Consider the following 460,435-nt stretch of genomic DNA (forward strand, 5'->3'; position numbering starts at 1 on the left):
TCTGGATGGTTTCGCCCATCCATTCCGGCTGTAGCAACGTTATGTGCGCTATAAAGCGCCGCTTTTGCAACGGCTGCATCCTTAGATTGACAAAATAAAAAAATCAACTAATTGTCGCGCCGACAAAAGGTAAGATGTTTTTTTATAATGAATTTCAGCACCTCGGGGAGGCACTGAAGCTCTTAATTTCTTTGTTTTTATGCATTTCCAGTTGGCAAATCCGTTCCAAATTTTTCCTGGAAATGCTCAGGCATTTGTTAACATCGTTTTTCAGGAGGCATCATGTTAGGCAGCCATGTTCAACAGGAAATTGTCGAGTTGATGCGCTATGCCGACCTGGTTTCGAAAAAAGGCTATGTCTGTAATCAATTGGGCAACATCGCCCTTCGCTCAAAAAAACAGGACGAACTTGCTGAAAGCCTGATCCTGACGAAACATAAAGGCATTTCACTTGAGGAAATGACCCGTGACAACATCATCGCGATCGGCCTGGAATCCAACAGGCTCTATCTTGGCGATGTGCTTCCAAGCATCGGTCACGCTCTGAACAGGGAAATCTTTCTGTGCCGCCCGGATGTGATGGCGGTCATACATGTTCACGCTGACGAGCTGATTGCCTATTTCTCGCTATTTTATCAACGTCGCTTCCGTTTTATCTCAGCAGATGCGGCGGCCATTCTGGGTGCTCCGGTCGAGATTTTTCCACCGGAACTGAATGTTGAGGTCGATGCTGCCCAGGCCTCGGCGGCAATCATGAGAACAAACACGCTCATCCTTGCCAATCACGGCATTACCACTTACGGCGCCAGTCTCTCTCAGGCTTATCATCGCCTGAATAGCATGGTGGCGGAGGTGCGCCGGATCATGATGGCCACGGAACTTGCCCATCTCGCATCCGCCTCTGTTAACTACCTTAACGACAGCGAGGAGCAGGAATTATACGAATTGGCAAAAAGAATTTGATTGCACATGCTGTGCTTCGAACCGCGACATTGCATTGTTTGGTGTAAATCCCTGCTTCTCTTCTGGACCTGCCAATGATTACCGAATTCTGCCACGCAACGGCAATCAGCCCCATCGACGGTCGTTATTTTCAAAAGGTCGGAGATCTGAGCCGATATTTTTCAGACTTTGCGTTGGTGAAAACACGTCTGAAGGTCGAAATTGAGTATTTCATTCGTCTATGGCATGCCATTGGACACGGCGAGCAGTCATTGTCAGTTGCTGATACTGCCAGCCTGCGGAAGTACCATGATGGATTTTCTCTCGAAGATTACGAGGAAATTCAGACCATAGAGCGGGAAACTCGGCACGATGTAAAGGCGGTGGAAATTTTCCTGAAGCGGCGTATATCAACGCTGTTGGGAAGCCGGGCGGCTGAGTTGGTCCATTTCGGATTGACCTCTCAGGACATCAACGATGTCGCTATTCCGTTCCTGCTGCGGCTGTCGCTTGCCGATATCCTTGTACCGGAGCTTGAAACGCTTGCCGCTTCGATAGAAGGGCTTTCGGAAACGTTGCGATTCGTGACCTTCATAGCACGGACGCATGGTCAGCCCGCTTCACCAAGTACCTTCGGAAAAGAGTTTCGCGTGTTTGCAAATCGCCTGCGTGGTGAGTTGGATCTGCTCAAAGCTATTCCCCACTATGGCAAATTCGGCGGTGCAACTGGCAATTTGAACGCTCATATTCTTGTTTACCCGGATATTGACTGGGTCACCTTTGGTGCTGAGTTCCTTCACGACGAGTTTGGCCTTGTCAAAAGCGCGCTGACAACCCAGATCAACAACCATGAAGGTCTGGCACGGATCTTTGATTGCCTGTCACGAATCGCCGCGATTTTGCAGGACCTGTCGCAGGATGTCTGGCTCTATCTTTCGCTTGGTTTGCTGACCTTGAGGTCTGAGAAGAGCGAAGTAGGCTCTTCCGCCATGCCACATAAGGTCAACCCAATCAGCTTTGAGAATGCAGAGGGGAACCTTCAGATGGCCTCAGCGATTTTTTCATTTCTGAGCCGTAAGTTGCTGGTGTCTCGGCTTCAGCGCGATCTGACCGATTACACACTGAAGCGCAATATAGGCGTGCCGATGGCGCATCTGTTGCTTTCCGTGAAGAATATCGGCGAGGGGCTGTCACGCATTATCGCCCATGAGGCGAATATCGCGTCCGATCTTGAAAGACATTTTGTCGTGGTTGCGGAAGGTATTCAAACCATCCTTCGTGCAGAGGGCATTCCTCAATCCTACGATCTTGTGAAAAATCTGGTGAGAGGCACGTCAATCGGTCGGGCTGAACTCGTACATTGGATCGAAGGACTTACAGTTTCCGAGGACATTAAACGGAAATTGGCGGAATTGTCTCCTGAAACCTATATCGGAAATGCCAAATGCTTCTAGATTTCACAGGCGGTGGTTACTGTGTCTTAGATTACGACGACACCGTCATGCAGACACGCCAATGCAAGATCTCTGCCATCGTGGAACTCGGTCGCAGAATGTTCAGCCGTGACATTGCGCGACAGGAGATTGAAAAGCACTGGGGAATTGCCCACACAGCGCTTTTCGAAACCGTTTTCTCCATTTCCGGCTCCGAGCTGGACGCCGCCCTTTCGCAGTATGCGGCCATGGATAGCGAGTTTCCCTTGATCCCGCACAGGGAAGCGAAATCCGCCCTCGAATGGTTGCAAACGAAGTATAAGCTCATCATCGTCTCCTCCTGCGAGCGGCAATTGATTGAGCGACAACTCGCTGCAAGTGAGCTTTCCACTCTTAAACCCGCAAGAATTTACGGCTGTTTTGACACCAAGTTTCACAAGCCTTCGGGTAGGGTTTTTGATGAAATGCTTGTCGAGTTTCCTGATCTCGATAAAGCCAACACAGTCTACATTGGTGATGGCATCAAGGACATGCAGGCCGCACGCGATGCAGGCCTTGCGTTTATCGGTGTGGATCGCGCGGAAATGGAGACGGCTGCGATTCTAGCCGCGGGAGGAAGCGTCTTCTCATCCTTGTCGCAGATCGCTGAACGGTTAATGCGAGGGCATGATGCTGCGTGACGGCGACCGTCAAAGGCTTTTGGTGGCCATCACTGAGAGTATGAGTGCGACGCCATTGTGCGATTCCAATGGCATTATGCGGCCGCGTTATCTTAACAGTCACAAGCTGCTTGCATCCCCGGCAATTCTTCGGCTGTGCAGCGAAATATTGCATGATTTCGTTCAACGGACGGACGCGACATATCTTGTCGGACTTGCCATGGGCGGGTGTTGTCTTGCCGGCGCAATCAGTGTTTTGAGTGTTGAAACGGCGCGCCCAATTCCTGTGGCAATGATCCGCGACCGCGAAAAGACCCATGGCTATGTCGGATTGCTAAATCATGACATTGGATCGGGCCAGAAGGTCTGTATCATAGATGATGTGATCAGTACCGGCGCATCCATGCGAAGGGCACTTGATATATTGGCACGCCAGGATGCGACGGTGGTTGGCATTGCCGCCGCGATACGGCGCGGCGACACCGGTGTCGAGGCTCTGGAAAGCCTTGGTCATAAGGTCCATACGATTGTTGATCTTTACGAGGCAAAAACGGAGCTAACAGCATCGCCCGTTTAGTCAAGCGCATCTCAGATGCTGTCGCCGCGTAATGGGCAACACGATAAATCATTGAAAGCGGATCTTCGTATTCTTCGTTACGGCACATGGGCATAAAAAGGCCGCCCATCCTTCGGATGCGCGGCCTCACAGCCTCTGGCTTTTTTATATCTTACAGCGCTGCCAGAAGTGCTGGCGTTGGCCAGCCATCGGCGGGGATGTTGCGCTTCAGCTGTTCCTTCTGCACGGCGTCGCGGGTGCCGCCGCCCAGAATGCCGTCGATCTCGCCGACGTCATAGCCGAGGCCCTTCAGCTTGGTCTGCAATTCCTTCATCTGCACATCGGTCAATCCCTGTTCCGGATTACCCTTCAGATAAGCCTCGGCACCTTCGAGACGTGTGGCGAAATAGGCGGCAGAGGTCGTGTAGATAAACGACTTGTTCCATTCCAGATAGATGCCGAAATTGGGATAGGTGATGAAGGCCGGTCCCTTGCGGCCTTGCGGCAGCACCAGTTCGCCTTCCAGATCGGCAAATTTGGTGTTGCCGTCACGCGGCTTGACGCCAAGCTTGAACCAGTCGCCCGCCTTCATGCCGCTATCGAAGCCGCTCTTTTCCCAGGGCAGGGTGTCCGGCACGGTGACTTCCTGAATCCACGGTTCGCCACGCTTGAAGCCGAGATGCTGGATGAATTTGCCTGCCGTCATGATCGCATCGGGTGAGCTGGATTTCAGCGCCACATGGCCATCGCCGTCGCCATCGACGCCGAAAGCAACGATATCCTTGGGGAGCATCTGTACTTGGCCAACTTCACCGGCCCAGGCGCCGGTATTGGTGGCGGGGTCGAGATCGCCGTGCTGGACCATGGTGATCAGCGCCAGCAATTGCGGGCGAAACAGTTCCGGGCGACGGCAATCATGCGCCAGCGTTACCAGCGCGTTGCGGGTGTTGAAATCGCCCTGCACAGCGCCGAAATCCGTTTCCATCGCCCAGAAGGCGGCGATCACGCCGGGGGCAACGCCGTATTCCTTTTCGGCCCGGTCGAAGACCGCGCTATATTGCTGCAATTTCTGCTTTCCCTGGTCCAACCGGCCTTTGGAAACGGTGCGGGTGGAAAATTCGGTAAAGGTCTGCTTGAACACGCCCTGGGCGCGGTCGCGGCCCAGCACCTTCTGGTCGATCTGCGCACCGGCCAGCGCCTTGTCCGCAGCCTCGGCCGAGGCGCCGTTGGCGACGGCTTCCGCCTTGACGCCAGCCAGGAAAGCGGTGAGATCACCACCGCATTGCGGTGCCTGGGCAAAGGCCGTGCCGGCCATAAGGCCGCTCAACGCGGCTGCGAGCGTGAAGCGAGACAGGATATGCATGGATAAAGCCCCCGGATATGAAAAGAACATGCCCCGCTCTGCCGAAGCTTTGTGACAGAAGCATGGAGAGGAGCCGGGTTTTACCCGGCATGACGCAAAACTTCGGTCTACTGCATAATTTCCCCCTGAAATAATTATCAATTTAAGGGGGGGGGAATTATGCAGTAGATTTATAGTGCTACAGCGAACCTTTGTGCGCCATGTGTGGCGCACGGCGCTGTAGAGCGCTCAGTTTGCGGCGGTCTGCTGGGTGGGCATTGAGACGGCCTGTACCCATTTGCGCCAGTTCTGCTGGGTGCCGGCAAAGACGTTGATGTCGGTATCGCCCTTGATGCCGGGGATGACGCCGGTCGAGGTATATTGCCAGAAGGCCCAGCGGCGGTCCGGATAGATTTCCGAGGGGTGTTTGGCGACGGCCCGGACCCAGAAATAATGATCCTGGAACGCGCCTTGCAAATTGTCCTTATGGAAATCGACCGATGTATAGATGATCGGACGCTTGCCATAATAGGCTTCCAACCGGTCCATGAAGCGCTTCATCTCGCTGCGCACCACATCGGCCGGGGGCCGCTTGGTGCAGGTCTTGGAGGTATGGTTCCACTCGACATCCAGAACAGGCGGCATGTCCATCGAGGCTTTCGGCACATTAGCGATGAACCAGTCGGCCTGTTCGTCGGCGCTGGAGCAGAAATAGTAGAAATGATAGGGCGCATGCGGCAGGCCAGCGGCATTGGCCTGCTGCCAGTAATCGGCAAATTTCGGATCGATCACATCCTTGCCTTCGGTGGCCTTGATGAAGGCGAAGGAGACCCCGGACTGGCGCACCTGCATCCAGTTGATATTACCGTTCCATTTCGACACGTCGATGCCGTGGACCTGATGGCGATGCGGGGAATTGATGCCGAAATCCTGCGGGTCCTTGTCCTGGAATTTCGGCTGGATCGAGCCGGTTTCCATGAAGTCGTAGCTCGTCGAGGTGCAGGACGCCATCGCCAAACAAACCGGAATAAGTGCCAGGACCAGCGACCGCATCGAAAACCCATTCATTCAGCTATTATGCCAGGGCAGCGCATGCCCATGGCAAGATCAAAAGACGCGGAAAATTAAGAACTAGAGATAACCAGCCCGACGAAGCCGAACTGGAAAACCTCCAGCCTGACTTTGCTTCATCATCGTTAAAATGTGGTTATTTTCAATCGCTCATATCGATAGATCAAAAATACCGACCTATTGAGCGGAAAGAACGGTGATCTGTCAGGCCGCCGGGCGGCGGATAATGGCATGCCAAGCATAGCCACGATAGAGTGGTGAGAAGCTCAGTGTTGCGCCTGCGGCTTCAGTCTGGGCGACCAGTTCTTCGCGCAGGTTGGGCCTTGGCGTAACGTGAAACCGGGCGAGCCAGGCATGCAGGCCTGTTCGAAACCAGCCTGGCAAGTGTTCCTGCTGGCCAAAATCGACGATATGTAGCGAGCCACCGGGCTTTAAGGCGGCAAGCGAACAGGCAATCGCCTTTTGCCAGTCAGGGATCATCGACAGCGCATAGGAGATCAGGACTCGGTCGAAACCGGTCATGGCAAAATCAGCGGCGGTGAACGCCGAAGCGTCGGCGATGCGCAGATCCGGCTGACGGGGGCGACCGCGAAAATTACGCCTGGCCTGCACCAGCATTTCGCTGGAAATGTCGAGACCGTAGAGATGCGACATCGGATAGAGCCGCTCGGTGCAGATCAGATTGCGGCCCGTGCCGCAGGCCACTTCCAGCAGGCTGCCATTCTTCGGCAGGTCCAACCCGACAATGGCGGTGTCGCGCCCAAGCAGGTAATATTTGCGGGTCAGGTCATAGATATGACGCTGGCTGCGATAGACCTGATCCATCTTGCTGGCATGCTGCCGGTCCAGGTTCGGGCCGGAATGGTCCTGACCGATACGGGCATCGTTCATGCCGTCTTCTCATAGATATGGAAGCCACCGTAAATTGCCGAGCGGTCGAGCGCGTTGAAATGCACGGACAACTCTTTCAGATAGGACCATTGATCGGCAAGCGCCGGGGAAATCCGGCCTTCGATCACGCTTTTTTCGGCAGCGGTCCGGAAAATAACCCGAGCATCCTTGGCGGCGGTGCGGGTGATTTCGGTCCAGAGATCGTTCAACTGCTCGTCGGTCATCCAGTCCTGGGCATCGAGCAGAATGAACCGGTCGACACTGCCCGCGGGCTTGGTGGAGAGCAGTTCGGTATAGCTGGCATGATGGACATTGACGCGGTCGACGCTGGTGCGGATCGTGCGGTAATAATCGGCCCGCAGATAATCCGGCAATGCGCCCTCATGGGATTTCGGATAGCGGCGGGCGAATGCCTGCCAGGCAAAATAATTATCCCGCAGTGAGAAGTGACAGGCGAGCTTTTCCAGCCGGCCTTTCAGCACCGGTGCAATGGTGCCGGTTTCCGAGACGCTGGCCAGTTCGTCATATTGCTGCGGCGGAATGCCGAGGCCGAACAGCGAGCTTTTACGGTTGGTCAGCCAGCGGATAACAGGCTTTTCAAACAGCGGCGCGATACGGGTCTCGAAAAACTGCCGCTGTTCGCGCAGGGTCCGGCACTGGGTGATTTCTTCCAGCTTGACGCCGTGCAGGCGGGCCAGAAGATGCGTGGCGGTGATGAAGCGGCCCAGCAGGCCGGTGCGGTAGAAATTGCCGTTGAACACCCGGATGCGACGGCGCCCGGTCAGGGTGCGGCGGCTCCAGTAGCGCCGCGTGGTGGCGTCCAGATGCGGTGCCACATATTGCTCGACCATGGCGGCATTGCTGCGGGCATTATCGGTGCCCAGCAGGCGCACCACGGCGGTGTGATCGGGCAGATGCCGGAAGGCAGCCAGCTTCAGCTTGTTGAGGGCGATGTGATGCGGATTGAGATCGACGACGTCGATACTATCAGGCTCCCGCGAAAGATAAGCCAGCATGTTGCAGCCACCGGAGCCGATGGTGACGACGCGGTGGCCAGCGCCAAGCTGCATGGCCTGCATGTCGACATCCGGGTCTTCCCAGATCTGCGGATAGACGAGGCCGGAAAACAGCAGGCCGAACAACCGCTCCGACAGGCCCTTGCGTGACAGCGCATTATGTTGAAGCAGCGCCGATTTCAGCTTCTGGTTTTTGCGGAATCCGGCATCTGGAACAAGTTCTGTCATGTGAAGGGTGCCCCGTTCTGAAGTTTTTATCGGAATAGTGGTTGTCCACTACAGTTTGATGACGGGGCCTGTTGACCAGTGGCCGGGCGGTGCGCCCGGTGAAAATCCCGTGGTTTTTCAACCGTCATACCCTTTCATGCCCGCTGTAATCATGCTTGCATGCGGACCTCGTGTGGCGGGTTGTGAAACAGAATCACCTTTCCGCTCCAGGTTCTTGTTTAAGCATCGGATTTTCCGGATATCGGTTCACAGTTCCCGATCCGCGACACCATCCGGGGCGGGAGGAAATCGCATGCGTTTGCTGATCAGGTTTGTCCAAGGACTGCTGCTTGCTGTCCTGGTGGTTATCGTCGGGGCTGCCACGTGGCTTTGGCTGGCGCCGCCGGAATTGCTGAGGGTTGGGACAGGCTACGCCGCCAAAATAGTCTGCTCCAATGTGTTCATCGCCAAGCGTGATCCGATGGAGGTTTTGTCTGAGGATGTGCAGGCGCCGGGTCATCCGCTGTTGCGTTTCCTGCGGCTGAATGTCGATCGGGATGCAGGCATGGTCACGGCCTATATGTTCGGGGCTTTTGCACCCAGCACGGCCATTGCCCGGCCCGGTCTGGGCTGCGCTAACGTGCCCGATGGAAAAATCGATGCGGCTCGCAAGGTGCATCTGCCGCAGCCGCTTGCCGTTGCAGCGGCCTCAAACCCAGCCCCAAACCCAGCACCCTGGCCGGATGGAACGGGCGCATCGCATACCGACCCAGTGCTGGCGGGCATTCTTGCCGATCCGGCCCTGACCGGGCCATCGATGCGGGCCACCTTGGTGATTCGCGATGGAGAATTGCTTGGTGAGGCCTATGGTCCGGGCTTTGGCGCCGATACGCCGCTGATCGGCTGGTCAATGACAAAGACCGTCATGGCCATGCTGATCGGCCAGCGGATGGGGGAGGGCGGGCTTGACCTCGACAAGGACCATCTGTTGCCTCAGTGGACCGACGGGCGCGCGGCAATCACCCTGCGCCAATTAATGGGCATGGAAAGTGGCCTGCGGTTCAACGAGGATTATGGCGATGTCAGCGATGCAACGCGCATGCTGTTTCTGGAGCCGGATCAGGCGGCATTCGTCGCCTCTCAGCCGCTGGACGCGACGCCCGGTACGCAGTTTCACTATTCGACCGGTACCAGCGTGCTGCTGGCCCGCCTGCTGATGGACAGCTTGCCGCCGGAACAGGCGCTGTCTTATCCCCAAACCGCCTTGTTTAAGCCGCTCGGCATGACCAGTGCAGTGCTGGAGGCCGACGAAACAGGCACTTTGGCAGGTGGGTCCTATCTCTATGCCAATGCCCGCGATTGGGCCAAGCTTGCTCAATGCCTGTTGCAGGACGGCGTCTGGCAGGGGCAGCGTCTGTTGCCGGAAGGCTATGTAAAGACCATGGCGACCCCGACAAAGTCATCCGGCGGCACCTACGGGCAGGGGCAGATCTGGCGGAGCGGGCCGGGTCTGGCGCCGGATTCCACCTTCGGCATTACCGAAGAAACCCTCTGGTTTCAGGGCCATGATGGACAAACAATTGCGATTGTCCCGTCACGCAAGCTGATTGTGCTGCGGATGGGGCTGACGCCTTCCTGGGATAACTACAGGCCGCAAAAACTGCTGAAGGCGGTTCTGGACGCAATGCCGTAAAGAAAAGCGACCGCAGGGGACAAAGGGCCGTGTCGGTATGGACGAAGTGGTTTACTGCACTTCGTCCAGCAGGCCCTTGCGCTTGGCATCGAAATAATAGCCACGGGCATAGAGGCGAACGGCGTTGTCATTGTTGTTCTCGGCCACCATCCACGCACCGCGCAGATATTTGATCGCGTATTTCAGGTTGGTTTCCGGGTCGAACAGACCCTCTGCCGGACCTTCATACCCGAGAGAACGGGCCGTATTATAGCGGATCTGCATCAGTCCGTAATTGCCGCGGCTATAGGCCGACGGATTATAACGGCTTTCGCGGTGAATGACCCGGTGGATCAGCGCGGATGGCATTCCGTATAGGGCAGCATATTTATTGACCAGGCCGTTGATGACCGTCGGGCCGCGGCTTGCCGTTTCACTTGCGTCAGAAGCGGAGCTTTTGGATGCTTCCGGCGTGGCGCTCGGCACGGGGCCGGGGGCGCTGGTATCGAATTGTGCATCAAGCAAGGCAAAAGATTTGACGACCGGCTTTGCCGGTGAGGCATAGGCAACCGACGATGAGGCAACCGAACCCGGGCGCGGCGTGGGAACGGCGGAATGCATGGCCATCACATCCGGCTGCAACGCTTCGTTTTCAAGGCCGATCGGTTCGTTGTCCGAAATCCGGGCTGGTGCATTGGCGGAAGACGGTACGGTGCTGACGGTTGGTCCGAGCGAGGCGACCTGCGTCAGGCCTGGCTTCTGAATAGGATAGGGGCCTTGGCCAGTCGCGAGATTGACCGTCTGGCCTGTGCCCGAGGCGCCATTTATGGCGGCCAGCGCATTGTTTCCCGACGCGGTATTGGCAAGCGCGGTGACAGCAGATTGCGATGGTGGCGTCACGGCCTGCGTGCCAGGAGCGACCGTCGTCATGGTGCCGTTTGCAGCGGCCACAGTGGTCGAGGCGCCTGTTGCTACGGTGCCATTTGCCGGTGTTGCGGTGCCAGTTCCAGTGCCCGGCTGCGCTGCGGCGGCAACGGCTTGATGCGCCGATGCAGGCTTGGGCGCTATATCGGCTTTGGAATTGTCATTTACATTGGTGCAACTGGAAAGGGCTGCGACGATGACAGCAGTGATGCTGATGGCAATCGTGCGGTCCGTTTTCGCTGTCATGCAGATGTCCGTCGGCTATTGAAACGAGCGCTGCCCGCAGGCAACGCACGAACTATTAACATCGGATTCACAAATTTGACAGCCCCCTTGAAGTCTAATGCCAACGATCATTGAAAATGACCGTTGGTATTCCCTTTGCAAATATCGCAAGCCACTGATGCATTTGAGATATTTGCAATGTCATCAAGGCGAGGATGTGGTCCACATCTTCGAGCCTTGGTATAAAATGCGATAACCTGTCAAAGGCCTTGGTTCAGGCGGCTATCCGGCGATAACCGGCGCTGACGGAGCGGGCGGAAATCAGCATGGATTTGCCCTTCGGCTGCACCATACGGCGTGCCGAGCGGCGGCGAATCATCCGGTCGAAAGCGTGTGCATAAATTGCCTGAAGCCCACAGACAAAAGCCGCGAGAGCCATGAAAGCCAGTTCCATGGCCAGAAAATCACCGCTGAACGGCGAAAAGCCCGATGTGATCTGAGTGGTGATCGCCAAAAGGAAGACGAGCGTGCGCGCATCCAGAGCCGAACCGATCACGGCCTGCGACACAATGACCATGGCGCGCCGGTCGGCCAGATTGTCGTTATCGGCCACCGGACCGATATGCAGCGGCGCCCGCCAGAGCCTGAGCGCCAGAACCATTAACACGGCCATGCCCGGCCAGCGCAGGGCAGAGAGTGCCGTGGCGTTGATATTGCTCAGCGCTTGCGCCATGCCGAACACTAGGCACGCGGCAATGCCATAGCCTGTCATGCTGCCCAGCACGCAGAGGGCCGCGGCCCGACCGCCGCCCGCCTGCCGGCAGGCGATGATCCGCTTGGTATTGCGTCCAGGCACAACAAGGAAGGCAGCGCTTGCTGCTGAAAACAACAGCCAATCCTGAAATGTCATGGGCCTGCCTCCGTGTTCGGTAAGCCTGTGGCGGGATGTGGTGAACCTCATCCCGGCCCGGGCACTTCCGATACAAACATAGCAGCGCCGCATGCCATTGGCACCGGCGCTGTCTCAATAAATAGTCTGTCATGTCCGTTAGGAAAACCCAAGGTGGGTCCGAACAGTCATGCAGGCATGCTTCCGGTAATTATGCCGTCAGCACTGCCTGCAAACAGAAGCCACCATTCGCCGTCGAGGTCAATGTGCCGGGCGGAATTTCTGGCCCAGATGGTCCATCACATCTTTGAACCATGGCGTGGAGAGGTCGAAAGCCTTGCCGCCCTTGATGCGAGGGAATTCGATGGCCCGCAATTTGCCGCCCTGGTCCTCATCATGGCCGGTGACGCCGGAGACGCCGTTCAGGCCGCTTTCAACGGCAAGGTCCACCATGCTCTGGATCAGCCGCAAGTCCTCGTAATTGGCTGGGGCCGAACGGGCATAATAGCCTGACTTCTGCACCATCGAGCGTTCAGCATCCAGCAGCTTGGCGAAATGCTTCTGGAACCAGCCGCCGACATTGATGGTATCGAGCTTCACATGGCCGAAAGCGTCGCGCTTGATTTCTTCGCCAGCCTTTTCCCGGTCGGCGATGATTTCATCCATGCAGGCGCCTTCCGAGACGAACAGGGTGACGAAACCGGTGCGGTCCATCAGTTCCTTCAGGCGTTCGGCCTCGGCTTCCATGTCGAAATGGGTCTCGGGCAGATAAAGACCGTCGATGGTCTTCAGTTCTTCATTCATCATGAAGCCCTCGACATATTCATTATGCTTGATGCGCTGGATATAGGCGCGGGCGGTCGCGGCGGTCAGCCAGCCGCAATGGCGGCCCATGACTTCGTGAATGACCAGGGTGCGCGGGGCAGCACTCTGCTCGTTGGAAACATGGTCGAAGAAGCGGGCGCCGACATCCGCCGCCGTCCAGGCGCCGAGCGACTGGCGAATCGGCACGACATCGTTGTCGACCGTTTTGGGCAGGCCGACGACGGTCAGGTCATAGCCATTGGCGCCGAGATAGGCCGCGAGATCAGCCGCCGTCGTATTGGTGTCGTCACCACCGATCGTGTGCAGAATGGTGATGCCATCGGCGGCCAGCCGCTCGGCGGCCACCTGCAACGGATTCTGGCCTTCCTTCACCAGGCCGCGCTTGACGCAATCGGCGACATTGGTGAGCTTGACGCGGCTATTGCCAATCGGCGAGCCGCCATAGCGATGCAGGACATGGGCCTGTTCGCGCATATGCTGGTTGATCTCGATCTTGTAGTCCATCAACAGACCGCGATAGCCGGATTTATAGGCGACGATCTCTGCATCGGGCGCGATGTCGCTATAGCGCTCGATCAATCCGCCCACTGCCGATGAGAGGCAGGGCGCCAGGCCCCCGGCGGTCAGCAACGCGACTTTGGTCTTGGCCATCAAATCCTCCTTCTTGCGGACAAAACGCCGCAGACGTTTACGAAATGGTGCCAATGGATGCGACAGAGGCCGGATGCTGTAAAGCGAAAAATCGAACAAAATCCGCAGTTTCGTGGAATTGTCATCAGCCACGGAAATATAATCGTTTCAAATGGAAAGCGGTGAGCGCGAGGCTTGTGGAAAAGCTGGTATGCCGGGGGCGACGTGAAGCATCCGCTGATTCCGGACTGCGGCACAACCTGGAAAGTGAACAAAGTTTAACCCGAAACAATGGGGTGCTTCCCTTGCATTTCAAGTGATAATTTGGTCAATCTGTCAAAATGATTTTCGATTTCGCCTGCCAACAATTGTCGTCACTCTGGGAGCGGCTGCTCGGCGCGGTCAGCGACGCGGCTGGCAATGCCTTGTCGTCGATTGTCGAAGCAATCCGCACCGTCTTTGAAGGCGATCCGGAAACGCGCCGGCGCGTGTCTTTTTCCGTGGCGATCATCGCGCTTTCCGCCAAGATGGCCAAGGCGGACGGTGTCGTGTCGCAGGCCGAGGTCAATGCGTTTCGCAGCATTTTCGATTTTCCGCCGGAAGAGGCCCGCAATGTCGCGCGCCTCTACAATCTCGCCAAGCAGGATATTGCCGGTTACGAAGCCTATGCCGAAAAGCTGGCCAATCTCTGCGGCTCGCGCACCAGAGGGTGCCCGGTGCTCGAAGAGATTGTCGATGCCCTGTTTCACATTGCCACGGCGGATGGGCTGATCCACGAGAAGGAACTGGCCTTTCTTTCCCGCATCGCTGAAATCTTCGAGATTGGTGAGGACCGCTTCGAACAGATTTCCGCCCGTCATCTCGCGCCCGACCATGATCCCTATGGCATTCTCGGTGTATCGCGCAGTGATGATTTTGGCACGATCCGCAAACGCTACCGGGCGCTGGCCTCCGAGCATCACCCCGACCGGCTGCATGCGCGTGGCCTGCCGGTGGAAATGCATGCCGCCGCCCATCAACGGATGGCCAGTTTCAACGCGGCCTATGCCGCGATTGAAAAGGAACGCCGGGCCGCATGACTGCATTCATCGCCGATTATCCAGACGCCGTGGTGGTGCCATCCCCCAACCACGGTGAGCGCATCGAGTGCGCGGCCCCTGACACGATCATTCTGCATTATACCGGCATGCCCAGCGAAGAGGCGGCGCTCTCCTGGCTCTGCACTGTGGAGAGCCAGGTTTCCAGCCATTATCTGGTGCGTGAAAATGGTGAGGTCGTGCAAATGGTGCCGGAAAGTCGCCGGGCCTGGCATGCCGGAAAGAGTTTCTGGGCGGGCGTGACCGATATCAATTCCCGCTCTGTTGGCATCGAGATTGCCAATGCCGGACATCCTTCCCTGCCGGATTACCTCGAAAAACAGATCGATGCCGTCGCGCAATTGTGTCTGGATTGTGCAAGTCGCTGGTCCATCGCCCCGGAGCGGGTGCTGGCCCATTCCGATATTGCGCCGGTTCGCAAGGTCGATCCGGGCGAACATTTCCCCTGGAACCGGCTGCACGCCCTGGGCGTAGGGCATTGGGTGGAACCAACCCCGATCACCGGTGGCCGGTTCTTCCAGAGAGGCGATCGCGGCCAGCCGGTCGAAGCGTTGCAGTCCATGCTATCACTCTATGGATATCCTGTTGAAATCAGTGGGAATTTCGATGCGGAAACCGAGGGCGTCGTCAGAAGTTTCCAGCTGCATTTCCGCCCCTTCAAGGTCGATGGCGTGGCTGATTATTCGACCATCGACACCCTGCATCGCCTGCTGGCGGCGCTGCCACGGTTCAGCTGAGAATTGCGGGCCGTTATGGTCCGCAGACGGCTTTCGGCAGGGTCAAAAACCATCTCTTTTTACCATGCCATAGGATTTCCTTATTGAGTCTGTCTAACAGCAGCCGTCGCAGCCATGGTATTCCTCGGCAGCGGTTGAGATGAACAGCGAATTTGATTTCCGAAATGGAAGTCTTTCGCAAATATCAACGATGAGGGCGATGAACATTGCTGTCCTTTGCTGGACAGTGGACGGGTAAATAGTGCGCTTTGCTGGCATCCGTGTCCGCCCCTTTGTCTGGAGACTGACTTTTTTCATGAAAACCTCGCTTTTCGCTGCCGCGGCATGCATCGCCGTTTCTATGTCTGCTGTTTCCCACGCCGAGGCTGCTGATGCCGGCAAGGGCTTGACCCTGATGGACATGTTGCGTGCCAATAAACAGCAAGCCGACCTTGCCAAGCCGCTGGAGAAAACCAGGCTCTCGAATAAAACCGGCGCTGACGATCAGAGGGCCGATATGCAGGGGTCCGCTGGCAAAGCGCCCTATCACGCCCTGATTTCCTCCTATGCCAAGCAATATGGCGTGCCGGTGGAGCTGGCCAGCGCCGTGGTGAAGATCGAAAGCGGCTTCAATCCGAAAGCGCGCGGCACGCATGGCGAAGTCGGCCTGATGCAGATCAAGCCCGCCACCGCCCGCGCCATGGGCTATACCGGCACCGTTGCCGGGCTTTACGACCCATCGACCAATCTCAAATACGGGATGAAATATCTCGCCATGGCCCACCAGCTCGGCGGCGGCGATACCTGCGGCGCCATTCTGCGCTACAATGCCGGCCACGGCGCGACCCGCATGAACCCGGTTTCCAAGCAATATTGCGGTCAGGTGGAAGCAGCGCTTGAAAACAGCTGAAAACCTGACAACGTCCCTTCTGCCGATCCTGTGGGGTGAGAGGGTTTGACGATCACGCAAGAACCGCAGTTTCTGCCGGTTCTTGCGTCAGATCAATCAAACTGAATGGCAAGTTTGATTGATAATGCTATCCAGTTGGCAAATCATTCTGGACGAGCGGCATGACGGATCAGGTCTTCAAATATCTCATTATCGGGCGCGGTATGATGGGGGCTGCGGCGGCACGGCATCTGGCGTTGCAAGCGGATGGCGTGGCATTGGTCGGGCCGGATGAGCCCGCCGACAAGCAAAGCCACGAAGGCGTCTTTGCCAGCCATTACGACGAAGCGCGAATCACCCGCACCATCGATAGCGATCCGGTCTGGGCAAAGCTCGCGCATGCGTCGATTGCCCGCTACAATGAAATCGAACAGCAGAGCGGTATCCGGTTTTACCACGAAGCCGGTTGCCTGATTGTCGGGACGAGCCCGGATGGTCATTCCGACTATGTCGACAAGGCGACGCGCGCTGCCGAAGGGCTTGGCGTTTCAACACAGTCCTTCGACCATGCCAGTCTTGCCGAGCGCTTCGGTTATTTCCGTTTCGAGCCTGTTTCTGTTGGGATTTATGAGTCGCATCACGCCGGCTACGTCAATCCGCGCCGGTTGGTGGAGGCCCAGTCGCTGCTGGCTGCCCGGGCGGGAGCAACGCTGATCAACGATGTGGTCATTGGTATTCGTGACGAGGGCGGGCATGCGGTGGTCACGACCGCAGGCGGCAAGACGTTGAAAGCCGAAAAGCTGCTGGTTGCCACGGGCGGGTTTTCCATTGCCAAAACGCTGTTGCCGCGCCGGATCGATCTGTCGGTTTATGCCCGTACCGTTACCTTTTTCGAAATCGCCGATCAGGATCTGCATGCCTATCACGGCATGCCGTCGCTCATTCACGAGCCGTCCAATCCACGTGATCATATCTATCTGCTGCCGCCGGTGCGCTATCCTGACGGTAAAACCTATATCAAGATCGGCGGCGATCCCGATGATGTCAGCCTGAAGACGGAGCCCGAAATCCGTGCCTGGTTCAGGGGCGGCGGTCGCGAAAGCGCCCGCGATCATCTGGCGCGTATTGCCAGATCGCTGGTGCCGGGCGTGGCCCAGGCGCCGGTGTCGATGGCGCCCTGCGTGACGTCCTTTACGGGCAGTGGCTATCCGGCCATCGGCTTTAGCGACAGCCCGCGCATCGCGGTGCTGACTGGCGGCTGCGGGGCGGCGGCGAAAAGCTCGGATGAAATTGGCCGGTTGGGTGCTGAGTTGATCCTGCGCGGCACGATTGCGCATGAGGGTTATGATGCCGATTTCACACCTGTTTTCGTTTGAGCGCATGATTTCGGTGGCTTTCTCCAGATGTCTCCGTTAATCACGCCGAACCAGTCGGCCGGGCAGCCGCGCTTTACCAATGCCGAAAGGCGGTAGGGTGAGGAAAGTCCGGGCTCCACGGAAACACGGTGCCGGATAACGTCCGGCGAGGGCGACCTCAGGGAAAGTGCCACAGAAAGCAGACCGCCCCGTTTATCGGGGTAAGGGTGAAAGGGTGGGGTAAGAGCCCACCGCGTCGCTGGTGACAGGGACGGCATGGTAAACCCCACCGGGAGCAAGACCGAATAGGGATGACGCGGGTGCAACGCAAGTTGCGCTACAGCCGGTTTTCGGGCCAGTCATCCGGGTGGGTTGCGAGAGGCGGTGCGCAAGTATCGTCCCAGATGAATGGCTGCCACGTTCCGGGAAACCGGGGCCATACAGAACCCGGCTTACAGGCCGACTGGTCTTTCTTATCGCGGGCCGTTCAAAGGTGTCGCTTCGGGTTGAAAAAGCAAAGGCGCACTTGCGTCATTTTTGCATTGCTTTGCTAATTTATGTTTATCTTCAAAGCCTTGAAAAGCACGGCTGCGGATATGGATGGCTTGCTGCCCTCAAGCCATAATAACCATTCATTAATCTTAACGGGTTATAAATTTCCGATGCAGTAGACTGGTTTGCCAACCCTAATCCCATTGACGCCCATGGTGTCCCATGTTATCCCATAATTGCACTGCCGAGGGGCGATTAACGGCCCCGACATGCGAAACTGCGAAGCAGGTCCGGAAGGGCTATTTTTCCTGTTTCGACCTTGCGGCAAAGGGCGTGCCTGCTCGGGTGTATCAATGGAAATGCGGATGTGTGGGCCGCGTGGATAGAAAAGGGGCGGCGGTAAAGCGTTATGAACCGCTTCTTGTCCAATGCGACGAACCGGATCGATGCGAAGGGGCGGGTTTCCGTTCCGGCGGCGTTTCGTGCTGTTCTGGTGGAGCGGGGCATCCAGGAGCTTTATTGCTTCCAGGATTTCACTTTTCCGGCGATCAGTATCGGTGGTCCGGATCTGTTGGAGCGCTACGAACGGCAAATTGTCGGCGAAGATCCGTTTTCGCCGGTTGCCAACGAAATGTCGCTTCTCGTACATGGGGGCGGCGTTTTCATGCGCCTCGACAGCGAGGGGCGGCTGATGGTCACGGATTTTATCCGCGACTTTACGGGTATTGCGTCCGATGTGACCTTTGTTGGTCGTTCGGATCATTTTCAAGTGTGGCAGCCGCAGGCGTTTCACGAGGCGCAGGCGGCGGCAAGAAGGGGACTCGGTCTGAAGAGGGCGGGGTCCAGTTAGAGCATTTCCAGGAAGAGTGGAAACCGGTTTTCCGTCCGGAAATGCGTAAAAGCAATGATGTAGATTATCTCCATTTTTCAAAGAAAAGTGGAGATAGTTTGAGACGGAGAAGCGGAATGGTGACGGATCTTGGCGGAGGGTATGCTGAAGCCGAAGGCGGACCGGTCCGTCACATTCCGGTTCTTCTCGAGCCTGTCATAGATGCTCTCGAGCCTTCTGCCGGTAAGGTCATTCTGGATGGCACGTTTGGGGCGGGTGGCTATACATCAGCTATTCTCGATGCTGGCGCCGATGTGATCGCGCTCGACCGTGATCCAAACGCGATTGCCGGCGGTCAAGCCATGGTCGCTAATCGCGCCGGTCATCTCACTCTTCACCACACCCGGTTTTCCACGCTGGATAATTTTGCTCCCGAGGGCGGGCTGGATGGCGTCGTCCTCGATATCGGCGTTTCCTCCATGCAGATCGATGAGGCCGAGCGTGGGTTTTCCTTCCAGCGCAACGGGCCGCTCGATATGCGGATGTCCGGCGCGGGCGTCTCTGCCGCCGATGTCGTCAACCGGGCCAAGGTTGGTGACCTCATCAGGATTTTCGGCTTTCTGGGCGAAGAAAAGCAATCCGGCCGTATTGCCCGCGCCATCGAAAAGCGCCGCGTCAATCATCCTTTCCAGACCACACGGGATCTGGCTGGCATGATCGAGATTGTGACGCCGCGCAAGGCGAAGGACAAGATCCATCCGGCGACGCGGGTGTTTCAGGCCTTGCGGGTTTTCGTCAATGATGAGCTTGGCGAATTGGCCGAGGCGCTGTTTGCCGCCGAGCGGGCCTTGAAGCCGGGCGGACGGCTGGTTGTCGTCACCTTTCATTCGCTTGAAGACCGTATCGTCAAGAAATTCTTCTCAGACCGTTCCGGCAAGGCCGCCGGCTCGCGCCATATGCCCATGGCGTTCGAGCGTCCGGCAACCTTCGAGCCGGTTGGTAAGGGAATGGTGACAGCGACAGAAGAGGAGGCCGAGATCAATCCTCGTGCCCGTTCTGCAAAACTACGCGCGGGCATTCGTACCGCACATCCAGCCATGAAGGCCGATTTTTCCATTTTCGATTTGCCGGATCTTGCGGAAATCGAACGGTTGGGGGCCTGAACCATGCTGCGAACCTTTGACATCGTGATGATCGGCGCCATGGCGGCAGCGGCAGCCGTGACGTATCAGATCAAGCACAATACCGATGAGAAAGTGCAGGATCTGAAGCGCATTGAAGCCGAGATCAAGCTGGAGAAGGATACGATCGAACTTCTCCAGGCCGACTGGGCTTTGTTGACCCAGCCGAATCGTCTCGAAAAACTGGCCAATACCTTCGGTCAGGAATTGAAGCTCCAGCAAACCGATCCCAACCAGTTGGCGCGAGCCAATGAATTGCCAATGCTGAAATCCCAGGTGCCAGTGGTACAGGCCCCCGCGGCAAAGACAGGCGGTCCCAAGATCGCGGATGGCATTAAGATGGTGAATGGTAAACCGGTCCCCGTGCCGATGGATAAGGTCATAACCGGATCGGTGAAACGCTGATGACTTTTCTTTCCCGCATGATGCTCCTGAAAAGCCGGGCCCATTTTTCCACCAACGTGCGCCGTGGCGCCGTGCGCGGCAAGGGCCGCGCGTTCGAAGGCGCTGGCAAGCGCAAGGCCGATATGGCCAAGCGCCGCGTCGGCCTGCTGATCCTCGGTTTCACGCTGGTCTATGGTGTGATTGGCGGACGGCTTGTGCAATACGGCTATGCCCATCCCGAAAGCACCTCCAGCATCATGCCGCCAGACCGGTTGATGGCGGCGCGTCCCGATATTCTCGATCGCAATGGCCAGGTTCTGGCCACCGATATCAGGACTGTGTCGCTGTTTGCAGAACCGCACAAGATTGTCGATGTGGATGAAGCCGTCGAAAAGCTTCAAACGGTGCTGGCCGACCTCGACAGCCGGGATACCTACAAGAAACTTTCGTCGAAATCGCATTTCCAATGGCTTCGCCGTCAATTGACGCCCAAGCAGCAGAGCCAGATCCTGGCGCTGGGCATTCCCGGCATCGGCTTCCGGCCGGAAATTCGCCGTTTCTATCCCGGTGGCTCCACCGCTGCCCATATCGTCGGCTTCGTCAATATCGACAATCGCGGTATGGCCGGAATGGAGAAATATATCGACAATCAGGGTCTGGCGGATCTGGCCGATCTCGGCATGACCAGCAATGCGCGGCTGGAGCCGGTCAAGCTTTCCATCGACCTGCGCGTCCAGAATATCGTGCATGACGTGATCACCGCTGCCCAGGTGAATTTCAAGGCCAAATCGGCAGGTGCCGTGGTGCTGGATGTCGAGACTGGCGAAGTGCTGGGCATGGCGTCCTATCCCGATTTCGACCCCAACAAGCCCGAGGAAGGCGCCAAGGAGGGCTGGTTGAACCGGATGTCGAACGGTACGTTCGAAATGGGCTCGACCTTCAAGTCCTTCACGATGGCGATGGGGCTCGATACCGGTCGGGTGAAGCTGACCGACGTGTTCGATGCACGCTATCCGCTGAAAATCGGTGGATTTACCATCCATGACTTTCACGGCCAGAGCAAATTCCTGAGCGTTCCCGATATTTTCAAATGGTCGTCGAATATCGGTACGGCGAAAATTATCGACGTGGTCGGCATTCCCGAGCAGAGGGAATACCTGAACCGTCTCGGTCTTCTGACCAAGATGAAGACGGAACTGCCGGAAGTGAAAATGCCGTCACAGCCACGGGGCGAGTGGAAGAAGATCAGTCTCGATCACCATATCTTTCGGTCACGGCGTTGCGACGACGCCGCTGCAGACGGCAGTCGCCGGTGCAGCACTCGTCAATGGCGGAAAGTTGATCCAACCGACCTTCTTGCCGCGCACTGCGGACCAGGCTAACGAGGTGGCCGAGGCTGTGCTCAAGCCATCCACCAGTGCTGATATGCGCTACCTCTTTGAATATAACGGACTTAACGGCTCCGGCCGCGGCGCACGTGTGCCGGGATTTGATGTCGGCGGCAAGACGGGAACAGCCGACAAGGTGGTGCGTGGCCGTTACGACCACAACCTCAATTTTAATGCTTTTCTCGGGGCCTTCCCGATGAGCAAGCCGCGCTATGTGGTGCTGAGTTTCATCGACGAGCCTTTGACCGGTGAGGGTGGCGGGACGCTTTCTGCTTTCACTGCTTTGCCGATCGTGCGCGACATTATTCGCAGAACTGCCCCAATTCTCGGTGTAGAACCCAATTACGGTCAGGTGGGCAATGATATGCTCGTCTCATATTGAGGACGATTGATTCGCCGTTGCCGCAGGGCTCTGCTCCTGCTGCGAGGCAGGGGACAGGTAGACGATGAAACTGCGAGATCTCGCCAGCGGCGATTTTGGGGATCTGACCGGACCACTGGATGGGCCGGTTGGCGACGTTGAAATCACCGGCCTAACCGCCGACAGCCGCAAGGTTGAACCCGGCATGCTGTTCGTGGCCTTGCAGGGCGTCAAGGCCGATGGCGCGGGTTTCGTTGCCGATGCTGTGGCGCGGGGCGCTGCTGCCGTGCTCTCCGGTTCTCATCTGGATATTGCCGTTCCGGCTCTGGTTACCGAACAGCCGCGCCACGCGCTGGCGCGTCTTGCCGCCCGCTTCTATTCCGGTCAACCGGAAACCATGGTGGCGGTGACCGGCACGGCTGGCAAGACATCGGTTGCCTCCTTCACTCGCCAGATCTGGGCGTTTGCCGGGCTTGCCAGTGCGCAGATCGGCACGACCGGGGTGATTTCCCCAACCCGCAGCGATTACGGTTCGCTGACCACGCCCGATCCGGTCGCTCTGCACCAATTGCTGGCAGACCTTGCACAAGAGGGCGTGACCCACGCGGCCATGGAAGCCTCCAGCCATGGTCTCGACCAGAGCCGGTTGGATGGTGTGCGGCTTGCCGCTGCCGCCTTTACCAATCTTGGCCGCGACCATATGGATTATCACCCGACTGTTGCCGATTACATGGCCGCCAAGATGCGCCTGTTCGACACCCTGCTGCCCAAGGGGTCTCCGGCGGTGATCTTTGCCGATGACGAATGGTCGGCGGAAGCAATCCGGGTGGCAAGGCAGGCGGGTCATGATGTGCGCACCGTTGGCCGGGCCGGGGATTTCCTCAGCCTGAAACGGGTTGAGCATTTTCGCCATAAGCAGATTGCCGAAATCCATCATCAGGGTGCGATCTATGAGGTTGATCTGCCGCTGGCAGGCGATTTCCAGATTGCCAATGCGCTGGTTTCCGCAGGTCTTGCCATTTCAACCGGCGTCGAGGCCTCGGTTGCTCTGAAAGCACTGGAAAAGCTGCAAGGCGCTTCGGGCCGGCTGGAACTGGTTGGGCAGGCGAAAAGCGGTGCGCTCGCCTATGTCGATTACGCTCACAAGCCGGATGCCTTGGAAAAGGTGTTGACGGCGGTCAGGCCCTTTACCAGCGGCAGGATTATTGTGGTGTTTGGCTGCGGCGGCGACCGCGACAAGGGCAAGCGCCCGATCATGGGCGAGATCGCCGACCGGCTGGCCGATATCGTCATCGTCACCGATGACAATCCACGTTCGGAAGTGGCCGCCACCATTCGCGGTGAGGTAATGGCCGCGACACCGAAAGGTATTGAGATCGGTGACCGCGCCCAGGCAATCCGTGCCGGTGTGGCAATGCTGGCGACCGGCGATACGCTGATTGTTGCCGGCAAGGGCCATGAAGAGGGCCAGATTGTCGGCGCGCAGACGCTGCCGTTTTCTGATCACGCCGAAATCCGCAAAGCCATGGAGGAGTTTCACCCTTGACCTTGCTCTGGACCATCGAAGATCTGGTTGCGGCCATGACCGGACGCCCGGTCGGCACCATGCCATCGGGCATTACTGGCATTTCCATTGATAGCCGTAGCATCCAGCCCGGAGAAGCCTTTTTCGCCATCAAGGGCGATAGGGTCGACGGACATGATTATGCCAGCATTGCTGTGGCCAATGGCGCGGCGCTGATGGTGGTCAATGAGGCCAAGCTGCCCGCCCTTGGCCGGTTGACTGTGCCGATGATCGTCGTTGACGATGTGTTGCAGGCGCTGGGAAGGCTTGCCATCGCTGCCCGCCTGCGCTCACGTGCCAAGATTGTTGCAGTGACCGGCTCAGTCGGCAAGACGACGACCAAGGAAATGCTGCGTCAGGTGCTGGCGCCGTCAGGTGAAGTGCATGCCGCCGTCGCTTCTTTCAACAACCACTGGGGCGTGCCGCTGACATTGGCGCGGATGCCTGCCAGTGCGCAATTCGGCGTGTTTGAAATCGGCATGAACCATTCCGGCGAAATCACCCCGTTGGTTCAGATGGTCCGCCCGCATCTGGCTGTTATCACCACGATTGCGCCTGCCCATCTTGGCAATTTTGCCAGTGTCGACGAGATCGCCGATGCCAAGGCGGAAATCTTTTCCGGTGTCGCTGCCAATGGTGGCGTGCTTTTGAACCATGACAATCCCTATTTCGAATATCTGGAACACAAGGCGCAGGAAGCGGGCATCACCCACATCCATTCCTTCGGCCAGCACGCCAAGGCGGAGTTCCGGCTGGCGGAATTCGACGGTGCTGCCGAAAGCTCGACTGCCTGGGCCATCATCGACGGCGAGACCCGTGAAGTGATGATCGCCGCGCCGGGCCGTCACATTGCTGAAAATGCCATGGCGGCACTGGGCGCCGTGCGGCTTCTGGGCGCCGATCTCGATGGTGCAGTCGATGCTCTCAGCCACTTGTCGCCGGTCAAGGGCCGGGGCGAGCGCCATCGGCTGCGCTGTGCCTCTGGGCCTTTTACGCTGATCGATGAAAGCTATAACGCCAACCCGGCTTCCATGCGCGCTGCTATTGCTGTCCTGGCCGCAGCCCAGCCGCGCGGCGAGGGCCGCCGCATCGCCGTGCTTGGCGACATGCTGGAAATGGGTGAGTTTTCCCAGGAATTGCACGGAGATCTGGCCGGGCCGCTGCTGGCTGCCGGGATCGATCATGTCTGGCTGGCAGGACCGGCCATGGCGGCATTGCGGGCGCAATTGCCGGAGACCGTTTCGGTTGCGGCTTTCAACACCGCTGAAGATCTGGCCGCTTTTGCCGTCGCCTCTGTTCACGGTGGCGATGTGGTGATGGTCAAGTCGTCGCTCGGCATCGGTTTTGGCAAGATTGTCGCGGCTTTGCTTGACAAGTATCCCCCATTGGACGACACCCGCCGCCCAGAATGACACTCTATTGCCGGACACTGCATGTGCGGGCCGGATAGCCGTTGGAAAGTGCCTTTATGCTGATTTGGCTCGTCGAACTCGCAAACCACGTACAATTTTTCAACCTGTTCCGGTACATCACCTTCCGGACCGGGGCGGCGATGTTCACGGCAGCCTTGATCGTCTTCCTGTTTGGACCGAAGATCATCGCCTCTCTCAAAGTGCGTCAGGGCAAGGGCCAGCCGATCCGTGCCGATGGGCCGCAGACCCATTTCAAGAAATCCGGTACGCCGACCATGGGCGGGCTGATGATTCTGGCGGGCATTGTCGGTTCCTCACTGCTTTGGGCTGATCTTTCCAATGTCTATGTGGTGGCGACGCTGCTGGTGACGCTGGGCTTTGGCGCCATCGGCTTTTACGACGATTACCTCAAGGTCACCAAGCAATCGGACAAGGGCTTTTCCGGCAAGGCGCGGCTGGCCATCGAGTTTCTGATTGCCGGGATCGCGGTATTCTTCATGATGGAAGCGGCAAAGATTTCCGCGCCGCAAGGCCCGCATCTGGCGACCTCCATCGCATTTCCGTTCTTCAAGGATGCGCTGCTCAATGTCGGCTATTTCTTCATCGTGTTTGGTGGCTTCGTCATCGTCAGCGCCGGGAATGCCGTCAACCTGACCGATGGGCTGGACGGGCTGGCCATCGTGCCTGTGATGATCGCCTCGGCTGCTTTCGGGCTGATTGCCTATCTCGCCGGTAATGCAGTGTTCTCAGGATATTTGCAGATCAATTTCGTGCCGGGCACCGGCGAACTGGCCGTCATTCTTGGCGCTGTCATCGGGGCCGGGCTTGGTTTCCTGTGGTTCAATGCGCCGCCAGCGGCAATTTTCATGGGCGATACCGGTTCGCTGGCTTTGGGCGGCTTGATCGGCACGGTGGCGGTTGCCACCAAGCACGAGATCGTCATGGTAATCATCGGCGGGCTGTTCGTCATGGAAACCCTGTCGGTCATCATCCAGGTATTCTGGTACAAGCGCACCAAGAAGCGGGTGTTCTTGATGGCGCCGATCCATCACCATTTCGAAAAGAAAGGCTGGACGGAAAGCCAGGTCGTCATCCGGTTCTGGATCATTGCGGTCGGCCTTGCCATGCTGGGTCTTGCCACATTGAAGCTGCGGTGAGGGCGCGATGATCCCGGTTACCAGCTTTTCCAATTGCAGCGTCGCCCTGTTCGGGCTTGGCGGCTCCGGCCTTGCCACTGCCCATGCCCTGGTGGCTGGTGGTGCGGCGGTGACGGTCTGGGATGACAATCCCGACAGCGTCGAGAAGGCGCGGGTGGAAGGGCTGGAAGCGCGGGATCTGCGCCAGATCGACTGGAGCGGACTTTCCGCCTTTGTTTTGTCGCCGGGCGTACCGCTGACCCATCCCAAACCGCATTGGACGGTGGACCTGGCAAAGGCAGCAGGCGTCGAGATCATCGGCGATATCGAGCTTTTCGTGCGCGAGCGTCGGGCGAAGGCGCCTGATTGCCCCTTCATCGCCATTACTGGCACCAATGGCAAATCGACCACCACGGCGCTGATCGGTCATATTCTTCACCACAACGGCTATGACGTGCAGATGGGCGGCAATATCGGCACGGCGGTGCTGACCCTGGAGCCACCCGCACCTGATCGTTATTATGTGGTGGAATGCTCGTCCTACCAGATCGATCTTGCCCCCGGTATTAATCCAACGGCAGGCATTCTCCTGAACCTCACCCCCGACCATCTCGACCGCCACGGCAGCATGGAGAATTACGCGGCGGTGAAGGAGCGGCTGATCTCGGGTAGCGGTGTTGCGATCATCGGCGTCGATGACGATTATTGCGAGGCGATTGCCGAGCGGCAGGAGCGTGTGCGGGCGGCGGCTTATCATGAGGGGGCTAACGCCCGCCGCGTCATCCGCATTTCACAGCACACACATCTCCAGGATGGTTTATATAACCGGGATCACCGTATTTTCCGTGGCGACGATCTGATTGCCGACCTGAACGGGATCGCTACGCTGCGTGGCAGCCACAACGCCCAGAACGCGGCAGCGGCCATTGCCGCTTGCCTGACGGTCGGATTATCGAAAGAGCAGATCCAGGCTGGCTTGTCGTCCTTTGCAGGGTTGAAGCACCGGATGCAGCCGGTTGGGCGGCGGGGACATGTGGTGTTCGTCAATGACAGCAAGGCGACCAATGCCGAGGCGTCTGCACCGGCCTTGTCCAGCTATGAGCGGATCTACTGGATTGCTGGCGGCCTGCCCAAGCAAGGCGGGATTGCCAGCCTTTCGCCGCTGTTTCCACGTATTGCCAAGGCCTATCTGATCGGTGAGGCGGCGTCCAGCTTTGCTGCGACGCTCGGCAATGCCGTTTCTTACGAGATATCCGGCACGCTGGACCGGGCGGTTGCCCATGCCAGCGCCGATGCGCAAGACGATATGAATGGCGGTGAGGTTGCGGTGATGCTCTCCCCGGCTTGCGCAAGCTTCGACCAGTACAAGAATTTTGAAGTCAGGGGCGAAGCCTTCGTTTCGCTGGTAGCCGGGCTTGACGATGTGACGATGCTGATCCAACAGGCTTCAGGAGAGACATGACATGGTAAGCCGTGCAGAACGTGGAGCTTTGGCGGATTGGTTCTGGACCATTGACCGGCTCTTTCTGGTAACATTCATCGTGCTTCTGGGCATCGGTTTCATGCTGTCCTTTGCCGCGTCTCCGGCGGTGGCCGAGCGCATCGGGCTGGACAGTTTCCACTTCGTGCGCCGTCAGGCCGCCTTTACCATTCCCTGCCTGGCGACCATGGTCGGCCTGTCCTTCCTGTCGCCCCGGCAGGTGCGCCGCGCCGCGGTCCTCATCCTGCTTGCCTCGATCGCCCTCATGATCCTGGCGCTGTTCTTCGGGCCGGAGGTCAAGGGCGCGCATCGCTGGATCAATTTCGGCAGCCTGTCGATCCAGCCTTCGGAATTCATGAAGCCCGCCTTCGTGGTGGTTTGCGCCTGGTTGTTTGCCGAACATGCCCGCCAGCCGGATATTCCGGGCAATTTCTTTGCTATCCTGCTGTTCATGGTCGTCGTGGCGCTGTTGATGGTCCAGCCGGATTTCGGCCAGACCATTCTGACCTCGGTGGTTTGGAGCGGCATGTTCTTCATGGCGGGCGTGCCGTGGATCTTCATCATCGTGCTGGCCCTGGTCGGTGGGGCCGGTTCGACAATTGCCTATTATACCATGCCGCACGTGGCTGGCCGTATCGACCGATTCCTGACCGGCGAGGGCGATACGTTTCAGGTGGATACGGCGCGTGAGGCGATCATTCGCGGCAACTGGTTCGGGGTTGGTCCGGGTGAAGGCATCGTCAAGCGGATCATTCCCGATGCCCATACCGACTTCATCTTTTCGGTGGCTGCCGAGGAATTCGGCATCATTTTCTGCCTGCTGCTGGTGTCGATCTTTGCCTTCCTGGTTATTCGCGGCCTTGGCCATGCCTTTCGCGAGCGCAACGACTTCAACCGTTTTGCGGTGGCCGGGCTGATCCTGCAGATCGGCGTGCAGTCGATGATCAATATCGGCGTTAATCTGGAACTTCTGCCCGCCAAGGGCATGACGCTGCCCTTGATCTCCTATGGTGGTTCTTCCATGGTGGCGATTGGCGTTACGGCGGGCTTCATCCTGGCACTGACACGCCACCGGCCGGAAAAGCGCTCGCAGGAGCGACGCTTGTTCAGGTCGGTCCAGGGTGTTCCAGCAGAATAGGCCAGCGGAGTAAATCATGACCAAAGGTCTCATTCTTCTTGCCGCCGGGGGAACCGGCGGCCATTTGTTTCCGGCCGAAGCGCTGGCTCATGAGTCTGAGAGCCAGGGGCTATAGCGTGCATCTGGTGACTGACAGCCGCGCCGAACGCTATGCGGGCAAGTTCCCAGCCGACGCCATCCATGTCGTGCCTTCTGCCACCATTGGCTCGAAAAATCCGATTGCCGTGGCGAAAGCGCTGCTGACATTGTGGCGCGGCTACCGTGCTGCCCGTACCTTGATCGCAGGCCTGAAACCCCTTGTGGTCATCGGCTTTGGCGGCTATCCGACCATCCCGCCCTTGCTGGCGGCGCGCGCGCTTGGCGTTGCCACTGTTATCCATGAGCAGAACGCTGTGATGGGCCGGGCCAACCGGTTTCTGGCACCCAGGGTCAAGGCGATTGCCGGTGGCTTTTTGCCAGCGGGCGGTGCATATGCCGACAAGACCGTGGTGACTGGCAATCCCGTGCGGCCTGCCGTGCTGGCAGCCTCCGAGACGGATTATCAGCCGTCCGGCGATGGCGATCCATTCGAGCTTGTGGTGTTTGGCGGCAGCCAGGGCGCCCAGCATTTTTCCAATGCCGTGCCGAGCGCCATCTGCATTCTGGACGATGTGTTGCGCGCGCGCCTGCGGATAACGCAGCAGGCACGGCCTGAAGATGCCGACCGGGTGAAGGCGCTTTATGAGAAGTTGAAGGTTCCCGCGTCGGTCTTGCCGTTCTTCGGCGATATGGCCGAACGGATCGGCGCATCGCAAATGGTGATTTCCCGCTCCGGTGCGTCTACCGTATCGGAGCTTGGCGTGATTGGTCGCCCTGCGGTGCTGGTGCCCTATCCCTATGCGCTGGATCACGACCAGGCCGCCAATGCGGCGGCGATTTCCGGTCAGGGCGGTGCGGTTGTCGTGCCGCAATCGGATCTGACGCCGGAAAAGCTGTCGGCACTGTTGAAGGACTGGATGACCAGCCCGGCTAAGCTGGCCCATATGGCGGCTTCGGCACGAAGTGCGGGACAACCGCAGGCAGCAGGCTTGCTTGCCGATCTGGTTCAGACTATTGCCGAAGGCAAGGACGTGAAGACTATGAAGGACGTGAAAGCATGAAAATGCCGAAGAGCATCGGTCTGGTGCATTTCATCGGGATCGGCGGGATCGGCATGAGCGGCATTGCCGAAGTGCTGCACAATCTTGGCCATCGGGTACAGGGATCGGACCAGGCGGAAAGCGCCAATGTGCAGCGCCTGCGTGCCAAGGGCATCGAGGTGTTTGTCGGCCACAAGCCGGAAAACCTGGGTGATGCCGAGGTCGTTGTCGTTTCCACCGCCATCAAGAAAGACAATCCTGAACTGGTGGCCGCCCGTGAAAAGCTGCTGCCAGTGGTGCGTCGCGCCGAAATGCTGGCGGAGTTGATGCGGTTCCGCAATGCCATCGCCATCGGCGGCACGCATGGCAAGACGACGACCACCTCGATGGTGGCAGCGCTGCTTGAGGCGGGCCAGCTCGATCCGACCGTGATCAATGGCGGCATCATCAATGCCTATGGCACCAATGCCCGCATGGGCGAGGGTGAATGGATGGTGGTTGAGGCCGACGAATCGGACGGCACTTTCCTGAAACTGCCCGCCGATGTGGCTGTTGTTACCAATATCGACCCGGAGCATCTGGACCATTACGGCAATTTCGACGCCGTGCGCGCTGCGTTTCGTCAGTTCGTCGAGAATGTGCCGTTCTACGGTTTTGGGGTCATGTGCCTCGATCACCCCGAAGTGCAGGCGCTGGTTGGCCGGATCGAGGACCGCAAGGTCGTCACCTATGGTGAAAACCCACAGGCCGACGTACGCTTCTCCAACGTTCGCAATGAAGGCACCAAGTCGATTTTCGATGTGGAGATCCGCCGTCGCCGCACGGGCCGGGTTTTCAGCTTCAAAGACCTGACCCTGCCGATGCCGGGCCGCCACAATATCTCCAATGCCTGCGCGGCCATTGCGGTGGCCAACCGGCTGGATATTTCCGAGGAAGCAATCCGCAAGGGCCTGTCCACCTTCGGTGGCGTCAAGCGGCGCTTCACCTTGACCGGCACCTGGAACGGCGTGCAGGTGTTTGACGATTACGGCCACCATCCGGTGGAAATCAAGGCGGTGTTGAAGGCGGCGCGCGAGAGCTGCAAGGGCCGGATCATTGCCGTGCATCAGCCGCATCGCTTCTCGCGTTTGTCGAGTCTATTCGAGGATTTCGCCAATTGCTTCAACGATGCCGATAGTATTCTGTTGTCGCCAGTTTATGCTGCGGGAGAAGATCCCATCGAGGGCATCGATTCTGAGGCGCTGGTGTCGCGCATCCGGTCGGGCGGTCATCGGGATGTGCGCTATCTGGCCTCGCCGGATCAGCTGGCCGGGATCATTTCGGCCATTGCGCAACCGGGTGACTTTGTGGTCCTGTTGGGGGCTGGAAATATTACACAATGGGCAGCGGCGCTGCCTTCAGAATTGCAAGCGCTTTCGGGAAAATCGGAATGAAACAGGTGGATGGGGAAAAGCTGCTGGCCCGCTTGGGGCCGGGTGTGGATGCGCTGCGGGGACGGCTGACGCCTGACGCGCCGATGGACCGGGTGACCTGGTTCCAGGCGGGCGGTTTGGCGGAACTGATGTTCCAGCCGCATGACAGGGACGATCTGGTCACCTTTCTGAAGCTGCTGCCCGATGATGTGCCGCTGACCGTGGTCGGCGTCGGCTCCAACCTGTTGGTGCGCGATGGCGGTATTCCCGGTGTGGTGATCCGCCTGTCGGCCAAGGGGTTCGGCGGCCTGGAACTGGCAGGCGAAAACCGCATCCGCGCTGGTGCTATTTGCCCCGACAAGCATATCGCCGCCATGGCGATGGACAACAATATTGGCGGTTTCGCTTTCTACTATGGCATTCCCGGCTCGATTGGCGGGGCGCTCAGGATGAATGCTGGCGCCAATGGCGGCGAGACGGCAGAGCGGGTCGTCGAGGTCGAGGCCGTAGATCGCCAGGGCAATCTGCATGTGCTGTCCAAGGCTGACATGGGCTATGGCTACCGTCACTCCTCGGCACCGGAAGGCTTGATCTTCATCAGCGGCCTATTTGAAGGCTTCCCCCAGGAGAAATCTGTGATCCGGGCCGAAATGGACGCCGTGCGTCAGCACCGCGAAACCGTACAGCCGGTCAAGGAAAAGACTGGTGGCTCGACCTTCAAGAATCCGGAGGGCCATTCCGCCTGGGAATTGATCGATGAAGTCGGCGGACGCGGCCTGATGATCGGCGGCGCGCAAATGTCGTCGCTGCATTGCAATTTCATGATCAATGTTGGTCACGCCACGGCCTACGATCTCGAATATCTGGGCGAAACGATCCGTGGTCAGGTATTCGAACACTCCGGCATCAAGCTGCAATGGGAAATCAAGCGCCTTGGCCTGTTCATGCCCGGCAGCGAAGTGCGGCCCTTCATGGGCGCGACGAGCGAATAAGCCAAACGGCTATTTATAAAAAACGCCGCCAGGTGAATCACTTGGCGGCGTTTTTTGTTGTTCAGAATCTGATTCAACTTGGCCAGATTGTTACACTTCGCCCTTGCGGGATGCGAGAATGCAGACCAGCGTGATCACGGCGGCAAGGCCGAGATAGTAGCCGACATAGGCCATGCCGTAATTGGCCTGGAGCCAGGTGGCGGCATAGGGTGCCAGCGACGCGCCGACGATGCCTGCGAAGTTGAAGGTCAGCGAAGCGCCGGTATAGCGGACATTGGTGGGGAAGGGGGCAGACAGAGCAGCCCCGATCAGCGCATAGGTCATGCCCATCAAGGCCATGGAGCCCGCGGCGAAGATTGCCACACCTGTCTCACCTGCGGTCAGCAGAACCGGCAGTAGGAAGGAGAAACCGGCAATCATCACGGTGATGCCGATCAGCGCCTTGCGGCGACCGATCTTGTCGCCGACCTTGGCCGTCAGCGGAATGAAGATGCCGAACACCACCGAGCTCATGATCTGGATTTCCAGGGCGTCGATGAAGGGGATCTGCAAGACCTTGATATTGTAGGACAGCAGCCAGGCCGTGCCGATGTAGAACAGCACGAAGGTAACCAGAGCCACGAAGGTGCCGAGGAACAGGCTGCGCTTGTATTTGCCAAAGATTTCGGCAACCGGCACGGCCACCCGCTCATGGGCTTCCATGGCCTTGCGGAAGGCTGGCGTTTCGGAAATCGAAAAACGCACCCAAAGACCGATGACGATCAGCAGGGTCGAGGCCAGGAACGGAACGCGCCAGCCCCAGGCCAGCAGGTCGTCCTTGGAAATCACATGCAGCAGCAACCAGAAAATACCCGACGACAGAAACAGGCCGACCGGTGCGCCAAGCTGCGGGAACATCGCATACCAGTTGCGCTTGCCTTCCGGGGCGTTTTCGGTGGCCAGCAATACGGCTCCACCCCATTCGCCCCCAAGACCAAAGCCTTGCCCGAACCGGCACAGCGCCAGCAGCAACGGCGCAAATACGCCGATCTGCCCATAGGTTGGCAGAAGGCCGATCACCACGGTGGAAATGCCCATGGTCAGCAGAGCCGCCACCAGCGTCGTCTTGCGGCCGATACGGTCACCGAAATGGCCGAACACCACAGCGCCCAGCGGACGGGCGAAAAACGCGATGGAAAAGGTTGCAAACGAGGCCAGCAGAGCCGTCATCGGATCGCTGTTGGGGAAGAACAGCGCCGGGAAAACCAGCACGGCCGCCGTTGCGTAGACGTAGAAATCAAAGAATTCGATTGTGGTGCCGACCAGGCTTGCCGTCAGGACTCGTGCAGGAGAATTCAATGCAACAGGTGCCAGCGGCTCGGCGGACGGCGATACGGTGCGTATCGCATCAGTCATGGTGATGGGGTCCAATTTGAGTTCAATGGTGGTTTTTCGCAATCATGCCGCATGTCCAAAGAATATCCGGCAGTTGTCGTCAGGCGTTGGCTTTACGCATTCACACGCGTAATTTCAACCTGTTCCCCTTATTCCTATAATAGAAACGACTTTAGAAACGGCTTTTGCCCGGTTCGCTGTCAGGGGATGAATGGCGATCGAAATCCGCATTAGACCGTGGGCAGGAGAGGGCGGCTCATCTCTGCGTGCTTTTGCCCAACCGGAATTTTGTCGGCAGAAGTTTTAATTGACATCCATTATTGTTATTATTTATAAGATATTTATCAATTTCTTGTGCTCGCAAGTGCAATCTGTGGGGCTTGCGGCCGTCAATAGACTGCTCCGGTATTTCCGGCCTTCGATGGTCAGGGTTTATCCGATGCGGCTTCCGGAGGGGCTCCATGAAACGATTTCTTTTTGCCTGTTCTATCGTGCTGATGGCGGGACAAGCCATTGCGCAAGTTCCGCCGCCACCACCAGGTCCAGGTCCTGTGCCACCCGGTCCGGGGGCAATGCCGCCACCGCCGTCCTGCGTCGCGCCGCCGCCTCGCCGGGGCATGCCACCCTTGGTTTGCCCGGTCCGCAGGCCTTTGCCGCCCGGCGCGCCATGCAGCTGCCGGCTTCCTGACGGACGGCGAGTTCCAGGCGTTGTGGAACCCTGATACGGATGTGCTGCCTCTGATCGAAACGTGTCAAATCGCGTTTCGATGTTGGGCGGCGCATGTCCTTGCAAGCCTTGATTTTGCCTGAGCCCACCAGTGTTTGCGTTCTGGGTTTACGTGGTGTGATGAATTCGAAGCCGTGCCGTACAGGGATCTCATCTTTCCCTTGGCACGGCTTTTTGTTGTTCCGGCCATGATGTCGCTGCCGGTAGCCAGCGGACTGTCTCCGTTTTCACCTATCGGCACGACCTTCTTCAATACGGGCCTTTGCCTTGTTTCTCGGGGCCGAACCCATCGGGCGGCCAACGATAACTCCCAGAAAAACAAAAGTAATTTTTGGTCGTTAACACCTGTAAACGGTTCGTTAACCTTAATGGCGTTTTATCATGTCAGGTGCATGAACCGGCGCGATTCGCGCCGCAAGTCGGGCGCAAAGGTAAGGCGGAAAACCGCAATTGTTTTGTTTGGGTGCGTGAATGGCTAAGAAGCATGTTGCCGTATTGCTGGGTGGATTTTCGTCGGAGCGGCCTGTCAGCCTGGCCTCTGGCGCCCCTTGCGCATCGGCGCTTGAGGAGCACGGCTACCGCGTGACACGGGTGGATGTCACTCGCGATATCGCCAGCGTGCTTCAGGAGTTGAAGCCTGATGTGGCTTTCAATGCTTTGCATGGCCCTTTCGGTGAAGACGGCACCATTCAGGGTATCCTCGAATACCTCTCCATCCCCTATACGCATTCCGGTGTGCTGGCCTCGGCGCTGGCTATGGATAAGGCGCAGGCGAAGATCGTGGCGGCGGCAGCAGGTATTCCTGTGGCTTTTGCCCGTCAGATGTCGCGCTTTGATATCGGCAATGTCCATCCGATCGAGCCGCCTTATGTCGTCAAGCCGGTGCGGGAAGGCTCCAGCTTCGGCGTGGTGATCGTCAAGGAAGATCAGTCGCATCCGCCGCAGGTCCTCGGCTCGTCGGAATGGCGCTATGGCGATACCGTCATGGTCGAATCCTACGTGGCTGGCCGCGAATTGACCTGCGGTGTCATGGATGGCAGGCCGCTGGCCGTGACCGAGGTGATCGCCAAGGCCAATACATTCTACGATTACGACTCTAAATACGCCGCAGGTGGCTCGGCCCATATCATTCCGGCGCAACTTTCACCGAAAATTTACCAAAAAATACAAGACTTGTCCGTCAGGGCCCACAACGCGATCGGGTGTCGTGGCGTCAGTCGGTCCGACTTCCGTTACGACGACCGTTTTTCTGAAGATGGCGACTTGATCTGGCTGGAGGTGAATACCCAGCCGGGCATGACGCCAACCTCGCTTGTGCCTGAAATGGCTGCGCATGCGGGCATTTCCTTTGGTGAATTCGTCAGCTGGATGGTGGAGGACGCGTCGTGTTCACGGTAAGCGCCAAAAAATCGGCAAAGGGCAGCAAGGCTGCACCTTATCGCGCGCCCAGCCTGGCGGATGACGGCTTGATGGCTCTGCCGCGCCCTGCTCGCCGGCTGGTGCGGTTCGTCGTCGCTCTCTGCTCAGGCAGGGTGGCTGTGCCGGAACATCTCGGCAAGGTTTCTTTTGCGGCCTATATCCTTGCCGTCGGTGGTTACGGCATCGTCAAGGGCGGTCACTGGCCGGACTTTGCCGAGGCGATGACCTCGACTGCGGGTTTTGCAGTTGAAGACGTCAAGCTGTCGGGCAATGTTCACACATCCGAAATCGATGTGCTGCAATCGCTGGGTCTGGATGGTGCGACCTCTCTGGTGGCCATCGACGCCGATGACGCGCGCCGTAAGGTCGCGGGCCTGCCTTGGGTAGAGCAAGTCGAGGTTCGCAAGATCTATCCGCGCACCATCGAGGTGAATATCAAGGAACGTGAGGCCTATGGTATCTGGCAGCATGGCACCGACCTGTCGCTGATCGAAAAGAGCGGCAGCATCATCGCGCCGCTGCGTGACAATAAATTTGCCACCCTGCCGCTGTTCGTTGGCCGTGATGCCGAAGTGGCAGCCCAGGACATTGCCGGAGAGTTTGCGACCTGGCCTCAGATTACCGGTCGCGTCAAAGCCTATGTTCGCGTCGCCAGCCGTCGTTGGGATCTCTATCTCGACAATGGCGTCGTGGTGAAGTTGCCGGAAGACGATGTCGATGGCGCGATGGCGCGTCTGGCGAAGATGGAAGCGGATCACCAATTGCTGGACCGCGACATCGCTGCTGTCGACCTGCGCCTTTCAGACCGCATGACCGTCCAATTGACGCCTGAGGCGCTGGTGCGCCGTCAGGCTGCGGTGACGGCTCGCGCCAAGGCCCTCGCCAAGGCGGAGAAAGAGACATGAGCGTCTTCGGTTCCTCTTTCGGATTGCCCCGTATGAAACCTCTCTCGCACAAGCGCAGCCATGTCGTTTCGGTTCTCGATATCGGCTCTACTAAAGTGGTCTGCATGATCGGCCGGCTGACGCCGCGCAAGGAAAGCGATGTCCTGCCGGGCCGGACCCATCATGTCGAAGTGATCGGCATTGGCCACCAGCGTTCGCGTGGCATGAAGTCCGGCGTGATCTCCGATATCGAATCGGTGGAAAGCGTCGTGCGGCTTGCGGTGGATGCCGCCGAGCGCATGGCGGGCCTGACCGTCGACAGTCTGATCGTCAATGTCTCGGCTGGCCGGATCGGCTCGGACGTCTATACCGCCACCATCGATCTTGGCGGCCAGGAAGTGGAAAGCGCCGATCTCAAGCGGGTTCTGTCTGCTGCCAGCCACCAGTCGCAACGCCGTGACCGGGTGCTGCTACATTCGCTGGCGACTGGCTTTTCGCTGGATGGCGAGCGCGGTATCCGCGATCCACTCGGCATGTTCGGTGATACGCTGGGTGTCGACATGCATGTGGTGACGGCGGAACGTCCGGCGCTGAAAAATCTCGAGCTTTGCATCAACCGCGCCCATCTGACGGTCGAGGGCCTGGTGGCGACGCCTTACGCCAGCGGCCTTGCCGCTCTGGTGGACGACGAAGTCGAGCTGGGCTGCGCCGCTATCGACATGGGCGGCGGCACGACGACGATCTCGGTATTTGCCGAGGGGAAGTTGATTCACACGGATGCCATCGCCATTGGCGGCCATCATGTCACCACGGATCTGGCGCGTGGTCTTTCGACCCGCATCGAGGATGCGGAGCGGTTGAAGGTCGTCCATGGTTCGGCCTTTGCCAATGGCTCTGAAGAGCGCGATGTTGTTGCAATTCCGCCAATCGGCGAAGACGATCGCGATTTACCGATCCAGGTTCCACGTTCTTTGCTGACGCGAATCATTCAAGCGCGTATTGAAGAGACTCTGGAGATGATTCGCGACCGAATCCACGCATCGGGCTTTAGCCCCGTGGTCGGCAAGCGTTTGGTTCTGACCGGTGGCGCAAGCCAGTTGACCGGTCTTCCGGAAGTCGCGCGGCGGATGCTCGCCCGCAATGTCCGGATTGGCCGCCCGATGGGGGTCTCTGGCCTGCCTGTGGCGGCCAAGGGACCGGCTTTCTCCACTGCGGTAGGTCTGATGATCTATCCGCAGGTGGCCGATCAGGAGATCGCCGTGGGGCAGGGAGGCTTGTTCTCCTCTGGCTCCGGCAACAGCCGCATGATGCGCGTGGGACAATGGTTGAAAGAGAGTTTTTGAGGACCTGCGCCTTGCGGGTGAAAAATCGATTCGGGGCGCGCGATCAAGAGACAAGACATGGCCAGCGTGGCGATGCGGCCAGGGAAAGAAGGAACGGGTAACATGACCATCAATCTGAACAAGCCGGATATTACCGAACTCAAGCCGCGCATTACCGTGTTCGGCGTCGGCGGCGGCGGCGGCAATGCCGTCAATAACATGATCACCGCTGGTCTTCAGGGGGTGGATTTCGTTGTTGCCAACACCGATGCCCAGGCCCTGACCATGACCAAGGCAGAGCGGATCATCCAGCTCGGCGCCAATGTCACCGAAGGTCTCGGCGCCGGTTCGCAGCCGGAAGTCGGCCGCGCTGCTGCCGAAGAATGCATCGATGAGATCATCGATCACCTGAACGGCACCCACATGTGCTTCGTCACCGCCGGCATGGGCGGCGGCACCGGCACCGGTGCGGCTCCGGTCGTTGCCCAGGCTGCCCGTAACAAAGGCATCCTGACGGTTGGCGTCGTCACCAAGCCCTTCCATTTCGAAGGCGCGCGCCGCATGCGTCTGGCCGAAGCCGGTATCGATGCGCTGCAGAAGTCGGTCGATACGCTGATCGTCATCCCGAACCAGAACCTGTTCCGCATTGCCAACGACCGGACGACCTTTGCCGACGCCTTCGCGATGGCTGACCAGGTTCTCTATTCCGGTGTTGCCTGCATCACCGACCTGATGGTCAAGGAAGGCCTGATCAATCTCGACTTCGCCGACGTTCGCTCGGTGATGCGTGAGATGGGCCGCGCCATGATGGGCACCGGCGAGGCTTCCGGCCCAGGCCGTGCGCTTCAGGCTGCCGAAGCCGCCATTGCCAACCCGCTGCTCGACGAAACCTCGATGAAGGGCGCCCAGGGCCTGCTGATCTCCATCACCGGTGGTCGCGACCTGACGCTGTTCGAAGTCGACGAAGCCGCAACCCGTATCCGCGAAGAAGTCGATGCCGACGCCAACATCATCCTCGGCGCCACCTTCGACGAAGCGCTGGAAGGCCTGATCCGCGTATCGGTTGTTGCCACCGGCATCGACCGCGCCGCCAATGCGCTGGAAGCACGCGGTGCTGAAATGCGCACGATCTCTGCCAAGCCAGCGATTCGTCCGTCCGCCGCCTTTACGCCTGCTCCTGCCGCTCCGGCACCTCAGCCAGCGCCTGTTGCCGCTGCTCCGGCACCAGCTCCGGTTGCCGCAGCGCCGTCGATCTTTGCAACGCGCCCGCTTGATCCGGTCGCCGAGCAGATCCGCAATGCTGAAGCTGAAATGGAACGCGAACTGGAAATCGCTGTGGCCCGCCAGGCCGCCATGCACGCCCAGCCTGAGGTGCAGCAGCCCGCCGCTGCCCAGCCTGCTGACGATTTCCGTCCGCAGAGCAAGCTGTTTTCCTCGTTCGCCGCTCCGGAACAGCCGGTTGCCCGTGCGCCGCAGCCAGCGCCTGCCATGCAGCCCGCTGCTGTACCACAGCCAGCCTTCCGCCAGGAGCCCGTTGCTCCTGTCATGCGCCAGGAACCTGCCGCGCCGGTCATGCGCCAGCCCGAACAGTCCCGCATGCCGAAGGTCGAGGATTTCTCGCCGGTCGTGCAGGCGGAGCTGGATCATCGCAACCAGCCTGCCGCCCAGCAGGCATCCGAGGATCGTGGTCCGATGGGGCTGCTGCGCCGCATCACCAACTCGCTCGGCCGTCAGGAAGACAATGTTGCTTCCGATATGACTGCACCAGCACCGGCAGCCGCCTCTCAGCAGCGCCGTCCGCTGTCGCCGGAAGCCAGCCTCTACGCACCGCGCCGCGGCAATCTGGACGATCAGGGCCGTCAGGTGCCGCAGCCTCGTGCCGCGCATGATGACGACCAGCTGGAAATTCCAGCCTTCCTGCGCCGCCAGTCGAACTAAAGTTTGCCTTAGGAAAAGTGGAGCCCGGTTTTCCTGAAAAGACAAACGATAGCAAAAATCGGGAGTTTGGCTTGTTCAATTGGAACCCGCCGGACCCTGAGTCTCTCGCCAGAGATGCGTTTTGGAAACCCGGATCGAACGATCCGGGTTTCTGTTTTCTTAATGCCTGTTTCAGATGCTGATTTCTTGTTGAGACAGTGCCGTTAATCCACAGTTTTCCAAGGTTTTTTCAAGGATTCGGTTTCGTAACAATCGGAAAGAAACATTGATTTGGATTGTTGCGTTTCCAAACGTATATCCCTGATAACGAAGAGTGCCAGGCAGACCGATGAGTGGTTGGTTGGCGCTTCAGAAGCGACGAGGCCCGGCGGTTACGCAAGGGTATGGACTGGCAGATGAGTAGCCGGTCCAGCCTTCAAGGCCTCGGATCGGATTTGAAGACTTGAAAGGTGAATGTTAATGGCAATCGGTTTGTTGAGCTTCCAGACGACTATCGCTCAACCGGTCACCCTGAAGGGGATCGGCGTGCATTCCGGTCAGCCTGTTACCATGAGCTTTCTGCCTGCCGAAGCCGGAACTGGCATCGTGTTCCACCGCCAGCATGCCAATGGTTCCGTTACCGAGCTGAAGGCTGTCGCCTCCCAGGTTGGTAATACCGATCTCAGCACCGTTCTGGGCTCTTCGCCAACCCATTGGGTGGCCACCGTCGAGCATGTGATGGCCGCCATTTATTCGCTCGGTCTCGACAATCTGGTGGTTGAGGTCGATGGACCGGAAACTCCGGTCATGGATGGCAGCTCCGCCGTCTATATCGACGCCATCGAGCAGGCCGGTATTGTCAGCCTTGGTGTGAAGCGCCGCTATATCCGGGTGATGAAGCCGGTTCGGGTCGACAATGGCGCGTCCTGGGCGGAGTTTCGCCCCTATGAAGGAACGCGCTTTGAAGTGGAAATCGATTTCGATTGCCCGCTGATCGGCCGCCAGTCCTGGCAGGGTGATCTGACACCACAGAGCTTCAAACAGGAATTGTCGCGCGCCCGGACCTTCGGTTTCATGCGCGATGTGGAGCGCCTGTGGGCCGCAGGCCTGGCGCTTGGTTCGTCGCTCGAAAATTCCGTGGTGATTTCCGATGACGACAAGGTCGTCAATATCGAGGGTCTTCGCTATCCCGACGAATTCGCCCGTCACAAGACGCTGGATGCTGTCGGCGATCTGGCTCTGGCCGGTGCGCAGTTCATTGGCTGCTACCGCTCCTATCGCGGCGGTCACAAGATGAACTCGCTGGCGTTGAAAGCTTTGCTGTCGGATGCTTCGGCCTATGAAGTGGTGGAAGCGCCCGGCGCACGTAGCGGCAAGGCAAGAGTGCGGGAATTCGTGGCGATCAACGCACCGGGTTTCGCGCCTTGGACGGCCTGAAGATTCGCGGCATCATTTCGCGGGGATCTGTGCTTGGCGAAGTGGTCGATAGAATCAGTTGAATTAAAACGGCGCCGGAAGGCGCCGTTTTCGTGTGGTTGGTTTCGGGCATTTCATCTGATGTAACAGCATCGGAGCGAAAGTTAAGAGCCGGTTTTCGGATAAATCCGATGGGAAAGCAAACAGCTATCGCATCGTCCTGATTCCGGTTTTCTGCTCGATGCTATATTGTCCAAAATAAAACAGCAGATTGTGGCGTTACGCCATAAAAATGCGTTAAAACATCACCATTGCGTTGCCCTATCGTTATCTTTATGGCTAAAACGCCAAGCGGAAGCGATGGCTTTTTAGAAGCAGCGCTGCAATCGGGATCTGTCGTATGAGTGAAGTGAAGTCTTCCATGATCAACAAATCAGCGCGGATGCTTGCCGTTTGCCTGTCTGTCGCCGGCGTTGCGCCGCTGCTCAGCGCTTGCAATACCGACAAGGATATCGACATTACCAAGCTCGGCGCCGAGACGGATCCGCCGGAAACCCTCTATAATCAGGGTCTGGCCAACATCAAGGCTGGTAATCTTGCTGAAGCGTCGCGCAAGTTCGATGCCGTTGACAAGCAAAACCCGTTCTCTGACTGGTCGCAGAAGGCGCTTGTCATGAGCACCTTCGTCAAGTACCGCCAGGGCAAATATACCGAGGCCATTTCGACCGGTACGCGCTACATGACGCTTTATCCGTCGACCAAGGATTCGGCCTATGTGCAATATCTGATCGGTCTGTCCAACTGGCGCCAGATCCCCAACGTGACCCAGGACCAGAAATTCTCGTCCAGGACACTTGAGGCGATGGACAAGGTGGTCAAGAACTACCCGACGTCCGAATATGTGTCCGACGCCCAGGAAAAGATGCGCTTTGCCCGCGACCAGCTGGCCGGCAAGGAAATGCAGATCGGCCGGTATTATCTGGAGCGCAAGGAATATCTGGCGTCGATCCAGCGGTTCCGCAATGTGGTTGAGCAATATCCGACGACCAACCAGATCGAAGAAGCGCTGGCGCGTCTCGTGGAAGCCTATTATGCCATGGGCGTGGTGCAGGAAGCGCAGACGGCAGCCGCCGTGCTGGGTCACAACTATCCTGACAGCAAATGGTACAAGGATAGTTTCGAACTGCTGAAAACCGGTGGTCTTGAGCCGCGGGAAGCCCAGGAGAGCTGGATTTCCAGAGCCGGTAAAAAGATTCTGGGCTCATCCTGATTTTCCAGACGGTTTATCCGTCGCCTTCGGAGAGATGTGAACACTCATGCTCGTCCAGCTTTCGATCCGCGACATCGTCTTGATCGAACGGCTCGACCTTGGCTTTTCGGCCGGTCTGTCTGTGTTGACCGGCGAAACGGGGGCGGGGAAGTCCATTCTACTCGACAGTCTGTCGCTGGCCCTTGGCGGGCGCGGCGATGGCTCCCTTGTGCGCCATGGCGAGGACAAGGGCCAGGTGACGGCGGTATTCGATGTCGCCATGAGCCATCCGGCCCGCCTCATGCTGCGCGAAAACGGCATCGATGACGATGGCGACCTGATTTTCCGCCGGGTGCAATCCGCAGATGGCCGCACCCGCGCCTATGTCAACGACCAGCCGATCAGCGTGCAACTGATGCGCCAGGCCGGGCAATATCTGGTCGAAATCCATGGACAGCATGATGATCGGGCGCTGGTGGATACCGCCGCCCACCGTCTGCTGCTGGACGCCTTTGCCGGACTGACCGAAGAAGCGCAGGCGCTGGGCGACAGCTATCGCCGCTGGCGTGAGGCCGAGCGCGCTTTCAAGATCCACAAGGCCAAGGTCGAGGCTGCTGCCCGCGAGGCAGACTATCTGCGCGCCTCGGTGGAGGAGTTGGAAGGCCTTAGCCCACAGGATGGCGAGGAAGAGGATCTGGCCGAGCGCCGCTCCCGGATGCAGAAATCCGAGCGGATCGCTGGCGATATCGCCGAGGCCAGTGAATTCCTGAATGGCAATGCTTCTCCCGTACCGATGATCGCCTCGCTGATGCGCCGCCTGGAGCGCAAGAGCGGCGAAGCCCCCGGCTTGCTGGAGGACACGGTCAGCCTGTTGGGCACGGCGCTGGATACGTTGTCGAGCGCGCAGATGGAGGTCGAATCGGCGCTGCGCCGCACCGAGTTCGATCCACGCGAGCTGGAGCGGGTCGAAGAACGGCTGTTTGCGCTGCGGGCCGCTGGCCGCAAATATTCGGTCGCTGTGGCCGATCTTCCGGCCCTCGCCGAAAAGATGATCACCGATCTGGCAGATCTCGATGCCGGTGAGGAAAAGCTTGGCACGTTGGAAAAAGCCGTGTCCGAGACCAGGGCTGTCTATTTCGCCAATGCGCAATCCCTATCGGAGAAGCGCCAGAATGCAGCTTCTTCGTTGGCCGAAGCCGTCATGGAAGAACTGCCTGCGCTGAAACTGGAGCGCGCCCGCTTCATGGTCGAGGTCACGGCAGATGCCGACAACGCGACTGCCGACGGTATCGATCTGGTTGAGTTTCATGTGCAGACCAATCCCGGCACACGGCCCGGCCCGATCATGAAAGTGGCCTCTGGTGGCGAGCTGTCGCGGTTTTTGCTGGCGCTGAAAGTGGCGCTGGCCGACCGAGGCTCTGCCCCGACACTTGTGTTTGACGAAATCGATACCGGCGTTGGTGGGGCTGTGGCCGATGCCATTGGCCAGCGGCTGAAACGGCTGTCGGAGCGCGTCCAGGTCCTGTCGGTGACCCATGCGCCACAGGTGGCCGCACGCGCCGCCACGCATCTGCTGATCTCCAAGGGACCGGCCAGCGGCAACGCGGAAAAGATCGCCACGCAAGTTGCGATGATTGGCCCCGACCATCGCCGCGAAGAAATCGCTCGTATGCTGGCAGGCGCTTCGGTGACGGATGAGGCAAGAGCGGCGGCCGCCAAGCTTCTCGCCGGGGACCATTGACGCCGCCGGATTGCCAATGGATCTTGTGATCCTGTCGTCTCGTCGGGCCTAGAGGAGGAACAATTCCTTGAGTCAGGCGTTTGCGCCAATCTTCGTTTCGTCGAATACTGCGCGTTCGCGCGGTTCAATCCCCTCCATACCGGTAAGTGATGCTCGACCTTATCTCTCATTATTGGCCGCATCTTCTTGCTGTGCTTTCCACGGTGATTGGCACGGTGGCCGCCGTGCATGCGGCGATGACCAAGCGTGATGTGCGTTCGGCGATTTCCTGGGTTGGGGTTATCATTCTGTCGCCGATTATCGGCACGCTGATCTATGCAGTCGCCGGAATAAACCGGATAAGGCGCGCTTCCTATATGGCGCGCCGGGCGCTGCGCCGGAGCCAGATGGAAGGCATTCTGGCCCATTACGCCGTGCCGGAAGGCGATGTTAAGGCAAAATTCGGCGGGCGTTTGGAAGCGCTGCGGCATTTGGGCGAGCGTGTCACCCGCCACCCGCTGACATCGGGCAATCGCCTGACACCGCTTGCCAGCGGCGATGAGGCCTATGACGCGATGTGTGCGGCCATCGAGGCGGCGCAGTATAGTATCTTGCTGGAAACCTATATTTTCGACAGGGACAGCGTGGGCCTTCGGATTGCCGATTGCCTGATCGCGGCGAGCAAGCGGGGCGTCGAGGTGCGGGTGCTGATCGATGCGGTCGGCGCGCGCTACAGCGTGCCGAGCATTGTCGGCTATCTCGCCGATGGCGGCATCACGGTCGCTTCCTTCAACGGCAAGGTCATTGTCGGCTTGAGGCTGCCCTATGCCAATCTGCGCACCCACCGGAAAATCCTGGTGGTGGATGGCGCGGTGGGCTTTTTCGGCGGCATGAATATCCGTGAGGCCTTTGCAGGGCCGAATGCAGCCCGCGACACACATTTCCACGTCACCGGACCGGTCGTGGCAGAACTGTTTTCGGTGGCCGCCGACGACTGGCATTTCGAAACTGACGAGGCCCTGAACGGCGAAGCCTGGCAATTGCATCTTGCTGCCGGTGAGGCCGGTGAGACACCTTATGCCCGCGCCGTGGTGTCCGGGCCGGATGCGCATCTGGAGAGCAATCACCGGGTGCTGACCGGGGCGTTTTCTGTCGCCGAGCGCTCCATCCGCATTCTGTCGCCCTATTTCCTGCCGGACAGTATTTTTCTCTCTGGCCTGGCGACGGCGGCCCGGCGCGGGGTGGCGGTGGAAATCATCGTACCTTCGAAAAACAATCTGGCTGTCGTCAGCCATGCGATGAACGCACAATTTGAGCAGATCATTCGGGATGGCTGCCGGATCTTTCGCTCAACAGGGCCGTTCGATCATTCAAAACTGCTTGTGATCGACGATAAATGGGCCTTTGTCGGCTCGTCCAATCTCGATGCCCGGTCGCTGCGACTGAATTTCGAGATTGATCTGGAGGTCTATGACGATGATTTTGCCCGCTTCGTGGCGAGCCGGATGGACGAAAGCCTGGAAGGAGCCGTGGAGGTGACGCTGGAAAGTCTGCATGCGCGTCCTTTCCTGCTGAAACTGATGCAAAGAGTGCTGTGGCTGGGCTCGCTGGCTTTGTAACGCGGGTGGACATCGGCCTTCCGCCTCCTATTTTTTGAGTGAGCATGAAAAAGCAAACCCATTCGCTACGAACGCAAATGTTGACCTCGCTGCGCAATCGCCGCAGCCGTCCCCTGACGTCCACCGCGGGTGGGCGGGAAGCGGAGACGCCCGGGCTTTTGGTGGCCTCCTACAATGTGCACAAATGCGTCGGCGTCGATGGCCGGTTCGACCCGGAACGGATTGCGCATGTTATCCGCGAAATCGGTCCTGACGTGATCGCGCTTCAGGAGGCGGACCAGCGTTTTGGCGAGCGCAACGGGCTTCTCGACCTTTCCCGCTTGCAAGGCGAAACGGGCTTAACCCGCGTCCCGGTCGCTGGCCTCACGAAAAGCCATGGCTGGCGCGGCAATGTACTGCTGTTTCGCGAAGGGGTGGTGCGGGATGTGCATCCCTTCGTGCTGCCGGGCTTGGAGCCGCGCGGCGCCGTGGTGGCGGAAATCGAACTGAGCGGCGGGCGTGAACTCAGGATCATTGCCGCCCATCTTGGCCTGTTGCGCTGGGCGCGCCGCCAGCAGGCGGATTTCATCCTGAAGCTGATGCGCGAGCGGGCCGATTGTCCGACCGTGCTGATGGGGGATTTCAACGAGTGGCGGGTCGGGCCGGGCTCGGCGCTGACCCGGCTGGAGCCGCTGTTTGGCCCGCTGCCACCGCCGGTCCCCAGCTTTCCGGCCCGGCTGCCGGTTCTGGCGCTGGACCGGATCATGACCAACCGCCCGGGCCTGATTGCCGACATGCAGGTGCATGATAGTCCGCTGGCCCGTCTCGCCTCCGACCACTTGCCGCTGAAAGCGTGGATTGATCTGGACAAGGCGGTAGAAGCTGTCGGATGAGAGCTTCTAATCTGGAAATTTTCATTTAAGACCGGACAAAGCCTATATTCAGGAGACAGTCATGGTGGATGCATTGATCCCGGTCGAAGACCTCAGCGAAGAGCAGGCTGGGCAAGAACTGACCCGGCTGGCTGCTGCCATCGCCCATCACGATGCGCTCTATCACGGCAACGACCAGCCGGAAATTTCCGATGCCGAATACGATGCGCTGAAGCGGCGCAACGATGCCATCGAGGCCCGGTTTCCGATGCTGGTGCGCAGCGATAGTCCCTCGCAGCGGGTTGGCGCCGCCCCCGCCGGGATTTTCACGCAGATCACCCACGCAAGGCCGATGCTGTCGCTGGACAACACGTTTTCCGATGAGGATGTGGCGGATTTTGTGGCCTCGGTTTATCGCTTTCTGGGCGTGATGCCGGATAATTCCATTGCCTTTACCGCCGAACCGAAGATCGATGGCCTGTCGATGTCGATCCGCTATGAGAACCGCAAACTCAAGACGGCGGCGACGCGCGGCGATGGCACGACGGGCGAAAATGTCACCGCCAATATCCTGACCATCAAGGAAATCCCGACCGAATTGCCCGCTGATGCCCCTGATGTGGTGGAGGTGCGCGGCGAGGTCTATATGGCGAAAAGCGACTTTCTGGCACTGAACGCCCAGATGGAGGCCGAGGGCCGTCAAACCTATGTCAATCCGCGCAATACGGCTGCCGGGTCGCTGCGCCAGCTCGATCCGAAGGTCACCGCCAGCCGTAAGCTGAAATTCTTCGCCTATGCCTGGGGCGAGATGAGCACCATGCCTGCCGAGACCCAATCGGGCATGGTCGAGGCTTTTAAGCGCTGGGGCTTCCCAGTTAATCCGCTTACTCGTCGTTTGACCTCTGTCGAGGAGATCATCACCCATTACCGTGAGATCGGCCTTCAAAGAGCCGATCTGGATTACGATATCGATGGCGTTGTCTATAAGGTCGACCGGCTGGATTTGCAGGCCCGGCTCGGTTTTCGGTCACGCTCGCCGCGCTGGGCGACAGCCCATAAATTCCCGGCGGAACAGGCCTTTACCAAAGTGGAAGCCATCGACATCCAAGTGGGCCGCACCGGCGCGTTGACGCCGGTGGCGCGGCTGGAGCCGATTACCGTCGGTGGCGTGGTCGTGACCAATGCCACCCTGCATAATGCCGATTATATCGAGGGTATCGGCAATGGCGGCGAGCGTATCCGAGAAGAAGGCCATGACATTCGCATCGGTGATACGGTGATCGTCCAGCGGGCCGGTGACGTTATTCCGCAGGTGCTGGATGTGGTGCTGGAAAAGCGGCCTGAGACCTCAGTGAAATACGATTTTCCGAAAACCTGCCGGATTTGCGGCAGCCATGCGGTGCGCGAAAAGAACGAGAAGACCGGCAAGCTGGATTCCGTGACCCGTTGCACGGGCGGCTTTGTCTGCTCGGCGCAGGCCAAGGAGCACATCAAGCATTTCGTATCCCGCAATGCCTTCGACATTGAAGGGCTGGGTACCAAACAGGTGGATTTCTTCTTCGACAGTGAAGACCCAGCGCTGATGATCCGCACCGCGCCGGATATTTTCACGCTCAAGCAGAGGCAGGAAGCCTCGTCGCTGACTCGCCTTGAAAATATCGACGGTTTTGGCCGGGTCAGCGTGCGCAAACTGTTCGATGCCATCGATGCACGCCGCGAGATTGCCCTAAACCGTTTCATTTTCGCGCTCGGCATCCGCCATGTCGGTGAAACCACTGCCAAGCTGCTGGCCCGCTCCTATGGCTCCTACGCGGCGTTTGCCGAGGCCATGCAGGAGGCCGCCCCGAAATTCGGCGAGGCTTGGAATGAGTTGAACAGCATCGATGGCATCGGCGAAGTGGTCGCCGCCTCCATGGTTGAATTCTTCAAGGAACCCCGCAATCTCGAAGTTGTCTCCCGCTTGTTGAAGGAAGTGACTCCACGGGATGCGGAAGCCGTGACGGCAAGCAATAGCCCCGTGACTGGAAAAACAGTGGTCTTCACCGGTTCACTGGAGCGCTTTACCCGTGATGAGGCCAAGGCCAGGGCCGAAAGCCTCGGCGCCAAGGTGGCCGGATCAGTTTCGAAAAAGACCGATTATCTGGTCGCTGGCCCTGGTGCCGGCTCCAAGCTGGACAAGGCCCGTGAGGTGGGTGTGACTGTCATGACCGAGGATGAGTGGCTGGCGTTGATTGGTGGGTAAAACTGATCCTCCCGGCTATCAGGGATTGGGTATTTACCGTGTTGGAACAGGCCCCAAAATTGCTCGATCAGACTTGTTGCAATGTCCCTTGTCCGGGTGCATGTCTCTCATTGCACACAGAAAATCTGTGCCAGGGTTGCTTCCGCCGAGGGGTATCGGGACGGGGCGCCTTGAGGTTTTGATCTGTTATGCCGACTTGTAACGTCGCTCGACGGTTTTACACGGCATGTTTATCGTGGGGACATTATGCGTTTATTGACAGGTTTGGTGTTTGGCGTGGCCGCTATTGCTATGGCCTCGACTGTTTCTGCGGCTTCCGGCAGCCATCGTTTTCTGTTCGTCAACAAGACCCAGTCGGCAATCGTCCGATTGACCTTCCGTTCTCTGGACGGCAAGGGCGGCAAGGTGGAGGTCTTGAACGGCCACAGTGTTGGCAAGGGCCAGAGCCGCGTTGTCTCCGTCCCTAACGATGGCACCTGCAAATATGGTGTGCTGGGCGAGATGGAGCAGGATTCCGGCTATTACGACCTGATGAGCAAGGCCGATCTTTGCAAACTTGGCCAGTTTGTGCTCAGCGCCAACTGAGTTGAGGAGCCATCTATCTCCTTGATAGTAGCCAAATCCGGATGCAAAGCCGGTTTCTGCTCTGCCAGGACACAGGGTCTGTCTGGTTCAAATTGAACCGGGCAGACTCTACCACTGCCGGGGCCTAACAAATTTCTGCTCCAGCACTTCGCTTCCCCACTGATTGCCGGTGCGTTCCTCGACGCAAACAAAACCGTGGCTTTCATACAGATGCCGCGCCGTCGTCAGCCCGCTGAACGTCCAAAGATGCGTTTCTTCAAAACCTTTCTCATCCGCATAAGCGAGGGCAGCGGAGAGCAATTGACCCCCGATGCCTCCGCCGCGCATGCCGTCATCGATGATGAACCATCGCAGATGGGCTGTTTTGGCTCCCAGGTCCTCGCCATCGATTGCGATGGAGCCGACGATTTCACCCGCTTGCATGGCCAGCCAGATGGAATTTTTCGAATTCCCCAGGCGATTGCAAAAATCAGCGAGGCCAGTGGCGACAACGCATTCGAAATTGAGCCCGAAGCCTGCCATTCGCGCATAGTAGAGCGCATGCATCTGCGTGATGCGGGCAATGAGACCCGGTCTGTAGCCTTGGACAATTTCAATTTCGGGTGCGGTCGCGTCGCCCCGATTGGCAAGAGCCTGAACATACAGGCGAAGCCCGTCAAGAACTCTGCGATTGTCGTTGGGTCTCAATCGGTCCAGAGCATTTGAAACCTGATGACGCGCAAACGCATGAATGGTTTCGGTTCGTTTCAGCCCGCTCTCGCTCAAGCGCAGCCGCTTGATTCGAGAATCGTCCTTATCCACCTCTTCCAACAGATCGCCCGATGAAATGAGCCTGCGGAGCATTCGGCTGACGCTTGATTTCTCAAGGCGAAGACTATGCCCAAGGTCGCGGGCGGTGATATCAGGACACGCATCAATCTCTATCAAGGCATGCACGGCTGACGGAGGAAGATCAGTTCCAGCAAAATCTCCTCCCATAAAGCCGAGTTCACGAACCAGTTGGCGCGATGAGGCGCGAATAGCTTCGACGTATGAATGGTCTTGCATCATACCAGTTCCATGTTAGTTGCATGGTGCAACTTTATTGGCATGTGCTGTTTGCCGCAAGCATTTTTGCTTTGGAAATTTTAATTCCGGAATAGACGATTGCCCTTAAATTTTGTCGCCTTATCTCGATTGCGACATTATTGTAAAATTTCTGAACTTAGATATGGGGCCGGTTGGAGCGACGCGCAGGGCCATGCAACGCTTTTTAATGGAACAGTTTGCAATGATGCACCGGTTGCTTCTTATAGGCTTGGCCAGTCTTTGTATTAATTCCGAGGTCGCGATGGCCAAGGATTTGGGTGTTGGTAACGGGTCCCAAGCGGCTGGTCGCACCTATCTTCAGAATTACAAGGACATGGTTTTGGCCACCTGCATTTCCAATGCCTATAAAGAGGATAAGGGCGCATCGGCCGACGCGGGGAGCAGTGTGAGCGCGCTGAGGGACTGGACATATTACGATATGGACAAAAGCCCTGATGACATGAAGGCTTTGATCGAAAAATTCCTGACCAAAAATTACAGCAACCCACTCGCTGAATCGGAAGTCAAAGGTGTGAAATTCGATTTCTTGAAGTGCCTCGATCTGTATCACAGCAAGGAATTGACCGATCAGGCGAAAAAATATGTTGCGAAGCCCAACCATACTTATCGGCAGGATAATCAATCAAAAGGTGATTGAGCGAATGAAAGGCCGCCGGGAACATGGTCCCGGCGGCCATCGTTTTATTGGAAGCAGGCGCAGTCGCTGTATTTGGCCGGGTCCATGGTCCGGGCGATGGCGTTGACGGCGCAATAGGCTGAGGTGACGGAGCCTTCCTGCCAGCCGGGCAGGTAGCTCCAGGTATCGCCCGCGCAAAAGAAGCGGCCGTTCTTCTCGAAGGTGGTGATCTGCTGATAGGCTTCGTTGTCTGTCGTTGCCGTATCCGAAGCCCAGCCGCCGACCTGATGTGGCATATATTGCCAGGCAATGGAGATGCCGCGATAGACCTGGTCGGTCTTTCCCGGATGCAGCAGGCCAAGCCCCTTGCGGGCTGTTTCAACGCGCTGGGTATTGTTCAGCTTTGCGTAGTCTACCGCCAGCGGTCCACGGTTATAGGCGCCGGTCAGCACGCCGGTATGGGCGGTGAAATCCTCGGAAGGGTACCAGATCTGGCCGATAATATCCGTTGTCCAGGAAATACCACCATAGATTTCACTGTCGGTTTCCCAGAAACGATCTTTGCCCTGCCAACCGACCTTGATGGCGGGCGTCCAGAGATTGGGGGTCTTATCATTCCAGTTGCCGGTCTTGGAAAAGGCTTCGAGGCCTTTGCGAAAGTCGGGCGGGACCGGATAATCGCCAATGATGGTGTTGAGCAGCGAGGGCGCCATGGTGGAAATGCAGAAATCGAACTGGGCCTGTTCGGCTTTCCGGCCAGCCGTTTCAAAGGTCACGACCACTTTTTCACCAGCGGAGGCGATCTTCGACGCTTTGGTCTTGAGCATCACCAGATGGCCGACTTTGGGGTGGCGAGGTTTGCTGCCCTTTTTCCATACGGCCGTGGTCGGAACATCCTGAAGCAGCAATTGTTGCCAGATCCGGTCCATGCCGCCAACCGGCTGCATCAAACTTGGCTGCCAGTCCGTGTTGAAACTGTTGAACAGGAAGGAGCCGGGCGTCAATTCCGGATTGGCCGTGGGATCGCCAACGAAGCCCGAATCGAGGATTTTTTCGAGCCCGATGGCGTCCCGCGTCTTTGGCGCATCGCGCCAGCCGCCGGGCAGATGGCTGAAGCCGACGCGGGTCGTTGTCTGGATCTCGCCGGTGCCTGTCAGGTCGCCGAAAACACGGTAGAGATCCTTGAGCTTTTCGCGGGTCACGGCATTGGTATCGCCCTGCAAAAGCACGCCTTCTTTCGTCACCTTGTACATCATCGCCGCCATTTCACTATAGAGGCTGAATGTGGCCTGGGCGAAGGATACCGGCACGCCGTTGTTGAAATCCTTGCTTTGCATCAGGTTGGACATCGACTGGAAGAAGTAAGGCTCCAGCGACACCCCAATTTCCTGGCATAGAGCGATCAGATTGACATGGTTGGAGGGAATGCGGCCCGGACCCGCATTCAGGTAGAGCTCGACAGGCTTGCCCGCATATTTCTTCGCGGCCCAGGCATCGTCCATGAACTGGCAAATTTGCAGGTCAGGTGCCGGACTGTCTGCTGTCTCCTGATAGCGGTCCACATACATCTCGGAAAACTCCTGGGTGCCGGGATAGTTCTTGAACCACCAGCTCTTGTAGTGCTCGTTCGTCGGCCGAACGGTCAGGCTGCGGCCGCCATAGCGGTTGTCGGCCTCGAAGACCTGAACGGAAAAGCCGCTTCGGGCCAGCGTCAAGGCAGCCGTTAACCCGGCAACGCCCGCGCCGAGGATGGCGACGCTTTTGCCTTTGCCGAAACCGGTCGGCAGATTGGGCTTGCTGGTCCGGTAGGCCGCCTGGGCGTTACTGAAACCGGTGACGAGAGACGGAGCCGCAAAAGAACCGGCCAGTGCTGTCATGCCGCGCAGCAACGTGCGGCGGGAAATCGAGTAAGACATCGCAATCCTGTCATTGAAGAGAGGTTGGCGAGCGGCCGGGAACGTCATGATTCAAGGTCGGCTCGATCGGAAAAAGAGCCCCTTCCTTCATGGAAAGGAGAATGAGATTTTCTGAGAAATTTCGAGGGTTCTCCTGCGCTCTGCGTCAAGCAAGCAGCACAAGATTGCAACCTCCGGCGGTAATCATGAGGTGTCTGAAATTCCCCGTCAACTCTTGATGGACGGAAAGGATGGACTATTTTTGGTTGTAATATCTTATCTCGCACTTGTGTGCGGTTCTCGAAAAACCAGCCGTCAACGCAGCAGCCCGGAAATCATGTCTGATTTCCGGGCTGCTGACCTATCAAAATGGCTGGTACTCATCAGCCTTTCGGCTTGAAGCTTTTCTTGGCGCCGCCAGCCGGGCCTTCGAACTTGCCCTTTGGCTTCCCTGCATAAGCGGGCTTGTCGCCCTTGCCTGCATAAGCGGGCTTCTCGCCCTTGCCTGCATAGGCAGGCTTGTCGCTCTTGCCCGCATAAGCTGGTTTGTCACCTCTAGGCTTGCCCGCCCAATCGGCCTTGGGCTTGTCCCAGCTGCGGGTGTCGCCAGCGGCATTGGATTTTTTCTTGAAGGAAGACGCAGGCTTGGGGTTGCCCCAGACATCGTCATCGGCCTTGGCCAGATCGTCCTTGTAGGGGCGGCGCTCGGTGGCTTCGGCCTTGGCGGCATAGGGCTTCTTGTCGCCTTGGGCGGCGCGCGGCTTGCGTTCGGCAAAGTCGCTGTCATCGCGTGGCGGACGGGCAGCACGTTCCTTCGGCGGGGCAGAGAAATCAGGCATGCCGGGCAATTGCTTGACGATAATGCCGCGTTCCAGCGTCTTGTTGGGGCCAAGAGCCGTCAGGAACTGGTCGAGATTGGCCTGGGCAATTTCCACGAAGGTCTCTTCCGGCTGCATCTTGATCGCGCCGATTTCGTTCTTGGTGATATTGCCGTTGCGGCATAGCATCGGGATCAGCCAGCGCGGCTCGGCGCTCTGGCGGCGACCGACCGACAGCGAGAACCAGACGCTGGGGCCAAACTCGCTGCGTGGGCGCGGCGGGGTGTTGGGCTCATAGGTGTCATTCTCGCGGCGGGGACGCTCCGCCTGGATCTTGACCTCCATCAGGTCTTCCGGAGCGGACCGGGTGCTGCGGTAGGCGCGCAGATAGGCGGCAGCGATCTTGTCGGCACCGTGGGCTTCCAGCAACCGGGCGATGGTGGTGGATTCTTCCTCGCTGATCGCCTCGCTGAACACCGGATCGGCCAGCAGGCGCTCATCGTCACGGGCAATCACTTCATCGGCGGAGGGCGGCTTGACCCAGGCGGGCTGTACATTGGCGCCGCCCAGAATACGTTCAGCCTTGCGGCGCTGACTCATCGGCACGATCAGCGCCGAGACGCCCTTGTTACCGGCGCGGCCTGTGCGGCCCGAGCGGTGCAGCAAGGTTTCGGAATTGGTTGGTAGATCGGCATGGATGACAAGCTCCAGACCGGGCAGGTCGATGCCGCGGGCCGCAACGTCGGTGGCGACGCACACACGGGCGCGGCCATCGCGCATGGCTTGCAGCGCATGGGTGCGCTCGCTCTGCGAAAGCTCGCCAGACAGGGCCACGACGGAAAAGCCGCGATTGTGCAGGCGGGCCGTCAGATGGTTGACATTGGCGCGCGTGGAACAGAACACGATGGCGTTGCGGGCTTCATAAAAGCGCAGCGCGTTGATGATCGCGTTTTCCTTGTCGGCAGGCACGGTCAGCATGGCGCGGTATTCAATATCGATATGCTGTTTCTGTTCGGAAACAGTCTCGATACGCTTGGCATCGCGCTGATAGCTGCGGGCCAGATCGGCGATGGAGCGCGGCACGGTGGCCGAGAACATCAGGGTGCGGCGCTCGTCCGGCGATTCCTTCAGGATGAATTCCAGATCCTCGCGGAAGCCGAGATCGAGCATTTCATCGGCCTCGTCCATCACCACGGCGCGCAGGCCGGAGAGGTCGAGGGCGCGGCGGGTAATGTGGTCGCGCAAGCGGCCCGGCGTGCCGACGATGATATGCGCGCCACGTTCCAGCGCCCGGCGCTCATTGCGGATGTCCATGCCGCCAACACAGGTAGCGAAAATCGCGCCAGTGTTTTCATAGAGCCATTCCAGCTCGCGCTGCACCTGCAAGGCCAGCTCGCGGGTTGGCGCAATGCAAAGCGCCAAAGGCTTGACGGCCCGACCGAAACGGTTCTCGCTACCCAGCAGGGTTGGGGCCAGCGCCAGGCCGAAAGCCACCGTCTTGCCGGAGCCGGTCTGAGCCGAAACCAGCGCATCCCGGCCTTCGAGATCGGTATCGATCATCGCCTGCTGAACGGGGGTGAGGGTGGCATAACCACGTTTGCGCAAGGCCTCGGCAATCGCCGGGACGATGCCGTCATAATCAGTCATGGGGGTCATCTCTCGAAATGTCTGTCTTCAGGTCGCGCAAAAAGCACGACGCCCGCCGATTGCGGGCATGTTTGGGCTGTTCCTACCCTCCAAACCACGGAAAGTACAGGGGGACGGTGGAAAAAGGGGTGAAATGGTGAAGAGGGGCAGATCATGCCCCCATCATCCGCCGTTTCAAACGCGCACCCGGGCCATCGCATAGGCATCGACAAAGACGCCTGCGCGGAAAGCAAAAGCGCGGTGGGGTGCCTTCACGGATAAAGCCGAGGCGCTCATAAAGAGCGATGGCGGCGGCATTGTCGGTAAAGACCGTCAGTTCCAGGCGACGAATGTCCATCCAGTCCTCGGCAATCGCCACCAGCTCGCCCACCAGCGCCCGGCCAATTCCACGCCCCTGATAGGCATCGTGAACGCCGATGCCGAGACTGGCTGTGTGGCTGCGGCGACCTTGGCCCTGCATGAAACCGGCATTGCCAACCACGATACCATCCATAACAGCGACTAGCGATACGCCGTTTGACTGGCGGTTTTCGATATATTTGCGGACATCCTGTTCTACTGGGTAGGGTAGGCGCAGCGTATCGGCGCGCACACCGGGCAGGCTTTGCAGGGCGGCAATGCCGACGGCATCATCAGGGGATTGGGCGCGAATGAGTAATCCATCCGGCCAGCTTGCATTTTTGGCCACAGGGGCATTTGCTGTCACAAGGGCGTTTGCGGCAAAAGAAGCATTTGCAGCAACGGGCGAGGCGGGTGGCGCAAGAGAGGCATTGTCCGGCACGGCTGATCTCCAGGTGAGGCGAGGGAGCAGCGGCGCTTTCAAAACCCTGCTCTACTCGGCAGGGTTTGTGGGATGATCGCTTTTACATCGTAACGATGTGACGACGGCCCCACGTTCCCTGCGGAACGGTGGTGTGGACGGTCATCAGATGGGTCGAGCGATTTGCGATCATGCCATGGATTGTCCCGCACGACATGACGCATGTCAAGACATCCGGAGGCATCGATACGAAAAGACGTTTTTCTCTTCGATCTACAATTTAAACGACACATTTATTAGCAATATTTAAATAGCTCTTCTCGAAAATTGACGGGTATATTAGCGTTCGCATCCGCTCAATCATCCAGATTGCACAGACGGCAAATGTCCTCGCTTGGCTATTGATGGAGTAAGACAGCATGGCACGATTGAGCCTTTCCCGCAGCCTTGCGCTTTTCGGAGCCAGCCTGTTTCTCGGGCTTTTACTGTCCAGTGGCATTATGTTTTATGCCTTGGTGACACTTAAAGTGAATGGGCCGGTCTATGAGCGGATTGTGTATGCCAAGGACATGATCGCCGATATCCTGCCGCCGCCGCTTTTCGTCATCGAGGCCTATGTGGCGGCAGTGGATGCGGGCGCCGAGCCGCAAAGGCTTCAGGCCAACGCCGAGGAACTGGCGCGGCTGCGGGTAAGCTTTGACACGCGTATTGCGTTCTGGCACGGCGTGACGCTGCCGAAGGAACTGGACAATCTGCTGCGCAATGAGGTGGAACCCGCGAGCGCCATCTTTTGGCGGGAAGTGGAAACCGTTCTGCTCCCGGCCTTGAAAGCGGATCGCGCTGCCGATGCCGGGCAAAGTCTGGTCAAGCTGCGCACGCTCTTTCTGGCGCAGAAGGCTGCGGTAGAAAAGCTGGTGCAGGCCTCCAATGAAGATCTGCAGACCGTGGAACGCGAGGCAGCGTCTAAATCCATGACCTGGCAGGTGCTTGCCGGCACGGCGACGGCGGTTTCCATCCTCGTTCTCTGCGTCGGTCTCTATGCTTTCCGCCGCTCCGCCATCGGGCCGATGCAGGACTTCCAGCGGTTCATGACGGTGCTTGCGGAGGGGAATTTCGATCTGACTGTACCGTTCCTGAACCGGCATGACGAAGTCGGAAAAATGGCGAGAGCCGGTGCCGTGCTGCGCGAAGCCGCTATCGAGCGGCGGCGGATGCGCGAAGCCGAACGGATGCGCGCCGAAGCCGACCTGCAACAGGGGACGGAGCGATTGGCAGAGCAGGCTGTGCAGGCCAAGGCGCTCAAGCAGGTCGTAGACGATCTCGGCGCGGCGTTGGAGCGGCTGGCGCAATTCGATCTGCGCATGACGCTCGATCATTCCTTTGCCGATGATTTCGAACCGCTCCGGCTCAATCTCAACAAGTCTCTCGGACTGTTCCAGGCGACCGTCGCGGATATCCTGGGCAAGGTGGAATATGTGAAAGCCAACTCCGCTGATCTCTACAACCAGGTATCCTCGATTGCCGAGAGAACCGAAAGCCAGTCTGTGGCCCTGAAGCAAGCCGCTGCGGCGATCAGCCAGATCAGCGGCAATGTGGATGTCAATTCGTCGCGGAGTGCCGAAACCAAAGGCCAGACGATTGAGGTGCGTGGTGCCGTGGAACGTTCGGCCACCGTGGTGCAGCAGGCGGTGGCGGCTATGTCTCGGATCGAGGATGCCTCAGGCAAGATTGCTTCAATCACCGGCGTTATCGATGAAATTGCCTTCCAGACCAATCTGCTGGCATTGAATGCCGGCGTGGAGGCAGCCCGGGCCGGAGAAGCGGGCAAGGGCTTTGCCGTCGTGGCGCAAGAGGTCCGCGATCTGGCGCAGCGCTCTGCCAATGCTGCCAAGGAAATTGACGCCTTGATATCGACCTCCAGCGCGGAGGTTACGCAGGGTGTTGAACTGGTTCGGCGGACCGGGCAATCCTTAAGCGAAATCCAGAACCGGATCACGGGGATCGCCGTCGGCATTGAGGCGATAGCCGATAGTTCCGCATCACAATCCGCCAGCCTCAAGGACATGACCGACATGGTCCGGCAAATGGATCAGATGACCCATGAAAATGCAGATCTGGCCAATGCCTGTAGCGGCACAGCCCACACGATGAGCGACAGTGCCGAAGGTTTGAAAAAGCTCGTCGACCGCTTTCTTCTGGCTGACAGGCAAGGTGGGGTCACGACGGGGCGGCGTGATCGGGCGGCATGATAGGCGGTCCGCTCGCTTGGTTGTCCCATCCTTGTCTCTTGCGTGTCAGCTCCGATCAGGAACCGGACACGGTGCGTCTCGTCACCTGACATAGCCAGTCCTGCAAGGCCAGATCCCGTTCCTGCGGGTTCCAGCCGTGGCCGCAGGGCAGAAGATGATAGGAGGTCGGTGCCCCGGCCGCCACGAGTTGCGACGCGAGGATTGCTCCGTCCTGCGGGGTGCGACGGCTGTCGGTTTCGCCTGATATGACCAGCACCGGACAGGTCACGGACCGAGGAAAGGGTGAAGCCGGAGCCGGTGATAAACCCCGCAGCAGGATGGCGCCCTCGATCAAATCCGGAAAATCGCGAAGAACGGCTGCGGAGAGAATTGCGCCGTTCGAATATCCGATCAGGATCGGCTTTCGCCCGGCGAACCGTTGCGTCAGGCTTTCGAGCAGCAAGCTGATTTCGCTGGCGGAGCGCGTGAGGTCGGCCAGATCCAGCGTTCTGTCCGGATTGCGCCGGAAAAATGCGTATTTGCCTTCCCAGATGATATTGCCGCGCACACGGACGATGGGCGAGCCGGGGCCGATGCGTGCCGGAATGTCTCCCCAGCATGTTTCATCCTGGCCGCTGCCATGCAGCATGACGATTGGGCTGCCGGTTTCATTCGGTCCATCTATTTCGCAGTGGAATCCGGAGATTTTCGACATGTTCGTCCCTCCTCACATTGCTCGAATCGCCCTCGCACCATAAAGGGGATCGATGTCAACGCCATTGCAGCCCAAAATCATCGCAATCGATTTCGAGACCGCCAATGAAGAGCGGGGCAGCGCCTGTTCGGTTGGGCTGGCCTTTGTCGAGAACGGTCAGGTGGTGCGGGTGGAGGAGCGGCTGATCCGGCCGAAGACCATGCGGTTTTCCTCCTTCAACATCGCCATTCACGGGATCAGGCCTGATCATGTCGAGGATGCGGGCGAATTTCCTGAGGTGATGGACGAGTTCGCCGATGATTTCGCTGGCGCGATGGTGGTGGCGCATAATGCCGCCTTCGATCTGTCCGTGTGGCGGGCATGTTCGGATCTCTATCGCCAGCCCTATCCAAGTCTGTCTTACGTGTGCAGCGTCAAGCTGGCGCAGAAGGTCTGGCCGCATCTGCCCTCCCATCGGTTGAATGTGTTGGCGGCACATCTGCAATTGTCCTTCCGGCATCACAATGCAGCTGAAGATGCGTCGGTTTGCGCACAAGCCGTGATCGCGATGATGGAGCGCCGGGGCGCGCAGCACCTGGGCGAGCTTGCTGGCATGATGGGTCTTTCCATCGGACGACTGTTTCCGGGCGGGTATCAGTCCTGCTCGGTGCGCAAACCCGCACGGATTTCTGCTTGACGGTTTTTGGCATGGCATTGCCGCGCATCTTGTAACGTGATGGCGAAAGCATATCTCTGACTGAGTATTTCTCGGAGGCTGTTATGTTCAAATCACCCAAGCTGCTGCTGGCTGCGGCTTTCGCCGGACTTTTTGGTGCGCCTGCCATGGCCGATGTGGTCGGCAAGGTCGGTGTCGACTGGGTGGGCAACGATATCGTGGTCGAGGCGGTGGCCGATCCGCAGGTGAAAGGCATTACCTGCCATGTCACCTATTTCGACCGTTCGCTGATTGACCGGCTGCATAAGGGCAATTGGTTCGAGGACCCCTCCAACAATTCCATCGCCTGCCGCCAGACCGGGCCGATCGAGATCGGCGATATCAATCTGTCGAAAGGTGGCGAGGAAGTGTTTCGCCAGGGCCGGTCGCTGATCTGGAAGACGCTGGTCGTCAACCGCATTTACGACAAGGACAATGACACGCTGGTCTATCTCATCCACTCCCGGCAGGTGGTGGATGGCTCCGCCAAAATGGCGATTTCGACCGTGCCGCTGTTCAACCAGAGCGTAACCTGGAAGAATGGCAAGCCCTGATTGTGTGGCTTGCCTTTGACGAATGCCAAGGCAAATACCAAAAAAGGTCAGAATTCCTGCCAAGCGGGTAGCAAATTCGGGCGCTTCGCGGCTTTATTGGCGAGCCCATATGGTGCAGATTGCTGTCCAGCGGGGGCGCTGGGGAGTTGCAGCGTCATGGGTTTGTTGTAACACTTTTTTGTCTGCGGATCGTCTGTTTCTTGAGCCGTTACCGGCTTGAGGGCGCTTGCGAAAACGTGACGATTGTTATGAAGCTCGTGGTCTACCGCTTGTCTACCAAGGCCGTTGATCCTTCTCCTGGGATCACCAGTCTGGAGATGTTGAAAGTCGCCTCCATGCCACCGGGGTGGACTTCTATATCCGAGAGCCTGTCTGGCCCAGATCGAGCCAGACAGGCTCTCGATTGTTTTGCTCTCGGTTGTCTTCCCCGAAAATCAGGTCCACGTTTTTTAATGTGAGCTCTGAGCTGTATGCTCCAGCTGGACAGACAGGTTTGCCAGTCTGTCTGGCGTCCCGGTGTGCCAGCCTTGTTTGACCTACTTGACGTAGACGACCTTGCCGCCATTGGCGGCGGTCTGCACCCAGATGACGTTTTTCACCAAAATGCCCCGAACCTTCATCGCCTCGCGCAACGCGGGGCTGCCATTGACTTCGGCCTGCGACGTCTCGATCATCTGGCGCGAGGGATAGCGGACCAGAAGCGGCAGATCATTGCCGTGGCCGGGCGGATGCTGGTAGATACGCTCCACCGATACACCGTCATTATAGCGCTTGCCGAACAGGATGTCGGGGAGGGTAAGCTCGCCCGCCATTGCTGGCAATGTAAAGCCTATCGCCAGGCTCGCTGCGATTAGAAGTGCCGAAATCTGCTTTTTCATCATCATTCTCCATACTGGCATATCGTGGTCGCAAAGTGTGCAGCGGTTTTGCGATCACGATATGCACAAACAAGCCATGTCGCGCAAAACTCCAAGGCCGTTTTGCGGCGGAACCCCGCGTTTCATGACTGCGAACAGCGTGCCGACCTCTTAAGTCATATAGAGAGCCGATAGCGGCAATTTCAGCCCTCACACCATCACAATTTTAAACGCACGAAACCACCGGTTCGGTGCCATCACGTCCGAACCAGCGGTTTCTTGTTTCTTAGGCTGCTCAACCGGCTTTACACTCGGCCGACCAGCCATTTGGCCCGATCAGGCGGCGTTGGCCAGCTCGTCGGCAATAACCGTGTCGAGGTTGAGGAAGCAGACCATGGATTTTTCCAGCGCCACGATGCCGCGGCAGAAGGCGCGCTGCATTTCCGGGATGATTTCCGGGGCAGGCTGCAAGTCTTCACCGCGAATGGTCATCATGTCGGAGACCTGTTCTACCAACAGGCCGACCAGCTTGCCGGCGATGTCGGTGACGATGATGGCCGAGCGCTCGGAAGGTTCCGTCATGCTCATGCCGAGCCGGCAGGCCATGTCGATGACCGGGATGACGGCGCCGCGCAGGTTGATCAGGCCCAGGACGTATGGAGGAGTATGGGGCATCGGGGTGACGGGCGCCCAACCGCGAATTTCACGGATTGCCATGATGTCGATACAGAATTCCTGATCGCCAAGATGGAAGGAGACGATTTCGAGGTAGGCGCCGGACTGCTTGATGGCATTGGACATGGTTTAGAACTCTTCCCAGTGGTCGGTTGATGGGGCGGCTGCCGTTGCACGGGCTGGCGCGGAGCCGCTGCCTTTGGTGAAAGCCCCCGCAACCTTGCTCATGAGCTGCTTTGCGGGTGACTGTGTCGGTGCTGAGGTCGGTCTTGCCGGCTCAGGTCTGCTTGATGTCGGTCGCGCCTGGTGTGATCCTGGCCGCGTCTCACCTGCGCCGCCAATCTTGAATTGCCCGACGAGCTGTCCAAGATTGTCTGCATCGCTGGCAAGTGTATGACTTGCCGCATTGGTCTGTTCGACCATGGCGGCATTTTGCTGCGTGACCTGGTCCATCTGTCCGACGGCGGAATTGATTTCACTCAGGCCAACTGATTGTTCGCGCGCCGAGGTTACAATCGACTTAACGTGATCGTTAATTCGCAGCACATCTTCGCCTATTTTATGCAAAGCCTCGCCGGTTGCGGTCACAAGCTCTACGCCGGTGCGCACTTCGTCGTTGGATTTCGTGACCAGATCCTTGATGGTGCGGGCGGCGTCGGCGGCCCGGCCTGCCAGGGCACGGACTTCCTGTGCGACGACAGCAAATCCCTTGCCGGCCTCGCCAGCGCGGGCTGCTTCGACACCGGCATTCAGCGCCAGCAGGTTGGTCTGGAAGGCGATCTCGTCGACGACGTTGATGATCTTGCCGATTTCGCCTGTGGCGCTTTCAATCCGTTCCATGGCAGCCATGGCGTCGGAGACGACGGCACCGGACTGTTCGGCATAGGTCTTGGCATTATCGACCATGTGGCTGGCATCTTCAGCGCGCTGCGTGCTGGTGCGGACCGTTTCGGTAATCTCAGCCAGTGCTGCTGACGTCTCTTCCAGCGATGCGGCCTGCTGTTCGGTGCGGCGGGCCAGATCGTCGGCGGCGGAGCGCATCTGATTGGCATTGGCCTGGATGGAGCTGGAATTGATGGAGATCTCGCCCATGACATTGCGCAGATGGGTGGTGACCAGGTTGAAATCGGTGCGCAGGCGTTCGACTTCCTGCGGGAAAGCTTCATCGACCGCTGCCTGCAAATCGCCTTCGGCCAGTCGGTTCAGGCCCTTGCCCAAGGCATCGACGGCGGCTTTCATCCGGTCGCGCTCGGCCGCCGCTGCGGCCTCGCTCTCGCGCATCTCGGTTTCGCGGCTCTTTCGGCTATCTTCAGCCTCGGCTTCCAGCGTGCGTTTGTCGATGACTGCCTGACGGAAAATATCAGCGGATCGGGCAATGTCGCCGATTTCATCGCCGCGCTCCAAGCCGAGGATTTCGCGGTCGTAATTGCCCTCGATAATATCCTTGAGGCTGGTGCGAACATTGCGGATGCCGCTGACAACCGAGCGGGCGTGAATGATCTGCAATCCGAGAACCAGAAAAAATGCAATCAGTCCGATGGTAATCTGCATGGTGATGGCGCTTTTGGACGCCTCGGTTGCCTCGGCCACGCGGCTTTCGACCAGTTTGCCCGCGGCGGCTGAAAGATCGGCCAGGGTGTCGCTCAGCTTACCGCCAGCGCCATCGATGACATCGTCGATCCGCGCATAGGCTTCGTCCGGCGCCTGGGTTTCCACCAGTTTCTTCAGTTCCACGGTGACTTCCTGGCGGATTTTCTGAACATCGCTGTCATAGCTTGCAACGTTTGCCGATAGACCGACATCAGCAGCCACCTGTTTTACGATGGCAGATCCATTGGTAAGCGCCAGGCCAGCCTTGTCGAAAATTTCCTGACGATCCGGCTGTACCTTGCCTTCGTCACGGTCGATGATCGTATCCATGGCCGCAAGGGTAATTTCGCCATTGGCGAGCCGCAATTCGTTGACCGTTTCCAGCTTGTTCTTGAGTTCTACCGCCCGGTGCAACGATTGATCCAACCGGCTGCTCTCATAATAGCCGACGGCCAGCATGGCCGCGATGGCGCAGGTGGCAGCACCGCCCAAGGTCATCAGGCGCTGGCCGACGGAAAGGCTTCGGCCGGAAATTGCGTTGCTCATGAATATCCCCGCATGGCTCAGTTGACGTGACCGGGTCGGTCCTATGGAACATGCTGTGAGGAGTTTAGAAGGACTGCGCTCTCCGCCAAGGAAGGGCTGCTGTCATTGCTGAAACCGCCGCATCTTTCACGTCCAGCCCTTTGCCGGTCGGCGATCTTTGCAGCAATCCTCCAAGGACATCATGTCCTGACGGCGTAAGGCCGACATGCAGGTTGACTGTCTCTCAAGACTATTAAGCTTCTACTAATACTATTCCCGATTGATGATTTAATTCTATCCCGAGCCACACAACACCCTCGGTTGGGTCATCGCCATAAGCCCGCAGGACGGTTGCGGGCGACGATATGTCTCGGGGGTGCGGCATCGGATTTTTCAGCTTTGCGGTTTGTTTGATTTGCCTTGCCTATCCCTCGGCTTGTATGGAAGAGCGTGGACCGGGCGGCGCCTGCGACGGTCAAACAGCTGCCGGGCTTTGGAAATATTGAGTGAAGCGATGAAGAGACTGCGGATCGGGCTTTGGATATTGGTGGCGGCCTCGGCAGCTTTGCTGGGTTATCTGACGCTTGAGATCGGCCAATCGAGCCGTACGGTGGGCGAGGCGGCCTATGGTGTGCCATTCCAGCTGGTCGACCAGCGGGGACAGGCGGTCAGCGAGCAGGTGCTGCGCGGCAAGCCGAGCGCGGTGTTCTTCGGCTTCACCCATTGCCCCGAAGTTTGCCCAACCACCCTGTTCGAGCTGGATGGCTGGCTGAAACAGGTCGATCCGCAGGGCGGCCATCTGAATGCCTATTTCGTGACCGTCGATCCCGAGCGCGATACGACCGAGATCCTCAATACCTATGTTTCAAATGTTTCGGACCGGATCACCGGCATTACCGGCGCGCCCGACAAGGTCATGGAGATGGTCAAGGGCTTCCGTGTCTATGCCAAGAAAGTGCCGGTGGATGAGGCCAATCCGAATGGCGATTACACCATGGACCATACGGCCTCGGTGTTTCTCCTGGATGCCGAGGGCCGGTTCAAAGGCACGATTGCCTATGGCGAAAACCCCGAAACCGCCGTCCAGAAGCTGCAAAAGCTGATGAAGGGCTGATCGCCCGCGTATGAGCGGCGGATGCCATGCCTTTCCCGCTTTGATGTTGCAACGGCGCGTCAGGCATTGTACCGGAAGCGGCAGGAACGTGGGCGTTCAATCAGCCCGCCCCATAGGGAATATCGACCGTGAGCGAACTTCGTTTTTTCACCAGCACCACCGAAGTGCAGGCCAATCACATTCTCGACCTCCTGAGCCTGGAGTTTGGCGAAGAAGATTATGCGATTGCTACTACGGAGGTCGATGAAAAACGCGATATCTGGGAAACATCGATCTACCTTATGTTCGATGAGGAAGATGATATACTTGCGCGGGTGAAGACGGCGCTGGTCGAGGAATTTCCGGATCTGCCGGTCGAGCGTGAAGTCATCCCCGATATCGACTGGATCGCCAAATCGCTGGAAGGCCTGACGCCTGTCCGGGCAGGGCGGTTTCTGGTGCATGGGTCCCATGACCGCGACAAGGTGCGGCCCCATGATCTGGCCATCGAGATCGATGCCGGTCAGGCCTTCGGCACCGGCCACCATGGCACGACGGCCGGTTGCCTGGAAATGATCGATAGCGTGGTGCGCGCCCGCAAGCCCCGCAATGCGCTGGATCTGGGCACCGGCAGCGGCGTTCTGGCCATTGCTGTGCGCAAGCTGGTGAATGTTCCGGTGCTGGCAACAGATATCGACCCCATCGCGGTGCGGGTGGCCAAGGAAAACGGCACGCGCAACGGCGTCCCCAACGGCATCGAATGGCGCACCGCGCCGGGCTTCCATTCAACGGCTTTTGGTGAATTCGGGCCTTTCGACCTGATCATTGCCAATATTCTTGCCCGTCCGCTGATGAAGATGGCGCCGCAGCTCGTCACTCATCTGGCTCCGGGCGGTTCCGTCATCCTCTCCGGCATTCTGGCATCGCAACGCTGGAAAGTGATCGCCGCCTATAATGGCGCGGGGGTGAAGCATGTGCGCACCATCTGGCGCAATGGCTGGGTCACCATTCACCTGCAATAGGCCCACCTGAAATAGGTTTTCAGCTTACGACGATTGTGTGCGGTGCAGCAGTGAATAGCGCGCATGGCTTGAGCTGGCCAATAGCCATCAGACTTGTGTCATCAAACTGGCGTTTTCAGAAATGTCGCTTTTCACAAAAAACAAAAAAGGCGGCACCGCCATGCCGCCTTTTCTAGATCAGGTTTCCCTGATCAACCCGCGAACCCTGGGAGGAGAGGCTCAAGCGGGTCCCGTAGCCGGGACTGTGTTCGATAGGTGAAATGGCCGCTAGACACGCCTCCACAGCGGTGGCGTCGCATAGGCCATTTCAAGGATGATATTAGATCGCAGCGCGAACCGAGCCGTTGCGGACGGTGCCGGTGCGAGTTTCGCCGGCCAGAATGTCACGCGAAAGGGAAGAGGCGCCGGTCAGACCGTTGCGGCCAATCTGACGGCCGAGCGGCATGGCGCGGGTCGGAGCAGAGGTGCGGATCGGGCTGGTCATCGGATGTCTCTTCGGTTTTGTTTAGCATGTTGCGTTGCGGTGCTTCTAATCGGTTTAGCTGATTTGCGACAGCGTTTTGCTGGCATGGGAGCCATGCGCTCAGCGCATCGATTATGATGCTGTCAGACTCTTTGTGGTCAAAAAACCGTCACAATCTGCCCCGGGCGGACGGGGCAGGGCGAAAAGCGGGGCAAAGTTGATGGAAAGGGTGTCATTTCGGCGCCGCTGTTATAGGTTGGCAGCAGTTTTTGACAGTGTCGGACAGGTCTCATGTTCCAAAGTTTTGACGTTACCTCTACTCCTCAATTCGGTCGCGACCGCGTCGCGGCGCTGCGCGACCGGTTTTCGGGGCTGGGTATCGATGGTTTTCTGATCCCGCGGGCCGATGAATATCAGGGTGAATACGTGCCCGCTTCAGCCGAACGCTTGTCCTGGCTGACCGGCTTTACCGGCTCGGCGGGCGAAGTTCTGGTAACGCAGAGCCAGGCCGTGGTCTTTGTCGATGGCCGCTATGTCACGCAGGTGCGCCAGCAGGTGGATCTCGACGTATTCACGCCGGGCGACCTGATCGATGAGCCTCCGGCCAAGTGGATTCCGGCCCATGCGCCGAAGGGCTTCCGGCTGGGCATCGATCCATGGATGCATACGGTGGCGCAGGTGTCGCGGCTGGAAAAGGCGCTGAACGAGATCGGTGGCACGCTGGTGCTGGTCGATGAAAATCCGCTCGATGCGGTCTGGACTGACCGTCCTGCCGAGCCGCTGGGCGCTGTGTCGATCCAGCCGATCTCAGCCGCCGGGGTCGAGGCAGGGGAGAAGGTCGCTAAAATCGCCGATGGTCTCGCAGCAAAAGACGCAGCGGCGGTGGTGATCACCGATCCATCGTCGGTGGCCTGGATCTTCAATATTCGTGGCCAGGATGTGCCTCACACGCCGCATCCGTTGTCGCGCGCAATCATCCACGCCGATGGCAAGGCCGAGCTGTTTCTGGACCGGCGCAAGACGAATCTTGAGGTCGAGACCTATCTCGATGGTCTTGCCACCCGGCTTGATCCGCAGAATTTCGTTTTGCAATTGGCAATGCTGGCGCAGACCGGTGCCCGCATTCTGATGGACCCGGATCTCTCGCCAGCGGCACTGGCGCGTCTGGTGTCCAGCCGGGGCGGCAAGGTGGTGGATGGCGGCGATCCGGCCAAGCTGGGGCGGGCGGTGAAAAACCTCGTTGAGCTGAACGGCTCTGCCGTCGCCCATGTGCAGGACGGCGTGGCCGTGGTCGAATTCCTCAGCTGGCTCGACCGGCAACCGGCGGGCAGCGCGACGGAGATCAGTGCGACGCGGGCATTGGAAACCATCCGCGCCAAGGTGGGCGAGCGGATGCAGAACCCGCTGAAGGATGTATCCTTCGATACGATTGCAGGCGCAGGCGAACATGCCGCTATCATGCATTACCGCGTGACGACGGAAAGCGACCGGCCAATCCGGGCAGGAGAAATGTTCCTGGTCGATTCAGGCGCCCAATATGTCAACGGCACCACGGACATAACCCGCACGCTTGCCGTCGGCGCAGTGCCGGACGATCAAAAACGCTTTTTTACGCTGGTGTTGAAGGGCATGATCGCCATCAGCACGGCGCGCTTTCCGAAGGGGACGCGCGGCTGCGATCTCGATCCGCTGGCGCGCATCAACCTGTGGAAGGCCGGGGCGGATTTCGCTCACGGCACAGGCCACGGCGTCGGCTCGTTTCTGTCGGTGCATGAGGGACCGCAACGTATTTCCCGGCTCTCCACCCAGGAATTGCTGCCAGGCATGATTCTCTCCAACGAGCCTGGCTACTATCGGCCGGGCCATTTCGGCATTCGGATCGAAAACCTGGTCTATGTGCGTGATCTGGAGCCGGTGAACGGCGGCGACCTGGATATGATGAGCTTCGAGACGCTGACCTTTGCGCCTATCGATCGCTACCTGATCGTTGAGGACATGCTGACCCGTGAGGAACTGCGCTGGCTGGACGATTACCATGCCCGCACGCGAGAGCAGCTTTTGCCGCTGGTAGAGGGAGACGATGCCCGAAACTGGCTGATCCGGGCAACCGAGCCATTGGCGCGGTCTGCTACTGCATAATTCTTTAAACCGAAATCGGTTTAAAGAGAAGATTATGTAGCAAATATAAAGAGCTACAGCGAACCTTTGTGCGCCATAGAGGGCGCACGGCGCTTTAGGTAAAAAAGCGAGGATGCATAGGCATCTTCGCTTTGGGCATGTTCGTTTTGAAAAACGATAGAGGTGGAAGGAGGGTGATTAGCGCCCTCTTTCTTCGCTTTCGCGGATGGCCTCATCCAGCGCCACTTCCAGCAGATAGCTCAACATCTCGCAACGAGCCGCTTCCGACGCTTTGATCAGCTTTTGCAGGTCCTCGGCAATCTGATGGATGGAATGGGCGTTCGCTGCCGGTTCCTTGCCGCCGGCAATCAGTTCCAGTCGATGACGTTGATGACCCATTTAAAAAACCCTCTCAATGCATTCCGCCTTTTTGCCGCATGGCGCCATCAATTAGATTGCCCTCACGTGGTTACGAGACGAATCGGCAAGGCAAGCGGTTGCGACGACGGAGTTCTACCATAGGTTATTTATATTAAATATAGCTGAATAAGAGATACTAACTGTAAAACAAGCCTCGCCCCAGTTTCAGAGGCTTTGGCGAGGTGATTGCCGCAGGGTGAAGCGGATCGCTATCAAGCCATGAACTGGCGGATCAGCACGGCGGCGCCCCAACCGGTCAACAGCATGGGGATCAGTGAAAAGCGCAGGCCAACGACGAGACCAAGCAACATGGCGAATTTCACCTCCATCCCACCTGCGTAAAAGGCCGGGGCGACCAGCGTGGTCAGCACGGCGGCAGGAACGGCGTTCAGCGCCGCATCGACCCTGGGTGGCAAGGTCTTGAAACGGCTGATCACCAGATAGCCGCCGGCGCGGGTAAGGTAGGTGGCAAGGGCGGCGGCCAGAATGATCGCCACCATAGAGGGGTCTAGATCCATCATTGTACCGCCTCCGGTCGATCCTCAAGGGTGGCGGTCTGCGCCTTCGGCGGCAGCAGGGCTGCGGTAACAATGCCCGCCAGTGCGCCGAGGCTGACATGCCAGGGTGAGCCAACGGCATGCATGGCGACAACCGCGGCCACTGCGCTGACGGCCACCACGATCAGGAAGTTGGGGCGCTTGCGAAAGCCAAGTACGCTGCCCATGAAATAGACGGGCAGCAACACGTCGAGGCCGATCGCTTTCGGATCACCGATCAGGCTGCTGAACAATGCGCCAATCGCCGAAAATCCGACCCAGGGAAGATAGATGGCCAGCGCAAAGCCCATATACCAGCCGAAGGAAACGGATTTGCCATTTTCGGAATGTTTGACGGTTTCGGCAAATTGCGGATCGGTCATGAAGAAGAAGGCGACGGCCTTTTGCATTCCGCTCAGCCGTTGGAAATAAGGGCCAATGGCCGCCGAATAGAGGATATGGCGGAAATTGACGGCAAACACCGAGAGCACGATCAGCCAGGCCGGAACGTCATTGCCAAACAGATCGATACCGACCAATTGACTGGCGCCTGCAAAAATCGTCGCGCTCATCAGTGTCGCTTCAGCCACCGATTGGCCATGGGCTGCAGCGACTGCACCAAACAAGGCGGCGAAGGGCAATGTGGAAAGGGTGATGGGAACGCTTTGGCGCGCGCCATCGGTAAAGTCTGACATCGTCTTTTCCTAGAGCATTTCCAGCAAAGTGCCTAGCGGTTTTGCGTCTGGAAATGTGTTGAAACAAACAGTTAGAGTATTTATGCGTTTCTATGAAACGCGGAAATGCTCTAACTGGGCATATGTCTTGGTGTGACATGTGTCTTGGGACGGCCTGTCTTTCGGGCCAGCCCTTGTTTTTCCTCCCAAGAATGAGGGGTGGATTAGAACATCATTGCGCAACGAGCAAATCAATAGGAGTGATCCTGCGTTGATTTCCATTGATGCGTGCCCATAGTCATGTCCTATTCCAGCCGACCATTCTTGTCGAAAAGGAACATCGTGAATGCCGAAGCCCGATGATGTGAAAGCGGATTTTTCAAAAGAAGAACTGGCCCTGCTGGTCTCACGGTTGCAAAAACACCTGGCGAGCGAACATGAGGTCGAGCTTGGACGGTTCGAGGTCGAAAGTCTGATCGATTTTCTGGCCGGGACGGTTGGTGTGCATTTCTACAACAGAGGCCTTGCCGACGCCCAGACCCTGCTGGCCGAGCAGATCGATCGCTTCAATGACGGGATCTATCAATTGGAGCGGACGATGGTGTCTTGAGGTTTGCGCCATGGCGGGCGTGTTTTTCTAATAAATTTGCTTGATAGAAACTTGGTGTATTGCTCTTATAAGGAGTGTTTTTCATTGACTTGGCGCTGTTAGAAACTTAAAGCGCACCCTGTAGGAAATGCAGCTCTTGCGAGTATTTTGCGCATGGCGATTATCGGCGCGTCTGACCTGCTGTTGCGCTGGGGGAATGCAATCTGATGTCTTTTTTAGACGGAATTGATGATTACTACGACATTCATGGTGATTGGCACCCGATTGATGGGTCAAACTCTCGTATTATCTGTGGCCGAGCAGAAGCGACTTCACCAAATGCACATGGATCATCCGCGCCGACCATCCTTTGCCTGGCATACGAACACACCAGTGTAGCGGCATAGGATCAAACACCATGCTGATGAGTGTCATAGGCGTTCCCTTCGGCGCGTTGCTCGGGACGGCGGGAGGCTTTCTGGGAACCGGAGGCGGGACATTTGCAATTCCGCTTCTGGTTTTGTTTGCGGCCTATGACCAGAAGCTGGCCCAAGGGACAGCTTTGGTCATGGTGGTCACCAATGTTCTCTATGCCCTGGTGAAATACCGCAATAAGGGCAGCTTCGATCTCAAGACGGCCCTTGTGCTGGCCGTCAGTGGCAGCGTCACCTCGGCGATCAGCTCTCTATGGGCCTTGTCGCTGTCGAGCGAGACATTAAAGCTTTGGTACGGCGTGTTTTTGATGTTGCTTGCGGCCTTCGTCGCCGTCACGCGAAACATAAAATTCGTCTCGCATGGCCTTGATTATCGCTGGGCCTTTCTGCCAGGCGCGATTGGTGGCATTTCGCTCGGCCTGTTTGGAGTGGGCGGCGCCATGCTGGGTGTTCCCTTGCTTGTGATGTTCTACGGGCATTCACAGGTCCGGGCGCAAGGCTTGGGACTGGCGCTGGCACTGCCCGGATGCAGCATCAGCCTGATGCAATATGGCTATTACGGCCATGTCGACTGGGTGCTTGGCTCCATGCTGGCCATCGGAGGACTTCTGGGCGTGCCAGCGGGCGTTCATTTGGCCCATAAGGTCGATGAGCGTACCCTGGTCCTGTCATTTTGCACATTGCTGATTATTGCGGGCCTGCTTGTCATCGTCAAATAGCAGCAGCACCTCGCGCCCCGGACAAGGGGGCGAGGTGCTGACATCTCTTTGGCGGTTACGATTTACGCGGCTGAAATGTATGCTCTGGTCCGGGAAATTGCCGCGCCTTGACCTCTGTCGCATAGTCTTCCACAGCCTTTGAAATTACCCCGGCCAGTTCAGCATAATGCTTGACAAAGCGCGGCTTGAAATCGTTGAACAGGCCCAGCATGTCGTCTGAGACCAGGATCTGGCCATCACAGGCAGGTGAGGCGCCGATGCCGATGGTGGGGACGGCGAGGGTCTTGGTTATGTCTCGCGCCAAAGGCTCCACCGTGCCTTCAATGACCAGCGCAAAAGCGCCTGCCTTGGCAATGGCGGTGGCGTCGGCCCGGATCTTGTCTGCTTCCGCTTCATCATGGCCTTTGGAACGGTAGCCGCCTGATGTGTTGACCTGCTGCGGCATCAGCCCGACATGGCCCAGCACCGGAATGCCGCGCTCCACCAGAAAAGCCACGGTCTCGGCCATTTCCGTGCCACCTTCCAGCTTGACGCCGTCACAGCCGGTTTCCTTCATGATCCGTGCCGCATTGCGGAAGGCCTGTTCCCTGGATTCCTGATAGGAGCCGAAGGGCATATCGACGATGACGCAGGCGTGACTGACTCCGCGTAACACCGCTTGCCCATGGGCAATCATCATTTCCAGGGTGACGCTAACAGTGGTGTCCAGCCCATACAGCACCATGCCAAGGCTGTCGCCAACCAGCAGCAGATCGCAATGGGCATCCATCAGCCGCGCCATCGGCGTGGTATAGGCGGTGAGGGACACAATAGGGCGCTGATGCTTCAGCGCGACAATGTTGGTGGGCGTCAGGCGTTTCTGGCGGGGCGGGGCGCTCACTCGGCGGCTTCCTTGTTGCTTTTGATGGTGATGACCCGGTTATCCAGCAGTTTGGTCGTGCCGATTTGTACGTAAAGCAGCACCAGAAACGGCTGGTCCAGATGGGGCAGGGTGGCGAGCGTATCGGGGTGACGCACGGCGACCACGTCGGACTTTGCCAACGGCTCCCGGGCAATGAAGGCGGCAAGGGCTGCTTCCATCTCCGCTGTATCGCGCATACCGGTGTGGTAGAGCCGTTCCGCTTCCTCCAGCGCTTTTGGCACGATGACGGCGGCAGCGCGCTGCTCGTCGGTCAGATAGACATTGCGTGACGAGCAGGCGAGGCCATCGATTTCGCGCACGGTTGCCACCGGCACGACGCGCACCGGCATGGCGAGATCCTCGACCATGCGGCGGATGATCGCCACTTGCTGATAATCCTTCTCGCCAAAATAGGCGGCATCCGGCTGGACGATGTTGAACAGCTTGGTAACGACGGTTGCTACGCCCGCGAAATGGCCGGGCCGGGCCTTGCCCTCCAGCTCGCCGCCCAGCTCCGGCAAATCGACCACCGTTTGCATCGGGTGCGGATACATGTCGGCCACGCCAGGCGCGAACAGAAAATCGACGCCCGCCGCCTCCAGCATTTCACTGTCGCGAGCGAGATCGCGGGGGTATTTTTCCAGATCTTCGCCCTTGCCGAATTGCAGCGGGTTGACGAAGATCGACACAACAGTCACAGCATTTTCAGCCTTGGCCTGTTCGACCAGCGTCAGGTGACCCTTATGCAGATAGCCCATGGTCGGCACGAAGCCGATGGATTTTCCAGCCCTGCGGCATGCGTCGAGCCTTTGGCGCAGGGCTGCAATCGTATTGATGGTCTCCATGGCGGCCCTCCCGAACCCATTCTTTTTGCAGGTGCAGATGTTTCTTAGGCGAGGACATCCGCGCTGGTGATAAGCCTTGCGCCGTGAGCCTGCATGTCGGCAATCGCCGCCTCCACCGTTTGCGGATCGATGCCTCGGCTGCCGTCGAGAATCAAGCGCACGGTTACGCCCGGTAGCATGTCCAGCGCATCCAGCACGGAAAACTTGACGCAGTAATCGGTGGCAAGGCCCATGACATCCAGTTCGGTGACGCCCTTATCGATCAGCCAGGCGCCAAGGCCGGTCAGTGCAGACTGATCGTTGTCGCGGAACGCCGAATAGCTATCCACCAGCGGATTCAGCCCCTTTTTCTGCACATGATTGATCCGGGAGAGGTCGAGGCCGGGGTGAAACTCGGCATCATCTGTGCCCTGTACGCAATGGTCCGGCCACATCATCTGCGGTTTGCCGGAAAGCGTCCCCAGTTCGAAAACCTTGGCGCCGGGGTGTTGGGAGGCGAAGCTGCCGTGATTGGCTGGATGCCAATCCTGCGAAGCGACGATCAGGTCATAGGCCCCGCTGGTCATCAGGGCATTGGCGATGGGGACGATCTGATCGCCCTCTGCCACCGGCAGATTGCCGCCTGGGCAAAAGCCATTCTGGATATCGATGAGAAGCAGCGCCTTGGTCATGATCCCTCCTGCTGGTTTTGCGCCAGACCATGGCAAGGTGGATCAATGCGCGCAAGGGTATGCGCAACAGTATTGGCCCCAAAATTTAAATTGGCAGCCAGATCGGGAGGAACCTAACGGTCGCTCATGCGTTGGCAATTCACCTATGCGTAAATTTTTGACGCACCCAGCTAATTTTCAACATGCATCGGATTTGTCCCATGATCCTTATCATTACAGCGGTCGTCTTCGCCGTCATCGGGCTCGCGCTCGGCGGCGGGGGCGGCTATCTCCTGTCGCTCGGCGGTAGCCCGTTTTACCTTATTGCCGGTCTTGCATTCGTTCTCGTGGCGCTGTTGCTGGCGATGCGCAAGGCAGGGGCGCTGTGGATCTACGGACTGTTCATTCTCCTCTGCCTGGGCTGGGCGGTCTGGGAGGTCGGCTTTGACTGGTGGCAGCTCGGCACCCGCGGTGGTCTGGTGATCGTGCTCGGCTTTGTGCTGTTGTTGCCAGCTGTCCGCCGCAGATTGGGGCCGCTACATCGTCGCGAAGGCGGCATTGCCGCCAGCGCTTGGCCAGTGGCGCTGCCGGTGCTGGTCGCGCTCGTTGTCGCCGGTTATTCGATGACCCAGGACCCTTATGACAAGCCCGGCACACTGCCAATGGATGTGGCCAGCGCAACGCCCTCCTATGGCGGCGACATGGCCGACGGCGAATGGCATCAATATGGCCGCACGCCCTACGGCCAGCGCTATTCGCCGCTGACCCAGATCACGACCGACAATGTCAAGACGCTGAAGACCGCCTGGACCTACCAGACCGGCGATGTGAAACTGCCCGGCGATGTCGGCGAGACCACCTATCAGGTAACGCCGCTGAAAGTGGGCGACACACTCTATCTCTGCACCCCGCACAATTGGGCCATCGCCATTGATGCAGCAACCGGCAAGCAGAAATGGAAATTTGACCCCAATGTCGGCCTGAACCCGGATCGCCAGCACCAGACCTGCCGTGGCGTCACCTATTATGCCGATCCTGCCGCTACAGCTGGTGCGCCCTGCGCCACCCGCGTCTATCTTCCGACTTCGGATGCGCGGCTGATCGCGCTCGATGCCGCCAATGGCAAGATCTGCGAGAGCTTTGCCGACAAGGGCGTTCTGCATCTGGAACAGGGCATGCCCTATAATCCGGCTGGCTATTACTACTCGACCTCGCCGCCGGTGATTGCCGCCGGCAAGATCATCATTGGTGGGGCGGTCAACGACAACTATTCCACCAAGGAACAATCCGGCGTGATCCGCGCCTTCGACGTCCAGACCGGCGCGCTGGTGTGGAACTGGGACAGTGGCAATCCGGGCCAGACCCAGCCGCTGCCCGAAGGGCAGACTTACACCGCCAACTCGCCGAATAGCTGGTCGGTATTCTCGGTCGATGAACAGTTGGGCCTCGTTTATATCCCGCTCGGCAATCAGGTGCCGGACCAGTTGGGCATGAACCGCAGCGCCAATGTGGAGAAATATTCTTCCTCGGTCGTGGCGCTTGACCTCAATACCGGTGCCGACCGCTGGGTACAGCAATTCGTCCATCACGATCTCTGGGACATGGATGTTCCCGCCCAGCCCGTGCTGCTCGACATTACCCGCGAAGGCACCACTGTCCCGGCGCTCGTTGCCTCCACCAAGCAGGGCGATCTCTATGTGCTGGACCGGCGCACTGGCCAGCCGATCATTCCGATCAAGGAGCTTCCGGCGCCCGGCGGCACTATTCCAGAAGATCATGCGTCGCCAACCCAGCCGATTTCGGGCCTGAGCTTCCGCCCACCAAAGCTCGAAGAGCGAAATATGTGGGGCGTGACGCTGCTCGATCAGCTGGCCTGCCGCATCAAGTTCCATCAGTTGCGCTATGAGGGGCAATATACCCCGCCATCGTTGCAGGGCTCGATTATTTATCCCGGCAATTTCGGCACGTTCAACTGGGGTTCGGTTGCTGTCGATCCGGAACGCCAAGTGATGTTTGGCATGCCAACCTATCTGGCCTTCACCTCGCAGCTTGTGCCGCGTGATCAGGTTCCGGCCAAGGGCCAGGACGAAAAAGGCTCGGAACAGGGGCTGAACCGCAATGACGGCGCGCCTTATGCCGTCAAGATGGGTCCGTTCCTGTCGCCCATCGGCGTTCCCTGTCAGGCGCCGCCATGGGGAACGGTTGCCGCTGTGGATCTGAAGACCGGCAAGATCGCCTATCAGCACCGCAATGGCACCGTGCATGACATGACACCGCTGCCGCTGCCCTTCAAGGTCGGCGTACCCGGCATTGGCGGGCCGATGATTACCAAGGGCGGCGTGGCTTTCCTCGGTGCGGCCGTCGATAATTACCTGCGCGCCTATGACCTCGCCACCGGCAAGGTTCTCTGGGAAGGCCGGCTTCCGGCGGGCGGCCAGGCGACGCCGATGAGCTACGAGCTGAACGGCAAGCAATATGTTGTCATGGTTGCTGGCGGCCACGGTTCAATCGGCACCAAGCCGGGGGATTATGTGATCGCCTATACGCTGCCGTAAATCATGGAAGGTACGACATAATCTCTTGAGTTCAAATGAGTTCAGGGGGGGCTTATACGAAGAGTCAGTGCAAGTGCATCTTCGAGCCTTGGTACTATTGAGTGCCAGGTTTGGCTTCGCCCCCCTCATCCGCCTGCCGGCACCTTCTCCCCGCTGGGGATAAGAGGGCAGGAGCCGCAAAAGGCCTATTGTCTCCTCTCCCCAGCGGGGGTCCGAAGGACGGGCAGAGACCCGTGGCTCTGCCCCGGTCAGTCCGCTGAGCGAAGCGGAAGCGGGGTGAGGGGGCGGTACGCACTGACCTTAACCGCTTTCCAAACATCCAGCCCCTTCCGGTTTTCACCGGGAGGGGTCTTCTTTTGAAACAATTGATTCAAATGTCCTTCCGCTACGGCAACCAAACCTTAACCATGAAGCCGTAAAACGAATCATCAGTATAAAGGATGGTTCGTATGCCCAACACTGCCGCCAAGCTTGAACCCGTCGTCTCGACGCTGGCTTTCTTCCCGCTGGCCAGCCGCCGTGATATGGTGCGTGGCGCCGCTGTGACGCTGGACCGCCTGCAAGGCAACGATGCCACCATCTACTGGCGCGCCACCTGCCGTCAGCTTGGCGCCGAACTCCTCGACCTCGGCTGCCCCGAAGACGTGATGCGCGGCGAGATCATGAATTTCCAGGACGCCGTGCAGATGGAACTGATGTGGCTGCATCGGAATGAAGAAGCGCTGGGGTAATGTGAAGGGTCATCAAGGATGACTGATCACGTCACGCAGCCCAAGGGTTGATCAGCACGACGCCGGTTCCTTCAAAATCCTGAATATTGCGTGTCACAACTGCTAGCCCATGCACCAGGGCCGTCGCCGCGATAAGCGCATCACTCTCATTACGGCGATCCGGGATATGCAGATGGGCGCAGCGCGTCGCCACCGCATCGTCGATAACCAGAATGCGCTCGGCAAATTCCGGACGAACGCGACCATCCATCCATGTCCGCAAACGAGAACCCTGCGCCGCATCGCGCCGCTGAAGGCTCAATATGCCGCGCTCCAGTTCAAGGATGGTGATCGCGGAAATGAAAAGGGTGCGAGAATCCTGCGCACCAATCCATTCCGTCACATTCCGGTCTGCCTTGCCATCTCCCACTTTGCGCAGTTCCGAGACGACATTTGTGTCCAGCAGATAGTTCAAGACAAATCGACCTCGCGGCCCGAAACCATGACGCGCGGCGGATCGAAATCGATGGACGACAAGCCGGGCATGGACAGCGCCTCAACAAGGTTACGGCGTTTGCCGGTCAACCGCTCAAAATCCTCATAGGTCATCAGCACATGCGAAGGTCTGCCACGATCCGTAATGACAACAGGCCCCGTCTCAGCAGCGCGCTTTGCCCTGCTGACGTCTTGATTGAGTTCTCGGCTCGTTAGGCTGGATGTTCCCATCGCCCATACTCCATGTAGTGATGTACCTACATATAGCGCATTGCCTTTCGTGGTACAAGATCGAAGGCGCGTTGCTTAGCTGAGGCGTTTTACGGCGTAGCAAGGGCGCCTGAAACAATTTTCGCGGGTGGCGTTGAACTTCTCGACCGTGGTGGCCGGTAAGATGTATTGTGCGGTGAGATGCCTCATTTCCAGGAGGTGCAGCAGCTATAATCGATTTTTTTGCAATAGAATGAAGAGTGTCTAATTTTATATGCTTTATTGTATTTAATATTTATTTTAATTTTCTATTTATAATTAATTTTATATTAAAATTAATTATTTTTATTTAAATGCAGCTGATTGTTTATTGATGTGTATTTTGGTTGTAAATTCATCTTGTGCTGGTGTATTATTTTGATTTATGGGAGCGCGACCCATTTAAATATCAAAATAGAATTAAATATAAATATTTAAGATGGGATGGGTGTTCGACATATAATAAAATTTAACATGAAATAGATGGGAATGTTATCCGATTGCCGGTTCAATATCTTGTCGGTAGCGCAATAACGTATTGGGGTATATTCGAATGAAAACAGCTTTCATCGCTTTTGCTGCCACCTTTGTGGCTAGCTCTGCCATGGCGGATGATCAGAGCGTAAATAGTGCTTATGCCATGTGCCGTGCTATGGATAATACAGGTCTTATGTCATCCCCTTGCCAAGTCAGCGGTTACGGGCAAACTGTAACAATTACCGTTGATATGAACGCAAGCGAAGCCCGCAATTTCTGTGCCGGGGCTGGTTCTCAAATGAGGAGCGTCGGGGCGCGTTTTGAAAATGGGTGGACGCTTCATATTAAGTCACCTTATAGTGGGGACAATACTATTGCTTATTGTGGGCTTTGAACAATGAAGATCACGATATTTCTATTTGCCCTGCTATGGGCTGGTAATGCAATGGCTGGAAGTTGGTATTCAAATGAACGAACAGTTGATCATGGCATCCGTACTGGAAAAACTCCGAGCGGCGCGGAATATCGTATTTTGCCGGACCATAGTGCCTCAATTGCCAAGAATGGCGAGATATGGCTGGTTAAATGCAAAATAGACATTATGAATGACGCAAAAAACTGCGCGATCTATGATGGGTTGGAACACATTGTCATTGATTTCAAGGCAATGAACAGGCCAGTCAGCATATGTGTTATAGGCCACAACTTTCCAGGCAGACACGCCTCAATCAGGGTCGATAAAAACAAGGCTGTTCAAACTGACGAAGATGGCTGCATCGGCGGCAGATACATCGTCCAGATGCTCAAAGGGCAGCAGTTTATTACGAGAAAAGTTGTATGGCCCTACGACAATTATGATGATGATTTTGTCTCATCTGAGTTAACGTTGTTGCCTGAGTCAATAGAACTGATGAAATACATTAAAAACCTCTGATAAATTTACAAAAAATTATACCGTGTCTTCCGTTTTCTTTGCAATATGGAGAATTACTTTCCTCTTTCATCGTTAAGCCCGCTCCACAAACCCGTCCAGCACCCGCTTTTGCCCCGCCCGGTCAAAATCGATCGTCAGCTTATTCCCCTCAACGACAGACACATTTCCATTGCCGAATTTGATGTGGAACACCCGGTCGCCAACTGTGAACTTTGACGGTTCATTGCTGGTGGATTTGGCGACCAACTGGCCGTCGATGGTTTGGCCGCGGGGGCCGCTTTCGCCGTAGCCGATGCGTTCGACGGCGTGGCCGGAGCGGCTGCCCCAGTTTTCGCGGGTGGCGTCGGTTTTGTTGGCCTGGGCGCGTTTCCAGCCGGGGGTGGAGTAGGAATTGGTGAAAGGTTCTTGCTTGTCGAAGCGGGACTGGCCGTAGCCGCCGCGTCCATAGCCGCCATAGCTGGTTTCCACCTCCGCCACTTCCACATGGGCGGGCGGCAGTTCATCGAGGAAGCGCGACGGCATGGTTGATTGCCAGAGGCCATGGATGCGCCGGTTGGAAACGAACCACAGGTGACAGCGGCGCTTGGCCCGCGTCAGGCCAACATAGGCCAGCCGCCGTTCTTCCTCCAGCGCGGCACGTCCGCCTTCGTCCAGGGCGCGCTGATGTGGAAACAGGCCTTCTTCCCAACCGGGCAGGAACACCGTTTCGAATTCCAGCCCCTTGGCGGAATGCAGCGTCATGATCGATACGGCGTCGAGATTTTCGTTGGTCTCGGCATCCATCACCAGCGAGACATGCTCCATGAAGCTGCGCATGCTCTCGAAGGCTTCCATCGAGCGGATCAGTTCCTTCAGGTTTTCCAGCCGCCCCGGTGCTTCCGCCGATTTGTCGTTCTGCCACATGGCCGTATAGCCGCTCTCGTCGAGGATCTGTTCGGCAAGCTCGGTATGCGGCGTGTTTTCCAGCAGATCCTGCCAGCGGCGGAAATCCGTCACTACGTCAAACAGCGCCTTGCGCGCCTTCGGCTTCAGCTCATCGGTATCGATAATCTCCGACGCCGCCGCCAGCATCGGAATATCTCGTGTGCGGGCATAGTCATGCAGGGTGCGCACCGTGGTGTCGCCCAACCCACGCTTCGGCGTGTTGACAATCCGCTCGAAGGCAAGGTCGTCGGCGGGCTGGCAGACCATGCGGAAATAGGCCATGGCATCGCGGATTTCCAACCGCTCGTAGAAGCGCGGACCGCCAATCACCCGGTAATTCAGCCCAAGCGTCACGAACCGATCTTCAAACTCGCGCATCTGGAAGGAGGCGCGCACCAGAATGGCCATGTCGTTGAGCTTATGCTGGTTGCGTTGCAGTTGCTCGATTTCCTCGCCAACTGCGCGGGCTTCCTCCTCCGAATCCCAGGCGGCATGCACCACGACTTTTTCATCGTTCGGATCGACCCGGTCGGTAAACAGCGTCTTGCCCAGACGCCCCTCGTTATGGGCAATCAGGAACCCGGCAGCGCCGAGAATATGCTCCGTCGAGCGGTAATTGCGCTCCAGCTTGATGACTTTCGCGCCCGGAAAATCCTTCTCGAAGCGCAGAATGTTGTCCACTTCGGCCCCACGCCAGCCGTAAATCGACTGATCGTCGTCACCAACGCAGCAGATGTTTACTGTGCCGTTTGTGACCTTGCCGTCAGCAGTCCTGCTGCTTGGCCGCTGCGCCAATAGCCGCAGCCACATATATTGCGCGGTGTTGGTGTCCTGATACTCATCGACAAGAATATAGCGAAACCGTTGATGGTAATCCTTCAGCACATCCGGATTGGCGCGGAACATGCGGATCGGGTGCAAAAGCAGATCGCCAAAATCGCAGGCATTCAGGCTTTTCAGCCGGGCCTGGTAGGCGGCGTAAAGCTCGCGGCCCTTACCATTGGCAAAGGCGCGGGCGTCGCCTTCGGGGATTTGTGCCGGGTCGAGGCCCTTGTTTTTCCAGCCGTCGATCATTCCGGCAAACATCTTGGCGGGCCAGCGCTTGTCATCCAGCCCTTCGGCCTGGATGATCTGCTTGATCAGCCGCACCACGTCATCGGTATCGAGAATGGTGAAATCGGAGGTCAGGCCGACCAGTTCGGCATGGCGGCGCAAGAGCTTGACGCCGATGGAGTGGAACGTGCCGAGCCAGGGCATGCCCTCGACAGCGCCGCCGACCAGAACGCCGACGCGCTCCTTCATCTCACGGGCCGCCTTGTTGGTGAAGGTCACCGCAAGGATCTGGCTTGGAAAAGCGCGGCCAGTGGCCAGAATATGGGCGATACGGGTGGTCAAAACCCGCGTCTTGCCGGTGCCGGCACCCGCCAGTACCAGAACGGGACCGTCAAGGGTTTCAACCGCTTCGCGCTGTTCCGGGTTGAGGCCGGAGAGATAATCCGGGTTGCGGTTCTGGTCGCGCGCGGCCATGGCACGCGCCGCTATGCCCAATCCGCCGCCAGCTTTGGCGCTCGCTATAGGGCTGCCTTCCTGCTGCTGCGCAGGCGCATCCGTGGCTTTCGCTCCCTTTGCGGAGGTCCGGGGTGCAGGCTCTTCGTCGAAGAAGGGAATATCGTCAAAACCGTTGCTCATGCCCTTCAATGTAGTGATTCTACCTCGAAAGGCCAGTGAAAACGTTCTTGTTTCATTCCAATCCCGGCAAAGCGCAATCCAAATTCTGGAAAATCAGACAGAAAAGCCTGGCGAAGATCGCTCCCTCAAAAGCTGGGGGTGGAGGTCGAGGCAACGCGTGGACGCCTGAGGTCAATCTCTTTCAATCACAGGCGCGTGAGAAGACTTGCTGCGCGGATTCCTGTCACGAAAGCTTCATGGAAGCGACTTAGGCCAATTCCAGTGTCGCTCGAAAAGCCGCTGGGGCTTTAAGAGATTGCTCGACGAACACGGGGATTATTCCGATGACTTTCATGAAAAAGATCGCCACGGGTGCGGCGCTTGCCGCCTTTTCGGTCGCCTTTACCGGTGCGGCTTTTGCCGCCGATATTTCCGGTGCCGGTTCCAGCTTCATCTACCCTGTGTTTTCCAAATGGGGTGAGGCTTACAAGGCCAAGACTGGCATCAGCCTGAACTATCAGTCCATCGGTTCCGGCGGCGGCATCAAGCAGGTCGAAGCCAAGACCGTGACCTTTGGCGCCACCGACAAGCCGTTGAGTGACGAGGAACTCACCAAGAACGGTCTGACCCAGTTTCCGATGGTGATGGGCGGCATCGTGCCGATGTACAATATCGAAGGCGTCAAGCCGGGCGAATTGGTGCTGGACGGCAAGGCGCTCGAAGCCATCTACATGGGCACGATCACCAAGTGGAACGACCCGGCGATTGTAGCCCTCAACAAGGGCGTCAAGCTGCCCGACCAGGCCATCGTTGTCGTGCATCGCGCCGACGGTTCCGGCACCACCTTCAACTTCACCGATTACCTCAGCAAGGTTTCCGCCGAGTGGAAGAGCAAGATCGGCTCCGACACCGCTGTCGAATGGCCGGTTGGTATCGGTGCCAAGGGGTCTGAAGGCGTTGCCAACACGGTCAAGCAGACGGCTGGCGCCATCGGCTATAACGAATATGCCTATGTGATCCAGAACAAGCTTGGCTATGCCAAGATGAAGAACGACGCCGGCAAGGTGGTCGAGCCTTCGCTGGACAGCTTTGCTGCTGCGGCTGCCAATGCCGATTGGGCCGGCGCCAAGAATTTCAACGTCGTCATCACCAATCAGCCCGGCGAAAAGAGCTGGCCGATTGCCGCTTCCACCTGGGTGCTGATCCATAAGGACCCTGTCGACAAGGACGCCACCGAAGCCGCGCTGAAGTTCTTCGCCTGGGCCTATAAGGATGGCACCGGTGAAGCCAAGGCGCTGGAATATGTCGCTATTCCGAAGCCGGTGGTGAAGCTGATCGAAAATTCCTGGGACAGCATCCAGAAGGACGGCAAGCCGGTCTTCAAGGCGATGTAATTGCCACTCGTCTTTCTTCTACAACAACAGCGGACGGTCATCGCCCGCTGTTTGCATATCTAAAACACTGCGCTGCCTTGTCCCTTCGGAAAGCCCTGCATGACCGCCATCCACCCACCGACCATCAGCGAGGACGAAGCCAGGTCCACTGCCGCCAGGCGGGTGCGCTTTGCCGATGCAGTGTTCATCCGCGCCACCTGGCTTTGCGCCATGCTGGTTATGGTCGCATTGCTCGGGGTATTCCTGTCGCTGCTGATCGAATCTCTGCCCACCTGGCGGGAATTCGGCCTATCCTTCCTGTGGAACGAACGCTGGAGCCCGGCCAAGGACATTTACGGGGCCGCCGCACCGATTTACGGCACGTTGATTACCTCGGTTATCGGCCTGGTGATTGGCGTTCCCGTCAGCTTCGGCATCGCTATTTTTCTGACTGAAATGTGTCCGCCGCTGCTGCAACGGCCCATCGGCACGGCCATCGAGCTTCTGGCGGGCATTCCCAGCATCATTTACGGGCTCTGGGGCTTCTTCGTACTGGCGCCGATCATGCAATCCGTGGTGCAGCCAGCGCTGATCGCCACCTTCGGCCATGTGCCTGTTATCGGCCTGCTGTTCAGCGGCGCACCTTATGGCATCGGCCTTTTGACGGCGGGGATCGTGCTGGCAATTATGGTTATTCCGTTCATCACCTCCGTCACCCGCGACGTGTTCGGCACCGTGCCGGTGCTACTCAGGGAATCGGCCTATGGCATGGGCATGACCACCTGGGAAGTCGTCTTCCACATCATCATTCCCTATACGCGGCGCGGCTTGATTGGCGGCGTCATGCTGGGTCTTGGCCGGGCCCTGGGCGAAACCATGGCTGTGACCTTTGTGATCGGCAATTCACATCGGATCGCCACCTCGCTGCTGTCGCCCGCCACGACGATTTCCGCTTCGATTGCCAATGAGTTTTCCGAGGCGACGTCGGATCTCTATACCTCCAGTCTGGTGGCGCTCGGTCTCATCCTGTTCTTCATTACCTTTGCAGTGCTGGCGCTTGCCAAGTGGCTGATCGGGCGCAGCGAAAGTTTTTGAGGCCAGCCGATGTCGATTGTTTCCCGCCGCTATCTCGTCAACCGCATCGCCCTTGGCCTGTCGCTGGCCTCGGCCATTCTTGGTCTCGCCGTTCTGGCGGCAATCCTCTGGACGCTGTTCAGCAATGGTCTGCAAGCGATCACGCTCGACCTCTTCACCAAGATGACACCGCCGCCGGGTTCCGATGGCGGTCTTGCCAATGCCATCTACGGCTCTTTCATGATGACGCTGCTGGCAACCGTGGTGGCAACGCCTGTTGGTATCCTGGCCGGCACCTATCTTGCAGAATACGGGCGCGGCACGAAGCTTGGCATGGTGGCGATCTTCGTCAACGATATCCTGCTGGCGGCTCCGTCCATCGTCATCGGCCTGTTTGTTTATACGCTGCTGGTCGTGCCGTTCCGGCATTTCTCCGGCTATGCCGGAGCCGCCTCGCTGGCGTTGATTGCTATTCCGGTCATCAACCGCACCACGCAGGATATGCTGGCACTGGTGCCGGATGCGATGCGTGAGGCGGCGGCGGCGCTTGGCGCGCCGCGCTGGAAAATCATGACCTCGGTGATCTGGCGCAGCGCCCGCTCCGGCATGTTGACCGGCGTGCTGCTGGCTGTCGCCCGGATCAGCGGCGAGACGGCGCCTTTGCTGTTTACCGCCCTCAACAATCAATACTGGACCGCCGATCTCAGCCAGCCGATTGCCAATCTGCCTGTGGTGATCTTCCAGTTCGCCATGAGCCCCTATGAGGATTGGCAGCGGCTGGCCTGGGGCGGGGCGTTGCTGATCACGGTGACGATCCTGGTTTTGAATATCGTCGCACGAAGCCTGTCGGCGGGGTTATTGTTCGGAAAGAAGGAAAGATAGATGCAAATGTCTGACACGGGTACCAGGAAGCCCCTGATGCGCGCACCTCTGCAAGCCTTCAATCCATCCGATATTGGTCGCCCCATCAAGGTCGAGGCCAAGCAGCTGTCGTTTTATTACCAGAATGGCTACCAGGCGATCAAAAATGTCGATCTTGGCCTGCGTGACCGTACGGTCACCGCCTTTATCGGCCCGTCCGGCTGTGGGAAATCGACCCTGCTGCGGATTTTCAACCGGATGTACGATCTCTATCCGGGGCAGAAGGTGACGGGCGAGGTTTTGCTCGACGGACGCGATATTCTCAACCCATCAGAAGACCTGAACCGGCTGCGGGCCAAGATCGGCATGGTCTTTCAAAAGCCGACGCCGTTTCCGATGTCGATCTACGAGAATATCGCTTTCGGCATCCGCCTGTATGAAAAGCTTTCCAAGCCGGATATGGATAATCGCGTTGAAGCAGCGCTTCAGGAAGCCGCTCTCTGGGGTGAGGTGAAGGACAAGCTGCACCAGAGCGGGCTTGGTCTTTCCGGGGGCCAGCAGCAGCGCCTGTGCATTGCCCGCGCCATTGCCGTCAAACCGTCCGTGCTGCTGCTGGATGAGCCTGCCTCGGCGCTCGATCCAATTTCGACCAGCAAGCTGGAAGAATTGATCGAAACCCTGCGGTCCACCTATTGCATCGCCATCGTCACCCATAATCTGCATCAGGCGGCGCGCATCTCGCAATATACCGCCTTCATGTATCTGGGCGAACTGGTGGAATTTGACCGCACCGAAGTGATTTTCAGCGCCCCTGGCGACCAGCGTACCAGCGATTATGTGACTGGTCGGTTCGGCTGATCGTTTGGGGATGACACTCACAGGATATTGGCAATTCCTGCCGCAATGACTGGACAAGCCTGTCTGGTCTGGCCATACCTGCAACCAATTGAAAAAATGGTTAGAGTTTGTCAGGGAAAAGTGGAATCCGGTTTTCCCGAAAAAACAAACGAAACGAGAGAATCGAGAGTCTGTTTGGTTCAATCTGAACCTGACAGATTCTCGTGATGCAGGGAGACGGGCATGAGCAGGAAGGATGTCGTGGCGGGAATGCGCAACGAGGATGGGATCGCAACCGTTCTAGGCCTGCTCAAGCAGTCCTTCGGCGAGCGGTTCCAGACCGGGCAATCCTTCCGGGAGCAACATGCCCACACCACCACCTATCTGCCGGCGCAATTGCCCGATGGGGTGGTTTTCGTCGAAAGCGCCGAGGATGTGAAGACCGTTGTGCGGACCTGCGCCCAGCATAAGGTGCCGATGGTGCCGTTCGGCGTGGGCTCTTCGCTGGAGGGGCAGGTCAATGCGGCGCATGGCGGTATTTCCATCGACTTCACCCGGATGGACAAGGTTCTTGAGGTCAATGCCGAGGATCTCGACTGCACCGTCCAGCCCGGCGTAACGCGCGAGGCGCTGAACACCTATCTGCGCGATACCGGCCTGTTCTTCCCCATCGATCCCGGCGCCAATGCCTCCATCGGCGGCATGGCCTCGACAAGGGCTTCCGGCACCAATGCGGTGCGCTATGGCACGATGAAGGACAATGTCATGGCATTGACGGTGGTGACCGCCAATGGCGAAGAGATTCGCACCGCGCACCGCGCCCGAAAATCTTCGGCGGGCTATGACCTGACACGGCTGTTCGTCGGTGCCGAAGGCACGCTCGGCGTGATCACCTCGATCACCCTCAAACTCCAGGGCATCCCGGAAAAGATCGGCGGCGGGGTCTGCGCCTTTGCTGACGTCAAATCGGCCTGCGACGCCGTGATCATGACCATTCAGATGGGCATTCCAGTGGCGCGGATCGAGTTGCTCGACGCTATGCAGGTCCGGGCCTGCAATGCCTATTCCAACCTCAGCCTGCCGGAAAGGCCGACGCTGTTTCTCGAGTTTCATGGCACGGAGCAGACGGTGGCCTTGCAGGCGGAGCAATTTGCCGCCATCGCCGAGGAGTATGGCGCCGAAGATCTGCGTTTCACCTCCGATCCGCAGGAGCGCGCCCAACTGTGGAAAGCACGTCATAACGCCTATTGGGCTGGCCGGGCGCTGGCCCCGGAACTGGCGGGCTTGTCCACCGATGTCTGCGTGCCGATCTCCAAACTGGCGGAATGCGTGGCGGAAACCCAGGCCGATATTGCTGAGACCGGACTTTTAGCGCCCATCGTCGGCCATGTCGGCGATGGTAATTTCCATCTGCTGATCCTGTTCGACGACAAGGATGTTGAGAATGTCGATAAGGTAGAGGCGTTCATGGCGCGGCTGAACGAGCGGGCACTGGCCATGGATGGCACCTGCACCGGCGAACATGGGGTTGGCCAGGGCAAGATGTCCTATCTGGAAGCAGAGCTTGGCGGAGCGCTCGACGTGATGCGGCAGGTAAAGCGTGGACTGGACCCCGACAATCTGTTTAATCCGGGCAAGATCTTCCGGCTTTGATCCGCAGGCTTAAAGCCGTTACGATAATGAGTAAGCCGTTATGATAACGGGCATGAAACAACAATATGAAACAACATAGGGAGTCGCAGTGCTAGGCAGACTGTTCATCGCGTTTGGCGGATTGGTCGTGGTGGCGCTGTTTGCCGCGCTTCTGGCGCCGCTTTTCGTCAACTGGACGGATTTCCGCAAGGATTTCGAGGATCAGGCCAGCCGTCTTCTCGGTAAAAAGGTGGTGGTCCACGGCGCTGTCGAGGCGCGTATCCTGCCGTTTCCGTCGATCACGATGAATGACGTCACGGTCGGGCCGGGCACCGATGGCAAGACGCTGGCGCATGTGGCGCGGTTTTCCATGGATGCCGAGCTTGCGCCGTTTCTGTCAGGCGAGGCGCGGATTTTCGCCATGCGGATCGAGCAGCCGAATGTGCGGCTGAGATTGTTGCCGGACGGTTCGCTGGACTGGTTGCAGGGCAGCCAGCCAAGTCTGCCGGGTCGCAATGTCGTGCTGGAAAAAGTGACGGTCGTTGATGGTGCTCTGACCCTGGTCGATCAGCAGACAGGTCGCACCCGCCAGGTCAGCGGGCTCAATGCCGATATGACGGCCCGCTCGCTGGCTGGTCCCTGGACGGTGTTGGGGCAGGGGGTGCTGGATGGCCAGTCCGGCAATTTCTCGCTGTCCAGCCTGCAACCGGACCCGGCCAAGGGGGCGGTGCCGGTGAAAATCCATATCGCGCCTGATGCAACGCCCGTCGATATCGACCTGTCCGGCGATCTCGCGCTTGTTGACAAGCGCCCGACATTGCAGGGAAGTTTCCTGGCGGCCTTGCGCGCCAATGCCGAGGACGGTCAGGTCAGCGCACCGATGGGCAATCCGGTGCTGCCGCCGCGCATCAAGGGCAAGTTCGAACTGGCCAATGATCGGGTGCGGATTCCGGAATACCGGATGGAAATCGGCGCCAGCGACCAGCCCTACATCATCACCGGCGAGGCGACGCTGGATAGCGGCAAGGCGCCGGAATTTCTGCTGACAGCCGAGGGCCAGCAGATCGACGTCGATAAGCTGACGCCCACCTTGCCCAAGGGCAAGACCGGCCGGCAGATGCAGAATTCCGCCCGCCAGCGTATCCAGTCGCTGATAGCGCTGGCAGACCGCATACCCATTCCTGCCATGCCGGGCCGCGCCAGCCTGAAACTGCCGGCGATTGTCGCAGGCGATACCGTTATCCGGGATATTACCCTGGATCTGCGGCCTGCCGGAACCGGTTGGCAGGTGGACAAGGCGGTTGCCACCCTGCCGGGCCGCACCCAGGCGGAAGCCGCGGGACGGCTGCAACTGAAAGGTCAGGCCTCCTTCAACGGTTCGCTGCTGGTGGCCTCCAGCCAGCCTTCCGGGCTGGCTTCCTGGCTGTCGGGCGATGTCGATCCGGCCATCCGGCAATTGCGCACGGCGGGCTTTTCCGCCAACGTCAACCTGACCTCCGACCTGCAACGGTTCGAAAAGCTGGAACTGGCGATCGGGCCAGCCAGCCTGCATGGCCGTCTTGAGCGGCAATCGGCTGATGGCGTTATGCCCAGCCTGTCCTTTGATCTCTCGGGCAATGCCTTCGACTTCGATGCAACGAAGGCGCTGGCCTCGCTGGTGTCTGGTGATGCCAGCGACGATGCGCTGCTGAGCCACCAGATCGCAGGGAACATCAAGGTCGATGCCTTTTCGGCATTCGGCATCACGGCTCGCGATGTGGACGGGCTGTTTACCTACAAGGATGGCGGGTTTTCGGTGCGCAAGCTGGATATCGGCAATCTTGCCGGCGCCAGTATCAAGGCCACGGGCGAAGCCACCGGCTCGCTTGCGGATTATAGCGGCAAGGCGCAGGTCATGCTGCATGCCAGCGACATCAGCGGATTTCTGGCGATGTTGCATCAGCAATTGCCGCAGCACCCGCTGCTGGCCCGGCTGGCTCCCAGCGGGCAATGGTATTCCGATGCCGACATCGTGGTAAATACCCGTTTCGGGGATGCTCAGTATGGCGGCTTGCAGGTCGATCTACAGGGCAAGGCCAATGGCACGGCGGTCGATGCCACCTATCGGCAGGACAGCCTGTTTGATGTGTTCGACGACTCTGAAAAGAGCTTTTCGCTGACCGCTGCCAATGGAGAGCCTTCGGCGCTGCTGGGTCAGCTTGGTCTTGATCCGCTGCCGGTGCCGATGGATGGCGGTGCGAAACTGACCCTGCAGTTGAAACAGCAGGGCACCGCGCCAGCACAAGGCCAGATGTCGCTGACATCTGGGGCGACCCGGCTTGGGGTGAGCGGCACCGTCAATCTCGGTGCGGACCTGTTCTTGCAGGGCAAGGGCAAAGTGGAGCTGGCCAGCGACGATATTGCCCCATTGCTGATCATGAATGCAGTCAGTCTTCCTGGTATCGACACCGGTCTGCCGATGTCCCTGACCAGCGAAATCGAGCGGCAGGGCGACAACAAGACGCAATTGCGCGATATCAAAGGCGCGGTTGCGGGCGACGGTTTGTCCGGCACGCTGGTGCTGGAGCCGACCGCTTCCGCAGTTAAAATCGGCGGTGCTGTTGTCCTGGATACGCTTGATCTCGAGTGGTTGGCATCGACCGTGATCGGCCCGGTCAAGGACCCCGCATCCGATACATTGTCGGCGGTAAAGGTGCAGACGCCCGTCTGGGGTGACATGCAGATGGACATCGCCCTCAAGTCTGGCACACTCGATCTTGGCCCGCTGCCCGCTGCCCGTGATGTTGCAGCACGCCTGACGCTGGTGGATGGCGGCATGGCGCTGGAGGATCTGTCCGGCACGCTGTTCGGCGGTGCTCTGTCCGGGCGCATGTCGCTCGCCAATAACCAGGGCACGGCTTTCCTGCGCAGCAGAGTGTCCCTTGCCAATGCCGACCTGGGTAAGATCTGGCCTGACAGCGGCTTGTCCGGTCAAGCCAGGCTGCAAGTGATGGCGGAAGGCAGCGGTAGCAGCGCCCAAGGCCTGCTTGGATCGGTCAACGGTTCCGGCCAGGTCGATCTCTCAGCCTTGACTATCCCGGATCTGGACCTCTCCAGCTTTCCGGCACTCTCGGCGGCTTTTGGGGGGGCGACCAGTGAGGTAACGCCGGAGCAGGTCTCCGCAGCGCTGACACCCCTGCTGGCCCGCGCGCCAGCCCGGCTGGGCGACGTGACCATGCCGTTTACGCTGAGTGACGGTAAAGCCCGGATGCAGGGCGTCAAAGTCCCTGCCAAGGATGCCGCTATCGAGACGCAGGCCGTCGTGACGGTCGCCTCCGGTGACGTCGATGCCAATGTCCAGATCGCCTTCGATCCGGCTACGGCAGTCTCTACGCCCGGGGAGGCTGGTGTAGTGCAGACGGGTGTTGAGCAGGCAACGGCGGGAGATGCCGCGCCGACCGTCCACCTGCTGCTGAATGGTCCGCTTGCTGCGCCCAAGCGGCAGCTGGATGTCCGCGAAATGGCAAGCTACCTGTCGCTCCAGGCATTTGAGCGTGAGCGCCGACGGGTGGAAACATTGCAAGCGGCTGTGCTGGAAAAGCAAAGGCTGCGGCGTGAAGTGGCCTATTATACCGCCCTTGCAGCGGAGCGTGCGGCGGCGCAGGCCAAGGCTGCGGCGGTAGCCGATGCCGCGGCACGGGCTGCGGAGGCGGCGGCGAGAGCGGCGGATCGTGGTGCTGGCAATGCTGCGCCATCAACACCGCGCGATGGGCCGAATAACGGTTTTAAACTGGAGTTGCAGGATTTGCCCGGGGTGCAATAATTTACGTGCAATAACGGGAGTGCATAACGGCAGCTTACCGACTGATGACTTTGCTGCGCGCACCCTTGCGGCCTTATGAACTTGCCACCTGGCGAAAAGACAAAAAAGTACCGCTATGCCATCATGGCAGAGCGGTGCTGCGTCTCGATAGAGATCGATCAGAAAATTTCAGAGGAAGGCTTCGCGCTGGCCAAACGGAGGCATCGCGCCGCCACCCATGTTACCGCCACCGAAATTCGGGAACTTGCCTTCAAAGCCTTCGAAACCTTCAGGTGCGGAACCTTCGGCGGAGGTCGATGTCTCGGAAGAGGTGCTGGTGGATGATGCTGTTGTGCTGGTCGATGCTGTCGCGTCGGTGGTGGTCTGCTCTTCGCTTGGCTTCTGCATGCGGCCCATAGGCGGCATCATCGGCATGGACATCTGGGAAGAAACTGCGCTTGCCATATTTGAAATCCTTTTCAAATGAAATTAGCGCTGTTGGAGGGGGCGTATCGGGTGGAGAAATTCTGCACCATTCCCGGGCGTCCTGCAGCTTTCAGCGCAGCCTGACCATAGTAGTCGTTCCCTAATGAAACGTTATTCAGCATAACCTTTATCCGAGATGTCGGTCGGATTAACATAACTTTACTTCATAGGCCCCTGAAACGGACCAGCTTGGCTAACCAGGCAGTAAATTGGAATACGACAGGCCTTTTGGTGGGGCATATAAAATGCCCAAATTGTCTCTTTGGCGAATCACTGGCCCATTTACGGGGAAGCGCATTTCAATGCGAATCGGAACCTGCCTGTTTGAGCCATTCCAGCACATAGAGCCGCAGAGCCGACGAGAGATTGCAATCAGCCGGGCGTTTGCCGTCAATATCGGCAATCAATGCAGCAATCGGGACATTGCGGCTTTCGGCAATCGCCCGAATTTCCTGCCAGAAGGCATCTTCCAGGGAAAAACTGGTGCGATGGCCATGGAGGGAAATAGAATGTTTGCGGATCAGCGGCATAGAGTGCGCCATTCAAGGAACATCATAAGGCAAGCAAGTGGCTTGGCAGGTCCGCATCCTCGCTTGAAAATGCTGGCTTGGACAATGCTGGCTGGCGCAATAGGACCAAAAGCTGCTCTCAGCCCGGCTCGTCCGGCGCAGGATTGGCTGGTTTCGGCTCCAGCTTTGAATTGTCGAGAGCAGCGCGGGCCTTGTCGTTCAGTGCGCTGGTCAGGTTTTTCTCAGCATTGCTTCGCCCGAAACTCACGCGGTTCTGGTCCGCGATCTTTTCCTTTTCGGTGCGCGCTTTGGCTTTCCTGACCTGACGCAGATTAACGACTTCGCCCGACATGCGCTGCTTTCCTTGGCTGTCCCGCCTTACTGCTTCTTTCGAAACGCATCCAGGGAGACAACGGAGCCTTCCTTCTTTTCGCCTTCCGGCTTGTCGGCGGCGCCATCCTCGGCTTTTTCCGATTCGGCGGCCAGCGGATAGGCGGTGATTTCGGCAGAGTTTTCGTCTTCTTCCACCTGCGGCACGTCGAATTCCAGTTCGAAATTCACCGAAGGATCGTAGAAGCCGCGAATGGCGTTGAAAGGAATGACCAGTTTTTCCGGCGTGTCGGAGAAGGACAGGCCCACTTCAAACAGGCTATCGGTGACCTTGAGGTCCCAGAACTGGTGCTGGATGACGATGGTCATCTGCTCGGCATATTTGGCCTTGAGGTGCTGGGAGATGCGCACACCCGGAGCGCCCGTCAGGAAGGTGATGAAAAAGTGATGTTCGCCCGGCAGCCGGCCCGTTGCGGCGACTTCGGTCAGCACCTTGCGGATAACGCCGCGCAATGCGTCCTGAGCCAGAATGTCGTAACGGATGTGGTCCTGCCCCATATGGTCCTGTCTTTCTTCTGCGTCCGGTCATGTGCATCACGAATGATGCGCGGGTCTGTTGTTTATAAGCCATGCAAGGCTTTGGCGCAAAGCCCGATTCCGCATCTATCTATATCACTATAAATCAAACTCAAGGGCGAGGGTAGGGGCGAGGGCAGGGCCATGACAGGACACAGCGGTTGCTGGATGCGCAAGGAGCATCAGATGGCAGGCCATTCCGCCCGCTGTCAAAGCACGGGCTGTGGCAAGCGATATGAAAGGAGGGAGAAAGTGGAGGTTTCTGTTGCCAGGTACCTCCGAACCCCGCCTTACGGTGCTACCCGTAAGGACTTAGTTTGGGTTTCTGGCACCGCGATTAAGCAGCGACAGCGTAACCCTGAGCGTTGTTGTCATTTGCAACTACACTTGTGACCCGATGACGGTGGTATCATGCCGAGCAAAAGTTCGATCTTTACGCCCTTGTCGATCCTATTTCGCCCCCATCAAAAGCCGGTCACAAAGACCGACCGGTTTTTGGTGGAGGCGCCGGGTACCGCCCCCGGGTCCAATAGGTTTATTTCACCGACCGTTTATTGCCATAGCCGATGCAAGCACCGGCAAGGGGGATATAGGTGTTTTCCACGCGGATGAAAAGACCGGCGCCTGCTGAATTTAACGGGTTCGTGACAAATGCGGATAATACCCTTGGAAATGCTGGGATATGACGGTGTTCGATGCTGTTTCGACTTTCTCTGACAGTGGTTTCAGAGGTAAAGCTTGTTTCAAACGACAAACGGCAGGCACCGACCATGAAGCAATATCTCGATCTCCTGCAGCATGTGATGGAAAACGGCTCCGACCGTGGCGATCGCACCGGCACCGGCACGCGCTCGGTGTTTGGATATCAGATGCGGTTTGATCTGGCGGAGGGCTTCCCGGTCCTGACCACCAAGAAGCTGCATCTGCGCTCGATCATCCATGAACTCCTGTGGTTTTTGAAGGGCGATACCAATATCGCCTATCTGAAGGAAAACGGCGTTTCCATCTGGGACGAGTGGGCCGATGAAAATGGCGATCTCGGACCGGTCTATGGTGCGCAGTGGCGCTCCTGGCCAAAGCCCGACGGTGGCCATATCGACCAGATCGCCAATCTCGTCGAGAGCATCAAGACCAACCCCAATTCCCGTCGCCATATCGTCTCAGCCTGGAACCCGGCCGAGGTGGACGACATGGCGTTGCCGCCCTGTCATTGCCTGTTCCAGTTCTATGTGGCCGATGGCAGGCTCTCCTGCCAGCTTTACCAGCGCTCCGCCGATATTTTCCTCGGTGTGCCCTTCAATATCGCCTCCTATGCGCTGCTGACCATGATGGTGGCGCAGGTGACGGGGCTGAAGCCGGGCGATTTCATTCATACGCTGGGGGATGCGCATCTCTACGCCAATCACTTTGAGCAGGCACAGCTGCAATTGAGCCGGCAGCCGAAACCCTTGCCGGTGATGCGGATCAATCCAGACGTCAAGGATGTTTTCGGCTTTACTTTCGAGGACTTCAGCCTGGAAAACTATAGTGCCGATCCTGTCATCAAGGCGCCGATTGCCGTGTGATACCACGTCTCTGACATGCTCACGCTTCCTCGCCTTGAAGGCATTGCAAATATCTCAAATGCAGAAAATGTATGAGATGTTTGCAAAGGGAATACCAACTGCCATTTTCAATGGCCCTTCGTGTGATACAATTTTTCGGTGTTGGTCACGACAATGTTACCGAGAATTTCAGTGACAGAATGCCGCAGCTGTGGTTTCGCTCTTTCATCGTTTCTTCCTAAAAAGGTTTAGGTTTCATGATCTTCACTCGACTGAGCCCTTGGGCTCCGACCGTCCTCAGCATCCTGCGCATTATTGCGGGCCTGCTGTTTCTTGAACATGGCATGAGCAAGCTTCTGGGCTTTCCGCCCTCGGATATGAACCCGGCTGTGATGTCGCTGCCCTGGATCGCCGGTTGCATCGAACTGGTTGGCGGTGCGCTGATCACCATCGGCCTGTTCACGCGCCCAGCCGCCTTCATCGCGTCGGGCATGTGCGCTTTTGCCTATTTCCTCGTGCATGCCCAGATGGGCTTTTACCCGATGAACAATCACGGCGAGCCGGCTATCCTGTTCTGCTTCGTGTTTTTCTACATCGTCTTTGCTGGCCCTGGCCCGCTCAGCGTCGATGCGGCGATGCGCAAGGAATAGTCTGCCTGTAAGGAATGGGTTTCGGGCCGCCGTCCTGGTGACGGCGGCTTTTTTATGGACGTTTACGGTGGCTTGTGACACCACTCCGCCCGGTAAAAGAAGAAAGCAGATCATGCCGAAAATCTCCATTGTCGTTGCCGTCTCAAACAACGGCGTGATCGGTCGCAATGGCGACATGCCCTGGAAGCTGAGCACCGATCTGAAGCGGTTCAAGGCGCTGACGCTTGGCAAGCCGCTGGTGATGGGCCGCAAGACTTTCGAGAGTTTCGGTTCCCGGCCGCTTCCCGGCCGCCCGCATGTGATCGTCAGCCGTCATGCCGATATCGCCATGCCCTCGGTGGAAACCGTGCGCAGCCTTGAGGCGGGGCTTGAGCGCGCAGGGCAGATCGCCGGAGATTTGGGGGTCGAGGAGGTCTGCGTGATTGGCGGGGGTGAAATCTACCGGCAGGCTTTGCCGCTGGCTGATATCCTGCATGTCACCCATGTGGAGACGGAGATTGCCGATGGCGATACGGTTTTTCCGGCAATCGATCCGTCACAGTTTGAAAAACTGCATGAAGAGGCCGTGGCGGCGGGCGAACGCGACAGTTTCGCGACGCGCTACACGATCTATCGGCGAAAACCGGCTTTATAACCGTTTATTTCCATAGAAATCGAAGAAGTTAGGGCCTTTTCGTTGAAAGGGGCCGCTGCGATCCCTATAACGGGATTAATCCGGGTGGATGCCTTTTTGATGGCGCCGTTGCGGGCCTTTGCACAACAGTTATGGACTGAAATAGTCTTTGGCGTGGATTGTGCAGGAGACTAGAGGTTTTGCAGCGTTGTGCCGGGTTTACGAGCTCCATGGCGCTGTTGGGAGCATTCTCAGAAAAAGAGGTTTTGATGCCTTGGAGTAATCAGAACGGCGGCGGCCCGTGGGGCGGCGGCGGTGGTAATAACAATAATGGAGGACCGTGGGGTCAGGGACCGAACCGGCCTCGCGGCAATGGCGGCGGTGGCAAGCAGCCGCCGGATTTGGAAGACATTATCAAGCGCGGACAGGATCAGTTCAAGAACCTGGTTCCCGGTGGTCTGGGCGGAGGCATGGGCCTGATCGTCGTGCTCGCCGTGGCCGGTCTCTGGTTGACCCAGGCCGTCTATACCGTGCAGCCGGATGAGCGCGGCGTGGAAATGCGTTTCGGCAAGCCGAAGGACGAAATTTCCGCCCCCGGTCTGCATTTCCATCTCTGGCCGTTTGAAACGGTGGAGAAGGTCAAGGTTACCGAACAGCAACAGAATATCGGTGCCAAGGTTGCCTCCAATTCCACGGCTGGCCTGATGCTGACCGGTGACCAGAATATCGTCAACGTGCAGTTTTCCGTGTTGTACACGGTCAGCGATCCGAAGGCCTATCTGTTCAATCTCGAAAGCCCGCCGCAGACTTTGCAGCAGGTGGCGGAGAGCGCCATGCGCGAAGTCGTCGGACGTCGCCCGGCCCAGGAAATTTTCCGTGATGCCCGTCAGTCTATCTCTGTCGACGTGCGTAACATAATCCAAGGCACGATGGACAACTACGGTTCCGGCATTTCCATCAATTCGGTGGCTATCGAGGATGCGGCGCCGCCGCGCGAAGTCGCCGATGCGTTCGATGAAGTGCAGCGTGCCGAGCAGGACGAGGACCGCTTCGTTGAGGAAGCCAACCAATATTCCAACCAGAAGCTTGGTCAGGCCCGTGGTCAGTCCGCGCAGATGCGGGAAGAGGCTGCTGCCTACAAGGATCGCGTCGTGAAGGAAGCCGAGGGTGAGGCGCAGCGCTTCATCTCGATCTACGACCAGTATACCAAGGCGCCGGACGTGACCCGCACGCGGCTTTACATTGAAACCATGGAGCAGGTCCTGAAGAAATCCAACAAGGTGATCGTCGATGAGCAGGGCCAGGGTGTCGTTCCCTATCTGCCGTTGAACGAAATCGGCCGCATGGGCACCCAGCCAGCACAGGGAGGCAAGTAAGATGACCAATCGTCTTCCTGCCGTGCTGATCGGCTTAGCCATCGTGCTTCTGCTGATCTACTCTTCGGTTTTCGTCATCAACCAGCGCCAGCAGGCCGTCGTCGTGCGCTTCGGCCAGATCAAGGCGGTTTATAGCGAGCCTGGCCTTTACTTCAAAATGCCCTTCGCCTTTGCTGGCGCCGACAAGGTGCAGATCATTTCGGATCAGTCCCTGCGATTTGATCTCGACAATATCCGTGTCCAGGTTTCCGGCGGCAAGTTGTATGAGGTCGATGCCTTCCTGATCTACAAGATCACCGATGCCCGCCGCTTTATCGGGATCGTTTCGGGTGGTGATCGCGATCTGGCGGAAGCACGGCTTCGCACCCGTCTCGATGCATCCTTGCGTCGGGTCTACGGTCTGCGCGGCTTTGAGGCCGCCCTGTCGGACGCCCGTTCGCAGATGATGCAGGAGGTTGCCGACGATCTGAAATCGGATGCGGAAAACCTTGGTATCACCATTGAGGACGTGCGCATTCGCCGCACCGACTTGACCCAGGAGATTTCGCAACAGACCTATGCCCGGATGCGTTCCGAGCGTCTGGCCGAAGCCGAACTGATCCGGGCGCGTGGTAATGAAGAAGGCCAGCGTCGCCGGGCCATCGCCGACCGTCAGGTTGTCGAGTTGCAGGCGGATGCGCAGCGCGATTCGGAAATCCTGCGCGGTCAGGGTGATGCTGAACGCAACCGGGTGTTCGCGGATGCCTATCAGCGCGATCCGTCCTTCTTCGAATTCTACCGTTCTATGGCAGCCTATGAGGCATCGCTCGGCACGACCGGGACGTCCATGGTGCTGTCGCCGAATTCGGAATTCTTCAAGTTCTTCCGTTCGCAGGCTGGAACTGGGGCCACAACGCCCGCAGCACCTGCCGCCAACTGATCGGCATAACTTCAAAGTCAAAAGGGGCCGGGTCATTCCGGCCCCTTTTTTCGTACTTGGTTTTCAAAAATCTCAGGCGTTTCCTGCATTTGAGATTGCCGAAATCCTTCGAAACAACGATGCCTGAGGATTTTCAGGACCTGATATTAAGCGGAACTCCGCGCCATGACGCCGCCCTATACTCAAGATAGCGTGAACAAACCCGGCAAGGCGGTTTCGGTTTGTAGCCATGCGTCCTATGATCGGTCGGATGCGAGCAGGAATGAAACTCACGATGAGGAAGCTTATGATCAAGTGTTGCGGACCGGCCACCCGCCTTCTGACCTCTGTTGTCGTCGGGGGCATGGTCAGCTTTGGGCCTGTGGCCGCGAGCACGGCAGCCTTCGCGCAGGTCAAGACCGCAGCGCCGATTCCCCCGTCGCCGCCTGCTTCCGGCCCTGGTGCATCCGCAACACCTGGACCCGCGCAGGGCGGCCCGGCACCCGTCGCCGATCTTGCCGAGGGGCTTCTCGGTGCGGTGGTCAATATCGCTACATCGCAGAATGTCGATGATGACGAGTCTGCGCCGCTGCCACAGGTGCCAAAAGGGTCGCCTTTTGAGGATCTGTTTGAGGATTTCTACAAGAATCGCGAGGGCAAGGGCAGCAACCATAAGGTCAATTCGCTCGGCTCCGGCTTTGTCATCGATCCCGCTGGCTATATCGTTACCAACAACCATGTCATCGAGAATGCCGATGATATCGAAGTGATTTTCTCCGATGGTTCGAAATTGCAGGCCAAGCTGATCGGTACCGACACCAAAACCGATCTTTCGCTGTTGAAGGTCGAGCCGACCGAGCCGCTGAAGGCGGTCAAATTTGGCGATTCGAAAGTGATGCGGATCGGCGATTGGGTGATGGCAATCGGCAATCCCTTCGGGCTTGGCGGATCGGTGACGCTCGGCATCGTTTCGGCCCGGGGCCGCAATATCAATGCTGGTCCCTATGACAATTTCATTCAAACCGATGCGGCGATCAACAAGGGCAATTCCGGTGGCCCGTTGTTCAACATGCATGGCGAAGTGATCGGCATCAATACCGCGATCATTTCGCCGAGTGGAGGCTCCATCGGTATTGGTTTTGCCGTGCCATCGGAACTGGCCGAAAACGTCATCAAGCAGCTTCGCGACTTTGGCGAGACACGGCGCGGCTGGCTGGGCGTGCGCATTCAGCCGGTGCCGGATGATCTTGCCAAGCCGGCAGGAATTAAACTGGGCCGGGGCGCGCTGGTCTCCAGCATTATTGAAGGCGGTCCGGTGGCCAAGGGTCCGCTCAAAACCGGTGATGTGATCATTTCCTTCGGCGGCAAGGATATTGCCGAAAGCCGCGATCTGGTTCGCACGGTGGCGGAAAGCCCCATCGATCAGGATATCGATGTCGTGGTGTTTCGTGACGGCAAAAGGGAAACACTGAAAGTGAAGCTGGCGCAATTGCCTGACGACAAGGCGACGGAAGCCAAGGACAGCGAACAGGCAGATCCGAAGGCCAGCGACAGCGAAGACACGGATGAAGCGGCCAGCGGCATGGTGCTTGGCATGAGCGTCGAGGCGCTGGACGATGAGAAGCGAGCCGCCAATTCGATTGCCAAGAGCGTCGAGGGCTTGCTGATAACAGATGTGCAGCAGGGCTCCGCCGCTGACCAGAAGGGCTTGAAAGTCGGTGAAGTGATCGTGGAAGTGGCGCAGGAATTCGTCGCCACACCCGAGGCCATGGCCGAGAAGATCGACAAGCTGAAATCCGATGGTCGGCGTGCCATTCACCTGATGGTGGCGACGCCGCAGGGTGATCTGCGCTTCGTAGCCGTGCCGCTGGAATAAGGCGGCCGTCGATTTGCGGAATCGATTCAAATGACTATGGCGGCGGGTTCACAGTTTGAATCCGCTGCTTCAAGTGATTTGTTGAGAAGCCCAACGCTGCTTTGTCATCCGGTAAAGCACATGTGGTTTCAGGTGCGGATGGGTGTCCGGGACACGCGGATGGTCGAAATCGCCGTTCAGATCCCGGACCATTCCCAGCCGCTGCATGACGGCGGTGGAGCGGTGGTTGGTGGCGACCGCAAAGGAGACGATTTCGTTCAAGCCTTTGACCTCGAAACCGTAACCGAGAAGACCGCGTGCGGCTTCCGTCGCATAGCCATGGCCCCAGAAGCGGGTGGCGAGACGCCAGCCGATTTCTATCGTGCCTTCAGCCAGAATGTCCGGCATCATCGCGTCCGACAATCCGCAAAAGCCGATGGGCTCCTGAGTTTCCTTTAGTTCCAGCGCGTAAAAACAGAATCCGGTCTCATCGATCAGTGTGTTGACGCGGTCCATCATCAGGTCCGCTTCTTCATAGGTGCGACGAAAGGGGAAGAACTGCATGACTTTTGGGTCGGCATTGATTTCCCGAAACAGATTGCGGTCGCTATCTTTCCATCGGCGCAGGAGCAGCCGGTCGGTTTCGAGGATAATCATCGGCTCAACTCATCGAGTCATGAAATCGGTTTTGCGGTAGCCCTGAAGATAAAGCAATGCCGTCAAATCACCATGGTCAATGCGAATTTTCGCCTGGGCCGCCACCGTGGGCTTGGCATGCAGCGCTACGCCCGAACCGGCGACGCCGAGCATGCCAAGATCATTGGCACCGTCGCCGACGGCTATCGTGTCATCGGGCGAAATCCCGAGACAGTTGGCGATATCCAGCAATACGTCCACCTTGGCCTGTTTGCCGAGGATGGGTTCGGCGACTTCGCCGGTTAATACTCCATCCTGTTCCAGCAGGATATTGGCGCGGTTTTCGTCAAAGCCCAGGATCGCGGCGATTTTCGAGGTGAAGACGGTAAACCCGCCTGAGACCAGCGCGGTATAATAGCCCTTGGCCTTCATGGTGGCGATCAGTTCCAGCCCGCCGGGGGTGAGCGTGATCCGCTTGGCGATCACCTCATCGACCACGCGGCTGGGCAGGCCTTTCAGCAGAGCGACACGTTCGCGCAGCGCCGGTTCGAAGGCGATTTCGCCATTCATGGCGCGGGCGGTGATCTGCGAGACCTCGTCCTTCAGGCCGACTTCGGCGGCCAGTTCATCAATGCATTCCTGGCCGATCATCGTCGAATCCATATCGGCAATCAGGAAGGCCTTGCGGCGTGTGTCGGCCTGTTGGATGGCGAGATCAATGGGGTGACCTGCTATCACCTTGCGCAAGGTCTCTTCCGTAACGTCAAGATCGCTGCCATCTTTCAGCGCGATATCGCAAGCTATGCCATCTGCCAACCAATAGAGGCCGGAGGCCGAAACCGCTTCTGCGGCTTGCTCGGCAAGGGCCGGGGTCAGAACAGGATTTGACGGATTGGCAATAAGCGTGGCAACGAAAGCCATGATGAACAACCTTGATGACAATTTTGATGGCATCCTGATAACCGGACCGACCGCCAGCGGCAAGTCCGCGTTGGCGCTTAGGCTTGCGGCCGAGGCAGGTGGCGTGGTGATCAATGCCGACAGCATGCAGGTCTATGACACGCTGCTTGTGGTGACCGCACGTCCGAGCGAAGAGGATATGCAGGGCGTGCCGCATCGCCTCTACGGTCACGTGGCGGCGGGTGCTGCCTATTCGACCGGCGACTGGCTGCGCGACGTGACTGTGTTGCTGCAAGATCTGCGGGTGCAAAACCGGTTGCCGGTGATCGTCGGAGGCACGGGATTGTATTTCAAGGCGCTGACCGGCGGCTTGTCCGACATGCCCGCCATACCCGAGGCGGTGCGCGCGGCCCTGCGCCAGCGTGAAAGACTGGAAGGGGCGGAAAGCCTGCATCACGACCTGACTCTGCGTGATCCCGCCGTTGCGGCAAGGCTCGACCCTCGCGATGGCCAACGGATCATCCGGGCGCTGGAGGTGCTTGAGGTCACCGGCCAGTCGATTTCTGTCTTTCAAACCCGCTCCGGGCCAATAATCATCGATCCGCAACGGGCCAGAAAACTGGTCGTCCTGCCGGATCGCGCCGTTTTGCATGAGCGGATCAACCGGCGCTTCGCGACGATGATGGACGAAGGCGCGGTGGAAGAGGTCGAGGCACTGCTGCGCCAGAATTTAGCGCCAGACATGCCCGCCATGAAGGCCATCGGCGTCTCCCAGATCGCCGCCATGCTGAAGGGTGAGATGAGCCGGGAGGATGTTATCGAAAAAGCCAGTGCAGCTACCCGGCAATATGCCAAGCGCCAAATGACCTGGTTTCGCAACCAGATGGATGAGAGTTGGGAAAGGGTCGATCCTGCCGCGAGCCATTCAGGCTGAGGTGATCTGCGGTGACATCCGAATCTTGTTCGGTGTGTGGAACCGTGATTTCATTGTTGCGAAACAATCGATCATCGGAGCTTCTATGAACCACTTTCTCGCCAGAACCCTGTCCGCCCTCAACATCCTGTTTGCCCTGCTGATCATCACCATAGCGACCGCATCCGGCGCCACGCGCGGCATCTATTATACCGGTGAGCTTTCCATTCCCGGTGCTGTCATCGGCGGTTTGGGCGGTATTCTGGTTGCAGCCCTGGTCTGCGGCACGATTGCCTTCCTGACGCTGATCGAGCGACACTTGAGCGTGCTGGCTGATGCAGCGAAGCGGGGCGGCGTCTAACGATAAAACTCCTCTGCCCCGACAAATGGGATAGCCTGCGCGGGACAGAGGATTTCTGGTGATGGGTCAGACCTGCGCGGTCTTTTTTTGGCTGATCAGCACAAGCGCGATGAAGAGGCCCATGGCGGCGGCGAGTGCGCCGATCAGGAAGACACTACGGTAGCCAGCATGATCGGCAAGAATGCCGGTCAGCGGTGCGGTCAGGCCATAGGCGAGATCCTGAAAGGCGGAAAATCCGCCGAGTGCGGTGCCGCGCAGATGCGGCTCCACCAGGCGCACGACATCCCGCCCCATCGCGGGGAAAATCATTGAGCAGCCCAGCCCGGTCAGGAACGCACCGGCGAGCGCCAGCAGCGGGTCCGGCGCGGACCAGATCAATAGCTGTCCGACCGTTTCGACGAGCAGCGACACGATGGCGACGGGCAGACCTCCGACGCGATCCGGCAGGTGGCCGAAGAAAATGCGAACGAGCACGAACCCACCTCCAAAGGCCGAGAGACCTAGCCCAGCATAGGCCCAGGACTGCTCACGGAAATGCAGGGCAAAAAATGCGCCGATAGCGGCAAAACCTATCCCCTGCAAGCAAACGATTGAGCCATGCGCCCATATCCGGCCGAGCAGTTTCAGGAATGACGTGCGTGTTGCACCTGGATGGGCGGCAATACCTGCAAGCGGAGTGATTGCTACAATGCCGAGGCATGGCAATACAGCGCTGATTGCCATTGTTCCGGCAAAGCCGAGATACTCGAAAAGAGCAAGGCCGATTGGACCGCCGATGGCAAGCGCGCCGTAAATAGCCGCACCGACCAGGGCTAAAACCCGTCCAGAGCGGGCGGGGCCGATCGTTCCTATGCCCCAGGCAATAATGCCGACGGCGACCAGGCTTTCGCCCAGTCCCAGCACGATGCGTCCGGCAATCAGGATGGCGAATGACCAAAGCGACATGGACGATAGCAAGCCGGACAGTAACGATATCAGCGCTCCGGCGATATAGAAGGTGAGCCCGTGCCTGACAGCGGGCTTTGCACCGCGCATATCGGAAAACCTGCCCGCGAAACTCCGGCTGACAATGGTGGAGAGGAAGGCGATGCCAACCGCAAGACCGGCCCAGAAATTGCCGAGGCCCAACTGGCCGGTCACATAAATAGAAATAATTGGCAGCGATATTCCCACGCAGAGATAGGAAATGAAGAGGACGCTTGTCAGTATGAAAAGGCGACCCTGCGCAGGGTCGCGTGTCTTTTGGAAAGCCATGACTTTCTCCTGGCTATCCTCGGTCGCTCGGGCACAAAAAAACGCACTCCGATCACCGAGGATCGATAGTGCGTTGCTTCACGTTATACGCTTACGGTCAGAGCGTCTGACACGGGATTGATAATTTCGAACATGGTGTCTGTCAATACCTGTGTGGTGGCATCGCTGGGTCGGCGATCACACTCAATCCTTCAACCCGCCCAGCGGCTTTTTCAGGATACTCTCGCGCAAGCTCATGCCCGGCTCGCGCCGTGGCGGCACGGCGGGTGAGGGGGCAGCGGCAAACAGGGTTTGGGCATCCGGTTTGCGCAGGCCAGCATAGGCGCTGGCAGGGCGAAAGCCGGAGGCGGGTTCGGGGCGGGGTGCAGCGGGTGAGGTGCCAAGCTCTGTGCCGGGCAACATGTCGGGCCGGTAGGGCTCGATGGGCGGGCTGGGCAGGATCGGGCGCGGCGCTTCCGGCGGCTCGAAGGTCGGGGCGCGGAATGGTTCGGCAAGTGGGGTGGTGATGGTCGGCTCAGGATTGGGAACGGGCGGCCTGTACGCTTCCGGCTCCGCTACACGATAGCTATGTTGAAAGCCTGAAATATCCGGTTCTGCGCTGGCGCGCATCCGCGAGATCACCTCGCTGAGGTCGATATTATCTGGCATGTCTTCAGAGGGAGCCAGCGTGCTGCCGCTGGCTTTGGGCAGGTGGCGTTGGTCCACCCGATCAAACCGCATGCGCATCGGCACGGCAATCGCTTCGCCAAAGGCAATCGCTTCGCCATTGCCTATCGAGGAAATGAAGCTGGTGGCGGAGATTGAGCTGTCGGGCAGGGCCTTGCGGATGATGGCCTGATCGCTGTCGTTGGAAAGCCGCATGGCAAAAACAGTCGAACATTGGGACAGGATGGTCTGGTCCAGCTCCCCCGGTCTCTGGGTGATGATGCCGAGCGAGACGCCGTATTTGCGGCCTTCCTTGGCAATCCGCGCAATGGCCTGCCGGGTCGGGAAAAAGCCAAGGCTGGGGTCCGCTGGCACATATCGATGCGCTTCCTCGCAGACCACCAGCATATGGATCGCGCCGTTCGACCAGAGCGCCAGCTCGAAGGCCATGCGGCAAAGGACCGATGCGACGGAATTGACGATCTCGGATGGGATGCCGGCCAGCTGGAACGTGGAAATCGGCTTGCCATGGCCCGGCACGCGAAAGATATGCGCGACGGTTTCCATGATCGTATCGCTGATCGTGTTGCTGGAGAACATGAAGCGATAGCGCGGGTCGTTGACCGCCGACATGATCCGCATTTTCAGCGACCGCAGGGCGGGCTTTTCGTCGCGGCCTTCCAGTCTGCCGATCCGCTCGTCAATGGCGGCCAGCAGGTCCGACAGTCGGTAGGGAACAGGTGTGTCGGCGGTAAAGCCAGCCCGCTCGCTGCGGCGTGTCAGGCCTGATTCTGTGCCTTTAAAGGCGCGTTTGGCTTCCGGAATCAGGTCGCGCAAAACATCGAGTTCCTCGACCACGGCGGGTCTGCCCCGGTAGAGCACTTCGGTCAGTTCCTCGAGACGCATCAGCCAGAAGGGCAGGTCCAGCGTGTCGGTGTCGATCACCACGGCCTGGCTGCCAAAGGCTGCGGCAAATTCATTATGGGGATCCAGGATCAGCACCCGCAGCTTGGGATCGGCGGCAATTGCCTTATGCAGCAGCAAGGACACGGCGGTGGATTTTCCAACGCCGGTAGAGCCGACCACGGCGAAATGCTTGGAGAGCATGGAAGGGATATGGATGGTGGCGTCGATGGAATCGTCCTGGCTCAAGCGCCCGATCTTGCAACTGCCGCCTTCTTTCGAATCGTAGATCCGCTTCAGGTCGGCGACGCGGATGCGGTGGGCAACGGCGCCAAGATAGGGATATTGAGTAATGCCTGAGGTAAAAACTTCGCTGCCATCCGGCCCCCGGCAGACCTCGCCCATCAGCTCGACATCGACGATGAAGCCGTTATCTTTATCTTCGCTCCACAGGCCGGTTTCGGTGCGCATGGCATAGACCAGCGCGACGACACGGTTTTCCTCGACGGTAATGGAAATCAGCCGCCCGACAGACCAGAGCGACGTCAGGTCGGTGCCGCCTTCCTGGGCGGTAGCGGCAATCGTGGCGCGTGCGCCATTGCAGGCAACCACACGGCCAAGAAAACGATTGCCGGGGGTCATCTGGTCACGGCGATCCTGCCCGGCGGATGGGGTGGAAAGAGCGGAGCCAGGAAATGGAAGATCAGGGTTTTGCAAAAGGCGCTCATCTGTGATGGACCGGGGACGGCAAAAGATTGGGCTGGCAAAAGATCGGTTGGCAAAGGGACCGACCAGCGATGGTAGCCGCCTGCTGTTAAGATCCGGTATATCGTCTTGTCGGCAAGACGGGCGCAGATGCTTCGAAAATGTGCGCCTCCTGCCGCATTTGCAGGCTTTTTGCCGTTGACGCTTGCTGTCAGACTGGCTATCACTTTGCCCATGATCAATTTTAACATTCTTCTCGTGGTGGGTACGCGCATGGGCATGACGGTGTGACCGTCAGGCAATAGCCTCCCATGCGCGACAGACAGGCTCCTTCCAGGGGCCTTTTTTTATGGCCAAAATCACGATAACAGCAGCATTCGGGAAATATCGGGAGCAGACATGACTGGCACAGATAACAGGATGACCGGCGCGGAAATTGTTTTGAAGGCGCTGAAGGATAATGGGGTCGAGCATATATTCGGCTATCCTGGCGGCGCTGTGCTGCCGATCTATGACGAAATCTTCCAGCAGGACGAGATCCAGCACATTCTCGTGCGTCATGAGCAGGGTGCAGGCCATGCAGCCGAAGGCTATGCCCGCTCCACCGGCAAGGCAGGCGTCATGCTGGTCACGTCCGGCCCTGGCGCCACCAATGCCGTCACGCCCTTGCAGGACGCTCTGATGGACAGCATTCCGCTGGTCTGCCTGTCCGGCCAGGTGCCGACCACGCTGATTGGCTCGGATGCGTTCCAGGAATGCGACACGGTCGGTATTACTCGTCCCTGCACCAAGCACAATTGGCTGGTCAAGGACGTCAACGATCTGGCCCGGGTCATTCATGAAGCCTTCCGTATTGCCCAGACGGGGCGTCCCGGCCCTGTCGTCGTCGATATTCCGAAGGACGTGCAATTTGCCACCGGCACTTATACGCCGCCGGAAAACCATACGATCCAGCGCAGCTACCAGCCGAAAATGCAGGGCGATTCCAAGGCGATCCAGGCCGCAGTCGAGCTGATGGCCAGCGCCCGGCGTCCGGTGATCTATTCGGGTGGCGGTGTGGTCAATTCCGGCCCGGAAGCCTCCAAGCTGCTGCGCGAACTGGTCAGCCTCACCGATTTTCCGATCACCTCGACCCTGATGGGCCTGGGCAGCTATCCGGCATCGGGCGAGAACTGGCTGGGCATGCTGGGCATGCACGGCTCCTATGAAGCCAATATGGCCATGCATGATTGCGACGTGATGGTCTGTATCGGCGCGCGGTTCGATGACCGCATTACCGGCCGTCTCAATGCGTTTTCGCCCAATTCCAAGAAGATCCATATCGATATCGATCCGTCTTCGATCAACAAGACGGTGCGCGTCGATATTCCGATCACCGGCGACATCGCCCATGTTCTGGAAGACATGGTGCGTCAATGGCGGGCGCTGGCGAAAAAGCCGGATGCGGCCCAGACGGCGGAATGGAAGGCCAGCGTTGCCGGTTGGAAGGCGCGCAAGTCCTTCTCCTATACGCCGTCCAAGGATGTGATCATGCCGCAATACGCCATCGAGCGGTTGTCGGCGCTGACGCTGGGTCACGACACCTATATCACGACAGAGGTTGGCCAGCACCAGATGTGGGCAGCGCAGTATTTCGGTTTCGAACAGCCGAACCGCTGGATGACGTCGGGCGGTCTCGGCACGATGGGCTATGGTTTCCCGGCGGCGATTGGCGTGCAGATCGCCCATCCGGAAAGCCTGGTCATCGACATTGCCGGCGATGCCTCAATCCAGATGTGCATTCAGGAAATGTCCTGCGCCGTGCAATATAACGCGGCGGTGAAGATCTTCATTCTCAACAACCAGTATATGGGCATGGTGCGCCAGTGGCAGCAGCTGCTGCATGGCAACCGGCTGTCCAACTCCTACACCGAAGCCATGCCTGATTTCGTCAAACTGGCGGAAGCCTATGGCGCGGTCGGCATCCGCTGTGAAAAGCCGGATGAGCTGGATGATGCGATCCTGGAGATGATCAACGTCAAGAAGCCTGTCATCTTCGATTGCCGCGTGGCGAACCTCGCCAATTGCTTCCCGATGATCCCATCGGGCAAGGCGCATAACGAAATGCTGTTGCCGGACGAGGCGACGGACGATGCGGTGGCAACGGCCATCGATGCCAAGGGCCGTCAGCTCGTTTAACCCCAGGAGGAGCAAGAGTTATGAACGCACACCTACAACCGACCGGTTCGGCTTATTTCATCTCCCCGGAAACTGCGGCCGTCGAGAATCATACGCTTTCGGTGCTGGTCGATAACGAGCCGGGCGTTCTCGCCCGTGTCATCGGCCTGTTTTCCGGGCGCGGCTACAATATCGAAAGCCTGACCGTCTCGGAAACCGAGCATGAGGCGCATCTGTCGCGCATCACCATCGTGACGCGTGGCACGCCACTGGTGCTGGAGCAGATCAAGGCGCAGCTGGAGCGGATCGTACCGGTCCACCGGGTGCTGGATTTGACGGTGCGCGCCCGCCAGCTCGGCCAGGAGCGGCCAATCGAGCGGGAAGTGGCATTGGTCAAAGTGGTATCGACCGGCGAAATGCGGGCCGAAACGCTACGGCTGGCCGATGCTTTCCACGCCAAGGTGGTGGATGCCACGGTCGATCACTTCATCTTCGAGATCACCGGAAAATCCTCGAAGATCGATCAGTTCGTGTCGATCATGAAGCCGCTGGGGCTGAACGAAGTCTGCCGCACTGGCATCGCCGCGATGAACCGTGGTTCGCAGGGCATGTAACCGCCAAAGCCAAATTGCCGACCGCTCGAGATGAAGTGATATCGAGCGGTCGCAAACCGGTATTACCATCGGCTTTGCTGGTAGATCTGAAATACACGGCAATGTGATTTTAAGTTCGCTGCCCTGATTTGAACAAAAGTGCTAATGGCGCGTTAACGGCTTACCAAACACGGGAGCCTGCCATGAAAGCAGCAACAGTCATTATTCTTATCGCATCCTTGTCTCTTCCGGCTGGTCTTGCGGCAAAGGGACTTGTTGAACGCCAAATACCTTCGGCGTCTTTTGTCAGTGCATCACCGGAGACGGACTCTCCTTTCATGGAGATCAAGCTACCCAAGACCTCGCGTCTTCCCCTCGAGCATCAGGCGCCCCATGACGAGCAAAGCGCGCTCGGCGATGATGCTTCTAGCGAATGGGCGCTGGATTGCTACGATGCCTATGGTTCAGATGGTGAGGCCGCCAGCCAGGTAAGCTTGCAGGCCTGTTTGAAGGGCTGATAGGAAAAACCGCGCAGTTCACAGCAATTCCAACGGCTGCTTGCGTTGCGGCGGTGGAAATGCAGCATCGAGCCGCGCCAGATCTTCGTCCGTCAGTTCGATTTCAATAGAGCCGAGATTTTCGTCCAGCCGGGTTCGGTTTGCAGTCTTGGGGATCGGCAGCACGTTGTCGCGCTCAAGCAGGAAAGCAAGCGCCACTTGGGCAGGCGTTGCCTGATTGGCCTTTGCCACCTGGATCAGCGTGGGGTGTTTGAGTAGTCGTCCCTGCTCAATCGGCGAATATGCCATAATGGCGATGCCGCGCTCCTGACACCAGGGCAGTAGATCATATTCCACGCCACGGCGGCTCAGATTGTAGAGGATCTGGTTGGCCTGGCAGTTTGCGCCATTTTCGACGGCAAACAATTCCTCCATATCATCGACATCAAAATTCGAGACGCCCCAGGCTTTGATTTTGCCCTGACGTTTCAATGTCTCAAATGCATCGACCGTGTCCGCCAACGGGTGTTCGCCGCGCCAGTGCAGCAGATAGAGATCGAGGCAGTCGGTGCCGAGCCGTTTGAGGCTCCCTTCACAAGCGCTCATCGTGCCCTCTCGGCTGGCGTTCCATGGCGCGACTTTCGAGACCAGATAGGTTTCGTTGCGTCGTGTTTTCAGGGCTCGCCCGATAATGCGTTCAGTGCTGCCATCTCCATATTTTTCAGCGGTGTCGATCACTGTCATGCCGAGATCGAGGGCATGGTTTATGGCGGCAATTTCATCTTTTTCCGCGGCCGAATTCTCACCCATCATCCAGGTGCCAAGGCCAGGTGCTGGCACGATTTGGCCGGAAGGCAGGGTAATCGTCGGAAGGGTATCGTTCATGATCGTTCTCCCAAAGTGTTCGGTCAGGATAGCAGCGTGGTTGGAACGGGCAAGTTGGGAACTGTAAATGATGTCACCGATACAATCTGCTGATGGACGGAGATGATAGGTCAGCTATATTGACCTACTGTTGAACCGGAACCATTTTCATGACACCCGAAACGCTTGTCGCCTTGATCCTTTTTGCGTTCACCACGTCGATTACGCCGGGACCGAACAATATGATGCTGTTTGCGTCAGGGGTAAATTTTGGCTTTCTGCGGACTGTGCCGCATATGCTTGGCATTGGTGCTGGCTTTTTCACGCTGTTGATTGGCGTTGGCCTGGGGTTGGGCGCCTTGCTTGCAGCAGTGCCCGTGCTGTATCACGGGCTGAAAATTGCCGGTGGTCTCTATCTGCTGTGGATTGCCTGGAAGATCGGCTCATCACGCAGCCTCAGCGAAGGCAAGGCGCAGGCCGCGCCGATGTCCTTTCTCGCCGCAGCGGGTTTTCAATGGATCAATCCCAAGGCCTGGGTCATGGCCGTCACGGCGATGGCGACCTATACCAATCCGGAATTCTATTGGTTCACGGTCTTTCTGGTCGGCCTGGTATTTGCGCTGGTAAATGTGCCGAGCGTCTCGGCCTGGGCGGGATTCGGTTCAGTGCTGCGGGAATGGCTGTCCGATCCGGTGCGGTTGAAGTGGTTCAATATCGCCATGGCCTTGCTGCTGGTCGTAAGCCTGTGGCCTATGCTGGCATAAAACGCTTTGTTCTTGCTTTTGCCCTGCGAATCCGCGCATTTCCTCGCTATGGAATTTGCACCTCAACAAGATGAAGCTCTCAAGGCCGTTGCCAAATGGCTGAAGGAGGGGAAGACACCGGTTTTCCGTCTGTTCGGCTATGCCGGAACCGGCAAGACTACGCTTGCCCGGCATTTTGCCGAGAATGTCGATGGGGATGTGTTGTTTGCAGCCTTTACCGGCAAGGCGGCGCAGGTCTTGCGCTCGCGCGGGGCGACGACGGCGCGCACCATTCACTCGCTGATCTATCGTCCGCGAGGCGAAGAGGAAGTGTCGGACGAGGAAACCGGCAAGACCTCGATGACGCCGATGTTTTCCGTCAACCGGCAAAGCCCGGTGGCCAAGGCCGCCCTGATCGTCATCGACGAATGCTCAATGGTCGATGAGCAGCTTGGCCGTGACCTGATGAGCTTTGGCACGCCGATCCTTGTCCTGGGCGATCCGGGCCAGTTGCCGCCAGTCACCGGCGGCGGGTTCTTTACTGAGCAGGAGCCGGATTATCTGCTGACGGATATTCATCGCCAGGCGCGTGACAATCCGATCATCCAGCTCGCCATGCAGATCCGCGAAGGCAAGGAAATCATGCATGGCGATTACGGCAGCACGGCGCGGGTGATTTCCAAGAATGAGGTGACCCAGGATCTGGTGCTGAATTGCGATCAGGTTCTGGTTGGCACCAACAAGACCCGGCGGCGCTATAACAAGCGGCTGCGTGAGTTGAAGGGCTTTACCGCCGATTACCCGCAATCGGGCGACAAACTGGTCTGCCTGCGCAACGATCAGGTCAAGGGTCTGCTGAACGGCTCGCTCTGGCAGGTGATGACCTCGTCGCGGGAGACGGTGAAACCCGGCATGAACCTGCTGATCAAGCCGGAAGACGACGACATGGATCGCGGTGCGGCCAAGATCAAGCTGCTGAAAGCAGCCTTCGAAGACGTCGAGACTGAAATTCCCTGGACGACGCGCAAACGCTATGACGAGTTCGATTATGGTTATGCGCTGACGGTGCATAAGGCCCAGGGCTCGCAGTGGAACAATGTCGTGCTGTTTGATGAAAGCTGGGCGTTTCGTGATACGCGCGAACGGTGGCTCTATACCGCCGTAACCCGTGCGGCGGAGACGCTGACCATTGTCCGGTAAGGGGCGTACGGTAAGGGGCGTGCGCTAAGCGGTCGGCTTTTCTAATTGGCGACGATGCCCAGCAGAACCGCTTTTGCCACTGCCTGGAACCGGTTTGTCGCCTGGACCTTGCGCATAATGCTGGCTTCCAGCGCAATCACGGCTTCAAAGGTCATTTGCATGGTTCGCGCCACCCGCACCTGGGTATAGCCTTCCGCCATCAGCGACAGGCATTGATGCTCCAGTTCGGTCAGATCTATGCCATGGCGCAGTGGCGGCATCTCTGTCTCGCTCTGGTCATCTTCACGGGTGAGAAGGCTGTTGATCTGCTCGATCTGGCGAAACATCATCGATTGCGATGCAATCAATTCCCGTTTTCGTGCCTCCAGCGCCGCGTTGAGAAGCTCATTGGCCTGCGCCTGAGAGAGGGTGCCGTTCAATTCGGCAAACAGGTCCTGAATGGCGGCAATCGGCATGCCGATCTCCCGGCAGGTGTTGATCAGGGCCATGCGGATAATGTCTCGATGATAATAGACCCGCATCAGCCCCATGCGGCTTGAGGAGAGGAGATTTTTTTCCTCATAAAAATGCAGGGTCCTGTGGGTGACGCCAAACAGATTGGCCATTTCGGAAATTGCCACCGGCTCCGGTGGTAGATCCTCGGGCAAAGGCAGATCCGGCATCATGGCAAGACCTGCTTTCAGGGTGGGAGTGATGGATCCGGTAACGTCAAGAAAGTCGGGTTGGCCTGCCATGCGATAAGTCCCCCTTGTCCCGATAATGTCGGGAAATATTTTCAATTCGTTCCAATATCGTTCTCGGTTGATCTATCCAAGGGTTGCAATATTCTGTTGCGCTACCCAGGAGAGGTGATTGCCTGATGCTCGAAACCTGGAAATACTTGAGGCCCCCGCCAAAGAATTTCCAAAACGTGATGATGTCCGACCTAAAAATTCTCGCTCTAAACTCTTGTTTGTAATATTATCATCAGTTTTACTAAAATTCAAACCACTGGTTTTTAGGGCTTCGGATGTTTTCTTCGAGATTATTTTCCTGGCGTGGAGATTCGAATGCGCCTTCAAGCTTTGTCCGTGCTGTTCATACCAGATGGATTTACGGTTCGGTTTGCGCAAAACAGAAGCAAGCAAAGCAAGTCCCTGTTTTATACAAGGGCATCGAAGATGCTCACGCATCCTCGTCTTGAAGGCGTATGCAAAGGGAATACCAAGAGGCATTTTCAATGACCTTGGTATTATCCGGTAATTTCTACAGCGCCATGCGCCATATATGGCGCACGGCGCTGTCGCTTTTTATGTCTGCTGCATAATTTTCTCTTCAAACCGATTCCGGTTTAAACAATTATGCAGTCGTGACCGATCATCAATTTCCATCGATTTATTGCATAATCTCGTTGGTCTTTTCTGCGCCAAGGTTTTACAGAAGTGGGTGGACGGCGATGACCGTCTGGGTGCGGACGTAGAGCGCCGCAGTAAGAAAACGGGTTTCGCCAATGCCAGCAAAATTATCCGTCAATCTGAATGCCATCGCCATGCTGCGTAACCGGCGCGATCTTCCCTGGCCGGATGTCCGGCATTTCGGTCGCCTTGCGCTTCAGGCGGGCGCCCAAGGCCTGACGGTTCATCCGCGGCCCGACCAGCGGCATGTCCGGTTCAGCGACCTGCCGCTGCTGCGGGCGTTGATCGATGACGAGTTTCCAAAGGCCGAGTTCAATATCGAGGGTTATCCCAGCGAAGATTTTCTACAGCTTTGCGAAGAAGCGCAGCCGGAGCAGGTGACTTTGGTCCCGGACGATCCGTCTCAGGCTACCTCGGATCATGGCTGGGATTTCGCCGCGCATCAAGCGTTTTTGACAGATGTCGTTGCGCGGCTGAAGACGGCTGGCATGCGGGTTTCACTGTTTGCCGATGGCGATGGAAATGCGCAGGCGGTTGCCACGGCCAAGGCGACGGGCGCCGACCGGATCGAGCTTTACACGGGGCCGTATGGTAGCTGCTACGATGCGCCAGAAAAAGCGGCCAGTGAACTTGCGCTTCTGGGCGCTACGGCTGATGCGGCGCATGCGTTGGGGCTGGGCGTTAACGGTGGTCATGACCTGACGGTCGCCAATCTTCCGGCGCTGGCTAAGCGGGTCCCGTTCCTGGCCGAGGTGTCTATCGGTCATGCGCTGACGGCGGACGCGCTGGAATTCGGCATGGCCGAAACCGTCCGGCGTTTTCGCCGGGCCTGTGGCGAGCTGGTCTGAAGTCCACGCGTCATTTATCCAGATCTACATACTCCAGATGTGCCATCCAGGATGACGCCATGCTGATCAGAGATTGCCTGGCGTCATTCTGAGGTCAAGAGAGCCTGTCTCGGTGGTCGATATGGATCGATCAGCCGATAAGGGAGGTCTTGTTTGCTTCTATGAAGGTCTCCAGCGGCAGCAATGGATGACCCGACAAGCTTTGCGCGTCATCGGTTATCACATCCAGGTCACCGGCGCGGATGGCTGTATCGATTGAGGCGAATACAGGGGCTACGGGTTTGGGAACGCCAGCAGCGACCATGCCGTCTTCCAACTGCTGGTCGGTGATGTCGACCACGGCAAGCGGCTTGCCCGTGGCTTTTTCGACCAGGGCGGCAATTTCCCTGTTGGTATAGGCGCGGCTGCCGCTGAGCGTATAGATGATATTTTCGGTGACAGGCTTGGCCAGAGCGCTGGCAATGGCGCGGGCAATGTCTTCCCGCGCGATATAGGCGGTCTTGCCCTCTGCGGCGGATGTATACCACTGGCCGCTGGCCAGCGCCGATGGTAGCGTCAGGAACAGATTTTCCATGTACCAGTTGTTGCGCAAAATCGTATAGGCGAGGCCCGAAGCCTTGATGGCCTGTTCGGTCTGCGCATGTTCGGGGGCAAACAGGATCTTGGATGTGTCCGGATTTGGCATGGATGTGTAGAAAATCCGGTCGACCTTGGCATTGGCGGCGGCGGCAATCGCTGCCTTGTGTTGCTCGATGCGGGAACCGATGGCATCGGTGGAAATGATCAGCAGCCGCTCGATGCCGGAAAAGGCCTGGTCAAGCGATGCCGGATCGGTAAAGTCGGCTCGCCGCGTTTCGATGCCCTTTGCGGCAAGATCTGCCAGACCCGACGGGTTGCGGCTGGCGGCGACGATATCGGCGGCGGCAACATGCTGGCTTTCCAGCAAATGGTTGATGACAAGTCTTCCAAGCTTTCCGGAGGCTCCGGTAATCAGAATTTTGGTCATATTTCCCTATCCCAGCTACTGCATAATTCCTTAAACCGGAATTGGTTGAAGGAAAAATTATCCAGCGGATATAAGGCATTACAGGCTTGTCGGGTGTTTTATAAAACGCACGTCCTGTAAAGCTTCATACCCTATTATCTTGTTGCTCTCAAATTGAGACCAGCACTATAATCAGCCTTTTGAAACTGCTGTAAAGAAGGCAGTTTTAGCACCTTTGGTTACAGAAAGGGTACTATCATGAACGATGCCACGCAGCGGGCGCCTTCGCAGACAACGACGAGTGGGGTAAGCAAAAGCAAGCGGGCGGAAGACAATTGCCCGGTGCGCTCGGTGATTTCCCATGTCGGCGACAAATGGTCGACCTTGATTCTCGGATCGCTTGCCGAAAAGCCCTATCGTTTCGGTGAGCTTCGACGCCTGGTGCCTGATATTTCCCAGCGCATGCTGACCCAGACCCTGAGAGACCTGCAACGCGACGGTTATGTTCACCGGCAGGTTTTTCCCACCAAGCCGCCCAGCGTTGAATATGGTCTGACGGAGATGGGTGAGCAGCTGGTGTTTTCGCTCAAACATCTGGTGGAATTTGCCATCGATAATCATGCCCGCGTGGTCGAGGCCCGGGCACGATTCGATAGGCAGAATGTTTGAGGCTGAACTGCTGCATAATTTCCTAAATCGGCGTCGATTTAAGGAGAAAATTATTCTGCGAGTATAAAGAGCGACAAACGCCGTGCGCCAAATATGGCGCACGGCCAGACCATGCCGAATTGGCTCCTCGGTAACGCCAGGCATTGACGCGAGCCAGGCTGGTTCTGGACAAAAAAAGAGCCAACCATCATGCGTGGGCGAATGGCACGGTGTCCTGCGTTTTATCAAGGAATTTTTGCATAAGTATTTGATTTAATTTTATGATTTTAGAAACTTTTCCATACATTGTAGGTTTTGCATTATCTAATTTATTAATAGATTATAGGGGGATTAGGGCTACACTTCATGCTGGCAATATCATTTTTGGTTGGCATCCGTGACGCTCTATACAGAACAGAGCCTGTTCTCGTGCCTTCCTCATTTCGTCGGAAAGGGACTACGCTTGATGTTTGGAATTTCTAGTATCGCTCGGATGCAGACCCAGTCTTTGAAGCTGATTACAGCGAATATCATGATCTCGGATGTCGATCTTAATATTCGCTATATGAACACGTCCGTCATGGAGCTGCTCAAGGAAGCTGAATCCGACCTTAAAAAAGAACTTCCGCGCTTCGATTTCAATAAGCTCATTGGCAGCAATATCGATATTTTCCACAAAAACCCTTCCCATCAGCGCAATATGCTGGCTGCTCTCAAAACGCAGCACAGGGCGACGATCTGGGTTGGCCACCGCGCGTTCGATCTCATCGTCACGCCGCTGCGCGAAAGTGGAAAAACGACCGGCTTCGTTGTTGAATGGGCCGATGCCAAGGAGCGATTGCAGAACCTGGATTATCAGGGGCAGATGATGGCGATCAGCCGTTCTCAAGGCATTATCGAGTTTACCATGGACGGGGAAATTGTTAGCGCTAACGAAAACTTCCTCAAAGCCATTGATTATAAACTGGACGAAATAAAGGGTCGTCACCACAGCATGCTGGTTGACCCTGAATACGCAAAATCCACCGCGTACCAGGAGTTCTGGGCTGGCTTGCGCCGCGGAGAAGTTCAATCGGCAGAGTTCATTCGCTACGGCAAGAATGGAAAGAAGGTGGTTATCAATGCTGCCTATAACCCGATCCTGGACGCCAAGGGCAAGGTCACAAAAGTCGTCAAATTTGCCACGGATGTCACCGATAGAGTGAATGCGGTCAATGCGATTGGCACTGCCCTGACGCGGTTGGCGCAGGGTGATCTGAGCTTCACTCTGGATACTCCGTTTGCGCCGGATTTTGAAGAACTGCGTCGCACGATGAATGATGCATTGCTTCAGATGCGCAACACGCTTGGCGCGGTGTCGCATTCAACCAGCCAGATCGACAATGGCACGCGCGAAATCAGCCAGAGCGCAGAAGATCTGTCCAAGCGGACCGAGCAGCAGGCCGCCTCCCTGGAAGAGACCGCTGCGGCGCTTGACGAAATTACCGTCAATGTTTCGAATGCATCAAAGCGGGCAGAGGAAGCCCGTCATTCCGCATCCACAGCCAGCGACAATGCGATACGCTCTTCAAAGGTGGTTGAGGATGCGGTTGGGGCGATGTCGCGCATTGAGAACTCGTCCAATCAGATTTCCAATATCATTGGGGTGATCGACGAAATTGCCTTCCAGACCAATCTGCTGGCGCTGAATGCCGGTGTCGAGGCCGCTCGTGCTGGTGAAGCGGGCAAGGGCTTTGCCGTGGTCGCGCAAGAGGTTCGCGAACTGGCGCAGCGCTCTGCCCAGGCAGCCAAGGAAATCAAGGAACTGATCCGCAATTCTTCAAACGAGGTCAGCACCGGGGTAAGGCTGGTGAGCGAAACGGGCGAGGCGCTTCGGACGATCCAGCAGAATATTGTTGCGGTCAATGAACATATGGAAGCCATTACCAGTTCGGCGCGCGAGCAGGCCACCGGGCTTTCCGAAGTCAATGCGGCTGTCAACCAGATGGATCAGGTGACGCAGCAAAACGCGGCGATGGTGGAAGAGACAAATGCTGCCGGTGCATCGCTTGCCCAGGAAACGGCGCGTCTGCGTGAGTTGATTGAAAAATTCCAGTTGGGTGGAACCGGCATGCGGCCTTCGTCACGCCAGCTTGGCGCTGCGACGTCAGCTCATCGGCCCACGACCTCGCCAGCGCGGGAGCTGATGTCGAAGGTGGCGGGTTCCGTCGCATCCCAATCCGGCGGCGGGTGGAGCGAGTTTTAAAAAGCTCAATAAATTAAACCGGTATAGCGCCGTGCATTTTATAAAACGCACGGCGCTTTCTATCAGACCCTTTAGATTCTAGAGCATCGGACCGAAAATAGGAATCGGAACGATGCTCTAAGTTTTTGTTTACGCTCGGATTCATCCGAAAACCGGTTCCACTTTTCGGTCCGATGCTTTAGGCCGTTTGCCGCCCTTCCGTCAGCAGCAGGACAAGCGAGGCGGCGGGAAAGCAGAGGCCGATCCAGGCGGTCAGCGACCATCCGCCTGTCGCATAGGCCCAGCCGCCAATGGCTGAGCCAAGCGCTCCGCCAAGAAAGAATGTCGCCATATAAATGCCGTTGAGCCGGCTGCGATGGGCGGCGGTCATCGAATAGATGATGCGCTGGCCGCTGATCAGATTGGCTTGCACGCCGAAATCCAGGGTAATGGCGGCGAGTGTCAGGCAGATCACGCCGGTTAGCGGTGAGGTTTCGATAGCGTAGCGGCCAAGCAGAAACGCAGCGATGCCCATGACCATAGCGCCGATGGAAATCTGCCGGGTCAGGCCGCGATCGGCCATCCGTCCGGCAATGGGTGAGGCAATGGCACCGGATGCTCCGGCGAGCGCAAACAGCGCGATCCCGTTCTGGCTCAGGCCAAAATGCGGGCCCGACAGCAGCAGGGGCGTCGTGGTCCAGAACAGGCTGAAGGCACCGAACATGCCGGCCTGATAAAGCGCCCGGCGCTGGAGCACGCGGTTGGTCAGCGCCATATGGGCCATGGAGGAGAGCAGCGCGCCGTAGCTGATCTGCGCATGCGGCTGGCGGCGGGGCAGGGTCATGCCGAGCACTACCATCAGCCCGACCATGGCAACCGCCGAAAGCACGTAGATGACATGCCAGGACGATGCCTCGGCGATGAAGCTGGCAATGGGCCGGGCCAGCATGATTCCGCAGAGCAGCCCGCTCATGACATTGCCGACAACCCGTCCGCGTGAGGCATCCGGTGCCATGCTGGCGGCAAAGGGCACCAGAACCTGGGCGGCTGCGGAGGCAAGGCCAATGCCAAGGCAGGCCAGCAGGAAAAGGCCCGGCGAGGTCGAAAGCGCCCCGCCCAGCAGGGCCAGCGCGGCAAGACCAATCAGGATGATCACCAGCTTGCGGTTTTCGATCAGGTCACCCAGCGGCACCAGCAGCAACAGGCCGAGACAGTAACCAAGCTGGGTGAGGGTGACGATCAGTCCGGTCGCCTGGGGTGAGAACCCCAAATCCGCGCTGATCGGTCCGGCCAGCGGCTGGCCGTAATAGAGATTGGCGGCGATAAGCCCGCAGGCCAGGGCGAAGATAAAGGTTAGGGCTGGCGACAGGGCGTGTTCGGAATCGTGCCGCAAGAGCGGGCTGGAAAGGGTCATGGTGGTTGCTTCTCGGCTTGGGGCGCCATGGTCTTGGGAGGATGCCATGGTATTGTTGTGAGTGAGTGCCTGTTGAATGGTTCAGCGAATAGGAAGTGTTACGGCGAACCTCACCGCGCCATGCTGCTGCACGCCGCTGTAAGGGCTGAAATACGGCTCAGTCCAAAAGTCGCAGCGCCGTTTGCGCCACGGCCTGCATCTCGTCTTCTGTCCGGCCTGTCTTGCCGACCACGCGCATGCCCATCGTCAGGCAGAGCAGGGCGCTGGAGATGACATCGGCATTGAGATCGGCTCGAATCGAGCCATCGGCCTGTCCGGTGACAATCTGGTCCTTCAGGCGTTGCTGGTTGGCGGTAAAAGCGAGCCCCACCCGGGCAGCGGCTTCCGCATCCAGCAGTGCCAGATCATTGGCGCCGCCGACGATGAGACAGCCGCGCCGGCCTGCCGCGCCATGGGCGTGGTCGGCATAATGCTGCAAAAGGGCAAACAGCTTTTCCCGACCGGTTGCAAGCGGTGCCATGCGTTTGAGAATCATCGCATGGCGCACCGACCAGTAGCGATCGAAGGCGGCCAGAAACACGCCGCGCTTGTCGCCGAAGGCCTTGTAGATGCTGCCAGCCGTCAACCCCATGGCTTCGGCAAGCTCACTGATCGAGGCGGCCTGGTAGCCCCGCTCCGAAAACACCACCAAGGCGGCGTCCAGCGCCACGTCCGTGTCGAATTCCCGAGGGCGACCCGCTGGTCTGCCGGATTTTGTTTGCTGGTTCATCATAGCTATACAATAGGAAACGATCGTTTCCAAATCAAGCAAAAAATTGACTGCGATCAATAAACCGCAGTCAATGCTTTCAGGCGATCTTCTTAACCTCTTGCGGAGTGAGCGAAAACTCGACCGCAGATCCACAATGAATGGCAGTGGAATCAAAGCCCGGCAGGCAAAGTTCGTCTGGATTGAGCAAAAGGCAAATCTCGGTGCAGCCGAGAATGACGCAATCGGCGCCGTCTGCCTTGGCCTTTTCAATGATTGCCAGATAGGCAGCCCGCGACTGCTTTTCGACGCGGCCCGCGCAGAGTTCGTCGAAAATCACATCATGGACAATGCCGCGATCCTCTGAGCATGGCACCATGGGCAGCAGGCCGAGGGCGCGCATGCGATCGGTATAAAAGCCATGCTCCATCGTGTAGCGGGTGGCGAGCAGCAGGGGTCGCTTGAAGCCAGCGTCTTTGATGGCCTGGGCCGTTGCATCGACAATATGGATGAGCGGTACGGAAACACGCGCTGCCACGGCATCGGCAATCAGATGCATGGTATTGGTGCAGATCAGCACGCATTCGGCACCGGCACGCTCCAGGGCCGCAGCGGCATCGCCCAGCACCTTTTCCGCCAGATCCCAACGGCCTGCCTTCTGGTAGCCAACGATCTGCGAAAAATCGACCGACCGCATGACGATTTCAGCCGATGCCAAGCCGCCCACCTGATGGCGAACCGCTTCGTTGATAAGCCGATAGTAAACTGCCGAGCTTTCAAAACTCATTCCGCCAATCAAGCCGATCATCCGCATTGTCGTGTTCCCCTAGTGTCTTTGGTGGTGATGAACAGAACTATGCCAGTGGATTGAAGCGGTTGATTTGCAAATTTCTTGAAAATCACCAAAACTTCCGCAGAAAAATTGCGAGAAAAATTTGAAATGCGCGTATGATTTGCGTGTTCATCCTGAAAGGCGGAGTATTAAGGCGTGGTTGACGAGAGAGACAGGAAGATTCTGGATCTGCTGCAACGGGATGCGGCCATTGCGGTGAGCGATCTGGCCGACAAGGTTGCCCTATCGGTTTCGGCCTGTTCGCGCCGTATCCTGAAGCTGGAAGAGGCGGGCTATATCGAGCGGCGGATCGCCGTGCTCAATCGCGACAAGGTGGGCGTGCCGACAACCGTATACGCCTTGGTAAAAACCGCCCATCATACCGATGAATGGACCGAGGAATTTCGCCGGGCGATTACCGATATAGCCGAAATTGTCGAGGCGCATCGCCTGACGGGGCACCATGATTATATCTTGAAGATTGTTTTGCCACGGGTCGAGCATTACGATGTTGTTTATCGTCGGCTGGTGCGGCGTATCGAGCTTTTCGATGTGTCCGCCTCTATTTCAATGGAGACGATGAAAAGCGGCTCCGCGGTACCGGTCGATTATGCTGTGTGACAACAGGCGAAACGCCGAAAGACCGGCGCCTCGCATCAATGATTCATCCCGACCGGGATGGTCGCGGCAATCAGCCGTTAAATTCGTTGCGGTGATGCGGCTTCTTGGTGGGGGCCTTGAACTGCCATTCACTGCTGGACGATTGCTGGCTGCTGTCATTCGAGTTCAGTTGTGCCGCCGTTTGCGTGGATGCGCTGGTCTGGGCAGGCTGGGTGGTGGTCTTTGTCGTGGTTGCGGCAAACGATGCGGAAGCGCCGATCAGGCTTGCGAGCACGGCTGTTGCGATAAAGGTCTTCATGGATCTCTCCAACTTTACAAGTGGATAAAATTAAGTCGAACTATTTGGTTCGATGCCTGAAATCTGGGCGCTTTTGCTGTGCTTTGCAACGGCGCGCGCCTGTCAGAAAAAGCATTGCAGGCATGCGTTGATGTCCCTTGTCGAGTTGTGATTGTAAAATCCTAGCATAATCAGCGTATTACGTGCATTGCATCGACGGATTGTAGCCCTGCCAGGTCTGCTCTCGGCAGTCTCACTTCCTTTTGATGCGTAGAGGCGTTTAGAGGGCATGAATGTGATGTAAAATTGTGCAATAGTCGCGTTGGGCGATGGCTCTGCTGGTAGGGTGCGAATAAGCGCCGGGGTTTTCGATCCTCACTCTCTGCACACGCTTTGGTTTTTTAAGCAGGGAACAAACACCGGCCCCGCTGGTTACCTCTACAGTACAAACAAGGAGGATAACCCAATGAATCATACCAATCACGTTCGTCTCACCACTGCTGAACTCACCCCTGCCGTGCTCGAAGGTGCAACCATTTATGGTGCTGACGACCACAAGGTCGGCAAGCTGGATCACGTCCATGGTGTAGGTGCCAGCGGCACTGCGATCATTGATGTCGGCGGCTTCCTGGGTATCGGTGCAAAGCCGGTCGGCGTTCCGCTGTCGGATCTGCAATTCATGCGGGATGAAGATGGCGACGTCCATGCCGTCACCACATGGACGAAGGATCAGCTGAAGGACATGCCTGCGCATAAGGACTAATCGTCCCAGGCATTTGCGAGGCAAGATTTCCATGACTTACGTTATGTGAAATTCCACTTAAATACGATATTATGGCCACCTTGGGGATCAGGGTGGCCATTTTCATGGGATATAGAGCTGGTTTAGGCCGGGGATGGGAACGTCGGTGGCGGCGCGACCTGAACGCCGTCTATGGATATACTGGAACTGCGCCCCGACGAAGGTGTTCTCGCCCCATAGACCGGACTGGCCTTTTCATGAGATTGGCGGTTTTTTCGGTCGCCATTTGTGTGCTGCCAACCCTTTTACATGCTGAAAATCGCCCCTGTAGTGGCCGTAAAGCAGGCATCGCTATGTGTCGCGGCGAGCTTTTTGTCTGTAACGATGGCTCAATCAGCGCCAGCAAGAAGTCATGCTCGAGATTTATGGGGGGAACGGAAGGTCGGACGGATAGTCCTGCGTTCAACCTGACACCACCCATGGACCCATCTTTGGCTCCAGCTTCGGAAGGATCTTGCTCATGCCGTTCCGGCAGCTTTTGCGTTGGTCCCCGGGGTGGACGGTTCTGCCTTACCGATAGCGGCACGAAAAGCTACCTGAGGAGATGAGTTTCCACTTTTTGTCGGGCAGGGGCGGGTGGATTATTCCGCCGCCATGGCCAGCAAGGCCGTTACTATGCCGATTGGCCGCTGGAAACAGGGCGCTATAGCTCCTACATAGGGTGCATTCCAACCATAGGAGTTACGTCCATGACGAGTGAACGCGCAGTGTTGGCAGGCGGTTGCTTCTGGGGCATGCAGGACCTGATCCGCAAGCGTCCCGGGGTGATTGCCACCCGAGTGGGATATTCCGGCGGCGATGTCGCGAACGCGACCTATCGCAATCATGGAACGCATGCCGAGGCGATTGAAATTATCTTCGATCCATCGAAGACGAGCTTTCGCGAACTTCTCGAGTTTTTCTTCCAGATCCATGATCCAAGCACGCCCAATCGTCAGGGAAATGATGTCGGCGTCAGCTATCGTTCGGCAATCTTCTACACGAGTGAAGAGCAGAAAAAAACTGCCGAGGACACGATCGCCGACGTGGATGCTTCCGGCATCTGGCCTGGCAAGGTCGTGACCGAAGTGGCGCCTGTCGGTGATTTCTGGCAGGCCGAGCCGGAGCATCAGGATTATCTTGAGCGCATTCCAAACGGCTATACCTGCCATTTTCCGCGGCCAAATTGGAAACTGCCGAAACGTCAGGCCGTGGCATAACAGTCCTCCAAAGACGTTTCGCCTCTTGAAGGCGGCAGTTTCCCGGCTTGCCTTCTCAGCGTCTCGCCTGAGATTATTGAGCATTTCCGCTTTTCAGTGAAGCGCGGAAATGCTCCCACTATACCTTTTCAAAATCTTCCGGCTGGCAAGACGGCCTGGCACTTTTGCCTGAAATTCTCCCCTTTTCACGTCATCGCTGCGTTCTTCAGCCTTATCAGTCACTCTGGCGCTTGACGCGCAATGCGAAGCGCGTTAACAAGAACCGTACCGTACGGTACTTAGATTGAAGGGCTTTCACTGTGTCGACCAATGCCATGCCAACAGCAGAGTTTTCTGCACGCCAGAGCGCGGTTCTGGCGGAGGCCCTGCGCCTTTTGGTCGAAGGCGGCGACAAGGCATTGACCACGGCCGGTTTGGCGCGGGCGGCCAATTGCTCCAAGGAAAGCCTTTATAAATGGTTTGGGGATCGCGACGGTCTGCTTTCGGCGATGATTTCCTATCAGGCCAGCAAGGTGCGCACCTTCGAGCGCGCTGGCGAGCGCCTGACACCGCAGATGCTGGCCGATCATTTGGAGGTTTTTGCCCGCGATTTACTGGATGTGCTGTCTGGTGAAATCTCGCTGGCGCTGAACCGGCTTGCCATTGGCCAGACCAGTCGCGACGGCTCGAAACTAGGGCAAATGCTGCTGGAGCGTGGCCGCCGCCAGATCGACCGCCGGGCGAGGGCGCTGCTGGATGCCGGACGACGCGATGGCCTGTTGCGGTTTGAGGACGGCGAAGATGCCTATCGCACGCTTTACGGCCTGATCGTTTCCGATCTTCATGTTCGCCTGCTTCTGGGGGAAAAACCCGAACCACGAAAATTCGACGCCCGTGCGCACAAGGCTGTGTCCGCCTTTCTTGTGTTGCACGGCACGGACAAGACATCGTCAGCGTAAATCCTGGCGAGGGATAAAATACTCAACATCAGACAAAGCATAGGGAAGGATTACACAATGCGCGTCTATTATGATAGTGATGCCGATTTGAACCTCATCAAGGCGAAGAAAGTCGCCATCATTGGCTACGGCTCCCAGGGCCGCGCTCACGCGCTGAACCTCAAGGATTCGGGCGCACAGAACGTCGTGATCGCCCTCAAGGCTGGCTCGGCCACCATTGCCAAGGCTGAAGCCGATGGCTTCAAGGTCATGACCGTTGCCGAAGCCGCTGCCTGGGCTGACCTGATGATGATGGCAACTCCTGACGAATTGCAGGCTGATATCTACAAGGCCGACATCGCCGCCAACATCCGTGATGGCGCTGCTATCGCTTTCGCCCACGGCCTGAATGTTCACTTCGGCCTGATCGAGCCGAAGACTCCGTCGACGTTGTGATGATCGCACCGAAGGGCCCTGGCCACACGGTTCGTGGCGAGTACCAGAAGGGCGGCGGCGTGCCTTGCCTTGTTGCCATTCATCAAAATGCATCCGGCAACGCCCTTGAAGTGGCTCTGTCCTACGCTTGTGGCGTTGGCGGCGGTCGTTCGGGCATTATCGAAACCACCTTCCAGGAAGAGTGCGAAACCGACCTGTTCGGCGAGCAGGTTGTTCTGTGCGGCGGTCTCGTCGAGCTGATCCGCGCTGGCTTTGAAACGCTGGTTGAAGCCGGATATGCGCCTGAAATGGCCTATTTCGAGTGCCTGCACGAAGTGAAGCTGATCGTTGACCTGATCTATGAAGGCGGTATCGCCAACATGAACTACTCGATCTCCAACACGGCTGAGTGGGGTGAATACGTCACCGGTCCGCGCATCATCACTGCTGAAACCAAGGCTGAAATGAAGCGCGTTCTGCACGACATTCAGACCGGCAAGTTCACCTCGGACTGGATGCAGGAATACCGCGCTGGCGCCGCTCGCTTCAAGGGCATTCGCCGCATGAACGACAAGCACCAGATCGAAGAAGTCGGCGCCAAGCTGCGCGGCATGATGCCTTGGATCGCCAAGAACCAGCTTGTTGACAAGGCTCGCAACTAATTAACCTCGAATGCTCTTGGCGATCCAAGCTTTCTTGCCTGCGTGCCTCCGGCATTGCGGGGGATCGCCAAGAACCAGTTGGTTGACAAGGTTCGCAACGAAACGATGAAGCGCCGCGTGTTTGCCGACATGCGGCGCTTTATCGTGTCAGACGCTTTCGTCACGCAGAGCGATCACCGCTTCTTCGAACCGTTCCATCTGCTGAAAATAAGACACTCCCTCGATGGGAGGCAGATCCATGAAGGCCGCTCCGCCCAACCAGAGCGGGACATCCAGCGGTAAGGCCTGCCGGATCTCCCTGATCTGTAGCTCAAAATTGCGGATGCGCTTGAAGGCCCCGCTGATGCACACGACGGTCGCGCCGGACTGCCTTGCCATTACATCGAAATCCTTGGCCGGAAGCTGCGCGCCGAGATAGGTGGTGTGGATGCCATGGCTGCGGGTGATCAGAGCCGCCACCAGCCCGCCGATATCATGTAATTCGCCTTCAAGCGTGGTGAAGACTATTCTGTGCGAACTGCGAGGCGATGCCATAAATTTGAAAGCGCCGTTCAACAGTTCCCTGACCGAGGATGAGGCGAGATGTTCCGACGCGATGGACAGCTGGCCATCCACCCAGCGTCGGCCAATTTCCGCCATGAATGGCAGGACGACGTGTTTTGAAAAATCGACAGGCCCAAGCGCAATGAAGCGGGTGCTCAGCAGCCGGTCCAATGTCTCTCCGTCAAGGTTTTCCACGGCCTTAAAAACATGCTCCAGGTCGTCCAGCCGCGCCTGGTTCATCACGGATCGTTTCAGCTCTTCAGTCGATAAATGGATAATAGAGCCGATCCTTTGCCCATTGTCGACGCAGGCCTTTAGCAGTTGCAACCGGACAAGATCTTCATGCCGGTAGATGCGGCGGCCAGTCTCGGTGCGTTTGGGCACGATTGCCGCATAGCGGCGCTCCCACGCATGCAGGACCAGCTTCGTCAGGCCGGTCTCATTCACGACTTCACGAAGCGAATAGGTCTCCTTCATAGCTCGCCGCCCTATTTCTATTGTAGTGACAAAGAATATACGCAAGAGACGATGCGATTGCAAATCGAACTTCTTGTCTATGTTTGGATAGTCGGCAGAGCGCCCTCCTCAGGGCGGGGACGAAAATTTTGTCGAGACTCCGATGGGCCGTATGCGCTGTGTCCGACTGGCCGATTTTCTTCACGGCATCGGTTATTTCTGTGGTTTCATAAACCACTTAGCAATTTCACCATTAATATTTAGGGGTATTTAAATGGCCGGGATAACGCGGCATTTACTTGGTTTGAATAATATACAACTCTGAGAGAAAAACCCTAATTTAGGAATTGATTGTATATCTTTTTGTGCGACACTTATGTCATTAAAAGCGCAATGAGACGCGCTTGCAGGTTAAAGGTTGAAGGATTCAGACATGGCTATTTTTGGACTGGGTGCTGACGCCAAATCGGAAATTTCGGCTCTTCGCAAGTCGCAGGCCGTCATAGAATTCAGCCTGGACGGCATCATTTTGGATGCCAATGACAATTTCTGCCGGGCGCTTGGCTACAGTCTGGCTGAAATCAAAGGCAAGCACCACCGCATGTTCGTCGATGCCAGCGAGGTTGAGACCAACGATTACCGGAATTTTTGGGCGGGGTTGCGGCAGGGTAAATTCCAGCGCGCCCAATATCGCCGTATTGCCAAGGACGGTCGGGAAGTGTGGATCGAAGCCTCATACAATCCGGTAATGAAGGGTGATAAGCCCTATAAGGTCGTCAAATACGCAACGGATATCACCAGCGTTAAATTGCAGGCGATAGAGGACGATGCCAAGCTGAAGGCGATTTCGACGTCGATGGCGGTCATCGAGTTTACCCCTGATGGCAGGGTTATCACCGCCAATGACAATTTCTGCAGGGCGCTGGGCTATAGCCTGACGGAACTTGTCGGACGTCACCACAGTCTGTTTTGTGACAAGGCCTATGCGTCTTCCGCAGACTACGTAGCCTTCTGGCGCGATCTGGCGTCTGGACGAACCTTGGCCAATGAGTTCCGGCGTCTCGCCAAGGACGGCCATGATGTCTGGATCCAGGCATCTTACAATCCGGTCTTCGATGCGCGCGGCAAAGTCTACAAGGTGGTGAAGTTTGCAACCGATGTCTCGAGCCGGATGGATGCTATTGCCCATCTGGGTACCGCACTGAAGGCCCTGGCAGCTGGCGATCTTACCGGCACGCTGGACAATGCCTTCGTTCCGACCATGGAAAAACTGCGTGTCGATTTCAACGAAGCCCTCAGCCATTTGCGCAAGACAATGGACGGTGTGACCCTGAGCGCCAGGTCCATCGCCTCGAGCACCAATGAAATCAAAGAGGCTGCCAACGACCTGTCGCGCCGTACCGAAGCACAGGCTGCGTCCGTGGAGGAATCCGCCGCATCTCTGGAAGAGGTGACGACAACGGTTGCCGACTCCGCCAAGCGGGCCGAGGAAGTTGGACGATTGATGGAGCAGACCCGGTTAAATACCGAGCAATCCAGTGTCATCGTCAGGGATGCCGTGGTTGCCATGAACGAGATCGAGCAGTCTTCCGGACAAATCTCCAGCATCCTGGGTGTGATCGACGAGATTGCATTCCAGACCAATCTTCTGGCCCTGAATGCCGGTGTCGAAGCGGCCCGCGCCGGTGAAGCCGGGAAGGGGTTTGCGGTTGTTGCCCAGGAAGTCCGCGAACTGGCCCAGCGTTCGGCTTCGTCAGCCAAGGAAATCCGGCAGTTGATCAGCACGTCCGGCAAGCAGGTTGGCCGTGGTGTGGACCTTGTCGCCCAGACCGGCACGGCACTGGAGAATATTCTCAATCAGATCCGCGCCATCGATGCCAATGTCACGGCAATCGTTCAAGGCTCCAAGGAACAGACCACCGCGCTTCGGGAAATCAACAGTTCCGTCAATGTCATCGACCAGTCCACGCAAAAGAATGCAGCCATGGTCGAGGAAACAACCGCCGCAGCTTTCTCCCTTGCCAAGGATGTCGACGATTTGTTCCAGATGGTCGCGCAATTCAAGACGACGACGACTGGCTCCTCGTCATCCTATTCTCGCGCGGCCTGACGACAAAGTCGCATATCGCTCTTCAAGACAGTGCCGCGCGCTATCCGGGCGCGCGGTTCTTTTTTGCTTCCTTGGATTGTGTTTGCGAGTTTAAACATGGGCAAAACGCCAAGACGTGATGGGACCGTCATCTTTTTGCGCTTTGATACCTTTACAAAGTGCCTTGATCGTAGCGAATAAAGAGCGATCTGCTGTCTTGTTTGACCTGCGAGTGCCGTGAACTGCAAGAAGCAGGTGCTGCAAGAGCCAGAGACTGGAAAAGAAAGTTTCATCCATGCTGTCCCAAGCAAAAGCCATTCTGCCGCAAGCCATTGACGATCATTTGTCCTGGCCGGCGGATGGGGAAATATTCGATGTGAACCGGCTGGAATTGCAGGTCAAGCCTGGAGATCATCCGTTTCACAGCGCGCATCGTGATGCAATTCGCAAAAACTGGCAGGCGGAATCGGCGGCCAATCCCGCTCTGTTCGATGGCGCCATGGTGTTGTTCAACGAATTGCAGATCGGTGGTGGCGTTGTGACCGGCGCGGGACATCTGATCCCCTATTCCAGCTTTCTGTTCTGGCGTCGTCAGGCCGAGCCGCAGAGCGGCTATCACCTGTTTGGGTTTCCGGTGCTGATTTCGTCCGATGGCGCCTTGATCGCGGTGGAAATGGCCGCTCACACCGCCAATGCAGGGCGGGTCTATTGTCCGGCCGGCTCGCTCGATGCTTCGGATATCGTCAATGCGATGGTCGATGTCGATGCCAATATGCGCCGCGAAGTGCAGGAAGAAACCGGACTGTCGGTGGATGATGCGGTGATCGATCCGCAATTGCGCGGCTATCGCCGTGGCCGTCGGGTCACGCTGTTTCGGGTGTTTCGCCTGGCCTTGACCACTGAGGCGATTTTCGAGCGAATCGCGGCCCATATGGCTGTTGATGAAGAACAGGAAATTGCCCGCGCCGTGGCCATTCGCTCGGCGGATCGCAAGGCGCATGATTACACGCCAGACATGTATCCCCTGTTGGATTGGATTTTTCCCGGCTAAGCGGCTGGTTCGCCTTGCATGGCTGGCGCTGCTCGTGCAGTTTGCTGGCATTGTAACGGCGACTGGAGGCTTGTTTGGCTCGACACTATTGCATTTACGACGTCTTCACCGACAAGAAGCTGTGCGGCAATCCTTTGGCAATCGTGTTCGATTGCGAGGATCTCGATGACGATGCGTTGCAGGCGATAGCGCGGGAATTCAATCTCTCGGAAACGGTTTTCGTTTTTCCCTCCGTTAACGTCGCACATGTGGCGCGCATCCGGATTTTCACCCCCGGTCGCGAGCTTCCCTTTGCCGGCCACCCGACGGTTGGCACGGCGATCGGCCTGGCGGAAAAGGCTCATCAGGACCGCGAGGGTCCGCTCGATCTGGTTTCGGTGATCGACGAAAAGATCGGCCCGGTGCGCTGTGCCGTCAGCCTGAGGCCGGGTGAGGCGAGTTTTGCCGAATTTGACCTGCCGAAAACCTCCACCCAGATACAGCTGCCACTCGACCGCCAGGGCATCGCCGATGCGCTTGGCCTGAAGCCGAACCAATTGCTTTTCGAAAATCATCTGCCGTCGATCTGGTCGGCTGGCGTGCCTTTCCTGCTCATTCCGGTCAGCACTCTGGGGGATGTCGAAAGCATCGAATTCGATCCGCAGCTCTGGGAGCGGGCGGCACCTTTCTGCGACGGCGCGCTGACCTCAGCCTATGTCTATTGCCGTGGCGGTGTTCACCACGCGGCTGACTTTCACGCCCGGAAGTTTTCCCCCGACATGGGCATCGAGGACCCGGCCACAGGCTCGGCTGTGGCAGCGCTTTCCGGCGCTATCCAGCATTTCGACGCGCTACCGGAGGGCCACCACCCGCTGCTGATAGAGCAGGGCGTGGAAATGGGGCGCCCCTCATTCATCCATCTGCATATCGATACCAAGGAAGCCAAAGTTTTCCGCGCCCGCATCGGTGGCACCGCCGTACGCATCGCTTCCGGCATGCTCGACATTTGATTTTCCTTGGTTTTTTCGAGTTTTGATTTTTTTTGCTGTTTCATGGCATTTTTTTCGAAACGGTGCTGGACAAGCAGAGGCAACCCCTTTATATCCCCGCTCACGGCAGCGATGAAGCACAAACGAAGCGCTGCGGGGCGGGTGATTAGCTCAGTTGGTAGAGCAGCTGACTCTTAATCAGCGGGTCGTAGGTTCGAACCCTACATCACCCACCATTTTTCAATAATTTAGCAGATTTTTGCGACCAATTTGCGCCGGTTATGCGACCGTGCGACTTGGTCGCTTTGTCGTACGGTCGCACGGGTTTTTTCACCCATTGCCTGCTTTAGCGAGAACTGTAGGATAGCGCGATCTTGTATTGCGCTGTGGGGGTATGATGCTGGGCGGTCGAACGTTTGTCTTGGGTATGGTGATTGTTGGTCTGGCGGGGTGCGTTACCGCGCCCAAGGGCCTTTTCCATCGTGTGAGCGATGGCCAGCGGGTGGATGCCAATCCGCAGCTTCTTGCAGAGTTTCAGCAGGCGCGGGTGATATGTGATGGGGAGGCGTCCAAAGCCGCGCTCACGTCCACCGAGCGGGACCGCGCCATACATTCCTTGAATGTGAATTTGGTGTTTGACGCCTGCCTTGCGCAGAAGGGCTATGTCAGGCGGTAAAGGATTGGGGGCAATCATGACGGCACGAGATTATGCAAAATTTGGGACCGGTATCGCGGCGCTACTGCTGTTCGCGGCGTTGGCTCCGTGGTCCTACGGGTTTTATTCGCTGCTTCGCCTGGTGGTGTGTGCGGCGGCGCTGTACGCGGGCATTCAGCTGCTCGAGCGGGATAGGAATATCGCTATCGGCCTTTTCGTGGTGGCCTTTATATTCAATCCGTTGCTGCCGCTGCATCTGACCAGAGAGATATGGTCGGTTCTGAATGTAGCGGCAGGTGTGTTTATGGGGTACGTGACGGTCAAGCTCGCGCGGCAATGATGCGTTGGTTGGTCATTCGGGATCTTTGCCATTATCGCCCGGTTTCGGGATATTGATCTGGAGTGGTTTTATGAGCATCATAAGGCGGAAGTGTTCAAGCGCGATCAGTTCGTCTGCCGTCCAGCCATTTTGATCTCTTGGTGGTAGACCGATCTGTCGGCGGCATTCGTCTGTGACAAGCTCGGCTCCCATTGCTTCCAGAGCATTGTTGAGGGCGTAATATACTTCTCGGTGCATTTTGGGTGCGATATTGTCCTCCAACTCACGCATGAATAAAGCTATGATTTGGTTGGTGCGGTGGCGACGGAGGTTGAAAGTAGTTGCGATTTTAGTTGCGGTTTTCATCAATGCTCTCCCTTAGAAAATAACTCTTCTGACTTGTGTCGTAACTCATGAGACGTGGATGAAGTTTTTGCACTTTTGAAAAGTCGCTCGATGCAACTTGTGCTGTAACGCCAAATTTTCTTGTGACGTGAGCGCGATTGATGAACCCGAAAATTTCAATACTTTCGACGATCCACTCAATTCGCAGCCTTTCGAAATATCTCACTTGCTCTCCCCCTCATGCAGAGTATTGTTTGCCTGTGTAGCGAGCGTTTCGGCATATTCTCTATCCGTAAATACGGCGCCGTTGGCAGGCTGACCGGTCAACTTTTCGAATAGCCTTCCGGTGACATTCAGGACGCCATGACGCTGATCAGCAACAAACCAGAATGGCCATTCGTCTGTCCTGTCGCTGGCAGAGCGGGCGTAATACCGATTGTCGTTCACTTGCTCTCTCCCTCATGCCAGCGAACCATTTTCGCCATGGCATTGTCGGCCTGTTCTTCCGTCATGGCATTGTAGTGCTTCATAACTTCGTGAATTGTTTGATAGCTATGGCCTGTGATGCTACAAATTTCCTGGGGGGTGCATCCCGCATTGCTGAGCCAAGTTACAGCTGTATCGCGTAAATCCTGATCGCGCAGGGTTTTGAGGCTCGGCATGGACTTGGTTGCGTGGCGGCGAAGATCTTCAAATAGATGCCGGTAATAATCCGGTTTGAAAGGCTGCCAGCGTCTTTCATCTAGTATGACATAGGGAGAAATGATGCCGGCCTCCTTGCGGCGCTGCACGGCGGCATCGAGACGGTTCTTGATGGCTTCGGCTTCTGGCATTGACACTAATGCATTTGTCTTGCTTTGCTTTAGTTTGATCCGTCCGGCTTCCCGCCCAGCAAAGGTAAACTCCAGTCGATCGTTTTGTCGTTGGCCGGACCATACGGCCAACGTAATCATATCGCCAAGCTCCGGTCTGCCGATGGCGTCGGCAACATTGACCAAATGGACAATCTCGGCTTTCGTTGCTGCGCGCACACGCGGCGGCGGGGTTTTCATTTTCAACTTATGGGCCGGATTGATCAGCATGGAGGGCAGGTGGCCGCGATCCATGCCCCATTGCAGGGCGATGCCCAGCACGCGCAGCACGGCATGGGCGGTGTGCAGCCCGCATTCGCTGCGCAGCTTGTCATAGAGGCCCAGGCAGATCTGTTTGCTCAACGCCTCGGCCGCCGAATACCAGATATCCGGTGCGCGCTTTTCGATGACGCCGATCTTCTGGCGGTAGTCCCTGATGGTATTGGGCTGGCGGTCGGCCATGTCGGGGTTTCTGGCGGTGTTCAGCCAGTTTTCCAGAAGGGTTTCCAGCGTGAGGCCGCGCCGCGCTGGAGCGGCTTCTGTGGCGGCGCGCGGACGGCCCGGCTTTTTGCGGCGGTTCTGGCGGGCTTCCTCCTCCAGCTGGCGCGCAAAGCTTTGCGACCAGGCGTGGCATTCGGCTTCTTTCAGCCAGTTGCCCGCCTCGTCTTTCAGATCCTGCCCGGCATGGCCGCGCGCGCGCAACGTCTCCGATGGATTGAAACGCGGACGGCCATTGCGCCAAGCGACATAGCGGATTTTCGGGGTGGATGGTTTTACCATGACTAGATCCGAAAGATTTCGTGGTTGATGCTGTAGACCGATCCGGGCGCGATGCTGCTGCCGCCGGTCGAGACGATCCAGCCGTCTCTCCAATGGGAGAAGATGAAGCTGGCTTCCTTTTTGCCGCATTCGGCCTTTGTGGCGCGGAGGCGGTCGCCGGGTTTCAGGAGAGGGCGCAAGGCTTCCTTGGCCAAGAGATTTCGTAGATTATTCTCGGCGGCATTCTGTCCGAACTTGTGGAAGCTATCCCACCGTGCGGCATGCTCTCGGCTTGTTTCCGGCTTGTGGGCGGCGGCGAAGGCCAGCCACTCCATGGCGATGGCCTGTTCTGCCTGTTCGCGTGTGGCGCTGACGCATAGGAGTTTGCCGTCGATGATGCTGTGCACCGTGAACAAGCCCCAGTTGTCTTCGCCAATTTGATGTCCGGTGAAGTGAATTTTAGGGTCGAGAATGCGCGCGGTGAGGCGGCCCGTTCTGCTGATTTCGATTTCGGCTTTGATGGTGGTGGTCATTTCGTGGCCCTCAACCGAATATTTGCAGGCAGGCTGCAAGGGTGAAGAAGAAAAGGGTGGCGCTTAGGAATATCCTTCCCAAGGCCTTGTCACCGGGTGGGTCCATCGTCTGGCACCCCACGGCAAATTCGAACATGAGCGCGACGAAATAGAGGATGATCGATATGGCTGTGATCATTTCCCAGCCCTCACGATTGCCCGGCTTTCCTGTTCGATCAGGCTTTGCCGTTTCAGGTTGGTTTCCAGCAGCAGCGCGCCGCTGATGAAGAGGGTGAGGCCCATGGCGGCCAGCGCCAGGCCGTCGCGCAGGGACGGCATGTAAAGCGGCACGGGCTTTCGGTGGGTGCCGTGGTCATAGGCAGGGTGCTGCTGCTGGCACTGGTCGGGCTGGCAGGCGCATTCACGCTCGGTGCGGAAATCACAAGGGGTCATTGGTTGGCCCCGCTGCGGCTTCCTGAGCGTCCGGCTCATTCTCATAAGGCACGCGCGCCGAAAACGGCTCGAGAGCTTTATCGAGTGCATGACTTTCATTGCTCAAGTCGTTGTGGGCATCCCAGAATTCGCGGGCGGCAATGACGAGATCGATCACGACCTGCGGCAGGGCAGTCGCTTCCGGTGTAGGGGAGCGCAGATGATGGCAACCGGCGATATCGCAAATTGGGCATACTTGAACAACGCCCAACACTTTCAGGGCGGTGGATGGCGCTTCCTCCATTTCCACAACATAAACAGGCGGTGCTTCGCCGCCGCATTCCACGGCGATGACGGCGCGCGGTTCCATTTCGACGAAATATCGAACGGGGAACGCTCCTTCGTCCCTTGCCCGCATGAAGTCCTTGCCGACATTGCAACGCCGTCCGACATTATCGATGCAGATCGGCTTAAGCTCTTCGCCCACGCTTCCTTTAAAACCGGTCAGCGCGCGCTGAGCGTGGTCTACCCAATCGTTGAACGTATCGAACTGGCCGAGAATGATCGGCTGTAGATGCGCCGCCGGTGTGCCTTTATTCCATGGTCTGGACATTCTTATCTCCGGATAAAAAGAGCCCGGCGGCGTACACGATACAGATCGTCGCCGGGCAGGTGGTGCGCTGGCCGGGCAAACGGACAGCGCCTGGGGGTACTGGTGAAGGGATGCAGCGGGCCGGTGGTCCGCCACCAATCCCCAGATCGTGGATGATCGATGGGGATGAGCCGGCCCGCTGCTTTCACGGCCACGCCCGGGAGGCGGCGGGGCCGAAACCTGCGACGATCAATAGATCGTGTCGTTCTCGTCGATCTTGTGAACCCAGAAGGCCAGGATGAGGCAGACGATGATCACGGCGAAAGCGCAGGCGATGATGCCGAGCGTTATGCCAAGGGAAAAGGACAGCCAATCCATCACTGCACCACGCGCAGGATGGGGCGGCGATCCCGGAAGAGCTGGCGCGTGGTGCAGCCGTTTTCCTGTTCGCCGTTGATCGTTGCGGCGGTGACGACAAAGTTCACGCTTTCGCTGCGCGCCCGTGACGCGCTGTTGCGCAGTGTGTCGAAGTCCTCGAACTGGAGAACGTCCTTTGCAGCCAGAAGGCCCACCAGCTTGTCGGCAAGGTATTTCTGGCGGTTGGACATGTTGTCCAGCTCGATGATGATCTTGCGGGCTTCTTCATTGCGATTGGTCATGGGGTTTTGCCCTGGAGTTTTTCAATGGCCAGTTCACCGGCCACGGTGATGGAGAGAGATTTTCCCTGGCGGCGGATGAGCCGGAATGCTTCCAGCTTCGATGCGACGCCAAGGCTGATGCGCTTGTTTCCAACCCGCCAGCCGCGCGTGCCTTGCCAGGTGTTGAACTTGAAGAATTGGAGCGCGCAAAGCGCGTCCTGCTGGGCAGGTGTTAGCGCCTTGCGCGGATTGGTGACGGCCGGGTTTTCGGAAAGAGGGATGCTCATGGCCGCACCTCCCGGCCCATGCAGCGCTCATAGGCGCTGGCTGTGACCACGGCGGGCGGAATGACCTCCGGCCCTGCTGCCACGCCGCCGCAGTTGCCGCAGGCGTGGGCTTCCATCCAGAAGGACATTTTCTGTACGCAAGACAAACGCTTGTACCGGTCGTGGTCGATCGATACGGAACCGCAGCGGCAGCCGGTCATGCCCGTGCCTCCGCGTAAGCCTCATGCAGCGCCAGGCGCTGGGCGGCGATGGTGGGGGGCAGTGTGGTCTGTGCCGGGGTGGCGGTGGCGGTGGCGCCGTAGCTTTTCAGCCATTGCTCGATAGCGGGGCGCGACCAGCGCTTGCGGCCGGGCAGGCGCTGGGGCATGCCGTGGCGGTCTGTGAGGGACGAGACGAGACGCAGAAAATAACTCGACGTGTACCCCAAAGCGGCGGCGATCTCTGCCGCGTCTATTGTCTGCTGATGCAGGGGGATCATTTGCAAAGCTCCCGTTTGCTAAAATGCTTACGGGAGAAGAATGCACATACTTTCTGCGATTTGCAAATAATAATTTGCATTTTTTTGCAAAAGCAATTTTGGGGCGGTTTGCTAGTCCACAGAAAAGAGCGCTCTTTTTGTCATTCTAGCTGTGGATAAGTTTTTGACACCTGGATGGCGGGTCTTGCCTGACGCTCAAAGAAAGAGCGCTCTTTTTGTCAATCTTCCTGTGGATAAACCGAAGAGCAGGAGCGACAAAAAAGAGCGCTCTAAAATTCAGTGCGCTCTGTTCTTTTTGCGACATTCAGTTGCGGGTGCGAAACCCGCCGATCACAACGCCCGCAATGGCGACGTTTTCGTCATCAACGATTTCCGGGGCGGTCGGTTCGCCAGCGGCGGATGCTGAGAGGAGATAGGGGTTTCTCCAGACGCGAAATATTGTCTCGGCGGTTCCTCGGCGCAGGTCGTATTTTTGGGCGCAAACGGCGTCGCCATTGCGCGGCTGGGCCTCGCGGTCGATGATGACGATCATGCCTGGAAGGTAGCCAAGGGCGGAAAGGGCGTTTGTTTTCAACACCCATGCATCCATGGTCGGGGTCTGCTTCACCAGGCTGTCGATAGCGACGTTGACCACGTCATCCTTGTCCGCGCCGATGCTGTAGCGCGCGGCTTCATTCTCGGAGAAAAACTGGATCTTCGGAATGTTCTTGGTCTCATACGCGGGGATGTGTGTGGCATCCTCAATCTTGCGAACCGTCTTGGCGGTGAGCGTATGTCCCATGGCGTCGTTTTGCCGAAACCGGGTGAGTGTCGATGGCGTAAGGCCAGCGGCGCGCGCGATTTCAGTCAGCGACATCTTCGCCGTCTGGGTGATGTGGTCGAGCCACGCTAGTTGCTGATCGCGCAAATCTGTCATGCGCATACTTAAAGCAACGTGAAGGCCCATGTTCAAAACTCAAAACTGCTATTGACTTTGCAAACTAAATCACGCCGAAATGTGCAAAAGCAAGAGTGATTTGCATATTTGAGGTTTCGATGGACAAATTCTCTGAAATTGATGAACGCCGCGAACGGCTTGGCATCAAGCAAAACGAGATGTGCCGCCTTGCGGATGTCTCGCCCTCGACGCTGACCCGCGCCCGATCCGGCGGCAAAGACCCGACGCCGCGCATTCTGCGCAAGCTGCGGGTTGCGCTCGATGGGATTTCGCGGGAGCGCGGCGTGGCGCTACGGGAAGATTTGGAGCGGCGGTCATGAACTGGGCGGACTATCAGCCGGGGCGGCGCGTGGTGTGTGTGGCGGATTACTTTGAAAGCCGCGAACAATGCTCAATTGTTCCTGAAAAGGGAAAGGTCTATACCATTCGCACAGCCAATATTGGGCGACTGTCCAATGATATCGAAATGATCGGCTTGACCTTCGTGGAATTCACCAGTCTTGGAGTTCCAACATCGCTATATCAGCCTCCGTCAGGTGAGTGGTGGTTTGCGGCGCGAAATTTTAAGCCGCTCGACGAACGCCGCCTTGACCAGTTCCGCCACATGCTCACGAAAGCGCCTGCCCCTTGGGGAAGCCGACCGGTGGCGGCATGAGCGGCGCTTATCTCATCGCCTACGGTGGCAAGGCTCCGCTGGATATCGCGGAAAACCGGGTGTTTCACCAAAGCTTGCTCGACGATCTGGCCTGCGAAGTGGCGCGGCAGGGCTGGGCGGGCGCTGATTTTTCCCATTACGGCCGTGCGGATAACCGGGTTGCGATTGAAATCGTGCCGGGAACGGAAGCGTTGACGCTGGAACGGCTGGCAGCATTTCGAGAAGAGCAGCGCCGGGCGCGCGAAGCAGAAAGGCAGGTGGCGTGATGTCTTATGAAGCATGGGGTGACGGTGACGACAGCCCGTATGATGCGGCGATTGAAGCCGGTTGGATCAATCCGGACGATCAGTCCAAGGCGTTGATCGATGTGATGAACGAGCGCCTACGTCAGCAGAATGAAAAGGGCTGGTCAGCCGAGCATGACGATCAGCACACGGGCGGCGAACTGGCACGCTTGGCGGCTGCTTATGCGCTCGGAGAATGTGAGGTTGTTCAGCTGCCGGGCTTGTACATTTGCGGCTGGTTCAAGCCGAAAGACCGCCGGTTTGACCTTGTGCGCGCTGCTGCGCTGCTGTTGGCGGAAATTGAGATTTTCGACCGTGCCGAAGCGCGAAAGGCAGGTGCGTGATGGCGTTTGAAGAGGTTGATATTGTTGTCGAGGTGAGTGGATCGGCCCATACGGGTGTGTCCGTTGGGTTGACGAAGATGCGCAAATCCAAGGCCAAGATGAAGGTGAGCATCAAGAGTGATGCCTGGGAAACGCTCGGGTTTTCACCGGATGATCGTTTCGTGCTGCTGGTTGGCCGCGATAATGATTTCGGGATGATCCGGCTGCAAAAGAACAAGACCGGGAAAATCCGGGTTGTGGATCGCGTTGCAGCCCATGGCTCTCGGTTCCTTCAGTTGTCTCTGGGGCATCGCCCGGAATTTGTGGACCGCGCGGAAAAGGCTGTGGCCTGCCAGTGGGAAAAGATCGACTTCACCACTCTGGAAATCGTCCTGCCCAACTGGGCGGATGAAACCAACCCGGCAAGAAAGGCGCGTATCCAGGCAAAGCCGCCGTCCGTGCTGGCTGCCGACCGCGAAGCGGAGCGCCAGGCGCGTGAGCTGGCCGAGGCCGAACAGCGTCGCCGCACTATTGAACTGCATGAGGTTGCCGAGGAGGCCGCCCGTCAGACGCGGAAATTGCTGTCTGCTCCAGACGTTGAGTTGCGCGCCGATCTCAACCTTACGCCCAAGGAACGAGCGCTGCTTTCGGCGCTGGCCGCCAAGAAAGGCGCTGTCGTGTCCAAGGAAGCGCTTCTTCATCTGACCTATGGCAGCAGTGACGACGCGCCTGACGTGAAGATCCTTGACGTCATGATCTGCAAAATCCGTCCAAAGTTGCCGCTTTCGGTGCGTATCGAAACCCGCTTTGGACAGGGATACGTGCTGATTGGGGCTTGGAAAGATCTGTTCGAGAAGGCGGTGGCGTGATGGATCTGCATCTTGTTGATGAAATCCAGCAGCTATCGGATTGCCGGACGCATCAGGAGCGGGCGGTGTGGCTGCTGACCTGCCCGCTGATGGTGCTTTCCAAGTATGAAATGACCATTCGCAACCGGCTGCAAATTGCCGGGTTTTTCGATGGTGTTGTGTATCTGGAATGGGAACTGTCCCGGATGCGCGCACCGCGCGCTCTTGGCGCTATGCCTTTGAATACCTACGCGGAAGTCATGTTGACGATAGCGCGCCCCTGAAATTCCCCGCCGATTTGTATTGCGTACGGCTCTCGCTTTCGAGGTTTGAAATGCGGATGCCTGATGAATTTATCTCCGACCTCGACAAGCGTGTGTATCGGCTTGGGTTGTCGGAAAGCGTTGTGTTGAGGGAGGCCGGACTTGCTTCACGATATTTTGCCGATATCCGCGCAGGCCGTAGGCCTTTGACCAGAAAGACATATGAGCGGATGTGTGCTGCAATTTCCGATTTGCAGAAGGCGAAAGCCACGAATGACAGATATGCGGCCAGCCGTGCGCAGGCCGCTGTGGCTGGCAAATCGCTCGCGCGGCATGATCCGATCACGGCACAATACCGGCTGCTGCTGTGGCTTGTCTGTACGATTGCCGATGTGCCGCCTGGCCCAGTGCTGGCCGCCGATCCGGCCAAGCGGGCCACGGCGGATGCGGAATGGATGCGGGCCGCCCATCTGCGCCGGATCACCATCTACATTGCCAATGTTGAACTGAATATCAAGCAGGCCGATCTTGCCCGCGCTGCCGGCATGTCGCGCGCTGCCATCTGCGGCATGCTGAAAGACATGGAGGATCTGCGCGGCGATGCGCAGGTTCAGACGATGATCGGCGCGGTTGAGGAGGTGTTTTTGTGATGACTGATGATTGGGATCTGTGTCGCAACCGTTCCGCCGCCATGTCTGCCGCCATGGCCGTACCACTTGAAGTTAACCAGGCGCTGGCTGTGATTATCCTTTGGAATAGCGGCTTTTTCGATACGCTCGATATCGCCCGCATGCTGACGCTGAAAGAAGATGCAGTATATCGGACCATTCATGCTGCCCGTGATGTGAGGGCCGGTCGATGAACTCCCGCAACAAAGAAACCGAGCAAATCAAGGAAGGCCTGAAAGGCCGGATTGTCGGGCTTTGCGAGGGTCTGTTGCCGGATGGCAAGCGACATGGGCGGCTCTGGGTGGCCCACAATCCGATTGAAAATGACTATTCCCAGACCCCGGAATTCAAGGTGGCGTTAACGCGGGATGTTGGTGCGTGGAAGGATTATCGCACCGGTGAAAAGGGCGATGTGATCGGGTTGATCGCCTATCTGAACGCCACAGATTTTCGTGGGGCGATGGACTGGGCGCGCGATTTCCTTGGGCTGCGACAGATGAGCCGGGAAGAGCGTGACCGCTTTGCCCGCGATACGCAAAAGGCCATGGCGGATGCGGCGCGGATCTCGGAGGAAAAGCGTCTCCAGCGGATCAAATGGGCCGATGATCTGTTCATGAGCGCGGATGCCTATGGCAGCGGCACGGCGGCGGAAGCCCATGCGCTGGCCTATTTCGCGGGCCGGAAAATTCCGCTCGATGACATTCCCAATCTGGCCGCCGACACCTTCCGGTTTCATCCGAGCCTCGAATTCTGGCCTCGGGCGACCTATCGCAATGAGGGCGGCCGTTCGGTGAAGGTGAAGGCCGGGCCGCGCTTTCCCTGCATTCTATCCGCCATGCGCACGCCCACAGGGCAGGTGACGGGCGTGCATCACACGTTCCTCGATCCGGTGCGCCCGGAAAAGCTGCCGGTGGCGGCCAACGAAAACGCCAAGATGATGCGGTTTGAATGCGCGGGCGCGATGATCTGGGTAAGCCATGGGCCGGAAAACCTTCCGGTCTGGGAAGCCCGCCAGCCGCATCCGGCGATCTTTGGCGAGGGGATAGAGGACGCCCTTTCCCAAGCCCGCGCCAATGGCGACATGGCCCGCGCCGCCGCTGTCGGCTCGCTCTCGATGCTGTCAGGCGCGCCGCTCAAACTGCCCTGCATAGAGTGGGCCTTGATCTGCCAGGACAATGACTGGGCCAAGCCCCAGGCGCAGAAGCAATTTGCCGATGAAATGGCAAAGCTGGAAAGCTTTGGCAAACCCGTGGTGGCGAAGAAAAGCCATATCGGCAAGGATTTCAACGATTTGATGCAAGGAGAAGAGTGATGGGTGAGCGCCCGGAAAACATGAAGCAGCAACTGAAAGTAGAAGTTAAAGACGGGATTTTGTCAATTTCTATTGGCATCGCTCTCCTCTCTCATGCTGTCCAGTCACAAGAGAGCTGGCCGGAGAACTTCTATGTCGACGACATTCGTGATTTCGCGCGGGAAGTCGCGAGAGAGTTGCGCCGGGAAGAGGAAGACGGCACGACGCCTGTCCATCGTCTCTTTGACAAGGTTGCCGATGCTGTCTTGGAAAGTGGTGGCGACGGTGTCGACGAAGGAAATGTGGAACGTGGCCTTGAGATCGCCGCTGCGTATTTCAATCGGAAAACTTCGAAGTCATGACCGGCGCTGGCCACAATTCCGGCACTGATGCCCATGGCATTGCCCGTGACCAGCTGCGCGCCTTTGTCGAGCGGATCGAGCGGCTCGATAGAGAGATCAAATCCATCAACGACGACAAGAAGGATGTGTACGGCGAAGCCAAATCCATGGGCTTCGACACCAAAATCCTGAAACGGGTGATCCATCTGCGGCGAAAGGATGAGCAAGAGAGGCTCGAGGAAGATCTGATCCTCGACACCTATCTGCACGCCCTCGGCATGATCGAGGAACCGCCGGAAGGCTAATTTCAACAGGAGAAAGACCATGGCGAAGGAAAAAACACCGGAAGAGCTGGCCGCATTGGCGGGGGCGATTGGAAAGGATGAGGACAATGGAACACCCACTGGAAACGAAACGCCGGCGAATGCAGGCGGAGCAAGCGATACGGGAGCAAGTGGCGAACAATCTGCGGGCGAAACAGGGTCTGCCGCACCACAGGAAGCAGGCGGTGACATCGACGGTTCCAGCGGGGCAGACGCCGGAGGCAATGACGGATCGGCTGCTGGACGCGATAGCGGAGGCGAGGGCGCAACAGCTGTGGGACGTAAAGGGCTGGTTTCCGAGGGGGAAGCCAATGCAGGATCAGGTGGAACCGCTGGCGATCAACGCCACGATCAGGGATCAAGTCCTGATGTTGGAAGTTCAGGCGAGCTTGGAAAACCAAATACGGCAGGCAATGCTTCTGCCGACGAACTTGCTGCGCAGATGAGCTACAGCGAATTCGCGGCACTGGAGCCGGAGGCCATGCCGATGATTGCGGCAGCCGGGGCCTACCAGGCGCTGATTGCTGTCGGCCAGGCGGTTGCCGCAAAGCTTGCCGGGGCTGAGCTGACATGCGGCCCGCATCCGGCCAGCACCTTAATGGCGCGGGAAATGGCCGGTTTCGTGCGCAAGATCGGTCGGCGCGCTACCGCCGATGTGCTGGCCCAACATCTGAAAATCCGCAAGCTGCGCGACAGTGCCGAGATTTCCACGCCCGAGCGGATCGCCCTGACGGCCTATATCCAGACCCTGCTTGATCTGGACGCCTTCATTGCTGCCGAGCGGGAAGCGCAGGCCAAGGCGCAGGAAGAGCGGCAAACGCCCGCGCCGACCCCGATTGAAGACACGATTTTTGAACCGGCGGATGACTTTTTTACGCCGACTTACTGACCTCACCCCAAGCGAACAGGAGACTATGAGCATGACGGACAAAGTTGACAGCACAAGCGACCAGCGCACCGTAAACAATACGATGCGACACCAGTACAAGGTTCTTTCCGACAAGGAAAAGGAACAGATGGCAGCAATCAAATCCTGCGGGGAAGAATTGCTGAGCATCATCAATGAGTGCGGTGCAAGCCGCGAACTGTCCATCGCCAAGACCAAAACCGAAGAAGCGGTTATGTGGGCAGTGAAACACGTCACGGCCTAAAACCCATGCCCGGCGCGCTAGAGATCCGGCGCGCCGTTTTTTTATCTCATGACGGTGCGCGGCGGGGCAGATGACCAAGAAACCAAAATTGCAGGGTGGCGTTGCCGGTGCCAGGGCGCATTTTCTCGATGCGCTGGAAGAGGTGGGGGAAGGCCGGGATATTATCGACCCGGACAAGAACCTTGCCCGCGATGGCATTCGTCCCGGCCAGTGGCCCGGCGCGCCGCATGATGCCATGCCGCCAAAATGCCCCGTTACGGTACTGGGGATGAAAGGCGAGGTGGTCTATTGCGTCGGCGCGACCGGCGGCTTGCACGAAATCAGCCGGTTCGATTATCCAACGCTGCTAAAGCTGTTTTCGCCCTACATCAATTATCTGCACTGGGCCTGGCCTGCGTTCGGCAAGGCGGAAGCCGACCCGGAAACCGGGGAGGCGTTGCCGCCGAAGGTGAAGCGTGTCGAGCGCGACAAGGCTTGGGAAGCTATTATCAGCGAGGCGGGCCGTCGCGGTATCTTCGATCCGCAGGACAATGTGCGCGGTCGGGGCGGCTGGAAGGATGGAGAACAATTCATCTGGCATTCCGGCCGCCATATCTGGACGGTGCAAACCAAGCAGAAAGACGGCAAGACCGCCGACTGGAATTTGCAGCGCGCCCCGACCGGCGAATATGGCGGCATGTATTACCGCCAGGACAGTGATATTCTCCAGCCGTGGAAAAGCCCGATTGGCTGGCGCGATAGCCCGGCGCATCAGCTGTTGCAGGATTTCGGCACATGGAACTGGCATCGGCCCAGCCTCGATCCGCTGTTTTTGTTGGGCTGGATTGGTTCGTCGCTGATGGGGGCGGCGCTGAAAACCCGGCCGATCATCTTTATCACCGGCGGACGCGGCACGGGTAAATCCACTCTGCACGATATCATCAAGGCGATTTTCGGTCAGACGCTCTATGCCACGGCCAACACCACAGCCGCCGGTATCTATCAAAATCTCGGCCAGGACAGCCGCCCGGTAGCGATCGACGAATTCGAGGCCAAGGCCAGCGGCTTTAAGGAACAGGCGATTATCGAACTGGCGCGCCAGGCCTATTCCGGTGCAAAGCTCTATCGCGGTGGCGCGAACCATGAAGGTGTTGAATTCGAGCTGCGCTCGGCCTTCATGTTCTCGGCCATCATGCATCCGCCGCTTGCCGTGCAGGACAAGAGCCGCATGGCGATTTTGCAGCTCAAGACGCTGGAAAATGACGGCAAGGGCGAACCTGTGGTGTCCGATGTGGCCGGGCGGATGCTGCTGCGGCAGATCATGGACGGCTGGCACGATTTTGACATGCATGTGCTGCCCCGCTGGCGTCGGCTGCTGCATGAGGCTGGTTTCGATGCACGCCAGATCGATACCTATGGCACGCTGCTGGCGACGGCCGAGCTGCTGGTGGGTGAACAAGGCATGATCGATATCGGCTTTCCGGCCGACGATCCCGAACACGCCATCGACCTGCTGAAACAGGCGACCGCCATCGAGCGATCCGAACAGACGGAAAAGTGGCAGGATGTGATTGGTCATGTCTTGGAGAGCAGCCCAGAGCTTTGGAGAGGCGGTGAAAAAAATTCAGTTCACGACTGGATTTGCGATGCCAAGCAAGGAGTTGATAAATTAAGTAATGTCAGAAAAGCATTGGGTAATGTTGGCCTGGGGATCACTCAACCTGGCAAACCGTTTGATGGTTTTGGAATAGCCGTTCCCGTGCGCGATAATCGTCTTTCGAGGATATTTGAGGGCACAGACTATCAAAGTGGCGGCTGGAACCAAGCGCTCAGGCAAGCACCTGATTATCTAGTGACAAAAGACACGCCGATGGTGCGGGTCGGAAACGAACCAAAGCGATGCATCGTTTTTGATTTCGATGCGTATGAAGCTTTTGTAACGGGCAGTTCTAGCGTGCTGGATTGAAAAAGGCGGGAAATCCCGCCTCTTTTTATTATTCTTATTCTACCTTGGTTTTTCTATGTTCTTCCAGCAATGGACTAACGCTGATCCCTAAAACATCCATCACATCTTTTGCGGCTCTGTATCCAGGATACATTTCAGCAATGAGCCGCACATAAGCGATTTTATCTGCAAGCGATGCTTTTTTCAGTGGATGCTCTGTCATTGAACCCTGCTCCCTTCGACAGTGATGTATTTGGTATTGAGGATTTCAGTCTTGGTCTGCTCGCAAGCCTCGACCTTGTCCAGCATCATCCAGAACAGCGTATTCAGCTCGCTGACCATTCCGGCAATTGCGTCGGCGTCAGCGTGCTCTGAGACGGTAATTCCCAGGCGGATCAGTGCCCGCAGATCGACAAGCTTGTCTTCCAGATTGTGCATGGATTGGGTAATTGTGGTCATCACGGTTCCTCGGTTCGATTTGAACCCTGTCACCAGCTTTCCATTCTGGTGGCCGGGCGATAACGGGTTGGAAAGACCGGGCCGAGGTCCCGGCAAGCCTCACGGCTTCCCATTACGCCCGACCATAAAAAAACGCGCATTGCGCGCGTCGGACGCCTCGGTTTACGGACCAGCTTTCCATTCTGGACTTCACCTTTTTCGTGAAGCAGTGCGACGATACACGCCCTTCCGTCATCATTCAAGAGGCTTGTCGCAGCCCACGCCCTGTTCAGATTGCGTCATCAATCCTCATAAAATCGCCGCCGCAATTGACACTTTCCCCCGCCCCGGAGGGATTGAAAGCGGAGCCTGCGCCAAAACTGCGTTTTGCGAGCGGAGATAGGCGACACGAGATAATCAGCACATTGGCCGCTCGCCGCATTCGGCCTGTTCGCGGCGCATCCTCCCATTTCATTGCCAGCCTTGTGGCCGCGATCCGCCTGGCGCTGGCGAAAGATAAGGCGCAGGCAACTAACGAGGCCAAGGCCGTGAAATGGTGGCCTCTGGCGGAGTGTTTCGCCACTCGCAGGGTGCGGGGAAGGATTTGTTACAAGAGTGTAGCAACGTTGTAGCATTCAAATGCTACAGAATTAACCAATAAAATCATGGAGATATGAGTTTGTAGCATTGTAGCAAGGAAACATATCCCCATACGCGCGCGCGTATGCGTATGAAATTGATGATGATACAATGATACATTTGCTACAAATATGAATTTATTGATAAATTTTGTATCATTTGTGTAGCATCGTTGTAACAGGCCACCAACCGAATAAACAAATCGGGTGATAGTGATGGATGACGGAAAAGGCGAGAATTCGGGGCTTTTTGGGGCACACACGCCGGGCGAAAATCCTGCGGCGGCCAAGGTTGGCGCGGTCAAAGCGGCGGTTGCCGATGCCATGGGCGATCTGGCGGCGCGGCTGACCGGGCAGGAAGACGAGGCCGAGCAACCATCGTTGATGCTCGATGAGATGGACGAGCAAATGGCGCTGTTCTCCGGGCCGGTGCGCCATGTGGCGAACCAAATCGATATCGCCAGACGCGGGAGAGGGAGGCCAAAAGGCAGCCAGAACAAGTCCAGCCGGGAATTTGCCGATGTGTTGCAGCGCATGGGCTACCGTCACCCTGGCCTCAACCTCGCCGCCATGGCGAACGCCGATCCGGCTGCGCTGGCGCTCGAACTGGCGGGGTTCGAGTGTGGCGAGCATGAACCGCTTGCCGTGTTGCGGGCGATGGTCGACGCGGGCAGGATCAGCCGTGATCAGGCAATCGGCTTGATGGACAGTGCCATGGGTTATGTCCTCAAGGCCAACGCCGAGCTGTTGCCGTATTTCGAGAGCAAGGCCCCGACGAAGCTGAATGTTGACAAGAAGTCGGTCATGGGGATCATGGTCATCGGTGAGATGGAAGCACCGAAGGCGGATAAGAGCGATATCCTCGACCTGACCAAATTCCCTGCGCCGTGATAATGAATTCAAGGCGTTAGCCGTGCGACATTGGTGCGGTCATGTCGCACGGTTGTTAAGCCGTTGATATAATTCGATATCGCAATAATCATAAATCATTAGGGCAGTTTCGACCGGCGGGCATTTCCCCGCCGAGCGCCCGCCGCGTGGTCGCGCCTGGTGGGGTCCCCCTCGCGTGCGCGTGCAGGCGCGGGCGGCGGCGCTTCAAAAATCCGCGCGCGCCACCCCACCCCGGGCCGGGCGGCTCACACACACCGGGTCGCCCCGGCCTTTGCCAGTGAACCCATTTGTGGCCGACCTAATCTCTATTTCGACAGAGCGGGCGCGGGCGCGCGGGTTCTGGCGGCTTATGGAGGGCTGCGGGTATGGGTGTAGGCATCACGAATTATCGGCCACCGGGACCGATTGGGGCGGCGTTTTTGAAATCGCGCGGGCCTATCGATACCATTATGGGGCCAGGTGGATCGGGTAAAACAGTCTGTTCTGTGATGAAAGGCCCGATGATTGCGGCGCAGTACATGCCAGTCTGCAAGGATGGCTGGGTGCGCGTGAAAACGCTCTGCGTGCGAAATACCTATCGGAGCTTTGCGAAGACGGCCTTGGAAAGCTGGTACGGAAAGTTTCCCATCGGGCATGAATGGCAGGTAAGCCATGAAGGCGGTCAGGATCGCCCTGTTGTCCATAAGCTGCAATGGATTGCCGACCGTGGCCGGGAAAAGGTCAAGGTCGAATACATCATGGAAACCGGTGCTGTTGGTGATAACGATCTTGAGGAGTTTGCTAAAGGTTACGAAATTTCAATGGCATGGGTCAATGAATATGACCTGATGCCGGAAAAAACGTTGCCGCTGTTTCTCGGCCGTTGTGGCCGTTATCCCCCGATGGAAATGATTGCGCCCTCCGAGCTGGAGCGGGTTTCGAGAGACGGACGGACCCAAATGCGCCGCATGGGTTTGGAGATTTCCGACACTGAGCTTGTCGTTCCCCAGATCGCATGGGGGGATATGAACCCGCCTGATGTGGATCATCCAGCCTATACGATCCCCTTCGGGCAGGACGGCAAGCCCGGAACGATTGTGCAGGATATCACGCCGGGTTGGAACGGATTTTGGCAGCCCGGTGGCTTGTCTCCCCATGCTGAAAACAGGGCGGGCAAACCGCGAAGCTCGTACCAAAAGGAAGAGGCGACGACCAAAGACAAGGCCGTCGTGCGCCGCATGGTCCATTCGCTGCCTGCCTACGCGAAGGATGGAAAGCCAGTCTATGAGGATGATTTCTCTGTTGAATTTCATTGCGCCGATCAGGAAATTCAGTTTGTACCCCAGCTTGGCCTAACCATCGGTATAGATGCAGGCGGCTCGCCAGCAGCGACATTCGGGCAGATGTCTCCGAGCGGACAGAATAGGTTGCTGGCTGAGCTGACGGCAGATCCGGGAACAGGGCCGACGCGATTTGGTCACATGATTTTGTCGCTTATGATGGGGCGCTTTGCCGGAGCGGCTTTTGTGCATGCGTGGGGCGATCCATCGGCGTGGTATGGCGCGGACAGTGCCACCGGGGAGTTCCACTGGATCAACACATTGCAAAGCGTTGTGCGCTTTCAAATTAATCCAGCACCGTCGAATGAGCCATCAATCCGACAGGAAGCGGTCAAGCATTTCCTTGGGCTTCGCCTCGATAACAATACGCCCGGCTATATCATCGATCCCAGCTGCAAAGTCGTTCGCGGTGGGTTTGCCGCCCACTACAAGTTTACGAAAAAAACCTCGTCGAGCCAAACGGACAAGGGGCTTGTCGACAAGAACCCCTATTCTCACCCGCATGACGCGGAGCAATATCGCTGCCTCGGCGTTCTCGGCATTGCCGCTCTGACGGCCCATGCGGCTCAATCCACCTTGCCGTCGAATGTCGAAAACCTGCATCGCCATCGGCAAGACCGTTCCACCGGCCCGAAACGGGATTTCTCGGTATGGGATGTTTGAGGTTCGAAAGTCCTTCGCTGCTGACGGATTGCCTTGACATGGCGGGGCCGTGGTCGGTGACGCGGAAGGTGTTTCTCTGGCAGCATCAGAACGGCGATAGCATTTCAATTTTCGATGATGACGGGCTGCTGGCGATGGCCTTTCTCGTGAGCCGTGAGGACGGCACTTGGGAATTCGCGCTGGCCCTACGCGCACGCGCACGCGAGAGGATGCTGGAACTCTGCCGCTTCGCCCACTTAACGCTCGCCCGACTGGCCGACACTGGAGCCGTGATCATCTGCCATGTGATGGACGGCAACAAGACCGGTTCGCGCATGGCGCGCCTTGTGGGCTTTACGCCCGCCGGCGGGACGCTGTGGAAGTGGAGCGGGAAGCATGACAAACGCGGTGAAGGGTCTGTTCGGGGGCAAGCAGGACGATACGGCGAAGAAGAGCCAGCAGCTCCAGCAGGTGGCGAACGACCGGCAATTGCAATCGCTGAACACCAGTGACAGCAAGATCCTTGCGACCCGGCGCACGCCGCGTGGCCGCAGGCTGTTCGAAGATGGCGGCTCGACCGGTGCCACGGCGGTTCTGTCCTGATGGCGGCCTTTGATCTGAAATCCGTTATCCGGCGCAAGGATAAAATCTGGGGCCAGCGGGCGCCCTGGACGTCGATTTATCAGGAAGCCTATGATTTTGCCGTGCCGATGCGCCGCCCTGGTGGCGCTGGTAAGCTGAAATACGCTGACAAATTGTTCGATATGACCGCGCCGATGTCGGCCATGTATTTCGCGGGCAACCTACAGCGCAGCTTGTTTCCGGCGGGTCAGCCTGCCTTTGTGCTCGAAACCGGGCCACTGGCGGCCATGAAGCTTTCCGCCCCGGATCGTAAGCAGCTCGACCGCATCCTTTACGAGACCTCGACCCTGATCCATCCGTTTTTTCTGGCGGGTGACTGGGATACGGCGGTTCATGAAATGTGCGTCGATCTTTCGGTGGGAACCGGTGCCATTCTGCCAGTGAAGGGAACGCCCGACAAGCCGGTGATGTTCTGCGCCATTCCGTTCGACCAGTTGGCGATTGGTGTCGATGCCTTTGGCCGGGTGAATTACGTCAGCTGGAAACAGCAGATCGAATACGAGCAGCTGGTGGGCGCGTTCCCGGATGGGGATTTCCCTGACGATGTGAGGGAAAAGGCGAAATCCAACGCTTCCGATGAGACGACGCTCTATCAGGATTTCTACGCTGACAGCCTGCCCGGCGGCGGCTGGCATTTCGTCGCCTATGTCGACAAGAGCGCCGTGCCGATCCGGCATGAACGCTATCGCACCCAGCCGATTGCCGTGCCGCGCTACTATCGTGTGCCAGGTGAAGCTTATGGCCGGGGCGTGATCCTGACGGCGTTGCCGACCATCAAAACGCTGAACAAGGTGCAGGAACTGGCGCTGAAAACAGCGGCGATTTCGATGCTGGGTATCTGGGCTTACCGGTCGGGCGGGACGTTTAATCCCAACAATGTGCGAATGGGGCCTGGTGAATTCTGGGCGATGCAATCGACCGGCGGCATGATGGGGCCGGATGTTTCGCGGCTGGATACGCCCGGCAACATGAATGTGGCGAATGTGCTGGTGGGCGATCTGCAAAGCCAGATCAAGCAGGCCACGTTTGATAACCGCCTGCCGGAATATCAAGGCACGCCGCGTTCTGCCTCGGAAATGACCGGGCGGATGCAGCAAGGGGCAAACATCCATATCGGTGCCTTCGGGCGGCTGGTGAATGAGATCATGCCTGTGATCGTGCCGCGTGTGGCGGAAATTCTCTCCGGGTTCGGCATTCTGCCGATGGTTGCCAATGTGGACGATCTGCTGATTGCGATCTCGGTGCGCTCGCCCATGAAGGCGGCCCTGAATGCTGACCGGCTGAATGCCATCGCCAATTACCATGATCTCGTGGCGAATTTCGTCGGGCCGGAAAAGGCGCGGCTCTATGAGAACATGGACAAAATCATGGAGCGGATCGGTGAAGGATTGCAGATCGACAAGGATTTGATCCCCGATGAGGACCAGAAAAAGAAGATCGCAGATGAAATCAACAAGGAACGGCAACAGCAAATGGCTGCAATGTTTGCGCAGGAAGCCGCCAAGCAGGCCCCTAAAGTGCTTGGGGATGCGGCGGCGCAGGATATGAGGGCAGCAGCATGAGCGGGCCTTTCATTGCGGGTCGGGAGGCGCAGCCGCTTGATCTTCTGGAACAGGGTATGGCTGGGAATGGCTGGGACGGGTTGGAAAGCCTGTTCAACATGGATGGCCCGAAAGACGAATTGAAGCCGGAAGACGAACTGGCCGAATTCATGTGGGGTCTTTCCCAGACCGTACAGGGCCGAAAGATGTTCGAATGGATGATGGATATTTCCATTCGCCAGCCCTTGCGCATTACCGGCGCAACCATTGAGCAAAGCGCCCTGATGGGCGCAACGCGCCAAGGCATCAACGGATTTGCCGAGGTGATCCTGAAGGCGATTGCCGAGGGAAGCCAGATCAATTCCACCCGTAAACAATCCCAGAATGGAGCTGGATCATGAAGCATCTTTTGCGTGGCATGCCACAGATTTTCTTTGACGCGGACGGCGCTGGTAGCGGGGGCGGTGACGCTCCGGCCGCCGGTGCGGCCGCAACACCTTCGGCGGGTTCTTCCTCCTCCCAGAACGCTGCCGATGCAACGCCGGGCGCGCCTCCATCGCCACCCGGTGCAGCAGAAGGGGCGGTGGCGGACGGGTCACCTGCCGCCGCTCCTTCGATCTATCGCCCCGAGGGCCTGCCTGATCATATGCTGGGGGCGAACGATCAGCAGACCATCGACAACATGAAAAAGGCGCTCGACGGTTATCGCACGCGGGATGCGGATGCGAAAATTCCGGACGATCCGAAGGCGTATAGCGAGTTTTCGGGGGAGGTTCCCGAAAATATCAAAGTCCATCTGGATACGCTGAAAGACGATGACCTGTTCAAGCGGGTCAGCGACAAGGCTTTGGAGCATAAGATATCGGTGCCAGCCTTTCAGGCGATGGTGCAGAGTTTCCTTTCTGTCTCGGCTGAAATGAATTTGCTGGAACCGCCTATTGACGTGGTGGCCGAACGGCAAGCCCTGGTGCCGGAGAATGCAAAGCATCTACCGGAAGCGCAGCAGAAGATCGCCGTTGAAAAGCGGATGAATGAAAATTTCGCTTATGTCGACCAGATGGTGGCCATGGGCAAGGATAAGGGCGGGCTTTCCAAGGAAGCCGGTGATTTTGCCAAGGCCATGCTGGGCGATAGCGCGCGCGGGCATGAATTCATCGAATTCCTTCGGGCGCAAGGTTCTGGCGGTCACAAGGGGCCTGCCATGGGTCTGCCCGGTGCTGGCGGCGGCAATGATGCGCGGGCGGAACTGTCACGCCGTTCGGCATTGCCGGAAAATACACCCGGTAGCCCGAAATTCGACAAGGCCAGCCATGACGCGCTGCAAGCGGATTATCAGCGCCTTATCGGCTGACGCACTGAACGGTTCCCGCCCGGTGGCAACATGCAATTGCTACCGGACGGGAGCGACCTGGACGACGCGGCGGCTATCCTTTACCGGACCCGCCGCAAGCTCCGGCTAATCGGCCCTCACGGTGATTTCGTCCATCACAAACATTGAGGGTTTCTCATGTCTTCTGCACCGAATTGGTTTGTAGAAAAAATCCGCGACATGGTGCGCGTGCGCTATATGGCGCTTGGCGGCTATCTCGACGATACGATGATCCGGGGCGACGGCGGCGCGGGTGTCGTTAAATTCCCGGTTCTTGGCGGCCGCATTCCCATGTATCTGATTTCCCGCGCCTTGCATGATATCGACCCCAGCGAAGTAAATATGGACACCATCACGCTGTCCCTGTCCGACTATGAGGCGGCGGCGACGTGGTTCCAGCAGGATCTACGCAAGATGGGGCCAAGCCAGCAGGACGGCATTTCCAAACTGCTGACCCAGGCTGTGCGCATGAAGCGCGACACCATCAAGCTGACGGCGCTTAACAATTTCGCCAATGCCACGTCCACCCTGGCCGATACGCCGTCCACTGTGGAAACCATCGGTGACGGTACGGCAAGATTTGATGTTGAGGCAGCGGCCTATGTCGGTGACAGCATTGCGGGGACTGGTTCGGATGAGGAATCATTCTGCGGTATCCCGCAGGTCTGGATGACACAATTGTGCTTCAACAAGCATTTCTCCAATGCCGATTATACCGGCCCTGCTGACCTGCCTTTTGCCAAGGCCAGCAAGATGAAGAAGAAGACGTTCCAAGGCACGCATTTCGTGACGTTGCCGAACGAATATTTCACCTTCGGCACGGGTGCTTACGGAAGTGGCTCCAATGGTCTGCCTTTCAACGGCACGGGTTATATCGATACCTTTGCCTGGACCAAGGATAGCATGGGCTGCGAAGTGGAGTGGGATCAGGAGAACATGACCATTGATCAGGTTCCGACCCTGAAGGGTTCGCCCTGGTTGGGCAAGGTCCAGCTTTCGGCGGCGGCGGTGGGCATTCTGCCGGAAGGCGTGAAGCGCATTCGCATGCTGGCGATCAACAAGGCCGTCAAGATCAACGAATAAGCGCTGATCCTGGCTGGCTTGTCCGGCCCGGATTGCTTCTCTTCTCCATTCAACAGGAACAGGACCATGGCTCATATCAAGTATGACCTCGTTTCGGCAGGCCGCCCGGTGATGCTGAGCAACACGCGGATCATCAAGTTTTTGAACTACGCGACCGACCACACCAAAGCGGAAGTGTTGACGGCTGGCTTTTTTAATACCAGCCGGGATGATCTGACGCCGCATTCCATCATCAACGCGGTGGTCGATTGCGACGGCACGCCGGAATATGTGCGGATCAAGGTGGCGACTGTGCCGGCAACCGGCAATGTCACCGTGACGGATGTGACCGGCGACACCACGGCGGACTGATCCGCCGAACTGGTGGGGCAGATGCACTGAACAAGGGGCCGTGGCGGCTAATCTGCCACGGTCCCTTTCTGTTTCAGGTGGTTGCCATGACAATCGACAAACCGACAATCATCAATATGACGTTGGCTGATATCGGTGTTGGTCCGGTGTTTTCGGTCGATGACGGATCAGAGCTTTCGGAAAATGTCGCTTTGGTCTGGCAACGGACTGTGGATCAAGTTTTCGGGCTGCATGATTGGAGCTTTGCGCTCAAGACCTTCAAAAATCGCTTGCGGGAGGAAGAGCCGGAAAACGGCTGGCGCCACGCCTTCGATTTGCCGGGTGTTCGGATCGGCAATCCGCTGAAAATCATGGATCAGGCCGGGGCCAGTCCGCGACCGTTGCGCGAATTTACCATTGAAGAAGGCCTTCTCTTTGCCAATTGCACCCAAACGTGGTCGCTGTGCAAGTTTCTGGTGTCCCCAGATATCTGGCCGCCGGATTTTCGGGCGGCTTTTGTGGTGGCTTTTGGGGGCTATCTGGCCGTGCCTGTCTGGCAAGATGAGAATTTGCGGGATGCGCGATTGCAAGAAGCCTTCGGGTCGCCCTCGCAACAGGGCGGCGGCGGCCTGTTTGGCCGGTTGATGGCGCAGGACAAGACCTCGCGCCCGGTGGGTGAACCGATGGCCGACGATAGTCCGCTGACCACTGTGCGCCCGCAAGGTGCTGGCGGTGCTGGTGACGCCTGGTATGGGAGGTGGTAAATGGCGGCGATCAGCGGTCCATTCAAAAGCTCGGCCAATGCCGGACAGCTTTCCGAGGATCTGGCCGGTAAGGTCAATCTGAAGCAATATTACTCCGGCGCGCTGGTCATGAAGGGGTTCGAACCCATTCCGCAATCCGGCTTTGCCAATCTGCCCGGTAGCTTCGACATTGCTGCCCTGCGTTCGGATATCCTGAAAGCCGGGGTGCTCAAGGTGCAGGTGGGCTTGTCCTACACGCTGGTGTTTACGCCCGGCTATGTCGATATCTGGCGTTATGACCGGGTGAAAGTAGCGGAAATTGCCATTGCGGCGATTACCAGCGCCATGGTGCCGGATCTCGAGTTTTTCGGAGAGGCCAACACATTTGGTATTTTTCATCAGGATTTGAACAATGGCAAGGGCTATCGGTTGCTGCGCAACAGCGCCAACGATAGCATTTGGACGCTGAGCGACTGGCCTTGGGAATATATCCCCGATGTGGATCTCGGGGGAACCTATGCCAAGACGGATGACGCCTGGCAGATCATGTTGCGCTGGGTGGATGATGTGACCGCACTGACCCTGTCCATCAAGGTCGATGGGCAGACAACCGGCTCCGTCTCGTTGACCGACAGTTCGGGTGTGGTGGCGGACCCGGATAGTTCAACGGCGGACTGGGCTGGATTTGCCACCCGTATCCGCGATGCTATCGCATCGCTGAGCGGGTTTGAAAGCGGAGTGACGGTCTCGGCGGATGCGAAGCAAGGCCGGTTTGCCGTCTATACGGTTGTATTCGGCGGGGTGCTGTCCGGCTCGGAATATGATTTCAGCGTGTCGGTGGTCAATACGTCCTCGGCCTCGGCCTTGCCTGTGCATACCCAGATTGGCGATACGGCGGGCGAACAGCTGATTTCTGCGTCGCGCGGCGGGTTTCGCGGCATGGGCATTTATCAGGACCGCGCCATCTACATCGCCGCCAAGGCCAAGCAGGCCTCCGTGGCGATGAGCCAGACCGGGGAATATTTCAACCTCAACATTGAGAATACAGCCGATACCGGGGCGCGGCTGGAAGCGCTGCGCACCTCCAGTTCCGAAACCATTCTGCATATGCTTGACAATACCTATCTGGTGATTTTTACCGATCAGGCGGAATGGTTTGCTTCCAACCGCACAGTGGAACGCAACGCTGCGATGAACTGGGTTCGCGCTTCCGAAATCGGTTCCAAGAAGAACTGTAAGCCTGTTTCGATTGACGGAATGGTGTTTTTTGTTTCCGCAGACGGCGGTGCGCTTTACTCGGTCTCCTATGATGCAGTTTCGGAAAGCTACAATCCGACCCGGCAAAACGATCTGAGCAAGGATCTGGTGCGCAATATTGCCAACCAGACGGTGCAGCGCAAGATTGCCGGATCGACCTCCAGCCGGATTTGGCATCGGCGCGACGATGGCCGGATGGCCTGCATCATCGTCAACAAGATGCTGGCCGACGAACAGACGATGATCGCCGCGGCGGAATGGGGCGTGCATGCCGGCGGGACCATCCTCGGCCACTGCGTCGATGGCAGCGAACAGGTTTGGGTGATGGTGAAGCGCGGAAGCGCTACCCGCATGGAAATTCTGGCGGAAGCCGCCGATACGGTGTTTCAGGCAACGTTGACCGTTTCGACGAATGCCAGTGGCGTGGCTTCCGGCCTCGGCGTGCTGGAAGGCAAGACCGTGTGGATTGAGGCCAATCGCAATTTCGACGGGCCTTTCACCGTGACTGGCGGGCAGATCACCACGGATTTTCCCAGCACATCCTTGAAAGTCGGCCTTTGGGAACCGCCGGTTTATGAGAGCATGCCTTATGTACGCGTCAATCAGGACGATACTGTTGTGCGGCGGCCCGGCCAGGTGAAGGCGGCTGATTTCTACGTGATCGACACCGATAGCATTGCCATCGGTGCGAACGGGCGGCCCGCCCGAAACATCCCGCTGAGCCGGATGACAGACGATCTGACTGCGCCCTGGAGCGGCTATACCGGCCATCTGATCATTGCCGGACTGAACGGGGTGAAAACTGGCCCAACATTGACCATCACACAAACGCGGCCGGGGCGGCTGCGGCTCCGCGATTATGTTCCGAAGGTCAAACTCTGATGGTGACAGCAGCGCTTTCCGCATTGGGCGGGCTTTTTGGTAGCGGGACGGCTGCGGCTGGCACGGCTGGAGCGGTTGGCAGTGCTGTCGGCACGGCGGGTACTGTTGGTGGAACCGTTGGGGCTGTCTCCAGTGGTCTTTCCATCAGCTCGATTTTGCAGGGGACGGCGGGCGTGCTGAGCGCCGTCTCAGCAGTTTCCGCCGGGAATGCGCAGGCGGAAGGCTATGAGCAAGCGGCCACGGAAGCGCAATCAAACCAGCGGCTCACGACGCTGGAAGGGATATCGCGGCGAAGTTCGATCAAGCAGGCGATGGTGGATCAGGTCGGGCAACAGGACGTGGCCTATGCCGCCTCTGGAACCGATCTTTCTTTCGGAACGCCGACACAAGCCCGCAAGGAAGCCTTCCGGGAAGCCGATCTTGGCACGGCCACGCAGGTGGGAACCGAACAGACGACACAAGCGCAGCTGTCCGACCGTGAGAAGTCCTATCGCAAAATGGCCGGAAAGGCCCGCCTCGGCGGTTGGGTCAGTGCCGCTACCAGCCTGTTCAGCACCGGTTCCAGCATCAAAGCCCGAGGATATTGACCATGGCGAACAGATTGCCCCAGCCGGTTGGATACCGGCCTTTTCGTGTGCAGCCGATTTTGCAGGAAGGGGTGCTGCCCAGTCCGCGCGATGACGGTGAGCTGGAGCGCAAAGTGGCGGCTGGCCTTGCCCGGATGGCCGATGAATTTGGACAACAGGCGGACCGGCAAGCTGTGGCGGCCGGGCAAAAGGCGGGTGAAGCGGATGCGAAGGCGGGTGCGCCGGGTGCTTCGACGGTAACGGGTGATGCGGTTGCGCCTGCACAATCAGGAACCCGCATTGCCGTTGCACCGGAAAATATTCGCGGTGTGATCTCGGAGGCGGCAACCCGGCATGGGGTCGATCCGAACGCGTTGATGCAAATCGCATCTGTTGAAAGCGGGTTCGATCCGAACGCGAAAAACCCGAATTCTTCAGCGGGTGGCCTGTTTCAATTTATCGATGGGACGGCCAAGCAATACGGCCTTGCCGATCGGTTCGACCCGGCACAAGCTGCCGATGCAGCCGCACGGCTGGCGAAGGACAATTCCGCCGCGCTGAAATCGGCGCTTGGCCGCGATCCGACTGCGGGCGAGCTTTACCTTGCCCATCAACAGGGCGCGCAAGGGGCTATCAAGCTGCTTTCCAATCCTTCAGCCCGTGCCGCCGATGTGGTGGGTGGCGAGGCCGTGTCCCTGAATGGCGGCGCGGACGGCATGACGGCTGGCGAATTTGCGGCCAAGTGGACGAGCAAGTTCGGATCAGGCTCCTACAAGTCCATCCCCTCCGCTTCGTCCGTTGCGCCTGTTTCCGTGACGCCTGCCGCACCGGTGAAAATCGAGCCGGGCAAGGCCGGAACATTCCGGCCCATGGAGGGCGATACGCTCTATGCGCGGGCTTATAATGTTGCTGGGGAGAAAACCTATATCCAGCAACTCGAATTGACGTTGTTGCAGGATCAGGACGCCGTGTATGACAAATACAAGGATGATCCTGCCATGCTGCAAAAGGCTTACGGCGAGCTGTTGCAGGCGCATAAGCAGGAGCATCTTTTCCCTGAAATCGAAGCGGATTACACGGCGGCTTACAACAAACGGGCCTATGGCCTTGTGCGCCAGGCGCAGGATGCGCAGCAGACGCGGATCAAGCAGCAGGACCGGGGCGACTTTCTCGGGCGCGTTGGAACGCTTGAGGATACCAAATCGCGGGCTATGGCCGGTATCGATTTCAAGAGCGATAGCGCGCCGGCGCGGCTGGCGGATTTGCAGGCGACAATTGACGATCATTACGACACGGCGGTGGCAAAAGGGGTGATTTCCGCCCCTGATGCGGAGCGGGCGAAGCGCGCCAGCCGTGGCGATATGATGGTGACGTTTTACACCAAGCAAGCCCAAACCTTGCCTGCCGACGATATCGCTTCCATGCGCAAAAGCATGACGGCCGATTACAGCGCCGGAAAGCTGGACGGTGTTGACGCCGATAGCTGGGACAAGATCGACGCCGGGATGATAGCCGCCGAGCGGGCGCGGCGAACGCAGGATGAAAAGGCCGACAAGGACCTGACAAAGCGGGGTGAAGACTTCGCCAGCCGGATTGCGCGGGGCATGCCGGTTTCGCCTGATGAATTCGCGCGGTTCCAGCTGGATGCGGCGACCGCGCCGAAAGGCTCGGAAATCGTCGGATCGACGCTGACCCGCATGAAGGTTTCCGACGCGATCCGCACCTTGCCGATTGCGGAGGTGGAAAAACGGCTTCCGTCGCTGCTGGGTGAAAAGGCTACGGCGGATGATCGTGATTTTTCCCGCAAGCTGATCGAAAGCCATCGCAAGGAATTGCAGACCGATCCGATTGGTGTTGCCGAGCGCTTCGGGATCTTGCCGCCTTCGGCTGGATTGCCCATCGATGGCGATGCAGATCCATCCACGGTTTCCGGCGCATTTTCCGAACGGATCAATCAGGCGGAAGCCGTGGCCCGGCATTTTGGCGTGCAACCGAAATATTTCCGGCCCGGCGAAATCGATCAGATTGAAAAGACCGTGACGACAGACCCGGAACGTGGCGTTTCGATTGCTGCCGGGCTGGTGGATGCTGCCGGACGCAATGCCCCGCAGGTGTTGCGCGAACTGGGGCAGGATGCGCCAGCTGTTTCCGGCGCCGGGGAAATCATGGCGCTGGGCGGTAATGTCAAGGCGGCGCGTGATTTGCTGGCGGGATATGGCAAGACGCCTGACGGCAAGGCCTATCCTGACATGAAGGTGACGGCGCGGGTGCCGCAGGCACAAAAGATCGCCGGTGGCGCGCTGGTGTTTTCGCCCGATCAGGTCAACAGCCTAGACGCTCAGGCCGCCGCCATTGCCCGCAAGCGTCTGTATGATGCTGGTATCGACCCGAAAACGCCGGATGCCAAGCCGATTTATGAGCGGGCCTTTCAGGAAGCGGCGGGCGCAAGCTTTGCCGGATCGGTGCAATATGGCGGGTTTGCCGGATATGACCGGGGGATGTTCTACCGGGAAAAGCAGGTTCTGGTGCCGCCGACCGTGCGGGCGGATCGGTTCGGTACTGTGATCGAAGCGATTTCCGACGCGGATCTTGGCGGCGTCAAGGCCAAGAACGGGCGCGCCTGGACGGCGGCGGATTTCCAGAAGGCCATGCCGGTTGCCGTGGACGGCGGCTATGTGTTTGCGCTCGGTGATCCGGCCTCGTCCACACCACTGTTTATTGCTGGCGAAGATGGCAAGCCGATCCTGCTTGATCTCGGCAATATGGACGCCCTGAAAAAGCGGGTGCCGGAGGCGTTCAAATGAGGCTGGCAACACTCGACGATCTGCCGAAACAGGTATCAGAAGGGCCGGAAAGCTGGAGCGAAGCCTTTGGCAAGCTGGCGACGGCCACGGATATCGTCACCACGACCGTGGACAATATGAATGCCGATGATGCCGGTCTGGAGCGGGCCTATGATGATAGGATTGCCAAGATCCGCGATATTACCGGCCAGACGCTGGATAATCCCATGCGGGTGCCGAGCGAAACGGACATGCAGGCGATAACCGCCACCCAGATGCTGCTGGGCGAGGCGGGCGGCGATATGGTCAACGGCAACTGGATCAGGCCGGACTACGCCAAATCCAAGGAAGAGGAGTTCAACACCAAGGCGCAAGCCCTGGCCGAACAGTATCCGGCGGTCAATGATGTGCTGTCCGGCTCGATTGCCGATGTGAAGAACCGCCAGATGCGGGAAGCCGAGCGGCAACAGCAGCTGGCCGCCAGTTCGCCCGAGCTTGGCGCGGTTGGCGGGTTTATGGCCCAGATTGTCGGTGGCTTGAAAGGTGCAGCCCGCGATCCGGCGCAATGGCGCATGGCGATGCTGGGGGCTGGCGCCAGCGAAGGCGCGACGGTTGCCGCGCGGATCGGCCGCACCATGATGATGGAAGCGCTGTTGAATGGTGGGCAGGAAGCAGTCTTGCAGGCGGCAAGCCAGCAGCGCCGCCGTGACGCCGGGCTGGAATACGGCATGGAAAGCGCGTTGAAAAATATCGGCGTTTCCGCCGTATTCGGTTCGCTGTTTGGCGGAACGGTGCAAGGCGCTGGCGAACTGGCCCGGATTTACCGGATGGGCGACGGCGGCGCGGAGATCGCGGCGCGGGTGCTCGATGGCAATCCGCAGCCCGGCGATGTCGAGGCGCTAGCGAAAGCGATGAATGTCGAGCTTTCGCCCGAAAAGCTCGACATGCTGAACCGCTCGTTTGAAGATAAGGTTCTTGACGATGTGATGATTGCGCCCGATGCGCCACCCGAACAACATCGTGTGCTCGATGCGGCCATGCGCTATGCGGAAGATCCTGACAATCATCCGCCGCCGGAAGTGGTTGAGCGGATGCTTGCCGATGAACAGGCCGGGCCGCTGCGCACGCTTTCCGCCGATGAATACGAGCGCGCCTATGGTGGCGACGCCAATGCGATCGATGATATCCGCGATACGTTTTTCGGTGAAGATGCAGGGCAGGCGGCGCGGCAGATCGATGGGGTCGCCCGCCAGATCGATGAAACCGTTCCGGCGATGGGAGAAGCGGTGCCAGTGGAAGGGCAGGCCGCGCGGGCGGATGCTGATATCCCGGAAACGTCCATCGAACAGCAGACCATTCGCCCGGTGCAAACCGCCGAGCCAGCGACCCTTGAGGCGATGGGTGTGGCTGAAAAGCAGGCGGGCGAAATTGTCGAACCGCGTGTGGATCCCAATGGCAACCCGGAAAGCGTTCTGGACTACCTGCCGTTTGAAGACGGCGATGGAAATCAGAAATGGATTTCGACGCGGGAAGCCCTTGAGCTTGCGTCTGAGCCTCACATTCTTGCCGATATTCTGGAGACCTGCCAGCTATGAGCCTTCGTGATTGTTTGAATGCCGCCGTTGCCGCCAAGGAAATCAATTCCCGCCAGGCGGAAGAACTGCACCGTTATTATGAAGCCCGGTTCAAAAAGAAGCGGCCGGGCATGACAGACCGGGAAGCGGCCTCGGCGGCGCGTGACGAAGTGGTGAAAGCCTTGCGGGATGAAGCGATGGAAAACCGCAGGCAAGTGTTGCTGGCGGAAGCGCGGCGCAAGGAAATCGCTGATTTCATCGAAACCTACCGTGATGAAAAGGGCAAGCCCGATCAGCTGGACGCTGCTTTGTCGCTGATGATCCACAACGGTTACAAAGGCACGTTTTCCATGGTGGGGCGGGCGCATGCCATTACCGCCATGGCGCAACGCGACCTTTCGAATGTCATGTATCATTTCCGACGCTCGAAAGGGCTTGGCTTGCGCAAGAACACGGTGGACCTGCCTGACCTGATCAAGGCCATGCATGGCGAGCCGGTGGCGAATGTCGAGGCGAAAACCATGGCCGGGGCGATTACCAACGTGCTGGAAGATCTGCGCCAGCGCTTCAATGCCGCCGGCGGCAATATCGCCAAGCGGGCAGACTGGGGCATTCCCCACAGCCATGACAAGACGCGCATTCGCAAACTGGGCGGCTCCATCGATCAGGCGCGGGAAGAGTGGAAGGCCTTCATTGCACCGCTGCTGAATGCCGAGGAAATGACCAATCCGAACACGGGTGAAGTAATTGGCCCAGACGGCCTGAATTCCTCGCTCGATTATGTGTTCGATAGCATCATGTCGGATGGTTGGGCGCACCGGAAGCCGGAAAGTCGCCGGTTTGGCAAGGGCAAGGTTGCCAGCCGCTATCAGGATGGCCGGTTCCTGATTTTCAACGATGCTCAAAGCTGGCTGACCTATAACGAGCGCTTCGGGCAGAAAGACGTGATCCAATCGATTTTCGGCCATATCAATGGTGTTGCCCGCGACATTGCATCCATGGAGCGTTTCGGGCCGAACCCGGATGCAACGGTGGAATGGATCAAGCAGGCCATACAGGTTGATATCGGCAAGCGGCAATCCGGCGCGCTGACCATCGAGGGAATGAAGGTGCCGGGTATTTCGGCGTTGAAAGTGGCTGACTACCGGATCGATAGCCTTTGGCGTTCGCTTCGCGGCCGCGAAACCGTATCCTCGGCCGCCGCGCAGATTTCCGGCGATATCCGCAATCTCGCCACCTCGGCCGCATTGGGCGGGACCGGCATTCTGGCGGCGATGACGGACCCGTTTGTATCGCAGGCGGCGCGGCGGCTGGCGGGCCTGCCTGTCACCTCGACGCTGATCGATATGGTCAAACGGTTTGCCCGCGATACCGACAAGCGGGCGATGGCACGTCGTGCGGTGATCTGGGATGACTTTCTGTTCGTGGCGAATGACAAGGCGCGGTTTGTCGATCAGATGTTTTCGAACGAATGGAGCAAGTATATTGTCGACCGGGCGTTGACGTGGAACGCCCTTATTCCGCTTACAGATGCGCGCAAGCGGGTCGAGGCAAGCGCCTGGCACGAAACGCTTGGCGGCTTTGCCGAGAAAAGCACCGACTGGTTAGACCTGCATCCGCTTTTGAAAAAGACGATGACAGGTTTTGGCTTTACCGCCGACGACTGGCACAAGATGCGCGCCGGGGTGGATGAGCTGGGCTTTCTCGATCCGGGCGGTGTTTTCGAGAAAACCGGTGATCGTGGCCTTGCGGAAAAATATGCGGAAATGATTACGCAATGGACGGAACGCAGTGTTCCGGCTGGCGATCCGCGTGTGAAAAGCGTGCTGACCGGCAAAGTCGAGCGCGGCACGGTGCTGGGTGAGATTGCCGAATTCGGCTCCCAGTTCATGAGTTTCGGCATGTCGTTCACGGCGCGGCAGTTGGAAGCGATCTATGTCTATTCCATGCTCGGAAATAGCCGGGCTGGAAAGATCGCACGGGGAGGGCGCTATTTCGCGGCCATGGCCATTCCGTTGACCATGGGGGCGGCGGCTTACACTCAGATCCTCAATGTGTTGAACGGAAAAGACCCGGAAGACATGTCCAGCCCGGCTTTTTGGGGCAAGGCCTTTGTAAAAGGTGGCGGCGGTGGCCTGTTTGCCGATTTCGTCGACAAGGCTGAAAATCGTTTCGGTCAGAATTTTGCCCAGACCTTGGGCGGCATTGGTGGGGCTTTCATTGGTGATACGCTGGATCTGACCTTGCGCGGCATTCAGGATGTGGTGGGGGCTGGTGCGGATCTGGCGCGCGGCGAGCTGCCGGAAGAGCTCGACCGCAGCAAGGCGGGCCGTGCTGCGGTGAAATATGTTGGGCGCTATACGCCGCTTCTCTCCTCGCATCCATTTACTCGGGCGGCCTATAAGCGGATGTTCGTCGATCAACTGCAATGGTTGCTCGACCCGGAAGCGGAAAAGAGCTTCAAGATGCAAAAGCGCAAAGCCAGCGCCTGGTGGGAGCCCGGTACGTTGACGCCCCAGCGGTTGCCGGATCTGGGAACGGTGGCTGGGCCGCAGTGAACACCCCCTATCATCCATTAGCCTTGCCTGAGATTGATTTTCAGGCGGGGCTTTTCCATGGCGCAACCCTATCCGATTTCGCGCGAGACGCGGGAAGAAGCGATTTTCCTTGGGGATGGCGGTTCGAGCTATGGGCCGTTCGGGCTGAAAATCTTCGATAGCGCCGATGTGTTGATCTACACCAAGGCGACGGGCGAAACTGTCTGGACTGAGCAAGCGGTGACTATCACCAAAGCCAGTGATGAGCCGTTCGACGCATTTTCCATTGCCTTTGCCGGCAATATTCCCAACACCACGAAAATCAAGGTGATCTCCGCTCGGGTGCATGAACGCACGGCGGGCCTGATGCAAGGCGTGCAGCTGAGCCCCGACGCGCTGGAAAAGGAGATCACCAAAATCGGTACGATCTTGCAGGAACTGGCGCGTGACCGCGACCGGGCCCTGAAAACCGATTTTGATGCGGGCGTTGGTTTGACGGTTTCTTCCTCGGTTGTCGATGGCGAGCTGTTGATGAAGCTCGGCACCATGCTGGTGCCGGGGCCGAGCGCGGATACCATTGAGGCCGTGCAAGGAAATGCGGAACTGGCCCAAGCGGCACGGGATGCTGCCATCGTTGCAAAAACCCAAGCGGAAGCGGCGCAGGCTATCGTTGAGGCGCTCTCTGTTTTTACGGCTGGGGGAACCGGCCAGACAACTCGTTCATTGCTTGCCAAGCTCCGCGATATCGTCTCGGCCAATGATTATGGCACGCTGGCTCAAGCCAAGGCCGCCGCTGGGGATACAAAGCCGTTGATCACCAGCGACGGTGGACTATGGGCGCCTGCCATCGGCGGCGGCGCATTTATCCGCGCCGACGCCCGAGAAATTCGGTTGTGCGCGGACCTTGGAATAGCCAATGATGGCAGCCAGGATGCGGCAAACGCGCTTGTAGATGCTATTACCTATTCCCAAAACCGCCGTGTCCCGGTTAAAGCTGATGGAAAATTTTTAATGTCCGATAGAGTGCCATACTCGGGGACCAAGGATGTGGTTATCCTTGGCAATGGTCGGGCCGTATCGTCATTTGTTTGGCCTGACACCGTTGCTAATCCCGGTCTCGATTTCACGTTTACTGACCAAATCTGTACTGTTGGATTGCGCAGTTTCCGCATGTATTCAAGCGGAAAAGGCACTGGCACCGGCATTAAAATCGTGATGCCTGCGTTATCGTCCTCGCTGTGGCGCGGGCCTGTTATCGAAGATATCGAAATGATGGGTCTCGACGTCTTCAACGACTGCTGGAACATCGCGTTGGATATGGAAAACTGCTGGAATTCCTATGTCCACAATTTCTATGATTTTGGCCGGACGCTGACCGCTGGCGATGAGGTTGTCGGAACGGCTGGTATCCGCACAAAGGGCTGCACGGATAGTTCTTTCGGCTCCATCTGGCTGCACGGCTACGGGATCGGCTGCCAATTTGGCCAGAGCACTGGCGATGATGAGGGCATCCGCCTGTTCGATTTCACGATTTTGTCTTGCAATAAGGGCATCGAATATCGGACCGCCGTAGCGGAAGCTGGGTCGCAATTGCGCAACGGCCACATCAATGCCTATCAGGTGGGAATTGATCTCTACGCAAAGCATGTTGGCTTTGTCGAGCATGTCGATATCTACAAGATCAGCGGGTCAACTGCCGATTTCAGGGGGATCAAAATGGAAAACTGCAATGGCATGCAGGTTGACGACATCCTGATGGCAAATACCGGTGCTTCTGGAAACTTCTGGGGTCTGGAACTGGCGGGCGGCAATGACTACAACAAGTTTACCGGGTTTCGGAAAAGCCCTGGCGCTGGTACCATTGATACGATGGTGGCGTTCAGCGGCACAGGCAATGATGACAATGTCTTTAAAGATATCGTCAATATCGGTTCTCCAGCGGTGTCGTTCGCGACCGCCAAGAGCAACCATTTGCGCAACGATTTTCAGGGGATGCGGCCTGGCGGAGAAGAGGCATTTGCTGCCAATTCCGCAACGCCGTCCGTTAGTAGTTCTATCTGGGGGTATTTCAGTACCGCAAATACAACTGCAACGACGATCACAAACTTTACGGATAGCTTTGTCGGTCAGGAATTCACCGTCATGGCGAACGACGCTAACACGACAATCCAGCATAATTCAGGAATGATCCTTAAGGGCGCGACCAATGCCGTGATGCCGAATGGCGGAATGATCAAATTCAGGCGGTTTACAGGAAGTGTCTTCCGTGAAATTTCGAGGACATTCTGATGGTTGATTTTCTGTGGTACATCATCCGTGAACATCTTGTTCGGCAGATAAACCTTAGCGATGTTGATGTCTCCTTTCGGTTCATGACTGTTTTGCAGTTTCTGTGCTGGTATGGACTTGTGCTCTTTATGCTTTGCCGCTGGGTCATCGCCCTTGCGAAGGGAGCGGTAAGGGTCATCATGCGGTTGTTCAAACCAGCCCGGTCTACACCCAAAATGAATACGTTGAAAATAGTTCGCGGCTTCGGTGTGGGCATTGTCTTCATCGCGTGGGTGCTGATCGGGGTGAACAGCACGCTTAATATGTATGATCGTTTGATTGCTATGTTCGGGTAAGCGCGCATTTGACGCTATCCGCATCAACCTAAAATGGCTCCAGCAAATCAAGCTGGAGCTTTTTTTATGGCGGACGAATTCAAGCGCAGTGTGGCGCAGGTGCTTGGCTCTGAGGGCGGATACTCGAACCGTTCGAAAAAGGATGATCCGGGCGGGGCCACCAATCTGGGTGTGACGCAAGCGGTCTATGATGTGTATCGGCGGTCGATTGGTGCCAAACCGCAATCCGTCAAGTTCCTTGTGCGGGCGGAAGCCGAGAACATTTATCGTGGCCGCTACTGGGCTTTGGTCAAGGCCGATCAGCTGCCCGCTGGCGTCTCCTATGTGGTGTTCGACGGTGCAGTGAATTCCGGTCCTGCGCAAAGCGCCAAGTGGTTGCAGCGCGCGCTTGGCGTGCCGGATGACGGTTTGGTTGGTCCGGCTACAATTGCCGCTGCCAAAGCGCATACGAACCATGATGCGTTGATTGCCAACATGATACGCCAGCGCCTTGCCTTCATGAAGACGCTTTCGAACTGGGAGGCGAATAAGAACGGCTGGGCCAACCGCCTCAAGCATGTGCTCGATGTCGGTCAGGCGTGGGCGAGCGGCGATGTCGGTCCGGCTCCGGTCTATCACGAAAACGGCGATGCCAAGGCTCCGGTTTCTGCCGTCAAGGCTGCGCCTTCCTCTGCGCCTGGTGAAGCCGCCACGGCGGTGGGCGGTGCCAGCGCGGTGCTGGCTCAGACCACCCAGCAGCTTGCGCCATTTTCCAATATCGAGCTGGTTGGCAAGATCATCGCTTTCCTGACTGTTGCCGGGGCCTTGGTGGCAATCGGCGGCATTGCCTACAGCATCTATGCCAAGCGCAAGGCCAAGGCCGTTGATGTGGCGGTGAATGGGGCAGCGACATGATTACCGAGGCGCTGGCCGTGCTGGTCTTCATCAAGAAGCATTGGCGGGCGGCCGCGCTTGGCGTTCTGACGGGCGTCGTCTTGCTCGCCATTCTCTTTGCATATGTCAAAGGCCGGGCGGATGGCAAGGCGCTGGCGGCCGACGCGGCGAAACAGGAGCTGATCGAGCAGCTGAACGAGCGAGGAACGATCGATGGCGTTATTGAGCAGATGGATGGTGCTGGCCTGTGCCGCGCTCTTGGCCGGATGTGGAACAGTGGGCAGTGTGAATGACGGTGCTGGCTATGCCGCGCTGACACCCGCGCCGGAAACGGCCGCCTGGATCGTCAACCACGATGAACGCTTTGCCCGCCAGGTGGTGGCGCACAACATGCAATGCGGCAAAGACGAGCTTTGCAGGAAAGGGAAGTGAGATGCCTATCAAAAGATTGCAAGCCAATGCGGCGTGGAACACCGGTGTCTCCGGCCGCATTGATGCGGGATACCGGATGCTGAAATATTCGGGAAGCCTCGGCGGCGGCACGCTGTCCGTATCTTCGAAGTCTCTCGACCTTTCGCCGGTGGATGGTGTCACGATTGAAACGCCCGTGCCGAATGCCAAGCTGACCGTTTCCAAGGTGGACGGCAACAATGACGTGGTGAAGCAGCTCGTGCTTCAAACCTCAGGCGAGATTGTCGTTACGCTGGCTGGGGCGACAAACCCCGATGTGCTGGTTATTGTGGAGTAAGTCATGGACGCTTCCGCCCTCATCCTGCGTGAGCTTGCGCAGATCAATCGCCGCATCGACGATGTCTCGAAGGAAGGTTCCGAGCGTGGCCGCCGGACATGGGAAAAGTTGAATGAGCAGGATGTGGCGCTGGCGCTGATCAATGTCCGGGTGGGCGCGGTGGAAGTGTCCATTACCGGCCATACCATGACACTCCAGCAATATCAGGATCTGAAAGCCAAAGCCGCCGGCGCGGGATGGCTCGGGCAGAAATTGCTCTGGGTTGGTGGCGGTGTATTGGCGGCTGCCGGGTGGCTATATTCGATCTCTGAAACGATTGTCAGCGGGTTGAAATGGTTTATCGGTAAATAGACTGAAAGAAACATTTCGTCGCACGTTGACACCCACAAGCCATTGTATTAGGTCATTTTTGAAATAACTCTTAATCAGCGGGTCGTAGGTTCGAACCCTACATCACCCACCATTCTTTTTATTGAAGTTCAAAATGAACTCATTTGCCTCGGATATCCAGGCAATTCTCCAGGTGTAGAGTTTGTCAAACGACATCTGGCGGACGCAGTTAAACTCATCCAGACGATTTTTTTCAAAATAAAACTATGATCCGCTTATGTTCTCACATGGCGATTTGTTTTCTCGTTATGTTCGCATTTATTCCTCATATTCATCCAAAAATAGCTGTGGATTCCTGTGGATAACTTTTGTCTGGAACTGCTCGTTCCGGCTGATTAAGCCGAGACGGTCAGCCTTGATTGCGGCAGGACGAAAGGGAGATGGGTCGGCGCGCGGCTGACCGTTCCACTCAGTCCATAGACGGAGGCGATGATGTCGTCGCGGATGACTGTGTGCGGTGGACCTTCGGCAATCAACTGTCCACCATCCAGCACGATCAGACTGTCGGCGAATTCCGCTGCAAGGTTGAGGTCATGCAGTACCGCAAGAACCATGCCTCCATCGGCGGCAAAGGTGCGGGCAGTTTCCAGTACGGAAATCTGGTGAGCAAGATCGAGGCTTGACGTTGGCTCATCGAGAAACAGGGCGCGTGGGCCGTTTTCATCGACTGCTGTCGGCAGTTGAGCCAGGACGCGGGCGAATTGCACCCTTTGTTGTTCGCCGCCGGACAGAGCATGGTAGGGGTGCGCTTCAAATGTTGAGAGACCCACCCGCGCCAACGCCTGTCTTGCAGCCTGCATCGGGCGGGCGGTTGCTGAGGCCATGGCGCCCATCCGCACCACTTCCAGGGCTGTGAACGGGAACGAAAGGCTCGTGCTTTGCGGCAGCACGCCGCGTCTGCGGGCGAGGTGTTGCGGCTTCAGCCGGGTGATATCGTGGCCGTCATACGTGATATGGCCTTCATCGGCTTTCAGGTCGCCGCAGAGCAGTTTCAGCAAGGTTGACTTGCCCGCGCCGTTTGGACCGATAATGACGGTGAAGCGACCCGGCACGAGGCGCAGGCTGATCCTGTCCAGCAGCAAGCGTCCGTGGCGGTGCAGCGTCAGATTTTCTGCGGTTATCATGGCACGTATCCCCAGGCATTCTCATTGAGCAGGTTTTAGTCTTGCATCATGCCGCGTCCGCTTCTGCCGAGCAGCAGGAGCAGAAAAACCGGCGCACCGATCAGGGCGGTGACGATGCCGATCGGCAGTTCCGCCGGTGCAACAATGGTGCGGGCAAGGCTGTCGGCCAGAAGCAGCAGGCTTGCCCCGCCCAGTGCGGAGGCCGGTAAAAGGAAACGGTGCGATGGGCCGATGGCCATGCGCAGCAGGTGCGGGACGACGATGCCGATAAAGGCAATCGAACCAGCCACGGCCACAGCGGCCCCGCAGGCGGCGGCGACGATCAGTACGCTGACGCGTTTCAGCCGCTCCACTGGAATTCCCATGTGAAAAGCAGCGGCATCGCCCAGCACGAGTGCGTCCAGTCCACGCGCGATGAAGGGGACGGCGGCAAGCGCACCTAGAATGAAGGGTGCGATTGACGCGGCCTTGGCATAGGTCGCCCCGCCCAGCGATCCCAGGTTCCAGAAGGTGATGTCGCGCAAGGCCCGGTCGTCGGCCATGAAGATCAGCAGGCCCGTTGCGGCCATGCTGAGGGCGCCGATGGCAATGCCTGATAGCACCAGTGCAATGGTCGAGGTCTGGCCGCCACGGCTGGCGATGGCATAGAGCAGGGCGGTGTTGAGCAGGGCGCCGCAAAACGCCATGATCGGCAGGAATTCCTCTCCAAGGACCGTTTGCAGCGGTAAAAGCAGGCCAGGGCCAAGCACGATGGCCGCCACTGCGGCAAGGCTGGCCCCGGAGGTGATGCCGACAATGCCAGGGTCGGCCAACGGGTTGCGAAACAGGCCCTGCATCATCGCCCCGGAAAGCCCGAGACCTGCGCCCACCAGAACACCCATCAAGGTGCGGGGCAGACGTACGGCCTCCAGCACGATACGGTCTTGCTGCGCCAGCGCGCTCTTTCCAGAGAAATATGTAACCAGATCGCTCAAGCCGACCCCCGTCGGCCCGCTGATCAGCGAGACGAAGCAGGCTGCCACAAGCAATGTCACCAACAGCAACACGGCTGTTATGCCACGGCGCGAGCGGTCGCCCGTCGATGCCAGTGGCACTGTTGATGAGGTTGCGGCTATCGTCACTGGATGGTCGCCTCTGGATAGAGCTTGGACGCCAGCTCCCTGGCTGCGTCGGCTGTGCGTGGTCCAAAGCCTAGCAGGTAGAGCCCATCCATGCTGAGAAAGGCCTGGGCCTGGGCTGCCGGACTGGTGGCGAGGGCTGGCAAGGCAAAAACCTGTGCGGCGGACAATTGGGCCGCTCCATGGTCCATGGCGAGGATTACGTCGGGTGCTGCGGCAATCACGGCTTCATCGCTAAGTGGTTTATAGCCCGTGCTGTCGGCCAGCGCATTGGTGGCGCCGGCAAGCCGGATCATCGCATCGGCGGCTGTGTCCTTGCCTGCGGCCATGATACGTCCATTGGCGATGGAAAGCACGAACAGAACCCGCTTCTTCTCTGCTGGAAGGTGGGCAAGATCAGTCTTTAGCTTATCCAATTGCGTCTCGAACCGGCTTGCCAATGCCTCTGCCTCTGGACCCTTGCCGATTGCGTTGCCCACGGCACGGATACGGGGAGCGACGGTTTCCGCCGAAGGCTGTTGAGGGATGTTGACCAGCGCCACGCCGCTTTGCGCCAGTACGGCCAGGGCATCGGGCGGGCCGGAGCCCGCTTCCGTCAGGATGAGATCGGGTTTCTGGGCCAGTATGCCCTCGGCGGACAGGCGGCGCATATAGCCGACATTGGGCTTTGACGATGCTTCAGGAGGATAAAGGCTGGTGGAATCGACCGCAACGATCCGTTCCCCGGCACCCAGGTCATAGAGAATTTCGGTGACCGTCCCGCCAATCGAGACGATGCGGCTGGCCTGGGGAAAGCTGTCCGCTGCGAAAGCAGCTGAGGTCATGGGCCAAGGGAGGTGAGGCGGGAGGGTAACAAGACCGAAAAGTGCAAGCGAGGTCAAAAGAGCAGAAGGTCTCATCAAGGGTATCGTCCTGAAGGTTGCCCAAGCAACGCCATTTCATGCGTTTTCAGAGCAGGATTGTGTATCGTAATCGAGCCCCTTCGCGGGCGTCGGGTCCGGTCTTCACGTGACGAATGACGACGAACAGCAGAGGGCTGGATTTTAACTTGACTATAATGCACAAGTTTTCATAATGACGCAACAGGACAGGTGCGTTACAGCGCCTTGTGTTTTGTCAAATGCACAAAGATGCTGTAACGCTTTATATCTGCTGCATAATTCCTCAACCCAATTCCGGCTTGAGGAATTATGCAGCATTGCTTTTCCAGCCAACGTGTGGAGCAGACTATGTATATTGCAATGAACCGATTTCGTGTCGTTCCCGGTTTCGAGGACGTGTTTGAAGCTCAGTGGCGTGATCGTCAGGGCCGGTTGGCGGAAGTGCCGGGCTATGTCGAGTTTCATATGCTGAAAGGCCCCAAGGGCGAGGATCACTCGCTTTATGTGTCCCATACGGTCTGGGAAAGCCATGAAACCTTCGTTGCCTGGACGAAGTCCGAGCAGTTCCGCGCCGCCCATGCCAATGCCGGGCAGAGCAAGGTTCAATATCTTGGCGGTCCGCATTTCGAAGGGTTTGAAGTGATCCTTCATGAAGACAGCAAGGGTACGCGCAGCTCCAAGGCTGCCTGAGACGATCATGGCTGCTGTCGATACTGCCCGCCTTTCACCGCTTGAGGTTGCCAAAGCGGCGCTTGCCGAAAAACCTGATGGCGTGGTGGAAACCATTGCAACCGAGGCGGGGGTAACGCCCGCCGAGATTCTGGCCATTCTGCCGCCAGATTGCGTGACCATCGCGCCGTCAGAGGCTTTTGAACCGATCTGGACCCATTTGTCAGGTTGGGGCGATGTTCTGACCATCGTCCACACAAAAGATGTTGTGCTGGAAGTGGTCGGCGCCCTGCCGCCGGGCTCCATTGGTCATGGCTGGTTCAACATTCACGGCGATAGTCCGGTTGGCGGCCATATCCGTATCGACCATTGCCGCTCCGTCGCCTTTGTCGACCGGATATTTCATGGTCGACGCTCCCTTTCGGTGTGGTTCATGAATGGCGAAGGTGCTGCAATGTTGAAGATCTTCGTGCGCAGAGATGTGCAAAAGACCTTGATCGCCGAGCAAGTCACCCTGTTCGAGCAATTGCGCTCCCAATATCGGGGTTCGGTGCCGGGATAGGGCCGGTTAGCGCCAATCTGGCGATCGTATCTTCGCGTCTAAAGCTGTAGAGCTTTACTCAGCCGCCGGAACTCTCCGGCGGCTTTTTGCCGTTCCTGTTTGTTTTGAAGGCGCGGGGAATCGGGTATTTAGACCTGCACGGCGCTGTAATACGGGCTGCCGTCCTGCTTGGTTATGCTGCTGTCTTGTGCATAAGGCAGTTTGGTCATCGATTGGCCTGAAATATGCGGCAGGCCAGCATGGCAGCGTCGGGAGTTTGTCAGGGGAATCGGCGGAAACCGGTTTTCCCGAAAAGACAAACGAAAACAAAAAACGATGGTCTGTTTGGGTCAATATAAAACTGACAGACTGTCCTGCATAAATCCTGATGCCTGATGCGGTTTAAGGGATTATGCAGCGGGTTTGGAATGCTACAGCAGGTTTCGTGCAGCATGTCATCTGCGCGCCGCTGTAATCGATACGGACAAAGGACAGTGATTTGCAGAGCCTGAAGAAATTTCTAGCGCTATTTCCGATCATCCTGCTGATTGCTGTCGGGATAGGTTCTTCCGGGCCTCATGGTTCTGTTGGGGGCTTTGTCGGGCTGGCGCTGGCGCAGGACAGTATTTTTGCCGATGACGATCCGGTTGCCAAGGCACCTGCGACGCTCGACCAGTTACAAAAGAAAATCGACTCGCTGGCCGGCGTCCCGCAAAAGGCTGGAAACAACGACCGCGAGTTGATGGAAGCCAAATCCAGCCTGGACGATACCGTCGGCCAATTGCAGGCCATGAAGCTGCTGATCGGGCCGCGTCAGGATGAGCTAGCCACTCGCTTGAAGGAGCTCGGCGATCCGCCGAAGGACGGCCAGCCTGCTGAAGCGGCTGACGTGACCCAGCAGCGAAACAAACTCAATGCCCAGAAAGCACAGATTGCTTCGGTCCTGAACCGGATCGACGAAGTCAGCAAGTCTGCGAGCGATTTGTCTATCAAGGTCACCGCTGCGCGCAGGGAGTTGTTCACACGGCAATTGCTGGCTCATACTGACATTTCCGTTGACAGTATGACGGATGCCGCCTTGTCCTACGGCACGGAAGCGAGCCGCTTTACCGATATGCTCGAAGGGTGGGCGGGCTTCGCCTGGCGCTTCAAGAAAATTTCGCTGGTCTCGGCCATGGTTCTATCGCTCGCCATGGCGCTGGGATTGCGCCTCGTTCTTCAGCGGATTCTGGGGCCGATCATCGAGCGCGGCAAGCTGGAGGAAAATCCCTCCTATATGAGCCGGTTTTCGGTGGCCTTCTGGGCGACGATCATGCCGTCCTTTGCCTTCAGCTTCTTCCTGATTTCCAGTTATTTCTTTCTCGATACCTTCAGCGTCATGCGGCCGGACATCGAGCCGATCATCGCGTCGTTTTTCGGCGTGTTCTGGCTGGTGTTTTTCTCGTCGCGGCTTGCAATCGCCGTGTTCAATCCATGGGCGCCGAAATGGCGGCTCGTGCATGTGTCCGACCGGGGCAGCCGCCAGCTGGTCGCGGCCTTCGTGGCCATGACGGTGATCAACGGTCTCGATTATGCCCTGTCCAGTATTGCGCAGACATTGGGATCGCCGGTCGAACTCTCGGTGTTGAAGGGGATGGTGTCGTCAAGCCTGGTTGGCCTCATCCTGCTCTGGGTTTCCTTCATTCGTCCACTTCTGCCGAAATCCGAGGATGAAGCCGCCACGGGTGGCCGTCCGTGGTCGAAGCGGACAGCCATCGCTCTTCGGGTCTGCGGCGTCTGGCTGATCTTCACCAGCCTGATCGGCTATATCGGCCTGGCCCGCTTCGTCGCCAGCCAGCTGATTTTGACGGGAGGCGTGGCGGCCACCATGTATATCGGCATCCGTTCAGGCCGGGCTGTGTCCGAGCGTGACCGGTTTGCAGAGACGATCGTTGGCCGTTTCCTGCAGCGCCGCTTCAATTTCGGGCCTGTCGCGCTCGACCAGTTCGGTATTGCCGCTGGATTGCTGATCTACGGCTTCGTTTTCGTGATCGGCGTTCCCCTGATCATGATGTCCTGGGGCTTCCAGCCGCCGGATATCCAGACATGGTTCTATAACCTGTTCATCCAGATCAATGTCGGCGGCATCAGCATTTCCATCGTCGGCATTTTCAGCGGGATCGCCATTTTCCTGATTGGTGTCGTGCTGACGCGCTGGTTCGAGAAATGGCTGGACGGCAATGTCATGGCGCGGTCGCAGGTCGATCCGGGCGTGCGCAATTCGGTCAAAACCTCCGTCGGCTATTTCGGCGCGATTGTCGCCGGTTTCATGGGCCTGTCGGCGGCCGGTATCAACCTGTCCAGCCTGGCGCTGGTTGCCGGTGCCTTGTCGGTCGGTATCGGTTTCGGTTTGCAGAATATCATTTCCAACTTCGTCTCAGGCCTGATTCTGCTTTTCGAGCGGCCCTTCAAGGTTGGCGACTGGGTGGCGACGGGGACGAGCGAAGGTTTTGTGCGGCGTATTTCGGTACGCGCCACGGAAATCGAAACCTTTCAGCGTCAGTCGATTATTGTGCCGAATTCGCAGCTGATCAACGCTTCGGTCGGAAACTGGACCCATCGCAACAAGCTGGGGCGGATCGACATGGAGATTGCCGCCAAGGCGGTCAATGATCCGCGCCATGTGATGGGCATGCTGAGAGAAGTGGCAAGCGAGGTACCGGGTGTGTTGCGCACCCCCGAACCGGTCGTCGTCTTCAAGAAATTCGATGGAGCGGACCTTGAGTTTGAAGTCCGCGTTTTTGTCGGCGATGTCTTGAACGGACTTGCGGTGCGCAACGAGTTGAGACTGGGGATTTTCGAAAGATTCAAGGCCGAAGGCGTGATTCTGAAGGAAGAAGCCGTGGCGGATGTAGCGGCAGCGGATGAACCGCCGCCACTACCGGCGCCCGGTTCGTAACGGCCTCGTCGCAGGCAAACCAGCCTGCGACGAACCGGGTTCGTCATATCCGGTGGGTTTCAAACAGCGCGACGTCGAGCATGAAAGAGCCGTCGGTTTCGATTTCGAAATGCGCTTTTGTCTCAGCGGCGGCATCCTGTTGCAACAGGCGGATGGCGGTGCGCATGGCATCCGGTGTCTTCATGCGGTCCGTCCAAACCTTGAAATCCATCCGCAACCGGCTGGTCTGACAGGTTTTTATCGCAAAGCCAGCCTGTCCAAGCATGTGCGTCCATTCGCCCAGCGTATAGTTCCTGACATGCGAGGTGTCGCGCAGCAGCTCGACTGCTTGCAGATGCGTGTTCAGCAATGGCGATGACGGCGAGACCACATCGATGAAGATTGCTGGGGCGCCCGGTTTCAGCACGCGCTGGGCCTGCCGCAAACCGGCATGGACGTCGTGCCAGTGATGGGCGGAAAAGCGGCAGGCGAGAAAGTCGAACTGACCATCTTCACAGGGCAATTGTTCGGCTGAAGCCCTGATTGTCGCAATATTCGTCAAGCCGCGCTCCGTTGCGGTTTGCGAGACTGCGGCCAGCATATCGGCGGAAAGATCGATGGCGGTCACGGTTGTCATATACGGTGCGATGGCATAGGCGACATGGCCGCCGCCACAGCCCAGATCGACGCCATGGCTGGCATTGGCGGTGCGGGCGATGTCGCCCAGGCGAACCAGATCGGCGCCGGAAGCGTGGACAGCGCTTTCCACATAGGCGCTCGCCCTTGGGCCAAAATTCTGCTGCACGTGGTGGTCGTGATTTTCGCTCACTGTATTTTTCTCGCTGGTTGCTGTTGGCATGTGACTGTTCCTGTTAAACTGACTTATCCCGGTTCAGATCATGAAACGCTTGAAATTCAGCGTTGCAACTCCATGTCTGGAGTGTAGCGCATCGTTCTTTTGTGCCTGGCAATCCGCTCAGGCCCGCTGCATGAGCTGTCCGCATCGTATCAAGGCATCGAAGATGTGGAGGCATCCTCGGTGGGTGGAGTTGTGCTTCTCTCGAATAGGCCAAAGGCTTGAAATCGTCGCCATAAGAAGACCAAGGGGCATGGTGATGTCGCTTGGTGTAAACAGCATGACGCCAACAATATGCTGTTACAAGAGGAGCAGTTATCCTGTTATAAATGCTGCCATGCTGGATGTTGAACAGAGACGTTTGCTGGGTGAGTTCGTACGTACCCACCGTGAAAAACTGGTGCCGGACCGGATCGGACGGCGCCGCACGCCGGGCCTGAGGCGTGAGGAACTGGCCGAACGGGCGGGTATCAGCGCTACATGGTGCGCCTGGATAGAGCAGGGGCGTCAGGTGCAGGCCTCGCCGCAGGCCTTGGCGAGGCTGGCGCGCGCCCTGGAATTGACCCGGGCCGAACGCGCCTATCTGTTTGAGCTGGCAGCCCGTCGCGACCCTGATGAGGAAGACGGAGACGCCATCGATGATGTGCCTGCGTCCCTGGTGACGGCAGTCAGCATGGTGCAGCATCCAGCCTATGCGCTTGATCGCAACTGGAATGCCTGTTGTTTCAATTCTGCGGCCGCATCCCTGTTTCCTGATTGGCTTGGCGAGCACAGCAAGGATAGAAACCTGCTGCGTTACGTATTCCTCAATCCCGGCGCCCGCGAGATCATTGTCGATTGGGAAATACGTGCGCTGCGGCTGCTGGCCGAGTTTCGCGCCGATTACAGTCATGCATTGCGCGATGCGACGGTCCGTGCGCTGATCGAACAGTTGCAGCGCGACAGTCCGCTCTTTGCTCAAGGGTGGAGCGAGCAGACGGTGCTGGACCGCGAAGGCGGAGAGCGTGAACTGGTTTCTCCTGATCGGGGCAGGCTGCGATTTCGCCAGTTCAACTACCGTCCCTGCGACCGTCCGGACTGCAAGCTGGTCTTTCTGATACCGCAATAAAGCATGTCCACGAGAGGAGCCATGAGCAGGTCTTGCTCTGCGTTTGACGATTTGCGATTGATCAAGGATCGTGACATCAGCAGATTTTATCCGCAGGTCGCGTCAGCCCATGCCCATGTCGCAAACGGGCGGCACAGGGGGGCGGGTCTTTATCATAGTCGCGGTATCAATCTTGCGGCGTCATCCGGTCGTTTGCGCCTTGCGCTCGCAGCAGAACAGGGGAAATTCCATGTCGATCAAATCTCATGCACGGGCCGTGGTGATCGGTGGCGGCGTCGTCGGCGTTTCCACGCTCTATCACCTGGCCAGGAAGGGCTGGAGCGATAGCGTGCTGATCGAGCGCAAGGAACTGACATCCGGCTCGACATGGCATGCCGCCGGTCTGCTGCCGCTGTTCAACATGAGCTATTCGGTTGGCCAGATCCACAAATTCTCGGTGAAGTTCTATCAGGAACTTCAGGAAGAGACCGGCATGAATGTCGGTTTCAGCAAGGTCTCCAATATCCGTCTCGCCCGCAGCAAGGACCGCTGGGACGAGTTCATGTATTATGCCGGGATTGCCGAAACCATTGGCGTCAAGGTCAACATCCTGACGCCTGAACAGGTCAAGGAAATCTGGCCGCTCTGTGAGACCGAAGGCTTGCTCGGCGCCATCCAGCATCCCGACGACGGCTATATCCAGCCCGCCGACCTGACCCAGGCGCTGGCCAAGGGCGCACGTGACCGTGGCGCGACCATCTATCGCAACACCACGGTAACGGCGATCGAGCAGCAGGCGGATGGCTTGTGGAAGATCACCACCGACAAGGGTGAGATTACCGCCGAACACGTGATTTCCTGTACCGGCAATTTTGCCCGCAAGACCGGTGAAATGGTCGGCATCAACATTCCCGTCATTCCGGTCGAGCACCAATATATCGTCACCGAGCCGCATCCAGCCATTGTTGAGCGCAAAGCCAAGGGCCTGCCGGAAATGGGCGTGCTGCGCGAGGCCGATAGCGCCTGGTACATGCGCGAGGAAAATGGTGGCCTGTTGCTCGGGCCTTACGAAGTTGGCGCGCCGGTCTGTTATGTCGATGGTCCGTCCGATGAGAGTGAATATGAGCTGTTCCAGGAAGAACTGGATCGGCTGATGCCGCATATCGAGACGGCCATGGTGCGTGTGCCGGCCTTTGGCGAAGTCGGCATCAAAAAAGTCTATAACGGCGCCATCGCCTATACGCCTGACGGTAATCCGATTGTCGGTCCGGCACCGGGTTTGAAGAATTTCTGGCTGAACGAAGGCCATTCCTTTGGCATCACCGCGGCTGGCGGGGCTGGCTGGCAATTGGCGGAATGGATTGTCGATGGCGAATCCACCCTCGACATGATGGGCGCCGATCCGCGCCGCTTTGGCCCTTATGCGATAGAAGGCTATCTGATCGCCAAGAACGAAGAAGCCTATGCCAATGTCTTCACCATGCATTACCCGGATGAGGAGCGCGCCGCCGCCCGTCCGTTGAAAACCACGCCGGTCTATGACCGGTTGAAGAAGATGGGCGCTGTCTTCGGCTCCGTCTATGGCTGGGAGCGCGCCAACTGGTTTGCGCCGGAAGGCTATGAAGTGCCCAAGAGTGAGCTTGGCGTTGGCGTCGATGTCATCACCAGCCACAATTACGCGCCCCCGACCGAGGATGGCCGCGTGGTGGAGAAATGGTCGTTCCGCCGCTCGAACTATTTCGAGCATGTCGGCAATGAGGTGAAGCATGTCAATGAGCATGTGGGCGTGCTCGACATGTCGGCTTTCGCCAAGATGGAAGTCTCCGGTCCCGGTGCCCGGGCCTGGCTGGACAGCCTTTTTGCCAATGCGATCCCAAAGAAGCGTGGCCGTATCGCGCTTTGTCACATGCTGACCCAGCATGGTGGGGTTCGTGCCGAATTCACGGTCTATGAATGGGCTCCGAACCGTTTCTATCTGGTGTCGGCTGGCGCTTATGAGGCCCATGATCATGATTATCTGCGCAAGCTGGCTCCGACCGACGGATCGGTCAAGCTTCAGCAGATCACCCAGAAGCTCGGCGTATTGGTTCTGGCCGGGCCAAAGTCACGGCAGGTCTTGCAGAAACTGACCCGAACCAGCCTTGATAACAAGGATTTCCCTTGGCTGACCGGTAAGGAAATCTCGGTTGGCGTGGCGAGTGCTCATGCATTGCGCGTCAACTTTGTTGGGGAACTGGGGTGGGAGTTGCATCACCCCATCGAGATGCAGGCCTATATTTTCGACAAGCTGATGGAAGCCGGTGCCGAATTCGACATCAAGCCTTTTGGTATTCGCGCCATGCTGTCGATGTCGGTCGAGAAATCCTACCGACTGATCCCGCGCGAAATGTCGATCGAATACAATGCCTACGAATCGGCGCTCGACCGTTTCATCAAGCTCGACAAGGACTTTATCGGCAAGGAGGCTCTGGTTGCCTATAAGGAGAAGGGTCTGAAATGGAATTTCGCCACGCTGCTTGTCGAAGGGGTTGCGGATGTTGACGCTCGCGGCTCGGAAGCGATCTATAATGAAGCGGGCGATCTGGTCGGGCGTGCTACCAATGGCACCTATGGTTGGCGCATCGGCAAGTCCATCGCGCTCGCCATGCTGCAACCCGGCTATGCAACTGAAGGCACCAAGCTGAAGATCAAGATCCTGGGCGATCTCTATGACGCGGTGGTTGTGGGTGAAAGCCCGTTCGATCCTGATAATGCCGCTCTCAGGGCTTGAGATTGGCAAACTGGAGCCAAATATTGCTTGATCAGGTGTTTGGAAATATTTGCTGTTTTCTAAACAGGGGCTGTATTGCAATGTTTGAAACTGGCCGTCGATAAACGACGTGCTGAATCTATCCAAAAAGGCGGCCTGTTGCGGGCCGCCTTTTTGTTCTTATTAATCATAGAAGGTATAACACCCCGTTTCGATTAATATTTCAGCAATCGGTCATGTCTATATTGCGGCAAGATCTCTTGTTCAAAGGCGTGTCATGACCTATCTTGGCGTTTCAGGAATGCAATATTCCGGCGAAAAATTTCCGGACGCACGTATTATCGTCGCAGAAGACTCCAATGTCTTTTCGTCCATGATCACACAGCGTTTGAAGGAGATTTTCAATATTGATGCGGAAATCTGCCGCACCTATGAAGATCTGATGGCCGCAAATGAGCTTTCTGATGAGCCCGTTACATTGGCGATTTCCAATATCAACCTGCCGGGCGCCGAAAATGGCGAGGCTTTGGAATATCTGACCGATCTGAACATTCCAACTGTCGTCTTTACCAGCACATTTCACGAGAAAACCCGTGAAAAGCTTTTGGCCAAGGACATTGTCGACTATATCCTCAAGGACAATATCTTTGCGGTTGAAATGCTGATCGAGTCCGTCTGCCGCTTTCTCACCAATCACAATCACCACGTGCTGATCGTCGACGATAGCCCGACGGCGCGCGCTTTGCTGTCAAGCCGCTTGAAGCGTTACAATTTCCGCGTCAGCACGGCGGATAACGGTGCTACGGCCCTGCAACTCCTTAAGAGCAATGCCGATATCGGTCTGGTCGTGACCGACTATAACATGCCTGATATCGATGGATTTGAACTGACACGGCGCATCCGGGCTGTGCGCGGCTCGCATGAACTGCGGATCATCGGCGTGTCGTCCTCGTCGGACCGTTTGCTGTCTGCGCGTTTTCTGAAGGTTGGCGGCAATGATTTCATGCTGCGCCCATTCATCGACGAAGAATTCTACTGCCGGGTCAATCAGAACCTCGATACGCTGGTGCAGATCCGCGCCGGGCGCAAGAGAAACCAGGCGGCAGCCTGATCGTCCCGCATGGCCCCTTAAATCCAGCCGGGTTTAAGGAAAATATCCCGCAGAGTTGACGTGTTCCAGCATCGCGGAAAACCGCGATGCTGTCAGGGCAGGGCGGAATGCGTCCTCCGTCCAGCCCTCAAAACATGATTGAGACCGGGCTTGGCTGATTAGACGCGACGGACGGCTGGTTTGATAAACCGAGCATTCAGGGCGGTCCGCTGAATGGACAGAAATTAAAATTACGCGGAAATTTCTAACCCTTATATCGCGTCTTTGCGTCAGAATGGCCTTCTGAGAGTTGAACGTAAGCGTATGAGTTAGAGCATCGGACCGAAAAGTGGGAACCGGTTTTCGGACAAATCCAATGCGGAAACAAAAGTTAGAGCATTGTGCCGAATCCAATTTTCTGGACGATGCTCTAAGGCAATCGGGCCGATAAGGTTTTTATACTTTTTCGCCGCTGCTATCGGCGCGCTTGGTTTGCCGACCCTTTTCCTATCGGTGGCCTGAGAATGCCGCCTGTATTTTGATTTTCGCCGCGTGCTGCGGTGCCATCGATTTTTCTCCCCCCAAATTTAGAGAATGCACGTTCGTGCTCCAAGGGAGCGCGGGCAGGGTGAAGGAGGCAGTGATGCCGCCGTCTGGAGAGGCGATAATCTTGGAGATGGTATGGAGCAGCAAATGGCGTTTTGCGCGCAGTCAGTTGCCACCGGGATGAGCGAAGCCCTTGGGACGGCCGCAAAGCTGCGGGTGTTGTTGATCGAGGATTCCCGGTCGATTTCCCGGCTTTTGCAGCATCGGATGATCACCTCCCTTGGCGTTGAGGTGATCTGTTGTCTCACCGCTGCCGAATGCCATGACGTTTTATCGCAGGACAACTGCCATTTCGATGTCGCAATTGTCGATCTCAATCTGCCGGGGGCGATGGATGGCGAATTGCTGGACCGGGTCGTTGCTCTCGGTATTCCCGCCGTGGTGTTTACCGCCACCTTCAGCCTCGATTTACGCGATAAGATCGTAGCGCGTGGCGTGGCCGATTATATCGTCAAGGACAATGAGCGTGCCCTGGATATGGTGCTTCAATCGGTCGAGCGCCTGCTCGACAACCGGAATTTCAAGGTTCTGGTGGTTGATGATGTCGCCTACGCACGGCAAGGCCTGGTCGATATCCTGCTGCTCCAGGGGTTCCAGGTATTTCAGGCCAGAACCGGCAGGCAGGCCCTCGATCTTTTGGCGGCAGAGAAAGACATTTCGCTTGTTCTGACCGACTACCATATGCCGGATATGGACGGCTACAATCTGACCCGGTCGATCCGGCAGATCTATTCCAGCGACGATCTGCGGGTTATCGGTATTTCGTCCTCGGCGGATCGGTTGCTTTCGGCCAGTTTCCTGAAGGCTGGGGCCTGCGATTTCGTCTACCGGCCCTATGTCACCGAAGAATTGCAGTGCCGGATCAACCTGCATGTGCGGGCGCTGTTACAGATCCACCAATTGCGCACCGCCGCCTTCAAGGACTACCTGACAGGGCTGTTCAACAGGCGCTATTTTTTCAGTGAAGGACCGTCTCTGGTAGAGCAATGCCTGCTGAATGCGAGGCCCTGTAGCGTGGCCATCCTCGACGTCGATCATTTCAAGAAGCTGAACGATACCTATGGCCACGAAGCGGGCGACCGGGTGCTCAAACAGATTGCGGATCGCATGACGGTTTATGCCCATGGATCGCCGGTGCTGCTGGGACGGCTCGGCGGCGAGGAATTCGGGATTCTCTTGCCGGGATTTAACAGCCAGCAGGCTGCGGCCTTTTGCGATGGATTGCGTGTCGATCTCTCACACAGACAGGTGATGCTGAACACCGGTAACGTGACGGTCACGGTTTCCATCGGGGTGGCGGAAGTAGGTGGGCGCGAAGTTTTCGACAACTATCTGCATGCGGCCGATCAATATCTCTATCTGGCCAAGCAATGCGGCCGAAACCGTGTCTATTGCGACCATTCCGTTGCGCCTTCAAAGGCCGTAACGCTCCCCTTTGAAGCGTGATGCGACGATTTTCAGGTGTGTGAATTTGTTCTTTTACAAAAGATTTCTCCTATAGCGGTGGCCGGTGCAAGGAGGCGTGCTATATAGGCGCCTCTGTTGCTCACAGTCCGTTTCCGGGAGTGGAGACCGGTGGGGCGCATGGGAAGGTCCGTGTTGTCGCATTGTCTCGACAGTCAAGGAGGCGGACGTTCAGGAATGTCTGCACGAATGGCGTCTATCGTATCGATCAAGTCCCTCACCAAGACCTATTCCACCGGTTTTTCGGCATTGAAGGATGTGTCGCTGGAGATCGAGGAGGGCGAGATCCTCGCTCTGCTCGGCCCCAATGGCGCGGGCAAGACCACGCTGATTTCCATCATCTGCGGCATCGTCAATCCCACATCCGGAACGGTGGTCGTCGATGGTTACGATGTCGTTCAGGATTTTCGCCAAACCCGGGCGCTGATCGGCCTCGTGCCGCAGGAACTGACCACGGATCAGTTCGAGACCGTGTGGAACACCGTGGCCTTTTCGCGCGGTCTGCATGGGCGCAAGGCCGATCCCGCCTATCTTGAGGGAATATTGAAATCCCTGTCGCTCTGGGAAAAGCGCGATGCGGTGCTGCGGGAGCTTTCCGGCGGCATGAAGCGCCGTGTGCTGATTGCCAAGGCGCTGTCCCATGAACCGCGCGTGCTGTTTCTGGATGAACCGACGGCGGGGGTCGATGTCGCGCTCCGCCGCGATATGTGGAACCTGGTGCGCGATCTGCGCAGCCGGGGCGTCACCATCATTCTCACCACCCATTATATCGAAGAGGCCGAGGAGATCGCCGACCGTATCGGCATCATCAACCAGGGCGAGGTCTTGCTGGTGGAGGACAAGGTGGCGCTGATGCGCAAGCTTGGCCGCAAGCAGATGATCCTGGATCTGGCCGAACCGCTGAAAAGCCTGCCGGGACGGCTGGACGAATGGCACCTCAGCCTTGCTGGCGAAGGCCGCCAGATCGTCTACGATTATGAGCCGCAGGCAACGCCCGGCGCCTTGATGGCGCTTCTGACGGCTTTGGAAACCTCGAGCATCGCTGTGGTTGACATTTCCACCAGGCAAACCTCGCTCGAGGATATTTTCGTTTCGCTGACCGGGGGGAAATCATGAATTATACCGCAGTCTGGGCCATTTACCGGGCCGAAATGCAGCGTATGCGCCGCACCCTGATGCAGAGCCTGATTTCTCCTGTCGTGTCGACCGCGCTTTATTTCATCGTGTTCGGTGCGGCGATCGGCACGAAAATGCAGACCGGGACTGAGGTGGGCTATGGTGGGTTCATTACGCCGGGACTGATCATGCTGACGCTGATTTCGCAATGCATATCCAATGGCGCCAATGGCATCTATTTTCCCAAATTCACCGGCACCATCTATGAAATTCTTTCGGCGCCGATTGCCTTGGGCGAGGTTCTGCTGGGCTATGTCGGGGCGGCGACCACCAAGGGGATGATTGTCGGCCTGATCATTCTGGCCACATCGACGCTATTCGTCGATATCCGGGTGGATCATCCGGTGCTGATGCTGCTGTTCATGGCTTTGACGGCGATGTCCTTCAGCATGGCGGGTTTCATCATCGGCATATGGGCAAAGAATTTTGAGCAATTGAGCATGGTGCCAATGCTGGTCATCCCGCCGCTGACCTTTCTGGGTGGGACATTCTACTCGATCAACGCTCTGCCGCCTGTCTGGCAGATGATCAGCCACTTAAACCCGGTCTTCTACCTGGTGAGCGGCTTCCGTTGGAGCTTCTTCGGTGAGGCGGATATCAATCCACTGATCAGTCTGGCCATGATCGGCCTGTTCCTGACCCTCTGCCTTGCAGTGCTGTCCTGGATGTTCCGCACCGGCTACAAGCTGAAGGCCTAGAATTTATCTTGGGAAAAGCGGAGCCCGACTTTCCTGAGGCAAAAGCACAAAGGATGCTGTAACTAACTCTGCATATCCGCTGCATAGTTTTCTCCTTAAACCGTAACTGGCTTAAGGAATTATGCAGTCGCTTAGTGATCTGCCATGGGGATGGGCTGTGTGGCGGCGCCGATGATATCCCTCATACAGTTCACCTCCTCGATTGGTATCCATCCTCTGGTATAGCCGAGACTGATTGCATTCGACGCAATTGCCAATTGCTGACGCAAATGATGAACATCGTCCAGGAGCGTGGCAATGGCGGCTCTTGCATCGCCGTCGTGCCATTCAATAAGATGAGCAATCCGGTCGGCTTCTAGCGATTCAGGCTTTGAACACATATCGAAGATCTCCTGTGAAAGCAGACTTTCAGCGTATCAAAACGCCACATTGTTCTTGTTATGTTCTTGACTGTGAGGAGTCAAGGATGATGTTTGGCTCCATCGTTTCTGCACAGGGCATGCCGAACTGGAGACAAATTTTAGACTTTCCGTCTCATCATGCCTGCGAAATCCGGCTCGAATATAATTTCAGAAATTTTAGAACGGGGTTTTTCGGAAATTCCTCTTGCGCTTCTTTTCGATCCGTTCTAAATGCCCGTCACCACACGCTTTTAAGTTATGGAATGGCCTCGTGGCGGAGTGGTTACGCAGAGGACTGCAAATCCTTGCACCCCGGTTCGATTCCGGGCGAGGCCTCCATTCCCTTCTTCTCCCATATGTAAATCTCTGATTTGCCGACGTTATTTTCAGCGTATGGCAGTTTTTCGCTTGCGGCTCCGCCAAGCGGTTTTGAGCGTGTGGCAGATTTAGTTCCCCAGTGACTAAACGATGGCTTCTCAATGGTTTCTGTAAATCGCGCAAAAGGCTTGGTGTCGATTACGATTCCGACTGCTGCGCGCTGGAGTGCTGGATAAGGCTCGTTTTGTAGTACGAGCGCCTCTTCGGGGTTCAAAGAGATGATGCCGATTCCAGGAGAGATTGGGCGCATTTGCAGGATGAGAGCCGAATTTCACCAGTTCGCTCTCTGCAGATCAAGTATATTTTTCGTGTAAAGACGCGGTTTATCAGCCCAGGTGAGGCGTTTTGTCAGGATTGGTTTGTTAAGTTTTGTAAAAGCTATGTAATTAAAAATTGAATGAAAATAGAAATTCAATTTTTAATTGCATTGCTCAAGCATATCTCACCAAGAGGGTCGAAATGAAAAATGCAATAAATTCATTATTTAAGTTTGAGAAGAGGTATTTTGATTTTCAAAAATTGATCTATGCACCTCGCGCTTTTTTTATAATGTTTTTATTAATAATTTCGTTCGCCGTCTACACATTTTCGTCGTTGCAATTCACTTTGGACAATTTTTTTAAAGTCATATTCTTTTCGCTATTTATTCAATTTTTTTATTTTACGCTAATTGTCTGTGCTGTGATGCAGAAGGTGAATGATTCGCGTCCCAAGGATGACGTGAAGTTTAAAGCGCGAAGGATTCTTGATCATAAAACCGATAATGGTTTGTCATAGGCAATGACGTTGATTGAGTGGATTCCGCTTCTGGATGAGGCCGCTGCGGAGGCAGTCAGGGGAAGCGTTTAAGCCCTGCGCGTCCTTCCTCGCAACGACCCCTACACGATGAATCGGCCTTGACCGCCGATCTAACGGTACTCGCTATCCAACATGACTGGTATGGCTATCGTCGCATCACTGCGATCGGCATCAGGCGGCTTGGATCGTGAACATCAACGGCCGGCAAGATGCAATCGGATTGGCAAGGCGTGTGGATTGGTGGTGTTCATGTGCTGTAACAAACCATCTGTATGCGTATCTGTTGGGACCGGCGACTGTTCAAATCAGCGCCGGCATGTAACAATGGCGTATGACGCACGGTGATCTCAACTATATCTTGCAGACGCTTTACGATGCCGGTGGCCGGGACGTGAATGCGAAGGATTTGCCTTGGTCGACAGGGATGACGCCTGCGATCCTGCAAGCATTGAACATGCTCTATATGACACGCTCGGAGCGGGGAGAGGATAAGCTGTTTTCGCTGACCAGGTCAGGCTATGGAGCCATAGGGCAGGAGCCGCCGGTGCTATTTCCATTTTTGCGCAAATTATTTCGATAGAGCGATTTATACTGTCGCATGTCTCGTTCAACTGAACGATAACATCCATGCGCAAAAAGACGGACTGGCATTTTCAATGAACCTCCGTCTTAAATCTCGGCATCCTGGTGTTCGAATTGCCAGGTCAAGGCTTCTGATCCGTGGCGCAGCGTCATGATGGCGGGGCTTGTTGTTGCCTCGTCAGGAGCGCCGATCAGCAATGGCCAGCGCCGCAGGAAGCGGATGAGCATGCCTTCGCCGCAATCGTTGACGGACAGGATGATGTCACCGACATATTTTTCCTTCGGCTCATCACCCAAGATTGCGGCAAGTGATGCTGTCAGCCGATAGTGATTGGAGAACGTTATATGCATGTATTGTGAGCAGAAGGCCAATTCCTTGATTGAACTTCCAACGATGTCTCTTGGTTTTATCATGGTCGCGCCGTCTGCAACGTTAATTTCATGTGATATGGGCGTGGGAGGCACAATTCGCAGCAAATTCGATATGGTGAATTTCACGCAGTGTGTATCCGCAGCACTTTCCATCAAATTTGATGTTATCGTGCCGTCATAATACGCTGAACCTGCTGCCTGATCTCGGTATTGATTTAATTCAGTCCCCACGAATTGACTCGTAATCTAGAATTCAAAAAAATACACTGAATTACTAGGGGTAGATTGACCAATATTGGGTTGATTTGTGCTCAATGCGGATTGCATTGCGGCAGGTCTCATGTTTCCACATGCAATATTATCAGACTATGAACGGTTCAGATCCGGGTTGGAAAAGCGACTGCATAATGCCTTGAATCGAGCTCGATTTAAGGAGGAAATTATGCAGCAGATTTAAAGTGTTAAAGCGACCTTTGTGCGTTTTATAAAACGCACTGCGCTGTATAGGCCTTGCGGGTCTTGTTCCATTGCAGGAAGAGATTTTAGAGGCTCTTGCCCGACATGGCTTGAAAGCTGCGTTGCCGCCGATTAAACACGCTATAGCAAATGGTGTGATCCCTATGGGATGGCACCCTTGGCAATGGCAGCTCTCAGGTTCTACGGCGTTGTTTTCGGTCATCGGAGGCGCGGCGAGCGGTGATATGGAGCCGCTTCGGAACATGTCGGGGCGGCGGCTTTGGATTGTTTGCCGGCGGTGTCCCGCGGCAAACGCAACCGGTGTAAAATGGGCAACGATATGATCGATTTTGAAGCAGCGCGGGCGAAAATGGTGGACGGCCAAATTCGAACGACGGATGTAACCTCTCATTCCGTGCTTTCGGCTTTTCTGTCCGTACCGCGGGAAGCCTTTGTGCCGGACAATCTGAAAGCCCTGGCTTATATCGATGAAGATATTCAGGTCGCTCCCGGTCGCTATCTGATGGATCCGTCGCCGCTTGCCAAGCTTTTGCAACTGGCGGAAATTGGCCGCAGTGAACTGGTTTTGGAAATCGGAGCGGGCACCGGTTATGTCTCGGCTTTGCTCGGACGTCTGGCCGGGGCGGTTTTTGCCGTTGAAAGCGATGAGCAACTGGCCAGCGCTGCCAAGTCCAATCTTGAAAAGCTGGGTGCCGCGAATGTCACGGTCGTTCAATGTCCGCTGGAGGCTGGCTATGCCAAGGAAGCTCCTTACGATCTGATTTTCCTGAGTGGGTCGGTCGAGGAAGTGCCACCGGCACTGTTCGATCAATTGCGTGACGGTGGTCGTTTGATTGGCGTCGTCGGTAGCGGCCGCGCCGTCCGCGCACATGTCTTCGTCAAGGCCGGTGGGTCGGTTTCGACAAGCTCACTGTTCAATGCTTCGATCAAGCCGCTTCCTGGCTTTGAAAAAGCGCGCGAATTCGTATTCTGATCATCGATACGAGGTTTACGAACGGTCATGTGAATGATCGTTCGTATTGGATTTTTGAATATCTCAAGCCCTTGGCGCATTTGAGATATTCAAAATGCCTTCAAGGCGAGGATGTGGCTCCCACCTTCAAGCCTTGGTATTCTTGCAAGCCTTGTATTCTAGGCATGGCTTCTGCATCCATTTTCCTAAAATGGTTGCAATTTTTATGTATGGCTATTTTGGTTGTGGATGACCGAGTGGCTGTTTCTTGTTTTAAAGTTGTTTTCGTTCAATTCTTTATATCAGTGATTTTTTTGCAGCATGAAATGCAAGCTGTCAGGCTCTTGTCAAAACTCTGTAAATCTGCGGGCTCAGCCTATGAATTCTCCCAGGATGATTTGTGGTCAGCTTCACGCAATCTAGGCCCTTAGAATAAGGGCTGTCGCAGTTTGATGGTGAGTTTATTGCCATCTTGTCAGCAATGCGGGGGAAGGGTGAGAGCCGTTTCCAATATTGGTGACAAGTTGGAGAGAATCGGCTTCACATGAGAGTGCTGGTAAAATTCAGGCGGTCCTCCGGGGCCGGCCCCTCCATGATGGAATGGGCCTTGGCTTAATTAAAGTTGGGAGATGTATCCTTGTCGAGCCTTCGTAACGTGGCCTATGCCGCAGCATTTCTTCCGCTGTTTTTTCAACCTGCCGTGCTGCATGCCGAAACCATTTTCGGCGCCATGGAAAAGGCTTATAAGAACAATCCTGATCTGAACTCGGTGCGTGCCGCCCTGAGGGCAACGGATGAGAGCGTGACGATTGCCAAGGCTGGCTACAGGCCGCAACTGGGCTTTTCCGTCTCCGGCACGCAGTCTTCCTTTGGCAATTTCAACGGCACTGCCATCGGCACTCTACCAGCGGATAGATATTCGGCGGATTATTATAAATCCGACGTGCAACTGACATTAACCCAGCAGATTTTCGATGGATTCCAGACGCTCAACAATGTGCGCTCTTCAGAAGCGGGCGTGCTTTCCAATCGGGAAAGCATGAAGGCGGATGAGATCCAGATCCTGCTCGGTGCAGCCCAGGCCTATGCCGATGTGGCGCGGGACCAGCAGATTGTCGGTATCCGCCGCCAGAACCTGAGCTTCCTTCAGGAACAGCTGAAAGCTGCCAATGCGCGGCTGGAGGTGGGCGAAGGCACCAAAACCGATGTCAGCCAGGCAGAGGCGCAACTGGCGGGTGCCGACAGTCTGCTGGCCTCCGCTATCGCCCAACTGAGACAGAGCGAAGCATCCTATATGCAGGTGGTTGGCGAGATGCCGAAGGATGTGCGCCAACCGGTGCGCGCCACCAAGGCGATGCCGACCAATCTGGACAAGGCCGTTGCTTTGGGCATCAGGGAGCATCCCAGCGTGCTTGCCGCTCTGCATGCGGTAACCTCGGCGCAATATCAGGTGAAATCGGCCGAAGGCAGCCTGCTTCCGGGCGTCAGTCTTCAGGGCAGCCTTGATCGCCACAATACGGATAATCCAAGCGAGTCGACCGACCGCGATTATTCTGCGGCATCGATTACAGCGCAGGTGAAAATTCCGCTCTATCAGGGCGGTTCGGAATATGGCCAGATCCGCAAAGCCAAGGAAACCGTTGGTGCGCAGGAACTGAAAGTCGATTACGCCCGATTGAGCGTGCGAAAGCAGATCATGACCGCTTTTGCCCAGATGCAAGCCGCAACTGCGGCCATCACCTCGGGCCGCAAGCAGGTTACCGCCGCAAAGCTCGCCTTGCAGGGCGTTATCGAGGAACGCAATGTCGGCCAGAAGATCACCCTTGACGTTTTAAACTCGCAGCAGACCGCACTCGACGCGCAGGAAAGCCTCGTGAACGCACAGCGCAATGAAGTGGTGGCCAGCTACTCATTGCTGGCGGCAACTGGCACTTTGACGGTCAGGAGCCAGGGATTGCAGGTGGCGGAATATAAGGCAGAAGAGCATTACGATGCCGTCAAGGACAAGTGGTTCGGATTGCGGGCTGCCAACGGCAAGTAAGCCATGGGTCATTAAAAATGGCTGTTGGTATACCCTTTGCAAATATCTCAAGCGAGTGATGAGTTTGAGATATTTGCAATACCTTCAAGCCGACGATGCGTGGTCGTCTTCTCGCCTTGGTATGAGGTCTCTCATTGCGGATAATTCGGCCCGGCTGGCGAAACAATCCTCGATTGAACCCATAAAGCTGTGTATTTTGGGCTTTAAGCTTTTGAAGGCGATTTCCTCGAGCAAAGGGGTATCCTAAGGTCGAGCGAATCACATGGCAAAAGCCGATGGGGTTTGAAGCCAAATGGGGAATGTAATGGCCCAGCCGAATGTATCGCGTGAACCGTCCATGGAAGAGATCCTGGCCTCCATTCGCCGGATTATCGAAAGCAATGAGCCGGCACCCGCCCGGTCTTTCGATGATGCCTATGGTTATGACAGTGAAGTGGACGAACTGGATATTGCCGGTAATGCATTTTCCGTCGAGGCTGTGCCGATGGATCTGCCGGTTGCGGCCAACCAGTCCGGTCCGGCTCAGTTGGCGGCATCTGCTGCAAACCGTTTCTCCGAGGATGCAGGCGATCAGGGCCGTGACCATTTGAGCCGTGAGCCTGGTCTTGGCGGACAGCAGATAGCAGATGGCGCAAGGCATACGGCAAAGCCGGTGTCGCTTGCCGATCTGGCAGCCCGGGTGCGTGCCACGTCCGAGCGGCGCGAAGAGCCCGGCGCTGCCGAGTTTCCTTCTGAATTTCCTCCCGCTTTCTCCAAGCAAGAGCCGCAATCGCGCGATGGTCGTGGGGTCTCTTCCTACATGTCTGACACCATTGGTGGTTTTCGCGAGATTGCTACGGAGCAAGCGGGGCCTTTGGGGCAGGTCCGGCCTCTGGCAAAGGCGCGAATCGCCGAACCGGAAGCCATGAGCGCCAGCCAGCGCCATATTGAAGCGCTGTTGCAGTCGGAACCTGTGGCTCAGGCTGAGGTCGCGCCTCAGGAGCAGGCCGAAGAGGCGGATATGCAGGGCGATAACCGGGCCTATAATCGGCAAGGCGCGCTTTTGTCCATGCAGGCCGGTGCGCAGGTGGCCAAGTCCTTTGAGGAGCTGGCAGCTGTCGTCGATGGCCAGCAGCGCAGGTCGCTGGATGAAATCGCCCAGGATATGTTGCGGCCGATGTTGCAGGACTGGCTTGACGACAATCTGCCGACCCTGGTTGAGCGTCTGGTGCGCGAAGAAATCGAACGTATTGCACGTGGTCCGCGCCGCTAAGAGGGCGGTACCGCAGGCTGCTCTCGGCAAGCGTGTGTATGAAAACGTCGAACTGGAACAATCGGAAGCCGCCTTGTGAATGGGCGGCTTTTTGCTTTCCTTTCTTGACACTGCGCGACCTGTCCGCTTTACCACGTGATTGACGAAAACAATGAAATCCAACGTCCACCCGCGTTCCCGTGAACCGGTAGGGCCTTAATGTCTGGTCAGAACATGCTCGATAAGACCTATGATTCCGCAAGCGTAGAACCGAAAATCGCCAAGGCCTGGGATGAGGCGGAGGCATTCCGCGCCGGTGTCAATGCAAAGCCGGGTGCGGAAAGCTTCACCATCGTCATCCCGCCGCCGAATGTGACCGGGTCGCTGCATATGGGCCACGCGCTCAACAATACCTTGCAGGACATCATGATCCGCTTCGAGCGGATGCGCGGCAAGGATGTGCTGTGGCAGCCGGGCATGGACCATGCCGGCATTGCCACGCAGATGGTGGTCGAGCGGCAATTGATGGAAAAGCAGCTGCCGGGCCGCCGCGAGATGGGCCGTGATGCGTTTATCGATAAGGTCTGGGAGTGGAAGGACGAATTGGGCGGGTTGATCTTCAACCAGCTGAAGCGGCTTGGCGCATCCTGCGACTGGTCGCGTGAGCGCTTCACCATGGACGAAGGCCTGTCCGAGGCAGTTCTGGAAGTCTTTGTCACCCTCTACAAGCAGGGCCTGATCTACAAGGACAAGCGTCTCGTCAATTGGGACCCCAAGCTGTTGACGGCGATATCCGATCTGGAAGTCGAACAGCATGAGGTCAATGGCAATCTCTGGCACCTGCGCTATCCGCTGGAGGAGGGGGTTACCTATCAGCATCCTGTTGCCTTCGATGAAGACGGCAAGGCGACGGAATGGGAGACCCGCGACTACCTGGTGGTCGCCACCACCCGCCCGGAAACCATGCTGGGCGATACCGGCATTGCCGTTCATCCCGATGATGAGCGCTATCAGTCGATCATTGGCAAGCATGTGATCCTGCCGATCGTTGGCCGCAGAATTCCTATTGTCGGCGACGAATATCCCGATCCGACGGCCGGCACCGGCGCTGTAAAAATGACGCCTGCTCATGACTTCAACGACTTTGACGTCGGCAAGCGTGCCGGTTTGAGGATGATCAACATCCTCAATATCGATGCGACGGTGACCATTGTCGAGAATGACGATTTCCTGGAGGGGCTGACCCCGAGCCGCGAACAGCAGATGGTCTGGGCCGAGCTGGAAGGCCAGGACCGCTTCTTCGTGCGCAAGAAGATCGTCGAGATCTTCGAGGCGGAAGGGCTGCTCGACAAGATCGAGCCGCATAAACACACAGTGCCGCATGGCGACCGAGGCGGCGTGCCGATCGAGCCGCGCCTGACCGAGCAATGGTATGTGGACGCCAAGACGCTGGCTAAGCCCGCCATCGACAGCGTGCGCGAAGGCCGCACCAAATTCGTGCCGAAGAACTGGGACAAGACCTATTACGAATGGATGGAGAATATCCAGCCATGGTGCGTGTCACGCCAGCTCTGGTGGGGACATCAGATCCCGGCCTGGTATGGGCCGGATGGTCAGGTCTTCGTCGAAAAGGACGAGGAAACAGCGCTTCACGCCGCCATTCAGCATTATCTGTCGCATGAAGGGCCGATGAAGGCTTTCGTGGAAGACAAGATCGAGAACTTCAAGCCGGGCGAAATCCTCACCCGCGATGAAGACGTGCTCGATACCTGGTTCTCCTCGGCGCTCTGGCCGTTCTCCACGCTTGGCTGGCCGGAAAAAACCCCGGAAGTGGCGCGCTACTATCCGACCAATGTGCTCGTCACTGGTTTTGACATCATCTTCTTCTGGGTTGCCCGGATGATGATGATGAGCCTGCATTTCATGAAGGATGAAGCGGGCAATCCCGTCGAGCCATTTGAAACCGTTTATGTCCACGCCCTTGTGCGTGACAAGAACGGTCAGAAAATGTCGAAATCCAAGGGCAATGTTATCAACCCGCTGGAGCTGATCGATGAGTATGGCGCGGATGCGCTGCGCTTCACGCTGACCATCATGGCTGCCCAGGGCCGCGACGTGAAACTGGATACGGCGCGGGTTGCGGGCTATCGTAACTTCGGCACCAAGCTGTGGAACGCCACCCGTTTTGCCGAGATGAACGGCGTGAAGTCCGATCCATCCTTCCTGCCTGAAGCGGCCACACTGGCCATCAACCGCTGGATTCTGACGGAACTGACGCGGGCTGAACGCGAGGTCACGGAGGCCATCGCACATTTCCGGTTCAATGATGCGGCCAGCGCGCTTTATCGCTTCGTCTGGAACCAGTTCTGCGACTGGTATCTGGAGCTGCTGAAGCCGGTCTTTGCCGGTGAAGACGACGTTGCCAAGACTGAAGCCCAGGCTTGTGCTGCCTATGTGCTGGAGCAGACCTACAAGCTGCTGCACCCCTTCATGCCGTTCATGACGGAAGAGCTGTGGGCCCATACCGCAGGTGAGGGTGTCGAGCGCGAAACACTGCTGTGCCATGCCGATTGGCCGGTTCTGACCTTCAGCGATGAGCAGGCGGCTGCCGATATCAACTGGTTGGTGGATCTGGTCAGCGGCATTCGCTCGGCCCGGGCGGAAATGAATGTGCCGCCTTCTGCCGTTGCACCGCTCACCGTCGTTGGCGCCAATGGCGTTACCCGCTCCAGGCTGGAGCATCACGAAGCCGCCATCAAGCGTTTGGCGCGGGTGGGTGACATCAGCCATGCCCCGGAGGCGCCGAAGGGTTCTGCCCAGGTCATCGTTGGCGAGGCGACGGCCTGCCTGCCGCTCGGCAGCCTGATCGATCTTGGTGCTGAGCGAGCCCGTCTGGAAAAATCGATCGGCAAGGTCGATCAGGATATCGAGAAGGGCCGCAAGAAGCTTGGCAACGAGAAGTTTGTCGCCAATGCCGATCCGGAAGTCGTCGCCGCTGAGCGTCAACGGCTTGCCGAACTGGAAGAGCAGCGCGGCGTGCTGGCTGTGGCTCTGCAACGGGTCAACGAGGCCGGTTGACCCCCTGGAGTTTGTCTTGGGGCATTTCCGCGAAAAGTGAAATCCGCTTTTCCCGGCAAAACAAACGATCATCTGAAAAATCAAAACCTGTCTGGTTCAATCTGAACGAGACAGGTTTTGCATGGCCGTGTGCGATCTAAAACGCACAAAGGTTCGCTGTAGCGCCATCCGAAATCATTTGGGTTGTGATTGCGCCTGAAGGTGGAAACACCCTCGGGTTTTTTCGATGTTAAAACCGCTTACTCCTGCGATCTGGTGTTCCAGCGGGAATGCCGTTTTTGCACTGCAAAAAATACCATAGAAATCTCAGGAATAATGAATTGAGGTCGCGTTGCTGTTTCGCAACGGTTGTGAAGAAATGTAAAATATTATTCCGTAAATTGGGGGATAATCCCGGTTTGACGCAAAACGTTCCTTTCAATTTGTCAATTTTACGGCGTTAATAAGACCTTACGTAAAACGTTCCATCCATATGGTGCGCCGCAATCGTATTTCGTGAAGTTGTCATTTAATTTTAATAGGTTAGGCTTCATTCAACAAAATTCCAATGTTTGGAGGGGACATGTCAAAAAAACAAATTACGCGGGGCGTTCTGGCTTTGATCGCGGCGGCGCTTTCCAGCACAGCGGCACTGGCAGGCGGCTTTTCCAGAGGTGAGGCCGATACCGACATTCTTTACGAGGATGGGAAGGTCAAGGCTCGCGCTGGCGCTGTCTTCGTCTCGCCGGGGCGTAAATATGACACGGTGGGAGGATCGAAATCATCCGACGGTAGTTTTAGTGACAGTTACTGGATTCCCAGTGTTGCCGCCAAGGTCCAGATTTCCGATGCGTTGGGCTGCGCCTTTACGTATACCCAGCCCTTCGGCGCATCCTCCACCTATGGAACGGATACACGCCGTGCCGACCAGTTGGCCGGGGCGGCTTCAGGCAATTTCAACTATTACACCAAGAAGCATTTCATCACCAATGAATATGGCGGCACGTGCGCCGTGCGTTTCGATGTTGGTCCTGGCAAGCTCTATGTGTTGGGTGGCGGTTTCTTCCAGGATTTCGATTACACGGCCGATTCCTATTATGGAACGCTGCACCTGAAAGATAATTCGTCTGTCGGATATCGCCTGGGTGTGGGCTATGACATTCCCGAATATGCGATGCGTGCCCAGTTGATGTATCGTTCGCAGATCAAGGAAGAGGCCGATGGTGACTTCACGCCGCGTGCCCTGTCGGCGCTGCTGGGCACTGGTGCCGTTTCTGCCTATGGTTATGGCACCTTGCCACAATCACTCAAGCTGAGTCTGCAAAGCGGAATCGCGCCCGGTTGGCTTGCCTACGGCTCTGTCAAATGGACGGACTGGAGCGTTTTGCAAACGCTCAACTACAATATTACCGGCCTCGGCGACCAGCGGGACGATTTTTTCTGGAAGGATGGCTGGACCATCCAGGCGGGCATTGGCCACAAGTTTAACGATCGCGTTTCCGGTACCGTCAATATCACCTGGGACAAGGGTGTAGGTAATGGCGCCGATATCATGACCGACACCTGGACGTTGGGTGTGGGAACCGAGATCAAGCTTGGGCCAGGCGATCTGCGTGTTGGGGCGGGGGTCAGCTATCTCACCGCCGGGAGCCAAAGTTATGCCAAGGGTGCATCCTATGATGCGACCGCAAATGGCGACTGGGCCTATGCCTTCGGTAGCTCCTACCAGATCAAGTTCTGATATCTGTTCATGACTTTATGAAATGGCATGGTTGCTCTCGAATGAGCGACCGTGCCATTTCCTTAATGGAGCCACGACGAAGCCGACCCAGGCTTTTCAGCGTGTCTTACCCCTCGTCCCCGCGTTATGCCTGACGTCGCCCTTGAGAGCTATGGCGCACGGCCCTGTGGAGAGGGTCTCGACAGGTGGATGCGTTGCCCGGCCTAGGGCTGTTTTTGCGGTGCTCGGGCTGTCCATTCTGTGCTTTCTTTGCAACATATTTTATATCCTCTCGGTCGTAATCCTCTCAGTGCTAAAATGTCTATTTCCCGCCACAAAGAGAGCGCAGCACAAGCTCCGTGCGAAGTTCCGGGTGTGCAATCCCTGCGCTTGCTTGGTCGAAAGAATATGGGTTCGGATGAAAAACCTCGGTTTTTCAGGTGGCTCCGGCTTGTTCGGCACAGCAGAGACGTAGAGCAGTATACCGGCCGCAGTTTCAGGTCTCAGGCCGCTTTCTCGCCCGAAAGGCACTTTATGTTGGGGAAAATCGAGAGGACGCGAAGAATAATTTACCGGATTTCAATCTGGTTGCGTTCTTTATGGGATTTGGATCTGTACCCGGTTGCGGACGTTGTTGGCTCTGGCGCTGTCGTAAATCCTTCGCTTGTGCGTAGAAGGGCCTTTGGTCGTGGAAATGTTTAAGGTTTACGGTAATCAGGGGCGGACAATCGGACAGTCTTCAGCCTTTCTGCTGCTGTCACTGGCGCTCGGCAACCTGTTTTATACGGGCTGTGCCCATGCCTTTGACTTCAAAGCCGGTGTCTCCAAGGAGTCCGGTCCCTTCGATTTGTTCAAGTTCGGTTTCAACGCTCAAAAGAGCGGCAAGACGCAGGATGCCGTCGAAGCCTATCGTTATGCCGCCGAAAAAGGTCATACCGGATCGCGCTGGGCGCTGGCCAATATGTATGCCGATGGCGATGGCGTTGTTAAAAACGATTATGAAGCCTTCAAGATCTATTCTGAAATTGCCAACCAGGGCGTTGAGCCGGGCTCGGAAGATACGGTCTATTTCGTCAATGCGCTGATCTCGCTGGCCAGCTATTACCAGCAGGGCATTGCCGGCAGTCCGGTCAAGTCCGATCTGGTCCAGGCCCGTCAGCTTTATTTCCAGGCAGCGTCCGCCTTTGGTTTCCCGGAAGCCCAGTTCGAGCTGGCGAAAATGCTGCTGGCGGGCGAGGGCGGCAAACGCAATGTCCAGCAGGCCAAGAAATGGCTTAACCTTGCCCGGAAGAACGGCCATGCCGGCGCCATGGCGCTGTTTGGCGATGTCATTTTCGAAGAAGGACAGGCGGCCCGTGGCCTCGCCTTCCTGACGGCGGCTCTGGATAAATGCGCGCCAAAGGATTGCCCATGGATCGAGGATCTCCAGGAGCGCGCCTTCTCGCTTGCCGATGAAAAAGATCGCCGCGTTGCCGTCGCACTCGTGCCACAGGTGCAGGAACAACCCTGAACGGGCTGGCCCGCTACAGTGCGGTGCGCCATATATGGCGCACCGCACTGTAGCTCTTTATATCTGATGCATAATTTTCTCTTTCAACCGCTTCCGGTTTAAAGAATTATGCAGTAACCCTCTTTATGCTGCGACGAAATTGAAATGTCCGATAACCGGCACATGGTCGGATGGCTTTTCCCAGCTTCGCACATGCTTTTCGATCTCGGTCGAGACAAGCCGGTCGGTGGCTTCTGCCGAGAGCAGAAGGTGATCAATACGAATGCCGTTGTTCTTCTGCCAGGCGCCAGCCTGATAATCCCAGAATGAGTAGAGTTTTGTTGCATCCGTCGTGGCGCGGACGGCATCGGTCAGGCCCAGATTTTCCAGCGCATGGAAGGCGGCGCGGGTTTGTGGCAGGAACAGAGCATCCGTGGCCCAGACCGCCGGGTCGAAGCAATCATGCGGCTGCGGAATGACATTGTAGTCGCCTGCGAGAATAAGCGGTTCTTCCAGGGCAAGCCGCTCTGCCGCAAAGCGTTGCAGCCGCGCCATCCAGGCCAGCTTGTAGGGATATTTCACCGGATCGTCGGATGGATTGCCGTTAGGCAGGTAAAGCGAGCAGACCCGCAACACGCCATCGGCCACCGAAAACACGCCCTCGATAAACCGCGCCTGTTCATCGGCCTGGTCGCCGGGCAGGCCACGATTGACCTCATCGGGCCTGATTTTCGACAGAAGCGCGACGCCGTTGAACCCCTTCTGGCCATGGGTTTCCACATGATAACCCAAAGCCTCGATCTCGGCGCGTGGAAAGCCTTCATCGACGGATTTGATTTCCTGGAGGCAGACAATGTCTGGCGATGAGCTTTCCAGCCATTGGCAGAGATTGGCAAGTCGAGCTTTTACGCCATTGATGTTCCAGGTGGCAATTTTCATCGGTGGGATTTCCTAGAGTTTGTCAGGGAAAAGTGGAATGCGGTTTTCCCGAAAAGACAAACGAAAACAAGATAATCGAGAGTTTGTCTGGTTCAATATGAACCTGACGAACTCAAGGTTCAGGCCTGAGTTTTATCTGAAAGCCCACCGTTTGCCACGGAGAATTATGCCGAACCCACAAAAGCCTCTACATCGCAAAGCTGGTACCGCAGCCACAGCTGGCCACGGCATTGGGATTGGTGATCTGGAAGGATTGACCCATCAGGTTATCGACAAAATCGATTTCCGACCCGGCCATGTAGACCAGTGATACCGGATCGATCAGCAGCGTGGCGCCGTCGCGCTCGATTACCAGATCGCCATCCTGCGGGCCCTGGTCCAGGTCGAATTTATAGGAGAAGCCAGAACAGCCGCCGCCTTCGACAGAGACGCGCAGAGCGTGTTTGTCCTGTTCGCTGGAGACGATTTTGGCGATGCGCTTGGCTGCGTTTTCCGAAACTGTAACTGTCTGCGTGGTCATGTTTGCCTCCTGACGGGTTCAAGGCCCGTAGAAACCTGGGGGTTGTCGATTTTTACCTGTCAACTTCACGGCAAAGCAGCAAAAACTGGCAGGAATAAACGAGATTATAAAACGGAAACCGGTGCCTTGCACGGGATTTTCCTATAGGTATGAACCATAGGCGAGAGCGTCAATGGGCAGGATGAAGAGCAGGCATGACAATCGATAGAAATGCATTGGGATTCGGTGTTGGAGAACGGGCGATTTTTGCCGCTGATCCCTGGAATTCGCGTGGGCGCCTCTATCCGGAAGGCGGCAGCCTGACCCGGTCCGATTTCCAGCGCGACCGCGACCGCATCGTTCATACCACCGCTTTTCGCCGCCTCAAGCACAAGACTCAGGTGTTTATTGGCCCCGACAGCGATCATTACCGCACCCGCCTGACCCACACGATCGAGGTGGCGCAGATTGCCCGGGCGCTGGCCCGCGCCTTTCGCATTGATGAGGATCTGGCCGAAGGCGTGGCTCTGGTACATGATTTCGGCCACACACCGTTTGGCCATACCGGCGAGGATGCGCTGCACGAATTGCTGGAACCCTATGGTGGCTTCGATCACAACGCCCAATCGCTGCGGATCGTCACCAAACTGGAGCGCCGCTACGCCGAATTCGATGGCCTTAACCTGACCTGGGAAACGCTGGAGGGGCTGGTCAAGCACAATGGGCCGCTGATGAATGCGGACGGCGAGGGGACGCGCGGACCGGTGCCTTTGCCGATAACTGAATATTGCCAGATGCAGGATCTCGATATTGCCAGCCATGCCAGCCTGGAAGCCCAGGCCGCCGCAGTCGCAGACGATATTGCCTATAATACCCATGACATCGATGACGGACTGCGCTCCGGCTATCTGACGTTTGATATGCTGGAGGATGTGCCGTTTCTGGCTGGTCTGATGCGCGATGTCAGCGACCGTTATCCCAATCTGGAGGCTGACCGGTTTACTCATGAAATCATGCGCCGTCAGATCACCCGGATGGTCGAGGATGTCATTGCGGTGGCCCAGGAGCGGCTATCGCGTATTCGCCCGATGTCGGCTGACGATATTCGCCAGGCGGGTGAAACCGTGATTACCTTTTCGCAAGAGATGGCCGAGACCGACCGACAGATCAAGAAACTGCTGTTTTCGAAAATCTATTGCCATCCCGATATCATGCGCATTCGCGCTGGTGCCGCCCAGATCGTCACGGATCTGTTCAAGGCCTATATGGCCGATCCGACCCTGATGCGCAGCGACTATTGGGTGGAGCATACGGCAGGGTTGGAAACGCCCGCCAAAGCCCGCCATGTCGGCGATTTTCTGGCCGGGATGACGGACACTTATGCGGTGCGTGTTCACCGGCAGCTGTTTGACCATACACCCGATTTGCGCTAGGCAGCGGGCGAAACGCCGCCTGTTGGGCTGGCTTCGACCTGCATCTGTCTGGATTGATCCTCATGAACCTGTTCGCCGATTTCGAAAATCGAATCAAAACTGCGCTGGAAACCCTTGATCTTGTAAAGGAAAAGCGAAGTGAACTGTCGTTCGATCGGATCGTTGTCGAGCCGCCGCGCGATGCAAGTCATGGCGATGCCGCAACCAATGCGGCGATGGTTCTGGCAAAGCCGCTCGGCGTCAGCCCCAGGGTTCTGGCCGATCTGATCGGCGAAAAGCTCAAGGAAGATGCGGATATTGCCGAGGTTTCCGTGGCCGGTCCCGGCTTCCTGAATATCCGCCTTTCCGTTGCCTATTGGCAGCGGCTGCTGGCCAATGTGATTGCTGCAGGCACGGATTTCGGCCGCTCGCAAACCGGCGCGGACCGCAAGGTCAATGTTGAATATGTCTCGGCCAATCCGACAGGGCCGATGCATGTCGGCCATTGCCGGGGTGCCGTGGTCGGCGATGCGCTGGCCAATCTGCTGGCATTTGCCGGTTATGGCGTTACCAAGGAATATTACATCAACGATGCGGGGTCGCAGATCGACGTGCTGGCCCGCTCCGTTTTCCTGCGCTACCGCGAGGCGCTGGGCGAAACGATCGGTGAGATCCCGGCTGGCCTATATCCTGGCGATTATCTGAAACCGGTCGGCGAGGCGCTGGCTCAGGAATACGGCGTGCGTCTGCACAACATGCCGGAAGAGCAGTGGATGGATATCGTCAAGGATCGCGCAATTGATGCGATGATGGTGATGATCCGTGAGGACCTCGCGGCCCTTAATGTGCATCACGACCTGTTTTACTCCGAGCGGCAATTGCATGCCAATGGAGCGGCCGCGATCCGCACCGCGATCAACGACCTGACCTTCAAGGGCCATGTCTATCGCGGGACGCTGCCGCCGCCAAAGGGGCAATTGCCTGAAGATTGGGAGGATCGCGAGCAGACGCTGTTTCGCTCCACCGAAGTCGGCGACGATATCGACCGTCCGCTGATCAAGTCCGATGGCAGCTACACCTATTTTGCCGCCGACGTCGCCTATTTCAAGGATAAGTATGATCGCGGTTTCGACCGGATGATCTATGTTCTGGGCGCCGACCATGGCGGCTATGTCAAGCGGCTGGAGGCGGTGGCCAAGGCTGTGTCCGAGGGCAAGGCCAAATTGACGGTACTGCTCTGCCAGCTCGTCAAGCTTTATCGCGATGGCGAGCCGGTCAAGATGTCGAAGCGGTCGGGCGATTTCGTGACGTTGCGCGACGTGGTCGAGGAAGTCGGCCGCGATTCGGTGCGCTTCATGATGCTTTACCGCAAGAGCAGCGAGCCGTTGGACTTCGACTTTGCCAAAGTGACCGAACAGTCCAAGGACAATCCGGTCTTTTACGTGCAATATGCTCATGCCCGTTGCATGTCGATCTTCCGTCAGGCGCGCGAAGCTTTCGGCGATATTGATCTTTCGCCTGCTGTTCTGGAAGCAGCCGTGGCCGGTATTACGGAGCCGAGCGAAGTGCAATTGATTGCCAAGCTTGCGGAATACCCGCGAATCATTGAAGCTTCGGCCCAGTCAATGGAGCCGCATCGCATCGCATTTTATCTTTACGATCTGGCTAGTTCGTTCCATGCTCATTGGAATAAGGGCAAGGATCAGCCGGAATTACGATTTGTTAACGATAAAAACCGACAATCAAGTCTTGCCAGACTTGGGCTGGTGCATGCTGTCGCTTCTGTGTTGCAGTCCGGACTTGCCATTACCGGCACGGATGCTCCGCAAGAGATGCGATAGTATCGTCACCAATTCCCCACATTGCGCTGGCAAGCCGATGGTCGCGTAGCGAGTGGAAGTGTAGGGTTATGGTGCAAAAACAGGCTGCATATAGCAGGGATCCAGCAGGCAATGCGTTTGCGGACGACGATCCGTTGGCAGAGCTGGCCCGTCTCGTCGGCTACGATGCGCCGGTGGCGCGTCGTGACCCGCCCATGACATCCGGCGGCGCCGCGACCTTGGGGGTAACACCCGGAGCCGCTGTGGCACCAGAACCGCACCGGCATTCGCCAGCGCAGGATCAGGTCAATCTGCAGGACGAGCTGCTTCAGGATCTTGATGGTTACGTCGATGCGCCTGACTATGTCGGCGTGTCCCAGCCGTCAGCCGGGTATTCCCATGAAGCGGTATCGGCGCGAGAGCCGGTGTCATTCGGTGGCACTGAGGCTTCTGGGCCTTCTGCTTCGGACATATCTCTTGCAGATGAACTTGAATGGTCGGTTGGCGACGTGGCGGTAGAACCGCCATCGGCGCGTTCCGGTGGAGCCGATCCAACCGAAGGCTATGGGCGTCATCGTCTGCCGCTTGCCAATTTTAATCCGGTCAGTGCTGGCGCCTCGCGCTCCAGTGCGGCTCGTCATGAAGAGCAGACCCGCCAGCGGCACGAGCCGGTGATGGAGCCTGCGCCGGTTGAAGCGGCTGCCCCTGTTATCCACCCGGAGCCTGATGCCCCGGAGATGGACCAGGATTTCGATTTTGGGTTCAGCCCCGAAGCATCGCGATCACCAGTACCGGCAACGCCCACGCAGGATGCTTTCGTCCAGCGCCGCGAACCGCCGCTTTTCCAGCCTGTTGCCCATTCGGTTTTCGCAGGTGCGCCGCTTGCCCCGCCATCGCGGGAGGTTCCGAGCTTTTTCGAGGCCCTGGCCCACAATGAAGAAGTCGAAGCTCGGCCCGTTGCGGCTTCCGCCTATTCGGTGCAAGAGCCTCAATTCGAACCGCAGGCAGCGTCCACACGCCCTGACCATCAGCGTCATGATCATCAGTCAGAAATCCAGGACGAAACATCGCTAGCCCCGCAGGAGTCCGATCCATTCGGTGGCGATTTTGATTTCGATCTGGAAGATATCGAACTCGATCTCTCCGAGCTGGAGGCTGAGTCTGCACCTCCGGTAATAGAGCAGAGGCCACCGCAGCCCGTGGCAGCCGCCGTTACTGGTCCTGTCACGCATCAACCGTCCCGTCCGGCAGAGGCCGCACCTGTTGAGGCGCAGGCGCCCGTTGCTGAACCGGAGCCGCAGCATGTGAGTGAACCCGCGCCACTGCCGTTTGATGCCGCCGAAATTGCCGATCAGGACGAGCATCTGGAAGCGGTTGCGCATCTGGACGTTCCCGATTTGCCGCCCGTGGAGGATGCCGCGCCTCCCACCTATCGGCAGGATTACGACTTCGATATCGATTCCGAACTGGCGACATTGCTGGACCAGACGGTAGAGCCGCGCTCGGCATCTGCGCCATCAAAGCCCGCGCAGGCCGTCGCCGCCGCAGCTGTTACAGCTCCGGTAGCGCCCATGCCGCCCTTGGCCGAGCAGGTCAAGAATATGCCCAGTGATGATTTCGACGTGTTCGAAAAGGCGCTGGAGGAAGATTTCCGCAAGAGCCTCGATGGTCCCCATAGTTTCGGTGCCAAGCCCGGCGGACCTGTGCCGATGCCGTTGGAAGCAGAGGACTATGACGATTACGAAGAGCCGCGCGGTTCGCGCCGCTGGTTGGCGATGGCTGCGGCGGCAGTTGTCGTGCTGGTTGGCGGTGGCGGTGTTTATGCCTGGATGAAGACCAGTGGGGGCGAAACGTTCAGCTCCAGCGAGCCGAAAGTGGTGATGGCTGACAAGGGGCCGGTCAAGGTCGTGCCTGCCGATCCCGGTGGCAAGTCCGTTCCGAATCAGAACAAGGCGGTCTATGACCGTGTGTCTGGTTCGGCTCCTGACCAGCCTCAGCAAAAGAGCCTGATCTCTTCGCAGGAAGAGCCGGTGGATGTTGCCCAGCGCACGCTGGAACCTGACAATTTGCCGTTGGAACAGGAATCAGAGGCTGATAATGCTGGTATAAACGGGGCCGGTATAAACGGCGCCGGTATGACCGGCGATGCGGCGCAGACGGGCCAGAATGGCCAGCCAGCCGATCCCACCAAGCAAGGCGACCAGCAGAGCCTTTCGCCTCGCAAGGTGAAAACTATGATCGTGCGGCCGGACGGCTCGCTGGTGGCGCAGGAAACCTCTGCCCAGCAGCCTGCGGCCGCCCAGCCATCGACGGCGCATGCTGCCGCTCCTAATCTGGCGGCCCAGCCGGGGTCGGCTGCTCCGCAGAGCGTGGAACAGGCCATGGCCTCCGCGGATACTGCGACGGCTGCACCGGATGCCGCCCAGGCTAGTGCTGGCGTTCCAGCTCCCAACATGCCGGTTCCGCGCAATAGACCGGCTGCTGCACCCGTGCAGACGGCTGCGGCAGCTGCTGCCAAGAGCTCAACGCCGGCTGCTACGCCTGTTTCGGCATCTCCTGCGTCGGCCAGTACGGCTGCCAGCTCTGGCGGCTATCTGGTTCAGATCTCTTCGCTGCCAAGCGAAGCCGATGCCCAGAAGAGCTACAAGAGCCTGTCGGCTAAATTCGGCAGCGTGATCGGTGGCCGTGGCGTCGACATCAAGGCCGCAGATATTCCGGGCAAGGGCACCTACTACCGTGTCCGTATCCCGGCTGGCAGCAAGGATGAAGCCGTGTCGCTCTGCGAACGTTATCGCGGCGCTGGCGGAAATTGCATGGTGGTGCGCTAAAGGCGTAGAGGGAGCCTTTTACGGTTCCCTTGGATTGAATGTGATCTCGTTTAAGGGCGCTCTTCCGTGGGAATAGCGCCCTTTCTGCTGCTTTTTCGCGGATTCCTGTGCATGATCGGCGCTTTGCCCTCGGCTTTTCGCAAAGCTCGACTATTGTTCGACCCATGACCCACGCAAAAGCTATGATTTTGGGCTGTTCCGGCCCGGTTCTGACCCCCGATGAGCAGGCGTTCTTTAGAGAGCACCAGCCCTGGGGCTTCATTTTGTTCGGGCGCAATTGCCTTGACGGCGCACAGATCAGCGATCTGGTTGCGCAGATGCGCGATACGGTTGGCGGGCGCAATGCGCCGGTGCTGATCGATCAGGAGGGCGGGCGCGTTCAGCGTATCCGCGAGCCGATGTGTTCGCGCTACCCATCGGGTGCCGAGATCGGCGCGCTTTACCGTCAGGACAAGGAGAAGGGGCTGCGTGCCGCTTGGCTGATGTCGCGGCTGCATGCATTTGATCTTATGCGCTTCGGCATCAATGTCGATTGCCTGCCGGTGGTGGATGTACCGGTCGAAGGCGCCAGCAATGTCATCGGCAACCGCGCCTATGGTTTCGATCCGGAAACGGTTGGAGCGATGGGCGAAGCGGCGGCGGCGGGGTTGAAGGCAGGCGGTGTGCTGCCAACGGTCAAGCATATTCCCGGCCATGGCCGGGGCATGGCCGATTCTCACCATGAATTGCCGGTGGTTACGGCCTCGCGGGCCGAGCTGGAAGCGCATGATTTTCCGCCCTTCCGGCGGCTCAACGGCGAATTGATGGCGATGACCGCGCATGTGGTCTATTCTGCCTATGACCCCAATTACACGGCCTCGACCTCATCCATTGTCGTGGATGAGGTGATCCGGGGACTGATCGGGTTCCAGGGGCTGCTGATGAACGACGATCTATCGATGAATGCCCTGAAGGGGACGATTTCCGAGCGGGCCGCAGCGGTGATTGCCGCTGGCAACGACGTTCTGCTGCATTGCCACGGGATCATGGAGGAAATGGTGCAGGTTGCGGAGCACGCTCCTTGGCTTTCCGGAGCAGCGCTTGCGCGGGTAAAGGCCGTAGAGGCGGCCTTCGGCTGTAACGACGGCGCCGACGAACAGGCGATCCGTGAGGAATTTTCCTCACTGATGGCGGTGGCGTGATGGCAGAGCCTGTCGCACCCGCTCTGGCTTCCTCCGCTCCGGCTTCAAGTGTGAAGGGTAGCACCGCCACGCCTATGGAGAAGCTGTGGCAGGGCGATGCGGCGGTTGAGCGGGCCAGCGATGATCCGTCTCTGGTCATCGACGTCGCTGGTTTCGAAGGCCCTCTGGATCTGTTGCTGTTTCTGGCCCGCAATCAGAAGGTCGATCTGTCGCGGATTTCAGTTCTGGCGCTGGCCGAACAATATCTGCTGTTCGTCGAAGAGGCCCGCAGCATCCGCATCGAGCTTGCCGCCGATTACCTTGTCATGGCGGCTTGGCTTGCCTATCTGAAATCCCGGCTGCTGATCCCTCAGCAAGCCAAGGACGACGAGCCCTCCGGTGAGGAAATGGCCGCAGCACTGGCCTTCCGGCTGAAGCGGTTGGAGGCAATGCGCGATGCGGCTGGAAAGCTGGTCAACCGCAACCGGCTGGGCCGCGATATCTTTCAGCGCGGCGCGCCCGAACATGTGCCCGACCGGGTGAACTCGGCTTTTGAGGCCAGTCTCTACGACCTGCTGTCGGCCTACGCCAATCTACGCCAGCGCCAGGCCTATACACAGGTCACCATCGAACGGCGCACGGTGTGGTCGCTGGTCGATGCGCGCACGCTGTTAAACCGGATGATTGGCGAGATCAGCGATTGGACGGCGCTGGACGCTTATCTGCTGCAATATCTGGCCGATCCGGCTGAGCGGGTCACGGCGATTGCCAGCGCCTTTGCTGCATCGCTGGAACTGGTGCGGGAGGGCAAGCTGGAAATTCGCCAGGCTGGCGCCTTCGAGCCGATCTATATGCGGGGCGGCAAGGGCCGGGACGCGGCGGGCATGCTGGTACCCCATGCTGATGGTGGTCAGGCGTGATGGCAATGACGGGCGACAATCAACCGGATGAAACCGATGCCGAGGATGGGGCCGGCGGGCTTGCTGGCATACGGGAGCGTGAGGCCTTGCGCATCGTTGAAGCGCTGGTCTTTGCCTCGGCAGAGCCAGTGTCGGAAGGCTTTCTGGCCGAGCGCCTGGCACGCGGCACCGATATTGGCGGGCTGATGAAGGCGCTTCAGGCCGATTATGCGCCGCGCGGTGTCAATCTGGTGCGGGTTGATGGGCATTGGGCATTTCGCACAGCCGCCGACCTCGCCTTTGCCATTCGCCGTGAAGACAACGAGGTGCGCAAACTATCGCGGGCGGCGCTGGAGGTGCTGGCGATCATTGCCTATCACCAGCCGGTCACGCGGGCCGAAATCGAGGATATCAGAGGCGTGCAGACCTCCAAAGGCACGATTGACGTGTTGCTGGAGGCTGGATGGGTGCGGTTTCGCGGTCGCCGTCGCACGCCGGGCCGGCCCGTCACCTTCGGGACGACGCGCGATTTTCTCGATCATTTCGGGCTGGAGGAATTGCGCGATCTGCCGGGCATGGAGGAATTGAAGGGGGCGGGGCTGTTGACGGGACGCATCCCGGCGAATTTCCATGTGCCGATGCCCATGGATGGCGATGCGTTTGGTGAGGATGAGGACCCGATCACCCAACTTGATCTGGAAGAGCTGGGCCTGCTGGCGCCCGCCGATGCCCGTGGGACCTGATCTGTTGCCGAGAATGGAGCCGTGGAGCTTGGGCAGTAGAAATGCCCACGAAAATCTGCGGGACTGTTGATGGGGCGGCGGCGGTGTCTTGCCTCCAGTCATTTCCCATGCCAAGCAGGTAAAAGATTTTGTAATTTGAAAAAGATGCACAAACATCTTACATCGGTATGACCGATCAATAAGGAGTGGGGACCATGGGTTCTTTCAGTATGTGGCATTGGCTGATCGTTCTGGCGATTGTGCTGTTGTTGTTTGGCCGCGGCAAGATCCCGGAACTGATGGGCGACGTTGCCAAGGGCATCAAGAGCTTCAAGAAGGGCATGTCGGATGACGATACTGCCCCGGATGCGCCGTCCCGGCCTGCCGATCCGTCGAAGACCGTGGACCATCGGGCCGACGATCACAAATAATGATGTGTGAAACTGAATGAGGCCGGTGCCTGACGGCGCCGGTCTGTTTCTGGAATGGGTCGCCGCTTGGCCGACGGCTTCAGGAGACTGAAGAATGCTTGACATTGGCTGGAGCGAATTACTGGTCATCGCGGTCGTGCTGATCGTTGTGGTCGGTCCGAAAGACTTGCCGCCCATGCTGCGGGCCTTTGGCAAGATGACAACGCGGCTGCGCAAGACGGCGGGCGAGTTTCGCGCCCAGTTTGACGAAGCGCTGCGCGAAGCCGACATGGACGATGTGCGCCGCACGATCGATGATGCTCAACGGCTGAACCCTGCCAATGCGCTGCGCGAAGCGATCAACCCGCTGCGGCAGATGGGCGCCGATATTAGATCAGATCTCCAGCGTTCGACGCAGGTGGATCATTTCCCTGAAGACGACAGCAGCCGCCTGCCACTGGCGGATGAACCGGCCCGGCCGATGACGGCGGAAGATCTTCCGCCACTGGCGCCGCTGGGCGATACCCTGGCAAAGCCGCAATTGCCGGGTTCGGCTGCTGCGGCACCCGTGACAGCACCGGTCGTCAAGGCTGCCGAAACTGTTACGCCACTGGAAAAAGCACCGGTGAAACGGGTGCGAAAGCCAAAGTCGGATGTCGCGGCGCCTGACGTGCTGACGTCTGAACTGTCGTCGCCTAAGGCGGTAAAAGCCGCTAAAGCCAAGGCTGTTTCCAAGCCAGTCAAAAATCTGAAGCCAGCAGCCGTCACCGCGCCTGTCACGCAAGCCTCTGTTGATGCGGACACTGCTCTATCGGATAAGGGTGTGCAGCCGAAGACGACGACGCGTACCAAAAGGCCAGTAGCGGCGAAAGGTCTGCCGGAGACGGCTGCTGTGCCAGAATTGAAAAAGAAAACCGTGTCCAGGAAGAAGACTGTCCCTGGCGAGACGATGGCCAGCCAGCCTGTGCCGCGCGCGCAAGACACGAGCGCACAAGACAGCAGCAAGCAAGACACCAGTAAGGGTGAAGCATGAGCGACGACATCGAGGACAAGCCGCAGCCGCTGATCGAGCATCTGATAGAGCTGAGGACGCGGCTGATCTGGTCGCTGGGTGCGTTTTTCCTGGCCTTCATCGTCTGTTTTTTCTTCGCCAAGCATTTGTTCAATCTTCTGGTCGTTCCCTATAAATGGGCGGTGATCTGGGCGCATCTGGATGTCAGCAAGGCCGAGCTGATCTATACCGCGCCGCAGGAGTTTTTCTTCACTCAGGTCAAGGTGGCTATGTTTTCCGCCATGGTGATCGCTTTTCCGGTGATTGCCGCGCAGATCTACAAGTTCGTGGCACCGGGCCTTTATAAAAACGAGCGACAGGCCTTCCTGCCGTTCCTGGTTGCCTCTCCGGTCCTGTTCCTGATGGGGGCGGCGCTGGTCTATTTCTTCTTCACGCCGATGGTGATGTGGTTCTTCCTGGCCATGCAGCAGGCGCCGGGGCAGGGCGATGTGGCGATTTCGCTGATGCCGAAAGTCTCGGAATATCTCAGCTTGATCATGTCGCTGGTCTTTGCTTTCGGACTTGTGTTCCAATTGCCTGTCGTGACCACGCTTCTGGCGCGGGTCGGGATCATCGACAGCAAGTGGCTGGCCGAAAAGCGCAAATATTTCATCGTCATCGCCTTCATCGTTGCGGCAGTGCTAACCCCGCCCGATCCGATGTCCCAGATCGGTCTTGCACTGCCTACCATCCTTCTCTACGAAGTCTCGATCTATGCCGCAAAGCTGGTGGAACGGGAACGGTCAAAGAAGGCCGCAACTGAAGCCAGCACCTCCACCGAGGTGGAATAGCCTGCGTCAAAATCCGGCCCGCTACATAGTTGGTCCGCTTACATACTTGGCCCGCTTACATACTTGGAACGACGATGCTTGATATAAAATGGATTCGTGAAAACCCTGAGCTTCTCGATCAGGCGCTGGCAAAGCGCGGGGCAGAGCCGCTGTCGCAGAGCCTGATCACGCTTGATGAACAGCGCCGGGCTGTCGTCCAATCCATGCAGGACATGCAGTCGCGTCGTAATTCCGCGTCCAAGGAAATTGGCGCGGCTATGGCGCAAAAGGATATGGCGCTGGCCGAAAAGCTGAAGGCCGAAGTTGCCTCGCTGAAGGACACCCTGCCGGCTGCCGAAGAAGACGAGCGCCGCCTGAGCGCGGAGCTGACCGATGCCCTGTCGCGCATTCCCAATATTCCGCTGGACGATGTGCCTGTTGGCGCGGATGAACACGACAATGTCGTGGCGCGTGTTGTTGGCCAGAAGCCGGGCTGGAACCATAAGGCCATCGAGCATCCGGAAATCGGCGAAGCGCTGGGCTACATGGATTTCGATCGGGCTGCCAAGCTTTCCGGCGCACGATTTACCGTCTTGACCGGGCCTTTGGCGCGACTGGAGCGGGCGCTCGGCCAGTTCATGATCGATCTCCACACCAGCGAACACGGCTATACGGAAGTCTCCTCGCCGCTGATGGTGCGCGATGAAGCGATGTATGGCACCGGCCAATTGCCGAAATTTGCTGAGGAACTGTTCAAGACCACCGATGGTCGCTGGCTGATCCCGACAGCCGAGGTGACGCTGACCAATCTGGTCTCCGGCGAAATTCTCGATCAGGAAAAACTGCCGCTGCGGTTTACAGCCTTGACGCCGTCCTTCCGCTCGGAAGCAGGGTCGGCTGGCCGTGACACGCGCGGCATGTTGCGCCAGCATCAGTTCTGGAAATGCGAGCTGGTGTCGATCACCGATGCGCAGAGCGCGTTGGCGGAACATGAGCGGATGACGGCCTGCGCCGAAGAAGTGCTGAAGCGCCTTGGCCTGCATTTCCGCACCATGACGCTCTGCACCGGCGATATGGGCTTCGGTGCTGCCAAGACCTACGATCTGGAAGTCTGGCTGCCGGGACAGAACACGTTCCGTGAAATTTCTTCCTGCTCGGTCTGCGGCGATTTCCAGGGACGGCGGATGAATGCCCGCTACCGCAACAAGGACGGCAAGGGCACGACATTCGTCCACACGCTGAACGGTTCGGGCACAGCGGTTGGCCGGTGCCTGATTGCTGTCATGGAGAACTATCTCAACGAAGATGGCTCGATCACTGTGCCTGACGTATTGTTGCCCTATATGGGCGGTCTGACGAGAATCGAAAAAGCCAGCTAATTCCGGCTTCGGAAACGTCTTGACGAGGACCAATGCGGATTCTGCTGACCAATGACGACGGAATTCATGCAGACGGACTGGCCGTTCTGGAAAGAATCGCCCGGACTCTGTCCGACGATGTGTGGATTGTTGCGCCGGAAACCGACCAGAGCGGGCTTGCCCATTCGCTGACCCTGTCGGAGCCGTTACGGCTGCGGCAGCTTGGTGAGAAACGCTATGCCCTGCGGGGAACGCCGACCGATTGCGTCATCATGGCCATCCGCAAACTGCTGCCCGGTAATCCGGATCTGGTGCTGTCAGGCGTCAATGCCGGGGCGAACCTTGCTGACGATGTCACTTACTCCGGCACGGTGGCTGGGGCCATCGAAGGCACGGTGCATGGGGTGCGCTCGTTTGCGCTTAGCCAGGCCTATAGCTACGTGGCTGGACATTCAATTCCCTGGCATGTGGCTGAAACCCATGCGCCAGCGCTGATTGCCAAGCTGATGCATATCGATCTTCCGCCCGGCACGTTCCTCAATCTCAATTTTCCCAATTGCGAACCGGACGAGGTCGCGGGCGTCGATGTGACCTCGCAGGGCAAGCTCGACTTCGGGCTCAGCGTCGAGGAGCGCACGGATGGACGCGGGCTGCCCTATTTCTGGCTGCGATTCGGCGACCGCAAGGGCAATTTCCGCGCCGGAACCGATATCAGCACGTTGCGCGATAACCGTATTTCGATCACGCCGCTGAAGCTGGACCTAACCGACTACGCGGTTCAGGATATCATCGCCGCCGCGCTGAACCCGGAGGTGGGGTCTTGAAATCCGCAATGCTTGAAAAAGAAGGCTTTGCCGCCCTGGTGCTGCGGCTGCGCTCCGAAGGGATTTCCGACATCAACCTGCTGACGGCGGTGGAACAGACGCCCCGGTCGCGATTCGTCGCTCATCATCTGGCCGAACATGCTTATTCCCGCCAGACGATCCCGCTTGAATGCGGTGCGTTCATGGAAGGGGCCGATCTTGCGGTCCGGCTGATCGAGCGGCTGCGCGTCAAGCCCGGCCAGCGGGTGATGGAGGTCGGCACCGGCAGCGGGTTTATGACCGCTGTTCTGGCGCGTCTTAGCGAGCGGGTCGTCTCTGTGGAGCGCTATAAGACGCTGGTCAACGATGCGCAGGCTCGTCTCGAGCAATTGTCAGTCCGCAATGCGATTATCCGCCATGGCGATGGCAGCCTGGGCCTGCCGGGCGAGGGGACATTCGACCGAATCATCGCGACCGCCGCCTTCCCCTCGATGCCGAAAGTCTTTACCGAGCAATTGGTTCATAACGGGGTGCTGCTGGCTCCGCTGATTTTGGACGAAAACCGATGCGTCATGGTGCGGCTGACCCGCACCGGCAGCCGGTTCGAGCGGGAAGACCTGTTCGAGGTTCCCTACCTGCCCTTGACCCCAAACGTAGCTGCCTTCCTCTGATTGGAAGCTTTGACCTCTCTAAATTTACCAAAATAGGAGGGTTTTCGGGTGCCTGGCTCAGTGCCCTTAATTTTTATGGTTAATGGCTTTTTTGTAAAACCCCGGCACAGCTGGGTTTCCAGCCACGCAGGCCCCGGTTTTCCTGCGATTTTTTGCGGAATGTTCATAAGGATTCCACGCGGTTAACCGCCCGGTAACACTAACGCGCTTTAATAAACTCACAAATGGTTGCGTCGTCAGTGGGTTGTATCATGCGTCAGAGTCAGTCTTATAAATCCGGCATGCCTGTTGCCCAGATTCTCTGGGTTGGCCTGATGGCGAGCGTCGCGACTGGTTGCAGTTCCGATTCAAGCCGCTTTTCGGGCCTGTTTTCCAAAACCGATTCGATGACGACCGCCTCGACCGGCGGTCAGATCACTGGATTGGACAATGCGCCGGTGCCGCAAGCCGATGTCGATAATGGTGGGTCCTATGCGCCGTCCGGCCCCAGCGCGTCGACGGGTGGCGGTTATGGCAATCGCCAGCAGGCGATGACGCAGCCCTATCCGGCCCAGCAGACCTATTCGCCAGCGCGGCGTGCTTCTTCGGCTGTGTCCGTTCAGAAGGCCGAACTTGCGCCGCCATCCGGCTCCACAGCGTCGACCGGCCCGATCTCTTCGCGCCGCCAGACAGCCTCGGCCCAGCCATTCCCGGCGGCCACTCACCAGTCGGCTGCACTGGAGGACGGCGACGGCTTGTCCACCAACACCCTGCCACAGCCGGCAAAGCCCGGCCTGGCGGCTGGCGCTAGCGCTGGCCAGGGTGCGAATGGCCAAAGTGCGAATGGATGGAGCACGGTCAACGCACCCCGCGTCGTGCTGAAGCCGGGCGAAAGCCTTGCCACCCTGTCGCAGCGCTACGGCGTGCCGGAAAAGGAAATCGTCAAGGCCAATGGTCTTTCGACGGCAGGGGCTGCACGCCCCGGTCAGTCCATCCTTATTCCGACCTTCGGTTCGCGCAATACGCCGACCAGGGCAGCGGCTGCCGAAGGCACGCTGTTGCCTCCCGGTCAGTCCCCCGGACCGGCGCCGCGCCAGGAAGAAAAGGTCGCAGTGTTGCCGACCAATCCGAAGCTGCGCGACAAGGTCAAGACTGATATTGCCGCAAACAACACCACCAATGCCGCGGGCACTGGCAAGATGCCGCCAGCTGCTGGCACCTATGTGGTCAAGTCGGGCGATTCGATTGCCAAGATTGCCCGCGAGAATGGTGTTTCGGTTGCTGCCTTGAAGCAGGCCAACCATCTCGGTACCCAGGGTGTCCGTGTTGGCCAGACGCTGGAATTGCCGCAGGCCGATCAAAAACTGGCCGCGACACCTGTCAGCACGGCGCCTGCCAATACCAAACCGGAAGCGCCTAAGGTTACTGCTGCGGCTCCGGCGCCTGCCGCGCCGACCAAGTCGGTCACCGATGTTGCCTCCGCCGATCCAGGCGACAAGGCCCCGGATGCGACCGGCATCGGCAAATATCGCTGGCCGGTTCGTGGTGCGGTGGTGGCTCCGTTTGGCGCCAATGTCGCTGGCAAGCGCAATGACGGTATCGATATTTCCGTGCCGACCGGTACGCCGATCAAGGCTGCCGAAAATGGCGTGGTTATCTACGCTGGCAATGGTTTGAAAGAACTCGGCAACACCGTGCTTGTCCGCCACGACGACGGCACTGTGACTGTTTACGGCCATGCCGATGCCATTTCCGTTCAGCGCGGCCAGAAGGTGCAGCGTGGCCAGCAGGTTGCGACATCGGGCATGAGCGGCAATGCCAGCCAGCCGACCCTGCATTTCGAAGTGCGCAAGGATGCGACCCCGGTCAACCCGATGGGCTTCCTGGAATAGGTGTCGCAGGGCGAAAGCTTTTTCTTGAATAAGGTAGTGCGTTTCAGGAAAGTTGAGAAAGGCTCGGAGCAATCCGGGCCTTTCTTCATAAGGGGCTTACGATATGGCGGGAAGGTCTACCGTCCGAGTTCGACCCGCAATCGCCCGGCCAGATCCTGAATATACTGCCAGGCGACACGGCCGGAACGCGCCCCTCGCGTGGTGGCCCATTCCAGTGCCTCGGCGTGCAATTGCTCAGGCGGCAGCGGCAGCTTGAAATGTGCGGCATAGCCGTCGATCATCGTCAGGTAGTCGTCCTGGCTGCATTTATGAAAGCCGAGCCAGAGGCCAAACCGATCGGAGAGCGAGACCTTTTCCTCAACGGCTTCTGACGGGTTGATGGCGGTCGATTGCTCGTTTTCCATCATATGCCGGGGCAGGAGGTGGCGGCGGTTGGACGTGGCGTAAAACAGCACATTGTCCGGGCGGCCTTCAATACCGCCATCCAATGCCGCTTTCAGCGATTTATAGGCGGTATCGTCATGGTCGAAGGAAAGATCGTCGCAAAACAGCAGCACCCGCTCGTCGCTGTTTTTCAGCAGGTCCATCAGCGTGGGTAGGGAGGCGATGTCTTCGCGGTGTACTTCCACCAGTTTCAGCCGCACGCCGGTGGCCTTTACGATATCGGCATGCACTGCCTTGACCAGCGAGGATTTGCCCATGCCGCGCGCGCCCCACAGCAGAACATTGTTGGCGGCAAAGCCCAGCGCGAACCGTTCGGTGTTTTCATGCAGGATATCACGCACCCGGTCGACACCCCTGATCAGGCCAAGTGCGACGCGGTTGGGTCTTGGTACGGGTTGCAGGTGCAGGTTTGCCGGATGCCAGACGAAGCAATCGGCTGCGCTCCAGTCGTTGAGCGCAGGGGCGGGACCGGCCAACCGTTCCATGGCATCGGCGAGCCGGGTCACTTCCCGCAGCAGATCAGCCAGCATATCGGTCATGTTTTGCCTCCGTTCATGTGTGAAAAGTGGTTCAAGACCGCCTGTGATCGTTGCGCTACCATGGTCATACAGGGTTCGAAAGTGTATTGACCGGGGATTCGGTACGCAAAGCCGCTGTTTCTGTTGCATTCCCTCGGGGTATTCCTATATTCCGGCGGCAAAACAGGGGGGACAGGATCTTTGCTGCCCCGGTTCCGAAGGAGTTTCTCATGTTCATAACACAGGCATTCGCTCAGGATGCAGCACCTGCCGCTGGCGGGATGGGGTCCGGGTTTGAAATGCTGCTGCTTTTCGCACCCTTGATGGTGATCTGGTATTTCCTGCTGATCCGCCCGCAGCGCAACCAGCTCAAGAAGCGGGAAGCAACGCTGTCGGCTATTCGCCGTGGTGACCAGGTGGTTCTGGGCGGCGGCCTGATCGGCAAGGTGACCAAGGTCACTGACGATAAGGAACTGGAAGTCGAAATTGCCGATGGCGTCAAAGTCAAGGCGCTGCGCAGCCTGATCGCCGAAGTGCGCGTCAAGGGCGAGCCGGTCAAGGCTGAGATTGCCAAAACCGATGGGACAAAGTCCGAGTCCTGATTGAAGTTTGAACACCGGGCCGCCCAACAGGGCGGCCTGACTTTTTTCTGCTGTCTGCTGGAGAAAAGCCGCTTCCGTCCTGTGAAATGGCCGCTTTGTATGTTGAGCGCTGGTTTGCCCTGCGGTAAATCTTGCTCGGCGTATCAAGCCGCCATTTCCGTTTGACGATCCGGTCTATTTGCCCAGACCTTACCCTTCGAGATGTCGATGCTGCATTTCTCCCGCTGGAAAACCATTCTTCTCTGGCTTGCCGTCGTGGCGAGCGTTTTGATCGCGCTGCCCGACCTGTTCAGCAAGGATCAACTGGCCCGTCTTCCGTCCTGGTTCCCGAGCAAGCAGATGACGCTCGGCCTCGATTTGCAGGGCGGTTCGCATATCATGCTGAAGATCGACCGCAACGATATCGTCAAGGAGCGGCTTGAAGCCGTGGTTGGCGATATCCGCGGCAGTCTTCGCGATGCGGGCGTTCGCTATACCGGGCTGAATGGCGTTGGCCAGGCGGTCCAGGTCCGCATTACCGATCCGGCCCAGCTCGATGCAGCGCGCAAGGCCTTGCAGACGCTGACCGCGCCGGTCAGCACCGGCGGTTTCGGATCGAGCAGCATCCAGGAAGCGACACTGGACGATAGCGGCGATGGGGTGTTGAAATTCAACCTCACCGATGCCGGTATCGATTATCGCATGTCCTCGGCACTCACCCAGTCCATCGAAGTCGTGCGTCGCCGCGTCGATGAGCTTGGCAATACCGAGCCGTTGATCCAGCGCCAGGGCTCTGACCGGATCATCGTGCAGGTGCCGGGCCTGGGCGATCCGCAGCGGTTGAAGAATCTTCTGAACCAGACCGCGAAACTGAGCTTCCGCATGGTCGATACCAGCATGTCGGCCACCGAAGCGATCAGCGGCCGCCCACCTGCAACGTCCGAAGTGCTGTACAGCCAGGATGAGGCGGCTGTGCCCTATCTGGTCGAAAAGCGGGTTCTGGTGTCCGGCGAGGATCTAGTCGATGCCCAGGCAAGCTTCAATCAGCAGAATAACGAACCGGTCGTCAGCTTCCGCTTCGATAGCCGTGGTGCGCAGCGCTTTGCCCAGGCGACTCAGCAGAATGTCGGGCGACCCTTTGCCATCGTGCTCGACAATCAGGTGATTTCCGCACCTGTCATCCGTGAACCGATTGTTGGTGGTTCCGGCCAGATTTCCGGCAATTTCACGGTGCAGGGCGCCAATGATCTCGCAGTCCTGCTGCGCGCCGGCGCATTGCCGGCAACCTTGACCGTAGTCGAAGAGCGCACCGTCGGCCCAAGCCTTGGCGCCGACTCGATCCGGGCCGGGGTTTCTGCCGGCTTCATCGGTGCGGGGCTTGTCGTGGTGCTGATGATCGGGCTTTACGGCTTCTTCGGCGTGCTTGCCGTGCTGGCGCTGTTGGCCAATATCGTCATGATTCTGGCCATCCTCACCCTGCTTGGATCGACGCTGACGCTGCCGGGCATCGCCGGTATCGTATTGACCATCGGTATGGCTGTTGATTCCAACGTGCTGATCTACGAGCGTATCCGCGAGGAATATAAGAGCGGGCGTTCCCTCATTCAGTCGATCGATATCGGCTTCAACAAGGCCTTGGCGACCATTGTCGACGCCAATGTCACCACGCTGATTGCCGCTGGCGTGTTGTTCTTTCTCGGCTCCGGTCCGGTGCGTGGCTTCTCGGTAACGCTTGCCATCGGTATCATCACCACGGTGTTTACCGCCTTTGGCTTGACCCGTTGGATGTTTACCGTCTGGGTGAACACGCGCCGTCCCAAAGCTCTGCCCAAGGGGGTTCGGACCGGAATTTTCGATGGCACAAACATCCCGTTCATGGGTGTCCGCCGTTACACGTTCCTGCTGTCGGCTGCCTTGTCCATTGCCGCCCTTGTCGGTTTCGGCACGGTCGGCATGAAGCTCGGCATCGATTTTACCGGCGGTTCGATCATCGAGTTGAAGGCCCGTCAGGGCAATGCCGATCCCGCTGCCATCCGCGAACAGTTGAGCAGTCTCAATCTCGGCGACGTTCAGGTCCAGGGTTTTGGCGATCCGAGCAGCGTTCTGGTCCGTTTGCAGGCCCAGGACGAGGGTGAAAACGGCGAACAATCGGCTGTTGCCAAGGTGCGTGGCGAATTGGAGCAGGCTTACGAGTTCCGCCGCACCGAAGTCGTCGGCCCGTCCGTATCGGGTGAGTTGACGAAATCCGCAACCATTGGCGTGTTGATTTCGCTGATGGCGATCCTGGTCTATATCTGGATCCGGTTTGAATGGCAGTTTGCGGCAGGCGCGATCATCGCAACCCTGCACGACGTCATCCTGACGCTTGGCCTCTATGTGATCACCGGGGTGGAATTCGACCTCAGCAGTATCGCGGCCATCCTGACGATTGTCGGCTATTCGCTGAACGATACCGTGGTCGTCTATGACCGCATGCGCGAGAACCTGCGCCGCTACAAGAAAATGCCGCTGGATGTGCTGATCGACACATCGATCAATCAGACCCTGTCTCGGACCATCCTGACATCGGTGACGACGCTTCTGGCCCTTCTGGCATTGTTCCTGTTCGGTGGCGAGGTTATCCGCTCCTTCACCTTTGCCATGCTGTTCGGGGTTCTCGTTGGCACATTCTCCTCTATCTATATGGCGGCACCGGTGCTGATCGCCTTCCGTCTTCGCCCCGAAGGTCAGGGCGAGCCGGATAAGGCTGTAAAAGCAAAGCCGGAGAAGAACGGCACTGCGGGCAAGGCGGGAGCATAGGCATTGGCAAAGGGCATTATCATCCGCGAGGCGCATTTTCCGGGCCGGTCCCCCATCGATGCCTATGGCAATGGCGGGTTCCGGTTTGCGGATATGTCGCATCGCGGCTCCCTTTTGCTTTTACCATCAGGCATTTATGGCTGGGATATGAGCGAGGGCGAGGACCTGACGGTCACCGCCCTCCAGCGCTTGCTGGACGAGGCGGATAAGGTCGAGTTCCTGTTGCTCGGCACGGGCACGGAACTGCGCCGTATCCCCAGCGACGTTAAAGCCGCTCTGACCGCCGCTGGCATCGGGTCTGACCCGATGAGCACCGGTGCTGCGGTGCGGACCTATAATGTGATGCTGGCGGAAGAACGGCCCGTGGCCGCCGCATTGATTGCAGTCTGATCTCATGGCTGAAAGCGCAAAGCCATCGCCATTGGTCCCGGATGTATGCCTTACGACGCTGCGGGAGATCGACCGCGACCGGTATTTGGCCTGCCTTCTCTCCCCGCCGGAAAAGCAGCCTGCCTTGGCAGCGCTTTATGCCTTTAATGCGGAGCTTGCCCGCGTGCGTGATCTGGTGCGGGAGCCCTTGCCGGGGGAAATTCGGTTGCAATATTGGCGCGACCTGCTTTCGGGCAAGGGGCATGGCGATACCACGGCCAATCCGCTGGCGGCAGGGCTTTTGGCGGCGGTGGAGCGCTATCACTTACCGGTTCAGCCTTTGCTCGACATGATCGATGCGCGGATTGCCGACCTTTATGATGATCCGATCGGGCCGAGATCGGCGCTGGAAGGCTATGCGGGAGAGACCGCCTCGGCGCTGATCCAACTGGCGAGCCTGGTGCTTGATGCCCAGGCCGCACTGAATTGCGCAACCATTGCAGGCCATGCCGGGGTTGCTCAGGCCATCGCCGGCCTGCTGGCGCTGATGCCGCAGCATCGGGCGCGGGGACAACTCTACATTCCCGACGAAATCCTGACCGCGACTGGCCTCGACCGCGATGCCTTCCTGTCGGGCAAGGACGAGATGCGGATCGATGGTGCAATCGAAGCCTTTGCCGGTCTGGGGCTCGATCATCTTGCCAAGGCGCGCGCTGGTGGCAAGCTTCCGGCATCTTTGGTTGCTGCCTATCTGCCCGTGGCGCTCGCCGGTCCAATTCTGCGGGATGCTCGTCGGCGCGGCGCCGATATTCTGCAAACACCGATCCGCCGAGCCCAGTGGCGCCGCCAGCTGACACTGCTGCGCGCCAGCATGACGGGTCGATTTTAGGGCTGCAAGGTTCCTCCTGAACCAGCCCCTCGGGAAAACCCGGATTACACTTTTCCTGGCAAACGATGCACAGGTTTGCACTCCGGCTCCAAACTCACGCAAGGCTCATCCGTTAGTTCTTACCTACTGCAAAATCCGCAAGTTGGAATCGTATCAAAGGATTATGCAGCAGATATAAAGTGTTGCCGCAATTGCGCGATCCTCGATCGGCAGTGCTGCTCTCGCATCATCCGGAGGTTGCCAGTGGGCGTTGGGATCGGTATTTTTGTGTTTTTGGGCATTATCGCCTTCGCGTGGTACGTCTCGCGCATGGCGGAGCGCAATGACGGCGAAACCCTAAGCGATGTCGGACTTGCCATCCTGGAATTCGGCCGGGCCTTTCCTGGCGAAGCTATCCGCAGCCTGCATGCCACAGCCGATGGCAAGGCAGTTTTCGTCAGGCTGCATGACAACCGCGCTGGCTTCATGCGCAATCTTCGCAATCATTATGCCTGCCATTTGATCGAGCCGGGGCATGTGCAGGTCCGCCCCCTGGAGAGCGTTCACGGCTTCCACGTCACGTTTCTCGATGCAGCCCAACATAACGGCGACTATATTTTCGCCAAACCCGCCGAGGCCGCAGAAGTATCGCTTTGGCTGCTCGGCAACTATATCGCGCCGAGCGATTTGCAACCGGCAGAAGACAGGTTTGACAAGACGTCCTCTTGAGTAGGATGGGCTATCAGGTCCTTTGAGATCTTCGGGCCTTGCTCTTACAGGCCCGCGTCTTCCATTTGCGCAACAGGCTGTGGAATGTGCGGCGGCAGGCCGAGCCATTCCCGGCAATGCGCCAGGGCGCGGATGGCGATCAACTGTCGCTTCATGACAGTCTTGTCCTTGCCCCGGAATCGCTTCACGCCTTCGGGCTTGACGATGGAGCCAGGCTCCAGATCCGGAAACAGGCCAAAGTTGATGTTCATCGGCTGGAAAGACTTTTTGCCGGGCTCATCGTTGGACACGATATGGCCACCGGTAATATGGTTGAGCAGCGCACCGAGCGCCGTTGTCACCGGCGGCGGGCTAAAGGCTTCGCCCTTGCGCTCGGCAGCAGCAAAGCGACCGGCCAGAAGACCGATGGAGGCGCTCTCGACATAGCCTTCGCAGCCGGTGATCTGTCCTGCAAAACGCAGGCCCGGTCTGCTCTTTAGGGAAAGAGACGGATCAAGCAGCACTGGTGAATGGATATAGGTATTGCGGTGCAGGCCACCGAGCCGGGCGAATTCGGCGTTTTCCAGACCGGGGATCATCCGGAAAATCTCGGCTTGGGCGCCGTAGCGTAGCTTGGTCTGAAAGCCGACCATGTTATAGAGCGTGCCCAGTGCATTGTCCTGGCGCAGCTGCACGACGGCATAGGCTTTCACGGTCGGATTATGAGCATTTGTCAGCCCCATCGGCTTCATCGGTCCATGGCGCAGGGTTTCACGGCCGCGTTCCGCCATGACCTCGATGGGCAGGCAGCCGTCGAAATAGGGTGTGCCTTCCCATTCCTTGAAGCCGACCGCGTCACCGGCAATCAATGCATCGACGAAGGCGTTATACTGGGCCTCGTCCAGGGGGCAGTTGATGTAATCCTTGCCCGTACCGCCCGGGCCAACCTTGTCATAGCGCGACTGATACCAGCAGATATCCATATTGATGCTGTCGCGGTGGACGATGGGGGCGATGGCGTCGAAAAAGGCCAGCGCGTCCTCGCCGGTTTCAGCGCGGATGGCCTCGGCCAGTGCCGGTGATGTCAGCGGACCGCTGGCGATAATGCTGAGATCCCAATCGCGCGGCGGCAGGCCGGTGATTTCCTCGCGCACCACAGTTACGAGCGGGTGGGCTTCCAGGGCCTGCGTCACGGCCTCGGCAAAACCATCCCTGTCGACGGCAAGCGCGCCACCCGCCGGCACCTGATGGCGGTCGGCGCAGGCCATGATCAATGAGCCGGCCAGCCGCATTTCCGCATGGATAACCCCAACCGCATTGGCGGTAGCGTCGTCGGATCGGAAGGAATTGGAGCAGACAAGCTCGGCAAGGCTATCGGTCTTATGGGCGTCGGTGCCGCGAAGGCCGCGCATCTCATGAAGAATGACCGGCACGCCCGCCTCAGCGATCTGCCAGGCGGCTTCGGAGCCAGCAAGCCCGCCGCCAACGATGTGAATAGGGGAATAGGAGTTGTTGTCTGTCATGGCGGCTGCTTATCACGCCTTGCCGCCGCTTCCAATCTTGAATAGAGCAAATTGCACTTTGGAGATGCAAGCTTGGTTTGGAGAGTTAGCAATCATCGTACATGACGTAAATGTTTTGCTCTGTTGCTTGCCCCTCTGCCTTGCCAGGCATCTCCCCCCTCAAGGGCGGAGATCAGATAGGCGTGCCGCCTACGTTTACCAATAAATCGTGATTATCGATAGTTAAGAGCGATGATGTGACGCGAGAGGTTAAATCCGGGTCGATCTCCCTCCTTGAGGGGGAGATGTCCGGCAGGACAGAGGGGGGTAAACGGCATATCAAAACGTTTACGTCGCGTAGAGTGCCCAGAAATAGAAAACGGCGCCAAAAGCGCCGTTCGAACATTCAATTCAAATTTTAAAACCGGGTCCGATTAACGGAACGAACGGTTTGCAATGTGACGGATGTCGTAACGGGTGATGCCGATGTCGGACAGGGTCTGGTTGGACAGGCCGCCCAGCTCGGACAGAGTGCGGCGATAGCTAATCCAGTTTTTTGCAATGCGGATCGGGTTCATGACGTTTCCTCGAGATCTTGTTTGCTGATCCGGCGGTCTCTCCCGCCTCAGCTGTTGGATTGTTTATACATCGGGGAAGGCATTAGCGACAGTGCAATAAATGGGCGACTGCTATGCGTTTGTGCAGATTCATGGCTATTAATTGTGCTTCGGCTAGGATTTGAGCATGATTTTTGGACGCCCAAAACAGGCCTTTTCCGAGTGAAATTCTCACCGGTGCGAGGGTGTGGAATTGCCGACCTTCAGGCACAAGACGGTCCCATAATGGCTTTGTTTAGGAAGAATCCAGCGGATATTTTGTGTTGCGAACATTCCCTGCCTTGTGGCCAGCAAAAGGCGGCATAATTCGTCAAAACGCCTTTATCGCGTCTATCTCCGTTGCGCACTTATGGCGTAAGCTTGCGGCAAGCTCTGGCTTTGATGGTCCGTGCCATGTCTTTGTGCGGAGTTTGACCTTGCTGCGGTATTTGCGCGTTTTTGCCTTTCTATCGATCTGCATGGCGCTTGCCGGGTGCATGGCCGGGCTGTTTCAATCCGCGCCGAAGAAGTTTTACTATGATATTCGCGCCGTCACCGTGCTGGCGGGTCCGAAAGTGCCGCTGGCCCTGGTTCAGGGCGTGGAGCGGCGTCTGTCAGCAGCCGTCGCTGCCACGGTGCGCAGCGAGGTTTTGCCGCGGGTGATTCTGACGGTCAGGGTCGAGGCGATGGCAAGTGGGCTTGGGCTGGACAAGCGGCATAACGAAGCCGAGGTCAAGGTCAGTGCTGCCTCGGTCGAAACCGGGGATGTGGTCGCTCAGGGCGCGTTTAAGGTGCTGACCATTACCAATGACCAGACGCTCGGCCCTGAAAGCCTGGCGGAAGAAATTTCAGCCCGGATACGCTCACTGTTTTCCCTGACCGCGCCAAAACTATAGCGGGTACCAGGACACGAGAGGGTGATGGCTGATGGCTTGCAGATTGACTTCAAACGTCATTCTGCTAACCCTAGAGTTGGATGGTTTTCGGCCTGAAGAGATTGAGGCTGGAAAGCAAAAGGGAATGCGAAGGCGTGGACCCAGACAGGGCATGCCAAACGCAGCCGACCCCGCGACTGTAGAACAGCGAGGGTTTTCCATCTGGTTTTGAAGATCCTTGCATGGCGGGCCGCGTGGTGTGGCCGGTGCGGTGAGCGGATAGGCCGGAAAAGCCACTGGAGTGGCAAAGCGATCTGCCGGGGTTGGACGCCTCTTTATCTACGAATTGTCCGCCTTTTCGCTTTTGCCATGACCTCCGGGAAGGTGAGGAAAATCTGCGAATTGGTGCCGTGATGGTGCCGCTTTGACGCTGTGAGCCAGGAGACCTGCCGTCCGTGACGGGCTTTAAGCCCAATTGGGGGAGAGATCCCCGACGCCAGCACGGAGGTTGTCGTGGCGCAACAGATTGATCGCGGACCTTCCAGGCTCCGCTTCACGGTCATTTGGCCGTTGCACTTTTTGCCGCCTGCGCCCAATGGAGGCAGGTCATGATGACGCTTGTGTCATCACGCAGCATAGGTGCGGCCTTAGCGCTGCTTGTGCTGGCGGCGCTGGTTTTTGCGCTGCTGCCTTTTTCCCGTCATGCGCCTTCTGGCCCTTTCGAGCGGCCTGCAGAACAACAATTCCAGGTACCACCGGCTTCCAATTCCACCTTTGGCGGGGCGTTGTCGCAGCCGAGGCCGGATGTGCGGTCTTCTGCGCCATCCGCTGCCGATGCAGCCCCATCATCCGCATGGCCGGGCTTCGTGCCGCGTTCCAGTGGGCTCTATACGCCGCCTGCCGGTGGAAACTGACGTCATGGCCGAGACAATTTCGAAACGTGTCTTCGTTCTCGGAGGCGCGCGGTCCGGCAAATCGCATTTTGCCGAACAGCTTTGTGCAGAGACCGACCTGGAGCGTCATTATCTTGCGACCGGGCGGGCCTGGGACGAGGAAATGCGCGCCCGGATCGACCAGCATCAGCAGGATCGTGGCGGCCTTTGGGTGACGCATGAGGAGCCACTGGCGCTGGTGGAAAAGCTTCGCCAAATCGATGCGCCGGGCCGGGTGGTGCTGGTCGATTGCCTGACGCTCTGGGTGACCAATCTGATGATGGAGGAGGGGCGCGACATGGCTGCTGAGGCCGCGGTCCTTGCGGATCTGCTGCCCCGGCTTTCCGCCTCCATCGTGCTTGTTTCCAATGAAGTCGGCCTTGGCATCGTGCCGGAAAACCGCATGGCGCGCCATTTCCGCGACCATGCCGGGCGGCTTCATCAATTGATCGCGGCAAGCGCTGACGAGGTTTATTTCGTCGCGGCTGGCCTGCCCCTGAAAATGAAAGGCTGAACAATGTTGCAACAGAAAATTCCCGTCACTGTTATCACCGGCTTTCTCGGCGCTGGTAAGACGACGATCATCCGCAATATGCTGATGAATGCGGGTGGTAAGAAAATCGCGTTGATCATTAATGAGTTTGGCGATCTGGGTGTGGATGGCGAGGTGCTGAAAGGTTGCGGCGCCGAGACCTGCACCGAGGACGACATTATCGAACTGACCAATGGCTGTATCTGCTGCACCGTTGCCGATGATTTCGTGCCGACCATGCAAAAGCTCCTGGCACGAGATGTCTTGCCCGACCATATCGTCATCGAGACTTCTGGCCTCGCTCTGCCGCAGCCGCTGGTGGCCGCTTTCAACTGGCCGGATATCCGCACCCGTGTCACCGTTGATGGTGTCGTGACGGTGGTCGATAGCGCCGCTGTCGCCGCTGGCCGGTTTGCCGATGACCACGACCGGATCGATGCCCAGCGCGCCGCTGATGACAGTCTCGATCATGAAAGCCCGATTGAGGAACTGTTCGAGGATCAACTGACCTGCGCCGATCTGATCGTGCTCAACAAGACCGATCTACTCGATGCGGCTGGTCTTGCCAAAGTGCGAACCGATGTGACGGCCCGGATGACCCGCAAGCCGACCTTGATCGAGGCGAAGAATGGCGACGTGCCTGTTATGGTGCTGCTTGGCATCGGTGCCGGGTCGGAAGCCGATATCGACAATCGCAAATCCCATCACGAGTTGGAGCATGAGGCGCTGCATACGAGCGGCGAGGCGCATGACCATCATCACGACCACGACGAATTCAACAGTTTCGTTGTCGATCTGCCGCAGGTGCGCGAGCCGGACCGCTTCGTGGATGGCTTGAAGACCGTGATCGAAGCGCATGACGTGCTGCGGCTGAAAGGCTTCGTCGATGTACCGGGCAAGCCGATGCGGCTGGTGGTGCAGGCGGTCGGTAACCGTATCGATCAATATTATGACCGGCCCTGGGCGTCGGGCGAGCTGCGGGCGACGCGGCTGGTGGTGATCGGCCTGCATGATCTCGACCAATCGGCGATTGCCGATGCCATCCGGGCGGCAGCGTAAGCCATGCATCTTCTGCTTGCCCAGCAAGGCTCGATCAGCGACGGGGATGATGCGATAGACCTCGGCCAGACGCCGGGGGATATCCTGTTTCTGTCCGCCGCCGATACCGAGCTATCCGCCATCGCGGCGGCGCTGGCGCGGCAGGCCGAGACCGCGCCATGGCGGCTGGCCAGCCTGATGGCGCTGAAACATCCGATGTCGGTCGATACCTATATCGAGCGCACGGCCCGCCATGCGAAACTGATCGTTGTCAGGGCGCTGGGTGGGGCCAGTTATTTCCATTATGCGCTGGAAGCGCTGCACGCCTGCGCCCATCGTCATGGGATCAAAATTGCCGTTCTGCCCGGCGACGACAAGCCGGATGCCGGGCTGGAGGCTTTTTCAAATCTGGATGCCCCGGATCTATCGGCGCTTTGGGCCTATCTGATCGAAGGCGGCGATAGCAATGCCAGCCATTTCGTGTCCTATGCGCAGGCGCTGCTGACCCATGCATCAAAGCCACAAGAGGCCTTGCCGCTGCTGAAGGCCGGGCTGTGGTGGCCGGGCCGGGGGGCGATTGACGTTCAGGCATGGCAGACGCTTGCAGGGGAAGGGCCGATTGTAGCCCTCTGCTTTTACCGCGCCCTTGTCCAGAGCGGCGAGACCGCGCCGGTTGAGGCGATGATTGAGGCGTTGCAAGCGCAGGGCCTGCGGGTCTTGCCGGTGTTTGTCGCCAGTCTGAAGGATGCCGTTTGCGTTGAAACCCTGCGGATGATTTTTAACCAGGCCGCACCGGATGTGGTGGTCAACACGACAGGCTTTGCCGTTTCTGTTCCGGGCACTGATGCACCCTCGACCGTGCTGGACGAGCAGGGCGCGGTGGTGTTGCAGGCGCTGTTTTCCTCATCGCCACGCTCCGTTTGGGACGCCTCGATGCAAGGGCTGAGCGCCCGTGATCTCGCTATGAATGTTGCGCTGCCGGAGGTGGACGGGCGGGTGCTGACCCGGGCCGTTTCCTTCAAATCCGCGGCTCGCTACGATGCGCGGGTGGAAACCACGCTGGTCAGCCATGCGCCGGAGCCGGGTCGCACAGCCTTCGTCGCCAGCCTGGCCGCCAATTGGGCGCGGCTGAGGCATACATCTGCGCCTGACCGGCAAGTCGCCCTGATCATGGCCAATTATCCCAACCGGGATGGACGCCTTGGTAATGGCGTCGGGCTGGATACGCCTGCTGCCAGTCTTGAAGTGTTGAAGGCCCTGAAGGCCGAAGGCTATGACACCGGCATGCTACCCACTAGCTCGGATGCGCTGATGGCGACAATGATGGCCGGTGTCACCAATGCGGCGGTGAAGGGCAGGGTGATCCGCGAGACCCTGCTGCTGGCCGATTACCAGCGGTTTTTCGCGAGCCTGCCTGACAAGATCAGGCAGGAGATCAGTGACAGATGGGGGGAGCCGCAGGCCGATCCGTTTTTTGCCGGGGATGGTTTCGCGTTGCCGCTGCTGCGGTTCGGCAAGGTAATGCTCGGCATCCAACCGGCGCGGGGCTATAATATCGATCCGAAGGACAGCTATCATTCGCCGGATCTGGTGCCGCCGCATGGCTATTTCGCCTTCTACGCATTTTTGCGCCAGAGTTTCGGTGTGCAGGCCATCATTCATATGGGCAAGCACGGCAATCTGGAATGGCTGCCGGGCAAGGCGCTGGCGCTGAGTGAGAGCTGTTATCCTGAAGCGCTGCTGGGTCCGGTGCCGCATCTCTACCCCTTCATCGTCAACGATCCCGGCGAAGGCACGCAGGCCAAGCGCCGGGCCAGCGCCGTCATTATCGATCACCTGACCCCGCCGCTGACCAGGGCGGAAAGCTATGGTCCGCTGAAGGATCTGGAAGCGCTGGTGGATGAATATTATCAGGCGATGGGCGGTGATCCGCGCCGGGTTACCCTGTTGAAAACCCAGATCCTCGATCTGGTCGCCGATATCGGTCTGGATGAGGACGCAGGCATTGCCGGTGGTGAGGCGGAGGAGGTCAAGCTGACCAAGCTCGACGCCTATCTCTGCGACCTCAAGGAAATGCAGATCCGCGATGGCCTGCATATTTTCGGGCAGGCACCGGAAGGCCGGTTGCTGACAGACCTGGTCGTGGCCTTGGCGCGGGTGCCGCGTGGACAAGGGCAGAGCCAAGGGGGCCAAGGCGGCGATGCCAGTCTGCACCGGTCGATTGCCATGGATGCGCTTGGCGGATTGGCTGGGTTCGACCCTCTGGACTGTGTGTTTTCCGATAGCTGGGACGGGCCGCAACCCGACCTTCTGAGAAACGTCACACTAGCCCCCTGGCGCACCAAGGGCGATACGGTTGAGCGGATCGAATTGCTAGCAGCAGACATGGTGTCGGGCAGGCTTGCCTGTCCCGAAGGCTGGCAAAACACAAGCGCTGTTCTCGATGAGGTTGAAGCCCGGCTGAAGCCGAGAGTGGTCAAATCCGGCCCAGCCGAAATTGCCGGACTGCTCAAAGGACTGTCCGGCCGCTTCGTCGCCCCTGGCCCGTCCGGTGCGCCAACGCGCGGGCGACCGGATGTGCTGCCGACAGGCCGTAATTTCTACTCCGTCGATAGCCGCGCCGTGCCGACACCCGCCGCTTACCAACTCGGTCAGAAATCCGCCGAACTGCTGGTTGCCCGCTATGTGCAGGATCATGGCGAATGGCCGGTGTCCTTCGGTATCACTGCCTGGGGCACCAGCAATATGCGCACTGGCGGCGATGATATTGCCCAGGCGCTGGCGCTGATCGGCGTCAAGCCGCTTTGGGACAACGCCTCGCGCCGGGTGACCGGTTATGAGATCATTCCCCAGGCGATTTTGGGTCGCCCGCGTGTCGATGTGACACTGCGGATATCAGGGTTTTTCCGCGACGCCTTTCCAGAACAGATCGCCTTGTTCGACAAGGCGGTGCGGGCGGTTGGCGCCCTCAATGAGGATGCGGCGGATAACCCGATTGCGGCGCGCATCAAGGCCGAAACAGTCTTGTTCCAGCAACAGGGGCTTGACGAAAAGACCGCCAGCCGTCGGGCGGGCTACCGGGTATTCGGCTCGAAACCCGGCGCTTACGGAGCGGGCCTGCAAGCCTTGATCGACGAAAAGGGCTGGGAGCGCCGGGCCGATCTGGCCGAGGCCTACCTGATCTGGGGCGCTTACGCTTACGGTGCGGGTGAAGAAGGCAGGGCTGAGCGAGGCCTGTTCGAAGAGCGTTTGCAGGGCGTGCAGGCCGTGGTGCAAAACCAGGACAATCGCGAGCATGATCTGCTGGATAGCGACGATTACTATCAATTCGAGGGCGGCATGACGGCAGCGGTCGAGCAACTTTCGGGTCGCAGGCCAACCGTCTATCACAACGACCATTCCCGACCGGAAAAGCCTGTCATCCGCACGCTGGAGGAAGAGATTGGCCGGGTGGTGCGCGCCCGCGTCGTCAATCCGAAATGGATCGAGGGCGTGATGCGTCACGGCTATAAGGGCGCGTTCGAAATTGCCGCGACGGTGGATTATCTGTTCGCCTTTGCCGCCACCACCGGCGCTGTGCGCCAGCCGCATTTCGAAGCTGTTTACCGTGCTTTTATTGGCGATGACCGGGTGCGGGCTTTCATGGCTGACAAAAATCCGGCAGCGCTGAAGGAAATGTCGCAGCGGCTACTGGAAGCCATAGAGCGTGGCCTCTGGACGCCGCGCAGCAATTCGGCGAGATATCATCTATCCCAGATTTCTGACGCCCAGATTTTACAGACGATCCAATTGGAGAATGCCCTATGACCGAAACCGTCGATAGCGGACCCGTTGCAGCACCATCGGACGATCTTGCCCGCCACGCCGAGAAAATGGCGAAGAAAAAGGCGGCGCGCGACAAGATCATGGCGACCAAGACCGGGGAAAAGGGCCTGATCATCGTCCATACCGGCAAGGGCAAGGGTAAGTCCTCGGCAGCCTTCGGGATGATTTTCCGCCATATCGCCCATGGCAAAAAATGCGCTGTGGTGCAGTTCATCAAGGGGGCGATGTCAACAGGCGAACGCGACCTGATCCTGCGACATTTTTCCGACCTCTGCGCCTTCCACACCATGGGCGAGGGCTTTACCTGGGAAACCCAGGACAAGGCCCGCGACATGGCCATGGCCAGAGCTGCCTGGGACAAGGCCAAGGAACTGATCCGCGATCCCGCCAACAGCATGGTGCTGCTCGACGAAATCAATATCGCCATCCGCTACGACTACATCGATCTGGCCGAAGTCGTCGCCTTCCTGTCGGAAGAAAAGCCGCCCATGACCCACGTGGTGCTAACGGGCCGCAATGCCAAGGATGAGCTGATCGAAATTGCCGATTTGGTGACGGAAATGGAGCTGGTCAAACACCCATTCCGCTCTGGCATCAAGGCTCAGCTGGGTGTGGAATTCTGAACATGGTGCAATATAATTTTGCCTTGATGTCTTAAATCCCCATCCACACCCGCACGGGATTGGTCGGGTCCAGCAGCAGCTTTATTGCTAACCCGATGCAGGTGACGATCAGCAGCGGTTTGATGATTTTGGCGCCGCTTTTCATTGCCAGTTTCGAGCCGGTCTGGGCGCCCAGGAACTGACCGATGCCCATGACAATGCCGATTTTCCATAAAACCACGCCGTTGAAGACGAAGACCAGGAACGCGCCGACATTGGAGCCGAAATTCAGCAGTTTTGTGTGAGCGGTGGCCTTCAGCATGCCAAAACCAGCAAGCGAAACGAAGGCCAGCATCAGGAAGGAGCCGGTTCCGGGGCCGAAAACGCCATCATAAATGGCGATCAGCGGGGCAAGCGTCAGGCCGAACAGGAAAGGCGTCATCCGCTGATGGCTATCGACGTCGGAAATATTTGGCTTCAGGGCAAAATAAGCGGCAATTGCCACCAGCAGAAACGGCATCAGCGCTTTTAGTACATCGCCCGGCACATAGGTCGCGATGACAGCGCCAATCGCGCCGCCCAGTACCGACATGGCGGCCATCGGCAATTGTTTTTTCAGATTGACGTGGCCCTTGCGGCTATAGGCGATGGTGGCAGAGGCCGAGCCGAACATGCCCTGCAATTTGTTGGTGCCCAGTGTTTCCAGTGGGGGAATACCGGCAATCAGCATGGCTGGAATGGTAATGAGGCCACCACCACCGGCAATCGCATCAACAAAACCTGCGATAAAGGCGGCAAAAAACAGGAAGATCAGGGCTTGGATGGCAATATCGGTCATGGAAAATCCAAAGAAGAGTTGAATATCAAGCCTCTTACTGCATTCCCCGCCAAACGGTAATCGGTTTGAGAGGAAAATTTTCCGTGAAAAGGATTTTGACCGTGGGCGGATCATGTCCGGCTGAAATTGCGGTTTGACCCGGCTCGGGCGCTTCGCTATTCCTGCCCTCCAAGATGTGCGACGGCGCCTGTTCGACAGGCTGGAATCGTCCGGTGCGGCTGACCCAATCAGGGGGCCAATTCCGGAGCTGTCCCAAAGGCCATAGGAGATGCCGGAAAAACCGGCGGCTCCGGCGCTTCGTACATAAAACGAAACGAAGCAGGGAGCCTTTTGTCATGGCAGAAAAACTCGGAATCATGGTTTGCGGACATGGCAGCCGCAACCAGAATGCGGCGCGCGAATTCGCTGTCATCGCCGAAGGGCTGAAAGCGCGCAATCCCGACCTGCCGGTCGAATACGGCTATCTGGAATTCTGCAATCCAGTGATCTCGGCAGGTCTCGACAGCTTGCGGGAAAAAGGCGTCACCCGGGTTCTGGCGGTGCCGGGCATGCTGTTTGCCGCGGGCCATGCCAAGAACGATATTCCCTCGGTGCTGAATACCTATCAGGCGCAGAACCCCGGCATGGTGATCAATTACGGTCGCGAGCTTGGCATCGACCTGAAGATGATCCGCGCTGCCGGTGACCGCATCCAGGCAGCAGTAGATGAGGCGAATGCGCAACTGGGTGTCATCGATAAGCATGACACGCTGCTGATGGTGGTCGGGCGCGGCTCATCCGATCCCGATGCCAATTCCAACGCCACCAAGGTGATGCGGATGCTGTGGGAAGGCATGGGCTTCGGCTGGGGCGAAACCTGTTATTCCGGCGTGACCTTTCCGCTGGTCGAGCCGGGCCTGACCCATGCCGCCAAGCTGGGCTACAAGCGCATCATCGTCTTTCCCTATTTCCTATTTACCGGCGTGCTGGTGAAACGGATCTACAGCTATACCGACGAAGTGGCGGCCCGCCATCCGGATATCCAGTTCGTCAAGGCCAGCTATCTCAATGATCATCCGCTGGTGCTGGATGCCTTTCAGGATCGGGTACGCGAAATCCTCGAAGGCGCGGCGGTGATGAACTGTCAGATGTGCAAATACCGCGAACAGGTTCTGGGCTTCGAGGCCGATATCGGCCAGCCGCAGGAAAGCCACCACCACCATGTCGAGGGCATTGGCGGCGGGCTGGAAGACTGTCCGTGCAAGGGCGATTGCGACGCCTCCTGCCGCGATCAGGCGTTCTGTCTTCAGCATGGCCTGCCGTGGACGCCGGTGCATAGCCATGCCGATCCGGCCCCACTGCAACCGGCTTTCGACTACGGCGCATCGACAACGCTTGGCGGCAAATACGGGCATTTGTTGAATGCCAGCCCCGATGCCGGGCTGGAAGCAGTGATGAATGCGCCGTCCAGCGGCAAGGCGCATGTCCACGAGCATGGGCCGGATTGCGGCTGTGGTCATGATCATAGCCATGACCACCATGGTCACGCGCATGGAAATCATGATCACACGCACGACCACGGGCATGACCACCATCACGACCATGGACACGCGCACAGCCATACCCATGCGCCTTACCCCCATGCGGATCATCCGCTCGGGCCAAAATCCATGAAGAAGACCTGATGGCCTTATTCGACCGCATCTTGATCGTCGACTGGTCCGGCGCAGCCAAACCGGTGACGGGCAAGAACTCCATCTGGGCCTGTCTTGTCGATTGCGGCGCGGCAGGAGCAGAGATCGTCTGGCTGGAAAACTTCCCCACCCGTGCCGCCTTCATGGCGCGGTTTGAGGCTGTGGTCAGCGATGCGCTGGCGGCGGGCAAGCGCTTGCTGGCCGGTTTCGACTTCGCTTTCGGTTATCCCACGGGGACGGTGGCGCTGGTGACGGGCGCTGCGGATTGGCAAGGCCTATGGCGTGCCATTGCCCGTGAGATTGAAGACGGTGCCGATAATGCCAATAACCGTTTTGCGCTCGCGGCACGTTGGAACCGGGACTATTTTGCTCGAGAACCGCGCTTCTGGGGCAGGCCGCAGGCGCTGGATCTGGACGGTCTGCCCGCAACAAAGCCCGCGGCCCCCACCACCGCGCCTTTTACCATGCGGCTTTCGGAGCGCCATGCGCACGGCGCAAAATCCGTCTGGCAACTGGCCTATGCCGGGTCGGTTGGCAGCCAGAGCCTGCTGGGCATTGCCCGGTTGAGCCGTTTTCTCGACGGGCATCCGAACCGTGACAAGATTGCGGTCTGGCCGTTTGAGACTGGCTTTACGGCTGGAAATGCTGAAAAACGAGAGGGTGCCTTTGGGCGACTCGATGGCCAGCCGAACAGTTCCAGCGGCAACCATCATGTGGTTTTGGCGGAAATTTATCCCTCGCTGTTTTCGCTGGGGGATCATGAAAATGAAGTGAAGGATGCAGCCCAGGTGCGCCGGGTGGCTGTAGCCTTTGCCGGGTTCGATGCGGCCGGGATGTTGGGTAGGCTGTTTGAACGGCCCCGCATGCTCTCGGATGAGGAGATTGACGTGACGACGCAGGAAGAGGGCTGGGTGCTGGGCATCGGCCATGAGGATCTGGCTATGGAAGATCTGGCTGTAACAGCTGCGGAGCTTCCGTTAGGCGAGCTGGATGACGCAGCGGAAGAGGTCAGGCAGATCCCAGCGCTCGACTATATCCGCCAGCCAGCCGAGATTTACCGCCAGTCCTTCGAGACTATCCGGCGCGAGGCCAATCTTGACCGGTTTCCTGTCTCCCTGCAGCCTCTGGTGATCCGTTTGATCCATGCCTGCGGCATGATCGATTTGGCTGATGACATCGTGTTTTCGCAGGGTGCCTTCGAGGCAGGCGCTTCGGCACTTGCCGCCGGTGCGCCAATTCTCTGCGATGCGGAAATGGTCCGGCACGGTGTTATCCGCAGTCTTCTTCCCGCGGAAAACGAAGTGGTCTGCCTGATCAATGATGTCAGGGTGCGGCCGCTGGCCGCCTGGGCAGGCAATACCCGTTCGGCAGCGCAGGTCAATCTTTGGGCTGGTCAGCTGGAAGGCGCGGTCGTGGCCATCGGCAATGCACCGACAGCGCTGTTTCGCCTCCTGGAACTGCTGGATCAAGGTGCGCCGAAGCCGGCATTGATCCTCGGTCTGCCGGTCGGCTTTGTCGGGGCCGCCGAAAGCAAGGCTGAGCTTGCTGCCAACAGCCGGGGCGTGCCGTTCATTGCCGTTCAAGGCCGGCGAGGCGGTTCTGCCATGGCATCGGCTGCGGTCAATGCGCTGGCGGGAGGGCTCGGCGCCAATGACTGAGGCCTCCAGCGATCCGTGGCTGACCATTATCGGCATTGGTGATGGCGGTCTTGCCGGCCTGACGCCGCAACAGCTTGGCCATCTCGGCGAAGCGCAAGTGCTGGTGCTGGGTGAGCGGTTGGAACATGCGGTGGCAGATGCCATTCCCAATGTGCGGCGCATCCTCACCTGGGGGGCCGGTTTTCGCGAAACGCTGGATCAGCTCCTGGCACTGCGCGGCACCCCGGTCGTGGTGGTGGCAACCGGCGATCCCATGCATTTCGGCATAGGTGCTACGCTGCGGCGCTATCTGGCGCCGGAAGAAATGCGGGTCCTGCCCAGCCCCTCGGCCTTTTCGCTGGCCGCTGCCCGGCTGGGTTGGCCCTTGCAAAGCGTGGCGCAGATTTCGCTGCATGGCCGCCCGCTGTCCTACCTCAACCGGCATGTGCTGCCGGGTGCGCGCATCCTCGCGCTGACCTCCAATGCTGAAACGGTTTTCGAGGTTGCCGACCTGTTGGTGCGGCGCGGTTTTGGGGCCTCCATGCTGCATGTGCTGGAGCATATGGGGGGCGCGCTGGAGCGCATCCTGCATGTCACCGCGCAGGACCTGCTGGCGAAGCTGCCGGGTATTGCGGATTTCAACACGCTGGCCGTGGATTGCGCCGGTTCTGGAATGCTGCTGTCGCCGGTGCCGGGCCTGCCGGACGATGCCTTTCGCCACGATGGGCAATTGACCAAGCGTGAGGTAAGGGCGGTAACACTTGCGCATCTGGCGCCGTTTCCCAACGCTTTGCTCTGGGATGTGGGTGCCGGTTGCGGCTCTATCGCCATCGAATGGCTGCGCGCTGGCATGGGCACTCGTGCTATCGCAATCGAGCCGAAGCCGGAGCGGCTGGCGATGATGCGCGACAATGTCGAGACGCTTGGCGTGCCGGATCTGGAGATTGTCGAGGCCGAAGCACCGGCGGGATTGGTGAAGCTTGATCCGCCGGATGTGATTTTCATCGGTGGCGGCATCACAGCCGAAAGGCTGTTCGACGCCTGCTGGCAGGCGTTGAAGCCCGGCGGGCGGCTGGTCGCCAATGCCGTGACGCTGGAAGGCGAGGCACAGCTTGTGGCGTTGCGCAGCCTGCATGGCGGTGAGATGAGCCGGATTTCCGTGTCGCGTGCAGCACCCGTCGGTCGGTTCTGCGGCTGGAAATCGCTGATGCCGGTGACAACGTGGAGTGTTTCCAAATGACAGGTAAACTGTATGGCCTCGGTCTCGGTCCCGGCGATCCGGAGCTGATGACCTTGAAGGCGCACCGTATCCTGACCTCGGTGCCGGTGATTGCCTATCCGGCGCCGGATACCGGTCCAAGCTTTGCCCGTCAGATCGCCGAGCCCTATCTGCGGGCCGACCAGCTGGAAGTGCCAATGATCGTGCCGATGCGGGTCGAGCGCTATCCGGCTCAGGAAATTTATGACGCTGCCGCTGTGACCCTGTCGCATCATCTGGATGCCGGTTCGGATGTGGCGGTGCTGTGCGAAGGCGATCCGTTTTTCTACGGCTCGTTCATGTATTTGTTCGAGCGGCTGGCGCATCGCTACCCAACCGAAGTTGTTCCCGGCGTCTCATCGATGATGGCCGCCGCCGCTGCCTATGGCCGACCGCTGGCGGCCCGCAACGATGTGCTGACCGTGCTGCCGGGCCCGCTGGACAATGATGTTCTGCGCAGCCGGATCGAAAGCGCCTCTGCCGTCGCCATCATCAAGCTGGGGCGGCACTTCCCCCGTATCCGGGCGATGATCGACGCCATGGGCCTGACTGCCAATGCCGGTTATGTCGAGCGGGTGTCGCTGCATAGCGAACGCCTGCTGCCGCTGGGTGATGTCGCGGAAGACGTTGCCCCGTATTTCTCGATGATCCTGATTTACAAGGGGGCTGAGGGCTGGGCGCTCAGTGCGGCTCCTCAACCGGAAAGACTTTGATGACGACGCCCCAAAAAACCAGTGATGAGCAAACCGGCCCTGAAAAAACAGGCATTGAAAATACCGGCAATGCGAAACCCGCTATTGTCATTCTGATGCCAACGGCGCTGGCCTTGGCACGGCGCATTGCCGGGGCCGTTGGCGGTGAGGTTCACGCTGCCGCATCCCGCGTGGACGGGGCAGATCAGATCTTTGAAGATGTGAAAAGCCATGTCAGGGCGTTGTTTTATGCTGGACGCCCGATCATTGCAGTCATGGCATCGGGTGCGCTGATCCGGTTGTTGGCGCCATTGCTTGCCGACAAACAGTCCGAACCGCCGGTGTTGTGCGTGTCCGAAGATGGCGCTTCCGTTGTGCCGTTGCTGGGTGGTCATCACGGTGCCAACGATATGGCGCGCACCGTGGCTGATGCACTGGACGCCCATGCTGCGATCACCACGGTCGGCGATCTGCGCTTCGGTGTGGCACTGGATGCGCCGCCTGAGGGCTATGTGCTGGCCAATCCTGAACAGGCCAAGACCGTCATGGCCGAACTGGTGGCCGGGGCAAGCGTCCGGCTGGTTGGCGATGCCGATTGGCTGGCGGCTTCTCGTCTTGCCTTTGACGACGAGGGCAAGGTGACGCTGACCGTTACCGATCAGCGCCGGACAGCGGGGCCGCTGGAACTGGTCTATCACCCGCAAACCCTGGTGCTGGGCATGGGCTGCGAGCGCCATGCCTCAATCGAAGAGGCGATTGCGCTGGCGCAGCAGGCATTGGATACATCTGGCCTTTCCGCCCAAAGTCTTGCTGCGGTGGCCTCTGTCGACGTCAAGGCCGATGAGGCGGCAATCCATGCGGTGGCCGCGCATTTCGGTGTGCCCGCCCGGTTCTTTTCCTCCGAACGGTTGGAACAGGAACGGCCCCGGCTGCAAAACCCGTCGGATGTGGTGTTTGCCGAGGTCGGCTGCCACGGTGTGGCGGAGGGCGCGGCGCTGGCGGTGGCGGGTTCGGAGGGTGCGCTGGTTCTGCCCAAGATCAAATCGAAAGGTGTCACCGCCGCTCTGGGCCGCAGCGTTCAGCCAATCAACATCAAGGAAACAAGCCTTGGCCGCGCCCGTGGGACATTGTTTGTCGTCGGCATCGGGCCGGGGTCGGACGGTTGGCGCTCGCCGGAAGTCTCCCGCATGGTGGCCGCGTCGAGTGATCTCGTTGGCTATTCGCTTTATCTCGACCTGCTGGGATCGCTCACTGATGGCAAGGCGCGGCATGATTTCGACCTTGGCAAGGAAGAAGCCCGCGTGGTCCATGCGATGGAACTGGCGGGCGGGGGCAAGACGGTGGCGCTGGTCTGTTCCGGCGATGCCGGGATTTATGCCATGGCGACGCTGGTGTTCGAGCTTTTGGACAAGGGCGGAATTTCTGCGGGCGCGCAGCGGATCGAGGTGCAGGTTTCGCCAGGCATTTCAGCGCTTCAGGCCGCCGCCGCCCGGATTGGCGCGCCGCTCGGCCATGATTTCTGCACCATTTCGCTGTCGGACCTGTTGACGCCCTGGGAGCATATCCAGCGCCGGGTGAAGGCGGCTGGCGAGGGCGATTTTGTCATCGCCTTTTATAATCCGGTATCGATGAAGCGGCGCACGCAGCTGGCCTATGCCCGCGACCAGTTCCTCACCTATCGCCCAGCCGATACGCCGGTCATTCTCGCCACCAATCTTGGCCGTCCCGGCGAGACGGTGCGGGTGGTGCCGCTGGCTGGCCTGAATGTCGATGATGTCGATATGCTGACGGTGGTCATCGTCGGTTCGTCGGAAAGCCGCACCGTCAAAACCGGTGACGGCAAGACCTGGGTTTACACGCCGCGCGGCTATTCCGGCAAGGCGGATACGGCAATGCAGAAGGACGCATGACATGACGGTTTATTTCATTGGTGCCGGTCCAGGCGCGCCAGATCTGATCACCGTGCGGGGCTTGAGGCTGATTGAGCGCTGCCCGGTCTGCCTCTATGCCGGATCGCTGGTGCCGGAGGAAATCGTCAAGGCAGCGCCTGCGGATGCGCTGGTCAAGGATACCGCACCGATGCATCTGGATGAGATCATCCAGGAAGTTCAGGATGCACATGCACGGGGCCAGGATGTGGCGCGGGTGCATTCAGGCGATCCGGCCATCTATGGGGCGATTGCCGAACAGATGCGCAGGCTGGATGCACTTGATATTCCCTATGACGTGGTGCCGGGCGTGCCAGCCTTTGCGGCGGCGGCCGCACGGCTGAAGACCGAACTGACCCTGCCGGAAGTGGCCCAGACGGTCATCATCACTCGCACGGAGATGAAGGCATCGTCGATGCCGGAATTCGAGACGCTTGAAATCCTCGGAAAATCCCGCGCCACGCTGGCCATCCACCTGTCGATCCGCAATCTCAACCATATCCGCGAGACGCTGACGCCTTATTATGGCGAGGATTGCCCGGTGGTGATTGCCTACCGCGCCACATGGCCGGATGAATTGTTCATCCGCACCACGTTGAAGGACATGGCCGAAGAGGTGCGAAAGGCAAAGATTACCCGCACGGCACTGATCATGGTCGGCAAAGTGTTCGGCGATGTCGCCTTTCGCGATAGCGATCTTTACAATTCTGATTTTTCCCATGTGCTGCGCAACGTGGGCAAGAAGGGTGTATCCAAGAAAAACCAGGCCGTCTGACGGCAACAGTGGTTGCGGGATAGCGCAAGGCCGCTATTCTCCGTCAAAGGACATATAAAGGACAGTGCGATGCATAAGGTGATTTTCGATACGGACCCCGGCGTTGACGATGCCATGGCACTGCTGTTTCTGCACCACCATGCGGATATCGATCTGCTTGGCATTACCACTGTATTCGGCAATGCCACCATTGAGACCACGACCCGCAATGCGCTCTATCTGAAGCAGGAATGGAATATCGAGGCGCCGGTTGCCAGGGGTGCTGGCGAAACCTTCATTCCGCATCGCGTTACCCATGAGCCGCCGAAATTCATTCACGGCGATGATGGGCTTGGCAATATCGGCGTGCCGGATGCCGTTGACGTGCCGCTTGATCCGCGCCCGGCGCATCGCTTCATCGTCGAGACCATCCGCGCCAATCCAGGCGAGGTGAGGATTGTCGCCGTTGGCCGAATGACCAACCTTGCCAATGCTTTGAAGGAAGATCCTGAGATCGTTTCTCTGGTCAAGGACGTGGTCATCATGGGCGGCGCCTTCGATGTCAATGGCAATGTGACGCCCGCCGCCGAGGCCAATATCCACGGCGACCCGGAAGCGGCCGATATTGTCTTCACCGCCGGTTGGCCGGTGGTGGTGGTTGGTTTGGATGTAACGACGAAAACCGTGATGACCCGCCAGGCGCTATCAGACATCCGCGATGCGGCGGGCATGCGGGCGCAATTGCTGTTCGACCTGTCGCAGTTCTACATCAAATTCTACGAGAGCCGGGTGCCTGACGGCATGGTGGTCCACGATAGCTGCGCCTGCGCCTATGTCGTGGCGCCGGAACTGTTCACCACCCGCAGCGGCTCGATCCGCGTGGTTTGCGGCGGCATTGCTGACGGCCAGACCATTCAGAAGCCTGACAGCATGGGCTTCGGCCCCAGTGACTGGGACGACCTGCCAAGCCAGACGATCTGCACCGATATCGAGGCCGGTGCCGTGCTGAAGCTGATCCACGACACGATCGTGTCAGTCCAGGAAGCGTGACTTGGTCCGCTACATTTCTTAACCAATAAAGAGTAGACAATAAATCAATATATTCATGGTTTATTAGCCAGGAAGCCAGAATGCCCGCCTCATCGGGGAATTGGCACCACTGAATTGGGTGGTGTCTGCGTTGTGTCCGATGAGTGAGCATGTTGCGATGATGTCTGGTGTAATTTCTTATCCAAAGCCTAAGGCATAATTTCTTAAACCGGTTGCAGTTTAAGGAGAACATTATGCAGAAAATATAAAGTGTTACAGCGTCCTTTGTGCGTTTTTCCAAAGCACATGGCGCTGTGGCACGGCGCGCGGACAGAAATGAGCAATAGGTTTTTGTTTCAATCTATGCTTTTATTCTATGTAAATGCAGGGGTGGATTGAATGTCTTTCGTTTGGAATGCTCCAGTGGCTTCACGAATGGATCTGCCCAAGGGTCGGGTGACCATTTCGCAGGGACAATTTGCCGTCAGCGACGATCCCGGTACGGTGATGACGACGGTGCTTGGTTCCTGCGTCTCGGCCTGTATTCGCGATCCTGTTCTGGGTCTCGGCGGCATGAATCATTTCGTATTGCCGGGTCCGGTTGCCAAGGGCATGAGCAAGAGCGAGGCGGCGCGGTATGGCTGTCAGTTGATGGAGCTTCTTGTTGCCGGACTGCTGGCGCGGGGCGCAAATGTCTGGCGGTTGGAGGCAAAGATTTTTGGTGGCGCCAGTCCCGGCAACTCCTTCTATAATGTGGGAGCGCGTAACTTCGATTTCGCGCGCCAGTTTCTGGCAACGAACGGTATTTCGGTTGTCGAGGAAAATGTCGGCGGCCCCTATGGCTGCAAGATCGAATATTGGCCCTATTCTGGCAAGGCCAATTGTATGCCGCTCACCGGACGCATGGGTGCGAAGCCCAAGGTCACGGCAATTCGGTCTTCAGCGCAGAAGTTCTGAGGATATCGCCTTCAGCGTCGTAAAACCAAACCCTAAATAAAAACACTGCGACAACGCAATCTTTCAGCCCGTCACCGGACGGGCGATCATCACCACGGGCAATTCCAATTTTCGGGCCGCGATAATCTTGCCATAGCTTGCCTCGCCGCCTGAATTGCGGGTCACGAGATGGGTGATGGCATGGCTTTCCAGCAGGGCTTTTTCCGCTTCCCAATCCGCCGCTGCTTTGCCGAGAATGAGGTCGGCATCGGCAAAAGGCGGCGGCGTTGAAGGCGCATCCACCATGCGGATCACGAAGTGGCAATCCGTTCGCCGTGCGAATAGGTCGATATATTGCCGCCCCAGCGCCAGGAAGACCCTGGCTCCCCCCGGCAACGTATGGGCCGCCGCGTCCAACGTCTCGACCATGGTCCAGCGGTCGCCGGGTTGTTGCAGCCATTGCGGTCGCAGATGCACGGTCAGCGGTACGCCTGCTTTCCGGCAAGCTTCGACGGCATTGGCGGATATTTGTCGGGCAAAGGGATGGGTGGCGTCGATCACCCTGGTAATGCCTTCACTCCTCAGATAGGCAACCAGCCCATCGACACCGCCGAAACCACCGATGCGGACCTCTCCAGCCAGACTGGCCGGATATTCGGTGCGTCCGGCAAGTGCGGTAATGACGAAAGCCTCGCCTTGCTCCACCAGTTCTGTGGCAAGCTTTGCAGCCTCTGCTGTACCTCCGAGAATGAGGATGCGCTCAGGAGGCGATGGCAAGGATCGCTCCCGTCCGGTCGGTGACGATCACATCGACCGCGATATCGGCACCGCGCAGGACCGAAAGGGCTGTCTGTCTTGCCCTTTGCGCAATCGGTGTTGCCATGTCCAGATTGTTTTGCCGGGTGATGTCGAGGATTTCCAGGGCGGTGTTTGCGGACCTGATCCTCTCCTTGATGTCTTGCGAGAGAGGATGATCGGAAATCAATGTTTCCATGAAGGAATTGTCGATCTGGCTGCGGGCGGAATGCAGATCCAGCGCGCCTTGCGCCAGCTTGCTCATCTTGGCAAATCCGCCAGCAATCGTCAGCCGTGGCACGGGGTGTTGGCGCAGATATTTGAGCAGGCCACCCGCAAAATCGCCCATATCCAGCAGCGCTTCCTGCGGCAGGCCGTAAAGCTGCTGCGCGGTTCGTTCCGATGTTGAGCCGGTGGCGCCCAGCACATGCGCAAGGCCCATGGCGCGCGCCACATCGATGCCGCGATGGATGGAGTGAATCCAGGCGGCACAAGAAAATGGATTGACGATGCCGGTGGTCCCGAGCACCGAAAGCCCGCCGATAATGCCCAGGCGCGGGTTCCATGTCTTTTCCGCCAGCGCTTGACCGCCGGGAATGGAAATGGTGATTTCCACATCGGGCGCCACTCCATGCTGTTTGGTCAGTGCTTCCACCTCGGCCACCATCATCGCACGCGGGACGGGGTTGATGGCCGGTTCACCGATGGCAAGCGGCAGGCCGGGCCGTGTCACCGTGCCGACGCCGTCACCTGCCACGAAGCGGATGCCAGAACCAGCAGTGAGAAGCCGTACGGTGGCAATCACGGTTGCGCCATGGGTCACGTCAGGGTCGTCGCCGGCATCCTTGACGATGCCCGCCGTGGCCTGGCCGTCCGCGATCTGTTCATAGGCGAGCGCAAAGGCCGGTTCCTGGCCGCCCGGCAGGCGGATCGATACCGGATCGGGAAATTCACCGGTCAAAAGCGCCGTCAGCGCTGCCTTGGTCGCGGCTGTCGCGCAGGCGCCTGTGGTCCAGCCCTTGCGCAGCGGTCCATTCGGCTTGCGCGGAGCGGCGGCATCGGGCGTTTCGGTGGGCGGCGCGGCTTCGGTCATGGTTCTTTATAGGCAAGGCTTGCGGCGGGGGGAAGATGGGGGCGTCCTTTGCCATTCATTCGGACAAACCATCTTCATGGCGGTATAATTTTCCCCGCCAACCGATTTCGGTTTGGGAAATTATGCAGTAGATCTTCTCAGTATGACGCAAGATGTTTTCAAGCCTTTGCCACTGTTGCAGCCGGGCCATGTCTGGCTGGCGGGGGCAGGGCCGGGTGATCCAGGTCTGTTGACGCTGCTGGCGGTGCGTGGCCTGTCCATGGCGGATGTGATTGTCCATGACGCGCTGGTGGATGAGGCTTGCCTTGCCTACGCCAATCCGGGGGCCGTGCTGGAATATGCCGGCAAGCGTGGCGGCAAGCCTTCGGCCCGGCAGCGCGATATTTCCCTGCGACTGGTGGAACTGGCCAAATCCGGCAAGCGGGTGCTGCGGCTGAAAGGGGGCGATCCCTTCGTGTTCGGGCGCGGCGGCGAGGAGGCGTTGACATTGGTCGAACATGGCGTGCCGTTTCGCATCGTACCCGGCATTACCGCGGGCATCGGCGGACTGGCCTATGCGGGCATTCCCGTCACCCACCGCGAGGTCAACCATGCTGTCACCTTCCTGACCGGCCATGATTCGTCCGGCGCCATGCCTGATGGCATCGATTGGCAGGCGGTGGCCAAGGGCTCCCGGGTGATTGTCATGTATATGGCGATGAAGCATATGGGCCATATCGCCGCGCAATTGATGGCGGCAGGCAGGCAGCCTGAAGAACCGCTGGCTTTCGTCTGCGATGCGGCAACGGACCGGCAACGGGTGCTGGAAACCACGCTGGGTGAGGCCGATGTCGCCATGCAGGCCGCAGGCATCCAGCCACCCGCTATCGTGGTGTTGGGCGATGTGGTGCGGCTTCGCCCCTCGCTGGACTGGCTGGGCGCCTTATCTGGCCGGGGTTTGCAACCGGACCCATTTGCCCATCGAAGCCTAAAGGACACGGCATGAGTGGTCTTCTGATTGCCGCACCTGCCTCTGGCTCGGGCAAGACCACCGTCACGCTCGGCCTGTTGCGCGCCTTGAGCGAGGCCGGTCATAAGCTGGCACCGGGCAAGGCCGGGCCGGATTATATCGATCCGGCTTTCCATGCGGCGGCAAGCGGTGAGACCTGCCTGAATTTTGACCCCTGGGCGATGCGGCCTGAGCTGATCGCCGCCAATGCCGCCCTGCACCGCCAGGGTGGGCGAACCCTGGTGGTCGAGGCGATGATGGGGCTTTACGACGGGGCAGCGGATGGCACCGGCTCGGCGGCTGATCTTGCGCTGATGCTCGGCCTGTCGGTGGTGCTGGTGGTTGATTGCGCCCGCACCTCGCATTCCGTCGCGGCCTTGGTGAAAGGCTTTGCCGATTTCAGGCCCGGTCTGCTGATGGTCGGTGTCATCCTCAACCGGGTCGCCAGCGACCGGCACGAGGCGATGCTGCGCCAAGCGTTGGACGCGATCCGCATGCCGGTTCTGGGCGTGATCCGCACCGATACGGGTCTTGCCCTGCCGGAGCGGCATCTGGGACTGGTGCAGGCGGCGGAGCAGACCGATCTTGAAGGCTTTATCAGCCATGCCGCGCAGGTGGTGGCAAAAGGCTGTGATCTCGACGCTATCATCAGGGCGGCGGTTCGCAGCCCTGATCCGGTCTCGGAGGCCAATATTGCCCGGCTTGCGCCGCTTGGTCGCCATATCGCCGTGGCGCGAGATGAGGCTTTTGCCTTTTGCTATGAGCATATGCTGCTGGGCTGGCGGCGACGGGGCGCGCAGATCAGCTTCTTTTCGCCCTTGCAGGATGAGGCTCCGGCAGATGATGCCGATGCGATCTATCTGCCCGGCGGTTATCCCGAACTTCATGCTGGGCGGATCGCCAATGCCCAACGGTTCCGGGCGGCTATGCAAAAAGCAGCAACAGGGCCTGTGAAGATTTACGGGGAATGCGGTGGCTATATGGTGCTGGGCGAGGGATTGACCGATGCAGATGGAGCCGTCCATGCGATGCTGGGGCTTTTACCGTTGAAAACCAGCTTTGCCGCGCGAAAGCGCCATCTGGGCTATTGGCTTTTGCGGCCATTGGCGGGAGATTTCTTCGCCCATGCCATGACCGGCCATGAATTTCATTATTCGACCGTGATTGAGGAAGGCGAGGGAGACCGGCTGTTTGCCGCCGAGGATGCCCTGGGCGTCTCCCTGGGGCATGTTGGGTTGCGGCGCGCCAATGTGGCTGGCTCCTATATGCATCTGATTGACCGTGCGGGCGAGAACAGTTCATGACATTACAGCCCGGCCAAACCATTGCCCATGGCGGCGGCCTTGCGGCGGCAGCGCGCGTTTATGGCGGAAACATTGAAGACTGGCTGGACCTGTCCACCGGCATCAATCCCTGTCCACCGGATCTGCCCGCCATCGATGCCCGCGCCTGGCATCGCCTGCCGGACCGTGAGCGCGAGGATGCAGCGCGGCTGGCAGCGCGGGATTTTTATCGCAGCGGAACCGTTCTGCCGCTACCGGTTCCCGGCACGCAATCGGTCATCCAGCTTTTACCGAAGTTGATGGATGCGGGCAGGCGCGCCGCCATTCTCAGCCCCACCTATGGGGAATATGCCCGCAGCCTCACGCTGGCCGGTATCGCTGTCGATGCGGTGGACAGTCTTGAGGCCGTTACATCCGCCCATGGGCTGGCGGTGGTGGTCAATCCCAACAATCCAACGGGCCGCCAGATCGAACGGGCGGAACTGGTCGCCGCTGCGCAGCGCATGGCGGTTGATGGGGGTCTTTTGCTGGTGGACGAAGCCTTTGCCGATGCGCAGCCGGAGCAGTCTCTGGCGCCGCTTGTGGCTGAGCACCCCAATCTGCTGCTGTTTCGCTCCTTCGGCAAATTCTTTGGTCTGGCAGGTTTGAGGCTGGGCTTTGTGATTGCCGATCAGGCGCTGTTGGACCGCTTTGCCTGTTGGCTTGGCCCCTGGGCGGTGTCCGGCCCAGCTTTGTCGGTGGCAACCCAACTGTTCAGTGCCGATCATCATGCGCTTCGCACTCGGATTTTTGCCCGCAAGGCGGAGCTTGATGCGGTTTTGGCGCAGGCGGGTTTGACGGTGATCGGTGGCACGCCGCTGTTTGCGCTGGTGGAGCAAGCGGATGCGGCGAAGATCCATGCCCATCTGGCGCGCACGCATATCCTGACGCGGATTTTTGAGTATGCGCCGGGCTGGCTGCGGATCGGTCTGACGCCCGACGAAGACGCCGATGCGCGGCTTCTTGCCGCCTTGCAGGCTTTTCGCTCATGATGGAGGCAAATCAGCTTATCCTGTTGTTGGCGCTGGTGCTTGACCGAGTGGTTGGCGACCCGCCCTGGCTATGGTCGCGCCTGCCGCATCCGGTGGTGCTGTTCGGCAAATGTATTGCCGCATTCGACCGGCTGCTGAACCGCCCTGTTCTGGCCGGTCCACTGCGCAAGGCAGGCGGCGTTGTGGCAATTGTGCTTCTGCTGCTGGTAAGCCTTAGCGTTGGATATGGACTGCATCGGCTGTTTGCGATGCTGGGATTTCTCGGGTTCCTGCTGGAAATTGTCGTCACGGCGGTGTTTTTGGCGCAGAAAAGTCTGCTGGACCATGTGAAGGCCGTTGCCGATGGCTTGCTGCATGGGGGGCTTGCCGGTGGTCGCCGGGCCGTGTCGATGATTGTCGGACGCGATCCCGATATGCTGGATGAGGCCGGTGTGGCGCGGGCCGCGCTGGAAAGCCTGTCAGAAAACTTTGCCGATGGCGTGGTGGCGCCCGCCCTCTGGTATGGCCTGCTCGGCCTGCCGGGTCTGCTTGCCTATAAAATGCTGAACACCGCCGATTCGATGATCGGCCATAAATCCGAGCGCTATATGCAGTTCGGCTGGGCCTCTGCCCGGCTGGACGATCTGGCCAATTGGCCTGCGGCCCGGCTGGCTGGCTTGTTGATCGTCTGTGCTGCCGGCATTGGCGAGGGCATGGCGGCGGCCAAAAGGTGCTTCACGGTGATGATGGCTGATCACGGCTTGCATCGCTCGCCCAATTCCGGCTGGCCGGAAGCAGCGACGGCGGGCGCTCTGGATGTGGCGCTGGCCGGACCGCGTATATATGCCGGAGACGCGGTCTATGAGCCAATGATGAATGCCGCGGGCCAACGCGCCATTGGTGGTGCGGATATCCGGCGCGGTCTTTTGCTGATCGACGGTGCCTGGCGCATCGGTGTTGGCATTTTGCTACTGCTGGCCCTGTTGTGACGGATAACCTGCTGTTTTTTGTGGCATGTATCGTCACTGTCATGCACTTATGATGAAGCTGATTCAGTGAAATGCAGGATTCGTTTGCGGCAGGCCGCCGCGAACCGAACGGGGCGTGAGTATGAGTGATATTGAAGAACAGCTACGCCCGCGTCATTCCCGTGACGATGAAAAGGCCGACATCTACGACGAGGATGGTTCGATCCGCAGCGATTTTCGCGCGCTGGTCGGTGCCGCGATCGCCGATCGCGATGTGCTGTTCCTGCGCAAGGAAGTCGCGCATCTGCACGAATCGGAAATGGGCGACCTGATCGAGGCGATCCAGCCGGATCAGCGATTGGCGCTGATTACCCTTCTGGGTGACGATTTCGACATGACGGCGCTGACCGAGGTGGATGATGCCATCCGCCTGCAGATCGTCGATCAGATGCCGAACGAGCAGATCGCCGCAGCCATCGGCGATCTCGATTCGGACGATGCCGTCTACATTCTCGAAGACCTTGACCAGGAAGACCGCGACGAAATCCTCGCCCAATTGCCGTTTACCGAGCGGGTGCGGTTGCGCCGCGCCCTGGATTACCCGGAAAGCTCCGCCGGACGGCGTATGCAGTCGGAATTCGTGGCCGTTCCACCCTTCTGGGCGGTGGGCCAGACCATCGACTATATGCGCGAAGAAGAAGGTCTGCCCGAGAGCTTCACTCAGATCTTCGTCATCGATCCCACCTTCAAGCTGCTGGGCGTGGTCGATCTCGACCGTATCCTGCGCACCAAGCGGCAGGTGAAGATCGAAACCATCATGCGCGAAACCAACCATCCGATCCCGGCCGAAATGGACCAGGAAGAGGCGGCGCAACTCTTCGAGCAATACGATCTTCTCTCCGCCGCCGTGGTTGATGAAGGCGGGCGGCTGGTGGGCGTGCTGACCATCGATGACGTGGTTGACGTGATCCAGGAAGAGGCCGAGGAAGACTTGATGCGCCTGGGCGGCGTCGGCGATGAAGAATTGTCGGACAGTATTCCAGAGACCTCCCGCTCGCGTGTGCCTTGGCTGCTGGTCAATCTGCTGACTGCTTTCCTGGCCGCCTCGGTGATCTCGCTGTTTGAGGCAACCATTGAGCAGATCGTCGCGCTGGCGGTGCTGATGCCGATCGTGGCGGGCATGGGCGGCAATGCCGGATCGCAGACCATGACCGTGACCGTTCGGGCGCTCGCCACCCGCAATCTCGACATTCACAATGCCTGGCGGGTGGTGCGACGCGAAGCGGGTGTCGGGTTGTTGAACGGAGTGATCTTCGGCATCTTGATAGGCGTCATTGCCGGGTTCTGGTTCCATGATGCCAATATCGGCGGCATCATTGCCTCGGCCATGCTGATCAACATGATGGCCGCCGCCATTGCCGGTATTCTCATTCCGTTATTGTTGGACAAGATCGGTGCCGACCCGGCGGTTTCCTCGGCGGTTTTCGTGACCACTGTCACCGATATTACCGGGTTCTTTTCGTTTCTGGGCCTCGCAAGCTGGTGGTTTGCGATCTAGGCCTTTGAATGCCTCATTTGCAATTCGCAAAATCTGTCAAAGCTCTGTCAAAGCAGCGAGACGCTTCCCGCTTGAAGCGGCGAGGTGAACAAAAATTGACTTTTACGTCAAAGTTAATATGATTATCGTCTTGAGCGATACGGAACACCATGGCCTTGAAAAAATCTTACAGCATCACCGAATTGACCCGCGAATTCGGCGTTTCGACCCGTACTCTTCGTTTCTACGAGGATGAGGGGTTGATCCAGCCGGAACGCAAGGGCCGTACCCGTGTCTACCGGGGTGCCGACCGCCATCTTCTCAAAGAAATTCTGCGCGCTCGTCGCATCGGCTTTACGGTAGCAGATATCCGCGAAATCATCCATGTCTATAAGCAGCCACCGGGCGAGATTGGCCAATTGAAGCTGATGATGAAGCGTATCGATGAAAAGCGTGACGATTTGCGCCAGAAGCGCAAGGATATCGACGAGACCCTGGCAGAACTGGATCAGGCCGAAGAGGCCTGCCTGACCCGTCTGGTGGAAATTGGTGTCGGTTCATAGAGCGAGCCGACACCCAGTCGTTTAAGCTCATCGCTTCCGGTAATCCTTTAAAGCCAGCGGCGTGTGTGCTGGCAGTAGCGTTCGAAATCGACGCCGAACCGTACCAATAGATGCATTTCCTCACAGCGGATGGCGACCATGGTCGTCAACATGGCGGTGAGGGGCGCTGCCAGGACCAGCCAGACATTGCCGAGGATCATTCCCGCCGCGACCATCAGCAGCGTATAGCCGAGATAGATCGGGTTGCGGGAATAGCGGTAAGGCCCCTCTGTCACCAGCCGCCGGGCGCGCTGGTGCTGGCTAAGGGGTGTATAGTTGGACATCAGGGTCTTGATGGCCCAGAAATCGATGGCGATTGCACCGGTGGCGATCATTGCGCCGGTCATCCACATGACGGGCTCCTGGTCCTCGAAAGGACTGACAGGGGCAACATAGGCATCTAGAAAAAAAGCAATGACACAGGCGCCGACATAAAGAAGCGGCGGCCATGGGTATTTCAGCGGCTTCATGCGATAGGCGTTCATGTTAGGACCCTTTATTGGCTGGCGATCGTGCATTCCCGCGCCAGTTTCAGGACCCTTTCATCTTGCGCCGCTATGATTGCCCCAGACTGGAGCGGTTCCAGTATATTTCCGGTCTGCAATTTCTCCAGAGTGCAGCCGCAGAACCGTTGGCAAAAGCCGGCGTCGTTATTGCCTGCCGTGCAGGATTGCTGGCAACTGCGGTCATAAGCCGCCGCCCTGTCGGGTGGTGGCGGGGCGACGACCAGCGTCGCCAGATAGACGAGAGCGATCAGCACCGGTTGATGCACCAGGTAGAAGACCAGGCTATGGCGGCCCGCAAGCGAGAGCAATTTCGGGCCGGACGGCCAGGCTGCCAGCTTTTGCCACAGGCTGAACCGCAGGGCGAGGCGGGCGCTGGCAATGCCAAGCAACACCGCGGCAAACCATGGAAACACCGGCACATAGTCATTTGAGCGCGGAATGGTCTCGGACAGGCCAAGCCACCAGAAATAGGGTGCGTCGAATACGGCTGAGCGCGCATAAAGCGGCAGGATCAGCGTGGCAATTGCCGCGCCCAGCGTGACGACCACCGGCAGGCGAATGAAGGCCAGACCAAACAGGCTCATCAGCGCGATGGCGTGGAGAATGCCGAAAAAGATCCAGCCCGCCCCCATGGCCAGATAGGTGGCAACGGATATGGCAAAGGCACTAGCGCCGATCTGCGCCAGCCGCTTGCCAAAGGACTTCCATCGGATGCCATTTCGATGCGCCAGCACCAGGCCGATGCCGACCAGGAACAGAAAGGTCGAGGCGATGCAACGGGCATAGATCTTCAGAACCCCGGTTTCCGCCGTGCCCGGTGGCAGATAGCCAAAGAATTCCAGATCCCAACTGAAATGATAGGAAGCCATCGCCAGCAGCGCCAGTCCGCGCATTGCATCGAGCAGTCCGATGCGGGTGGTGGATTTGGCAGGAAGGGGAGATTCGGTTGGAAAAGCCACGCGATGTCCTGAAACAACTATCTACAGCGACCGGATATGCTGGAGGGCAAAAGGTCACCGGGGCAGATCATGCCCTTGGTTCGAGTTATACCAAGGTCACTTTAAATGACACCTGGCATCACGGTCCTTTACGACATTCCAGATGACCTGTCGCCATCGGTTGCGTGATGGGGGCTGGTTTGAAGGCTTGCTGTCATCTGTCCAGGCGCGGAGAGCGGATTTTTCAGCATGGCGGCCAGCCGGGCATTGGAGAAGAACTGGCGATGCACCAGCACGAAGAAAATCAGCACCGTGGTTGCCATGAACATATAGGCGTTCAGGAACCAGCCGAGATAGCCCATCGACATGAAGATCGCCCGCAGGCCTGAATTGAAATTCTGCGCGGCGATGACATTCATGGCAATCACGGTTTCGGCCGCGTCTTCGGCTGCGGCCGGATCCTGGCGAACCTCCGCATGCATGGGGAGGCCGCCGAACAGGATGGTGCAATAGTTGAACAGGCGATAGGACCAGCCGAATTTGAAGAAAGAATAGCCGAAAATCGCGATCAGCCCGCAGACTTTCAATTCAAATGCGGCCCGCCCGCCCGCCCCGAATAAAGGAAGGTCCCGAAGCACCAGATCGACCTTTTCTGTGGCGCCCAGCATCGCGAAACAGCCCCCAATGGCGATGATCGAGGTCGAGGCAAAGAAGGCGGTGCCGTTTTGCAGACCGGCGAGGATCTGCGTGTCGATCATCCGCAGGTCGCGCTTCAGCGCATTGAAGATCCAGGCGCGGCGGCGCTCTGCCATGATCCGGCTGAGGCTGAGGCGGGATTTGATCAGACGGCCGTTGGTTAAAAAAGCCAGACCAAACCAGCCGCAGAAAAACAGCAGCAGAGCAAGCCAATCCAGAAGGGTCATGTCCGACATTGTCTTTCAAACTTTGGGGGTAACGACAGGTGATGAGTGTTGCGAATCTGCACTTTTCATCCTGTTTTATCACGCTGGGCTGATTTTATCATGATAGGCCGAGGCCAATTCACAAAGCGCCAATATCGATTGTCACTGTCGATGATGGAGGTGAAGCGCTCGTGCCAAGGTGCTTGCTGTATCATTTTAAGAAATATGCAGCTCTGGCTGTTGTCAGCGATTGAGCAAGGCTGCCAAATCGTCTATCCATGCTGTGCTCGGGGGCTTTCGGGGGATTGGCCTCGTGCCTGCCGCATTGTTGCGGTAGAAATCCGCTTTACGGCGGGGGACGACAGCGCGGCTGGAGATGAGCCGCGCTGTTTTTGTTTCGCGGCCCTGTCTCTGTTTTGCGGCGCTGTCTCTGCGGCCTTTATCTTCGCGGCCTTTGTCGCTGCAGTTTCACTGAATGTCGATCCTTCATCAGGAATTTGCAGAGGATAAGGTTAGAGTTTATGCACAATTCTTTGGACCGGTATCGGTTTGAAGAGAAATTGTGCAACAAATATAAAGAGCTACAGCGGAACTTTGTGTGCCATATATGGAACACTATGCTGTCGCTATTGGCTGCGGCTTCACGGGTAGGGTCCTTGCATGTTTCTTTCCGTCTTCGACGTTTTCAAGATCGGCATCGGGCCATCCAGCTCGCACACGATGGGGCCGATGTCGGCAGCAGGCCGGTTTCTTGACCTGATCCTGTCCAATGACTGGCCGCGCCCGGCTGGCGCCGAGGTTGCGGCGCTGAAGGTCAGCCTGCACGGTTCTCTGGCCTATACGGGCGTCGGCCATGGCACCGACCGCGCCGTTATCATCGGCTTGACCGGCGAGATGCCCGACAGGGTCGATCCGGATCGGATGGCAGAACTTGTCGCCGAGGTGCAGCACAGCGGCAAGGTCTGTCCTGCGGGGCATCCGGCTTATCAGTTCAATCCGGCCACCGATCTGGTGTTGGACAAGAAGACGCCGCTGCCGGGCCACGCCAATGGCATGCGATTTTCCGCCTTTGACAAGCAGGGCCGTCTGCTGCTGACGACGGTTTATTATTCCATCGGTGGCGGTTTCGTGGTGACCGATATCGAGCTTGCCGCCGTGCAGAAGACAAAGAAGACGGAAACTCACGCCGTCAAAGTGCCTTATCCTTTCGCCTCCGCCCGGCAGATGCTGGCCATGGCAACGTCATCAGGGCTGACGATTGCCCAGATGAAGCGCGCCAATGAGGAAGTTTCCCTGAGCCGCCAGGCGCTGGATGAAGGCCTCGACCGGCTTTGGGCGGCGATGAGCGGCTGTATCGATCGCGGCCTGCGGGGCGAGGGCGAACTGCCCGGCGGCCTCAAGGTCAAGCGTCGCGCCCGTTACATTCATGACAAGCTCCAGGAGGAATGGCGCTCCAACCGGCAGAACCCGCTGCTCGCCAATGACTGGCTCTCGGTCTATGCCATGGCCGTCAACGAGGAAAATGCCGCTGGCGGCAGGGTGGTGACGGCGCCGACCAATGGTGCAGCAGGCGTCGTGCCTGCGACGATCCGTTATTACCTGCATTTTCACCCTGATGCCGATCAGGAAGGCATCCGCGATTATCTGCTGACGGCTGCGGCCATTGGTGGCATTATCAAGCACAATGCCTCGATTTCCGGCGCCGAAGTCGGTTGCCAGGGAGAGGTGGGTTCGGCAGCGGCCATGGCTGCGGCAGGGTTGGCGGCGGTAATGGGCGGTAGCCCGGAGCAGATCGAAAACGCCGCCGAGATCGCGCTGGAACACCATCTCGGCATGACCTGCGATCCGGTGGGCGGGCTGGTGCAGGTGCCCTGCATCGAGCGTAATGCGCTGGGTGCTGTCAAGGCGGTGACGGCGGCCTCGCTGGCCATCAAGGGCGATGGCAGCCATTTCGTGCCGCTCGACGCCTGTATCGAGACCATGCGCCAGACCGGCAACGACATGAGTGAGAAATATAAAGAGACCTCGCTCGGTGGCTTGGCCGTCAATGTGGTGGAATGTTAACCGTGCCGCTTGACCCGTGGCATGAAAGGTCTATCTGCAAAAGCCATGGCGCTCAATCTCATCAAACTCTGTGTCGGGGCCGATAGCATCGACGATCTCAAGCACTGGGTCGCGGAACGCGCCCTGGTGGCGATGTCGGCTGGTCTGCCGCCGCAAAGTTCGCATGTCACCCGGATGATGCCCAAACGGGTCGAGGAATTGCTGGATGGCGGTTCGCTCTACTGGATTATCAAGGGCCAGGTTGCGGCCCGCCAGCCTCTGCTGGACATTGTCAGCGTTACCGGCGCGGACGGGATCAACCGTTGCGAACTGGTGCTTGGCCCCGAAGTCATCGAAACCACGCCAGCGCCACGCCGCCCGTTTCAGGGCTGGCGTTATCTGGAGCCGAAAGACGCCCCGCGCGATCTTTCCGCCGGCGGTGCGGGCCTGGATGACATGCCCGACGACTTGAAGCGGGAACTGGCCGAACTCGGATTGTTATAGGCCTTATCCGAACAGTCATTGAAAACGATTCGTCTCATTCCATTTGCGAACATCTTAAGCCGTTGATGTGTTTGACATTTCGCCAAGCCGTGGATGTGGCTGATCTCTTTGTGCTTTGGCATTCTCCAGCGCAATGCACTGGCATATGCATGGTTTTTTAAATGGATAATTCTTTCGTCCAAAAATCGACTTTCTTGAAATAACAAGACAGTTCAATTGGTTAGTGTATCTCTCGCTGCTTTGATCGCGGTATGCGGCGCAGTCCTCTCAGATTTTATATTTGAATTCACTAACGGTTAAGACGCATCAACTATGTTTCTGATCAAGGAATCCGAAGCGGTCACGTGTGACTGGCAGAGGCACAATCGAAGGCTGGCAGGATTACGGCATAGATTGCAAGTCGGGCGGTTCACTGTGCAGAGGCTTGCATTGCACGTGTTTGTCTGAATCGGCAGCGATTTAAGGACGTATATGCTAAAATACTGTCCCAAACCTATGAAAGCTGGGAGAAAATTTGATGACCACATCGCATCTGGTGCAAGCGGGCTCTCTGGAGATCATCGCCTTCCGGCTTCATGCGCAGGAATTTTGCGTTAAAACCACTTCCATTCGTGAAATTCGCGGTTGGGCCACTGTCACCCCGCTCCCCCATGCGCCTTATGAAGTGCTGGGCGTGATGAACCTGCGCGGCACGGTCATCCCGATCGTGGATCTGGCCGTTAAGCTTGGTATGGCCAATTCCGAGGTCAACCAGCGCAGCGCCGTGGTCGTCGCTGATGTCAATGGCGTTACCGTCGGTCTGCTGGTGGATGGCGTTTCCGACATTCTCACCATCCCCGCCGATCGCTTGCAGCCCTTGCCACAGGCAGCAGGGCCAAGCGCCGCCTTTTCCGATGGCATCATTGCCCAGGGCGAAAGCATGATTTGCTTTCTCAACCTCGAGCGCATGTTCGGCGTCGATGACGCAGACGACTGGGGCATGGCGGTTTAATATCCAACGTTCTTGATATTGTTGGTGTTCGACTTCTGACCTTGATGCATTTCAACAATCACCCTGGACCGGCTTCGGTCCGGGGTTTTTTGTGTGATCGGGCATTCCCGAAAAGGCAAACGAAAGCACGGGAATGAGGGGATGGCCGGCTCAATCCGAACCTGACAGACTCTACAGCGCCGTTCTGTGTCGTTTATCGCGTCAAAGGGTTTGCTGTCGCTCTCTATAGCTGTTGGGTCATTGTTTGCACCGGAATCGGTTTAAACAATTATCCAGCAGGGAATATCTGAAACGCCCTCTTGCAATTCTGCCTCAGGTCGTTGAAAACGCTGCTTACGCGGACGTGGCGAAACTGGTAGACGCAAGGGACTTAAAATCCCTCGGAGCAATCTGTACGGGTTCGACCCCCGTCGTCCGCACCAAGCACATTTCCTGTTCCGCCATTCCTGGAATTTTCCAGGGAAAATGGACGCGGATTTTCCAGAAAAGACAATTGAAAACAGAGAGATCGCTGGTTCGGTGTGAACCTGGCAGGCCGCTGTCTTCCGTCGATTGCTTTTCCCGCAACAGGCGACCGCATAATTCCTTAGATCGGAATCGATGTGCGGATAAAATTATGCAGCAAATATAAAGCACTATAGCGGCCTTAATCTTAAGTATATGAAAATTAGAATTTACTAAAAATTAGATTTTAACCGGTAGTTTCTCCAGATGCCGCCGGAGCTGCCGATCGTTGCTACGGATCGTTCTGTGCGGATTGGCGGGGACGGGTACAGGCCCCGCGCGCCCAAAATTTACTCCCACATTAACTCAAAGGTCGAAGCACCCGGAGTTACGAGGCAATGAGATGAAAAACCTACCAATCATCGGGAAATTTCTGTCGATCATGGCGCTGTTCGGGTTGTTTACTCTCGGCATTGCGGCCTATTCCGGAGCCAATCTGAAATCGATCGATACTGGCTATAGTGGCCTGCTGCAGCAGGAGGCCACCGCTTCGCTTTATCTGGCGCGCGCCAACCGGTCGATGCAGTCTGCACGGGCCTCTTTGGCAGATATCATGCTGTCGCGTACGGACGCACTCAATCAGTCTGCGGCAAAGGAATTCGAAACGGCTCGAGGTTCTTTCGTGACGTTCATGGATATAGCGGCAAAGGCTCTTCCTGCTAATGCCGACATCGCCGCGCTTAAAGCTGATGCTTTGAAAATTCTCGATCAGAGCTGTGGCAATGCCATGCAGGCGGGTAAAGCCGCGACCAGCGATGATGAAGTCGCAAGATCTCAGTCGACTTTTCTGAAGGAATGCCAGCCTGAGTTTGCAAAGATTTCGCCGCGCTTTACCGAAGTCGTTACGACAATTAGCAAGGCTTCCGATGCAGAAAGCAAAGACCTTTCCGATATGACCAATAGCACGGTGATGACGACTGTGATTGGCGTGCTGGTAGGCTTGGTTCTCGTTCTGACAATCGGCTTTTTCGCCATCCGCGCCTGGATGGTTGTGCCGATCCGCGAACTGGCCACCAAGATGGGCATTCTGTCCGGCGGCGATCTTTCGGCAATGGTTGATGGTGTCGATCGTCGCGATGAAATCGGTGTCATGGCGCGCGCTGTGCAGATCTTCAAGGATAACGGTCTTGCCGCCCGCGAGCTGGAAAAACAGGCCGCTGCGGTCCGCGACATGAGCGAAGTGGAACGCCAGCGCGTTGCCGAGGCCGATGCCAAGCGCTCCGCTGAAATGGCCCAGGCAACGTCTGGCCTGGCGGAAGGCTTGAAGCGGCTTTCGGCTGGAGATCTGACATTCCAGCTTACCCAGAAATTTGCCACGGAATTCGAAAACTTGCGTACCGACTTCAACAGCACGGTTGAGCAATTGCGTGACACGATGTCGTCCGTTGCCATCTCGACCAGCTCGATTGACAGCGGTTCGCGTGAAGTGAGCCAAAGCGCCAACGACCTGTCGAAACGTACCGAACAACAGGCAGCCTCGTTGGAAGAAACAGCCGCCGCATTGGATCAGATCACCACCAATGTCTCCAATTCCTCCAAGCGTGCGGAAGAGGCCCGGGCTATGGCCGTCCAGGCCAACCAGTCGGCCCGGCAGTCCGGCGAAGTGGTCTCGAATGCCGTCAACGCCATGCAGCGGATCGAGCAGTCGTCCAGCCAGATCTCCAACATTATCGGCGTGATCGATGAAATCGCCTTCCAGACCAATCTTCTGGCGCTGAATGCCGGTGTCGAAGCGGCGCGGGCAGGTGAGGCTGGTAAGGGCTTTGCGGTGGTCGCCCAGGAAGTGCGCGAACTTGCTCAGCGCTCTGCCCAGGCTGCCAAGGAAATCAAGGACCTGATCCGCAATTCTGCCAGCGAAGTTGAAAACGGCGTCAAGCTGGTGACCGCAACAGGTGATGTTCTGAAGATCATCGAAGGCCATGTCGTCGCCATCAATGGACAACTCGACGCCATCGCCATTTCGGCGCGCGAACAGTCCGTCGGGCTCTCCGAGGTGAATATCGCCGTCAACCAGATGGACCAGGTTACCCAGCAGAATGCCGCCATGGTGGAAGAAGCCACCGCCGCCAGCTCTTCGCTGGCCAATGAAGCGGAAAAGCTGCGCCATCTGGTCAGTCAGTTCCAGATTGGTTCCGGTTCGTCAGGCTTAGTGGCCAATGCCGCCCCGTCCGGAGGCCGGTCCGCTGGTCCTGTTCCAGCCAGCGCCGGGCAAAGGCCTGTCGCGTCACCCGCCCGCCGCATGGTCGGTCAGGTCGCCAAGGCACTCGGCATGAATACCGCAGCCAAGCAGGAAAGCTGGGAGGAGTTTTAATACCATCTGACAGCATCGGATTTTCCGAAAACCGGTGCTGACTTTTCGGCTATATCGTCTCATCGCTCAAGCCGCCCTGCGTTTCCCTCACGCAGGGCGGCTTGCTGTTTGGCGGAGGGAGGGACAAGAACCTGGATGGGGGGCAAGGACGAAAAAAGGTCGTGGCCGATAATTTTGTCTCTCTGTTTGGTCCAGTCTCGCAAAATTGACGTTACAGCGATATGCATCGAATAAATGCACCAACGCCGCCGCAAGATTTCCGATCCGTTGCCTGGTCGTCACCTTAAATCGGACCCGATTGAGGGAATTATGCGGTTAGCCAAAGATAGTCCTAGTTCGTCTCAATTCGGCAAAGTCCGGTAGAAGGCCCTCCCATGTCCGATTCCACGCCCGTTTCCCCGCCTCAAGTCGTCACCGCCGCCATGCTTGCCATTGGCGATGAATTACTGTCTGGCCGCACCAAGGATAAGAATATCGGGCATCTGGCCGATGTGCTGACCCTGGCCGGTATCGACCTCAAGGAAGTGCGCATCGTGGCCGATGAGGAAGAGGCAATCGTCGAGGCGCTGAATGCGCTACGCAGCCGCTATAACCATGTGTTCACCTCCGGTGGCATTGGCCCGACCCATGACGACATTACCGCCGATGCCATCTCGAAGGCTTTCGGCCTGCCTTGCCTGCATGACGAAAAGGCCATGGCGCTGATGGCGGAAATGTATGCCCGCCGAGGCCTGGAATTTACCGAGGCGCGCCAACGGATGGCTCGCATGCCGCAAGGCGCGGAGCATATTGCCAATCCGGTTTCCACCGCGCCGGGGTTCCGGGTGGAGAATGTCTATGTCATGGCAGGTGTCCCGCAGGTTTTTCAGGCGATGCTGGAAAACGTCGTCAAGACCCTGCCCGGTGGCGTCCGTGTTCTGTCGCGGGCCATTGCCTGCCCCTATGGCGAGGGCGAGATCGGCACGGCGCTGGCCGCCGTTCAGAAGGCGCATCCTCAGACCAGTATCGGTTCTTATCCACGCTATGACGGCGCCAAAGGCTTCCACACGGAACTCGTGGTGCGGGCGAGGGCCGAAGATGTGCTGAATGCCGCTGTGCTCGATGTCGAGGAGATGATTGCGGCAATTACCGGCGGTAAAACCGTGCTGGAGGCCTGAGAATGTCCCGCGTGGCTGAGGCTTGAGTGGGAATCCAGATCAGCCTTGAGCGAAATCCCAATTCAGTCTTGAGCGAAATCCCAATTCAGCCTTGAGCGAAATCAAGGAACCGGCGTGGTTTCGGCGCATTATCTTTTTCGGTGGTTGGACGGGATGACGCAAGCGTGTCTTCCTGTCGCCAAGACCACGATGCAGTATGCTTTTGCTCGGACGATGTTCGATCGGAGCAATTTGCGGGGAGATGACAATGGCTTACAAGACAATTCTGAGCGTTCTCGACAATCGTCGTACGGCAGCGCAGGTTTCTGATTTTTCCGTTGCGCTGGCCGAACAGTTCGGGTCCCATGTCATCGGCGTTCATTGCGAAGCGGTCGCTGGCATGCCCCTGATCGCGCCGATGGAAATACCTGATCCGGTTGCGGTACAGGCCATGCAGGATCTGGCCCATAAGGAAACCGGGGCCATCGAGGCGATCTTCGCCGAAGTGGCGCGGCGCGAAGGCGTGTCGACCGAATGGCGCAATTTCGTGACCTCCGTCGGCTCGACGGGTTCGTTTGTCGACAGCGCCCGCTGCGCCGATCTGGTCGTCGCCGCTCAGGGAGAAAGCGGTTCGCTTTCGGACAACCGCAGCGAATTGGAAACGGCGTTGTTTGACAGCGGCAGGCCCGTGCTGCTCGTGCCTTACATTCTGAAGACGCCGAGGCCGATCAAGCGGGTGTTGATTGCCTGGAACGGATCGCGCGAAGTGGCCCGCGCCACATTCGATGCTCTCCCATTCCTGAAACAGGCTGAAAGCGTTGAAATTTTCTCGGTGGTCGATAGCGGCGGTGACGATCTTTCGCGCAGCCTGCCGGGCGCTGAAATCGCCGCGACGCTGAGCCGCCACGATATCAATGTCACCGTGACCCAGCAGGATCAGGAGCAATTGAAGGCGGCGGCGCATATCGAAAACCGCTTGTCCGACCAGAGCATCGATCTGTTGGTGATGGGCGCCTATTCCCACAAGCGCTGGTGGGAAGTGCTGTTCGGTGGCGTGACCCGCACCGTCCTTGATTCCATGACGGCCCTGACATTACTTTCGCGCTGATAAGCGCTGGATTGAAGAATGTGATGACGCAAGGCATTCGGTTTCTAACCGGATGCCTTACTGTTTCCGGCATCCTCTTTCCGTCTCTTGCCTTCATGGGCAGATTGCCGCTATAGCACCGAGAAAGACAAGGAGCCGAAAGGGCTTTTGCGCAAGGCCTGCTGCGCCCATGGCTCTTAAGAGCCGTGCGGTTTCCGGGCCGATGCGCAGGCTGAATGGCGTCACTGTCTTCGTTTTTGCTGCGATGACGCGGCGGGCGGTTGAAACGCGAAGCGCTTCGATTGCCTTTTCTTCTGTCTTTTCTTGATGCGCGGAGCCCTTGCATGTCTCTTCCCGATAAAGCCTTTCCCGTTGCCTGGGATCAATTCCATCGCGATGCACGGGCGCTTGCCTGGCGTCTGGCCGGGCTTGGGCAGGAGTTTCGCGCCATTGTCTGCATCACCCGTGGCGGGCTGGTTCCGGCGGCAATCATTTCGCGCGAGTTGAATATCCGCCTGATCGAGACCGTCTGCGTCGCCTCCTACCATGACTATGTCAACCAGGGCGAATTCAACTTGCTGAAGGGCATTACGCCTGAGCTGCTGACCAATGGCGGTGAGGGCGTGCTTGTCATCGACGACCTCACCGATACCGGCAAGACCGCCACGGAAGTGCGCTCAATAATCCCGAAGGCGCATTTTGCCTGCGTCTATGCCAAGCCGAAAGGCGTGCCGACGGTCGATACATTTGTGACCGAGGTCAGCCAGGATACCTGGATCTATTTCCCCTGGGATATGGGCTTTACCTATCAGGAGCCGATTGCCAAGGGCCATAAAGGCTAAAATCGCTGGGACTCGAGGGCCGGCGCATTTGATCGCTATCAAGGCGTCGGCCATGGTTTCCATGCAAAAGGCAATCTGTTGTTGATAATGGATTGACCGATGCTGATTGCCACCTTTCTCCCCGCTGTCCTGGCGCTGCTTCTGGCGCCCGGGCCGACCAATACCTTGATGGGCGTTGCCGGTGCCCAGGCTGGCCTAAGGCGCGTGCTGCATCTGCTGCCAGCGGAACTGGCGGGCTATCTGACGACCGTCCTGCCGCTGGTTTATCTGGGAGATCAACTGATGGCGCGCTGGCCTGCCGCGGCCGTCCTGCTGAAAATCGCCGCGGCGATCTGGGTGTTGGTCATCGCCTTCAAGCTTTGGCAGGCGCCGGGGCAGGGCAAAGCTCTCAATCAGATCACAGCGGGCCGGATCTATCTGACGACCGCGCTCAATCCCAAAGCATTGGTCTTCGGTCTCGTTCTTTTGCCTGCTCCTGACAGTTCGAATTTCCTGCCGTGTCTCGGCCTATTTTGCCTGCTGGTCTGCGCCGTGGCCTTGCTTTGGGGCTCCGCCGGGCGATTGACTCAGGCAGGGCATGGCGGTCAGGGCAGATTACATGTCCTCCAGCGCGTCGCCGCTGTCTGGCTCACATGCGTCTCGGTCTCTCTTATCGTTGGCGTTGTGACGACGGTTTAGTCAGCTAGATAGCCCCCTTCCATCATTTTCCTGACCCAAAAAGCCAAAAGCCCCGGCGCTTTTTCAAACGCAGGGGCTTTTGCATTTCGTAGCTTTGGAAGGAAGAGTAAACTTCTGCGGCTGATTACGCCACCGCTCGGTATTCACCCCGTCTGTTGTCCTCCAGCCGGAACCGTTCCAACTGCACCAGCAGCTGTCGGGATTCACTGGCCAGGACCTGGCTGGCAGCCGTGGTTTCTTCCACCATGGCGGCATTTTGCTGGGTCATCTGGTCCATTTGGTTGACTGAGGTGTTGATTTCAGCCAGCGCCGCCGACTGTTCCTGGGCGGCGCGGGCGATGCTCGCCACATGGCCGTTGACATGATCAACCAGGCCGACAATTTCGTTGAGAGCTTCGCCAGTGGACAGAACCAGCGACACGCCACCCTTGACTTCATCGGCCGAGGTGTTGATCAGCGCCTTGATTTCGCGGGCCGCATTGGCCGAGCGCTGGGCCAGTTCGCGGACTTCCTGGGCAACGACCGCAAAGCCGCGTCCAGCCTCTCCGGCGCGGGCCGCTTCGACACCGGCATTCAGCGCCAACAGGTTGGTCTGGAAGGCGATTTCGTCGATTACCGAAATGATCTGGCTGATCTTCTGCGAGGATTGCTCGATCCGGCCCATCGCGTCGATGGCGCTGCGGACGATCTCGCCGGATTTTCCGGCGCTATTGCGGGTCTGCTCCACCATCTGGTTGGCTTCATGGGCGCGTTCGGTGGAGGTGCGGACCGTCGTGGTGATTTCTTCAAGCGCTGCTGCGGTCTCTTCCAGGGCCGCTGCCTGCTGTTCGGTCCGGCGGGCCAATTGGTTGGCGGCAGAACTCAGTTCGCCGGAATTGTCGGTGATCGTACCCGATGCGCCGCGAATGCTTTGCATGGCTTCGCGAAGCGTCGCCATCGCGTGGTTGACGTTGCTCTGCAATTCGGCAAAGGCGCCCTGGAAATTGCCGCGCATATCCTGGGTGAGATCGGAAGAGGAGAGGGCGGCAATCACCCGCCGCACCTCGGTAACGCCGAGATCGACATTGGCCACCAGTTCGTTGACGCTGGAGGCGAAGCGTTGCAGATCAGCATCCTCGTAGGATTTGGTGATGCGCTGCGAGAAATTGCCCGCGGCTGCCGAGGCGACAATGCTGCTGATGCTGGATTGCAGATCCTTGCTCTGGCTGTTGAGCGCGGCTTCCTGCGCTTCCATTTCCTGCATCTGCAAGCGGTTGGCGCGGAAGATTTCCAGGGCGCGGGCCATCTCGCCGATTTCGTCGCCGCGCTCTGTGCCCGGAATGGCGTCGCCCAGGGCGCCTTTGGCAATCCGGTTCATGTTGTCGGTCAAAAGGCGGATCGGATTGACGATGCCGCGACGGGCAATCAGCGTGCTGACCGCAACGCCGAGAACGATGCTGATCGCAGCGGTCGACAGGAGCGCGATCATCGTCAGTTGCGAGTTTGCAATGGCATTGCTGCGGGCCGCAGACAGGGTCTTGGCGGAATAGGTGCTGTAGACCTTGACCGCCGCCGTTACGGCCTTTTGTCCATCAAGGGCCTTGGAAAGCTCCTTGGTCATCACGCCGGGTTCCTTGGCGGCGTCTGTGCCGGCCACTTTCACCATTTGGCGGATCTGGTCGAAATAGGTGCTGAGCGTCGTGCGGACATCCTGCAATTGCTTCTGCTCGTTCTCGTCGGCGGTCGCCGCGATCTTTGGCAGACGCGCCAGCATTTCGCTGGAGCGCGTTTCGGTTTCCTTGGCGAAATCAGCGGCCTTTTCCGGCGCCAAGGCCAATTGGTAGGTCATGCGGCTGATGGCGATGATGTCGACGCGCAAATCCATGGCCTCACGGGCCACTTCTTCACGTTGTCCGGTATTTTGAAGCGAGGCGCCAAGCGAAGACAGGCCGAAGGCGCCGGCAGCGGCAATAGCACCTGCCGCAACGCCCATCAGCACCACAAGAAGACTGACCTTCTTCAGGATAGATAGATTACTGATGGTCATGACTAAACCTTAAGCGCGGCCCGGCGCTCTCATGGCGACTGACGCGGCATATCTGGGTGTGGACGTCATTCCAGACCCTGGTCCCGATATAGTTGTCCACAAACATTAATATCCCTTTAGTTCTCTGGGAAATTAGCATGACCTGCTCCCCGCGTATTAAAGGGTTTTCTGATGGAAAGGGGTAAGGCCAGGTCATTCCTGGACACCCAAACAAACCGATTCGGTGCGGGATACAGGCCGACACGCGGCAGGAGGCTTCTGTCGTCTTGTTTGCGTGCCGTGATGTGACGGTGGATAAAAAAAGCCTTCACCCGGCGTTAATCATGAAGCTTTTCCGCCAAGCCTATGAATTCTCTAGGCTAGCCTCTTTCCCCGTTTTCCACAGATGCTGACCACAACATATAGGGTTCATATTTTCGATACAGACCAGCTCTTGCGCTTGCCCGCAGGCAGGGTTAATGAATTGATTGTTGCGGCGGCGGCTGAACCGAGATGTCTACGAGGTCGGTTCAAATCAGCGAACATCATCAGGATTGAAACGGTCACGGCGTCCCCGCTTTGGCCGTGCGGATATCTTTTTGAATTTTTCTGGCGCGCTGCGGCCATTTGCTCTGGCATGAAAACGCTGTGGATACTATATTTAGTGTCTCGCGGTTAAGGTTGGAGCAAGATACAGAGCGGACCATCATTATGATCGGCCTCGCTCCGAAGAGAGCGAACCAACGGCAAGCCGCTTGAACGTGGTGCCGTAAAACCTATTTTGCGCCCTTTTCCGGGTGCTTGGACCAACGAGGACTAGCCAGATGCGCATCGAACGCCGTTTCACCAAGCCCGGCCAGTCGCCCTATGCGGAGATCGAATTCCGCAAGGCGGTAAGCGAAATCAAGAACCCGGATGGCTCTGTTGTCTTCCGGCTGGCGGATATCGATGTGCCCGCGCAGTTCAGCCAGGTGGCGGCCGATATTCTGGCCCAGAAATATTTCCGCAAGGCCGGCGTGCCGAAGATCCTGAAAAAGGTCGAGGAAAACGATGTTCCGTCGTTCCTGTGGCGTTCGGTTGCCGATGAAAAGGCCATGAAGGATCTGCCTGAAGACGAGCGCTACGGTTCGGAAACCGATGCGCGCCAGGTTTTCTCCCGTCTGGCTGGAACCTGGGCCTATTGGGGCTGGAAGGGCAAATATTTCACCACGGAAGAAGACGTTCTCGCTTTCCGCGATGAGCTTGCCTATATGCTCGCCACCCAGCGCGTCGCGCCGAATTCCCCGCAGTGGTTCAATACCGGCCTGCATTGGGCCTATGGCATTGATGGTCCCGGCCAGGGCCATTTCTACATCGATCCTTTCACCGGCAAGCTCACCAAGTCCAAGTCGGCCTATGAGCATCCGCAGCCGCATGCCTGCTTCATCCAGTCCGTCGAAGACGATCTCGTCAACGAAGGCGGCATCATGGATCTGTGGGTGCGTGAAGCGCGCCTGTTCAAATACGGTTCCGGCACCGGCTCGAACTTCTCCCATCTGCGCGGCGAGGGCGAAAAGCTGTCGGGCGGCGGTAAGTCGTCTGGCCTGATGAGCTTCCTGAAGATCGGTGACCGGGCTGCTGGCGCCATCAAGTCCGGCGGCACGACGCGCCGCGCCGCCAAGATGGTGGTTGTGGACATCGACCATCCTGATATCGAGAACTACATCGACTGGAAGGTGAAGGAAGAGCAGAAGGTTGCCGCTCTCGTCACCGGCTCCAAGATCGTCGCCAAGCATCTGAAGGCGATCATGAAGGCCTGCGTCAATTGCTCAGCCGATAACGACGCTTGCTTCGACCCCAATGAAAACCCGGCCCTGAAGCGCGAAATCCGCGCTGCCAAGAAGGATATGGTGCCGGAAAACTACGTCAAGCGGGTCATCCAGTTCGCCCAGCAGGGCTACAAGGATCTCGAATTCAAGACCTATGACACGGATTGGGATTCGGAAGCCTATCTGACCGTCTCGGGCCAGAATTCCAACAATTCCGTTTCGCTGCGGGATGACTTCCTGCGGGCTGTCGAAGACGATGGCAACTGGAACCTGACCGCCCGCCGCGATGGCCGGGTGATGAAGACGCTGAAGGCCCGCGATCTCTGGGAAAAGATTTCCTACGCCGCCTGGGCGTCCGCCGATCCGGGCCTGCATTTCAACACCACCATGAACGACTGGCACACCTGCCCGGCGGCTGGCCCGATCCGCGCCTCCAATCCGTGCTCGGAATATATGTTCCTGGACGACACCGCCTGCAATCTGGCGTCGCTGAACCTGTTACAGTTCAAGGATGCCGATACCAAGAAGATCGACATTGCCGATTACGAACATGCCGTTCGTCTCTGGACCGTCGTACTCGAAGTGTCCGTGATGATGGCGCAGTTCCCTTCGCGCCAGATTGCCGAACTGTCTTACGAATACCGCACGCTTGGCCTCGGCTATGCCAACATTGGCGGCCTGCTGATGTCGACCGGCATTCCCTATGACTCGGCTGAAGGCCGCGCCATCTGCGGCGCGCTGAGCGCCATCATGACCGGCGTTTCCTATGCCACATCAGCTGAAATCGCCTCCGAGCTTGGTCCGTTCCCGGGCTATGCGCCAAACCGCGACAACATGCTGCGCGTCATCCGCAACCATCGCCGCGCTGCCCATGGCCTGTTTGAAGGCTATGAAGGGCTTGCCGTCGATCCCGTGCCGCTGGTGCATGCCGAATGCTCCGATCCGGCCCTGATCGCCCATGCCAAGGCGGCCTGGGACAAGGCGCTGGAACTGGGTGAGCAGCACGGCTACCGCAATGCTCAGGTCTCCGTTGTTGCCCCGACCGGCACGATCGGCCTGGTGATGGATTGCGACACGACAGGCATTGAGCCGGATTTCGCCCTGGTGAAGTTCAAGAAGCTGGCCGGTGGCGGCTATTTCAAGATCATCAACCGCGCCGTTCCCGAAGCCCTGCGCACACTTGGCTACACGGAAAGCCAGCTTGCCGAGATCGAAGCCTATGCTGTCGGACACGGCAATCTCAATCAGGCACCGGGCGTCAACCCCGGTTCGTTGAAGGCCAAGGGCTTTACCGACGAGAAGATCGAGGCTGTCAACGCTGCTCTGGGCGCTGCCTTCGACATCAAGTTCGTCTTTAACCAATGGACCTTGGGCGCTGGTTTCCTGAAGGAAACGCTTGGCGTCAGCGCTGAACAGCTGACCGATATGAGCTTCAACCTGCTGGAGCATCTGGGCTTTGCCAAGAAGGACATCGAGGCTGCCAATATCCATGTCTGCGGGGCGATGACGCTGGAAGGCGCGCCGTTCCTGAAGAAGGAGCATCTGGCGGTCTTCGATTGCGCCAATCCTTGCGGCAAGATCGGCAAGCGATATCTGTCTGTCGAAAGCCATATCCGCATGATGGCAGCGGCCCAGCCGTTCATTTCCGGGGCGATTTCCAAGACCATCAACATGCCGAATGAGGCAACGGTGGAAGATTGCGGCGCAGCTTACATGCTGTCCTGGAAGCTGGCGCTGAAGGCCAATGCGCTGTACCGCGATGGCTCCAAGCTCAGCCAGCCGCTGAATTCCTCGCTGATCGAGGATGAGGACGATGAGGACGCTCTGGAAGATCTGCTGGCCCAGCCGCAGGCCGCCCAGGCCGTGACCATCACCGAGCGGATCGTTGAGCGCATCGTCGAGCGCGTTGTGCGCGAACAGGAAAAGCTGCCGACCCGCCGCAAGGGTTATACCCAGAAGGCCAAGATCGGTGGTCACACCATCTTCCTGCGTACCGGCGAATATGACGATGGCCGTCTCGGCGAAATCTTCCTTGATATGAACAAGGAAGGCTCGGCTCTGCGCGCCTTCATCAACAACTTCGCCATCTCGGTATCGCTCGGCCTGCAATATGGCGTGCCGCTGGAAGAATATGTTGATGCCTTCACCTTCACCAAGTTCGAACCGGCGGGCATGGTAACCGGCAACGACGCCATCAAGAACGCCACGTCGATCCTCGACTACGTGTTCCGCGAACTGGCGATCTCCTATCTCGGCCGCAACGATCTGGCCCATGTCGACACGTCCGACTTCTCCACCACGGCACTTGGCCGCGGCGTGAAGGAAGGCAAGGCCGATGTGGTCTCCAAGGGCCTGACCCGTGGCTACAAGCCGACCCTGGTCTCCAGCAGCCAGGCCGGAACCGCCGAACCCCGTGGCGCCGTAACCGGCACTCCGGCCAAGGCTTCGGGTAATGTTGCTGCCTTTTCTGGCAATGCCGCCCGCAAGCTGGAAGTGACGACCGCCATTTCCACCTCCGAAGTCGTGTCCTTCAAGCGCGATTACGAGGAACGGGCAGCTGAATTGGTCGAGGACGTCGCTACCGAAGCCCTGTTCTCCGACGCCGCCACCGACGAAGCCGAAGCCGCCAAGGCCGAAGCCAAGAAAGTAGAAGCCGCCCGCCGCATGCGCTCGATTGCCCAAGGCTATACCGGCAACATGTGCTCCGAGTGCCAGAACTTTACGATGGTACGGAATGGGACATGTGAAAAGTGCGACACTTGTGGATCGACGAGTGGGTGCTCTTAAGTAACTAAAAGCTCGCTCTGATCAGACCGAAGATTTTCTTCGGTCTGATCACTTGACAAGAACATAAAGTGAACGTATGCAAAATTTGCGGCAGTTAAATCGCATTGAACTATACTTGGAAAGCCGAGTTGTAGGTTGCGTCTGTTCGCATATAACGCTGCCCAGGATATTAATTTGAGGAATGGTGCAGTTGTAAAAAAATGAAACGTCACGAGGTCCATATATGGATAGTGTAGTTACGATAAATCAGTTGCAGGCCGTCAAAGCGTACGCCATGAAGACCTTAGGGTGGAGTCTTGCAACAAACGAAGAGTGCAAAGAGCATTTTGAAGGCTTCAAGGAAGCTTGCTCGCAACATGGTACTGAATGGAATTCAGGCCTCTACGGACTCTTGTTGCTTGAGCGAGAGTCGATACTGAAAGGAATTGCGGGTGACATAAGCCCTATGAGTGCTGAAGTGAAATCACGAAGGTAACTCACAATACTATATCTGATGGACACCCCTTCAATTACCTTTAGAACTTTGCGGAATTCGAAAAGGGGTCTAACCGATAGTCAGAGCTTATGCATTGTTGAGGTCACTGCTATCGAACCTTAAGGTAGGCAAAGAGTGGTTTGGAGCAGGACGTTTCCGTCCTACCTCTCCCTTGCGGGAGAGAACAAAAAATCATGATCGTAGCGACCGCTACGATCATGATTTTTTAGGTGAAGGATGCACTCAGTGATCCGTGAAAGGTCTTAACCCGACATCGCCCATGACCGAGCGGATCTATCGTTCGTGAAAAATCTTTCCCACGGGCTGGCAGTTTTCAATAGTGGGCGCCAGCACGGTGTGGCCGTCAGCGATGACGCCGTTGACCATGGGGCAGATGAAAAGCACGCCTTTATAGCTCATGGTCTGGCGGTTGTTGATATTGTGAACGGCTGCACTGAAGAATATCTGGATGTTTCGGAACATGTATACGCCTGCGGAGGCGTTTTCCGAGATCACCTCTTTCTCCCGCGCTTCAACCACCACGCCATCAGACATCTTCAAATAGCTGTAGCAGTTTTCGCTTGAGGCAAAGACCGGCACGATTGCGCCACATCCTTCCGTCGAAAACAGTGTCTCCGGGTCGTCTGGTCCGCTCGTGAACAGGATGTCGGCCAGATCGATGATGACGGGCTCGTCTGGCGCGACGAGCGCCATTGCTGCCAGCACGGAGAACAGAGCGCCTCCGGTCAGGTCGGAGAGCGTCACGATGCGGCAGCCGGGCCATCTCAGGCGCAGATATTCAACAAGCTCCGCGAGGTTCGCAACCTCGCGGATCACGAAGATGTAATCCTCTGGCCGAAGCCGGTTCGCCCACGCCCTGTCACCCAAGGCCGCGTCGATCAGCGGCTTTCCGCTGAGATCCACCAGCGGTCTAAAGCCATATTTCGGGGTCCACAAATCAGGCCCGGCAAGTGGTACGATGCATTTCATGCTTATCAAATCAGCCTGAGATAGGCCTCCAGATCGGGAGGCGTGCCTATACCGTGCATGGCGTCGGGAGCGACATGATAGACGCCGACCCTGGCTCCCTGCTTGATCAGGTAGTTGTAGACCGGGCAAACGTAGAACTCGTTGTTCGACCTGTCATTGTGCGCAATCATATCGGTCGCGGCATCGATGAAATCGCGGGCGCGTCTGAAATAATAGATGCCAACGGTCGCGTTGTCGGAAATCGCCACCTTTTCTTTCACCTCATCGACCAGCCCATCATCGTTGACATGCGCAAACGACCATTTCGGATCTCGGTCTTTATCCTTGAAGCAGAGAATTGAGCCATCCAGATCGCGCTCAAGTGCATCGTGAATGTAATCCGCGCATTCGAAATCGACGATCTGGTCGCAATTGGCAATCAATAGCGGGGCATCGGGATCAAGATGTGTCCGCGCCGTCAAGACCGTGCAAGCCGCACCCTCGGTTACGAAGTTGATCGGCGAAAAGGCGAGATCGCCATGGGCCTTTAAGCCACTGACGACATCGGGTTCCGCATCCAGGTGTTCCTGTCGGGCAATCAGGACGAAGCGCGCATGATCGAGGCGCAGATTGTCCATGACGCGCTCGATCATCGTCTTGCCTTTTACATCGATGAACGGCTTTGGTTTGAGATAACCGACTTGCGCAAACCGGCTGCCAAGGCCCGCCATCGGAATGACGACCTGGACCTGCCGGGCTGGCTTGGTCATTGCGACGACCTTGTCCCGGATCTCGTTCTGATAGAATTCGATGCGCTTGGGCGAATAGAACGAGATATAGCTGTCGGATGGAATCTCGTGTTGGACGATTTTGCCGCCAGCAAGAATGACCTCGTTCAGAACCGGGGAGAGATAGTATTTTCCGCCGATCGGATCGGCTTTCAGCAAGTAGTTCTGGGCAAACTCCATAAACAAGCTGCCGCTTTTAAAATAATAATATCCAGCAATCGCCTTGCGGCTCAGAACGCGCTTTTCTGCCGTTTCTATGACATATCCGGCCTGATCCTCACGAATATAGGACCAGCGGGGATGGACGGAATTGAAGGTCACGACACCGGCATCGGCTCCCGAGCGCATGAAATCTCGTGCAATGCCTGCCAGATCGGCGTCGATGATCTGGTCGCCATTGCAGATCACCAGAGGGTCGTCGTCAACGATATGATCGACGGCCATCAGCGCCGAGCACACGGCACCCATGGTCGGATTGTTCAGTTTGATAACGACGGTGCTTTCGCCAGCCAGCAATTTCAAAATTGAATCAAGGCTGTATTCGAGGGCATCCTGATGGAGAACGATGAAGATGAACTTCGCGGATGCATCGCGGTTGCGGATACTGTTGACGACGAGCGAAATCATCGGCGAACCGTCGACTTCGATCAGAGGCTTGGGGAAATGAAACTCGTCCTTTGGGAAAAGATCATCCTTCGACGCGATGGGTATAAGATATCTCATGTGCGGGCCGATTCGATCTTGTTGATTTCATTCATAATGCGCTCATAAGTGACGTCGTTGGTCGATCCCACCACCAGCACATGGGCGCCTGAGGACCGTGCGGCCTGTATGCCGTGATCGTTATCTTCCAGGATCAGGCATTCCTCCGGCTGCAATTGCAGCCGATCGATTGCCGTCAGGTAGATTTCGGGATCGGGCTTCGCCTTGCCGACATCCTGATTGGATAGAAAGAAATCAAGATATTTGAGCAGGTCAGCCTGGCGCATCATCGCCTCGACGCTCGACCTGACGGAGTTTGAGCAGACGACGATATGCTTGCCCTCCCGCTTCAGGCGCGCGAGGGCGTATTCGTGATGGAAGACCGGCTGGCATTTTTCGACGATGACCTGATAGGTCATTTTCTGTTTGAGCGTGTTGAGGAATTCGTGCAGCCTTGGCGGCAATCCCCGCGTCTTGGTCAGCATTTCCAGTTTTTTGCGTGTTGGCAGGCCGTCATAGACGGCGAGATGTTCGGTGCGGCTGATATTGAGCCCGAGAAGCGCCAGCGCGTCATTCAGCGTCTCGTAATGCCATTCCTTGGCATCGATCAGAACGCCGTCCATGTCGAAAAGCACTGCCTTGATCATAATGTCCTGTCCGTCTGGTTCATGGCTGGCTTATCCCCACTTTTCGGCGGCGAGATGCGGCAAGTCGGTGCAGATCGAGATGTCGTTGCCTGTCAGCTCACCCCAAACATCCCAGGCTGCGGTATGATCGCGTCCATGCAGTTCGGGAGAGACGAGCGCCACCTTTTTGCCAGCGTCGAGATGCTTCTGGATGACATCAGGAGTGATCCAGTCGGAATAGAATGCATCCAGCCACACGCCTTGGGCCTTGTCATAAAAGGGAGGTAGCGGTTCGAGTTCGGAATGGCGGGTATAGGTGGTAAAGCCGTTGTTGAGGTAGCCGATGGCATCCGGGACAGCCATGTCGAAGCAGAACAGATCGGTTATTCCGGCGCCATCCAAAGAGGCGCGGAGCGCCTTGTGCAGGCCGTCTGCCTTAATATTCATGGCAATCGTGCCCGATCCGGAATGGCTCTTGTGCAGATCCAGGAAATAGTCGAGATCCATGACCTGGTCACCGACGGGCATGTCATGCGCGATTTTCAGCACGCCATTCTGATCGCGCGTGTCCGTTTCGACCCCGAAGCCATTTTCAAAGGCGCGCCTGAAAGCCGCTTCACTGTTTTTTTCGACAGCTTCCAGCCACCAGCCCCTATGCGCGAGAATTTTCATCGCTTTTTCCATTCGAACGTTGCGAAATAGATGCTTCACCGGCCACTGCAAATTCCTGGGAACTAGCCGGGGTTGAATTGAGGAAAGCTCTTCCTGTCGATGTGATAGACAGCAAGATAGTCGTTCTCTCGGAAAAAGTTCGGGTCCTGCGTATAGGCAAAGGCATTCGTCCATCTCATCGGATGGATTTGCTGGTGCACTCTGGAGACAATCCCGGCGTTGCAGAATTCCATCGCATGGGCGATTCCGTCGACCATCATGAACGAGAAACCACCGTAAAGGGCCATGTAGAACTGGTAGGTGATATGGTCGAATACGCTGTGGACGAGCCTTTCCACAAATTGCAGGCTGGTATCCCAGCCAATCCACTCCAGAAAGCCCGGGATGCTCTTGGCCGAATAGACCGGAATATCCCACCACCAGGTATAGATGCTCCAATTGCCGGATATGGCCTGAATTTTTTCATGATCGACCGCCGGTGCCAGCTTTATGGACGAGGCGTGCATGATCTGCCTTTCGGCCGAGTGGTTTGCAGTCAGTGTGCCGCCGTACCAGCGTGCTGCGGAAACAACGCTTGCGGCGGCCTCGGTCCAGCCCGTTCTATTGAGAATGAAGGTCTCTGCATCGACGCACAGGAGATAGTCGTAAAGCTTGTGGGCGAGAGAAAGAGCCAGGAATTTTTTGACCGTCGGCCAGGTTCTACCTTCAGCGACGACCGACAGCGCACTGCCTGAGAAATAATCCGACAGCACAATGGACGAGTAGTTCAGGAAAGGGGATGCCTGATGCATCTCTCTGAACTGCAGGCGATCGGCATCGGTGGAAAAGACGAAAATAATGTCGTAGTCAGCGCCAATGCTCTGAAACAGCAGGTTGATGCCATAGATGAAATAGGCATCGTGAATGGGCACGATAAGAGCGGTTCTGTTCTGCGGCTTCGGTGCCTTGCCGGATTCCGCCAAGAGGTGCACGCCATGTTCTCCTGGCAGGCGGAACTGTCCCTCCATTTCGAGGCGTCCGTCGACAGACCGTACGGTATCGAATCGCGTGGTGACAGCAGCGTTCTGGCTCAGAAACTCAACCGCCCCGCCTTTCACGCGCCAGGAGTTTTCATTGGTATGGGAATATCCGCGCAGCCAACCACCGCTCTCGAAGGATATCTGCGATGCAAAAACCTGTTCGGCTCCAGCTTTGCCAAAGGTCCAAACACGCTCCTTCATCAGTCGCTCAAGCGACAAATCATCGAGGCTGATCGTCATTGTTGTACTCCTATCCGCGGTCACAAGTCACGGTAGGAAGGCAAACTTGTATGAAGCTGGCGGTCTGCGTTTTACTTGCCTCGCGGTTGGAGCCGATGAGGTTTATGCGGTGCCATATGCAACCAATAAAGTTTGTCAGGGAAAAGTGGAACCCGGTTTTCCCGAAAAGACAAACGAAAACAAGATAATCTAGAGTCTGTCTGGTTCAATCTGAACCTGACAGACTCTAGAGAGCTACAGCTTATCTTTGAGCATTTGCAGAACAGGTGGAAGCCGGTTTTGCCAGCCAGAAATGCGTAAAACAACGAGCGAGAGCGTTGCTGCGATTCCATCAAGAGCAGAAACGCCCTCGTGACCAAATATGGTGCACGAGGGCGTATTGTAAAAGCCGGTAAGCTGTGGCGAATTATGCTTACGCGGCAACCGCTGCTTTTGCGGTCGCCAGTTTGCGCTCGGCGCGTTCCTGCTGGGGGGAGCGATTGTAGAATTCGCGGTAGCATTTGGAAAAATGCGAGGCGGAGACGAAGCCGCAGGCGACGGCGACTTCCACCACCGGCATAGAGGATTGCACCAGCAGATGCCGGGCGCGGTCGAGGCGGATTTCCAGATAGTAGCGCGCCGGTGAGCGGCCCATTTCCTGGCGGAACAGCCGTTCGATCTGGCGGCGTGACAGATCCACCTTGTCGGCGATATCAAGCAAGGACAAGGGCTCGGCCAGGCTTGCCTCCATCAATTCGATGATCTGCAAGACCTTGTTGTTCTGCACGCCAAGGCGGGCGTGCAGCGGCAGGCGCTGGCGGTCTCCGGCAGCCCGGACCCGGTCGGTCAGATGCTGTTCGCAGACCCGGTTGACGAGGCCTTCGCCAAAATCCTGGCCGATCAGGTTTAGCATCATGTCAAGCGAGGCGGTGCCGCCCGCGCAGGTATAGAGATTGCTGTCGACTTCATAGAGATCGGCATAGACCTCGGCCTGGGGAAAGGCTTCCGAAAAGCCCGGCAGGTTTTCCCAGTGGATCGCGCAGCGCTTGCCGTTCAAAAGCCCGGCCTGTGCCAGAACATGGGCGCCGGTGCAAAGGCTGCCGACCGCGACGTTGCGGTTATAGGCTTCCCGCAGCCAGGCATTGACGGATTTGTTGTTGAATTCCTCGACAAAGACGCCGGAACAGACAATCGCCATATTGGGCCGGTTTTCACCGGATAGAAAACGGCGCTCGTCGGCAAGCGACGAATCCACCTCGATGCTGATGCCCGAGGAAGACGACACCTTGTTGCCGTCGACTGAACAGAGCCGCCACTCATAAGCTGCATAGCCCAGCATTCTATTGGCAATGCGCAATGTTTCGATGGCGCCCGCAAACGGCAATAGCGTGAAATTCGGGACAAGAAAAAAGACGATATTGCGTTTCTTGACAGGCGTTTTGCTCATGATGCCACCGTGCTGAGGAGATCTGCTAGAATTGACAGTTTTTAATTCCGCCAATAGCTCAAAAACGACAATAGCACGATAGAAACCGACGACAACAATTTGACACCATTATTGCCGGACCATTTGTGGGTGTTTCATCAGCAGGCCGTCATTGATCATGGTTGGGACACGCATGGCCAGCGGATTGAAAACACACCATATTTCGCCTGAATTCCCGGGAAAGAAAGACATGAAGCAGCCTTTTTGGGCTGCTTAATCCATGTCGCGACGGGTCTGCCACGTGTCGTGTGCAGGCCAGCCAAGATCCTTGCGCATATCGAAAGAGGCTTCCGCCAGCGCCTTTTCCATGGCGCGGCGTTGCCGCCAGGATTCGAGCTGACTGAACCACGTGGAAATGGCATGCAAAGCTGATTCGACAAGGACAATAGTCCCGGTAAACAGCCGCGAGGGGCTGGAATGAGATATATAGGCCATGGAAAGTTCCTTTCGTTGATCTCGCCTAAGGATTTCTGGTCCTGAGGCGGCAAAGACATCATCTGCCTTGTTCACCGATCAATAAAGCGAATGTTTGTGATCTATTGCATCGCATATTGTGATCGGTTTGCTGTCTGGCCGTTCCGGCACGGTGATGCCCACATCCGCCCGCAGGTATTCAGGCAGGCAATTGAGATGAGCCATGGCCTTTTCACGCGCCTGGCGTAGATGGCGTCTTTCCCGCCAGCGCCGAAAGGCCAGCCAGAGCCGCAGCATGGGTGGAACGCGGCTGGGTGTTGTTTCGAAGACCATGCTTTTCACTCCTCCTGATGCCGGTCGGTTTCGTTGCAAGCAGTGTCAGGCGGAATTGACATTCAATCAAACGAAACGATATGATCTTTATGTTGAGAAAAATTGATGGTTGTCCGATGACCCTTTCCCAGTCTCCCACCATGCCCTCCACCGTTCTGGCGGCGGCCAGTTTGCCGCTTTTGGATAATGATGTGCTGCGCACGTTCGTGGCGATTTCCGAGGTTGGCAGTTTTACCGCCGCCGCAGACATGGTGTTTCGCACCCCCTCGGCGGTATCGATGCAGATCAAGAAGCTGGAGGATCAACTGGGCGTCTCGTTGTTTCGCCGCGATGCCCGTTCCGTCACGCTGACGCCGCATGGGGCTCTGCTGCTCAGCTATGCCAAGCGCATCCTGGCCTTGAACAACGAGGCGGTGGCACGGTTTTTAGCGCCCGAGATGAACGGTGTGGTGCGGCTGGGATCGCCTGATGATATCGGCGAACTGATCCTGCCCGGTATTCTCACCCATCTGGCGCGCACATGGCCGCATCTGGCCATTGAGGTGACGATTGCCGGGTCTGTGGAGCTGCGCAAGGCGGTGAATGAGAAGCGGCTGGACGTGACACTGTTCAATTTTCTAAACGGCATCGCCGCCGATCCCACGATGACAGTGATGAGCGAAAAGCTGGTTTGGGCGGGAAAAAAACACGGTCAGGCCCATCTGAAAACCCCGCTGCCGCTGTCTGTCTGGGACGAGAGCTGCGTGTGGCGCAAGCGCGCCATGACCGAATTGACCCGCCAGGGCAAGGAATTCCGCATCGCCTATTTCTGTGGCCACCATGTCGGGCAATATGCGGCAATCCGGGCCGATATCGCCGTCGCACCGCTTGCCCGCTTCCTGTTGCAGGAGGATATGGTGGAATTGACCGAGCAGGATGGATTGCCGGATCTTGGCAGTTACGAGGTTGGCCTTGCCTTGTGTGAGGATGCGTCGCCGCCGGTCAAGGCTGTTGCCGATTACGTGCGTTGCGTGCTGGGAAATCGTGGCTGTGTCGGCACGGCCGTGGCTGCCTGATCGGATCAAGGCAATTTAGCGACGGGGCTTGGAACAGCCCTGTTTGATCTCTACATCCTGGATGCCGCCCGAAAGGGTTTACGCAAAGGAGATGGCAGATGAACATGCCGGTCTTGTCCGCTACGAGTGAAGGTGTTGTTGCCAGCCGTCGCTCGCCAGTGCGGGTGATTGCCGATCTGATCCGCAATCCGCTGGATGCGCTGCCGCCGCAGATCTATGATCACAAGCTGGTCTATGCGCAGTTTGGCGATGAGGCGCGGCTGCATATCATGGACCCTGAGCTGATCCACGAGGCTCTGGTGAAAAATGCGGCGGTGCTTGTCAAGGGTGAAGACGTGCGCCGTGCGCTGGGCCCGGCATTGGGGCAGGGGTTGTTGACCGCTGACGGCGCCCATTGGAAATGGCAGCGCCAATCTGTTGCCGCTGGTTTTCAGTGGGAAAAGCTGAGAAGTTTCCTTCCGGCCATGGTTGCCGCCGCCGAGCGTCGCCGCGATACCTGGCAGGCTGGCGAGACCGTCGATATCGGCCATGAAATGATGCAGACCACATTCGACATCATTGTTGAGACGATGATGACAGGGCGCGACAGGATCGATGTCGCTCGGGTCGAGCAGAGCGTTACCGATTATCTCGAACCGACGGGCTGGATGTTTGCACTCGGCATGCTGAAGGCGCCGGAATGGATACCCTATCCCGGCAAGGGAAAGGCAAGCCGCGCCGTGACTTATCTGCGGACTGCCATGGCCAAGATGATTGCCGAGCGGCGCGCCGAAGGTGTGGAACGCGCCGATCTGATCTCGATGCTGCTATCGGCTCACGACCCGGAAACAGACCGCGAGATGAACGACGAGCAGATCATCGACAATCTGCTGACCTTCATTTCCGCCGGGCATGAAACCACCGCCCTTGGGCTTGCCTGGACATTCCATCTGCTGGCAAAGCACCCGGCCATTGAGGCAATGCTGCTGGACGAGTTGGACCGTGTGGTGGGCGATGGTCCGGTGCTGGCCGAGCATGTCGAGAAATTGACCTATACCAAACAGGTTTTCAACGAAGCCATGCGGCTCTATCCGCCGGCGCCGGTCATTACCCGGACTGCGAATGAAGCGTTTACGTTGGGCCAACACCGTATCGAGGCCGGAACGGTCCTGCTGGTGCCAATCCATGCCGTTCATCGCCATAGCTTGATCTGGGATAGGCCTGACGTGTTTGATCCCGACCGTTTTGCGCCTGAAGCCGTCAAGGCACGGCATCGCTATGCCTTCATGCCGTTCGGGGCTGGGCCGCGCATCTGTATCGGCAGTGCTTTCGCAACCATGGAGGCCGTTGCCATTCTGGCGGTGTTGGCCAAGTCCTTTCGGCTGCGCAACAAGAGCGAGGTGACGCCTGAGCCGATGATGCGCATTACCTTGCGACCAAAGAAAAAGCTGATCATGGAGATTGAGAAGCGGCGGGAAGACGTGCCGGTTTCAGCCTGATCCAAAGTTCTCTTCGCTACCAGATGCCTTTGGCGAGCCCCGTCCACAGCCAGCGCCAGAGGGTCGGCGGAAAATAGAGGGCAGACGGCCCGGTTGGCGCGATAGGGTTGAGCTTGCCCTCCAGAGCATCGCCAACCGCCTGGCAGGTGATGGGAAGGGCTGCTGCCGTCAGCAGCATTGGATAGGTGGAGATGAAATCGCCGGAGCTAGGCTGCGCACGCACCTGGTAGAGGACAGCGCCGGTATCGGTGCCCTGATCGACCAGATGAACCGTTGCGCCGAAATTGCCGCGATCGCCTTTTGCCAGCGCCCAGTAACCGCCCATCTGACCGCGATAGGCGGGATTGATGCCAGCATGAAGATTAAGCACGGGGCAGGGCAGGCTGGCCAGAGCTTTGGCCGTCATCAGCCGGGTGCTGACCAGTAGGATCACGCCCGGAGAGAGCTGTTGGACCGCCTCCTGCGCCTCGGGACTGTTGATACTGCGCACTGTAGTCACTGGGATCTGCGGATCGAAACGGGGATTGGCGGTAAAATCCTTGCAGATCGATTGGCTACGTTTTTGCGCTGCCCGGCGCATGAATTTGCCTGCGGCCATGGTGGCAAGCTGGCCAAGCGCAGCCACGGTTCCAACGCGCCGTTGACGACGTCGAAAAATCTCCGCCTTGCTTTCCTGTTCTTCCAAGAGGACGTGCACGCCACCGAAACGGGCTTGCAGCGCATTGACCACCATCCACGGGTTTGGCCCCCCGGCGGTCATCACCAGAATTGCCCCTTTGTCGTGCTGCTGCCCCATGATTGATCCCCCCAAGTGCCGCTTTGCCCCATATTATCTGTTGCGTCCGCGCGCAGGTTGGACCAAACTTTCGTAAGCGCCGATATCAGGCGGTGTAAATGTTTGGTTAAAAACGCCGAAATCTTTAGACGCGAATGAACTTTTTTCGATTTGCCGCGTTCATGCCAATGCGAGGCACTTGTGGTGTCCGATTATCATAATAGGGGTTTATCCAATATGAACACGAAAAAGCTCGCTGCCGTTGCTGCTCTCTTTGTTGCTGCTGCCGCATTGTCGTCATGCGGTAACACGATCCGTGGTATGGGAAAAGACACAGCAAATACCGTGAATGCAACGCAGTCGGCGGGCAATTCTGTCGCAAAGGCTGCAAAGTAACGCAACCTCACAGCAGTTTTGCTTCATGTCGATAAACGGATGAAGCAAGACTGCCTCGGGAGAGGCAAGAGGGATTAGGTCCATGTCCATGCATCTGGTTGCCAAAGTGAGTGCTGCTTATATTCTGGCGGTTGTCGTTTCGGCCGCTGGGCATGTTGCCTTCCAAAGCCCGCCGCTTCAATTTGCGGGTCAAACTCAGGAAGTGGGCATTCTGACCGCTTCCGCCCAGCAGTAAGAACGTCTTCAATAGCGGGATTACAGTCAGCTGATTTGCTCGATGTCATCGTGAAACCCGCGTATGGGCGTCCCTGCCAGAAGACGGACAAGAAGGGTCGCGCCTTCAAATATTTGATTTGAGAGTTCACATTTGAGAATTTTCTCGGAAAACGCATTGCGTTTGAACATAGTCGTTTGGCTTTTTGCGATCCTGTCCCCGCTTGTCGTGTCTCCAGAGCGTGCTGAGGCAGAAGAACAGAATTGCCGTGACCAGACGGAAAACGGCGTTGCTTATCGTGTCTGCCGATTTGATCCCGCCACGCGCACCATCCGCATCTTCAACCGCAATGCTGACGGCGATATCTATGGCGGGTTCGATGCGTTGCGAAGCCAGCTTTGGCAGCAACGACTTATCCTGACCTTCGCCGTCAATGGCGGTATGTATCACTCGGATCTCAGTCCCGTTGGCCTGTTCGTGGACTATGGCGTGACGCGCAAGCCAGCCGAAACAGCCGATGGCTGGGGCAATTTTTACCTGAAGCCAAATGGCGTGTTTTTTCTCAAAGGCGGCCAAGCAGGCGTGCTTGAGACAGAGCAATTCGCAGCGCGGAAGATTGATGCGGATTTCGCCACCCAATCCGGCCCGATGCTTGTTATCGACGGTGTCCTGCACCCTAAGTTTCTCCCCACCAGCGACAGTTTGAAAATCCGCAATGGTGTCGGTATCGATGCGAGTGGACAGGTGGTGTTTGTGTTGAGCAAAGACCCCGTGCGTTTCTACGATATGGCCGCGTTCTTTCGCGACCGGTTGGGCGCGGCCAATGCGCTTTATCTGGATGGGACGATTTCAAGCCTTGCCGAGCCGATGGCTGGCCGGATCGACCGGGCCTATCCGCTCGGACCGATCATTGCGGTGGTTGACCCGCGCCCCAACTGACGAATCTGGATCTTTGTGCCTATCAGTCAGTATTCTGCCTGAACGGTTCCTGTCGGCTCGGCAGGGCTGGCACGTTGATGTGATCCGGTTCCAAACCAGCCTTTTCCCGCTCTACCATCATTTCAAAAGCCTGTTCCAGATGGCGGGTGAACCGTTGCGTGTCGAAGAGCGGTGCGCGCAGCCGGTTGTCCCCAATCATCTGCCTGAGTGCGGCGAGCCGGGGACGGTCCTGTGCCAGAGCTGCGGCCAGACGCACCATGTCGTCCGGTGTCTCCGCCACCAGTTGTGGAACGCCGAGCGCGGTCAACAGGCTTTCTGAAACCCGCGAGGCGAAATTGCTGCCCTTGAAGGTGATGACCGGCAGGCCCGCCCAAAGCTTGTCTGAGGTCGTGGTGTGGCCGTTATAGGGATAGGTATCGAGACCGAGATCGGCTGCCTGCATTCGGGCAATATGCGGCGCGTAGCTTTCGGCCCCGGTGAAATACAGGCGTGAACGATCGATACCGCATCTGGACATGAATGCGGCCAGCCGGTCGCGCTGTTCGCGCCCGGCACAGAGAACCCAGAGAATAGATGACGGAATGGCGTCCAGCAGTCTTGCCCAGAGACGGGCGGTTTGCGGGGAAATCTTGCGAACCATGTTGAAGGAAGCCAGCACGAAGGCATCCTCCGGCAGATCGAGCAGCGAGCGGGACGTGGCTGGAGGCAGCGGGCGATAGCGGTTGTCGTTTGCCTGATAGGTTTCCGGCAATCGGCAGAGCTTCTCGTGATAATGTGGTTTGGATGAATTGGGTGTGACGATTGGGTCGGAGATGACATAATCGCAATCGATCCCATAGGCGGAGCCTGGAAAACCGAGATAGGCGACCTGTAATCGGGCAAGGCCACTATTGATCAGATCGGCGCGGACATCTTTGGTATGGCCTTTGAGATCGACCAGAATATCAAGGTCAAAGCTGCGGATGAAATCCCGCGCCGTGGCATCGTCCATGGATAGGATATCGTGAAGATTGGGGTAGGTCTGCCGCAGCCCACGATCCAGCCCCCTGATATCCTCTGGCGTGTGGCAGAACAGGTGGATATCGAAGCGGGCGGCGTCGTGGCCGAGCAAAACACTTTGCAACAACCGCATGGTCGGATGCTGGTCGGAAAAATCCGAGGAAAGATAACCGACACGGATTTTCTCCCCGAAACGATGGGGTAGGCTACGGCGTGCCTGGCGCGATTGTTCCATAAACGGTTTTCCATTGGCCATCCGTGTCTGGCGGCCATTGATCGCCTCGTCGTCACACCACAGCATGTGCTGGTAGGGGTCGTCTATGTTGAAAAATGCCGGATCGGCCCCCTCTCTCATCGCGGCCAGCAGTGCATTGTCGCTGGCTTCGATTTCCTCGAGGCATAATTGTCCGCGCAGCAGCCGCCGATAGGTTCTCTGTTCTTCCGGGTCAAGCGATGCAAGATGTTGGGATTCGAGATTTTGGTATTCGGGCATTTTGCGGATCAGCGAAAGCGCCTGTTCCCCCTGGTCGGCCTGCATATACAAACGCGCGGCCATCAGGAGGAACATCCGTCGATTTTGCGGCTGCAAATCCGCCACCTGGGCGTAAAGCGCGGCGGCCTGGAGTTTTTCCTCGAGCTTTGCATGGCATTGCGCCGCCACCAGCAGCATATTGGCATCCGGCGGACGTTTTTTTAAAAGCGGATGCAGGCGGTCGAGACAGGCGCGCAAATCGCCCTGCTTATAGGCCTGCAAAGCCTGGAGGAAGGCCGGGGACGGGCCCACGCTCACAGCGCTGATTTCGGATAGGCGCGCTCCAGGCCGCCGGAGCGGGTCAGCCCCTGGCGAAAGGCCAGATAGGCGCCATGCTGACTGGATTTGGCAATTTCCATCAAGCGGATCTGCATTCTTGCGGGGCAGCTATTGCCAAGCCATTCACCACAGCGTTCCAGCTTCAGGGAGTTGAGGAAGCGCTGACCGGCGGATTTTTCCAGATAGGCGAACAGACCTTCGGCAAAGGTCTCGTCCTGCTTGGGATTTTCCAGCATCAGGGCCAGGAAGGCCTTGTCGTCATCAGAGAATCCGCCCAGCTTCATGGCAACGGTGTCTCGGTCGGTAACGGCGGTGGCGGACATGATGAAGGTCTCCTGCTGTCTTGGCTTTTGCCCGGCGTGTCTGTTGTGAGTCTCTGCCGATATTATCTGCATTGGTTCTTAAACAATCGTCGCTGGAGTAGAGCTTGCGATTTTATCAACCGAATAATTCACGGCAGTGTTTGGTCATCGGCCATATGGTTTGGTTCAGGCTTGCGTGAGGCTTGCGGTCTGCTTCACCCGCTGGTTGACACGGATGCCGCAACGTTTGACGGTAGGATATCGTCGTTCTTCAAAGGCGAACCAAATGCGGCAAAGCTTTGCGGATATTGTACAATTACCCATTTCGAGTCTGAGCCGGGAAAATTGTCGGAGAGCTGATCCCGCCTGAATGCTATTTTCTGCAATGGGGGCTTGTCATGGGGCCTGCATTTTCCCGGAGTGTTTTTATGGCCGAACTGACTATCTGCATGCCCAGCCATCGCCCGCTTGACGGTTCGCGCGCTGCCATCGACAGTGCGCTTGCTTTTTGCGAGGCGCGGGACGCCCTGCTTGTGGTCAGCGACAATTCCGGCGATGCCGCCAAAAAAGCCTATTTGCAGGCCCTGTCGCCCCGGTTGACCTATGTGGCAAGCGAGGCAAAAACGGCTTTTGCCAATATGTTCAACGCTGTCGAGGTGGCCTCCACACCCTTCATCATCCCCATGGGCGATGATGACGAAATCGTTGTTGAAGCGGATCAGGCGCCTTTCGATCTCGACGATCTGCCCTTTGATTATGTCGGTGTGCTGCCGGTAACCGAAAGCGTCCTTCAGCGATCCGAAACCGGTTCGGTTCAGGCCTTTGCCCTGGAAGAATACGATCCCGGCGAAAGAATGCTTGCCTATCTGCACAACAACCCGACCAATAATGGCGGTTTCTATTCCATCCTGCGCCGCGAAGTCTGGCTTGCGACGATGGACCTGTTTCTGCGATCCCACCCGACCAAGGCAGCGACATGCGATTGGGCCATCGCACTATCCCTGTTTTCGACCGGAAAAATGGCCCATGATCCGTCGATCCGCTACCGCTACAATGCCGAAAAATGGGCTGAAAAGGCGCAGATCGACGCGGAACGCAAGGCTATGCTGCTGGAAGCCGGATTGCCGGAGAGCGCGGTCCATTATGAAATGCTTCTGCTGTTTCTCGATGTTTTCGTACTGATCAACCGCGTTGGCTCGCCGCTCTCCATCGATGAGCGCCAACGTCTTGGCAAGTTCACGGTCAACCGGTTTCTGGGTAGCTTTATCCAGCAGGTGGCCGATTCTCCTGAACTTTACGCCGAAGGCGTTACGGGTCTGGCGGAAATGGCGCTGGAAGAAACCGATAGTTTCACCCAATTCCAGATCGCCATGCTGATGGCCGAGCGGCTGCAACCGGGCCTCAAAGACAAATACGTCGCCTTCATCCAAGCGTCGATTGCCGGAGCGTAAGGGCAGGCGACGGCAATTCTGACCTCTCGCATGCCGGGGGAAAATGGCGGCAAGAAGTGGGTCGATATCTTGCTTGCCGCCAAAATCCCCTATTCTGCCGCCAGCGCTGGTTGGGCGCCTTGTTGGACGGTTTGTGCGGGTGAGACCATGGCCGAAAGGATGATCGACAGGTCAATGGTGCCGATCTGGTGACCCGCTTTATCGGTCACTTGTGCCTCTGTGACGCCTTGCTCCACCATGGCCCGGGCCGCCGTTTCCAGTGTCGTGCGGGCGGTGAGCTTGAACTGGCCCGACTGCTGGCCTGACAGGCTGTGTGCCGGGACCATCACCGTGCCGATGCGGATCACGCGGCCACGATTGACCTCGCGCACGAAAGCGGAAATGTAATCGTCTGCTGGGCGCAGCACGATATCCTGGCCGCTGCCCTGCTGCACCACCTCGCCATCGCGCAGAATGGCGATCTTGTCGCCTAGCCGCAAAGCCTCGTCCAGATCGTGGGTGATGAACACCACGGTCTTTTGCAATTCCTGCTGCAAATCGATCAGCATGGTCTGCATGTCGACCCGGATCAGTGGGTCCAGTGCGGAATAGGCTTCGTCCATCAAGAGGATATCGGCATCGGTTGCGAGCGCCCGCGCCAGGCCGACGCGCTGCTGCATGCCGCCGGAAAGCTGGTTCGGATAATGATTCTCAAAGCCGGAAAGCCCGACCCGCTCGATCCAGTAATGACCCTTGGAAAGGCTTTCCTGCCGCGGCATGCCCTGGATATCGAGGCCATAGAGAACATTTTCCATCACGGTTCGATGCGGCAGCAGGCCGAACTTCTGAAAGACCATCGCGGTTTTCCGGCGCCTGAAATCGCGCAGCTGCGCTGGCGACATGGCGCATATGTCGGTTCCGTCATAAAGCACTTCGCCCGCTGTCGGCTCGATCAACCGGTTGATATGGCGGATCAGCGTGGACTTGCCGGAGCCGGAAAGCCCCATGACCACGGTGATCTCGCCGCCGGGCATGTCAATGCTGATGTCGCGCAGGCCGAGCACATGGTGATGCCTGTCATTCAACTCGGCCTTGGTGATGCCCTGGCGTACGGCGTCGATATGGGATTTCTCGTCGGGGCCGAAAATCTTGTAGAGATTGCGGATATCTATGCCGTGACTAGCCATGCAGCACCTGTGTATGTTTCTGGAGGCGTTTGCCATAGGCCTGGCTTGCCCTGTCGAAAATGATGGCGATTGCCACAAGTGCAAAGCCGTTGAGCAGGCCGATGGTGAAGAACTGGTTGGTAATGGCCTGCAAGACATTCTTGCCGAGCCCGCCAACACCGATCATCGAGGCGATGACCACCATGGCCAGCGACATCATGATCGTCTGATTGATGCCCGCCATGATGTTGGGAAGGGCGAGCGGGATCTGTACGTTGAACAGTTTCTGGCGCTCGGACGACCCGAAAGCATCCGCAGCTTCGATGGCTTCGCGGCTGACAAGGCGGATACCGAGATTGGTGAGCCGGATAATCGGCGCGATGGCATAAATCACCACGGCGATCAGGCCCGGCACCTTGCCGATCCCGAAAATCATCACCACAGGGATCAGATAGACGAAACTCGGCATGGTCTGCATCACGTCGAGCACCGGGTTGAAGGTAGACTGGGCGCGGTCGGACCGCGCCATCCAGATGCCGATGGGAATGCCGATGACGATGGCGCAGAGCGTACACACGGTCACCATGGCAAGCGTTATCATGGTATCCTGCCAGAGACCGGCCATGCCGATCAACAGCATGGCAAGAGCCGTGCCGAGTGTAATGCGCCAATTGTGGCTGACGCCGTAGACAATGGCGGCCAGTGCGATGATCATAACGATCCAGGGCGTATCGACGAACAGCGCCTGAAGCCAGTTCAGGAACCATTGCAGCGGCAGGGTCAATCCGTCGAGGAAATCGCCGTAGGAACGGACGAAGGTCTTGAAGCCGGTATCGACGGTCTTCTTGAAATTCCGCATGAGAGTGTCATCCACCGCCGGAAACCGGCAGAGGAAGGTGGGGATATAGCTACAGATAGCGGATGCCATATGTGCTCCTTATCGTGCGGATCAAAGCCAATGCCGATCTATTCGGCGTTATTGACGCGGCCTGATCATTGTATTGTTGGTGGCGGTGGCATGGCCAAGCCGCCGCGAGAATGACGGTAGAGACATGTCCACCGTCATCCGCGAATGATTGAATTCATCGCTGACGGGAGATCGCGGGAATAGCGGCCTCCCGGGCGTTATCAAAGAGCGGCCTTGACCTTTTCAGCGACATCAGGCGAGACCCACTGTGTCCAGACATCAGGATAGGTCTTCAGGAAATATTCGGCCGCATCAGCATTGTCCGCCTGGTTCTCGCTCATCCAGGCCAGAACCTTGCCGATGGTTTCATTGTCCCACTGGCGTTTGCCGACATAGTCCATCGTCACACCCGCCTTCTCGGCAAAGGTCTTGGTGACGACACTATAGACATCCGTGACCGGGTAATCGTTGACGCGGGGATCGGCACAATCGGCAACCGAGGTGCAGCGGTCCCATTCCGCCTTGTCGAAGGGGGTATCCATGCCAAGTTTGACCATATCGTATTTGCCGAGAATGGCGGTGGGCGCCCAATAATAGCCAAGCCATCCCTGCTTCTTTTCGATGGCATTGGCAATCGAGCCGTCCAGCGCGGCAGACGAGCCGCTGTCGACAAGCTGGAAGCCTGCATCGTCACCCTTCAGCGCCTTGTAGATATTCTCGGTGGTGACCTGGCAGGCCCAACCGGATGGGCAATTGGTAACAGCACCCTTGGACGAATCCTCCGGGGCGGGGAAAAGCTCGGGATGTTTCAGCGCGTCCTGTACGGTCTTGATGTCAGGATGTTCGTCGGTGATATATTTCGGAACCCACCAGCCCTCAACGCCGCCATCCTTCAGAATGCGTGCGGCTTTGAGCAGGCGACCGTCCTTGACGGCTTCCGCCAGCGGCTTTTGAATCGTATTGACCCAAAGCTCAGGGGCCAGTTCCGGCTCGCCCTTTTCATTCATCGAGGTGAAGGTTGGCATGGTATCGCCAGTCACCAGATTGACGGAACAACCATAACCGCTTTCCAGAATGATCTTGTCGACATTGGCCGCGACGCCGGCTGAGGCCCAGTTCATTTCCGCAATGGAGACCGAGCCGCAATCGGCAGCCTCGGCGGAACCGGCCATGCCATACAATCCGGCGGCGAGTATCGTGGAAACGAGCAATGTCCTCATATCGTGGAGTTCTCCGTTTTATTGGCGCATGTGTAGCGCATGGGCGTAACTGTTTTCACGCATGACAGCCGATCCCGGCCGCATATTTCGCAACCCGGGTCGGGCATATTGGATGGAAGGACCGCTACTCGGCAAGCCTCTCGGATGATGAGCCCGAGGCACTTCCAGGCCAGTCCCAGTGCAATCCTTGTCTGTTTACGACAACGACAAGGGTAGGGGCTTGGCCGTATAAATCAACCGTCTTGCAGCTTTTTGTTCGAATAAATGTCGCATAAAAGCCATTAAGCGCCATGCAAGCACACATGCTCTCATGGATAAAATCCGAGCGCTCGCGCGCCCTGATGAGCCCCAATGGATTGAAAAAAGGCCGGAATCCAGCGCGGTCAATCAAACTGGTTCCCGCCCATTCTGTATCCTTTTCAGGAAAAACTGTGGAAAAGCCAGTCTTTGTCCACCATTGCCTTCCAGCGGGTCGCAGGCCATACCACAAACCATCGACATGAGATCTGGTAGCAAGACGCGCGGCCCATTCTGAACATGGCTGCGTTTTGAACCGAATTGCAGGAGCTGGCAAACGTCATGAAGCGGATGGTTATGCTCCAGGGCACCGGCTCGGATGTCGGCAAGACGGTTCTGGTGGCGGGGCTTTGCCGGTTGGCGCGGCTGCATGGACGTGTCGTGCGTCCGTTCAAGCCGCAGAACATGTCCAACAATGCCGCCGTGGCTGACGATGGCGGGGAAATCGGCAGGGCGCAGTGGCTCCAGGCGCTGGCCTGTGGCGTGCCATCTTCGGTGCATATGAACCCGGTTTTGCTGAAACCACAAAGCGAGACTGGCAGCCAGATCATCGTGCAAGGCCGCGTGTTTGGCCAGGCGAAGGGGCGCGATTACCAGCGGCTGAAACCGCAATTGCTCGGCGCGGTGCTCGACAGTTTTGAAGAGGTGAAGGCCGGGGCCGATCTGGTGATTGTCGAGGGCGCAGGCTCTCCAGCCGAAATTAATTTAAGGGCTGGGGACATAGCCAATATGGGCTTTGCCACCCGCGCCAATGTGCCGGTGGTGCTGGTTGGCGATATCGATCGCGGTGGGGTGATTGCCTCGCTGGTCGGCACCCATGCCATCCTGCCGGAGGAAGACCGCCGGATGATTTGCGGCTATATTATCAACAAGTTCCGGGGAGACCAGAGCCTGTTTGCCGACGGTATCGAAGCCATTGGCCGCTACACCGGCTGGCCGAGTTTCGGCATCGTGCCTTGGCTGAAGGCTGCTGGGCGGTTGCCGCCGGAAGACAGCGTGGCGCTGGAACGATTGAGCCGCAGTTCGACCGGCGCTTTGAAGATTGCCGTGCCGGTTTTGTCACGTATTGCCAATTTCGACGATTTCGATCCACTTGCCACAGAGCCTTCCGTCGATCTGGTCTATGTGCGTCCCGGCGAACCCTTGCCGGCCGATGCGGCGCTGGTGATTCTGCCGGGCTCCAAGGCAACAATTGGCGATCTCGCGGACCTGCGCGCACAAGGATGGGACAAGGACCTTATCCTGCATCGTCGGCGTGGTGGGCGGATCATCGGTATTTGCGGCGGCTATCAGATGCTGGGCAATAGCGTTGCCGATCCGCTGGGGCTGGAGGGCGCTCCCTGCCGCGTCGAAGGCCTCGGTCTGCTTGAGATTGATACCGAGATGGCGCCGGAAAAGACCGTGCGCAATAGTGCGGCTCATTCGCTGGAATATGACATGACCCTGAGCGGCTATGAAATCCACCTCGGGCAGACCGATGGTCCGGATTGCCAGCGTCCTTCCCTGACGATCCGTGGCCGGGCCGATGGGGCTATGTCCGCTGATGGCAAGGTGATGGGCACCTATCTGCATGGGCTGTTTGCCAATGACAGCTACCGGGCCGCGCTGCTGCAAAGCTTCGGGATCAGCAATGCTACTGAAAATTACCGGCAGAGTGTCGAGCAGGCCCTGGACGATCTGGCTCGCGAACTCGAAAACGTGCTGGACAAGGCCTGGCTGGACAGCCTGATCGGCTGATTATTGTTCTGGCTCAAACGGTGTGCGACGCCGGTTCAACGCATCGGCTATCATCCAGACACACAGCGCCCAGGCGCCGCCGACCGTCCAGCCTGCGATGATATCCGTTGGCCAATGCACGCCGAGAAACACCCGGCTGACGCCAATCAACAGCGTCAGGAACAGGCCCGCGCCGAAGGTGAAATAGCGCAATTGCCATGTCGGCTGGGCGCGGGCCAGCATGGCGCCAAGCGTCAGATAGGTAATGGCCGACATCATGGCATGGCCGCTCGGAAAGCTCATGGTCTGCACACTGACCAGATGCGGTACCACATCCGGCCTGGCACGGGAAAACAGCAGTTTCAGACCGGACTCGGCTAAGGCTCCGAGCGAAATTGCCAGTCCGACAATCATGGCATTGCGGGTCTTGCCCGCCGCAAGCAGATAAAACACCGTCAGCACAGTGACGAGGGTAATCACCGTGAAGCCGCCAAGGCTGGTAATGTCACGCACCGAATTGACCAGCCAAGAGGGGCCGATGGTCAGTCCTGGATCGTCCTTGATCCGGAGCGCCAGCAAGATGGCACGGTCGAAGGCATGGCTTTCCTGATCAAAGACGTCTTCTGCGATTTTTGCAAACAGCAACCCAAGCCCGGCCAAAATGGTCATACTGGCGAGAAGGCGCGGCTCGATCCGGTTGCGCAGACGTTCAGGCAGAAATTTCAAGGCATGCTCCCGATTTGGTCATCCGCTTGTTGTTTCAGTAGATAATGCGGCAGATGCCTTTCACCAAGAGGCGCTTACGGATGCAATAACAACACCATGCATTGGCCGCCTTCCCGCAGGGCTGACGCATGTGGGGGGCGCACGATCAAGGCCCCGGCCTCGGCAAAAATCCGCATCATCGAGGAATCCTGTTTCGGAAAGGTGGTCACCCAAAGCCCATCCGCCGAATCGACCCGTAATTGGGCGCGCAGATAGTCCTGTCGCTGATCGTTGGCGGCAAGTGCTGTTGCCGTGCGGGCGTGCTTGAGGCGCTGAGGCAGAGGGCGATGGCCGAGCTTGGCAATCAGCGGTTCGAGAAACAGCAGGCTACAGACCATGCTGGAGATGGGATTGCCCGGCAGGCCGAGCACATGCATCGGTCCAAGCTTGCCCACCATCAGCGGCTTGCCGGGGCGCATGGCGATTTTCCAGAAATCCAGCACCATGCCTGCATCGGTAAGCGCTGCCTGCACCAGGTCATGATCGCCGACCGATGCGCCGCCGGTCGTCACCAGTACATCCGCGCCTGCCGTCTCCGCTTTGCGGATGGCCGCGACGATGGCGTCATGATCATCAGGCACGATCCCGAGATCCAGCACGTCCGCGCCCAGATTTTCGGCAAGGGCCGTAATGGCAAATGTATTAGAGGCGATGATCTGGCTTGGCCCCGGCGCAGTCCCGGGCGTCACCAGCTCGTCACCGGTGGCGAGAAGGGCGATGAGCGGCTTGCGATAGACCGGGACATTTGCATGATTGCCGCTCGCAGCCAGCATCAGCTTTGCAAAATCCAAAACCTTGCCCGCCGGGATCAAAACCGCGCCCTCGGTAAAATCCTGGCCGCGAGGCCGGATATGGCGCCCCTGCACGGCGGCGAATGTGGTGCGAATACGAAGGTTGCTCTCCGCCGGTTCCGTGTCTTCCTGGATGAGCACGCTATCGGCACCATCAGGCACCGGGGCGCCGGTAAAGATACGCACGCATTGCCCGGCGCCCACCCGGCCATCAAAGCCGTGTCCGGCCGCCGATTGGCCGATCACGGACAATTCAGTCCCCGGCGTAAGGGCATCTTCAGCCCGCAGCGCGTAGCCGTCCATGGCCGAGGCATCGAAAGGCGGCTGCGTCAGCCGAGCGGTGATATCCTCTGCGAGGATACGATTGCAGGCCTGGCGGAGCGGTATAGTTTCCGTGTCCTGCAGCGGGGTCGCAGACGCCAGCAGTCTGGCTTGGGCCTCTTCCACGGGTAGCAGCGACATTATCCAGCCTCCGGATGGCGAAACGGGCCGGATTTTCCGCCGGTCTTTTCAACGACCCGAATTCCACCGATCTCCATGGTTTTGTCGGCGGCTTTTGCCATGTCGTAAATCGTCAGACAGGCAACCGAAACGGCAGTCAGCGCTTCCATCTCGACGCCGGTCTTTCCGGTTAGTTTGACGGTCGCCGTGACGCGCAGGCCGGGCAGGGCGGTGTCTTCGGTGATGTCGACACTGACCTTGGTCAACATCAGTTGATGACAGAGCGGGATCAGGTCTGCCGTGCGCTTGGCGGCCATGATTCCGGCCAGCCTTGCCGTGCCGATCACGTCGCCCTTCTTGGCATTGCCGTCGCGGATCAATACCAGCGTTTCCGGTGCCATGCGGATATGACCCTCGGCTATGGCGACCCGCACGGTCTCGACCTTGTCGCCGACATCGACCATATGCGCTTCGCCCGCAGCGCCGATATGGGTCAGGCCGCTCATTCGGCGGCTTGGCGGTCGGCTGAGCCGGTCAATAGCGCCTTGGTGGCGCCAGTCACATCGTCCTTACGCATCAGGCTTTCGCCGACCAGGAAGGTGTTGATGCCGGATTTTTGCAGGCGAAGACAGTCTTCGTGGGTGAAAATTCCGCTTTCGCCAACCAGCAGTCGGTCGGCAGGCACCATGGCGGCCAGCCTCTCGCTGACGGCAAGATCGACCTCGAACGTGCGCAGATTGCGATTGTTGATGCCGACGAGCGGTGAGGTGAGTTTCAGTGCCCGGACCATTTCCTCTTCATCATGCACCTCGATCAGCACGTCCATGCCGAGCGCCAGGGCTTCCCCTTCCAGATCAGAGGCCTCGGAATCGGACAGGGACGCCATGATCAGCAGGATGCAATCCGCGCCCCAGGCACGCGCTTCATGCACCTGATAGGCCTCGAACATGAAATCCTTGCGCAGCGCCGGAAGTGTGCAGGCCGCACGGGCAGCGACCAGAAACTCCGGTGCGCCCTGAAAGCTTGGAGCGTCGGTCAGGACCGACAGACAGGCAGCCCCACCCGCCTCATAGGCTTGGGCCAGCGCCGGTGGGTCGAAATCGGGACGGATCAGGCCTTTTGACGGGCTGGCCTTCTTGATCTCGGCAATCAATCCGAAATTGCCCGAAGCCTGCTTTGCCCGTAAAGCCTTGTAGAAGCCACGTGCTGGCGGCTGGTCGGCGGCTCGGGCCTTGATCTCATCCAGCGGTATAGCACTCTTGGCGGCAGCGATTTCCTCGCGCTTATAGGCTTCGATTTTTTTCAGGATGTCACTCATGCCGAATGTCCTCCATTGGAGACGGAAATCAGTATCTCCAGCCGGTTCAGGGCAGCGCCGCTGTCCAACGATTGCGCGCCTAGCGCCATGCCGTCTGCCAGTGTTGCGGCTTTTCCGGCTATGACCAGGGCTGCGGCGGCATTGCAGAGCGCCACGTCGCGATAGGCATTTTTCTCACCTTCAAGAACAGCGCGCAAGGCCTTGGCATTATATTCGCCGTCGCCGCCCTTCAGAGCGGCCAGCTCAACCTGTGCCACGCCAAAATCACCGGGCGTCAGCTCAAAACTGCGGATCTTGCCCTGTTCGAGTGCCGCCACCTGCGTCGTGCCAGTCGTGGTGATTTCATCAAGGCCATTGCCATGCACGACCCAGATGCTCTCACTGCCCAGATCACGCAGGGTCTCGGCCAGCGGTATCACCCATTCCGGCGCATAGACGCCGAGCAACTGCTTTTTGACGCCAGCCGGATTGGCGAGCGGTCCCAGAAGATTGAAAATGGTGCGTGTGCCAAGCTCTACCCTTGCCGGGCCGACATGGCGCATGGCGGAATGATGCAGCTGGGCAAACATGAAGCCGACGCCAGCCTCAGATATGCAGCGGCCAATGATGGCCGGATCGATATCCAGCTTGACGCTGAGGGCAGTCAGGCTATCAGCCGCGCCGGATTTCGAGCTGAGTGCCTTGTTGCCGTGCTTGGCGACCGGAACCCCAGCGCCTGCAACGATCAGGGCCGCCAGCGTCGAAATGTTATAGGTGCCAGTTCCATCTCCGCCCGTTCCCACGATGTCGATGGCATCCGCGGGGGCGGTGACCGGCAGCATCTTTTGACGCATGACGGTGACCGCGCCGACAATCTCCGGCACGGTTTCGCCGCGCATGCGCAGAGCGATCAGGAAGCCGCCAATCTGGGCAGGCGTTGCCTCTCCCGACATCAGGATGTTGAAGGCATCCGCCGCCTCATCCCGTGTCAGTGCTTGCCCGCTGGCGACCTTTGCGATGAATGGCTTCAGCCCGTTCATATGCTTCGCCCTCCCGGCGGTTCAGCGTGTGATGGCCTGCTGGGCCAGCGCCTGATTGATGGTGACGCCATATTTGGTCTGCAGCTGGTTGACCATCTGGTCGAGAATATCGTCACCGGCGGATTTGGCCAGCGCGGTAATCTGGCCTTCCTGCTGGTCGACGACATCACCGGTCGGCTGGGTGTTGACATCCGTGACCTTCAACAGGATCTGGGTCATCGGATCGGCACCAACCGCCGAGCCAATCGTGCCGGAAGGTCCACGGAATGCGGCCTGGACGGCAGCAGGGCCGAGCACAGGATCCTCGGTATCGCGGCGAAGACCGGCCTTGGTCTCAACGCCGATGGCCAGTTCAGTCGCGAGATCAGCCAGTGCCACCCCGGTATCGGCCTTGGCCTTCAACTGCTCCACCTTGGCGCCCAGCGCCTGTTTCTGCTGCTCGGTGGTCCAGTCGGAGATGGCCTTGTCCTTGACCTCATCCAGCGTTCTCTCGCGAGACGCATCAATGGCCGTCACGTCGAACCACATATAACCATTTCGTCCGATATTGAGCGGCAGGGGTTCCGCGCCCGCTTCGGTTTCGAACACCGACTTCAACAGATTGGCTTTTTCCGGCAGATTTTCTGCCGCCTTGCCGGTCTTGTCCTGTCCCTGAGCATCGATACCGTCAACCTTGATGGCTTTCAGGCCAGCCTTGGTGGCGGCTTCCTCGAGGCTTGAACCGGAGGCGCGCATATCCTCGAACCGGTCATGCACGTCATTGATCTGCTGGGCTGCGGCATTGGCGGCAAGATCGGCGCGAATCTGATCCTTGACTTCGTCCAGCGTCTTCGTGCGGCTTGGCTTGATATTGCTGACCCGCAGAATAACCGGGCCGAAGGCGCCTTCGACGACAGGTGTCGTATCGCTGTCTTTTGCGACAGCAAATGCGGCATCGGCCAGCTTCTGGTCGGGAATATCCGCCCGGGTGAAATCACCCAGCAGCACATCTGTTGCCGTCTTGCCCTGGTCGGCGACCAACTGATCGAAGGTCTTGCCGTTCTTCAGCGATTGGGCAGCGGATTCGGCCAGTTCCTTGGTCGGGAAGGTCAATTGCTCCAGCGTCCGGGTGCCGGCTACTTCGAATTTCTTGAGGTTGGCGTCGTATTCCTGCTTTACCTGCTCGTCAGTCACGGCTTTCGGATCGGCGATATCGGCAGGCTCCAGCTTTACGTAGGAAAAGCTGCGATATTCCGGCGCGCGGTAGCGCGATTTCATCGTGTTGAACCAGGTTTTCAGAACCGTTTCGTCCGGTGCCTTGATCGGGTCGATATTGGCAGTGGTCAGCAGCAGGTAATCGATGCTGCGGCTTTCCTGGCGATAGAGCTTCAGAGCATCGACCAGCACTTTCGGAGGCACGAATCCTTCCGCTGTCGCATCGACGATCTGGCTGCGAACCGCGACCTTGGAGCGCTCGGTGATATAATCCTGCTCACGAATGCCGGAATTGCGCAGCCGTGAGGTGAACAATTGCCGGTCGAACTGGCCATTGGTGTTCTTGAACGCCGGATCGTCGCCGATCAACTGCGCCAGGCGGTCCTGGGAAAGGCCGAGATTCATGTCCGAGGCCAGCTGATCGAGGGCGGCACCCGCGACCAACTGCTGGTAGACCTGCGACTCGATGCCGAGCGAACGTGCCTGCTCGCTTGTCAATTGCGTGCCGAAACGGCGACTGAGATCGGAGATCTGCCGCTGATAGGCGAGGCGGAATTCGTTGGAATTGACGCTCTGGCTGCCGACCTTGATGACCTTGTCCGACGTGTCGCTCATGATCGAGCTGGAAATGCCCCAGATCGCGAAGGATGCGACAAGCAAAAGAAGAAGCCCTTTTGCCACCCAGGTGCCGGCAGCTTTTCTCAGGATCACGAGCATCGGAACGAAAACCTCATCAATATTCTTCGCCGGATGCGAAGCAGTCGCCGTTGCTTAAAGCAATCCCTGAACAAATTGAAGGCTTTCTTGATGGAAAACCCCAATGCCATGGCATGAAACCTGTCATTTGCAGGCAGGCCCACGAAAAAGCCCGGCGAATTGATCGCCGGGCTTTGCATGAGACAGGATATTGCCGATCAGCGCTTGGCGACGGGCAGGTAGTCGCGCTTGGGTGCGCCAGTGTAAAGCTGGCGCGGGCGACCGATACGCTGCTGCGGATCTTCGATCATCTCGTTCCACTGCGCAATCCAGCCGACGGTGCGGGCGAGAGCGAACAGAACGGTGAACATTTCCGTCGGGAAGCCGAGGGCACGAAGCGTGATGCCGGAATAGAAGTCGACATTCGGATAGAGCTTCTTCTCGATGAAATATTCGTCGCTCAAGGCGATCTTTTCCAGCTCGAGCGCGACCTGCATCAGCGGATCGCCGGCATTGCCGGTGGCTTCCAGCACTTCATACATGGTCTTCTGCATGATCTTGGCGCGCGGGTCGTAGTTCTTGTAGACCCGGTGACCGAAGCCCATCAGGCGGAACGGATCGTTCTTGTCCTTGGCGCGGGCGATATATTCTGGAATCCGGTCGACCGTGCCGATTTCCCGCAGCATGTTCAGAGCCGCTTCGTTGGCGCCGCCATGGGCAGGGCCCCAGAGGCAGGCGATGCCGGCCGCGATGCAGGCAAACGGATTGGCACCCGACGAGCCGGCCAGGCGCACCGTGGAGGTGGAGGCGTTCTGCTCATGATCGGCATGCAGGATGAAGATCCGGTCCATGGCGCGGGCCAGAACCGGGTTGACCTTGTATTCCTCGCAAGGCACGGCAAAGCACATGTTGAGGAAGTTGGCGGCGTAATCCAGATCGTTCTTGGGATAAACGAAAGGCTGGCCGATGTGATACTTATAAGCCATGGCGGCGATGGTCGGCATCTTGGCGATCATCCGCAGGCTGGCAACCATGCGCTGGTGCGGATCGGTGATGTCGGTCGAGTCGTGGTAGAAAGCCGACAGAGCGCCGACCGTACCGACCATGACCGCCATCGGATGGGCGTCGCGACGGTAGCCTGAGAAGAATTTCGACATCTGCTCATGCACCATGGTGTGATGCGTGACGCGATGATCGAAGTCTTTTTTCTGGGCAACTGTCGGCAGTTCGCCGTAGAGCAGCAGATAGCAGACTTCCAGGAAGTCGCCTTTTTCAGCCAGCTGTTCGATGGGATAGCCGCGGTGCAGAAGCACGCCTTCGTCGCCGTCGATATAGGTGATTTTCGATTCGCATGATGCCGTGGAGGTAAATCCGGGATCATAGGTAAACTTGCCGGTATGCTTATAAAGAGCGCCGATGTCGATAACATCGGGGCCGATCGTGCCGCTTCGCACGTCAAGATCGACGGCCTTGTCCTCAATCTTCAAGTTTGCGCTTTGTTCCGTCATGGTGATCCTCCGGATATAGGCGGGAGACGCAGCTTTCGCCTCGTCCCAGGTTAAGCGTTGCAATTAGCTATATGATCCAGAGGTTAATGCCAAGCTATCCAAAGGACAAAGTGTGCATTGCAATAAGTCGGCACTTGCATTGCAGGCATGCGTTATCGCCAGAACTGCTTTTCTTGGTTTACACCCCCTTTCTCCTACAGCTTTTGATTGATAGTCTGCCGTTAGCGGCACGGTAAGATGTGTGGCCGAATTATCATAAAAGCAATTTTCAGGGGCCTCGCCGTTCGTCTTCAGCGCTTTGGAGGCGGATGGTATTGCAAGGCGCCGGGGCGACGGCAGGATCGATGCCGGATACGGTGGAATGGGAGCTGGTCAGGCAAAAAGAAGCGCTTACCGCGCGCGCCTTGCCATGGGATAAGCGCTCTTCCAAAACCCTGTTTGACGAGCTTCTGCGGCGCCCTGACATAGAGCCGGAAGGCGCAGCGGAAACCCCTGATTTCGACGGGAACTTCACTGCATCGCCTCTTCTGGTCTCCCGCTGGCAGCGCCTATTGCGCGCTCTCCACCGGGACGCTCTGCAGGAGCTTGCCTATGGCCGGACATTTCTGTTTTTGCCCGTTCTGCTTGGGCTCGGTGCGATCTGGTGGTTTACCCGTCCGCACGATCTTCCCCGGCTGCCGATTTTCCTGACTTTCTGTGCCGCCGGAGTGATCTGGCTGCGGGTTCGCTATCGTCATCCTGTCCTGGCCGCCGTCTGCGGCATTGCAACTCTCGGTCTTGCCGGCATGTTGCTGGCCGATGCGCAAACGGCGCGGCTGGATACGATCATCATCGACAGTGCAGTGACGACGGTGGTGCGCGGTAAAGTGGTTTCAGTGGAACCAAATGCCGACGGCAATCAAAGATATGTGATTGCACTGCACCAAACACGTTCCCCCAGCCTGAAGCGTATGCCGCAGCAGGTAGCGCTTCTGGCCCGCGGCACGCATGTGCCCTTCAATCCTGGTGACTGGATCGAGGGCAGGGCGCGGCTCTCCCCACCGTCCGGGCCTGCCTTGCCAGGCTTGAACGACTTTGCTTTTGCCTCTTATTTTGCGGGAACCGGGGCGATCGGCTATTTTTACCAGCCACCCAAATCATTCATGCCGGGGCCAGATATCGCGCCGCCGGATTTTTGGGAACGAGCCGGAATCAGGCTGGATGAGACGACACAGGAATTGCGCAATGGCATTTCCGACCGTATCAGGGCCATCGTGCCGGGCGACGCGGGCGCGTTTGCCGTAGCGATTGTGACCGGCGAGCGGCGCGGCCTTTCTGAGGAGGCCAATAACGATCTTCGCGTTTCCGGCCTTGCCCATATCATCTCGATTTCCGGTCTGCATATGGCGCTGGCCGGTGGGCTGTTCTTCGTGGGGATCCGGCGCCTGTTGAGCCTTGTGCCGGGTATGGCGGAGGCCCGCTCGGTCAAGAAGATTGCCGCAGCAGGGGCGATTGCCACCACGACCGGCTATTTTTTGATTTCCGGCTATGACATTGCCGCCCAGCGCGCCTATCTGATGATGGTCATCATGCTGTCGGCGGCTTTCTTCGACCGGCCTGTGCTCAGCCTGCGCAACGCGGCGCTGGCGGCTATCCTGGTGATTCTCCTCTCGCCGTCGCAGGTTATGGGGCCGAGCCTGCAAATGTCCTTTGCGGCGACTTTTGCCCTGATCGCCGGTTTCGACTTGTGGCGCCAGCGCCCAAGAATACCCCCCATCCTGCCGGCTATCCCGGTGCTGACAGTGTTGAAGCCGTTGATGACGGTGGTCAGCGGCATTCTGATGACCTCAGCGCTTGGCGGCTTCTCCACGGCGATGTTTTCAGCGGCGCATTTCCATCGGGTTGGATTGCATGGGTTGGAGGCCAATCTCCTGGCGGCGCCCCTGATGTCGATGCTTGTCATGCCGGCCGCGATGATAGGTGTGTTGCTCATGCCTTTCGGTCTGGACCAATGGCCGATCCAGTTGATGGGGCTTGGCCTTGAGGGCGTGTTGATGATCGCCAGCAAAGTCGCGAAGCTGTGGGGCACTGGCTTTACCTTCGGCCGATTCGAATGGTGGTTTCTGCCGGTCTCGGCAACCGGTCTGCTGATACTGACCCTGATGAAGACGCGGCTGAGGCTGATTGGTGTGGTCATGATGTTGACGGCGTTTGGCTATGAGGCAATAAAAACCGATCCGCCGCTGCCTGATCTTGCCATAACCGAAGATGGCCAACTGTTTGCTCTCTTTCGGACCGATGGCCGCAATGTCTTGACCGTCGCCACGAACAAGAAGCGTCCGCCGGGTTTCGTTTTCAACCAATGGCGCTCAGTGCTCGACATTGCCGATCCGATTGCGCCTGAAATATTGCCCAAGCTGGCAGCTGTCGAAATGGAGAAAGGCCAACAGGGAGCGAGGGAAGCAACGCGGGACGGAAAAACAAAAACAAAGTTGGGCAGCCAAAAAGCCAAGGAAAGAGAGCCGGTCGAGCCACAACAGGCTATGGCGGAGATGAGGGTTGCAAAGGAGAAGGCCGATAAAAAACCTGATCTTTTCCATTGCCGCACCGATGCTTTTTGTCTCGCAAGGCTCAGCAATGGTTGGACAGTCAGCCTGGTGCAGAATCGCGACTATAGCCAGGCCGCCTGCGCCCTGTCCGATCTGATCGTTTCGACTGAGGTCAGTCGCGATGCCGTCTGTGAGGCGCCGATGGCATCCACTGCTTCCTCCGAAAACACCGGAACGACCGTTATCCGGGACACTACGGAAGAAGGCACTGGGATGGACGTTGAAAGTGAACGGATAATGGCCGACGATGATGTGCTGGCATCTGACAACAGCAGCCCGTCCATTCGCTCCCAAACAATCAACCGAACGCAAGCGGGAGGCACTTCCGCAGCCAGTGCAAGCCCGGTACCAAGGCAGCACGTTGAATTGCCCACGGATAGCCAAGTCTCAGACGGCGCCTCGAACGCGGCCCAGAGTTCCCCGTCCCTCATAGAATCGGGTGAAATCGGCGCCTTCTTGCAAACGGAGAAGGTTGGAAACGCTGCACCGATGCTGTCACGCCCCCCGAAAGTCCTGACCCGCAACGATCTGCGGCGATTCGGTGCAATGGAAATCACGCTTGGCGATCCCGCCACCCGAACGCTGCATATCGTTACGGCATTTCAAAATCAGTATCGGCCCTGGACTCGCCACCGTTATTTCGACTGGCGCAGCAATCGCTATGACCGGCCGGATGGCAGGACCCACGCCAACGTGCCATCTGCTGCCAGCGACGACGTCCAGTCAGGTGCCGGCGATGTCAGCGAGCTTAGTGATAGCGACGAATAAGACCGACAAGCTTGCCCTGGATCTTTACCCGGTCCGGTCCGAAAATCCGCGTTTCATAGGCGGGATTGGCAGCTTCCAACGCGATCGATGCCCCACGGCGGCGGAAGCGTTTCAAGGTGGCTTCCTCATCGTCGACCAGAGCGACGACGATATCGCCCGGATTGGCGGTGGTCGCATTGCGGATGATGACCGTGTCGCCATCGAGAATACCGGCTTCGATCATCGAATCGCCTTTGACCTCGAGGGCGTAATGTTCGCCGCTGCCCAACATTTCCATTGGTACGGAAATGTCATGGGTGTTGTTCTGGATAGCGGAGATCGGCACGCCTGCCGCGATCCTGCCCATGACAGGGATCGATGAGGAATTGCGTACTTCCTCGACCGGTTTGGCCGGAGCGGATGGCACTGCCTGCAACTTGCCTCGGCTGCCTTCGATGACGGATGGCGAAAATCCCGTACGCCGAGGCGGTATGCTGGATGTCATGGCCTCCGGCAGTTTGATCACTTCCAGCGCCCGGGCTCGATTTGGCAAGCGACGGATGAAGCCGCGCTCTTCCAAAGCGGTGATCAGCCGGTGAATGCCGGATTTGGAGGCGAGGTCCAGGGCGTCCTTCATCTCATCGAAGGAGGGCGGTACGCCAGACTCCTTCATGCGCTCGTGTATAAACAGCAAAAGTTCCTGTTGCTTGCGAGTCAGCATTGGGACCTACCCTTTGAATTATGAAACAAATACAGAACATACGCTATCTGTTCCAGTTGTGTTCCGCAAGTCCTTCTTGAAAATTTCCTTTGAAGACGCAGCGAGAAGACGGCTTTGATGAGGATCGGGACGAGAAGCATCCTTTTAATAAGGGAGGGTGAGAGACACGCATCGTCCAGGAAGTCTCTACCTTCTTGTCCTTATGCCTGTCCGTTGAACCGGGCAGAAAGACAGAGAAAATCAATACTATCAAATTGCAGAATGAGATTTGGTGAAAGGTCGTCTCAGCGCGTATGGCCAACGATAAATCGACAACAATAAACTCTCATCGAGTCTGATCGGGGGCATTGTTGCCCCCGATCTGCTTTGATATCAGTGGTTTACAACATCGCGACGGCAATTTCCGCTGCAAGACGCGCGTTGTTTTCCACCAACGCGATATTGGTGGTCAGACTGCGGCCGTCGGTGAGGTGATAGATTGCGTCGAGCAGGAAAGGCGTCACGGCTTTGCCGGTGATTTCCTCGCGTTCGGCAGCGGCGAGCGCCCGGCCAATATAGATTTCCATTTCCTCGCGCGCGATTTCGTCTGCTTCCGGCACGGGATTGGCGATCAACATGCCACCATCGATGCCCAATTGGTCGCGTACCTTCTGGAAATTGGCAATTGCCGCCGGGCTTTCCAGTTTGAGTGGGCTTTTCAAGCCCGATTCCCGCGACCAGAAGGCTGGAAACTCATCGCTGTCGTAAGTCACGACAGGTACGCCACGGGTTTCCAAGACTTCCAGGGTCTTGGGAATATCAAGAATGGCTTTTGCTCCGGCGCAGACGACGATGACCGGGGTGCGGGCCAGTTCTTCCAGGTCAGCTGAAATGTCGAAGCTTTCTTCTGCACCACGATGCACACCGCCGATGCCGCCGGTGGCAAAAACCGAGATATTGGCGCGCGCGGCGGCGATCATCGTCGCGGCCACCGTGGTAGCGCCGGTGCGGCGTTCGGCAATGGCGTAGGCGAGATCGGCACGAGAGACCTTCAGGACATCAGTCATCTGCGCCAGTTTTTGCAGCTGATCTTCTTCCAGCCCGATATGCAAGACACCTTCAATAACGGCGATGGTGGCAGGTACGGCGCCGCCGTCGCGAATGATTGCCTCTACGCTTTGCGCCATCTCGACATTTTTCGGATAGGGCATGCCATGGGTGATAATGGTGGATTCCAGCGCAACAATGGGAGCATTGCGCGTCTTGGCCGCAGCCACTTCGCGGGCGTAAACGATGGGCAGGAGCGGAGAAATCGAACGGGTCATGGTCGGGAACTCGTTTGGCGGGAAAGGGCGCGCGGCTCGCCAACAAGGCCAAGGCGCGCGGCGAGGCGATCTGCGGTGAGGTCCTCGTCTGTTGCCCTGTCTGATAGCAGGGTCAGGCCAGCCAAGGCAACACCGTGGCGCAGCGCCAGCGGTAAGGAACTGTTGTGCACGCGCTGCGAAAGCACGCCTGCACAAAGCGAATCGCCAGCCCCGGTCACATCGACCAGTGCTTCCAGTGGCGGCGGTGTCAGGGCGTAGTCACCGCTTGCATCGAAGGCCACGACCGGCCCCGCACCATTGGTGACCACGCCGCCCTGTAGACCTTTCGCGCGAAGCAGGTCCGGCCAATCAGAAGGATCATCTGGCTTTATTCCCGCCAGTACCGCGGCTTCAGCGCTATTGAGAAACAGCATGTCGAAACTATCCAGACAGGTTGCGTATCGCACCACCTTGGCCGGTGAAATGCCGATCCCGGCTAGAGGTTTGGCAATTTGGCGCGCCATGGCGGCAATCGCCTCCAGCGTCTCTTGCGGCAGATTGGCATCGACCAGCAAAAGTCGGGCGGCATCAAAAGCCTCACGAACGGCGCGCACTTTCAGCCGGCGCGGCGAGAACAAACGGTAGAGGTCCATATCGGCCAGGCCGATCACCAGATTGCCGTCCTTTTCCAAAATGGCGGTGTAGCTTGGCGTGTTTCGATCGAGAAAAGTGAAAGGCCGGTCGTCGACGCCAGCCGCTTCGGCCGCGGCCGCCACCCGTTGGCCAAGCGCATCGCCGCCGCGGGGACTGATCATTGCAACATTCAATCCAAGCCGTGCCAACGCGCGCGCCGCGTTGAAGCCGCCGCCACCCGGTTCTTCCAGCCATCGCCCCGGATTGCTGGCGCCAGGAATGGTTTCCGCATCGATGCGTCCGCGCCGATCAATATGCGCGCCGCCCAGAACGAGAATGTCGAGACTCATACCTGCCAGTCTCCTGGAAACAGTGGAAATTCGAATCGCGAAGGCGTCATTCCGAAGGGTGTCATGAGCTGGAAACCAACTTCTCTTAGCGGCCAACGCCATGGAAACATTAAGAGAACACCCGTCAGATTAAAAAATAAACACAAAGACTTGGGCATGACTTGCAAAAACGGAACAAACCATGTACATAGTCGCTGTCTGCTGTTTCGTTGCCTACGCGGCTTCAATAACCTAAAGGTGGTTCAAATGTCACAAAATTCTTTGCGGCTCGTAGAGGACAAAACGGTGGATAAAAGCAAGGCATTGGAAGCGGCCCTGTCGCAGATCGAGCGATCGTTCGGCAAGGGCTCAATCATGAAGCTCGGTGCGAATGAAAAAATCGTAGAGGTTGAAACCGTATCGACGGGCTCTCTTAGCCTCGATATCGCGCTCGGCATTGGTGGTCTTCCCAAAGGCCGTATCATTGAAATTTATGGACCGGAAAGCTCCGGTAAAACCACGCTTGCGTTGCAAACCATTGCCGAGGCCCAGAAAAAGGGCGGCGTTTGCGCTTTCGTCGATGCCGAGCATGCGCTGGATCCGGTCTATGCCCGCAAACTGGGCGTCGATCTTCAGAATTTGCTGATCTCGCAGCCAGATACCGGTGAGCAGGCCCTGGAAATCACCGATACGCTGGTGCGTTCGGGCGCCATCGATGTGTTGGTAATCGACTCGGTTGCTGCCTTGACGCCGAAAGCTGAAATCGAAGGCGAGATGGGCGATAGCCTGCCGGGTATGCAGGCGCGCTTGATGAGCCAGGCGCTGCGCAAGCTGACGGGCTCTATCTCGCGTTCGAACTGCATGGTGGTTTTCATCAACCAGATCCGTATGAAGATCGGCGTGATGTTCGGTTCCCCGGAAACGACGACCGGCGGTAACGCCTTGAAATTCTACGCTTCGGTTCGTCTTGATATTCGCCGTATCGGCGCCGTCAAGGACCGGGAAGAGATCGTTGGTAACCAGACCCGGGTCAAGGTGGTCAAGAACAAGATGGCGCCGCCCTTCAAGCAGGTGGAATTCGACATAATGTATGGCGAAGGCGTGTCAAAGACCGGTGAATTGGTCGATCTGGGCGTCAAGGCCGGGATCGTTGAGAAAGCCGGGGCCTGGTTTTCCTATAATAGCCAGCGCTTGGGGCAGGGCCGGGAAAATGCCAAGATCTTCTTACGCGATAATCCTGCGGTTGCCGATGAAATCGAAACGGCGCTTCGCCAGAACGCTGGTTTGATCGCCGAGCGGTTTCTTGAAAATGGCGGTCCGGACGCCAATGACAGCGTTGGTCTTGACGACGCTTGATCAGCCAGGACCGCTTATCTGGCGGTTGGATCTGTTCATTGTTGCGGGCTGGGGATTTACATCTCCGGCCCTTTTCTTTTGATAGGCTGGACAGGCGTCATGGCGGACGATAAAAGCCGTTGTTTTCTGACGTCTGTCCGGCAGCGGACACTTATTCCAAGGGCATCCCATGAGCGGCGTAAATGACATTCGGTCGACCTTCCTCGATTACTTCAAGACCAATGGTCATGAAGTCGTTGCGTCGAGCCCGCTCGTGCCGCGTAATGACCCGACCTTGATGTTCACCAATGCCGGCATGGTGCAATTCAAGAATGTCTTCACCGGACTGGAACACCGGCCTTATTCCCGGGCGTCCACGGCGCAGAAATGCGTTCGGGCCGGGGGCAAGCATAACGATCTTGACAATGTCGGTTACACGGCGCGTCACCACACGTTTTTCGAAATGCTGGGCAATTTTTCCTTCGGCGATTACTTCAAGGAAAATGCCATCGAACTGGCCTGGAACCTGATTACCCGGGAATTCGGCATTGATCGCAACAAGCTTTGCGTCACCGTCTATCACACCGATGACGAAGCCTTTGGCTTGTGGAAGAAAATTGCCGGTCTGCCGGAAGAGAAGATCATCCGGATTGCCACCAGCGACAATTTCTGGGCAATGGGCGATACCGGCCCGTGTGGGCCGTGCTCTGAAATCTTTTATGATCACGGCGACCATATCTGGGGAGGCCCTCCAGGTTCTGCCGATGAGGATGGCGACCGGTTCATCGAGATCTGGAACCTGGTTTTCATGCAATATGAACAGGTGACCAAGGAGCAACGGGTAGATCTGCCGCGTCCTTCCATCGATACCGGCATGGGCCTGGAGCGGGTTGCCGCCCTATTGCAGGGCAAGCACGACAATTACGATATCGACCTGTTCCGTGCGCTAATCGATGCTTCCGTCGATCTGACGGGCGTACCGGCTGAGGGCGAACGCCGGGCCAGCCACCGGGTGATAGCCGATCATCTGCGGTCTTCTGCATTCCTGATTGCGGATGGTGTGTTGCCATCGAACGAAGGCCGAGGCTATGTTCTGCGCCGGATCATGCGCCGCGCCATGCGGCATGCGGAACTGCTCGGTTCCCGCGATCCGATGATTTACAAGCTTCTGCCTGTTCTTGTGCAGCAGATGGGGCGCGCCTATCCGGAATTGGTTCGCGCCGAGGCATTGATTTCCGAAACCTTGAAGCTCGAAGAAAATCGTTTCCGCAAGACGTTAGAGCGTGGCCTTTCGCTGCTGTCCGATGCCACCGCCACCCTGAACAAGGGCGATAGCATTGACGGCGAGACCGCATTCAAGCTTTACGACACCTACGGTTTTCCGCTGGATTTGACGCAGGATGCTCTGCGCGCCCGTGGCATTGGCGTCGATATCACCGGCTTTAACGATGCCATGCAGCGTCAGAAGGCCGAAGCCCGCGCCAGTTGGTCCGGCTCCGGCGACAAGGCGACGGAAACTGTCTGGTTCGAATTGAAGGACAAGCACGGCGCGACCGAGTTTCTCGGTTATTCCGCTGAAAGCGCCGAAGGTGAAATCCAGGCTCTGGTGCGTGATGGTGCGGTGATCGAGCAAGCTGCTGCGGGCGAGAATGTCCAGGTTGTGGTCAACCAGACGCCGTTCTATGGCGAATCTGGTGGTCAGGTTGGCGATACCGGTGAAATCATTGGTGATGGATTCGTTCTCGACGTGCGCGATACCCTAAAGAAGGGCGAGGGGCTGTTTGTGCACATTGCCACGGTTCGTGAGGGAACTGTTCGCGCCGGTACGGTCGTCGCGCTCAATGTTGATCATGCTCGGCGCTCCAGACTACGGGCCAACCATTCCGCGACGCACCTGCTGCATGAGGCCTTGCGCGATGTGCTGGGCAGCCATGTGGCACAGAAGGGGTCGCTGGTTGCGCCGGAACGTCTTCGCTTCGATATTTCCCATCCTAAGCCTGTCACGGCGGAAGAGTTGAAGATCGTCGAAGAGATGGCCAATGAAATCATTGTCCAGAACGCTGCCGTCACCACCCGCCTGATGGCGGTGGATGATGCGATTGCTGAGGGTGCCATGGCGCTGTTTGGCGAGAAATACGGGGATGAAGTGCGTGTCGTGTCGATGGGCACGGCGTTGCGCGGTCCCAAGGCGGGCAAGCCCTATTCCATTGAGCTCTGCGGTGGAACGCATGTCTCGGCGACAGGCGATATCGGCTTGGTGCGGCTGGTGGCGGAAAGCGCTGTTGGTGCAGGCGTCCGCCGGATCGAGGCTCTGACTGGCGAATCCGCCCGAGCCTATCTGGCCGAACAGGACGAGCGTGTCAAAGCGCTGGCATCCGCCTTGAAGGTCCAGCCCGGCGATGTCGTTTCCCGTGTTGAAGCTTTGGTGGACGAGCGTCGCAAACTGGAACGTGAATTGGCTGATGCCAAGCGGAAGCTTGCCATGGGCGGCGGTTCAACCGGCGCTGCCGACGTGCCGCGCGAATTGGGCGGTATCAAGTTCATCGGCAAGCAGCTTGTTGGTATCGATCCGAAGGATCTTAAGGGCATGGCCGACGAGGCCAAGTCCGCGCTCGAGTCTGGCGTCGTCCTTCTGATTGCCGTGGCCGAGGATGGAAAAGCCAGTGCTGTTGCGAGTGTGACGGCTGATCTGACTGATAAGGTTTCCGCCGTCGATCTGGTCCGTATTGCCTCGTCCGCCCTCGGAGGCAAGGGCGGCGGTGGACGGCCCGATATGGCCCAGGCAGGCGGCCCTGATGGTGCCAAGGCCGACGATGCCATCGAAGCCGTTGCCAAGGCCATTGAGGCGGCCTAATCTGAAGCCGTAAGACAGGCGGCCTTCATCTTTTTGGTCCGATGCTGTAGCGCGGAGCATGAGGTTGGTGGTTGTGGAGGATCAAGAGCCAACGCTCGGCTCGTCTGTCGCTCATGCGGAACGGTGCTTGGAAAACCTCGGGGTTTTCGAGCATCTTAATGCGTTCCTCTGCCTCAACCCATTGGTGTTGGATGAGGCTAAATCGGTGGACCGTCGGCATGAAGAAGGCGAGTTCCTTCCGCTGCGGGGCATGGTCGTTGCCGTCAAGGACAATATCGAAACCGCTGGGCTGAACACGACCGGCGGGGCCGTTGCCCTTGAAAACTATGTGCCACGTCGCTATGCTTTCGCGCTGTGCCAGTTGAAACAGCATGGTGCCGTGGTAATCGGCAAGACCAATCTGGATGAACTGGCCGGAGCGGGAAGCACATTGAGCTCGCTTGGCGGCCAGTCACTTAATCCTTACGATCCGTCCCTAACGCCAGCCGGATCTTCCGGTGGTTCGGCCATTGCGGTGGCGATTGGAGCCTGCAACGTTGCCCTCGGCACCTAGACGGTGAATTCGGTCCGCAATCCCGCTCATGTTTGCGGCGTTTTCGGATTGAGGCCAAGCCAGGGGCTGATCGCCCGAAGCGGTACGATTCCCGTATCACCCACCTTGGACGTGCTGGGGCCGCTAGCGGGGACGCTGGAAGACCTGGCACTGGTATTTCGGATGATGATCGGCTTTGATCCCGAGGATGGTGTGAGTTCAGCGGCCCGAGATTTCGATAGGGACGGTCTTAAAGTTTCACGGTGGCCGAAAGTCGAGGGTATGCGCATCGGCGTGCTGTCCGGGCTGTTTGGTGCGGGCGAGGAGCATGTCGGCATCAACCGTTGCCTGGATGCTGCTTTTGAGCGACTTCGCAGCAGAGATGTCGTTGTTGTAGAGATTGAGGAGCCACGGTTTAATTCTCTATCGCTATATAATGATCTGGCGCTGCATGCTCACGAATTTGAAAGCGCATTCGATGGCTGGCTGAGCGAATTGAACACCGATGCCCCGATCAGTAGCTTCAGAACCTATGTCGAAGACGGACACTGGCCTCATTCGACCATGCATATGCTGCTTAAAACAGCCTTGGAAGCGGATAGGGATGAGGCGAAGCTAGATTATGCCCGCAAGATTGCCGCTGCGCAGACGATGCGAGCGCTTATCGAGCGCTTGATGCAGGTGTATCGGCTCGATGCGTTGGCCTACCCTGCGCAACATCGTACTGCTCTTCTGATCGGTGAACAGTCGAGACCTGAACGCAATGGCGTACTGGCTCCGGCACTTGGATGGCCGGCCATCAATGTGCCGGTAGGGCAATCTGACGGGCTGCCGGTTGGGTTGGATCTGATGGCAGTTCCGGCTCAGGAATCCCTGCTGTTTTCACTGGCAAAAGCCGTGCAAGGACCGCCTGTACGGCCCCGGATTCCATAGCGCGTGTCACGTCAATCTAGATTCATCTGACATTCTATGGCGTTCTCTTTCGCATGTCTTTTTTGGGAACAACGGTTTCCACTTGTCCCTGACAAACACGACAGCGCCGTGCACCATATATGGCGCACGGCGCTGTGCTCCAGGATATTAGTCAGATCCTAGTGCAGGATCTGGCTAAGGAACAGCTTGGTGCGCTCGTGCTGCGGATTGTCGAAGAACTCGGCAGGTGCGTTCTGTTCGACGATCTGGCCCTGGTCCATGAAGATCACCCGGTCGGCAACCTGGCGGGCAAAGCCCATTTCATGGGTGACGCAGAGCATGGTCATGCCTTCTTCCGCCAGACCCACCATAGTGTCCAACACTTCCTTGACCATTTCCGGGTCAAGCGCCGAGGTCGGCTCATCGAACAGCATGATCTTCGGCTTCATGCAAAGGGCGCGGGCGATGGCGACGCGCTGCTGCTGGCCACCGGAGAGCTGACCTGGATATTTGTTGGCCTGTTCCGGGATCTTGACGCGCTTCAGATAATGCATCGCGACTTCTTCGGCTTCCTTCTTTGGCATCTTGCGGACCCAGATCGGCGCCAGCGTGCAATTTTCAAGGATCGTCAGATGCGGGAACAGATTGAAGTGCTGGAACACCATGCCGACTTCGCGACGAACTTCATCAATCTTCTTGAGGTCGTTGGTCAACTCGATGTCGTCGACGATAATCTGTCCGGTCTGGTGTTCTTCCAGTCGGTTGATACAGCGGATCATCGTCGATTTGCCGGAGCCCGACGGACCGGCGATGACGATCCGCTCGCCGGTCGCAACTTTGAGATTGATGTCACGAAGGACGTGAAATTCGCCATACCATTTGTTCATGGCAATCAGTTCGATTGCGGTCTTGGTCGGGGCTTTCTCGATGGAGGTCTGAGCTTCAGCCATAATTGAGTTTCCTAGAAGTGGAGTTTGCTGAAAAACCGGGTTTCTCGGACAAACGAAAACAAGAGAAATGAGTGTTGTTCCGGCTCTGACGAGCCGGACGACGTTAGTGCCGGATGAACGTTAGTGCTTGTGCCCCGTATCGAGGTGCCTCTCCATGAAATGCGAGTATCGCGACATGCTGAAGCAGAATCCCCAGAAGATAAAGCCGGCAAAAATCAAGCCTGTGACCGCCGTAACCGGTGTTGCCCAATTTGAGTCTGACAGATTGATGGTCACGATCCCCAGCAGATCGAACATACCGATGATCGACACCAATGAGGTATCCTTGAACAGCCCAATGAACGTGTTGACGATGCCTGGGATGACAAGTTTGAGGGCTTGCGGCAGGACAATCAGCCGGGTCTTTTGCCAATAGCTCAAGCCGAGTGAGTCCGCGCCTTCAAATTGCCCCTTCGGGATAGCCTGAAGACCACCGCGAATGACCTCCGCCATATAGGCTGACGAAAAGATCGACACGCCGACCAATGCCCTCAGCAGTTTGTCGAAGGTCCAGCCATCCGGCAGGAACAGTGGCAGCATGACGCTGGCCATGAACAGCACGGTGATCAATGGCACTCCACGTACCACTTCGATAAAGATCACGCAAAGCGTCTTGATCACCGGCATGTTGGAGCGTCGCCCCAAGGCCAGGATAATGCCCACGGGCAGCGAGACTGCAATCCCGAAGAACGACAGGATCAGCGTAATCATCAGTCCGCCCCAGAGCGGCGTTTCGACATGGCTGAGGCCGAAGCCACCGGAAAGCAGGAAGAACGACACGATTGGCAAAGCGATGAATAGCAAAAGAGCGTTCACCCCCTTGAATGGGGCTTTCGGCATCAGCATTGGCACAAGAAGTGCGGCAAATAAGATGAAGACAGTGATTGGCCGCCAATATTCTGCGCTCGGATAGCGTCCGAACATGAACTGCTGGAATTTGGCGCCGATAAAGGCCCAGCAGGCGCCAGCCTTGTCGTCGGCTATGGTGCCACCCTGGCTGACCGTGATGCAGGCTTCACGGCTTGTACCGGTCCAGACCGCGTTGATGAACAGCCATTCGATCAGGCTTGGCAATACATAAACGAGCAATGCAATTGCGAGGATGGTGAGGACCACGTCTTTCGGCGTGGCCAGCAGGTTTTTACGAATCCATGCGCTCGTGCCAATCTGACCTGCCGGAGCAGGAGATGCGGAGACCATTTCAGTTCGTACGAATGTTACCGTGTTTGATGCCATGATATTACCTCTCGACAAGCGCCATCTTGGCATTGAACCAGTTCATGAACATCGCTGTGCTGATGCTGAGCGACAGATAGACGGCGAGCCAGATTGCAACCACTTCAACAGCTTGGCCAGTCTGGTTCAGGATCGTACCGCCGACGGCGACAATGTCGGAAAAGCCAATGGCAACAGCGAGAGAAGAGTTCTTGGTCAGGTTGAGATATTGGCTGGTCAGCGGCGGAATGATCAGCCGCATGGCCTGGGGTACGATGATGAGGCGTGACGTATGGCTATGTTTCAAGCCCAGCGCACTGGCTGCCTCGGTCTGGCCCTTGGAAACAGCGATAATACCGCCGCGTACGATTTCGGCAATGAAAGCAGCGGTGTAGAAAGACAGCGCCAGGAACAGCGAGGTGAATTCCGGGCTGACGACAGAGCCGCCCTGCATGTTGAAACGACCGACAATCGGAATGTCGAATGTCAGTGGCATGCCGATAGCCATAAAGATCAGGGCGGGGATACCGATGATCATTGCAAGTGACGACCACAGAATGGGAAACTGCTGGCCAGTGGCCATTTGCCGTTTGCGCGCCCATCTTGCCACCAGCACGCTGAGAATAATGCCCAGCAGGATTGCGGGAATCAACGCCCAGGCGTCGTTGCCGAAGATTGCTTTTGGAAAAGTGACGCCGCGATTGTTCAGATAAATATCGAAGGGCAGGGCGATGGAATCTCGCGCCTGAGGCAGGATCGCGATGACGCCTCTATACCAGAAGAAGATGACCAGCAGCGGTGGAATGTTGCGAAAAATTTCGACATAGACCTGGCAGAGCTTTGCCACCAGCCAGTTTCGCGACAGTCGGCCAAGGCCAACCGCAAAGCCGATGATCGAAGCGGTGATGATACCTGCCACGGCAACCTGGAGCGTATTCAAAAGCCCGACGAGGAGAGCCCGGCTATAGGTCGAATCGCTGCTGTAACTGATGAGCTGCTGGCCGATGTCAAAGCCGGCACGGCCGTGCAGGAACCCGAATCCAGACGCGATATTGGCTTTTTGCAGATTGTGAATGGTATTGTTGGCGACCGTCCAGATGAAGGCGATCAATAGCATGACGGTAATAATCTGATAAAATATTCCCCGGACTTTGGGGTCGTATATCAGCGAAGTCAAACTGACAGATCCGGTTTTGGATGAGCTCGAATTCTGATTTGCCATTGAGGCTTTTTCCCCCTTTTTCACCCTTGTGTCAGGCGTGCATTTTTCTGCCGCTTTGCAATGGGGAGGCGGTGCGGACACCGCCTCCCCACAAAGGTTTGGTTTGGGCTCGGTTTATATAAAACTTAGCGGTTCAGCGGATCGGCGGACCGTATTGCAGGCCACCCTTCGTCCACAGTGCGTTTTCGCCGCGGGCGATTTTCAGCGGGCTGCCAGCGCCGACGTTGCGGTCGAAGACTTCGCCGTAATTTCCGACCAGCTTGACGACATTGTAGGCCCAGTCTTCTTTCAGACCGAGGTCGGTGCCAAGCTTGCTGCCGGGCTCAACACCCAGCATACGCTTGATGTCCGGACCGGCGCTGGTCTTCATGTCATCGATATTCTTCGAGGTAACACCAGCTTCTTCTGCGTTTACCATGGCATAGTGAACCCAGCTGACAATGTCGAACCACTTGTCGTCGCCCTGGCGAACGGCTGGTCCAAGCGGCTCTTTGGAAATAACTTCCGGCAGAACCACGTTGTCGTCGGGGTTTTTGAGCTTCAGGCGGATCGCATAGAGGCCGGACTGGTCGGTGGTGTAGACGTCGCAACGGCCAGCGTCATAGGCCTGGGTTGCATCGTCTTCCTTCTCGAATACGACGGGGTTGTATTTCAGGCCATTGGCCTTGAAATAGTCGGCAAGGTTCAGTTCGGTCGTGGTGCCGGTCTGAACGCAGACGGCTGCACCGGACAGTTCCAGAGCCGACTTCACGTTGAGGCTCTTTTTAGCCATGAAGCCCTGGCCGTCATAATAGTTCACGGTGCGGAAGTTGAAGCCCAGCGAGGTATCGCGGCTGATGGTCCAGGTCGTGTTACGCGTCAACACATCGATTTCACCAGACTGCAATGCCGGGAACCGATCCTTGGCGGACAGAGGGGTGAACTTGGCCTTGGAAGCATCTCCGAACACTGCGGCAGCAATGCCACGGCAGTAATCAACGTCTAGACCCGACCATTCGCCCTTGTCATTCGGAGCTGAAAAGCCCGGAACACCCTGGCTGACGCCGCATTGAACAAAGCCTTTTGCCTTAACATCGCTCAGCGTGTCGGCCGAGGCTGCCGATGCGCCAAAACCAAATGCCGCAGCGCCAAGCGCAACTGACAGGAGCGTCTTTTTCATGTTTCCCAACCTTTTTTCTGTTTGTCTTCCCTCCGGCGCGTGACACGGCTCTTGCCCCTCTCCATGCGCCGGTGCCCGGGTTGTGACCCTAGCAAGCCCATCACATTCATAAATGGGTTCATGGTCAAGTGTTGATGGGTGGAAATTGCGTCGAAAAGTGGCAATTCAATTTTTTTGCTCATAAAACAGGCCGACAACTCAGGAAAGCCGCAGTTGGTGATGAAAATTTAGTCTAAATAGCCTCGCAGAATTTCATTGTCCCGGTGACGCGGGAAGGCTTGACCATGCTTGGCAGGCCTGTTCAAAAAAAGAAGTGGAGAAGCGGCGGCGATGAACCGAAATCGAGGTGGATTGCGCTGCTGTCTTCGATAGTCGTAGTCTTGGCATGTTGCCCCTCCCGGGCAGGCGGCCAGCACGTGAAAAAAGGCAGTTATAGCGGATGTCCGACAAAAAAGACTGGTTGACGAGCGCCGGTACCAATACGAAATTGTGCCATATCGGCCATGATCCATCGAGCTACCATGGCTTTGTCAATCCGCCGATCATCAAGGCATCGACAGTGCTGTTTCCGACTGCGGAAAGCATGGAAACGCGCACGCAGAAATATACCTATGGTACCCGCGGCACACCGACGACGGATGCGCTCTGCGATGCGATCGACGTGCTGGAAGGGTCGGCTGGAACGATTATACTGCCCTCCGGCCTCGCTGCTATTACCGTCCCTTTTCTGGCCTTCCTGTCGCCTGGCGATCATGCGCTGATCGTTGATTCGGTCTATGATCCGGCCCGGCATTTCTGCGATACGATGTTGACGCGGATGGGTGTCGATGTCGAATATTACGATCCCGCCATCGGTGCGGACATTGCATCGCTGATGCGCGCCAATACAAAGCTGGTTCACACCGAGGCTCCTGGCAGCAACACATTTGAAATGCAGGATATTCGCCTTCTGGCTGACATTGCTCATAGCCATGGCGCCGTGGTCAGCATGGACAATACCTGGGCAACACCGCTCTATTTCCGTCCGCTGGATTTCGGTGTCGATATCTCCATGCAGGCGGCGACCAAATATCCGGCTGGCCATTCCGACATTTTGATGGGGACGGTTTCGGCCAATGCGGCCTGCTTGCCGCGCCTCAAGGCTGCCAATGGTGCCCTGGGCCTCTGCGGTTCGGCAGAAGACAGTTATATGGTTCTGCGTGGCCTCAGAACCATGGCGGTCAGGCTTGCCCATCACGATCGCAGCGCTCGTGCCGTGGCCGAATGGCTGGAGACGAGAGACGATGTTGCGCGCGTCTTGCATCCGGCCCTGCCCAGTTTTCCCGGTCATGACATCTGGAAACGCGACTTTAAAGGCGCTTCGGGGATATTTTCCTTTGTGCTGGCGGAAAGCGATCCGGCACAGTTCAAGCGCAAGGCGCATGCCTTTCTCGATGCCTTGCAGATTTTCGGTCTTGGGTGGTCCTGGGGCGGTTACGAAAGCCTGGCGGTATTGGCCAATATTGGCGACCGCGTCGTCACCAAACCGCCAGCTGATGGGCCTTTGATTCGTCTTCAGATTGGCCTTGAAGATGTTGCCGATCTCCAGGCGGACCTGGAGCGAGGCTTTGCAGCAGTGGCTACGGCCTGATTGCCTGGCCCGGAATCGAACCCGGGTCAAAACCATCAGAAAATCCTAGTTTACCGGCCTTGGAAGACAGGCCGGTAGCCGTACAGCCAGTCGAGATCGCGGGCAAAACTATCGGAAGAGCGCAAGGATAGAAGAACGTCGCGCCCGATTTGCAGCGGCCCCTTGGCGTGATAGGCGAATTTGTTGATTGCCCCTCGTTTGCGCACGGCGCTGACCCGTTTTTGCCGGCTGGCCTCATAAGCCGCGAGTGCCTGGGGGATAGACTGGCTGGAGACGAGATCGGCAAGTTCGAAAGCGTCTTCGATGGCCATCGCCGCGCCCTGGGCCGAGAAGGGGAGCATGGCATGGGCTGCATCACCGATCAGCACCAGATCTCTGTCATTGTGCCAACGGCCATTTCCGGACTGAAATAGCGGCCAGAAGGTCATGTTGCTTTTGGCATTCGCCAGCATGGTACAGATGGCGCTATTCCACCCTTTGAAGGCTCGCTCCAGCAGCAGCGCCTGGCTATCCTGCGTTTGTGCCGCCCATCCTTCGCCGGGATCGACGCCCGCGCCGATGGCCACGATATTGATACTATCGGTATCGCGTAAAGGGTAGGTGACCATATGGGCATTCGGCCCGAGAAATGCCGTTACGGACTGGCGGTCGAGAAAGGCTGGTGCTTCGGCCTGGGGAAGGGTGACGCGCCAGGCAATGCTGCCGCTGAAGGACACGTCCGGGCCGCCGGCAACGAAATTGCGCAGCCGCGACCAGACGCCATCGGCAGCGATCAGCAGGTCGGGACGGTCGCCGGTTTGCGGATCACGCAGGATTTGTGCATCGGGGCTTTCGACCCTCTGGTCCAATATCAGGGAGCAAAGCGGATTGCGCGCCACGGCCTCAAGAAGAGCCTGTTGCAGCGTTGCGCGATGCAACACGCCGTAGGGCGCCTGCCAACGGGATTTCGCGTGGGCGCCAACCGGCACGTTGCACAGGCGTTTCAAGCTGATGCCGGAGGCAAGCGCCACCACATCCGGCTCATGCCAGTGCGCGCGCAGGTTTTCGAGAACGCCGAGTTCGTTGAGAATCCAGGTGACGTTTGGCGTCAGTTGCAGGCCGGCGCCGACCTCAAGCAATTGCGGGTTTTTCTCAAAAATCCGGGTCGCAATACCCACGCGGGCAAAGCACAAGGACGCGACGAGACCGGCTATGCCGCCGCCGACAATTGCCACGGTTTTCGTGGGCATGGTGATAATCCGATCGCTGGCGCGTCGTTGAGAGCCGCTCAGGCTGCCTTGACGTGAAAGACGCAGCCTGCCGGGTTGGTTTCTGTTGCCTTCAGGCTGCTGTTATAACGGTAGAGCGTTGAGCAGTAGGGGCAGACCTTCTCGGTGTCGTGGCCGAGGTCGATGAAGATATGCGGATGATCGAAAGGAACGGACGCGCCGGTGCACATGAATTCCTTGACGCCGATTTCGACAAGCCGATGTCCGCCGTCGTTCTGGAAATGGGGAATGGAATGACCGGCCATGTCTATGCTCCGAATGCCTTGTTGCCCAGCTTCCATGGCCTGTAAGGCCCGGAAACTCAACTGAAGATGAAACGTTTATGGCGGGTGATCCGCATCTCTGCCGCCGCCATGCACCGCGATTGGGTTGCGCCGGACATTAGCCGCCTTTTTTTGAAATGGGTAGAGCCAATGAAGCGCGCTGCCGATTGTTTTTACAGAATTGGCGTGCGTTTGCAGGGGGTAGAGGCAGATAAAGTCTTGAACCTTGCAGGGGTTACGACTTATGCAGCATGGGCTACTGCGTATCGCAACCCTTACGGTCTGGCCTCTGCTTATCTTTACTGGCAGGTGTGGGCTGGCATTTCGTGGGGCGGCGGGCAGGGTCATGCTGTCTGATCGACTATCAAACTGGACCGATTGTGATGAATCTGAACGCTCCCGCTTTTTCCCGCTTTCGCCATGACGGTCTGGAGATCGCCTATTTCGATGAGGGCGATCCGTCTGGCCCGGCGGTTCTGCTGATCCACGGCTTTGCCTCCAGTGCCCTGGTCAATTGGGTGCATCCTGGCTGGTTGAAGACGCTGGGCGATGCTGGCTACCGGGTGATTGCACTCGACAATCGCGGCCATGGCCAGAGCGACAAGCCGCATGAAGCGGAAGTCTATCATCCTGAAAACATGGCAGCGGATGCCGCAGCCTTGCTTGATCATCTTGGCGTGGCGCAAGCGCATGTCATGGGATATTCCATGGGCGCGCGGATTTCGGCGTTCATGGCGCTGGATTTTCCGCAGCGGGTCCGCTCGCTGGTGTTTGGCGGGCTTGGCATTGGCATATCCACCGGTGTCGGCGATTGGGACCCGATTGCCGATGCGCTGCTCGCTCCGTCGCTTGACGATGTGACCCATGAGCGCGGACGGATGTTTCGCGCCTTTGCCGAACAGACACGCAGCGACCGGTTGGCGCTCGCCGCCTGTATTTCCACGTCGCGCGATCTGGTGTCCGCAGCCGAGCTTGCCACAATCACCATGCCTGTCCTGATCGGTGTCGGGACAGTGGATGATATTGCCGGATCACCCCATGAACTGGCGGCGCTGATGCCCAATGCCCGCGCGCTCGATATTCCCAAGCGCGACCATATGCTGGCGGTTGGCGACAGGGTGTTTAAACAGGCCGTTCTGGAATTTTACGCCGAGGTGGATGGCCGGTAGACGTTTTTATTCTCCGGTAAAGATCGGTTGGCGTTTTTCGCGAAAGGCCGCGCGGCCTTCACGGTAGTCGGCGCTTTCAAACGTGGTGGAGCCAAGAACTGCGGCCTCGCTCAGCAGGCTATCGTCCTGGCTTTCCGTTGCCCGCAGTGCCAGCTTGGCAGCGTGGATAGACATTGGCGCATTGGCGGCGATGGTTTCTGCCAGCGAAAAGGCAGCACCGTCAAGAGCTTGAGGGGCGACGAGGTCGCCCAGAAAGCCGCAGCTCAACAGGGAAGCAGCAGGGAACGCCTGGCCGGTAAATAGTGCCCGCCGGGCGATCTGGCTGCCCAGCGTCCGGCTGAGGTCGGCAACGGCATCTGCGGGATAGGCGAGGCCGAGCCGGGCTGCGGGTATGGCGAAGATTGCGGTGTCGTCGGCGATCCTGATATCGGCGGCGGCGGCAAGCCCGAAGGCCCCACCATAGCAAATCCCGCGAAGCGAAGCGATGACAGGCACCCGCGCCTCACGAATGGCCGCGAAAGCCGCACTATTGTCAGCCTCGTAGATCCGCGCCTGCCGGCTATCGTTGCGCACGGCGTCAAATTCGGAAATGTCGGCACCGGCGCTGAAATCCGTCTGGCCGCCGCCTGTCATGACGATGCAGTGAACCCCGGCCTCGGCAATCAGCCAGTCCAGTGCGGGCGGAATGGCGCGCCACATGGCCTGGGTAATCGCGTTCTTGCGTGTCGGATTGTCGATAATCAGCGCGCCAATGCCATTTTGTCCGGCCACCCTTATGCCGTTATCTGCAAAGGTCCGCGCTTTTTTCATCTCATGCCCCCATCTGGTCTGATCGATAGATCATCTATATAATGGAAGATGAACGTCAATGAGGAGATTGCAATGGCTGTCATGCACGATCTTGCTGTGCGCGAGATGATCAAGCCCATGGACCCGATCTGGGACAGCATGCGCCAGGAGGCCCGCAGTGCCGCCGAGCATGATCCACTTCTGGCGGCCTTCCTTTATTCCACCGTGCTCAACCACCGTTCGCTTGAAGGCAGCGTGATCTATCGGATCTGTGAACGGCTCGACCATGCCGACCTGCAATCCAGCCTTTTGCGCCAGACTTTCGAGGAAATGCTGGCTGATTGGCCGGAATGGGGCACCGTGCTGCGCGTCGATATTCAGGCCTATTACGACCGCGACCCGGCCTGCCTGCGCTTTATCGAGCCTGTGCTGTATTTCAAAGGGTTCCACGCGATCCAGACCCATCGGCTGGCAAACTGGCTTTGGAACAAGGGCAGGCGCGATTTCGCGCTCTATCTGCAAAGCCGGTCCTCCAGCGTCTTTCAGACGGATATCAATCCCGCTGCCCACATCGGCAAGGGGGTGTTTCTGGATCACGCCACAGGCCTGGTGGTCGGCGAGACGGCGCGGATTGGCGATAATGTTTCGATCTTGCATGGGGTGACGCTGGGCGGCACCGGCAAGGAAGGGGCAGATCGCCATCCCAAGATTGGCAATGGTGTCCTGATCGGCGCGGGTGCCAAAGTGCTTGGCAATATCGAGATCGGTTGCTGCTCACGCGTGGCCGCCGGTTCGGTGGTGCTGAAGCCTGTACCGGCAGGCAAGACGGTTGCAGGCGTACCGGCCAAGGTGGTGGGCGAGGCTGGCTGTGCCGAACCGGCCCGCTCGATGAACCAAGTGGTGTCCGAGGACGGCTGACGTAATGCGTGCCCACACGGTCTCAGAAGTCGCGTTGATTTCAAGAGGCCGTGCTGGAGTGCGAACGAGATAACATCGGGGCCGCTTTGGTTGGCGATCAAGAATGGCCCTGTCTGTTGATTTTTAGTGAACCGATTCCGCTTCCAGCAATTATCCCTTAAAAGCAGGGGCGGATCGATATTCGCGGCTTTACACAGCTGTTTGGCGCATGCGACAAGCAGGCCGCCGAAGCATGGTTCGTGCGGTTTGTCAGTCACGGCCATGCTGGAATTTTGAGAGCGCTGCGGCAACATGGCCGGATCGAAGGTTCGTGCTGCGCAGACAATCCATGGAGATTTTTGTGAAAGCAGACGAAATCAAGAAGCTTGACGCTTATTTCAAGCGGACGTTCAACCCGACGATGGCTGTAAAGGCGCGCCCGCGCAAGGATGACTCGGCAGAAGTTTATGTGGGCGATGAGTTTCTCGGCGTTGTCTTCAAGGATGACGAGGACGGCGATCTGTCCTACAATTTCTCGATGGCCATTCTGGATGTTGATCTTTGATCACAGGTTGCATTCATGAGGAATGCATTTATTGATATTTGATAATGAAGGGCGGCCGTGTATGGGGTCGCCCTTTTTTGTTATTGATAAAATGCAACTTTTTGGCGATGACGCACTGCACAATTTGACTTGACCAATTTTAGCAATCTGTCCTATGGTTTGGGACAGCAGAGGAAAAAGGAGTGCTGTTATGTTGAATTTTGAAGACGTGAACAAGAAGAGCAAAGAAGCCGTCGATACGATGGTGAAGAATTATTCCGAGGTTGCCAAAGGCATGCAGTCGATCGCTGCCGAAGCCCAGGATTACTCGAAAAAGTCCTTCCAGGATCTGGCCGGTTTCATGGAACAGTTGACCGCTGCCCGCAGCATCGAAACCGTTTTCGAGTTGCAGACGAAATATGCTAAGAGCTCCTACGAAACGTTCGTGTCAGAAGCCACCAAGATCACCGAAATGTATGCCGATCTGGCCAAGACGGCCTATAAGCCTTACGAGGCTCCTCTTGCCAAGGCTTCGAAAGCGGTGTCCGCCGCGACGGCTGCCTGATCATTTTTTATTGATGTCGCTGCAAACGGCCGTCCTGTGGGATGGCCGTTTTTCGTTGGTACTTCCCATGCCAGCCCCGGTTTGGCGGCTCGTATCCATGCGCGGTCTTATGGTCAGCCTGGGGCATTGCTGGGGAGACAATATGATTATCTGGTGGTAATCTCAGCTGGAATTGAACGCGCTGCGATTGCTGGTCTGGAAAACGCGGGTAAGGCACTTATCTTTAGGCCTGTTGCGTCGGTATCGGGACTTGTCCGGGGTGCCTTTTTGAGGTCGGACACGCAATTCTCTTTGCAGTGCGTATCTATGGGCTTAAAATCGATGAGAAATGGACTACCTTAATGAATCTGTGAGGTCTGGCGGGATTCGCCTTTTGCGATGAAGCGGCCGGAACTCGGGAGAATGGATGGAAATGATCGCGCAACCGATCGTCATGCAAGCGCAGGGTAACAACGACGGACCAAACAGGGGCACGTCGGTTATCACGCGCACGAAGCCGAAAACCAAGAAGCCCAATTTATATCGCGTTCTGCTGCTAAATGATGACTATACGCCTATGGAGTTCGTCATCCATATTCTGGAGCGTTTCTTCCAAAAGGACAGGGAAGCGGCAACCCTCGTCATGCTGCACGTACACAACCACGGGGTAGGGGAATGCGGCGTCTTCACCTATGAGGTCGCCGAAACCAAGGTAAGCCAAGTTATGGACTTCGCGCGGCAGCACGAGCATCCGCTGCAATGCGTCATGGAAAAGAAATGAGGATCTGACCGTGCCAACATTTTCTCCGAGCCTGGAAAAGGCGCTGCATCAGGCACTGACTTTTGCCAATGAGCGCCACCACGAATACGCGACGCTTGAACATTTGCTGATGGCACTGATCGATGATGCCGATGCGGCCGCCGTTATGGGCGCCTGCAATGTGAACCTCGATACGCTGCGCAAGACCGTGAGCGATTACGTCGATAATGAGCTGGCCAATCTGGTGACCGGCTATGATGAGGATTCCAAACCCACCTCCGGCTTCCAGCGGGTCATCCAGCGGGCTGTCATCCATGTCCAGTCTTCCGGTCGGGAAGAAGTGACGGGTGCCAATGTTCTGGTGGCGATCTTTGCCGAGCGTGAAAGCCATGCGGCTTACTTCCTGCAAGAACAGGAAATGACCCGCTATGACGCGGTCAACTACATATCCCACGGTATCGGCAAGCGTCCGGGCACCTCCCAGCCTCGCCCGCCACGCGGCGTCGAGGAAGAGAGCGAAGCCAGCCAGAAGCCGCCGCGTGAGCAGGAGGAAGGTCCGGCCAAGAAGCAGCCGGAAGCCCTCAAGGCCTATTGCGTCAACCTGAATGAAAAGGCCAAGACCGGCCGGATCGATCCGCTGATCGGCCGTCACGACGAGGTCAACCGTACCATTCAGGTCCTGTGCCGCCGCTCAAAAAATAATCCGCTTTACGTCGGCGATCCCGGCGTCGGCAAAACGGCGATTGCCGAGGGCCTGGCCAAGCGGATCGTCGAAGGGAAAGTGCCTGAGGCGCTGGCCGATGCGACGATCTTTTCGCTCGACATGGGGACGCTTCTGGCCGGTACGCGCTATCGCGGCGATTTCGAGGAACGCTTGAAGCAGGTGGTCAAGGAGCTCGAAGACTATCCGGGCGCCGTGCTGTTCATCGACGAAATTCATACGGTAATCGGCGCAGGGGCCACCTCCGGCGGGGCGATGGACGCCTCCAACCTGTTGAAGCCTGCCTTGTCGTCTGGCGCCATCCGCTGCATCGGCTCGACCACCTATAAGGAATATCGGCAGTTCTTCGAGAAGGACCGGGCGCTGGTGCGCCGGTTCCAGAAGATCGATGTCAATGAGCCGTCTATCGATGACGCCATCGAGATCATGAAGGGCCTGAAGCCTTATTTCGAGGAATATCACAAGCTGCGTTACACCAACGAGGCGATCAAGACGGCTGTCGAGCTTTCGGCCCGCTATATCAGCGACCGCAAGCTGCCGGACAAGGCGATCGACGTGATTGATGAGACGGGTGCCGCGCAAATGCTGCTGCCTGCTTCGCGCCGCCGCAAGCTGATCACCGAGAAGGAAATCGAAGTCACCATCGCCACAATGGCGCGGATTCCGGCCAAGACCGTGTCCAAAGACGATGAGCTGGTTCTTGCCAATCTCGACAAGGAACTGCGCTCGGTCGTTTACGGTCAGGACGATGCCATCGAAGCGCTGTCGACGGCGATCAAGCTGGCCCGGGCAGGGCTGCGTGAACCCAATAAGCCGATTGGCTCCTACGTCTTCTCCGGTCCGACAGGCGTCGGCAAGACCGAGGTTGCCAAGCAATTGGCCGCGTCGCTTGGCGTCGAAATGCTGCGCTTCGATATGTCTGAATATATGGAGCGCCATACGGTGTCGCGTCTACTTGGGGCTCCTCCCGGCTATGTCGGCTTCGACCAGGGTGGCCTGCTGACCGACGGTGTCGATCAGCATCCGCATTGCGTCGTGCTGCTGGACGAAATCGAAAAGGCCCATCCGGATATCTACAACATCCTGTTGCAGGTTATGGACCACGGTTCGCTGACCGACCATAACGGCAAGAAGATCGACTTCCGCAATGTGATCCTGATCATGACCACCAATGCGGGCGCATCGGAAATGGCCAAGTCGGCTATCGGCTTTGGTTCTTCCAAGCGCAGTGGAGAGGATGAAGAGGCGATCAATCGTCTCTTCACCCCGGAATTCCGCAATCGTCTGGATGCGATCATTCCGTTCGCCCCGCTGCCAAGCGAAGTGATCCACAAGGTCGTGCAGAAGTTTGTCATGCAGCTGGAAGCTCAGCTTTCGGAACGTGGCATTACCTTCGACCTGTCAGAACCGGCTGTCGCCTGGTTGGCTACGCGTGGCTATGACGAGAAAATGGGCGCCCGGCCGCTTGGCCGCGTCATTCAGGAACATATCAAAAAGCCTTTGGCCAATGAGATCCTGTTCGGCAAGCTGAAAAAGGGCGGGATCGTCAAGGTCGGCACCGTCACCAAGGATGGCGACGAACAGCTATCCCTCGACTGCGTGGCCGATGTGGCGCCGGTCAAGCCGAAGAAGGAAGCGGAAATCGCCGCCGTGGTGCCTGATGATGGCGAGGTCATCGCTAAGCCGCGTTCCAAGGCTAAAAAAGTCGCCAAGGCCGAGCCGGAAGTTGAAGCTTTGAAGGAGACTAAGCCGGTCGCCAAGAAAACCACGGTGCCAAAGGTGCCGAAAAAGAAGTAATTCTTTTGAAAGAACGGTCAAATTTTTGACAGCATCAATGCCGGGCAGTTTGCCCGGCATTGTCATGAGCGGAAGCGCTGATTTTTCAACGCAAGGCGCTATAACGCTTCGACTTTTGCTGGAAATCTTATGTCATCTCTCCTTCTTGCCGACCGCAGTCAGTTGCGCTGGTTCTTCACGGGCATGCGCGGCCTTTTCAGCCTGCCGGCCGTTATCCTCATGGTATCGTTTGTCGGTTTCAGCGCCTTCGCGTTGCAAAGCGGTGTCAGCCGCAATGAAGCGATGTTCATGACGGTGATCGTCTGGGCCTTGCCTGCCAAGATGATCCTGATCGGCATGATGTCGAGTGGCGCCAATCTTTTGGCCTGTTTTCTGGCCGTGTCGCTCTCCTCGATCCGGATGATGCCGATGGTCGCCTCGCTGGTGCCGGAAATGCGCGACCGCAAGACACCGACCTGGCTCCTGCTATTCCTGTCGCATTTCGTCGCCATTACCGCCTGGGTCTATGCGATGGGCAATCTGAAGACCGTGCCGCGCGAAGGGCGGGTGGCGTTCTTCGCGGGCTTTGGCCTGACTTTGGTGGCGGTCAATACCACCCTGGTCGGTGTGTGCTATGGCCTTGTCTCCAGCCTGCCGCCGCTTGTCGCCGGTCTGCTGTTTTTCCTCACGCCGGTCTATTTCGTCGCCTCGATCTGGGCGACCGGCAAGCAACGGGTGGTGAAGATCGCCTTCGTGATCGGCATCGTCTCCGGGCCGCTGCTCGCATTGGCGGCCCCAGGTTTCGACATACTGATTGCGGGCCTGGGTGGCGGCACGATTGCCTATCTGATCGACCGGAAAATCCGCCGCCGAAGCCACGAGCCCTCGGATATTCAGCCGGTTGAAAACCTGTCGGAGGAGCTATGATGGCGGAGTTCTGGCCCTATCTGGTTATCATCGTCGCGGGCTGGCTGGCGACCGATCTCTGGCGCTGGCTGGGCGTGCTGGCCGGAAACCGCCTTCAGGAAGGTTCCGAGCCGCTCTATTGGGTGAGGGCGGTTGCCACGGCCCTGGTCATGGCCGTGACGGCCAAGCTGATCGTCTTTCCAACCGGAACGCTGGAACATTCGCCCCTCTGGCTACGGCTGGCGGCCACCGGCATCGGCTTTGCAGCGTTCCTGCTTGCCGGTCAGCGGATCATCGTTGGCGTGCTGGTATCGCTCGGTGTTTTGGCGGTAGGTTTGTTTGTCCTATAGAGCATTTCCAGGAAAAGTGTGAAGCGGTTTTCCGTCCGGAAATGCGTAAAAACAAAAACTATAGCATCGTGCTGAATCCAGTTTTCTGCATGATGCTATAGCGCTGCGATAATCTTCGCGGCATTGGCCTTCAACACATCGATATTCTCCATGCCACCCACATGCGGCTTCAACGGCTGGCCGTCATGGCGGGGAATGACGTGGAAATGCAGGTGATAGACGGTCTGGCCTGCGGCAGGCTCGTTGAACTGCGCAACGTAGACCCCGTCGGCATTAAAGGCCTGTTTGACGGCAGCAGCCAGTTTCTGCACGACTGGAATGAGTTTTGCCAGCACAGCCGGATCGGCGTCCAGCAGATTTCGGGAGCCCTGCTTTGGAATCACCAGGCAATGGCCCGGCGCCTGCGGCATTACATCCATGAAGGCCAGCGCGTCGTCATCCTCATAGAGCTTGATTGAGGGAATGTCGCCTTTGAGGATCTTGGCGAAAATATTGTCTGGATCATAGGCCGAAATCGTCATTATCTGTCTCCGTTGCCGGGTCTTGTCTATCCTGGTCCTGACCTGTCAATCAAGGTCAGCCATCGATTTCCTCGCCGTCGCGCGGCTGGCGTTCGCCCTTGCGAAACGGCGTATGTTCGCCGAGATAGGCACCGATGTGCTCCACCTCTTCGCGTTCGCGTTCCAGATAGTCGGCGATGGCCCGGCGCAGGCCCGGATGGGCGATGTAATGGGCGGAATGGGTGGTAACCGGCTGGTAGCCTCGCGCCAGCTTATGCTCGCCCTGCGCCCCCGCTTCGACCTTTTTCAGCCCCTTGGCCAGGGCAAAGTCGATGGCCTGATGGTAGCAGACCTCGAAATGCAGAAAGGGATGATCCTCGCTACAGCCCCAATGGCGACCGAACAGCGTATCCTCGCCGATGAAGTTGATGGCGCCCGCCACATAGCGGCCGTCGCGTTTGGCCATCACCAGCAGAATGTCCTCAGCCATGCGCTCACCAATCAGCGAGTAGAATTGGCGGGTCAGGTAGGGCTTGCCCCATTTGCGGCTGCCGGTATCCATGTAGAAGGTGAAAAACTGGTCCCATATCGATTCGGTCAGGTCGCTGCCGGTCAGCCAATCGATGGTGATGCCGTTTTCCAGTGCCGCCCGCCGCTCCTTCTTCAAGGCCTTGCGTTTGCGCGAGGCTAACGTTTCCAGAAAGGCGTCGTGATCGGCGTAGCCCTGGTTGATGAAGTGGAATTGCTGATCCAGCCGATGCAGGAAATCCGCATCCTCGAAATGCTCCAGCTCATTTTCCGGCAGGAAGGTCGCATGAGCCGAGGAGACGCCGAGCTTGCGGGATATTTCCGCAAAGCTGGAGGCCAGCGAGGCGCGGGCGCTTTCCGGCTCGACGCCCTCCGCAACCATCAGCCTCGGGCCGGTTGCTGGCGTAAACGGGATGGAGGCCTGCAATTTCGGATAATATTGCCCGCCCGCCCGCTCGAACGCATCGGCCCAGCCCTGGTCGAACACATATTCACCCCGGCTGTGGCTCTTGAGATAGCAGGGCATGGCACCAAGCAATTGCCCGTTGCCATCCTCCATCAGCAGATGATGACCAAGCCAGCCGGTTTTGGCCGTGGCAGAGCCCGACTCTTCCAAAGCCGAAAGATAGGCCCAACTGTTGAACGGATTATAGGCTTCGCCTCCCGATGCCTTGGCGGCACCGGAAAGCCTGTTCCATGCGCTTTGGTTGATGGCCTTGAAGGACTGCTCAACCCGAATGATGACCTCTTGTGTCATGCCACTCCATTACAAGATTATGATGCCACGGTGTCGCGCGGGTCAAAGCCTTCAAACGTCATTTGATCAGCGTAAGTATAGGTGTGAGCGCGCATAATTTCATCCCGCACCGTCCACGTGATCACTGGAATGTTTTTCTGCCGCTGCGCCTCGATGAAGCTGTTGGGCAGATGGGCGACGCAATAGGAGATGAAATCCAGGCCGAGCTGCATGGCCTCGTCATGGACAAAGAAGTTTTCCGGCTTGGCGCCCTCAGCGGTCAGTCCGACCGGGTAGGGGCAGTCATTGGCCTTCAACTCTTTCAAAAGATGATGGTCAAAGCTCATCAGCGCGACTTTACCCTGGTAGCCGGTGAGAACCTCCAGCACATCCTCGACAAAGCCCTCGTCGTCGCCGAGCCTGCCTTTTAGCTCAATTACCAGCGGCACCTGGCCCTTGACCAGATCGAGCAATTGCCGCAGCGTCGGCACCTTGTCGGCTGTACCGCCGACCGACATCATTTTCAGTTCCCCCGAGGTGCGGGCGCGCACATCACCAGTCATGTTGCACAGGCGCTGCATGTCGTCGTCATGGAAGACAACCGGCACGCTGTCCGTGGTGTATTGCAGGTCGCATTCGATGGCGAAACCGGCCTCTATGGCGCGGCGGGCAGCTGACAGCGTATTTTCCCAAACCAGCTTGTTCTGGTCGTGAAAGCCGCGATGGGCAACCGGCGTGTCCTTGATCCAGCTGGCATCCGTCACAGGCGGATCTCCAGGATGGCATCGATCTCGACGGCGGCGTTCATCGGCAGGGCGGCCATGCCGACGGCGGCGCGGGCATGTTTGCCAGCCTCACCCAGCACCGAGGCGATCAGGTTGGAGGCGCCGTTGATCACCAGATGCTGATCGGTAAAGCCGGGGCCTGAGGCAACGAAGCCGTTGAGCTTGATGACGCGGGCAATGCGGGAAAGGTCGCCATCCAGCGCCGATTTCGCCTGGGCCAGAATATTGATGGCGCACAGTTCTGCGGCGCGCTGGGCCGAGGCCAGGTCCACATCGCTGCCGACCAGGCCGGTCACGGCGATTTTGCCGGCCTCCATCGGCAATTGGCCGGATAGATAAAGCAGGTTGCCGCTGATGACATAGGGTACATAATTGGCAGCAGGTGCTGCGGCCTGGGGCAGGGTAATGCCAAGGGCGGCAAGGCGGCTGTCGATAGTGTCGGACATGATCAAATCCCGGCTAGCATGAAAACGGAAACGTGGTGATAAACTCAGGCAAGTTGCGTAAGCGCCTCGCTTTTGACAACTCAGTTCTTATAGCATCAAGCCAGACCGCAACAGGAGAATATCGATGCCGCAGTTGACCTTGGCCCTTGTTATGGCATTGACGGCAAACACCGCGATGACATCCGTGAAGGTCGATCCGCAGGCTGTAGGCGATCTCGCGCCACATCGCGCTACCTATGATATCCAGCTGAAAAAGGCGACAGACCAGTCCGGCGTCGACAATATGAGCGGTCGGATGGTCTATGAGTTCAATGGTTCGGCCTGTGACGGCTATTCCACCAGCTTCCGATTCGTCACCAGGATCGAGACCGGCGATCAGGTCAGCGTCACCGACCAGCAGGTTCACACATTCGAGGACATGGCCGCCAGACGGTTCGATTTCGAATCGAAAAGTTTTACCGATGACAAGCTGGACAAGGACGTCAAAGGGGCTGCTGCCGCAAAAACCGATGGTCTGCGTATCGAGTTGAAAGAGCCGCAGAAGAAGGAGCTGGAGCTGGCCTCGGCACGGTTCCCGGCTCAACATATGCTTGATATGATCGACAGGGCCAGGAAGGGAAACCGCTTCTTCGAGGCCCGCGTGTTCGATGGCACGGAAGACGGCGACAAAAGCTATCTGACCACGACGGTGCTGGGGACATCGAAAAAGCTGACGGGCGATACCAAGGATCCCCTTTCGGGCCGTACCTATTGGCCGGTCGCCATCGCCTATTACGATGACAAGTCGGATGGCGATCAATTGCCGGTCTATACCCAGTCCTTCGATCTCTATGATAATGGGGTGACGCGGGACCTGACGCTGGATTACGGTGATGTTGTCCTGACCGGCAAGCTTTCCAAGTTGGAATTGCTGCCGCCGACGGCCTGCAAGGCGCAAAAGTAGCAATTGCAGGCTTTTTCTCGGCCCTACACTTGCCTTGGCCGTCAAATCGTTCTATGGCGACCGGCATTCCACACGTGAAGCTTGGGATAGGCCGGGAGACATCCGGTCCGTTCCGCCCGGTGGCGTTTTGAAAAAGACGCTGTTTGCTTCACGGGGGTTCAACCGGAAAAGGAGAAAAAGGCATGGCATTGCCTGATTTTAGCATGCGTCAGCTTCTGGAAGCTGGCGTTCACTTCGGCCACCAGACACATCGCTGGAACCCGAAGATGAAGCCGTACATCTTCGGCGATCGTAACAACATTCACATCATCGACCTGGCTCAGACCGTACCGATGCTGTCGCGCGCCCTGCAGGTCGTATCTGACACGGTTGCCCGTGGCGGTCGCGTTCTGTTCGTTGGCACCAAGCGTCAGGCCTCTGACCTGATCGCCGATGCTGCCAAGCGTTCGGCCCAGTATTACGTCAACTCCCGCTGGCTCGGCGGCATGATGACCAACTGGAAGACCATTTCCAACTCGATCCAGCGCCTGCGCAAGCTCGACGAAATCCTGAATTCGGAAGCCCAGGGCTTCACGAAGAAGGAACGTCTGAACCTTGAGCGCGAACGCGAAAAGCTTGACAAGGCTCTCGGCGGTATCCGCGACATGGGCGGCACCCCGGACCTGATGGTGATCGTTGACACCAACAAGGAAAAGATCGCTATCGATGAAGCCAAGCGCCTGGGCATTCCGGTCGTTGCCATCATCGACTCGAACTGCGATCCGGACCTGATCGATTATCCGATCCCGGGCAATGACGACGCTTCGCGCGCCATCGCTCTCTACTGCGACCTGATCTCGCGCGCTGCCATCGACGGTATCGCTCGCCAGCAGGGTTCGTCTGGCCGTGATATCGGCGCCATGGTTGAGGCTCCGATCGAGCCGGCTCTGGAAGGCTCTGCCGAGGCTTGATGCAATCGGATGCATGAAGGCGGGCTTGCTCCGCCTTTGACAAAAGATTGATGGGCCGCCCGTCAGCGTCAGGCTGTGCGGCGGCCCGCTCTTTTGAATGGCTTCCCTTTTGCGGGAGCCGCCTTGCGGTTTCCCCGCTCGCGTGATGACGTGATTTCATCACGCTGTAACATTTCCGGGTACAAGTCGTGCCCAATCCGGGCGCCGGTTTCAGGCATCTGTCCTTTGGCCCGCCCCTGAACAGACAAAGAGGCAAACAATGACCGAGATCACTGCTGCAATGGTGAAGGAACTGCGCGAAAAGACCGGCGCAGGCATGATGGATTGCAAGAAGGCGCTGGCTGAAAACGGCGGCGACATGGAAGCATCCATCGACTGGCTGCGCGCCAAGGGCATTGCCAAGGCCGACAAGAAGTCCGGCCGTACCGCAGCCGAAGGCCTGATCGGTATTGCCAGCGCCGGCACCACCGCGGTTGTCGTCGAAGTGAATTCCGAAACCGACTTCGTTGCCCGCAACGATGCCTTCCAGGACATGGTTCGCGGCATTTCCACCGTCGCACTCTCCACCGACGGCACTGTCGACGCCATCAATGCTGCAAACTACGCAGCCACCGGTAAGACGGTTGCTGATTCGATCAAGGATGCGATTGCCACGATCGGTGAGAACATGGCGCTTCGCCGTGCAACACAGCTGAAGGTTGAAGACGGCGTTGTCGCCACCTACGTTCACAACGCTGTATCGGACGGCCTTGGCAAGCTCGGCGTGCTGGTTGCCCTGAAGTCGACCGGCAACAAGGACGCGCTCAACACCATCGGTCGTCAGATCGCCATGCATGTTGCCGCCACCAACCCGCTGGCCGTGCGCGCTGAAGAAGTAGACGCCGCTGTTGCCGAACGCGAGCGCAATGTGTTCATCGAGCAGTCGCGCGAATCGGGCAAGCCTGAAAACATCATCGAAAAGATGGTTGAAGGCCGGATGCGCAAGTTCTTTGAAGACGTTGCCCTGCTGTCGCAGGCTTTCGTCATCAACCCCGACCAGACCGTTGCTGCTGCCCTCAAGGAAGCCGAAAAGGATGTCGGCGCGCCGATCGAGATCACCGGCATCGCTCGTCTGCTGCTGGGTGAAGGCATCGAGAAGGAAGAAAGCGATTTCGCCGCTGAAGTGGCGGCTGTTGCCAAGGGCTGATCGCTCTTTACCGTAAAACATTCCAATCATGGGAAAAGTCAGGGCATCGCGTGACAACGCGGTGCCCTTCGTGTATCCGGCATTGCTGGCGCCCGCGCTTCTTGCCCGCTGCGGCACATTTCGTGACGTTTTTCACCATTGCGGCCTCTGTTTCATCGTCCGCCGGTCTTCAAGCCGGGGTGTTTCATCAGGCGGCAGGTTCAATTCCAGGAGAGACCATGACCTCCAAGCCCATTTATCAACGAGTTCTTCTCAAAGCTTCCGGCGAAGCCCTGATGGGCAGCCAGGGCTTCGGCATTGATGTCGCGGTCGCCGACCGGATCGCCGGCGATATCGCAGAGGCGCGCGCCATGGGCGTCGAAGTCGGCGTCGTGGTCGGTGGCGGCAATATTTTTCGCGGCGTGGCCGTCGCCTCCAAGGGCGGCGACCGGGTAACGGGCGACCATATGGGCATGCTCGGCACAGTGATCAACGCTCTGGCGCTGGCAACGTCGCTGCGTAAGCTGGACATCGACACCGTGGTGCTTTCGGCCATTGCCATGCCGGAAATCTGCGAAACTTTTTCGCAGCGCGTCGCGGTTCATCATCTGTCGCAGGGCAGGGTGGTGATTTTCGCTGGCGGCACCGGCAATCCATTCTTCACCACCGATTCTGCCGCAGCCCTGCGCGCTGCCGAAATGGGTGCGCAGGCGATTTTCAAGGGCACCCAGGTGGATGGCATCTATTCCGCCGACCCGAAGAAGGACCCGACAGCCACCCGTTTCGACCATATTACCCATGCTGAAGTGCTCGAAAAGGGCCTGGCGGTAATGGATGTGACCGCCGTTGCCCTGGCGCGGGAAAACCGGATCCCGATCATCGTCTTCTCCATCCACGAAAAAGGTGGCTTCAGCGCCATCCTGCAAGGCGGCGGTGTGAAAACAGTCGTTAATGACGATTGACGGAGGCGAATGGCAGCCGGGACCGATTGACAGACGGATCGTTTCACGTTTTCAAGGCGTCACTGAAGAATTGTCGGAGACTGTAAGATGACAGCAGGTATTGATCTCAACGATATCAAGCGCCGCATGGATGGCGCGATCAACGCATTCAAGAGCGACCTCGCCTCGTTGCGCACCGGTCGTGCCTCGGCCAATATTCTCGACCCGGTCATGGTTGAAGCCTATGGTTCGCGCGTGGCGCTGAACACCGTGGCCAATATCACCGTGCCGGAACCGCGCATGCTGGGTGTCTCTATCTGGGACAAGAGCATGGTCGGCGCTGTCGACCGGGCAATCCGGGAATCCAATCTTGGCCTCAACCCGATTGTCGACGGCCAAAACCTGCGCATTCCGCTGCCGGAACTGAACGAAGAGCGCCGCAAGTCGCTGGTCAAAGTGGCGCATGGTTATGCCGAAAACTCGAAAGTCGCGATCCGCCATGTTCGCCGCGATGGCATGGACAGCCTGAAGAAGGCTGAAAAGGATGGCGAAATCGGCAAGGACGATGCGCGAAGCCTTTCGGAAAAGCTGCAAAAGATGACGGATGACACGATTTCCGATATCGATCGCTTGCTTGCTGAAAAGGAAAAGGAAATCATGCAGGTCTAATCTGCACATTTCGCCTTCTCTGCGACGCCAATGCAGGACCTGATATGACGACTTTGGATATTTCCGCCGTTCCCGAGCACGTTGCCATCATTATGGATGGCAACGGACGCTGGGCCAATCAGCGCGGCATGCCGCGCGCTTATGGCCATCGGCAGGGAATGGAAGCCCTGCAGACAGTGGTTCGCACGGCGGGCGAAATCGGCGTGCGCTATCTGACCCTGTTTGCGTTTTCATCCGAAAACTGGCGCAGGCCGGAAACCGAGATCACCGACCTGTTCGGTTTGCTCAAGACTTTCGTGCGCCGCGACCTCGCCGAGCTTCGTGCCAATAACGTGCGGGTGCGGATCATCGGTGAGCGCAGCTCGCTGAAGAGCGATATTCTCAAGCTGCTGATCGAGGCAGAGGAGACCACCCGCACCAATACCGGCATGACCATGGTGATTGCCTTCAATTATGGTGCGCGCGATGAGATGACCAGGGCGGTTTCAGCCCTGGTGCGCGATGTGCAGGCAGGGCTTTTACCTGCCAGCGCCATTACACCAGAGGCGATTTCCGCTAGATTGGATACGGCGGGAATACCCGATCCGGATCTGATCATTCGCACCAGCGGCGAGGAACGCCTGTCGAATTTCCTGCTCTGGCAGGCCGCCTATTCTGAATTGATCTTCGTGCCGGAATATTGGCCCGATTTTAGCCGCGAAAGCTTTCTGGCGACTTTGGAACTCTATGCCTCCCGCAATCGGCGGTTCGGCGGTCTGGCACCTGCCGCCGCCGTGGTTGCCGGATCGTAGCCGGCCATGACCAGAGAACTCAGACTCCGTATCTTGTCTTCCATCGTCATGGTAATAGTGGTGCTCGCCGCCACCTGGACCGGCGGCCTACCTTTCCGGGGGCTCGCCGCCTTAATCGGCCTTGCCGTGTTCTGGGAGTGGTCAACGATGACCCGGCTCGGCGAGGTCAGCATCCGTGGCCTTGCCATCGGCTGGCTTTCGGTGGCGGTCATTGCCGGCAATGTTGTGGCGGGCGATACCTCTTTGAGCCTGCCCTTGCTTTCCGGTTTCACGCTGACGCTGGTTTTCCTTACATTTCTGCGTCGCTGGTCCTGGTGGCTTGCCGGAGGCGTATTTTATGCCGGAGCCTGTATCGTGACTTTGGCGGCCATTCGCGATGATGATGCGATCGGCTTTGTCGCCATGCTTTTTGTCTTCGTCATTGTCTGGAGCACGGATATCTTCGCCTATTTCGTCGGTCGCACGCTCGGTGGCCCGAAGCTGGCGCCTCGCATATCGCCGGGCAAGACCTGGTCGGGCGCCGTCGGCGGAACCGTGGCTGCAGTCATCGGCGGTTATGCGGTGACGGCATCCTATTTCACGGTCTATGGCTGGTGGATACCGGTCTTGGCGCTGGTGCTTTCCATCTGCAGCCAAATGGGCGATCTGTTCGAATCCTTCGTCAAGCGCCGTTGCGGTGCCAAGGATTCCAGTCATCTGATTCCCGGCCATGGCGGCGTGATGGATCGGGTCGACGGATTGGCGACCGCAAGCTTCGCGGCATTTCTGATTGCTATGATCGTTGCTGCAATCAACAACGGAGTGACCGATTCGGTTGGCGGACTGCTGTTCGATTTCGCTGGTCACTGACGAACGTTTGACTGTCGTCCGGTTTCTGTCATTGCCGTTGGTGATGTGTATCCTTTACGGCGGTGCCAATCTGGCGCATATGTAAAGCGAGAGTTTGCCTTAGGAAAGTGGAACCCGGGTTTCCCGAGAGGACAAACGACAAAAAGACATCCGTGGTCTGTCCGGTTCAATGTGAACCTGTCAAACCTCGGTCTTAGAGAAGGGCGTGCTATGGCTGTTATCGGTTTTCTGACGGGTTATATCATCCCCTTCGTCCTGGTCCTGTCGCTGATCGTTTTCGTGCATGAGATGGGCCATTACCTGGTTGGGCGCTGGTCGGGGATCAAGATTCTCGCATTCTCGCTGGGGTTCGGCCCGGAGCTGATTGGCTTCAATGACCGCCATGGTACGCGCTGGAAGCTGAGCGCCATTCCGCTGGGTGGTTATGTGCGCTTCTTCGGTGATGCCGATGCGTCCAGCAAGACCGATACAGCGGAGTTTGAGGCGCTGAGCCCTGAGGACCGCGCCCGCACGCTGAATGGCGCAAAATTGTGGAAAAGAGCCGCCACCGTTGCCGCCGGGCCAATCGCTAATTTCCTGCTGGCAATTTTAATTTTTTCGGTAACCTTCAGCCTTTATGGAAAGCCCGTTTCCGATCCTGTCGTGGCAGAGGTCAAGCCTGCGAGCGCGGCGGCTGACGCCGGTGTGCAGCCCGGAGATACCCTGGTGGCGCTCGATGGCAGCAGCGTCAAGACCTTCGACGATGTGGTGCGCTATGTAAGCGTTCGCCCGCTTGTGCCAATCGTCGTCACGGTCAAGCGTGGTGAGTCCCAGTTGGACCTGTCGATGACGCCGCGCCGGACCGAAACCACCGACCGCTTCGGCAACAAGATGGAAGTCGGCCAGATCGGGATCATGACGACGGCGGCCAGCGGCAATTTTCGCGTTGAAAAACTGGGGCTTGTCGATTCGGTCCGTGCTGGCGTCGAGCAGACCTGGAATATCGTAACCGGCACCTATGATTATCTCGCCAACCTGTTTGCCGGTCGGATGAATGCCGATCAGCTGGGGGGACCTATCAGGGTTGCGCAGGCGTCCGGTCAGGTTGCCACCTTGGGTGCCGTTGCTTTGCTGCAATTGGCTGCCGTTTTGTCAGTTTCCATTGGGTTACTGAACCTTATGCCGGTTCCGGTGCTTGATGGTGGCCATTTAATCCTCTATGCGCTAGAGGCAGTACGCGGAAAACCAGTCAGCGCCGGTGCGCAGGAAATCGCGTTCAAGGTGGGAATGGTCATGATTCTGTCGCTGATGGTGTTCGCAACATGGAACGACATCAGTCGGTTGATTGGCTAGTGTATCGATCCAATAGGAGGCGAGAGCCGAATTTGGAAAAATCGATGCATTAACAAATGATTAGTGCATTGATGCGTGTTCGCAGTGAGCGCGCCAGTGTCCTGGAGGGTTCTTGCGTTGATGATAAGGATTTGTTTACGATGTTTCAATTTGGTAGTGGCGAATACGCCACGTGTTGAAACGAAGTAAATGGAAATTAACCGCTGGTCTTGCTTGTAGAGCAAAAGCGGTTAAAACCACCATCGGACCGGAGTCGGTTTAAAGACCGAGGGACAACGGAAAAAAGGTTAGAAGTTCACATGAAGGCTGGTTCAAGATTTTTGAACGCGGTGTCAGCGATTGCGCTGTCTGCTGGTGTAGTTTCGTTAAGTGCAGGCCTCGCCGTTGTGGCATCTGCTTCTGTTGCCAATGCGGCCTTGATCCAGCGGATCGATGTGCGTGGTGCGACGCGTGTAGGAACGGAGGCTGTTCGTTCCAACTTGACGATCCAGCCTGGAAAGGCCTTTTCCAATTCCGACATCGACGACTCGGTCAAGCGTCTTTACGCCACCGGTTATTTTTCCGATGTGAAGATTTCGGTTTCCGGCAGCGCGCTGGTGGTTACGGTCAACGAGAACCAGTTGGTCAACCAGGTCGTGTTCAACGGCAACCGCAAGATAAAAGACGACAAGCTGTCGACTGTTGTTCAGACGCAGCCGCTCGGTCCTTATAGCCAGGAACTCATCCAGGCCGATATTACCCGCATCAAGCAGGCCTATGCCGCCATCGGCCGCAGCGAAGTTGAAGTGACGACGCAGACCTCGCCGGTTGGCCAGGGTCGCGTTAATCTCGCCTTTGTCGTCAACGAAGGTGACCGTACCAAGATCGGTGCCATCAACTTCGTCGGCAATCACGCCTATGGCGATAGCCGTCTTGCAGCTGTTATCAGCACCAAGAAGTCCAATCCTCTGTCGTTCCTGACCCGTAAGGATGTCTATAACGACGACAAGTTGAAGGCTGACGAGGAAGCACTGCGTCAGTTCTACTACAATCACGGTTATGCCGATTTCCGGATCATTTCTGCGGATGCATCGCTTAACGAGCAGACCAACGAATACACTGTGAACATCACGGTTGACGAAGGTCAGCGTTACAAATTCTCCGACATCAATGTCGAAAGCTCTGTGGAAGGCGTTGACCCTGCTGAGTTGAAGGGTCTTGTGACGACGTCTTCGGGCGGCGTCTACAGCGCTCGCGAAATCCAGAAGTCGATGGAAGCAATTTCCCAGCGCGTCTCTGCCAAGGGCTATCCTTTTGCCCGCGTCGTTCCGCGCGGCAATCGCGATATGGGCAATGGCACGATCGGCGTCACCTATATGGTCGATCAGGGCGAGCGCGCCTATGTCGAGCGTATCGAGGTCAAGGGCAATACCCGGACACGCGATTACGTTATCCGTCGCGAATTCGACATCAGCGAAGGCGATGCTTTCAACCAGGAAGTCATTACCCGCGCCAAGCGTCGTCTTGAAGCGTTGGGCTATTTCAGTTCGGTCAATATCACGACGGCTCAGGGCAGTTCGCCTGACCGCGTCATCATCGTCGTCAATGTCGAAGATCAGTCGACTGGCTCCTTCGGTATCGGCGCTGGCTATTCCGTTGGTGGCGATGGCCTGATCCTGGAAGCTTCGGTGGAAGAAAAGAACTTCCTCGGTCGCGGTCAGTATATCCGTATTGCGGCTGGTGCCGGTACGGACGACAGCCAGACCTACAATCTGTCGTTTACCGAGCCCTACTTCCTCGGCTATCGCCTGGCTGTCGGTTTTGACCTGTTCAAGAGCAGCACGAGCAGCAACGATTATTACGATTATAGCGAACAGGGGGGCACCCTGCGCGTTACGGCGCCGATTACCGAAAATCTGGCAACGACGTTCCGCTATACCTACAAGCAGATCAAGTATGAGGGCGTCGATGCCTGGAGAACTGCGCTTTCGGAGCCTTATAAGGATCTGATCAACGGCAGCCCTTGGGTTGTGTCTTCGGTTTCGCAAACCTTGACCTATAATACGCTGGACGATAAAAATCTGCCGCATGAAGGTATTTATGCGACGTTCACCCAAGAGTTTGCCGGTCTCGGTGGCGATTCCGATTACTACAAGGTCTATGGTAAGGCCCGTATCTTCAAGAGCCTGTCGGACGAACATGATATTATCGGATCGCTTTCTGCCGGCGCCGGGCATGTTATGGCTACAGGTGACAACCTGAATGTCTTCGACCAGTTCCAGATCGGCGGTAAGGAAATCCGCGGCTTTGAGAACAATGGTATCGGTGTTCGCATGCCGAACAGCAACGATGACGCCTTGGGTGGCACCACCTACTTCACCGCCTCTGCTGAAGCGAGCATGCCTATTCCGGGCGTTCCGCAGGATGCAGGCTTCCGTATCGCTGTCTTCTCGGATGCTGGTACGCTTTACGGCAATGAAGTGAAGAACAGCGCTGGTGCACAGGGCACAGACATGGCTTGGCGTGCGTCTGTTGGTGCCGGTATCGTCTGGGCATCTCCTTTTGGTCCGCTGCGCTTCGATTACGCACAGCCTATCCTCAAGGAAGATTACGACAAGGTGCAGCAGTTCCGATTCTCCATTGCGAACCAGTTCTGATTTCTATAGTCCCAACCTCAGACAAACTCACTCGTCTGGGACATTGGTGTGATGGAGCATGAAACTTTTTATCCGCCCCACGCGGGCGTCAGTTTGAAAGAACTGGCGGACCGTCTTGGGGCGGAACTGTTACAGGATGAGGCGGGCGACCGCGTCATTCGTTCGGTGGCACCGGTCTACCGGGCAAAGCCGAGCGATATTTGTTATATCCTGTCGAGGCGCAACAAAGCCGAACTCGAAACCTGTGATGCTGGGGCAATCCTTTGCGACGCCGCGCTGCGCTCGTTGATCCCTGAGCATATTCCGGTCTTGTTGATCAAAAATCCCCATGCGGCTTTTGCGATCGCAGGGCAGTTTCTGCATCCGGAGGGCAAACAGCCTTTGCCTGTGGCCCGGCCGGGCGCTCCCGACATTTCCCCTGCGGCCTTTGTCGATCCGACGGCCCGTCTTGAGGACGGTGTTGTGGTCGAGCCCATGGCGGTGATCGGTGCGGATGTAGAAATCGGCGCTGGTAGTCTGATCGGTGCGGGCGCAGTGATTGGCCGTGGTGTCAAGATCGGACGCGATTGTTCGATTGCCGCAGGCACCAGTATTATTGCTAGCTATATCGGCAATGGCGTTATCATCCATAACGGGGCACGCATCGGCCAGGATGGTTTTGGCTATGCGCCAGGCCCGCGCGGCATGGTGAAAATCGTGCAGATCGGACGGGTGATCATCCAGGACAATGTGGAAATCGGCGCCAATACGACGATTGACCGCGGAACGATGGATGACACTGTCATCGGCGAAGGAACCAAGATCGACAATCAGGTCCAGATCGCTCACAACGTGCGCATCGGCCGCCATTGCGGCATCGTTGCCCAGGTTGGCATTGCCGGCAGCACGGTGATTGGCGATGGCGTTTTGATTGGTGGTGGCTCTGGCGTTAACGGCCATATCAAGATAGGTGACGGTGTTCAGATTGCCGCGATGAGCGGTGTTATTGGCGATCTTCCGCCGGGCGAGAAATTCGGTGGTATTCCGGCACGTCCGCTTGGGGATTTTCTCAGGGATTGCGCCCAGATCATGGGACGGTCTGAAGGCAAGTCGAAGGTTGGAAAGGGGCAGAAATGACCGTTGAGCAGAAAGAGTTGGGACGCGCGGATATTCTGGAGATCATGAAGCTCCTGCCGCATCGCTATCCCTTCCTGCTGGTGGATCGCATCATCGACATCGATGGCGACAATGCGGCCATCGGTATCAAGAATGTAACCGCAAACGAACCACAGTTTACCGGACATTTTCCCGAACAGCCGATCATGCCAGGGGTGCTGCTGATCGAAGGCATGGCGCAGACGGCAGGGGCGATCTGTGCCCGCAAGGCCGGAACGGCTGGCGATCTTGTGTATTTCATGACGATCGACAATGCCAGGTTCCGCAAGCCTGTTGTGCCGGGCGACCGTGTAGAGTTCCACGTCACCAAGCAGAAACAGCGCGGTAATGTGTGGAAGTTCCACTGCGATGCCAAGGTGGATGGCGCGCTTGTGGCAGAAGCCGATATCGGGGCAATGATCGTCAATAAGGAAGCCCAATGACTGTTATTCCAGCCAGTGCCCGCATTCATCCCTCCAGTGTCATCGAAGATGGCGCGGTGATCGGGGAAAATGTCACGATAGGACCGTTCTGCCATGTCGGTCCCAAGGTCGTGTTGGGCGATGGTGCTGAGTTCATGTCGCATGTGGTGCTGACGGGAAAGACCATTGTCGGCAAGAATAGCCGGATATTTCCCAATGCGGTCATCGGCGGTGAGCCGCAGAGCATCCATCATGCAGGCGAAGAGACAACCTTGACCATCGGCGATAATTGCACGATGCGTGAAGGCGTGACGATCAATTGCGGCACGGTGGAAGGCGGCGGCCACACGGTGGTCGGCAACAATAATTTGTTCCTGGCCAATTCCCATGTGGCGCATGATTGTCAGCTCGGCAATCATATCATTCTGTCCAACAACGTGATGTTGGCTGGCCATGTCAAAATCGGCGACCGGGCCATCCTCGGCGGCGGTTGCGCCGTTCACCAGTTCACGCGTATCGGACGGCAGGCCTTTATCGGCGGGCTGACGGCGTGCAGCTACGATGTCATTCCCTACGGCATGCTGAATGGCAATCCCGGTCTGCTGGGTGGATTGAATGTGGTCGGCATGACCAGGGCCGGAGTGGAACGCGCAACCATTCACCGCGTCCGTAAGGCCTATAAGGCATTGTTCGATGAAGAAGGTGCTATTCGTGAAAAGGCTGCGGCCATTCGCGAAGAGTTTGCCGATTGCGCCGAGGTCATTGAAATCCTGGATTTCATTGTTGCCGAAAGCGACCGGGCGCTTTCGTCGCCATTTCGTGGCAAGAGCTGAGGGATGAGCGGCCCGCAGGGGCGTCTCGCCATCATTGCCGGCAGCGGTATGCTGCCGGTCTATGTCGCCGAAGCAGCGCGGGCGGCGGGTGAAGATCCGTTCATCCTGCCGCTGAAAAACGAGGCGGACCAGCGCTGGGAGGGTTTCCAGTCCTCCGTGATCGGGGTCGGCGATATGGCGGGCTTGTCGAGCCTGATTAAGCGACATGGCATCAAACGGGTGGTGATGTCTGGAGGCGTTAAAAAGCGTCCGAATTTCAAAGAGATCCACGTTAATCTTCGCTTTTTGGTGAAGCTGCCTTTTGCGGTAAAAACCCTGTTATCGGGTGGCGATGACGCTGTGCTGAAAATGGTCATTCAACTGATCGAGTCGCAGGGTTGCCGGGTGGTGGGCGCGCATGAAATTGCGCCTCAATTGCTGGCAGAGCTTGGGCCGCTCGGTGCGTCCAGACCGACGGATGATGACAGGCGCGACATTGCCGCTGCCGCCAAAGCCGCCGATGCGTTGGGCCGGCTGGATGTCGGGCAGGGAGCCGTTAGCGTTGGGGGGCGTATCGTTGCTCTTGAAGGGGTTGAAGGAACGGACCGGATGTTACAGCGCGTTGCCGAACTTCGCGCCGAAGGGCGGATTTCATCGCGGCGGCGCGGCGTGCTGGTCAAGCTGTGCAAACCGCAGCAGGATATTCGCGCCGACCTGCCGACCATCGGGCAATCGACCATCGAAAATGCTGCCCGTGCCGGGCTTTCCGGCATCGCGGTCCAGGCCGGGCGCGCGCTGCTTTTGCAACGCCAGGAAACCTTGAGACAGGCAGATGCGGCGGGTATTTTTATCTCCGGTATTGAATTAGAACCTGAGGGCGAAGCCCGATTGAATCAAGAGTGAGGGTTAAGCCCGATTGAATAAAGGGTGAGGGCGAAGCCCGGTTAAGCTAAGGTGAGACAACGCCTCAATGAAGTCGACTGAGGGAAGTGAAGCATGGAAAACCGGCCCCTGAAGATCGCAGTCATTGCTGGCGAAGTCTCCGGCGATTTGCTGGGTGCGGATCTGATTGCGGCGCTGAAGCAGCGCTATGACGGGGAAATCACGCTGATCGGCGTCGGTGGACCGGCTCTGGAGGCGCAGGGTCTGACCTCGCTGTTTGATTTTTCGGAATTGTCGGTCATGGGCATTACCCAGGTCTTGGCAAAGCTGCCGCGTTTCCTGAGGTTGATCGGCACGACCGCCAAAGCGATTGTCTCAGCCAAGCCAGATCTGCTGCTGATCGTCGACAGCCCGGATTTTACCCATCGCGTTGCAAAAAAGGTGAGGGCGGCCTACCCGACCATGCCGGTGGTCCATTATGTCTGCCCGAGCGTCTGGGCGTGGAAGGAATATCGGGCCAAGGCCATGCTGGCCTATGTCGATACCGTTCTGGCCGTCCTGCCGTTCGAGCCAGCCGTGATGCAGCAGCTTGGCGGGCCGGAAACGCATTTTGTTGGTCATCGACTGGTCACCAGCCCGGCCATGCTGGCCTGTCGGGCAGACCGGCTGCTGCGTCCGCTTCCCGCCGCAGAGGAGCCGAAAACCATCATGCTGCTGCCGGGATCGCGTGGCGCGGAAATCTCGGCCCTGACGCCGGTTTTTCGCGATGCAGCCCGGATTTTTGTTGAGCGCAACGGGCCAACGCGGTTTGTGCTGCCGACCGTGCCAAGGCGGGAGCGCCAGGTGCGTGAGGCTATCGCCAACTGGGAGGAAAAGCCTGACGTGGTTGTTGGGGAGGATGCCAAGTGGCGGGCCTTTGCCGAAGCGGATGCAGCGATTGCTGCCTCGGGTACGGTGCTGCTGGAGCTTTGCCTGGCTGGTGTGCCTGTTGTCTCTACCTATAAGACCGATTGGCTGATCAAGCTGCTGCACAGCCGGATCAAGACCTGGACCGGTGCCTTGCCGAGTATCATTGCTGATTATGTCGTGGTGCCAGAATATCTGAACGAGCAATTGCGCGGCGCTTCGCTGGCCCGCTGGATGGAGCGTCTATCCTCGCACACGCGGGAGCGGCAAGCGATGACCGAGGGTTTCGATCTGGTCTGGCAGAAAATGCAGACGGAAATCCCCGCCGGAGAGGCGGGGGCGAAGATCGTGCTGGATCTTTTGAAGACCCGCTCCATTATATAGCGTTAGTCCAGCATTATATAGCGTTAGTCCAGCCGCTCGCCATGCCAGCGCAGGTGATCATCCATGAATGTCGAGATGAAATAATAGGAATGGTCGTAGCGCTCGTGCAGCCGCAGCGTCAGGCCGATATCGGTGTTTTTCACCGCCTCTTCCAGCAGCCAGGGCTGTAGACCGGTTTCCAGGAAACTGTCGGCCTTGCCCTGGTCCACCAGGAATTCCGGAAAGCGCGCTCCGTCCTCGATCAGGGCGCAGGCGTCGTATTGTCGCCAGAGGGAACGGTCGGGGCCGAGATATTTCTCGAAAGCGTCCTGCGTCCAGTCGGCTTTCAGCGGGCTGACAATGGGGGCGAACGCAGAGCAGCTCTTGAAGCGGTCGGGATGTTTCAGCGCGATGGTCAATGCGCCATGGCCGCCCATCGAATGGCCGAAAATGCCCTGGCGGCTCATGTCAGCGCGGAACTGTTCGGCAATCAGCGCAGGCAATTCCTCGGTGATGTAGCTGTACATCTTGAAATGTTCGGCCCAGGGCGTTTCGGTGGCATTCAGATACATAGCCGCGCCCTTGCCCATCTTCCAGTTGGTCAACTCATCCGGCACGTCATTGCCGCGCGGGCTGGTGTCTGGGCAGACGACGATCAGGCCGAGTTCGGCGGCCAGCCGGCGGTACTCACCCTTTTCCATCACATTCGCATGGGTGCAGGTCAGGCCGGACAGATACCAGAGCACCGGGCGCTTTTCAGTGATCGCCTGGGGTGGCACGAAGACCGCGAAGGTCATTTCGCAGCCGGTGACATCGGACTGGTGCGAAAACACGCCCTGCATGCCGCCAAAGGCGGTGTTTTGCGACAGGATATTCATGAAACTTGGCTCCTGCTGATCAATTGGCTATCGAAACGACGGCGTTGACGGCTGCCGCGACCAGGATTGTGTTGAAGAAGAACGACACGATGGAATGGGCGAGATTGATGCGCCGCATGGCCGTGGTGGTGATGGCGACATCGGATGTCTGGGCGGTCATGCCGATGACGAAGGCGAAATACAGAAACTCATAGCCGCCCGGCTCAGGGGTGTCGGGAAAGTCCAGGCCGCCGGAAGGGCCTGGGTCGGGAGTGCTGGTCAGATGACGCCAATAGTCATGGGCGTAATGCATGGCAAACATCGTGTGAATGGTGAACCAGCCGCTGATGACCGACACAAACGCCAGCGACACTTCCAGCAGGCTGGGCGAACCGGCCCGGTTCAAGGCGTTGAACAGCGCCGCCACCGCAGCAACCACCGCCAGCAGGCTGACCAGCGGGATGACAATGGTCGGGGCATCGTCGCGTTGCGGGCTGGTTTTCAGGCGTTCGGCGGTGATGCCGGGGATACGTTTGATCATCAACGCGATATAGAGCACGAAAAACACGATGGCCGAGGACTCGACGGCCAAGGCGGGCTTGATCCATAGAAAGACCGGCAAAGTCAAAAGGCCGAGCAGGCTGGACCCATAGAAGGGGCTGTGCCTATGGCGTCTCAATGCGTAGAAACGAGGCTTTTTCTTGGGGGTCATAATGGGGGCGTGTCCTGACGGAGGGATTTGCAGCGGCGGCAAAGCCGGTCCAGTGTTTCCAGAAACTGCGAGCGGTCGCGGGGGCTGAAGGCGCGGTTATAGCCTTTGCTTTCGCCGGTCTCACGCAAATGGGCGCCGAGATCGCGCATGGCGGTTGCCATGCCGATATTGGTCTCATCAAACATCCGTCCGGTCGGCCCGGTAACGAAAGCACCCGTCGCCACACAGCGCCCGGCCAGAGGCACGTCGGCGGTGATGACAATGTCGCCTGGGCCGGCCCGCTCGGCGATCCAGTCGTCGGCGGCATCGAAACCATTGGAGACGATAACATTCTTGACCATCGGATCGCGAGAAGGACGCAGGCCGGAATTGGCAACGAAAGTCACCGGCTGATCGTGGCGTTCGGCCACTTTCAACACCTCTGCTTTAACCGGGCAGGCGTCGGCATCCACATAGATCATTGGTTTCAGGCCCTTCCGATGGAGACGGCACGAACCATGTCGACATGGGCAATGCCGTCCTCCAGGTAGTCCGCCGAGACCGGGAGAAAACCAAACGACTGATAGAAAAGTTGCAGATGGCTTTGCGCGGAAAGCTCTATCGGACTTGAGGGAAAACGGTGTTCGCAGGCCGCAATGGCTTCGCGCATCAAGGCATCGCCAAGCCGCTTGCCGCGATGGGAGGGCGAGACGACAACGCGCCCGATCTTGACCGCGGACGAAGGCGCGTCGGAGGCTAAAATTCGGGCGCTTGCGATGAGATCGTCGCCGTCCACCAGCCGCAGATGTAGGGCGTCGATGTCCTTGCCATCAAGCTCTGGATAGGCGCATTTCTGCTCGACGACAAAGACATCGACGCGCATTTTCAGAAGATCGTAAAGGTCTCGTGCGGAGAATGCATCCAATCTCCGCACATCGACCCGGTAAGGCATATTTGCCATCAATACAGAACCACGCTGCGGATGCTTTCGCCGGAATGCATCAGCTCGAAGCCCTTGTTGATGTCCTCAAGCGGCATGGTGTGGGTGATCATAGGGTCGATCAGGATCTTGCCCTCCATGTACCATTCGACAATCTTCGGCACGTCGGTACGCCCACGCGCGCCGCCAAAGGCGGTGCCCATCCAGTTGCGGCCGGTGACCAGCTGGAACGGACGGGTGGAGATTTCCTGACCCGCGCCCGCAACGCCGATGATTACGGACTTGCCCCAGCCGCGATGTGAGGATTCCAGCGCCTGGCGCATCACTTTGGTATTGCCGGTGCAGTCGAATGTGTAATCGGCACCACCGATCAGGTCGCCATTGCGCTTCGTCAGGTTGACCAGATAGGCCACGATGTCGCCATCGACTTCGGTCGGATTGACGAAATGCGTCATGCCGAATTTTTCGCCCCAGGCCTTGCGGTCATTGTTGATATCGACACCAATGATCATGTCGGCGCCAGCAAGCCGCAGGCCCTGCAGCACGTTGAGACCGATGCCGCCCAGGCCAAAGACGATGGCGGTCGCGCCGATCTCGACCTTGGCGGTATTGATCACCGCACCGATGCCTGTCGTGACGCCGCAGCCGATATAGCAGATCTTGTCGAAAGGCGCGTCTGGGTTAACCTTGGCGAGCGCGATTTCCGGCAGGACGGTGAAATTGGCGAAGGTCGAGCAGCCCATGTAATGATGGATCTTGTCCTTGCCGATGGAAAAGCGCGAAGTACCATCCGGCATGACACCCTGGCCCTGGGTGGAGCGGATGGCGGTGCACAGATTGGTCTTGCGCGACAGGCAGGAATAGCATTCGCGGCATTCAGGCGTGTAAAGCGGAATGACGTGATCGCCTTTTTTCAGCGAGGTGACGCCCGGCCCGACATCCACCACGATGCCAGCCCCTTCATGGCCAAGAATGGCTGGAAACAGGCCTTCGGGATCGGCGCCGGACAAGGTGAAATCATCGGTATGGCAGATGCCTGTAGCCTTGACTTCAACCAGCACTTCGCCAGCCTTCGGGCCGTCCAACTGCACGGTCATGATTTCAAGCGGCTTGCCTGCCTGAGTGGCAACGGCGGCACGAACATCCATTAAGAGATCTCCCTTGGTTTCTTGTCGGCGGAGTTTTGCACTGACTTGCGCAAAGCCTCAAGATCCGGAAGGGGTTTTTCTCAAAACTCAGCCCAGCGCAAATCGTTTTTTGCGCTGTTGAACAGGCAAAGCCTTTTTATCTCTGTAGTCGCGGTTTGGAAAACGGCTGTGCAGGTCTCTTCCATGTCTTTTCAATGGATGAACGCTGCCCACGACCGTCTTTTCAGGGACACTCTCCAGGTCCGGTGTCTGAATAGGCTCACTCTGCAAATCTGCCATCATCATGGAAATTTGTTGCAAAAGCCGCTGTTCGATTGGCGAGTTTGCCTTGCCATCGGTGGTGAAGGTGCGGATCAGCCATTGCAGTTTATACCGGTCCATACGGTTTTCCGGTGGCTGTTTGCGCAAAATGTAGCACGCCATGGAATCGATAAAATAGCTCTGCCATTCAGCGCATTTATCGGGACAGCATCCGTTCAGCACGAGAAGCGTCATCGCATCTTCATGGGTGCAAACCCCATGCGGCAGGCCGTATGTCTTGAGAAGAACCACGTCATGGTGGTCCAATCTCTGTTTTCCGGCGATAACACATGCCGGAAACGAGAGACGAAATTCCCTCATAGTCGAAACCCCGTTTCATCATGAAACCGTAGATTGATCTAAATGCCAATTCTTTCTTTCGCCATAACGAACGGAGTTTACAAAAGGTTACAATGAGCTGAAACGAGACGTTATATGCGCTGCGCTGCGGATACCCACTCAAAATGCCCGGGTTTCTCCGCTCAAAACACTGAATATGAATTTGCTCATTTTTGGGTGTATTCAGGTCGCGGCCAGAGCCTTATCGGCAGAGGCGTTGCGGTGTTCACGCCATAGAATGAACAGGCCGGAGGCGACGATGATGCCGATGCCCAGCCATTTCGACGGCGACGGAAAATCATCAAACAGCACATAGCCGAGAATGGTCGCCGCAATGATCTCGAAATACTGGAACGGCGCGAGTACGGAAAGCGGTGCCATGCGGAAGGCCTTCACCACGAGAAGGTGTATATGGCCTGAGAGAACACCGAGCAGAACCAGCAGCAGCAGACCGGTCATGCTGGCTGGGAGCGACGGTGTGAAATCGGCACTGCCTGCGGATTGACCGATCAGGATCGCGCCACCCATGAATATTGTGCCACCGACGCCCGACATGGTCTGCATGGTCATCGGCGAATCGGCATTACCGATGGCGCGATTGAGAAACATGTAGAGGGCAAATAGGAAGGCGCAGAGCACCGGCAGAAGCGAGGTCGCCCCGAAAATTTCCCAGCTGGGTTGGATGACGATCATCGCGCCGCCAAAGCCGATCAGAATGGCAAGCCAGCGCCGCCAACCGACCTTGTCGCCCAGAAACAGCGCCGATAGCGCTGTCAGGATGAACGGCTCGACGAAATAGATCGCGAACACATCGGCGAGCGGCATATATTTGACGGCGGCGAAAAAACACAGGCTTGCCGCGCCATGCAACGCGCCCCGCAGCAGGTTGAGAAACGGTCGCTTGGCCGTAAAGGCTTTGCTGCCTTGTAATGCGATGAGAAAGGGCAGGGTGCAGGCAAGCTGAAAGAAGAAACGGTAAAAGGTAATCTGCCCCGGCGACATGCCTTCGATATTGGCCATGTATTTGGCAATCGCGTCCATGCCCGGCAGCACAAGCATGCAGCCGGCCATCAGCGCCATGCCACGCAACGGATTGGAAAGATTGGCGGAGACAGTCGTCATCGGAATATCCAGGTTTTCCGATGATGATCATGAGGCGAGGCCTTAATCAAGGCTCGGCTTGTAAAGGCAGGTTGAAAAAAATTGTATGTATGTTCAGGCGTGAGAATGCATGTGTGGCTCAGCTGCGGCTGTCTGTGCCGGTCTCGCAGGAATTGTTGGCTGGATGGCGCGGCGGCCCTCAACGGTGGTTTGCAATTGCGATAGCAGAGCATAGCCTCCGCTCCACCGGCCGAACCCGCTTTGCGGGTTGATATGGCCCACGGCGCCGAGATTGACCAGCCGACTGCCCCAGCAGGACGCGGTGCGCTGCACGGTGTCACTATCCATATAGGGATCGTTGCTGCTGCCGATCATCAATGAGGGAAAGGGCAGGTGCTGGCAAGGCATGTCACCGAAGCGGATGACATCGGGATGTTGGTTCTCGGTGGTTTTCAGGTCGCAGGGTGCGACAAGCAGCGCGCCACGGATCAAATGGCGAAGCGGACTATCGGCCATTTGGGCGGTCAGAAGGCAGCCCATGCTATGGGCGACGATCCACGCACCGGTCCTACACGAGGCAAGCTGCTGTTCCAGCCGGGCTTTCCAGGCGCCAAGCTCAGGATGAGCCCAATCGTCCTGTTCAACCATGATGCTGGAGGGCTGGTCTTCGACCCAATGCTGCTGCCAATGCCCGGCGGCTGAACCGTTCAGTCCCGGTACAACAAGTGTATCGATGCTACAGGTCTGGCTTGGCATGGCTGATCCTTTCCGTCACTTCGGGGACATCGGGCACTTTAGGGACATCGGGCGCTGTCGAAACATCCGAGCGTGCCGATCCCGCGTCGATCATGCTCCGATATTGCCGATTATCGATCCGAATCTGGCCGAGGACGAGAAAGCTCCATCTATTCTCTGGTTTTTTAGTAGAAAATTTGACCGGATAAATGAAATTTCATTCCAGATATCCGGTCATTGTCGCGTTGTGGCAGGCTATTTCAGACATTTTGCAGGACGGCGATCACGTCGCCCGCTTTGATCGTCTTTCCTGGTGCGACGCGCAATTCCCGCAGGATGCCGGGTGCATGGGCCGTCATCGTGATCTCCATCTTCATCGATTCAATGATGGCAATCGTCTCTCCGGCGGCAACGGACTGTCCTTCCTCCACCAGCACTTTCCAGAGATTGCCGGGCACGGCGCTTTCCACGCCGAAGCAATTGTCTGGAATATCGCCGCCAGCACTGGGGCTTGCGTCCTCATCGGCGGTGAAGCTGTCGAGGCCTTGGTCCTTCCAGCGCTGGCGTTCCGCCTCGAAGGCTGCCTGTTGTTGACGCTTGAAGGTGCCGATGCTTTCGGCATTTTCAGCCAGGTCCGCCGCGTAGCTTGCATAGGAAAACGCGCCGTCCTCGATACGGATCGGATAGCCGCCATGCGGGAAGGCGGCGCGGGCCTCTGTCAGTTCGTCGTGACTGACGGGGAAGAAGCGGATCTGGTCAAAGAAATCCAGCAGCCAGGGCTTGTTGCGGGTAAAGACCGGCGTTTGCCGCCAGGCGTTCCACATCTGGATGGTGCGGCCAAACAGCTGGTAGCCACCTGGACCTTCCATGCCGTAGATGCACATATAAGCGCCGCCAATGCCAACGGCATTTTCCGGCGTCCAGGTGCGGGCCGGGTTGTATTTCGTCGTTACCAGCCGGTGGCGCGGATCGAGCGGCGTGGCAACCGGCGCACCGAGATAGACATCGCCAAGCCCCATCACCAGATAGCGGGCGTTGAAAATCGTATCCTTCACCGCCTGCTCGTCGGCAAGACCGTTGATACGGCGGATGAACTCGATATTGGACGGGCACCAGGGGGCGTTGGGCCGCACCAGTTCCTGGTATTTGCGCATCGCCAGTTCCGCCTCCGGGTCGTTCCAGGAGAGCGGCAGATAGACCGTGCGGCTTGGCACCGTCACATCCTCTACCGGGGGCAGGCTAGCCTCGATTTCGCTGAGCAGGCCCAGCAGCCGGACGCGCGATAGGCTGGCGCCATCATAATGGATTTGCAGCGACCGAATGCCGGGGGTGAGGTCGATCAAGCCCGGCAGCTTGGCTGCCTTGACCGCCTGCATCAGCAGGTGGACGCGCATTCGAATGGCGATGTCGAGCTGCATCTCGCCATATTCCACCAGCAAATTGTCATCACCCTGACGGCGATAGGTGACGGAGACGGGGCCATTGGAATTGTGGCTGAGGATGGGTGATCCGGCTTTGGGTGGGAGGGGGTTTTGAGCTGGCGTTGGAGGTGGTGGTTTACCCCCCTCTGCCTTGCCAGGCATCTCCCCCTCAAGGGGGGAGATCGGGGATGGTGCCGCCGAGATATCTTGATCGGTCTCGTCAAAGGAGAGGTTTCTAGTCTTGCCAATCTCCCCCCTTGAGGGGGAGATGTCCGGCAGGACAGAGGGGGGTATCCCGTGCTCGACGCCTCCTGAAGCCGCCGCAATATCCCCATCTCGCGCCACAGGATGAAAACGAATGGTATCGCCCGGTTTGAACTGTCCCATCTTCCATTGTTCATCCCTGGCAATCACCGCCGGGCAGACGAAGCCGCCAAGGCTTGGACCATCAGGGCCGAGAATGATCGGCATATCCCCGGTAAAATCGATGGCCCCAATCGCATAGGGATTATCATGCAGGTTGGACGGATGCAGCCCGGCTTCTCCGCCATCCTGCCGCGCCCATGTCGGGGCAGGACCGATCAACCGGACCCCGGTGCGGGCGCTGTTGAAATGCACCTCGTAATCCGTGGAAAACAGCGTTTCGATATCGCTGTCCAGAAAGAAATCCGGCGCGCCATGCGGGCCATAGACCACACCGACCGACCATGCGCGGGTCAGCTCCGGTGGCTCCTCGGCTGGCGTGGCGACGGGTTGTGGGTGGCGGGCCAGCCGCAGCACATGGCCAGCCTTAAGGTTTCCCGTGGCATTGCCGCCGAATTGGCCAAGGCCAAAGGTGGCGCGCGATCCAAGCACGACAGGTGCCGCAAAGCCGCCCGACACCGCCAGATAGGCGCGCTGGCCGGGACCGGAAATCCCTCCAATGGCGAGAACCTGTCCGGGTTTGACAGTAAAGGCCGTGTTATGTGCGACCGGAGCGCCATCCAGTGTCATTGCCATCTCGGCCCCGGCCAGTGCAACAGTGACATTGGAGAAGAATTTCAGCACCGGCCCCGAGACTGTCAGCTCCAGCGCCGCCACATCGTCGCCATTGCCGACCAGCCGGTTGGCATGGCGGAAGGAGTGGGCATCCATCGGCCCGCTCGGCGGCACGCCGACATGCCAAAGCCCTAGACGCCCCGGAAGTTCCTGAAGGCTGGATTGGGCGCCGGGGGCGATGACCTCGACCACATCGGGCACGAAGGAAAAATCCTTCAGCGCCGTGGTTGCCACATCACCGCTTAAAAACAGATCAGAGGCAGCGATAGCGCTGAGATAAACGAGATTGGTCTCGATGCCGGAAATGGACGTTGCAGATAGCGCCGATTGCAACGCGGCAATCGCCGCGTCACGGTCCTTGCCTGTTACGATCAGCTTGGCCAGCATCGGGTCGTAATAGGGCGTCACCTCTGTGCCTGTCTCGATCCAGCCATCGACACGGGCCGTTTTCGCAAACACCACCTCCGTCAGCAGCCCCGCGCTGGGGCGAAAATCGGCATGGGGCATTTCGGCATAAATCCGGGCCTCAATGGCAGCACCCTTCGGCACCAGATTTTCATTGCCGGTCAGCACATCCTCATCGGCGGCTTGGCGGATCATCCATTCCACCAGATCGATACCAAACACCGCCTCGGTGACAGGATGCTCCACCTGAAGCCGCGTGTTAACCTCCAGGAAGTAGAACTCCTGGCGGGCGGGATCGTAGATGAATTCCACCGTGCCTGCCGAGCGGTAATGGACAGACCGGCCAAGCGAGACGGCCGCCTCATGCAGGCGCTGGCGCACCGCGCCCGACAGGCCGGGGGCCGGAGTTTCCTCGATGACTTTCTGGTTGCGGCGCTGGAGAGAGCAATCCCGCTCACCAAGCGCGATGACCCGGCCCTGTCCATCGCCAAAGATCTGTACTTCGACATGCCGGGCCTTGGAAACAAAGCGTTCCAGATAGACCCGTGCATCGCCGAAACTGGCCTTGGCGGTGCGCTGGACCGTGTCGAAGGCCGCTTGCAGGCCTGCGGCGTCGTGGCAGAGCTGCATGCCGATACCGCCGCCGCCTGCGGTGGATTTTAGCATTACCGGATAGCCGATCAAGCTAGCTGCCGAAAGCGCGTCTTCGGCGCTGTTCAGCAAGCCGCTGCCGGGCAGCAGTGGTACGCCACTGTCTGCCGCCAGTTGCCTTGCCGTGTGTTTGAGGCCAAAACTGGCGATATTCTCCGGCGTCGGGCCGATAAAGGCGATGCCTTCGGCCTGTAGCCGCTCGGCAAAGCCGATATTTTCCGAGAGAAAGCCATAGCCGGGATGGACGGCTTCAGCCCCCGTCGCCTTGCAGGCGGCAATCACCGCCTCGACATTCAGATAGCTTTCGCTTGCTTGGGCTGGGCCAAGGCGGATGGCTTCATTAGCCAGCCGCACATGCAGCGCAAACCGGTCGGCATCGGAATAGACGGCGACGGAGGCAATGCCCAGACGCCGCAATGTCTTGATGATCCGGACGGCGATTTCGCCCCGGTTGGCAATCAGAACCTTCTTGAACATCGATCAGGCCTCGCTATCCCAGACCAGAACCCGGGCAGGCGTCGGATCAAAACCGTTGCAGGGATTGTTGATCTGCGGGCAATTGGAAATCACCAGCAGCACATCCATTTCGGCTTGCAGCTCGACAAAATCGCCGGGGGCGGAAATGCCATCGACAATGGTCATCTGGCCGCTCGGCTCAATCGGCACATTCATGAAGAAGTTGATATTGGCGACCACATCGCGCTTGCTCATGCCGTGTTTGGCAACTTCCAGCACAAAGTTATCGCGGCAGGCATGCAGATATTTGGTACCATGGCCAAACCGCACCGTGTTGCTCTCGCAGGAGCAGGCCCCGGCTGAGGTATCATGCCGCCCGCAGCTATCGGCGGTCATGGTCAGCATGATCCGACCTTCATTGGAGATGATTTTCGTGCCGGTGGAAATATAGGCGGCACCCTGTTCGCGCATCGTATCCTGATTGGAATAACGCTCGGAAAAATCCTCAGCATTGTAAAACAGCGTGTCGATGGCTTGCTGGCCATAGCTGTCCTCAATCCGCAGGATCTGGCCCTTCTTGATCACCGTGGAAAATGGCGCTTCCGCCGCAATGACGTGATCCTGCACAGCGGTATCAGGGGTGCGAAGGGGAGATGTGGTGTTGAATTCAGACATGGTTTCCTCCCTTACAGCGCTGCAAATGCATTGTTTTCAAAGCCACGTACCGCTTCGGCTGTCGCCGTGCGGCAAAGATCGTCCGCTTGCGGCTGTCGGGCCTTTATCCGGCTAATGACAACGGGGTTGGGCTGGTAGAGCGGATTGGGATCGAGCGGATGCGGGCAATTGGAAAAGCCGACGATCATCTCCATCTCGGCGCGAAGCTCGATGTAATCCCCGGCATTGAGCAGTTCCGGCCTCCAGTGGAAGCCTCCGTCCGCATCGCCCCGCACGGGAGCAAACAAGGCAAGGGCTGCTGGAATGTCGCGCTTGTCGAGGCCGAGCTTGCTCGCCATGATCAGGAAATTGTCACGGGTATTGCGCAGGCCTTGGCTGCTGGCGCTGGCATATTTGCGGGCGTTGGAGGCAGCGGTGGAGCCGCCCATCAGGCAATCATGCGCGCCGCATGTGTCGTCGGTGATCGAAAACATCACCTTGCCCATGTCGGAAAATATCACCCGGCCTTTGCCAAGCCCAGTGGTCCATTGCATTTTGACGGTATCAGGCAGGTTCAGCCGTTCGGACGGCTCAGCAGCGTTCCAGGCGACCAGCGTGACGGTTGAAAACCCGTGGGGCAGGGCAATCCGCAGCGTCTCATGGGTTTTTACAGACGTGGACCAATACCAGCCGCTGGGAATGGTTTCGCTATGGATAAGGTCTGCCACCTCGATGTCCGGTGCTGGCAACGGGCTTTTACCCGGCAGGGCCTTCGGGGAAAATTCCAGGCCGTTTTTCTGGTGTTCCTCATAGCGCGCCCGGTTGGCGGCAATCTCTTCGGCAGAGCGTCGGATATGCATGATGGGTTCTCCTATCGACGATGTGCCGGGTCGTCCCGGTGAAGCCCGATGGATGCGACCGGGCCGTCCCGGTCAGGGCGAAAGATGGAAGGGGTTCCGGCTTGGCGGGGTGGCCAGATGGAAATGTCCTTGGTGATGGTGGCGCCGTAGCGCTGTTTTTCCTCCGGCCGGTCACGGGGGCGCTCGAAAGCCACAACGCGGCTGGCCAGCGTAAAGGCTTCGCGCATGTCATGGGTGACCATGACGACGGTCATCGGGTTTTCGTGCCAGAGCTTTTTCATCAGCATATGGATTTCGGCGCGAATGCCGGGATCGAGCGCCCCGAAGGGCTCGTCCAGCAGCAGCACTTTCGGCTTCATGATCAGCGCCTGCGCCAAGGCCAGCCGCTGTTGCATGCCGCCCGAAAGCTGGGCCGGATATTTCGCTTCCGATCCGGCAAGGCCAACGGCGGCAATCATCGCGCGGGCCTCATCCACGGCATTGCGCCGGGCGGAACCGAACAGGCGGCCAGCCAATGGTGAGGCGGGCAATTCCTTACCCAGCAGCACGTTGCCCAGCACGGTGAGATGCGGAAATACCGAATAGCGCTGGAAGACGACGCCGCGATCCGGCCCCGGCTCCTTCGGCAGCGGTTCGCCATCCAGCAGGATGGTGCCGCGTGTCGGCTGTTCCTGCCCCAGCAGTATGCGCAGAAACGTGCTCTTGCCGCAGCCGGATGGGCCGACCAGAGCCACGAAGCCCCGGGACGCGACTGTTAGCGAGACGCTCTCCAGCACGATCTGGTCGCCATATTCCTTCCAGATATTGTCGATCTTCAGCCCGCTCATTGGCCCTTCTCCAGGTTTGACCAGGGAAACAGGGCAATGCGCAGCCGGTCGAGCAGGACGTCAGCCAGCACGGCAATCAGCGTGATCCACAACACGTAAGGAAAGATCACATCCATGGAAAGGTAGCGGCGCACCAGGAAGATCCGGTAGCCAAGACCGCTATCGGAGGAAATCGCTTCCGCCGCGATCAGAAACAGGAAGGCCGGGCCAAGCTGCAATCTGAGACAGGTGATCAGGCGCGGCAGGATTTGGGGCAGGACCACCCTGATGGCGACCTGCCAGGAGGAGCCGCCTAGCGTTTCCGCCTTGATGATCTGTTCGCGCGGCAGGGCAAGGGCGGTGAGGGCCAGATCGCGGATCATGATCGGAGCGACACCGATGACGATCAGGGTGATTTTAGACACCTCGCCCAGGCCCATGGCGATGAACAGAATGGGCAGCAGCGCCAGCGGCGGCACCATGGAAATTGCGGCGACGAACGGCGACAGCAGCGCCCGCAGATAGGGCAGCATGCCGATGGCCATGCCGATCGTCAGCGCGATCAACAGTGAAATTCCAAGCCCGGAGGAAAGCCGTGTCAGGCTGGCCAGGGTATCGGTCCAGAGGAGATAGTCGCCGGTGCGGGCATCGGCGGTAAAGGCCACGCGGTTGATTGCATCGGCAAAGGTGGCAAAGCCTGGCAGCAGCTTGTCATTGGCGTTTTCCGCCAGCCTAGCCGCCGAGCCTGCGGCGTAGGCGACCAACACCAGCCCAAAGGGCAGGGCAGCGAGGCCCAGTTTCGCACCATTGCTTGGTTTTTGATTGATCCAACGCATCCTGTTGCTCCGACTTATTGGGGAATGTGGGGCGGAAAGATATCCGCCCCGCTCACAGGTCAGGCGTTGCTCAGAGCGCGCCTTTGGCGGCGGCGTCCATATAGGTGGTGGTGAAGCGGAACTTCACATTGGCCTTGTCGCCCAGCACCTTACCGTCAGGCATTTCGATGCCGATCACGTCGGCAGAGGGTGCGCCATTGCCCAGCAGGCCTTTTTCGAACAGGAAATTGCGTACCAGATCCATGGTTTTCGGCAGGCCGGGTGAGGTGGTGAAGGCGCTGGCATCCGCTGGCTTGTCGAACAGCTTGGTGGCGGCCAATTGGCTGTCGAAGCCCTTGAGGTCGGTGCCGGAAGCCTTGCCCATGTCCTCGCGGGCAGCCTTGCCCTCTGCAGTGTCGGCCATCATCAGCTTGACCGTATCATACCAGATGCCCGCCAGCGCCTTGCCGAAATCCGGATTGTCCTTCAGCACTTCGGTATTGGCGACCATCAGGTCCATGATTTCGCCGGGGATTTGCGAGCTGTCGAACACTTTCTTCGCCGTCGGTTCTTCCAGAATGGTCGAGACCAGCGGGTTCCAGGTGACGACCGAGGTCACATCGTCGGTCTTATAGGCGGCGACCATATCGGCATCTGAGGTGTTGACCACCTTCACGTCTTTTTCCGTCATGTTTAAGCTCTCTAGCGCCCGCACCAATAGATAATGCGAGACGGAAAACTCGACCAGATTGACGTTCTGGCCTTTGATATCGGCAAGCTTGTCCTTACCCTTCAGGATGACCGCGTCATTGCCATTGGAAAAGTCGCCGACGATCACCGCTGTGGTGTCGACGCCACCGGCGGCGGGAATGGAAAGACCGTCCATATTGGTCAGCGTGACAGCGTCGAAGGCACCGGCGGTATATTGGTTCATCGATTCCACGTAATCATTGAACTGGGTGACATCGATCTTGATGCCGTATTTATCGGCCCATTTCTTGACGATGCCATGGTCGCTGGCATAGCCCCAGGGCATCCAGCCGACATAGATCGACCAGGCGACCTTGAACTCCTTCTTGGGCGCGGCATCGGCTGGGACAAGTCCGGCCAGCGACATAGCTGCGGACAGTACGGAAACAGAGAGAAGTTTTGAGAACAGGCGCATGAATTTCCCCTTTTGCTTTTTTCAAAAGGGATCGGCATAGACCAACGCCGCCAATCCCTTGGCTAACGAGGTCTCCCGGGCTTTTATCCCGCCGTGCACCCGACAGGGATGTCTCCCCCGCCGGTGGCTGCTCTCGGACCAGTCACGCTTCTTGCGCCGGAACCCTAGCTGCCAACTCTAGCTATAGACTAGCAACTCTTATGCCAGCTTGGCAATTGCCGAGTGCTATTTGGAGTTTTCTCTGTTTATCCTTTGTTTTTTGGCGGTTTTTCAAAATTTACTGTTCTGTCATGAGCTATTATCGTCCCGCAAATGTGGCAGGATATTAAATTTTAAGCAGGCAGCGGTGCAATTTTAAACACCGTCAGATGATCAGATTGGCCAGGATTTCGTTTTCGGTGATGTCCTCGAAGCCGAGACCATTTTCATCGAAGCGTTGAAACAGGCCGGAAAAATTCGAGGCATCCGTCGTTTCAATGCCGATCAGGATCGAGCCGAAATTGCGGGCTGATTTCTTCAGATATTCGAAGCGGGCGATATCGTCTTCCGGGCCGAGCAGGTTGAGAAAATCGCGCAACGCGCCGGGCCGCTGCGGCAGGCGCAGGATGAAATATTTCTTCAAGCCGGCATAGCGCATGGCGCGCTCTTTCACGTCGGGCAGGCGCTCGAAATCGAAATTGCCGCCGGAGACGACGAGAACCACGGTCTTGCCCTCAATGTATGGACGCCCCAGCAGGCCGAGGGCAGCAATCGCCAAGGCACCCGCCGGCTCCAGCACCACGCCTTCGACATTCAGCATGTCGATGATTGTCCCGCAAATCGCATTTTCCGGCACCAGCATGACCTGAGCGGGCGGGAAGTGTTTCAGGGCTGCAAAATTGGCATCGCCGATCCGTGCCACGGCGGCGCCGTCGACAAAATTATCGACCTTGGGCAAGGTGATGACTTCACCCGCTTCCAAAGAGCGTTTGAGGCTTGGCGCGCCGACCGGCTCGGCAAACAGAAAGGCGGAAGGTGGCAGGTCTTCTGCCAGATAGCCCGTCATGCCCGCACTCAAGCCGCCACCGCCGACGGGCATGATCACCAGATCGGGCGTGACCTCTTCCGGTAGTTGCTCCAGAATTTCGGCAGCAACGGTTGCCTGGCCTTCTATGATATCGGCGTGGTCGAAAGGCGGCACCATCAGGCCGCCGGCTTCTTCCACATAGTCGCGGGCTGCCTTGTAGCATTGGTCGAAGATATCGCCGACCAGCCGGATGGTGATGAACTCGGCACCGAACTTGCGGGTCTTGTCGATCTTCTGTTGCGGCGTGGTCACCGGCATGAACACCACGCCATGCACGCCGAAATGACGGCAGGCAAAGGCGAACCCTTGCGCATGATTGCCGGCTGAGGCGCAGACGAAGATCTTGTCGGTCTGTCCCCGGGCAATAACCTTGCGGAAGAAGTTATAGGCGCCGCGCACCTTGTAGGAGCGCACCGGCGTCAGGTCTTCGCGTTTGAGATAAATATTGGCATTGAACAACGTGCTCAAGTGCTCGCTCAATTGCAGAGGTGTCGCGGGGAACAGGTCGCGAAGGGCATGAACGGCATCTTGAACGGCAGTTTTTGTCATGGTCTGGTTTCCAGCATCGGCAATATCAGTTCTATCTGCTAACCCATCAATCCCGAAGTTGGAACTGCTTTAAGCAATCCGGCAGCAGATAGTGAAAAATACGATTTCACCTTGGCAGGTATAGGCGAACGACGTTGCTGACGCGCTCTACTGGAGCGAATGCAGGGAGAGCAGGGCGCGAAACACCACTGCCAACCCCTCAATCCATGTCTCGATATGGATCATAAGCCGACGCTATCAGGAAATTTACCATAAGTTCCGTTTTTTGCATTCAAGCATGCAATCATAGATGGTTGCATTGCGTAGAATAAATCCACTTATGGTTTGTAAAATATCCCCCGTAATAAAGGGGTAGATGTACACCAATCTTCCAAAATGTTGATTTCGAATAGTTTTTCTAAATTCTACTGCTTGAACAGTGCTGTCCCAATTCGGGAAAATTGCAAAAATACATATGTAGCATAATGGTAATTCTGATTTAGTTCCCGTGATTCTTAAAAAAATAGACCCAATAAATGACGTTTCTAGATGTTGCTGGCTCGGCTAATGTTGTGTAGGCTTAATTTTGTATTAATGCTTTTTCCGTGAACGCTGCGGCATCAGTGATGGTGTCTGAACAGATCTTGGCTGCGTATGGCTTGAAATCCGTGCGTGGCAGAGGGGGTCGTTGAAGCAACGTGAGGTGTATGATGAGTGTATCGGTTGCTGTCGTGATTCCCTTTTTCCAGAAAGAGAAGGGAATTTTATCCCGGGCTCTGGAATCGATTAAATCGCAGAAATTAGACAGTGACGTTGAGATAAGCGTTGTTATCGTTGACGATAGCTCGCCAATTTCCGCCAAAGAGGAACTTGCTGATTTCGAGGCCGGTGCCAATCTGCGCATCGTTCTGCTTGAAAAAGACAATGGTGGACCAGGCGAAGCGCGCAATATGGCGCTGGATTATCTTGAAGCCGATCCCGTCAACTATGTGGCCTTTCTCGATTCCGACGACGTCTGGCATGACGACCACATTCAGCGCGCCCTGGACGGGCTTGTGTTTGGCGATTTCTTCTTCTGCAACCATGTTCGCGGCAAGTATTATGCTGACTATTTCATCAGTCTTCCCGGCACGCGCCGCGCACTTGCTTCCGATGAAGACCTGATCTGCGGTGACAATTACCATGCGTTCCGCAAGGGCCAGCTGGCGGAAGTGATGATCCGCGAATGCCCACCGCAGACATCGACCGTCGTTTACCGATTCGAGAAAAATGCCGGTTTGCGTTTCAATGGCGCGCTGCGCAGTGCCGGCGAGGATCATGTTTTCTGGATCGAACTTTGCCTGTTCAACGACACGGTGATCGATCCAAAGATCAATGTCAGCTGCCTGGAAGGCGTCAATCTCTACTGGTCCAACGTGTCCTGGGACAGCCCGAAATCCGTGGCAATCCAGGGCTGTCTGGCCCTTCAATATAATTATCTCAAGGATACGCCTGTTATCCTGCTTGCCGATCCGGAGACTGTTCTGTTCCGCCAGAAGCTCTATGAAGGCGCCTATACCTATGCCTTGTTGCGTGGTCTGGCCAAGGGCTACCTGCCGGATTTCAAGGTTCTGATGCGGCTGGTTGCCGCCTATCCCGGTTATCTGATGCGGGCGCCAACCAGCTTTCAGTTTTTCCTGCGCAATCGTCGTGTGATGACCAACGAAACCGCAGTGAAATCCATGCCTGCCGAGGATGCGGTCGCCTGATATCGGCGTTTTATCGCGGGTTCTGAGCAAAATCGCTTGATTTTATGATCATGCTTGCCGACAAACGACATTGGTCTTGGCCAGGATGCGGGAGCGTCCCTGGGCTATGACATTTGTTGGCAGGCAGAGGGCAGTTGCAATGGCATCCTTTCTTTCGAAGATCTTTTCGGCGTTTTCGGGTTCGTCATCATCAGATGAGACGAAGCAGTCCGTTTCCGCCGAGCCGCAATTGCATGGCGATTGCCGGATCTATGCCGAGCCGATCAAGGAAGGCAGCCAGTTGCGTTTGGCCGGGCGGATCGAAAAGGACGTCAATGGCGAGACGCTGACCCGCAGCTTCATTCGCGCCGATATGTTTACATCAAAGGAAGATGCGCTGGACTGCACCTTCCGCAAGGCCCGTCAGATCATCGACCAGAACGGACCTTCGCTGTTTGCCGATGGCGCGAAGGATCGCAGCGCCTGATATCCGTCACTTGCTTCTATCGTAACGCATAAAAAACGCCCGGATTTGGTCCGGGCGTTTTGCGTTTCAGGTGGAACGTGGTTTTACAGAATCAGCCGGTAATTGGCAAAACCGTCCGCGCCGTCACCGGCATCCTCGATCTTCGCGCCCTTGACCTCAGCGGCGAACGCGCGACCCTTGGGGCCTGTCTGGAAGCTCGCCGTCGTGTCGGGGATTGCGGCAAAGCGCCAATTGCCATCGGCGGAGGGGTTGATGGTGCCCTGCGCGACGATATAGCGGACGATGACATCGCGATTGGTATCCGGGCCGACGAAAATCACCTTGTCGGAGGCGATCTCAGGGAATTTGCCACCACCACCGGCGCGATAATTGTTGGTGACGACCACAAATTGCTGGGCGGGATCGATCGGCTTGCCGTTAAAGCTCAGGTTCTTGATCCGGCTTGCCTCCGGATTGACCGGCTTGCCATCCTTGTCATATTTCGCTGGCTGCGACAGGTCGATCTCGTAGGTGACGCCGTCGATCACATCGTAATTGTAGGATGGGAAGTCGAGATTGAGCAGGGCTGCATCCTTCGATCCGGGCTTGATCTGGTTGAACATGCCAGCCGACATTTCCAGCCAGTTCTTGACTTGCGCGCCTGTTATCAGCACCGCCTGCACGGTATTCGGATAGAGATAGAGGTCCGAGACATTCTTGATGGCGATATCGCCTGCGGGAACATCGGTATAATAATCGGCGCCACCACGGCCGCCAGCCTTGAACGGCGCTGCGGCTGAAAGTACCGGGTAATCCTTGTACTTCGTCTCCTTCAGCATGTCCTTGATATACCAGGTCTGGGCATTGGACACGATCTGCACCGAGGGGTCGTCGGCCACCAGGGCAAAATAGGAGTAAAGCGGTGCAGAGGTCTTGCCAACAGGGGTGCGCACGTAAGTGAGGGTCGCCTCGTGCTCAGCCTTGATTGCGGCGGCTACTTCCGGCTTGTCCTTGACATCGGCGATGATCTTCTTGGCGTCGTCGCGGTGATAGATCGGCCGGGCTTCGGCGGTAAAATCAACGATTTTCCAGCTCTTGCCGTCCTTTTCCAACAGAAGGTCGATCAGGCCCATATGCGAGCCCCAGAAACCGGCCATCACCGCTGGTTTGCCCATCAATGTGCCTTTGACCGGATCGGCACCCTTGATGCCGTCCCAGGTTTTCGGTCCGGGAAAGACCAGATGCTGATGGCCGGTAAAGATCGCATCGATGCCTTCGACACCAGCCAGATAGAGCGAGGCATTTTCCATTTTATCGGTCTGACCGCTGCCATCGATGCCGGAATGGGAGAGCGCGATGATGATGTCGGCGCCTTGCTCCTTCATTACAGGCACCCAGGCGCGGGCGGCCTCGACGATATCGCGGGTCTGGGCCTTGCCTTCCAGGTTCTTGGCGTCCCACAGCATGATCTGCGGCGGCACGAAGCCGATAAAGCCGACCTTGACGACGCTCTCGGTGCCCGCGCCATCCTTGATGGTCTTTTCGATGATGGTGAAGGGCTTGAAGAATAGTGCGTCGCTTTTTGGATCGGCGGCCAGCTGGCCCTTGGTCAGGTTGGCGCAGACGATGGGATATTTCGCCGCCGCCAGCGTGTTGAACATGAAGTCGAGGCCGTAATTGAATTCATGATTGCCAAGCGTACCGCAATCGTAGCCCAGCGTGTTCATCGCCTTCATGACGGGATGCTGGTCGCCAGCCTTGATGCCTTTCTTATAGGCCATGTAGTCGCCCATCGGGCTGCCCTGCAGCAGGTCGCCATTGTCGATCAGCATGGAGTTTCCGGCTTCGGCGCGAATAGCATCGATCAGCGTCGCTGTGCGCGCCAGACCCATCGTGTCATTGGGCTTGTCGGCATAATAGTCATAGGGCATCAGGTTGACATGGATATCGGTGGTTTCCATCAGCCGCAGATGCGCCTGGTTGGCTGCCGCGCGGGCGGCAAACGGATGGAGCACGACGAGGGCGCTGGCGGCGGCAAAGCCACTCAGCAGCGAGCGACGCGTAATGGGGTGCAGGTCGGTAGGGCGCACGTGAGCGAGTGGCGACATGGGAAGGCTCCTGGCAAATGTCATCGTCGATGCGTAAGCATCGCAAACCAGTTGCCTTCATATCATGACAGGTTGATGATGCTAAACTGAAATACCATGCGCGCCAGACATTGACGGATGGCACTCCCTCCGGCGATCAAACCTATCGTTTCAGGACGGGCCGCACTTCCTGGTGGAAGTTGCGAAAGTAAGCGGCGACCTTCGCAATGGAATTGCTGTTCTGACGAAATTGAATGCCCAGCCGTCCGCCCCGGTTCCAGCGGACCATGCCCTCCAGTAGACCAATTTCCTCATTTTCGATGAGGACGGTGCTGCCAGCCGCTGCGTGGAAGGCAGTGTAGAGTTCAAGTGCCAAGCCTGAGCGTGAAATGTCGATGATCCGGCAATCGGCAACCTGGCGCATATAGCGCACAGCACTATCCATGCGGCAGCGGCTTCGGGGGGCTGTGCGAATGTCCATTTTTAGGTTGTTTTGCATTGTGAAAGTCTTTTTTCTCGGTTCCTTTCCGGATTTTAGAAGCGACCGTTGTAAATACGGTAAAAGATCTCGTTAAAATTTCAGCTTACACCGAGCAGACCGAAGCTGCCCGCCACGTCATACGAACGGCTATTGAAAATTGCAGCTCGCATTCCAATTTTTTGGCGAGGATGTGGATCACATCTTCGGACCTTCCTACTGGTCGGGTGTGAGCAAAAAACTCTTGCTCCAGAGCGGTTGGCGGTGGTTGTAATCATAAACGCTTAAACACACCGTGTTTTCATCTGGCTGCCCAAGTCGCAATTGCGACGAGGCACCTTGCTCGCCACCGGTCTTGCTCTGCCACAGCGGCTGATTGTTGCGGTTATAGAAAACCAGATTTCCATCGTCTCGCATCTGCAATCGGCCGGGTAGGGCGGCTTTTTCATTTTCGTTCAGCATTGACCCCAGCATCGACCAAAGCGTCTTGCCTGAACTATCGCGCACTTGCGGACCGAGCACCGGGTCGTTCAGCAGGCTGGCGCTACCATTGAACGTGGTTAGCGATTGGCCGGGCAGCAGCACAGCGTTGCTGCGGCTGTCCAGCCGGGAAATATCGGTCATCTCGCCAACCAGCGGGATCTGCATCAGATATTTGACATCGTCCAGTGACCAACCATTTGCATCGCGGGCCGCCAGAAGCACGGTCAGCTTGGCGAGGGAGGCCATGACGGTCATATCCACCGGGTTCAACGCGCCTATGGCGGGCAGCCAGGCCCCTGCGGCATAGGTATTATAATCCACAGCACCTTGGAGAACCTGGGTATTATCGACAATCACCACGCCGGCCCGGTTGGCCTCATCCAAGGCCTTGTAGATAGCGCCTTGGTCCGGCTGCCGGGCATTGCCGCTTGGGAAATTGCCCGCGCCATAGGCTTGCAGCACCAGTCCGCCAATGCCCTGGGTCACGCAGGCGCGGATCATATCGGCCAGCAGCGCCTTACCTTGGGCGGCATCGTACCAGGCGGGAAAGGCCCCGAGAGTGATGACTGGGGCCTTGTTTATGTTGGAGGTGATGGCCTGCAATTGGGCCAGGGTTTCGGCCCTTGCGGCTTCATCATCCAGGCTGACGGATGATGATACGGGCGGCGGCGGGGTAAGGTCGGCATTGAGGCCGAGGGTGATGCCATACTGGCCGACAACCGGTAAATTCGGACTGGAAAAGCCGCGAAACTGGCTGGCATCGGCTTTCACCACACGTGAGGCGCGCATCAACTGGCTATCGAAAAACACACTGACACCGGCAAGGCCCGTCTGGGCGGCCGCGACCGCCCCACACACATTTTGAAAGGCGTCACTATTGAACGTCATGCCGGAAATCACCCCCGGCGTTGGGGAGTGAAACAGCGGCACCTGCGAGCCGGTGAGGATCACCGGCTTGCTGAGTTGCGCCAGCACGGTGCCATCGGCACTGAGGCGCGCCAGCAGCATGGCCAGTGCCGTGCCGCTGTAATCCATCGTATCGGTGCCATGCAGCACGATCCAGCCGTCCACCGTGTCGTAGCGCTCCAGAATATGGCGGGCAATCAGGCACCAGTCGGAGGGTTGCAGATTGGTGCTGTCCAACATGCCGCTTTCGCTTTCGGGAAAAGCGAGGTCGGTCACATAGTCCAGCACCAGATCGGCAAATTTCTGCTTGAGAATCGGGTCGAGATGGGACTGGCAGGCTGCCTTGAATTGCGTGCTGGTCATCGGAGCCAGTGGATTGCCGACGCAGCTGATCGTGCCGCCGGTATTGATGACGCCAATTTTCAAGACATGTCTCCTTGCAGTGCCTAGACGGTTTCCAATCCCTCCGACAGGTCTTCGCCCACCGGGGTCCGCTCGATCCTGCATTGAAAGCAGTTGTTGCGAGCCGACCGGACATGCACATAGGCGATTTTTTCGTCGTGGAGAAGCTCTTGCGCGCGCGCCGCAATTCGGGATGTCTCGGTAACGGCCCCGGTGCCATAGACGATCCTGTCATCATGGCCATAACCACGCACAATATAATCAGGGCTTTCGAAGATGGGCGGCAAGGTATCGCCATCATCGTAAGCCGCGCATTCCTCGGCGTGAAGAAAGATCGGTCCTGTTTCGGCATAGGGCTGTAGATGCGGGAAAGGCCGATAGGCCAGGGTCAGATAAGGCTCACCTTCGGCAATTGACGCCAGGCAATGGCGGCATTGATAACTGCCACCGGGCGAGATGCGGCGCTCCGGCGCACAGCCATAAGCATCCGGCGCACCGTTGCGGTAGGCTTCGGCAAGGGTGGACGGCATGGGGGCAAAGCGGATGGTCTGCATTGTCTGGCTCCTGTTTGACGTGAATGTGCCAAACTCTTGCCTGGACGGTGGACTGAAACCACCCGGTTCTTGCCAGCGAGCAAAGAAACTTAAAGCGGCCGTTCAATCTTGTCGTAAACGCTCTTCAATGCCTTCAACCGAGCATCATAGGCCTTGGCAATGCAGTCATTGTCGGCATTGCAGGACTGGCGGGTTTTCAGCCAGACTGTCTGCTGGTCCTGCAATTCGCCTCGATTGCCCATTGGCAGCAGGCCGGAAATCAGCTCGAATGTGGTGACCATCTTCACGTCGAGGTCGTTCAGAGCACGATTGTCGCAAATCGCTTTTTCATCGGCCTTCAGATCGGTCTTGGTGCAATCGAAGCTCGCGGCCTCGCTGTGGCGGGGCATCATGCCTGCAATCACCAGGGTGCTGAGAAACAAAATCGAGGCGGTGGCAGATGCGGTTTTCATGATCATGGCTTTCCCGTCATTTGACGCGGCAGGCTTTTCGCAGTCAAGGCTATCAAGAATGCGCTTCACCAGCAAATGTTCCCCGCTTTGGTGGGGTGGATCATCTCGGTTTTCATTATTGTCGTTGCGCTGAACCGTCGCTGCTTGAAATGACGATGCTTTGCCACAATTTTCACCCAAGAGCCTATTTTGCTTTGCCAAGACCTCCCATAAGACTTGACCGTCAAGTTTTGGGAGAATGAAGAGGAAACCCGTATGCGTGGCCTGAAATCGATGTCTCCCGCCGTCATCGTCCTTGCATGTCTGGCCGGTTCACCGGGGCTGGCGCAGGACGCGAAAAGCCTGCCCCAAAGCCGCGCGGATATGCAAATGTCCTTTGCCCCTCTGGTCAAGCAGACCCATGGGGCTGTCGTCAATGTTTATGCCGAGCGGATTGTCCAGAGCCGCGTCAATCCTTTCGCTGGCGATCCGTTTTTTCAGCAGTTTTTCGGCCAGCGGTTTCCCAACCGCACGGAACGCCAGACCTCGCTGGGCTCCGGGGTGATTGTTGAGTCGAACGGCACGGTAATGACCAATTTTCATGTCATCGCAGGGGCAGACGATATCAAGGTGGCGCTGTCCGATGGCCGGGAATATCCGGTGAAAGTGGTCTTGAAGGATGAACGGTTGGATCTGGCCGTCCTGAAAATCGACGCCAAGGAAAGCCTGCCGACGCTGAAAATCGCCGACTCGGATAAGATCGAGGTTGGCGATCTGGTGCTGGCAATCGGCAATCCCTTCGGTGTCGGCCAGACGGTGACCAGCGGCATTGTCTCCGGCCTGGCACGCAATCAGGTATCGGAAGGCGATTTCGGCTTCTTCATCCAGACCGATGCATCGATCAATCCCGGTAATTCCGGTGGCGCGCTGATGAATATGAATGGCGAGCTTATCGGGCTGAATACCGCGATCTTTTCCAAGGGCGGTGGGTCTAACGGTGTTGGTTTTGCCATTCCAGCCAATCTGGTCAAGGTGTTCCTGGAGGCGGCTGACAAGGGTGCGGCTTCGTTCGAGCGGCCTTACGTTGGCGCCACATTCGAGCCCGTCACGTCAGATGTTGCCGATGCACTGGGCTTGAAGCAGGTTTTGGGTGCGCTTGTGACGAAGACGGTGGAAGGCGGTCCGGCGGATAAGGCCGGGATCAAGGCGGGGCAGGTGATTACGGCGGTGGATGGGGTTATCGTCGAGCATCCCGATGCCCTGAACTATCGCCTGACGACGATAGGGCTTGGCAAATCGGTCACCTTGAACGTGATCGACAACGGCAAGCCGAAGGACATTACCTTGACGCTGGCCGGTGCGCCGGAAACCCGCCCGCGCGACGAGCAGGTAATCAAGAACAACAGCCCGTTTGAAGGGGCGACGGTCGGCAATCTATCGCCGCGTCTTGCCTATGAATTGAAATTGAACACGCAGACGACTGGCGTGGCCATTACGGCTGTCGCCGATGGCTCGGTTGCCCAGCGGCTTGGCTTCCAGCCCGGCGATATCATCGTCTCCATCAACGGTACCGAGGTCACCTCGTCGCGGGACATGGTGCAGATTGCCAAAAGCTCGCCTGCCTATTGGCGGATCGAGATCGATCGCAACGGCCAGCGGATTCGGCAGATGTTTCGATGAGTGATCTGTTTGCCCCGAAACTGGATGAGGACATGGCGGCCCGCAGGCCGCTGGCGGATCGGCTGCGGCCGAAAACGCTCTCCGATGTGACGGGGCAGGATCATCTGACCGGGCCGGACGGTGTTCTGGCCCGGATGATTGCGTCTGGCTCTCTGGGGTCGATGATCTTCTGGGGGCCGCCCGGCACCGGCAAGACCACCGTTGCCCGGCTGCTGTCGGGGGAGGCCGATCTGGCCTTCGAGCAGATTTCGGCGATTTTTTCCGGCGTGGCGGATCTGAAAAGGGTGTTTGAGGGCGCCCGCGCACGGCGGATGTCCGGTCGCCAGACATTGCTGTTCGTGGATGAGATCCATCGTTTCAACCGGGCGCAGCAGGATAGCTTCCTGCCGGTCATGGAGGATGGCACTGTCATTCTGGTCGGTGCCACTACTGAGAACCCGTCTTTCGAGCTGAATGCCGCGCTTTTGTCGCGTGCCCGCGTGCTCACCTTCAAGCCGCATGACGAGGAGAGTATTGAGACGCTGCTAAAACGGGCCGAAGCGACCGAGGAAAAACCCTTGCCGCTGGATGAGGCTGCTCGTACCAGCCTGATCCGCATGGCGGATGGCGATGGTCGTGCGGCCCTGACGCTGGCCGAGGAAGTCTGGCGGGCAGCGCGCCAGGGAGAGGTTTTCGATACCGAGGGGCTGACACGGATCGTGCAGCGGCGTGCCCCGGTCTATGACAAGGGGCAGGACGGCCACTATAATCTGATCTCGGCGCTGCATAAATCGGTGCGCGGCTCAGACCCGGATGCGGCGCTCTATTATCTCTGCCGGATGTTCGATGCAGGCGAAGACCCGCTTTATCTCGGTCGAAGGCTCGTCCGAATGGCTGTGGAGGATATCGGTCTCGCCGATCCGCAGGCGCTGGTGGTCTGCAACGCCGCCAAGGATGCCTATGATTATCTCGGCTCACCGGAGGGGGAGCTGGCTCTGGCGCAGGCCTGCGTCTATCTCGCCACCGCGCCGAAATCCAACGCGGTTTATACCGCCTATAAATCAGCCATGCGCGCCGCCAAGGAAAATGGTTCGCTGCTGCCGCCCAAGCATATTCTCAACGCCCCAACCAAGCTGATGAAAGGCGAGGGCTATGGGGACGGCTATCGCTATGACCATGACGAGCCCGATGCGTTTTCCGGGCAGGATTATTTCCCGGAAAAAATGGGCCGCCAGACCTTTTACGATCCGCCGGAACGCGGTTTCGAACGGGATATCCGCAAGCGGCTGGACTGGTGGGCAAAGCTGAGGCGGGAGCGCAATTGACGTGATGAAGGTCGCCGGTATGTTTACCGATCCAGTTCCTCGTGACGGAAAATCATGTCTCGCAGCATTATAAAACAATAAAGCGCCGGACACCCGGAAGGGAATGTTCGGCGCTTCAAATGTAAATTCAAGCGATCACTTGAGCGCTACAGCGCCGTGCGCCATATATGTCGCACAAAGGTTCGCTGTAGCTCCTTATATCTGCTGCATAATTTTCTCTTTAAACCGATTCCGGTTTAAAGAATTATGCAGTAGATCAGCCAGCCTTGACGGCGTGGCGGGCAACGCGACGGATGTCGTCACGGCCAATGCCGAGGTCGTGCAATTCGCGGTCCGACATGCGGCCCAGTTCAGAAATGGTCTGACGATATTTGCGCCAGTTGGTCAGCGAGCGAGTGATGTTCATGGTCTTGCCTTTTTTCAGCGTTTGCTGGCAAATCGGCCAGCCCTCATGTGTTGAGGTGAATATATGCGCTGCGGCATAAATTATGAAGTGTCATTCCAGCGGAGCACCTATGCCGTGAATGCATGGCATCTCAATGATTTGTTAAGAAGTGTCTATTTCTCGAGCAAATTCGGCTCAACGCGCTCTGGCGGGTGAAATTTTGCGTTGGAGCGGTTTTAGTCGTTCATGAGCCATGGAGAAGAAGAGGCTGAACACAATAACGCCCACCGGGGGAGGAGATCCGGTGGGCGTCATTTGAAATGGGCGACAACTGGGAGGAGGAGGGTTGTCAGCCCGTTCGGCGCGCATTGGGAGGAGGAGTATGCTGCACCGAAACTTGTTTTCAGCTTGCGCTGTCTGCATCCGTAAACACTGATGTTCTCGTCTGCTGTTGGTATTCATCCTACCGTTTTTACGGGTTTTGTGCAGTGCGATATTATCATGAGAGCTATGCGTTTGATGCATAAATTAACTGTGGCTCGTCGAACGGCCCATTGTCGATCTGATGTTCTCGCTGCTGCGGCACTGAAAACGGGTTTTCGACATTGGTGAAAAGGCGCCTATATAGAGCATCGTACCGAAAAGTGGAAACCGGTTTTCGGGCAATACGGTGCGAAAACAAAAGCCTATAGCATCGTGCTGATTACGTTTTTCCGCTTGATGCTATAGAGGACTGCCGCGACGGACGGAGCTATGATGTATCGGGCGAAACTGAAGAAAGATCTTGATCGCTGGACCGGTATGGGCCTGATCAGTAAACAGGCCGCCGAGGCGATGATCGAGGATCACGATGGCCGGGCGGGTAATTTCAATATCGGCGGCGTGTTGCTCATGTTGTCGGCGGTGCTGGTCTCTGCTGCCATTCTGCTGCTTGTGGCGGCTAATTGGCAGGCCATTCCGCGTCTGGTGAAGGTTTCTGCTCTGATTCTGCTGATCTGGGGCTTTCACGGCGGCGCGGCCTTCTGCCTCGCTCAAGGGCGGCAGGCGTCGGGCCATGCTCTTCTGGTGCTGGGAGCGGCCAGTTTCGGCGCGGCGCTGTCGCTGGTTGGCCAGCTGTATCACCTGTCGGGCGACCTTCTCGATCTGGTTTATCTGTGGATCGGCATGGCGAGCCTGTCCTGCCTGCTGTTTCGCTCCGGCGCGATGGCGGCTTTCGTTGGTGTCCTGGGGCTGGGCTTGGCGGCAGCAACCCTTGATCAGTTCAATTTTTCCTGGATGCCGGAAACGGTGTGGACGCCGCCGCTGCTGGCTGTGCTCGTTGCCGGGCTGGCGCTTTTCACCGGAAACATCCGGGTTCAGCATATTTCTGGTCTGCTGATTCTTGGCTGGCTGGGCTGGATCTATGCCGAAATCATGCAGCCCGGCCTTGCCATGGCCTATGTGGCTTTCGGTATTGCCGCATTTGCGGCGTCGGCTCTGCCGCAGTTTGCCCGACATATGTCCGTGCAGATTGCCGGTTTTCATGCCTTGCTGATGGCGGCAATGGGCCTTTTCATCCTCAATATAGACTATGATCACGGCTTTCCGCTGGCCCTGGTGGCCGTTACGGCAGTCGCCACCTCCATTGCTGCCCTTACGCTTCGCGGCCGTCACGATGGCGTGGTGAGGGCGTTGGCCTATCTGATTTTCGCAGGCGAGATCCTCTATCTGTCCTTTACAACGATCGATTCTTTGCTGGGCACATCGGGCTTTTTCCTGATCGCCGGTGTGATTGTCGCTTTGCTGGCCCTCGGCGTCAGCCAGATGGAAAAGCTGCTGGGCACGCGCAAGCGTCCGATGATGGTTGAAGGACGGGAGCGGTGATGATGCAGCGCAATCATATTTTTCGTCTGGCTTCCGCTGCGATTCTTCTGGCTGCCCTGCAAACGGCGGCGATTGGCTACCAGATTGGTGAGCGGGCCAATATTTTGCGCAACGGCCAGGAAGTCCTGTTGCGGACTGAGGCCGTCGATCCGCGCGATCTGCTGCGCGGCGATTATGTCGTGCTGAATTATTCGATTTCCCGCATTCCTGAAGAGAAGATCGTCGGTCCTCGTCCATTGCGCCGGCAGGATGTTCGCCTGCATGTGCGCGTTGTGCCGCAGGCCGATGGCTTTGCCACGGTCGAAGAGGCATCGGTCGCCGATCTGTTGCCAAGGCCCGGAAGCGTGGTGCTGTTAAGCGAGCCACTGTCCTTTCCGTCGCCTCTGGCGCCCGGAGACAGTTTGATCGTGCATTACGGGATCGAGCGATTCTATGTTCCCGAAGGCGAGGGTGGCGGTATCGAGGCACAGCGCAATCAAGGTGCGGTCTCAATCGCCATACGAGTGTCTTCTGCGGGGCGGGCGCAGATCCGGCAATTGTTCGTTGCGGGCCAGCCGGTTTACCGAGAACCGGATTTTTGACCGACGCCTGCGCGGGCTACGATTTTCCGGTGAAGACATGTCACTGTCATTTTTCCTTTGCGTGTTGAAAAACGGGTGTTATAGAGACCGCGCTCCGGCGGGGTCATGCAAAGTGCATGACGTTCTGATGGATCGCGGGTATGGTGAAATTGGTAGACACGCCAGATTTAGGTTCTGGTGCCGCAAGGCGTGGGAGTTCAAGTCTCTCTACCCGCACCAGAACGTAAGGCAGCAAGGCAGAGGGCGGGAATGCGTGCATTCCGGCCCATTGTTTGTATGTTATGGTCTATGTGATGAGGCCTGCACGCGTGGCCTATAGAGCTGCTTTGCCTGGCAAAATGCTGAATGTTTGCCACACAGCCGCCTCTGGATCAGCGGAGGAGTGCTGGCTGGATAATCCCTTGAACCGGTATTGGTTCAAGGGATTATCCAGCGAACTTAAAGTATTACAGCGTTCCATGTGCGTTTTTATCAAACGCACGGCACTGTGGAGAACCACCGGCTGCCTCGCAGCCCAGACGATAAGAACCGGCTGTCCGGGCACGGGCGCCAACGAAACACATGGCTGTCCGAGCATGGCTGCCACGACACGAAGGTTAGAACATGCAGGTTATCGAAACGCTCGCTGAAGGGCTGAAGCGCGAACTCAAGGTCATCATTCCGGCCGCTGACATGGAAGCGCAGATGAATGAGCGCCTTGCCGACGTCAAGGACAAGGTTCGCATCAACGGTTTCCGTCCGGGCAAGGTACCGGCAGGTCACCTGAAGAAGATGTATGGCAAGTCGGTCATGGCCGAACTGGTCAACGAAATCGTTCGCGACCGTCCCTCCGCTATCCTGTCTGAACGTGGCGAAAAGTCCGCGACCCAGCCGGAAGTGGCGATGACCGAGGACGAGGCAGAAGCCGACAAGATCCTCAATGCGCAGGCCGATTTCGAATTCACGCTTGCCTATGAAGTCATTCCCGCTATCGAATTGAAGCCGGTTGACGGCATCAAGATCGTTCGCGAAGTCGTTGAAGTGTCGGAAGACGAAGTCAACGAGCAGATCATGAAGATCGCCGAAAGCGCGCGGACCTTCGCCACCAAGGACGGTGCGGCTGCTGATGGCGACCGCGTCACCATGGATTACCTGGGCAAGGTCGATGGCGTTCCCTTCGACGGCGGCAAGGACGAAGACGCAGAGCTGGTCATCGGCTCCAACCGCTTCATTCCCGGCTTTGAAGAGCAGTTGGTTGGCCTAAAGGCTGGTGACGAAAAGGTCATCAACGTGACCTTCCCGACCGAATATCCGGCTGCAAACCTGGCTGGCAAGGACGCCACCTTCGACATCACCGTCAAGGAAGTTGCGGCTCCCGCTGAAACCGAGATCAATGACGAGCTGGCCACCAAGCTCGGCCTGGAATCGGTCGACAAGCTGAAGGAAATCGTCCGCGGCCAGATCGAAAGCCAGTACGGCAATGTCACGCGCCAGAAGATCAAGCGTCAGATCCTTGATCAGCTGGACGAGATGTACAAGTTCGAGGCGCCTTCGCGTCTGGTCGATGCCGAGTTCGACAATATCTGGCGCCAGATCAACACCGATCTGCAACAGTCCGGCAAGACCTTCGAAGATGAAGAGACCACGGAAGACGCCGCTCGCGAAGAATACCGCGCCCTGGCTGAACGTCGCGTTCGTCTCGGCCTGGTTCTTTCCGAAATCGGTGAAAAGGCCGCTATCGATGTGACCGAGGAAGAAATGCAGCGCGCGCTTTACGCCCAGTTGCAGCAGTTCCCGGGCCAGGAAAAGCAGATCATCGACTTCTTCCGCAACACGCCCGGCGCTTCTGCCTCGCTGCGCGCTCCGATCTTTGAAGAAAAGGTCATGGACAAGCTGATTTCCGAGGTCAATGTTACGGACAAGACCGTGACCAAGGAAGAACTGCTGGCCGAGGACGAAGACGGCGACGACACCAAGCCTGCCAAGAAGTCGGCCAAGAAGAAGGCTGCCAAGGCTGAAGACGCTTCCGCTGAAGGCGAAGAAGCCGCTCCGAAGAAAAAGGCTGCTGCGAAGAAGAAGGCTGCTGACGAAGGCGACGCTGAATAAGCGATCCTTCTGCGACTTCGGAAATGATAAAACCGCCCTTCGGGGCGGTTTTTTTATGGTGATGACGGTCTTTCTGAAAGGCGGGTGACGCCCGGCAGGACCGGTGCTTCCAGAGAATCAATTGTCTTTGATAGAAGGCTGTTGAAACATCCGAACGGTTGGGAGAGCGGCATGCAGATAGAATTGATCCGCAGTTCCACGCTGCGATTAAAGATGGCCGGGCAAACGCTGCTGATCGACCCTTGGCTGGCGGCGAAGGGGCAGGGACGAAGCTATCGCGGGGGCTTGACCTCGCCACTGGTCGATCTGCCAATCCCGGTCGAGCAGGTGCTTCACGGCATTGATGCGGTGCTGGTTTCGCATCTTCACTCCGATCATTTCGACGATGTTGCCAAACGTCTGTTGCCACACGACATCTCGTTGTTCTGCCACCCGCGTGATGTGGCGGCGATCCGTACCCTGGGCTTTTCGCGGGTGATGGGGCTTGAAAGTGCCACACAGCTTGGCGACGTTCATTTGGAAACGACAGATGGCCAGCATGGGCCGCCTGAGGTGCTGGCGGATATGGGAGACGTCAGCGGCTTCCTGCTGCGGGCTGCCGGTGAGCCGGTGCTTTACTGGGCTGGCGATACCATTCTGTGCGATGCGGTGCGCCAGGTGCTTGTCGATCACCGACCGGATGTGATCGTCGTTCACGCCTGCGGTGCGGAATGGAACGGCTGTGGACCGCTGGTAATGGATGCCGCCATGGTGATGGAGGTCTTGCAGCTGGCGCCGCAGGCCATGGTCATCGCAACCCATCTCGACGCCGTCGACCACGCCACCGTCAGTCGCGCCGATCTCGCCGCCGCTGCTCAACGGCAAGCGCCAGAGGTCAGGGCAAGACTTTATATCCCGCCCGATGGCGCCAGCCTGGTTTTCTAGACTATTCCTGCAAAAGTGCGCAGCGGTTTAGCTCTGGCGAATGCCAGCTTTCTGCCCCTTATTGCGCCTCATTTTTCACGGTTTTTTCGACCTTCAGTTCTCCCATCCGGTTCCAGGCGTCCAGTCCGGCGATCTTGTAGGCTTCGGCCAGCGTTGGGTAATTGAAGGTGTTTTCGACGAAATATTCCACCGTTCCTTTCAGGTTCAGCACGGCCTGGCCGATATGGACCAGTTCGGTTGCGCCTTCGCCAACGATATGGACGCCGAGCAGGCGGCGGGTTTTCAGCGAGAAGATCATTTTCAACATGCCGCTATCGAGGCCCATGATATGGCCGCGTGAGGTCTCGCGGAAATGGGCAATGCCGCATTCATAGGGAATGGCGCGCTGTTTGACCTCTTCCTCGGTTAGCCCACAGGTGGAAATTTCCGGCACAGCGTAAATTCCATAGGGGAAATATTGCGGCGGTTCGCCGGAGGGCGCGCCAACCGCATGGCGGGCGGCAATGCGGCCTTGTTCCATCGATGTGGAGGCCAGACTCGGAAAGCCGACCACGTCTCCAGCCGCATAGATGTTGGGAACATCGGTCTGGAAGGTTTCAGGATTGACCTTCAACCGGCCACGGTTATCAGCCTCCAGCCCGCACGCTGCAAGGTTCAGCGTATCGGTAGCGCCGACGCGGCCTGCGGCAAACAGCACCATTTCGGAATTCAGCACCCGGCCATTCTTCAGCGTCACATGACATTTGCCATCTTCCTTTTCGACCTTTTCCGCCGATTGTCCGAAGATCAGCTTCATGTTGCGGTCACGGAGCTGGTAGGAAAAGTCCTCGACGATTTCCTTGTCGATGAAATCCAGCATGGTGTCGCGCGGCTCTACCACGGTCACCTGGGTATCTAGGGCGCTGAAGATCGTCGCATATTCGATGCCGATAACGCCCGCGCCGATCACCACCATGGAACGAGGCACGTCCTTGATGTGAACGATATCGTCGCTGTCGAGAATGCTGACACCATCGAAGGCGATATGCGCAGGCCGGTGTGGGCGGGTGCCGACTGCCAGCAGGATTGCATTGGCGCTGACCCGTTGCACTTCGCCATCTTCTTTGGTGACTTCAAGCGTATGAGCATCAATGAAGACCGCGTGACCACGCAATTGGTGTACACGGTTGCGGGAAAACTGATGTTCCAGCACATCGACTTCATGGTCGAGTGTGATCAGCAGGCGGCGGCGAAGGTCATCGGCGCTGATTTCCTGCTTAACGCGGTAGGAACGGCCATAAAATCCGCGCTCGCGCCAGCCGGTCAGGTTGAGAGCTGTTTCACGCAGCGTTTTGGAAGGGATGGTGCCGGTATGGACGGAGACCCCGCCGACATGACCGCCGCGCTCGATGACCAGGACCTTCTTGGAAAGCTTGGCGGCCTGAATGGCAGCCCGGCGTCCTGCGGGACCGCTGCCGATTACCACGAGATCATACTGGTACATATCCGTTCTTCCTGTTTGCTACCGGCCTGCCTTGGCCGTTGCCTGGCTTGTCTCTCAACGCAATTTCATATGCCAATGACGACAATGATAGCAGAGCATTCTAACTGTTTGGTTATCCCGCATTGCACTGCACACAAAAAATCCCCTTAAAAAAGTGGGTCTTTGAGGGGTGCCTACTGCACGAGAAACACCCACGAGAGGATCGGGCGGTTCATGCAACGAATCCGGAAATGGTGCTATTGGATTGATATCTTGAGGAGATGACGGTTTTCGTTGCCACTGTGGAAGATTATCCGTGCCCGATTAGTGCAGTGATTGCGCCAGCCGGTCACGACAGCCTATATATTTGATGTTTCTCCCGCCAATATGGATCTTCCGATGTCTCTTGCCACCTTCAATCCGCGTGTCGCCGGGCTTGCGACGCCGCCCATTCCCTCGGTTTTCGGTTGGGGGCGCGCTTATGATGGAGCGGCGGGACCGTTGATCGACCTGTCGCAGGCCGCACCCGGTCATCCGCCACATGCCGATCTGTTGGCCTGGCTGGCACAGGCCGCGGGGTCTGCCGAGGCCTGCGGTTATGGCGCAATCGAGGGGGAACTGGTGCTCCGGCAGGCTTATTGCACGCATCTGGCCGCGCTTTACGGTGCAGGTTTCACGCCGGAGCAGATTCATATTACCGCTGGTGCCAACCAGGCCTTCATCTGTGCTGCCATGGCGCTGGCGGGGGCGGGCGAGCGGATCGCACTGACCGATCCCTTCTATTTCAACCATGATACAACGCTCGCCATGCTGGGCATCGAAACGGTCGCCTTGCCCTGCGACAGCGACAACGGTTTCCTGCCGGATCTAGACCACGCCGAACAGGTGGTGAAAAGCGGCATCAAGGCGCTGGCGCTGGTGACGCCCAACAATCCGACTGGAGCGGTCTATCCGAAGGAACTGCTCGCCGATCTCTACCGGCTCTGCCGCGCTCATGGCGTCTGGCTGATTGTCGATGAAACCTACCGCGATTTTCTCGATCCTGATTTCGGCAGGCCGCATAACCTGTTTTTGCAGCCGGACTGGGCGGAGGGTCTGATCCAGATTTACAGTTTTTCGAAATCCTTCGCCATTCCCGGTCACCGCCTGGCGGCGATTTGCGCTGGTGGACCTGTGGTACAGCAAATAGCCAAGATCATGGATAATTTGCAGATCTGCGCGCCGCGCGCTGCCCAGATCGCGCTTGCCAAGGCGCTACCGGTTCTGGATGGCTGGCGGGCGGAGAATGCCGCCGAGATCGCCCGGCGTACCGTGGCGCTGCGCCAGGCCTTCGACCTTGTGCCGCAATGGCATTTGGCATCGATCGGCGCTTATTTCGCCTTTGCACGCCATCCGTTCGGACAGGCCACATCCACGGAGGTCGCGCAGCAATTGGCGCGGCGAGCGGGCATTCTGGCGGTTCCCGGCGGATTTTTCGGGTCGGGGCAGGAGGGTTATCTACGGCTTGCCTTTGCCAATGTCGATTGCCCGACCATCGCGACATTGCCGGATCGGCTGAGGACATTTACGTTGGCGGGTTGAACCCTGTCTGGAAAAGGTGACGGTTATGGCCTTCGACAATGAAAAGCTTGACGCGCTGCGACGTAAATATGGTGGCGAAAGCGGCGGGGAAGTGTTTGATCCCCGCTTCAAGCGGGTGGCTGAAAAGATCTTTGACAGCAAGGGGACAAGGCTTGCTCCTTATTCCGGCATTCCGACCTTTCTATCTGCGCCCTATCGGCAGGTCGAAGCGGACAATCCGGATTTCGGCGGTCTGGATGTGGGGATTATCGGTGTGCCGATGGACCTTGGCGTCACCAACCGCCCTGGTTCCCGCTTCGGGCCGCGGGCCTTACGCACCATCGAGCGGATCGGGCCATATAATCATGTGCTGGATTGCGCGCCTGTGCATGAGTTGAAGGTGGCGGATGTCGGTGATGTGCCGTTTGCCAGTCGCTATCGGCTGGAACAGAGCCATGTCGATATTGAAAAACGTATCAGTCAGATGGTGGCACAAGGAGTGGCGCCGCTCAGCGTCGGCGGCGATCACTCAATTACGCATCCGATCCTGAAGGCGGTCGGCAAAGATCGTCCGGTCGGGCTTATCCATATTGATGCGCATTGCGACACCAGCGGAATGTTCGATCAGACCAAGTTTCACCATGGCGGTCCATTTCGCAATGCGGTGCTGGACGGCGTATTAGACCCGACGCGCACGGTACAGATCGGCATTCGCGGACCGGCGGAATATCTTTGGGAATTCAGCTATGAAAGCGGCATGACGGTTATTCATGCCGAGGAGATTTCAGCGCTTGGCATTCCAGCCGTGATCGCCAAGGCTTTGCAGGTGGTCGGGGATGGCCCGACCTATCTGTCCTTTGATATCGACAGTCTCGATCCGGCCTTTGCGCCGGGCACCGGCACGCCAGAGATTGGCGGACTGACCACGCGCGAGGTGCTGGAATTGCTGCGCGGTGTGAAAGGCGTCAACCTTGTTGGGGGCGATGTGGTTGAAGTCGCGCCGCAATATGACGCGACGACCAATACTGCGCAGGCGGGCGCCCAGGTGCTGTTCGAAATTCTTAGCCTGATGGTTTACAGTCCGTCGATCGGCAGAAAATAGGCGAGGGTGACCACGTCATCCTCGCCTATTTCATTAAGGCCGCTGTGGCTTGCAAGGGGACTTTGAACCCATGGCGCAGGTTGTCATCGGGTCTACGGATTTGCCGCGATGCTGCTTTGTTGTCTTTTGGGAAGGCAGCTTGTTTTGATGCATGCGCTCGTGGGTGTTGGCTTTCTTCTGTGCAGGTTTGCCAGGCTTCGATTGACAATTGCCCATGCCGCCGTTGACGCATCGGTCGCTGTTCGGTGCCTGGGCAAAGCCCTGGGTGGCAGAGAGGATCAGGGCAGAGGCAAGGGCAAGGCTGGTGAGAAAACGGGTCAATGGATCTTCCTATTCTGTCGCTTACACATAGAGACGCCGGCAGGCGGATGGTCGATGATACGAAGCGCTTACTATAACATAATTGGTAGGCATAACAGCTTATTTTTAAATCTCGAACCGAACGGGTGAATTCGAATCTGGTGAAAATCAGTTCGAAAACAACCAAAAATCGCATTTTTGGGCGGTAAACTCTGGCTGCATAAAGCATGGTTCCTGCCGCCCGCGAGTGTGGGCGGCAGGGTCGTTAAGCTATGTCACGCCTTACTCGGCCGCTTCTGCATACTCGCTCATCGGCGGGCAGGTGCAGACCAGATTGCGGTCGCCGTAGACATTGTCCACGCGGTTGACGGAAGACCAGTATTTGTCCACCCGGAATGCGCCCGGTGGGTAGCAGGCCTGATCGCGGCTGTAAGGACGGTCCCATTCGCCAACCAGATCTTCCACCGTGTGCGGTGCGTTTTTCAACGGGTTGTTGGTCTTGTCCATCCGGCCATCTTCAATGGCGCGGGCTTCCTCGCGGATTGCCAGCATGGCGGTGCAGAAGCGGTCCAGTTCGGCTTTGGTTTCCGATTCCGTTGGCTCGATCATCAGCGTGCCAGCCACCGGCCAGCTCATGGTCGGGGCGTGGAAGCCGCAGTCAATCAGGCGTTTGGCAACGTCATCGACTGTTACGCCAGCGCTGTCGGCCAGCGGGCGGGTGTCGATGATGCACTCGTGCGCCACCCGGCCAGAAGCCGAGGTGTAGAGCACATCATAGGCCCCGTTGAGGCGGGCAGCGATGTAGTTGGCGTTGAGGATGGCAACCTTCGTGGCCTGCGTTAAGCCCTCGCCACCCATCATCAGGCAGTAGGACCAGCTGATGGGCAGAATCGAGGGTGAGCCGTAAGGGGCGGCTGAAACAGCACCGGGGCGACCATCGGTTTCCACATGGCCGGGCAGGTAAGGGGTCAGATGGGCTTTGACGCCAATCGGCCCCATGCCCGGACCACCACCGCCGTGCGGAATGCAGAAGGTTTTGTGCAGGTTGAGGTGGGAAACATCCGAGCCAATATCACCGGGGCGGGAAATGCCGACCATGGCGTTCATATTGGCACCATCGAGATAGACCTGCCCGCCGTGGGCGTGGGTGATCTCGCAGATTTCCCGCACGGTTTCTTCAAACACGCCGTGGGTGGAGGGGTAGGTGATCATGCAGCAAGACAGGTTTGCGGAGTGCTGTTCTGCCTTGGCGCGGAAATCAGTCAGATCCACATCGCCATTGTCCAGCGCCTTTACCGGAACCACCAGCATGCCTGCCATCTGGGCAGATGCCGGGTTGGTGCCATGGGCCGAGGTTGGAATGAGGCAGACGGTGCGGTGCGTATCGCCCTTGGCAAGGTGATAGTTGCGGATGGTCAAAAGACCCGCATATTCGCCCTGCGCGCCGGAGTTTGGCTGCATCGAAATGGCATCATAGCCCGTGACGGCGCAGAGCTTTTCCGAGAGATCGTCGATCATTTCCTTATAACCCAAGGCCTGATCGGTTGGGGCAAAGGGGTGGATGTCGGAAAATTCCGGCCAGGTGATCGGCAGCATTTCGGCTGTAGCGTTCAGCTTCATGGTGCAGGAGCCAAGCGGAATCATCGCCCGGTCCAGCGCCAGATCCCGATCCGACAGGCGGCGGATGTAGCGTGTCATTTCGCTTTCCGCGCGGTTCATGTGGAAGATCGGGTGGGTCAGGTACTGGCTGGTGCGCAGCAGATTTTTCGGCAGGCGATAATCCGGGGTGAAATCCCCCACCGCGAAATTGCCGCCAAAGGCGCGCCAAACCGCTTCCAGCGTGGCAGGGCGGGTGCGCTCATCCAGCGAGATGCCGATTTTTGTCGTGCCGACCTTGCGCAAGTTTACACCCTCGGCCACAGCCGCCCGCAGGATAAGGCCTTGCATGTGGCCAACTTCCAGCGTGATGGTGTCGAAGAAGGTGTCTGGCTCAATGGTGAAGCCAAGCTTTTCCAAGCCCTTGGCCAGCAGCACGGTTTTTTGATGCACCTGCTGGGCAATGGCCTTCAAGCCTTGCGGACCATGGAACACCGCATACATCGAGGCCATCACCGCCAGCAACACCTGCGCGGTGCAGATGTTGGAGGTAGCCTTTTCGCGGCGGATATGCTGCTCGCGAGTCTGGAGCGACAGGCGATAGGCGCGGTTGCCGCGCGAATCCACCGATACGCCGACGAGACGGCCCGGCATGGAGCGCTTGATGGCATCCTTCACCGCCATATAGGCCGCGTGCGGGCCACCATAACCCACGGGCACGCCAAAGCGCTGGCTGGAGCCAATGGCAATATCGGCACCCATTTCACCCGGCGATTTCAGCAGCAGCAGCGCCAGCGGATCAGCGGCCATAGCGGCAATGGCCTGGGCATTGTGCAGGGCGTTGATCAGCGGGGTAAAATCGCTGACATGGCCGTGCGTGCCGGGATATTGAAACAGCGCGCCAAACACTTCGCCGGGGTTGAGATCGGTGAAGGGATTGCCGACCACGACCCCCCAGCCCAAAGGCTCGGCGCGGGTCTGGATCACGGCAATGGTTTGCGGATGGCAATTGGCATCGACAAAGAAGGCCTTGGCCTTGGATTTTGCCACGCGCTCCGCCATGGCCATGGCTTCAGCCGCCGCCGTTGCCTCATCCAGCAGCGAGGCGTTGGCCACGTCCAGCCCGGTCAGATCGCAGATCATGGTCTGGAAGTTGAGCAGCGCTTCCAAACGGCCTTGCGAAATTTCCGGCTGGTAAGGCGTATAGGCGGTGTACCACGCCGGGTTTTCCAGAATGTTGCGCTGGATCACGGGCGGCGTGATGGTGCCATAATAGCCCTGACCGATCAGTGAGGTTAAAGCCTTGTTCTTGTTGGCAGTTTCGCGCAGCTTGTCCAGCGCTTCGCGCTCGCTCATCGCCTTGCCCCACACCAGCGGTGCGGATTGGCGAATAGAAGCGGGAACGGTGGCAGCAATCAGCCCATCAAGGCTGTTATAGCCCACGACCTTCAGCATCTCGTCCATTTCAGCCGGAGAGGGGCCGATGTGGCGGCGATTGGCAAAATCGTAGGGCTGGTAATCGGTAAATTGGAATTCTGTGGGCGTGGTCATGCGATCAACTCGTTGTAAGCGGCTTCGTTCAGGAGGCCTTCGGCATCAGCAGGATTGGCAAGCTTCAGCTTGAAGAACCAGCCAGCGCCGCGCGGATCGGAATTGACCAGCGATGGATCATCAACAATTGCCTGATTGATCTCGGTGACTTCGCCATCCAGCGGACAATAAACATCGGAAGCTGCCTTGACGCTTTCAACCGTCGCAGCCTGTCCGTCTTTTGCAAACGTGCTTCCCACTTCTGGCAATTCTACAAACACCAGATCGCCAAGCTGTTCGGCAGCGTGGGCGGTAATGCCAACCGTGGCGATATCGCCTTCAATTTGCAGCCATTCATGTTCAGAGGTGAATTTCAACATGGGTCTCTCCGGAGATTTAGCGTTTGTAGGTGGGTGAAATGAAAGGCAGGGTGGCAACAGTTACAGGCAGATATTTGCCGCGCACTTCTGCAAAAAGCTGGGTGCCAACGCTGGCTTGGTCTGCGCGCACATAGCCCATGGCAACAGGCCCTTCGACCGTGGGGCCAAAGCCGCCGGAAGTCACTTCGCCAACCTCAACCCTGCCCTCTGCATCGGCAAACAGCTTGGAATGGCCACGCACAGGGGCTTTGCCTTCGGGCTTCAGGCCAACGCGGCGGCGGGCAGGGCCGTTTGCCAATTCCGCCAGAATGCGCTCTGATCCCGGAAACCCACCTTCGCGGTCGCCGCCAGCACGGCGGGCCTTTTGAATGCCCCATTCAATCGCGCCTTCCACCGGGCTTGTGGTGGTATCAATGTCGTTGCCGTAGAGGCAAAGGCCAGCTTCCAGCCGCAAGGAGTCGCGAGCACCAAGGCCAATCGGCTGACAATCCGGATGATCCAGCAGCACTTTGGCAAGCGCTTCGGCTTTATCGGCAGCCACGGAGATTTCAAAACCGTCTTCACCCGAATAGCCGGAGCGGGAAACGATACAGAGCGTATCCAAAAGCGGAATTTCGCGCACATCCATGAATTTCATGCCGGATACACCAGCCCAAAACTCGCCCAACACCGCCTCGGCACGGGGGCCTTGCAGCGCCAGCAGGGCGCGGTCTTCCAGAACCTCAATGGTGCAGGCATCCGCAAGATGCGCCCGCATATGGGCAATATCGGCATCTTTACAGGCCGCATTGACCACCACAAACAGATGATCGCCGCGATTGGTGATCATCAGATCATCCAGAATGCCACCGTCTGCATTGGTGAAAAAGCCATAGCGCTGGCGGCCTTCTTTGAGGGCCAGAATATCCACCGGAACCAGCGTTTCCAGCGCAAGCGCCGCATCTTCCACCTTGCCGGATTTTGGCTTGAGCAGAACTTGGCCCATATGGGACACATCAAACAGCCCGGCGCTGGCGCGGGTGTGCAGATGTTCTTTCAAGACACCGGCGGGATATTGCACTGGCATGTCATAGCCAGCAAAACCCACCATGCGGGCACCAAGCGACAGGTGAAGATCATAAAGGGGGGTGCGTTTAAGGGCGAGATGGTCGTCCAAGAGGCGTCTCCACTGTCATGCGCGCGGCGCATAGGCTCAAATTCAGACACGGTTGTGCCGGTTCATGAGCCCCCTCTGTCCGGTTGCCTGAGATTGTTATCCCTTCGGCGCGGCTTGTTTATTCGTCAACAAGCCTCTCTCCAGAGTGCAGTTAACACCTTGTGGTCCGTTTGCCTGAGAGTTTCCGGGGCGGTTGCTCCTTCGGCACCGGATTAAACCGGATTCTCCCGACAAGGTGATGGCGCAATTATCCGGAGTGGAGGGCTCTTGGCAAGTGCCATCGGTCGTTCTCAGCCAAATTATTGTCGCAGCGCAGTGCTGTTTGATCCAGGGCAAATGGGCGTTCAATGACAGTGATAAAGCAATGTTATTATACAGCCTGCGGAAAGGGCGCCGGGCGCGGAGACCTCTTGCTTTCCCCCGTCAATTCGCTCAGGTTCCAGGAAACTTGCTTTTCGGCGCAACGGAAATTACCGCCGGGGACTCGGGAGAGAGGAAGACAATAATGACCAAGACATTTTTAGCTTCAGCCATTGTCATCATGCTTGCCGCCAGCGGGGTTGCGGCAGAAGAAATGGATCATACCGCCATGGCGGCAAAGGGCGATATGGCCGCACCAGCGCAGGCTATTACCGCGACGCTCGGGTCCCTTAAAATCAGCGATGGCTACTTAAAGGCGATGATCCCTGGCCAGCCGGTTGGCGGTGGTTTCGTGACGATCAACAATACCGGCTCGGTGGAAGACAAGCTGATCGCAATCTCATCCCCGCGTGCCATGCGGGTGGAATTGCATGAAATGGTCATGCAAGGCACGATCATGAAAATGCGAAAAATACCAGATGGTTTTGCCATTGCCCCAGGTGCCACATTGAAAATGGAGCCGGGCGGTTACCATCTGATGTTCATGGGTGTGCAAATGCCCTTCAAGGCGGACCAGACTGTACCGGTGACGCTAACCTTCGAAAAGGCTGGCAAGCTCGAACTGGCGATGCCCGTTGCGACCATACGCGGCAGGTAAAACACCGCGCCACTGGACGCGGCGCGGTGCCTGTTCATTTCGAAAATGGTTCGACTTCATTCCTCATTCGAGGTCAGCCTTTTGGCGTTTCTGGAAAGCTGGCATCAACCGGTTCCGGCATCGACATTTGGCCCATCTTGTTCCCCCGGCAGGGTTCCGCTGCCGGGCGTTTTTTCCCGGTCGATCAAATGTTCCTTGGAATGCGGCCCGGCTGGAAGATTATCAGCCGCTTGGCCGGTGTTGCCAGACTTCGTTCCGGCAGGAATAGGTTTTTCCGTATGTTCGACAGCGTTACGGGCTTTATCGTCCTTATGCATCGCGAACCTCCTTTATGCAGCATCATCCCTTTGACCAGATCGGTTGAGGGCATCATGTGCCAGGTCTATACGCTGCATTCTGTAATTCATGCGCACTCGCGCCCAACAGCATGCAGCGTCGATGACAAACGCGGACTGTCTGATGTTGTTCCGGTAGCGGTGGATCGAGCAATTGTAACGCGGGGTTCTGGATTACGCTTTCAGGCTTGATTACGCCTTGAGACCGGCATCCTCGGATTCCTGATAGGCCTGTTTAGTTTCTTCCAGGCTGGCGCGGGGGTGCTTGTTTTCACCCGCCTTCATGAAGTGCAAGCCGATGGCCGAGCTGTCCCGCAGGGTTTCGATGGCCGTGCGGTTGATGCCTTGCGTCTTGGCGATTTCCTTCTTGACGCTGATCTGCCGGCTGATCTGTTCGACATAGGTTGAACGACCCGGCTTTTGCACCGGCTTCAACGTATCCGAAATATAGCCGGCCGTCGTGGCCGAAACTGACAAGACCTGAACCATGGCACTCACATGATCTGTTTACCTGTTGCCATTTGATCATGACAAACTCTATCGTCGCTTAAATGAATGAATCACATTTTAAAGACTTGCCGGATTTCAGCGCCTTGTGTTGAAGAAATATCTCGGAAAAGCTTTGGGTTGCGTTGATTTTCTGCGCCGGTCCTGCTCCGGCGTCCAAAGAGACGCAAGAACCAGCGGGGGCGCAGAAAACCATGAAGGATGTGATATATGTCGCCCTTGGCGGCGCGGTCGGGTCGGTGTTGCGATATTGGGTCGGCATCATCACCTTCCGGCTGTTCGGCCCTTTCCTGCCGTGGGGTACGTTTTCGGTCAATCTTATCGGGTCTTTCTGCATTGGTTTGTTTGCTGAAATGATTGCGCGCAAGTTCGATGCATCAGCCGATCTGCGGGTGCTGCTGATCACTGGTCTGCTCGGCGGCTTCACCACGTTTTCGGCTTTCATGCTGGATACGGTCACCCTGGCGGAACGCGGCGACCTTTTGTGGCCAGCCTTTTATGTGGCAGCCAGTATCGGCTTTGGGATCGGCGCGGTGTTTGCAGGACTTGCCGTTGGCCGCTGGCTTTTCTGATGGCTATTCTGATTCAGGCGTTTTTTCACAATCGCGGTTTCACACGGGCGCAGAAATGGGGTAAAGCCAGCCCATAATAGAATTGACAGGGTTTGGCGCGCGCGCGCCCAAGGGAACGAAAGACGTCCTTATGGCAGGCATAGAACATATTACCGTCGGTCCAGACGAGGCAGGCATGCGCCTCGACCGCTGGTTCAAGATCCACTATCCGGGCCTCGGCTTCGGCCCCTTGCAAAAGTTGATGCGCTCCGGCCAGGTCCGTGTCGATGGCGGCCGGGTGAAAACCGATGCTCGCGTCCAGCCCGGCCAGGTGGTGCGTGTGCCGCCGATGGATGTCGATGCCAAGACCCCGAAATCCGGGCCGATTGCCTCCCATGATCTGAAACACGCTGGCGACGGCGAATTGCTGGCGCGCATGCTGCTGCATGAGGATGAAAAAGTCTTCGTGCTGAATAAGCCTGCCGGTCTGGCCGTGCAGGGCGGCTCCGGCCTCAATCGCCATATCGACCAGATGCTCGAAGCCTGGACCAGCAAGAAGGGCGAAAAGCCGCGTCTCGTGCATCGCCTCGACCGCGATACGTCCGGCGTGCTCGTAGTGGCCCGTACCCGTGGCGCCGCCCAGAAACTGACGGCAGCGTTTCGTGAACGCGACACCAAGAAGACCTATTGGGCGCTGGTCAAGGGCGTGCCGCGCAAGCATGACGACAAGATCTCCACCTGGGTGGTCAAAGAACAGACCGAAGACGGCGACCGCATGCGCATCGCCCGCCACGGCGAAGACGGTGCCGATCACGCCGTTTCCTATTACCGTGTGCTGGAAACCGCGGCGCAAAGCCTCGCCTGGTTGGAAATGGAACCTTATACAGGCCGTACCCATCAGTTGCGCCTCCACGCCCTGCATATCGGCCATCCGATCATCGGCGATCCGAAATATTATATCGACGATCCCAACTGGGACTTTCCTGGTGGCGTCCAGAAGCGGCTTCATCTGCATGCCCGCCATATCGATATTCCCCATCCCGATGGCGGACGCCTGCGCATCACCGCGCCCTTGCCACCGCATATGGTTCAGACCTGGAATCTTCTCGGCCTCGACATGGAAAATGGCGGTGACTTTGCATGAAACTGGTCCTGTTCGATTGCGACGGCACCTTGATCGACAGCGCTGGGACCATTCACGAGAGCATGCGCCGCACGTTCCTGGCTTTCGGCAAGCCGGAGCCAACGCTGGCTGCGACCAAAAGCATCATGGGCCTGACGCTGGACATCGCCATTGCCCGCATCGACGGCAAGCAGCATGTGGATGACGAAGCGGTCGCCATGCGGGACTATTACAAATCGCTGTTTACCGAGGTGCGGCAGGCACCAGGCTATAGCGAACCGCTGTTTGACGGTATTCGCGCAGTCATCGAGCGGCTGGCTGCGGAAGACGAGATCCTGATTGGTGCTGTGACCGGGAAATCCCGGCGCGGCTTGAACTATGTTCTCGACGCCCATGGCTTTCAGTCCTATTTCACCGTATCGCGGACGGCTGATGATTGTCCGTCCAAACCACATCCGGCCATGGTGACGGAGTGCTGCGACGAAACCGGCATGGATTTGAAAGACACCGTGGTGATCGGCGACGCGATCTACGATATGCAAATGGCCAGAAGCGCCGGTGTCAAGGCGATCGGCGTCAGTTGGGGTAGCGCCAGCACCGATCAGTTGAAGGCCAGCGGTGCGCATTTCGTCGTACACCAGGCAGACGAGCTGCTGACCCATCTTTTGTGAGTGACCCATCATGCGTGATATTTTCGAGGGCCTGACGCCCGAGTTGAGTGATCCTGATCCGGTGCGCCGGGCGCAGATCCAGATGAAGAAGCCCTTGCCGAAGCGCTTCTATAAAGACGTGACCATTGCAGCTGGGCAGGACGGTCATGCGGTGCTTCTGGATGGCAAAACCGTCAAGACGCCGGCCCGCAACGCCCTCGTGCTGCCGACAGAGCCTTTGGCTGCGTTGGTTGCGAGCGAATGGCATGCGCAGGCCGAGGTGATTGACCCCGCGACGATGCCAGTGACCCGGCTGGTCAATACAGCGCTTGATGCCGTCAGCGTCAATATACAAGAGGTCCTGGACGATATTGTCGGGTTCTGCGGCAATGACATGCTGTGCTACCGAGCCGATGCGCCTCAGGAGCTGGTTGAGCGCCAGAGCGCAAAATGGGACCCGGTTTTGGACTGGCTTGCCGATACGCATGGCGCACGGGTTCTGCAGACCAGCGGCATCATCTATCAACCCCAGCCATCAGAGGCAACCGAGGCTTTCGGGCGGGCTTTGCAGCGCTATCGCGATGGTGTTGCGCTCACCAGCCTGCACGTGATGACGACGCTGACAGGGTCCGCCATTCTGGCGCTGGCGCTGGCCGATGGCCATCTGAGCCTGTTCGACGCCTGGGACCTCGCGCATCTGGATGAAAACTGGACGGATGAGCACTGGGGCAGCGATATGGAAGCAGAAGCGCGGCGCGCGGCGCGGTTTGTCGATATGCAGTCCGCCTATGATGTGCTGAGGGCTGCGCGCGCTTGAGCCGCGGGAGTTCTGTCAGCTCGCCTTTCGGGATTTCACTGGCGGTGTGACCATCTTCACCGATGATTCCGCCAGGCCATGGTGGCCTTCCATGTCGACGATCAGGTGCCAATGGGCTTGCTCGGGAACGACGATTTTGACCGGGGCCTTCTTGGCGACGCCACCGGCATATTTGTAATCCAGCCCTTCCTTGAAGCGCTGGAAATTGGTGGCGGTCATCAGTCGGACATTGTTGATGGCATTCAGCTGGACTTCCAGAATGGTGCCCGCCCGCAATTCCTTCAGATCGTAATGTGTGAACCGAAAGCTCGGTTTGGTCATGATGGGCCTCCTCCCGCATGAGGCATGATTGGGGTTGTCGCGGCCAATGCGCGAGGCGTGGCTGCATGTCGCCACAACGATTTCAAATCGTATAATCGATCCGATAATCTCGAAAGATCCGTGGCTTTTAAGTTCTGCTAAAATAAAACAGGATCATTAAGGAAAAGTAAGGTGAATAATTGGGAACTTATCGGTTCGCCACTCGTTCGTCACTGGGGCTGATGTGAGGGTTTTGAACCCCCCTATCGAAGCCGGATCGTCGGCCCCCAACCTCTGGTTACCCCGCCCTGGCTATGCCGGGCGGGGTTTTTCGTGGCGATTCAGGTGAATTCCTGAAGGTTTGACGCCGTCACGCGCCGCTCACACCGCTTCTCTGTCGATATGGGAGGTTTTTTGTGTATCCGGCATCACGGCATAGACGATCAGCGAGACCGCAATACATCCCGACACATACCAGTAGAACCAGCTTTCATGGCCTGCCTGCTTGAACCATAATGCGACATATTCGGCTGTGCCACCGAAGATCGATACGGTGAGTGCATAGGGCAGACCGACGCCCAGCGCCCGAACCCCGGTTGGAAACAGTTCCGCCTTCACCACCGCGTTGATGGCGGTGTAGCCGGAGACGATGACCAGCGCGGCGATGATGATGAAAAAGGCTTCCAGCGCATTGGAGGCGGTGCTCAGCGTGGTCAGCAGCGGCACGGTGCAGAGCGTGCCGAGCACGCCGAAGGCGATCAAGATTGGTCTGCGGCCGATCTTGTCCGACAGCAATCCGACGAGGGGTTGAAGGCACATATAGAAAAACAGTGCGCCTGCCGACACCAATGTCGAATCGTCCTTGCTGAGATGCACGGTGTTAACGAGGAATTTCTGCATATAGGTCGTATAGGTGTAGAAGGCGACGGTGCCGCCCAGGGTCAGCCCAATCACCGTGAAGACCTGCCGTGGATATTTCATCAGTTCGCGCAGTGGATTGGTCCGCACTTTTTCCGACGCCCGCTGGAACTGCTCGGTTTCGGCCATGTTGCGACGTAAAAACAGCGCAATAATCGCCAGCGCGCCGCCGATGACGAAGGGAATGCGCCAGCCCCAGGCCTCCAGCTCTTCGCCGGTCAGCAGCAGCTTTTGCAGCAACAACAGGACCAGAATGGCGCAAAGCTGCCCGCTGATCAGCGTCACATATTGGAAGCTGGAATAGAAGCCACGCCGCTCTTTGGTCGCCATTTCGGAAAGATAGGTGGCGCTGGTGCCATATTCTCCGCCAAGGCTGAGGCCCTGCAACATGCGGGCCAGCATCAGGATGGCGGGTGCGGCATAACCGATCGTCGCAAAGCCCGGCGTTACCGCAATCATCAGCGACCCGAAACACATCAGCAGGACTGAAAGCATCAGCGCGGATTTACGCCCCTTGCTATCGGCATAGACTCCAAAAAACCAACCGCCGACAGGCCGCATGATGAAGCCGACGGCAAAGATACCGGCACTGTTGAGCAATTGCGCAGTCGGATCGCTATTTGGGAAAAAAGCGGGTGCGAAATATAGGGAAAAGGCGGAATAGACGTAAAAATCGTAATATTCGACCATATTGCCGATGGAGCCGCTGAAAATCGAGCGCAGGCGGCGCGCCATATCACCGCTATTTTCGCTCGTCGGTGGTATGCTCTGTCTCTCTGCCATGTTGCCTCCTCACCTTTGCCAATTCTGTTTTCTATAGCAGGCGGCATGATTCGGGATTCATTTGACATGCTATAGGCTTTTGTTTTCGCATGTGTTTTTCCCAAAACCGCTGCACAGTCTCAGGAGACATGCTTTAACAGGCAAAACCGTTGCACGGCTGGCTGGCATCTCGCAAGACGGGAATTCTTTAAAATTGCCGTTGTCATCGCGTTGCGGTTCTGCGCTGGAATTGCAGTTTCAGCTCTTCCTTTAATCGGTTCCGGTTTGAGGAATTATGCAGTACAGCGTCTTTGGCCCGCGCTCTTTGCCCGTGCTCTTGGGGGCGTTGCCGTGCAGGCACGGCATAATATGCGAACCGAATGGGGTTCTCGACGTTATGCCTCGTCAAGGCTTGCCGCGCTGCCGGTACATGACTGTTTCTGCTTTCATCCGTCACGGATAAGGCCTCTGTGACGGAGAAAACCATGCTGATTATCCTGCTGCTCAAGGGCGTGTTGCTCGGCATTGCCGTGGCTGCACCCATTGGGCCAATCGGCACGCTCTGCATCAACCGCACCATGGAGCGCGGTTTCTGGCACGGGGTCTCTGCCGGGCTTGGAGCTGCCATCGGCGACATGGTGTTCGCCATTGCTGCCGCAGCGGGCTTTGCGGCCATGCAGGATCTGCTGGCTGAAATATCGCTGCCGCTGAAATTGGTCGGCGGCACGCTTATCCTGCTGATCGGTATCCGCATGCTTGAAGCCAGGCCACCACGACCGGCAGCACAGATCAAGGCGAGCGATTTTATCCGTACCACCATTTCCACCTTCGGACTGACCATTACCAATCCTGCAACGATTTTCGGTTTCGCAGCGCTATTTGCAGGTGCGGGCCTCGCCGATACCGGAGATGTCAGCCCATTCTTTCTGGTGGCAGGGGTATTTCTCGGGTCGCTGATCTGGTGGTTTGCGCTGTGCGGCGCCGTCGTCTGGCTGAAAAGCCGATTGCCGGACCATTTCACGATCTGGGTGCAACGCGGCTCCGCCGTGCTGCTGATCGGCTTCGGCCTGATTTCGCTCGGCCTTGCCGCCCGGCAATATTGGGGTGGGTGAGGGCGAGCATTTCCAGGAAAAGTGTGTAGCGGTTTTCCGTTCGGACATGCTATGGGCATTTCCAGGAAAAGTGGAACCCGGTTTCCCTCCGGAATGCTTTAGTCGCGTTTGACGCTCATCAGCATGTCCCACATATCGGCGCCGGTCTCGAACACTTTCGCATTGGCGGCAAACCCGTTTGCGGCACCGATCATGTCGGTTATCTCACGCAAAGGATCGACATTCGACGCGTCCTGCGTCACGGGCGCGTCCGTGGAGCGGGTTGTGGTTGCCGCAACACCTGAGCTACTGGCTGAAAGATTGGTGTTCAGCCGCTGATATCCGGGCGTATCGGCATTGGCGATATTGCTGGCAACATTGCTCAGCCGTTTCTGCTGGGCCAGCATGCCTGATGTCGCCGTGTTCAAAATACCGGAAATGCTCATCTCATCCGTCCTTGCAGCGTGAATGACAAGGTGTAGCGGACGCGGTTTACCGAAGGCTGAACGGGCAGGCTTAACGGAAGGATATCGGCTGTCTCAAGCTGATACGTTTGTGATCTTAAGACAGCATCAAGCTCAGATCAGCCGCAGGCCTTTCAGGCTGGCATGGCCCTGTTTTCCGATGATGACATGGTCATGCACGGTGATGCCGAGTGGTTTGGCCGTGTCGATAATGGTCTTGGTCATCTCAATATCGGCGCGGGATGGGGTCGGATCACCACTTGGATGGTTGTGCACAAGGATGATGGCGGTCGCGGATAATTCGAGTGCGCGTTTGACCACTTCGCGCGGATAGACGGGCGTGTGGTCAACCGTGCCTCGGCCCTGCACTTCATCAGCGATCAGCGTATTGCGCTTGTCGAGAAACAGGATGCGGAACTGTTCGGTGGTTTCATAGGCCATGGCGGCGTGACAATAGTCGATCACGCTCGACCAGGAGGACAGGATCTGCTTGCCCTTCAACTCGCTTTTCAGCATTCGTTGCGCCGCCGATGAAATCAGCTTCAGATCGAGCGCCACGGCCTCGCCGACACCCTTCACTTCCTGGAGCAGGCTATGTTTTGCGCCAAATACCCCCGCAAGGCTGCCAAACCGGTCCAGCAGAGCCTTGGCAATCGGCTTGGTGTCACGCCGTGGGATCAGCCTGAAGAGCAGTAGTTCGAGCACTTCGTAATCGGCCAGCGCCTCATCACCCTTTTCCTTGAACCGCAGGCGCAATCGCTCCCGGTGGCCATGGTAATGTTCTGGCTGCTTGGCGCTGGTGTCCGGCGCCTTTTTCATCGCCTTCGGCTTTTGGACCTGTTCGGCGAAAAAGCCGCGCTCGTCCTCTTCGTAATCGAAGCGCTCGTCCTGTTCCGGCAGGAAGGACGGGGAGGCGGTTTCGTCGGCGTTAAAGCGCGGAGGCTTGTTCATTGCTCAGCCTTGCAAGGGAGGCAGGCCCGGACGGTCCAGCCCGGCAGGCGACAGTGTGAATATTTCGCAGCCGGACGAAGTAACGCCGACCGTATGTTCATACTGCGCCGTCAACGACCGGTCGCGGGTCACCGCTGTCCAGCCATCGGCCAGCACCTTCACATGCGGCTTGCCGAGATTGATCATTGGCTCGATGGTGAAGATCATGCCCTCACGCATTTCCGGGCCTTCGTCGGGGCGACCGTAATGCAGGATATTCGGGCTGTCGTGAAACAATTGTCCAACCCCGTGGCCGCAAAAATCCCGTACCACGGAACAGCGCTGCGCCTCGGCAAAGCTTTGGATGGCCGCACCGATCGCGCCGGTGCGCGCTCCCGGCCTGACGGCCTCTATGCCCCGCATCAGGCATTCATGGGTGACTTCGAGCAGACGTTCGGCAGCGCGCTTGATTTCGCCGACCGGATACATCCGGCTGGAATCGCCGTGCCAGCCATCCACCACATAGGTAACATCGATATTGACGATATCGCCTTCGCGCAAAGGTTTATCATCGGGAATACCATGGCAGACGACATGGTTGATCGAGGTGCAGACTGAATGCCGGTAGCCACGATAATTCAGGGTTGCAGGCAGAACGCCGTTATCCATGCCAAAATCGAAGACAAACCTGTCGATTTCATTGGTGGTAACGCCGGGCTTCACCATCGGGGCGAGTGCATCCAGGCAGCGGGCTGTGACCTGGCAGGCCTTGCGCATCGCTTCGAAAGCATCCGCGCCATAAAGACGGATCGCACCGGTGTTTTTGAGCGGCGCGGTTGCCGCGTCGATGTAATTTACCATTCCACTATCATCCCGCAATCAATTTCAGTTTTTTACATACCGCAGGCAAAGGTTGTTCGTCCATCACGATCCGCAGGGTGCGATCAATTCTTAACCGCTTCCGGTCTGCTATACCCAGGTCATCTTCAATTGCTGTCAGTCGTCAGTTTCAGGAAAGCACGCGCCGCGCCACTAATGCGCCTCTCACGGTGGCGAAGGGCGGTGAAGTGACGAGCCGGAAGCGGGATCGGAGCAATCTGCAATGCGCCGCTTGCGACAAGCGCCTGCACTGCCGACCGGGACAGCGCGCTGGCGCAGCCGCCCGCCCCAATCGCCGATAGCACCGCCTCATTGGATGGAAAGGTCAAGGCCACGGTCAGCGACGCCGGTTCTATGTCCATCGCCTTCAATGCCTGCTCGAAATAGGCGCGCGTACCCGAACCCTGTTCCCGCAAGATCCAGGGCGTGGCCAGAATCGCCGCTGGTAGATCCGCCGCGGGATCAGCCAGCGGATGGCCGCAGGGGACGACGATGACCATTTCGTCTTCTGCGACCAACAGATGCGTCAATATGTCAGAGGGTATTTCGGCCTCGACAAAGCCCAGTTCCGCGCTGCCCGTCTCGACGGCGTTAGCGACCGAGGCGGAATTGCCGATGGTCAGCGCCAGTTCAATATCCGGATAGAGGCCATGAAACTGCATCATTTTGCGTGGCAGCCAATGGCTGGCCACTGTCTGGCTGGCATGGATGGTCAGCTTGCCCCGGCTTAACCCACCCAGTTCGGCCAGCACCAATGCAGCATGGTTTGCGGCATCAAGCGTTGCGCGGGCCTCGTCGATAAAGATCCGGCCTGCCTGGGTAAGCTCGATCCCCCGTCCAACCCGGTTGAATAGCAGGACATCGTGATTGATCTCCAAGGCGCGGATGGCAGCGCTGACGGCAGATGGCGTCAGCCCGATTGCCTCTGCCGCCCGGGTGACATGCTGACGCTCGGCAACGGCAAGGAAAATGGTCAATTGTTCAAGCGTCATGGCGATCTCAATTGTGAAATTATTTTGCATGAACTGTAGCCAATTATACGTTGGAATAAAATGAATTCCCCATGCAAAACAGGTCAACCGATGGAAAGGTCTGAAAATGCGCCTGTTTCGCCCTGTTATCTCGCTCGCGCCAGGGATTGCCCTGTCCAGTGCTGTCGCTTTGGGAGGCTATGCTCTCGCCTTTACGATTCAGCGTGTCACAGGGCGGATGCCTGTGGATGCCCTGGTCTGGTGCATTTTGCTGGGCACCCTGGTCAAAAGTCTGTTTGTCCTGCCACCGGTCGTGAACAAAGGCATTCACGTCTGCGCGAAAACCGTGCTGGAACTTGCCATCGTCCTTTTGGGTGCGTCGGTCAGCATTGATCAGATCGCCGGAAGCGGGTTCACCCTGATCGCTTTTGTGATTGCCGTGCTCTGTTGCGGCCTGGTCAGCAGCTATGTGATCGGGCGCGTCATCGGATTGCCGCATCCGCTGGCGTTGCTGGTTGCCTGCGGCAATTCCATTTGCGGAAATTCGGCGATTATGGCAGCAGCCCCGGTGATTGGTGCCGATGCCGACGAGGTTGCTTCGTCCATTGCCTTTACGGCGGTGCTTGGCATTCTCGTGGTGCTTCTGCTGCCGTTGGTGGCTTTTCAAGCCGGGTTGGACCCACGCCATTATGGCATTCTGGCGGGCATGACGGTCTATGCCGTTCCCCAAGTGCTTGCGGCCACAGCGTCCTTCGGGCTGGTCAGCCTGCAAATTGGCACGCTGGTCAAACTGATCCGGGTGATGATGCTGGGGCCTGTTCTGCTGGGACTGGGCCTGCTGGGATTGGAGATGAGTGCCAGAGGTATGGAAATGGGAGCGGGGCGCGCAAACGAGCGCCAGTTCTCCTTTGCCCATCTGGCGCCCTGGTTCATCATCGGCTTTCTCGCATTGATGTTGGCGAGATCCCTGGATGTCCTGCCGCATGTCCTGCTGGAGCCGTCGCAGCATCTTTCCGGATTTCTCACCACCCTGTCCATGGCGGCGCTTGGTCTCCAGGTTGATCTTCGCAGCCTGCTTGCGTCCGGGGGCAGGGTGCTGGCGGCGGGCAGCCTCTCGATCCTGGCTCTGGGGGCGATTGCGCTGATGGCCATTCATTTCATGGTGTAGCCAAATCATGATGCCGTCAAACCGTCAGGCGCACGGGAACGCCGCACGCCGGAATGATCCCGCTAGGTGTGATCGCGCATTTCACCGCATAGGCTTCGACGCCCTGGCTTATGGCGGCGGTAAAGGCCAAACCATAGGCGGGATCGAGATCGGCGCAGATTGCCAGGGCATCGCAATCTTGCCGCTGGATCACATAGAGCATGGCCGCCCGCTTGCCTGCCGCCACCAGCTTGGCCATTTCGATTAAATGTTTCGCGCCTCTCGTGGTAACGCTATCTGGAAATTCCGCCAATCCGGTGTCCCTGATAAAATGAACGTTCTTCACTTCGACATAGCAATCCGCTTTGCCAGGACACAACAATAGCAGGTCGATCCTGGAGTTCTCGCCGTAGCGCTGCTCGGTGCGGATCTGCGGATACTGTAAGAGATCGCTAACCAGACCGGCGCGGATCGCCTCGTGAGCCAAACGGTTGGGAAGGCTGGTATTGACGCCGACCAATGTGCCATCGGTTTCGATCAGCTCAAACCCATAGCGATATTTCCGGCCCGGCCTGTCGCTTTGCGACAGATAAATACGCGAGCCGGGCGCTGTCAGCCCGCGCATTGAGCCGGTATTGGCGCAAAAACCGGTGATTTCACTGCCGTCTTCCAACACCGCGTCGAAGAGAAAACGTTTGTAGCGTCGCACAAGCGTTGCTACGACCAATGGCGGATCGAAAATCATGGTGTTTCTATCGTCCGGCCAATCTTAGAACTCTCTCCAGCACGTAAGAGCCCGGCGCATCCCCTATGGCATTCAGCGCCGTGCCGCCCGGTTTGCGGGCCGCGACGCGGCGTTTGTCCAATCCTTCGATCCATTTCTGCCAATGCGGCCACCAGGAACCGGCAGTTTCCTCGGCTCCTGCCACCCAATCCTCGAATGTGCCCTCCGGCTTGCCATTGGTCCAGAATTGGTATTTGCGCTTATCGGGCGGATTGACCACACCGGCGATATGGCCCGATCCGCTCATCACATAGGTGACGGGACCGCCAAAGCAGGCCGATCCGACAAACACCGATTTTGCCGGGGCAATATGGTCTTCCTTGGTGGCGAGATTGTAGATCGGGATTTTCACGTCCTTCAGCGACAGGGTCTTGCCATCCAGTTGCATCTTGCCGCGCGCCAGATTGTTTTCCAGGTAGCAATTGCGCAGGTAGAAGGAGTGATTAGCCGCCGCCATTCGGGTTGAATCGGCATTCCAGTACAAAAGATCGAAGGCGGTCGGGTCCTGGCCCTTCAGGTAATTGTTGACGAAATAGGGCCAGATCAGTTCGGATGAGCGCAGCATGTTGAAGGCCGAGGCCATTTTCGAGCCGTCCAGATAGCCCTTCTGCCGCATCTTCTCCTCCAGCCCGCTCACCTGTTCCTCATCCACGAAGACTTTGAGGTCGCCTGCATGGGTGAAATCCACCTGGGTGGTGAACAATGTGGCGCTGGCAATACGGCTATTGCCTTCCTTGGCATGCAGCGCCATGGCGGCTGAGAGCAGAGTGCCGCCAACGCAATAGCCGATGGCATTGACCTTCTTTTCGCCAGTGGCTTTCTCGACGGTGTCGAGGGCAAAATCCACGCCTTCGCGAATATAGGACAGCCAGTCCTTGTTCGCATGGCGTTGATCGGGATTGACCCAGGAAATCACGAAGACCGTGTGGCCCTGGTCGACGCAATATTTGATGAAGCTCTTTTCCGGGTTGAGATCCAGAATATAGAATTTGTTGATCCAGGGCGGGCAGATCAGCAGGGGTCGCTTCAGCACCTTGTCAGTGGCGGGTTCGTATTGAATGACCTCGCAGACATCGCTCTGGGCGACGACCTTGCCCGGCGTCAGCGCCATATTGGTGCCCAGCGCGAATTTGCTGGTGTCGGTCTGACGCATCCGCAATTCGCCCTGACCGGCGGCCATGTCTTCGGCAAACATTTTCATGCCCTTGACCAGATTGGCGCCGCTGGTGGCGACCGTCTCGCGGTAAAGCTGCGGGTTGGTCATGACGAAATTGACCGGCGACAGCGCCGCCGTCATCTGCCGGACGTAGAACAGCGCCTTATGGCGCGCATGCTCATCCATGCCTTGCGTATTTTCCACCAGTTTCTCAGCCCAGTCGGACAAGACCAGATAGGCCTGGCGCAAAAAATCGAAGAACGGATTTCGCTGCCAGTCAGCATCCGCGAATCGCTTGTCCTTGATCGGTTCGGGCGGGGGAGGCGTTTGGGCCGGCATGGAAAGGCGGCTCAGGCTCTTCATCCAGACGCCGAACAGCGAGGTCATCAGATGTGTCTGTGCCTCCAGGCTGCGCTGCGGATCGGTCATCCAGTATTCCGCCACGCCTGACAGGGTCTTGACCAGTTCGACGGCAGGTTCCGCCACCGGATCGACGAGGCCAGTTTTTTCACGCGGCGCGATCCAGGTGGAGGCCGCCTTGCCGAGATTCTCAAGCGCCTTGGCGAGATTGATGGCAAGCGCTTCAGGGTCCTTGACGATATAGGGATCGAGCAGGGACGGGTCGAAGCCCGCTTGGTTGAAATTGAAGCCCGCATTGCCCGAACCGGTCTTTTCGGAACCGTCAGCCTTATCAGCTGTCTTGCTGGTTTTTTGTCCGGTTTCTGACCCTGTTTCTGGGCCTGCTTCCGGCGCGTCGGACGCGGGACGGGATTGACCGGCGCGACCCTGGTCCTTCGATGCTGTGGTCAATGCCATCTCCCCTTGGCTCTTCTCTTTTTTATATTTGCCTATCCTGCCTGAAAATGACTACAAGTTCCAGACAGATGAAAGGTGTGGGTGTGGTTTGACTCACATGTTTTACAAGGTTTGCGCGTTTTGTCGCAGGTTATTCACGTTTGCGTTGTGAAAAGCATCGTGTGAATAATCACACGGCTTATGCTGCTGTTTTTCCCGGTGCCGGGCGGATTTGGTTGGGTTTGAATATGGTTTCGATCGTCTCTTTGGTTGGGCAGTCTTCGCGTCTGAAGCCGGCTCTGCGCCTGGCGAAAGCCGGCGCAGTGGGATCTGGCATGGCCTGCCTGCTTGCGCTTGCAGGGTGCAATAGCACGACTGCCTCGCAGCCTGCCGTGCGCCAGGGCCATGTCGACGTGACGGTGACCGACAAGGCCGATCCCGCCGCTGCGGCCTATACCACACCGGATGGTTATCCGGATTTCTCCAGGCCGTTGACGGCTGCCAATGTGCAGATGAGCAATGATGAGGCGAAGGATATGGGCAAGCGTCTGTCTTCGCTCTCCAATCTGCGCAAGACCGGGCAGATCAGCCAGGCCGAATATGAGCGCCGCGTCGAGGAAATGCGCAAGCTGGCCAAGACCAACGGACAGGTTCAGGCCCAATAAAACAAGCCGTACCGCCCGCCTGCAAATAGCCCTTGCCTTGCAGGGCATTTGGCCGCAAAGCAAATGCAATGTGACAGTTGCATTCTGACATGTCGAATGTACCCGGAACCGATGACCCGGAGGGACAGGGCAGGGTGCGGTTGGCCAAAATCTACCGCGAATCATTGCAATTTGCGGTATTGTCACGGCACCCCGATTTGCCAGATCCGTTTTCGGGGATGCTGCAGTGGAAAACGGATCGTCCGCAAGGCGGGGAGCCTGCGGTTCAACGAGGTCTGAGATGGAAGAGTTTCACAAAGTTCGGCGTCTGCCGCCCTATGTTTTCGAACAGGTCAACCGTTTGAAGGCAAGCGCGCGAGCCGGTGGCGCTGATATCATCGATCTCGGCATGGGCAATCCCGATCTTCCGACTCCGCAGAACATTGTCGACAAGCTCTGCGAGGCCGTGCAGGACCCCCGCACCCATCGCTATTCCTCGTCCAAGGGTATTCCGGGGCTGCGCCGGGCGCAGGCCGCCTATTATGCCCGCCGTTTCAATGTGAAGCTCAATCCTGAGACCCAGGTTGTCGCGACGCTGGGATCGAAGGAAGGCTTTGCCAATATGGCGCAGGCGATCACCGCGCCGGGCGACGTTATCCTTTGCCCCGATCCGACCTACCCGATCCATGCGTTTGGCTTCCTGATGACCGGCGGTGTGATCCGTTCCATCCCGGTCGAGCCGGATGAAACCTTCTTCCCGCCGCTGGAGCGCGCGGTGCGCCACTCGATTCCCAAGCCCTTGGCGCTGATCATCAACTATCCGTCCAATCCAACGGCGCGGGTCGCCTCGCTGGATTTCTACAAGGACGTGATTGCCTTTGCCAAGAAGCATGAATTGATCGTGCTTTCGGATCTCGCCTATTCGGAAATCTATTTCGATGGCAATCCACCGCCATCGGTATTGGAAGTTCCAGGCGCCATGGATGTCGCGGTGGAGTTCACCTCGATGTCAAAGACCTTTTCCATGCCCGGCTGGCGCATGGGCTTTGCCGTCGGCAATGAGCGGCTGATCAGTGCATTGGCCCGGGTGAAATCCTACCTGGATTACGGTGCGTTCACGCCGATCCAGGTGGCCGCAACCCATGCGCTGAATGGCGATGGCACGGATGTTGCCGAAGTGCGTAATATCTACAAGCGCCGCCGCGACGTGCTGGTCGAAAGCTTCGGCAAGGCCGGTTTCGAAGTGCCGCCACCGGCGGCCACGATGTTTGCCTGGGCAAAAATTCCGGAAAAATTCCGCCATCTCGGCTCGCTGGAATTTTCCAAGCTGCTGGTGGAAAAGGCCGATATGGCTGTGGCGCCAGGCATTGGCTTTGGCGAGCAGGGCGATGATTATGTCCGCATCGCGCTGGTTGAAAACGAGCATCGTATCCGCCAGGCCGCCCGCAATCTGAAGCGGTTCCTGTCGACGGCGGATGACACGCTGCACAATGTCGTATCGCTCAACGCGCATCGTTGAGAATTTCATATCGGAGCGGCCCATTCGTGGCCGCTCTTTTCCGAATATTGAAAAGCATATCAGGATTATCTCATGGCTGATGCCCTTAAGATCGGCATTGCGGGTCTCGGAACCGTTGGTGCGTCGCTGGCGCGTATTTTGCAAACCCGCACACAAGCGCTTACCGTGGCCTGCGGACGGCCGATCGCCATTTCGGCGGTCTCGGCACGCGACAAGACCCGTGATCGCGGCGTGGATCTTACCGGTATCACCTGGTTCGACAGCCCGGTCGAGATGGCTGAAAAGGCCGATATCGACGTGTTTGTCGAGCTGATTGGCGGTGCGGAAGGACCAGCCGAACATTCCGTTCGCGCGGCCCTCGGTCGCGGCGTGCATGTGGTGACTGCAAACAAGGCGCTGCTGGCCCGCCACGGTGTGGAACTGGCCAAGCTAGCGGAAGAAAAGGGCCTTTTGATCAACTATGAAGCTGCTGTCGCTGGCGGTATCCCGGTTATCAAGACGCTGCGCGAATCGCTGACCGGCAATGACTTTTCGCGGATCTACGGCATCATGAACGGTACCTGCAATTACATCCTGACCCGGATGGAAAAGGAGGGCCTGAGCTTTGCCGATTGCCTGGCTGAAGCCCAGCGTCTCGGCTATGCCGAGGCCGATCCGACCTTCGATATCGAGGGCAATGACACTGCGCATAAGCTGTCGATCCTGACGACGCTGGCCTTCGGCAGCCAAATTGCCGCTGACGAGATCTATCTTGAAGGCATCAGCAATATTTCCATCGACGACATCAACGCCGCCCGCGATCTCGGCTACCGAATCAAGCTGCTCGGCGTGGCGCAAAAGACCGCCACCGGCATTGAGCAGCGCGTCCATCCGACCATGGTGCCACTCGATTCGGTGATTGCCCAGGTCGATGGCGTGACAAATGCGGTTGCGCTGGAATCCGATATTCTCGGCGAATTGCTGATGGTCGGCCCCGGCGCCGGTGGCAATGCCACGGCATCCGCCGTGCTGGGTGACATTACCGACATCGCCAAAAGCCGCCCCGGCGCGCAGATGGTTCCGGTTCTGGGCCGCCCCGCGCATCTGCTTGAACCCTATGTTCAGGCTGAGATGACCCGGCATGAAGGCGGCTATTTCATCCGCCTGACCGTGGTCGACCGCACCGGCGTTTTCGCCAGCATTGCGACGCAGATGGCGAAAAATAACATTTCGCTCGAATCGATTGTCCAGCACTCGCAGACGTCGTCTGACGCCGACCAAACCAAGACAATCATCCTCGTCACCCATGCTACATTGGAAAAATCCGTGCGCCAGGCCGTTGCCGCCATCAAGGAGGAAGGCTATCTGCTGGGTGAGCCGCAAGTGATCCGCATCGAGCGGCCGAAAACAGCTTAGCTCCAGACCGTGGAGCGGCGATAACCGAGTTGCTTCCTCTATGCTTGAACCCGCCGACCCGATCGAACGCGCCTTTTTGAATGTCGAGACCTCGGTCAGCGGTCAGCGCTGGGTGTCTCGCCTGGATCAGGCCGGGTTGAACAGATCGCTGGCGATTGCCCAGGTGCATGGCATTCCCGATCTGGTGGCGCGGGTTCTGGCCGGGCGGGGCGTGCCGGTTGCCGATGCGCAAGCCTTTCTCGATCCGACCATTCGCGACCTGATGCCCGACCCTTCCAGCCTGACCGATGGCGATAAAGCCGCGGACCGGCTGGTGGCGGCAATCATGCGCTCTGAACGCGTGGCGATTTTTGGCGATTATGATGTCGATGGTGCTGCCTCGTCGGCGCTTTTGTGGCGGTTTCTCGCGCATTTTGGCATTGAAGCCGAAATCTATATCCCCGACCGGATTTTCGAAGGCTATGGCCCGAATGCCGCTGCCATCGGTCAGTTGATCGAGCGCGGCGCGCAATTGATCGTCACGGTGGATTGCGGCTCGACAAGCCACGATGCCCTGGAGGAGGCAAGACGCCGAGGCGTGGATGTGGTGGTGATCGACCATCACCAGATGGGCCAGGATTTGCCCGCCTGTCTGGCATTGGTCAATCCTAACAGGAGCGACGATCTGTCAGGGCAGGGCCATCTCTGCGCGGCGGGCGTGGTGTTCATGGTGTTGGTCGGCACGTTGCGCAAGCTGCGTGAAGCTGGTCACGGTGCTGCGCGCTCGCTCGATCTGCTGGCCTGGCTGGATCTGGTGGCGCTGGCGACGGTCTGCGATGTCGTGCCGCTGAAGGGGCTGAACCGCGCCTATGTGGTGAAGGGCCTTATTGCCGCCCGCCATCAGCAGAATGCCGGTCTCGCATCCCTTCTGAAGATCGCCGGGATTGGCGGCCCGGTAACACCCTATCATTTTGGTTTTCTGGTTGGACCACGAATCAATGCCGGTGGCCGGATCGGCGATGCGGCGCTTGGCAGCCGGTTGCTGACGCTGGACGATGCTGCCGAGGCCGAAGAAATTGCCGCTCAATTGGATGATCTGAACCGTCAACGTCAGGCGATGGAAGCGCAGATGCTGGCCGAGGCGGAAGCCGAGGCCATGGCCGAATATGGTACCGGCGAGCGCGCCGCCGTGATCCTCACCGCACGGGAAGGCTGGCATCCTGGCATCGTCGGACTGCTGGCAGCCCGGCTGAAAGAGCGGTTCCAGCGGCCTGCCTTTGCCATTGCCTTCGACGGATCGGGCAAAGGGACTGGCTCCGGCCGGTCCATCGCCGGTTTTGACATGGGCAAGATGGTGCGTGCGGCGGTGGACAATGGCCTGCTGGTCAAGGGCGGCGGCCACGCCATGGCCGCAGGGCTGACGGTGGATCGCGGCAATCTCGGCAAGGTGCGGGCGTTTTTTGATGAACAGGCGCAGGAAAAGGTCATGGCGCTTTCCGCCGTCAGGGCCTTGAAGATCGACGGTGCGGTTGGCGCATCCGGTGCGACGCTTGCGTTGATCGACCTCCTGGAAACAGCTGGCCCCTATGGCTCCGGCCATTCCCAACCGATCTTCGCCATCCCGGCCCACCGCATTCGCGATTCTCGGCTGATTGGCACCAGCCACGTCAAGGTCACGCTGGAAGCGCCGGATGGCAGCCGAATCGACGGCATTGCATTTCGTGCCAAGGAAACGCCGCTCGGTGATCTCCTGCTTGGCCGCCGAGGCGACGCCGTGCATGTCGCCGGCTGTCTTGGCGCCGAACTCTGGCAAGGCACACGCCGTATACAAATCCGTATTCTAGATGCTGCACCGGCGTTTTAAGCGCGGCGAAAAACGCCACGGCACAGCACTTCGATGAGCCTGAGAATACAAAGGGCACTCTGGGCTTGGCAACGGTATAAACATCAATATGGGGATGGTTCAGTGGCACGCCCTAGGGGAGTCGAACCCCTCTTTTCAGAATGAAAATCTGACGTCCTAACCGATAGACGAAGGGCGCGTGCTGTGGGGCTGCTTATAGGCAGACGGATGATTCATGGCAAGCGAAAAAATGAGCTTTTTCCGTAGGCTCAGTGATTTTTTTCATGCGATCTATCAACTGGCTGACCTTAGGTCAGCACAGGCTTTTCCGCTTCAATAAGCAGGATGTAGAAACAAGTTTTCCGGGGAAACGCAGTGGCACGCCCTAGGGGAGTCGAACCCCTCTTTTCAGAATGAAAATCTGACGTCCTAACCGATAGACGAAGGGCGCGTGTTGCGTGCGGCTCTCTTAGTGCGAACCGACTGGAGCTGCAAGCGAATTTTTCAGCTTTACCGCCGATTTTTCCTCAGCCTGTGGAGAACCGCGAATGCAGGGCAGCCTTACTTTGAACGGGTACCGTAATGTGCGGTGGTCGAATCAGCACATTTCAATCGTTGTCGTTGAAACGATCGTTATTTTGCAAATATGTTGGAGAGTGAAGCAGTGGCACGCCCTAGGGGAGTCGAACCCCTCTTTTCAGAATGAAAATCTGACGTCCTAACCGATAGACGAAGGGCGCGTGCTGTGGCGCCCTTATAATCACGTGTTTGGAGGCTGGCAAGCACTGAAATCCAAAATTTTACGGAAAAATGACAGCCCGAAAAACGAGCCAGTCAGCCCGTCATTTGCGTATTTTGGCGAGGAATTTCTTGATGAAACTGTCCTTCGTCATGCCCTGAGCCCCAGGCGCGCCCTCGATTTTTTCCATCTCTGTCACGCCAGCTGAATTGGCCATGCCAGGTGCTGCGGTCGGCAGGCTCGTCTGCAACTGCGCTGGTACCGGTGACATCTGTTGTTGTGGCATCGTTGTCTGTTGCGCCTTTGGCGCCGTACGAACCTTCTTCGGATCTGGTGCGAGACCTGCGAGAATTTCCGCTTTTGAGGCCGGGCGTTGTTTAACAACTTCAGGGGCCGGGGTAGGGGCGACCACAGGCTCTATCGGTTGATTGGCCTGCATCTGAGGTTGTGTTTGTGACTGTTCCAGCGGCTTTTGCACGCTGTAAACGCTGTTAACCGTGGCCTGGAACGGACGAACAGGCATGTTCGGCGGCACAATGCTATTGGCTGGGCTATTGGCCGATGCAGCGCCGTCATCTGATGGATGGGACGCGGAATAAAGCCCGGATGAGTTTGGCGATGCCGTCGCCTCCGGTCTGGACTGGTTCATCGCCACAACCTGTTCGGCTGAGGGCCCGGAGGAGAGATTGGCGCTGCCATCGGCTCCGGCAGCACCAGACACCGTTCCTGGCTTACGATGGCCAGTATTGACGAGGGGGTCGCGGTATAAGCCACCCTTATTGGGCTGCGGCGACACACTGGCTGGTTGCGCAGTCGTTTCCACGACATCCGCGTCGCCAATCGCGCCTTGTTCCACGATGGGAGGTGGGGTTTTCGTGGTGGCGCAGCCCGCCAGCAGGGCAAGGGAGAAAACGGCGGCAATGCTTGTAGACGCTGGGCTTCTTGACGCTGGCTTGCCATTAGCACCCTTCGAAAGACTAGGATTGGCAGTCCACGGGCTTTGGCCGAACAGACGGTTTGGGGACATCATGTCGCTCTCCTTGACGAGACCGCCCGGACCTATCGATGGTGGGCACTGTCTATGGTTGGAGCGACCGTGACACAATGAGCTTGCGTCAGGCATGATGCCGCCGCGAAACGGCGGCATCTTAAATGAATATGTCACACGCGAAGACGTTCGATGGGTAAGGCTACCAGGCGCCGGTATTGGGCATGGAGAGCCAAGGCTCTGACGGTGCCAATGCGCCGTTTTTCTGAAGGATTTCGATGGAAATACCGTCTGGAGAGCGCACAAAAGCCATATGGCCATCGCGGGGTGGGCGGTTGATCGTCACGCCATTATCCATCAGCTTCTGGCAAATGGCGTAGATGTCATCCACTTCATAGGCAAGATGGCCGAAATTGCGCCCACCGGCATAGTCTTCAGCATCCCAATTATAAGTCAGCTCGAGGCAGGGGGCCATATCCTGGCTAGCCTTGGCCTTGTCTTCGTCGGCGGCGAGGAAGATCAGCGTGAAACGGCCCTTTTCATTGTCGATTCGGCGAACTTCGCTCATGCCGAACAATTCGCAATAGAATTTCAGGGAGGCATCGACATCCTTGACCCTGACCATTGTGTGAAGATAGCGCATTTTGAAATTCTCCCTGTTGCATGCCGCATATGTCGCCTGTGGGCGACGGCTTCAAGCATTGTCATGACCGTGCCTGAAAAAAATGACATCATGAGAGAAAATGACCGGTCTGAAGAAAATTGACTGAATAGACAAAGGGTGAAGCGGGAAATCTGCACTCGTCAGTTTCGAACAAGCTCCAGGCGCGAAAAAGCAGATGCGAATAACTGAAACTAGGGCTTGCGCAACAGTATTAACAAAATGTTAATCTAGCCTTCGGGAATCAGTAAGCGTTATCCATGTTTGGCGTGTCGAGGGGCGGTTTAGAGATGGCGGATAGAATTTCAGCGAAAGAATTCGTGGAATTCAGCGGGCTCTCGGAAGAGCCCCTGGATCTTGTCGAAATCACCGGCGTGGTGAAATGGTTCGACGTTGCCAAGGGTTTTGGCTTTATCGTACCGGATAATGGCATGCAGGACGTCTTGCTTCATGTGACCTGCCTGCGCCGGGACGGGTACCAGACGATCCTGGAAGGAACGCGGATCGTCGCCCTAATCCATAAGCGCGACCGGGGCTATCAGGCCTTCCGAGTTCTGTCGATGGATCAATCGACGGCAACACACCCTTCACAAATGCCGCCTGTGCGGACCCATGTTCAGGTGACGCCATCGAGCGGGTTGGAGCGGGTTCTGGTCAAGTGGTTCAATCGCACCAAAGGCTTCGGCTTCCTGACGCGAGGCGAGGGCACCGAGGACATTTTCGTTCACATGGAAACGCTGCGTCGATTTGGCTTGACAGAATTGCGGCCCGGACAGACAGTACTGGTGCGCTTCGGCAATGGCGACAAAGGCCTGATGGCGGCAGAAATTCACCCGGATAACCCTGCGCCGCATGTCATGGCGCATTGATTGTCCCGTATTGTGAGTGACGGGAATGCTGGTTTTTTCTAGAAGCGCCTTTTGGGCGCTTTTTTTCTATATTGCACTCACACTATCTCCGGCCCTGGCTGAGCAATTTCTCAAAGGGCCAGCCGTCATTCAGACACTGGCCGGTCAGCAGATTCGTCTCAAGATGGAATACGCGATCTCCGTTGCACAACGGGAGCAGGGCCTGATGGGCCGCACCAAACTTGGCCCGAATGACGGCATGGTTTTCGATTTTGGCGATAGCCGCAATGTGGTGATGTGGATGAAAAACACGCCTTTGCCGCTGGATATGCTGTTTATCGATGAAAAAGGCGTGGTGACCGGTGTTGCAGCGCGCACAAAACCCTATTCTGAAGATTTGATACCTTCGCCTGGTCCCGTACGCTATGTGATTGAGCTGAATGGCGGACGGGCACAGGCGCTTGGGATCGTTCCTGGCAGCATGGTTGTGCAGGGTATTGCACCCCCTTCATAACGCTGCGAACAAAATCATGGAAAAGACGGTTTTTTTTGAGTTTTTCCTGTTGCGATTAAAGAGTGAACCGTGTATCTCCCCATCATTCGGCGGTCACGGAGTGTAGCGCAGTCTGGTAGCGCATCTGGTTTGGGACCAGAGGGTCGGGAGTTCGAATCTCTCCACTCCGACCATTCTTCCGGCGAATCCTTTCGCTGGAAGATGACGGCGAGGAAGGGAAGAGATATAGTCTCTTCGTTTTCATGAGGAATCGGAATTATGTCCGCTAAGATCTACCGTCCTGCAAAAACAGCCATGCAATCCGGAAAAGCCAAGACCCATCTTTGGGTTCTGGAGTTCGATGCATCCGAACCACGGACAATCGACCCGATGATGGGCTATACCAGCTCTGGCGATATGCTCCAGCAGGTCAAGCTGACGTTTGAAACCCAGGAATTGGCCGAGGCCTATGCCCAGCGCAATGGCATCGATTACCGCGTCATCCCGCCAAAGGAACCGCGCCGCCAGTCGGTTTCATACACAGACAATTTCCGCTTCAGCCGCCTCCAGCCCTGGACGCATTAATCCCAACTGCTCTGCTGCCCCTGGCCCATCATACGGGCCAACCCCGGCCCCTTAGCTCAGCTGGATAGAGCACCTGCCTTCTAAGCAGGTTGTCGCAGGTTCGAGTCCTGCAGGGGTCGCCAATCCTCCAGTATTTCCTCATAATTGTTTGAAATATATTGATGCTTTGAGTTTGGCATACCGCCCAACATATAGCGCGTTTTTGAGATGTGGATTTTTGGAATGCCCAAGTGTCGCGTCCTCAAAAGCACAAATGATATCCCGATGTTTGGAAAATTTGGTTTGATGCGCTGCTTGATCAGTCTGGCATCAAGTCCGAGATCTGTCCGTGCGATACCAGCAAGCGTGGGTTCGTCATGCTGCCATTTTCCTCATCGATTGTGACCGCGTATGCGGCAACGCCAATGTAGCGAGTGGCCATCGCACCAGCAATTTTCTCTGCTGAAGCCACGCTTGATGCTTGGCGCATATCACCCGGCACAATGCCGGCGCGGTTCTTTTTAAACTGCACGACAATAATTTTTTCAGCGTCAGACATGTTACGACCCTCTCTCATTTGTTCTTCTTATGTTCTTTTTTCGGGAAGAGTCAATGCCGTTTTTTACGTATCAATTGAAACGCGGTGAGCAAAATTCTTCGCGATTGCCACTTGTGGCGAACCAGTCGCCGCAAACGGAAGTCGCGGCGGCTGGCCAATGTGGGTGAACGTGATTTAGAAATTGCGAAGAACTGGTGTTTGTCCGGCCTTGCTTTGGCAGGCCAGCCGCACTTACTTCTTTTTTGTCGAGGATTCGCTGTTCTTGACCTGTGAGCCGAGCGTGGGCGCTACGACTTTATCAACTGTCTTGTCCTTCTTCGGCTTTCGCGTTTCCTTGTTGCCGCGTACCTGACCTTTAGCCATTGTCGTTTCCTCCGTGTTGAGAATGACAGCTAGCCGCGATTGGCGGGTGAAAAGCAAGCGAAATCCTACGGATGAGCAGTGCCTCAAACCTGTTTGTCTACCCTGTCATTCCTCATCCAGCCCGCAAGAACCGGACAGCCTCATCGCGCCGGTGCAGGTAAAGCAGCGTACGCACAGCTTCGCCGCGTGCCGAGGTCAGGTCGGGGTCGCGTTCCAGCAGATAGGCGGCATCCTTGCGGGCGATTTCCAGGAGGTCGGCATGGTGTTCCAAGCTGGCTATGCGAAAGCCGGGCGTACCGGATTGGCGGGTGCCGAGCAACTCACCTTCGCCGCGCAGTTTCAGGTCTTCCTCGGCAATCAGGAAGCCGTCCTCGCTGTCGCGCAGGATTGACAGCCGCGCCTTGCCGGTTTCGCCCAGCGGGCCTTTATAAAGGAGTATGCAAGAGGAAGCTTCCGCGCCGCGCCCGACCCGACCGCGCAACTGGTGCAATTGCGCAAGGCCAAAGCGTTCGGCGTGTTCGATCACCATAATCGTCGCGTCCGGCACGTCGACGCCGACTTCCACCACCGTGGTTGCCACCAGCAGCCGGGTTTCTCCGCTCTTGAAAGCCAGCATGGCGGCGTCTTTTTCCTCACCCTTCATGCGGCCATGCACGAGGCCGATTGGTGCCTTGAGGCACATCTTCAGCACCTCGAAGCGCTCCTCGACTGACATCAGCTCCAATTCCTCGGTCTCTTCCACCAGTGGGCAGATCCAATAGGCTTTCTTGCCGGACGCAATCGCGGCCTGGAGCCGGTCAACGATATCGCCGATTCGCTCCACCGGCACAGTCACGGTCTGGATCGGCTTGCGGCCTGCCGGTTTTTCGGTGAGCTTGGAGACATCCATGTCGCCGAAGGCGGCCAGAACCAGCGTGCGCGGAATGGGCGTGGCGGTCATGACAAGCATATGCGGGGAAACGCCCTTGGCCGTCAGCCGCAGGCGCTGGTGCACACCGAAGCGATGCTGCTCATCAACCACGGCCAGCATGAGATTGTGATAATTGACCGAATCCTGGAACAGCGCATGGGTGCCGATGACGATTTGTGCGGCGCCGGAGGCGATCCGCTCCAGCACCGCTTCGCGCTCGCGGCCCTTGGTGCGTCCGGTCAGCACATTCAAAGCAATTCCGGCAGCCGCCGCCATTTTCGACAGCGTCGCGTGATGTTGGCGTGCCAGAATTTCGGTTGGGGCCATCAGCACGGCCTGGCCGCCGTTTTCCACCACAGCCGCCATGGCCAGCAGCGCCACCAGCGTTTTACCCGCACCGACATCGCCCTGCACAAGGCGCAACATGCGGCTGTCGCTTTCCATATCTTTCAAGATATCGGCGACTGCATCCTTCTGGCTATTGGTGGGGGTAAAGGGCAGGGCGGCAAGGATTTTTCCGCTCATTTCGCCCGTGGCGCGAACCGGTGTTCCCGCCACCTTGCGCAAACGTTGACGTACCAGTGCCAGCGAGACCTGGCCCGCCAGAAATTCATCATAGGCCAGCCTGCGCCGGGCCGGGGCCTGCGGGTCGACATCCTTTTCGTCGCGCGGGCTGTGCAATCGCTCGAAACTTGGTTTGACAGCGTCGAAACCCTGTTTCGTCACCAGCGCCGGATCGATCCATTCGGCAAAATCCGGCAGGCGTTCTACCGCGTGGTTTACCGCTTTTTTCAGCACTTTCGGCGAAAGGCCCGCTGTTAGCGGATAGACCGGCTCGACCAGCGGCATGGCTGCGGCCTCGCTGGCCTTGACCATGAAATCGGGATGGACCATCGAGGGGCGGCCATTGAACCAGTCGATTTTTCCCGAAACCGTGATGATTTCATCGACCGGCAAGGCTTTTTCCAGCCAATTGCCCTTGGCGCGGAAGAAGGTCAGCGCTAATTCACCGGTCTCATCATGCAGGAAAACCCGGTAGGGCGCGTTGCGGTTTTCACGTGGAGGCGGCGTGTGGCGGTCTACCCGGCCTGTTACCGTGACGATGGCGCCTTGCGGCGCGCGGGCAATTCCGGGCTGGTTGCGCCGGTCGATCAGCCGATGCGGGCTTAAGAACAGCAGATCGACGACGCGGGCATCCTCTGCATCTTCCCGGCCCAGCAGGCTCGCCAGCAATTGCGCCAGCTTCGGACCAACGCCCGGCAGGGTGGAAACGGAGGCGAACAGGGGATCGAGCAGGGATGGACGCATGATGGCGGCAAAATGCCGTGTGATGAGGCGCATTGCAAGGCTGACAAGGCAATTGTGAGCGGGTATACAGCATCGGACCGAAAAGTGGGAACCGGTTTTCTGGGATATCCGATGCGAAGAGAAAAGCATCGGTCTGAAAAGTGGGAACCGGTTTTCAGGGATATCCGATGCGGTTGGAAAGGCGTTGGGTCTCGGCTTCGCCGCCCCCTCATCCGCCTGCCAGCACCTTCTCCCCAATGGGGAGAAGAAAGCAAGAGCCGCAGCGGAGGTGGGGTGAGGGGAACCGCCTGCTCCGTCATCAATGATGGCATTCGGTTCTCGACTAAATTCGATGCGAAAACACCTCGTTTGCGTATCAACAGGAAGGTAAACGACATGACTGGTCTGGTTCGCAGCAGCGCCGATCTCGATCCCCGCCGCAGGCGTATTCTGTTTCGCTGTTGGCATCGGGGTATCAGGGAGATGGACCTGATGCTCGGTCAGTTTGCCGAAGCCGAGATCAGCGCGCTCAGCGATGCCGAGCTGGATGATCTCGAGCTGATCATGGCGGAAGAAGACAATGACCTGATCAGCTGGATCAATGGTGCTGCCCCTGTGCCCGCCCATATACAGATCCCATTGTTTGACCGCATTGCCGCCACCCGCCCTGATTTTTCGCCTGTCGATGGTTCGGCCATTGCATTGTCGTCCAGGCCTGATGCGAGTGCTGTGACCGAAAAATGATTTCTCTCTTTGATGCAAAGAAGACGGCAGCGGCGGCGTCCGCTGTCACCCTTTCGCCTGTGCCTGATGGCATGGACGCTTTTCTGGTGGCGGAACTGGCGCGGCAGGGCAGGCCTGTCGCTTACCTTCTGTCGGATTCCAGCCGGATGAACGATATCGAGCAGATGCTAAGCTTCTGCGCGCCGGAAATTCCAGTCTTGACCCTGCCTGCCTGGGATTGCCTGCCCTATGACCGGGTATCGCCCAGCGCCGATATTTCCGCCCGCAGGCTCTCGGCGCTGTCGGGACTGATTGCCCATGCCCGAAAGCCGCATGCGGCCATCGTTCTCGTCACTGCCAATGCCATGTTGCAAAAACTGGCACCGGCTGACGTTATTGAGAGCCTGTCCTTTTCGGCCCGCCCTGGCAATCAGGTGAAGATGGACGACATTGCCGCCCGCTTGTCGCGCAATGGTTTTGAGCGCGTCGATACCGTGCGCGAAGTTGGCGAATATGCGGTGCGTGGCGGCATTCTGGATGTCTTCGTGCCGGGCTCTGAAGAGCCGGTGCGGCTGGATTTCTTTGGCGATACGCTGGAAAGCATCCGCAGTTTCGATCCGGCCAGCCAGCGCACCATCGGTCAGGTCCGCTCGCTGGACCTTAACCCGATGAGCGAAGTGACGCTGACGCCGGAAAGCATCAGCCGGTTTCGCAAGAATTACCTGTCGCTGTTTGGCGCGGCCACCCGCGACGATGCGCTTTACACCGCCGTGTCCGAAGGCCGCCGTTATGCGGGCATGGAACACTGGATGCCGCTGTTTCATGAAAAGCTGGAAACGGTGTTCGATTATCTCACCGATTTCCGCGTGGTGCTCGACCATACGGTGCGCGAATCCGCCGAGGAACGCGGCAAGCTGATCCGCGACTATTATGAGGCGCGGTTGAACAGCGCGACACCCGGCAAGGGCCATCTGGCGCAGGGAACGCCTTACAAGCCAATACCGCCGGAATATCTCTATCTGGGGGCGGCGGAATTTGCCAAGAAGCTTGAAGCGCTCAATCCGATCCGCCTGACGCCGTTTGCCGAGCCGGATAGCGAAGGCCGCAAGATTGTCGAACTCTCGGCCCGTCCCGGCCCGCGCTGGGCTAAACTTGCCGCGCAGGAGAGCAGCGAGACCAAGGCTGATGGCGAGGCGCAACGGGTCAATGTCTTTACCCAGGCCGTAAAATATATTGCCGACAAGCGGGCTTCCGGCTCCAAGGTGCTGATATCAGGTTGGTCGGAAGGTTCGCTCGACCGGCTGCTGCAGGTGCTGAACGAGCACGGGCTGGAACGGCTAAAGCCTGTTACTGCCCTGAAGGATCTCGATCAGCTTGGCAAGGGTGAGGCGGCAACCGCCGTTCTGGCGCTTGAGGGCGGGTTCGAGGCTAACGAACTCGTGGTGGTCGGCGAGCAGGATATTCTCGGCGACCGCATGGTGCGCCGTTCCAAGCGTCGCAAGCGGGCTGCTGATTTTATCTCCGAAGTGGCCGGGCTGGATGAGGGCTCGATCGTCGTCCATGCCGAGCATGGCATTGGCCGGTTTATCGGATTGCGCACCATCCAGGCGGCGGGCAGCCAGCATGCTTGTCTGGAACTGCAATATGCCGACGAGGCCAAACTGTTCCTGCCGGTCGAAAATATCGAGCTTCTGTCGCGCTACGGCTCGGAAGGCAGCGAAGCGCAATTGGACAAACTGGGCGGCGGCGCCTGGCAGATGCGTAAAGCCAAGCTGAAGAAACGCCTGCTGGATATGGCAGGCGGGCTAATCCGCATCGCCGCCGAGCGGATGATGCGGTCTGCGCCGGTGCTTGCCACGACCGAAGGTTTTTACGACGAGTTCGCGGCCCGTTTCCCCTATGACGAAACCGAGGACCAGATGAACGCCATCGAGGCGGTGCGCGGTGATCTGGCGGCCGGACGTCCGATGGACCGGCTTATCTGCGGCGATGTCGGCTTCGGCAAAACTGAGGTGGCGCTGCGTGCCGCCTTTGTGGCGGCGATGAACGGTATTCAGGTGGCGGTCGTGGTGCCGACCACGCTGCTGGCTCGCCAGCATTTCAAGACGTTTTCCGAGCGGTTTCGCGATCTGCCTGTTCGTATCCAGCAAGCCTCGCGGCTGGTGGGCACCAAGGAACTGAACCTGGTCAAGAAGGAAGTGGCCGAGGGCAAGACGGATATTGTCGTCGGCACCCATGCTCTCCTGGGTTCTGGCATTAAATTTGCCAATCTTGGCCTGCTGGTGATCGATGAAGAGCAGCATTTCGGCGTCAAGCACAAGGAACGGCTGAAAGAGCTGAAGAGCGACGTGCATGTGCTGACGCTATCGGCGACGCCCATTCCGCGCACCTTGCAGCTGGCGATGACCGGGGTGCGAGAATTGTCGCTGATCACCACGCCGCCAGTGGACCGTATGGCGGTACGCACCTTTATTTCGCCCTTCGATCCGCTGGTGATTCGCGAAACGCTGATGCGCGAACATTATCGCGGCGGCCAGAGCTTCTATGTCTGCCCGCGTCTGGCGGACCTTGCCGACATCAAGGCGTTTCTGGATTCGGATGTGCCGGAATTGAAAGTGGCGATTGCCCATGGCCAGATGGCGGCGGGCGAGTTGGAAGACATCATGAACGCCTTTTATGAAGGCCGCTACGATGTTCTGCTTTCCACCACCATCGTCGAATCCGGTCTGGATGTGCCGACCGCCAATACGCTCATCGTGCATCGCGCCGACATGTTCGGCCTGGCCCAGCTTTACCAGATCCGGGGCCGGGTCGGCCGCTCCAAGGTGCGGGCCTTCGCGCTGCTGACCTTGCCGGTCAACAAGGTTCTGACGACGAGCGCCGAGCGGCGGCTGAAAGTGCTGCAATCGCTGGATACGCTGGGCGCTGGCTTCCAGCTTGCCAGCCACGATCTTGATATTCGCGGCGCTGGCAATCTGCTGGGCGAGGAACAATCCGGCCATATCAAGGAAGTCGGCTTCGAGCTTTACCAGCAAATGCTGGAGGAGGCCGTGGCCGAGGTGAAGGGCGAGGACGAGGTGGTCGATAGCGGCTGGTCGCCGCAAATCCAGGTCGGCACCTCGGTCATGATCCCCGACGACTATGTGCCGGACCTGCATCTGCGTCTTGGTCTGTATCGCCGCCTGGGCGAATTGACCGAATTGAACGATATCGACGGCTTCGGTGCCGAGTTGATCGACCGGTTCGGACCACTGCCCGCCGAAGTGCAGAACCTGTTGAAGGTCGTTTACGTCAAAGCACTGTGCCGCAAGGCCAATGTCGAAAAGCTGGAAGCCGGACCGAAGGGCGTGGTGGTCCAGTTCCGCAACAAGCTCTTCCCCAACCCGGCAGCTTTGGTCGGCTTCATCGCCAAACAGGGCAGCATGGCCAAGATCCGTCCCGACCACAGCGTCTTCCTGACCCGAGACCTGCCGACGCCGGAAAAGCGGCTGGCGGGTGCGGCGACCATCATGGCGCAATTGGCGGAACTGGCCAAGGTGAAGTGAGAGTAGAGGCGGTCCTATCGACCGCCTCCAGGCCACCGCTGACGTCAGGCGGCAGCCTTGCGCCAACCGGCGGCAACCAGGCCCGCACCGATCATCAGCGAACCACCGGTTCTGTTGACCCAGCGCTGCACATTGGGCTTGCGGATCGATTTGCGCGCCATCGACGCCATGGTGGCATAGGTGGCGGCGTTCAGTGTGGCGAGCACCAGGAAAGTCGCTTCGAAAATCACCATCTGCAAGGCCAGCGGCTCGGCAGTGTTCAAGAACTGCGGCAGGAAGGCCACGAAGAACAAAATGCTTTTCGGGTTCAGCGCCGTCACCACATAGGTATGCAGGAAGATTTTCAGCGGCTGTTCTGCGGTCGGTGGATTTTCATCCGAAACTTCCTGGCTTACCATCACCGGCGCCCGCCAAAGCTTGATGCCGAGATAGATCAGATAGGCCGCGCCGATATATTTCAGCAGCGTGAAGATCATCGCCGAGGTGGCGAGAAGCGCACCGAGCCCCAGCATGGAGGCGGTCATGGCGGTAAAATCACCCAGAGCCACCCCCGCCACCGTTGCCTTGGCCACTGAGCGCCCGTGTCCGAGCGCATAGGAAATTACCAGCACAATCGTCGGACCTGGAATAGCAAGCACGACGGCGGCAGTAGCAACAAATGCAAGCCAGATTTGAAATGTCATGGAACCCTCCTGAAAAAGCCTTCAGTCAGCAATCCATGAACGAACGAGTTTGGCAAGTGGCCTGATACGAGGTCTGTCAGGTTCAGTTTGAACCGGCAAACTCTACTTTAATTGCTCGGCAAGGAATCGGGCTGCCCGTTCGTGGGCTTGTTTCGCGAGAGGCGTTTCTGGTTTCAGAAAAAAGTCATGGCTTCCGCCATCAAATATCGAGAGTTCAGCCTCTGTTCCCAGGGATTTGGCCTGTTCTGATAATGCCTTTGCCATTGAGACAGGAAACACGCGGTCTTCGCTACCCCAAACGATCAGGAGGGGAGGAACCGTGCGAACGGATTGAGAATAACCAGCGGGAAAACCGCCGTCCACGAGCACCAAGGCATTGGCTTCCTGTCGGTTTACTGTTGTCGTAACGGCAATTTGCGCGCCCAGCGAAATCCCGAGGACACCGATTTTCCGATCCTCTGGAGATTGTCTCTTGAGAAACAGCAGAACGTCGCGGACAGCAGCGCTCCATCGGGCCATGTGGCTTGTGTAATATTGGATACGGCCTGCCGCACCCTTCGCGTGGCCAATGGCGGTCAAATCCTCAGTTGAAACAGCATGGACGAGATAGGCATCAAGCCCCGCCTTATCGAGGCTTTGAGCCAGATCGTCATAGGCTGCCGATCGGAAGCCCTTGCTGCCGCTCAGGATGATGACGGCTGGGCGCTTCTGAGGTGCGCGCCTCTCGAATGCATCTATTGCGATGTCGCCCTGAGTCGTCTTGATCATCGCCGTTTGACGGTCGTTTGCCAGTGACGGACTGCAAGAAATGAAAGCCAGACACAATACCGTCGTGGCCATGATAAAAGCGGTAGAACGAGAGGAACGCGGCATTACTCGTCCTCCACCGCCAGACTGGCCTGCGGGCCGGAGGCGACGGCGGGTGGGAGGGGGACGCCCTTGGTTCTTTCCCGCATCAGGGTAATCAGGCCGGAGCCGATAATCAGGGTGATGCCGACCAGCATGGGCATGTCGATATGGTCGCCGAAGATCAGGTAGCCAAACAGAATGGCCCAGAGCATCTGGCTATATTGTGCTGGCCCCAGCACGGCGGCCGGAGCAAAGCGGGTCGCCAGCATCATCAGCACAGTGGCCAGCGCCGCAAACAGGCCGTAGCTGAGCAGCAGCAGCCAGTCCGTTCCCTGCGGCCAGGAGAAGGCGGGCAGCATGGCGATGCCAGAAATGATGATGGTGCCGAAGGCGCCCGCGCCGTAGAGCGACGTGGATTTTTCACGCGGGCCGATGGCGCGGTAGACGACGATGGAAATCGCCCCGCCCAACCCGCCGATGACGGCGCCGAGATGGCCGATCGATAATTCCCGGAAACCGGGACGCAACACCACCAGCACGCCGATAAACCCGAGGATAACAGCGCTCCAGCGGCGGATGCCGACCTGTTCCTTGAGGAACACCACCGACATGATGGTGACGAAGCAGGGCAAAAGAAAAATCAGACAGAAGGCCTCGGCCATCGACAGATGGGTGAAGGCGGTCACAGCACCAATGGCGCTAGTGCCTGACGCGAAGAAGCGCAGCAGCCAGAGCTTCAGGTTGGAGGTCCTGAACACATCCGTCAGCGCATCGCCGCGCTTCAGCAGAAAGGGCAGGGCAGCCAGACCGAACAGCGATCCGAAGAAGGCTGATTCGAACGGACTGATTCGGCCATCCACAAGTTTGACCGATGCATCACTGATGGCGAAGGCCGCAAAGGCCGCAAAAGCGAGCGCAAGGCCGCGAGGTGTCGTATCGGAGGTCACGAGCGGGTCGTCCTGGAGTTTGGCCGGGGAAATCCGTCATCCGTTTTCCACCGGCAGGGGGCCTCTCGTGAGTATGGCCGATATTGCGTTGCGTCAATTCAGTTTCGACTGTTCGACTGCCTTTTCAGCGGCGATGTCGCGCAGGGCATTGGCCAGAACGTCAGTCGGCTGGGCGCCACTCACGGCATATTTCTGGTCGATGATGAAGAAAGGCACACCATTGACCCCCATTTTCTGGGCGGCGTCGATTTCATCGATCACCATGTCCTTATCGGCATCGCCTGCCAGCAGGGCCTGCATCACCTTGCGGTTCAGCCCTGCCTCCTGGGTAATATCCAGCAGGACGGCGTGGTCGCCAACATTACGACCATCCTCAAAAAACGCTTTGAACAAGCCTGAAACCACAGCGCTCTGCGCCTCACGGCTCTCCAGTCCGGCCCAATGGATCAGTCGATGCGCATCCAGCGTATTGGGGCCGATCTTAATGGCCTCGAAATTGAAGGCGATACCGACCTCGCGGCCAAGCTCAGCCAATTGCTGATGGCCGCGCTCCAGGTTTTCCTGGCCGCCAAACTTTTTGGCAAGCTCGGCCTGCTGGTCGACGCCTTCGGGCGGATAGTCCGGATTGAGCCGGTAGGGGCGCCAGTTGACGTCGATACTGACCGTGTCCTGCACCTCGGCAATGGCCAGATCCAGCCGGGCCTTGCCGAGATAGCACCATGGGCAGACGACATCGGACACGAGATCGATGGTAATGCGTTGCATGAAAGGGTCTCCATCGGTATGCGGCAGCGATGACACGCCGCAGATCCGAGCGCAATCAGCGCACGGTGGTTGAATTCATTGCGCCCTGGCGTCCCACCACGTGGGGAGCTGATAGCCCAGCATAGGCACCTGGTCAGGCCGTGCGATTCGCTTCCAGCGCGCCAGCCATTGCTCGCCATTATAATAGAGTGGCACCACGTAATGTCCCGCCACCAGCAGGCGATCCAAGGCCCGTACACTGGCCTGGTAGTCCTCGAGGCTTCTGGCATTGACCATGGTGTTCAACACCCGGTCGATATCCGGATTGGCCACACCGGCATAATTGAAACTGCTCTGCCGATCCCGGGCAACGGAGCCCCAGCGGTTGAATTGTTCGATACCGGGAGCCAGCGTCGAAGGATAGGCCATGACGACCATGTCATAATCGAAGCTGTTGGAGCGCGCCTGATATTGCGCGTCATCCACCGTCCGGATGGTCATGCCGATGCCGATCAGCCGCAAGGTGCGCTGATAGGCAAGCGCCATTTTCTCCTGGCCGGCATTCTGGGTCATCACCTCGAAGGACAGTGGCTTGCCCTGGGCATCGACCATTTTACCATCATTGATCGAATAGCCAGCCTGGCTGAGCAGCGCGACGGCTTGGCGCAGAATATTACGGTCGGCGCCTGAACCATCGGAAATCGGCAATGTATAGGTACCCGCCAGGATTTCCGGGGCAATCGTGTTGCGTGCATTGCCGAGAATTGCCAGTTCGCGGTCGTCGGCGGCATGGCCAAAGGCGCCGAGCGGAGAATTCTGCCAGTAGCTCTGGATTCGCTTGAACGCATTGCCATAGATGTTCTTGTTGACCCACTCGAAGTCGAAGGCGAGCGTCAGCGCCTCACGCACCTTCACGTCAGCAAAGATCGGGCGGCGGGTGTTGAACACGAAGCCCAGCATGCCCGTCGGCTTTTGCGGGGTAAAGGTTTCGCGCACGACATCGCCATTCACGGCTGCGGGGAAATTATAGGCCCGCAGCCAATGGGCCGAATCACCATCAGGGTAAAGATCGATCTCACCCTTCTTGAAGGCTTCGAACAACGTGCTGTCCTGCAAGAAATAAGTGATGCTGACTTCGTCGTAATTATCGAATCCCACTTTCGAGGGAAGATCCTTGCCCCAATAATTCGGATCGCGCTGATAGGTAATTCGCTCGCCGGGGCGGATATCCTTGATCTTATAGGGGCCGGAGCCAATAGGCACATTCAGCGAGGATTGTTCGAAAAGATCCGGATCGATGGCATGTTTCGGCAGGATTGGCGTTGCATAGGCCAGAAGCAGCGGAATTTCCCGATCGGCCTTGTCGTTGAAGGTGAAGCGAACGCTATGTTCGCCGACCCTTTCCATCTTGGCAACGCCGTTCAACCGCTTGTCGAAAGGCGAACGGCCTTTTTGCTGGAGGATCTGGAGCGTAAAAATCACGTCATCCGGCGTCACCGGCTGGCCATCGTGCCAGCGGGCCTTGGGGTTGAGGTTGAACTGGATGAAGCTGCGGGCATCGTCCCACTCGACGCTTTGCGCCAGAAGACCGTAGAGCGTGTAGGGCTCGCTGGCCGAGCGCGTCATCAGCGTCTCGTAAAACAGGTTGCCGTATTCCGGGTCCCAGATGCCCCGCGCCGTTGTGCGCATGCCCTTGATGACAAAGGGGTTGAAGCTGTCGAACGTGCCGACCACGCCGTAGGAAATCCGACCGCCCTTCTTTACGTCAGGGTTGACGTAAGGCAAGTGCTTGTAATCGGCGGGCAGGGCGGGTTTGCCATACATGGATATGGCATTGACGGGCTCGGCCAAGGTATCCGATGCGGCAAACAAGCCGCAGAACGGCAGGACCAGCAGGGTCGACAAAAGACGCCGCAAACCATTTCCTCTCGAGATCAGTATTTTTAATTTCGCGGCAAATTATCACGAACTGCCGGAAAGCCAACCGCTATGGCACAATTCCTGCTATGGAAGCGCCATGTAAGTGAATGGGTGAAATTGTCCAGTAAAACAAATGGCGCGCGCGCTCAATCGTTCCATAAATTGGACGCATCTTTCGCAAACACCAAAGAAGCACTGGATATTCGCAGCGATGCGCTGTAACAGGATCACCACACACATCGGGTCATCTATTTGCCTCATTTAAAACCCAGGGGATGAACGAATAGGCCGATCTAATCGGGTGAGAACTTCGGTTCGACAAAAGTTTTCAGGAGACGGATCTCGTTATGACGTTTACAGCAGCCAAAACCGCGCGTGCGGCACTCTCCGCTCTCGTTCTCTCCACTGGCTTTGCTGGCGCATCCTTTGCCCAGCAGCAGCCCGCTGGCGATGCCGGCTTGCCGCCGCAGGGTTGGTTCAAGACCTGCGCCAAGCAGGAAGACAACGATATCTGCACGGTGCAGAACATTCAGGTCGCGCAGAACCGCCAGATGATTATCGCCGTGGCGATCATCTCCATCGAAGGCAAGATGAACCGCAAGCTGATGCAGGTTTCCGTGCCGTCCGCACGGCTGATCCCGCCGGGCGTCGTTCTGCAGATCGATGGCGGCAAGGGCCAGAAGATCGATTACGCCGTCTGCTTCCCGGACCGTTGCACAGCTGAAATTCCGCTGACGGACGCGATGATTGCCAGCCTGAAGAAGGGCCATGACGTGGTGTTCACCTCGATGAACTTCCGCCGCGTTCCAAACCCGATCAAGATTTCGCTGGATGGCTTTACCGGCTCCTACGATGGCCCGGCTATCACCCAGTCCCAGGCGCAGGAGCGCCAGCGTCTGCTGGAAGAAGCCATGCAGAAGAAGAACGAAGAATCGCAGAAGGCCCTGGAAGACGCCCAGAAGGCTGCCAAGGAAACCAAATAATCGGTTATTCCTTATCCTTCATTGAAAAAAAGCCCCGGTCGTTAAACCGGGGCTTTTTTTATAGGAGATAATGCCAGCCGCTCAGTGAGCCAAATTCATCCTCGGCTTGTAATGACCGGCCTGCTCTTCCACGAAGATCTGGTTGATATGCGGATTGCGTAGCGGTTCGCCGCTTTCATCTGTCTCCAGATTTTGTTCGGAGACATAGGCGACGTATTCCGTCTCGGCATTTTCAGCCAGCAGGTGATAGAAGGGCTGATCCTTACTGGGCCGCAATTCTGCGGGGATCGCATTCCACCATTCTTCCGTATTGGCAAATTCCGGATCGACGTCGAAAACGACGCCGCGAAACGGAAATACCTTGTGACGAACAATGTCACCGATTCCAAACTTTGCGTTGCGTTGTTTCATGGCTTTGTTTCCTTTCGTCAAATATTTGGGAAACGGGACAACGAACATCAAGGGCCTCGACATGGTTTTGTCACAAAACGGCTGAGGCATGGCCGCCCGGTTTAACGAGATGTGCAATTGCAAAAAATACCAATGATACTGCAATAAAAAAGCCGGCAGGGTTGCTGCCGGCTTTGGTGTCGATCGGATCAGACCGAGTAGTACATGTCGTATTCCACCGGATGAGGTGTCATGTCGTAACGCATGACTTCCTGCATCTTGATGTCGATGAAGGCGTCGATCTGGTCGTCGTCGAAGACGCCGCCCGCTGTCAGGAACTTGCGATCCTTGTCGAGGCTTTCCAGCGCTTCGCGCAAGCTAGCGCAGACCGTCGGGATCTTCTTCAATTCCTTCGGCGGCAGATCGTAGAGATCCTTGTCCATGGCCTTGCCGGGATGGATCTTGTTCTTGATACCATCGAGACCAGCCATCAGCATGGCGGCAAACCCGAGATAGGGGTTGGCGGTCGGGTCAGGGAAGCGGACTTCGACGCGCTTTGCCTTCGGATTGGAGCCGAACGGAATGCGGCAGGAAGCAGAACGGTTGCGGGCGGAATAGGCCAGCAGAACCGGAGCTTCATAGCCAGGCACCAGACGCTTGTAGGAATTGGTCGAGGGGTTGGTGAAGGCATTCAGTGCCTTGGCATGCTTGATGATACCGCCGATGTAATAGAGGCAGCTTTCCGACAGGCCGGCATATTCGTCACCGGCGAAGGTTGGCTTGCCATCCTTCCAGATCGACTGATGCACATGCATGCCCGAGCCATTGTCGCCAAAGATCGGCTTCGGCATGAAGGTTGCGGTCTTGCCATAGGCATTGGCAACCTGATGCACGACATATTTGTAGATCTGCATCTTGTCGGCATTGCGCACCAGCGTGTCGAACTTGATACCAAGCTCATGCTGGGCCGCAGCCACTTCATGGTGATGCTTTTCGACGACAACACCCATTTCAGAAAGCACGGTCAGCATTTCCGAGCGCATGTCCTGGCAGTTGTCGATCGGCGGAACCGGGAAATAGCCGCCCTTGACGCGCGGACGGTGGCCGAGATTGCCGGTTTCATAGTCGGTATCATCGTTCGACGGCAATTCGGTGGAATCAAGCTTGAAGCCGGTATTGTAAGGATCGGCCTTGTATTTCACGTCATCGAAAATGAAGAATTCGGCTTCCGGGCCAAAAAATGCCGTGTCGCCGATACCCGACGCCTTGAGATAGGCTTCCGCCTTCTTGGCCGTGCCGCGCGGATCGCGGTTATAGGCTTCACCGGAAACCGGATCGAGAATATCGCAGAGAATGACCATGGTCGACTGGGCAAAGAACGGGTCCATATGCACCGTTTCCACGTCCGGCATCAGCACCATGTCGGATTCGTTGATCGCCTTCCAGCCTGCGATGGAGGAGCCGTCGAACATGACGCCATCGGCGAACATGTCTTCATCGACACAGACGATGTCCATGGTGACATGCTGCAGCTTGCCCTTGGGGTCGGTGAACCTGAGATCGACAAATTTTACGTCGTTGTCTTTGATTTGTTTAAGAATATCCTGTGCGGTCGTCATTAGGTTTGTTCCTCGATTTGATGACGATTATAAGACCCGACCTCCCTCAGCCGGGCCGCATTCAAATAGCGTCGACGCCGGTTTCGCCGGTTCTGATCCGGACGACTTCCTCGACGTTGGAAACGAAAATCTTTCCATCGCCAATGCGCCCTGTTTGCGCGGCATTGCGGATCGCGTCGATGACGGCCTCGACATTTTCATCGGCCAGCACGACTTCAACCTTCACTTTAGGCAGAAAGTCGACCACGTATTCGGCGCCGCGATACAGCTCCGTATGGCCCTTTTGCCGTCCAAAACCCTTGGCTTCCGTGACCGTTATGCCTTGCAGTCCTACTTCCTGAAGGGCTTCCTTCACTTCGTCCAGCTTGAAAGGCTTTATGATCGCTTCGATCTTTTTCATGAGAAAATTTCTCTCCGCTTCCCTCATTGATGCAGGTAACACCTGTTTGCCCTGCGTTGATGCACTTACCGTGCCAATTTGGTCCGCGAATTGCGAAAAAAACAGAAAATCACCCGCATTGCCGAAACAGTTTTGCCTAAACCCGGGCAAAACACCAGAGCTAAGTGCCTATTTTTTGTGAGAATTAGGTGGATTGAATTTTTTGCCGATTTTAACGATTGCGCAGATTTTTTGCATAAATTCATGCCATTTCGATAGGCAAATGCACAATAAATATCCAATATTAATTTCCTTGACGCCATTGCCGTTTGCTGCGGCTTTCGATTTGATATTTGCATGATGCAAACATCTTTTCATCACCTGATTTCTCCCTCTTCCATGGCCCTGGTGGACCGCGATGCCGCCAGCTCGGGTATCGATAGTTATGGTTTGATGCGCAAAGCCGGTTCTGCCGTGGCGGCAGCGGTACTCCGGCTTTTCCCGCAGGCGCTGAGGGTGGCGGTGCTATGTGGGCCGGGAAATAATGGCGGTGACGGCTATGTCGCCGCCCAGGCACTGCGGAGATCAGGGGTTTCTGTTCAGGTCTTTTGCCTGGGCGAACCAGAAAAGCTGAAGGAGGATGCGGCTCGGGCTTTTGCGGACTACCAGGGCAAGGCCGAACCGCTGGCGCTCTATGATCCCCAGAAGGGCGATCTGGTGGTCGATGCGTTGTTCGGGGCTGGACTGGCGCGCGACCTGCCTTTGCCAGTATTGGGGCTGATCGAGCGGATCAACCGGGCCGGCATTGATGTTCTGGCGGTCGATTTGCCCTCTGGTGTTGATGGCCGCACGGGGCAACCCCGCCCGGTGGCGTTTCAGGCGGTCCATACGGTGACATTCATGGCAAGAAAGCCGGGACATGTGCTGCTGCCGGGACGTTTGCTCTGCGGCGCAGTGGAGATCTACGACATCGGCATTCCGCGTCGCATCGTTGGTCGACATCGAGGGGAGGTTACCGTCAATCATCCCGACTTATGGGTGCATCTCCTGCCAAAGGTCTCCGGTGCCAGCCATAAATTCACCCGGGGCCATCTCACGGTGTTTTCCGGTCCCGCCAGCGCAACAGGCGCCGCCCGGCTGTCCGCCATGGCTGGGTTGAAGGCCGGGGCGGGGCTGGTGACGCTGGCCTCACCGGCCAGTGCGGCCCTTGTCAATGCCGCCCAGACCACTGCCGTGATGGTGAAGACTGTCGATGATCTTGACGACCTTGAAGACTATCTCTCCGACCAGCGGATGAGCGCCTTCGTTCTCGGACCCGGTTTCGGGATTGGCGATAAGGCACGGGCATTTACCCTCTCGTTGTCCAAACGCAGGCTGGTTCTCGATGCCGACGGTATTTCCTCTTTTAGGGAGCAACCAGACGAACTGTTCCATGCATTTTCCGGCGATGAAACCCGCTTGGTCCTGACGCCGCATGAGGGCGAATTCGCTCGTCTGTTTGCTGATATTGCCAGCGACAAGACGCTGGGCAAAGTCGAAAAGGCCCAGGCCGCTGCCAGAAAAGCCAATGCGGCCGTGGTGTACAAAGGTGCTGACACAGTGATTGCCGCCCCCGATGGCCGGGCGATGATCAACGAAAATGCGCCGCCCTGGCTTGCCACAGCCGGTTCTGGCGACGTGTTGGCCGGGATCATCGGCGGACTGTTAGCGCAAGGCGTTCCCACTTTTGAGGCAGCGGCGGCAGGTGTCTGGCTCCATGCTGAGACGGGAGCAAGGCTTGGCGTGGGATTGACAGCAGAGGACCTGGCTGCGGGAGTGCGGCCCTTTTACCAAGGCTAAAACACCAGCGCCCAGGCTAAAACACCAGCATCATGGCGACACGGCGAAGTGGATTGAGGCCCTTCGACACTTCCGCGGCAAGAATCTCCTTCAGCCGGGCGGGACAGGCGTCCCCCTCAACGGCTTGAAACCCAAGAGAGGAATAAAAGGGTGCGTTGAAAGGCGCAAAACGGTCTGTTGTCAGCGTCGAACCCAGGAGATGTCTGGTCCGTCCTTCATTGACCAGAGCGTTTATGAACCGCCGTCCAATTCCCCTTCGCTGCCATTGCGGATGGACATCCACTTCTCCAATGTGCAGCCATCCCTCGCTGATATAGCCCCCAGCATATCCGACCGGATTTTCCGTTCCATCGAAAGCCGCCAGAAGCAGACCGGCATCGAGATACACTTGCAATTCCTCGTCGCTGCTTGCAGCAGGGTCGCCTGTTACGGCCCCAGCAGCCCGAAGGGTTTCGAACGAAGCCAATTCCACATTTCGCAAATTGCAAAAATGCTGCCTAGTCGCGGGACCGATATGGATCGTATCAGAAGGGTCGCCGATGGGTTCCGTCATCATCAGACCTTTAGATCGATAGAGCTTTCTGAAGCAATTGCGCGCCGTTTGGGGCATTGACCTTGCCGCCCGTGATGAAAAACGCAAAGACATCGCGTGGCTTTTTATCCGCGATCCGTTGCGGGGCGATCAATGGCAAATCCTGCGGCACACCGCCTTCGGCATAGGCCGAAAACCGCTTCGCCCAGTCCTTCACCTGAGCTTCAGGATAGCAGGTCTTGACCTCATCTGTTCCCTTTTGCAGCCGGGCGTAGACGAAATCTGCGGTGACATCGGCAAACATCGGATAATCGTGGTGGTCGGCACAGACTGCGGCGACGCCGTGACGCTCTAGCATGGTGATGAAATCTGGCGTCTGGAACGAGGGATGGCGCGGCTCGACCACATGCCGCAGCGCCAATCCATTGAGGGTTTTCGGCAGGAGCGACAGAAACCCCTCGAAATCCTCAGGTTCGAACTTTTTCGTTGCCATGAATTGCCAGAGAATAGGGCCAAGATGGTGACCCAGTTCGGCAATACCCTGGTTCAGGAACTTTTCGATAGACGGACCGGCCTCCGCCAGGATCTTGCGATTGGTGCAGTAGCGGCTGGCTTTCAGGGAAAAGACGAAATCGTCAGGCACGTCAGAGGCCCACTTGGCGAAGGTTTCGGGCTTTTGGCTGGAATAATAGGTGCCATTGACTTCGATGGCCGTGAGCTGGCGACTTGCATGTTCCAGCTGCCGTTTCTTCGGCAGCTTTTCAGGATAGAACGTGCCTTCCCAAGGCTCGAAAGTCCAGCCGCCGATGCCGGTGCGGATTGTGCCTGCGGTCATCTGCCCACTCCTTGCTGATCGCTATTCTGCGGCTTCTTCATCGGGCGGCGCTCCAGCAATTCCCTGAGGAAATGGCCGGTATAGGAAGCCTCGACTTTGACGATCTCTTCCGGCGTGCCTTGGGCTACGATCTGGCCGCCGCCATCTCCGCCTTCGGGGCCAAAATCGATGATGTGATCGGCGGTTTTGATCACTTCGAGATTGTGCTCGATGACCACGACGGAGTTGCCTTGATCGACCAGTTCTTGAAGCATTTCCAGAAGTTTGGCAACGTCATGGAAATGCAGGCCGGTTGTGGGTTCATCAAGGATATACAGCGTGCGGCCCGTCGATTTCTTCGAGAGTTCCTTGGCGAGCTTGATGCGCTGGGCTTCACCACCCGACAGTGTATTGGCCTGTTGCCCTACCTTGATATAACCAAGGCCGACATCAAACAGCGCTTGCAGCTTGTCGCGCACCGCAGGTACTGCCGAGAAAAACTCGACACCTTCCTCGACCGTCATGTCCAGCACGTCGGCAATCGACTTGGTCTTGAAGGTCACATCAAGCGTTTCGCGATTATAGCGTTTGCCATGGCAGACGTCGCAGGTGACATAGACATCCGGCAGGAAATGCATTTCGATCTTGATGACGCCATCGCCCTGGCAGGCTTCACAACGTCCGCCCTTGACGTTGAAGGAAAAGCGGCCGGGCTGATAACCGCGCGCCTTGGCCTCCGGCAGACCGGAAAACCAGTCGCGGATCGGGGTAAACGCGCCGGTATAGGTGGCGGGGTTGGAGCGCGGCGTGCGGCCAATCGGCGACTGGTCGATATCGATCACCTTGTCGATGAATTCGAAACCATCGATCCGGTCATGATCGGCCGGGTTCTCCCGCGCGCCCATCACCCGTCTTGCCGCTGCCTTATACAAGGTCTCGATCAGGAAGGTCGATTTGCCGCCGCCTGAAACGCCGGTAACGGCGGTAAACACACCAAGTGGAATGGCCGCTGTGACATTCTTCAGATTGTTGCCCCGGGCGCCGATCACCTTGATCTGCTGGCCCTTCTTGGGCTTGCGCCGCGCTGGTGGCACTTTAACGCCAAGCTCGCCGGTCAGATATTTGCCGGTCAGGGATTTGCCATTCGCCATGATGTCCTGCGGACTGCCCTTAGCGATCACCTGGCCACCATGAATGCCTGCCGCAGGCCCGATATCGACCACATAATCGGCGGCCAGAATGGCGTCCTCGTCATGCTCGACGACGATTACCGTATTGCCGATATCGCGCAGGTGTTTGAGCGTATCGAGAAGCCGGGCATTGTCGCGCTGATGCAGGCCAATCGACGGTTCATCCAGCACATAAAGCACGCCGGTCAGGCCTGAACCGATCTGTGAGGCAAGCCGGATACGCTGGCTTTCACCGCCTGACAGCGTGCCGGAATTGCGCGAAAGGCTGAGATAGTCCAGCCCGACATCATTGAGGAAGCTCAGACGCTCGCGGATTTCCTTGAGAATGCGAACGGCGATTTCATTTTGCTTGTCGGTCAGCAGACCGGGCAAAGTCTCGAACCAGCCGCCAGCAACCCGGATCGACATTTCCGTCACCTGGCCGATATGCAGACCATTGATTTTCACCGCCAGCGCTTCCGGTTTCAGCCTGAAACCCTTACAGGCAGGGCAGGGCGCGGCGGACATATAACGCTCTATTTCTTCCCGCGCCCAGGCGCTGTCGGTTTCCTTCCAGCGGCGTTCCAGGTTCGGCACGATGCCTTCGAAGGTCTTTGTCGCGCTATAGGAACGTGCGCCATCGGCGTAGTGAAACTCGATCTTTTCTTCCGTGCCATGCAGGATGGATTTTTGTGCCTCAGTACTCAGATCCGACCATTTGCTGGTCAGCTTGAAGCCGAAAGCCTTGCCGAGGCCTTCAAGGGTTTGATCATAATAGGGAGAGCTGGATTTTGCCCAGGGCGCAATCGCGCCGTCCTTCAGCCGCTTGTCGGCTTCGGGAATGATCAGCGCTTCATCGATCTTCTGTTGGAAACCGAGGCCGTCGCAGGTCGGGCAGGCGCCGAACGGATTGTTGAAGGAAAACAGTCGAGGCTCGATTTCCGGAATGGTAAAGCCGGAGACCGGGCAGGCGAATTTTTCCGAAAACAGCACCCGCTCATGCGTTTCGTTCAGCGATTTATTGGCGGAGCCGCCAGCCGATGTTTCATTGGCCGGCAGGGGCTTGTCGGCAAATTCGGCGACGGCTAACCCATCGGCAAGGCGAAGGCAGGTTTCCAGGCTGTCGGCCAGCCGCGAGGCCATGTCGGCCCGCACCACGACGCGGTCGACGACGATGTCGATATCGTGCTTGTATTTCTTGTCGAGGGTGGGTGCCTCGGCGATTTCGTAGAACTGGCCATCGATCTTGACGCGCTGGAAGCCCTTCTTCATCAACTCAGCGAGTTCTTTCTTGTACTCGCCCTTGCGGCCCCGGATCAGCGGCGCAAGAATATAAAGCCGCGTCCCTTCCTCAAAGGCCAGGACGCGGTCGACCATCTGGCTGACGGTCTGGCTCTCAATCGGCAGGCCGGTGGCTGGCGAATAGGGCACGCCGACGCGGGCAAACAGCAGGCGCATATAATCGTAGATTTCGGTGACGGTCCCGACCGTCGAGCGCGGATTGCGCGACGTGGTCTTTTGCTCGATGGAGATTGCCGGGGAAAGGCCCTCGATCAGGTCCACATCAGGCTTCTGCATCATTTCCAGGAACTGCCGGGCATAGGCCGACAAGCTCTCGACATAGCGGCGCTGGCCCTCGGCATAGATCGTATCGAAGGCCAGCGACGACTTTCCCGAGCCGGAAAGGCCGGTCATCACGATCAGGCTGTTGCGCGGCAGATCAAGGTCGATGCCCTTGAGATTGTGCTCGCGCGCACCACGGATGGAAATCGTCTTCAATTCGCTCATAACAAAACTCGGTTTGGGAGAGAGCCGCAGGCGGGAATGCCGCTCCTTATTTAGTCACTGCTGCCGTCCTGTCGAGACGGGTGGGTCGATTCTGCGTTCGATTCCGCCAGAGTTGACGACATCATACAAATTTATTAGAACAAATAAAGAACATATTTTGCCCTGGATTCTTCGCTGTGGATTACAGGCGATCTGGCTGCCCTTAATCGACAGGGATAGGATAAGGTTAAAATTGATTGGATTTGTAAGCCGCCCCATGGTGGCAGCGAGGTGAGTATCATGGCTGGAAGCGTCAACAAGGTTATTTTGATCGGCAATCTGGGCGCGGACCCGGAAATTCGCCGTACCCAGGACGGTAAGCCGATTGCCAACCTGCGCATCGCCACGTCTGAATCCTGGCGCGACCGGAACTCCGGCGAGCGCAAGGAAAAGACCGAATGGCACAGCGTGGTGATTTTCAATGAAGGTCTCTGCAAGGTTGCCGAACAATATCTGAAGAAGGGTGCGACCGTTTATATCGAGGGCCAGCTTCAGACCCGCAAATGGCAGGACCAGAACGGCAATGACCGTTACTCGACGGAAATCGTCCTCCAGGGCTTCAACTCGACACTGACCATGCTCGGTGGCCGTGGCGAAGGCGGCGGTGCCGCCCGTGGCGGCAGCGATTTCGGCGGTGGCGGTGGTGGCTACGACGACTATGGCTCGGCCCCGGCCCGCAGCGGCGGCGCATCCTCGGGCGGTGGTCGCGGCGCCAGCGCGCCATCGGGCGGTTTCTCCCGCGATATGGACGATGATATACCGTTCTGATTTCCGGCTTTCAGTTAAAGCCTTTTGGTCCAGGCGCATCCTCATTGGGATGCGCCTTTTTCTTTATGACTGAAGGCCTCAGAGGTGAAATGCCGCTTTGATGCCGTCAACGACGAATTGAACGGATAGAGCGGCAAGGATGACGCCGAGCAGGCGGGTCAGGATGGCCCGCCCGGTGACGCCCAGAAAGCGATCAAGCCGATCGGCGATCACCAGGGCCAGCAGTACGACGCCGATGCAGAGCGCGATGACCAGGATCAGTTCCGTGCGCTCTACCGGGCCAGGCAGGGCCCCGGCCAGCAGGATGGTGGCTGAAATGGCGCCAGGACCAGCGATGAGCGGCAAAGCCAGCGGGAAGACGGCGATATTGTGCATGTGATCGCGGGTAATCGCGTCTTCCGAGGTCTTTTCCTTACGCTCCTGGCGTTTTTCGAAAATCATCTCGAAAGCGATGGCAAACAGCATCAACCCACCCGCGATGCGGAACGCGCCGATGGAGATGCCAAGCGCTTCAAGAATGCTGGCGCCGAAAACAGCAAAGACCGCCAGGATGCCAAAGGCGATGGCCGCGCCGCGCAAGGCTACTTGTTTGCGTTGCTGCCGGGTCATGCCTCGGGTCAGACCAAGAAACAACGGTGCCAGACCCGGCGGGTCGAGCGTCACCAACAGGGTGGTGAAGGCATTGAGGAGAAGTTCGACATTGGTCATGGATGTTCTCCTGTTTCTGTTTGGGTAAAGGCCACAGATTGCGTGAAACTGGGGCGCGAGAGAATCCTTTACCATATCCTGGCCGTTGGAGAGTGATTTCCGGCGCGTGGAGGCAAGGTCAAGCCACCAGTGACGGTCATTCGGGCAGATAGCGCCCGCGGGTTCAAGAAATGCCTTGTCATAGCCGCAAAAGCCTGTTCAAAACCTCCCAGCAAATTGGCGCGGAAAGGGGCTTTCCGCTATAAAATCCCTAGTGATTCTAACAGGCGTGACCCGTTTTGACTGAGCAAAGCACACCCGGCGGTAAAATGCCGTCCGATATCGAACCCATTTCGATCATGACGGAAATGCAGCGGTCGTATCTCGATTACGCGATGAGCGTAATCGTCAGCCGCGCACTTCCCGACGTCCGCGATGGTTTGAAGCCCGTTCATCGTCGCATCCTGTTTGGCATGTCCGAGCTGGGTATCGACTGGAACAAGAAATATGTGAAATGCGCCCGTGTAACCGGCGACGTGATGGGTAAATTCCATCCGCACGGCAACTCGGCGATCTATGATGCGCTGGCCCGTATGGCGCAGGATTGGTCGTTGCGGCTGCCGCTGATCGACGGTCAGGGCAATTTCGGCTCCATCGATGGCGATCCGCCAGCGGCGGAACGCTATACCGAGTGCCGCCTGCAAAAGGCCGCGCATTCGCTGCTGGACGATCTGGACAAGGACACGGTCGATTTTCGTGACAACTATGACGGCACCCTGTCCGAGCCTGTCGTCGTGCCAGCGAAATTCCCTAATCTTCTCGTCAATGGCGCCGGCGGTATCGCTGTCGGTATGGCGACGAATATTCCGCCGCACAATCTGGTCGAAGTCATCAACGGCTGTATCGCGCTGATTGAAAACCCGGCTATCGAATTGCCGGAGCTGATGCAGATCATTCCCGGTCCCGATTTCCCGACCGGTGCGCTGATTCTGGGCCGTAGTGGCATTCGCTCGGCCTATGAGACCGGACGCGGTTCGGTGATCATGCGCGGCGTGGCGCGGATCGAGCCGATGCGTGGCGACCGCGAACAGATCATCATCACCGAGATCCCCTATCAGGTGAACAAGTCGACGATGATCGAGAAAATGGCCGAATTGGTGCGCGACAAGCGTATCGAGGGCATTTCCGATCTGCGCGACGAATCCGACCGCCAGGGCTACCGCGTCGTGATCGAGCTGAAGCGCGATGCCAATGCGGACGTGATCCTCAACCAGCTCTACCGTTATACGCCGCTGCAAAGCTCGTTCGGCTGTAACATGGTGGCGCTGAATGGCGGCAAGCCGGAGCAGTTGACGTTGCTCGACATGCTGCGGGCTTTCGTCAGCTTCCGCGAAGAGGTTATTAGCCGGCGAACGAAGTACCTGTTGCGCAAGGCGCGTGACCGCGCCCATGTGCTGGTTGGTCTTGCCATTGCCGTTGCCAATATCGATGAAGTCATCCGGTTGATCCGCCAGGCGCCGGACCCGCAGACGGCGCGCGAGCAGTTGATGGAGCGCCGCTGGCCGGCATCCGACGTGGAAAGCCTGATCCGGTTGATCGATGATCCGCGCCACAGGATCAATGAGGACAACACCTATAACCTGTCGGAAGAGCAGGCTCGCGCCATCCTTGAATTGCGTCTTGCCCGCCTGACGGCCCTTGGCCGTGACGAAATCGACGAGGAATTGAACAAAATCGGGGCGGAAATCTCCGATTATCTCGATATTTTGTCGTCTCGGACCCGGATTCAGACCATTGTTGTCGATGAGCTTGTCGCGGTGCGCGACGAGTTCGGCACACCACGCCGCAGCCAGATCATGGAGGGCGGTCCTGACATGGACGATGAGGATCTCATCGCCCGTGAAGACATGGTGGTGACCGTTTCGCATCTCGGCTATATCAAGCGCGTTCCGCTGGTCACCTATCGCGCCCAGCGTCGCGGCGGCAAGGGCCGCTCCGGCATGGCGACACGGGACGAGGATTTCGTTACCCGGCTATTTGTTGCCAATACCCACACACCGGTTCTGTTCTTCTCGTCACGCGGCATTGTCTACAAGGAGAAGGTCTGGCGTCTGCCGATCGGCACTCCACAGTCGCGTGGCAAGGCGCTGATCAACATGCTGCCACTGGAGCCAGGCGAGCGGATCACTACGATCATGCCGCTGCCTGAGGATGAGGCAAGCTGGGATAATCTCGACGTGATGTTCTCGACGACTCGGGGCACCGTGCGCCGTAACAAGTTGAGCGACTTCGTCCAGGTCAACCGCAATGGCAAGATCGCCATGAAGCTCGAAGAAGAGGGTGATGAGATCCTCTCCGTCGAAACCTGCACGATTGACGACGATGTGCTGCTGACCACGGCTTTGGGCCAGGCGATCCGCTTCCCTGTCGATGAAGTCAGGGTGTTTGCCGGTCGCAATTCCATCGGCGTTCGCGGCATTTCCTTGCAGCCGAACGATCGTATCATCTCGATGACCATTCTCAGCCATGTCGATGCCGAGCCATGGCAGCGTGCGGCCTATCTGAAGCGTTCTGCTACCGAGCGCCGCGCCATTGGCGTGGACGAGGACGACATCGCACTGGTTGGTGAAGAGGTGGGCGAAATCGGCGATCTAACCGAGGAGCGTTATCAGGAACTGAAGGCACGCGAGCAATTCGTGCTGACGATTTCCGAACGTGGTATCGGCAAGCGCTCGTCGTCCTACGATTTCCGCACATCCGGCCGTGGCGGCAAGGGCATACGTGCCACCGACACATCGAAGACGGCAGAAATCGGCCAGTTGGTCGCCGCCTTCCCGGTCGAAGACAAGGACCAGATCATGCTGGTCTCAGACGGCGGTCAGTTGATCCGCGTGCCAGTCGATGGCATTCGCATCGCCAGCCGCGCCACCAAGGGCGTGACGATCTTCAATACCGCCAAGGATGAAAAGGTCGTATCGGTCGAGCGCATCAATGAGCCGGAAGGCGAAGAGGATGGCGAGATCGCCGCGGAAGATGTGATCGCTACCGATCCTGCACCTCAGACGGACAGTGAAAGCTGATTGAGGGTTTTACATTTTAAAATCAAAGCCATGGCAATAATTGTTGCCATGGCTTTTTTTATGGGTTCGGTACAGCCCATCGTTTAGGGAAGACAGCAACAGCCGTGGTTTCCTGGTTGTCTCAGGTCTCTTTATTACCCGGATCACCCGGCTTTTCACCGATGAGATCAATGAATGCCCGAAGCGGTCTCGGCATGAATCTATTCGAAAAGTAGAGACGAGGACCGTCGAAGGGTGGCGACCATTCATCGAGAACGGGTTCAAGCTCCCCGGTCTCCAGATAGGGTTGAAGCCAGTTTTCGAAAGTACCGATAATTCCGCAGCCAGAGCAGGCCAGGGATATGGCGGCAGATGCGGCATCGACGCCCAGGATCAGACGGCCCGGCGGATCTATGGTGATCGCTTCGTTATCTTTTTCGAACTCCCATAGCACCAGCGCTCCACTTGAAAAACGCAAGCGGATACAGTCATGGGCGACCAACTCTCGCGGATGATTGGGCGTGCCGCGTTTCTTCAGGTAGGACGGTGCAGCGGCCAGCACGACCCGCTGCTGTCTGGGACCAATCGGTATGGCAATCATGTCCTGCGCCAGATGCTCCCCATACCGTATCCCCGCATCGCAGCCAGCGGCTGTGATGTCGACAAGCCGGTCATCCACCATGATTTCCACCCTTACCTCAGGATAACGGCGCAGGAACCGGTCGATCAGCGGCGGCAAAATATCGACCATGACCGCCCCGGTGACATTCAGCTTCAACAGACCACGGACTTCCTGCCGAGTATTCATGGCGTCGAGTAATGCCGCTCGCGTTTCACGGAAGACCGGAGCTAAACGCTCAACCAGGGCACGGCCCGCCTCTGTTGGAGCGATTGATCTGGTCGTGCGGATCAAGAGTGGAGTGTTCAGTCTTTTCTCAAGCAGCGCAATCTTGTCGCTGATGGTTGAGGGCGAAAGACCAAGCCGTTTGGCCGCAGCTCTAAATCCGCCTGCGTCGCAGACTGCGAGTAACACGGTGAGGTCATCAAGATAAAGCTGATCTGCATTGTTCGGCATACCGGACAAGCTATCCGTATTGCAGGTGATTTTCAATCACCAGAGCCGAGACTAGATGTCGTTGGGTGAGAGCAATCAAGGAGAAAAACAATGCCCGTCCAACTGCAAAATGCCTCGCCCTCCAGTCCGTTTGCCTCGTGGAAAGGGCAACATGCTGGCATACGCGTGCCTGATTTCGCTGCGTGTGTCGCCTGGTATCGAGAAAAGCTCGATTTCAGATTGGTTCAGTCGATGACTTTTGGCGCCACCACATTCGGATTTCTCGCGCCCGCCGTCGATAATGGGTTTCGCCTCGAAATTCTCGCCAATCCCAACGGTATTGAGCGGCCCGCTTACACGGACCTTCCAGACAGCCATAAGATCATGGGGTGGCATCATATCTGCTTCAGCACGGATAATCTGCATGACAGCGTGGATGAGTTGAAGCGCCGGGGTGTGGCAATGGTCAGCGAACCCATTGATGTCAAAGAACTCGGTATCCGTTTTGTGTTCCTTGCTGACCCATGGGGCAATCTGTTTGAGCTTATGCAGCCTCTCCAGGACCCAAGCGATAATTGATGGATAAGGACGCTTGCCTATAGCGGCTTTAGTCTCCGCAGCCGGAGTGCGTTGGTCAGCACGAAGACGCTGGACAGTCCCATCGCACCGGCGGCGAAGATCGGCGATAGCAATGTTCCATTGACGGGGTAGAGCAGACCAGCCGCCAGCGGGATCAGCAGGACATTATAGGCAAAGGCCCAGAACAGGTTCTGGCCGATATTGCGGATCACCGCCTTGCTGATGGCGATGGCACGCGCCACGCCTTGCAGGTCGCCGGACATCAGCACGACATCGGCGCTCTCGATGGCGATATCGGAGCCGGTGCCAACTGCGATGCCGATATCGGCGGAAGACAGGGCCGGGGCATCGTTGATGCCATCGCCAACGAAGGCGAGCTTGCTTCCATCCTTGCGAAGACCGGCAATCGCCGCCACCTTACCGTCGGGCAGAACCTCAGCAATCACCGTATCGATGCCGAGTCGGGCGGCGATGGCCTCGGCGGTGCGGCGGTTATCGCCGCTGATCATCGCCACCTTGAGGCCAAGGTCGTGCAAGGCGCGGATTGCCGCCGGTGTGCTTGCCTTGATCGGGTCGGCGACGGCCATCAGAGCGGCGACTTTGCCATCAATTGCCAGATAGAGCGGGGTTTTTGCGTCCAAACCGAGCCGTTTGGCGTCCTCGGCAAATGCGGAGAGATCGATGCCATGCCGGATCAGCGCCCGGTCGGCACCAACAAGCACCTGATGGCCGGAGACGATGCCGGTGATACCGTAGCCCGGCTCTGCGACGACGTCGGTTGCGATCTGGTGAGGGGCCTGTTCAGCCTCGGCAGCGGCCAGGATGGCTTTGGCAATCGGGTGTTCGGAGCGCGCCTCAAGGCTGGCTGCAAAGGACAAGATGTCGGCACGGGAAAAGCCCTCTGCCATTACCAGATCGGTCAGTTCCGGTCTGCCTTCGGTCAGCGTGCCGGTCTTGTCGAGAGCGACGATTGACACATCGCGCAGGCTTTGCAAGGCTTCGCTTCTGCGAAACAACACGCCCAACTCGGCGGCGCGGCCGGTGCCAACCATGATCGAAGTCGGTGTTGCCAGCCCCATGGCGCAGGGGCAGGCGATGATCAACACCGCAACTGCATTGACCAGCGCATAGCTGAGCGCAGGCGCAGGGCCGAGCAATAGCCAGAGAATGAAGGTGAGCAGAGCCGCCGCGATCACAGCAGGTACGAACCAGCCAGTAATGCGGTCCACCATCCCTTGAATCGGCAGTTTCGAGCCTTGGGCGGTTTCCACCATGCGGATGATCTGGGAGAGAAGCGTGTCGGCGCCGACCTTGGTGGCGCGAAACCGGAAAGCACCGTTTTTGTTGATGGTACCGCCGGTCACCGTGTCGCCATCCGCCTTTTCCACCGGTACCGGCTCACCGGTAATCATCGATTCGTCGATAAAAGAGCGGCCTTCGATCACCACGCCATCAACAGGAAGTTTTTCGCCTGGGCGGATTTCCAGGACATCGCCAACGATAACCGCGGCAATGTCGAGATCGATAGGCTTGCCGTCCCGGATCACCCTCGCTGTTTTGGGGCTGAGACCGATCAGCCGTTTGATGGCATCGCTGGTCCGGCCTTTGGCACGGCTTTCCAACGTGCGCCCCAGCAGGACCAGCGTGACGATAACGGCTGCCGCCTCAAAATAGACGTTTACGGTGCCCTGCGGCATCAGCCCCGGTGTGAACGTGGCAACCAGCGAATAGCCGTAGGCTGCGGATGCGCCCAGCACCACCAGAGAATTCATATCTGGATGAAGGCGAATGAGGTTTGGCACACCACGGCGAAAGAATGTCAGGCCGGGACCAAACAGCACCAGCCCGGCCAGCAAGGCCTGAAGCACCCAGCTGGTCTGCATGCCAAGCGTGTTCATCACCCAGGAATGCAGGGCGGGAATGAGGTGCGAGCCCATTTCGATGATGAAGATCGGCAGCGTCAGGAGAAAGGCAACCACAGTCCTCTGCGTCAGGCGATGCGTCTCATCGGCGCGCCGGTCGGGCAGGGGTTCGAGGGAGGATGGTCCTTCCGGGTTGGCGGGTTTGCGGACATGATAGCCAGCCTGTTCCACGGCAGCCACGAGGGTCTGCCTATCCGTCTCTGCGGTGACGGTCACGGTGGCGCGTTCGGTTGCCAGATTGACCGCAGCTAAACTGACACCCGGCACGGCGGCCAATGCCTTTTCCACGCGCCGCACACAGGAGGCGCAGTTCATGCCGTCGATGTCCAGTTCGCGAGTTTCGATACGCGGCGTGTAGCCGGCCTGTTGAATGGCTGCCAGTACGGCGGCGAGATCCGGCTGCTGCGAAAACTGCACGCTGGCCTTTTCACTGGCCAGATTGACCGAGGCGGACGATACGCCCGGCACGGCGGCAATCGCCTTTTCGACCCGCCGCACGCAAGAGGCGCAATTCATGCCATCGATGGCGATGGTGGTTTCAAGGGTGTTGCTGGCATTCATCGGTCTGGTTCCTATCCGGCTGCCAGCCATAGATAAGGCTTCCCACTATGGGAATGTCAAGGCATGAACTGGAGAAATCTCAAGATTGCGAGATCGGCAGAATGCAATCTCCGGTCTGCCGTTTGAGGCGCATCGCCGCAGATTGACTTAAGTCAAGGTTTCAAAGGGCGGGACGTGAAAAACCTCTGATAACGAGAGGTGCCGTCATGAATAGCAATGGGATAGAAACACGACCGGATGTCGAGCGTTTCACCGCCGAGCCAGTGAATTCCGCAAAAATTCGCAGGCCGCTCTATGAAGCCCGCAAGAAGATCTTTCCAAAGCGCGCTTCGGGCCGTTTTCGGCAGTTTAAATGGTTGATCATGGCCATAACACTTGGGATCTACTATCTCACGCCCTGGCTGCGCTGGGATCGCGGTGCCTATGCCCCGGATCAGGCAGTGCTGATCGATCTGGCGCATCGGCGGTTCTACTTCTTTTTTATCGAGATCTGGCCACAGGAGTTTTTCTTTGTCGCGGGCCTGCTGGTCATGGCTGGGTTTGGCTTGTTCCTGGTCACGTCCGCAGTCGGACGCGCCTGGTGCGGCTATACCTGTCCGCAGACGGTCTGGGTCGATCTGTTTCTGGTGGTCGAGCGCTTTCTGGAAGGCGACCGCAATGCGCGAATCAAGCTGGACAGCGCGCCGTGGTCTCCATCGAAGATCTGGAAACGAGGTGCCAAGCATGTCACCTGGATCATCATCGGCGTGCTGACCGGCGGCGCGTGGATCTTCTATTTCGCCGATGCACCGAGCCTGCTGAAGGAGTTCGTCACCGGTCAGGCGGCTGGCGTTGCCTATGTCACCGTCGCCATCCTCACCGCCACGACTTATGTATTCGGCGGACTGATGCGCGAGCAGGTCTGCATCTATATGTGTCCATGGCCGCGCATTCAGGGCGCCATGCTGGACGAAAAGTCGCTGGTCGTGACCTATAATGACTGGCGCGGCGAACCACGGACCCGCCATGCCAAGAAAGCCGCCGCAGCGGGTGAGTCTGTCGGCGATTGTGTCGATTGCAATGCCTGCGTGGTGGTCTGTCCGATGGGCATCGACATCCGCGAAGGCCAGCAGTTGGAATGCATTACCTGCGCGCTATGTATCGATGCCTGCGATGGGGTTATGGATAAGCTTGCCAAGCCGCATGGGCTGATCGCCTATGCGACACTGGAGGAATATCAGTCCAATATGGCGCTGGCGACTGATAGTGGTACAAGGCCAATCGATCCCGATCGGGTCCGCAAGGCCGATGGCAGCTTTGTCGATTCCATCAGGCATTTCGATTGGCGGGTAATTTTCCGGCCCCGGACCTTGCTATATACAGTTGTCTGGTCCGCCGTCGGCGGCGGCCTGTTGTTTGCATTGATGACCCGCGACCGGCTGGACATCAACGTGCTGCATGACCGCAATCCGCAATATGTGCTGGAATCGAACGGCGCGATCCGAAACGGCTATACGGTGCGGCTGCTCAACATGATCCCGCAACCGCGCGACCTGACGGTCACGCTGGACGGCCTTCCCGACGCCACCATGAAGGTCAATGGCATGCAGGATCAGCCCGGCCGGTCGATAACTGTTACGGCGGAACCGGATGAGGCAACCACGCTGAAAATCTACGTCACTCTTGCCGGTCGTGATGTGACGGAGGCCTCCGAGCCGTTCCGCTTTATCGTCAGTGATCCGAATTCCACCGAGCAAGCCATCTACAAGGCCACATTTAACGGACCGGGCAACGGATCTGGAGAGAAAAAATGAGTGCTGAAAGCCCAAAGACCTTTGTTTTCACCGGCTGGCATATGCTGGCGTCGATCTGCTCTTTCTTTGGGGTGATCATCACCGTCAACCTGACCATGGCCTGGTATGCGGGCCATAGCTGGAGCGGCATGGTGGTGCAAAATACCTATGTCGCCAGCCAGCAATTCAACGACACGACAGCGCAGATCCGCAAGCTGCTGGATACCGGCATCCAGGGAACGATGACGATAAAGCAGGGGGCGATTACCTATGATCTCGCCATTCCCGGCAAGGGTCCTGTCATCGCCGATCAGGTGGTCGCCAATTTCAAGCGCCCGGTTGGTGAGCATCAGGATTTCACCGTTATGCTGACGCCAGCCGGTCCCGGGCACTTCACGGGCGATCATCCTGTCGATGACGGCCATTGGATTGTTGAGACCATTGCAACGCGTGACGGGCAATTGGTCATGCATGAAGCCAACCGGATGGCTGTCATCGGGGGTGAAAAATGAGTTGCTGCGCGGCGGGCTCGGAAGCGGCCCTCGACCTGGAACGCTCAGGGGCGCTGCTGCCATCCTCGGAAGAAATCCGACTGGCAAGCCGGGATCTGGGCGAGGGGTTGACCCAGGTGGATTTCAGCGTGCCCGGCGTCTATTGCGGCGCCTGCATCACCAAAATCGAGACGGCCTTGAAACGTCTGCCTGTTGTCGAGCGGGCCCGCGTCAACCTCTCCACCCGGCGCGTCGGTGTCGTCTGGCGGGCAAGGATTGCTGAAGAGGGGCCGTTCATCGACAGGGACGCAGGCCCGGTTATGTGCGATAGCGGCTTCGATCCGGTGGAGCTTGCGCGCACCATCGCTTCCGCCGGCTATAGTTGCCACTTGTTCACACCCCAGGATCTGGCGTCCGATCTGCTCTTGAAGCAATTGATCCGGGCCGTCGCCGTTACCGGCTTTGCCGCCACCAATATCATGTTGCTGTCGGTCTCCGTCTGGTCCGGCGCGGATGCATCGACGCGGGATCTGTTCCACTGGATTTCGGCACTGATTGCCGCCCCGGCCCTGATCTATGGCGGACGGTTCTTCTATCAATCGGCCTGGACTGCGCTACGGCACCGGCGCACCAATATGGATGTGCCGATTGCCATCGGCATCTCGCTTTCCTATTTCTCGTCGCTGTGGGAAACCATTCATCACGGCGAACATGCCTATTTCGATGCGACGGCGTCGCTGCTGTTCTTCCTGCTGATCGGCCGGGCGCTGGACCATATGATGCGCGACCGCGCCCGTTCGGCGATCAGCGGCCTGGCGCGTCTCAATCCGCGTGGCGCCACCGTTGTCGGCGCAGATGGCAGCCGGGAATACCGGCTGGTCGATGATATCAAGGTTGGCGAACATGTCGCCATCTCCGCTGGCGAGCGTATCGCGCTAGATGGCACCGTCATCGCCGGGACCAGCGATCTCGATGTCTCCATCGTCAATGGTGAAAGTGCGCCGCAAACCGTCGGACCCGGCGATGCCGTACAGGCGGGAACGCTCAGCCTCACCGGATCGCTGACGGTCAAGGCGACAGCGCAGGCACGCGATTCCTTCCTCTCGGAAATCATCCGGCTGATGGAGGCGGCTGAAGGGGGCAAGGCGCATTATCGCCGCATCGCCGACCGGGCCTCGCAGCTCTATGCGCCCGTCGTTCATCTGCTGGCTCTGACCTCTTTCATTGTCTGGGGGCTTTATGACGGCGACTGGAAACATGCGCTGATGGTGGCGATTGCCGTGCTGATCATTACCTGCCCTTGCGCATTGGGTCTGGCCGTGCCGGTCGTGCAGGTGGTGGCAGCGGGAAAGCTGTTCCAGCGCGGCATCATGGTCAAGGACGGCTCGGCAATGGAACGCCTGGCCAAGGTGGATGCCGTCGCCTTCGATAAGACCGGCACGCTGACACTTGGCCGCCCCATGCCCGTCGATATCAACAGGGCCAGCCCCGGCATGATCTCCATCGCCGCCGGGCTTGCTGCCCATTCCCGTCATCCGCTGTCACAGTCCCTGTGGCGCAGCGCCTCGTCCAATTACGCAGCCGGGGCGATCCGCAATTTCTCCGGTGTGACGGAAATTCCAGGTAGCGGCGTCGAGGCGGTCACGGCGGAAGGGTGCTACCGGCTCGGAAGCCGCCGCTTTGCGCTCGGCTCAGGCGAGGGCGAGGCCGATGGTCCAGCTTTGTCGGAAGTCATTCTTTCGCTGAATGGTTACAGTCTCGGGTGTTTCCGCTTCGAAGACAGTCTTCGCCCCAGCGCAGCGGAGGTTATTGCCGGGCTTCAGGCTGAGGGCATGAGGGTCACGATCCTGTCGGGAGACAGGAGGCCGGTGGTGAAGGCGCTTGCGGCAAGACTTGGCGTGGATGCGGCAGAGGCGGAGCTTTCGCCGTCCGGTAAGGCAAAATTTTGCGCGTCAGCGGACGAGGCCGGGCAGCATTTGCTGATGGTGGGCGATGGCATTAATGACGCGCCGGCGCTATCGGCGGCCTATGTCTCCATGGCACCGGCCACAGCAGCCGATGTCGGGCGTCAGGCCGCCGACTTTGTCTTCATGCATGACGGGCTCGATGCCGTGCCTTTCGCCATAAATGTCTCCCGCCGGGCAGGGCAGTTGATCCGCGAGAATTTCGTGCTGGCAATCGGCTATAACGTGCTGGCCGTGCCGGTCGCGTTGCTGGGCTATGCGACACCGCTGATTGCCGCCATCGCCATGTCGACCTCCTCGATCATCGTGGTGGCCAATGCGCTGCGGCTAAACGGGTTGGGCGGATTTACCCGCAAGACCGACGCTCATGCCCTTCAACCGGCATCGAGCCACAAACCGCTGAGAATAGCCGCATGAACATGCTGATCTATCTCATTCCCATCGCACTTTTGATGGGTGGCATCGGCCTTGCGGCCTTTCTCTGGTCGCTGAAAAGCGGCCAATATGAGGATATGGATGGCGCGGCATGGCGCGTCATTACTGACGACGACGACCATCCCTGATTATTGATTTGCCAATCATTTATGCATCTGCCGTCACGCATCCTTGTCTGTGCCATTTCATGTTGCATCTTGCTCCCCTGCGAAAGGAGTGCCAAAACAGCGCTGTCGTTTTTGGTTGAATGAAATGGAGCATGGTTATGCAGCAGGCGGAAATCGGACTGATCGGCCTTGGCGTTATGGGATCGAACCTGGCGCTCAATATTGCCGAGAAAGGCAACCGCATCGCGGTCTTCAACCGGACACCAGCGCGCACGCATGAATTCATCGGCGAGGCAGGCGACCTTGCTGGCAATATCATTGGCTGCGACACAATCGAGGAGTTTGTTGCCGCCATTCGCCCGCCGCGCCCGATCATCATCATGATCAAGGCCGGTGACGCTGTCGATCAGCAGATGGAATTGCTCAAACCGCATCTTTCGGCCAATGACATCATGATCGATGCGGGCAATGCCAATTTCCGCGACACGATCCGCCGTTTCGACAATCTGAAGGATAGCGGCCTGACCTTTATCGGCATGGGCGTTTCCGGTGGTGAGGAAGGTGCCCGTCATGGTCCTTCGATCATGGTTGGCGGCCTGGAAGAAAGCTGGAAGCGGGTCGAGAAGGTTCTCACCTCGATTTCCGCCAAGTTCAATGGCGACCCTTGCGTGGCGTGGCTCGGCACGGATGGCGCTGGCCATTTCGTCAAGACGATCCATAACGGCATCGAATATGCCGATATGCAAATGATCGCCGAAATCTACGGCATTCTGCGCGATGGGCTTGGCATGTCGGCCAGCGAAATCGGCGATGTGTTCGGCCAATGGAACAAGGGGCGCCTGAATTCCTACCTGATCGAAATCTCCGAAAAGGTGCTGAAGGCCAAGGACCCGATTACAGGCAATCCGATGGTGGATGTCATCGTCGATGCCGCAGGCCAGAAGGGCACCGGCAAATGGTCGGTGATCGAAGCGCAGAATCTCGGCGTTGCGGCGACGGGCATCGAGGCTGCCGTGGCGGGACGTGTGCTGTCTTCGCAAAAGCAGGAGCGCGTTGCGGCGGAAGCAATTTTCGGCCTGCCGAAGCCCACCGAAAAGCCCCATGACGGCATGGCTTTCCTGGCCGATCTCGAAAGCGCGTTGCTGGCGGCAAAAATCGCTGCCTATGCTCAGGGCTTTGCGGTGATGGCTGCTGCCTCCAAGGAATTCGGCTGGTCGCTGCCGATGCCAACGATTGCGAAAATCTGGCGCGAAGGCTGCATCATCCGCTCGCAATTCCTTGATGAGATCACCTCGGCCTTTACCAAGGACCCTGACGTGGCAAACCTGATCGTCACGCCCGCCTTCTCGAAAATGGTCAAGGACAGCGATGCAGCGCTTCGCCGCGTCGTTTCCTACGCAGCCCTTTCCGGCCTGCCGGTTCCGGCACTCTCCTCGGCGCTGTCCTACTTTGACAGCTACCGTCGCGGTCGCGGCACCGCCAATCTCATCCAGGCGCAGCGCGACTTCTTCGGCGCCCATGGCTTTGCGCGGGTGGACGGCAAGGATTATCCGCACGGCCCCTGGGGCAGCGGCGCGGCGATCTACTGATCCCGGCGGTTTTGCAATAAAAGCAATGCCTCGCTGCTTCACCGCAGCGGGGCTTTTTTGAGGGCGTTGTTTCGATGAACGATCATCTTGTCATTCTGGGCAGCAAAGGCGGCCCGGCGATCCGCCCCGGCGGCCCTAATCCCACATCGATGCTGCTGACACTCGGTGGACGCCGCATTGTCGTCGATTGCGGCCTTGGCGTGACACGCGGGGTGGTGGAGACGGGCATGTCGTTGAAAGAACTGGATCTTGTATTCATCACTCACCTCCATTCCGATCATGTATTGGAGCTTGGTGGGCTTCTCCATACGGCTTGGACGACGGGGCTTGCAAAGCCGGTCCTCGTCTATGGGCCGTTGGGCACACAGCAGCTATGGCAGGGGTTTCTCGCCGCGCTTGACTATGACATCCGCACGCGAATCGAAGATGAGGGCAGGCCTGATCCGGCGGAGTTGATTACCATCATCGAATATGGCGAAGGGCCGATTTTTGTCGAAAACGGCTTGACGGTGTCGGCATTGCGCGTTGACCATCCACCCGTGACGGAATGCTTTGCCCTGCGGTTTTCCTACGGCGAAAAGACAGTCGTACTGTCGTCCGATACTGCCTATTTTCCGCCGTTGGCACAGTTTGCGGCCCAGGCCGACATTCTCGTTCATGAGGCCATGTTGCCGGAGGGTGTGGACAACATCGTTGCCCGAACCGGTAATGGCGCTCGCCTGCGAGAGCATCTCTACGCTTCGCACACGCTTGCCGAAGACGCCGGACGGCTGGCGAATGCTGCGGGTGTGAAAAAGCTCGTGCTCAATCATCTCATTCCTGCCGATGATCCGGCGTTTGGCGAGGCGGATTGGCGCCGTGCGCTTTCTAACGTCTGGTATGGACCTTTGGTGATCGCCCGAGACGGGGTGTGTATCCCGTTCTGATCAACGGCCAAGATTCTTGTTGGCCGCTGAATGGTTCAGGACCACGCAGGCTGGCTCATGCTTTGCAGCAGATGCGGCTCCACGCCGTCGATGCTGGCAATTACGGCCTTTGCAAGTTCGCGTCCGGCCATCAACGCATCCTCATTGGCGGTGATGATTTCAGGACGTATCCATTTGAGGATCGGCACCGATTGCTTGGAAACGAGATCAACATCCAGGCCCAACCTCTTGTCCGCCGCATCAATCCCGGCGTTGACAGCGATCGCGGCGCTGCTGGAAGAGCAGATGATGCCGTCTGGAGCCTCTGGTGAGCGCATCAGCGCTTCTATCGCGTTGCGGATCTCCTCGAGCGATCCATCGATATTGACGGGCACCGGCACTTCTGCTGCACCGGAGTCACGGATGCCGGCCAAAAAGCCATCGCGGGTATGGCGGTAATAGGTCAACTTGTCGGTCGGCGGCAGCAGGGCGATCCGCCTGCGGCCACGTTTGGCCAAGCGCTCCACGGCCTGGCTGGCGAAGGCCTCATTGTCGAAATCGTGAAACGGATGGATCAGACCGGATGCCGTGCGGCCATGGGCGGCGAACGGCATGCCACGCTCTGTCAGCAGCTTGATGCGGGCATCGTCGGGTTCGGTGCGTGAAATAATCACCCCATCCGCCGAACCGGTATCGAGAATATAGCGAACCGGCTGCATCGGGTCCTTGCTATGGGAATGCGGCGTGACAACGATATGGTAAGGCGTGCCCGACAAGACCTCGGAAATGCCGAAAACCATCTGGCTGCTGAAACCCATGATTTCCTCATCGATGCTGAGCACCAGGGCGATCACATTGGTCTTGCCGGTACGCAGACGCACCCCCGCACGGTTGGGCTGATAGCCCAATTGCCGCGCCACCATCCGCACCCGCTCCTTGGTATCGGCACCGATATCCGGCGCATCCTTCAAGGCGCGCGATACCGTGGTAATGCCGAGCCCGGTCAGAAAGGCGATGGTCTTGAGGGTAGGGCGTTCGCCCTTACCTTCATGTGCCGCCCTTGCATGTGAGGCTTCGGTATGTGGGGCCTTTATCGGGCCAGGTCTTCGCTCATCATTCATGAAATGTCCGCCAGTAAAGTCTATTCCTACACTCCGATACTCAGTTTCGGCAAGGAGGCCTGTGACGGGAACTGTCACCGGATAAAAGTTCAATGCGTTCTAAATTCTGAAACGATACAGTAAAAATGTCGAGAGCTAATTCGGGAGATTTTCTCGGACAAATTACAATCAATGCAGGCATTGCGCCACCTCAGCCCATTTCGCATTTGCGAAGAAAAATCTATTTACTGATTAAAAACAGCCAATAATGGCAGTTTGCAGCGCGATAAATTCTGATTTTCAGGATGTTTTTCCGATTTATGGTGGGCACAATTTCAGACGTAAAAAAACTGAATAAAAAAATTCTAATTCCCGGTTGCGTCCTTAAGAAGATTGACTTAGGTTTTTCCGGCAACGTTTCAGTGAGGGAGGAGACTCAATGATAATTCGGTGCATTGCGGCTGCATTGGCAGCCACTGTGGCCCTGCCGCTCGGCATGGCCAGCGCGACCGATCTGGAAGTGACCCATTGGTGGACTTCGGGGGGAGAGGCGGCTGCGGTCAAGGAGCTGGCAAAGGCTTTTGACGCGACCGGCAACAAATGGATCGACGGCGCTATCGCCGGATCGGGCGGCACCGCCCGGCCAATCATGATCAGCCGCATCACCGGTGGTGATCCGATGGGGGCGACCCAGTTCAACCATGGGCGCCAGGCGCAAGAACTGGTGGAAGCCGGTTTGATGCGTGATCTGACCGATCTTGCCACCAAGGAAAAGTGGAAAGAGGTCATCAAGCCAGCCAGCCTGCTCGACGGCTGCACTATTGACGGCAAGATCTATTGTGCTCCGGTCAACATTCATTCCTGGCAATGGCTCTGGTTGTCCAATGCCGCCTTCAAGAAGGCCGGTGTCGAGACCCCGAAGAACTGGAATGAGTTTGTTGCCGCAGCGCCTGCCCTGCAAAAGGCAGGCATTCAGCCATTGGCACTGGGCGGCCAGCCCTGGCAGGCCAGCGGGTTGTTCGATACGCTGCTGATTTCGCTCGGCGGGAAAGATCTTTATCTCAAGGTCTACCAGGACAAGGACGAAGCGACGATCACCGGTCCTGAATTCGCGGCCATTTTCAAGGCGGCGGACGATGCCCGTAAGATGTCGAAGGGCAGCAATGTTCAGGATTGGAACCAGGCCACCAATATGGTGATCACCGGTAAGGCCGGTGGCCAGATCATGGGCGATTGGGCGCAGGGTGAATTCCAGCTGGCCGGACAGGTGGCGGGCAAGGATTATAGCTGCCTGCCGGGTCTCGGCCTCAACGGTTATCTGACGGCGGGCGGCGATGCCTTCTATTTCCCGCTGCTGAAGGACAAGGATAAGTCCAAGGCGCAGGAAGTTCTGGCCTCGACCATTGTCGACCCGAAAACCCAGGTGGCCTTCAACCTGAAGAAAGGCTCGCTGCCAATCCGCGGCGATGTCGATCTGGGAACGGCCAATGACTGCATGAAGAAGGGGTTGGAAATTCTTGCCAAGGGCAATGTCCTGGCCAGCACCGACCAGCTTTTGTCCGCCGATACGCAAAAGCAGAAGGAGGACCTGTTCTCCGAATTCTTTGCCAATCCATCGATGACACCTGAGGCCGCACAGAAGCGCTTAGCCGATATCATCAGCGACGCGGATTGAGCCTGCCGGATCTGGTTGTTTTACGCATTCCCCCGCAAGGCAACGTTTCACTTGCGGGACATGCGCTTCAACATCGTCCAGAGCCATGGCGGCGTGTTGCTTCGCCATGGCTTCCGGTTCCGCTCAAGGCCTCCACCGGCTGGATTTTTCCCGGCATCGGAGAGGATGGCTGTGAACAGAGGAGGGTACTCTGATGATGGCCACTGGCCAAAATAAAAGACCGGTTCGGTTGTTTCGCAATCTGAACGCCAAGATTGCCTCTATTCCCATGATCCTGGTTGCTGTCGTTATTTTTCTCGGCGGCAGCATCTGGACCGTGGTTTATTCCTTTACCAATTCCAAGCTTCTGCCCAGGCTGAATTTTGTCGGTCTCGATCAATATGAGCGGCTCTGGGGTTCGGCGCGCTGGCTGATCTCGATCCAGAATCTTGCCGTCTACGGCTTTTTCTCGCTGATTTTCAGCTTGGTGATCGGCTTTCTGCTGGCAGCGCTGATGGATCAGAAAATCCGTTTCGAAAACCTGTTTCGCACGATCTTCCTCTACCCTTTCGCGCTGTCCTTCATCGTCACCGGTCTTGTCTGGCAATGGGTGCTGAACCCGGAATTCGGCATTCAGTCGGTGGTGCGCAGCATGGGCTTTACCAGCTTCACCTTCGATCCGCTCTATAATCCGCAACTGGTGATCTACGGCATTCTGATCGCGGGCCTTTGGCAAGGTACCGGCCTGGTGATGTGCCTGATGCTGGCTGGCCTGCGTGGTATCGATGAAGACATCTGGAAGGCCTCGCGGGTCGATGGCATCCCGACCTGGAAAACCTATCTGCTGATCATCATTCCAATGATGCGACCGGTGTTCATCACCACGCTTGTCATTATCACCAGCGGCATCGTCAAGGTCTATGACCTGGTGGTGGCGCAAACCAGCGGCGGCCCCGGCATCGCGTCGGAAGTGCCTGCCAAATATGTTTATGACTATATGTTCCAGGCGCAGAACCTGGGGCAGGGCTTTGCCGCTTCGACGATGATGTTGGTGACCGTCGCCATTATCATCATTCCCTGGGCCTATCTGGAATTTGGAGGGCGCAAACGTGGCTGACCATTCCGCTCTCAACACGCAGGCTTCAGCTGTGCTTCCTGTGGCGTCTCGCCTTGGCGAAGGTCCTATGGGCCGCAAACCGAAGCCTATCCTGTCACGCCGCAATATCATGCTCTACGGCATCCTGTTCGTGGCCGCCGCCTATTACCTGCTGCCGCTGTACGTGATGGTTGTCACCTCGCTGAAGGGCATGCCGGAAATCCGGATGGGCAATATCTTCTCGCCGCCAATGGAAATCACCTTCGAGCCCTGGGTGAAAGCCTGGAGCCAGGCCTGTACCGGGCTGAATTGCGACGGCCTGTCTCGCGGTTTCTGGAATTCGGTGCGCATCATGGTACCCTCGACCGTGGTGTCGATCGCCATTGCCTCCGTCAGCGGGTATGCGCTGGCCAATTGGCGCTTCAAGGGTGCGGAACTGTTCTTCTCCATCCTGGTGATCGGCGCGTTCATTCCCTATCAGGTGATGATCTATCCAATCGTCATCGTGCTGCGGGAAATTGGCATCTATGGCAGCCTCACAGGCCTGATCATCGTCCATACGATTTTCGGCATGCCGATCCTGACGCTGCTGTTTCGCAATTACTTCGCCTCGCTGCCGGAGGAATTGTTCAAGGCAGCCCGGATCGATGGAGCAGGGTTCTGGCAGATATATCTGCGGATCATGCTACCAATGTCGCTGCCGATCTTCGTGGTGGCGATGATCCTTCAGGTCACCGGCATCTGGAACGACTTCCTGTTCGGCGTCGTCTTCACCCGCCCGGAATATTACCCGATGACGGTGCAGCTCAACAACATCGTCAATTCGGTTCAGGGCGTGAAGGAATACAACGTCAACATGGCCGCAACGATTTTAACCGGCGCTGTGCCGCTGATTATCTATTTTGTCTCCGGACGCCTGTTCGTGCGTGGCATCGCCGCGGGCGCCGTGAAGGGATAATGCCGATGAACACAAGTGTTTCCATACGCGATCTCTCGCTTAATTTTGGCGCCGTCACGGTGCTGAAGGATCTCAATCTCGACATTGCCGATGGCGAGTTTCTGGTGCTGCTCGGCTCTTCGGGCTGCGGCAAGTCCACGCTGCTCAACTGCATTGCCGGGCTTCTCGATGTCTCGGAAGGGCAGATCTTCATCAAGGACAAGAACGTCACATGGGAAGAACCCAAGGATCGCGGCATCGGCATGGTGTTCCAGTCCTATGCGCTGTATCCGCAGATGACCGTGGAGAAAAACCTGTCCTTCGGCTTGCAGGTGGCAAAAATGCCAAAGACCGAGATCGACAAGCGGGTGGCGCGCGCCGCAGAGATCCTGCAAATCGGTCCGCTGTTGAAGCGCAAGCCAGCCGAGCTTTCCGGTGGTCAGCGCCAGCGCGTGGCCATCGGTCGGGCTTTGGTGCGCGATGTCGATGTCTTCCTGTTTGACGAACCGCTGTCCAATCTCGATGCCAAGCTGCGCGCCGAATTGCGCGTTGAGATCAAGCGGCTGCATCAATCGCTGAAAAACACGATGATCTACGTCACCCATGACCAGATCGAGGCGCTGACGCTGGCCGACCGGATCGCCATCATGAAAAGCGGCGTCATCCAGCAGCTTGACGATCCGATGACCATCTATAACCGGCCAAAAAACCTGTTCGTGGCTGGCTTTATCGGCTCGCCGTCGATGAATTTCTTCAAGGGTGAGCTGCGCGAAAAGAATGGCGCTGTGGTGTTTCATTCCGGCGGCGTCGATTTCGGCCTGACCGGCTATCAGGCCGATACCACGCTCATGCCCGGACGAAAGGTCGTGCTGGGCGCTCGTCCCGAACATATCGCCGTGGACGGCGATATCGGTCCGGGTGAAGAAGCCCATCCGGCGATCGTCGACATCGAGGAGCCTATGGGGGCAGACAATCTCCTCTGGCTGAAGCTGGCGGGCCAGGTGCTGTCGGTACGCATTGCCGGTACGCGCCGCTACCGACCGGGCAGCGAGGTCAAGCTCGCATTCGACATGTCCGTCGCCTCGATTTTCGACGCCGAGACCGAGATGCGTCTCTGACACCCCATCCTGAGGAGCGGTTCAACCGCTCCGCAATTTTTGAGATGATCATGACCGATATCCACGACCTTGCCGGCCCCTGGCAGCTCTCCACCGCAAGCGGTGAGCATTCCTGCACCATCGCCTTGCCCGGCGACGTGCATAGCGCGCTGCATGCGGCAGGCATGATTGCCGATCCTTATTTCGCCAGGAATGAGGAACAGGTGCAATGGGTGGCCGAAAATGACTGGGTGCTGGTGCGCAGCTTCCATCTCGATGTGGCCGATGCGGACTGGTATCTGGATATCGACAATCTCGATACGGTTGCCATGGTGTTCATCAATGACATCCCGGTGTTGTCTGCCGACAATTGCTTCCGCCGCTACCGTCCTGATATCAGCGCCGCCCTGCAGCCGGGCGAAAATACCATTCGCATTTTCATCCATTCCAGCATCAAGGCAGGGGCCGAGCGGCAGGCGCGCCAGCCCTTCTACGTGCCTTACCATCCCGGCAACTCGCCGATCCCGCATGGTAACATGCTGCGCAAGCCGCAATGCCATTTCGGCTGGGACTGGAATATCGCCATCGCGCCGCTCGGCGTCTATGGCACCATCGCCATCCGCAAACTGGACCCGGCGCGGGTTGAACACGTGGAGACCAGCCAGTTGCATCATGCCGATGGCCGGGTGGAACTGACGGTGAAGGCAACGATCTTTGCCAAGACCCCATCGGTCGTGCCGGTGCATTTCCAGTTGGAGGACGAGCGGGTGCGGCTGGACTGCGGCGTCAATGCCGGGGAAACGGTCATTACCCATGTGTTCGAGATTGAACAGCCGAAACTGTGGTGGCCTGCGGGCAGCGGCGAACAGACGCTTTACACATTAAGCGTAGACGTGCCGGGCGATACAGTCGAAAAACTGATCGGCCTGCGGATCATCGAACTGCTTACCGATGCGGATGAGGCGGGCAGCCGGTTTGCGTTCAAGGTTAATGGTCGGGAGATCTTCTGCCGGGGCGCCAACTGGATTCCCGCCGATGCACTGTTCTCGCGATCCTCGCCCGAAAAAACCAAGGGCCTGCTGGACTCGGCGGTCGCCGCCCATATGAACATGATCCGCGTCTGGGGCGGCGGTTTTTATGAAGCCGACTGGTTCTATGATCTCTGCGACCGGCTGGGCCTGATGGTCTGGCAGGACTTCATGTTTGCCTGCAATCTCTATCCCTGCACTGATGACTTCCTTGATAATGTCGCTGCAGAGGTCGATTATCAGGTCCGTCGCCTGCAATCGCATCCCTCCATTGCGCTCTGGTGTGGCGACAATGAATTGATGGGGGCGCTGACCTGGTTTAACGAAAGCCGTGACAATCGCGACCGTTATCTGGTTGCCTATGACCGGCTGAACCGGGTGATCGAGCAGGGGGTCAAAAAGACCTTTCCGCAAGCCATCTGGTGGCCCTCAAGCCCGGCCTCCGGCTATCTCGACTATGGCGATGCCTGGCATGCCGATGGCTCCGGCGACATGCATTACTGGTCGGTCTGGCACGAGAACAAGAGCTTCGACAATTACCGCAGCGTCAAGCCACGCTTCTGCTCGGAATTCGGTTTCCAGTCCTATACGTCGCTGCCTGTCATCGAGAGCTTTGCCGAAGCAAAGGACATGAATATCGCCTCGCCGGTCATCGAGCTGCACCAGAAGAATGCCGGTGGCAATGAGCGGATCGCAGGCACGATGTTCCGCTATTTCCGCTTCCCAAAGGATTTCGCCAATTTCGTCTATCTCAGCCAGATCCAGCAGGGACTGGCGATCAAGACGGCGGTGGATTATTGGCGCTCGCTGAAGCCGCATTGTATGGGTACGCTCTATTGGCAGCTCAACGATACCTGGCCTGTCGCGTCCTGGGCGAGCCTGGACTATGGCGGGCGGTGGAAGGCCATGCATTATATGGTCAAGCGCTTCTTCCAGCCC

The 460,435-nt window shown here is 57.9% G+C and carries 415 protein-coding genes, 9 tRNA genes, 2 other RNA genes, 6 pseudogenes and 3 riboswitches (1 of these 435 cut by a window edge); of the genes and pseudogenes, 260 read left to right on the top strand and 172 right to left on the bottom strand.

The annotated features are described in order from the left end of the window. Window positions 1-282 precede the first annotated feature (282 nt). From V6582_RS17150 to V6582_RS17165, 4 genes are all read left to right on the top strand, one after another. A complete protein-coding gene (locus tag V6582_RS17150; protein WP_156632616.1) occupies window positions 283-963 on the top strand; it encodes a class II aldolase/adducin family protein in 681 nt (226 codons plus the stop codon). 74 nt (window positions 964-1,037) lie between these two features. Continuing rightward, window positions 1,038-2,396, top strand: a complete 1,359-nt coding sequence (gene purB, locus V6582_RS17155) for an adenylosuccinate lyase (protein ID WP_156632615.1) — start codon at window positions 1,038-1,040, stop codon at window positions 2,394-2,396. Continuing rightward, window positions 2,387-3,055: an HAD family hydrolase gene (locus V6582_RS17160; protein ID WP_156632614.1), complete on the top strand. Its 669-nt coding sequence runs from the start codon at window positions 2,387-2,389 to the stop codon at window positions 3,053-3,055. Before purB ends, V6582_RS17160 begins: the two co-directional genes overlap by 10 nt. 76 nt (window positions 3,056-3,131) lie before the next feature. Then, window positions 3,132-3,611, top strand: coding sequence for an orotate phosphoribosyltransferase (locus V6582_RS17165; protein ID WP_234889740.1), 480 nt, complete (start codon window positions 3,132-3,134; stop codon window positions 3,609-3,611). 151 nt (window positions 3,612-3,762) lie between these two features. Here the strand turns inward: V6582_RS17165 and V6582_RS17170 are convergent, their stop codons facing one another. From V6582_RS17170 to V6582_RS17185, 4 genes are all read right to left on the bottom strand, one after another. After that, window positions 3,763-4,905 (bottom strand): lytic murein transglycosylase, encoded by a 1,143-nt coding sequence (locus V6582_RS17170; protein WP_234889739.1) that lies wholly within the window; start codon window positions 4,903-4,905, stop codon window positions 3,763-3,765. Between the two features lie 276 nt (window positions 4,906-5,181). Next, on the bottom strand, window positions 5,182-5,985 hold the full coding sequence (locus V6582_RS17175; RefSeq protein ID WP_156632611.1) for a glycoside hydrolase family 25 protein: 804 nt from the start codon (window positions 5,983-5,985) through the stop codon (window positions 5,182-5,184). Window positions 5,986-6,207: 222 nt separating this feature from the next. After that, window positions 6,208-6,894, bottom strand: coding sequence for a class I SAM-dependent methyltransferase (locus V6582_RS17180; protein WP_420360200.1), 687 nt, complete (start codon window positions 6,892-6,894; stop codon window positions 6,208-6,210). Next, window positions 6,891-8,138, bottom strand: coding sequence for a DUF3419 family protein (locus tag V6582_RS17185; protein ID WP_156632610.1), 1,248 nt, complete (start codon window positions 8,136-8,138; stop codon window positions 6,891-6,893). Before V6582_RS17185 ends, V6582_RS17180 begins: the two co-directional genes overlap by 4 nt. A 292-nt stretch (window positions 8,139-8,430) precedes the next feature. Here V6582_RS17185 and V6582_RS17190 point away from each other — a divergent pair, with 292 nt between their 5' ends. Next, window positions 8,431-9,810 (top strand): serine hydrolase domain-containing protein, encoded by a 1,380-nt coding sequence (locus tag V6582_RS17190; protein ID WP_156632609.1) that lies wholly within the window; start codon window positions 8,431-8,433, stop codon window positions 9,808-9,810. A 51-nt stretch (window positions 9,811-9,861) separates the two neighbouring features. On the opposite strand, the gene V6582_RS17195 is transcribed toward V6582_RS17190, so the two are convergent. From V6582_RS17195 to V6582_RS17205, 3 genes are all read right to left on the bottom strand, one after another. Next, entirely contained in the window at window positions 9,862-10,959 is a 1,098-nt protein-coding gene (locus tag V6582_RS17195; RefSeq protein WP_234889735.1) for a transglycosylase SLT domain-containing protein, read from the bottom strand. A gap of 253 nt (window positions 10,960-11,212) precedes the next feature. Next, window positions 11,213-11,848, bottom strand: a complete 636-nt coding sequence (locus tag V6582_RS17200) for a LysE family translocator (RefSeq protein WP_156632608.1) — start codon at window positions 11,846-11,848, stop codon at window positions 11,213-11,215. Window positions 11,849-12,088: 240 nt separating this feature from the next. Beyond that, window positions 12,089-13,303: a pyrophosphate--fructose-6-phosphate 1-phosphotransferase gene (locus V6582_RS17205; protein WP_060717697.1), complete on the bottom strand. Its 1,215-nt coding sequence runs from the start codon at window positions 13,301-13,303 to the stop codon at window positions 12,089-12,091. A gap of 320 nt (window positions 13,304-13,623) precedes the next feature. Between V6582_RS17205 and V6582_RS17210 the strand changes: the two genes are divergently transcribed. The 17 genes and pseudogenes from V6582_RS17210 to murB all read left to right on the top strand — a co-directional run bounded on the left by V6582_RS17210 (window position 13,624) and on the right by murB (window position 32,226). Beyond that, the gene (locus tag V6582_RS17210) at window positions 13,624-14,361 is read left to right on the top strand and encodes a J domain-containing protein (RefSeq protein ID WP_070166442.1); all 738 of its coding nucleotides are present in this window, start codon (window positions 13,624-13,626) and stop codon (window positions 14,359-14,361) included. Continuing rightward, entirely contained in the window at window positions 14,358-15,116 is a 759-nt protein-coding gene (locus V6582_RS17215; RefSeq protein WP_156632607.1) for an N-acetylmuramoyl-L-alanine amidase, read from the top strand. Before V6582_RS17210 ends, V6582_RS17215 begins: the two co-directional genes overlap by 4 nt. Window positions 15,117-15,411: 295 nt before the next feature. Then, the gene (locus tag V6582_RS17220) at window positions 15,412-16,005 is read left to right on the top strand and encodes a lytic transglycosylase domain-containing protein (RefSeq protein WP_156632606.1); all 594 of its coding nucleotides are present in this window, start codon (window positions 15,412-15,414) and stop codon (window positions 16,003-16,005) included. 161 nt (window positions 16,006-16,166) lie between these two features. Then, window positions 16,167-17,360 carry an NAD(P)/FAD-dependent oxidoreductase gene (locus V6582_RS17225; RefSeq protein ID WP_156632605.1) on the top strand — a complete coding sequence of 398 codons (1,194 nt, stop codon included), beginning with the start codon at window positions 16,167-16,169 and terminating at the stop codon, window positions 17,358-17,360. A gap of 50 nt (window positions 17,361-17,410) precedes the next feature. Beyond that, window positions 17,411-17,810: RNase P RNA component class A (gene rnpB, locus V6582_RS17230), an RNA gene on the top strand. 430 nt (window positions 17,811-18,240) lie between these two features. Further along, window positions 18,241-18,681 carry a division/cell wall cluster transcriptional repressor MraZ gene (gene mraZ, locus V6582_RS17235; RefSeq protein WP_156632604.1) on the top strand — a complete coding sequence of 147 codons (441 nt, stop codon included), beginning with the start codon at window positions 18,241-18,243 and terminating at the stop codon, window positions 18,679-18,681. A 116-nt stretch (window positions 18,682-18,797) separates the two neighbouring features. Beyond that, window positions 18,798-19,823 (top strand): 16S rRNA (cytosine(1402)-N(4))-methyltransferase RsmH, encoded by a 1,026-nt coding sequence (rsmH, locus tag V6582_RS17240; RefSeq protein ID WP_156632603.1) that lies wholly within the window; start codon window positions 18,798-18,800, stop codon window positions 19,821-19,823. 3 nt (window positions 19,824-19,826) lie between these two features. Next, window positions 19,827-20,246, top strand: a complete 420-nt coding sequence (gene ftsL / locus V6582_RS17245; protein WP_060717641.1) for a cell division protein FtsL — start codon at window positions 19,827-19,829, stop codon at window positions 20,244-20,246. Continuing rightward, window positions 20,246-21,995, top strand: a pseudogene (locus V6582_RS17250) (peptidoglycan D,D-transpeptidase FtsI family protein). Before ftsL ends, V6582_RS17250 begins: the two are co-directional and overlap by 1 nt. A gap of 64 nt (window positions 21,996-22,059) precedes the next feature. Continuing rightward, on the top strand, window positions 22,060-23,520 hold the full coding sequence (locus tag V6582_RS17255) for a UDP-N-acetylmuramoyl-L-alanyl-D-glutamate--2,6-diaminopimelate ligase (protein WP_156632601.1): 1,461 nt from the start codon (window positions 22,060-22,062) through the stop codon (window positions 23,518-23,520). Continuing rightward, window positions 23,517-24,950, top strand: coding sequence for a UDP-N-acetylmuramoylalanyl-D-glutamyl-2,6-diaminopimelate--D-alanyl-D-alanine ligase (locus V6582_RS17260; protein ID WP_156632600.1), 1,434 nt, complete (start codon window positions 23,517-23,519; stop codon window positions 24,948-24,950). The genes V6582_RS17255 and V6582_RS17260 overlap by 4 nt, the downstream gene beginning before the upstream one ends. A gap of 56 nt (window positions 24,951-25,006) precedes the next feature. Further along, the gene (gene mraY, locus V6582_RS17265; protein WP_060717637.1) at window positions 25,007-26,107 is read left to right on the top strand and encodes a phospho-N-acetylmuramoyl-pentapeptide-transferase; all 1,101 of its coding nucleotides are present in this window, start codon (window positions 25,007-25,009) and stop codon (window positions 26,105-26,107) included. A 7-nt stretch (window positions 26,108-26,114) separates the two neighbouring features. After that, window positions 26,115-27,548 carry a UDP-N-acetylmuramoyl-L-alanine--D-glutamate ligase gene (murD, locus tag V6582_RS17270; protein ID WP_156632599.1) on the top strand — a complete coding sequence of 478 codons (1,434 nt, stop codon included), beginning with the start codon at window positions 26,115-26,117 and terminating at the stop codon, window positions 27,546-27,548. Window position 27,549: 1 nt separating this feature from the next. Next, window positions 27,550-28,704, top strand: a complete 1,155-nt coding sequence (gene ftsW, locus V6582_RS17275) for a putative lipid II flippase FtsW (protein ID WP_015916506.1) — start codon at window positions 27,550-27,552, stop codon at window positions 28,702-28,704. A 16-nt stretch (window positions 28,705-28,720) separates the two neighbouring features. Beyond that, window positions 28,721-29,843 (top strand): annotated as a pseudogene (gene murG, locus V6582_RS17280) (undecaprenyldiphospho-muramoylpentapeptide beta-N-acetylglucosaminyltransferase). Then, window positions 29,840-31,255 carry a UDP-N-acetylmuramate--L-alanine ligase gene (gene murC, locus V6582_RS17285; protein ID WP_156632597.1) on the top strand — a complete coding sequence of 472 codons (1,416 nt, stop codon included), beginning with the start codon at window positions 29,840-29,842 and terminating at the stop codon, window positions 31,253-31,255. Before murG ends, murC begins: the two are co-directional and overlap by 4 nt. Then, window positions 31,252-32,226 carry a UDP-N-acetylmuramate dehydrogenase gene (gene murB, locus V6582_RS17290; protein WP_156632596.1) on the top strand — a complete coding sequence of 325 codons (975 nt, stop codon included), beginning with the start codon at window positions 31,252-31,254 and terminating at the stop codon, window positions 32,224-32,226. The genes murC and murB overlap by 4 nt, the downstream gene beginning before the upstream one ends. A 90-nt stretch (window positions 32,227-32,316) precedes the next feature. Here murB and V6582_RS17295 read toward each other — a convergent pair whose 3' ends face one another. Together V6582_RS17295 and V6582_RS17300 are read right to left on the bottom strand one after the other, a co-directional pair. After that, complete coding sequence (locus V6582_RS17295) at window positions 32,317-33,621, bottom strand: MFS transporter (protein ID WP_156632595.1); 1,305 nt, start codon at window positions 33,619-33,621, stop codon at window positions 32,317-32,319. A 465-nt stretch (window positions 33,622-34,086) separates the two neighbouring features. Beyond that, on the bottom strand, window positions 34,087-34,383 hold the full coding sequence (locus tag V6582_RS17300; RefSeq protein WP_156632594.1) for a hypothetical protein: 297 nt from the start codon (window positions 34,381-34,383) through the stop codon (window positions 34,087-34,089). Between the two features lie 415 nt (window positions 34,384-34,798). Between V6582_RS17300 and V6582_RS17305 the strand changes: the two genes are divergently transcribed. From V6582_RS17305 to V6582_RS17355, 11 genes are all read left to right on the top strand, one after another. Continuing rightward, entirely contained in the window at window positions 34,799-35,725 is a 927-nt protein-coding gene (locus V6582_RS17305; protein WP_156632593.1) for a D-alanine--D-alanine ligase, read from the top strand. Continuing rightward, window positions 35,713-36,651: a cell division protein FtsQ/DivIB gene (locus V6582_RS17310; protein ID WP_337739306.1), complete on the top strand. Its 939-nt coding sequence runs from the start codon at window positions 35,713-35,715 to the stop codon at window positions 36,649-36,651. Before V6582_RS17305 ends, V6582_RS17310 begins: the two co-directional genes overlap by 13 nt. Beyond that, window positions 36,648-37,973 (top strand): cell division protein FtsA, encoded by a 1,326-nt coding sequence (gene ftsA / locus V6582_RS17315; protein WP_015916499.1) that lies wholly within the window; start codon window positions 36,648-36,650, stop codon window positions 37,971-37,973. Before V6582_RS17310 ends, ftsA begins: the two co-directional genes overlap by 4 nt. A 102-nt stretch (window positions 37,974-38,075) precedes the next feature. Next, the gene (ftsZ, locus tag V6582_RS17320; protein ID WP_156632591.1) at window positions 38,076-39,890 is read left to right on the top strand and encodes a cell division protein FtsZ; all 1,815 of its coding nucleotides are present in this window, start codon (window positions 38,076-38,078) and stop codon (window positions 39,888-39,890) included. Between the two features lie 459 nt (window positions 39,891-40,349). Then, entirely contained in the window at window positions 40,350-41,306 is a 957-nt protein-coding gene (lpxC, locus tag V6582_RS17325) for a UDP-3-O-acyl-N-acetylglucosamine deacetylase (protein WP_156632590.1), read from the top strand. 379 nt (window positions 41,307-41,685) lie between these two features. Beyond that, window positions 41,686-42,555 (top strand): outer membrane protein assembly factor BamD, encoded by an 870-nt coding sequence (locus V6582_RS17330; protein WP_060717626.1) that lies wholly within the window; start codon window positions 41,686-41,688, stop codon window positions 42,553-42,555. 46 nt (window positions 42,556-42,601) lie between these two features. Continuing rightward, complete coding sequence (gene recN / locus V6582_RS17335; RefSeq protein WP_156632589.1) at window positions 42,602-44,275, top strand: DNA repair protein RecN; 1,674 nt, start codon at window positions 42,602-42,604, stop codon at window positions 44,273-44,275. A 149-nt stretch (window positions 44,276-44,424) separates the two neighbouring features. Next, complete coding sequence (locus tag V6582_RS17340; RefSeq protein WP_156632588.1) at window positions 44,425-45,873, top strand: phospholipase D-like domain-containing protein; 1,449 nt, start codon at window positions 44,425-44,427, stop codon at window positions 45,871-45,873. A gap of 44 nt (window positions 45,874-45,917) precedes the next feature. Further along, on the top strand, window positions 45,918-46,745 hold the full coding sequence (locus V6582_RS17345; protein ID WP_349508893.1) for an endonuclease/exonuclease/phosphatase family protein: 828 nt from the start codon (window positions 45,918-45,920) through the stop codon (window positions 46,743-46,745). A gap of 61 nt (window positions 46,746-46,806) precedes the next feature. Continuing rightward, window positions 46,807-48,966, top strand: a complete 2,160-nt coding sequence (gene ligA, locus V6582_RS17350; RefSeq protein WP_156632586.1) for an NAD-dependent DNA ligase LigA — start codon at window positions 46,807-46,809, stop codon at window positions 48,964-48,966. Between the two features lie 246 nt (window positions 48,967-49,212). Then, the gene (locus V6582_RS17355) at window positions 49,213-49,551 is read left to right on the top strand and encodes a hypothetical protein (protein ID WP_156632585.1); all 339 of its coding nucleotides are present in this window, start codon (window positions 49,213-49,215) and stop codon (window positions 49,549-49,551) included. Window positions 49,552-49,659: 108 nt separating this feature from the next. Here the strand turns inward: V6582_RS17355 and V6582_RS17360 are convergent, their stop codons facing one another. Next, complete coding sequence (locus V6582_RS17360; RefSeq protein WP_156632584.1) at window positions 49,660-50,601, bottom strand: bifunctional helix-turn-helix transcriptional regulator/GNAT family N-acetyltransferase; 942 nt, start codon at window positions 50,599-50,601, stop codon at window positions 49,660-49,662. Window positions 50,602-50,761: 160 nt separating this feature from the next. Between V6582_RS17360 and V6582_RS17365 the strand changes: the two genes are divergently transcribed. Beyond that, complete coding sequence (locus V6582_RS17365; RefSeq protein ID WP_197434413.1) at window positions 50,762-51,277, top strand: type VI secretion system amidase immunity protein Tai4; 516 nt, start codon at window positions 50,762-50,764, stop codon at window positions 51,275-51,277. A gap of 44 nt (window positions 51,278-51,321) precedes the next feature. On the opposite strand, the gene V6582_RS17370 is transcribed toward V6582_RS17365, so the two are convergent. From V6582_RS17370 to V6582_RS17380, 3 genes and pseudogenes are all read right to left on the bottom strand, one after another. Then, window positions 51,322-53,172, bottom strand: coding sequence for a flavin monoamine oxidase family protein (locus V6582_RS17370; RefSeq protein WP_156632583.1), 1,851 nt, complete (start codon window positions 53,170-53,172; stop codon window positions 51,322-51,324). A 362-nt stretch (window positions 53,173-53,534) separates the two neighbouring features. Then, a complete protein-coding gene (locus V6582_RS17375; RefSeq protein ID WP_156632582.1) occupies window positions 53,535-55,616 on the bottom strand; it encodes a DEAD/DEAH box helicase in 2,082 nt (693 codons plus the stop codon). Window positions 55,617-55,790: 174 nt separating this feature from the next. After that, window positions 55,791-56,322, bottom strand: a pseudogene (locus tag V6582_RS17380) (GNAT family N-acetyltransferase). 473 nt (window positions 56,323-56,795) lie between these two features. Here V6582_RS17380 and V6582_RS17385 point away from each other — a divergent pair. Further along, a complete protein-coding gene (locus V6582_RS17385; RefSeq protein WP_156632581.1) occupies window positions 56,796-58,625 on the top strand; it encodes a methyl-accepting chemotaxis protein in 1,830 nt (609 codons plus the stop codon). 55 nt (window positions 58,626-58,680) lie between these two features. Here V6582_RS17385 and V6582_RS17390 read toward each other — a convergent pair whose 3' ends face one another. Further along, window positions 58,681-59,319 (bottom strand): alpha/beta hydrolase, encoded by a 639-nt coding sequence (locus V6582_RS17390; protein ID WP_156632580.1) that lies wholly within the window; start codon window positions 59,317-59,319, stop codon window positions 58,681-58,683. 52 nt (window positions 59,320-59,371) lie between these two features. Here V6582_RS17390 and V6582_RS17395 point away from each other — a divergent pair, with 52 nt between their 5' ends. Both V6582_RS17395 and V6582_RS17400 read left to right on the top strand, forming a co-directional pair. Next, window positions 59,372-59,995: a 3'-5' exonuclease gene (locus tag V6582_RS17395; RefSeq protein WP_156632579.1), complete on the top strand. Its 624-nt coding sequence runs from the start codon at window positions 59,372-59,374 to the stop codon at window positions 59,993-59,995. An 83-nt stretch (window positions 59,996-60,078) separates the two neighbouring features. Then, window positions 60,079-60,567: a CreA family protein gene (locus tag V6582_RS17400; protein WP_156632578.1), complete on the top strand. Its 489-nt coding sequence runs from the start codon at window positions 60,079-60,081 to the stop codon at window positions 60,565-60,567. A 536-nt stretch (window positions 60,568-61,103) separates the two neighbouring features. Here the strand turns inward: V6582_RS17400 and V6582_RS17405 are convergent. From V6582_RS17405 to V6582_RS17415, 3 genes are all read right to left on the bottom strand, one after another. Next, complete coding sequence (locus V6582_RS17405; RefSeq protein ID WP_156632577.1) at window positions 61,104-61,445, bottom strand: hypothetical protein; 342 nt, start codon at window positions 61,443-61,445, stop codon at window positions 61,104-61,106. 315 nt (window positions 61,446-61,760) lie between these two features. Continuing rightward, a complete protein-coding gene (locus V6582_RS17410) occupies window positions 61,761-62,225 on the bottom strand; it encodes a chemotaxis protein CheW (protein WP_015916481.1) in 465 nt (154 codons plus the stop codon). Between the two features lie 3 nt (window positions 62,226-62,228). Beyond that, window positions 62,229-64,235, bottom strand: a complete 2,007-nt coding sequence (locus tag V6582_RS17415; protein WP_156632576.1) for a methyl-accepting chemotaxis protein — start codon at window positions 64,233-64,235, stop codon at window positions 62,229-62,231. Between the two features lie 493 nt (window positions 64,236-64,728). Here V6582_RS17415 and V6582_RS17420 point away from each other — a divergent pair, with 493 nt between their 5' ends. Together V6582_RS17420 and V6582_RS17425 are read left to right on the top strand one after the other, a co-directional pair. Further along, the gene (locus V6582_RS17420; protein ID WP_156632575.1) at window positions 64,729-65,328 is read left to right on the top strand and encodes an SCO family protein; all 600 of its coding nucleotides are present in this window, start codon (window positions 64,729-64,731) and stop codon (window positions 65,326-65,328) included. Window positions 65,329-65,456: 128 nt separating this feature from the next. After that, window positions 65,457-66,329 carry a 50S ribosomal protein L11 methyltransferase gene (locus tag V6582_RS17425; RefSeq protein WP_337739305.1) on the top strand — a complete coding sequence of 291 codons (873 nt, stop codon included), beginning with the start codon at window positions 65,457-65,459 and terminating at the stop codon, window positions 66,327-66,329. Window positions 66,330-66,648: 319 nt separating this feature from the next. Here V6582_RS17425 and V6582_RS17430 read toward each other — a convergent pair whose 3' ends face one another. Beyond that, window positions 66,649-66,813, bottom strand: coding sequence for a hypothetical protein (locus tag V6582_RS17430; RefSeq protein WP_156540976.1), 165 nt, complete (start codon window positions 66,811-66,813; stop codon window positions 66,649-66,651). Window positions 66,814-67,083: 270 nt separating this feature from the next. Between V6582_RS17430 and V6582_RS17435 the strand changes: the two genes are divergently transcribed. Continuing rightward, window positions 67,084-68,931 carry an aminopeptidase P family protein gene (locus V6582_RS17435; RefSeq protein ID WP_156632574.1) on the top strand — a complete coding sequence of 616 codons (1,848 nt, stop codon included), beginning with the start codon at window positions 67,084-67,086 and terminating at the stop codon, window positions 68,929-68,931. A gap of 177 nt (window positions 68,932-69,108) precedes the next feature. On the opposite strand, the gene V6582_RS17440 is transcribed toward V6582_RS17435, so the two are convergent. From V6582_RS17440 to V6582_RS17450, 3 genes are all read right to left on the bottom strand, one after another. Next, window positions 69,109-69,309: a hypothetical protein gene (locus tag V6582_RS17440; protein ID WP_156632573.1), complete on the bottom strand. Its 201-nt coding sequence runs from the start codon at window positions 69,307-69,309 to the stop codon at window positions 69,109-69,111. Window positions 69,310-69,542: 233 nt separating this feature from the next. Then, window positions 69,543-69,848 carry an AzlD family protein gene (locus tag V6582_RS17445; RefSeq protein ID WP_060717914.1) on the bottom strand — a complete coding sequence of 102 codons (306 nt, stop codon included), beginning with the start codon at window positions 69,846-69,848 and terminating at the stop codon, window positions 69,543-69,545. Beyond that, window positions 69,848-70,561 (bottom strand): AzlC family ABC transporter permease, encoded by a 714-nt coding sequence (locus V6582_RS17450; protein ID WP_156632572.1) that lies wholly within the window; start codon window positions 70,559-70,561, stop codon window positions 69,848-69,850. Before V6582_RS17450 ends, V6582_RS17445 begins: the two co-directional genes overlap by 1 nt. A 325-nt stretch (window positions 70,562-70,886) precedes the next feature. Between V6582_RS17450 and V6582_RS17455 the strand changes: the two genes are divergently transcribed. Next, window positions 70,887-71,150 carry a DUF2164 domain-containing protein gene (locus V6582_RS17455; RefSeq protein WP_156632571.1) on the top strand — a complete coding sequence of 88 codons (264 nt, stop codon included), beginning with the start codon at window positions 70,887-70,889 and terminating at the stop codon, window positions 71,148-71,150. Between the two features lie 397 nt (window positions 71,151-71,547). After that, the gene (locus V6582_RS17460; RefSeq protein WP_156632570.1) at window positions 71,548-72,282 is read left to right on the top strand and encodes a sulfite exporter TauE/SafE family protein; all 735 of its coding nucleotides are present in this window, start codon (window positions 71,548-71,550) and stop codon (window positions 72,280-72,282) included. A 55-nt stretch (window positions 72,283-72,337) separates the two neighbouring features. Here the strand turns inward: V6582_RS17460 and panB are convergent, their stop codons facing one another. Genes panB through pncA form a run of 3 tightly spaced genes read right to left on the bottom strand, consistent with a single transcriptional unit; the run spans window position 72,338 to window position 74,699 of the window. Further along, on the bottom strand, window positions 72,338-73,162 hold the full coding sequence (panB, locus tag V6582_RS17465; RefSeq protein WP_337739304.1) for a 3-methyl-2-oxobutanoate hydroxymethyltransferase: 825 nt from the start codon (window positions 73,160-73,162) through the stop codon (window positions 72,338-72,340). After that, complete coding sequence (gene panC, locus V6582_RS17470) at window positions 73,159-74,028, bottom strand: pantoate--beta-alanine ligase (RefSeq protein ID WP_156632569.1); 870 nt, start codon at window positions 74,026-74,028, stop codon at window positions 73,159-73,161. Before panC ends, panB begins: the two co-directional genes overlap by 4 nt. Window positions 74,029-74,072: 44 nt before the next feature. Beyond that, the gene (gene pncA / locus V6582_RS17475; RefSeq protein ID WP_156632568.1) at window positions 74,073-74,699 is read right to left on the bottom strand and encodes a bifunctional nicotinamidase/pyrazinamidase; all 627 of its coding nucleotides are present in this window, start codon (window positions 74,697-74,699) and stop codon (window positions 74,073-74,075) included. 200 nt (window positions 74,700-74,899) lie between these two features. Here pncA and V6582_RS17480 point away from each other — a divergent pair, with 200 nt between their 5' ends. Both V6582_RS17480 and V6582_RS17485 read left to right on the top strand, forming a co-directional pair. Then, window positions 74,900-77,233: a glucose/quinate/shikimate family membrane-bound PQQ-dependent dehydrogenase gene (locus V6582_RS17480; RefSeq protein ID WP_156632567.1), complete on the top strand. Its 2,334-nt coding sequence runs from the start codon at window positions 74,900-74,902 to the stop codon at window positions 77,231-77,233. Window positions 77,234-77,682: 449 nt separating this feature from the next. Beyond that, the gene (locus V6582_RS17485) at window positions 77,683-77,964 is read left to right on the top strand and encodes a DUF6074 family protein (RefSeq protein ID WP_233741058.1); all 282 of its coding nucleotides are present in this window, start codon (window positions 77,683-77,685) and stop codon (window positions 77,962-77,964) included. 31 nt (window positions 77,965-77,995) lie between these two features. Here the strand turns inward: V6582_RS17485 and V6582_RS17490 are convergent, their stop codons facing one another. Both V6582_RS17490 and V6582_RS17495 read right to left on the bottom strand, forming a co-directional pair. Beyond that, window positions 77,996-78,418, bottom strand: coding sequence for a type II toxin-antitoxin system VapC family toxin (locus V6582_RS17490; RefSeq protein ID WP_156533450.1), 423 nt, complete (start codon window positions 78,416-78,418; stop codon window positions 77,996-77,998). Then, on the bottom strand, window positions 78,415-78,669 hold the full coding sequence (locus tag V6582_RS17495) for a type II toxin-antitoxin system prevent-host-death family antitoxin (RefSeq protein WP_156597223.1): 255 nt from the start codon (window positions 78,667-78,669) through the stop codon (window positions 78,415-78,417). Before V6582_RS17495 ends, V6582_RS17490 begins: the two co-directional genes overlap by 4 nt. Window positions 78,670-79,240: 571 nt before the next feature. Here V6582_RS17495 and V6582_RS17500 point away from each other — a divergent pair. Together V6582_RS17500 and V6582_RS17505 are read left to right on the top strand one after the other, a co-directional pair. Beyond that, the gene (locus tag V6582_RS17500; RefSeq protein WP_156634734.1) at window positions 79,241-79,558 is read left to right on the top strand and encodes a hypothetical protein; all 318 of its coding nucleotides are present in this window, start codon (window positions 79,241-79,243) and stop codon (window positions 79,556-79,558) included. Window positions 79,559-79,561: 3 nt separating this feature from the next. Continuing rightward, complete coding sequence (locus V6582_RS17505; RefSeq protein WP_156634735.1) at window positions 79,562-80,098, top strand: hypothetical protein; 537 nt, start codon at window positions 79,562-79,564, stop codon at window positions 80,096-80,098. Between the two features lie 72 nt (window positions 80,099-80,170). Here the strand turns inward: V6582_RS17505 and V6582_RS17510 are convergent, their stop codons facing one another. Beyond that, window positions 80,171-82,711 carry an ATP-dependent helicase gene (locus V6582_RS17510; protein WP_156634736.1) on the bottom strand — a complete coding sequence of 847 codons (2,541 nt, stop codon included), beginning with the start codon at window positions 82,709-82,711 and terminating at the stop codon, window positions 80,171-80,173. A 323-nt stretch (window positions 82,712-83,034) separates the two neighbouring features. On the opposite strand from V6582_RS17510, the gene pstS reads away from it, so the two are divergent. From pstS to V6582_RS17540, 6 genes are all read left to right on the top strand, one after another. Next, window positions 83,035-84,084 carry a phosphate ABC transporter substrate-binding protein PstS gene (pstS, locus tag V6582_RS17515; RefSeq protein ID WP_156634737.1) on the top strand — a complete coding sequence of 350 codons (1,050 nt, stop codon included), beginning with the start codon at window positions 83,035-83,037 and terminating at the stop codon, window positions 84,082-84,084. Between the two features lie 99 nt (window positions 84,085-84,183). After that, window positions 84,184-85,158 carry a phosphate ABC transporter permease subunit PstC gene (gene pstC, locus V6582_RS17520; protein WP_156634738.1) on the top strand — a complete coding sequence of 325 codons (975 nt, stop codon included), beginning with the start codon at window positions 84,184-84,186 and terminating at the stop codon, window positions 85,156-85,158. 9 nt (window positions 85,159-85,167) lie between these two features. Beyond that, complete coding sequence (pstA, locus tag V6582_RS17525; protein ID WP_156634739.1) at window positions 85,168-86,019, top strand: phosphate ABC transporter permease PstA; 852 nt, start codon at window positions 85,168-85,170, stop codon at window positions 86,017-86,019. 36 nt (window positions 86,020-86,055) lie between these two features. After that, window positions 86,056-86,856: a phosphate ABC transporter ATP-binding protein PstB gene (pstB, locus tag V6582_RS17530; RefSeq protein ID WP_071584905.1), complete on the top strand. Its 801-nt coding sequence runs from the start codon at window positions 86,056-86,058 to the stop codon at window positions 86,854-86,856. Between the two features lie 222 nt (window positions 86,857-87,078). Continuing rightward, window positions 87,079-88,488 (top strand): FAD-binding oxidoreductase, encoded by a 1,410-nt coding sequence (locus tag V6582_RS17535; RefSeq protein ID WP_156634740.1) that lies wholly within the window; start codon window positions 87,079-87,081, stop codon window positions 88,486-88,488. A gap of 88 nt (window positions 88,489-88,576) precedes the next feature. Next, a complete protein-coding gene (locus V6582_RS17540) occupies window positions 88,577-92,269 on the top strand; it encodes an AsmA family protein (RefSeq protein ID WP_156634741.1) in 3,693 nt (1,230 codons plus the stop codon). A gap of 168 nt (window positions 92,270-92,437) precedes the next feature. On the opposite strand, the gene V6582_RS17545 is transcribed toward V6582_RS17540, so the two are convergent. From V6582_RS17545 to ssrA, 5 genes are all read right to left on the bottom strand, one after another. Next, the gene (locus V6582_RS17545; RefSeq protein WP_156634742.1) at window positions 92,438-92,713 is read right to left on the bottom strand and encodes a hypothetical protein; all 276 of its coding nucleotides are present in this window, start codon (window positions 92,711-92,713) and stop codon (window positions 92,438-92,440) included. Between the two features lie 320 nt (window positions 92,714-93,033). Then, window positions 93,034-93,258 carry a ribbon-helix-helix domain-containing protein gene (locus V6582_RS17550; RefSeq protein ID WP_156634748.1) on the bottom strand — a complete coding sequence of 75 codons (225 nt, stop codon included), beginning with the start codon at window positions 93,256-93,258 and terminating at the stop codon, window positions 93,034-93,036. 124 nt (window positions 93,259-93,382) lie between these two features. Next, window positions 93,383-93,595: a DUF4169 family protein gene (locus V6582_RS17555; protein ID WP_156634743.1), complete on the bottom strand. Its 213-nt coding sequence runs from the start codon at window positions 93,593-93,595 to the stop codon at window positions 93,383-93,385. A 26-nt stretch (window positions 93,596-93,621) separates the two neighbouring features. Continuing rightward, the gene (locus tag V6582_RS17560; protein WP_156634744.1) at window positions 93,622-94,131 is read right to left on the bottom strand and encodes an SspB family protein; all 510 of its coding nucleotides are present in this window, start codon (window positions 94,129-94,131) and stop codon (window positions 93,622-93,624) included. Between the two features lie 269 nt (window positions 94,132-94,400). Continuing rightward, window positions 94,401-94,768: a transfer-messenger RNA gene (gene ssrA, locus V6582_RS17565) on the bottom strand. A 151-nt stretch (window positions 94,769-94,919) separates the two neighbouring features. Here ssrA and V6582_RS17570 point away from each other — a divergent pair. From V6582_RS17570 to V6582_RS17595, 6 genes are all read left to right on the top strand, one after another. After that, window positions 94,920-95,714, top strand: coding sequence for a thymidylate synthase (locus tag V6582_RS17570; protein WP_156634745.1), 795 nt, complete (start codon window positions 94,920-94,922; stop codon window positions 95,712-95,714). 236 nt (window positions 95,715-95,950) lie between these two features. Continuing rightward, entirely contained in the window at window positions 95,951-96,343 is a 393-nt protein-coding gene (locus V6582_RS17575) for a DoxX family protein (protein ID WP_015916452.1), read from the top strand. 112 nt (window positions 96,344-96,455) lie between these two features. After that, entirely contained in the window at window positions 96,456-96,977 is a 522-nt protein-coding gene (locus V6582_RS17580) for a dihydrofolate reductase (protein WP_156634746.1), read from the top strand. 248 nt (window positions 96,978-97,225) lie between these two features. Beyond that, window positions 97,226-98,332, top strand: a complete 1,107-nt coding sequence (gene hflK, locus V6582_RS17585; RefSeq protein WP_156634747.1) for an FtsH protease activity modulator HflK — start codon at window positions 97,226-97,228, stop codon at window positions 98,330-98,332. A 1-nt stretch (window position 98,333) separates the two neighbouring features. Further along, window positions 98,334-99,251, top strand: a complete 918-nt coding sequence (hflC, locus tag V6582_RS17590; protein ID WP_349508894.1) for a protease modulator HflC — start codon at window positions 98,334-98,336, stop codon at window positions 99,249-99,251. A 286-nt stretch (window positions 99,252-99,537) separates the two neighbouring features. Then, complete coding sequence (locus V6582_RS17595) at window positions 99,538-101,106, top strand: Do family serine endopeptidase (RefSeq protein ID WP_234889563.1); 1,569 nt, start codon at window positions 99,538-99,540, stop codon at window positions 101,104-101,106. A gap of 69 nt (window positions 101,107-101,175) precedes the next feature. On the opposite strand, the gene V6582_RS17600 is transcribed toward V6582_RS17595, so the two are convergent. Next, a complete protein-coding gene (locus tag V6582_RS17600; RefSeq protein ID WP_156630449.1) occupies window positions 101,176-101,742 on the bottom strand; it encodes a GNAT family N-acetyltransferase in 567 nt (188 codons plus the stop codon). Window positions 101,743-101,751: 9 nt separating this feature from the next. Next, the gene (serB, locus tag V6582_RS17605) at window positions 101,752-102,642 is read right to left on the bottom strand and encodes a phosphoserine phosphatase SerB (RefSeq protein WP_156630450.1); all 891 of its coding nucleotides are present in this window, start codon (window positions 102,640-102,642) and stop codon (window positions 101,752-101,754) included. Between serB and miaA the strand changes: the two genes are divergently transcribed. Together miaA and V6582_RS17615 are read left to right on the top strand one after the other, a co-directional pair. Continuing rightward, window positions 102,641-103,555 carry a tRNA (adenosine(37)-N6)-dimethylallyltransferase MiaA gene (gene miaA, locus V6582_RS17610; RefSeq protein ID WP_156630451.1) on the top strand — a complete coding sequence of 305 codons (915 nt, stop codon included), beginning with the start codon at window positions 102,641-102,643 and terminating at the stop codon, window positions 103,553-103,555. The genes serB and miaA overlap by 2 nt on opposite strands. Before the next feature lie 85 nt (window positions 103,556-103,640). Beyond that, window positions 103,641-103,895 carry a hypothetical protein gene (locus V6582_RS17615; RefSeq protein WP_156630452.1) on the top strand — a complete coding sequence of 85 codons (255 nt, stop codon included), beginning with the start codon at window positions 103,641-103,643 and terminating at the stop codon, window positions 103,893-103,895. A 66-nt stretch (window positions 103,896-103,961) separates the two neighbouring features. Here the strand turns inward: V6582_RS17615 and V6582_RS17620 are convergent, their stop codons facing one another. Together V6582_RS17620 and V6582_RS17625 are read right to left on the bottom strand one after the other, a co-directional pair. Beyond that, window positions 103,962-105,149 carry an MFS transporter gene (locus tag V6582_RS17620; protein ID WP_156630453.1) on the bottom strand — a complete coding sequence of 396 codons (1,188 nt, stop codon included), beginning with the start codon at window positions 105,147-105,149 and terminating at the stop codon, window positions 103,962-103,964. 183 nt (window positions 105,150-105,332) lie between these two features. Then, window positions 105,333-107,414 (bottom strand): ATP-binding protein, encoded by a 2,082-nt coding sequence (locus V6582_RS17625; protein WP_420360151.1) that lies wholly within the window; start codon window positions 107,412-107,414, stop codon window positions 105,333-105,335. A 387-nt stretch (window positions 107,415-107,801) separates the two neighbouring features. Between V6582_RS17625 and V6582_RS17630 the strand changes: the two genes are divergently transcribed. From V6582_RS17630 to V6582_RS17640, 3 genes are all read left to right on the top strand, one after another. After that, complete coding sequence (locus V6582_RS17630; RefSeq protein WP_156630456.1) at window positions 107,802-109,580, top strand: acetolactate synthase 3 large subunit; 1,779 nt, start codon at window positions 107,802-107,804, stop codon at window positions 109,578-109,580. A 20-nt stretch (window positions 109,581-109,600) separates the two neighbouring features. Beyond that, window positions 109,601-110,173, top strand: a complete 573-nt coding sequence (ilvN, locus tag V6582_RS17635; RefSeq protein WP_156630457.1) for an acetolactate synthase small subunit — start codon at window positions 109,601-109,603, stop codon at window positions 110,171-110,173. A 182-nt stretch (window positions 110,174-110,355) separates the two neighbouring features. Next, window positions 110,356-110,670 (top strand): hypothetical protein, encoded by a 315-nt coding sequence (locus tag V6582_RS17640; RefSeq protein ID WP_156630458.1) that lies wholly within the window; start codon window positions 110,356-110,358, stop codon window positions 110,668-110,670. 18 nt (window positions 110,671-110,688) lie between these two features. Here the strand turns inward: V6582_RS17640 and V6582_RS17645 are convergent, their stop codons facing one another. Beyond that, on the bottom strand, window positions 110,689-111,534 hold the full coding sequence (locus tag V6582_RS17645; protein ID WP_156630459.1) for an aldo/keto reductase: 846 nt from the start codon (window positions 111,532-111,534) through the stop codon (window positions 110,689-110,691). Window positions 111,535-111,683: 149 nt separating this feature from the next. On the opposite strand from V6582_RS17645, the gene V6582_RS17650 reads away from it, so the two are divergent. Both V6582_RS17650 and V6582_RS17655 read left to right on the top strand, forming a co-directional pair. Next, window positions 111,684-112,277, top strand: coding sequence for a LysE family translocator (locus V6582_RS17650; RefSeq protein ID WP_156630460.1), 594 nt, complete (start codon window positions 111,684-111,686; stop codon window positions 112,275-112,277). Between the two features lie 48 nt (window positions 112,278-112,325). Beyond that, window positions 112,326-113,456 carry an ATP-dependent DNA helicase gene (locus V6582_RS17655; RefSeq protein ID WP_060717892.1) on the top strand — a complete coding sequence of 377 codons (1,131 nt, stop codon included), beginning with the start codon at window positions 112,326-112,328 and terminating at the stop codon, window positions 113,454-113,456. Window positions 113,457-113,497: 41 nt separating this feature from the next. On the opposite strand, the gene V6582_RS17660 is transcribed toward V6582_RS17655, so the two are convergent. After that, window positions 113,498-114,190 carry a MerR family transcriptional regulator gene (locus tag V6582_RS17660; RefSeq protein ID WP_156630461.1) on the bottom strand — a complete coding sequence of 231 codons (693 nt, stop codon included), beginning with the start codon at window positions 114,188-114,190 and terminating at the stop codon, window positions 113,498-113,500. A gap of 72 nt (window positions 114,191-114,262) precedes the next feature. Further along, window positions 114,263-114,670: a hypothetical protein gene (locus V6582_RS17665; RefSeq protein WP_156630462.1), complete on the bottom strand. Its 408-nt coding sequence runs from the start codon at window positions 114,668-114,670 to the stop codon at window positions 114,263-114,265. Between the two features lie 275 nt (window positions 114,671-114,945). On the opposite strand from V6582_RS17665, the gene V6582_RS17670 reads away from it, so the two are divergent. Next, a complete protein-coding gene (locus tag V6582_RS17670) occupies window positions 114,946-115,698 on the top strand; it encodes a pyridoxine 5'-phosphate synthase (protein ID WP_156630463.1) in 753 nt (250 codons plus the stop codon). Window positions 115,699-115,828: 130 nt separating this feature from the next. Here the strand turns inward: V6582_RS17670 and V6582_RS17675 are convergent, their stop codons facing one another. Next, window positions 115,829-116,704 carry an SDR family oxidoreductase gene (locus V6582_RS17675; protein WP_156630464.1) on the bottom strand — a complete coding sequence of 292 codons (876 nt, stop codon included), beginning with the start codon at window positions 116,702-116,704 and terminating at the stop codon, window positions 115,829-115,831. Between the two features lie 237 nt (window positions 116,705-116,941). Between V6582_RS17675 and V6582_RS17680 the strand changes: the two genes are divergently transcribed. Together V6582_RS17680 and V6582_RS17685 are read left to right on the top strand one after the other, a co-directional pair. Beyond that, window positions 116,942-117,352 (top strand): winged helix-turn-helix transcriptional regulator, encoded by a 411-nt coding sequence (locus tag V6582_RS17680; RefSeq protein WP_156630465.1) that lies wholly within the window; start codon window positions 116,942-116,944, stop codon window positions 117,350-117,352. A 445-nt stretch (window positions 117,353-117,797) separates the two neighbouring features. After that, window positions 117,798-119,576 (top strand): methyl-accepting chemotaxis protein, encoded by a 1,779-nt coding sequence (locus V6582_RS17685; protein ID WP_156630466.1) that lies wholly within the window; start codon window positions 117,798-117,800, stop codon window positions 119,574-119,576. 178 nt (window positions 119,577-119,754) lie between these two features. On the opposite strand, the gene V6582_RS17690 is transcribed toward V6582_RS17685, so the two are convergent. The 3 genes from V6582_RS17690 to V6582_RS17700 form a co-directional block, all read right to left on the bottom strand. Continuing rightward, window positions 119,755-120,969 carry an MFS transporter gene (locus V6582_RS17690; RefSeq protein WP_156630467.1) on the bottom strand — a complete coding sequence of 405 codons (1,215 nt, stop codon included), beginning with the start codon at window positions 120,967-120,969 and terminating at the stop codon, window positions 119,755-119,757. A gap of 157 nt (window positions 120,970-121,126) precedes the next feature. Next, a complete protein-coding gene (locus tag V6582_RS17695; RefSeq protein WP_420360152.1) occupies window positions 121,127-121,738 on the bottom strand; it encodes a TetR/AcrR family transcriptional regulator in 612 nt (203 codons plus the stop codon). Window positions 121,739-121,817: 79 nt separating this feature from the next. Continuing rightward, window positions 121,818-122,531, bottom strand: a complete 714-nt coding sequence (locus tag V6582_RS17700) for an aspartate/glutamate racemase family protein (protein ID WP_156630469.1) — start codon at window positions 122,529-122,531, stop codon at window positions 121,818-121,820. 174 nt (window positions 122,532-122,705) lie between these two features. On the opposite strand from V6582_RS17700, the gene V6582_RS17705 reads away from it, so the two are divergent. After that, complete coding sequence (locus V6582_RS17705) at window positions 122,706-123,170, top strand: Lrp/AsnC family transcriptional regulator (protein ID WP_337739166.1); 465 nt, start codon at window positions 122,706-122,708, stop codon at window positions 123,168-123,170. Window positions 123,171-123,240: 70 nt separating this feature from the next. Here the strand turns inward: V6582_RS17705 and V6582_RS17710 are convergent, their stop codons facing one another. Beyond that, complete coding sequence (locus tag V6582_RS17710) at window positions 123,241-123,468, bottom strand: hypothetical protein (RefSeq protein WP_156630470.1); 228 nt, start codon at window positions 123,466-123,468, stop codon at window positions 123,241-123,243. Window positions 123,469-123,913: 445 nt separating this feature from the next. Between V6582_RS17710 and V6582_RS17715 the strand changes: the two genes are divergently transcribed. The 4 genes and pseudogenes from V6582_RS17715 to ilvC all read left to right on the top strand — a co-directional run bounded on the left by V6582_RS17715 (window position 123,914) and on the right by ilvC (window position 127,462). Next, entirely contained in the window at window positions 123,914-124,210 is a 297-nt protein-coding gene (locus tag V6582_RS17715; RefSeq protein WP_156630471.1) for a PRC-barrel domain-containing protein, read from the top strand. 728 nt (window positions 124,211-124,938) lie between these two features. Next, window positions 124,939-125,448, top strand: a complete 510-nt coding sequence (msrA, locus tag V6582_RS17720) for a peptide-methionine (S)-S-oxide reductase MsrA (protein ID WP_156630472.1) — start codon at window positions 124,939-124,941, stop codon at window positions 125,446-125,448. Window positions 125,449-125,762: 314 nt separating this feature from the next. Continuing rightward, window positions 125,763-126,386, top strand: a complete 624-nt coding sequence (locus V6582_RS17725) for a TetR/AcrR family transcriptional regulator (protein ID WP_156584123.1) — start codon at window positions 125,763-125,765, stop codon at window positions 126,384-126,386. Window positions 126,387-126,443: 57 nt separating this feature from the next. Continuing rightward, window positions 126,444-127,462, top strand: a pseudogene (gene ilvC / locus V6582_RS17730) (ketol-acid reductoisomerase). Between the two features lie 147 nt (window positions 127,463-127,609). Here ilvC and V6582_RS17735 read toward each other — a convergent pair. Then, entirely contained in the window at window positions 127,610-128,482 is an 873-nt protein-coding gene (locus V6582_RS17735; protein ID WP_156630474.1) for a MerR family transcriptional regulator, read from the bottom strand. Between the two features lie 412 nt (window positions 128,483-128,894). Between V6582_RS17735 and V6582_RS17740 the strand changes: the two genes are divergently transcribed. The 6 genes from V6582_RS17740 to V6582_RS17765 all read left to right on the top strand — a co-directional run bounded on the left by V6582_RS17740 (window position 128,895) and on the right by V6582_RS17765 (window position 133,564). Then, complete coding sequence (locus V6582_RS17740) at window positions 128,895-130,571, top strand: methyl-accepting chemotaxis protein (protein ID WP_156630475.1); 1,677 nt, start codon at window positions 128,895-128,897, stop codon at window positions 130,569-130,571. A gap of 274 nt (window positions 130,572-130,845) precedes the next feature. Next, window positions 130,846-131,601, top strand: coding sequence for an NUDIX hydrolase (locus V6582_RS17745; RefSeq protein ID WP_156630476.1), 756 nt, complete (start codon window positions 130,846-130,848; stop codon window positions 131,599-131,601). Between the two features lie 74 nt (window positions 131,602-131,675). Continuing rightward, window positions 131,676-132,590: a PhzF family phenazine biosynthesis protein gene (locus V6582_RS17750; RefSeq protein ID WP_156630477.1), complete on the top strand. Its 915-nt coding sequence runs from the start codon at window positions 131,676-131,678 to the stop codon at window positions 132,588-132,590. Window positions 132,591-132,729: 139 nt separating this feature from the next. Then, window positions 132,730-132,805: transfer RNA gene (locus V6582_RS17755), tRNA-Lys, on the top strand. A gap of 185 nt (window positions 132,806-132,990) precedes the next feature. Then, window positions 132,991-133,245, top strand: a complete 255-nt coding sequence (locus V6582_RS17760) for a hypothetical protein (protein WP_143051733.1) — start codon at window positions 132,991-132,993, stop codon at window positions 133,243-133,245. Window positions 133,246-133,261: 16 nt separating this feature from the next. Then, the gene (locus V6582_RS17765) at window positions 133,262-133,564 is read left to right on the top strand and encodes a DUF6804 family protein (protein WP_143051732.1); all 303 of its coding nucleotides are present in this window, start codon (window positions 133,262-133,264) and stop codon (window positions 133,562-133,564) included. A gap of 12 nt (window positions 133,565-133,576) precedes the next feature. On the opposite strand, the gene V6582_RS17770 is transcribed toward V6582_RS17765, so the two are convergent. The 13 genes from V6582_RS17770 to V6582_RS17830 all read right to left on the bottom strand — a co-directional run bounded on the left by V6582_RS17770 (window position 133,577) and on the right by V6582_RS17830 (window position 139,353). Then, the gene (locus V6582_RS17770) at window positions 133,577-133,909 is read right to left on the bottom strand and encodes a hypothetical protein (protein ID WP_156630478.1); all 333 of its coding nucleotides are present in this window, start codon (window positions 133,907-133,909) and stop codon (window positions 133,577-133,579) included. A gap of 201 nt (window positions 133,910-134,110) precedes the next feature. Beyond that, window positions 134,111-134,335 carry a hypothetical protein gene (locus tag V6582_RS17775; RefSeq protein WP_156630479.1) on the bottom strand — a complete coding sequence of 75 codons (225 nt, stop codon included), beginning with the start codon at window positions 134,333-134,335 and terminating at the stop codon, window positions 134,111-134,113. Continuing rightward, a complete protein-coding gene (locus V6582_RS17780) occupies window positions 134,332-135,519 on the bottom strand; it encodes a tyrosine-type recombinase/integrase (RefSeq protein WP_197434279.1) in 1,188 nt (395 codons plus the stop codon). Before V6582_RS17780 ends, V6582_RS17775 begins: the two co-directional genes overlap by 4 nt. Window positions 135,520-135,521: 2 nt before the next feature. Continuing rightward, window positions 135,522-136,031 carry a hypothetical protein gene (locus V6582_RS17785; RefSeq protein WP_197434280.1) on the bottom strand — a complete coding sequence of 170 codons (510 nt, stop codon included), beginning with the start codon at window positions 136,029-136,031 and terminating at the stop codon, window positions 135,522-135,524. Window positions 136,032-136,041: 10 nt separating this feature from the next. Continuing rightward, a complete protein-coding gene (locus V6582_RS17790; protein ID WP_156630481.1) occupies window positions 136,042-136,209 on the bottom strand; it encodes a hypothetical protein in 168 nt (55 codons plus the stop codon). Then, window positions 136,206-136,463 (bottom strand): hypothetical protein, encoded by a 258-nt coding sequence (locus V6582_RS17795; RefSeq protein ID WP_156630482.1) that lies wholly within the window; start codon window positions 136,461-136,463, stop codon window positions 136,206-136,208. Before V6582_RS17795 ends, V6582_RS17790 begins: the two co-directional genes overlap by 4 nt. Continuing rightward, entirely contained in the window at window positions 136,450-137,055 is a 606-nt protein-coding gene (locus V6582_RS17800) for a hypothetical protein (protein ID WP_156630483.1), read from the bottom strand. Before V6582_RS17800 ends, V6582_RS17795 begins: the two co-directional genes overlap by 14 nt. A gap of 228 nt (window positions 137,056-137,283) precedes the next feature. Further along, a complete protein-coding gene (locus V6582_RS17805; protein WP_272950764.1) occupies window positions 137,284-137,412 on the bottom strand; it encodes a hypothetical protein in 129 nt (42 codons plus the stop codon). Beyond that, a complete protein-coding gene (locus tag V6582_RS17810; protein ID WP_156630484.1) occupies window positions 137,412-137,693 on the bottom strand; it encodes a hypothetical protein in 282 nt (93 codons plus the stop codon). Before V6582_RS17810 ends, V6582_RS17805 begins: the two co-directional genes overlap by 1 nt. Further along, window positions 137,690-137,959 (bottom strand): hypothetical protein, encoded by a 270-nt coding sequence (locus V6582_RS17815; RefSeq protein WP_156630485.1) that lies wholly within the window; start codon window positions 137,957-137,959, stop codon window positions 137,690-137,692. Before V6582_RS17815 ends, V6582_RS17810 begins: the two co-directional genes overlap by 4 nt. After that, entirely contained in the window at window positions 137,956-138,159 is a 204-nt protein-coding gene (locus V6582_RS17820) for a hypothetical protein (RefSeq protein ID WP_071207396.1), read from the bottom strand. The genes V6582_RS17815 and V6582_RS17820 overlap by 4 nt, the downstream gene beginning before the upstream one ends. After that, complete coding sequence (locus V6582_RS17825; protein WP_156630486.1) at window positions 138,156-138,443, bottom strand: hypothetical protein; 288 nt, start codon at window positions 138,441-138,443, stop codon at window positions 138,156-138,158. Before V6582_RS17825 ends, V6582_RS17820 begins: the two co-directional genes overlap by 4 nt. Before the next feature lie 298 nt (window positions 138,444-138,741). Beyond that, complete coding sequence (locus V6582_RS17830) at window positions 138,742-139,353, bottom strand: LexA family protein (RefSeq protein WP_156630487.1); 612 nt, start codon at window positions 139,351-139,353, stop codon at window positions 138,742-138,744. 119 nt (window positions 139,354-139,472) lie between these two features. Between V6582_RS17830 and V6582_RS17835 the strand changes: the two genes are divergently transcribed. The 14 genes from V6582_RS17835 (at window position 139,473) to V6582_RS17900 (ending at window position 147,466) form a co-directional block, all read left to right on the top strand. After that, complete coding sequence (locus V6582_RS17835; protein ID WP_156585748.1) at window positions 139,473-139,694, top strand: helix-turn-helix domain-containing protein; 222 nt, start codon at window positions 139,473-139,475, stop codon at window positions 139,692-139,694. Further along, window positions 139,691-140,029 carry a hypothetical protein gene (locus tag V6582_RS17840; protein ID WP_156630488.1) on the top strand — a complete coding sequence of 113 codons (339 nt, stop codon included), beginning with the start codon at window positions 139,691-139,693 and terminating at the stop codon, window positions 140,027-140,029. The genes V6582_RS17835 and V6582_RS17840 overlap by 4 nt, the downstream gene beginning before the upstream one ends. Beyond that, the gene (locus tag V6582_RS17845; protein ID WP_156630489.1) at window positions 140,026-140,295 is read left to right on the top strand and encodes a hypothetical protein; all 270 of its coding nucleotides are present in this window, start codon (window positions 140,026-140,028) and stop codon (window positions 140,293-140,295) included. Before V6582_RS17840 ends, V6582_RS17845 begins: the two co-directional genes overlap by 4 nt. Further along, on the top strand, window positions 140,295-140,657 hold the full coding sequence (locus tag V6582_RS17850; RefSeq protein WP_197434281.1) for a hypothetical protein: 363 nt from the start codon (window positions 140,295-140,297) through the stop codon (window positions 140,655-140,657). Before V6582_RS17845 ends, V6582_RS17850 begins: the two co-directional genes overlap by 1 nt. After that, complete coding sequence (locus V6582_RS17855) at window positions 140,657-141,505, top strand: winged helix-turn-helix domain-containing protein (RefSeq protein WP_156630490.1); 849 nt, start codon at window positions 140,657-140,659, stop codon at window positions 141,503-141,505. Before V6582_RS17850 ends, V6582_RS17855 begins: the two co-directional genes overlap by 1 nt. Next, window positions 141,505-141,768 (top strand): hypothetical protein, encoded by a 264-nt coding sequence (locus V6582_RS17860; RefSeq protein WP_071201803.1) that lies wholly within the window; start codon window positions 141,505-141,507, stop codon window positions 141,766-141,768. The genes V6582_RS17855 and V6582_RS17860 overlap by 1 nt, the downstream gene beginning before the upstream one ends. A gap of 56 nt (window positions 141,769-141,824) precedes the next feature. After that, a complete protein-coding gene (locus tag V6582_RS17865; protein WP_156630491.1) occupies window positions 141,825-142,397 on the top strand; it encodes a hypothetical protein in 573 nt (190 codons plus the stop codon). Beyond that, window positions 142,397-142,609 carry a hypothetical protein gene (locus V6582_RS17870; RefSeq protein ID WP_156630492.1) on the top strand — a complete coding sequence of 71 codons (213 nt, stop codon included), beginning with the start codon at window positions 142,397-142,399 and terminating at the stop codon, window positions 142,607-142,609. The genes V6582_RS17865 and V6582_RS17870 overlap by 1 nt, the downstream gene beginning before the upstream one ends. After that, window positions 142,606-143,727 (top strand): DUF7146 domain-containing protein, encoded by a 1,122-nt coding sequence (locus V6582_RS17875; protein WP_156630493.1) that lies wholly within the window; start codon window positions 142,606-142,608, stop codon window positions 143,725-143,727. The genes V6582_RS17870 and V6582_RS17875 overlap by 4 nt, the downstream gene beginning before the upstream one ends. After that, a complete protein-coding gene (locus V6582_RS17880; protein WP_156630494.1) occupies window positions 143,727-144,068 on the top strand; it encodes a hypothetical protein in 342 nt (113 codons plus the stop codon). The genes V6582_RS17875 and V6582_RS17880 overlap by 1 nt, the downstream gene beginning before the upstream one ends. Further along, window positions 144,065-144,352 (top strand): DUF2312 domain-containing protein, encoded by a 288-nt coding sequence (locus V6582_RS17885; protein WP_156630495.1) that lies wholly within the window; start codon window positions 144,065-144,067, stop codon window positions 144,350-144,352. Before V6582_RS17880 ends, V6582_RS17885 begins: the two co-directional genes overlap by 4 nt. A 19-nt stretch (window positions 144,353-144,371) precedes the next feature. After that, window positions 144,372-145,259 carry a hypothetical protein gene (locus tag V6582_RS17890; protein ID WP_156630496.1) on the top strand — a complete coding sequence of 296 codons (888 nt, stop codon included), beginning with the start codon at window positions 144,372-144,374 and terminating at the stop codon, window positions 145,257-145,259. Between the two features lie 31 nt (window positions 145,260-145,290). Next, window positions 145,291-145,521, top strand: a complete 231-nt coding sequence (locus V6582_RS17895) for a DUF7681 family protein (protein WP_156630497.1) — start codon at window positions 145,291-145,293, stop codon at window positions 145,519-145,521. A 70-nt stretch (window positions 145,522-145,591) separates the two neighbouring features. Further along, entirely contained in the window at window positions 145,592-147,466 is a 1,875-nt protein-coding gene (locus V6582_RS17900) for a hypothetical protein (protein WP_156630498.1), read from the top strand. A gap of 34 nt (window positions 147,467-147,500) precedes the next feature. Here the strand turns inward: V6582_RS17900 and V6582_RS17905 are convergent, their stop codons facing one another. Both V6582_RS17905 and V6582_RS17910 read right to left on the bottom strand, forming a co-directional pair. Then, window positions 147,501-147,668 (bottom strand): hypothetical protein, encoded by a 168-nt coding sequence (locus V6582_RS17905; RefSeq protein ID WP_156630499.1) that lies wholly within the window; start codon window positions 147,666-147,668, stop codon window positions 147,501-147,503. Further along, a complete protein-coding gene (locus tag V6582_RS17910; protein ID WP_156630500.1) occupies window positions 147,665-147,904 on the bottom strand; it encodes a hypothetical protein in 240 nt (79 codons plus the stop codon). Before V6582_RS17910 ends, V6582_RS17905 begins: the two co-directional genes overlap by 4 nt. Before the next feature lie 833 nt (window positions 147,905-148,737). Here V6582_RS17910 and V6582_RS17915 point away from each other — a divergent pair. The 21 genes from V6582_RS17915 to V6582_RS18015 all read left to right on the top strand — a co-directional run bounded on the left by V6582_RS17915 (window position 148,738) and on the right by V6582_RS18015 (window position 171,276). Next, the gene (locus tag V6582_RS17915; RefSeq protein ID WP_156630501.1) at window positions 148,738-149,412 is read left to right on the top strand and encodes a hypothetical protein; all 675 of its coding nucleotides are present in this window, start codon (window positions 148,738-148,740) and stop codon (window positions 149,410-149,412) included. Window positions 149,413-149,912: 500 nt separating this feature from the next. Continuing rightward, window positions 149,913-151,394 carry a hypothetical protein gene (locus V6582_RS17920; protein ID WP_156630502.1) on the top strand — a complete coding sequence of 494 codons (1,482 nt, stop codon included), beginning with the start codon at window positions 149,913-149,915 and terminating at the stop codon, window positions 151,392-151,394. Window positions 151,395-151,769: 375 nt separating this feature from the next. After that, window positions 151,770-151,976: a hypothetical protein gene (locus V6582_RS17925; protein ID WP_156630503.1), complete on the top strand. Its 207-nt coding sequence runs from the start codon at window positions 151,770-151,772 to the stop codon at window positions 151,974-151,976. Next, the gene (locus V6582_RS17930) at window positions 151,976-153,577 is read left to right on the top strand and encodes a portal protein (RefSeq protein WP_156630504.1); all 1,602 of its coding nucleotides are present in this window, start codon (window positions 151,976-151,978) and stop codon (window positions 153,575-153,577) included. The genes V6582_RS17925 and V6582_RS17930 overlap by 1 nt, the downstream gene beginning before the upstream one ends. Continuing rightward, complete coding sequence (locus tag V6582_RS17935) at window positions 153,574-153,957, top strand: hypothetical protein (RefSeq protein ID WP_156585777.1); 384 nt, start codon at window positions 153,574-153,576, stop codon at window positions 153,955-153,957. The genes V6582_RS17930 and V6582_RS17935 overlap by 4 nt, the downstream gene beginning before the upstream one ends. Next, window positions 153,954-154,907 (top strand): hypothetical protein, encoded by a 954-nt coding sequence (locus V6582_RS17940; RefSeq protein WP_156630505.1) that lies wholly within the window; start codon window positions 153,954-153,956, stop codon window positions 154,905-154,907. The genes V6582_RS17935 and V6582_RS17940 overlap by 4 nt, the downstream gene beginning before the upstream one ends. A gap of 156 nt (window positions 154,908-155,063) precedes the next feature. Then, window positions 155,064-156,008, top strand: a complete 945-nt coding sequence (locus V6582_RS17945) for a phage capsid protein (RefSeq protein ID WP_156630506.1) — start codon at window positions 155,064-155,066, stop codon at window positions 156,006-156,008. Between the two features lie 66 nt (window positions 156,009-156,074). Next, complete coding sequence (locus V6582_RS17950) at window positions 156,075-156,359, top strand: hypothetical protein (RefSeq protein ID WP_156630507.1); 285 nt, start codon at window positions 156,075-156,077, stop codon at window positions 156,357-156,359. 86 nt (window positions 156,360-156,445) lie between these two features. After that, on the top strand, window positions 156,446-157,102 hold the full coding sequence (locus V6582_RS17955) for a hypothetical protein (protein WP_156630508.1): 657 nt from the start codon (window positions 156,446-156,448) through the stop codon (window positions 157,100-157,102). Further along, on the top strand, window positions 157,103-159,220 hold the full coding sequence (locus V6582_RS17960) for a hypothetical protein (protein ID WP_156630509.1): 2,118 nt from the start codon (window positions 157,103-157,105) through the stop codon (window positions 159,218-159,220). After that, a complete protein-coding gene (locus V6582_RS17965) occupies window positions 159,220-159,807 on the top strand; it encodes a hypothetical protein (RefSeq protein ID WP_156630510.1) in 588 nt (195 codons plus the stop codon). Before V6582_RS17960 ends, V6582_RS17965 begins: the two co-directional genes overlap by 1 nt. A 2-nt stretch (window positions 159,808-159,809) precedes the next feature. Beyond that, window positions 159,810-162,590 (top strand): transglycosylase SLT domain-containing protein, encoded by a 2,781-nt coding sequence (locus V6582_RS17970; RefSeq protein WP_337739167.1) that lies wholly within the window; start codon window positions 159,810-159,812, stop codon window positions 162,588-162,590. After that, entirely contained in the window at window positions 162,587-164,164 is a 1,578-nt protein-coding gene (locus V6582_RS17975) for a hypothetical protein (protein WP_156630511.1), read from the top strand. The genes V6582_RS17970 and V6582_RS17975 overlap by 4 nt, the downstream gene beginning before the upstream one ends. Next, window positions 164,161-166,701, top strand: a complete 2,541-nt coding sequence (locus V6582_RS17980) for a hypothetical protein (protein WP_156630512.1) — start codon at window positions 164,161-164,163, stop codon at window positions 166,699-166,701. Before V6582_RS17975 ends, V6582_RS17980 begins: the two co-directional genes overlap by 4 nt. 171 nt (window positions 166,702-166,872) lie before the next feature. Continuing rightward, the gene (locus V6582_RS17985) at window positions 166,873-168,969 is read left to right on the top strand and encodes a hypothetical protein (protein ID WP_349508895.1); all 2,097 of its coding nucleotides are present in this window, start codon (window positions 166,873-166,875) and stop codon (window positions 168,967-168,969) included. After that, entirely contained in the window at window positions 168,969-169,304 is a 336-nt protein-coding gene (locus tag V6582_RS17990; RefSeq protein ID WP_156630514.1) for a hypothetical protein, read from the top strand. Before V6582_RS17985 ends, V6582_RS17990 begins: the two co-directional genes overlap by 1 nt. Window positions 169,305-169,370: 66 nt before the next feature. After that, complete coding sequence (locus tag V6582_RS17995) at window positions 169,371-170,198, top strand: glycoside hydrolase family 108 protein (RefSeq protein WP_156630515.1); 828 nt, start codon at window positions 169,371-169,373, stop codon at window positions 170,196-170,198. Next, window positions 170,195-170,470 (top strand): hypothetical protein, encoded by a 276-nt coding sequence (locus V6582_RS18000; protein WP_156630516.1) that lies wholly within the window; start codon window positions 170,195-170,197, stop codon window positions 170,468-170,470. Before V6582_RS17995 ends, V6582_RS18000 begins: the two co-directional genes overlap by 4 nt. After that, window positions 170,454-170,609: a hypothetical protein gene (locus V6582_RS18005; RefSeq protein ID WP_156630517.1), complete on the top strand. Its 156-nt coding sequence runs from the start codon at window positions 170,454-170,456 to the stop codon at window positions 170,607-170,609. Before V6582_RS18000 ends, V6582_RS18005 begins: the two co-directional genes overlap by 17 nt. Window position 170,610: 1 nt before the next feature. After that, complete coding sequence (locus V6582_RS18010) at window positions 170,611-170,925, top strand: hypothetical protein (RefSeq protein WP_156630518.1); 315 nt, start codon at window positions 170,611-170,613, stop codon at window positions 170,923-170,925. A 3-nt stretch (window positions 170,926-170,928) separates the two neighbouring features. Next, window positions 170,929-171,276 carry a hypothetical protein gene (locus V6582_RS18015; protein ID WP_071207459.1) on the top strand — a complete coding sequence of 116 codons (348 nt, stop codon included), beginning with the start codon at window positions 170,929-170,931 and terminating at the stop codon, window positions 171,274-171,276. 374 nt (window positions 171,277-171,650) lie between these two features. Here V6582_RS18015 and V6582_RS18020 read toward each other — a convergent pair whose 3' ends face one another. Genes V6582_RS18020 through V6582_RS18030 form a run of 3 tightly spaced genes read right to left on the bottom strand, consistent with a single transcriptional unit; the run spans window position 171,651 to window position 174,456 of the window. After that, window positions 171,651-172,439, bottom strand: a complete 789-nt coding sequence (locus tag V6582_RS18020; protein ID WP_156630519.1) for a heme ABC transporter ATP-binding protein — start codon at window positions 172,437-172,439, stop codon at window positions 171,651-171,653. Between the two features lie 35 nt (window positions 172,440-172,474). Continuing rightward, window positions 172,475-173,560 carry a FecCD family ABC transporter permease gene (locus V6582_RS18025; RefSeq protein WP_337739168.1) on the bottom strand — a complete coding sequence of 362 codons (1,086 nt, stop codon included), beginning with the start codon at window positions 173,558-173,560 and terminating at the stop codon, window positions 172,475-172,477. Continuing rightward, the gene (locus V6582_RS18030) at window positions 173,557-174,456 is read right to left on the bottom strand and encodes a heme/hemin ABC transporter substrate-binding protein (protein ID WP_156630520.1); all 900 of its coding nucleotides are present in this window, start codon (window positions 174,454-174,456) and stop codon (window positions 173,557-173,559) included. The genes V6582_RS18025 and V6582_RS18030 overlap by 4 nt, the downstream gene beginning before the upstream one ends. A gap of 330 nt (window positions 174,457-174,786) precedes the next feature. Here V6582_RS18030 and V6582_RS18035 point away from each other — a divergent pair, with 330 nt between their 5' ends. The 3 genes from V6582_RS18035 to V6582_RS18045 all read left to right on the top strand — a co-directional run bounded on the left by V6582_RS18035 (window position 174,787) and on the right by V6582_RS18045 (window position 178,586). Further along, on the top strand, window positions 174,787-175,128 hold the full coding sequence (locus V6582_RS18035) for an antibiotic biosynthesis monooxygenase family protein (protein WP_156630521.1): 342 nt from the start codon (window positions 174,787-174,789) through the stop codon (window positions 175,126-175,128). Between the two features lie 7 nt (window positions 175,129-175,135). Further along, window positions 175,136-175,669: a heme utilization cystosolic carrier protein HutX gene (gene hutX / locus V6582_RS18040; RefSeq protein ID WP_156630522.1), complete on the top strand. Its 534-nt coding sequence runs from the start codon at window positions 175,136-175,138 to the stop codon at window positions 175,667-175,669. A gap of 478 nt (window positions 175,670-176,147) precedes the next feature. After that, window positions 176,148-178,586 (top strand): mechanosensitive ion channel domain-containing protein, encoded by a 2,439-nt coding sequence (locus V6582_RS18045; protein ID WP_156630523.1) that lies wholly within the window; start codon window positions 176,148-176,150, stop codon window positions 178,584-178,586. Window positions 178,587-178,629: 43 nt separating this feature from the next. Here V6582_RS18045 and V6582_RS18050 read toward each other — a convergent pair whose 3' ends face one another. Then, window positions 178,630-179,424, bottom strand: coding sequence for a class I SAM-dependent methyltransferase (locus V6582_RS18050; RefSeq protein WP_156630524.1), 795 nt, complete (start codon window positions 179,422-179,424; stop codon window positions 178,630-178,632). Between the two features lie 334 nt (window positions 179,425-179,758). Between V6582_RS18050 and V6582_RS18055 the strand changes: the two genes are divergently transcribed. The 6 genes from V6582_RS18055 to V6582_RS18080 all read left to right on the top strand — a co-directional run bounded on the left by V6582_RS18055 (window position 179,759) and on the right by V6582_RS18080 (window position 188,291). Beyond that, a complete protein-coding gene (locus tag V6582_RS18055) occupies window positions 179,759-180,529 on the top strand; it encodes a helix-turn-helix transcriptional regulator (protein WP_070165049.1) in 771 nt (256 codons plus the stop codon). Between the two features lie 235 nt (window positions 180,530-180,764). Then, complete coding sequence (locus V6582_RS18060) at window positions 180,765-183,278, top strand: GcvT family protein (protein ID WP_337739177.1); 2,514 nt, start codon at window positions 180,765-180,767, stop codon at window positions 183,276-183,278. Window positions 183,279-183,534: 256 nt separating this feature from the next. Continuing rightward, window positions 183,535-184,368, top strand: a complete 834-nt coding sequence (locus V6582_RS18065) for a response regulator (protein WP_156630526.1) — start codon at window positions 183,535-183,537, stop codon at window positions 184,366-184,368. A 705-nt stretch (window positions 184,369-185,073) separates the two neighbouring features. Then, the gene (locus V6582_RS18070; protein WP_156630743.1) at window positions 185,074-186,399 is read left to right on the top strand and encodes a diguanylate cyclase; all 1,326 of its coding nucleotides are present in this window, start codon (window positions 185,074-185,076) and stop codon (window positions 186,397-186,399) included. Between the two features lie 207 nt (window positions 186,400-186,606). Beyond that, window positions 186,607-187,533 (top strand): ABC transporter ATP-binding protein, encoded by a 927-nt coding sequence (locus V6582_RS18075; RefSeq protein WP_156630527.1) that lies wholly within the window; start codon window positions 186,607-186,609, stop codon window positions 187,531-187,533. Next, window positions 187,530-188,291 (top strand): ABC transporter permease, encoded by a 762-nt coding sequence (locus tag V6582_RS18080; RefSeq protein WP_156630528.1) that lies wholly within the window; start codon window positions 187,530-187,532, stop codon window positions 188,289-188,291. The genes V6582_RS18075 and V6582_RS18080 overlap by 4 nt, the downstream gene beginning before the upstream one ends. Window positions 188,292-188,422: 131 nt before the next feature. On the opposite strand, the gene V6582_RS18085 is transcribed toward V6582_RS18080, so the two are convergent. After that, the gene (locus V6582_RS18085; RefSeq protein WP_234889564.1) at window positions 188,423-188,671 is read right to left on the bottom strand and encodes a dehydrogenase; all 249 of its coding nucleotides are present in this window, start codon (window positions 188,669-188,671) and stop codon (window positions 188,423-188,425) included. A gap of 286 nt (window positions 188,672-188,957) precedes the next feature. Here V6582_RS18085 and V6582_RS18090 point away from each other — a divergent pair. Next, window positions 188,958-189,031: transfer RNA gene (locus V6582_RS18090), tRNA-Cys, on the top strand. A gap of 1,506 nt (window positions 189,032-190,537) precedes the next feature. Here the strand turns inward: V6582_RS18090 and V6582_RS18095 are convergent. Next, complete coding sequence (locus V6582_RS18095; protein WP_156630529.1) at window positions 190,538-191,053, bottom strand: hypothetical protein; 516 nt, start codon at window positions 191,051-191,053, stop codon at window positions 190,538-190,540. A gap of 565 nt (window positions 191,054-191,618) precedes the next feature. On the opposite strand from V6582_RS18095, the gene V6582_RS18100 reads away from it, so the two are divergent. From V6582_RS18100 to exoR, 7 genes are all read left to right on the top strand, one after another. Then, window positions 191,619-192,272, top strand: a complete 654-nt coding sequence (locus V6582_RS18100; protein ID WP_162292193.1) for a protein-L-isoaspartate O-methyltransferase family protein — start codon at window positions 191,619-191,621, stop codon at window positions 192,270-192,272. A 29-nt stretch (window positions 192,273-192,301) separates the two neighbouring features. After that, window positions 192,302-192,682, top strand: coding sequence for a hypothetical protein (locus V6582_RS18105; protein ID WP_156630530.1), 381 nt, complete (start codon window positions 192,302-192,304; stop codon window positions 192,680-192,682). A gap of 206 nt (window positions 192,683-192,888) precedes the next feature. After that, on the top strand, window positions 192,889-194,292 hold the full coding sequence (locus V6582_RS18110) for a TolC family outer membrane protein (protein WP_420360156.1): 1,404 nt from the start codon (window positions 192,889-192,891) through the stop codon (window positions 194,290-194,292). A gap of 304 nt (window positions 194,293-194,596) precedes the next feature. After that, window positions 194,597-195,544: a PopZ family protein gene (locus V6582_RS18115; protein ID WP_156630532.1), complete on the top strand. Its 948-nt coding sequence runs from the start codon at window positions 194,597-194,599 to the stop codon at window positions 195,542-195,544. Window positions 195,545-195,757: 213 nt separating this feature from the next. Continuing rightward, window positions 195,758-198,601 carry a valine--tRNA ligase gene (locus V6582_RS18120; protein WP_349508959.1) on the top strand — a complete coding sequence of 948 codons (2,844 nt, stop codon included), beginning with the start codon at window positions 195,758-195,760 and terminating at the stop codon, window positions 198,599-198,601. A gap of 562 nt (window positions 198,602-199,163) precedes the next feature. Continuing rightward, window positions 199,164-200,321 carry an OmpP1/FadL family transporter gene (locus V6582_RS18125; protein ID WP_156630533.1) on the top strand — a complete coding sequence of 386 codons (1,158 nt, stop codon included), beginning with the start codon at window positions 199,164-199,166 and terminating at the stop codon, window positions 200,319-200,321. Window positions 200,322-200,994: 673 nt separating this feature from the next. Further along, on the top strand, window positions 200,995-201,810 hold the full coding sequence (gene exoR, locus V6582_RS18130) for an exopolysaccharide production regulator ExoR (protein WP_015916349.1): 816 nt from the start codon (window positions 200,995-200,997) through the stop codon (window positions 201,808-201,810). Window positions 201,811-201,933: 123 nt separating this feature from the next. Here exoR and xth read toward each other — a convergent pair whose 3' ends face one another. Continuing rightward, window positions 201,934-202,728 carry an exodeoxyribonuclease III gene (gene xth / locus V6582_RS18135; RefSeq protein ID WP_156630534.1) on the bottom strand — a complete coding sequence of 265 codons (795 nt, stop codon included), beginning with the start codon at window positions 202,726-202,728 and terminating at the stop codon, window positions 201,934-201,936. Window positions 202,729-202,915: 187 nt separating this feature from the next. Further along, the gene (erpA, locus tag V6582_RS18140) at window positions 202,916-203,248 is read right to left on the bottom strand and encodes an iron-sulfur cluster insertion protein ErpA (RefSeq protein ID WP_070150521.1); all 333 of its coding nucleotides are present in this window, start codon (window positions 203,246-203,248) and stop codon (window positions 202,916-202,918) included. A gap of 194 nt (window positions 203,249-203,442) precedes the next feature. Here erpA and V6582_RS18145 point away from each other — a divergent pair, with 194 nt between their 5' ends. The 13 genes and pseudogenes from V6582_RS18145 to V6582_RS18205 all read left to right on the top strand — a co-directional run bounded on the left by V6582_RS18145 (window position 203,443) and on the right by V6582_RS18205 (window position 219,002). Beyond that, complete coding sequence (locus tag V6582_RS18145; protein ID WP_156630535.1) at window positions 203,443-204,660, top strand: deoxyguanosinetriphosphate triphosphohydrolase; 1,218 nt, start codon at window positions 203,443-203,445, stop codon at window positions 204,658-204,660. A 62-nt stretch (window positions 204,661-204,722) separates the two neighbouring features. Beyond that, window positions 204,723-206,480 (top strand): arginine--tRNA ligase, encoded by a 1,758-nt coding sequence (gene argS / locus V6582_RS18150; RefSeq protein WP_156630536.1) that lies wholly within the window; start codon window positions 204,723-204,725, stop codon window positions 206,478-206,480. A 68-nt stretch (window positions 206,481-206,548) separates the two neighbouring features. Continuing rightward, window positions 206,549-209,287 (top strand): SPOR domain-containing protein, encoded by a 2,739-nt coding sequence (locus V6582_RS18155; RefSeq protein ID WP_156630537.1) that lies wholly within the window; start codon window positions 206,549-206,551, stop codon window positions 209,285-209,287. A gap of 164 nt (window positions 209,288-209,451) precedes the next feature. Continuing rightward, entirely contained in the window at window positions 209,452-210,468 is a 1,017-nt protein-coding gene (gene nagZ / locus V6582_RS18160; protein ID WP_156630538.1) for a beta-N-acetylhexosaminidase, read from the top strand. Continuing rightward, a complete protein-coding gene (locus tag V6582_RS18165) occupies window positions 210,468-211,367 on the top strand; it encodes a segregation and condensation protein A (RefSeq protein WP_420360159.1) in 900 nt (299 codons plus the stop codon). The genes nagZ and V6582_RS18165 overlap by 1 nt, the downstream gene beginning before the upstream one ends. Before the next feature lie 5 nt (window positions 211,368-211,372). Further along, window positions 211,373-212,089, top strand: coding sequence for an SMC-Scp complex subunit ScpB (gene scpB, locus V6582_RS18170; RefSeq protein WP_156630539.1), 717 nt, complete (start codon window positions 211,373-211,375; stop codon window positions 212,087-212,089). A gap of 194 nt (window positions 212,090-212,283) precedes the next feature. Next, on the top strand, window positions 212,284-212,499 hold the full coding sequence (locus V6582_RS18175) for a twin-arginine translocase TatA/TatE family subunit (RefSeq protein ID WP_156630540.1): 216 nt from the start codon (window positions 212,284-212,286) through the stop codon (window positions 212,497-212,499). Window positions 212,500-212,593: 94 nt separating this feature from the next. Next, window positions 212,594-212,894, top strand: a pseudogene (gene tatB / locus V6582_RS27585) (Sec-independent protein translocase protein TatB); the annotation flags it as partial. Between the two features lie 613 nt (window positions 212,895-213,507). After that, window positions 213,508-214,320, top strand: coding sequence for a twin-arginine translocase subunit TatC (gene tatC / locus V6582_RS18185; protein ID WP_156630542.1), 813 nt, complete (start codon window positions 213,508-213,510; stop codon window positions 214,318-214,320). Between the two features lie 74 nt (window positions 214,321-214,394). Beyond that, a complete protein-coding gene (gene serS / locus V6582_RS18190) occupies window positions 214,395-215,678 on the top strand; it encodes a serine--tRNA ligase (RefSeq protein ID WP_070164978.1) in 1,284 nt (427 codons plus the stop codon). A 32-nt stretch (window positions 215,679-215,710) separates the two neighbouring features. Continuing rightward, complete coding sequence (gene surE / locus V6582_RS18195) at window positions 215,711-216,481, top strand: 5'/3'-nucleotidase SurE (protein ID WP_156630543.1); 771 nt, start codon at window positions 215,711-215,713, stop codon at window positions 216,479-216,481. After that, window positions 216,478-217,131 (top strand): protein-L-isoaspartate(D-aspartate) O-methyltransferase, encoded by a 654-nt coding sequence (locus V6582_RS18200; protein WP_070164976.1) that lies wholly within the window; start codon window positions 216,478-216,480, stop codon window positions 217,129-217,131. Before surE ends, V6582_RS18200 begins: the two co-directional genes overlap by 4 nt. A gap of 224 nt (window positions 217,132-217,355) precedes the next feature. Then, the gene (locus V6582_RS18205) at window positions 217,356-219,002 is read left to right on the top strand and encodes a peptidoglycan DD-metalloendopeptidase family protein (protein WP_156630544.1); all 1,647 of its coding nucleotides are present in this window, start codon (window positions 217,356-217,358) and stop codon (window positions 219,000-219,002) included. 116 nt (window positions 219,003-219,118) lie between these two features. Here the strand turns inward: V6582_RS18205 and V6582_RS18210 are convergent, their stop codons facing one another. Next, on the bottom strand, window positions 219,119-219,985 hold the full coding sequence (locus V6582_RS18210) for an ATP-binding protein (protein WP_156630545.1): 867 nt from the start codon (window positions 219,983-219,985) through the stop codon (window positions 219,119-219,121). Window positions 219,986-220,194: 209 nt separating this feature from the next. Here V6582_RS18210 and yajC point away from each other — a divergent pair, with 209 nt between their 5' ends. The 5 genes from yajC to V6582_RS18235 all read left to right on the top strand — a co-directional run bounded on the left by yajC (window position 220,195) and on the right by V6582_RS18235 (window position 225,310). Beyond that, the gene (gene yajC, locus V6582_RS18215; protein WP_156630546.1) at window positions 220,195-220,566 is read left to right on the top strand and encodes a preprotein translocase subunit YajC; all 372 of its coding nucleotides are present in this window, start codon (window positions 220,195-220,197) and stop codon (window positions 220,564-220,566) included. A gap of 207 nt (window positions 220,567-220,773) precedes the next feature. Beyond that, the gene (gene secDF, locus V6582_RS18220) at window positions 220,774-223,344 is read left to right on the top strand and encodes a protein translocase subunit SecDF (protein WP_156630547.1); all 2,571 of its coding nucleotides are present in this window, start codon (window positions 220,774-220,776) and stop codon (window positions 223,342-223,344) included. Between the two features lie 3 nt (window positions 223,345-223,347). Next, entirely contained in the window at window positions 223,348-223,734 is a 387-nt protein-coding gene (locus V6582_RS18225; protein ID WP_156630548.1) for an Mth938-like domain-containing protein, read from the top strand. A gap of 4 nt (window positions 223,735-223,738) precedes the next feature. Next, window positions 223,739-224,602, top strand: coding sequence for a phytoene/squalene synthase family protein (locus V6582_RS18230; RefSeq protein WP_156630549.1), 864 nt, complete (start codon window positions 223,739-223,741; stop codon window positions 224,600-224,602). 243 nt (window positions 224,603-224,845) lie between these two features. Next, window positions 224,846-225,310 carry a hypothetical protein gene (locus tag V6582_RS18235; RefSeq protein WP_337739169.1) on the top strand — a complete coding sequence of 155 codons (465 nt, stop codon included), beginning with the start codon at window positions 224,846-224,848 and terminating at the stop codon, window positions 225,308-225,310. A gap of 44 nt (window positions 225,311-225,354) precedes the next feature. Here V6582_RS18235 and trmFO read toward each other — a convergent pair whose 3' ends face one another. Further along, on the bottom strand, window positions 225,355-226,812 hold the full coding sequence (gene trmFO, locus V6582_RS18240) for a methylenetetrahydrofolate--tRNA-(uracil(54)-C(5))-methyltransferase (FADH(2)-oxidizing) TrmFO (RefSeq protein ID WP_156630551.1): 1,458 nt from the start codon (window positions 226,810-226,812) through the stop codon (window positions 225,355-225,357). Window positions 226,813-227,225: 413 nt separating this feature from the next. Next, complete coding sequence (locus V6582_RS18245; protein WP_015916326.1) at window positions 227,226-227,369, bottom strand: DUF1127 domain-containing protein; 144 nt, start codon at window positions 227,367-227,369, stop codon at window positions 227,226-227,228. A gap of 455 nt (window positions 227,370-227,824) precedes the next feature. Here V6582_RS18245 and V6582_RS18250 point away from each other — a divergent pair, with 455 nt between their 5' ends. The 6 genes from V6582_RS18250 to cobO all read left to right on the top strand — a co-directional run bounded on the left by V6582_RS18250 (window position 227,825) and on the right by cobO (window position 235,212). Then, window positions 227,825-228,283: a hypothetical protein gene (locus V6582_RS18250; protein ID WP_234889565.1), complete on the top strand. Its 459-nt coding sequence runs from the start codon at window positions 227,825-227,827 to the stop codon at window positions 228,281-228,283. A gap of 64 nt (window positions 228,284-228,347) precedes the next feature. Continuing rightward, window positions 228,348-228,730, top strand: a riboswitch (cobalamin riboswitch). Between the two features lie 140 nt (window positions 228,731-228,870). Then, a complete protein-coding gene (locus V6582_RS18255) occupies window positions 228,871-229,176 on the top strand; it encodes a hypothetical protein (RefSeq protein ID WP_156630553.1) in 306 nt (101 codons plus the stop codon). A gap of 4 nt (window positions 229,177-229,180) precedes the next feature. After that, a complete protein-coding gene (gene cobU / locus V6582_RS18260; protein ID WP_156630554.1) occupies window positions 229,181-229,708 on the top strand; it encodes a bifunctional adenosylcobinamide kinase/adenosylcobinamide-phosphate guanylyltransferase in 528 nt (175 codons plus the stop codon). A 3-nt stretch (window positions 229,709-229,711) separates the two neighbouring features. Further along, window positions 229,712-230,785: a cobalamin biosynthesis protein CobW gene (gene cobW, locus V6582_RS18265; protein ID WP_156630555.1), complete on the top strand. Its 1,074-nt coding sequence runs from the start codon at window positions 229,712-229,714 to the stop codon at window positions 230,783-230,785. Between the two features lie 3 nt (window positions 230,786-230,788). Next, window positions 230,789-234,571 carry a cobaltochelatase subunit CobN gene (gene cobN, locus V6582_RS18270; RefSeq protein WP_156630556.1) on the top strand — a complete coding sequence of 1,261 codons (3,783 nt, stop codon included), beginning with the start codon at window positions 230,789-230,791 and terminating at the stop codon, window positions 234,569-234,571. Then, window positions 234,568-235,212 carry a cob(I)yrinic acid a,c-diamide adenosyltransferase gene (gene cobO / locus V6582_RS18275; RefSeq protein WP_156630557.1) on the top strand — a complete coding sequence of 215 codons (645 nt, stop codon included), beginning with the start codon at window positions 234,568-234,570 and terminating at the stop codon, window positions 235,210-235,212. Before cobN ends, cobO begins: the two co-directional genes overlap by 4 nt. 31 nt (window positions 235,213-235,243) lie before the next feature. Here cobO and V6582_RS18280 read toward each other — a convergent pair whose 3' ends face one another. Continuing rightward, window positions 235,244-236,029: a TSUP family transporter gene (locus tag V6582_RS18280; protein WP_156630558.1), complete on the bottom strand. Its 786-nt coding sequence runs from the start codon at window positions 236,027-236,029 to the stop codon at window positions 235,244-235,246. A 335-nt stretch (window positions 236,030-236,364) separates the two neighbouring features. On the opposite strand from V6582_RS18280, the gene V6582_RS18285 reads away from it, so the two are divergent. The 8 genes from V6582_RS18285 to V6582_RS18320 all read left to right on the top strand — a co-directional run bounded on the left by V6582_RS18285 (window position 236,365) and on the right by V6582_RS18320 (window position 245,957). After that, window positions 236,365-237,693 carry a sirohydrochlorin chelatase gene (locus V6582_RS18285; protein WP_156630559.1) on the top strand — a complete coding sequence of 443 codons (1,329 nt, stop codon included), beginning with the start codon at window positions 236,365-236,367 and terminating at the stop codon, window positions 237,691-237,693. A 1,025-nt stretch (window positions 237,694-238,718) separates the two neighbouring features. Then, a complete protein-coding gene (locus V6582_RS18290) occupies window positions 238,719-239,360 on the top strand; it encodes a precorrin-8X methylmutase (protein WP_337739179.1) in 642 nt (213 codons plus the stop codon). Further along, on the top strand, window positions 239,353-240,579 hold the full coding sequence (gene cbiE, locus V6582_RS18295; RefSeq protein ID WP_156630560.1) for a precorrin-6y C5,15-methyltransferase (decarboxylating) subunit CbiE: 1,227 nt from the start codon (window positions 239,353-239,355) through the stop codon (window positions 240,577-240,579). Before V6582_RS18290 ends, cbiE begins: the two co-directional genes overlap by 8 nt. Beyond that, complete coding sequence (gene cobI, locus V6582_RS18300; RefSeq protein WP_156630561.1) at window positions 240,576-241,310, top strand: precorrin-2 C(20)-methyltransferase; 735 nt, start codon at window positions 240,576-240,578, stop codon at window positions 241,308-241,310. Before cbiE ends, cobI begins: the two co-directional genes overlap by 4 nt. Continuing rightward, window positions 241,310-243,199, top strand: a complete 1,890-nt coding sequence (gene cobJ, locus V6582_RS18305; RefSeq protein WP_432706305.1) for a precorrin-3B C(17)-methyltransferase — start codon at window positions 241,310-241,312, stop codon at window positions 243,197-243,199. The genes cobI and cobJ overlap by 1 nt, the downstream gene beginning before the upstream one ends. A 1-nt stretch (window position 243,200) precedes the next feature. After that, window positions 243,201-243,992 (top strand): precorrin-4 C(11)-methyltransferase, encoded by a 792-nt coding sequence (gene cobM / locus V6582_RS18310; protein ID WP_156630562.1) that lies wholly within the window; start codon window positions 243,201-243,203, stop codon window positions 243,990-243,992. Between the two features lie 69 nt (window positions 243,993-244,061). Beyond that, entirely contained in the window at window positions 244,062-245,021 is a 960-nt protein-coding gene (locus V6582_RS18315) for a nucleoside hydrolase (RefSeq protein ID WP_156630563.1), read from the top strand. A gap of 402 nt (window positions 245,022-245,423) precedes the next feature. Continuing rightward, window positions 245,424-245,957, top strand: a complete 534-nt coding sequence (locus V6582_RS18320) for a chemotaxis protein CheD (RefSeq protein ID WP_337739170.1) — start codon at window positions 245,424-245,426, stop codon at window positions 245,955-245,957. A gap of 63 nt (window positions 245,958-246,020) precedes the next feature. Here the strand turns inward: V6582_RS18320 and V6582_RS18325 are convergent, their stop codons facing one another. Then, window positions 246,021-246,713, bottom strand: coding sequence for a cobalt-precorrin-6A reductase (locus tag V6582_RS18325; RefSeq protein WP_156630565.1), 693 nt, complete (start codon window positions 246,711-246,713; stop codon window positions 246,021-246,023). Then, a complete protein-coding gene (locus V6582_RS18330; RefSeq protein WP_234889566.1) occupies window positions 246,697-247,824 on the bottom strand; it encodes a cobalt-precorrin-5B (C(1))-methyltransferase in 1,128 nt (375 codons plus the stop codon). Before V6582_RS18330 ends, V6582_RS18325 begins: the two co-directional genes overlap by 17 nt. A gap of 142 nt (window positions 247,825-247,966) precedes the next feature. Here V6582_RS18330 and cobA point away from each other — a divergent pair, with 142 nt between their 5' ends. The 6 genes from cobA to V6582_RS18360 all read left to right on the top strand — a co-directional run bounded on the left by cobA (window position 247,967) and on the right by V6582_RS18360 (window position 254,173). Next, window positions 247,967-248,809, top strand: a complete 843-nt coding sequence (gene cobA, locus V6582_RS18335) for a uroporphyrinogen-III C-methyltransferase (RefSeq protein WP_156630566.1) — start codon at window positions 247,967-247,969, stop codon at window positions 248,807-248,809. Next, window positions 248,806-250,116, top strand: a complete 1,311-nt coding sequence (locus V6582_RS18340) for a cobyrinate a,c-diamide synthase (RefSeq protein ID WP_156630567.1) — start codon at window positions 248,806-248,808, stop codon at window positions 250,114-250,116. The genes cobA and V6582_RS18340 overlap by 4 nt, the downstream gene beginning before the upstream one ends. Then, entirely contained in the window at window positions 250,113-251,126 is a 1,014-nt protein-coding gene (cobD, locus tag V6582_RS18345) for a threonine-phosphate decarboxylase CobD (RefSeq protein ID WP_156630568.1), read from the top strand. Before V6582_RS18340 ends, cobD begins: the two co-directional genes overlap by 4 nt. After that, window positions 251,123-252,094, top strand: a complete 972-nt coding sequence (cbiB, locus tag V6582_RS18350) for an adenosylcobinamide-phosphate synthase CbiB (RefSeq protein ID WP_156630569.1) — start codon at window positions 251,123-251,125, stop codon at window positions 252,092-252,094. Before cobD ends, cbiB begins: the two co-directional genes overlap by 4 nt. A 121-nt stretch (window positions 252,095-252,215) precedes the next feature. Continuing rightward, window positions 252,216-253,631 (top strand): magnesium transporter, encoded by a 1,416-nt coding sequence (mgtE, locus tag V6582_RS18355; RefSeq protein WP_156630570.1) that lies wholly within the window; start codon window positions 252,216-252,218, stop codon window positions 253,629-253,631. A 155-nt stretch (window positions 253,632-253,786) separates the two neighbouring features. Next, the gene (locus V6582_RS18360) at window positions 253,787-254,173 is read left to right on the top strand and encodes a MerR family transcriptional regulator (protein ID WP_085946629.1); all 387 of its coding nucleotides are present in this window, start codon (window positions 253,787-253,789) and stop codon (window positions 254,171-254,173) included. Window positions 254,174-254,220: 47 nt separating this feature from the next. Here the strand turns inward: V6582_RS18360 and V6582_RS18365 are convergent, their stop codons facing one another. From V6582_RS18365 to V6582_RS18375, 3 genes are all read right to left on the bottom strand, one after another. Further along, window positions 254,221-254,697 carry a methyltransferase family protein gene (locus V6582_RS18365; RefSeq protein WP_070150556.1) on the bottom strand — a complete coding sequence of 159 codons (477 nt, stop codon included), beginning with the start codon at window positions 254,695-254,697 and terminating at the stop codon, window positions 254,221-254,223. An 11-nt stretch (window positions 254,698-254,708) separates the two neighbouring features. Next, complete coding sequence (locus tag V6582_RS18370) at window positions 254,709-255,677, bottom strand: DUF1624 domain-containing protein (RefSeq protein WP_337739171.1); 969 nt, start codon at window positions 255,675-255,677, stop codon at window positions 254,709-254,711. A gap of 128 nt (window positions 255,678-255,805) precedes the next feature. Then, window positions 255,806-256,579, bottom strand: coding sequence for a DUF599 domain-containing protein (locus tag V6582_RS18375; RefSeq protein WP_349508961.1), 774 nt, complete (start codon window positions 256,577-256,579; stop codon window positions 255,806-255,808). A gap of 639 nt (window positions 256,580-257,218) precedes the next feature. Here V6582_RS18375 and V6582_RS18380 point away from each other — a divergent pair. From V6582_RS18380 to V6582_RS18420, 9 genes are all read left to right on the top strand, one after another. Continuing rightward, window positions 257,219-258,622: an L-serine ammonia-lyase gene (locus V6582_RS18380; RefSeq protein WP_156630571.1), complete on the top strand. Its 1,404-nt coding sequence runs from the start codon at window positions 257,219-257,221 to the stop codon at window positions 258,620-258,622. Window positions 258,623-258,667: 45 nt separating this feature from the next. Further along, window positions 258,668-259,105, top strand: coding sequence for a DUF1489 family protein (locus V6582_RS18385; protein WP_156630751.1), 438 nt, complete (start codon window positions 258,668-258,670; stop codon window positions 259,103-259,105). A 517-nt stretch (window positions 259,106-259,622) separates the two neighbouring features. Then, window positions 259,623-260,096 carry a chemotaxis protein CheW gene (locus V6582_RS18390; protein WP_070150560.1) on the top strand — a complete coding sequence of 158 codons (474 nt, stop codon included), beginning with the start codon at window positions 259,623-259,625 and terminating at the stop codon, window positions 260,094-260,096. 337 nt (window positions 260,097-260,433) lie between these two features. Then, window positions 260,434-260,518: transfer RNA gene (locus V6582_RS18395), tRNA-Leu, on the top strand. A gap of 425 nt (window positions 260,519-260,943) precedes the next feature. Beyond that, the gene (locus tag V6582_RS18400) at window positions 260,944-262,911 is read left to right on the top strand and encodes a methyl-accepting chemotaxis protein (protein ID WP_156630572.1); all 1,968 of its coding nucleotides are present in this window, start codon (window positions 260,944-260,946) and stop codon (window positions 262,909-262,911) included. Window positions 262,912-263,285: 374 nt separating this feature from the next. Continuing rightward, window positions 263,286-264,068, top strand: a complete 783-nt coding sequence (locus V6582_RS18405) for a competence/damage-inducible protein A (RefSeq protein ID WP_156630573.1) — start codon at window positions 263,286-263,288, stop codon at window positions 264,066-264,068. A 247-nt stretch (window positions 264,069-264,315) separates the two neighbouring features. Further along, window positions 264,316-265,155, top strand: a complete 840-nt coding sequence (locus V6582_RS18410; RefSeq protein ID WP_156630574.1) for a universal stress protein — start codon at window positions 264,316-264,318, stop codon at window positions 265,153-265,155. 323 nt (window positions 265,156-265,478) lie between these two features. Next, a complete protein-coding gene (gpt, locus tag V6582_RS18415) occupies window positions 265,479-265,976 on the top strand; it encodes a xanthine phosphoribosyltransferase (protein ID WP_015916290.1) in 498 nt (165 codons plus the stop codon). 99 nt (window positions 265,977-266,075) lie between these two features. After that, a complete protein-coding gene (locus V6582_RS18420; RefSeq protein WP_156630575.1) occupies window positions 266,076-266,654 on the top strand; it encodes a hypothetical protein in 579 nt (192 codons plus the stop codon). A gap of 124 nt (window positions 266,655-266,778) precedes the next feature. Here V6582_RS18420 and V6582_RS18425 read toward each other — a convergent pair whose 3' ends face one another. Next, on the bottom strand, window positions 266,779-268,680 hold the full coding sequence (locus V6582_RS18425; RefSeq protein WP_349508896.1) for a methyl-accepting chemotaxis protein: 1,902 nt from the start codon (window positions 268,678-268,680) through the stop codon (window positions 266,779-266,781). Between the two features lie 803 nt (window positions 268,681-269,483). Between V6582_RS18425 and V6582_RS18430 the strand changes: the two genes are divergently transcribed. Beyond that, on the top strand, window positions 269,484-273,254 hold the full coding sequence (locus tag V6582_RS18430; RefSeq protein ID WP_156630577.1) for a vitamin B12-dependent ribonucleotide reductase: 3,771 nt from the start codon (window positions 269,484-269,486) through the stop codon (window positions 273,252-273,254). 769 nt (window positions 273,255-274,023) lie between these two features. Here V6582_RS18430 and V6582_RS18435 read toward each other — a convergent pair. From V6582_RS18435 to V6582_RS18470, 8 genes are all read right to left on the bottom strand, one after another. Continuing rightward, the gene (locus V6582_RS18435; protein WP_156630578.1) at window positions 274,024-274,719 is read right to left on the bottom strand and encodes a hypothetical protein; all 696 of its coding nucleotides are present in this window, start codon (window positions 274,717-274,719) and stop codon (window positions 274,024-274,026) included. Between the two features lie 5 nt (window positions 274,720-274,724). Next, window positions 274,725-276,209 carry a glycosyltransferase family 2 protein gene (locus tag V6582_RS18440; RefSeq protein WP_156630579.1) on the bottom strand — a complete coding sequence of 495 codons (1,485 nt, stop codon included), beginning with the start codon at window positions 276,207-276,209 and terminating at the stop codon, window positions 274,725-274,727. Further along, complete coding sequence (locus V6582_RS18445; protein WP_156630580.1) at window positions 276,206-276,835, bottom strand: HAD family hydrolase; 630 nt, start codon at window positions 276,833-276,835, stop codon at window positions 276,206-276,208. The genes V6582_RS18440 and V6582_RS18445 overlap by 4 nt, the downstream gene beginning before the upstream one ends. 30 nt (window positions 276,836-276,865) lie before the next feature. Further along, window positions 276,866-277,486 (bottom strand): phosphatidylinositol-specific phospholipase C/glycerophosphodiester phosphodiesterase family protein, encoded by a 621-nt coding sequence (locus V6582_RS18450; protein ID WP_234889567.1) that lies wholly within the window; start codon window positions 277,484-277,486, stop codon window positions 276,866-276,868. A gap of 62 nt (window positions 277,487-277,548) precedes the next feature. After that, window positions 277,549-278,745, bottom strand: a complete 1,197-nt coding sequence (locus V6582_RS18455) for a hypothetical protein (RefSeq protein WP_156630581.1) — start codon at window positions 278,743-278,745, stop codon at window positions 277,549-277,551. Between the two features lie 412 nt (window positions 278,746-279,157). Further along, entirely contained in the window at window positions 279,158-280,171 is a 1,014-nt protein-coding gene (locus V6582_RS18460; protein WP_156630582.1) for a GlxA family transcriptional regulator, read from the bottom strand. Window positions 280,172-280,423: 252 nt separating this feature from the next. Next, entirely contained in the window at window positions 280,424-280,645 is a 222-nt protein-coding gene (locus V6582_RS18465; protein ID WP_156630583.1) for a hypothetical protein, read from the bottom strand. Between the two features lie 78 nt (window positions 280,646-280,723). Continuing rightward, on the bottom strand, window positions 280,724-280,957 hold the full coding sequence (locus tag V6582_RS18470) for a hypothetical protein (protein WP_156630584.1): 234 nt from the start codon (window positions 280,955-280,957) through the stop codon (window positions 280,724-280,726). 116 nt (window positions 280,958-281,073) lie between these two features. Here V6582_RS18470 and V6582_RS18475 point away from each other — a divergent pair, with 116 nt between their 5' ends. Beyond that, on the top strand, window positions 281,074-282,012 hold the full coding sequence (locus tag V6582_RS18475; protein ID WP_234889568.1) for a LysR family transcriptional regulator: 939 nt from the start codon (window positions 281,074-281,076) through the stop codon (window positions 282,010-282,012). A gap of 98 nt (window positions 282,013-282,110) precedes the next feature. Then, window positions 282,111-283,490: a cytochrome P450 gene (locus V6582_RS18480; protein WP_156630586.1), complete on the top strand. Its 1,380-nt coding sequence runs from the start codon at window positions 282,111-282,113 to the stop codon at window positions 283,488-283,490. A 16-nt stretch (window positions 283,491-283,506) separates the two neighbouring features. On the opposite strand, the gene V6582_RS18485 is transcribed toward V6582_RS18480, so the two are convergent. Beyond that, entirely contained in the window at window positions 283,507-284,286 is a 780-nt protein-coding gene (locus tag V6582_RS18485; protein WP_234889569.1) for a formyl transferase, read from the bottom strand. 216 nt (window positions 284,287-284,502) lie between these two features. Here V6582_RS18485 and V6582_RS18490 point away from each other — a divergent pair, with 216 nt between their 5' ends. The 3 genes from V6582_RS18490 to V6582_RS18500 all read left to right on the top strand — a co-directional run bounded on the left by V6582_RS18490 (window position 284,503) and on the right by V6582_RS18500 (window position 285,814). Continuing rightward, complete coding sequence (locus V6582_RS18490) at window positions 284,503-284,661, top strand: entericidin (RefSeq protein WP_060716728.1); 159 nt, start codon at window positions 284,503-284,505, stop codon at window positions 284,659-284,661. Window positions 284,662-284,743: 82 nt separating this feature from the next. After that, complete coding sequence (locus V6582_RS18495; RefSeq protein WP_156630587.1) at window positions 284,744-284,896, top strand: hypothetical protein; 153 nt, start codon at window positions 284,744-284,746, stop codon at window positions 284,894-284,896. A 156-nt stretch (window positions 284,897-285,052) separates the two neighbouring features. Then, the gene (locus V6582_RS18500; RefSeq protein WP_234889570.1) at window positions 285,053-285,814 is read left to right on the top strand and encodes a phosphodiester glycosidase family protein; all 762 of its coding nucleotides are present in this window, start codon (window positions 285,053-285,055) and stop codon (window positions 285,812-285,814) included. 22 nt (window positions 285,815-285,836) lie between these two features. On the opposite strand, the gene V6582_RS18505 is transcribed toward V6582_RS18500, so the two are convergent. Together V6582_RS18505 and V6582_RS18510 are read right to left on the bottom strand one after the other, a co-directional pair. Continuing rightward, window positions 285,837-287,603, bottom strand: a complete 1,767-nt coding sequence (locus tag V6582_RS18505) for a hypothetical protein (RefSeq protein ID WP_156630588.1) — start codon at window positions 287,601-287,603, stop codon at window positions 285,837-285,839. Then, window positions 287,600-287,947: a hypothetical protein gene (locus tag V6582_RS18510; protein ID WP_156630589.1), complete on the bottom strand. Its 348-nt coding sequence runs from the start codon at window positions 287,945-287,947 to the stop codon at window positions 287,600-287,602. Before V6582_RS18510 ends, V6582_RS18505 begins: the two co-directional genes overlap by 4 nt. Before the next feature lie 407 nt (window positions 287,948-288,354). On the opposite strand from V6582_RS18510, the gene V6582_RS18515 reads away from it, so the two are divergent. Beyond that, a complete protein-coding gene (locus V6582_RS18515) occupies window positions 288,355-289,377 on the top strand; it encodes a glycosyltransferase family 2 protein (protein ID WP_156630590.1) in 1,023 nt (340 codons plus the stop codon). An 89-nt stretch (window positions 289,378-289,466) separates the two neighbouring features. On the opposite strand, the gene V6582_RS18520 is transcribed toward V6582_RS18515, so the two are convergent. The 3 genes from V6582_RS18520 to V6582_RS18530 form a co-directional block, all read right to left on the bottom strand. Then, window positions 289,467-290,543: a quaternary amine ABC transporter ATP-binding protein gene (locus V6582_RS18520; RefSeq protein WP_156630591.1), complete on the bottom strand. Its 1,077-nt coding sequence runs from the start codon at window positions 290,541-290,543 to the stop codon at window positions 289,467-289,469. Next, complete coding sequence (locus V6582_RS18525; protein ID WP_156630592.1) at window positions 290,536-291,450, bottom strand: ABC transporter permease; 915 nt, start codon at window positions 291,448-291,450, stop codon at window positions 290,536-290,538. Before V6582_RS18525 ends, V6582_RS18520 begins: the two co-directional genes overlap by 8 nt. A gap of 200 nt (window positions 291,451-291,650) precedes the next feature. After that, window positions 291,651-292,649 (bottom strand): ABC transporter substrate-binding protein, encoded by a 999-nt coding sequence (locus tag V6582_RS18530; RefSeq protein ID WP_156630593.1) that lies wholly within the window; start codon window positions 292,647-292,649, stop codon window positions 291,651-291,653. 579 nt (window positions 292,650-293,228) lie between these two features. Between V6582_RS18530 and V6582_RS18535 the strand changes: the two genes are divergently transcribed. Then, window positions 293,229-294,683, top strand: coding sequence for a cobyric acid synthase (locus tag V6582_RS18535; protein WP_156630594.1), 1,455 nt, complete (start codon window positions 293,229-293,231; stop codon window positions 294,681-294,683). On the opposite strand, the gene V6582_RS18540 is transcribed toward V6582_RS18535, so the two are convergent. The 7 genes from V6582_RS18540 to gltA form a co-directional block, all read right to left on the bottom strand. Further along, window positions 294,684-295,388 carry a phosphatase PAP2 family protein gene (locus V6582_RS18540; protein ID WP_234889571.1) on the bottom strand — a complete coding sequence of 235 codons (705 nt, stop codon included), beginning with the start codon at window positions 295,386-295,388 and terminating at the stop codon, window positions 294,684-294,686. A 74-nt stretch (window positions 295,389-295,462) separates the two neighbouring features. Continuing rightward, complete coding sequence (locus V6582_RS18545) at window positions 295,463-296,680, bottom strand: molybdopterin molybdotransferase MoeA (protein WP_156630595.1); 1,218 nt, start codon at window positions 296,678-296,680, stop codon at window positions 295,463-295,465. Further along, window positions 296,680-297,165: a cyclic pyranopterin monophosphate synthase MoaC gene (gene moaC / locus V6582_RS18550; RefSeq protein ID WP_156630596.1), complete on the bottom strand. Its 486-nt coding sequence runs from the start codon at window positions 297,163-297,165 to the stop codon at window positions 296,680-296,682. The genes V6582_RS18545 and moaC overlap by 1 nt, the downstream gene beginning before the upstream one ends. Next, a complete protein-coding gene (gene trpC / locus V6582_RS18555) occupies window positions 297,162-297,977 on the bottom strand; it encodes an indole-3-glycerol phosphate synthase TrpC (RefSeq protein WP_156630597.1) in 816 nt (271 codons plus the stop codon). Before trpC ends, moaC begins: the two co-directional genes overlap by 4 nt. Then, entirely contained in the window at window positions 297,974-298,996 is a 1,023-nt protein-coding gene (gene trpD, locus V6582_RS18560; protein WP_156630598.1) for an anthranilate phosphoribosyltransferase, read from the bottom strand. Before trpD ends, trpC begins: the two co-directional genes overlap by 4 nt. A gap of 21 nt (window positions 298,997-299,017) precedes the next feature. Then, window positions 299,018-300,907, bottom strand: coding sequence for a peptidylprolyl isomerase (locus tag V6582_RS18565; RefSeq protein WP_156630599.1), 1,890 nt, complete (start codon window positions 300,905-300,907; stop codon window positions 299,018-299,020). A gap of 197 nt (window positions 300,908-301,104) precedes the next feature. Then, entirely contained in the window at window positions 301,105-302,394 is a 1,290-nt protein-coding gene (gltA, locus tag V6582_RS18570) for a citrate synthase (protein WP_015916260.1), read from the bottom strand. A gap of 308 nt (window positions 302,395-302,702) precedes the next feature. Between gltA and V6582_RS18575 the strand changes: the two genes are divergently transcribed. Then, window positions 302,703-305,750 (top strand): ComEC/Rec2 family competence protein, encoded by a 3,048-nt coding sequence (locus tag V6582_RS18575; protein WP_349508897.1) that lies wholly within the window; start codon window positions 302,703-302,705, stop codon window positions 305,748-305,750. Here the strand turns inward: V6582_RS18575 and lexA are convergent. The 3 genes from lexA to V6582_RS18590 form a co-directional block, all read right to left on the bottom strand. Beyond that, window positions 305,731-306,450, bottom strand: a complete 720-nt coding sequence (gene lexA / locus V6582_RS18580; protein WP_060717064.1) for a transcriptional repressor LexA — start codon at window positions 306,448-306,450, stop codon at window positions 305,731-305,733. The genes V6582_RS18575 and lexA overlap by 20 nt on opposite strands. Window positions 306,451-306,830: 380 nt before the next feature. Then, window positions 306,831-307,754 (bottom strand): pseudouridine-5'-phosphate glycosidase, encoded by a 924-nt coding sequence (locus V6582_RS18585; RefSeq protein ID WP_087728389.1) that lies wholly within the window; start codon window positions 307,752-307,754, stop codon window positions 306,831-306,833. Continuing rightward, window positions 307,751-308,716, bottom strand: coding sequence for a carbohydrate kinase family protein (locus V6582_RS18590; protein ID WP_156630602.1), 966 nt, complete (start codon window positions 308,714-308,716; stop codon window positions 307,751-307,753). The genes V6582_RS18585 and V6582_RS18590 overlap by 4 nt, the downstream gene beginning before the upstream one ends. A gap of 246 nt (window positions 308,717-308,962) precedes the next feature. Between V6582_RS18590 and recA the strand changes: the two genes are divergently transcribed. From recA to V6582_RS18605, 3 genes and pseudogenes are all read left to right on the top strand, one after another. Continuing rightward, on the top strand, window positions 308,963-310,051 hold the full coding sequence (recA, locus tag V6582_RS18595) for a recombinase RecA (protein WP_015916255.1): 1,089 nt from the start codon (window positions 308,963-308,965) through the stop codon (window positions 310,049-310,051). 169 nt (window positions 310,052-310,220) lie between these two features. After that, window positions 310,221-312,884 (top strand): alanine--tRNA ligase, encoded by a 2,664-nt coding sequence (gene alaS / locus V6582_RS18600; protein WP_156630603.1) that lies wholly within the window; start codon window positions 310,221-310,223, stop codon window positions 312,882-312,884. A gap of 58 nt (window positions 312,885-312,942) precedes the next feature. After that, window positions 312,943-314,349 (top strand): annotated as a pseudogene (locus V6582_RS18605) (amidase). A gap of 158 nt (window positions 314,350-314,507) precedes the next feature. Here the strand turns inward: V6582_RS18605 and V6582_RS18610 are convergent. From V6582_RS18610 to V6582_RS18625, 4 genes are all read right to left on the bottom strand, one after another. Continuing rightward, window positions 314,508-315,278 (bottom strand): amino acid ABC transporter ATP-binding protein, encoded by a 771-nt coding sequence (locus V6582_RS18610; RefSeq protein ID WP_015916253.1) that lies wholly within the window; start codon window positions 315,276-315,278, stop codon window positions 314,508-314,510. A 120-nt stretch (window positions 315,279-315,398) separates the two neighbouring features. After that, window positions 315,399-316,553, bottom strand: a complete 1,155-nt coding sequence (locus V6582_RS18615; RefSeq protein WP_156630606.1) for an amino acid ABC transporter permease — start codon at window positions 316,551-316,553, stop codon at window positions 315,399-315,401. A 4-nt stretch (window positions 316,554-316,557) separates the two neighbouring features. Further along, window positions 316,558-317,754, bottom strand: coding sequence for an amino acid ABC transporter permease (locus V6582_RS18620; protein WP_156630607.1), 1,197 nt, complete (start codon window positions 317,752-317,754; stop codon window positions 316,558-316,560). A 133-nt stretch (window positions 317,755-317,887) separates the two neighbouring features. Next, window positions 317,888-318,913: an amino acid ABC transporter substrate-binding protein gene (locus tag V6582_RS18625; protein ID WP_197434282.1), complete on the bottom strand. Its 1,026-nt coding sequence runs from the start codon at window positions 318,911-318,913 to the stop codon at window positions 317,888-317,890. A 439-nt stretch (window positions 318,914-319,352) separates the two neighbouring features. Between V6582_RS18625 and V6582_RS18630 the strand changes: the two genes are divergently transcribed. Beyond that, on the top strand, window positions 319,353-320,543 hold the full coding sequence (locus V6582_RS18630; RefSeq protein ID WP_156630608.1) for a cystathionine beta-lyase: 1,191 nt from the start codon (window positions 319,353-319,355) through the stop codon (window positions 320,541-320,543). A gap of 50 nt (window positions 320,544-320,593) precedes the next feature. On the opposite strand, the gene V6582_RS18635 is transcribed toward V6582_RS18630, so the two are convergent. Beyond that, on the bottom strand, window positions 320,594-321,772 hold the full coding sequence (locus tag V6582_RS18635) for an FAD-dependent monooxygenase (protein WP_156630609.1): 1,179 nt from the start codon (window positions 321,770-321,772) through the stop codon (window positions 320,594-320,596). A gap of 38 nt (window positions 321,773-321,810) precedes the next feature. After that, window positions 321,811-322,056, bottom strand: coding sequence for a zinc-finger domain-containing protein (locus V6582_RS18640; protein WP_015916247.1), 246 nt, complete (start codon window positions 322,054-322,056; stop codon window positions 321,811-321,813). Window positions 322,057-322,122: 66 nt separating this feature from the next. On the opposite strand from V6582_RS18640, the gene V6582_RS18645 reads away from it, so the two are divergent. Both V6582_RS18645 and V6582_RS18650 read left to right on the top strand, forming a co-directional pair. Then, window positions 322,123-322,431, top strand: a complete 309-nt coding sequence (locus tag V6582_RS18645) for a hypothetical protein (RefSeq protein ID WP_156630610.1) — start codon at window positions 322,123-322,125, stop codon at window positions 322,429-322,431. A 26-nt stretch (window positions 322,432-322,457) separates the two neighbouring features. Continuing rightward, window positions 322,458-323,243: an alpha/beta fold hydrolase gene (locus V6582_RS18650; RefSeq protein ID WP_156630611.1), complete on the top strand. Its 786-nt coding sequence runs from the start codon at window positions 322,458-322,460 to the stop codon at window positions 323,241-323,243. A 6-nt stretch (window positions 323,244-323,249) separates the two neighbouring features. Here the strand turns inward: V6582_RS18650 and V6582_RS18655 are convergent, their stop codons facing one another. Beyond that, a complete protein-coding gene (locus V6582_RS18655; RefSeq protein WP_156630612.1) occupies window positions 323,250-324,053 on the bottom strand; it encodes an enoyl-CoA hydratase-related protein in 804 nt (267 codons plus the stop codon). Window positions 324,054-324,125: 72 nt separating this feature from the next. Here V6582_RS18655 and cysE point away from each other — a divergent pair, with 72 nt between their 5' ends. The 7 genes from cysE (at window position 324,126) to V6582_RS18690 (ending at window position 330,530) form a co-directional block, all read left to right on the top strand. Then, entirely contained in the window at window positions 324,126-324,950 is an 825-nt protein-coding gene (cysE, locus tag V6582_RS18660) for a serine O-acetyltransferase (protein ID WP_156630613.1), read from the top strand. A 340-nt stretch (window positions 324,951-325,290) separates the two neighbouring features. Continuing rightward, window positions 325,291-325,494, top strand: a complete 204-nt coding sequence (locus V6582_RS18665) for a DUF3126 family protein (protein WP_060717075.1) — start codon at window positions 325,291-325,293, stop codon at window positions 325,492-325,494. A 190-nt stretch (window positions 325,495-325,684) separates the two neighbouring features. Further along, window positions 325,685-326,038, top strand: a complete 354-nt coding sequence (locus V6582_RS18670; RefSeq protein ID WP_156630614.1) for a phasin family protein — start codon at window positions 325,685-325,687, stop codon at window positions 326,036-326,038. Window positions 326,039-326,450: 412 nt separating this feature from the next. After that, window positions 326,451-326,798: an ATP-dependent Clp protease adapter ClpS gene (gene clpS / locus V6582_RS18675; RefSeq protein ID WP_041698048.1), complete on the top strand. Its 348-nt coding sequence runs from the start codon at window positions 326,451-326,453 to the stop codon at window positions 326,796-326,798. 10 nt (window positions 326,799-326,808) lie between these two features. Next, on the top strand, window positions 326,809-329,295 hold the full coding sequence (clpA, locus tag V6582_RS18680) for an ATP-dependent Clp protease ATP-binding subunit ClpA (protein WP_070164904.1): 2,487 nt from the start codon (window positions 326,809-326,811) through the stop codon (window positions 329,293-329,295). Window positions 329,296-329,424: 129 nt separating this feature from the next. Then, window positions 329,425-330,201 carry an AzlC family ABC transporter permease gene (locus V6582_RS18685; protein WP_156630615.1) on the top strand — a complete coding sequence of 259 codons (777 nt, stop codon included), beginning with the start codon at window positions 329,425-329,427 and terminating at the stop codon, window positions 330,199-330,201. Beyond that, a complete protein-coding gene (locus tag V6582_RS18690) occupies window positions 330,198-330,530 on the top strand; it encodes an AzlD domain-containing protein (RefSeq protein WP_156590465.1) in 333 nt (110 codons plus the stop codon). The genes V6582_RS18685 and V6582_RS18690 overlap by 4 nt, the downstream gene beginning before the upstream one ends. A gap of 95 nt (window positions 330,531-330,625) precedes the next feature. On the opposite strand, the gene V6582_RS18695 is transcribed toward V6582_RS18690, so the two are convergent. Genes V6582_RS18695 through V6582_RS18710 form a run of 4 tightly spaced genes read right to left on the bottom strand, consistent with a single transcriptional unit; the run spans window position 330,626 to window position 333,525 of the window. Then, window positions 330,626-331,051 (bottom strand): HIT family protein, encoded by a 426-nt coding sequence (locus V6582_RS18695; protein ID WP_156630616.1) that lies wholly within the window; start codon window positions 331,049-331,051, stop codon window positions 330,626-330,628. Between the two features lie 55 nt (window positions 331,052-331,106). Beyond that, entirely contained in the window at window positions 331,107-332,315 is a 1,209-nt protein-coding gene (locus V6582_RS18700) for a GNAT family N-acetyltransferase (RefSeq protein ID WP_156630617.1), read from the bottom strand. 17 nt (window positions 332,316-332,332) lie between these two features. Continuing rightward, window positions 332,333-333,058, bottom strand: coding sequence for a glycerophosphodiester phosphodiesterase (locus V6582_RS18705; RefSeq protein ID WP_337739172.1), 726 nt, complete (start codon window positions 333,056-333,058; stop codon window positions 332,333-332,335). Further along, a complete protein-coding gene (locus tag V6582_RS18710; RefSeq protein WP_156540866.1) occupies window positions 333,055-333,525 on the bottom strand; it encodes a RidA family protein in 471 nt (156 codons plus the stop codon). The genes V6582_RS18705 and V6582_RS18710 overlap by 4 nt, the downstream gene beginning before the upstream one ends. A gap of 124 nt (window positions 333,526-333,649) precedes the next feature. On the opposite strand from V6582_RS18710, the gene V6582_RS18715 reads away from it, so the two are divergent. From V6582_RS18715 to lpxB, 14 genes are all read left to right on the top strand, one after another. Next, window positions 333,650-334,468 (top strand): cell envelope integrity EipB family protein, encoded by an 819-nt coding sequence (locus tag V6582_RS18715; protein ID WP_156630618.1) that lies wholly within the window; start codon window positions 333,650-333,652, stop codon window positions 334,466-334,468. A 182-nt stretch (window positions 334,469-334,650) separates the two neighbouring features. Then, window positions 334,651-335,418, top strand: a complete 768-nt coding sequence (gene rpsB / locus V6582_RS18720) for a 30S ribosomal protein S2 (protein WP_060717043.1) — start codon at window positions 334,651-334,653, stop codon at window positions 335,416-335,418. Window positions 335,419-335,677: 259 nt separating this feature from the next. Further along, complete coding sequence (gene tsf / locus V6582_RS18725; protein WP_156630619.1) at window positions 335,678-336,604, top strand: translation elongation factor Ts; 927 nt, start codon at window positions 335,678-335,680, stop codon at window positions 336,602-336,604. Window positions 336,605-336,822: 218 nt separating this feature from the next. Next, window positions 336,823-337,545: a UMP kinase gene (pyrH, locus tag V6582_RS18730; RefSeq protein ID WP_156630620.1), complete on the top strand. Its 723-nt coding sequence runs from the start codon at window positions 336,823-336,825 to the stop codon at window positions 337,543-337,545. A gap of 87 nt (window positions 337,546-337,632) precedes the next feature. Then, a complete protein-coding gene (gene frr, locus V6582_RS18735; RefSeq protein WP_015916229.1) occupies window positions 337,633-338,193 on the top strand; it encodes a ribosome recycling factor in 561 nt (186 codons plus the stop codon). Window positions 338,194-338,237: 44 nt separating this feature from the next. After that, on the top strand, window positions 338,238-338,984 hold the full coding sequence (locus tag V6582_RS18740; protein WP_156630621.1) for an isoprenyl transferase: 747 nt from the start codon (window positions 338,238-338,240) through the stop codon (window positions 338,982-338,984). Window positions 338,985-338,990: 6 nt separating this feature from the next. Continuing rightward, window positions 338,991-339,833 (top strand): phosphatidate cytidylyltransferase, encoded by an 843-nt coding sequence (locus V6582_RS18745; RefSeq protein ID WP_156630622.1) that lies wholly within the window; start codon window positions 338,991-338,993, stop codon window positions 339,831-339,833. A 210-nt stretch (window positions 339,834-340,043) separates the two neighbouring features. Continuing rightward, a complete protein-coding gene (gene rseP, locus V6582_RS18750; RefSeq protein WP_156630623.1) occupies window positions 340,044-341,165 on the top strand; it encodes an RIP metalloprotease RseP in 1,122 nt (373 codons plus the stop codon). Window positions 341,166-341,464: 299 nt separating this feature from the next. After that, window positions 341,465-343,801: an outer membrane protein assembly factor BamA gene (gene bamA / locus V6582_RS18755; RefSeq protein WP_156630624.1), complete on the top strand. Its 2,337-nt coding sequence runs from the start codon at window positions 341,465-341,467 to the stop codon at window positions 343,799-343,801. 51 nt (window positions 343,802-343,852) lie between these two features. After that, on the top strand, window positions 343,853-344,917 hold the full coding sequence (gene lpxD / locus V6582_RS18760) for a UDP-3-O-(3-hydroxymyristoyl)glucosamine N-acyltransferase (RefSeq protein ID WP_156630625.1): 1,065 nt from the start codon (window positions 343,853-343,855) through the stop codon (window positions 344,915-344,917). Continuing rightward, window positions 344,914-345,378, top strand: coding sequence for a 3-hydroxyacyl-ACP dehydratase FabZ (gene fabZ, locus V6582_RS18765; protein WP_015916223.1), 465 nt, complete (start codon window positions 344,914-344,916; stop codon window positions 345,376-345,378). The genes lpxD and fabZ overlap by 4 nt, the downstream gene beginning before the upstream one ends. Next, window positions 345,375-346,190: an acyl-ACP--UDP-N-acetylglucosamine O-acyltransferase gene (gene lpxA, locus V6582_RS18770; RefSeq protein ID WP_156630626.1), complete on the top strand. Its 816-nt coding sequence runs from the start codon at window positions 345,375-345,377 to the stop codon at window positions 346,188-346,190. The genes fabZ and lpxA overlap by 4 nt, the downstream gene beginning before the upstream one ends. A 3-nt stretch (window positions 346,191-346,193) precedes the next feature. Beyond that, window positions 346,194-347,072, top strand: coding sequence for an LpxI family protein (locus tag V6582_RS18775; protein ID WP_156630627.1), 879 nt, complete (start codon window positions 346,194-346,196; stop codon window positions 347,070-347,072). A gap of 93 nt (window positions 347,073-347,165) precedes the next feature. Continuing rightward, complete coding sequence (gene lpxB / locus V6582_RS18780; protein WP_156630628.1) at window positions 347,166-348,341, top strand: lipid-A-disaccharide synthase; 1,176 nt, start codon at window positions 347,166-347,168, stop codon at window positions 348,339-348,341. Window positions 348,342-348,364: 23 nt separating this feature from the next. Here lpxB and fghA read toward each other — a convergent pair whose 3' ends face one another. The 15 genes from fghA to ilvA form a co-directional block, all read right to left on the bottom strand. Then, the gene (gene fghA / locus V6582_RS18785) at window positions 348,365-349,198 is read right to left on the bottom strand and encodes an S-formylglutathione hydrolase (RefSeq protein ID WP_156630629.1); all 834 of its coding nucleotides are present in this window, start codon (window positions 349,196-349,198) and stop codon (window positions 348,365-348,367) included. A gap of 19 nt (window positions 349,199-349,217) precedes the next feature. Next, window positions 349,218-349,889: a DUF1345 domain-containing protein gene (locus V6582_RS18790; RefSeq protein WP_156630630.1), complete on the bottom strand. Its 672-nt coding sequence runs from the start codon at window positions 349,887-349,889 to the stop codon at window positions 349,218-349,220. Next, complete coding sequence (locus V6582_RS18795) at window positions 349,886-350,350, bottom strand: YaiI/YqxD family protein (protein WP_156630631.1); 465 nt, start codon at window positions 350,348-350,350, stop codon at window positions 349,886-349,888. Before V6582_RS18795 ends, V6582_RS18790 begins: the two co-directional genes overlap by 4 nt. 5 nt (window positions 350,351-350,355) lie before the next feature. Continuing rightward, window positions 350,356-350,829: a GNAT family N-acetyltransferase gene (locus V6582_RS18800; protein ID WP_156630632.1), complete on the bottom strand. Its 474-nt coding sequence runs from the start codon at window positions 350,827-350,829 to the stop codon at window positions 350,356-350,358. After that, window positions 350,829-351,956, bottom strand: coding sequence for an S-(hydroxymethyl)glutathione dehydrogenase/class III alcohol dehydrogenase (locus V6582_RS18805; RefSeq protein WP_156630633.1), 1,128 nt, complete (start codon window positions 351,954-351,956; stop codon window positions 350,829-350,831). Before V6582_RS18805 ends, V6582_RS18800 begins: the two co-directional genes overlap by 1 nt. A gap of 87 nt (window positions 351,957-352,043) precedes the next feature. Continuing rightward, complete coding sequence (locus tag V6582_RS18810) at window positions 352,044-352,523, bottom strand: hypothetical protein (protein WP_156630634.1); 480 nt, start codon at window positions 352,521-352,523, stop codon at window positions 352,044-352,046. 255 nt (window positions 352,524-352,778) lie between these two features. Next, a complete protein-coding gene (locus tag V6582_RS18815; protein ID WP_156630635.1) occupies window positions 352,779-353,717 on the bottom strand; it encodes a DMT family transporter in 939 nt (312 codons plus the stop codon). A gap of 93 nt (window positions 353,718-353,810) precedes the next feature. Further along, entirely contained in the window at window positions 353,811-354,452 is a 642-nt protein-coding gene (locus tag V6582_RS18820; protein ID WP_156630636.1) for an RBBP9/YdeN family alpha/beta hydrolase, read from the bottom strand. 239 nt (window positions 354,453-354,691) lie between these two features. Beyond that, window positions 354,692-358,423: a 5-oxoprolinase/urea amidolyase family protein gene (locus V6582_RS18825; RefSeq protein WP_156630637.1), complete on the bottom strand. Its 3,732-nt coding sequence runs from the start codon at window positions 358,421-358,423 to the stop codon at window positions 354,692-354,694. 3 nt (window positions 358,424-358,426) lie between these two features. After that, window positions 358,427-359,077, bottom strand: a complete 651-nt coding sequence (locus tag V6582_RS18830) for an urea amidolyase associated protein UAAP2 (protein ID WP_156630638.1) — start codon at window positions 359,075-359,077, stop codon at window positions 358,427-358,429. An 11-nt stretch (window positions 359,078-359,088) separates the two neighbouring features. Next, a complete protein-coding gene (locus tag V6582_RS18835) occupies window positions 359,089-359,919 on the bottom strand; it encodes an urea amidolyase associated protein UAAP1 (RefSeq protein WP_337739180.1) in 831 nt (276 codons plus the stop codon). A gap of 8 nt (window positions 359,920-359,927) precedes the next feature. Further along, complete coding sequence (locus V6582_RS18840; RefSeq protein ID WP_156630640.1) at window positions 359,928-360,743, bottom strand: ABC transporter ATP-binding protein; 816 nt, start codon at window positions 360,741-360,743, stop codon at window positions 359,928-359,930. Further along, window positions 360,740-361,558 carry an ABC transporter permease gene (locus tag V6582_RS18845; RefSeq protein ID WP_156630641.1) on the bottom strand — a complete coding sequence of 273 codons (819 nt, stop codon included), beginning with the start codon at window positions 361,556-361,558 and terminating at the stop codon, window positions 360,740-360,742. Before V6582_RS18845 ends, V6582_RS18840 begins: the two co-directional genes overlap by 4 nt. A 70-nt stretch (window positions 361,559-361,628) precedes the next feature. Beyond that, window positions 361,629-362,702, bottom strand: a complete 1,074-nt coding sequence (locus V6582_RS18850; RefSeq protein WP_156630642.1) for a putative urea ABC transporter substrate-binding protein — start codon at window positions 362,700-362,702, stop codon at window positions 361,629-361,631. 70 nt (window positions 362,703-362,772) lie between these two features. Beyond that, window positions 362,773-362,881: riboswitch (guanidine-I (ykkC/yxkD leader) on the bottom strand. A 185-nt stretch (window positions 362,882-363,066) separates the two neighbouring features. Continuing rightward, window positions 363,067-364,317, bottom strand: a complete 1,251-nt coding sequence (gene ilvA, locus V6582_RS18855) for a threonine ammonia-lyase (RefSeq protein WP_156630643.1) — start codon at window positions 364,315-364,317, stop codon at window positions 363,067-363,069. Window positions 364,318-365,006: 689 nt separating this feature from the next. Between ilvA and V6582_RS18860 the strand changes: the two genes are divergently transcribed. Both V6582_RS18860 and V6582_RS18865 read left to right on the top strand, forming a co-directional pair. Continuing rightward, a complete protein-coding gene (locus V6582_RS18860) occupies window positions 365,007-366,044 on the top strand; it encodes a glycosyltransferase family A protein (RefSeq protein ID WP_197434283.1) in 1,038 nt (345 codons plus the stop codon). A 139-nt stretch (window positions 366,045-366,183) separates the two neighbouring features. Continuing rightward, complete coding sequence (locus V6582_RS18865; protein WP_060717018.1) at window positions 366,184-366,510, top strand: HlyU family transcriptional regulator; 327 nt, start codon at window positions 366,184-366,186, stop codon at window positions 366,508-366,510. 83 nt (window positions 366,511-366,593) lie between these two features. On the opposite strand, the gene V6582_RS18870 is transcribed toward V6582_RS18865, so the two are convergent. The 5 genes from V6582_RS18870 to V6582_RS18890 all read right to left on the bottom strand — a co-directional run bounded on the left by V6582_RS18870 (window position 366,594) and on the right by V6582_RS18890 (window position 371,851). Beyond that, window positions 366,594-368,597 (bottom strand): bifunctional 2',3'-cyclic-nucleotide 2'-phosphodiesterase/3'-nucleotidase, encoded by a 2,004-nt coding sequence (locus tag V6582_RS18870; RefSeq protein WP_156630645.1) that lies wholly within the window; start codon window positions 368,595-368,597, stop codon window positions 366,594-366,596. A gap of 142 nt (window positions 368,598-368,739) precedes the next feature. After that, a complete protein-coding gene (locus tag V6582_RS18875) occupies window positions 368,740-369,075 on the bottom strand; it encodes a PilZ domain-containing protein (RefSeq protein WP_015916201.1) in 336 nt (111 codons plus the stop codon). Between the two features lie 195 nt (window positions 369,076-369,270). Further along, window positions 369,271-370,869 (bottom strand): asparaginase domain-containing protein, encoded by a 1,599-nt coding sequence (locus tag V6582_RS18880; protein ID WP_197434284.1) that lies wholly within the window; start codon window positions 370,867-370,869, stop codon window positions 369,271-369,273. Window positions 370,870-370,889: 20 nt separating this feature from the next. Beyond that, window positions 370,890-371,399, bottom strand: coding sequence for a DUF1203 domain-containing protein (locus V6582_RS18885; protein WP_156630647.1), 510 nt, complete (start codon window positions 371,397-371,399; stop codon window positions 370,890-370,892). A gap of 89 nt (window positions 371,400-371,488) precedes the next feature. Next, window positions 371,489-371,851 carry a lysozyme inhibitor LprI family protein gene (locus V6582_RS18890; protein ID WP_156630648.1) on the bottom strand — a complete coding sequence of 121 codons (363 nt, stop codon included), beginning with the start codon at window positions 371,849-371,851 and terminating at the stop codon, window positions 371,489-371,491. A 255-nt stretch (window positions 371,852-372,106) separates the two neighbouring features. Here V6582_RS18890 and V6582_RS18895 point away from each other — a divergent pair, with 255 nt between their 5' ends. Together V6582_RS18895 and V6582_RS18900 are read left to right on the top strand one after the other, a co-directional pair. Then, complete coding sequence (locus V6582_RS18895; protein ID WP_156630649.1) at window positions 372,107-373,510, top strand: DegQ family serine endoprotease; 1,404 nt, start codon at window positions 372,107-372,109, stop codon at window positions 373,508-373,510. Next, entirely contained in the window at window positions 373,507-374,814 is a 1,308-nt protein-coding gene (locus V6582_RS18900; RefSeq protein WP_156630650.1) for a replication-associated recombination protein A, read from the top strand. The genes V6582_RS18895 and V6582_RS18900 overlap by 4 nt, the downstream gene beginning before the upstream one ends. Before the next feature lie 256 nt (window positions 374,815-375,070). Here V6582_RS18900 and V6582_RS18905 read toward each other — a convergent pair whose 3' ends face one another. Next, on the bottom strand, window positions 375,071-375,220 hold the full coding sequence (locus V6582_RS18905; RefSeq protein ID WP_070164863.1) for a DUF1127 domain-containing protein: 150 nt from the start codon (window positions 375,218-375,220) through the stop codon (window positions 375,071-375,073). A gap of 735 nt (window positions 375,221-375,955) precedes the next feature. Here V6582_RS18905 and V6582_RS18910 point away from each other — a divergent pair. The 5 genes from V6582_RS18910 (at window position 375,956) to V6582_RS18930 (ending at window position 380,652) form a co-directional block, all read left to right on the top strand. Continuing rightward, window positions 375,956-377,062 (top strand): DUF2157 domain-containing protein, encoded by a 1,107-nt coding sequence (locus V6582_RS18910; protein ID WP_349508898.1) that lies wholly within the window; start codon window positions 375,956-375,958, stop codon window positions 377,060-377,062. Beyond that, window positions 377,062-377,643: a GDYXXLXY domain-containing protein gene (locus V6582_RS18915; protein ID WP_156630652.1), complete on the top strand. Its 582-nt coding sequence runs from the start codon at window positions 377,062-377,064 to the stop codon at window positions 377,641-377,643. The genes V6582_RS18910 and V6582_RS18915 overlap by 1 nt, the downstream gene beginning before the upstream one ends. A gap of 134 nt (window positions 377,644-377,777) precedes the next feature. Continuing rightward, window positions 377,778-377,862, top strand: a tRNA-Leu gene (locus V6582_RS18920). 384 nt (window positions 377,863-378,246) lie between these two features. Next, a complete protein-coding gene (tig, locus tag V6582_RS18925) occupies window positions 378,247-379,728 on the top strand; it encodes a trigger factor (protein WP_070150637.1) in 1,482 nt (493 codons plus the stop codon). A 171-nt stretch (window positions 379,729-379,899) separates the two neighbouring features. After that, window positions 379,900-380,652, top strand: a complete 753-nt coding sequence (locus tag V6582_RS18930) for an MBL fold metallo-hydrolase (RefSeq protein WP_156630653.1) — start codon at window positions 379,900-379,902, stop codon at window positions 380,650-380,652. A 58-nt stretch (window positions 380,653-380,710) separates the two neighbouring features. On the opposite strand, the gene sthA is transcribed toward V6582_RS18930, so the two are convergent. Continuing rightward, on the bottom strand, window positions 380,711-382,135 hold the full coding sequence (gene sthA / locus V6582_RS18935; RefSeq protein WP_156630654.1) for a Si-specific NAD(P)(+) transhydrogenase: 1,425 nt from the start codon (window positions 382,133-382,135) through the stop codon (window positions 380,711-380,713). Window positions 382,136-382,513: 378 nt separating this feature from the next. On the opposite strand from sthA, the gene V6582_RS18940 reads away from it, so the two are divergent. Beyond that, complete coding sequence (locus tag V6582_RS18940) at window positions 382,514-383,695, top strand: aminotransferase (protein ID WP_156630655.1); 1,182 nt, start codon at window positions 382,514-382,516, stop codon at window positions 383,693-383,695. A 25-nt stretch (window positions 383,696-383,720) separates the two neighbouring features. Continuing rightward, the gene (speB, locus tag V6582_RS18945) at window positions 383,721-384,776 is read left to right on the top strand and encodes an agmatinase (RefSeq protein ID WP_156630656.1); all 1,056 of its coding nucleotides are present in this window, start codon (window positions 383,721-383,723) and stop codon (window positions 384,774-384,776) included. A gap of 33 nt (window positions 384,777-384,809) precedes the next feature. On the opposite strand, the gene V6582_RS18950 is transcribed toward speB, so the two are convergent. From V6582_RS18950 to gcvT, 4 genes are all read right to left on the bottom strand, one after another. After that, window positions 384,810-385,097 carry a hypothetical protein gene (locus tag V6582_RS18950; protein WP_156630657.1) on the bottom strand — a complete coding sequence of 96 codons (288 nt, stop codon included), beginning with the start codon at window positions 385,095-385,097 and terminating at the stop codon, window positions 384,810-384,812. Window positions 385,098-385,358: 261 nt separating this feature from the next. Then, a complete protein-coding gene (gcvP, locus tag V6582_RS18955; RefSeq protein WP_156630658.1) occupies window positions 385,359-388,223 on the bottom strand; it encodes an aminomethyl-transferring glycine dehydrogenase in 2,865 nt (954 codons plus the stop codon). After that, window positions 388,220-388,582 (bottom strand): glycine cleavage system protein GcvH, encoded by a 363-nt coding sequence (gene gcvH, locus V6582_RS18960; RefSeq protein ID WP_156630659.1) that lies wholly within the window; start codon window positions 388,580-388,582, stop codon window positions 388,220-388,222. The genes gcvP and gcvH overlap by 4 nt, the downstream gene beginning before the upstream one ends. A gap of 16 nt (window positions 388,583-388,598) precedes the next feature. Continuing rightward, window positions 388,599-389,738, bottom strand: a complete 1,140-nt coding sequence (gene gcvT / locus V6582_RS18965) for a glycine cleavage system aminomethyltransferase GcvT (RefSeq protein WP_156630660.1) — start codon at window positions 389,736-389,738, stop codon at window positions 388,599-388,601. A 153-nt stretch (window positions 389,739-389,891) separates the two neighbouring features. Further along, window positions 389,892-389,978: riboswitch (glycine riboswitch) on the bottom strand. A 265-nt stretch (window positions 389,979-390,243) separates the two neighbouring features. Between gcvT and V6582_RS18970 the strand changes: the two genes are divergently transcribed. Beyond that, complete coding sequence (locus tag V6582_RS18970) at window positions 390,244-390,756, top strand: copper chaperone PCu(A)C (RefSeq protein WP_197434285.1); 513 nt, start codon at window positions 390,244-390,246, stop codon at window positions 390,754-390,756. A gap of 104 nt (window positions 390,757-390,860) precedes the next feature. On the opposite strand, the gene V6582_RS18975 is transcribed toward V6582_RS18970, so the two are convergent. Continuing rightward, a complete protein-coding gene (locus V6582_RS18975) occupies window positions 390,861-391,073 on the bottom strand; it encodes a hypothetical protein (RefSeq protein WP_156630662.1) in 213 nt (70 codons plus the stop codon). Window positions 391,074-391,283: 210 nt separating this feature from the next. Further along, window positions 391,284-391,580: a hypothetical protein gene (locus V6582_RS18980; protein ID WP_156630663.1), complete on the bottom strand. Its 297-nt coding sequence runs from the start codon at window positions 391,578-391,580 to the stop codon at window positions 391,284-391,286. Between the two features lie 212 nt (window positions 391,581-391,792). On the opposite strand from V6582_RS18980, the gene crcB reads away from it, so the two are divergent. From crcB to V6582_RS19000, 4 genes are all read left to right on the top strand, one after another. After that, complete coding sequence (crcB, locus tag V6582_RS18985) at window positions 391,793-392,170, top strand: fluoride efflux transporter CrcB (RefSeq protein ID WP_156630664.1); 378 nt, start codon at window positions 391,793-391,795, stop codon at window positions 392,168-392,170. A 130-nt stretch (window positions 392,171-392,300) separates the two neighbouring features. After that, complete coding sequence (locus V6582_RS18990; protein ID WP_015916037.1) at window positions 392,301-393,293, top strand: RluA family pseudouridine synthase; 993 nt, start codon at window positions 392,301-392,303, stop codon at window positions 393,291-393,293. Next, window positions 393,290-393,943 (top strand): HAD-IA family hydrolase, encoded by a 654-nt coding sequence (locus tag V6582_RS18995; protein ID WP_156630665.1) that lies wholly within the window; start codon window positions 393,290-393,292, stop codon window positions 393,941-393,943. Before V6582_RS18990 ends, V6582_RS18995 begins: the two co-directional genes overlap by 4 nt. 10 nt (window positions 393,944-393,953) lie before the next feature. Then, a complete protein-coding gene (locus V6582_RS19000) occupies window positions 393,954-394,739 on the top strand; it encodes an ATP12 family chaperone protein (protein ID WP_156630666.1) in 786 nt (261 codons plus the stop codon). Window positions 394,740-394,754: 15 nt separating this feature from the next. On the opposite strand, the gene V6582_RS19005 is transcribed toward V6582_RS19000, so the two are convergent. After that, window positions 394,755-395,060 (bottom strand): DUF1883 domain-containing protein, encoded by a 306-nt coding sequence (locus V6582_RS19005; RefSeq protein WP_156630667.1) that lies wholly within the window; start codon window positions 395,058-395,060, stop codon window positions 394,755-394,757. Window positions 395,061-395,420: 360 nt separating this feature from the next. Continuing rightward, window positions 395,421-396,740, bottom strand: coding sequence for an MFS transporter (locus V6582_RS19010; protein ID WP_156630668.1), 1,320 nt, complete (start codon window positions 396,738-396,740; stop codon window positions 395,421-395,423). A gap of 464 nt (window positions 396,741-397,204) precedes the next feature. Here V6582_RS19010 and V6582_RS19015 point away from each other — a divergent pair, with 464 nt between their 5' ends. Then, complete coding sequence (locus V6582_RS19015) at window positions 397,205-397,831, top strand: LysE family translocator (RefSeq protein WP_156630669.1); 627 nt, start codon at window positions 397,205-397,207, stop codon at window positions 397,829-397,831. 98 nt (window positions 397,832-397,929) lie between these two features. On the opposite strand, the gene V6582_RS19020 is transcribed toward V6582_RS19015, so the two are convergent. The 4 genes from V6582_RS19020 to V6582_RS19035 all read right to left on the bottom strand — a co-directional run bounded on the left by V6582_RS19020 (window position 397,930) and on the right by V6582_RS19035 (window position 401,075). Continuing rightward, window positions 397,930-398,256 carry a flagellar basal body protein gene (locus V6582_RS19020; protein WP_156630670.1) on the bottom strand — a complete coding sequence of 109 codons (327 nt, stop codon included), beginning with the start codon at window positions 398,254-398,256 and terminating at the stop codon, window positions 397,930-397,932. A gap of 132 nt (window positions 398,257-398,388) precedes the next feature. Further along, window positions 398,389-399,225, bottom strand: coding sequence for a RadC family protein (gene radC, locus V6582_RS19025; RefSeq protein ID WP_234889573.1), 837 nt, complete (start codon window positions 399,223-399,225; stop codon window positions 398,389-398,391). 3 nt (window positions 399,226-399,228) lie between these two features. Beyond that, window positions 399,229-400,065 carry a type I methionyl aminopeptidase gene (map, locus tag V6582_RS19030; protein WP_156590510.1) on the bottom strand — a complete coding sequence of 279 codons (837 nt, stop codon included), beginning with the start codon at window positions 400,063-400,065 and terminating at the stop codon, window positions 399,229-399,231. Between the two features lie 125 nt (window positions 400,066-400,190). Next, the gene (locus V6582_RS19035; protein ID WP_156630671.1) at window positions 400,191-401,075 is read right to left on the bottom strand and encodes a LysR substrate-binding domain-containing protein; all 885 of its coding nucleotides are present in this window, start codon (window positions 401,073-401,075) and stop codon (window positions 400,191-400,193) included. A 100-nt stretch (window positions 401,076-401,175) separates the two neighbouring features. On the opposite strand from V6582_RS19035, the gene V6582_RS19040 reads away from it, so the two are divergent. Next, on the top strand, window positions 401,176-402,222 hold the full coding sequence (locus tag V6582_RS19040) for a YeiH family protein (RefSeq protein ID WP_420360163.1): 1,047 nt from the start codon (window positions 401,176-401,178) through the stop codon (window positions 402,220-402,222). A gap of 16 nt (window positions 402,223-402,238) precedes the next feature. Here the strand turns inward: V6582_RS19040 and sfsA are convergent, their stop codons facing one another. Both sfsA and V6582_RS19050 read right to left on the bottom strand, forming a co-directional pair. After that, window positions 402,239-402,946: a DNA/RNA nuclease SfsA gene (sfsA, locus tag V6582_RS19045; protein WP_156630673.1), complete on the bottom strand. Its 708-nt coding sequence runs from the start codon at window positions 402,944-402,946 to the stop codon at window positions 402,239-402,241. A 7-nt stretch (window positions 402,947-402,953) separates the two neighbouring features. Next, window positions 402,954-404,957, bottom strand: a complete 2,004-nt coding sequence (locus V6582_RS19050) for a PHA/PHB synthase family protein (RefSeq protein WP_349508899.1) — start codon at window positions 404,955-404,957, stop codon at window positions 402,954-402,956. Between the two features lie 227 nt (window positions 404,958-405,184). On the opposite strand from V6582_RS19050, the gene V6582_RS19055 reads away from it, so the two are divergent. From V6582_RS19055 to recJ, 4 genes are all read left to right on the top strand, one after another. Next, window positions 405,185-405,601, top strand: coding sequence for a hypothetical protein (locus V6582_RS19055; RefSeq protein WP_156630675.1), 417 nt, complete (start codon window positions 405,185-405,187; stop codon window positions 405,599-405,601). Window positions 405,602-405,881: 280 nt separating this feature from the next. Further along, window positions 405,882-407,099, top strand: a complete 1,218-nt coding sequence (locus V6582_RS19060; protein WP_015916051.1) for an LL-diaminopimelate aminotransferase — start codon at window positions 405,882-405,884, stop codon at window positions 407,097-407,099. 72 nt (window positions 407,100-407,171) lie between these two features. Continuing rightward, window positions 407,172-408,494, top strand: a complete 1,323-nt coding sequence (locus V6582_RS19065; protein ID WP_156630676.1) for a homoserine dehydrogenase — start codon at window positions 407,172-407,174, stop codon at window positions 408,492-408,494. A 40-nt stretch (window positions 408,495-408,534) separates the two neighbouring features. Beyond that, window positions 408,535-410,337, top strand: coding sequence for a single-stranded-DNA-specific exonuclease RecJ (gene recJ, locus V6582_RS19070; RefSeq protein ID WP_156630677.1), 1,803 nt, complete (start codon window positions 408,535-408,537; stop codon window positions 410,335-410,337). A 103-nt stretch (window positions 410,338-410,440) separates the two neighbouring features. Here recJ and V6582_RS19075 read toward each other — a convergent pair. From V6582_RS19075 to gloA, 5 genes are all read right to left on the bottom strand, one after another. Then, window positions 410,441-410,515, bottom strand: a tRNA-Glu gene (locus tag V6582_RS19075). A gap of 177 nt (window positions 410,516-410,692) precedes the next feature. Further along, window positions 410,693-410,767 (bottom strand) — tRNA-Glu (locus V6582_RS19080). Between the two features lie 214 nt (window positions 410,768-410,981). Further along, window positions 410,982-411,056, bottom strand: a tRNA-Glu gene (locus V6582_RS19085). 102 nt (window positions 411,057-411,158) lie between these two features. Then, window positions 411,159-412,085 carry a hypothetical protein gene (locus tag V6582_RS19090; RefSeq protein WP_156630678.1) on the bottom strand — a complete coding sequence of 309 codons (927 nt, stop codon included), beginning with the start codon at window positions 412,083-412,085 and terminating at the stop codon, window positions 411,159-411,161. A gap of 160 nt (window positions 412,086-412,245) precedes the next feature. Beyond that, window positions 412,246-412,686, bottom strand: coding sequence for a lactoylglutathione lyase (gene gloA / locus V6582_RS19095; RefSeq protein ID WP_156630679.1), 441 nt, complete (start codon window positions 412,684-412,686; stop codon window positions 412,246-412,248). 308 nt (window positions 412,687-412,994) lie between these two features. On the opposite strand from gloA, the gene V6582_RS19100 reads away from it, so the two are divergent. The 5 genes from V6582_RS19100 to V6582_RS19120 all read left to right on the top strand — a co-directional run bounded on the left by V6582_RS19100 (window position 412,995) and on the right by V6582_RS19120 (window position 414,752). Then, on the top strand, window positions 412,995-413,573 hold the full coding sequence (locus tag V6582_RS19100) for a cold-shock protein (protein ID WP_015916056.1): 579 nt from the start codon (window positions 412,995-412,997) through the stop codon (window positions 413,571-413,573). Window positions 413,574-413,598: 25 nt separating this feature from the next. Then, the gene (locus V6582_RS19105) at window positions 413,599-414,066 is read left to right on the top strand and encodes a DUF192 domain-containing protein (RefSeq protein WP_156630758.1); all 468 of its coding nucleotides are present in this window, start codon (window positions 413,599-413,601) and stop codon (window positions 414,064-414,066) included. Window positions 414,067-414,162: 96 nt separating this feature from the next. After that, window positions 414,163-414,239, top strand: a tRNA-Pro gene (locus V6582_RS19110). An 85-nt stretch (window positions 414,240-414,324) separates the two neighbouring features. Further along, the gene (locus V6582_RS19115; RefSeq protein WP_156630680.1) at window positions 414,325-414,630 is read left to right on the top strand and encodes an ETC complex I subunit; all 306 of its coding nucleotides are present in this window, start codon (window positions 414,325-414,327) and stop codon (window positions 414,628-414,630) included. A gap of 45 nt (window positions 414,631-414,675) precedes the next feature. Beyond that, a tRNA-Arg gene (locus V6582_RS19120) sits at window positions 414,676-414,752 on the top strand. A gap of 176 nt (window positions 414,753-414,928) precedes the next feature. On the opposite strand, the gene V6582_RS19125 is transcribed toward V6582_RS19120, so the two are convergent. The 3 genes from V6582_RS19125 to recG all read right to left on the bottom strand — a co-directional run bounded on the left by V6582_RS19125 (window position 414,929) and on the right by recG (window position 417,749). Further along, window positions 414,929-415,168: a hypothetical protein gene (locus tag V6582_RS19125; protein WP_156630681.1), complete on the bottom strand. Its 240-nt coding sequence runs from the start codon at window positions 415,166-415,168 to the stop codon at window positions 414,929-414,931. Between the two features lie 231 nt (window positions 415,169-415,399). Beyond that, window positions 415,400-415,531, bottom strand: coding sequence for a hypothetical protein (locus V6582_RS19130; protein WP_267967302.1), 132 nt, complete (start codon window positions 415,529-415,531; stop codon window positions 415,400-415,402). A 112-nt stretch (window positions 415,532-415,643) separates the two neighbouring features. Continuing rightward, the gene (gene recG / locus V6582_RS19135; RefSeq protein ID WP_349508962.1) at window positions 415,644-417,749 is read right to left on the bottom strand and encodes an ATP-dependent DNA helicase RecG; all 2,106 of its coding nucleotides are present in this window, start codon (window positions 417,747-417,749) and stop codon (window positions 415,644-415,646) included. 375 nt (window positions 417,750-418,124) lie between these two features. On the opposite strand from recG, the gene V6582_RS19140 reads away from it, so the two are divergent. Together V6582_RS19140 and mfd are read left to right on the top strand one after the other, a co-directional pair. Beyond that, window positions 418,125-418,472, top strand: a complete 348-nt coding sequence (locus V6582_RS19140) for a succinate dehydrogenase assembly factor 2 (RefSeq protein WP_071206262.1) — start codon at window positions 418,125-418,127, stop codon at window positions 418,470-418,472. Next, entirely contained in the window at window positions 418,469-421,996 is a 3,528-nt protein-coding gene (mfd, locus tag V6582_RS19145) for a transcription-repair coupling factor (protein WP_156630682.1), read from the top strand. The genes V6582_RS19140 and mfd overlap by 4 nt, the downstream gene beginning before the upstream one ends. Before the next feature lie 44 nt (window positions 421,997-422,040). Here the strand turns inward: mfd and V6582_RS19150 are convergent, their stop codons facing one another. From V6582_RS19150 to V6582_RS19170, 5 genes are all read right to left on the bottom strand, one after another. Further along, a complete protein-coding gene (locus tag V6582_RS19150; RefSeq protein ID WP_156630683.1) occupies window positions 422,041-422,679 on the bottom strand; it encodes a LysE family translocator in 639 nt (212 codons plus the stop codon). Between the two features lie 102 nt (window positions 422,680-422,781). Then, the gene (locus V6582_RS19155; protein WP_349508900.1) at window positions 422,782-423,519 is read right to left on the bottom strand and encodes an alpha/beta hydrolase; all 738 of its coding nucleotides are present in this window, start codon (window positions 423,517-423,519) and stop codon (window positions 422,782-422,784) included. A 32-nt stretch (window positions 423,520-423,551) separates the two neighbouring features. Then, window positions 423,552-424,475, bottom strand: a complete 924-nt coding sequence (locus V6582_RS19160; protein ID WP_070164769.1) for a DMT family transporter — start codon at window positions 424,473-424,475, stop codon at window positions 423,552-423,554. Window positions 424,476-424,568: 93 nt separating this feature from the next. Further along, on the bottom strand, window positions 424,569-425,240 hold the full coding sequence (locus V6582_RS19165; RefSeq protein ID WP_156630685.1) for a DsbA family oxidoreductase: 672 nt from the start codon (window positions 425,238-425,240) through the stop codon (window positions 424,569-424,571). A 75-nt stretch (window positions 425,241-425,315) separates the two neighbouring features. After that, window positions 425,316-427,136 carry an extracellular solute-binding protein gene (locus tag V6582_RS19170; protein WP_420360162.1) on the bottom strand — a complete coding sequence of 607 codons (1,821 nt, stop codon included), beginning with the start codon at window positions 427,134-427,136 and terminating at the stop codon, window positions 425,316-425,318. A gap of 72 nt (window positions 427,137-427,208) precedes the next feature. Here V6582_RS19170 and V6582_RS19175 point away from each other — a divergent pair, with 72 nt between their 5' ends. Together V6582_RS19175 and V6582_RS19180 are read left to right on the top strand one after the other, a co-directional pair. Continuing rightward, window positions 427,209-427,361 (top strand): hypothetical protein, encoded by a 153-nt coding sequence (locus tag V6582_RS19175; RefSeq protein ID WP_156630687.1) that lies wholly within the window; start codon window positions 427,209-427,211, stop codon window positions 427,359-427,361. Window positions 427,362-427,486: 125 nt separating this feature from the next. Next, on the top strand, window positions 427,487-428,122 hold the full coding sequence (locus V6582_RS19180; RefSeq protein WP_060717821.1) for an invasion associated locus B family protein: 636 nt from the start codon (window positions 427,487-427,489) through the stop codon (window positions 428,120-428,122). 81 nt (window positions 428,123-428,203) lie between these two features. Here V6582_RS19180 and hspQ read toward each other — a convergent pair whose 3' ends face one another. From hspQ to V6582_RS19195, 3 genes are all read right to left on the bottom strand, one after another. After that, entirely contained in the window at window positions 428,204-428,533 is a 330-nt protein-coding gene (hspQ, locus tag V6582_RS19185; RefSeq protein ID WP_041697996.1) for a heat shock protein HspQ, read from the bottom strand. 188 nt (window positions 428,534-428,721) lie between these two features. Further along, window positions 428,722-430,131 carry a type I glutamate--ammonia ligase gene (glnA, locus tag V6582_RS19190; protein WP_349508901.1) on the bottom strand — a complete coding sequence of 470 codons (1,410 nt, stop codon included), beginning with the start codon at window positions 430,129-430,131 and terminating at the stop codon, window positions 428,722-428,724. Window positions 430,132-430,192: 61 nt separating this feature from the next. After that, on the bottom strand, window positions 430,193-430,531 hold the full coding sequence (locus V6582_RS19195) for a P-II family nitrogen regulator (RefSeq protein WP_015916113.1): 339 nt from the start codon (window positions 430,529-430,531) through the stop codon (window positions 430,193-430,195). A gap of 336 nt (window positions 430,532-430,867) precedes the next feature. On the opposite strand from V6582_RS19195, the gene V6582_RS19200 reads away from it, so the two are divergent. Next, complete coding sequence (locus V6582_RS19200; protein WP_156630688.1) at window positions 430,868-432,349, top strand: NAD(P)H-hydrate dehydratase; 1,482 nt, start codon at window positions 430,868-430,870, stop codon at window positions 432,347-432,349. Window positions 432,350-432,365: 16 nt separating this feature from the next. On the opposite strand, the gene V6582_RS19205 is transcribed toward V6582_RS19200, so the two are convergent. From V6582_RS19205 to uvrA, 3 genes are all read right to left on the bottom strand, one after another. Beyond that, window positions 432,366-432,821, bottom strand: a complete 456-nt coding sequence (locus V6582_RS19205) for a GNAT family N-acetyltransferase (RefSeq protein ID WP_337739173.1) — start codon at window positions 432,819-432,821, stop codon at window positions 432,366-432,368. Window positions 432,822-432,912: 91 nt separating this feature from the next. Beyond that, complete coding sequence (locus V6582_RS19210; RefSeq protein WP_156630690.1) at window positions 432,913-433,716, bottom strand: DUF72 domain-containing protein; 804 nt, start codon at window positions 433,714-433,716, stop codon at window positions 432,913-432,915. Then, window positions 433,713-436,652, bottom strand: a complete 2,940-nt coding sequence (uvrA, locus tag V6582_RS19215) for an excinuclease ABC subunit UvrA (protein ID WP_156630691.1) — start codon at window positions 436,650-436,652, stop codon at window positions 433,713-433,715. The genes V6582_RS19210 and uvrA overlap by 4 nt, the downstream gene beginning before the upstream one ends. Window positions 436,653-436,931: 279 nt before the next feature. Here uvrA and V6582_RS19220 point away from each other — a divergent pair, with 279 nt between their 5' ends. Beyond that, window positions 436,932-437,459, top strand: coding sequence for a single-stranded DNA-binding protein (locus V6582_RS19220; protein ID WP_070150734.1), 528 nt, complete (start codon window positions 436,932-436,934; stop codon window positions 437,457-437,459). Window positions 437,460-437,537: 78 nt separating this feature from the next. On the opposite strand, the gene V6582_RS19225 is transcribed toward V6582_RS19220, so the two are convergent. Next, a complete protein-coding gene (locus tag V6582_RS19225) occupies window positions 437,538-438,167 on the bottom strand; it encodes a MarC family protein (RefSeq protein ID WP_156630692.1) in 630 nt (209 codons plus the stop codon). A 278-nt stretch (window positions 438,168-438,445) separates the two neighbouring features. On the opposite strand from V6582_RS19225, the gene gyrA reads away from it, so the two are divergent. Next, the gene (gene gyrA / locus V6582_RS19230; protein ID WP_156630693.1) at window positions 438,446-441,226 is read left to right on the top strand and encodes a DNA gyrase subunit A; all 2,781 of its coding nucleotides are present in this window, start codon (window positions 438,446-438,448) and stop codon (window positions 441,224-441,226) included. Between the two features lie 121 nt (window positions 441,227-441,347). Here the strand turns inward: gyrA and V6582_RS19235 are convergent, their stop codons facing one another. Then, a complete protein-coding gene (locus V6582_RS19235) occupies window positions 441,348-442,280 on the bottom strand; it encodes a LysR family transcriptional regulator (protein WP_156630694.1) in 933 nt (310 codons plus the stop codon). A 90-nt stretch (window positions 442,281-442,370) separates the two neighbouring features. Between V6582_RS19235 and V6582_RS19240 the strand changes: the two genes are divergently transcribed. Next, window positions 442,371-442,838, top strand: coding sequence for a VOC family protein (locus V6582_RS19240; RefSeq protein WP_156630695.1), 468 nt, complete (start codon window positions 442,371-442,373; stop codon window positions 442,836-442,838). 17 nt (window positions 442,839-442,855) lie between these two features. On the opposite strand, the gene V6582_RS19245 is transcribed toward V6582_RS19240, so the two are convergent. Beyond that, window positions 442,856-445,321, bottom strand: a complete 2,466-nt coding sequence (locus tag V6582_RS19245) for a heavy metal translocating P-type ATPase (protein WP_156630696.1) — start codon at window positions 445,319-445,321, stop codon at window positions 442,856-442,858. Window positions 445,322-445,527: 206 nt separating this feature from the next. On the opposite strand from V6582_RS19245, the gene ccoG reads away from it, so the two are divergent. The 6 genes from ccoG to V6582_RS19275 all read left to right on the top strand — a co-directional run bounded on the left by ccoG (window position 445,528) and on the right by V6582_RS19275 (window position 452,605). Continuing rightward, on the top strand, window positions 445,528-447,114 hold the full coding sequence (gene ccoG / locus V6582_RS19250; RefSeq protein ID WP_156630697.1) for a cytochrome c oxidase accessory protein CcoG: 1,587 nt from the start codon (window positions 445,528-445,530) through the stop codon (window positions 447,112-447,114). Further along, on the top strand, window positions 447,111-447,605 hold the full coding sequence (locus tag V6582_RS19255; protein WP_156630698.1) for a FixH family protein: 495 nt from the start codon (window positions 447,111-447,113) through the stop codon (window positions 447,603-447,605). The genes ccoG and V6582_RS19255 overlap by 4 nt, the downstream gene beginning before the upstream one ends. Beyond that, window positions 447,602-449,965 (top strand): cation-translocating P-type ATPase, encoded by a 2,364-nt coding sequence (locus V6582_RS19260; RefSeq protein WP_156630699.1) that lies wholly within the window; start codon window positions 447,602-447,604, stop codon window positions 449,963-449,965. Before V6582_RS19255 ends, V6582_RS19260 begins: the two co-directional genes overlap by 4 nt. Continuing rightward, window positions 449,962-450,111 carry a cbb3-type cytochrome oxidase assembly protein CcoS gene (gene ccoS, locus V6582_RS19265; protein WP_015916125.1) on the top strand — a complete coding sequence of 50 codons (150 nt, stop codon included), beginning with the start codon at window positions 449,962-449,964 and terminating at the stop codon, window positions 450,109-450,111. The genes V6582_RS19260 and ccoS overlap by 4 nt, the downstream gene beginning before the upstream one ends. A gap of 137 nt (window positions 450,112-450,248) precedes the next feature. Beyond that, window positions 450,249-451,679, top strand: a complete 1,431-nt coding sequence (gndA, locus tag V6582_RS19270; protein WP_156630760.1) for an NADP-dependent phosphogluconate dehydrogenase — start codon at window positions 450,249-450,251, stop codon at window positions 451,677-451,679. Between the two features lie 74 nt (window positions 451,680-451,753). Then, a complete protein-coding gene (locus V6582_RS19275; RefSeq protein WP_156630700.1) occupies window positions 451,754-452,605 on the top strand; it encodes an MBL fold metallo-hydrolase in 852 nt (283 codons plus the stop codon). Between the two features lie 35 nt (window positions 452,606-452,640). Here the strand turns inward: V6582_RS19275 and V6582_RS19280 are convergent, their stop codons facing one another. After that, window positions 452,641-453,705 (bottom strand): LacI family transcriptional regulator, encoded by a 1,065-nt coding sequence (locus V6582_RS19280; RefSeq protein WP_156630701.1) that lies wholly within the window; start codon window positions 453,703-453,705, stop codon window positions 452,641-452,643. A 418-nt stretch (window positions 453,706-454,123) separates the two neighbouring features. On the opposite strand from V6582_RS19280, the gene V6582_RS19285 reads away from it, so the two are divergent. From V6582_RS19285 to V6582_RS19305, 5 genes are all read left to right on the top strand, one after another. After that, a complete protein-coding gene (locus tag V6582_RS19285) occupies window positions 454,124-455,359 on the top strand; it encodes an ABC transporter substrate-binding protein (RefSeq protein ID WP_156630702.1) in 1,236 nt (411 codons plus the stop codon). 193 nt (window positions 455,360-455,552) lie between these two features. Further along, window positions 455,553-456,455, top strand: a complete 903-nt coding sequence (locus tag V6582_RS19290; RefSeq protein WP_156630703.1) for a carbohydrate ABC transporter permease — start codon at window positions 455,553-455,555, stop codon at window positions 456,453-456,455. Continuing rightward, on the top strand, window positions 456,448-457,392 hold the full coding sequence (locus V6582_RS19295) for a carbohydrate ABC transporter permease (protein ID WP_337739174.1): 945 nt from the start codon (window positions 456,448-456,450) through the stop codon (window positions 457,390-457,392). Before V6582_RS19290 ends, V6582_RS19295 begins: the two co-directional genes overlap by 8 nt. Next, window positions 457,392-458,489, top strand: a complete 1,098-nt coding sequence (locus tag V6582_RS19300; RefSeq protein WP_272950766.1) for an ABC transporter ATP-binding protein — start codon at window positions 457,392-457,394, stop codon at window positions 458,487-458,489. The genes V6582_RS19295 and V6582_RS19300 overlap by 1 nt, the downstream gene beginning before the upstream one ends. Before the next feature lie 50 nt (window positions 458,490-458,539). After that, window positions 458,540-460,435, top strand: partial view of a beta-mannosidase gene (locus tag V6582_RS19305; protein ID WP_156630706.1) — the 5' portion only. The gene runs 552 nt beyond the window's last position; the window shows 1,896 of its 2,448 coding nt (coding positions 1-1,896); its start codon is at window positions 458,540-458,542; its stop codon lies off the right edge, out of view.

Origin of the sequence: Agrobacterium vitis, from assembly GCF_037039395.1 — a bacterium.
GTDB classification, from domain to species: domain Bacteria; phylum Pseudomonadota; class Alphaproteobacteria; order Rhizobiales; family Rhizobiaceae; genus Allorhizobium; species Allorhizobium vitis_E.

Excerpts from the sequence above, each read along its gene's own strand:
- V6582_RS18030 (WP_156630520.1), bottom strand. The coding sequence starts at position 174,456 with ATGAGACCTTCTGCTCTTTTGACCTCGCTTGCACTTTTCGGTCTTGTT.
- recJ (WP_156630677.1), top strand. The coding sequence starts at position 408,535 with ATGCTTGAACCCGCCGACCCGATCGAACGCGCCTTTTTGAATGTCGAG.
- V6582_RS17640 (WP_156630458.1), top strand. The coding sequence starts at position 110,356 with ATGAAAGCAGCAACAGTCATTATTCTTATCGCATCCTTGTCTCTTCCG.
- V6582_RS17620 (WP_156630453.1), bottom strand. The coding sequence starts at position 105,149 with ATGGCTTTCCAAAAGACACGCGACCCTGCGCAGGGTCGCCTTTTCATA.
- V6582_RS19200 (WP_156630688.1), top strand. The coding sequence starts at position 430,868 with ATGATGCAAACATCTTTTCATCACCTGATTTCTCCCTCTTCCATGGCC.
- V6582_RS18475 (WP_234889568.1), top strand. The coding sequence starts at position 281,074 with ATGACCCTTTCCCAGTCTCCCACCATGCCCTCCACCGTTCTGGCGGCG.
- V6582_RS17905 (WP_156630499.1), bottom strand. The coding sequence starts at position 147,668 with ATGACAGAGCATCCACTGAAAAAAGCATCGCTTGCAGATAAAATCGCT.
- V6582_RS18745 (WP_156630622.1), top strand. The coding sequence starts at position 338,991 with ATGACCAGAGAACTCAGACTCCGTATCTTGTCTTCCATCGTCATGGTA.
- mfd (WP_156630682.1), top strand. The coding sequence starts at position 418,469 with ATGATTTCTCTCTTTGATGCAAAGAAGACGGCAGCGGCGGCGTCCGCT.
- V6582_RS17685 (WP_156630466.1), top strand. The coding sequence starts at position 117,798 with ATGTTTGGAATTTCTAGTATCGCTCGGATGCAGACCCAGTCTTTGAAG.
- V6582_RS17370 (WP_156632583.1), bottom strand. The coding sequence starts at position 53,172 with ATGTCTTACTCGATTTCCCGCCGCACGTTGCTGCGCGGCATGACAGCA.
- V6582_RS18670 (WP_156630614.1), top strand. The coding sequence starts at position 325,685 with ATGTTGAATTTTGAAGACGTGAACAAGAAGAGCAAAGAAGCCGTCGAT.
- V6582_RS17215 (WP_156632607.1), top strand. The coding sequence starts at position 14,358 with ATGACTGCATTCATCGCCGATTATCCAGACGCCGTGGTGGTGCCATCC.
- V6582_RS17855 (WP_156630490.1), top strand. The coding sequence starts at position 140,657 with ATGGCGTTTGAAGAGGTTGATATTGTTGTCGAGGTGAGTGGATCGGCC.
- V6582_RS19235 (WP_156630694.1), bottom strand. The coding sequence starts at position 442,280 with ATGCCGAACAATGCAGATCAGCTTTATCTTGATGACCTCACCGTGTTA.
- V6582_RS17255 (WP_156632601.1), top strand. The coding sequence starts at position 22,060 with ATGAAACTGCGAGATCTCGCCAGCGGCGATTTTGGGGATCTGACCGGA.
- V6582_RS18650 (WP_156630611.1), top strand. The coding sequence starts at position 322,458 with ATGAATCTGAACGCTCCCGCTTTTTCCCGCTTTCGCCATGACGGTCTG.
- V6582_RS18790 (WP_156630630.1), bottom strand. The coding sequence starts at position 349,889 with ATGACCCCCAAGAAAAAGCCTCGTTTCTACGCATTGAGACGCCATAGG.
- V6582_RS18795 (WP_156630631.1), bottom strand. The coding sequence starts at position 350,350 with ATGATCTATGTGGATGCCGACGCCTGCCCGGTTAAAGCAGAGGTGTTG.
- V6582_RS17830 (WP_156630487.1), bottom strand. The coding sequence starts at position 139,353 with ATGACAGATTTGCGCGATCAGCAACTAGCGTGGCTCGACCACATCACC.
- V6582_RS17975 (WP_156630511.1), top strand. The coding sequence starts at position 162,587 with ATGAGGCTGGCAACACTCGACGATCTGCCGAAACAGGTATCAGAAGGG.
- V6582_RS17955 (WP_156630508.1), top strand. The coding sequence starts at position 156,446 with ATGACAATCGACAAACCGACAATCATCAATATGACGTTGGCTGATATC.
- V6582_RS19225 (WP_156630692.1), bottom strand. The coding sequence starts at position 438,167 with ATGACCAATGTCGAACTTCTCCTCAATGCCTTCACCACCCTGTTGGTG.
- V6582_RS19055 (WP_156630675.1), top strand. The coding sequence starts at position 405,185 with ATGGTTTCGATCGTCTCTTTGGTTGGGCAGTCTTCGCGTCTGAAGCCG.
- V6582_RS18820 (WP_156630636.1), bottom strand. The coding sequence starts at position 354,452 with ATGCCAAGCCAGACCTGTAGCATCGATACACTTGTTGTACCGGGACTG.
- V6582_RS17970 (WP_337739167.1), top strand. The coding sequence starts at position 159,810 with ATGGCGAACAGATTGCCCCAGCCGGTTGGATACCGGCCTTTTCGTGTG.
- V6582_RS19180 (WP_060717821.1), top strand. The coding sequence starts at position 427,487 with ATGACGTTTACAGCAGCCAAAACCGCGCGTGCGGCACTCTCCGCTCTC.
- V6582_RS17845 (WP_156630489.1), top strand. The coding sequence starts at position 140,026 with ATGAGCGGCGCTTATCTCATCGCCTACGGTGGCAAGGCTCCGCTGGAT.
- V6582_RS17710 (WP_156630470.1), bottom strand. The coding sequence starts at position 123,468 with ATGAAGACCTTTATCGCAACAGCCGTGCTCGCAAGCCTGATCGGCGCT.
- V6582_RS18635 (WP_156630609.1), bottom strand. The coding sequence starts at position 321,772 with ATGCCCACGAAAACCGTGGCAATTGTCGGCGGCGGCATAGCCGGTCTC.
- V6582_RS19195 (WP_015916113.1), bottom strand. The coding sequence starts at position 430,531 with ATGAAAAAGATCGAAGCGATCATAAAGCCTTTCAAGCTGGACGAAGTG.
- V6582_RS17300 (WP_156632594.1), bottom strand. The coding sequence starts at position 34,383 with ATGCGCCGCCCAACATCGAAACGCGATTTGACACGTTTCGATCAGAGG.
- V6582_RS18155 (WP_156630537.1), top strand. The coding sequence starts at position 206,549 with ATGGTGCAAAAACAGGCTGCATATAGCAGGGATCCAGCAGGCAATGCG.
- V6582_RS18485 (WP_234889569.1), bottom strand. The coding sequence starts at position 284,286 with ATGGGGCAGCAGCACGACAAAGGGGCAATTCTGGTGATGACCGCCGGG.
- V6582_RS18830 (WP_156630638.1), bottom strand. The coding sequence starts at position 359,077 with ATGTCTGAATTCAACACCACATCTCCCCTTCGCACCCCTGATACCGCT.
- V6582_RS17150 (WP_156632616.1), top strand. The coding sequence starts at position 283 with ATGTTAGGCAGCCATGTTCAACAGGAAATTGTCGAGTTGATGCGCTAT.
- V6582_RS18850 (WP_156630642.1), bottom strand. The coding sequence starts at position 362,702 with ATGCGCCTGTTCTCAAAACTTCTCTCTGTTTCCGTACTGTCCGCAGCT.
- V6582_RS18015 (WP_071207459.1), top strand. The coding sequence starts at position 170,929 with ATGGACGCTTCCGCCCTCATCCTGCGTGAGCTTGCGCAGATCAATCGC.
- exoR (WP_015916349.1), top strand. The coding sequence starts at position 200,995 with ATGTTTAAGGTTTACGGTAATCAGGGGCGGACAATCGGACAGTCTTCA.
- V6582_RS19240 (WP_156630695.1), top strand. The coding sequence starts at position 442,371 with ATGCCCGTCCAACTGCAAAATGCCTCGCCCTCCAGTCCGTTTGCCTCG.
- pstC (WP_156634738.1), top strand. The coding sequence starts at position 84,184 with ATGACCGCCATCCACCCACCGACCATCAGCGAGGACGAAGCCAGGTCC.
- V6582_RS18495 (WP_156630587.1), top strand. The coding sequence starts at position 284,744 with ATGTCCATGCATCTGGTTGCCAAAGTGAGTGCTGCTTATATTCTGGCG.
- V6582_RS18630 (WP_156630608.1), top strand. The coding sequence starts at position 319,353 with ATGTCCGACAAAAAAGACTGGTTGACGAGCGCCGGTACCAATACGAAA.
- cobJ (WP_432706305.1), top strand. The coding sequence starts at position 241,310 with ATGACGACGCCCCAAAAAACCAGTGATGAGCAAACCGGCCCTGAAAAA.
- V6582_RS18685 (WP_156630615.1), top strand. The coding sequence starts at position 329,425 with ATGTCATCTCTCCTTCTTGCCGACCGCAGTCAGTTGCGCTGGTTCTTC.
- V6582_RS17670 (WP_156630463.1), top strand. The coding sequence starts at position 114,946 with ATGCCAGCAAAATTATCCGTCAATCTGAATGCCATCGCCATGCTGCGT.
- V6582_RS17770 (WP_156630478.1), bottom strand. The coding sequence starts at position 133,909 with ATGAAAACCGCAACTAAAATCGCAACTACTTTCAACCTCCGTCGCCAC.
- V6582_RS17395 (WP_156632579.1), top strand. The coding sequence starts at position 59,372 with ATGTCAACGCCATTGCAGCCCAAAATCATCGCAATCGATTTCGAGACC.
- frr (WP_015916229.1), top strand. The coding sequence starts at position 337,633 with ATGACAGCAGGTATTGATCTCAACGATATCAAGCGCCGCATGGATGGC.
- murD (WP_156632599.1), top strand. The coding sequence starts at position 26,115 with ATGATCCCGGTTACCAGCTTTTCCAATTGCAGCGTCGCCCTGTTCGGG.
- V6582_RS19300 (WP_272950766.1), top strand. The coding sequence starts at position 457,392 with ATGCCGATGAACACAAGTGTTTCCATACGCGATCTCTCGCTTAATTTT.
- V6582_RS18805 (WP_156630633.1), bottom strand. The coding sequence starts at position 351,956 with ATGGATGTTCGTGCCGCCGTTGCCACTCAGGCAGGCAAGCCGCTTGAA.
- V6582_RS17900 (WP_156630498.1), top strand. The coding sequence starts at position 145,592 with ATGACCAAGAAACCAAAATTGCAGGGTGGCGTTGCCGGTGCCAGGGCG.
- V6582_RS17870 (WP_156630492.1), top strand. The coding sequence starts at position 142,397 with ATGACTGATGATTGGGATCTGTGTCGCAACCGTTCCGCCGCCATGTCT.
- V6582_RS18340 (WP_156630567.1), top strand. The coding sequence starts at position 248,806 with ATGAGTGGTCTTCTGATTGCCGCACCTGCCTCTGGCTCGGGCAAGACC.
- V6582_RS18420 (WP_156630575.1), top strand. The coding sequence starts at position 266,076 with ATGCTGATTGCCACCTTTCTCCCCGCTGTCCTGGCGCTGCTTCTGGCG.
- rsmH (WP_156632603.1), top strand. The coding sequence starts at position 18,798 with ATGGTGACGGATCTTGGCGGAGGGTATGCTGAAGCCGAAGGCGGACCG.
- rseP (WP_156630623.1), top strand. The coding sequence starts at position 340,044 with ATGGCTGTTATCGGTTTTCTGACGGGTTATATCATCCCCTTCGTCCTG.
- V6582_RS17480 (WP_156632567.1), top strand. The coding sequence starts at position 74,900 with ATGATCCTTATCATTACAGCGGTCGTCTTCGCCGTCATCGGGCTCGCG.
- V6582_RS18115 (WP_156630532.1), top strand. The coding sequence starts at position 194,597 with ATGGCCCAGCCGAATGTATCGCGTGAACCGTCCATGGAAGAGATCCTG.
- V6582_RS18205 (WP_156630544.1), top strand. The coding sequence starts at position 217,356 with ATGGTTGCGTCGTCAGTGGGTTGTATCATGCGTCAGAGTCAGTCTTAT.
- cobM (WP_156630562.1), top strand. The coding sequence starts at position 243,201 with ATGACGGTTTATTTCATTGGTGCCGGTCCAGGCGCGCCAGATCTGATC.
- V6582_RS18620 (WP_156630607.1), bottom strand. The coding sequence starts at position 317,754 with ATGGCAAATCAGAATTCGAGCTCATCCAAAACCGGATCTGTCAGTTTG.
- V6582_RS17630 (WP_156630456.1), top strand. The coding sequence starts at position 107,802 with ATGACTGGCACAGATAACAGGATGACCGGCGCGGAAATTGTTTTGAAG.
- V6582_RS19035 (WP_156630671.1), bottom strand. The coding sequence starts at position 401,075 with ATGACGCTTGAACAATTGACCATTTTCCTTGCCGTTGCCGAGCGTCAG.
- V6582_RS19130 (WP_267967302.1), bottom strand. The coding sequence starts at position 415,531 with ATGGCTAAAGGTCAGGTACGCGGCAACAAGGAAACGCGAAAGCCGAAG.
- V6582_RS17690 (WP_156630467.1), bottom strand. The coding sequence starts at position 120,969 with ATGACCCTTTCCAGCCCGCTCTTGCGGCACGATTCCGAACACGCCCTG.
- V6582_RS18280 (WP_156630558.1), bottom strand. The coding sequence starts at position 236,029 with ATGACCGATATTGCCATCCAAGCCCTGATCTTCCTGTTTTTTGCCGCC.
- pyrH (WP_156630620.1), top strand. The coding sequence starts at position 336,823 with ATGACCTCCAAGCCCATTTATCAACGAGTTCTTCTCAAAGCTTCCGGC.
- V6582_RS18315 (WP_156630563.1), top strand. The coding sequence starts at position 244,062 with ATGCATAAGGTGATTTTCGATACGGACCCCGGCGTTGACGATGCCATG.
- V6582_RS18365 (WP_070150556.1), bottom strand. The coding sequence starts at position 254,697 with ATGAACGCCTATCGCATGAAGCCGCTGAAATACCCATGGCCGCCGCTT.
- V6582_RS19210 (WP_156630690.1), bottom strand. The coding sequence starts at position 433,716 with ATGACCGCAGGCACAATCCGCACCGGCATCGGCGGCTGGACTTTCGAG.
- V6582_RS19065 (WP_156630676.1), top strand. The coding sequence starts at position 407,172 with ATGGCTGATGCCCTTAAGATCGGCATTGCGGGTCTCGGAACCGTTGGT.
- V6582_RS17910 (WP_156630500.1), bottom strand. The coding sequence starts at position 147,904 with ATGACCACAATTACCCAATCCATGCACAATCTGGAAGACAAGCTTGTC.
- gcvP (WP_156630658.1), bottom strand. The coding sequence starts at position 388,223 with ATGACCACGCCCACAGAATTCCAATTTACCGATTACCAGCCCTACGAT.
- V6582_RS19150 (WP_156630683.1), bottom strand. The coding sequence starts at position 422,679 with ATGACATTTCAAATCTGGCTTGCATTTGTTGCTACTGCCGCCGTCGTG.
- V6582_RS18535 (WP_156630594.1), top strand. The coding sequence starts at position 293,229 with ATGAAGCGGATGGTTATGCTCCAGGGCACCGGCTCGGATGTCGGCAAG.
- V6582_RS17170 (WP_234889739.1), bottom strand. The coding sequence starts at position 4,905 with ATGGCCGGCACGGCCTTTGCCCAGGCACCGCAATGCGGTGGTGATCTC.
- surE (WP_156630543.1), top strand. The coding sequence starts at position 215,711 with ATGCGGATTCTGCTGACCAATGACGACGGAATTCATGCAGACGGACTG.
- V6582_RS17450 (WP_156632572.1), bottom strand. The coding sequence starts at position 70,561 with ATGTCAGACTTTACCGATGGCGCGCGCCAAAGCGTTCCCATCACCCTT.
- V6582_RS19290 (WP_156630703.1), top strand. The coding sequence starts at position 455,553 with ATGATGGCCACTGGCCAAAATAAAAGACCGGTTCGGTTGTTTCGCAAT.
- V6582_RS18435 (WP_156630578.1), bottom strand. The coding sequence starts at position 274,719 with ATGAAATGCATCGTACCACTTGCCGGGCCTGATTTGTGGACCCCGAAA.
- V6582_RS17745 (WP_156630476.1), top strand. The coding sequence starts at position 130,846 with ATGCTGTCCCAAGCAAAAGCCATTCTGCCGCAAGCCATTGACGATCAT.
- pstB (WP_071584905.1), top strand. The coding sequence starts at position 86,056 with ATGCGCGCACCTCTGCAAGCCTTCAATCCATCCGATATTGGTCGCCCC.
- V6582_RS18165 (WP_420360159.1), top strand. The coding sequence starts at position 210,468 with ATGGCAGAGCCTGTCGCACCCGCTCTGGCTTCCTCCGCTCCGGCTTCA.
- V6582_RS19255 (WP_156630698.1), top strand. The coding sequence starts at position 447,111 with ATGAGTGCTGAAAGCCCAAAGACCTTTGTTTTCACCGGCTGGCATATG.
- V6582_RS17305 (WP_156632593.1), top strand. The coding sequence starts at position 34,799 with ATGGCTAAGAAGCATGTTGCCGTATTGCTGGGTGGATTTTCGTCGGAG.
- V6582_RS18230 (WP_156630549.1), top strand. The coding sequence starts at position 223,739 with ATGGCTGAAAGCGCAAAGCCATCGCCATTGGTCCCGGATGTATGCCTT.
- lpxC (WP_156632590.1), top strand. The coding sequence starts at position 40,350 with ATGGCAATCGGTTTGTTGAGCTTCCAGACGACTATCGCTCAACCGGTC.
- V6582_RS18995 (WP_156630665.1), top strand. The coding sequence starts at position 393,290 with ATGAAACTGGTCCTGTTCGATTGCGACGGCACCTTGATCGACAGCGCT.
- fabZ (WP_015916223.1), top strand. The coding sequence starts at position 344,914 with ATGACCGTTGAGCAGAAAGAGTTGGGACGCGCGGATATTCTGGAGATC.
- V6582_RS18625 (WP_197434282.1), bottom strand. The coding sequence starts at position 318,913 with ATGAAAAAGACGCTCCTGTCAGTTGCGCTTGGCGCTGCGGCATTTGGT.
- crcB (WP_156630664.1), top strand. The coding sequence starts at position 391,793 with ATGAAGGATGTGATATATGTCGCCCTTGGCGGCGCGGTCGGGTCGGTG.
- V6582_RS17340 (WP_156632588.1), top strand. The coding sequence starts at position 44,425 with ATGCTCGACCTTATCTCTCATTATTGGCCGCATCTTCTTGCTGTGCTT.
- rpsB (WP_060717043.1), top strand. The coding sequence starts at position 334,651 with ATGGCATTGCCTGATTTTAGCATGCGTCAGCTTCTGGAAGCTGGCGTT.
- V6582_RS17500 (WP_156634734.1), top strand. The coding sequence starts at position 79,241 with ATGAAAACAGCTTTCATCGCTTTTGCTGCCACCTTTGTGGCTAGCTCT.
- V6582_RS17365 (WP_197434413.1), top strand. The coding sequence starts at position 50,762 with ATGGGGCCGGTTGGAGCGACGCGCAGGGCCATGCAACGCTTTTTAATG.
- V6582_RS18875 (WP_015916201.1), bottom strand. The coding sequence starts at position 369,075 with ATGCAAAACAACCTAAAAATGGACATTCGCACAGCCCCCCGAAGCCGC.
- glnA (WP_349508901.1), bottom strand. The coding sequence starts at position 430,131 with ATGACGACCGCACAGGATATTCTTAAACAAATCAAAGACAACGACGTA.
- V6582_RS18245 (WP_015916326.1), bottom strand. The coding sequence starts at position 227,369 with ATGAACCCGATCCGCATTGCAAAAAACTGGATTAGCTATCGCCGCACT.
- V6582_RS17570 (WP_156634745.1), top strand. The coding sequence starts at position 94,920 with ATGAAGCAATATCTCGATCTCCTGCAGCATGTGATGGAAAACGGCTCC.
- V6582_RS18885 (WP_156630647.1), bottom strand. The coding sequence starts at position 371,399 with ATGCAGACCATCCGCTTTGCCCCCATGCCGTCCACCCTTGCCGAAGCC.
- V6582_RS18975 (WP_156630662.1), bottom strand. The coding sequence starts at position 391,073 with ATGCATAAGGACGATAAAGCCCGTAACGCTGTCGAACATACGGAAAAA.
- V6582_RS17390 (WP_156632580.1), bottom strand. The coding sequence starts at position 59,319 with ATGTCGAAAATCTCCGGATTCCACTGCGAAATAGATGGACCGAATGAA.
- V6582_RS19050 (WP_349508899.1), bottom strand. The coding sequence starts at position 404,957 with ATGGCATTGACCACAGCATCGAAGGACCAGGGTCGCGCCGGTCAATCC.
- cobA (WP_156630566.1), top strand. The coding sequence starts at position 247,967 with ATGACGCAAGATGTTTTCAAGCCTTTGCCACTGTTGCAGCCGGGCCAT.
- V6582_RS18575 (WP_349508897.1), top strand. The coding sequence starts at position 302,703 with ATGGTATTGCAAGGCGCCGGGGCGACGGCAGGATCGATGCCGGATACG.
- V6582_RS19245 (WP_156630696.1), bottom strand. The coding sequence starts at position 445,321 with ATGAATGCCAGCAACACCCTTGAAACCACCATCGCCATCGATGGCATG.
- V6582_RS18330 (WP_234889566.1), bottom strand. The coding sequence starts at position 247,824 with ATGACCGAAGCCGCGCCGCCCACCGAAACGCCCGATGCCGCCGCTCCG.
- gndA (WP_156630760.1), top strand. The coding sequence starts at position 450,249 with ATGCAGCAGGCGGAAATCGGACTGATCGGCCTTGGCGTTATGGGATCG.
- V6582_RS17345 (WP_349508893.1), top strand. The coding sequence starts at position 45,918 with ATGAAAAAGCAAACCCATTCGCTACGAACGCAAATGTTGACCTCGCTG.
- tsf (WP_156630619.1), top strand. The coding sequence starts at position 335,678 with ATGACCGAGATCACTGCTGCAATGGTGAAGGAACTGCGCGAAAAGACC.
- V6582_RS18380 (WP_156630571.1), top strand. The coding sequence starts at position 257,219 with ATGTTTCTTTCCGTCTTCGACGTTTTCAAGATCGGCATCGGGCCATCC.
- V6582_RS18390 (WP_070150560.1), top strand. The coding sequence starts at position 259,623 with ATGACCACATCGCATCTGGTGCAAGCGGGCTCTCTGGAGATCATCGCC.
- recA (WP_015916255.1), top strand. The coding sequence starts at position 308,963 with ATGTCACAAAATTCTTTGCGGCTCGTAGAGGACAAAACGGTGGATAAA.
- V6582_RS18525 (WP_156630592.1), bottom strand. The coding sequence starts at position 291,450 with ATGGCATCCGCTATCTGTAGCTATATCCCCACCTTCCTCTGCCGGTTT.
- V6582_RS17165 (WP_234889740.1), top strand. The coding sequence starts at position 3,132 with ATGCGGCCGCGTTATCTTAACAGTCACAAGCTGCTTGCATCCCCGGCA.
- V6582_RS18515 (WP_156630590.1), top strand. The coding sequence starts at position 288,355 with ATGGCCGAACTGACTATCTGCATGCCCAGCCATCGCCCGCTTGACGGT.
- pncA (WP_156632568.1), bottom strand. The coding sequence starts at position 74,699 with ATGACCAAGGCGCTGCTTCTCATCGATATCCAGAATGGCTTTTGCCCA.
- V6582_RS18450 (WP_234889567.1), bottom strand. The coding sequence starts at position 277,486 with ATGAAAATTCTCGCGCATAGGGGCTGGTGGCTGGAAGCTGTCGAAAAA.
- V6582_RS18930 (WP_156630653.1), top strand. The coding sequence starts at position 379,900 with ATGCAGATAGAATTGATCCGCAGTTCCACGCTGCGATTAAAGATGGCC.
- yajC (WP_156630546.1), top strand. The coding sequence starts at position 220,195 with ATGTTCATAACACAGGCATTCGCTCAGGATGCAGCACCTGCCGCTGGC.
- radC (WP_234889573.1), bottom strand. The coding sequence starts at position 399,225 with ATGAACAAGCCTCCGCGCTTTAACGCCGACGAAACCGCCTCCCCGTCC.
- V6582_RS17560 (WP_156634744.1), bottom strand. The coding sequence starts at position 94,131 with ATGGGGCAGGACCACATCCGTTACGACATTCTGGCTCAGGACGCATTG.
- bamA (WP_156630624.1), top strand. The coding sequence starts at position 341,465 with ATGAAGGCTGGTTCAAGATTTTTGAACGCGGTGTCAGCGATTGCGCTG.
- V6582_RS19285 (WP_156630702.1), top strand. The coding sequence starts at position 454,124 with ATGATAATTCGGTGCATTGCGGCTGCATTGGCAGCCACTGTGGCCCTG.
- V6582_RS17510 (WP_156634736.1), bottom strand. The coding sequence starts at position 82,711 with ATGAGCAACGGTTTTGACGATATTCCCTTCTTCGACGAAGAGCCTGCA.
- V6582_RS18890 (WP_156630648.1), bottom strand. The coding sequence starts at position 371,851 with ATGAAAACCGCATCTGCCACCGCCTCGATTTTGTTTCTCAGCACCCTG.
- V6582_RS19005 (WP_156630667.1), bottom strand. The coding sequence starts at position 395,060 with ATGACCAAACCGAGCTTTCGGTTCACACATTACGATCTGAAGGAATTG.
- V6582_RS18870 (WP_156630645.1), bottom strand. The coding sequence starts at position 368,597 with ATGTCGCCACTCGCTCACGTGCGCCCTACCGACCTGCACCCCATTACG.
- cbiB (WP_156630569.1), top strand. The coding sequence starts at position 251,123 with ATGATGGAGGCAAATCAGCTTATCCTGTTGTTGGCGCTGGTGCTTGAC.
- alaS (WP_156630603.1), top strand. The coding sequence starts at position 310,221 with ATGAGCGGCGTAAATGACATTCGGTCGACCTTCCTCGATTACTTCAAG.
- miaA (WP_156630451.1), top strand. The coding sequence starts at position 102,641 with ATGATGAACAACCTTGATGACAATTTTGATGGCATCCTGATAACCGGA.
- V6582_RS17600 (WP_156630449.1), bottom strand. The coding sequence starts at position 101,742 with ATGATTATCCTCGAAACCGACCGGCTGCTCCTGCGCCGATGGAAAGAT.
- V6582_RS18440 (WP_156630579.1), bottom strand. The coding sequence starts at position 276,209 with ATGAGATATCTTATACCCATCGCGTCGAAGGATGATCTTTTCCCAAAG.
- ftsA (WP_015916499.1), top strand. The coding sequence starts at position 36,648 with ATGAGCGTCTTCGGTTCCTCTTTCGGATTGCCCCGTATGAAACCTCTC.
- hspQ (WP_041697996.1), bottom strand. The coding sequence starts at position 428,533 with ATGAAACAACGCAACGCAAAGTTTGGAATCGGTGACATTGTTCGTCAC.
- V6582_RS17960 (WP_156630509.1), top strand. The coding sequence starts at position 157,103 with ATGGCGGCGATCAGCGGTCCATTCAAAAGCTCGGCCAATGCCGGACAG.
- V6582_RS17860 (WP_071201803.1), top strand. The coding sequence starts at position 141,505 with ATGGATCTGCATCTTGTTGATGAAATCCAGCAGCTATCGGATTGCCGG.
- V6582_RS18080 (WP_156630528.1), top strand. The coding sequence starts at position 187,530 with ATGAATTATACCGCAGTCTGGGCCATTTACCGGGCCGAAATGCAGCGT.
- V6582_RS18715 (WP_156630618.1), top strand. The coding sequence starts at position 333,650 with ATGCCGCAGTTGACCTTGGCCCTTGTTATGGCATTGACGGCAAACACC.
- mraZ (WP_156632604.1), top strand. The coding sequence starts at position 18,241 with ATGAACCGCTTCTTGTCCAATGCGACGAACCGGATCGATGCGAAGGGG.
- speB (WP_156630656.1), top strand. The coding sequence starts at position 383,721 with ATGGCCTTCGACAATGAAAAGCTTGACGCGCTGCGACGTAAATATGGT.
- clpS (WP_041698048.1), top strand. The coding sequence starts at position 326,451 with ATGATCGCGCAACCGATCGTCATGCAAGCGCAGGGTAACAACGACGGA.
- V6582_RS17180 (WP_420360200.1), bottom strand. The coding sequence starts at position 6,894 with ATGAACGATGCCCGTATCGGTCAGGACCATTCCGGCCCGAACCTGGAC.
- argS (WP_156630536.1), top strand. The coding sequence starts at position 204,723 with ATGAACCTGTTCGCCGATTTCGAAAATCGAATCAAAACTGCGCTGGAA.
- V6582_RS17915 (WP_156630501.1), top strand. The coding sequence starts at position 148,738 with ATGGATGACGGAAAAGGCGAGAATTCGGGGCTTTTTGGGGCACACACG.
- V6582_RS18545 (WP_156630595.1), bottom strand. The coding sequence starts at position 296,680 with ATGTCGCTGCTACCCGTGGAAGAGGCCCAAGCCAGACTGCTGGCGTCT.
- V6582_RS18490 (WP_060716728.1), top strand. The coding sequence starts at position 284,503 with ATGAACACGAAAAAGCTCGCTGCCGTTGCTGCTCTCTTTGTTGCTGCT.
- ftsW (WP_015916506.1), top strand. The coding sequence starts at position 27,550 with ATGGTAAGCCGTGCAGAACGTGGAGCTTTGGCGGATTGGTTCTGGACC.
- cobO (WP_156630557.1), top strand. The coding sequence starts at position 234,568 with ATGACCGAAACCGTCGATAGCGGACCCGTTGCAGCACCATCGGACGAT.
- V6582_RS17835 (WP_156585748.1), top strand. The coding sequence starts at position 139,473 with ATGGACAAATTCTCTGAAATTGATGAACGCCGCGAACGGCTTGGCATC.
- V6582_RS19280 (WP_156630701.1), bottom strand. The coding sequence starts at position 453,705 with ATGAATGATGAGCGAAGACCTGGCCCGATAAAGGCCCCACATACCGAA.
- V6582_RS18430 (WP_156630577.1), top strand. The coding sequence starts at position 269,484 with ATGCGCATCGAACGCCGTTTCACCAAGCCCGGCCAGTCGCCCTATGCG.
- ccoG (WP_156630697.1), top strand. The coding sequence starts at position 445,528 with ATGAATAGCAATGGGATAGAAACACGACCGGATGTCGAGCGTTTCACC.
- V6582_RS17875 (WP_156630493.1), top strand. The coding sequence starts at position 142,606 with ATGAACTCCCGCAACAAAGAAACCGAGCAAATCAAGGAAGGCCTGAAA.
- V6582_RS17420 (WP_156632575.1), top strand. The coding sequence starts at position 64,729 with ATGAAGAGACTGCGGATCGGGCTTTGGATATTGGTGGCGGCCTCGGCA.
- V6582_RS17735 (WP_156630474.1), bottom strand. The coding sequence starts at position 128,482 with ATGAAGGAGACCTATTCGCTTCGTGAAGTCGTGAATGAGACCGGCCTG.
- xth (WP_156630534.1), bottom strand. The coding sequence starts at position 202,728 with ATGAAAATTGCCACCTGGAACATCAATGGCGTAAAAGCTCGACTTGCC.
- V6582_RS17160 (WP_156632614.1), top strand. The coding sequence starts at position 2,387 with ATGCTTCTAGATTTCACAGGCGGTGGTTACTGTGTCTTAGATTACGAC.
- V6582_RS17410 (WP_015916481.1), bottom strand. The coding sequence starts at position 62,225 with ATGTCCAATGCCATCAAGCAGTCCGGCGCCTACCTCGAAATCGTCTCC.
- gcvH (WP_156630659.1), bottom strand. The coding sequence starts at position 388,582 with ATGTTGAAATTCACCTCTGAACATGAATGGCTGCAAATTGAAGGCGAT.
- V6582_RS18865 (WP_060717018.1), top strand. The coding sequence starts at position 366,184 with ATGGCATCCTTTCTTTCGAAGATCTTTTCGGCGTTTTCGGGTTCGTCA.
- V6582_RS18940 (WP_156630655.1), top strand. The coding sequence starts at position 382,514 with ATGTCTCTTGCCACCTTCAATCCGCGTGTCGCCGGGCTTGCGACGCCG.
- V6582_RS18510 (WP_156630589.1), bottom strand. The coding sequence starts at position 287,947 with ATGTCCGCCACCGCCGTTACCGACCGAGACACCGTTGCCATGAAGCTG.
- V6582_RS17780 (WP_197434279.1), bottom strand. The coding sequence starts at position 135,519 with ATGGTAAAACCATCCACCCCGAAAATCCGCTATGTCGCTTGGCGCAAT.
- V6582_RS17175 (WP_156632611.1), bottom strand. The coding sequence starts at position 5,985 with ATGCGGTCGCTGGTCCTGGCACTTATTCCGGTTTGTTTGGCGATGGCG.
- murB (WP_156632596.1), top strand. The coding sequence starts at position 31,252 with ATGAAACAGGTGGATGGGGAAAAGCTGCTGGCCCGCTTGGGGCCGGGT.
- cbiE (WP_156630560.1), top strand. The coding sequence starts at position 239,353 with ATGACTGAGGCCTCCAGCGATCCGTGGCTGACCATTATCGGCATTGGT.
- V6582_RS17925 (WP_156630503.1), top strand. The coding sequence starts at position 151,770 with ATGACAAACGCGGTGAAGGGTCTGTTCGGGGGCAAGCAGGACGATACG.
- V6582_RS17430 (WP_156540976.1), bottom strand. The coding sequence starts at position 66,813 with ATGACCAGCCCGATCCGCACCTCTGCTCCGACCCGCGCCATGCCGCTC.
- gpt (WP_015916290.1), top strand. The coding sequence starts at position 265,479 with ATGTCTCTTCCCGATAAAGCCTTTCCCGTTGCCTGGGATCAATTCCAT.
- V6582_RS18050 (WP_156630524.1), bottom strand. The coding sequence starts at position 179,424 with ATGCCAACAGCAACCAGCGAGAAAAATACAGTGAGCGAAAATCACGAC.
- V6582_RS18690 (WP_156590465.1), top strand. The coding sequence starts at position 330,198 with ATGATGGCGGAGTTCTGGCCCTATCTGGTTATCATCGTCGCGGGCTGG.
- ilvN (WP_156630457.1), top strand. The coding sequence starts at position 109,601 with ATGAACGCACACCTACAACCGACCGGTTCGGCTTATTTCATCTCCCCG.
- trpD (WP_156630598.1), bottom strand. The coding sequence starts at position 298,996 with ATGAACGGGCTGAAGCCATTCATCGCAAAGGTCGCCAGCGGGCAAGCA.
- V6582_RS18640 (WP_015916247.1), bottom strand. The coding sequence starts at position 322,056 with ATGGCCGGTCATTCCATTCCCCATTTCCAGAACGACGGCGGACATCGG.
- recG (WP_349508962.1), bottom strand. The coding sequence starts at position 417,749 with ATGCGTCCATCCCTGCTCGATCCCCTGTTCGCCTCCGTTTCCACCCTG.
- ligA (WP_156632586.1), top strand. The coding sequence starts at position 46,807 with ATGGTGGATGCATTGATCCCGGTCGAAGACCTCAGCGAAGAGCAGGCT.
- V6582_RS19275 (WP_156630700.1), top strand. The coding sequence starts at position 451,754 with ATGAACGATCATCTTGTCATTCTGGGCAGCAAAGGCGGCCCGGCGATC.
- V6582_RS17360 (WP_156632584.1), bottom strand. The coding sequence starts at position 50,601 with ATGATGCAAGACCATTCATACGTCGAAGCTATTCGCGCCTCATCGCGC.
- cobD (WP_156630568.1), top strand. The coding sequence starts at position 250,113 with ATGACATTACAGCCCGGCCAAACCATTGCCCATGGCGGCGGCCTTGCG.
- uvrA (WP_156630691.1), bottom strand. The coding sequence starts at position 436,652 with ATGAGCGAATTGAAGACGATTTCCATCCGTGGTGCGCGCGAGCACAAT.
- V6582_RS18585 (WP_087728389.1), bottom strand. The coding sequence starts at position 307,754 with ATGACCCGTTCGATTTCTCCGCTCCTGCCCATCGTTTACGCCCGCGAA.
- ilvA (WP_156630643.1), bottom strand. The coding sequence starts at position 364,317 with ATGACAAAAACTGCCGTTCAAGATGCCGTTCATGCCCTTCGCGACCTG.
- V6582_RS18840 (WP_156630640.1), bottom strand. The coding sequence starts at position 360,743 with ATGAGCGGGCTGAAGATCGACAATATCTGGAAGGAATATGGCGACCAG.
- V6582_RS18895 (WP_156630649.1), top strand. The coding sequence starts at position 372,107 with ATGCGTGGCCTGAAATCGATGTCTCCCGCCGTCATCGTCCTTGCATGT.
- lpxD (WP_156630625.1), top strand. The coding sequence starts at position 343,853 with ATGGAGCATGAAACTTTTTATCCGCCCCACGCGGGCGTCAGTTTGAAA.
- ftsL (WP_060717641.1), top strand. The coding sequence starts at position 19,827 with ATGCTGCGAACCTTTGACATCGTGATGATCGGCGCCATGGCGGCAGCG.
- V6582_RS18375 (WP_349508961.1), bottom strand. The coding sequence starts at position 256,579 with ATGACCCTTCTGGATTGGCTTGCTCTGCTGCTGTTTTTCTGCGGCTGG.
- V6582_RS18775 (WP_156630627.1), top strand. The coding sequence starts at position 346,194 with ATGAGCGGCCCGCAGGGGCGTCTCGCCATCATTGCCGGCAGCGGTATG.
- cobU (WP_156630554.1), top strand. The coding sequence starts at position 229,181 with ATGGCCGAGACAATTTCGAAACGTGTCTTCGTTCTCGGAGGCGCGCGG.
- V6582_RS18915 (WP_156630652.1), top strand. The coding sequence starts at position 377,062 with ATGATGCAGCGCAATCATATTTTTCGTCTGGCTTCCGCTGCGATTCTT.
- ftsZ (WP_156632591.1), top strand. The coding sequence starts at position 38,076 with ATGACCATCAATCTGAACAAGCCGGATATTACCGAACTCAAGCCGCGC.
- V6582_RS18700 (WP_156630617.1), bottom strand. The coding sequence starts at position 332,315 with ATGACACAAGAGGTCATCATTCGGGTTGAGCAGTCCTTCAAGGCCATC.
- nagZ (WP_156630538.1), top strand. The coding sequence starts at position 209,452 with ATGACCCACGCAAAAGCTATGATTTTGGGCTGTTCCGGCCCGGTTCTG.
- V6582_RS18815 (WP_156630635.1), bottom strand. The coding sequence starts at position 353,717 with ATGACGACTGTCTCCGCCAATCTTTCCAATCCGTTGCGTGGCATGGCG.
- cobI (WP_156630561.1), top strand. The coding sequence starts at position 240,576 with ATGACAGGTAAACTGTATGGCCTCGGTCTCGGTCCCGGCGATCCGGAG.
- V6582_RS18405 (WP_156630573.1), top strand. The coding sequence starts at position 263,286 with ATGTCCGATTCCACGCCCGTTTCCCCGCCTCAAGTCGTCACCGCCGCC.
- sthA (WP_156630654.1), bottom strand. The coding sequence starts at position 382,135 with ATGTACCAGTATGATCTCGTGGTAATCGGCAGCGGTCCCGCAGGACGC.
- V6582_RS17950 (WP_156630507.1), top strand. The coding sequence starts at position 156,075 with ATGGCTCATATCAAGTATGACCTCGTTTCGGCAGGCCGCCCGGTGATG.
- V6582_RS18645 (WP_156630610.1), top strand. The coding sequence starts at position 322,123 with ATGAAACGTTTATGGCGGGTGATCCGCATCTCTGCCGCCGCCATGCAC.
- V6582_RS17595 (WP_234889563.1), top strand. The coding sequence starts at position 99,538 with ATGATCAAGTGTTGCGGACCGGCCACCCGCCTTCTGACCTCTGTTGTC.
- V6582_RS17580 (WP_156634746.1), top strand. The coding sequence starts at position 96,456 with ATGCCGAAAATCTCCATTGTCGTTGCCGTCTCAAACAACGGCGTGATC.
- trmFO (WP_156630551.1), bottom strand. The coding sequence starts at position 226,812 with ATGACAGACAACAACTCCTATTCCCCTATTCACATCGTTGGCGGCGGG.
- V6582_RS17980 (WP_156630512.1), top strand. The coding sequence starts at position 164,161 with ATGAGCCTTCGTGATTGTTTGAATGCCGCCGTTGCCGCCAAGGAAATC.
- V6582_RS19220 (WP_070150734.1), top strand. The coding sequence starts at position 436,932 with ATGGCTGGAAGCGTCAACAAGGTTATTTTGATCGGCAATCTGGGCGCG.
- V6582_RS17765 (WP_143051732.1), top strand. The coding sequence starts at position 133,262 with ATGACGGCACGAGATTATGCAAAATTTGGGACCGGTATCGCGGCGCTA.
- V6582_RS17210 (WP_070166442.1), top strand. The coding sequence starts at position 13,624 with ATGATTTTCGATTTCGCCTGCCAACAATTGTCGTCACTCTGGGAGCGG.
- V6582_RS17815 (WP_156630485.1), bottom strand. The coding sequence starts at position 137,959 with ATGAGCATCCCTCTTTCCGAAAACCCGGCCGTCACCAATCCGCGCAAG.
- V6582_RS18065 (WP_156630526.1), top strand. The coding sequence starts at position 183,535 with ATGACCTATCTTGGCGTTTCAGGAATGCAATATTCCGGCGAAAAATTT.
- V6582_RS17575 (WP_015916452.1), top strand. The coding sequence starts at position 95,951 with ATGATCTTCACTCGACTGAGCCCTTGGGCTCCGACCGTCCTCAGCATC.
- msrA (WP_156630472.1), top strand. The coding sequence starts at position 124,939 with ATGACGAGTGAACGCGCAGTGTTGGCAGGCGGTTGCTTCTGGGGCATG.
- V6582_RS18210 (WP_156630545.1), bottom strand. The coding sequence starts at position 219,985 with ATGACCGATATGCTGGCTGATCTGCTGCGGGAAGTGACCCGGCTCGCC.
- V6582_RS17190 (WP_156632609.1), top strand. The coding sequence starts at position 8,431 with ATGCGTTTGCTGATCAGGTTTGTCCAAGGACTGCTGCTTGCTGTCCTG.
- V6582_RS17740 (WP_156630475.1), top strand. The coding sequence starts at position 128,895 with ATGGCTATTTTTGGACTGGGTGCTGACGCCAAATCGGAAATTTCGGCT.
- V6582_RS17195 (WP_234889735.1), bottom strand. The coding sequence starts at position 10,959 with ATGACAGCGAAAACGGACCGCACGATTGCCATCAGCATCACTGCTGTC.
- V6582_RS18910 (WP_349508898.1), top strand. The coding sequence starts at position 375,956 with ATGTATCGGGCGAAACTGAAGAAAGATCTTGATCGCTGGACCGGTATG.
- V6582_RS18055 (WP_070165049.1), top strand. The coding sequence starts at position 179,759 with ATGCTGGATGTTGAACAGAGACGTTTGCTGGGTGAGTTCGTACGTACC.
- V6582_RS18385 (WP_156630751.1), top strand. The coding sequence starts at position 258,668 with ATGGCGCTCAATCTCATCAAACTCTGTGTCGGGGCCGATAGCATCGAC.
- V6582_RS18615 (WP_156630606.1), bottom strand. The coding sequence starts at position 316,553 with ATGGCATCAAACACGGTAACATTCGTACGAACTGAAATGGTCTCCGCA.
- V6582_RS18100 (WP_162292193.1), top strand. The coding sequence starts at position 191,619 with ATGATCGATTTTGAAGCAGCGCGGGCGAAAATGGTGGACGGCCAAATT.
- tig (WP_070150637.1), top strand. The coding sequence starts at position 378,247 with ATGCAGGTTATCGAAACGCTCGCTGAAGGGCTGAAGCGCGAACTCAAG.
- fghA (WP_156630629.1), bottom strand. The coding sequence starts at position 349,198 with ATGAATATCCTGTCGCAAAACACCGCCTTTGGCGGCATGCAGGGCGTG.
- V6582_RS18590 (WP_156630602.1), bottom strand. The coding sequence starts at position 308,716 with ATGAGTCTCGACATTCTCGTTCTGGGCGGCGCGCATATTGATCGGCGC.
- V6582_RS17965 (WP_156630510.1), top strand. The coding sequence starts at position 159,220 with ATGGTGACAGCAGCGCTTTCCGCATTGGGCGGGCTTTTTGGTAGCGGG.
- gltA (WP_015916260.1), bottom strand. The coding sequence starts at position 302,394 with ATGACGGAACAAAGCGCAAACTTGAAGATTGAGGACAAGGCCGTCGAT.
- V6582_RS17205 (WP_060717697.1), bottom strand. The coding sequence starts at position 13,303 with ATGGCCAAGACCAAAGTCGCGTTGCTGACCGCCGGGGGCCTGGCGCCC.
- V6582_RS19115 (WP_156630680.1), top strand. The coding sequence starts at position 414,325 with ATGTCCGCTAAGATCTACCGTCCTGCAAAAACAGCCATGCAATCCGGA.
- moaC (WP_156630596.1), bottom strand. The coding sequence starts at position 297,165 with ATGAGCGGCCTGACCCATATCGGCGCTGCGGGCGAAGCGCATATGGTC.
- V6582_RS19000 (WP_156630666.1), top strand. The coding sequence starts at position 393,954 with ATGCGTGATATTTTCGAGGGCCTGACGCCCGAGTTGAGTGATCCTGAT.
- V6582_RS18145 (WP_156630535.1), top strand. The coding sequence starts at position 203,443 with ATGACAATCGATAGAAATGCATTGGGATTCGGTGTTGGAGAACGGGCG.
- V6582_RS17440 (WP_156632573.1), bottom strand. The coding sequence starts at position 69,309 with ATGGGTCATCAACGTCATCGACTGGAACTGATTGCCGGCGGCAAGGAA.
- V6582_RS17400 (WP_156632578.1), top strand. The coding sequence starts at position 60,079 with ATGTTCAAATCACCCAAGCTGCTGCTGGCTGCGGCTTTCGCCGGACTT.
- V6582_RS17725 (WP_156584123.1), top strand. The coding sequence starts at position 125,763 with ATGCCAACAGCAGAGTTTTCTGCACGCCAGAGCGCGGTTCTGGCGGAG.
- serS (WP_070164978.1), top strand. The coding sequence starts at position 214,395 with ATGCTTGATATAAAATGGATTCGTGAAAACCCTGAGCTTCTCGATCAG.
- V6582_RS18460 (WP_156630582.1), bottom strand. The coding sequence starts at position 280,171 with ATGAGCAAAACGCCTGTCAAGAAACGCAATATCGTCTTTTTTCTTGTC.
- V6582_RS17940 (WP_156630505.1), top strand. The coding sequence starts at position 153,954 with ATGAAGCATCTTTTGCGTGGCATGCCACAGATTTTCTTTGACGCGGAC.
- V6582_RS18400 (WP_156630572.1), top strand. The coding sequence starts at position 260,944 with ATGAAAAACCTACCAATCATCGGGAAATTTCTGTCGATCATGGCGCTG.
- V6582_RS18905 (WP_070164863.1), bottom strand. The coding sequence starts at position 375,220 with ATGAACATCACTCGCTCGCTGACCAACTGGCGCAAATATCGTCAGACC.
- V6582_RS17655 (WP_060717892.1), top strand. The coding sequence starts at position 112,326 with ATGGAATTTGCACCTCAACAAGATGAAGCTCTCAAGGCCGTTGCCAAA.
- V6582_RS17890 (WP_156630496.1), top strand. The coding sequence starts at position 144,372 with ATGGCGAAGGAAAAAACACCGGAAGAGCTGGCCGCATTGGCGGGGGCG.
- V6582_RS17555 (WP_156634743.1), bottom strand. The coding sequence starts at position 93,595 with ATGTCGGGCGAAGTCGTTAATCTGCGTCAGGTCAGGAAAGCCAAAGCG.
- V6582_RS17220 (WP_156632606.1), top strand. The coding sequence starts at position 15,412 with ATGAAAACCTCGCTTTTCGCTGCCGCGGCATGCATCGCCGTTTCTATG.
- hutX (WP_156630522.1), top strand. The coding sequence starts at position 175,136 with ATGGCTGCTGTCGATACTGCCCGCCTTTCACCGCTTGAGGTTGCCAAA.
- panC (WP_156632569.1), bottom strand. The coding sequence starts at position 74,028 with ATGGAGACCATCAATACGATTGCAGCCCTGCGCCAAAGGCTCGACGCA.
- V6582_RS19100 (WP_015916056.1), top strand. The coding sequence starts at position 412,995 with ATGGCGGATAGAATTTCAGCGAAAGAATTCGTGGAATTCAGCGGGCTC.
- purB (WP_156632615.1), top strand. The coding sequence starts at position 1,038 with ATGATTACCGAATTCTGCCACGCAACGGCAATCAGCCCCATCGACGGT.
- V6582_RS18900 (WP_156630650.1), top strand. The coding sequence starts at position 373,507 with ATGAGTGATCTGTTTGCCCCGAAACTGGATGAGGACATGGCGGCCCGC.
- V6582_RS17535 (WP_156634740.1), top strand. The coding sequence starts at position 87,079 with ATGAGCAGGAAGGATGTCGTGGCGGGAATGCGCAACGAGGATGGGATC.
- V6582_RS17700 (WP_156630469.1), bottom strand. The coding sequence starts at position 122,531 with ATGCGGATGATCGGCTTGATTGGCGGAATGAGTTTTGAAAGCTCGGCA.
- V6582_RS19015 (WP_156630669.1), top strand. The coding sequence starts at position 397,205 with ATGCTGATTATCCTGCTGCTCAAGGGCGTGTTGCTCGGCATTGCCGTG.
- V6582_RS17435 (WP_156632574.1), top strand. The coding sequence starts at position 67,084 with ATGTTCCAAAGTTTTGACGTTACCTCTACTCCTCAATTCGGTCGCGAC.
- V6582_RS18710 (WP_156540866.1), bottom strand. The coding sequence starts at position 333,525 with ATGTCCGACACTATCGACAGCCGCCTTGCCGCCCTTGGCATTACCCTG.
- V6582_RS17455 (WP_156632571.1), top strand. The coding sequence starts at position 70,887 with ATGCCGAAGCCCGATGATGTGAAAGCGGATTTTTCAAAAGAAGAACTG.
- pstS (WP_156634737.1), top strand. The coding sequence starts at position 83,035 with ATGACTTTCATGAAAAAGATCGCCACGGGTGCGGCGCTTGCCGCCTTT.
- V6582_RS17405 (WP_156632577.1), bottom strand. The coding sequence starts at position 61,445 with ATGAAAAAGCAGATTTCGGCACTTCTAATCGCAGCGAGCCTGGCGATA.
- V6582_RS17495 (WP_156597223.1), bottom strand. The coding sequence starts at position 78,669 with ATGGGAACATCCAGCCTAACGAGCCGAGAACTCAATCAAGACGTCAGC.
- V6582_RS18470 (WP_156630584.1), bottom strand. The coding sequence starts at position 280,957 with ATGGTCTTCGAAACAACACCCAGCCGCGTTCCACCCATGCTGCGGCTC.
- hflK (WP_156634747.1), top strand. The coding sequence starts at position 97,226 with ATGCCTTGGAGTAATCAGAACGGCGGCGGCCCGTGGGGCGGCGGCGGT.
- V6582_RS18990 (WP_015916037.1), top strand. The coding sequence starts at position 392,301 with ATGGCAGGCATAGAACATATTACCGTCGGTCCAGACGAGGCAGGCATG.
- V6582_RS17880 (WP_156630494.1), top strand. The coding sequence starts at position 143,727 with ATGGGTGAGCGCCCGGAAAACATGAAGCAGCAACTGAAAGTAGAAGTT.
- mraY (WP_060717637.1), top strand. The coding sequence starts at position 25,007 with ATGCTGATTTGGCTCGTCGAACTCGCAAACCACGTACAATTTTTCAAC.
- V6582_RS17665 (WP_156630462.1), bottom strand. The coding sequence starts at position 114,670 with ATGCCTCTTGGTATTCCCTTTGCATACGCCTTCAAGACGAGGATGCGT.
- V6582_RS17990 (WP_156630514.1), top strand. The coding sequence starts at position 168,969 with ATGGTTGATTTTCTGTGGTACATCATCCGTGAACATCTTGTTCGGCAG.
- V6582_RS17785 (WP_197434280.1), bottom strand. The coding sequence starts at position 136,031 with ATGACCACCACCATCAAAGCCGAAATCGAAATCAGCAGAACGGGCCGC.
- V6582_RS18035 (WP_156630521.1), top strand. The coding sequence starts at position 174,787 with ATGTATATTGCAATGAACCGATTTCGTGTCGTTCCCGGTTTCGAGGAC.
- V6582_RS19155 (WP_349508900.1), bottom strand. The coding sequence starts at position 423,519 with ATGGCCACGACGGTATTGTGTCTGGCTTTCATTTCTTGCAGTCCGTCA.
- V6582_RS17185 (WP_156632610.1), bottom strand. The coding sequence starts at position 8,138 with ATGACAGAACTTGTTCCAGATGCCGGATTCCGCAAAAACCAGAAGCTG.
- V6582_RS18970 (WP_197434285.1), top strand. The coding sequence starts at position 390,244 with ATGACCAAGACATTTTTAGCTTCAGCCATTGTCATCATGCTTGCCGCC.
- map (WP_156590510.1), bottom strand. The coding sequence starts at position 400,065 with ATGGTAAATTACATCGACGCGGCAACCGCGCCGCTCAAAAACACCGGT.
- V6582_RS18125 (WP_156630533.1), top strand. The coding sequence starts at position 199,164 with ATGTCAAAAAAACAAATTACGCGGGGCGTTCTGGCTTTGATCGCGGCG.
- V6582_RS17355 (WP_156632585.1), top strand. The coding sequence starts at position 49,213 with ATGCGTTTATTGACAGGTTTGGTGTTTGGCGTGGCCGCTATTGCTATG.
- V6582_RS17885 (WP_156630495.1), top strand. The coding sequence starts at position 144,065 with ATGACCGGCGCTGGCCACAATTCCGGCACTGATGCCCATGGCATTGCC.
- V6582_RS18285 (WP_156630559.1), top strand. The coding sequence starts at position 236,365 with ATGGCAGAAAAACTCGGAATCATGGTTTGCGGACATGGCAGCCGCAAC.
- V6582_RS17850 (WP_197434281.1), top strand. The coding sequence starts at position 140,295 with ATGTCTTATGAAGCATGGGGTGACGGTGACGACAGCCCGTATGATGCG.
- V6582_RS18410 (WP_156630574.1), top strand. The coding sequence starts at position 264,316 with ATGGCTTACAAGACAATTCTGAGCGTTCTCGACAATCGTCGTACGGCA.
- V6582_RS19060 (WP_015916051.1), top strand. The coding sequence starts at position 405,882 with ATGGAAGAGTTTCACAAAGTTCGGCGTCTGCCGCCCTATGTTTTCGAA.
- trpC (WP_156630597.1), bottom strand. The coding sequence starts at position 297,977 with ATGAGTGACATCCTGAAAAAAATCGAAGCCTATAAGCGCGAGGAAATC.
- V6582_RS18465 (WP_156630583.1), bottom strand. The coding sequence starts at position 280,645 with ATGGCCTATATATCTCATTCCAGCCCCTCGCGGCTGTTTACCGGGACT.
- V6582_RS17995 (WP_156630515.1), top strand. The coding sequence starts at position 169,371 with ATGGCGGACGAATTCAAGCGCAGTGTGGCGCAGGTGCTTGGCTCTGAG.
- V6582_RS17810 (WP_156630484.1), bottom strand. The coding sequence starts at position 137,693 with ATGACCAATCGCAATGAAGAAGCCCGCAAGATCATCATCGAGCTGGAC.
- sfsA (WP_156630673.1), bottom strand. The coding sequence starts at position 402,946 with ATGATTTTCGATCCGCCATTGGTCGTAGCAACGCTTGTGCGACGCTAC.
- gloA (WP_156630679.1), bottom strand. The coding sequence starts at position 412,686 with ATGCGCTATCTTCACACAATGGTCAGGGTCAAGGATGTCGATGCCTCC.
- V6582_RS19020 (WP_156630670.1), bottom strand. The coding sequence starts at position 398,256 with ATGAGCATTTCCGGTATTTTGAACACGGCGACATCAGGCATGCTGGCC.
- V6582_RS18825 (WP_156630637.1), bottom strand. The coding sequence starts at position 358,423 with ATGTTCAAGAAGGTTCTGATTGCCAACCGGGGCGAAATCGCCGTCCGG.
- V6582_RS17615 (WP_156630452.1), top strand. The coding sequence starts at position 103,641 with ATGAACCACTTTCTCGCCAGAACCCTGTCCGCCCTCAACATCCTGTTT.
- tatC (WP_156630542.1), top strand. The coding sequence starts at position 213,508 with ATGAGCGACGACATCGAGGACAAGCCGCAGCCGCTGATCGAGCATCTG.
- V6582_RS18000 (WP_156630516.1), top strand. The coding sequence starts at position 170,195 with ATGATTACCGAGGCGCTGGCCGTGCTGGTCTTCATCAAGAAGCATTGG.
- V6582_RS17415 (WP_156632576.1), bottom strand. The coding sequence starts at position 64,235 with ATGAGCAACGCAATTTCCGGCCGAAGCCTTTCCGTCGGCCAGCGCCTG.
- serB (WP_156630450.1), bottom strand. The coding sequence starts at position 102,642 with ATGGCTTTCGTTGCCACGCTTATTGCCAATCCGTCAAATCCTGTTCTG.
- V6582_RS18445 (WP_156630580.1), bottom strand. The coding sequence starts at position 276,835 with ATGATCAAGGCAGTGCTTTTCGACATGGACGGCGTTCTGATCGATGCC.
- V6582_RS17375 (WP_156632582.1), bottom strand. The coding sequence starts at position 55,616 with ATGACTGATTATGACGGCATCGTCCCGGCGATTGCCGAGGCCTTGCGC.
- V6582_RS17895 (WP_156630497.1), top strand. The coding sequence starts at position 145,291 with ATGACGGACAAAGTTGACAGCACAAGCGACCAGCGCACCGTAAACAAT.
- V6582_RS17330 (WP_060717626.1), top strand. The coding sequence starts at position 41,686 with ATGAGTGAAGTGAAGTCTTCCATGATCAACAAATCAGCGCGGATGCTT.
- V6582_RS19140 (WP_071206262.1), top strand. The coding sequence starts at position 418,125 with ATGACTGGTCTGGTTCGCAGCAGCGCCGATCTCGATCCCCGCCGCAGG.
- V6582_RS18425 (WP_349508896.1), bottom strand. The coding sequence starts at position 268,680 with ATGACCATCAGTAATCTATCTATCCTGAAGAAGGTCAGTCTTCTTGTG.
- V6582_RS18175 (WP_156630540.1), top strand. The coding sequence starts at position 212,284 with ATGGGTTCTTTCAGTATGTGGCATTGGCTGATCGTTCTGGCGATTGTG.
- scpB (WP_156630539.1), top strand. The coding sequence starts at position 211,373 with ATGACGGGCGACAATCAACCGGATGAAACCGATGCCGAGGATGGGGCC.
- erpA (WP_070150521.1), bottom strand. The coding sequence starts at position 203,248 with ATGACCACGCAGACAGTTACAGTTTCGGAAAACGCAGCCAAGCGCATC.
- V6582_RS17675 (WP_156630464.1), bottom strand. The coding sequence starts at position 116,704 with ATGACCAAAATTCTGATTACCGGAGCCTCCGGAAAGCTTGGAAGACTT.
- V6582_RS17800 (WP_156630483.1), bottom strand. The coding sequence starts at position 137,055 with ATGTCCAGACCATGGAATAAAGGCACACCGGCGGCGCATCTACAGCCG.
- V6582_RS18020 (WP_156630519.1), bottom strand. The coding sequence starts at position 172,439 with ATGATAACCGCAGAAAATCTGACGCTGCACCGCCACGGACGCTTGCTG.
- V6582_RS17820 (WP_071207396.1), bottom strand. The coding sequence starts at position 138,159 with ATGACCGGCTGCCGCTGCGGTTCCGTATCGATCGACCACGACCGGTAC.
- V6582_RS18075 (WP_156630527.1), top strand. The coding sequence starts at position 186,607 with ATGGCGTCTATCGTATCGATCAAGTCCCTCACCAAGACCTATTCCACC.
- V6582_RS18610 (WP_015916253.1), bottom strand. The coding sequence starts at position 315,278 with ATGGCTGAAGCTCAGACCTCCATCGAGAAAGCCCCGACCAAGACCGCA.
- V6582_RS19125 (WP_156630681.1), bottom strand. The coding sequence starts at position 415,168 with ATGTCTGACGCTGAAAAAATTATTGTCGTGCAGTTTAAAAAGAACCGC.
- pstA (WP_156634739.1), top strand. The coding sequence starts at position 85,168 with ATGTCGATTGTTTCCCGCCGCTATCTCGTCAACCGCATCGCCCTTGGC.
- V6582_RS17920 (WP_156630502.1), top strand. The coding sequence starts at position 149,913 with ATGATTGCGGCGCAGTACATGCCAGTCTGCAAGGATGGCTGGGTGCGC.
- ccoS (WP_015916125.1), top strand. The coding sequence starts at position 449,962 with ATGAACATGCTGATCTATCTCATTCCCATCGCACTTTTGATGGGTGGC.
- V6582_RS18085 (WP_234889564.1), bottom strand. The coding sequence starts at position 188,671 with ATGTGTTCAAAGCCTGAATCGCTAGAAGCCGACCGGATTGCTCATCTT.
- recN (WP_156632589.1), top strand. The coding sequence starts at position 42,602 with ATGCTCGTCCAGCTTTCGATCCGCGACATCGTCTTGATCGAACGGCTC.
- V6582_RS18010 (WP_156630518.1), top strand. The coding sequence starts at position 170,611 with ATGCCTATCAAAAGATTGCAAGCCAATGCGGCGTGGAACACCGGTGTC.
- V6582_RS17545 (WP_156634742.1), bottom strand. The coding sequence starts at position 92,713 with ATGGCAAGCGCAGTTTCTTCCCAGATGTCCATGCCGATGATGCCGCCT.
- V6582_RS17225 (WP_156632605.1), top strand. The coding sequence starts at position 16,167 with ATGACGGATCAGGTCTTCAAATATCTCATTATCGGGCGCGGTATGATG.
- V6582_RS18070 (WP_156630743.1), top strand. The coding sequence starts at position 185,074 with ATGAGCGAAGCCCTTGGGACGGCCGCAAAGCTGCGGGTGTTGTTGATC.
- V6582_RS18695 (WP_156630616.1), bottom strand. The coding sequence starts at position 331,051 with ATGACGATTTCGGCCTATGATCCAGACAATATTTTCGCCAAGATCCTC.
- V6582_RS17445 (WP_060717914.1), bottom strand. The coding sequence starts at position 69,848 with ATGGATCTAGACCCCTCTATGGTGGCGATCATTCTGGCCGCCGCCCTT.
- V6582_RS18120 (WP_349508959.1), top strand. The coding sequence starts at position 195,758 with ATGCTCGATAAGACCTATGATTCCGCAAGCGTAGAACCGAAAATCGCC.
- secDF (WP_156630547.1), top strand. The coding sequence starts at position 220,774 with ATGCTGCATTTCTCCCGCTGGAAAACCATTCTTCTCTGGCTTGCCGTC.
- V6582_RS18740 (WP_156630621.1), top strand. The coding sequence starts at position 338,238 with ATGACGACTTTGGATATTTCCGCCGTTCCCGAGCACGTTGCCATCATT.
- V6582_RS18480 (WP_156630586.1), top strand. The coding sequence starts at position 282,111 with ATGAACATGCCGGTCTTGTCCGCTACGAGTGAAGGTGTTGTTGCCAGC.
- V6582_RS19010 (WP_156630668.1), bottom strand. The coding sequence starts at position 396,740 with ATGGCAGAGAGACAGAGCATACCACCGACGAGCGAAAATAGCGGTGAT.
- V6582_RS19090 (WP_156630678.1), bottom strand. The coding sequence starts at position 412,085 with ATGATGTCCCCAAACCGTCTGTTCGGCCAAAGCCCGTGGACTGCCAAT.
- V6582_RS17930 (WP_156630504.1), top strand. The coding sequence starts at position 151,976 with ATGGCGGCCTTTGATCTGAAATCCGTTATCCGGCGCAAGGATAAAATC.
- V6582_RS18520 (WP_156630591.1), bottom strand. The coding sequence starts at position 290,543 with ATGGCTAGTCACGGCATAGATATCCGCAATCTCTACAAGATTTTCGGC.
- V6582_RS17295 (WP_156632595.1), bottom strand. The coding sequence starts at position 33,621 with ATGACTGATGCGATACGCACCGTATCGCCGTCCGCCGAGCCGCTGGCA.
- V6582_RS17945 (WP_156630506.1), top strand. The coding sequence starts at position 155,064 with ATGTCTTCTGCACCGAATTGGTTTGTAGAAAAAATCCGCGACATGGTG.
- V6582_RS17200 (WP_156632608.1), bottom strand. The coding sequence starts at position 11,848 with ATGACATTTCAGGATTGGCTGTTGTTTTCAGCAGCAAGCGCTGCCTTC.
- V6582_RS18455 (WP_156630581.1), bottom strand. The coding sequence starts at position 278,745 with ATGACGATCAGCCTCGATGATTTGTCGCTTGAGCGACTGATGAAGGAG.
- lpxA (WP_156630626.1), top strand. The coding sequence starts at position 345,375 with ATGACTGTTATTCCAGCCAGTGCCCGCATTCATCCCTCCAGTGTCATC.
- V6582_RS17680 (WP_156630465.1), top strand. The coding sequence starts at position 116,942 with ATGAACGATGCCACGCAGCGGGCGCCTTCGCAGACAACGACGAGTGGG.
- V6582_RS17790 (WP_156630481.1), bottom strand. The coding sequence starts at position 136,209 with ATGATCACAGCCATATCGATCATCCTCTATTTCGTCGCGCTCATGTTC.
- V6582_RS19175 (WP_156630687.1), top strand. The coding sequence starts at position 427,209 with ATGGCACAATTCCTGCTATGGAAGCGCCATGTAAGTGAATGGGTGAAA.
- mgtE (WP_156630570.1), top strand. The coding sequence starts at position 252,216 with ATGAGTGATATTGAAGAACAGCTACGCCCGCGTCATTCCCGTGACGAT.
- V6582_RS17385 (WP_156632581.1), top strand. The coding sequence starts at position 56,796 with ATGGCACGATTGAGCCTTTCCCGCAGCCTTGCGCTTTTCGGAGCCAGC.
- hflC (WP_349508894.1), top strand. The coding sequence starts at position 98,334 with ATGACCAATCGTCTTCCTGCCGTGCTGATCGGCTTAGCCATCGTGCTT.
- V6582_RS17840 (WP_156630488.1), top strand. The coding sequence starts at position 139,691 with ATGAACTGGGCGGACTATCAGCCGGGGCGGCGCGTGGTGTGTGTGGCG.
- V6582_RS17935 (WP_156585777.1), top strand. The coding sequence starts at position 153,574 with ATGAGCGGGCCTTTCATTGCGGGTCGGGAGGCGCAGCCGCTTGATCTT.
- V6582_RS17505 (WP_156634735.1), top strand. The coding sequence starts at position 79,562 with ATGAAGATCACGATATTTCTATTTGCCCTGCTATGGGCTGGTAATGCA.
- cobN (WP_156630556.1), top strand. The coding sequence starts at position 230,789 with ATGCATCTTCTGCTTGCCCAGCAAGGCTCGATCAGCGACGGGGATGAT.
- V6582_RS18565 (WP_156630599.1), bottom strand. The coding sequence starts at position 300,907 with ATGCTCGTGATCCTGAGAAAAGCTGCCGGCACCTGGGTGGCAAAAGGG.
- V6582_RS17695 (WP_420360152.1), bottom strand. The coding sequence starts at position 121,738 with ATGAACCAGCAAACAAAATCCGGCAGACCAGCGGGTCGCCCTCGGGAA.
- V6582_RS18800 (WP_156630632.1), bottom strand. The coding sequence starts at position 350,829 with ATGGCAAATATGCCTTACCGGGTCGATGTGCGGAGATTGGATGCATTC.
- cobW (WP_156630555.1), top strand. The coding sequence starts at position 229,712 with ATGTTGCAACAGAAAATTCCCGTCACTGTTATCACCGGCTTTCTCGGC.
- V6582_RS17805 (WP_272950764.1), bottom strand. The coding sequence starts at position 137,412 with ATGGATTGGCTGTCCTTTTCCCTTGGCATAACGCTCGGCATCATCGCC.
- murC (WP_156632597.1), top strand. The coding sequence starts at position 29,840 with ATGAAAATGCCGAAGAGCATCGGTCTGGTGCATTTCATCGGGATCGGC.
- V6582_RS18655 (WP_156630612.1), bottom strand. The coding sequence starts at position 324,053 with ATGAAAAAAGCGCGGACCTTTGCAGATAACGGCATAAGGGTGGCCGGA.
- V6582_RS18860 (WP_197434283.1), top strand. The coding sequence starts at position 365,007 with ATGAGTGTATCGGTTGCTGTCGTGATTCCCTTTTTCCAGAAAGAGAAG.
- V6582_RS19105 (WP_156630758.1), top strand. The coding sequence starts at position 413,599 with ATGCTGGTTTTTTCTAGAAGCGCCTTTTGGGCGCTTTTTTTCTATATT.
- V6582_RS17715 (WP_156630471.1), top strand. The coding sequence starts at position 123,914 with ATGAATCATACCAATCACGTTCGTCTCACCACTGCTGAACTCACCCCT.
- V6582_RS18530 (WP_156630593.1), bottom strand. The coding sequence starts at position 292,649 with ATGAGGACATTGCTCGTTTCCACGATACTCGCCGCCGGATTGTATGGC.
- V6582_RS17460 (WP_156632570.1), top strand. The coding sequence starts at position 71,548 with ATGCTGATGAGTGTCATAGGCGTTCCCTTCGGCGCGTTGCTCGGGACG.
- V6582_RS19165 (WP_156630685.1), bottom strand. The coding sequence starts at position 425,240 with ATGCAACGCATTACCATCGATCTCGTGTCCGATGTCGTCTGCCCATGG.
- lpxB (WP_156630628.1), top strand. The coding sequence starts at position 347,166 with ATGGAAAACCGGCCCCTGAAGATCGCAGTCATTGCTGGCGAAGTCTCC.
- V6582_RS19260 (WP_156630699.1), top strand. The coding sequence starts at position 447,602 with ATGAGTTGCTGCGCGGCGGGCTCGGAAGCGGCCCTCGACCTGGAACGC.
- V6582_RS17660 (WP_156630461.1), bottom strand. The coding sequence starts at position 114,190 with ATGGCAGGCCAACCCGACTTTCTTGACGTTACCGGATCCATCACTCCC.
- V6582_RS17650 (WP_156630460.1), top strand. The coding sequence starts at position 111,684 with ATGACACCCGAAACGCTTGTCGCCTTGATCCTTTTTGCGTTCACCACG.
- V6582_RS17485 (WP_233741058.1), top strand. The coding sequence starts at position 77,683 with ATGCCCAACACTGCCGCCAAGCTTGAACCCGTCGTCTCGACGCTGGCT.
- V6582_RS17865 (WP_156630491.1), top strand. The coding sequence starts at position 141,825 with ATGCCTGATGAATTTATCTCCGACCTCGACAAGCGTGTGTATCGGCTT.
- lexA (WP_060717064.1), bottom strand. The coding sequence starts at position 306,450 with ATGCTGACTCGCAAGCAACAGGAACTTTTGCTGTTTATACACGAGCGC.
- V6582_RS17795 (WP_156630482.1), bottom strand. The coding sequence starts at position 136,463 with ATGACCCCTTGTGATTTCCGCACCGAGCGTGAATGCGCCTGCCAGCCC.
- V6582_RS18980 (WP_156630663.1), bottom strand. The coding sequence starts at position 391,580 with ATGGTTCAGGTCTTGTCAGTTTCGGCCACGACGGCCGGCTATATTTCG.
- V6582_RS18255 (WP_156630553.1), top strand. The coding sequence starts at position 228,871 with ATGATGACGCTTGTGTCATCACGCAGCATAGGTGCGGCCTTAGCGCTG.
- V6582_RS17645 (WP_156630459.1), bottom strand. The coding sequence starts at position 111,534 with ATGAACGATACCCTTCCGACGATTACCCTGCCTTCCGGCCAAATCGTG.
- V6582_RS18845 (WP_156630641.1), bottom strand. The coding sequence starts at position 361,558 with ATGCGTTGGATCAATCAAAAACCAAGCAATGGTGCGAAACTGGGCCTC.
- cysE (WP_156630613.1), top strand. The coding sequence starts at position 324,126 with ATGGCTGTCATGCACGATCTTGCTGTGCGCGAGATGATCAAGCCCATG.